At 69.4% G+C, this 461,373-nt stretch carries 399 protein-coding genes, 3 pseudogenes and 1 riboswitch (1 of these 403 cut by a window edge); of the genes and pseudogenes, 173 read left to right on the forward strand and 229 right to left on the reverse strand.

The window, feature by feature from the left end:
• The 4 genes from B0I29_RS01390 to B0I29_RS01405 all read right to left on the reverse strand — a co-directional run.
• Positions 1 to 217, reverse strand: partial view of a VOC family protein gene (locus B0I29_RS01390; RefSeq protein WP_111646947.1) — the 5' portion only. Its footprint begins 395 nt before the window's first position; the window shows 217 of its 612 coding nt (coding positions 1-217); it begins with the start codon at positions 215 to 217; its stop codon lies off the left edge, out of view.
• Positions 218 to 398: 181 nt separating this feature from the next.
• Positions 399 to 1,535 (reverse strand): aldo/keto reductase, encoded by a 1,137-nt coding sequence (locus B0I29_RS01395; protein WP_111646948.1) that lies wholly within the window; start codon positions 1,533 to 1,535, stop codon positions 399 to 401.
• 44 nt (positions 1,536 to 1,579) lie between these two features.
• Positions 1,580 to 2,572: a hypothetical protein gene (locus B0I29_RS01400; protein WP_111646949.1), complete on the reverse strand. Its 993-nt coding sequence runs from the start codon at positions 2,570 to 2,572 to the stop codon at positions 1,580 to 1,582.
• Positions 2,569 to 3,069: a SigE family RNA polymerase sigma factor gene (locus B0I29_RS01405; RefSeq protein ID WP_111646950.1), complete on the reverse strand. Its 501-nt coding sequence runs from the start codon at positions 3,067 to 3,069 to the stop codon at positions 2,569 to 2,571. The genes B0I29_RS01400 and B0I29_RS01405 overlap by 4 nt, the downstream gene beginning before the upstream one ends.
• A 159-nt stretch (positions 3,070 to 3,228) precedes the next feature.
• On the opposite strand from B0I29_RS01405, the gene B0I29_RS01410 reads away from it, so the two are divergent.
• From B0I29_RS01410 to B0I29_RS01425, 4 genes are read left to right on the forward strand one after another with little or no spacing between them, the layout of a single operon-like run.
• Complete coding sequence (locus B0I29_RS01410) at positions 3,229 to 4,098, forward strand: ABC transporter ATP-binding protein (RefSeq protein ID WP_111646951.1); 870 nt, start codon at positions 3,229 to 3,231, stop codon at positions 4,096 to 4,098.
• The gene (locus tag B0I29_RS01415) at positions 4,095 to 4,766 is read left to right on the forward strand and encodes an ABC transporter ATP-binding protein (RefSeq protein ID WP_111646952.1); all 672 of its coding nucleotides are present in this window, start codon (positions 4,095 to 4,097) and stop codon (positions 4,764 to 4,766) included. Before B0I29_RS01410 ends, B0I29_RS01415 begins: the two co-directional genes overlap by 4 nt.
• Positions 4,763 to 7,870: an FtsX-like permease family protein gene (locus B0I29_RS01420; protein WP_111646953.1), complete on the forward strand. Its 3,108-nt coding sequence runs from the start codon at positions 4,763 to 4,765 to the stop codon at positions 7,868 to 7,870. The genes B0I29_RS01415 and B0I29_RS01420 overlap by 4 nt, the downstream gene beginning before the upstream one ends.
• Positions 7,867 to 10,749 (forward strand): FtsX-like permease family protein, encoded by a 2,883-nt coding sequence (locus B0I29_RS01425; RefSeq protein ID WP_245972115.1) that lies wholly within the window; start codon positions 7,867 to 7,869, stop codon positions 10,747 to 10,749. Before B0I29_RS01420 ends, B0I29_RS01425 begins: the two co-directional genes overlap by 4 nt.
• 291 nt (positions 10,750 to 11,040) lie before the next feature.
• Here the strand turns inward: B0I29_RS01425 and B0I29_RS01430 are convergent, their stop codons facing one another.
• On the reverse strand, positions 11,041 to 13,239 hold the full coding sequence (locus B0I29_RS01430) for a molybdopterin oxidoreductase family protein (RefSeq protein ID WP_111646954.1): 2,199 nt from the start codon (positions 13,237 to 13,239) through the stop codon (positions 11,041 to 11,043).
• A 78-nt stretch (positions 13,240 to 13,317) separates the two neighbouring features.
• Complete coding sequence (locus B0I29_RS01435; protein WP_111646955.1) at positions 13,318 to 14,694, reverse strand: cellulase family glycosylhydrolase; 1,377 nt, start codon at positions 14,692 to 14,694, stop codon at positions 13,318 to 13,320.
• Positions 14,695 to 14,828: 134 nt separating this feature from the next.
• Between B0I29_RS01435 and B0I29_RS01440 the strand changes: the two genes are divergently transcribed.
• The 3 genes from B0I29_RS01440 to B0I29_RS01450 all read left to right on the forward strand — a co-directional run bounded on the left by B0I29_RS01440 (position 14,829) and on the right by B0I29_RS01450 (position 17,238).
• Positions 14,829 to 15,290, forward strand: coding sequence for a DUF4334 domain-containing protein (locus tag B0I29_RS01440; RefSeq protein WP_111646956.1), 462 nt, complete (start codon positions 14,829 to 14,831; stop codon positions 15,288 to 15,290).
• On the forward strand, positions 15,287 to 16,342 hold the full coding sequence (locus tag B0I29_RS01445) for an NAD(P)-dependent alcohol dehydrogenase (protein ID WP_111646957.1): 1,056 nt from the start codon (positions 15,287 to 15,289) through the stop codon (positions 16,340 to 16,342). The genes B0I29_RS01440 and B0I29_RS01445 overlap by 4 nt, the downstream gene beginning before the upstream one ends.
• Positions 16,343 to 16,422: 80 nt before the next feature.
• Positions 16,423 to 17,238 carry an oxygenase MpaB family protein gene (locus tag B0I29_RS01450; RefSeq protein WP_111646958.1) on the forward strand — a complete coding sequence of 272 codons (816 nt, stop codon included), beginning with the start codon at positions 16,423 to 16,425 and terminating at the stop codon, positions 17,236 to 17,238.
• A 17-nt stretch (positions 17,239 to 17,255) separates the two neighbouring features.
• Here B0I29_RS01450 and B0I29_RS01455 read toward each other — a convergent pair whose 3' ends face one another.
• Together B0I29_RS01455 and B0I29_RS01460 are read right to left on the reverse strand one after the other, a co-directional pair.
• Entirely contained in the window at positions 17,256 to 17,963 is a 708-nt protein-coding gene (locus B0I29_RS01455; protein WP_111646959.1) for a TetR/AcrR family transcriptional regulator, read from the reverse strand.
• Between the two features lie 12 nt (positions 17,964 to 17,975).
• Positions 17,976 to 18,848 carry an oxygenase MpaB family protein gene (locus tag B0I29_RS01460; protein ID WP_111646960.1) on the reverse strand — a complete coding sequence of 291 codons (873 nt, stop codon included), beginning with the start codon at positions 18,846 to 18,848 and terminating at the stop codon, positions 17,976 to 17,978.
• Positions 18,849 to 18,953: 105 nt separating this feature from the next.
• On the opposite strand from B0I29_RS01460, the gene B0I29_RS01465 reads away from it, so the two are divergent.
• Positions 18,954 to 19,556 carry a DUF6230 family protein gene (locus tag B0I29_RS01465; RefSeq protein ID WP_220091253.1) on the forward strand — a complete coding sequence of 201 codons (603 nt, stop codon included), beginning with the start codon at positions 18,954 to 18,956 and terminating at the stop codon, positions 19,554 to 19,556.
• 13 nt (positions 19,557 to 19,569) lie between these two features.
• Positions 19,570 to 21,024, forward strand: a complete 1,455-nt coding sequence (locus B0I29_RS01470) for a DUF6114 domain-containing protein (RefSeq protein WP_146616682.1) — start codon at positions 19,570 to 19,572, stop codon at positions 21,022 to 21,024.
• A gap of 57 nt (positions 21,025 to 21,081) precedes the next feature.
• Here B0I29_RS01470 and lepB read toward each other — a convergent pair whose 3' ends face one another.
• Together lepB and B0I29_RS01480 are read right to left on the reverse strand one after the other, a co-directional pair.
• Positions 21,082 to 21,726 carry a signal peptidase I gene (lepB, locus tag B0I29_RS01475; RefSeq protein ID WP_181557642.1) on the reverse strand — a complete coding sequence of 215 codons (645 nt, stop codon included), beginning with the start codon at positions 21,724 to 21,726 and terminating at the stop codon, positions 21,082 to 21,084.
• The gene (locus tag B0I29_RS01480; protein ID WP_111646963.1) at positions 21,719 to 22,609 is read right to left on the reverse strand and encodes an oxygenase MpaB family protein; all 891 of its coding nucleotides are present in this window, start codon (positions 22,607 to 22,609) and stop codon (positions 21,719 to 21,721) included. The genes lepB and B0I29_RS01480 overlap by 8 nt, the downstream gene beginning before the upstream one ends.
• A 40-nt stretch (positions 22,610 to 22,649) precedes the next feature.
• Between B0I29_RS01480 and B0I29_RS01485 the strand changes: the two genes are divergently transcribed.
• Positions 22,650 to 23,303, forward strand: coding sequence for a GntR family transcriptional regulator (locus tag B0I29_RS01485; protein WP_111646964.1), 654 nt, complete (start codon positions 22,650 to 22,652; stop codon positions 23,301 to 23,303).
• Positions 23,304 to 23,311: 8 nt separating this feature from the next.
• Here B0I29_RS01485 and B0I29_RS01490 read toward each other — a convergent pair whose 3' ends face one another.
• Entirely contained in the window at positions 23,312 to 24,763 is a 1,452-nt protein-coding gene (locus B0I29_RS01490; RefSeq protein WP_111646965.1) for an aldehyde dehydrogenase family protein, read from the reverse strand.
• A gap of 93 nt (positions 24,764 to 24,856) precedes the next feature.
• Here B0I29_RS01490 and B0I29_RS01495 point away from each other — a divergent pair, with 93 nt between their 5' ends.
• Entirely contained in the window at positions 24,857 to 25,975 is a 1,119-nt protein-coding gene (locus tag B0I29_RS01495; protein WP_111646966.1) for an acyl-CoA dehydrogenase family protein, read from the forward strand.
• On the opposite strand, the gene B0I29_RS01500 is transcribed toward B0I29_RS01495, so the two are convergent.
• Both B0I29_RS01500 and B0I29_RS01505 read right to left on the reverse strand, forming a co-directional pair.
• Positions 25,972 to 26,634, reverse strand: coding sequence for a hypothetical protein (locus tag B0I29_RS01500; RefSeq protein WP_111646967.1), 663 nt, complete (start codon positions 26,632 to 26,634; stop codon positions 25,972 to 25,974). The genes B0I29_RS01495 and B0I29_RS01500 overlap by 4 nt on opposite strands.
• A 12-nt stretch (positions 26,635 to 26,646) precedes the next feature.
• Positions 26,647 to 27,579: a nucleotide-binding protein gene (locus B0I29_RS01505; protein ID WP_111646968.1), complete on the reverse strand. Its 933-nt coding sequence runs from the start codon at positions 27,577 to 27,579 to the stop codon at positions 26,647 to 26,649.
• Positions 27,580 to 27,930: 351 nt separating this feature from the next.
• On the opposite strand from B0I29_RS01505, the gene B0I29_RS01510 reads away from it, so the two are divergent.
• The 8 genes from B0I29_RS01510 (at position 27,931) to manD (ending at position 35,516) form a co-directional block, all read left to right on the forward strand.
• Positions 27,931 to 28,284, forward strand: a complete 354-nt coding sequence (locus tag B0I29_RS01510; protein WP_111646969.1) for a GntR family transcriptional regulator — start codon at positions 27,931 to 27,933, stop codon at positions 28,282 to 28,284.
• Positions 28,281 to 29,267, forward strand: coding sequence for a DUF1648 domain-containing protein (locus B0I29_RS01515; protein ID WP_111646970.1), 987 nt, complete (start codon positions 28,281 to 28,283; stop codon positions 29,265 to 29,267). Before B0I29_RS01510 ends, B0I29_RS01515 begins: the two co-directional genes overlap by 4 nt.
• A gap of 80 nt (positions 29,268 to 29,347) precedes the next feature.
• On the forward strand, positions 29,348 to 30,334 hold the full coding sequence (locus B0I29_RS01520) for a LacI family DNA-binding transcriptional regulator (protein ID WP_111646971.1): 987 nt from the start codon (positions 29,348 to 29,350) through the stop codon (positions 30,332 to 30,334).
• Positions 30,335 to 30,348: 14 nt separating this feature from the next.
• Positions 30,349 to 31,554, forward strand: coding sequence for an ABC transporter substrate-binding protein (locus tag B0I29_RS01525; RefSeq protein WP_111646972.1), 1,206 nt, complete (start codon positions 30,349 to 30,351; stop codon positions 31,552 to 31,554).
• Entirely contained in the window at positions 31,551 to 32,597 is a 1,047-nt protein-coding gene (locus B0I29_RS01530) for an ABC transporter ATP-binding protein (protein ID WP_111646973.1), read from the forward strand. Before B0I29_RS01525 ends, B0I29_RS01530 begins: the two co-directional genes overlap by 4 nt.
• Positions 32,594 to 33,481 carry an ABC transporter permease gene (locus tag B0I29_RS01535; protein ID WP_111646974.1) on the forward strand — a complete coding sequence of 296 codons (888 nt, stop codon included), beginning with the start codon at positions 32,594 to 32,596 and terminating at the stop codon, positions 33,479 to 33,481. Before B0I29_RS01530 ends, B0I29_RS01535 begins: the two co-directional genes overlap by 4 nt.
• The gene (locus B0I29_RS01540; protein ID WP_111646975.1) at positions 33,478 to 34,311 is read left to right on the forward strand and encodes an ABC transporter permease; all 834 of its coding nucleotides are present in this window, start codon (positions 33,478 to 33,480) and stop codon (positions 34,309 to 34,311) included. The genes B0I29_RS01535 and B0I29_RS01540 overlap by 4 nt, the downstream gene beginning before the upstream one ends.
• Entirely contained in the window at positions 34,308 to 35,516 is a 1,209-nt protein-coding gene (manD, locus tag B0I29_RS01545) for a D-mannonate dehydratase ManD (protein ID WP_111646976.1), read from the forward strand. Before B0I29_RS01540 ends, manD begins: the two co-directional genes overlap by 4 nt.
• A 24-nt stretch (positions 35,517 to 35,540) precedes the next feature.
• Here the strand turns inward: manD and B0I29_RS01550 are convergent, their stop codons facing one another.
• On the reverse strand, positions 35,541 to 36,020 hold the full coding sequence (locus B0I29_RS01550; RefSeq protein ID WP_220091254.1) for an ASCH domain-containing protein: 480 nt from the start codon (positions 36,018 to 36,020) through the stop codon (positions 35,541 to 35,543).
• A 239-nt stretch (positions 36,021 to 36,259) separates the two neighbouring features.
• Between B0I29_RS01550 and B0I29_RS01555 the strand changes: the two genes are divergently transcribed.
• From B0I29_RS01555 to B0I29_RS01565, 3 genes are read left to right on the forward strand one after another with little or no spacing between them, the layout of a single operon-like run.
• Positions 36,260 to 37,660 carry a basic amino acid/polyamine antiporter gene (locus B0I29_RS01555; RefSeq protein WP_111646978.1) on the forward strand — a complete coding sequence of 467 codons (1,401 nt, stop codon included), beginning with the start codon at positions 36,260 to 36,262 and terminating at the stop codon, positions 37,658 to 37,660.
• A gap of 30 nt (positions 37,661 to 37,690) precedes the next feature.
• Positions 37,691 to 39,007, forward strand: coding sequence for an arginine deiminase (locus B0I29_RS01560; RefSeq protein WP_245972120.1), 1,317 nt, complete (start codon positions 37,691 to 37,693; stop codon positions 39,005 to 39,007).
• On the forward strand, positions 38,935 to 39,567 hold the full coding sequence (locus B0I29_RS01565; protein WP_111646979.1) for a MarC family protein: 633 nt from the start codon (positions 38,935 to 38,937) through the stop codon (positions 39,565 to 39,567). The genes B0I29_RS01560 and B0I29_RS01565 overlap by 73 nt, the downstream gene beginning before the upstream one ends.
• Positions 39,568 to 39,576: 9 nt before the next feature.
• On the opposite strand, the gene B0I29_RS01570 is transcribed toward B0I29_RS01565, so the two are convergent.
• From B0I29_RS01570 to B0I29_RS01590, 5 genes are read right to left on the reverse strand one after another with little or no spacing between them, the layout of a single operon-like run.
• On the reverse strand, positions 39,577 to 41,115 hold the full coding sequence (locus B0I29_RS01570) for a glycoside hydrolase family 13 protein (protein WP_111646980.1): 1,539 nt from the start codon (positions 41,113 to 41,115) through the stop codon (positions 39,577 to 39,579).
• Positions 41,112 to 42,344, reverse strand: a complete 1,233-nt coding sequence (locus B0I29_RS01575; protein ID WP_111646981.1) for an ABC transporter ATP-binding protein — start codon at positions 42,342 to 42,344, stop codon at positions 41,112 to 41,114. The genes B0I29_RS01570 and B0I29_RS01575 overlap by 4 nt, the downstream gene beginning before the upstream one ends.
• A gap of 13 nt (positions 42,345 to 42,357) precedes the next feature.
• Positions 42,358 to 43,188, reverse strand: coding sequence for a carbohydrate ABC transporter permease (locus tag B0I29_RS01580; protein ID WP_220091255.1), 831 nt, complete (start codon positions 43,186 to 43,188; stop codon positions 42,358 to 42,360).
• Positions 43,185 to 44,120: a carbohydrate ABC transporter permease gene (locus B0I29_RS01585; protein ID WP_111646982.1), complete on the reverse strand. Its 936-nt coding sequence runs from the start codon at positions 44,118 to 44,120 to the stop codon at positions 43,185 to 43,187. The genes B0I29_RS01580 and B0I29_RS01585 overlap by 4 nt, the downstream gene beginning before the upstream one ends.
• 9 nt (positions 44,121 to 44,129) lie before the next feature.
• Positions 44,130 to 45,416 (reverse strand): extracellular solute-binding protein, encoded by a 1,287-nt coding sequence (locus tag B0I29_RS01590; RefSeq protein ID WP_181557643.1) that lies wholly within the window; start codon positions 45,414 to 45,416, stop codon positions 44,130 to 44,132.
• Between the two features lie 162 nt (positions 45,417 to 45,578).
• Between B0I29_RS01590 and B0I29_RS01595 the strand changes: the two genes are divergently transcribed.
• A complete protein-coding gene (locus B0I29_RS01595; protein ID WP_111647323.1) occupies positions 45,579 to 46,574 on the forward strand; it encodes a LacI family DNA-binding transcriptional regulator in 996 nt (331 codons plus the stop codon).
• A 9-nt stretch (positions 46,575 to 46,583) separates the two neighbouring features.
• On the forward strand, positions 46,584 to 47,171 hold the full coding sequence (locus B0I29_RS01600) for a pentapeptide repeat-containing protein (protein WP_111646984.1): 588 nt from the start codon (positions 46,584 to 46,586) through the stop codon (positions 47,169 to 47,171).
• On the opposite strand, the gene B0I29_RS01605 is transcribed toward B0I29_RS01600, so the two are convergent.
• Positions 47,145 to 47,387: a CDGSH iron-sulfur domain-containing protein gene (locus tag B0I29_RS01605; RefSeq protein ID WP_111646985.1), complete on the reverse strand. Its 243-nt coding sequence runs from the start codon at positions 47,385 to 47,387 to the stop codon at positions 47,145 to 47,147. The two genes, B0I29_RS01600 and B0I29_RS01605, sit on opposite strands and share 27 nt — an antisense overlap.
• Before the next feature lie 73 nt (positions 47,388 to 47,460).
• Between B0I29_RS01605 and B0I29_RS01610 the strand changes: the two genes are divergently transcribed.
• Together B0I29_RS01610 and B0I29_RS01615 are read left to right on the forward strand one after the other, a co-directional pair.
• Positions 47,461 to 48,432, forward strand: a complete 972-nt coding sequence (locus tag B0I29_RS01610) for an iron-containing redox enzyme family protein (protein WP_111646986.1) — start codon at positions 47,461 to 47,463, stop codon at positions 48,430 to 48,432.
• Between the two features lie 86 nt (positions 48,433 to 48,518).
• Positions 48,519 to 50,180, forward strand: a complete 1,662-nt coding sequence (locus tag B0I29_RS01615) for a DEAD/DEAH box helicase (protein ID WP_111646987.1) — start codon at positions 48,519 to 48,521, stop codon at positions 50,178 to 50,180.
• Here B0I29_RS01615 and B0I29_RS01620 read toward each other — a convergent pair whose 3' ends face one another.
• From B0I29_RS01620 to B0I29_RS01630, 3 genes are all read right to left on the reverse strand, one after another.
• On the reverse strand, positions 50,181 to 50,531 hold the full coding sequence (locus B0I29_RS01620; protein ID WP_181557644.1) for an STAS domain-containing protein: 351 nt from the start codon (positions 50,529 to 50,531) through the stop codon (positions 50,181 to 50,183).
• Between the two features lie 38 nt (positions 50,532 to 50,569).
• Complete coding sequence (locus B0I29_RS01625; protein WP_111646989.1) at positions 50,570 to 51,184, reverse strand: TetR/AcrR family transcriptional regulator; 615 nt, start codon at positions 51,182 to 51,184, stop codon at positions 50,570 to 50,572.
• Positions 51,185 to 51,262: 78 nt separating this feature from the next.
• Positions 51,263 to 52,231: a sensor histidine kinase gene (locus B0I29_RS01630; protein ID WP_245972173.1), complete on the reverse strand. Its 969-nt coding sequence runs from the start codon at positions 52,229 to 52,231 to the stop codon at positions 51,263 to 51,265.
• Between the two features lie 390 nt (positions 52,232 to 52,621).
• On the opposite strand from B0I29_RS01630, the gene B0I29_RS01635 reads away from it, so the two are divergent.
• The 4 genes from B0I29_RS01635 to B0I29_RS01650 are packed head-to-tail and all read left to right on the forward strand — an operon-like array spanning position 52,622 to position 56,223.
• The gene (locus tag B0I29_RS01635; protein WP_245972122.1) at positions 52,622 to 54,907 is read left to right on the forward strand and encodes a nitrate- and nitrite sensing domain-containing protein; all 2,286 of its coding nucleotides are present in this window, start codon (positions 52,622 to 52,624) and stop codon (positions 54,905 to 54,907) included.
• The gene (locus B0I29_RS01640) at positions 54,904 to 55,305 is read left to right on the forward strand and encodes a roadblock/LC7 domain-containing protein (RefSeq protein ID WP_111646991.1); all 402 of its coding nucleotides are present in this window, start codon (positions 54,904 to 54,906) and stop codon (positions 55,303 to 55,305) included. The genes B0I29_RS01635 and B0I29_RS01640 overlap by 4 nt, the downstream gene beginning before the upstream one ends.
• A complete protein-coding gene (locus B0I29_RS01645) occupies positions 55,295 to 55,660 on the forward strand; it encodes a DUF742 domain-containing protein (protein WP_111646992.1) in 366 nt (121 codons plus the stop codon). Before B0I29_RS01640 ends, B0I29_RS01645 begins: the two co-directional genes overlap by 11 nt.
• Positions 55,661 to 55,668: 8 nt before the next feature.
• Positions 55,669 to 56,223 (forward strand): GTP-binding protein, encoded by a 555-nt coding sequence (locus tag B0I29_RS01650; RefSeq protein ID WP_111646993.1) that lies wholly within the window; start codon positions 55,669 to 55,671, stop codon positions 56,221 to 56,223.
• Between the two features lie 853 nt (positions 56,224 to 57,076).
• Here B0I29_RS01650 and B0I29_RS01655 read toward each other — a convergent pair.
• Both B0I29_RS01655 and B0I29_RS01660 read right to left on the reverse strand, forming a co-directional pair.
• Complete coding sequence (locus B0I29_RS01655; protein ID WP_220091257.1) at positions 57,077 to 58,465, reverse strand: tryptophanase; 1,389 nt, start codon at positions 58,463 to 58,465, stop codon at positions 57,077 to 57,079.
• Positions 58,455 to 59,450 carry a tryptophan dimethylallyltransferase family protein gene (locus tag B0I29_RS01660; protein WP_245972123.1) on the reverse strand — a complete coding sequence of 332 codons (996 nt, stop codon included), beginning with the start codon at positions 59,448 to 59,450 and terminating at the stop codon, positions 58,455 to 58,457. The genes B0I29_RS01655 and B0I29_RS01660 overlap by 11 nt, the downstream gene beginning before the upstream one ends.
• A 388-nt stretch (positions 59,451 to 59,838) precedes the next feature.
• Between B0I29_RS01660 and idi the strand changes: the two genes are divergently transcribed.
• The 3 genes from idi (at position 59,839) to B0I29_RS01675 (ending at position 62,933) form a co-directional block, all read left to right on the forward strand.
• On the forward strand, positions 59,839 to 60,528 hold the full coding sequence (idi, locus tag B0I29_RS01665) for an isopentenyl-diphosphate Delta-isomerase (protein WP_111647326.1): 690 nt from the start codon (positions 59,839 to 59,841) through the stop codon (positions 60,526 to 60,528).
• A gap of 189 nt (positions 60,529 to 60,717) precedes the next feature.
• Positions 60,718 to 61,566 carry a family 43 glycosylhydrolase gene (locus B0I29_RS01670; RefSeq protein WP_111646995.1) on the forward strand — a complete coding sequence of 283 codons (849 nt, stop codon included), beginning with the start codon at positions 60,718 to 60,720 and terminating at the stop codon, positions 61,564 to 61,566.
• Positions 61,563 to 62,933, forward strand: a complete 1,371-nt coding sequence (locus B0I29_RS01675; protein ID WP_220091258.1) for a glycoside hydrolase family 43 protein — start codon at positions 61,563 to 61,565, stop codon at positions 62,931 to 62,933. The genes B0I29_RS01670 and B0I29_RS01675 overlap by 4 nt, the downstream gene beginning before the upstream one ends.
• An 18-nt stretch (positions 62,934 to 62,951) precedes the next feature.
• On the opposite strand, the gene B0I29_RS01680 is transcribed toward B0I29_RS01675, so the two are convergent.
• Positions 62,952 to 63,809 carry an ion transporter gene (locus B0I29_RS01680; RefSeq protein ID WP_111646996.1) on the reverse strand — a complete coding sequence of 286 codons (858 nt, stop codon included), beginning with the start codon at positions 63,807 to 63,809 and terminating at the stop codon, positions 62,952 to 62,954.
• 97 nt (positions 63,810 to 63,906) lie between these two features.
• Between B0I29_RS01680 and B0I29_RS01685 the strand changes: the two genes are divergently transcribed.
• Positions 63,907 to 64,284, forward strand: a complete 378-nt coding sequence (locus tag B0I29_RS01685) for a YccF domain-containing protein (protein WP_181557671.1) — start codon at positions 63,907 to 63,909, stop codon at positions 64,282 to 64,284.
• A 1,194-nt stretch (positions 64,285 to 65,478) separates the two neighbouring features.
• Here the strand turns inward: B0I29_RS01685 and B0I29_RS01690 are convergent.
• The 6 genes from B0I29_RS01690 to B0I29_RS01715 all read right to left on the reverse strand — a co-directional run bounded on the left by B0I29_RS01690 (position 65,479) and on the right by B0I29_RS01715 (position 72,484).
• On the reverse strand, positions 65,479 to 65,844 hold the full coding sequence (locus B0I29_RS01690) for a DUF2203 domain-containing protein (RefSeq protein WP_111646998.1): 366 nt from the start codon (positions 65,842 to 65,844) through the stop codon (positions 65,479 to 65,481).
• Between the two features lie 200 nt (positions 65,845 to 66,044).
• Positions 66,045 to 66,863, reverse strand: a complete 819-nt coding sequence (locus tag B0I29_RS01695; protein ID WP_111646999.1) for a slipin family protein — start codon at positions 66,861 to 66,863, stop codon at positions 66,045 to 66,047.
• A 196-nt stretch (positions 66,864 to 67,059) separates the two neighbouring features.
• Entirely contained in the window at positions 67,060 to 68,244 is a 1,185-nt protein-coding gene (locus B0I29_RS01700; protein ID WP_111647000.1) for a cytochrome P450, read from the reverse strand.
• Between the two features lie 54 nt (positions 68,245 to 68,298).
• Positions 68,299 to 70,122: a sensor domain-containing diguanylate cyclase gene (locus tag B0I29_RS01705; RefSeq protein ID WP_245972125.1), complete on the reverse strand. Its 1,824-nt coding sequence runs from the start codon at positions 70,120 to 70,122 to the stop codon at positions 68,299 to 68,301.
• Positions 70,123 to 70,196: 74 nt separating this feature from the next.
• Complete coding sequence (locus B0I29_RS01710) at positions 70,197 to 71,321, reverse strand: FAD-dependent monooxygenase (RefSeq protein ID WP_111647001.1); 1,125 nt, start codon at positions 71,319 to 71,321, stop codon at positions 70,197 to 70,199.
• A 41-nt stretch (positions 71,322 to 71,362) separates the two neighbouring features.
• A complete protein-coding gene (locus B0I29_RS01715) occupies positions 71,363 to 72,484 on the reverse strand; it encodes a PucR family transcriptional regulator (RefSeq protein WP_245972126.1) in 1,122 nt (373 codons plus the stop codon).
• Positions 72,485 to 72,631: 147 nt separating this feature from the next.
• Here B0I29_RS01715 and B0I29_RS01720 point away from each other — a divergent pair, with 147 nt between their 5' ends.
• Positions 72,632 to 74,854, forward strand: a complete 2,223-nt coding sequence (locus tag B0I29_RS01720) for an aminotransferase class III-fold pyridoxal phosphate-dependent enzyme (protein WP_111647003.1) — start codon at positions 72,632 to 72,634, stop codon at positions 74,852 to 74,854.
• On the forward strand, positions 74,855 to 76,444 hold the full coding sequence (locus tag B0I29_RS01725) for a xylulokinase (protein WP_111647004.1): 1,590 nt from the start codon (positions 74,855 to 74,857) through the stop codon (positions 76,442 to 76,444).
• Here the strand turns inward: B0I29_RS01725 and B0I29_RS01730 are convergent.
• The 5 genes from B0I29_RS01730 to B0I29_RS01750 all read right to left on the reverse strand — a co-directional run bounded on the left by B0I29_RS01730 (position 76,438) and on the right by B0I29_RS01750 (position 82,768).
• On the reverse strand, positions 76,438 to 76,746 hold the full coding sequence (locus B0I29_RS01730) for a hypothetical protein (protein WP_111647005.1): 309 nt from the start codon (positions 76,744 to 76,746) through the stop codon (positions 76,438 to 76,440). The genes B0I29_RS01725 and B0I29_RS01730 overlap by 7 nt on opposite strands.
• 13 nt (positions 76,747 to 76,759) lie before the next feature.
• A complete protein-coding gene (locus B0I29_RS01735; protein WP_111647006.1) occupies positions 76,760 to 77,920 on the reverse strand; it encodes a WXG100 family type VII secretion target in 1,161 nt (386 codons plus the stop codon).
• A 68-nt stretch (positions 77,921 to 77,988) separates the two neighbouring features.
• The gene (locus B0I29_RS01740) at positions 77,989 to 78,516 is read right to left on the reverse strand and encodes a DUF6817 domain-containing protein (protein WP_111647329.1); all 528 of its coding nucleotides are present in this window, start codon (positions 78,514 to 78,516) and stop codon (positions 77,989 to 77,991) included.
• A 511-nt stretch (positions 78,517 to 79,027) separates the two neighbouring features.
• Positions 79,028 to 81,733 (reverse strand): AAA domain-containing protein, encoded by a 2,706-nt coding sequence (locus B0I29_RS01745; protein ID WP_111647007.1) that lies wholly within the window; start codon positions 81,731 to 81,733, stop codon positions 79,028 to 79,030.
• 24 nt (positions 81,734 to 81,757) lie between these two features.
• On the reverse strand, positions 81,758 to 82,768 hold the full coding sequence (locus B0I29_RS01750) for an SDR family oxidoreductase (protein WP_111647008.1): 1,011 nt from the start codon (positions 82,766 to 82,768) through the stop codon (positions 81,758 to 81,760).
• Between the two features lie 183 nt (positions 82,769 to 82,951).
• On the opposite strand from B0I29_RS01750, the gene B0I29_RS01755 reads away from it, so the two are divergent.
• Positions 82,952 to 86,092, forward strand: coding sequence for an ATP-binding protein (locus B0I29_RS01755; protein WP_220091259.1), 3,141 nt, complete (start codon positions 82,952 to 82,954; stop codon positions 86,090 to 86,092).
• On the opposite strand, the gene B0I29_RS01760 is transcribed toward B0I29_RS01755, so the two are convergent.
• The gene (locus B0I29_RS01760) at positions 86,047 to 86,928 is read right to left on the reverse strand and encodes a bile acid:sodium symporter family protein (protein ID WP_111647010.1); all 882 of its coding nucleotides are present in this window, start codon (positions 86,926 to 86,928) and stop codon (positions 86,047 to 86,049) included. The two genes, B0I29_RS01755 and B0I29_RS01760, sit on opposite strands and share 46 nt — an antisense overlap.
• Positions 86,929 to 87,200: 272 nt before the next feature.
• Between B0I29_RS01760 and B0I29_RS01765 the strand changes: the two genes are divergently transcribed.
• Together B0I29_RS01765 and B0I29_RS01770 are read left to right on the forward strand one after the other, a co-directional pair.
• Entirely contained in the window at positions 87,201 to 89,603 is a 2,403-nt protein-coding gene (locus tag B0I29_RS01765; RefSeq protein ID WP_146616683.1) for a PKD domain-containing protein, read from the forward strand.
• Positions 89,604 to 89,675: 72 nt separating this feature from the next.
• A complete protein-coding gene (locus B0I29_RS01770; protein WP_111647012.1) occupies positions 89,676 to 90,125 on the forward strand; it encodes a hypothetical protein in 450 nt (149 codons plus the stop codon).
• A 9-nt stretch (positions 90,126 to 90,134) separates the two neighbouring features.
• Here the strand turns inward: B0I29_RS01770 and B0I29_RS01775 are convergent, their stop codons facing one another.
• The 13 genes from B0I29_RS01775 to B0I29_RS01835 all read right to left on the reverse strand — a co-directional run bounded on the left by B0I29_RS01775 (position 90,135) and on the right by B0I29_RS01835 (position 104,618).
• Positions 90,135 to 90,701: a Uma2 family endonuclease gene (locus tag B0I29_RS01775; RefSeq protein ID WP_111647013.1), complete on the reverse strand. Its 567-nt coding sequence runs from the start codon at positions 90,699 to 90,701 to the stop codon at positions 90,135 to 90,137.
• A gap of 305 nt (positions 90,702 to 91,006) precedes the next feature.
• On the reverse strand, positions 91,007 to 91,798 hold the full coding sequence (locus tag B0I29_RS47360; RefSeq protein ID WP_111647014.1) for an NADPH-dependent oxidoreductase: 792 nt from the start codon (positions 91,796 to 91,798) through the stop codon (positions 91,007 to 91,009).
• Positions 91,798 to 93,096 (reverse strand): NtaA/DmoA family FMN-dependent monooxygenase, encoded by a 1,299-nt coding sequence (locus B0I29_RS01785; protein WP_111647015.1) that lies wholly within the window; start codon positions 93,094 to 93,096, stop codon positions 91,798 to 91,800. Before B0I29_RS01785 ends, B0I29_RS47360 begins: the two co-directional genes overlap by 1 nt.
• Positions 93,093 to 94,085 (reverse strand): LLM class flavin-dependent oxidoreductase, encoded by a 993-nt coding sequence (locus B0I29_RS01790; protein WP_111647016.1) that lies wholly within the window; start codon positions 94,083 to 94,085, stop codon positions 93,093 to 93,095. The genes B0I29_RS01785 and B0I29_RS01790 overlap by 4 nt, the downstream gene beginning before the upstream one ends.
• Positions 94,082 to 95,044 (reverse strand): aldo/keto reductase, encoded by a 963-nt coding sequence (locus tag B0I29_RS01795; protein ID WP_111647017.1) that lies wholly within the window; start codon positions 95,042 to 95,044, stop codon positions 94,082 to 94,084. Before B0I29_RS01795 ends, B0I29_RS01790 begins: the two co-directional genes overlap by 4 nt.
• Positions 95,041 to 96,063 (reverse strand): aldo/keto reductase, encoded by a 1,023-nt coding sequence (locus tag B0I29_RS01800; RefSeq protein ID WP_111647018.1) that lies wholly within the window; start codon positions 96,061 to 96,063, stop codon positions 95,041 to 95,043. The genes B0I29_RS01795 and B0I29_RS01800 overlap by 4 nt, the downstream gene beginning before the upstream one ends.
• A 20-nt stretch (positions 96,064 to 96,083) precedes the next feature.
• On the reverse strand, positions 96,084 to 97,289 hold the full coding sequence (locus tag B0I29_RS01805) for an acyl-CoA dehydrogenase family protein (RefSeq protein ID WP_111647019.1): 1,206 nt from the start codon (positions 97,287 to 97,289) through the stop codon (positions 96,084 to 96,086).
• Positions 97,286 to 98,209, reverse strand: coding sequence for an LLM class flavin-dependent oxidoreductase (locus B0I29_RS01810; protein WP_111647330.1), 924 nt, complete (start codon positions 98,207 to 98,209; stop codon positions 97,286 to 97,288). Before B0I29_RS01810 ends, B0I29_RS01805 begins: the two co-directional genes overlap by 4 nt.
• A gap of 73 nt (positions 98,210 to 98,282) precedes the next feature.
• Positions 98,283 to 99,491, reverse strand: a complete 1,209-nt coding sequence (locus B0I29_RS01815; protein ID WP_111647020.1) for an LLM class flavin-dependent oxidoreductase — start codon at positions 99,489 to 99,491, stop codon at positions 98,283 to 98,285.
• 9 nt (positions 99,492 to 99,500) lie between these two features.
• Positions 99,501 to 101,108 (reverse strand): dipeptide ABC transporter ATP-binding protein, encoded by a 1,608-nt coding sequence (locus B0I29_RS01820; RefSeq protein WP_111647021.1) that lies wholly within the window; start codon positions 101,106 to 101,108, stop codon positions 99,501 to 99,503.
• A complete protein-coding gene (locus tag B0I29_RS01825; RefSeq protein ID WP_111647022.1) occupies positions 101,105 to 101,950 on the reverse strand; it encodes an ABC transporter permease in 846 nt (281 codons plus the stop codon). Before B0I29_RS01825 ends, B0I29_RS01820 begins: the two co-directional genes overlap by 4 nt.
• Positions 101,947 to 102,897, reverse strand: a complete 951-nt coding sequence (locus B0I29_RS01830) for an ABC transporter permease (RefSeq protein WP_111647023.1) — start codon at positions 102,895 to 102,897, stop codon at positions 101,947 to 101,949. The genes B0I29_RS01825 and B0I29_RS01830 overlap by 4 nt, the downstream gene beginning before the upstream one ends.
• Positions 102,894 to 104,618, reverse strand: coding sequence for an ABC transporter substrate-binding protein (locus B0I29_RS01835; RefSeq protein WP_111647024.1), 1,725 nt, complete (start codon positions 104,616 to 104,618; stop codon positions 102,894 to 102,896). Before B0I29_RS01835 ends, B0I29_RS01830 begins: the two co-directional genes overlap by 4 nt.
• A 103-nt stretch (positions 104,619 to 104,721) precedes the next feature.
• Here B0I29_RS01835 and B0I29_RS01840 point away from each other — a divergent pair, with 103 nt between their 5' ends.
• The 4 genes from B0I29_RS01840 to B0I29_RS01855 are packed head-to-tail and all read left to right on the forward strand — an operon-like array spanning position 104,722 to position 108,181.
• Positions 104,722 to 105,783, forward strand: coding sequence for an acyl-CoA dehydrogenase family protein (locus B0I29_RS01840; protein ID WP_111647025.1), 1,062 nt, complete (start codon positions 104,722 to 104,724; stop codon positions 105,781 to 105,783).
• Positions 105,780 to 106,817, forward strand: a complete 1,038-nt coding sequence (locus B0I29_RS01845; RefSeq protein WP_111647026.1) for an LLM class flavin-dependent oxidoreductase — start codon at positions 105,780 to 105,782, stop codon at positions 106,815 to 106,817. The genes B0I29_RS01840 and B0I29_RS01845 overlap by 4 nt, the downstream gene beginning before the upstream one ends.
• A gap of 33 nt (positions 106,818 to 106,850) precedes the next feature.
• The gene (locus B0I29_RS01850) at positions 106,851 to 107,375 is read left to right on the forward strand and encodes an RNA polymerase sigma factor (protein WP_111647027.1); all 525 of its coding nucleotides are present in this window, start codon (positions 106,851 to 106,853) and stop codon (positions 107,373 to 107,375) included.
• Positions 107,372 to 108,181: a hypothetical protein gene (locus B0I29_RS01855; RefSeq protein WP_146616684.1), complete on the forward strand. Its 810-nt coding sequence runs from the start codon at positions 107,372 to 107,374 to the stop codon at positions 108,179 to 108,181. The genes B0I29_RS01850 and B0I29_RS01855 overlap by 4 nt, the downstream gene beginning before the upstream one ends.
• A gap of 1,045 nt (positions 108,182 to 109,226) precedes the next feature.
• On the opposite strand, the gene B0I29_RS01860 is transcribed toward B0I29_RS01855, so the two are convergent.
• Both B0I29_RS01860 and B0I29_RS01865 read right to left on the reverse strand, forming a co-directional pair.
• The gene (locus B0I29_RS01860; RefSeq protein WP_111647331.1) at positions 109,227 to 109,937 is read right to left on the reverse strand and encodes a class I SAM-dependent DNA methyltransferase; all 711 of its coding nucleotides are present in this window, start codon (positions 109,935 to 109,937) and stop codon (positions 109,227 to 109,229) included.
• A gap of 47 nt (positions 109,938 to 109,984) precedes the next feature.
• Positions 109,985 to 111,448, reverse strand: coding sequence for a hybrid sensor histidine kinase/response regulator (locus B0I29_RS01865; RefSeq protein WP_245972129.1), 1,464 nt, complete (start codon positions 111,446 to 111,448; stop codon positions 109,985 to 109,987).
• 169 nt (positions 111,449 to 111,617) lie between these two features.
• On the opposite strand from B0I29_RS01865, the gene B0I29_RS01870 reads away from it, so the two are divergent.
• From B0I29_RS01870 to B0I29_RS01900, 7 genes and pseudogenes are all read left to right on the forward strand, one after another.
• The gene (locus B0I29_RS01870; protein WP_111647333.1) at positions 111,618 to 112,001 is read left to right on the forward strand and encodes an HPF/RaiA family ribosome-associated protein; all 384 of its coding nucleotides are present in this window, start codon (positions 111,618 to 111,620) and stop codon (positions 111,999 to 112,001) included.
• 168 nt (positions 112,002 to 112,169) lie between these two features.
• Entirely contained in the window at positions 112,170 to 114,848 is a 2,679-nt protein-coding gene (locus tag B0I29_RS01875; RefSeq protein ID WP_181557645.1) for an AAA family ATPase, read from the forward strand.
• 44 nt (positions 114,849 to 114,892) lie between these two features.
• Positions 114,893 to 117,124 (forward strand): ATP-binding protein, encoded by a 2,232-nt coding sequence (locus B0I29_RS01880; RefSeq protein ID WP_111647030.1) that lies wholly within the window; start codon positions 114,893 to 114,895, stop codon positions 117,122 to 117,124.
• A gap of 102 nt (positions 117,125 to 117,226) precedes the next feature.
• A pseudogene (locus B0I29_RS01885) lies at positions 117,227 to 117,949 on the forward strand (alpha/beta fold hydrolase); the annotation flags it as partial.
• Entirely contained in the window at positions 117,853 to 118,863 is a 1,011-nt protein-coding gene (locus B0I29_RS01890) for an alpha/beta fold hydrolase (protein WP_375790580.1), read from the forward strand. The pseudogene B0I29_RS01885 and the gene B0I29_RS01890, both read left to right, overlap by 97 nt.
• On the forward strand, positions 118,860 to 119,651 hold the full coding sequence (locus tag B0I29_RS01895) for an alpha/beta hydrolase (RefSeq protein ID WP_111647033.1): 792 nt from the start codon (positions 118,860 to 118,862) through the stop codon (positions 119,649 to 119,651). The genes B0I29_RS01890 and B0I29_RS01895 overlap by 4 nt, the downstream gene beginning before the upstream one ends.
• Before the next feature lie 94 nt (positions 119,652 to 119,745).
• The gene (locus B0I29_RS01900; protein ID WP_111647034.1) at positions 119,746 to 120,144 is read left to right on the forward strand and encodes a hypothetical protein; all 399 of its coding nucleotides are present in this window, start codon (positions 119,746 to 119,748) and stop codon (positions 120,142 to 120,144) included.
• Between the two features lie 301 nt (positions 120,145 to 120,445).
• Here B0I29_RS01900 and B0I29_RS01905 read toward each other — a convergent pair whose 3' ends face one another.
• Complete coding sequence (locus B0I29_RS01905; RefSeq protein WP_245972131.1) at positions 120,446 to 120,940, reverse strand: CAP domain-containing protein; 495 nt, start codon at positions 120,938 to 120,940, stop codon at positions 120,446 to 120,448.
• A gap of 633 nt (positions 120,941 to 121,573) precedes the next feature.
• Between B0I29_RS01905 and B0I29_RS01910 the strand changes: the two genes are divergently transcribed.
• From B0I29_RS01910 to B0I29_RS01930, 5 genes are all read left to right on the forward strand, one after another.
• Positions 121,574 to 123,547, forward strand: a complete 1,974-nt coding sequence (locus tag B0I29_RS01910) for a glycoside hydrolase (RefSeq protein ID WP_181557646.1) — start codon at positions 121,574 to 121,576, stop codon at positions 123,545 to 123,547.
• A gap of 31 nt (positions 123,548 to 123,578) precedes the next feature.
• Positions 123,579 to 125,027 carry an MFS transporter gene (locus B0I29_RS01915; RefSeq protein WP_111647035.1) on the forward strand — a complete coding sequence of 483 codons (1,449 nt, stop codon included), beginning with the start codon at positions 123,579 to 123,581 and terminating at the stop codon, positions 125,025 to 125,027.
• A gap of 38 nt (positions 125,028 to 125,065) precedes the next feature.
• Complete coding sequence (locus tag B0I29_RS01920) at positions 125,066 to 125,656, forward strand: TetR/AcrR family transcriptional regulator (RefSeq protein ID WP_111647036.1); 591 nt, start codon at positions 125,066 to 125,068, stop codon at positions 125,654 to 125,656.
• Positions 125,657 to 126,007: 351 nt separating this feature from the next.
• The gene (locus B0I29_RS01925) at positions 126,008 to 126,430 is read left to right on the forward strand and encodes a CAP domain-containing protein (protein ID WP_111647336.1); all 423 of its coding nucleotides are present in this window, start codon (positions 126,008 to 126,010) and stop codon (positions 126,428 to 126,430) included.
• A gap of 800 nt (positions 126,431 to 127,230) precedes the next feature.
• Positions 127,231 to 128,610, forward strand: a complete 1,380-nt coding sequence (locus B0I29_RS01930; protein WP_111647037.1) for a calcium-binding protein — start codon at positions 127,231 to 127,233, stop codon at positions 128,608 to 128,610.
• A gap of 7 nt (positions 128,611 to 128,617) precedes the next feature.
• Here the strand turns inward: B0I29_RS01930 and B0I29_RS01935 are convergent, their stop codons facing one another.
• Positions 128,618 to 129,397, reverse strand: a complete 780-nt coding sequence (locus B0I29_RS01935) for an aminotransferase class IV (RefSeq protein ID WP_181557647.1) — start codon at positions 129,395 to 129,397, stop codon at positions 128,618 to 128,620.
• A 37-nt stretch (positions 129,398 to 129,434) separates the two neighbouring features.
• On the opposite strand from B0I29_RS01935, the gene B0I29_RS01940 reads away from it, so the two are divergent.
• The gene (locus tag B0I29_RS01940; RefSeq protein WP_111647039.1) at positions 129,435 to 131,234 is read left to right on the forward strand and encodes a glycoside hydrolase family 15 protein; all 1,800 of its coding nucleotides are present in this window, start codon (positions 129,435 to 129,437) and stop codon (positions 131,232 to 131,234) included.
• Here B0I29_RS01940 and B0I29_RS01945 read toward each other — a convergent pair.
• The 3 genes from B0I29_RS01945 to B0I29_RS01955 all read right to left on the reverse strand — a co-directional run bounded on the left by B0I29_RS01945 (position 131,231) and on the right by B0I29_RS01955 (position 134,889).
• Positions 131,231 to 133,192, reverse strand: a complete 1,962-nt coding sequence (locus B0I29_RS01945; RefSeq protein WP_111647040.1) for a methyl-accepting chemotaxis protein — start codon at positions 133,190 to 133,192, stop codon at positions 131,231 to 131,233. The genes B0I29_RS01940 and B0I29_RS01945 overlap by 4 nt on opposite strands.
• A 75-nt stretch (positions 133,193 to 133,267) precedes the next feature.
• A complete protein-coding gene (locus B0I29_RS01950; protein ID WP_111647041.1) occupies positions 133,268 to 134,341 on the reverse strand; it encodes a hypothetical protein in 1,074 nt (357 codons plus the stop codon).
• Between the two features lie 2 nt (positions 134,342 to 134,343).
• Positions 134,344 to 134,889 (reverse strand): RNA polymerase sigma factor, encoded by a 546-nt coding sequence (locus tag B0I29_RS01955; RefSeq protein WP_245972132.1) that lies wholly within the window; start codon positions 134,887 to 134,889, stop codon positions 134,344 to 134,346.
• Positions 134,890 to 134,922: 33 nt separating this feature from the next.
• Here B0I29_RS01955 and B0I29_RS01960 point away from each other — a divergent pair, with 33 nt between their 5' ends.
• Complete coding sequence (locus B0I29_RS01960; protein WP_111647042.1) at positions 134,923 to 135,636, forward strand: carbon-nitrogen hydrolase family protein; 714 nt, start codon at positions 134,923 to 134,925, stop codon at positions 135,634 to 135,636.
• On the opposite strand, the gene B0I29_RS01965 is transcribed toward B0I29_RS01960, so the two are convergent.
• Positions 135,608 to 136,777 carry an MFS transporter gene (locus tag B0I29_RS01965; protein ID WP_111647043.1) on the reverse strand — a complete coding sequence of 390 codons (1,170 nt, stop codon included), beginning with the start codon at positions 136,775 to 136,777 and terminating at the stop codon, positions 135,608 to 135,610. The two genes, B0I29_RS01960 and B0I29_RS01965, sit on opposite strands and share 29 nt — an antisense overlap.
• On the reverse strand, positions 136,774 to 137,343 hold the full coding sequence (locus B0I29_RS01970; protein ID WP_111647044.1) for a TetR/AcrR family transcriptional regulator: 570 nt from the start codon (positions 137,341 to 137,343) through the stop codon (positions 136,774 to 136,776). The genes B0I29_RS01965 and B0I29_RS01970 overlap by 4 nt, the downstream gene beginning before the upstream one ends.
• Positions 137,344 to 137,441: 98 nt before the next feature.
• Between B0I29_RS01970 and B0I29_RS01975 the strand changes: the two genes are divergently transcribed.
• A complete protein-coding gene (locus tag B0I29_RS01975; RefSeq protein WP_111647045.1) occupies positions 137,442 to 138,614 on the forward strand; it encodes a macrolide family glycosyltransferase in 1,173 nt (390 codons plus the stop codon).
• 67 nt (positions 138,615 to 138,681) lie between these two features.
• Here B0I29_RS01975 and B0I29_RS01980 read toward each other — a convergent pair whose 3' ends face one another.
• A complete protein-coding gene (locus B0I29_RS01980; protein ID WP_111647046.1) occupies positions 138,682 to 139,332 on the reverse strand; it encodes a pyridoxine/pyridoxamine 5'-phosphate oxidase in 651 nt (216 codons plus the stop codon).
• A gap of 103 nt (positions 139,333 to 139,435) precedes the next feature.
• Here B0I29_RS01980 and B0I29_RS01985 point away from each other — a divergent pair, with 103 nt between their 5' ends.
• Both B0I29_RS01985 and B0I29_RS01990 read left to right on the forward strand, forming a co-directional pair.
• Positions 139,436 to 139,777 (forward strand): PadR family transcriptional regulator, encoded by a 342-nt coding sequence (locus B0I29_RS01985; protein ID WP_111647047.1) that lies wholly within the window; start codon positions 139,436 to 139,438, stop codon positions 139,775 to 139,777.
• Positions 139,774 to 140,766: a permease prefix domain 1-containing protein gene (locus tag B0I29_RS01990; RefSeq protein WP_111647048.1), complete on the forward strand. Its 993-nt coding sequence runs from the start codon at positions 139,774 to 139,776 to the stop codon at positions 140,764 to 140,766. The genes B0I29_RS01985 and B0I29_RS01990 overlap by 4 nt, the downstream gene beginning before the upstream one ends.
• A gap of 616 nt (positions 140,767 to 141,382) precedes the next feature.
• Here B0I29_RS01990 and B0I29_RS01995 read toward each other — a convergent pair.
• The 3 genes from B0I29_RS01995 to B0I29_RS02005 form a co-directional block, all read right to left on the reverse strand.
• Positions 141,383 to 141,733, reverse strand: a complete 351-nt coding sequence (locus B0I29_RS01995; RefSeq protein WP_111647049.1) for a YrdB family protein — start codon at positions 141,731 to 141,733, stop codon at positions 141,383 to 141,385.
• Positions 141,734 to 142,119: 386 nt separating this feature from the next.
• The gene (locus tag B0I29_RS02000; RefSeq protein ID WP_111647050.1) at positions 142,120 to 143,868 is read right to left on the reverse strand and encodes an ABC transporter ATP-binding protein; all 1,749 of its coding nucleotides are present in this window, start codon (positions 143,866 to 143,868) and stop codon (positions 142,120 to 142,122) included.
• Entirely contained in the window at positions 143,865 to 145,490 is a 1,626-nt protein-coding gene (locus B0I29_RS02005; protein WP_220091270.1) for an ABC transporter transmembrane domain-containing protein, read from the reverse strand. The genes B0I29_RS02000 and B0I29_RS02005 overlap by 4 nt, the downstream gene beginning before the upstream one ends.
• Before the next feature lie 143 nt (positions 145,491 to 145,633).
• On the opposite strand from B0I29_RS02005, the gene B0I29_RS02010 reads away from it, so the two are divergent.
• Positions 145,634 to 146,053 (forward strand): nitroreductase family deazaflavin-dependent oxidoreductase, encoded by a 420-nt coding sequence (locus B0I29_RS02010; RefSeq protein WP_111647051.1) that lies wholly within the window; start codon positions 145,634 to 145,636, stop codon positions 146,051 to 146,053.
• 4 nt (positions 146,054 to 146,057) lie between these two features.
• Here the strand turns inward: B0I29_RS02010 and B0I29_RS02015 are convergent, their stop codons facing one another.
• Together B0I29_RS02015 and B0I29_RS02020 are read right to left on the reverse strand one after the other, a co-directional pair.
• Positions 146,058 to 146,879, reverse strand: coding sequence for a carbohydrate kinase family protein (locus B0I29_RS02015; RefSeq protein WP_111647052.1), 822 nt, complete (start codon positions 146,877 to 146,879; stop codon positions 146,058 to 146,060).
• 1 nt (position 146,880) lies between these two features.
• Positions 146,881 to 148,332 carry an FAD-binding oxidoreductase gene (locus tag B0I29_RS02020; protein WP_111647053.1) on the reverse strand — a complete coding sequence of 484 codons (1,452 nt, stop codon included), beginning with the start codon at positions 148,330 to 148,332 and terminating at the stop codon, positions 146,881 to 146,883.
• Positions 148,333 to 148,443: 111 nt separating this feature from the next.
• Between B0I29_RS02020 and B0I29_RS02025 the strand changes: the two genes are divergently transcribed.
• Together B0I29_RS02025 and B0I29_RS02030 are read left to right on the forward strand one after the other, a co-directional pair.
• Positions 148,444 to 148,989 carry a PadR family transcriptional regulator gene (locus B0I29_RS02025; RefSeq protein WP_111647054.1) on the forward strand — a complete coding sequence of 182 codons (546 nt, stop codon included), beginning with the start codon at positions 148,444 to 148,446 and terminating at the stop codon, positions 148,987 to 148,989.
• 17 nt (positions 148,990 to 149,006) lie between these two features.
• Positions 149,007 to 150,704 (forward strand): acyl-CoA dehydrogenase family protein, encoded by a 1,698-nt coding sequence (locus tag B0I29_RS02030; RefSeq protein WP_111647055.1) that lies wholly within the window; start codon positions 149,007 to 149,009, stop codon positions 150,702 to 150,704.
• 46 nt (positions 150,705 to 150,750) lie between these two features.
• On the opposite strand, the gene B0I29_RS02035 is transcribed toward B0I29_RS02030, so the two are convergent.
• A complete protein-coding gene (locus B0I29_RS02035; protein WP_111647056.1) occupies positions 150,751 to 151,440 on the reverse strand; it encodes a DivIVA domain-containing protein in 690 nt (229 codons plus the stop codon).
• Positions 151,441 to 151,591: 151 nt separating this feature from the next.
• Positions 151,592 to 151,939, reverse strand: a complete 348-nt coding sequence (locus B0I29_RS02040) for a hypothetical protein (protein ID WP_111647057.1) — start codon at positions 151,937 to 151,939, stop codon at positions 151,592 to 151,594.
• A gap of 93 nt (positions 151,940 to 152,032) precedes the next feature.
• Here B0I29_RS02040 and B0I29_RS02045 point away from each other — a divergent pair, with 93 nt between their 5' ends.
• A complete protein-coding gene (locus tag B0I29_RS02045; protein ID WP_111647058.1) occupies positions 152,033 to 152,797 on the forward strand; it encodes an SGNH/GDSL hydrolase family protein in 765 nt (254 codons plus the stop codon).
• A 31-nt stretch (positions 152,798 to 152,828) separates the two neighbouring features.
• On the opposite strand, the gene B0I29_RS02050 is transcribed toward B0I29_RS02045, so the two are convergent.
• On the reverse strand, positions 152,829 to 154,250 hold the full coding sequence (locus tag B0I29_RS02050; protein WP_111647059.1) for a hypothetical protein: 1,422 nt from the start codon (positions 154,248 to 154,250) through the stop codon (positions 152,829 to 152,831).
• 244 nt (positions 154,251 to 154,494) lie between these two features.
• Here B0I29_RS02050 and B0I29_RS02055 point away from each other — a divergent pair, with 244 nt between their 5' ends.
• Positions 154,495 to 155,643, forward strand: coding sequence for a monooxygenase (locus tag B0I29_RS02055; RefSeq protein ID WP_111647060.1), 1,149 nt, complete (start codon positions 154,495 to 154,497; stop codon positions 155,641 to 155,643).
• A gap of 31 nt (positions 155,644 to 155,674) precedes the next feature.
• On the forward strand, positions 155,675 to 156,628 hold the full coding sequence (locus B0I29_RS02060) for a TIGR03885 family FMN-dependent LLM class oxidoreductase (protein WP_111647061.1): 954 nt from the start codon (positions 155,675 to 155,677) through the stop codon (positions 156,626 to 156,628).
• Positions 156,629 to 156,639: 11 nt separating this feature from the next.
• Here B0I29_RS02060 and B0I29_RS02065 read toward each other — a convergent pair whose 3' ends face one another.
• Complete coding sequence (locus tag B0I29_RS02065; protein ID WP_111647062.1) at positions 156,640 to 157,512, reverse strand: alpha/beta hydrolase; 873 nt, start codon at positions 157,510 to 157,512, stop codon at positions 156,640 to 156,642.
• A 156-nt stretch (positions 157,513 to 157,668) separates the two neighbouring features.
• Here B0I29_RS02065 and B0I29_RS02070 point away from each other — a divergent pair, with 156 nt between their 5' ends.
• Positions 157,669 to 158,652 carry an aldo/keto reductase gene (locus B0I29_RS02070; RefSeq protein ID WP_245972134.1) on the forward strand — a complete coding sequence of 328 codons (984 nt, stop codon included), beginning with the start codon at positions 157,669 to 157,671 and terminating at the stop codon, positions 158,650 to 158,652.
• Between the two features lie 56 nt (positions 158,653 to 158,708).
• On the forward strand, positions 158,709 to 160,175 hold the full coding sequence (locus B0I29_RS02075) for a catalase (RefSeq protein ID WP_111647063.1): 1,467 nt from the start codon (positions 158,709 to 158,711) through the stop codon (positions 160,173 to 160,175).
• Here the strand turns inward: B0I29_RS02075 and B0I29_RS02080 are convergent.
• Complete coding sequence (locus B0I29_RS02080; protein ID WP_111647064.1) at positions 160,166 to 162,610, reverse strand: glycoside hydrolase family 94 protein; 2,445 nt, start codon at positions 162,608 to 162,610, stop codon at positions 160,166 to 160,168. The genes B0I29_RS02075 and B0I29_RS02080 overlap by 10 nt on opposite strands.
• A 427-nt stretch (positions 162,611 to 163,037) precedes the next feature.
• Here B0I29_RS02080 and B0I29_RS02085 point away from each other — a divergent pair, with 427 nt between their 5' ends.
• The gene (locus B0I29_RS02085; RefSeq protein WP_111647065.1) at positions 163,038 to 163,535 is read left to right on the forward strand and encodes a VOC family protein; all 498 of its coding nucleotides are present in this window, start codon (positions 163,038 to 163,040) and stop codon (positions 163,533 to 163,535) included.
• Positions 163,536 to 163,569: 34 nt separating this feature from the next.
• On the opposite strand, the gene B0I29_RS02090 is transcribed toward B0I29_RS02085, so the two are convergent.
• The 4 genes from B0I29_RS02090 to B0I29_RS02110 all read right to left on the reverse strand — a co-directional run bounded on the left by B0I29_RS02090 (position 163,570) and on the right by B0I29_RS02110 (position 166,480).
• The gene (locus B0I29_RS02090; protein WP_111647066.1) at positions 163,570 to 163,797 is read right to left on the reverse strand and encodes a hypothetical protein; all 228 of its coding nucleotides are present in this window, start codon (positions 163,795 to 163,797) and stop codon (positions 163,570 to 163,572) included.
• Positions 163,798 to 163,867: 70 nt separating this feature from the next.
• On the reverse strand, positions 163,868 to 164,971 hold the full coding sequence (locus tag B0I29_RS45555) for a hypothetical protein (RefSeq protein ID WP_181557648.1): 1,104 nt from the start codon (positions 164,969 to 164,971) through the stop codon (positions 163,868 to 163,870).
• Positions 164,968 to 165,300, reverse strand: coding sequence for a PadR family transcriptional regulator (locus B0I29_RS02105; protein WP_111647340.1), 333 nt, complete (start codon positions 165,298 to 165,300; stop codon positions 164,968 to 164,970). Before B0I29_RS02105 ends, B0I29_RS45555 begins: the two co-directional genes overlap by 4 nt.
• 169 nt (positions 165,301 to 165,469) lie before the next feature.
• Positions 165,470 to 166,480, reverse strand: coding sequence for an intradiol ring-cleavage dioxygenase (locus B0I29_RS02110; protein WP_111647069.1), 1,011 nt, complete (start codon positions 166,478 to 166,480; stop codon positions 165,470 to 165,472).
• A 202-nt stretch (positions 166,481 to 166,682) separates the two neighbouring features.
• Here B0I29_RS02110 and B0I29_RS02115 point away from each other — a divergent pair, with 202 nt between their 5' ends.
• Positions 166,683 to 167,048 (forward strand): hypothetical protein, encoded by a 366-nt coding sequence (locus B0I29_RS02115; RefSeq protein ID WP_146616685.1) that lies wholly within the window; start codon positions 166,683 to 166,685, stop codon positions 167,046 to 167,048.
• 9 nt (positions 167,049 to 167,057) lie between these two features.
• On the opposite strand, the gene B0I29_RS02120 is transcribed toward B0I29_RS02115, so the two are convergent.
• From B0I29_RS02120 to B0I29_RS02140, 5 genes are all read right to left on the reverse strand, one after another.
• A complete protein-coding gene (locus B0I29_RS02120) occupies positions 167,058 to 168,068 on the reverse strand; it encodes a 1-aminocyclopropane-1-carboxylate deaminase (protein ID WP_111647071.1) in 1,011 nt (336 codons plus the stop codon).
• 9 nt (positions 168,069 to 168,077) lie between these two features.
• Positions 168,078 to 168,713: a GntR family transcriptional regulator gene (locus tag B0I29_RS02125; protein ID WP_111647072.1), complete on the reverse strand. Its 636-nt coding sequence runs from the start codon at positions 168,711 to 168,713 to the stop codon at positions 168,078 to 168,080.
• Positions 168,714 to 169,094: 381 nt separating this feature from the next.
• Positions 169,095 to 170,687 carry a lysyl oxidase family protein gene (locus tag B0I29_RS02130; RefSeq protein ID WP_111647073.1) on the reverse strand — a complete coding sequence of 531 codons (1,593 nt, stop codon included), beginning with the start codon at positions 170,685 to 170,687 and terminating at the stop codon, positions 169,095 to 169,097.
• 112 nt (positions 170,688 to 170,799) lie between these two features.
• Positions 170,800 to 176,766 (reverse strand): DUF7507 domain-containing protein, encoded by a 5,967-nt coding sequence (locus tag B0I29_RS02135; protein WP_146616686.1) that lies wholly within the window; start codon positions 176,764 to 176,766, stop codon positions 170,800 to 170,802.
• A gap of 98 nt (positions 176,767 to 176,864) precedes the next feature.
• Complete coding sequence (locus tag B0I29_RS02140; RefSeq protein ID WP_146616687.1) at positions 176,865 to 177,563, reverse strand: hypothetical protein; 699 nt, start codon at positions 177,561 to 177,563, stop codon at positions 176,865 to 176,867.
• A 112-nt stretch (positions 177,564 to 177,675) separates the two neighbouring features.
• Here B0I29_RS02140 and B0I29_RS02145 point away from each other — a divergent pair, with 112 nt between their 5' ends.
• A complete protein-coding gene (locus tag B0I29_RS02145; protein ID WP_181557649.1) occupies positions 177,676 to 178,314 on the forward strand; it encodes a hypothetical protein in 639 nt (212 codons plus the stop codon).
• Here B0I29_RS02145 and B0I29_RS02150 read toward each other — a convergent pair.
• Together B0I29_RS02150 and B0I29_RS02155 are read right to left on the reverse strand one after the other, a co-directional pair.
• On the reverse strand, positions 178,311 to 179,339 hold the full coding sequence (locus B0I29_RS02150; protein ID WP_111647076.1) for an LLM class F420-dependent oxidoreductase: 1,029 nt from the start codon (positions 179,337 to 179,339) through the stop codon (positions 178,311 to 178,313). The genes B0I29_RS02145 and B0I29_RS02150 overlap by 4 nt on opposite strands.
• Positions 179,339 to 180,424, reverse strand: a complete 1,086-nt coding sequence (locus B0I29_RS02155) for a zinc-binding dehydrogenase (RefSeq protein ID WP_111647077.1) — start codon at positions 180,422 to 180,424, stop codon at positions 179,339 to 179,341. Before B0I29_RS02155 ends, B0I29_RS02150 begins: the two co-directional genes overlap by 1 nt.
• Before the next feature lie 90 nt (positions 180,425 to 180,514).
• Here B0I29_RS02155 and B0I29_RS02160 point away from each other — a divergent pair, with 90 nt between their 5' ends.
• The 5 genes from B0I29_RS02160 (at position 180,515) to B0I29_RS02180 (ending at position 183,907) form a co-directional block, all read left to right on the forward strand.
• Entirely contained in the window at positions 180,515 to 181,105 is a 591-nt protein-coding gene (locus tag B0I29_RS02160; RefSeq protein WP_245972136.1) for a TetR/AcrR family transcriptional regulator, read from the forward strand.
• Positions 181,106 to 181,175: 70 nt separating this feature from the next.
• Positions 181,176 to 181,928: a glucose 1-dehydrogenase gene (locus B0I29_RS02165; RefSeq protein WP_111647079.1), complete on the forward strand. Its 753-nt coding sequence runs from the start codon at positions 181,176 to 181,178 to the stop codon at positions 181,926 to 181,928.
• A gap of 1 nt (position 181,929) precedes the next feature.
• Positions 181,930 to 182,850: an SDR family NAD(P)-dependent oxidoreductase gene (locus B0I29_RS02170; protein WP_111647080.1), complete on the forward strand. Its 921-nt coding sequence runs from the start codon at positions 181,930 to 181,932 to the stop codon at positions 182,848 to 182,850.
• Positions 182,847 to 183,299 carry a pyridoxamine 5'-phosphate oxidase family protein gene (locus B0I29_RS02175; RefSeq protein WP_375790581.1) on the forward strand — a complete coding sequence of 151 codons (453 nt, stop codon included), beginning with the start codon at positions 182,847 to 182,849 and terminating at the stop codon, positions 183,297 to 183,299. The genes B0I29_RS02170 and B0I29_RS02175 overlap by 4 nt, the downstream gene beginning before the upstream one ends.
• Before the next feature lie 11 nt (positions 183,300 to 183,310).
• Positions 183,311 to 183,907, forward strand: coding sequence for a TetR/AcrR family transcriptional regulator (locus B0I29_RS02180; RefSeq protein ID WP_111647081.1), 597 nt, complete (start codon positions 183,311 to 183,313; stop codon positions 183,905 to 183,907).
• Here B0I29_RS02180 and B0I29_RS02185 read toward each other — a convergent pair.
• The 3 genes from B0I29_RS02185 to B0I29_RS02195 are packed head-to-tail and all read right to left on the reverse strand — an operon-like array spanning position 183,893 to position 187,209.
• Positions 183,893 to 184,888: an MBL fold metallo-hydrolase gene (locus B0I29_RS02185; RefSeq protein WP_111647082.1), complete on the reverse strand. Its 996-nt coding sequence runs from the start codon at positions 184,886 to 184,888 to the stop codon at positions 183,893 to 183,895. The genes B0I29_RS02180 and B0I29_RS02185 overlap by 15 nt on opposite strands.
• A 45-nt stretch (positions 184,889 to 184,933) precedes the next feature.
• A complete protein-coding gene (locus tag B0I29_RS02190; RefSeq protein WP_111647083.1) occupies positions 184,934 to 186,442 on the reverse strand; it encodes an aldehyde dehydrogenase family protein in 1,509 nt (502 codons plus the stop codon).
• A gap of 50 nt (positions 186,443 to 186,492) precedes the next feature.
• A complete protein-coding gene (locus B0I29_RS02195) occupies positions 186,493 to 187,209 on the reverse strand; it encodes an SDR family oxidoreductase (protein WP_111647084.1) in 717 nt (238 codons plus the stop codon).
• 49 nt (positions 187,210 to 187,258) lie between these two features.
• Between B0I29_RS02195 and B0I29_RS02200 the strand changes: the two genes are divergently transcribed.
• Genes B0I29_RS02200 through B0I29_RS02215 form a run of 4 tightly spaced genes read left to right on the forward strand, consistent with a single transcriptional unit; the run spans position 187,259 to position 190,546 of the window.
• The gene (locus B0I29_RS02200; RefSeq protein WP_111647085.1) at positions 187,259 to 187,996 is read left to right on the forward strand and encodes an enoyl-CoA hydratase family protein; all 738 of its coding nucleotides are present in this window, start codon (positions 187,259 to 187,261) and stop codon (positions 187,994 to 187,996) included.
• A complete protein-coding gene (locus B0I29_RS02205) occupies positions 187,993 to 188,817 on the forward strand; it encodes a CoA transferase subunit A (RefSeq protein WP_111647086.1) in 825 nt (274 codons plus the stop codon). Before B0I29_RS02200 ends, B0I29_RS02205 begins: the two co-directional genes overlap by 4 nt.
• A complete protein-coding gene (locus B0I29_RS02210) occupies positions 188,814 to 189,500 on the forward strand; it encodes a CoA-transferase subunit beta (RefSeq protein ID WP_111647087.1) in 687 nt (228 codons plus the stop codon). The genes B0I29_RS02205 and B0I29_RS02210 overlap by 4 nt, the downstream gene beginning before the upstream one ends.
• Positions 189,497 to 190,546 carry an NAD(P)H-dependent flavin oxidoreductase gene (locus tag B0I29_RS02215; RefSeq protein ID WP_111647088.1) on the forward strand — a complete coding sequence of 350 codons (1,050 nt, stop codon included), beginning with the start codon at positions 189,497 to 189,499 and terminating at the stop codon, positions 190,544 to 190,546. Before B0I29_RS02210 ends, B0I29_RS02215 begins: the two co-directional genes overlap by 4 nt.
• A 246-nt stretch (positions 190,547 to 190,792) precedes the next feature.
• Here B0I29_RS02215 and B0I29_RS02220 read toward each other — a convergent pair whose 3' ends face one another.
• Complete coding sequence (locus tag B0I29_RS02220; RefSeq protein ID WP_111647089.1) at positions 190,793 to 191,914, reverse strand: acetyl-CoA C-acyltransferase; 1,122 nt, start codon at positions 191,912 to 191,914, stop codon at positions 190,793 to 190,795.
• Between the two features lie 71 nt (positions 191,915 to 191,985).
• Here B0I29_RS02220 and B0I29_RS02225 point away from each other — a divergent pair, with 71 nt between their 5' ends.
• The 3 genes and pseudogenes from B0I29_RS02225 to B0I29_RS02235 all read left to right on the forward strand — a co-directional run bounded on the left by B0I29_RS02225 (position 191,986) and on the right by B0I29_RS02235 (position 194,563).
• Positions 191,986 to 193,101, forward strand: coding sequence for an acyl-CoA dehydrogenase family protein (locus B0I29_RS02225; protein WP_111647090.1), 1,116 nt, complete (start codon positions 191,986 to 191,988; stop codon positions 193,099 to 193,101).
• A gap of 176 nt (positions 193,102 to 193,277) precedes the next feature.
• A pseudogene (locus B0I29_RS02230) lies at positions 193,278 to 193,697 on the forward strand (acyl-CoA dehydrogenase family protein); the annotation flags it as partial.
• Complete coding sequence (locus B0I29_RS02235; RefSeq protein WP_111647092.1) at positions 193,694 to 194,563, forward strand: TIGR03619 family F420-dependent LLM class oxidoreductase; 870 nt, start codon at positions 193,694 to 193,696, stop codon at positions 194,561 to 194,563. The pseudogene B0I29_RS02230 and the gene B0I29_RS02235, both read left to right, overlap by 4 nt.
• Positions 194,564 to 194,567: 4 nt before the next feature.
• On the opposite strand, the gene B0I29_RS02240 is transcribed toward B0I29_RS02235, so the two are convergent.
• The 4 genes from B0I29_RS02240 to B0I29_RS02255 all read right to left on the reverse strand — a co-directional run bounded on the left by B0I29_RS02240 (position 194,568) and on the right by B0I29_RS02255 (position 197,997).
• Positions 194,568 to 194,852: a putative quinol monooxygenase gene (locus B0I29_RS02240; RefSeq protein WP_111647342.1), complete on the reverse strand. Its 285-nt coding sequence runs from the start codon at positions 194,850 to 194,852 to the stop codon at positions 194,568 to 194,570.
• A 122-nt stretch (positions 194,853 to 194,974) separates the two neighbouring features.
• Positions 194,975 to 196,096, reverse strand: a complete 1,122-nt coding sequence (locus B0I29_RS02245) for a sulfotransferase family protein (RefSeq protein ID WP_111647093.1) — start codon at positions 196,094 to 196,096, stop codon at positions 194,975 to 194,977.
• Entirely contained in the window at positions 196,096 to 196,866 is a 771-nt protein-coding gene (locus B0I29_RS02250) for an SDR family oxidoreductase (RefSeq protein ID WP_111647094.1), read from the reverse strand. The genes B0I29_RS02245 and B0I29_RS02250 overlap by 1 nt, the downstream gene beginning before the upstream one ends.
• A 3-nt stretch (positions 196,867 to 196,869) precedes the next feature.
• The gene (locus B0I29_RS02255) at positions 196,870 to 197,997 is read right to left on the reverse strand and encodes a hypothetical protein (RefSeq protein WP_111647095.1); all 1,128 of its coding nucleotides are present in this window, start codon (positions 197,995 to 197,997) and stop codon (positions 196,870 to 196,872) included.
• A gap of 79 nt (positions 197,998 to 198,076) precedes the next feature.
• Between B0I29_RS02255 and B0I29_RS02260 the strand changes: the two genes are divergently transcribed.
• The 3 genes from B0I29_RS02260 (at position 198,077) to B0I29_RS02270 (ending at position 202,157) form a co-directional block, all read left to right on the forward strand.
• Positions 198,077 to 199,087 carry an alcohol dehydrogenase catalytic domain-containing protein gene (locus tag B0I29_RS02260; protein WP_111647343.1) on the forward strand — a complete coding sequence of 337 codons (1,011 nt, stop codon included), beginning with the start codon at positions 198,077 to 198,079 and terminating at the stop codon, positions 199,085 to 199,087.
• Positions 199,088 to 199,738: 651 nt separating this feature from the next.
• Positions 199,739 to 201,613 (forward strand): ABC transporter ATP-binding protein, encoded by a 1,875-nt coding sequence (locus tag B0I29_RS02265; RefSeq protein WP_111647096.1) that lies wholly within the window; start codon positions 199,739 to 199,741, stop codon positions 201,611 to 201,613.
• Between the two features lie 340 nt (positions 201,614 to 201,953).
• A complete protein-coding gene (locus B0I29_RS02270) occupies positions 201,954 to 202,157 on the forward strand; it encodes a cold-shock protein (protein ID WP_111647097.1) in 204 nt (67 codons plus the stop codon).
• Between the two features lie 56 nt (positions 202,158 to 202,213).
• On the opposite strand, the gene B0I29_RS02275 is transcribed toward B0I29_RS02270, so the two are convergent.
• Together B0I29_RS02275 and B0I29_RS02280 are read right to left on the reverse strand one after the other, a co-directional pair.
• Positions 202,214 to 203,305 carry an NAD(P)H-dependent flavin oxidoreductase gene (locus B0I29_RS02275; protein WP_111647098.1) on the reverse strand — a complete coding sequence of 364 codons (1,092 nt, stop codon included), beginning with the start codon at positions 203,303 to 203,305 and terminating at the stop codon, positions 202,214 to 202,216.
• Positions 203,295 to 204,833 carry an acyl-CoA synthetase gene (locus B0I29_RS02280; protein ID WP_111647344.1) on the reverse strand — a complete coding sequence of 513 codons (1,539 nt, stop codon included), beginning with the start codon at positions 204,831 to 204,833 and terminating at the stop codon, positions 203,295 to 203,297. Before B0I29_RS02280 ends, B0I29_RS02275 begins: the two co-directional genes overlap by 11 nt.
• A 70-nt stretch (positions 204,834 to 204,903) precedes the next feature.
• On the opposite strand from B0I29_RS02280, the gene B0I29_RS02285 reads away from it, so the two are divergent.
• The 4 genes from B0I29_RS02285 (at position 204,904) to B0I29_RS02300 (ending at position 208,603) form a co-directional block, all read left to right on the forward strand.
• A complete protein-coding gene (locus tag B0I29_RS02285) occupies positions 204,904 to 205,677 on the forward strand; it encodes a crotonase/enoyl-CoA hydratase family protein (RefSeq protein WP_111647099.1) in 774 nt (257 codons plus the stop codon).
• 200 nt (positions 205,678 to 205,877) lie between these two features.
• Entirely contained in the window at positions 205,878 to 206,747 is an 870-nt protein-coding gene (locus tag B0I29_RS02290) for a sulfotransferase domain-containing protein (RefSeq protein WP_111647100.1), read from the forward strand.
• Positions 206,748 to 206,801: 54 nt separating this feature from the next.
• Positions 206,802 to 207,773, forward strand: a complete 972-nt coding sequence (locus tag B0I29_RS02295; protein ID WP_111647101.1) for an ATP-binding cassette domain-containing protein — start codon at positions 206,802 to 206,804, stop codon at positions 207,771 to 207,773.
• Entirely contained in the window at positions 207,770 to 208,603 is an 834-nt protein-coding gene (locus B0I29_RS02300; protein ID WP_111647102.1) for an ABC transporter permease, read from the forward strand. Before B0I29_RS02295 ends, B0I29_RS02300 begins: the two co-directional genes overlap by 4 nt.
• Here B0I29_RS02300 and B0I29_RS02305 read toward each other — a convergent pair.
• From B0I29_RS02305 to B0I29_RS02320, 4 genes are all read right to left on the reverse strand, one after another.
• Positions 208,600 to 211,842 (reverse strand): AfsR/SARP family transcriptional regulator, encoded by a 3,243-nt coding sequence (locus B0I29_RS02305; protein WP_245972138.1) that lies wholly within the window; start codon positions 211,840 to 211,842, stop codon positions 208,600 to 208,602. The two genes, B0I29_RS02300 and B0I29_RS02305, sit on opposite strands and share 4 nt — an antisense overlap.
• Before the next feature lie 95 nt (positions 211,843 to 211,937).
• Entirely contained in the window at positions 211,938 to 212,627 is a 690-nt protein-coding gene (locus B0I29_RS02310; protein ID WP_111647104.1) for a potassium channel family protein, read from the reverse strand.
• Positions 212,620 to 213,954: a TrkH family potassium uptake protein gene (locus tag B0I29_RS02315; protein ID WP_111647105.1), complete on the reverse strand. Its 1,335-nt coding sequence runs from the start codon at positions 213,952 to 213,954 to the stop codon at positions 212,620 to 212,622. The genes B0I29_RS02310 and B0I29_RS02315 overlap by 8 nt, the downstream gene beginning before the upstream one ends.
• Positions 213,955 to 213,961: 7 nt before the next feature.
• Positions 213,962 to 214,408 (reverse strand): anthrone oxygenase family protein, encoded by a 447-nt coding sequence (locus B0I29_RS02320; RefSeq protein ID WP_111647106.1) that lies wholly within the window; start codon positions 214,406 to 214,408, stop codon positions 213,962 to 213,964.
• Between the two features lie 155 nt (positions 214,409 to 214,563).
• Here B0I29_RS02320 and B0I29_RS02325 point away from each other — a divergent pair, with 155 nt between their 5' ends.
• Both B0I29_RS02325 and B0I29_RS02330 read left to right on the forward strand, forming a co-directional pair.
• Complete coding sequence (locus tag B0I29_RS02325; protein ID WP_111647107.1) at positions 214,564 to 215,523, forward strand: pectate lyase family protein; 960 nt, start codon at positions 214,564 to 214,566, stop codon at positions 215,521 to 215,523.
• Positions 215,524 to 215,657: 134 nt separating this feature from the next.
• Positions 215,658 to 216,119, forward strand: coding sequence for a pyridoxamine 5'-phosphate oxidase family protein (locus B0I29_RS02330; RefSeq protein WP_111647108.1), 462 nt, complete (start codon positions 215,658 to 215,660; stop codon positions 216,117 to 216,119).
• A 192-nt stretch (positions 216,120 to 216,311) separates the two neighbouring features.
• Here the strand turns inward: B0I29_RS02330 and B0I29_RS45560 are convergent, their stop codons facing one another.
• Entirely contained in the window at positions 216,312 to 216,455 is a 144-nt protein-coding gene (locus B0I29_RS45560; RefSeq protein WP_181557650.1) for a hypothetical protein, read from the reverse strand.
• A 118-nt stretch (positions 216,456 to 216,573) separates the two neighbouring features.
• Here B0I29_RS45560 and B0I29_RS02335 point away from each other — a divergent pair, with 118 nt between their 5' ends.
• Positions 216,574 to 217,254, forward strand: a complete 681-nt coding sequence (locus B0I29_RS02335; RefSeq protein ID WP_146616688.1) for a DUF5947 family protein — start codon at positions 216,574 to 216,576, stop codon at positions 217,252 to 217,254.
• On the opposite strand, the gene B0I29_RS02340 is transcribed toward B0I29_RS02335, so the two are convergent.
• Genes B0I29_RS02340 through B0I29_RS02355 form a run of 4 tightly spaced genes read right to left on the reverse strand, consistent with a single transcriptional unit; the run spans position 217,211 to position 222,012 of the window.
• Complete coding sequence (locus B0I29_RS02340; RefSeq protein WP_111647110.1) at positions 217,211 to 218,695, reverse strand: tripartite tricarboxylate transporter permease; 1,485 nt, start codon at positions 218,693 to 218,695, stop codon at positions 217,211 to 217,213. The genes B0I29_RS02335 and B0I29_RS02340 overlap by 44 nt on opposite strands.
• Before the next feature lies 1 nt (position 218,696).
• Positions 218,697 to 219,182 (reverse strand): tripartite tricarboxylate transporter TctB family protein, encoded by a 486-nt coding sequence (locus B0I29_RS02345; protein ID WP_111647111.1) that lies wholly within the window; start codon positions 219,180 to 219,182, stop codon positions 218,697 to 218,699.
• Positions 219,179 to 220,162 (reverse strand): Bug family tripartite tricarboxylate transporter substrate binding protein, encoded by a 984-nt coding sequence (locus tag B0I29_RS02350; RefSeq protein WP_111647345.1) that lies wholly within the window; start codon positions 220,160 to 220,162, stop codon positions 219,179 to 219,181. Before B0I29_RS02350 ends, B0I29_RS02345 begins: the two co-directional genes overlap by 4 nt.
• 50 nt (positions 220,163 to 220,212) lie before the next feature.
• On the reverse strand, positions 220,213 to 222,012 hold the full coding sequence (locus B0I29_RS02355; protein WP_111647112.1) for a Xaa-Pro dipeptidyl-peptidase: 1,800 nt from the start codon (positions 222,010 to 222,012) through the stop codon (positions 220,213 to 220,215).
• 113 nt (positions 222,013 to 222,125) lie between these two features.
• Between B0I29_RS02355 and B0I29_RS02360 the strand changes: the two genes are divergently transcribed.
• Entirely contained in the window at positions 222,126 to 223,736 is a 1,611-nt protein-coding gene (locus B0I29_RS02360; RefSeq protein ID WP_111647113.1) for a M28 family metallopeptidase, read from the forward strand.
• A gap of 76 nt (positions 223,737 to 223,812) precedes the next feature.
• The gene (locus B0I29_RS02365; protein ID WP_111647114.1) at positions 223,813 to 224,565 is read left to right on the forward strand and encodes a LamG-like jellyroll fold domain-containing protein; all 753 of its coding nucleotides are present in this window, start codon (positions 223,813 to 223,815) and stop codon (positions 224,563 to 224,565) included.
• On the opposite strand, the gene B0I29_RS02370 is transcribed toward B0I29_RS02365, so the two are convergent.
• A complete protein-coding gene (locus B0I29_RS02370) occupies positions 224,526 to 225,377 on the reverse strand; it encodes a patatin-like phospholipase family protein (RefSeq protein WP_111647115.1) in 852 nt (283 codons plus the stop codon). The two genes, B0I29_RS02365 and B0I29_RS02370, sit on opposite strands and share 40 nt — an antisense overlap.
• Positions 225,378 to 225,465: 88 nt before the next feature.
• Positions 225,466 to 225,768 carry a GNAT family N-acetyltransferase gene (locus B0I29_RS02375; RefSeq protein WP_181557651.1) on the reverse strand — a complete coding sequence of 101 codons (303 nt, stop codon included), beginning with the start codon at positions 225,766 to 225,768 and terminating at the stop codon, positions 225,466 to 225,468.
• 541 nt (positions 225,769 to 226,309) lie between these two features.
• Here B0I29_RS02375 and B0I29_RS02385 point away from each other — a divergent pair.
• Positions 226,310 to 227,341, forward strand: coding sequence for a hypothetical protein (locus tag B0I29_RS02385; protein ID WP_146616689.1), 1,032 nt, complete (start codon positions 226,310 to 226,312; stop codon positions 227,339 to 227,341).
• Here B0I29_RS02385 and B0I29_RS02390 read toward each other — a convergent pair.
• The 6 genes from B0I29_RS02390 to B0I29_RS02415 all read right to left on the reverse strand — a co-directional run bounded on the left by B0I29_RS02390 (position 227,338) and on the right by B0I29_RS02415 (position 233,794).
• A complete protein-coding gene (locus B0I29_RS02390) occupies positions 227,338 to 228,033 on the reverse strand; it encodes an HAD family hydrolase (protein WP_111647118.1) in 696 nt (231 codons plus the stop codon). The two genes, B0I29_RS02385 and B0I29_RS02390, sit on opposite strands and share 4 nt — an antisense overlap.
• A complete protein-coding gene (gene wecB, locus B0I29_RS02395) occupies positions 228,030 to 229,181 on the reverse strand; it encodes a non-hydrolyzing UDP-N-acetylglucosamine 2-epimerase (RefSeq protein ID WP_111647119.1) in 1,152 nt (383 codons plus the stop codon). Before wecB ends, B0I29_RS02390 begins: the two co-directional genes overlap by 4 nt.
• Complete coding sequence (locus B0I29_RS02400) at positions 229,178 to 231,280, reverse strand: ATP-grasp domain-containing protein (RefSeq protein ID WP_111647120.1); 2,103 nt, start codon at positions 231,278 to 231,280, stop codon at positions 229,178 to 229,180. Before B0I29_RS02400 ends, wecB begins: the two co-directional genes overlap by 4 nt.
• Positions 231,187 to 232,458 carry a glycosyltransferase family 2 protein gene (locus B0I29_RS02405; RefSeq protein ID WP_245972142.1) on the reverse strand — a complete coding sequence of 424 codons (1,272 nt, stop codon included), beginning with the start codon at positions 232,456 to 232,458 and terminating at the stop codon, positions 231,187 to 231,189. The genes B0I29_RS02400 and B0I29_RS02405 overlap by 94 nt, the downstream gene beginning before the upstream one ends.
• Before the next feature lie 116 nt (positions 232,459 to 232,574).
• Positions 232,575 to 233,246, reverse strand: coding sequence for a PIG-L deacetylase family protein (locus B0I29_RS02410; protein ID WP_221401821.1), 672 nt, complete (start codon positions 233,244 to 233,246; stop codon positions 232,575 to 232,577).
• A 2-nt stretch (positions 233,247 to 233,248) separates the two neighbouring features.
• Positions 233,249 to 233,794, reverse strand: a complete 546-nt coding sequence (locus B0I29_RS02415; RefSeq protein WP_146616691.1) for a hypothetical protein — start codon at positions 233,792 to 233,794, stop codon at positions 233,249 to 233,251.
• Positions 233,795 to 234,023: 229 nt separating this feature from the next.
• Between B0I29_RS02415 and B0I29_RS02420 the strand changes: the two genes are divergently transcribed.
• A complete protein-coding gene (locus B0I29_RS02420) occupies positions 234,024 to 244,940 on the forward strand; it encodes a non-ribosomal peptide synthetase/type I polyketide synthase (protein ID WP_111647123.1) in 10,917 nt (3,638 codons plus the stop codon).
• On the opposite strand, the gene B0I29_RS02425 is transcribed toward B0I29_RS02420, so the two are convergent.
• From B0I29_RS02425 to B0I29_RS02435, 3 genes are all read right to left on the reverse strand, one after another.
• Complete coding sequence (locus B0I29_RS02425; RefSeq protein ID WP_245972143.1) at positions 244,921 to 246,522, reverse strand: SNIPE associated domain-containing protein; 1,602 nt, start codon at positions 246,520 to 246,522, stop codon at positions 244,921 to 244,923. The two genes, B0I29_RS02420 and B0I29_RS02425, sit on opposite strands and share 20 nt — an antisense overlap.
• Positions 246,523 to 246,557: 35 nt before the next feature.
• Complete coding sequence (locus B0I29_RS02430) at positions 246,558 to 247,580, reverse strand: HIRAN domain-containing protein (protein ID WP_146616692.1); 1,023 nt, start codon at positions 247,578 to 247,580, stop codon at positions 246,558 to 246,560.
• A 140-nt stretch (positions 247,581 to 247,720) separates the two neighbouring features.
• Positions 247,721 to 248,209, reverse strand: coding sequence for a CAP domain-containing protein (locus tag B0I29_RS02435; RefSeq protein ID WP_245972144.1), 489 nt, complete (start codon positions 248,207 to 248,209; stop codon positions 247,721 to 247,723).
• 169 nt (positions 248,210 to 248,378) lie between these two features.
• Here B0I29_RS02435 and B0I29_RS02440 point away from each other — a divergent pair, with 169 nt between their 5' ends.
• Positions 248,379 to 249,551 carry a S8 family peptidase gene (locus B0I29_RS02440; protein WP_111647125.1) on the forward strand — a complete coding sequence of 391 codons (1,173 nt, stop codon included), beginning with the start codon at positions 248,379 to 248,381 and terminating at the stop codon, positions 249,549 to 249,551.
• On the opposite strand, the gene B0I29_RS02445 is transcribed toward B0I29_RS02440, so the two are convergent.
• From B0I29_RS02445 to B0I29_RS02460, 4 genes are all read right to left on the reverse strand, one after another.
• Positions 249,444 to 250,169 (reverse strand): lysoplasmalogenase family protein, encoded by a 726-nt coding sequence (locus tag B0I29_RS02445; RefSeq protein ID WP_111647126.1) that lies wholly within the window; start codon positions 250,167 to 250,169, stop codon positions 249,444 to 249,446. The two genes, B0I29_RS02440 and B0I29_RS02445, sit on opposite strands and share 108 nt — an antisense overlap.
• Positions 250,170 to 250,238: 69 nt before the next feature.
• On the reverse strand, positions 250,239 to 250,517 hold the full coding sequence (locus tag B0I29_RS02450) for a hypothetical protein (RefSeq protein WP_111647127.1): 279 nt from the start codon (positions 250,515 to 250,517) through the stop codon (positions 250,239 to 250,241).
• 29 nt (positions 250,518 to 250,546) lie between these two features.
• Positions 250,547 to 251,341: a poly(ethylene terephthalate) hydrolase family protein gene (locus B0I29_RS02455; RefSeq protein WP_220091261.1), complete on the reverse strand. Its 795-nt coding sequence runs from the start codon at positions 251,339 to 251,341 to the stop codon at positions 250,547 to 250,549.
• Positions 251,338 to 252,297, reverse strand: coding sequence for an extracellular catalytic domain type 1 short-chain-length polyhydroxyalkanoate depolymerase (locus B0I29_RS02460; protein WP_111647128.1), 960 nt, complete (start codon positions 252,295 to 252,297; stop codon positions 251,338 to 251,340). Before B0I29_RS02460 ends, B0I29_RS02455 begins: the two co-directional genes overlap by 4 nt.
• Positions 252,298 to 252,435: 138 nt before the next feature.
• Between B0I29_RS02460 and B0I29_RS02465 the strand changes: the two genes are divergently transcribed.
• Positions 252,436 to 252,639, forward strand: coding sequence for a hypothetical protein (locus B0I29_RS02465; RefSeq protein WP_181557675.1), 204 nt, complete (start codon positions 252,436 to 252,438; stop codon positions 252,637 to 252,639).
• A 9-nt stretch (positions 252,640 to 252,648) separates the two neighbouring features.
• Here B0I29_RS02465 and B0I29_RS02470 read toward each other — a convergent pair whose 3' ends face one another.
• Both B0I29_RS02470 and B0I29_RS02475 read right to left on the reverse strand, forming a co-directional pair.
• Positions 252,649 to 253,515, reverse strand: coding sequence for an LLM class flavin-dependent oxidoreductase (locus B0I29_RS02470; RefSeq protein WP_111647130.1), 867 nt, complete (start codon positions 253,513 to 253,515; stop codon positions 252,649 to 252,651).
• On the reverse strand, positions 253,512 to 254,546 hold the full coding sequence (locus B0I29_RS02475) for an aldo/keto reductase (RefSeq protein ID WP_111647131.1): 1,035 nt from the start codon (positions 254,544 to 254,546) through the stop codon (positions 253,512 to 253,514). The genes B0I29_RS02470 and B0I29_RS02475 overlap by 4 nt, the downstream gene beginning before the upstream one ends.
• A 109-nt stretch (positions 254,547 to 254,655) precedes the next feature.
• Between B0I29_RS02475 and B0I29_RS02480 the strand changes: the two genes are divergently transcribed.
• A complete protein-coding gene (locus B0I29_RS02480) occupies positions 254,656 to 255,225 on the forward strand; it encodes a TetR/AcrR family transcriptional regulator (protein ID WP_245972176.1) in 570 nt (189 codons plus the stop codon).
• On the opposite strand, the gene B0I29_RS02485 is transcribed toward B0I29_RS02480, so the two are convergent.
• The 4 genes from B0I29_RS02485 to B0I29_RS02500 are packed head-to-tail and all read right to left on the reverse strand — an operon-like array spanning position 255,212 to position 257,988.
• Positions 255,212 to 256,051: a hypothetical protein gene (locus tag B0I29_RS02485; protein WP_111647132.1), complete on the reverse strand. Its 840-nt coding sequence runs from the start codon at positions 256,049 to 256,051 to the stop codon at positions 255,212 to 255,214. The two genes, B0I29_RS02480 and B0I29_RS02485, sit on opposite strands and share 14 nt — an antisense overlap.
• On the reverse strand, positions 256,048 to 257,331 hold the full coding sequence (locus tag B0I29_RS45565) for a hypothetical protein (RefSeq protein ID WP_181557652.1): 1,284 nt from the start codon (positions 257,329 to 257,331) through the stop codon (positions 256,048 to 256,050). The genes B0I29_RS02485 and B0I29_RS45565 overlap by 4 nt, the downstream gene beginning before the upstream one ends.
• Positions 257,328 to 257,630, reverse strand: coding sequence for a type VII secretion target (locus B0I29_RS02495; RefSeq protein ID WP_111647133.1), 303 nt, complete (start codon positions 257,628 to 257,630; stop codon positions 257,328 to 257,330). Before B0I29_RS02495 ends, B0I29_RS45565 begins: the two co-directional genes overlap by 4 nt.
• Complete coding sequence (locus B0I29_RS02500; protein ID WP_181557653.1) at positions 257,623 to 257,988, reverse strand: YbaB/EbfC family nucleoid-associated protein; 366 nt, start codon at positions 257,986 to 257,988, stop codon at positions 257,623 to 257,625. Before B0I29_RS02500 ends, B0I29_RS02495 begins: the two co-directional genes overlap by 8 nt.
• A 50-nt stretch (positions 257,989 to 258,038) precedes the next feature.
• Between B0I29_RS02500 and B0I29_RS02505 the strand changes: the two genes are divergently transcribed.
• Positions 258,039 to 259,196 carry a lycopene cyclase family protein gene (locus tag B0I29_RS02505; protein ID WP_375790587.1) on the forward strand — a complete coding sequence of 386 codons (1,158 nt, stop codon included), beginning with the start codon at positions 258,039 to 258,041 and terminating at the stop codon, positions 259,194 to 259,196.
• Here B0I29_RS02505 and B0I29_RS02510 read toward each other — a convergent pair whose 3' ends face one another.
• A complete protein-coding gene (locus tag B0I29_RS02510; protein ID WP_111647136.1) occupies positions 259,197 to 260,342 on the reverse strand; it encodes a hypothetical protein in 1,146 nt (381 codons plus the stop codon). It lies immediately after the preceding gene.
• A 4-nt stretch (positions 260,343 to 260,346) separates the two neighbouring features.
• Entirely contained in the window at positions 260,347 to 261,438 is a 1,092-nt protein-coding gene (locus B0I29_RS02515; RefSeq protein ID WP_245972146.1) for an XRE family transcriptional regulator, read from the reverse strand.
• 242 nt (positions 261,439 to 261,680) lie between these two features.
• On the opposite strand from B0I29_RS02515, the gene B0I29_RS02520 reads away from it, so the two are divergent.
• The 3 genes from B0I29_RS02520 (at position 261,681) to B0I29_RS02530 (ending at position 263,468) form a co-directional block, all read left to right on the forward strand.
• A complete protein-coding gene (locus B0I29_RS02520) occupies positions 261,681 to 261,914 on the forward strand; it encodes a hypothetical protein (RefSeq protein ID WP_111647137.1) in 234 nt (77 codons plus the stop codon).
• 105 nt (positions 261,915 to 262,019) lie between these two features.
• Entirely contained in the window at positions 262,020 to 262,526 is a 507-nt protein-coding gene (locus tag B0I29_RS02525; RefSeq protein ID WP_181557654.1) for a GNAT family N-acetyltransferase, read from the forward strand.
• A 9-nt stretch (positions 262,527 to 262,535) separates the two neighbouring features.
• The gene (locus tag B0I29_RS02530) at positions 262,536 to 263,468 is read left to right on the forward strand and encodes an NAD-dependent epimerase/dehydratase family protein (protein WP_111647139.1); all 933 of its coding nucleotides are present in this window, start codon (positions 262,536 to 262,538) and stop codon (positions 263,466 to 263,468) included.
• Between the two features lie 30 nt (positions 263,469 to 263,498).
• On the opposite strand, the gene B0I29_RS02535 is transcribed toward B0I29_RS02530, so the two are convergent.
• Positions 263,499 to 266,486 (reverse strand): AfsR/SARP family transcriptional regulator, encoded by a 2,988-nt coding sequence (locus B0I29_RS02535; protein ID WP_146616693.1) that lies wholly within the window; start codon positions 266,484 to 266,486, stop codon positions 263,499 to 263,501.
• Between the two features lie 115 nt (positions 266,487 to 266,601).
• Between B0I29_RS02535 and B0I29_RS02540 the strand changes: the two genes are divergently transcribed.
• Positions 266,602 to 267,294, forward strand: a complete 693-nt coding sequence (locus tag B0I29_RS02540) for a hypothetical protein (protein ID WP_111647141.1) — start codon at positions 266,602 to 266,604, stop codon at positions 267,292 to 267,294.
• A gap of 47 nt (positions 267,295 to 267,341) precedes the next feature.
• Here the strand turns inward: B0I29_RS02540 and B0I29_RS02545 are convergent, their stop codons facing one another.
• The 13 genes from B0I29_RS02545 to B0I29_RS02605 all read right to left on the reverse strand — a co-directional run bounded on the left by B0I29_RS02545 (position 267,342) and on the right by B0I29_RS02605 (position 282,201).
• Positions 267,342 to 268,643, reverse strand: coding sequence for an alpha/beta hydrolase (locus B0I29_RS02545; RefSeq protein WP_111647142.1), 1,302 nt, complete (start codon positions 268,641 to 268,643; stop codon positions 267,342 to 267,344).
• A gap of 57 nt (positions 268,644 to 268,700) precedes the next feature.
• The gene (locus B0I29_RS02550) at positions 268,701 to 269,516 is read right to left on the reverse strand and encodes a phosphate ABC transporter ATP-binding protein (protein ID WP_181557655.1); all 816 of its coding nucleotides are present in this window, start codon (positions 269,514 to 269,516) and stop codon (positions 268,701 to 268,703) included.
• 15 nt (positions 269,517 to 269,531) lie between these two features.
• Positions 269,532 to 270,458 (reverse strand): sortase, encoded by a 927-nt coding sequence (locus B0I29_RS02555; protein WP_181557656.1) that lies wholly within the window; start codon positions 270,456 to 270,458, stop codon positions 269,532 to 269,534.
• Entirely contained in the window at positions 270,455 to 271,255 is an 801-nt protein-coding gene (locus tag B0I29_RS02560) for a hypothetical protein (protein WP_111647145.1), read from the reverse strand. Before B0I29_RS02560 ends, B0I29_RS02555 begins: the two co-directional genes overlap by 4 nt.
• A gap of 20 nt (positions 271,256 to 271,275) precedes the next feature.
• On the reverse strand, positions 271,276 to 271,800 hold the full coding sequence (locus tag B0I29_RS02565) for a hypothetical protein (RefSeq protein ID WP_111647146.1): 525 nt from the start codon (positions 271,798 to 271,800) through the stop codon (positions 271,276 to 271,278).
• On the reverse strand, positions 271,787 to 272,770 hold the full coding sequence (locus B0I29_RS02570; protein WP_220091262.1) for a COG1361 family protein: 984 nt from the start codon (positions 272,768 to 272,770) through the stop codon (positions 271,787 to 271,789). Before B0I29_RS02570 ends, B0I29_RS02565 begins: the two co-directional genes overlap by 14 nt.
• 61 nt (positions 272,771 to 272,831) lie before the next feature.
• The gene (locus B0I29_RS02575; protein WP_220091263.1) at positions 272,832 to 274,391 is read right to left on the reverse strand and encodes an Ig-like domain repeat protein; all 1,560 of its coding nucleotides are present in this window, start codon (positions 274,389 to 274,391) and stop codon (positions 272,832 to 272,834) included.
• Between the two features lie 21 nt (positions 274,392 to 274,412).
• Complete coding sequence (locus tag B0I29_RS02580; protein ID WP_111647148.1) at positions 274,413 to 275,390, reverse strand: hypothetical protein; 978 nt, start codon at positions 275,388 to 275,390, stop codon at positions 274,413 to 274,415.
• 122 nt (positions 275,391 to 275,512) lie between these two features.
• On the reverse strand, positions 275,513 to 278,035 hold the full coding sequence (locus B0I29_RS02585; protein WP_146616694.1) for a hypothetical protein: 2,523 nt from the start codon (positions 278,033 to 278,035) through the stop codon (positions 275,513 to 275,515).
• Positions 278,032 to 279,765 carry a phosphate ABC transporter substrate-binding protein PstS gene (gene pstS, locus B0I29_RS02590; protein WP_111647150.1) on the reverse strand — a complete coding sequence of 578 codons (1,734 nt, stop codon included), beginning with the start codon at positions 279,763 to 279,765 and terminating at the stop codon, positions 278,032 to 278,034. The genes B0I29_RS02585 and pstS overlap by 4 nt, the downstream gene beginning before the upstream one ends.
• Positions 279,762 to 280,964 (reverse strand): phosphate ABC transporter permease PstA, encoded by a 1,203-nt coding sequence (gene pstA / locus B0I29_RS02595; protein WP_111647353.1) that lies wholly within the window; start codon positions 280,962 to 280,964, stop codon positions 279,762 to 279,764. Before pstA ends, pstS begins: the two co-directional genes overlap by 4 nt.
• On the reverse strand, positions 280,964 to 281,953 hold the full coding sequence (gene pstC, locus B0I29_RS02600) for a phosphate ABC transporter permease subunit PstC (RefSeq protein WP_111647151.1): 990 nt from the start codon (positions 281,951 to 281,953) through the stop codon (positions 280,964 to 280,966). Before pstC ends, pstA begins: the two co-directional genes overlap by 1 nt.
• Positions 281,950 to 282,201, reverse strand: coding sequence for a hypothetical protein (locus B0I29_RS02605; RefSeq protein WP_111647152.1), 252 nt, complete (start codon positions 282,199 to 282,201; stop codon positions 281,950 to 281,952). Before B0I29_RS02605 ends, pstC begins: the two co-directional genes overlap by 4 nt.
• Before the next feature lie 370 nt (positions 282,202 to 282,571).
• On the opposite strand from B0I29_RS02605, the gene B0I29_RS02610 reads away from it, so the two are divergent.
• Both B0I29_RS02610 and B0I29_RS02615 read left to right on the forward strand, forming a co-directional pair.
• Positions 282,572 to 283,261 (forward strand): hypothetical protein, encoded by a 690-nt coding sequence (locus B0I29_RS02610; RefSeq protein ID WP_111647153.1) that lies wholly within the window; start codon positions 282,572 to 282,574, stop codon positions 283,259 to 283,261.
• A 69-nt stretch (positions 283,262 to 283,330) separates the two neighbouring features.
• Entirely contained in the window at positions 283,331 to 283,954 is a 624-nt protein-coding gene (locus B0I29_RS02615; protein ID WP_146616695.1) for a hypothetical protein, read from the forward strand.
• Positions 283,955 to 283,972: 18 nt separating this feature from the next.
• Here B0I29_RS02615 and B0I29_RS02620 read toward each other — a convergent pair whose 3' ends face one another.
• On the reverse strand, positions 283,973 to 284,623 hold the full coding sequence (locus B0I29_RS02620; protein ID WP_111647155.1) for an HAD family hydrolase: 651 nt from the start codon (positions 284,621 to 284,623) through the stop codon (positions 283,973 to 283,975).
• A 44-nt stretch (positions 284,624 to 284,667) separates the two neighbouring features.
• Here B0I29_RS02620 and B0I29_RS02625 point away from each other — a divergent pair, with 44 nt between their 5' ends.
• Both B0I29_RS02625 and B0I29_RS02630 read left to right on the forward strand, forming a co-directional pair.
• Positions 284,668 to 285,033, forward strand: coding sequence for a hypothetical protein (locus tag B0I29_RS02625; protein ID WP_111647156.1), 366 nt, complete (start codon positions 284,668 to 284,670; stop codon positions 285,031 to 285,033).
• A 5-nt stretch (positions 285,034 to 285,038) separates the two neighbouring features.
• Positions 285,039 to 285,371, forward strand: coding sequence for a gamma-glutamylcyclotransferase family protein (locus B0I29_RS02630; RefSeq protein ID WP_111647157.1), 333 nt, complete (start codon positions 285,039 to 285,041; stop codon positions 285,369 to 285,371).
• Here B0I29_RS02630 and B0I29_RS02635 read toward each other — a convergent pair.
• The gene (locus B0I29_RS02635; protein WP_111647158.1) at positions 285,356 to 286,465 is read right to left on the reverse strand and encodes a Glu/Leu/Phe/Val dehydrogenase dimerization domain-containing protein; all 1,110 of its coding nucleotides are present in this window, start codon (positions 286,463 to 286,465) and stop codon (positions 285,356 to 285,358) included. The genes B0I29_RS02630 and B0I29_RS02635 overlap by 16 nt on opposite strands.
• A gap of 80 nt (positions 286,466 to 286,545) precedes the next feature.
• On the opposite strand from B0I29_RS02635, the gene B0I29_RS02640 reads away from it, so the two are divergent.
• The 3 genes from B0I29_RS02640 to B0I29_RS02650 all read left to right on the forward strand — a co-directional run bounded on the left by B0I29_RS02640 (position 286,546) and on the right by B0I29_RS02650 (position 288,822).
• Complete coding sequence (locus tag B0I29_RS02640) at positions 286,546 to 287,004, forward strand: Lrp/AsnC family transcriptional regulator (RefSeq protein WP_111647159.1); 459 nt, start codon at positions 286,546 to 286,548, stop codon at positions 287,002 to 287,004.
• Between the two features lie 261 nt (positions 287,005 to 287,265).
• Positions 287,266 to 287,856, forward strand: coding sequence for a DinB family protein (locus B0I29_RS02645; RefSeq protein ID WP_111647354.1), 591 nt, complete (start codon positions 287,266 to 287,268; stop codon positions 287,854 to 287,856).
• Between the two features lie 3 nt (positions 287,857 to 287,859).
• Entirely contained in the window at positions 287,860 to 288,822 is a 963-nt protein-coding gene (locus B0I29_RS02650; RefSeq protein ID WP_111647160.1) for a hypothetical protein, read from the forward strand.
• Between the two features lie 86 nt (positions 288,823 to 288,908).
• Here the strand turns inward: B0I29_RS02650 and B0I29_RS02655 are convergent, their stop codons facing one another.
• A complete protein-coding gene (locus tag B0I29_RS02655; RefSeq protein WP_111647161.1) occupies positions 288,909 to 289,493 on the reverse strand; it encodes a TetR/AcrR family transcriptional regulator in 585 nt (194 codons plus the stop codon).
• Positions 289,494 to 289,601: 108 nt separating this feature from the next.
• On the opposite strand from B0I29_RS02655, the gene B0I29_RS02660 reads away from it, so the two are divergent.
• The 3 genes from B0I29_RS02660 to B0I29_RS02670 all read left to right on the forward strand — a co-directional run bounded on the left by B0I29_RS02660 (position 289,602) and on the right by B0I29_RS02670 (position 292,744).
• Complete coding sequence (locus B0I29_RS02660) at positions 289,602 to 290,339, forward strand: SDR family NAD(P)-dependent oxidoreductase (RefSeq protein ID WP_111647162.1); 738 nt, start codon at positions 289,602 to 289,604, stop codon at positions 290,337 to 290,339.
• A 13-nt stretch (positions 290,340 to 290,352) separates the two neighbouring features.
• Positions 290,353 to 290,706: a nuclear transport factor 2 family protein gene (locus tag B0I29_RS02665; RefSeq protein WP_111647163.1), complete on the forward strand. Its 354-nt coding sequence runs from the start codon at positions 290,353 to 290,355 to the stop codon at positions 290,704 to 290,706.
• 94 nt (positions 290,707 to 290,800) lie between these two features.
• Positions 290,801 to 292,744, forward strand: coding sequence for a hypothetical protein (locus tag B0I29_RS02670; RefSeq protein WP_146616696.1), 1,944 nt, complete (start codon positions 290,801 to 290,803; stop codon positions 292,742 to 292,744).
• Positions 292,745 to 292,746: 2 nt separating this feature from the next.
• Here B0I29_RS02670 and B0I29_RS02675 read toward each other — a convergent pair whose 3' ends face one another.
• The 8 genes from B0I29_RS02675 to B0I29_RS02715 form a co-directional block, all read right to left on the reverse strand.
• A complete protein-coding gene (locus B0I29_RS02675; RefSeq protein WP_111647165.1) occupies positions 292,747 to 293,481 on the reverse strand; it encodes a class I SAM-dependent methyltransferase in 735 nt (244 codons plus the stop codon).
• Positions 293,471 to 294,130 (reverse strand): alpha/beta fold hydrolase, encoded by a 660-nt coding sequence (locus tag B0I29_RS02680; protein WP_111647166.1) that lies wholly within the window; start codon positions 294,128 to 294,130, stop codon positions 293,471 to 293,473. The genes B0I29_RS02675 and B0I29_RS02680 overlap by 11 nt, the downstream gene beginning before the upstream one ends.
• 16 nt (positions 294,131 to 294,146) lie before the next feature.
• On the reverse strand, positions 294,147 to 295,172 hold the full coding sequence (locus B0I29_RS45570; RefSeq protein ID WP_181557657.1) for a hypothetical protein: 1,026 nt from the start codon (positions 295,170 to 295,172) through the stop codon (positions 294,147 to 294,149).
• 37 nt (positions 295,173 to 295,209) lie between these two features.
• A complete protein-coding gene (locus B0I29_RS02695) occupies positions 295,210 to 295,551 on the reverse strand; it encodes a hypothetical protein (RefSeq protein ID WP_146616698.1) in 342 nt (113 codons plus the stop codon).
• 50 nt (positions 295,552 to 295,601) lie between these two features.
• Complete coding sequence (locus tag B0I29_RS02700) at positions 295,602 to 296,564, reverse strand: glycerophosphodiester phosphodiesterase family protein (protein ID WP_111647355.1); 963 nt, start codon at positions 296,562 to 296,564, stop codon at positions 295,602 to 295,604.
• 85 nt (positions 296,565 to 296,649) lie between these two features.
• Complete coding sequence (locus B0I29_RS02705) at positions 296,650 to 296,901, reverse strand: hypothetical protein (RefSeq protein ID WP_111647170.1); 252 nt, start codon at positions 296,899 to 296,901, stop codon at positions 296,650 to 296,652.
• Positions 296,898 to 298,052 (reverse strand): eCIS core domain-containing protein, encoded by a 1,155-nt coding sequence (locus B0I29_RS02710; RefSeq protein WP_245972148.1) that lies wholly within the window; start codon positions 298,050 to 298,052, stop codon positions 296,898 to 296,900. The genes B0I29_RS02705 and B0I29_RS02710 overlap by 4 nt, the downstream gene beginning before the upstream one ends.
• 72 nt (positions 298,053 to 298,124) lie before the next feature.
• The gene (locus B0I29_RS02715; protein ID WP_111647172.1) at positions 298,125 to 299,111 is read right to left on the reverse strand and encodes an aldo/keto reductase; all 987 of its coding nucleotides are present in this window, start codon (positions 299,109 to 299,111) and stop codon (positions 298,125 to 298,127) included.
• A 102-nt stretch (positions 299,112 to 299,213) separates the two neighbouring features.
• Here B0I29_RS02715 and B0I29_RS02720 point away from each other — a divergent pair, with 102 nt between their 5' ends.
• Entirely contained in the window at positions 299,214 to 300,050 is an 837-nt protein-coding gene (locus tag B0I29_RS02720; RefSeq protein ID WP_111647173.1) for a helix-turn-helix transcriptional regulator, read from the forward strand.
• Here the strand turns inward: B0I29_RS02720 and B0I29_RS02725 are convergent.
• From B0I29_RS02725 to B0I29_RS02735, 3 genes are all read right to left on the reverse strand, one after another.
• Positions 299,957 to 300,541 carry a GNAT family N-acetyltransferase gene (locus B0I29_RS02725; protein WP_245972150.1) on the reverse strand — a complete coding sequence of 195 codons (585 nt, stop codon included), beginning with the start codon at positions 300,539 to 300,541 and terminating at the stop codon, positions 299,957 to 299,959. The two genes, B0I29_RS02720 and B0I29_RS02725, sit on opposite strands and share 94 nt — an antisense overlap.
• Positions 300,542 to 300,599: 58 nt before the next feature.
• Positions 300,600 to 301,133, reverse strand: a complete 534-nt coding sequence (locus B0I29_RS02730; RefSeq protein ID WP_111647174.1) for a snapalysin family zinc-dependent metalloprotease — start codon at positions 301,131 to 301,133, stop codon at positions 300,600 to 300,602.
• A 109-nt stretch (positions 301,134 to 301,242) separates the two neighbouring features.
• Entirely contained in the window at positions 301,243 to 302,493 is a 1,251-nt protein-coding gene (locus B0I29_RS02735) for an MFS transporter (protein WP_111647175.1), read from the reverse strand.
• A gap of 47 nt (positions 302,494 to 302,540) precedes the next feature.
• Between B0I29_RS02735 and B0I29_RS02740 the strand changes: the two genes are divergently transcribed.
• Positions 302,541 to 302,891 carry a MerR family transcriptional regulator gene (locus tag B0I29_RS02740; RefSeq protein ID WP_111647176.1) on the forward strand — a complete coding sequence of 117 codons (351 nt, stop codon included), beginning with the start codon at positions 302,541 to 302,543 and terminating at the stop codon, positions 302,889 to 302,891.
• On the opposite strand, the gene B0I29_RS02745 is transcribed toward B0I29_RS02740, so the two are convergent.
• Positions 302,888 to 303,739: a hypothetical protein gene (locus tag B0I29_RS02745; protein WP_111647177.1), complete on the reverse strand. Its 852-nt coding sequence runs from the start codon at positions 303,737 to 303,739 to the stop codon at positions 302,888 to 302,890. The two genes, B0I29_RS02740 and B0I29_RS02745, sit on opposite strands and share 4 nt — an antisense overlap.
• Positions 303,740 to 303,751: 12 nt before the next feature.
• Entirely contained in the window at positions 303,752 to 304,639 is an 888-nt protein-coding gene (locus tag B0I29_RS02750) for a Vgb family protein (protein WP_111647178.1), read from the reverse strand.
• On the opposite strand from B0I29_RS02750, the gene B0I29_RS02755 reads away from it, so the two are divergent.
• Positions 304,638 to 305,630: a TIGR03619 family F420-dependent LLM class oxidoreductase gene (locus B0I29_RS02755; RefSeq protein ID WP_245972178.1), complete on the forward strand. Its 993-nt coding sequence runs from the start codon at positions 304,638 to 304,640 to the stop codon at positions 305,628 to 305,630. The two genes, B0I29_RS02750 and B0I29_RS02755, sit on opposite strands and share 2 nt — an antisense overlap.
• Before the next feature lie 95 nt (positions 305,631 to 305,725).
• Positions 305,726 to 306,835 (forward strand): winged helix DNA-binding domain-containing protein, encoded by a 1,110-nt coding sequence (locus tag B0I29_RS02760; protein WP_146616699.1) that lies wholly within the window; start codon positions 305,726 to 305,728, stop codon positions 306,833 to 306,835.
• A 7-nt stretch (positions 306,836 to 306,842) separates the two neighbouring features.
• On the opposite strand, the gene B0I29_RS02765 is transcribed toward B0I29_RS02760, so the two are convergent.
• From B0I29_RS02765 to B0I29_RS02780, 4 genes are all read right to left on the reverse strand, one after another.
• Positions 306,843 to 307,346 carry a hypothetical protein gene (locus B0I29_RS02765; protein ID WP_111647181.1) on the reverse strand — a complete coding sequence of 168 codons (504 nt, stop codon included), beginning with the start codon at positions 307,344 to 307,346 and terminating at the stop codon, positions 306,843 to 306,845.
• 32 nt (positions 307,347 to 307,378) lie between these two features.
• Positions 307,379 to 307,861, reverse strand: a complete 483-nt coding sequence (locus tag B0I29_RS02770) for a permease-like cell division protein FtsX (RefSeq protein ID WP_111647182.1) — start codon at positions 307,859 to 307,861, stop codon at positions 307,379 to 307,381.
• 11 nt (positions 307,862 to 307,872) lie between these two features.
• A complete protein-coding gene (locus B0I29_RS02775) occupies positions 307,873 to 308,130 on the reverse strand; it encodes a hypothetical protein (protein WP_111647183.1) in 258 nt (85 codons plus the stop codon).
• Positions 308,131 to 308,293: 163 nt separating this feature from the next.
• Positions 308,294 to 309,841 carry an acyl-CoA synthetase gene (locus B0I29_RS02780; protein WP_111647184.1) on the reverse strand — a complete coding sequence of 516 codons (1,548 nt, stop codon included), beginning with the start codon at positions 309,839 to 309,841 and terminating at the stop codon, positions 308,294 to 308,296.
• A gap of 100 nt (positions 309,842 to 309,941) precedes the next feature.
• Between B0I29_RS02780 and B0I29_RS02785 the strand changes: the two genes are divergently transcribed.
• The 6 genes from B0I29_RS02785 to B0I29_RS02810 all read left to right on the forward strand — a co-directional run bounded on the left by B0I29_RS02785 (position 309,942) and on the right by B0I29_RS02810 (position 318,566).
• Positions 309,942 to 310,865, forward strand: coding sequence for a Zn-ribbon domain-containing OB-fold protein (locus tag B0I29_RS02785; RefSeq protein ID WP_111647357.1), 924 nt, complete (start codon positions 309,942 to 309,944; stop codon positions 310,863 to 310,865).
• The gene (locus B0I29_RS02790; RefSeq protein WP_111647185.1) at positions 310,862 to 311,887 is read left to right on the forward strand and encodes a lipid-transfer protein; all 1,026 of its coding nucleotides are present in this window, start codon (positions 310,862 to 310,864) and stop codon (positions 311,885 to 311,887) included. The genes B0I29_RS02785 and B0I29_RS02790 overlap by 4 nt, the downstream gene beginning before the upstream one ends.
• Positions 311,884 to 313,035 carry a thiolase domain-containing protein gene (locus B0I29_RS02795; protein ID WP_111647186.1) on the forward strand — a complete coding sequence of 384 codons (1,152 nt, stop codon included), beginning with the start codon at positions 311,884 to 311,886 and terminating at the stop codon, positions 313,033 to 313,035. The genes B0I29_RS02790 and B0I29_RS02795 overlap by 4 nt, the downstream gene beginning before the upstream one ends.
• A 16-nt stretch (positions 313,036 to 313,051) precedes the next feature.
• Complete coding sequence (locus tag B0I29_RS02800) at positions 313,052 to 314,629, forward strand: GMC oxidoreductase (protein WP_245972179.1); 1,578 nt, start codon at positions 313,052 to 313,054, stop codon at positions 314,627 to 314,629.
• A 160-nt stretch (positions 314,630 to 314,789) separates the two neighbouring features.
• Positions 314,790 to 316,607 (forward strand): cellulose-binding protein, encoded by a 1,818-nt coding sequence (locus B0I29_RS02805; protein ID WP_111647358.1) that lies wholly within the window; start codon positions 314,790 to 314,792, stop codon positions 316,605 to 316,607.
• A 141-nt stretch (positions 316,608 to 316,748) separates the two neighbouring features.
• A complete protein-coding gene (locus B0I29_RS02810; RefSeq protein WP_111647188.1) occupies positions 316,749 to 318,566 on the forward strand; it encodes a S8 family serine peptidase in 1,818 nt (605 codons plus the stop codon).
• A gap of 1,177 nt (positions 318,567 to 319,743) precedes the next feature.
• On the opposite strand, the gene B0I29_RS02815 is transcribed toward B0I29_RS02810, so the two are convergent.
• Positions 319,744 to 320,964, reverse strand: a complete 1,221-nt coding sequence (locus tag B0I29_RS02815; protein ID WP_111647189.1) for a cytochrome P450 — start codon at positions 320,962 to 320,964, stop codon at positions 319,744 to 319,746.
• A gap of 101 nt (positions 320,965 to 321,065) precedes the next feature.
• Between B0I29_RS02815 and B0I29_RS02820 the strand changes: the two genes are divergently transcribed.
• Positions 321,066 to 322,172, forward strand: coding sequence for a steroid 3-ketoacyl-CoA thiolase (locus tag B0I29_RS02820; protein WP_111647190.1), 1,107 nt, complete (start codon positions 321,066 to 321,068; stop codon positions 322,170 to 322,172).
• A 10-nt stretch (positions 322,173 to 322,182) separates the two neighbouring features.
• Positions 322,183 to 322,350 (forward strand): hypothetical protein, encoded by a 168-nt coding sequence (locus B0I29_RS45575; protein ID WP_181557659.1) that lies wholly within the window; start codon positions 322,183 to 322,185, stop codon positions 322,348 to 322,350.
• A gap of 58 nt (positions 322,351 to 322,408) precedes the next feature.
• Here the strand turns inward: B0I29_RS45575 and pgfA (B0I29_RS02825) are convergent, their stop codons facing one another.
• From pgfA (B0I29_RS02825) to B0I29_RS02835, 3 genes are all read right to left on the reverse strand, one after another.
• Positions 322,409 to 323,437: a cell envelope lipid trafficking protein PgfA gene (gene pgfA, locus B0I29_RS02825; protein ID WP_111647359.1), complete on the reverse strand. Its 1,029-nt coding sequence runs from the start codon at positions 323,435 to 323,437 to the stop codon at positions 322,409 to 322,411.
• 63 nt (positions 323,438 to 323,500) lie between these two features.
• Entirely contained in the window at positions 323,501 to 324,271 is a 771-nt protein-coding gene (locus B0I29_RS02830; RefSeq protein ID WP_111647191.1) for an SDR family oxidoreductase, read from the reverse strand.
• A complete protein-coding gene (locus B0I29_RS02835) occupies positions 324,268 to 325,455 on the reverse strand; it encodes an acyl-CoA dehydrogenase family protein (RefSeq protein WP_111647192.1) in 1,188 nt (395 codons plus the stop codon). Before B0I29_RS02835 ends, B0I29_RS02830 begins: the two co-directional genes overlap by 4 nt.
• A gap of 44 nt (positions 325,456 to 325,499) precedes the next feature.
• Here B0I29_RS02835 and B0I29_RS02840 point away from each other — a divergent pair, with 44 nt between their 5' ends.
• Genes B0I29_RS02840 through B0I29_RS02860 form a run of 5 tightly spaced genes read left to right on the forward strand, consistent with a single transcriptional unit; the run spans position 325,500 to position 330,934 of the window.
• Positions 325,500 to 326,999 (forward strand): FadD3 family acyl-CoA ligase, encoded by a 1,500-nt coding sequence (locus B0I29_RS02840; RefSeq protein WP_111647193.1) that lies wholly within the window; start codon positions 325,500 to 325,502, stop codon positions 326,997 to 326,999.
• Positions 326,996 to 327,826, forward strand: a complete 831-nt coding sequence (locus tag B0I29_RS02845; RefSeq protein WP_111647194.1) for an enoyl-CoA hydratase — start codon at positions 326,996 to 326,998, stop codon at positions 327,824 to 327,826. Before B0I29_RS02840 ends, B0I29_RS02845 begins: the two co-directional genes overlap by 4 nt.
• On the forward strand, positions 327,823 to 328,956 hold the full coding sequence (locus tag B0I29_RS02850) for an acyl-CoA dehydrogenase family protein (protein WP_111647195.1): 1,134 nt from the start codon (positions 327,823 to 327,825) through the stop codon (positions 328,954 to 328,956). The genes B0I29_RS02845 and B0I29_RS02850 overlap by 4 nt, the downstream gene beginning before the upstream one ends.
• The gene (locus B0I29_RS02855) at positions 328,953 to 329,975 is read left to right on the forward strand and encodes an acyl-CoA dehydrogenase family protein (RefSeq protein WP_111647196.1); all 1,023 of its coding nucleotides are present in this window, start codon (positions 328,953 to 328,955) and stop codon (positions 329,973 to 329,975) included. The genes B0I29_RS02850 and B0I29_RS02855 overlap by 4 nt, the downstream gene beginning before the upstream one ends.
• Positions 329,972 to 330,934, forward strand: a complete 963-nt coding sequence (locus tag B0I29_RS02860) for an acyl-CoA dehydrogenase family protein (protein ID WP_111647197.1) — start codon at positions 329,972 to 329,974, stop codon at positions 330,932 to 330,934. The genes B0I29_RS02855 and B0I29_RS02860 overlap by 4 nt, the downstream gene beginning before the upstream one ends.
• Before the next feature lie 3 nt (positions 330,935 to 330,937).
• On the opposite strand, the gene B0I29_RS02865 is transcribed toward B0I29_RS02860, so the two are convergent.
• Genes B0I29_RS02865 through hsaA form a run of 5 tightly spaced genes read right to left on the reverse strand, consistent with a single transcriptional unit; the run spans position 330,938 to position 334,959 of the window.
• Positions 330,938 to 331,531, reverse strand: a complete 594-nt coding sequence (locus tag B0I29_RS02865) for a Uma2 family endonuclease (protein ID WP_111647198.1) — start codon at positions 331,529 to 331,531, stop codon at positions 330,938 to 330,940.
• Between the two features lie 9 nt (positions 331,532 to 331,540).
• Complete coding sequence (gene hsaB / locus B0I29_RS02870) at positions 331,541 to 332,098, reverse strand: 3-hydroxy-9,10-secoandrosta-1,3,5(10)-triene-9,17-dione monooxygenase reductase subunit (protein ID WP_111647199.1); 558 nt, start codon at positions 332,096 to 332,098, stop codon at positions 331,541 to 331,543.
• Positions 332,095 to 332,994: an iron-dependent extradiol dioxygenase HsaC gene (hsaC, locus tag B0I29_RS02875; RefSeq protein WP_111647200.1), complete on the reverse strand. Its 900-nt coding sequence runs from the start codon at positions 332,992 to 332,994 to the stop codon at positions 332,095 to 332,097. The genes hsaB and hsaC overlap by 4 nt, the downstream gene beginning before the upstream one ends.
• A complete protein-coding gene (gene hsaD / locus B0I29_RS02880; RefSeq protein ID WP_245972153.1) occupies positions 332,991 to 333,791 on the reverse strand; it encodes a 4,5:9,10-diseco-3-hydroxy-5,9,17-trioxoandrosta-1(10),2-diene-4-oate hydrolase in 801 nt (266 codons plus the stop codon). The genes hsaC and hsaD overlap by 4 nt, the downstream gene beginning before the upstream one ends.
• A 1-nt stretch (position 333,792) precedes the next feature.
• The gene (hsaA, locus tag B0I29_RS02885; protein WP_111647202.1) at positions 333,793 to 334,959 is read right to left on the reverse strand and encodes a 3-hydroxy-9,10-secoandrosta-1,3,5(10)-triene-9,17-dione monooxygenase oxygenase subunit; all 1,167 of its coding nucleotides are present in this window, start codon (positions 334,957 to 334,959) and stop codon (positions 333,793 to 333,795) included.
• A gap of 93 nt (positions 334,960 to 335,052) precedes the next feature.
• Here hsaA and B0I29_RS02890 point away from each other — a divergent pair, with 93 nt between their 5' ends.
• From B0I29_RS02890 to B0I29_RS02900, 3 genes are read left to right on the forward strand one after another with little or no spacing between them, the layout of a single operon-like run.
• On the forward strand, positions 335,053 to 336,165 hold the full coding sequence (locus tag B0I29_RS02890; protein ID WP_111647203.1) for a 3-ketosteroid-9-alpha-monooxygenase, oxygenase component: 1,113 nt from the start codon (positions 335,053 to 335,055) through the stop codon (positions 336,163 to 336,165).
• Positions 336,162 to 336,413, forward strand: a complete 252-nt coding sequence (locus tag B0I29_RS02895; protein WP_111647204.1) for a hypothetical protein — start codon at positions 336,162 to 336,164, stop codon at positions 336,411 to 336,413. The genes B0I29_RS02890 and B0I29_RS02895 overlap by 4 nt, the downstream gene beginning before the upstream one ends.
• Positions 336,414 to 337,337 (forward strand): ferredoxin--NADP reductase, encoded by a 924-nt coding sequence (locus B0I29_RS02900; protein ID WP_111647205.1) that lies wholly within the window; start codon positions 336,414 to 336,416, stop codon positions 337,335 to 337,337. It begins immediately after the preceding gene.
• On the opposite strand, the gene kstD (B0I29_RS02905) is transcribed toward B0I29_RS02900, so the two are convergent.
• Positions 337,328 to 338,947, reverse strand: coding sequence for a 3-oxosteroid 1-dehydrogenase (kstD, locus tag B0I29_RS02905; RefSeq protein WP_111647206.1), 1,620 nt, complete (start codon positions 338,945 to 338,947; stop codon positions 337,328 to 337,330). The genes B0I29_RS02900 and kstD (B0I29_RS02905) overlap by 10 nt on opposite strands.
• A gap of 65 nt (positions 338,948 to 339,012) precedes the next feature.
• Between kstD (B0I29_RS02905) and B0I29_RS02910 the strand changes: the two genes are divergently transcribed.
• From B0I29_RS02910 to B0I29_RS02930, 5 genes are all read left to right on the forward strand, one after another.
• Positions 339,013 to 340,503, forward strand: coding sequence for an FAD-binding protein (locus tag B0I29_RS02910; RefSeq protein WP_245972157.1), 1,491 nt, complete (start codon positions 339,013 to 339,015; stop codon positions 340,501 to 340,503).
• Between the two features lie 196 nt (positions 340,504 to 340,699).
• Positions 340,700 to 341,287: a 2-keto-4-pentenoate hydratase gene (locus B0I29_RS02915; RefSeq protein WP_245972158.1), complete on the forward strand. Its 588-nt coding sequence runs from the start codon at positions 340,700 to 340,702 to the stop codon at positions 341,285 to 341,287.
• Complete coding sequence (locus B0I29_RS02920) at positions 341,281 to 342,144, forward strand: acetaldehyde dehydrogenase (acetylating) (protein WP_111647208.1); 864 nt, start codon at positions 341,281 to 341,283, stop codon at positions 342,142 to 342,144. The genes B0I29_RS02915 and B0I29_RS02920 overlap by 7 nt, the downstream gene beginning before the upstream one ends.
• The gene (gene dmpG, locus B0I29_RS02925; RefSeq protein WP_245972159.1) at positions 342,141 to 343,181 is read left to right on the forward strand and encodes a 4-hydroxy-2-oxovalerate aldolase; all 1,041 of its coding nucleotides are present in this window, start codon (positions 342,141 to 342,143) and stop codon (positions 343,179 to 343,181) included. Before B0I29_RS02920 ends, dmpG begins: the two co-directional genes overlap by 4 nt.
• Before the next feature lie 57 nt (positions 343,182 to 343,238).
• The gene (locus tag B0I29_RS02930; protein WP_111647209.1) at positions 343,239 to 344,282 is read left to right on the forward strand and encodes an amidohydrolase family protein; all 1,044 of its coding nucleotides are present in this window, start codon (positions 343,239 to 343,241) and stop codon (positions 344,280 to 344,282) included.
• A 43-nt stretch (positions 344,283 to 344,325) separates the two neighbouring features.
• On the opposite strand, the gene B0I29_RS02935 is transcribed toward B0I29_RS02930, so the two are convergent.
• The 6 genes and pseudogenes from B0I29_RS02935 to B0I29_RS02955 form a co-directional block, all read right to left on the reverse strand.
• Positions 344,326 to 344,850: an FBP domain-containing protein gene (locus B0I29_RS02935; RefSeq protein ID WP_111647210.1), complete on the reverse strand. Its 525-nt coding sequence runs from the start codon at positions 344,848 to 344,850 to the stop codon at positions 344,326 to 344,328.
• A gap of 41 nt (positions 344,851 to 344,891) precedes the next feature.
• On the reverse strand, positions 344,892 to 346,031 hold the full coding sequence (locus tag B0I29_RS02940; protein WP_111647211.1) for a lipid-transfer protein: 1,140 nt from the start codon (positions 346,029 to 346,031) through the stop codon (positions 344,892 to 344,894).
• Entirely contained in the window at positions 346,028 to 346,381 is a 354-nt protein-coding gene (locus B0I29_RS46510; protein WP_260329311.1) for a MaoC/PaaZ C-terminal domain-containing protein, read from the reverse strand. Before B0I29_RS46510 ends, B0I29_RS02940 begins: the two co-directional genes overlap by 4 nt.
• A pseudogene (locus tag B0I29_RS02945) lies at positions 346,376 to 347,230 on the reverse strand (bifunctional MaoC family dehydratase N-terminal/OB-fold nucleic acid binding domain-containing protein); the annotation flags it as partial. The gene B0I29_RS46510 and the pseudogene B0I29_RS02945, both read right to left, overlap by 6 nt.
• Positions 347,227 to 348,354 (reverse strand): acyl-CoA dehydrogenase family protein, encoded by a 1,128-nt coding sequence (locus B0I29_RS02950; protein ID WP_111647213.1) that lies wholly within the window; start codon positions 348,352 to 348,354, stop codon positions 347,227 to 347,229. The gene B0I29_RS02950 and the pseudogene B0I29_RS02945, both read right to left, overlap by 4 nt.
• On the reverse strand, positions 348,335 to 349,066 hold the full coding sequence (locus tag B0I29_RS02955) for an acyl-CoA dehydrogenase family protein (RefSeq protein WP_111647214.1): 732 nt from the start codon (positions 349,064 to 349,066) through the stop codon (positions 348,335 to 348,337). Before B0I29_RS02955 ends, B0I29_RS02950 begins: the two co-directional genes overlap by 20 nt.
• Before the next feature lie 100 nt (positions 349,067 to 349,166).
• Here B0I29_RS02955 and kstR point away from each other — a divergent pair, with 100 nt between their 5' ends.
• A complete protein-coding gene (gene kstR / locus B0I29_RS02960; RefSeq protein WP_111647215.1) occupies positions 349,167 to 349,763 on the forward strand; it encodes a cholesterol catabolism transcriptional regulator KstR in 597 nt (198 codons plus the stop codon).
• Here the strand turns inward: kstR and B0I29_RS02965 are convergent.
• Positions 349,752 to 350,180 (reverse strand): type II toxin-antitoxin system Rv0910 family toxin, encoded by a 429-nt coding sequence (locus B0I29_RS02965; RefSeq protein ID WP_111647216.1) that lies wholly within the window; start codon positions 350,178 to 350,180, stop codon positions 349,752 to 349,754. The two genes, kstR and B0I29_RS02965, sit on opposite strands and share 12 nt — an antisense overlap.
• A gap of 18 nt (positions 350,181 to 350,198) precedes the next feature.
• On the reverse strand, positions 350,199 to 351,830 hold the full coding sequence (gene kstD, locus B0I29_RS02970) for a 3-oxosteroid 1-dehydrogenase (protein WP_111647217.1): 1,632 nt from the start codon (positions 351,828 to 351,830) through the stop codon (positions 350,199 to 350,201).
• 156 nt (positions 351,831 to 351,986) lie between these two features.
• On the opposite strand from kstD (B0I29_RS02970), the gene B0I29_RS02975 reads away from it, so the two are divergent.
• Entirely contained in the window at positions 351,987 to 352,649 is a 663-nt protein-coding gene (locus B0I29_RS02975; RefSeq protein ID WP_111647218.1) for a PaaI family thioesterase, read from the forward strand.
• Between the two features lie 39 nt (positions 352,650 to 352,688).
• On the opposite strand, the gene B0I29_RS02980 is transcribed toward B0I29_RS02975, so the two are convergent.
• From B0I29_RS02980 to B0I29_RS02990, 3 genes are all read right to left on the reverse strand, one after another.
• Complete coding sequence (locus B0I29_RS02980; RefSeq protein WP_111647219.1) at positions 352,689 to 353,684, reverse strand: pectinesterase family protein; 996 nt, start codon at positions 353,682 to 353,684, stop codon at positions 352,689 to 352,691.
• An 84-nt stretch (positions 353,685 to 353,768) separates the two neighbouring features.
• A complete protein-coding gene (locus B0I29_RS02985) occupies positions 353,769 to 355,664 on the reverse strand; it encodes a hybrid sensor histidine kinase/response regulator (RefSeq protein ID WP_245972161.1) in 1,896 nt (631 codons plus the stop codon).
• A gap of 35 nt (positions 355,665 to 355,699) precedes the next feature.
• Positions 355,700 to 357,001 carry a hypothetical protein gene (locus tag B0I29_RS02990; protein ID WP_111647220.1) on the reverse strand — a complete coding sequence of 434 codons (1,302 nt, stop codon included), beginning with the start codon at positions 356,999 to 357,001 and terminating at the stop codon, positions 355,700 to 355,702.
• 233 nt (positions 357,002 to 357,234) lie between these two features.
• Here B0I29_RS02990 and B0I29_RS45580 point away from each other — a divergent pair, with 233 nt between their 5' ends.
• Positions 357,235 to 357,375, forward strand: coding sequence for a hypothetical protein (locus B0I29_RS45580; RefSeq protein ID WP_181557660.1), 141 nt, complete (start codon positions 357,235 to 357,237; stop codon positions 357,373 to 357,375).
• Between the two features lie 1,126 nt (positions 357,376 to 358,501).
• Here the strand turns inward: B0I29_RS45580 and B0I29_RS02995 are convergent.
• The 12 genes from B0I29_RS02995 to B0I29_RS03050 all read right to left on the reverse strand — a co-directional run bounded on the left by B0I29_RS02995 (position 358,502) and on the right by B0I29_RS03050 (position 369,619).
• A complete protein-coding gene (locus B0I29_RS02995; protein WP_111647221.1) occupies positions 358,502 to 360,070 on the reverse strand; it encodes an amidohydrolase in 1,569 nt (522 codons plus the stop codon).
• A complete protein-coding gene (gene ddaH / locus B0I29_RS03000) occupies positions 360,067 to 360,825 on the reverse strand; it encodes a dimethylargininase (RefSeq protein WP_111647222.1) in 759 nt (252 codons plus the stop codon). The genes B0I29_RS02995 and ddaH overlap by 4 nt, the downstream gene beginning before the upstream one ends.
• Positions 360,822 to 361,790, reverse strand: a complete 969-nt coding sequence (locus B0I29_RS03005; protein WP_111647223.1) for a nitrilase-related carbon-nitrogen hydrolase — start codon at positions 361,788 to 361,790, stop codon at positions 360,822 to 360,824. Before B0I29_RS03005 ends, ddaH begins: the two co-directional genes overlap by 4 nt.
• The gene (locus B0I29_RS03010) at positions 361,787 to 362,842 is read right to left on the reverse strand and encodes an agmatine deiminase family protein (protein ID WP_220091264.1); all 1,056 of its coding nucleotides are present in this window, start codon (positions 362,840 to 362,842) and stop codon (positions 361,787 to 361,789) included. The genes B0I29_RS03005 and B0I29_RS03010 overlap by 4 nt, the downstream gene beginning before the upstream one ends.
• Positions 362,839 to 363,435, reverse strand: coding sequence for a TetR/AcrR family transcriptional regulator (locus tag B0I29_RS03015; RefSeq protein ID WP_111647224.1), 597 nt, complete (start codon positions 363,433 to 363,435; stop codon positions 362,839 to 362,841). The genes B0I29_RS03010 and B0I29_RS03015 overlap by 4 nt, the downstream gene beginning before the upstream one ends.
• On the reverse strand, positions 363,432 to 364,214 hold the full coding sequence (locus B0I29_RS03020; protein ID WP_111647225.1) for an ABC transporter ATP-binding protein: 783 nt from the start codon (positions 364,212 to 364,214) through the stop codon (positions 363,432 to 363,434). The genes B0I29_RS03015 and B0I29_RS03020 overlap by 4 nt, the downstream gene beginning before the upstream one ends.
• Positions 364,211 to 365,005, reverse strand: a complete 795-nt coding sequence (locus tag B0I29_RS03025; RefSeq protein ID WP_111647226.1) for an ABC transporter ATP-binding protein — start codon at positions 365,003 to 365,005, stop codon at positions 364,211 to 364,213. Before B0I29_RS03025 ends, B0I29_RS03020 begins: the two co-directional genes overlap by 4 nt.
• Complete coding sequence (locus B0I29_RS03030; RefSeq protein WP_111647227.1) at positions 365,002 to 365,796, reverse strand: ABC transporter permease; 795 nt, start codon at positions 365,794 to 365,796, stop codon at positions 365,002 to 365,004. Before B0I29_RS03030 ends, B0I29_RS03025 begins: the two co-directional genes overlap by 4 nt.
• Positions 365,793 to 366,737, reverse strand: coding sequence for an ABC transporter permease (locus B0I29_RS03035; RefSeq protein WP_111647228.1), 945 nt, complete (start codon positions 366,735 to 366,737; stop codon positions 365,793 to 365,795). Before B0I29_RS03035 ends, B0I29_RS03030 begins: the two co-directional genes overlap by 4 nt.
• Before the next feature lie 2 nt (positions 366,738 to 366,739).
• Positions 366,740 to 368,257, reverse strand: a complete 1,518-nt coding sequence (locus B0I29_RS03040) for an ABC transporter substrate-binding protein (RefSeq protein WP_146616700.1) — start codon at positions 368,255 to 368,257, stop codon at positions 366,740 to 366,742.
• 174 nt (positions 368,258 to 368,431) lie between these two features.
• Positions 368,432 to 368,728, reverse strand: a complete 297-nt coding sequence (locus tag B0I29_RS03045; RefSeq protein ID WP_111647230.1) for a hypothetical protein — start codon at positions 368,726 to 368,728, stop codon at positions 368,432 to 368,434.
• 96 nt (positions 368,729 to 368,824) lie between these two features.
• A complete protein-coding gene (locus tag B0I29_RS03050) occupies positions 368,825 to 369,619 on the reverse strand; it encodes an isocitrate lyase/PEP mutase family protein (protein ID WP_111647364.1) in 795 nt (264 codons plus the stop codon).
• A 24-nt stretch (positions 369,620 to 369,643) separates the two neighbouring features.
• Here B0I29_RS03050 and B0I29_RS03055 point away from each other — a divergent pair, with 24 nt between their 5' ends.
• Complete coding sequence (locus B0I29_RS03055; protein WP_220091265.1) at positions 369,644 to 369,997, forward strand: nucleotide pyrophosphohydrolase; 354 nt, start codon at positions 369,644 to 369,646, stop codon at positions 369,995 to 369,997.
• A 414-nt stretch (positions 369,998 to 370,411) separates the two neighbouring features.
• Here the strand turns inward: B0I29_RS03055 and B0I29_RS03060 are convergent, their stop codons facing one another.
• From B0I29_RS03060 to B0I29_RS03075, 4 genes are all read right to left on the reverse strand, one after another.
• Positions 370,412 to 374,332 (reverse strand): bifunctional nitrate reductase/sulfite reductase flavoprotein subunit alpha, encoded by a 3,921-nt coding sequence (locus B0I29_RS03060; RefSeq protein WP_111647366.1) that lies wholly within the window; start codon positions 374,330 to 374,332, stop codon positions 370,412 to 370,414.
• An 81-nt stretch (positions 374,333 to 374,413) separates the two neighbouring features.
• Positions 374,414 to 376,069, reverse strand: coding sequence for a putative bifunctional diguanylate cyclase/phosphodiesterase (locus B0I29_RS03065; RefSeq protein WP_111647231.1), 1,656 nt, complete (start codon positions 376,067 to 376,069; stop codon positions 374,414 to 374,416).
• A 50-nt stretch (positions 376,070 to 376,119) separates the two neighbouring features.
• Complete coding sequence (locus tag B0I29_RS03070) at positions 376,120 to 378,594, reverse strand: fibronectin type III domain-containing protein (RefSeq protein ID WP_111647232.1); 2,475 nt, start codon at positions 378,592 to 378,594, stop codon at positions 376,120 to 376,122.
• A 30-nt stretch (positions 378,595 to 378,624) separates the two neighbouring features.
• Positions 378,625 to 379,839: a polysaccharide biosynthesis protein gene (locus B0I29_RS03075; protein ID WP_181557661.1), complete on the reverse strand. Its 1,215-nt coding sequence runs from the start codon at positions 379,837 to 379,839 to the stop codon at positions 378,625 to 378,627.
• A gap of 121 nt (positions 379,840 to 379,960) precedes the next feature.
• On the opposite strand from B0I29_RS03075, the gene B0I29_RS03080 reads away from it, so the two are divergent.
• Both B0I29_RS03080 and B0I29_RS45585 read left to right on the forward strand, forming a co-directional pair.
• A complete protein-coding gene (locus B0I29_RS03080; protein ID WP_483887901.1) occupies positions 379,961 to 381,505 on the forward strand; it encodes an MmpA family trehalose lipid delivery protein in 1,545 nt (514 codons plus the stop codon).
• Between the two features lie 46 nt (positions 381,506 to 381,551).
• A complete protein-coding gene (locus B0I29_RS45585) occupies positions 381,552 to 381,728 on the forward strand; it encodes a hypothetical protein (RefSeq protein ID WP_181557662.1) in 177 nt (58 codons plus the stop codon).
• 55 nt (positions 381,729 to 381,783) lie between these two features.
• Here the strand turns inward: B0I29_RS45585 and B0I29_RS03085 are convergent, their stop codons facing one another.
• Entirely contained in the window at positions 381,784 to 382,950 is a 1,167-nt protein-coding gene (locus B0I29_RS03085) for a glycosyltransferase family 4 protein (protein WP_111647234.1), read from the reverse strand.
• 156 nt (positions 382,951 to 383,106) lie between these two features.
• Here B0I29_RS03085 and B0I29_RS03090 point away from each other — a divergent pair, with 156 nt between their 5' ends.
• Complete coding sequence (locus B0I29_RS03090) at positions 383,107 to 387,363, forward strand: alpha-(1->3)-arabinofuranosyltransferase (protein WP_181557663.1); 4,257 nt, start codon at positions 383,107 to 383,109, stop codon at positions 387,361 to 387,363.
• Here B0I29_RS03090 and B0I29_RS03095 read toward each other — a convergent pair.
• Positions 387,276 to 388,472 (reverse strand): acyltransferase family protein, encoded by a 1,197-nt coding sequence (locus tag B0I29_RS03095; RefSeq protein ID WP_111647236.1) that lies wholly within the window; start codon positions 388,470 to 388,472, stop codon positions 387,276 to 387,278. The genes B0I29_RS03090 and B0I29_RS03095 overlap by 88 nt on opposite strands.
• Positions 388,473 to 388,579: 107 nt before the next feature.
• On the opposite strand from B0I29_RS03095, the gene pgfA (B0I29_RS03100) reads away from it, so the two are divergent.
• On the forward strand, positions 388,580 to 389,626 hold the full coding sequence (gene pgfA / locus B0I29_RS03100) for a cell envelope lipid trafficking protein PgfA (RefSeq protein WP_111647237.1): 1,047 nt from the start codon (positions 388,580 to 388,582) through the stop codon (positions 389,624 to 389,626).
• Positions 389,627 to 389,740: 114 nt separating this feature from the next.
• On the forward strand, positions 389,741 to 390,889 hold the full coding sequence (locus B0I29_RS03105; RefSeq protein ID WP_111647238.1) for an AI-2E family transporter: 1,149 nt from the start codon (positions 389,741 to 389,743) through the stop codon (positions 390,887 to 390,889).
• Here the strand turns inward: B0I29_RS03105 and B0I29_RS03110 are convergent.
• On the reverse strand, positions 390,792 to 392,015 hold the full coding sequence (locus tag B0I29_RS03110) for an FxsB family cyclophane-forming radical SAM/SPASM peptide maturase (RefSeq protein ID WP_111647239.1): 1,224 nt from the start codon (positions 392,013 to 392,015) through the stop codon (positions 390,792 to 390,794). The genes B0I29_RS03105 and B0I29_RS03110 overlap by 98 nt on opposite strands.
• A gap of 144 nt (positions 392,016 to 392,159) precedes the next feature.
• Between B0I29_RS03110 and B0I29_RS03115 the strand changes: the two genes are divergently transcribed.
• Positions 392,160 to 392,903, forward strand: coding sequence for a M15 family metallopeptidase (locus tag B0I29_RS03115; protein WP_221401841.1), 744 nt, complete (start codon positions 392,160 to 392,162; stop codon positions 392,901 to 392,903).
• Positions 392,904 to 393,147: 244 nt separating this feature from the next.
• On the opposite strand, the gene B0I29_RS03125 is transcribed toward B0I29_RS03115, so the two are convergent.
• The 5 genes from B0I29_RS03125 to B0I29_RS03145 all read right to left on the reverse strand — a co-directional run bounded on the left by B0I29_RS03125 (position 393,148) and on the right by B0I29_RS03145 (position 401,175).
• Entirely contained in the window at positions 393,148 to 393,654 is a 507-nt protein-coding gene (locus B0I29_RS03125) for a hypothetical protein (RefSeq protein WP_146616701.1), read from the reverse strand.
• Positions 393,655 to 393,913: 259 nt separating this feature from the next.
• The gene (locus B0I29_RS45590; protein WP_111647243.1) at positions 393,914 to 394,105 is read right to left on the reverse strand and encodes a hypothetical protein; all 192 of its coding nucleotides are present in this window, start codon (positions 394,103 to 394,105) and stop codon (positions 393,914 to 393,916) included.
• Between the two features lie 555 nt (positions 394,106 to 394,660).
• Complete coding sequence (locus tag B0I29_RS03135; RefSeq protein WP_111647244.1) at positions 394,661 to 399,736, reverse strand: diguanylate cyclase; 5,076 nt, start codon at positions 399,734 to 399,736, stop codon at positions 394,661 to 394,663.
• Positions 399,737 to 399,811: 75 nt separating this feature from the next.
• A complete protein-coding gene (locus B0I29_RS03140; RefSeq protein ID WP_111647245.1) occupies positions 399,812 to 400,561 on the reverse strand; it encodes an MBL fold metallo-hydrolase in 750 nt (249 codons plus the stop codon).
• A gap of 17 nt (positions 400,562 to 400,578) precedes the next feature.
• Complete coding sequence (locus tag B0I29_RS03145; RefSeq protein ID WP_111647246.1) at positions 400,579 to 401,175, reverse strand: TetR/AcrR family transcriptional regulator; 597 nt, start codon at positions 401,173 to 401,175, stop codon at positions 400,579 to 400,581.
• A gap of 114 nt (positions 401,176 to 401,289) precedes the next feature.
• On the opposite strand from B0I29_RS03145, the gene B0I29_RS03150 reads away from it, so the two are divergent.
• Positions 401,290 to 402,120, forward strand: a complete 831-nt coding sequence (locus tag B0I29_RS03150; protein ID WP_146616702.1) for a hypothetical protein — start codon at positions 401,290 to 401,292, stop codon at positions 402,118 to 402,120.
• A 3-nt stretch (positions 402,121 to 402,123) separates the two neighbouring features.
• Here the strand turns inward: B0I29_RS03150 and B0I29_RS03155 are convergent, their stop codons facing one another.
• The 5 genes from B0I29_RS03155 to B0I29_RS03175 all read right to left on the reverse strand — a co-directional run bounded on the left by B0I29_RS03155 (position 402,124) and on the right by B0I29_RS03175 (position 407,323).
• Positions 402,124 to 403,149 (reverse strand): hypothetical protein, encoded by a 1,026-nt coding sequence (locus tag B0I29_RS03155; RefSeq protein ID WP_111647248.1) that lies wholly within the window; start codon positions 403,147 to 403,149, stop codon positions 402,124 to 402,126.
• Complete coding sequence (locus B0I29_RS03160; RefSeq protein ID WP_111647249.1) at positions 403,146 to 403,634, reverse strand: SigE family RNA polymerase sigma factor; 489 nt, start codon at positions 403,632 to 403,634, stop codon at positions 403,146 to 403,148. Before B0I29_RS03160 ends, B0I29_RS03155 begins: the two co-directional genes overlap by 4 nt.
• A gap of 54 nt (positions 403,635 to 403,688) precedes the next feature.
• Positions 403,689 to 404,936, reverse strand: a complete 1,248-nt coding sequence (locus B0I29_RS03165) for an alpha-amylase family protein (RefSeq protein WP_111647250.1) — start codon at positions 404,934 to 404,936, stop codon at positions 403,689 to 403,691.
• Between the two features lie 64 nt (positions 404,937 to 405,000).
• Positions 405,001 to 406,140: a glycosyltransferase family 4 protein gene (locus tag B0I29_RS03170; protein ID WP_111647251.1), complete on the reverse strand. Its 1,140-nt coding sequence runs from the start codon at positions 406,138 to 406,140 to the stop codon at positions 405,001 to 405,003.
• Between the two features lie 67 nt (positions 406,141 to 406,207).
• A complete protein-coding gene (locus tag B0I29_RS03175; protein WP_111647252.1) occupies positions 406,208 to 407,323 on the reverse strand; it encodes a diaminopimelate decarboxylase family protein in 1,116 nt (371 codons plus the stop codon).
• 154 nt (positions 407,324 to 407,477) lie between these two features.
• Here B0I29_RS03175 and B0I29_RS03180 point away from each other — a divergent pair, with 154 nt between their 5' ends.
• Positions 407,478 to 408,086, forward strand: a complete 609-nt coding sequence (locus tag B0I29_RS03180) for an alpha/beta fold hydrolase (RefSeq protein ID WP_181557664.1) — start codon at positions 407,478 to 407,480, stop codon at positions 408,084 to 408,086.
• A gap of 41 nt (positions 408,087 to 408,127) precedes the next feature.
• Here B0I29_RS03180 and B0I29_RS03185 read toward each other — a convergent pair whose 3' ends face one another.
• A complete protein-coding gene (locus B0I29_RS03185; protein WP_111647253.1) occupies positions 408,128 to 408,307 on the reverse strand; it encodes a hypothetical protein in 180 nt (59 codons plus the stop codon).
• A gap of 261 nt (positions 408,308 to 408,568) precedes the next feature.
• On the opposite strand from B0I29_RS03185, the gene B0I29_RS03190 reads away from it, so the two are divergent.
• Positions 408,569 to 409,546: a TerC/Alx family metal homeostasis membrane protein gene (locus B0I29_RS03190; RefSeq protein ID WP_245972163.1), complete on the forward strand. Its 978-nt coding sequence runs from the start codon at positions 408,569 to 408,571 to the stop codon at positions 409,544 to 409,546.
• Here the strand turns inward: B0I29_RS03190 and B0I29_RS03195 are convergent.
• Complete coding sequence (locus B0I29_RS03195) at positions 409,543 to 412,764, reverse strand: PAS domain S-box protein (protein WP_111647255.1); 3,222 nt, start codon at positions 412,762 to 412,764, stop codon at positions 409,543 to 409,545. The genes B0I29_RS03190 and B0I29_RS03195 overlap by 4 nt on opposite strands.
• 94 nt (positions 412,765 to 412,858) lie before the next feature.
• On the opposite strand from B0I29_RS03195, the gene B0I29_RS03200 reads away from it, so the two are divergent.
• From B0I29_RS03200 to B0I29_RS03215, 4 genes are all read left to right on the forward strand, one after another.
• Entirely contained in the window at positions 412,859 to 414,883 is a 2,025-nt protein-coding gene (locus B0I29_RS03200) for a hybrid sensor histidine kinase/response regulator (RefSeq protein WP_245972165.1), read from the forward strand.
• 86 nt (positions 414,884 to 414,969) lie between these two features.
• Positions 414,970 to 416,790: a VanW family protein gene (locus B0I29_RS03205; protein WP_111647257.1), complete on the forward strand. Its 1,821-nt coding sequence runs from the start codon at positions 414,970 to 414,972 to the stop codon at positions 416,788 to 416,790.
• 1,296 nt (positions 416,791 to 418,086) lie between these two features.
• Positions 418,087 to 418,638, forward strand: a complete 552-nt coding sequence (locus B0I29_RS03210) for an ArsR/SmtB family transcription factor (protein WP_111647258.1) — start codon at positions 418,087 to 418,089, stop codon at positions 418,636 to 418,638.
• Positions 418,635 to 419,855: an MFS transporter gene (locus tag B0I29_RS03215; protein WP_111647259.1), complete on the forward strand. Its 1,221-nt coding sequence runs from the start codon at positions 418,635 to 418,637 to the stop codon at positions 419,853 to 419,855. The genes B0I29_RS03210 and B0I29_RS03215 overlap by 4 nt, the downstream gene beginning before the upstream one ends.
• Here the strand turns inward: B0I29_RS03215 and B0I29_RS03220 are convergent.
• Together B0I29_RS03220 and B0I29_RS03225 are read right to left on the reverse strand one after the other, a co-directional pair.
• Positions 419,797 to 420,888, reverse strand: a complete 1,092-nt coding sequence (locus tag B0I29_RS03220; protein ID WP_111647260.1) for a class I SAM-dependent methyltransferase — start codon at positions 420,886 to 420,888, stop codon at positions 419,797 to 419,799. The genes B0I29_RS03215 and B0I29_RS03220 overlap by 59 nt on opposite strands.
• Positions 420,885 to 423,668: an ATP-binding protein gene (locus tag B0I29_RS03225; protein WP_181557665.1), complete on the reverse strand. Its 2,784-nt coding sequence runs from the start codon at positions 423,666 to 423,668 to the stop codon at positions 420,885 to 420,887. Before B0I29_RS03225 ends, B0I29_RS03220 begins: the two co-directional genes overlap by 4 nt.
• A 111-nt stretch (positions 423,669 to 423,779) precedes the next feature.
• Between B0I29_RS03225 and B0I29_RS03230 the strand changes: the two genes are divergently transcribed.
• The 4 genes from B0I29_RS03230 (at position 423,780) to B0I29_RS03245 (ending at position 429,656) form a co-directional block, all read left to right on the forward strand.
• A complete protein-coding gene (locus B0I29_RS03230; protein ID WP_181557666.1) occupies positions 423,780 to 424,922 on the forward strand; it encodes a cytochrome P450 in 1,143 nt (380 codons plus the stop codon).
• A 9-nt stretch (positions 424,923 to 424,931) separates the two neighbouring features.
• Entirely contained in the window at positions 424,932 to 425,855 is a 924-nt protein-coding gene (locus tag B0I29_RS03235) for a diacylglycerol/lipid kinase family protein (RefSeq protein ID WP_111647262.1), read from the forward strand.
• Between the two features lie 74 nt (positions 425,856 to 425,929).
• Positions 425,930 to 426,140, forward strand: a riboswitch (cobalamin riboswitch).
• A gap of 121 nt (positions 426,141 to 426,261) precedes the next feature.
• A complete protein-coding gene (locus B0I29_RS03240; protein WP_111647263.1) occupies positions 426,262 to 428,661 on the forward strand; it encodes a ribonucleoside-diphosphate reductase subunit alpha in 2,400 nt (799 codons plus the stop codon).
• Positions 428,661 to 429,656 (forward strand): ribonucleotide-diphosphate reductase subunit beta, encoded by a 996-nt coding sequence (locus tag B0I29_RS03245; RefSeq protein WP_111647264.1) that lies wholly within the window; start codon positions 428,661 to 428,663, stop codon positions 429,654 to 429,656. Before B0I29_RS03240 ends, B0I29_RS03245 begins: the two co-directional genes overlap by 1 nt.
• A gap of 68 nt (positions 429,657 to 429,724) precedes the next feature.
• On the opposite strand, the gene B0I29_RS03250 is transcribed toward B0I29_RS03245, so the two are convergent.
• Positions 429,725 to 430,669, reverse strand: a complete 945-nt coding sequence (locus tag B0I29_RS03250) for a sulfite exporter TauE/SafE family protein (protein WP_111647265.1) — start codon at positions 430,667 to 430,669, stop codon at positions 429,725 to 429,727.
• Between the two features lie 156 nt (positions 430,670 to 430,825).
• On the opposite strand from B0I29_RS03250, the gene B0I29_RS03255 reads away from it, so the two are divergent.
• On the forward strand, positions 430,826 to 431,188 hold the full coding sequence (locus tag B0I29_RS03255; protein WP_111647266.1) for an MmcQ/YjbR family DNA-binding protein: 363 nt from the start codon (positions 430,826 to 430,828) through the stop codon (positions 431,186 to 431,188).
• An 86-nt stretch (positions 431,189 to 431,274) separates the two neighbouring features.
• Positions 431,275 to 431,835, forward strand: a complete 561-nt coding sequence (locus B0I29_RS03260) for a GNAT family N-acetyltransferase (RefSeq protein WP_111647267.1) — start codon at positions 431,275 to 431,277, stop codon at positions 431,833 to 431,835.
• Between the two features lie 51 nt (positions 431,836 to 431,886).
• Here the strand turns inward: B0I29_RS03260 and B0I29_RS03265 are convergent, their stop codons facing one another.
• From B0I29_RS03265 to B0I29_RS03320, 12 genes are all read right to left on the reverse strand, one after another.
• A complete protein-coding gene (locus B0I29_RS03265) occupies positions 431,887 to 432,597 on the reverse strand; it encodes a YcnI family protein (RefSeq protein WP_111647268.1) in 711 nt (236 codons plus the stop codon).
• Positions 432,598 to 432,635: 38 nt separating this feature from the next.
• On the reverse strand, positions 432,636 to 433,220 hold the full coding sequence (locus tag B0I29_RS03270) for a copper resistance CopC family protein (RefSeq protein WP_375790582.1): 585 nt from the start codon (positions 433,218 to 433,220) through the stop codon (positions 432,636 to 432,638).
• Positions 433,190 to 434,356, reverse strand: a complete 1,167-nt coding sequence (locus B0I29_RS03275; RefSeq protein WP_111647369.1) for a Dyp-type peroxidase — start codon at positions 434,354 to 434,356, stop codon at positions 433,190 to 433,192. Before B0I29_RS03275 ends, B0I29_RS03270 begins: the two co-directional genes overlap by 31 nt.
• Before the next feature lie 2 nt (positions 434,357 to 434,358).
• Complete coding sequence (locus B0I29_RS03280; protein WP_375790583.1) at positions 434,359 to 435,003, reverse strand: copper chaperone PCu(A)C; 645 nt, start codon at positions 435,001 to 435,003, stop codon at positions 434,359 to 434,361.
• An 871-nt stretch (positions 435,004 to 435,874) separates the two neighbouring features.
• Positions 435,875 to 437,023, reverse strand: coding sequence for an aminotransferase class V-fold PLP-dependent enzyme (locus B0I29_RS03285; protein WP_181557667.1), 1,149 nt, complete (start codon positions 437,021 to 437,023; stop codon positions 435,875 to 435,877).
• A 2-nt stretch (positions 437,024 to 437,025) separates the two neighbouring features.
• Positions 437,026 to 438,330, reverse strand: coding sequence for a pyridoxal-phosphate dependent enzyme (locus B0I29_RS03290; protein WP_111647270.1), 1,305 nt, complete (start codon positions 438,328 to 438,330; stop codon positions 437,026 to 437,028).
• Positions 438,327 to 439,787, reverse strand: coding sequence for a type III PLP-dependent enzyme domain-containing protein (locus B0I29_RS03295; protein ID WP_111647271.1), 1,461 nt, complete (start codon positions 439,785 to 439,787; stop codon positions 438,327 to 438,329). The genes B0I29_RS03290 and B0I29_RS03295 overlap by 4 nt, the downstream gene beginning before the upstream one ends.
• Positions 439,788 to 439,877: 90 nt before the next feature.
• On the reverse strand, positions 439,878 to 440,918 hold the full coding sequence (locus B0I29_RS03300; RefSeq protein ID WP_111647272.1) for a hypothetical protein: 1,041 nt from the start codon (positions 440,916 to 440,918) through the stop codon (positions 439,878 to 439,880).
• A complete protein-coding gene (locus B0I29_RS03305; RefSeq protein ID WP_111647273.1) occupies positions 440,915 to 441,673 on the reverse strand; it encodes a TIGR03943 family putative permease subunit in 759 nt (252 codons plus the stop codon). The genes B0I29_RS03300 and B0I29_RS03305 overlap by 4 nt, the downstream gene beginning before the upstream one ends.
• Positions 441,670 to 442,638 (reverse strand): permease, encoded by a 969-nt coding sequence (locus B0I29_RS03310; protein WP_245972169.1) that lies wholly within the window; start codon positions 442,636 to 442,638, stop codon positions 441,670 to 441,672. The genes B0I29_RS03305 and B0I29_RS03310 overlap by 4 nt, the downstream gene beginning before the upstream one ends.
• Before the next feature lie 51 nt (positions 442,639 to 442,689).
• On the reverse strand, positions 442,690 to 443,790 hold the full coding sequence (locus tag B0I29_RS03315) for a calcium:cation antiporter (RefSeq protein ID WP_111647275.1): 1,101 nt from the start codon (positions 443,788 to 443,790) through the stop codon (positions 442,690 to 442,692).
• 34 nt (positions 443,791 to 443,824) lie between these two features.
• Complete coding sequence (locus B0I29_RS03320) at positions 443,825 to 444,124, reverse strand: Rdx family protein (protein WP_245972184.1); 300 nt, start codon at positions 444,122 to 444,124, stop codon at positions 443,825 to 443,827.
• A 58-nt stretch (positions 444,125 to 444,182) separates the two neighbouring features.
• On the opposite strand from B0I29_RS03320, the gene B0I29_RS03325 reads away from it, so the two are divergent.
• From B0I29_RS03325 to B0I29_RS03350, 6 genes are all read left to right on the forward strand, one after another.
• The gene (locus B0I29_RS03325) at positions 444,183 to 445,007 is read left to right on the forward strand and encodes an SGNH/GDSL hydrolase family protein (protein ID WP_146616704.1); all 825 of its coding nucleotides are present in this window, start codon (positions 444,183 to 444,185) and stop codon (positions 445,005 to 445,007) included.
• Between the two features lie 107 nt (positions 445,008 to 445,114).
• Complete coding sequence (locus B0I29_RS03330) at positions 445,115 to 446,332, forward strand: inorganic phosphate transporter (protein WP_111647277.1); 1,218 nt, start codon at positions 445,115 to 445,117, stop codon at positions 446,330 to 446,332.
• On the forward strand, positions 446,329 to 446,643 hold the full coding sequence (locus B0I29_RS03335; protein WP_111647278.1) for a hypothetical protein: 315 nt from the start codon (positions 446,329 to 446,331) through the stop codon (positions 446,641 to 446,643). The genes B0I29_RS03330 and B0I29_RS03335 overlap by 4 nt, the downstream gene beginning before the upstream one ends.
• A gap of 3 nt (positions 446,644 to 446,646) precedes the next feature.
• On the forward strand, positions 446,647 to 446,955 hold the full coding sequence (locus tag B0I29_RS03340) for a DUF3349 domain-containing protein (protein WP_111647279.1): 309 nt from the start codon (positions 446,647 to 446,649) through the stop codon (positions 446,953 to 446,955).
• A 50-nt stretch (positions 446,956 to 447,005) separates the two neighbouring features.
• Positions 447,006 to 447,857 (forward strand): hypothetical protein, encoded by an 852-nt coding sequence (locus B0I29_RS03345; protein WP_111647280.1) that lies wholly within the window; start codon positions 447,006 to 447,008, stop codon positions 447,855 to 447,857.
• Entirely contained in the window at positions 447,854 to 449,329 is a 1,476-nt protein-coding gene (locus B0I29_RS03350) for a hypothetical protein (protein ID WP_111647281.1), read from the forward strand. Before B0I29_RS03345 ends, B0I29_RS03350 begins: the two co-directional genes overlap by 4 nt.
• Before the next feature lie 380 nt (positions 449,330 to 449,709).
• Here B0I29_RS03350 and B0I29_RS03355 read toward each other — a convergent pair whose 3' ends face one another.
• The 4 genes from B0I29_RS03355 to B0I29_RS03370 form a co-directional block, all read right to left on the reverse strand.
• Positions 449,710 to 450,810, reverse strand: a complete 1,101-nt coding sequence (locus B0I29_RS03355) for a glycosyltransferase (RefSeq protein ID WP_111647282.1) — start codon at positions 450,808 to 450,810, stop codon at positions 449,710 to 449,712.
• The gene (locus tag B0I29_RS03360) at positions 450,800 to 451,768 is read right to left on the reverse strand and encodes a glycosyltransferase family 2 protein (protein WP_111647283.1); all 969 of its coding nucleotides are present in this window, start codon (positions 451,766 to 451,768) and stop codon (positions 450,800 to 450,802) included. The genes B0I29_RS03355 and B0I29_RS03360 overlap by 11 nt, the downstream gene beginning before the upstream one ends.
• 71 nt (positions 451,769 to 451,839) lie before the next feature.
• Positions 451,840 to 453,561 (reverse strand): glycoside hydrolase family 3 protein, encoded by a 1,722-nt coding sequence (locus B0I29_RS03365; RefSeq protein WP_111647284.1) that lies wholly within the window; start codon positions 453,559 to 453,561, stop codon positions 451,840 to 451,842.
• A 140-nt stretch (positions 453,562 to 453,701) separates the two neighbouring features.
• Complete coding sequence (locus B0I29_RS03370; RefSeq protein ID WP_111647285.1) at positions 453,702 to 454,898, reverse strand: MFS transporter; 1,197 nt, start codon at positions 454,896 to 454,898, stop codon at positions 453,702 to 453,704.
• 328 nt (positions 454,899 to 455,226) lie between these two features.
• Between B0I29_RS03370 and B0I29_RS03375 the strand changes: the two genes are divergently transcribed.
• From B0I29_RS03375 to B0I29_RS03390, 4 genes are all read left to right on the forward strand, one after another.
• Positions 455,227 to 455,826, forward strand: a complete 600-nt coding sequence (locus tag B0I29_RS03375; RefSeq protein ID WP_183192675.1) for a TetR/AcrR family transcriptional regulator C-terminal domain-containing protein — start codon at positions 455,227 to 455,229, stop codon at positions 455,824 to 455,826.
• A gap of 729 nt (positions 455,827 to 456,555) precedes the next feature.
• Complete coding sequence (locus tag B0I29_RS03380) at positions 456,556 to 459,078, forward strand: HAD-IC family P-type ATPase (protein WP_111647287.1); 2,523 nt, start codon at positions 456,556 to 456,558, stop codon at positions 459,076 to 459,078.
• A gap of 8 nt (positions 459,079 to 459,086) precedes the next feature.
• Positions 459,087 to 460,391 (forward strand): DUF4832 domain-containing protein, encoded by a 1,305-nt coding sequence (locus B0I29_RS03385; protein ID WP_111647288.1) that lies wholly within the window; start codon positions 459,087 to 459,089, stop codon positions 460,389 to 460,391.
• 51 nt (positions 460,392 to 460,442) lie between these two features.
• Positions 460,443 to 461,096 (forward strand): hypothetical protein, encoded by a 654-nt coding sequence (locus B0I29_RS03390; protein WP_111647289.1) that lies wholly within the window; start codon positions 460,443 to 460,445, stop codon positions 461,094 to 461,096.
• The last annotated feature ends 277 nt before the right edge of the window (positions 461,097 to 461,373 follow it).

The raw sequence follows: 461,373 nt of genomic DNA on the forward strand, positions 1-461,373 counted from the left end.
GGTGCACACCTTTCGACGAGCCGGGGGCCGCGTCGGTGACCCCGGACCCGACGATGATCGAGGCGGACGAGCCGGGCGGGGTGAAGTGCACGACCCGGAAGCCTGCCGGCCCCGCGTAGTCGACGTCCTCCCGGAAGCCCAGCCGCCCGTAGAACTCCTTGGCCCGATCGACGTCCGAGACCGGCAGGACCACGATCTCGACCTGGTAATCAACCATTGTTCTCAACCTCCGCCTGTGCCGGATGCCGACCGGCATCCGCATGAACACGATCGCTCGAAGGGCACGGGCATCGCCCCAGGGCAAGTCCCTGGTCCACCCCCGGGCCCCGTTCAGCACGGGTGCAGTCCCCTGGCGTCTACCCCCGGGCCTGTTCAGCACGGGTGCAGTCCCGTGGCGTCTACCCCCGGGCCCTGTTCAGCACGGGTGGGGCGTACCCGGCCGGTTTGTCGCCGATCGCCAGGCCCGGGCTGACGATCCACGCCTGGTACTCCGGCGTGAACATCGAGTACGGCGGGGCCAGGGGCCGCGCGCTCGCCTCGTCGAGAGCCCGGAGCGCGTCGGCCGGCAGCTCGAAGTCGAGGGCGGCCATGTTGCCGCGCAGCTGCTCGGCGCTGCTCGCGCCGATCACGGCCGAGGCCACTCCCGGCTGGTTGACCACCCAGTTGATCGCCACCTGGGCCATCGGCCGGCCCAGGTCGGCGGCCACCTTCTCCAGCGCGCCGATCACCGCACGGTCGTGCTCGCTGATCGCGGGCCCGCTGCCATCGGCACCGCTGAGCCGCCCGGTCCCACCGCTCGCGGGATTCCCGCCATTCGCGTGGTTCCCGGCCGTCGCCTGGTTCCCGGCTTTCGCCTGGTATTTGCCGCTGAGCAGGCCGCCGCCGATCGGGCTCCACGCGGTCAGGCCCATGCCGAGCGATTGGGCCATCGGCACGAACTCGGGCTCGATCACCCGGTTGACCAGCGAGTACGGCAACTGCACGGTCACCATCGGGCTGAGCCCGTGCGCCTCGGCGTAGGTCTGGGCGCGGGACGCGTACCAGGCCGGGACGTCGGAGAGCCCGGCGTAACGGATCTTGCCGGCCCGGACCAGGTCGTCGAAGGTCCGCACGACCTCCTCCACCGGGGTGATCCGGTCCCAGGTGTGCAGCAGGAACAGGTCGAGGTAATCGGTGCCGAGCCGCCGCAGTGAATCGTCGAGGGCCCGGATCATGTGTTTGCGGCCGTTCCCGCCAGCGTTCGGGTCGGCCGGGTCGACCGTGTTGGTGAACTTGCTGGTCAGCACGAGCCGGTCCCGCAGACCCGACCGGGCGATCAGCCGGCCGAGGATCCGCTCGCTCTCCCCCGCCGTGTAGAAGTCGGCCGTGTCGACGAAGTTCCCGCCGTTCTCCACGTACGTCCGGAAGATCGGTTCGGCCTCCTCCTCGCTCTTGCCGTAGGCCGCGTGGAACCCGTCCACGCCGAAGTTCATGGTTCCCAGAGCCAGCCGGCTGACCCGCAGCCCCGACCGTCCGAGCAGGTAATACTGATTCATGGGCCCACTGTGATCCGGCAAAAATGGACCCGCAAGTCCAGAAATCATCGCACCGTCACCCCCTCGGCGAAACGGATCGCCTCCGCACGGGTCAGCGGGATCGCCTCCGCGTCCCAGGTGATGTTCAGCGTCTTGCCGCCGCCCAGGTCCACGTCGATCCGTGGCGGGTCTTCGTAATAGGTGGCCGGCCGCCCGCCGATCGTCACGTGCTCCGGGCCGGCCTCGGCGACCGGCTGGTAGGCCTCGTCGACCACGTAGACGCAGAGGCCGGCCGGCTGACGCTCCGACGCGATCACCTCGGGCGCCGCCACGCAGAGACTGCCCTCGCTCTGGTGCTGCACGCTGAACCCGGACGGCACCAGCGCGAACGCGAGATCGTCCGGCACGCCCGGCCCACTGCCCTGTTTCAGCTCGCGGGCGAACCGCAGGATCTCGTCCTCGTCGCGGTCGCCCCAGCTCAGCACCTGCATCCATTCACCAGCGCCGGCACGCCACCGGACGCCGACGAACTGCTCGCCCGGTTTCGAACCGTCGTAGAGCGACGCTGTCCGCACGGTCGCCGGCCGCCCGCCCACGTCGGCGGTGTGGTCCTCCTCGCCCTCGGACTCCCAGGACGGCTCGATCGGCCCGACCTCGGCCTCCAGGATCGACTCGTCCTGCTCGTAGTGCAGCACCCTGTTCGCACCCATCACCATCGCGGTCGGCTCGCCCAGCCCGCCGGGCACCCAGCCGGGCTCGCGCGGGAAGAGCTGCCCGGCCGGGATCGGCCACACCCAGTCGATGGCCGGAACCGACGACGCGGACGGCGCCGGTGTCGCCGGCATGATCGGCGCGGACCGGTCATCGCGGGCGGCGAGGATCGCCGGCACCGTGGCCACCGCCGTGATCGCCACGACGGCCGCGCCGGTGGCCAGCACCGCACGGCGGCGCCGGTCACGGCGGACCCCGGAGGTGACGCCCTCCCAGAGATCACGATGAGGCGCCGGCTCGGCGGCGTGCTCGTGCAGGGCGATGCGCAGATCGTCTTCCAGACTCACGACGAAGCTCCTTCCCCGGAAACGGACGGGACCAGCTCGGCCCGCAGTCGCGACAGGCCACGCGCGGCGTGCACCCGGACGGTCGACGGCGAGCAGCGCAGCACCTCAGCGATCTGTTTGTCGTCGAGGTCCTCGTAGTAACGCAGCACCAGGACGGCCCGCTGCGCCCGGCTCAGCAGAGCGAGCCGGGTCCACAGATCGGCCCGGGTCGCCTGCTCGTCGGCCATGTCGCCGGCGATCGGCCGGTCCTCCGCGACCGCGCCGGGCCGCTCCCCGCTGGATCGGCGGCGCAACCAGCTCACGTGCGAGCGGACCAGAGCGGTCCGCAGATAGCTGTCGGGCTGGTCGGCCTCGATACGATGCCATCGCCGATAGGCCTTGACCAGCACTTCCTGCACGAGATCCTCGCCGAGATGCCGGTCGCCGCACAGCAGGTAGGCGAATCGGCGCAAGGCGTCGCCACGCGCTCTCACGTACTCCTCGAAGCCGCTCCGCATGAATTCCCCCCTCACCATGAAAGACGAGCCGGGCGACCGGACATGTTTACAAGACCAGCCGTGTTTGCAAGACCCGCTGTGCCTGCAGGACCCGCCGTGTTTGCAAGGCACCGCCAACAGGAGTAGGAAAGGCAGGCTCAAGATCTGTACGGGGGAAATATGTCGTTGATCCTCTGCGAGAGCCTGGTCCGGATCTACCAGACCGGCTCGATCGAGGTACAGGCTCTGCAAGGTCTCGACCTGTCCGTCGACGCCGGCGAGATGATCGCCGTGGTCGGCGCGTCCGGCTCCGGCAAGTCCACTCTGCTCTCCATCCTGGCCGGTATCGACGCGCCCACCGCCGGCCGCGCACACGTCGACCAGTGGGACCTGCTGGCGATGTCCCGCGCCGACCGGGTGCGGTACCGCAGGCAGACGGTCGGGTTCGTCCGGCAGCAGACGGCGAGCAACCTGGTTCCGTACCTTTCGGCCAAGCAGGTGATCGACCTGCCGATGGCCGCCGCCCGGATGCCGAAGCGAGACCGGCGCGAACGCGCCGGTGAGCTTCTCGAGACGCTCGGCATCGCCGACTGCGCCGACCGGCGGCCCTCGCAGATGTCCGGCGGCCAGCAGCAGCGGGTCGCGATCGCGGTGGCGCTCGCCAACCGGCCGCGGGTGCTGCTCGCCGACGAGCCGACCGGCGAGCTCGACACCACCACCTCGGCCGAGGTTTTCGAGGCGTTGCGGCACGTCAACCGGGAGTTCGGTGTCACCGTCGTGGTGGTCACCCACGATCCGTCGGTGAGCGGCCAGGTGGAGCGCACGGTGGCGATCCGCGACGGCCGGACCAGCAGCGAGGTGCTGCGCCGCACCGCCACCGCCGAGAACGGCGACACCCACGTGATCGCCGAGGAGTACGCCGTGATGGACCGCGCCGGCCGCGTGCAGATCCCCCGCGAGTACCGCGAGGCCCTGGCGATGACCCGCCGGGTGCGCCTCGCCCTGGAGACAGGTCACATCACGGTCCACCCCGCGGAAGATCAAAAATGACCCTCCTGACAGTCCGAAAGATCACGCGCACCTTCGGCGAGAAAGAAACCGCGGTGCACGCCCTCCAGGACGTGAGCTTCGACGTCGAAGCGGGCACCATGGTCGCCCTGGTCGGGCGCTCCGGATCCGGCAAGACCACCCTGCTCAACGTGATCGGCGGCCTGGACCGCCCGGACACCGGCACCGTGCACGTCGACGGCGTCGAGGTGACCGCCCTCGACGAGGACGGCCTGTCGCTGCTGCGCCGGGAGAAGGTCTCGTACGTCTTCCAGACGTTCGGCCTGATCCCGGTCCTGTCCGCCGCTGAGAACGTGGGCGCGCCGCTGCGGCTGGCACGCACCCCGGCGGCCGAGCGCGAACGCCGGGTGGCCCTGCTGCTCGACCTGGTCGGGCTCGGTGACCACGCCGGGCAGCGGCCGGGCGAGCTCTCCGGCGGCCAGCAGCAGCGGGTCGCGATCGCCCGGGCCCTGGCCGCCTCGCCGCGGCTGCTCATCGCCGACGAGCCGACCGGCCAGCTCGACGCCGACACCGGCCGATCGGTGATGGCGCTGCTGCGCGGGGTGGTCGAGTCCGAGGGCGTCACCGCGCTGATCTCCACCCATGACCCGATCATGATGGCGCTTGCCGACCGCGTGATCCGGATCAACGACGGCCGGATCACGGAGTGACCGGGCTGCTCCTCGGGCGGGCGCGGGCGCAGTGGCAGCTCCTCGCCGTCCTGGTCGCCATCGTGTCGCTCGGCGCCACCCTGCTCGGCACCTGTGCGCTGCTCGTGACGCGTACCGCGGACCGCGCCCTGGAGGTGGCGGCGTCCCGGTCGACGGCCGAGGACGCCCAGGTCACCGCGTACAACGTGACGGTTCTGGGCGCGGACGCCGCCGGGGTCGCGGCGGACACCCGGGACCTGCTGACCAGCTCGCTCGCGCCGTTCGAGGTCCGCACCGACGGGCGTGCCTCCAGCGTGCTGCGCGCGCTGTCGAAGGACTCCGCCGGATATCTCTCCGCCGTCCAGGACCTGCCCGCCAGCGCCGAGCTCGCCACCGGGCGCTGGCCCTCCGCCCCGGGCGAGGGCGTCGTCCTGGAGACCACGGCGCGCCAGCTCGGCGTCACCACCGGCAGTCGCGTACGCCTCGGCCCCGAACTGTCCCGCGACCCCGCACCGGCGCTGACCGTGACCATCGTCGGGGTGGTACGCCCACTGGTCGGCACCGGCTGGGACCGTGATCCGCTGGCCGGCGCCGGATTCGACCCGGCGTACCGGGACACGAGTTCCCTGCGCGACTCCCGCGCGTACGGCCCGTTCCTGGTCGGCTGGGACGACCTGCTCGCCACCGGCTCCACCCTCGACCGGCTGGAGATCACCGCGGTGCCGGACCTGTCCGCGCCCCGGCTGGCGGACCTGGACGCCGTCACGGCGAACGTGCGCACCGCCGATCGCCGCCTGGCCCGCGTCCTCGGCGAGCGGGTACGCATCGAGCGGGTCGCCTCCCAGCTGCCCTCGGTGCTCCAGTCGTCGCGGCACCAGCAGCAGGTCACCAACGCGGCGGTCCTCGCCGTGGCGGTCCTCGGCGCGGTACTCACCGCCACCGCGCTGTCCCTGGCCGGCCGCCTCACCACCGATCTGCGCGCCGCCGAGTCCGCGCTGCTCTCGTCGTTCGGCGCGGGCCGCGGCCAGCTCGCCGGGGTGGCCGCCATCGAGGCCGCCGCGCTCGCGCTGCTCGCCACCGCGCTGGCGATCCCGGCGTCCTCGCTGCTGCACACCGCGCTCACCCACCTGCCACCGCTGGGTGGCGCCGGCCTCGCATCCGCGCCGACGATCACCGCTGCCCAGGTGCTCACCATCGCCGCGGGCGCCGCCGCACTCGCCGTCATGCTGATCGTTTCCGGTCTGCGGGCCGCCCCGGCCACTGACGAACGGACCCGCCGCGACCTGCTGGCCCGCTCCGGCGCCGACATCCTGCTGGTCGCGCTGGCGGCCGGCGGCTGGTGGCAGCTGCGCGCCCAGCCCACCGGCGATGCCGGCGGCCCCGACGTGGTCCGGGTCCTGGCGCCGGCACTGCTGCTCATCGCCGGCGCGGCCCTGGCACTGCGTCTCGCGCCACCCGCGCTCGCGCTCGCCGACCGCCTCGCCCGCCGCGCGAACAGCCTCCCGCTGCCCCTCGCCGCCTTCGAGGCCGCCCGCCGTCCGCAGGCCACCGCGGCCGGGCTGCTGGTCACCCTGGCCTGCGCGTCCGCGACGTTCGGCATCGCCCTTGACGCCACCTGGGAACGCTCGCAGCGCGATCAGGCCGCCCTCGCCGTCGGCACCGACCTCACCCTCGCGCTCACCCAGCCACCAACAGCGGGTCAGGGCGCTGCCGTGGCGGCCGCGACCGGTGGAACGGTCAGCCCCGCCGTCGACCGAGGCGTAGCCGTCGGTCAATGGCTGGGCGGTGCCGGCGCCGCTCCCCGCCTGGTCGCGGTCGACACCGACCGGGCCGGCGCACTGCTGCGCGGCCGTCTTGACAACGGCCGCACCTGGGCACAGGTGGGCGCGAAACTCGCCGCGCCGGCCGGGGCCGAGGGCCTCCCTCTCACCGGTACGCCCACTCTCACCGGCACCGCGAGCTCCGGCGCTCACCTGTCGGTGACCCCGGAGCTCCTCCTCGAGGACGCGACCGGCCTGCGAACCACTTGCGCAACCGCGCCGGTCACCCTCGACGCGCGGCCACACCGGCTGGGCGCGTGCGTTCCGCCTTCTGGGGTACGCGTGATCGCGGTCGCCGTCCCGGTGACCGGCGACGCCATCTCCTGGGACGCGACGGCAACCAGCGACATCGTCATCACCCTGACCATCCCCGGCACCACTCCTGCCTCGGCGAAATGGACCGCGACCTCGGCAGCGCCGTCCGCCGAGCAGCTCACCGATCCGGCCGTCACGACCGGCCGAAGTGGGCTGCGGATGACCGGGACCGTTCAGCTCGGCGGCCCGCCGGAAGCGGCCCGCACCCTGGTCGCGACCGCGTTCGAAGACCCCGGACCGGTTCCGGTCGCGGTCTCCGCCGGCTTCGCCCACGACCTTGGGGTACGGGTGGGTGGCCGGCTGGATCTGACCATCGGACTGACCGCCGTGCCGATCACGGTCGCCGACCTGGTGCCGGCGGTACCCTCCGCACCCGGCGGCGCCGCCCTGCTCGCCGACCTGGACACCCTCTCCCGTGCCCTGGCCGTCCGCGGCGACCTCGGATCCCCGGTGGACGCCTGGTGGGTCGGCGATCCGGTCCACACCGAGCTCACCGGCCTGCACCTGGGCACGGCCGTCACCCGCGCCGGCGAGACCGACCGGCTCACCGCCGGACCGGTGCCCGCCGGGCTCCCGGCCGTGCTGCGGCTGCTCGTACCGGCGGCCGCCCTGCTGCTGCTCGCCGGCGTGCTCCTGCACGTCACCTGCGACCTGCAGGCCCGTGCCCTCGAAGTGGCCCGGCTGCGCGGCCTCGGCATGACCCGCCGCGAGATCCGCAGCACGCTGCTCGGCCAGCACATGGTCGTCCTGCTCCCGCTCTGGGCGGCCGGCGCGGCCGTCGGAGCGCTGTCCACCTGGATCGTCGCGCCCCTGCTTGTACGCTCGGAAACCGGCGCCGCCCCCGTACCCGATGTGGTTCCGATGTGGCCCTGGCCGGCGCAAGCCGGCCTGCTGACCGCCCTGCTCGCCGCCGCACTCATCGCGGTCACCTCCGTCGTGCTGGTGCAGTCCCGCCGCGCCGACGCCGCCCACCTGCGAGTCGCCTCATGAAGCTCCCCAGTCCGCGTTGGCCGAGCCTGCGCCGGCCGGTCCTGCACTGGCCGGTCCTGCACTGGCCGGTCCTGCACTGGCCCAGCATCCGGGGCCGGGCGCGGGCCGACGCCGGGCCGCTGGTGCTCACCGCCGTCGTGGTCGCCGTGGTGTCCGCGCTGGCCGGGGCGGTGCCGTCGCTGCTGCGGTCGACCGCTGACGAGGCCGTCCGGGACGCGGTACGCCGGGCCGGCAGCAACGCCGACGTGACCGTGACCGCGCGCTGGGAGCCGGACGACGGCGAGACCGGCCGGATCCGGATGCCGCGGCTCGCCGAGGACGTCACCGCGCTGCGGGAACGCGCCCTCAACGAGCTCGGCGGAGGCCTGCGCGCAGCGCTGCTCCCGCCGGTCGCCGGGGTCATCACGCCTACCCTCAAGGTCACCGACGGGAGCGTGCTGCGGACGCTGCGGCTCGGGTACCTGTCCCGCGACGGCGGACCGGCCGTCACCTGGCTCACCGGCGGTGAACCCGGACCGACCGAGGAAGGGTTCCCCGAGGTGGCGCCGTCCGGGCCGCCCTGGACCGTGTCGATCGGCCTGTCCGAGACGGCGGCCGCCGCGTTCGACGCCGAGCCCGGCGACCACATCCCGGTCGCCGACGAGAAGGGCAACCCGAAGGACGTCGTGGTCAGCGGCGTGTTCCGGCCCGCCGACCCGGCCGACCCGGCGTGGCGGCTCGCGCCCTGGCTGCTCGAACCGGTGACCGGGGCGGACGGCCTCGGCAGCACCCGGTTCGGCGGCCTGCTCTCCGCCGCGTCGCTGCCCGACGCGCGGCTCGCGTTCGGACCCGACGACACCAAACGCACGGTCTGGTTCAGCCCTGACCCCGACGTGCTGACCTGGGAATCCGCCGACCGGATCGCCGCGACCGCGGTGACGCTCAAGGCCACGTCCGCGTCGTCCAGCTCGTTCGACACCGCCTCGACCTGGAACACCCAGCTCGACGCGGTGCTGCGCGACGTCCGCGAACAGGTGAACGCCGCCTCTGCGCAGGCGTCCGTGCTGCTCATCGCGGTGCTCACGGTCGCCGTACTGGTCCTGCTGCTGGCCGCCGGGCTGGTCGTGCACCGGCGCACCCCGGCGCTGGCCGTGGCCCGGCAGCGCGGCACCGGACTGCCCGTCCTGGCGATCGAGCTGGTCATCGAGTCGGCCACTGTCGCACTGTTCGCTGCCGGGATCGGGCTCGCTTTTGCGCGTACCCTCGTCTCGCAGAGCGTGAGCGGCAACGGCCCGCAGCCTTCTTTCGGGGTTGCGGCCCTGGTCGCGGTGGTGCCGGTGGTGCTCGCGGCCGTCATGGCCGCGCCCGTGCTCGCGGTGATCGCCGCCGCGCGCGCGACCCGCGACCGGCGCGCGCCCGCCAACCGCAGCGCCCGGCGGCGGGTCGCACGGACCGCCCAGATGCGCCGGGTCGCGGGAGAGCTCGCCGTATTCGCTGTGGTCGCGGCGGCGTTCGCGGCACTGCACCAGCGTGGGGTACAGCCGGGAGCCGCTGTTTGGTTGCCTGCGGCCGCGCCAACGCTCGGTGTTCTCGCCGGTGCGCTGATCGTGTTGCGGCTGGCGCCGGTGGGAGCCGGATTCGCGCTGCGGTGGGCGGTGCGGTCGACGCGGCCGCTCGCGGTTTTCGGGGCGTCCCGGGTCGCGGAGACTGCCGGACGGGTGTTGCCGCTGGTCACGATGGTGGTCGCGGCGGGGTTGCCGGTGTTCGCTTTTACCGTCGCCGGAACCGTGGAGGCGGGGCTGCGCGACGGCGCGTGGCGGACGGTCGGGGCGGAGGCGCGGCTGGACCTGGCGCCGGATTCGTTGGCTTCGCCGGAGTTGGTACGGCGGATCGCGGGGCAGCGTGGTGTCTCGCATGTTGTGGCTGGTCAGGTGATTGATGGCGCGCGCATCGTCGCGGAGGAGGTGACGGTGTCGCCGCGCCTGGTGATCGTGGATGCGAGGGCGTTCCGGGAGTTGCTGGAGGACACACCGCTGCCTGACGGCGGGGCCCTGGCAGGGCTGGAGTCTTCCGCTTCGCCATCCGCTTCAGCGTCCGCGCCGGCAACTGCTTCGGCATCCGCTTTGCCGACCCTCTTCCCGGACAAATCGGAAATGTCGGATGAGGGGTCTTCTGTGCCGGCGCTGGTTCTGTCGGCTGACGGCGGCATGCGGGTCGGGATGAAGCTTCAACTGCTCCGCGACGACGCGCCCGCCGTGGCGCTCACCGCCATCGGAACAGCACCCGCGATCGGTGGCGCTCCCGACGTAGTCCTGGTCGACGCGAACGCCCTCGCCACCGCCGGAATGACCGCCGAACCGGACACGATCTGGGCCACCGGCCCCGGCGCCGCGCAGGCGATCACCACCAGCGGGGTAGCCGGTGACGCCGTGATCCGCACCGAGATCCTGCGGGAACGGCACGACGCTCCCCTGGTCAGCGGCCTGCTCCGGCTGGCGTGGGCTTCGGCCGTGGTGATGCTCGCGCTGGGGCTGCTCGGGTTCACGCTCAGCGCGGCGGCCACCGCACCGGACCGCTGGCAGACACTCACCCGGCTACGCACCATCGGCCTGCGCCCCCGCGACGCCCGCCGGGTCGCGACAGCGGAATTGTTGCCGCTCGCCGCGGTGGCCGCTCTCGCGGGTCCGGCGCTGGGACTGGGGCTGGCCTGGCAAACGCTGGGCCCGCTGGCACTACGCCTGCTGACCGGCCAGTCAGCCGACCCGGCCGCGCACCTGCCCTGGCCGGCACTGATCGTGGTGTCCACGTCGTTCCTGGTCGTGGCGCTGGCAGTGGCACCGGCCGAGTCCGCCCTACGCCGCCGCCAGCACCTGAGCGAAGTCCTCCGAGTAGGCACCTGACCGAGTAGCCACCTGACCGGCTGAACACCACGGCCGCCGTGCGTGACAGCCGGCAGCCGTGGCGTTAAGCCACAACCAGCTGTACGCCACGGTCGCCGTGCGTGACAGCCGGCAACCGTGCCGTACAGCCGACAATCACGCGCGACAACCGGCACGCGATCCGGCTCGCGCTCACGGTCGCCCAACGCGCTAAACAACGACCACAAGCACAAGCCGGCCGAAACTGGCTTGTGCTTGTGGTCGCCCCGAGCGCCAATCAACGACCGTAAGCGCAAGCCGGCTGCGGCCGGGTCAGAGGGGTTTGATGTCTACCGGGATGCCGTTCAGGACGCTGTTGCCGGACAGGGGGTCGATCACCAGTTCGTCGGTGAGCACGTTGGAGTTGACCCCCGGGTGCTCGGCTGCCACTGACAGGCGTACGCCCGGCAGGGAATGGCCCCACCCGTGCGGCAGGCTCACCACGGACGGCATCACCCGGTCGGTCACCTCTACGCGCGCTGTCAGCGACCCCGCCCGCGACGTCACCTGCGCCTCGTCGCCGTCGGTCAGTGCCAGCCGCGCCGCGTCCGCCGGGTTGACCTGCAGCGTGCACCGGTCGCGCCCCTTCACCAGCGCGGGCACGTTGTGCATCCAGCTGTTGTTGGACCGCAGATGCCGCCGCCCGATCAGGACGAGTTGCTCTTCGGCGGGGACCGGTGCGGCGAGCAGCCGATCGGCCTCGGCGGCCAGCTGCGGCACGCACAGCTCAATGGTGCCGCTCGGTGTCTTCAGGATCTCCGGCACGCGCGGTTGCAGCGGACCGAGGTCGATGCCGTGCGGGTTCTCCAGCAGCCGTTCCAGCGAGAGGCCGCCGGGACGCTCACCGAATTGATCACCGTACGCACCGGAGCGCACCGCCACATCAAGGAGCCGCTCGGCCGGGCCGTCCCCGCGTACCAAATCTCGGGATTGCGCGAAGCCGGAGCGTTCCAGTGCCTGCGTGAGCAGGTGCTCATGGACAGCGTCAGCGTCGGGGAAGGCACCGGTCAGGACCATGATCAGCCGCGCCAGAATGTCACACTCGTCGATGCCCGACGACGGAGAGACCGACGGAGAGACCGGCGGGAAGACCGGCGGGGAGTACGCCGCGAAGTTGCGCACCGCGAACCCGAGGAACGAGAAGTCGAAGTGCCCCTTGCTGGTGGCTTCGAGCGGCGGCAGCACGACGTCGGCGTGCCGTGTCGTCTCGTTGAGGTACGGGTCGACGCTGACCATGAACTCGAGCTCACCCAGCGCCCGGTCCAGCCGGCCGCTGTTCGGCGTCGAGAGCGCCGGGTTCCCCGCGACGGTGAGGAACGCGCGGACCTGTCCCTCGCCCGGCGTCTCGATCTCGTCGGCGAGCGTGGCGACCGGCAACTCCCCCTTGACCTCGGGAAACCCGCGAACCCGGCTGTGCCACCGGCCGACCGTGAAGCCTTTGCCAGGACCGGCAGCGGACGGCCGCAGGTGTGCTGCGAGCGGGAACATCACCCCGCCGGGACGGTCGAGGTTGCCGGTCAGCACGTTGATCACGTCGACGAGCCAGCTCGTCAGGGTGCCGAATTCGACGGTGCAGGTGCCGATTCTTCCGTACACCGCTGCCTTGTCGGAAAGCGCGAGTTGCCGTGCCAGATCTCGCACCCGCTCGGCCGGCACGCCGCAGGCGGCCGCGACCTTGTCCGGACCGAAGCCGGCAGCGAGCGCACGCACCTGATCGATTCCGGTCACGTGCCCGGCGAGATCGCGCAGATTCACGAGCCCCTCGTCGAAGAGCGTGTGGACGATGCCGAAGAGCAGGTACGCGTCGGTGCCGGGCCGGATGAACAGGTGCTCGTCGGCGTGCTCGGCGGTCCGAGTCCTACGCGGATCGACCACCACGAAACGACCGCCGCGCGCCTGGATGGCCTTGAGCCGGCCGGGGAAATCGGCGGCGGTGGCGAGGCTGCCGTTCGACTCCCACGGGTTGGCGCCGAGGATCAGCAGGAAGTCGGTGCGATCAATATCGGGCACCGGGATGGTCAGCGGGTGGCCGAACAGATAGCCGCTGGAGACGTGCTTGGGCATCTGGTCGACGGTGCTGGCCGAGAAGACGTTGCGAGTGCCGGCCGCTTTGATCATCGGCGTGACGTAGAGGCCACCGGCCATCGTGTGCGCGTTCGGGTTGCCGAGGTAGATCGCGAGCGCGTTGCGCCCGTGCCGCTCCAGCAGCGGCCGCAGACCGGCCTCGACCGCGGCGAACGCCTCGTCCCAGCTCACCTCGACGTGCCGTCCGTCGCGGCGCACGAGCGGCTGCCGCAACCGGTCCGGATCGCCGGTGAGCTGCCCGAACGTGGCGCCTTTCGGACAGACGAAGCCGTGACTGAACACGTGGTCACGGTCGCCGCGCGCGGCGACCACGCGATCCTCGCTCACGGTCAGTTCCAGGCCGCAAGCGGCCTCACAGAGCGGACAGGTTCGGTACGCGGTTCGCATGGCAGGACACCGGCCTTCCTGGTTACTGGCCGGTATCCTGCCACGAATGCACCAAGATCGGTGGTTTACGAAAGCCGCTCAGGACGCCGTGCAGGTCACCGCCGGGACCGCGTTGGTGCCGGTCCACGATCCGAGGAAGCCGAACGACGTCGTGCCGCCGGCCGCAAGCTTGCCGTTCCAGCTCGCGTTGCGCGCGGTCACGGCCGCCCCGCTGCTGGTCACGTCAGCACTCCAGGCGTTGCTGATCTTCTGCCCGTTGGCGAACGTCCAGGTCAGGGTCCAGCCGTTGATCGCCGCGGTTCCGGCGGTCACCTTGACCTCACCCTGGAAGCCGCCCTGCCACTGCCCGGTGACCGCATAGGCGGCGGAACAACCGGCCGACGACGGCGGCGTGCTGACCGAGGGCGACGGCGACGGCGGGGTGCTGACCGACGGTGACGGCGACGGCGGCGCTGACGAAGAGGACGACGACGGTGACGGCGACACTCCGCCGAAGATCGACGCCTCGCGCGCTGTCGCCTTGATGCCGTTCGCGCCGTTGAAGATGCGCTCACCCCAGGTGCTCAGGTTGTCCGGATCGAAGCCGACCGCCATGTCCAGAACCGGATCGGTGTTGCCCGCCCACGACCAGCCCAGATATCCCAGGTCCCGGGCCACGGCCTCGGACAGCAGCGTCTCGTGGTCCACCTGGCTGGAGTCGAACCGCCAGCCGAACTCGCCGATCACCAGCGGCCAGCCGTTGTTCTTGAACGTATCCAGGTAGTTGACGATCGACGTTGACGTGTTGAAGACGGCGTACATATGAATCGACAGGACTGTGTTGTGTTGACTGTCCGCGTCAAGTACAGCCTGCGCGTTGTCCCGCATCGTGTACTGCCAGTCCTGACCCCAGTTGGGCCCGTCAACCATCAGCAGGTGCTGGAACCCGTTGCTGCGCATCTTCTGGATCGCAGCGACGGTGGCGGCGGTCCACTGTCCCGGGTTCGTGTTGCCGATCGGCTCGTTGCCGATGTTGATGACGACGTAGTCCTCCTGGCCGGTGAGCACACTCTTCAACCCGACCCAGTAGTTCACGGCCTGATCCAGGGTGTACGCGGCGGCGTCCTCGCCGTACCCGGTGGTGTCGTGGTTCTCCAGCACGCAGATCATCTTGTTCGCCTTGCAGAGGTCGATCACGTTCTGCACGTCGGCGGCGGTGTTCGCCGTCCAGCGGCCGCCGCTGAGCACGACTCGGACCGTGTTGGCCCCGGCCGCCTTGATGTCCGCGAACGACTGGGTCTGCCCTGCGTACCAGGTGTGCATGTGGTTGACGCCGCGCATCACGAACTTCTGTCCGTTCGCCTCGACGATGTCGGTTCCGCTGATGTGCAGGCCGGTCGCGGCGTACGCGGGCTGCACGAAGAAGAACAGGGGGATGAGGGCCGCGAGGATGGCGGCCCCGAGGGTTTTCTTCATGATCCACCTTCGGGGGAAAGGGGGCAGAGCGATTGGGAGCGCTCCCAAGACCATTGACTCATGTCGTTTACTTGTTGGCAACACGACCCTGTTGGCAGAGTGACAACAACCAGTGGCGACAGGAGGGCGAAACCATGGACGCACGAACACGCATTCACGAGATCCAGAACCAGGGCGGAAAAGTCACCCCGGACGAGCTCGACCAGCTCTGGACCACATTGGAAACCGTCCGGCCCGAGGAGATGCTCGGCGCCTGGAAAGGCAGCGAGTTCGTCAGCGGCCACCCCTTCGAGGGCAACCTGGCGCGGGTCCGCTGGCACGGCAAGACGTTCACCTCGCTGACCGACGTCACCCCGCTGGTTTGCCTGGACGACGAGGGCAACAAGTACGCCAACATCGACTTCGCGAAGGGCGGCGCCAGCCTCTGGACCGTGGAGTTCCGTGGCGAGCCGACCGCGACGATGGTCTACGACGGACGGCCCATCCTCGACCACTTCAAGCGGGTCGACGACGCGACAGTGCTCGGGGTGATGAACGGCAAGGGCGTGATGGCCGACGACGGCCGGCACTACTACTTCATGCTGGAGCGAGAGTGAGGGCAACAGCGGCTCTGGTGGAAACCCCCGGCGGGCCGTTCACCCTGCACGACGTCGAGATCGACGAGCCCCGCCCGGACGAGATCCTGGTCCGGATCACCGCGGCCGGCATCTGCCACACCGACCTCACGATGCGCCGCGCCTGGCCTCAGCAACGCCTGCCGATGATCTTCGGCCACGAGGGAACCGGCGTGGTCGAGGCGGTCGGCGCGCGGATCAGTTCGGTGGCGCCCGGCGACACGGTCTGCCTCAGTTATCGAAGTTGCGGAAATTGTCCAGAATGCTCGTCGAATAACCGCCCCTACTGCGAGCGCAGCGACCTGAACACGCGAGGCGGCCGCTCCGATGCCGTCAAAAAGACCTATAGCGGCTTCTTCGGCCAATCCAGCTTCGCCACCTACGCCCTCACCCACGAGAGCAACACCGTCAAGATCCCAGCGGACTTCCCGCCGGCCCTCGCCGCCCCGCTCGGCTGCGGTGTGCAGACCGGCGCCGGCACCGTCATCAACGTGCTCGAAGCCGGCCCCGGCGACACCCTCGTGATCTTCGGCGCCGGCAGCGTCGGCCTGAGCGCCGTGATGGCCGCCGCCGTCCAGGGCGCCACCGTCTTCGCCGTCGACCCGATCCCGGAGCGACGCGACCTCGCCAGGGAACTGGGCGCGGCCGAAGCGCTCGACCCGGCCACACCCGACCTGGTCAAGGCCCTGCGCGCACTCACCGAAGGCGGCGCTCAGCACGCCATCGACACGACCGGCCGCCCGGACGCGATCGAGCACGCGATCGGCTCGCTGCGCCGCCGGGGCACCCTCGCGCTGGTCGGCATGGGCGGATCCGCCGGGTTCGACATCATGACCGTGATGGCGAACGGCATCCGGATCCGCGGCGTGATCGAGGGCGACGCCGACCCGGCGACCTTCATCCCCCAGCTGATCGACATGAAGCTGCCCCTCGAGAAGATCGTCACCGAGTACCCGTTCGCCGACATCGAGACCGCCGCCCAGGACGCCATCGCCGGCCGCACCATCAAGCCGGTCCTGCTGATGGACCGATAAGTTAACCGGAATTCGCGCACCATCTGCACAACCCCGCTGAGAGCTTTCCGGGAAGTTAATCAGCGTTTACGGTCAGTCGCATGGACGAAGGTCTTTTTCAAGACACCGCGGTGATCCGCCGGGTGGCCGGGGAGGGTCTGCTGCTGCTCGCCGGCGGCGGCCGGGCCACGCTCCTCCAGATCGCACACCCCGGCGTCGCCCAGGGCGTCAACGATCACAGCTCCTTCGCCGAGCGCCCCCTCGACCGCCTGCGCACCACGATGAGTTACGTCTACGGGGTCCTTTACGGCACGCGGGCGGAGGCCGAGGCGATCAGCCGCGCGGTCTCCGCCATGCACTCCAAGGTCACCGGGCCGGGCTATTCCGCGAACGATCCGGACCTGATGGTCTGGGTCAACGCCACGCTCTACGACACCGCGATGGTCCTCTACCAACGCGTCCTCGGCCCGCTGACCGAAAACGAGCAGGACGAGTGCTACCGGCAATACAGCGTTCTCGCCACCTCGATCGGCTGCCCCGAGGGCATGTGGCCCGCCGATCGAGCCACCTTCGAGCGCTACTTCGAGCACACCATCACCACGCTCCAGGTCAGCGACGTCGCGCGCCGCATCGCGAACACCCTGCTCTGGCCGGAAGGCCTGCCCGTTCCACTGCGCCCGGCCGTCCCGCTCAACCGCTTCGTCACGGTCGGCCTACTCCCCGAACCGATCCGCGCCGGTTACGGTTTCCCCTGGTCAGAGCGCCGCGATAAGCTCTTGAACCGCGGCCTTACCGCGACCACCGCGATCTATCCGCGTCTACCCGACCGCCTCCGCTTCGCCGCCAAGGACCTTTACCTCGGCAACCTGCGCAAACGCCTCGCCCGCCGCCGCAACCCTCTCGCGGCACGCGGTTAAACAGAGCGGTGGTCGCTCTAGCGCGTGTCGCTCGCGCCGGTCGGCGCGACGAGAGGCCCCAATACGGTACGCGCAAACGACCGCAACTGATCATCGTCATCCACGTCCACACGGCTTTCCGGGGTGACGAAGAAACTCAGGGCGAGCCGTGCCACCACCTCGGCGACCAGGCCGGTGTCCACGGTGGCCGGGATCAGGCCGTCGTCCTGGTCGTGGCGCAGCTGGCCGGCCACGAAATCGCGTACCGCCCCGAGGACCGGGCCGCCCTCCGTGGTCATCAGCGGGACGACGGTCTCCGGATCGGCCACGAGCAGCCCGGAGACCAGGCGGTTGCCCCGGGCGGCTCGCAGCGACGCCACGAAACCCTCGACGAGGCGGCCCTCGCCGGTGGTCTGCTCCCCCACGACCCGCCGGAACTCGGCGACGTAATCCCGCAGCTCCCGCAACAGCAGCTCGTCGACGAGCGCGGTCTTCGCGGCGAACCGGCGGTACACGGTGATCCGGGAGACACCGGCCCGTCGCGCCACGTCGTCCATGCTGGAGCGGCGGATCCCGAGCGTACGGAATTGCTCAGCGGCGGCGACCAGAATGCGCTCGCGGTACGGATCGTCGGGCTGGCCTGGGCTTTCGCCGCTGCCCGGGTCGTCGTGGTTCTCCGGCGTCCGGGCGCGGCGCGCGGCCTCCTGGAACGCCCTGCTCAGCAACGGCTCCGGCGATGTGCTCATCGGCGCCCGATCCTACTGGCCGGCGCCGGCCGGCAGAGCCGCCCCGCCCGGCTTCTGCCCTTTGTCCAGCTCACTGGCCCGGACCGTCCATGCCGCGGCGGCCACCGCGCCGGCGATCCGCAGCGGCGGGATCACCAGCGCCATCAGTACGCGCACCAGGCGGGTGAAGCGACGCAGCCTGCGCTCCTGACCCGGCGTCCAGGTCATGCCGAACCGCTCGCGCAGCAGCGGGGGCAGCGTGCCGACGGTGACCAGGCCGGCGATCCGGCCGGCGACAACGGCGATCGGCCACCAGAGCGGGCCCGGAATCCAGCGGAACGGCTTCTTCAGCCGGTGGACGCTCTCGATCACGTCACGGACGGCCTGGTTGTCCTCGAGCCGCGTCACCAGCCCATGCGCGTAATAGTCCTGGAACGCTGCCCAGTCCACCGGCAGGTGCTGCTCGCGCAGGCCGAGCACGAGGCCGACCTCACGCATGTCCGCGTAATACTCCTCGATCTGCTCAGGCGTGAGCGGCTTGCCGAAGACCCGGTGCGCCTCGACACCACCCTGCACCGGCGTGGCGTGCACCCAGAGGTACGCCTCCGGGTTCAGCGCGTGGTACCGCCGGCCGGCCGCGTCCACCCCTTTGATCTCGCGGTGCAGCTCGCGCAGCCGGGCCGACTCGGAGGCGGCGCCGCGCTCACCGCCGTACACGATCGTGGAGAGCGAGAAGAAGGTGCGCACGAGCCGCCGCCACGGGTCGTCGCGATAGTTCGAATGCTCCAGCACCCCGGCGCCGACGACCGGATGCGCCACCTGGAGCACCAGGATCTGCGGCCCGAGCAGCATGTTGCGCGCGTCGCCGAAGTACCTCCACGCCACTGAACCACGTCGCACGCCCATGTTCAGACCCCTTCCGCTTCATCAATTGACAATAGCGATTTTACCGCCTTGCAATACAGAGATACAGCACTAGTATCCCCGTATCTCGCCAATTTAGGAGGATCGATGCTCGCAGAAGGGCGTACCCACTGGGGCCGGGCGGCATGGCTGTTCGTGCCGTCGGTGTTCGCGTTGGGTGGCATCACCGTCGGCATCGCCGAGGGTGCCCTGGCAGCCTCATTCGGGGTGTCCGGCCAAGCCTTCAAGGTCAGCGCGTCCAGCGTCGAGGGAACCGACGTGGCCGCTTATCTGGACACCGTGCAGAGCGTCGACGGGGCCAACCACCCGGTGATGCTGGCCGGCGTGAAGGAGGCCAGCCTCACCGACGTCTGCACGTCGGCCGTGGTGGACATCCCGGTCGTCGGCAACGTGTCGCTCAAGGTTCTCGGCGGCAAGCAGGAACCGATCACCGGCACGAACGTGGTCGCCGACGCCGAGGCCCTGCTCAGCGCCGGTGGCGTGGTCAAGAACGTGGAAGCCGGCCGGGACGCCTCCACGCTGAACCGGGTGCCCGGCGTCCAGGGACCGGCGGGACGCTTCGGCCTCCAGGCCGGTTCGCTCTCCACCGATGCCGTGCAGAGCACCGCCTGGTCGGCGAACGGCGGCACCCTGACGCTCTCCGGTGATCTCGAAGTGAGCGTCACCGCCGGCGTCCACGAGTGCTTCTAACCGGGCCGGCCTCGTGCTGAGAGCTCTGGCAAGCGCGGTGCGGGCGGTCATCCGCGAAATCGGCACCTGGTCGGATGAACGCCTGCCCGCCGCACGTGCCCGCCACGCGTTCCGGCACTGGCGCCGCTCCCGCCCGTTCTGGGGCGGCGCCGCGGTGGGCGCCGGCGGCGCGATCATCCTGCTGGTCCCGCTCGCCCCGTTACCCATCATGATCCGCGTCGGCATGGCCGCCGTCTCCGGCGCCGCGATCGGCGCCATCCTCGTGGTGAGCTGCCTGTTCCTCTGGTTCGCCCCGGCGCAGCGAGCATTCGTGGCGGTGGTCAGCACGATCTGCGCCCTGGTCTCGGTGGTCACCTCCAACCTGGGCGGCCTGGGAGCAGGTGCCCTGCTGGCCCTGCTCGGCTCCGCCATGGCCTTCGGCTGGCACCCCCACCCGGAGGAGACACCCAAGACCGACGACCCGAGCCTCGAACCGGAGGCCGCAGCGCCGGCGCTGCGGCCTGCGACCGCATCTCCGGAAGAACCGGAACCCGAACCTCACCGGCACCGCCCCGGCTTCCTGGCGATCCTCCTGCCAATCCTGGCCGTCGCAGCCGTGCCCACCGTGATCGAGAACCACCCGGCCCAGGCCGCCACCGTACGGACCGAGGCGCAGCCGACCTGTGTGCCGGTGCCGGGCGCGACCCGGCCGTGGTGGATTCCGGAATGGCTCTGGCTCGCCTGCCCGTCGGCCGACCCCAGCCTCAGTCCCAGCCCGGGCGTCATCCCGAGCGGCGTAACCAGCCCGCCGGCCTCGGCCTCGGCTTCAGCCACCGCCACGCCGGCACCCACCCCGACCCCCAGTCCTGGGACGCCTGCTCCGGAGAGTCCCGCAGGAAGCCCCGCAGCGTCCGGATCAGCCTCGGCGCCCCCTTCAAGCAGCGCGAGCCCGAGTGCGAGCCCGAGTGCGAGCCCGTCCGCGTCCGGTGTCACCCCGCCTCCCCGGATGGAGAATCCCGGCGACCTGGTCGAGATCAGATACGGCGAGAACGTCTCCGAGGTGAGTGCGGACAAACTGCTGGCCACCGGCTTCACCTTCCGCGGAAGCGTCCACCTGCCCACCGCCGACGGCGGCCGGATCAAGGCCCTCGTCTTCCACGCCGACAACCTGAAGGCCGACAACTACAGCATCTCCACGATGGACTCCGGCTCCCGCCTGGGCCTGACCGTCGACCTGGACATCGACGACGTGGACATCTACGCCACCTACCTGGGCGGCCTGATCACGGTCCCCTACCTCGACATCCCGCTACTGCCGATCGAGTTGAGCGCGGACCTGATCCCCACCTGGCTCCCGCTGGAGTTGAAGCTCCCGCTCTTCTCCGGCGACGACGTGAAAGCGGGCCAGGTCTTCATCCGAGCCGGCACCGTACGCAGCACCGACCTCTCCGCCGAAGCCCACACCCAGCGCCGCAGAACCGCCCCCTGAAACCCGCCAAGACCCTCCGGAGCCGCGCGCGTGTCGACTTCGGGTGCGAGCGGGACCCTAAATCGACACGCTTCGGCGGACTCGCCTGTGGGCGGCCAGGGCTAGGGACAGGAGCGCGGCGGCGACTGTCAGCGCCAGGCCCGCGGTGAGGGAGAGCAGCACGGCGCGCAAGGTGGGTGCGGCCCGATCCGGCAACACGTGAGCTCGGGCCGCCGGAAAAACCACCCCGGCCACCCGGCCCAGGACCGCGGACGATGGCACGGTTCCGTCGGTCGGGCCCGTCGAGGCGGCGCTCCGGGAATCCCTCGAAACCACGGGGTTGTCGCCGGTCAGGAACAGGTGGCCTTCGGTTACGCGTACCGAAAAGGGGTTGTCTCCGGGGCGGGCGGAGCCGGGAAGGGTGACGTTGCCGACCAGCAGGCGCCCGGAGGTGTCGCAGCAGGTCACCGTGGTGCCGGCGGTCGCGGTGACGCGCTTGACCACCCGCTCGGACTCCCCAGTGACCAGTGCCAGGACCACGTCTCCGGGAGCGGCGTCGCGGGACCAGGTGTCGACGATGATGCGGTCGCCGGGCAGCAGGGCCGGGGTCATCGAGCTGGTGGGTACCGCGTAGACCCGGTATCGGATCAGGAAGAGGCCCGCGCCGCCCAGCAGCAGGATCAGGCCCGCTGCCAGGCAGAAGCCGCGCAGGCGGTCAACCACGACGCAGGTGCTCGGCGGCCAGATCGGCCGGTGCGGGCGGCGGGCCCAGGTCGGAGATGTTGACGCCGTCCGGATAGCCGGGGTACGTGCGGTTGCCCGGCTCGACGGCGAGTCTGCTGGTGCGGCGCGGTGGGAGCAGGCGTACGCCGGCGGCTCGGGCCTTGAGGCTCGCGGCGGCGAGCGCGGGCACCCAGCGCGGCGCGGGCTTGAAGCCGAACGCGCTCAGCATCCGCTCGTCGAGCATGCCGCGGACGCCGAGGCGCGCGGCCGGGCGCAGGAATGGCGGGAACCAGCCGGCGAAGAGTTCGACGGTGTACTCGCCGATTTTCCGATTCGTGCCGGAGTAGACGAAGTTCTTTTCTTCATAAGCGGCCTTGAACGCCTTGAAGGCATCAAAACCGGCCGGGATGTCGCGGATGCCCATCCGGCGGCCGACCTCGCTGTAATAGAAGAATGCCCCGAGGCGTTCGTTGACGTGCAGCGGCCGCCAGCCGTACCGGTCGAGCCAGTCGAGCGGGTCGTAGACGAAGGTGGAGAGCACGTAAAGCATGTCGTCGTTGCTGATCGCATAGCGCCCGTGCGCCCGGTTGACCACCTTGAGCGCCTCTTTGCCGCGCGGCGAGTCGTATCCGTGCGCGGCGATCTCGGCCATCAGCAGAGCGGTGTCGTCGTATCGCTTCTGCGGCCGGTCGCGGAATTCGCCGGTGGCAGCGAGCAGGCCGGAGATGCTCGGTACGCAGTACGTGCGGAACAGCGCGAATTCCAGGGCCCGGGTGTAATCCCACGGGAAGTCGAGGCCGGACGAGATCTGATAGATCTCCAAGTGGTCGCGTTCGGGGTCGAGGGCGGCGATGCGTTTGGCGTTCTCGTAACGGTGGGTCATGTCACGCGCCTCCAGATTTGATATTTGATACCGTCACGCCGTGGTGATTCCTTCTGAGCGGCCCCAATTGTCGGAGGAGGTCGCTGCCACCCTGCGCGGCCGGATCATGTCGGGTGACCTGCGCCCCGGCGCCCGGATCCGCCTCGAAGAGGTCGCCGCGCAGCTCGGCGTCAGCATCACTCCGGTGCGCGAGGCCCTGCTGACGCTGCGCGGTGAGGACATGGTCGAGCTCGAACCCCGCAAAGGGTACGTGGTCTCGCCCCTGTCGAAACAGGACGTGCTCGATGTCTTCCAGCTGCAGGGCGACATCGCCGCCGAGCTTGCCGGCCGGGTCGCGGAGCGGATCACCGGGCCGCAGCTGGCCGAGATCACGCTGAAGAACAAGGCGCTGGCCCGCGCCAAGCGCACCGATGAGATCGAGCGGCTCGAGTTCGAGTTCCACCGGGCGATCAACCTGATCGCGGATGCCCGGAAGCTGAGCTGGTTCCTGCACACGGCGACGCGGTACACACCGGCCCGGTTCTACGCGGCCGACCCGGGGTGGCGGGCCGGCATGGTCGAGGATCACGAGGCGCTGCTCGTGGCGTTCGGCTCGGCCGACGGCGCTGCCGCCCGGACCGTGATGACCAGGCATTTCACCGACGGCGCCCAGCTGCTGGTGAAGCACCTGGACGACCTCGGCCTCTGGGAGTAAAAACCGGATCATCGGGCGTGACGGAACCGGAACAGCTTGCGGGCCCGTTCCAGCGCCACCGGGTCCCGGTCCAGCCGCATCAGGTCGATCAGTGGCGCGAACCGGCGCCACGTCACCGCCTGCGACCGGCTGAACTCGCGCAGCCCGTCCGCGCCGTGGATCCGGCCGAACCCGGAGTCACCCACCCCGCCGAACGGCAGTGACGGCACCCCGGCGAACCCGAGCACCGAATTGATCGAGACAGCGCCGGTCCTGATCTGCCGGGCGAGCGCGGCGGCTCGTTTCGTGTCGGCGGAAAAAATCGAGGCGGCCAGGCCGTACTTCGACGCGTTGGTGAGCCGCACCGCCTCCGCCAGATCGGCGACCGGGTTGACCACGAGTGTCGGGCCGAACGTCTCCTCGGTCACCGCCGCGCTCTCCTCCGGCACCTCGGCGAGCAGCACCGGCGTCACATAGGGCTCGCGGATCGACTCGACACCACCGACCACGGCACGCCCGCCGGCCGCCAAGGCGTCGGTGACGTGCGCGCGGACGATCTCGGGCTGCTCCGGAGTGGTCATCGGACCGTAGGCATCGGTCTTCACGTTCCCGGCGAGAGCCGCCAGGCGCTGGAGGAAGTCCTGGTAGACGGGCCGCTCCACATAGACCCGCTCGACGCCGGCGCAGGTCTGCCCGGCGTTGCCGAAACCACCGAAGGCAGCGGCCCGGGCGGCCACGTCGAGGTCCGCGTCGGCCGCGACGATCATCGCGTCCTTGCCGCCGCCCTCCACCACGATCGGCGTGAGCGTCCGCGCGCAGGCCGCCATGACCAGCCGCGCGGTGGCCGCCGATCCGGTGAACGCGATCTTGTCGGGGGCCGCGTCGACCAGGGCCGCGCCGGTTGTCCCGTCACCCACGACGACCTGGAGCACCGGGTGCTCGGGCACGGCCGTGGCCCACGCCTGGGCGAGCCAGACGCCGACGCCCGGCGTGTGCTCACTGGGTTTGAAGACCACCGCGTTGCCGGCGGCGAGCGCATAGGAGACCGAGCCGAGTGGCGTGTAGACGGGGTAGTTCCATGGGCCGATCACGCCGATCACACCGAGCGGCCGATACTCCAGAGCCGCGGCCTGGTCGGCGGCAAGGGTGCCGCTGCTGACCCGGCGGCGGCGCAGCACCTTGCCGGCGTTGTGCGCTGCCCAGTCCAGGTGCTCGACGGCGAGCATCACCTCGAGCAGCGCGTCGCCGAACGGTTTGCCGGTCTCGTCGTGGATCAGGGTCGCGAGCTCGTCGGATCCGGCGGCGATCGCGCGCTTCCATTTGAGCAACCGATCACGCCGGGCGTCGGCCGGAAGACCGGCCCACCACCCCGCGGCGATCCGGGCCTCGGCGACGGCTTCCTCAACCGTTTTCGCGTCGGCGATCTCGTACTCCCCCAGCACCTCGGCTGTTGCGGGATTCAAGGAACGCAGGGTGGCCATCGTTGTGCCTCCGACCGCAGATTTGATATTTGATATGTTACGTTCACTGTCAATACCCGTCGCTACCTGCATGAATCTTCGGGAGAGATTGACATGGCTATCGATCTGACCGACGAGCAACGCGCCTTCACGGAGGCGGTCGCCGAGTTCGCGAAACGCCAGGCCGGCACCCGGGAGCAGCGCGACGCGCTCACCGACGGCGGCCGCCACGCCCATCACCAAGGCACCTACCAGCAGATGGCCGACCTCGGCTGGATCGAGGGCGCCGTCGAGAGCATGACCGGCACCGTTCTCTTTCTCGAACAGATCGGGTACGGGCTACTCCCGGTCGGCGGCTTCCCGGTGTCCGCGATCGTGGCCGCCGCGGTCGCCAGGTCCGGGTCCGAGGAGCAGAAGAAGACAGTGCTCGGCGGGTTCACCGGCGGCCGCTCGTACTCGATCGCCATGTCCGAACCGGAAGCCGGCTCCGACGTCGCCAACCTGTCCTGCCGGGCGGTCGCCGACGACGACGGCTACGTGATCAACGGGCAGAAGACCTGGATCTCCAACGCGCACTTCGCCGACGCGATCCTGCTGGTCGCCCGGACCGGCGGCGCGCCCGGCGACCACGACGGGCTGACCATGCTGCTCGTGCCGGCCGACACTCCCGGCCTGCGGATCAGCGGCATCGACACGATGGGCGGCAAGGAGGTCAACGACCTCTACTTCACCGATTGCCGGGTGCCGGCCGACGCGGTGGTCGGCACGGCCGGCAAGGGCTGGTGGCAGCTGATGGCCGGCCTCAACGTGGAACGGCTCATCCTCGCCGGCCTGATGCTCGGCACCGCACAGCGCGCGTTCGACGACACGCTCGCGTACATCAAGGAGCGCAAGCAGTTCGGCCGCCCGATCGGCACGTTCCAGGTGCTCCGGCACCGGATCGCCGACCTGGCCACCGAGATCGAGTGCTGCCGCCTGCTGGTCCGCCGCACCGCCGAGCTGGTCGACCGCGATCCGTCCCGGGTACTGCCCCGGGAGAGCTCGATGGTCAAACTCAAGACCACCGAGGTCGCCCGCGAGGTCGCCCTCGCGGGCATGCAGATGATGGGCGGGTACGGGTACGCGACCGAATACGACATGGAACGGCACGTCCGCGCCACCCTCGTGTCGACGATCTACGGCGGGACCAGCGAGATCCAGCGCGACATCATCGGCAAGACGTACGGCCTCTAGAAAGGCAGCAGGGCCAGCGCGATCACCAAGTTGGCCAGGATCGCGGTGACGACGCCGAACCAGCCGCGATCCCGCTCCTTCGCCGGATCCGGCTCGGCGCTCGCCCACGGACGATCACGGAAGAGCCAGAAGACCAGACCGATTCCGTACGGAATAAGCGCCACCATCCAGAACCAGTACCACCGAGTCCCCCGCACCGGCGCCGGTCCGCTGATCACCACGATGAGCGAGGTCAGCGCCAGCACGAGGCTGATCCCCTGGAGCCAGCCGCTCCAGGGGTTCAGCACGGTCGCCTGTTCCTGCTGGGTGAGCTGCCGGGCGATGGGCGCCGCGCCGCCGCCGTGCGGGATGCCGTCGACGATCACGGATTCCTGATCGACGGCGGCGAGCGTGGTGTCGGTCCAGTACACCCGCTGATCGCTGGTCCGCCACACGAAATACGGCGCGGCATCGCCTCTCGAGGTCAGCGTCTTGGCCTCGAACCAGCGTTCGCTGCCGTCCCAGCCATTGCCCCACTGATAGGCGCGCACCTCGCCGCTGCTCACCGCGGCGAGGGCCCGCTCGTAACTCACCTCACGCGGGGCGGTCCACCAGGTCGATGCGGCGCCGGCGATCCACAGCAGGACGAGCAGGATCCGCGCCACACCCCAGATCTTCACCGCTTGATCCTGTCAAACCTCCGCCAGCTGCGTGCTGACGTCACCGTGGGCGCTGCGCACCCACCCTTTCTGCGCCATTCGCAGATGGAGGGTACGCATCAAAGCATCCCGCCGTTCCCCGGACATCTCCCGGCCACGGGCGTGCGCGGCGATCGCCGTGAGCGCCCCGTCGTCGTCGAGATCCGCGGGCCGGGGCGGCACACCCGACTGCCGGGCCCGCCGCAGACCGGCCTGGTTGGTCAGCGTCGCGAGTGGCTCGCCACCCAGCTCCCGGGCGAGATAATCCCGGTCGGTGTCGTCGGCGACCTTGTTGCCCACCACCGCGACCACGTCACCGACCCCGGCCGCCTCGGCCAGCTCCCGATAGCGTCGCGCCACCGACAACGACTCGGGCGTCGGCTCGGCCACCACCACGATCACGTCGAACTGGGCGTGCAGCGAATTCGCGAACGCATCAGTGCCGGCCACCATGTCGCAGACCACCCAGTCCTCTGCCTGGAGGCTGACGTGCGAGAGCAGGTTCTCCAGGATCGCCAGGTGCCCGTGGTAGCACCCGGAGCCGATGTCCTTCGCCTCATAGGTACCGACGTGCAGGACATGCGCCGCGTCGTCCAGCCGGGTGGCGTGCCCGGCGAGGACAGGATCCGTCTCGTCGAGGGTGACCAGGTGCGAACCCGGCCCCGGCGGCGTGGTCGCCACGAAGTGCTCGACGCCGGCGACCCGGGGATTGCTGCCGAGCAGATGAGAACGCACCCGGCGCACGTTGTCCGGGTGCGACAACGCGGTCTCGGCACCCGCGACCACGCCGAGCAGCGGCGCGAGGTGCACGTTGACGTCCGCGTCGATCGCGAGAACACGCTGCCCGGTGGCCCGCAAATGCCCGACGAAGAGGGCGGCGAGGGTGCTCTTGCCACTGCCACCCTTACCCGTAAAAGCGATTTTCATTTTCAACAGAGTAGTAGCGGGATCCGCCGCCGCAACCACCTTCGACCGGATCCACTCATCGTGGCGTCGACATACGACGATGCCCCGGCACCCCGCTCGCCGCATCGGAGCACTCAGGGCGACAACCCTTTTGGGGCCCTTTTTTGGGGCCACACCCACTGCGGGTGTGGTCACACCCGCAGTGGGGTGTGGCCCGCGAATCGCACTACCTCGCCCTGCCACCACTCCGCCTCGCCACGCCCACTGCCACGCCGCACCTCGCCCCCGCCGCCCCCGCCGCCCTTGCAGCGCCCGCCGCCGCGGTGTGATTCGAGGTATCGAAGAACGAGATTGTTATAGTAGTATGCAAACATGTTGTTCCGCGTGGACGTGGCGGCTTCTGAGCCGCTTGCTGATCAGATCGCTGCTCAGGTGCGTGGCGGGATCATGCGTGGCGAGCTGGCCGCCGGTGAGCGGCTGCCCGCCGCCCGGGAGCTGGCCGAGGTGCTCGACGTCAACCTGCACACCGTGTTGCGGGCCTATGGCCGGCTTCGCGACGAGGAGTTGATCGAGCTGCGCCGGGGCCGGGGTGCGGTGGTGCGCGGTGACGCCGACGCGGCCCGGCTGCGGCTGGCCGAGCTGGCGCGGCAGTTCGTGCGAGAGGCCCGGAAACAGGGTCTCGGCGAGACAGAGATGTTGGAAATCGTGAAGGGGGCGCGACCGTGAGACGACTGTGGGCCGCTGCGGCGGCGGTGTGGCTGCCGGTGGCAGTGACGGCGGCGACCGGGACCTGGCTGAGTGATCTGCCGGACCGGATCGCCACACATTGGAACGGTTCGGGAGCGGCCAACGGGTTCAGCCCGGCGACCGGGTTCTGGGTCGGCACGCTGATCGCCGGAGTGCTGGCCGGCGTGGCCGCACTGGTGGCGGCTGCCGTGGCGGCGCCGGCGTTCAGGGCCGCGAACGAACCAGCAGGCGGGAAGAGCGCGGACGACCTGGCGCGGTACGTGCGGCGGATCGCCGCTGGGCGTACCACGGTGATCGGAGCCGGCGCTGTCGCCGGAGCCGCGACCGGCGTCTGGGTTGCCACCGCGACCGCGACGCTGGCCGACTCGGGTGACCCGCGCCTGGGCTGGCGTTTCGGCTATCTCGCGATCGGCCTGGCCTGGGGGCTGGTGGTGTGGCTGATCGCCGGGCGCGCGCCTCGGATCGACGTGCCCGCGCAGGAGCCGGTGGACGCGCTCGATCTCGGCCCGACCGAGCGCGCGGCGTGGAGTACCACCCTGCGGTCGCCGATCATGATGACCGCGATGGCGGTGTCGGCCGCCGGCGTGGCGCTGGCCGCAGCGATCATGCAGCCGGGTCTCTGGTTCGTGGTGCTCGTGCCGGTGATCGCCGCGTTCGCGCTCGGCCGGGTGCGGGTGACCGCGGATCGGCGAGGTCTGCGCCTGACCAGCGCGATCGGCGGGTTCGCGTTCAAGCGGATCGCGCTCGACGAGATCACCGGTGCCGAGGTCGCCGAGATCAATCCGATCGAGTGGGGTGGCTGGGGTTACCGGGTGAAGGCGAGGAGCAGCGCTCTCGTCCTGCGCGGCGGGCCGGGTCTGGTGCTCCAGCTGCGCGACGGCCGCCGGTTCGCAGTGACCCTCGACGACCCGCGCACACCGGCCGCTCTGATCAACGGTTTGCGGGCGAACAGCACCAACTGACAACGTCTTGACAATTTCCTGAAAACGATTCCAGACTGACCCCACCGATCGATCGTTGTAAATGATCAGGGGGGTCCGCCATGGCGGCGACCATCAAGGACGTGGCCCGGCTCGCCGGTGTCTCCGCGTCCTCGGTCTGCCGGGCCCTGGCGAAACCGGAGCAGGTCAGGCCGGAGACCCGCGAGCGGGTCGAGCGGGCCGCGAGCGACCTCGGGTACTACCCGAACCGCGCGGCCCGCGGCCTGATCACCGGCCGGACCGCGAACATCGGCGTGGTGCTGCCGGACCTGGCGAACCCGTTCTTCCCCAGCGTGGTGAAGGCGATTCAGACCCAGGCCCGGCGGTTCGACTACGCCGTCTTCCTCAGCGACACCGACGAGGACCCGGCGCTTGAGGTCCCGCTGATCCGGGCGCTCGCCAAGCAGGTCGACGGGTTCCTGCTCTGCTCACCCCGGGCCGGCGACGAGGAGTTGCGCGCGTTCGCCGGCCACACCCCGATCGTGGTGCTGAACCGGCGGGTCACCCCGTTCCCCTCGGTGACCGCGGACAGCGCGGACGGCATGCGCCAGGCGATCGGGCATCTGCACGCTCTGGGGCACCGCCGGGTCGCGTACGTGGCCGGGCCCCGCACGTCCTGGTCGAACCGTGACCGGCTGCGCGGGCTTCGGTCGGCCACCAGCACGTACGACATGGAGTTGATCGAGGCCGGCAACGTGGCGCCGACGGTCGACGGCGGCGCTGCCGTCGCCGACCTGGTGGCCGCGTCGCCGGTCACCGCTGTGATCGCCTACAACGACCTGGTCGCCCTCGGTCTGCTCAACCGGTTCCGGGCGCGGGAAATCGCGGTGCCGGAACGGATCAGCGTCGTCGGTTTCGACGACATCCTGCTCGCCGGCCTGGTCACGCCCGCGCTGACCACGGTCGCGATCGCCAAGGAACAGATCGGCCGCACGGGGGTCGATCTGTTCCTTGACCTGCTCAAGGACGACGAAGGCCGCAAGCCGGTGCACAAACGAACGCCTACTCAGCTCATCGTGCGGGCCTCCACCGGGCCCGCACACCTCTGACACAGGAGAAGGCCATGAAAGGAAAGGTCACTCTCAGTCTCGCTGCGATCATCACGTTATCTCTGGCCGCGTGCAGCCCACCGGAATCCGGCGGGGGAACCACGGGCGCCGACGGACCCGTACCGGACAAACCCACGAAGGCGGTGACCCTGAACGTCCTGGACGTCGCCGGGAACCTCCAGCTCACCCAGGGCATGATCGACGACTTCGTGGCGAAGAACGCCGACATCGTCGAGAAGGTCACCTACACCAAGGCCACCGCTCCCGAGCTGGTCGGCAAGATCAAGGCACAGCAGGACGCCAACCGGGTCGACATCGACCTGGTGCTGACCGGTGTCGACGGCCTCGCGGCCGGAATCGATCAGGGACTCTGGTTACCGCTGCTGCCGACGCACGCGAGCCGGCTGACCGGCATGGCGGCTTATCTGCCGGGTGCCGCCGCCATGCAGGAACTCGCCGGCGACAACGGCGTGACCGTCACCTATTACCCGTCCGGGCCGCTCATCGAATACCTGCCGGGCAAGGTGCCGAACCCGCCGAAGAACGCGCAGGAACTGCTCGATTTCGCGAAGGCCAACCCGGGCGCCGTCCAATACGCCCGCCCGTCGAACTCCGGGCCGGGCCGCACGTTCCTGATGGGACTGCCGTACCTGCTCGGTGACAGCGACCCGAAGGACCCGGAGGGCGGCTGGGACAAGACCTGGGCGTTCCTGAAAGAGCTCGACGCGCAGATCACCCTGTACCCGTCCAGCACCAGCGAGACGATGAAGAACCTGGCCAATGGCTCAGCGAAAATCATCCTGTCGACAACCGGCTGGGACATCAACCCGCGCGTGCTCGGCACCGTCCCGAAAGAGGCGAAGATCGGCACGCTGGAAGGGTTCCACTGGGTCACCGACGCGCATTACGCCGTCGTACCCAAGGGGGTCTCGACCGACAAGCAGGCCGCCGTGCTGTCCCTTCTCACCTGGATGCTGACCCCGGAACAGCAGGCCAAGGCATATGACAAGGGCTATTTCTTCCCCGGCCCGGCGATCAAGGGTGTGCCGCTGACGATGGCGCCGCAGGACAGTCAGCAGGCCATCGCCGAATTCGGGCGGCCGGAATACACCGATCTCATCGCGAACAATCCCCTCGAAGTGCCGCTCGACGCCAAATCCCTGGTCGCAGCGTTCGACCGCTGGGACCGTGAAATCGGCGGTTCGAAGGTCAAGAAGTGACACGTTTCGAGCGGCTGCGCCTGGACGGCGTGACCAGGCAGTTCGCCGGCGTCGACGCGCTGAGCGAACTCAGTTTGGAGATCCAGCGGGGCGAGTTCATCGCCCTGCTGGGCCCCTCCGGCTGCGGCAAGTCGACAGCGCTGAACTGCCTGGCCGGTCTGCTGCCGCTCACCGCCGGCAGCATCTGGCGCGACGACGTCCGGCTGGACACGCTGCCACCGGAGCGACGCGGTTTCGGAATGGTCTTCCAGAACTACGCCCTCTTCCCGCACATGTCCGTCCAGAAGAATGTGTCCTTCGGCCTGCAGATGCACGGCGTGACCCGCGCCGAGACACGCCGCCGCACCACCGACGCGATTCGCCTCGTGCATCTTGAGGAACACGCGACGAAACTGCCCGGCCAGCTCTCCGGCGGGCAGCAGCAACGCGTCGCCATCGCCCGCGCCGTCGTCATCGAACCGTCGCTGGTCCTGATGGACGAACCGCTCTCCAATCTGGACGCGAAACTGCGCCTGGAGATGCGTACCGAGATCCGCCGCCTGCACCAATCACTCGGCCTCACCACCGTGTATGTCACCCACGATCAGGAGGAGGCCCTTTCCCTCTCCGATCGCCTCGTGGTGCTCCGCGACGGCCGGGTCCAGCAGATCGGCACACCGGAAGAGGTGCACACCCGCCCCGCCAATCGGCACGTCGCCGATTTCATGGGCTATCGCAATCTCCTGCCGGGGCGCGCTTCCAGCGGCGCCTCCCTCCTTCTGGAGCCTTCCGGGGTACGCGTGAAAGGGACCCCGGTCGGGTCGGTGAACGACGGCGATCCGGTGGTGGCGGCGATCCGTCCCGAGGACATCCGTCTCGACGGCGATCGGGAGGCGACAGTGGATGTCGTCGAATACCAGGGCCGCGAATTCACCGTCGAGGCGCGCACCGACGACGGGCTGATGTTGCATCTGCGTACCGGCACACGGCTTTCCGTCGGCGACAAGGTGCGAGTGGGTTTTCCGCCGGACCGGCTCCTCCTCTTTCCCGCGGAAGCGTCATGACGGCCACGACCGTCGCGATCCGGCACCGGCTCGCCGAACGCGGCGTGGACCGGCAGATGCTGCTGCTCGTGCCGGCCACGGTGTTCGTGGTGGCACTTTTCGTCTATCCGTTCGCGTACGGGATCGCGGTGTCGCTGCAGCCCGCCGAGGGTGGATTGCTCGCGGCTTACCAGGCGTTCTTCGCTGACGCGTACCAGCGGGACACGATCGGGACGACACTCGCGATCGCGCTGCCGGCGGCGCTGCTCAACGTCGTCGCGTCGGTGCCGATCGCTTATCGGATGCGCGGGCGGTTCCGCGGCAAACGGCTGCTCACCACGATTCTCGTCGTGCCGATCACGCTCGGGACCGTGCTGACCGCCGAGGGCCTGCTCAACTTTCTCGGGCCGGCTGGATGGTTCAACCGGTTCCTCGTGACGACGGGGCTGACCGACGCCCCGGTGCGGCTCACCAACAATTACTGGGGCGTGTTCTTCTCGCTCGTCATCACGGGCTTCCCGTTCGCTTTTCTGCTCGTTCTGTCGTACCTGTCCGGCATTGATCCGAGCCTGGAACGCGCGGCGGCGACGCTCGGCGCCGGATGGCGCCAGCGGTTCTTCCGGATCACCCTTCCGCTGCTGGCGCCGGGGCTGGCCACCACGTTCTGCCTGACGTTCGTGCTCGCGTTCAGCGTCTTTCCGTCGGCGATCCTGGTCGGCGATCCGTCCGGCAGCACCCGGGTCATCTCGATCGCGGCCTATGAGGCGGCCTACGTCCGATACGACTATGCCGGCGCCTCGGCCGCCGCGATCATCATGGGCGCCGTCGAACTCGTCGTCATCGCGATCGTGCTCGGGTTGCGGGGCCTGCTCTACACCGGCTCGACCGCGGGAGGGAAAGGATGAGGCGCTCCATTGTCGCCTCGCCCGCCGCCTGGCTCGTGTGGGGCACGGTCATCGTCTTCTTCGTCTTCCTGACCGGCATCATCGGTTCGGTCGTGGTCAATTCGTTCGGGCTGCGCTGGTTCGACTCGTGGCTGCCCGAGGCGTACACCACCGATTGGTACGGCCAGGCGTGGGACGAATTCACCCTGTTACCGGTTCTCACCGTGACGCTGATCGTCTGTCTGCTCGTCGCCGGCATCTCGGTGCTGGTCGGGGTGCCGGCCGCTTATGTGCTGGCCCGGCGTCGATTCCCCGGCAGCCGGTTCCTTTATCTGCTCTTCCTGCTGCCGATCCTGATGCCCCCGATCACCTACGGCATCCCGCTCGCCACGGTGCTCTACAAGTACGGCCTGGCGGGTCACCTCTCCGGCGTCGTGCTCGCCAATCTGGTGCCGTCGATCCCGTTCGTCATCCTCACCATGACGCCGTTCATCGAGCAGATCGACCCGGCGGTGGAACGGGCGGCGCGGATGTGCGGTGCGCGTACCCGTCATGTCTTCTATCGGATCCTCGCCCCGCTGCTGGTTCCCGGCATTCTCGCGTCGGTGATCCTGGTGGTGGTCCGCACGGTCGGCATGTTCGAGCTGACATTCCTGACCGCCGGCCCGGATTCGCAGACCCTCGTCGTGGCGCTCTTCTACTCGATGTCGGCGGCGGGCATCCGCGCACAGCAGTCAGTGGACGCGATGGCCGTCATCTACTGCGTCATGATGCTGACGCTGCTGGTCGTGGCTCTACGGTTCGTCAATCCCACCCAGTTGGTCGCACGGGTCAAGGAGGATCCGGAGTGAGAATCGTCGAAGCACGGGTGATCGTCACCTGCCCAGGCCGCAATTTCGTGACCCTGAAGATCGTGACCGACGAGGGTGTCACCGGAGTCGGTGACGCCACGCTGAACGGCCGGGAACTGGCCGTCGCGTCCTATCTGGAGGACCACGTCGTGCCGGCCCTGATCGGCCGTGATCCGTCGCGGATCGAGGACACCTGGCAGTTTCTGTACAAGGGCGCGTATTGGCGCCGGGGTCCGGTCACGATGACGGCCATCGCGGCGGTCGACACGGCTTTGTGGGACATCAAAGGCAAGGCGGCCGGACTGCCGGTCTATCAGTTGCTGGGCGGGCGGTCCCGTGAGGGCGTGACCGTTTACGGCCATGCGAACGCCGACGACGTCGAGTCAGTCCTGTCGGAAATTTCGTCGTATGTCGCGCTCGGGTACCGCGCTGTCCGGGTGCAGACCGGCATCCCTGGCCTCGAGTCGACGTACGGCGTCGGCGGGGACAAGATGTTCTACGAGCCGGCCGATGCCGCGTTGCCGACCGAGAACATCTGGTCCACGGCCCACTATCTCGATCATGTACCGAAGGTGTTCGCCGAGGTCCGCGCCGAGTTCGGCCCGACGCTGAAGCTGCTCCACGACGTGCATCACCGCCTCACCCCGATCGAGGCGGCGCGGCTCGGGAAGTCGCTGGAGCCCTATGCGCTGACCTGGATCGAGGACCCGGTCCCGGCGGAGCTGCAGGAAGGCTTCCGGCTGATCCGGCAGCACACGACGACACCGATCGCGGTGGGCGAGGTGTTCAACTCGATCTGGGACTGCCAGGAGTTGATCACGTCGCAGCTCATCGACTACATCAGGACGACGGTCGTGCACGCCGGCGGGATAACGCACCTGCGCCGCATCTTCGATTTTGCGGCGCTGTACCACGTCCGCAGCGGCTCGCACGGCGCCACGGATCTGTCCCCGGTGTGCATGGCGGCGGCGCTGCACGTGGACGTGGCGATCCCCAATTTCGGCCTGCAGGAGTACATGCGGCACACGCCGGAGACCGACGAGGTCTTCCCGCACGGTTACCACTTCGCCGACGGATACCTGCATCCGTCGGAGGAACCCGGCCTCGGGGTTGACATCAACGAGGAGCTGGCGGCGAGATATCCGTATCGCCCGGCGTCACTGCCGATCAACCGCCTGGAGGACGGAACGATGCACAGCTGGTAGGAGTCTGCCCTGACACGGTGGGTGCTAGGCGCGTTCAGCGTGGTCGGCCAGGTCGGGCGGGTAGACGACCTGGAAGCGCTCGAAGAGGGTCTCCTCCTGCTCCTCGTCGAAGGGTGTGCCCTCGGCCGCGCAGACGCGGGTGAAGTACTCGCGGTGGGCTGCCATCCAGCCGTCCCGGGTTCGGTCGTTCTCGCCCTCGGCGTGGGCGAACTCGTCGGTCACGGTCGCGAACGGGCCCAGCCGTAGCTCCACCGTGCGCAGCACCACCCGCGGCCGGCCGGCGCCGTCGCAGACAATCCAGTACACGCCGATCCTCGGCAGCGGCTCGTCCTCGAACTGCCGGGTCAGGGAGGCTGTCGCGCGCTTGCGGCCCTCAATCACCAGGGCCAGCAGGGCGTCGGCCATCGCTGCTGAGTCGCCGAAGCGTTCGACGGTGTATTCGCCGGTCAGGCCGGAGGCGGCCCAGAACTTCGCGGCGGCCTCGACATCGATGGGTGCGGACATGCCGCTCATCCTGCCAAACCCCGTTCGGTGGGCCGGTCCCAGCACGGCACCGGTGCGGGCAGGCGCTTTCCGTGACCGGGACGAGGGCACACGGATGCTCGAACCCGCGTCGTCAGGAGCACACGGATGCCCTGCGTGTGCCCGGGACACGGCTATCCAGCCGGCCAAGAGCGGCGGCTGGGGAATCATCCGAAAGGGATGAGTCAGCGCAGGGGTGGGGGAATCTAGCGTTCGGAGCTGTGACGGCTACCCAGACATCGACCACTCAGAAGCTGACTCTGCTGACGATGACCTCGATGGTCGTGGGTGGCATGGTCGGCGCGGGTGTGTTCTCGCTGCCGCGCCGGTTCGCCGAGGAGACCGGGGTTGTCGGGGCGCTGATCGCGTGGACGATCGCCGGGGCCGGCATGTTGATGCTGGCGTTCGTCTTTCAAACGCTGGCGATGCGCAAACCTGACCTCGATGCCGGTGTCTACGCGTACGCGAAAGCGGGTTTTGGCGAGTATCTCGGGTTCTTCTCGGCGTTCGGATATTGGGCGAGTGCCTGCGTCGGCAACGTGACGTACTGGGTGCTGATCATGTCGACCATCGGGGCCGTGGCACCGGGGTTCGGTGAGGGTGACACGTTGCTGTCGGTGCTGTGCTCCACCGCCGGCATCTGGCTCTTCTTCTATCTGGTGCAGCGCGGTGTCAAGGACGCGGCAGTGCTGAACCGGATCGTGACGATCGCCAAAGTCGTACCCATCATCGTCTTTGTTCTTCTGGCTCTTTTTGCTCTTGATCCTGCGGTCTTCGCCGACAATCTGCGCGGCGGCACCGATTATGGCTCGTTGTTCGAGCAGGTCAAGGGCACGATGCTGGTGACCGTGTTCGTGTTCCTCGGTGTCGAGGGGGCGAGTGTCTACTCACGGCACGCGCAGCGGCGCCAGGACGTCGGGCGGGCCACGATCCTCGGGTTTCTCAGCGTGTTCGCGGTGTTCGCGTCGGTCACCATCGTGTCGTACGGAATCCTCCCGGCAACCGAGATCGCGCAGCTCCGCCAGCCCTCGATGGGCGGGGTTCTGGAAGCCGCCGTAGGCGGATGGGGCAAGGCGTTCGTCAGCGTCGGCCTGATCGTCTCGGTGCTCGGTGCCTATCTGGCGTGGTCGCTGATGGCCGCCGAGGTGCTGTACGTCGCGGCGAAGGACGACGACATGCCGCGGTTCCTGGGGCGCACCCGGACCGGTGACGTGCCGTTCAACGCCCTGCTGCTGAGCAGCATCCTGGTGCAGATCGTCCTGATCGTCACGTATTTCTCGTCGGACGCCTTCAACTTCGCGCTTGACCTGACCAGTGCGCTGAGCCTGATCCCGTTCCTGCTGGCCGCCGGTTACGCCCTGAAAATAGCCGAGAAATCAGGCGAGAAAGTGATCGCCGTGCTCGCCGTGATCTACACGATCTTCCTGCTCGTCGCGGCCGGGCCGAAGTTCCTGCTCGTCTCGTTCATCATCTACGCCCCGGCAACGCTGCTGTTCGTCAAGGCACGCCGCGAGCAGGGCCGGGAGCTCTTCTCCGGCCGGGAACTCGTCATCCTCGCCGTCTCCGTGATCGGGGCCATCGCCGGCATCACGGCGCTGGCGGCCGGCTGGATCTCCATCTAAACGAAACCCGGAACGAGAGGGGCTCTGTTCATGTCCACCAACCTCGGCGTGTACTCGGAAGTCGGACAGCTCCGCAAGGTTCTGGTCTGCGCACCCGGTCTGGCGCACCGCAGGCTCACCCCGACCAACTCCGACGACCTGCTCTTCGACGACGTGATGTGGGTGGAGAACGCCCAGCGCGACCACGGCGACTTCGTGAACAAGCTGCGCGGCCGCGGCGTCGAGGTGGTGGAGCTGCACGAGCTGCTCGCCGAGACGGTGGCCATCCCGGAGGCGAAATCGTGGCTGCTGGACCGCAAGATCGTCGCGAACGAGGTGGGCCTCGGGCTGGTCACCGACACCCGGGCGTTCCTCGACGAGCTGAAACCTCGTGAGCTGGCCGAGTTCCTGATCGGCGGGCTGGCGACCAGCGACCTGCCGGACGATTTCCGCTCCGGGTACGTGGCCCTGGCCCGGGAGGCGACCGGCGCCCGCGAATATCTGATGCCGCCGCTGCCGAACACGCTGTACACCCGGGACACCACGTGCTGGCTCTACGGCGGGGTGACGCTGAACCCGCTGTACTGGCCGGCGCGGCACGACGAGACGCTGCTGATGAAGGCGATCTACACGTTCCACCCGGACTTCAAGGGTGCCACGGTGTGGTGGGGCGACCCGGAGCAGGAGTGGGGTCTGTCCACGTTCGAGGGCGGCGACGTCATGCCGGTCGGCAACGGCGTGGTCCTGGTCGGCATGAGCGAGCGGACGTCACGGCAGGCGATCACGCAGGTGGCGGCGTCGCTGTTCGCGGCCGGCGCGGCCGAGCGGGTGGTGGTGGCCGGGATGCCGAAGCTGCGCGCGGCGATGCACCTGGACACCGTCTTCACCTTCGCCGACCGGGACATCGTCACGCTCTATCCGACCATCATGGACGCGGTGCATACGTTCAGCCTCTACCCGTCGGACCGTGAGCCCGGCGTGGACGTCGTCGACGAGGGCGACCGCAAGTTCACCGAGGTGGTGGCCGAGTCGCTCAATCTCAAGGCGCTGCGGGTCATCGAGACCGGCGGTGATGTGTACGCCTCCGAACGCCAGCAGTGGGACAGCGGGAACAACGCGGTGGCCGTAGCACCGGGTGTCGTCTTCACCTACGACCGGAACACCACCACGAACACGCTGCTGCGACGGGCCGGCGTGGAGGTCATCACGATCGTCGGCGCGGAGCTCGGCCGGGGGCCGCGGCGGCGGGCACTGCATGACGTGCCCACTGATCCGCGATGCCGTCGACTTCTGACATGTCCTTCACATACGAGGCGCTGGTCTTCTTTCTGGCGCTGTTCGCGCTCTACAGCCCGGTGGCGGCGCTGAGCTCGTATCTGCCGTACGTCCGTGGTTACACGCACGCCGAGCAGTTGCGGCTCGCGCTCGGGCTGGCTCTGAACGCGCTGGTGTTCGTGCTGATCGCGATCTGGGTGGGCGAGCCGCTGCTGGAGTTGCTGGGCATCAGCACGGCGGCGCTGACGGCGACCGGCGGTATCGCGCTGATCCTGGCCTCGGTGCCGCTGATGCGCGGCGGCGGCGAGAAGAAGCCGGATGACAGCAATGAAGAAGTCGTCAAACCGAAGAATCCGCTCTTCACCCCGCTCACCTTCCCGCTCACCGTCGGCGGCACCACCTTCGCCTTCGGGGTTGCCGCCTCGGCCGACGTGGGCGACGTCCCCGGCCGGCTCTGGCTGTCGGTCGCGGCGCTCGCGTACGGCATCGTCACCGGCGTGACGCTCTATCTCTCCGGACACGTCGAGCGCCGGATCTCCCTGGAGACCTCGGCGATCCTGGACCGGGTGGCCGGCATCCTGCTGACCGCCATCGCGGTGATCCTGCTGGCCAACGGCTTCACCGACCTGGTGACGGCCAGGCTGAACAGTTGATCACGCGCCTCACCCGATGAACCACGCCGCCGTCGCACCCGGCAGCAGCGGCCCGTCGAACGGCGAACTCGCCAGCACCAACTGAAGATCAACCGGCAACGGCGCCGGCGAATCACCCACGTTGACCACGCAGACGAACCCGGGCTCCCGGCGAAAAGCCAGCACACCGGGAGCGGCCGGAATCCACTCCATATCCCCGTCGCCCAGTGCCGGCAGCAGCCGCCGCTGACGTAACGCCGCCCGGTAGAGCCGCAACATCGACTCCGCGTCGTCGCTCTGCCGCTCCACGGTCAGCCCGGCCCACTCGTCCGGCTGGGGCAGCCAGGACTTCTCCCCCGGCCCGAATCCGTACGACGGCGACTCCCCCGACCAGGGCAGCGGCACCCGGCAGCCGTCCCGCCCGGGATCCGTGCCGCCGCTGCGGAAGAACGTCGGGTCCCGCCGCGCCGCGTCCGGCAGATCCAGCACCTCCGGCAGGCCGAGTTCCTCACCCTGGTAGACGTAGGCCCCGCCGGGCAGGGCGAGCATCAGCAACGCGGCGGCGCGCGCTCGGCGTACCCCTGCCTCGCCCCCGCCGTAACGCGTGACGTGCCTGGTCACGTCGTGGTTGGACAGCACCCAGGTGGCCGGGGCGCCGACCGCCCGCAGCGACCGCAGGCTCTCGTCGATCGCCGTCCGCAGCGCCTCCGCCGTCCACTTCGCGGAGAGGAACGTGAAGTTGAACGCCGTGTGCAGCTCGTCCGGCCGCAGATAGCGGGCGAGCCGCTCCGGATTCTGCACCCAGATCTCCCCGACAAAGATCAATTCCCTGGGGTACGCGTCCGCGAGCGCCCGCCATTCCCGGTAGACGTCGTGCACCTCGTCCAGATCCCAGTGCGGATGTCCTTCCGGGGCGGCGCCGGTGGTGAACGAGTCCACGTCGGGCATCTGCGGGTCCTTGGCGAGGCCGTGCGCCACGTCGACGCGGAACCCGTCGGCCCCCCGGTCGAACCAGAACCGCAGGATGTCCCGGAACTCGGTGCGGACCTCGTCGTTCGTCCAGTCCAGGTCGGGCTGCTCGGGGGCGAACAGGTGCAGGTACCACTGGCCGCCGGCCCGGCTCCAGGCCCGGCCGCCGAACGCGCTGATCCAGTTGTTCGGTGGCTGGTCGCCGCCGGGCCCGTCGCGGAACAGGTATCGGGCCCGCTCCTGGCTGCCGGGCGGCGTGTCCAGCGCCGCCCGGAACCAAGGGTGCCGATCGGAGGTGTGGTTCGGCACCAGATCGAGGATCACCCGGAGGCCGAGCTGATGGGCGTCCTCGATCAGCGCTTCGGCGTCGGCAAGGGTGCCGAAGCGCGGGTCCACGTCACGGTGGTCGGCGACGTCATAACCGTTGTCGGCCTGCGGCGACGGGTAGAACGGGTTGAGCCAGACCGCGTCGACGCCGAGCGAGCGCAGGTAGGGCAGGCGGGACCGGACGCCCGGCAGGTCACCGATCCCGTCGCCGTTCGAGTCGGCGAAACTCCACACGTAGACCTGGTAGATGACGGCGTCACGCCACCAGGTCACGGAGTCTGCTCCATCCGTTCGCGCAGCTCCTCCTGCTCGAACCGGGCGAGGTCGGCCGCTGCCTCCTCGTCGCGGGTCAGGTTCTCCCCGGTACGCGGATCGAACAGGTGCAGCCGGCCGGTGTCCGCCCAGAACTCGGCCTCGTGGTTCTCCCGCAGCCGGCTCATCGCGTCGATCGAGATGATCAGCTGACTGCGCAGCGCCTCGCTGTCCAGCTCGGCGGCGAGCTTCGCCAACTCCTCGGCCACCTCCGGGTTGGACTCGAACGGGATGTACGCGTACTGCGAGTCGCCGAGCCACTCGGTGACGTCGACCGGCGCCCGGAACGTCACGCCGCGCTCCCGTTTCACCGGGTCGAGCAGGCGCGCGTCCTCGAAGTGCTCGGGCCTCAGGCCGGCGATCAGCAGCTGCCCGTCGGTGACCTTGCCGGCCGCGGTGGCCGGCACGTCCGCCTCCAGGAACGGCAGGGTCAGCCGATTGCCCGAGACGACAGCGGGCATGAAGTTCATCGGCGGGGACCCGATGAAGCCGGCGACGAACATGTTGACCGGCTGCTCGTACAGCTCGCGGGGTGACGCGACCTGCTGGAGCAGGCCGCGGCGCAGCACCGCGACCCGGTCGCCGAGGGTCATCGCCTCGGTCTGGTCGTGCGTCACGTACACCGTGGTGGTGCCGAGCCGCCGTTGCATCCGGGAGATCTCGGTACGCATCTGGCCCCGCAGTTTCGCGTCCAGGTTCGACAGCGGCTCGTCGAAGAGGAACGCGTTGACCCGCCGGACGATGGCCCGGCCCATCGCGACCCGCTGCCGCTGCCCGCCGGAGAGGTTGGCCGGCTTGCGGTCCAGGTGCTCGTCGAGCTCCAGCATCGAGGCGGCGTCGCGTACCCGGGTCTGTATCTCTTCTTCTTTGATCTTTTTGTTCAGTCGCAGTGGAAACGCGATGTTCTCGAAAACGGTCAGGTGCGGGTAGAGCGCGTAGTTCTGGAAGACCATGGAGAGGTTGCGGTCGCGGGGCGCTTTCTCGTTGACCCGGTCGCCGCCGATCAGCATGTCCCCGGAGGTGATGTCCTCCAGACCGACGATCATCCGGAGCAGGGTGGATTTCCCGCAGCCGGACGGCCCGACCAGGATCATGAACTCGCCGTCCGCGATGTCGAGGCTGACGTCGTTGACGGCTTTGAAGCCGTCGCCGTACTCCTTCACGATGTTGCGCATCTCGATGGCAGCCATGCTCGAACTCCTTTCAGCCCTTCACGGCGCCGGACGTCAGACCGGCCACGATCTTGCGTTGGAACAGCAGCACGAGGATCACCACGGGGATGGTGACGACCACCGCGGCCGCTGCGATCGGCGCGGTCGGCTGGGAGAACTGCGAGGCGCCCTGGAAGAACGCGAGGGCCGCGGGGACGGGACGGGCGGCCTCGCTGGAGGTGAGGGTGATGCCGAAGACGAAGTCGTTCCAGACCGCGAAGAAGGTCAGGATCGCCGCGGTGAACACACCGGGCGAGGCCAGCGGGACGATCACCCGGCGGAACGCCTGCCAGGCGGTGGCGCCGTCGACCTGGGCGGCCTGTTCCATCTCCCAGGGGATCTCCCGGAAGAACGCCGCCAGGACGTAGACGGCGAGCGGCAGCGAATACGAGAGGTACGGAATGATCAACCCGAGCCACGTGTCGTAGAGGCCGATCGTGCGCCACAGGTTGAACAGCGGCGTGGCGATCGCGATCACCGGGAACACCGTGATGGCCAGGGCCACCCCGAGGACCAGGCGCTTGCCGGGGAACTCCAGGCGGGAGATGGCGTACGCGGCGAGGGTGGCCAGCACCACCGAGATGGTGGTGGCGATGATCGCCATGCCGACCGAGTTGCGCAGCGCCGTGGTGAACAGGTCGGACGCGAAGACGGTCCGATAGTTCGCCCAGCTCCAGACGGTGGGCAGGAACGAGTTGTTGGTGATGTCGTCACCCTCCTTGAAGGAGAGCGAGACGATCCAGAAGACCGGGACCAACGCGTACGCGATGACCGCGAGGGCGCCCAGGATCCAGTAGACCTGTGTCCGGCGGCTCACCTTCACTTGCGATCACCCCTCGCCTGCGACAGGTCGGTGCGGAACACCTTGATGAACAGGAAGGCGATCAGGACGACGAGGATCGCCAGGATGACGCTGACCGCCGAGCCGAGCCCGATCATGACCCGGCTGATGGTCTGCCGATAGGCGAGGAAGGACAGCGTCTCGGTGCCCTGCGCGCCGGCCGTCATGATGAACACGCTGTCGAAGATCCGGAACGCGTCCAGGGTCCGGAACAGCAGCGCCACCATGATCGCGGCCTTCATGTTCGGCAGGATCACCCGTTTCACCCGCTGCCAGGCCCGGGCGCCGTCGACTTTCGCCGCTTCCAGGTAGTCCTCCGGGATCTGCGCGAGCCCGGCGAGCAGCAGCAACGACATGAACGGCGTGGTCTTCCAGATCTCCGCGACGCAGACCGTGAACAGCGCCGACCAGGTGCCGCCGAACCAGTCGAAGTCACCGAGCCCGAGCAGCGGGTTCACAAAGCCGTAGGTGTTGCTGAACGCGTACGCCCAGGCGTACGCGGAGACGACCGTGATGATCCCGTAGGGCACCAGGATCGCGGTGCGCAGCGGGGTCCGCAGGTGCAGCGCCCGGTGCATCACCATGGCCAGGGCGAACCCGAGGACCAGCTCGATCGCGACGGTCACCACGGTGATCAGCGAGGTGACGCCGAACTGCCGCCAGAACAGCCCGTCGGTCAGGATCATCGCGTAGTTGCCGAGCCCGATGAACTCGCGCCCGGCCGGATCGGTCAGCCGGTAGTCGAACAGGGAGAGCCAGAGCGCGTTGAGGATCGGGTACCCGGTCACCAGCACCATCGCCAGGAACGCCGGGCCGGCGAGCATCCAGCCCAGGTTGCGTTCCTTACGCGTACGGTCGCTGATCTTCGCTCGGCGTGCCTTGGGTACGGGCTTCGCCACGGTGGACACAGCCATCGCCCCTCCTCAGATCAGCCGTTTGTTGGACAGGACGTCCTCGAGCAGCTGGTTCGCCTCTCGAGGGGTGGTCGCCGGGTCGAGCGCGTCCGGCGGGTGGAAACCGGCCTGGATGGACCCGGTGACGTCGCCGTAGTACGGGCTGACCGGCCGGGGCGTCGCGGTGTCCATGCCGGTCCGGATCTCGTCGGCCATCGGGAACATGTCCCGGATCTCCTGGTCGTCGAAGACCGCGCCGAGCGCCGCCGGGTTACCGGCCGTGATCATGAATTCCTTCTGGCTCTGCGCCGACGCGAGGCACCGGATCGCCTCGACCGCGAGATCGGCACGCGTGCTGAACGCGCTCACCGACAACCCCAGCCCGCCGGACGGTGGCGCACCCGGAGTCCCGGCGTTGACCTGCGGGTACGCCGCCCAGCCGATGTCGTCCTTCCAGCCGGCCGGCAGCGAGCCCTCCTCGATGGCGGAGTCGAACGCCGCCCACACGTACGGCCAATTGACCATGAAGCCGCCGTCGGCGGCCTGGAAGGCGGCCCGGGAGTCCTCCTCGCCGGCGGTGCTGAACCCGGCCGGGGCGGCCGGCGAGACCGCGAGGTCGTGCATGACCCGGACCGCGGCCTCACCGGCCGGGCTGTCCAGCTCGCCGCGCACCTGGTTGGCCGGCAGATCCTCGGAGCCCTCCGCCAGGATCGTCCCGCCGGCCGACGCCACCAGGGCGTTGACCCAGACCATCAGGCTCTCGTTGCGGCGGCCCTGCGCGGCCAGGGTCACCCCGGCCTGCTCGGCGCCGCGGATCAGCTGGTCCCAGGTGACCGGACCGGCCGACGGGTCGACGCCGGCTTTCTGCAGCACCGATTTGCGGTACCACAACAGCTGGGTGTTGCCGTAGAGCGGCGCGGACCAGAGCTCGTCGCGGAACGTCGACTGCTCCAGCGGTCCTTTGAGGACGCCGTCGGAGAACTCCTGCCGCTCGTCGCCGGTAAACGGCCGCAGGAAACCGGCGTTGGCAAACTCCGCCATGAACGGCGGGTCGACGCTCACGATGTCCAGCGATCGATCCTCGGCGGCGAGCCGGCGCAGCAGCTGCTCACGGCCACCGGCCGCGTTGTTCGGCAGGCGCTGGATGTTGAACGCGTAGGCGCCGCCGGACTCGGCGGCGCATCGCTGCGCCACGTCCTGCTGGGCGGCGTCGGCGATGTAGTAGGTCAGGGTTTTCGCATCACCGGTGCCGCCACCGCACCCGGCCAGCACCGAGGCTGCCAGGAGGAGGGCGGCGGCAGAGTTCCTGTGCACCACGGTGCCATCCCTTCGTCGCTGAAGGTGGACCTTGGAATCGCTTCCAGCAACCACCGTTCATGTGACGCAGGTCTCATGTCAAGAGAGTCAGCGTCATCTGCGATTCCCTCTCCCAGGGGATACTGGAACCGTTTCCACGACTAAGGTGGAGCGGTGGTCAACATGGCCGACGTGGCACGCCTGGCCGGCGTGTCGATGGCCACCGCCTCCCGCGCGCTCAGCGACCATCCGCACGTGGCGCCGGCGACCAGAGCGCGCGTGCTGGACGCCGCCGCCGAGCTGGCGTACGTCGTCTCCCCGGAAGCATCCCGCCTGGCCGGCGGTGTCACCGACCGCATCGCGGTGGTGGTCCCGCATCTGTCCCGCTGGTTCTTCGGCGCGCTGCTGGACGGCCTCGAGTCGGTGCTGCGTGAGGCCGACAAGGACCTGCTGATCTACCACGTCGGCGACGCGGCCGACCGGAAGTCGTTCTTCGAGCGGTTACCGGCTCGTCGCAAGGTCGACGCCGTCGTCGTTCTCGGGATGCCGATCGCCCGGCCCGAGCGGGAACGCCTCGAGATGATGGGCGTGCACATCGTCGCGGCCGGCGGGCAGATCGAGCCGTACCCGTTCGTCTCGATCGACGACATGGTGGCCGGCCGCCAGGCCGTCAACCACCTGCTCTTCCTCGGTCACCGGCGGATCGCGATGATCGCCACCAACGACCCCGGGCAGCCGGGCTGGCCGATCCGGGCGGGGCGCTCCCGGGCGTACCACGCGGCGCTCGCCGACGCGGGCCTGCCGGCCGATCCGGACCTCGCCGTCACGGTGCCGTGGGGCGGCGCCGCCGGCGCCGAAGCGATGGCCGAGCTGCTCAGCCTGCGCGAGCCACCGACCGCGGTCTACGCGCACTCCGACGAGGTGGCGCTCGGCGCTATCCGCACGATCCGCCGGGCCGGTCTGCGCGTGCCCGAGGACATCTCGGTGATCGGCATCGACGACCACCCGCTCGCCGAGCTGACCGACCTCACCACGGTGGCCCAGCCGGTCCGCGACCAGGGCGCGCTCGCCGGCCAGGTGGTGCTCGGCCTGCTCAGCGGCGCGGCCACCGACCCGGGGATCACCATGGCGACCCGGCTCGTGGTGCGCGGGTCAACGGGTCCTCCCCGCGTTGCCTAAGCTCAGGTGATGGCAGCGCGCAGCATCGTCACGACCCGGGACTGGGACGCCGGGGCGGGCAAGCTCACCCGGCACGAGGGGACCGAGTTCTCCGGCCTCGACCTCTGCGAGACCGACCTGACCGGCATCGAGTTCGACGGCTGCACCTTCCGCGACGCCCGTTTCAACTGCTCGCAGCAGACCGACGTCGCGTACCTGAACTGCACGTTCGTGAACTGCAACTTCTTCGACGCCACGTTCACCAACTGCAAGACGGTCGGCAGCCATTTCGAGCGCTGCTCGTTCGACATCACCACGGTCGAGGGCGGCGACTGGTCCTTCACCAGCCTGATCCGCGCCGACCTGAGCAGCGCCACACTGACCGGCGTCCGGATGCGCGAGACCGACCTGACCGGCGCGAAATGCCGGAACGGCACGCTGCGCGACCTCGATCTCTCCGGAGCCACCCTGACCGCCGCCGACCTCACCGGCTGCGACCTGCGAGGCTCCGACATCTCCACCCTCAACCCCACCGAGACTTCGGTACGCGACGCCGTCATCACCATCGAGCAGGCCGTCACGATCGCGATGTCACTGGGCCTCCAGATCCGCGACTGACAGCCGGGGCGCCGGGGTCTCCCGCCCGGTGCCGGCCTTGAAGCGGACCGCCTTGTGAGTCCCGTCGCAGAACGGCTTGACGGCGGAGCGCCCGCAGCGGCACAGGGCGACCGTCCCGCGCCCGGGGTCGATGCGCTCACCGTCCGGCGTGTGCAGCTCGAAGTCCCCGCGCACGATCAGCGGGCCGTCTTCGTAAGGAACGATGTCGGCGATCACGGGTGACAAGTGCCCGCCGGGTGACCGCCGAAACCGATCGTTTGACCAGGTCCGTCCAGGGAAGCCTGAGGCCATGAAACTTCCGTCCGCACGTGGTCCGGTGTCGGCCGCCCTGATCGACGTCCTGTCCGGCCGGAGCACCGCGCTACCGGCCCGGCCGGCCTTCGACTCCGACGGCGACCTGCACCTCACGCTGTTCGTCTGTTACGAGCTGGCGTACCGCGGATGGGACGGCGTGGACGACGACTGGGAGTGGAACCCGGACGTGCTGCGGCTGCGCGCCGTCGCCGAGGAACGATTCATGGCGGCGCTGCACGATCTCGCGGGGCCGCCGGAGCCGGTCGACCCGGCGACGGTCCCGCAGCGGCTGCGCGAGCTCGCCGACGCGGACAGCGACGGGCCCTCGCTCTCCGGATATCTGCGCGGCCGGGCGACACACGAGCAGTTCCGGGAGTTCGTCGCGGAGCGGTCGGTGTACCACCTGAAGGAGGCCGACCCGCACACCTGGGCCATCCCCCGGCTCGCCGGCCAGGCCAAAGCGGCGCTCATCGAGATCCAGATCGACGAGTACGGCAACGGACGCGCCCCGAGGATGCACCAGGAGCTGTTCACGGCGACGATGCGCTGGTTCGGCCTGGACACCACGTACGGCGGGTACGTGGACACGGCCCGCGCCGAGACGCTCGCGAACAACAACCTGATGTCGCTGTTCGGCCTGCACCGCCGGAACCGGGGAATGATCATCGGGCATCTCGCGGCGTACGAGATGACGTCGACGGGTCCGAACCGGGCGTACGGCAACGGGCTGCGCCGGCTCGGCGGGGACGCCGAGGCGACGGCGTTCTACGACGAGCATGTCGAGGCCGACGCGGTGCACGAGCAGATCGCCGCGCACGACCTGGCCGGGTCGTTCGCCCGGGCCGAGCCGGAGCTGGCCGGTGACGTGCTCTTCGGCGCCCGCTGCGCATTGGCTCTGGACACCGTCTGGGCGGCGGGCATGCTGGCGTCCTGGCACGTGAAAAGCCTGGCCGGAACCGGTGGGTGAACGCCTGCTCGCAAGCGACTCACGGCCAGCCGACATACTGGAACGAACAACAGCACGCCGGTTGAGCCCGATCACAGGAGATTTGCATGACCGTGTCCGGCTTCGCCGACCTGCAATTGCGCCCCGAACTTCTCAAGCCTCTCGCCGATCTCGGGTACGAGGAACCCACCCCGATCCAGGCCGAGGCCATTCCTCCGCTGCTCGCCGGCAGTGACCTGCTCGGGCAGGCGGCGACCGGTACCGGCAAGACCGCGGCGTTCGCCCTGCCGGTCCTGCAGCGCCTCGACGCCGGCCGCGCAGAGCGAGGCCCGGCCGCCCTGGTCCTGGTGCCGACCCGCGAGCTGGCCATGCAGGTCTCCCAGGCCTTCCACCGGTACGGTCGCGACCTCGGCGCCCGGGTCGTCCCGATCTACGGCGGCCAGCCGATCGGCCGGCAGCTGCAGGCTCTGGACCGCGGCGTCGACGTGGTGGTCGCCACGCCGGGCCGTGCCCTCGACCACATCTCCCGGGGCACCCTCGATCTGAGTGCCGTGCGGACCGTCGTGCTCGACGAGGCCGACGAGATGCTCGACATGGGCTTCGCCGAGGACATCGAGGCGATCCTGGTGGAGACGCCGGAGGACCGGCAGACCGTGCTGTTCTCGGCGACCATGCCGGGCCGCATCGACGCCATCGCGCGGCGGCACCTGCGGGAGCCGGTCCGCATCCAGATGGGCCGTGCCGAGCCGGAGCCGGGCAGCGCGCCGCTGGTACGCCAGAGCGCCTACGTGGTGGCCCGCCCGCACAAGCCCGCCGCCCTGGGCCGTGTGCTGGACGTGGAGTCGCCGACCGCCGCGATCGTGTTCTGCCGTACCCGCGAGGAGGTCGACCAGCTCACCGAGACGCTGAACGGCCGGGGCCAGCGGGCCGAGGCGCTGCACGGCGGGATGAGCCAGGAGCACCGCGACCGGGTCGTCAACCGGCTCCGCGACGGCCGGGCCGACCTGCTGGTCGCCACCGACGTGGCGGCCCGGGGCCTGGACATCGACCGGCTCAGCCACGTGGTGAACTACAGCCTGCCGGCCGCGCCGGAGACGTACGTGCACCGGATCGGCCGGGTGGGCCGGGCCGGGCGTGAGGGCGTCGCGATCACCCTGGCCGAGCCGCGCGAGCACCGCATGCTCAAGGCCGTGGAGCGGACCACCGGGCAGCGGATCCTGCTGCAGAAGGTGCCGACGGTCGCCGATCTGCGTACCCGCAAGCTGGAGATGACCCGCGCCGCCCTGCAGGAGAGCCTGCTCACCGACGACCTGGAGCGCTTCCGCGTGGTCGTCGAGACGCTCACCGACGAGTTCGACGTGATGGAGGTCGCGCTCGCCGCGGTGAAGCTGGCCCACGAGCTCAACGGCGGCGACCTCGACGACGAGCAGGACATCCCGGAGACCGCGCTGCGCCCCGAGCGGGAGCGGCGCGACACCGTCCGGCCGACCGGGCGGGGGGCCGCGCGAGGCGGGCACACCACCCGGCTGTTCATCAACTCCGGCCGCAGCAACCGGATCCGCCCGCAGGACCTGGTCGGTGCGATCACCGGGGAGACCCGGCTCAGTGGCCGCGACATCGGCGCCATCGAGATCGCCGACAAGTTCTCGCTGGTGGAGGTGCCGGCCGACGCGGCCGACGAGGTCATCACCGCGTTGCGGCACGCGTCGATCCGAGGCCGTAAGGTACTGGCCCGCCGCGACCGCGACAAGGACCAGCGCCGCCCTTGATCAGCTGGCGGTCTCTCCGGCTTTCTCGCCGACTGACTCTTCGACCGCCTCTCCGGCGAACAGGTGCTGGAGGTTCGTCACTTCGAGGACCATCCGCACCATCGGGCCGGGGTCGCGCAGCAGCAGCGTGACGTTCTGCGCGGTGGCGGCTCGCCGGGCCGCCACCAGCACGCCGAGGGCGGACGAGTCGAGGAACGTCACCTGGCTCATGTCGACGATCAGCTGGGAGCAGTCACGCCGGTCCAGCACCTGCTGGAACACCTGGCGCAGGACCGCGGCGTTCGCGACGTCCAGGTCGCCTTCCGGGGAGAGAACGAGGGTGTCGCCCTCTCGTTCGATCGTCCAGTCCATCGACGTTTCCTCCATCAGTTCCGGCGGGCGGGCGCACTCTACCCATCGTGGGAACGAGCGAAACCCGGTGTGCGCCACGGTATAAGACAGTGCTCGATGAGCGAGAGCTGGCGGGCCGGCGCGGACAGCGGGGAACGCATGACCGCAAATGCCTGCTGGCCCATGCCGACCGCGAAGAGCACGTCGCTCACGTCGTCGACCGGGGTCTCCGGCACGAGCTCGCCGTCCTGGACCGCCTCGACGAGGTGATCCCGGACCAGCACGCTCCAGTGGCCGGCGACGTCCTTCCCCGCGCCGATCCGCTCGTTGGCGGCGAGCCGCCCCCAGAAGCCGACCACCACGTACGCCTCTTCGACGGTCTCCTTCTCCAGCGGGTAGATCTCGCGGAGCATCGCGTGGACGGCGTCGAGGCCGCGCCGGCCGGCGGTGGACGCGGCGAGCCGGGCGTTGGTCCGCTCCGAGATCCGCTGGTACGCGGCCGCCGCCACGTCGTCGAACCCGTCGAAGTAGTGCCAGAGCGCGCCGGTGCCGACACCCAATTCGGCCGCGGTCGCCCGGCTGGTCGCGGCGGGCATCCCGGCACGGGTGACGACGGCCAGGAACGCCTCGACGATCTCGTTCCGGCGGGCTTCGTGATCGACGATCTTCGGCACGACTGCGCACGTTACCGGTCGTGGGTCACTCGATCGACATGGTCGAGTGATCTTTTTCGAGCAGACGCTCGATAAACGTCACAGGCTCATGTGGATGCGGATGCTGGTGCCGTCCGGGCGGGCGTGGATGCGCACCAGGTCGCAGAGCTGGTGCGCCAGGATCAGCCCGCGGCCGCCCTCCGAGCTGGATGCCGGCGGGATCCGGCCGGCGAGCGGGTCGGCCAGGTGGCCGCTGTCGTCGACCTGGCAGACCAGCATGCCGGCCTCGTCCCAGACGCTGATCGCCGCGCCGGCGCCGGTATGGGCCAGGCTGTTCTCGGCCAGTTCGTTCAGCGCGATGGTCAGGTCGTCGGCGCGCTCGGCCGGCAGACCGGCCGCGCCCGCCCGGGCCGCGACGAACCGGCGCACCCGCGACAGCTCGGCCACCTGGGTGAACGACAGCGTCCCGGCCCGCGACGGCACCTCCGGCAACGGCTGGTTGAAACCCTCGGCGGTCCGGTACGGGTCCACGTACCACGGGCTCGGCCGGCGGGCGCCGCCGACGATCATCACGGGATGGGTACGCCACGCGTCGTGCAGCCGTGTCCGGTCCAGCTCCGACGCGTCGTACGGGCAGAGGATCGCGGCGTCCCGGCCGGCGAACACCGCGTTGATCATCGCCTCGTGGGCGGCGCAGGCGGGGTACTCCACCGTGGACCGGCCCGGCCAGATCGGCTCCCCGATGATCGACACTCGGCGCCCGGCGTGCTCGGCGGCGAACGCCAGCAGCACACACGGGATGATCCGGCCGGGATTGCGGCCGTCCACCGCCATGTCGGCGAACCGGACCGCGGTACCCAGGTCGGCCAGCTCGTCGCGGAGCATCGTCAGGTTGTCGCCCGGAACCGCCACCAGCACCGCGTCACCGGCCGCGACCGCGGCCCGCGCGAAGGCGGCCGTGCCGCGCCGGTATTCGCCGGGAGTGCGGTACAGCAGACCTGGGTGATCGAACTCCACAGTCGCAGTGATCATCGAGTTCACGCCGGTGATTACGTTCGGGCCGGTCATCGAGTTCACGTGCCCTCCATCCGCGCCTCAGGGTACTCGGCGAATCGCCGGATATCGGAAGTTCACCCTCCTGCGGTTCCACTCTGGATCACGTGGGCCGTACATGAAGAATTTACGTGTCGCACGCATCGCACTGACCTGCCGAAACGCGGATGCAATCGGGCGAAAGTGGAGGTTCCTTCGCTGGCGAAGATCAAGTCGCGACGCTACGGTTTGCACGCACGTCGGTGGGGTGGAGAAAACGCCCGCCGGTCGGTGCTTTCTGCTGCCCAGATTGGATTTACGTTGGCGCCCACACCGGCCGACCAGTCGACCGCACCCCTGAGGCGCTCCCGACGTCAGCAGTCGATCAAACGACGCGTCGTCCGACTGGTCCTCGTACCCAGTGTCGTGGCCCTCTTGATCTGGTTCGCCGCCTCCGGCTACCTGATCTTCCAGGGCTTCTACAACCGCGCGGTCGCGATCTCGGTACGGGACGTCTCGATCCCGGCCGTCTCCGCCCTCTCCTCGATCCAGCAGGAGCGGCGGCTCAGTGTCGCGTACCTGGCCCGGCCGTCGACCAACCTGAACTCGCTGCTCGAACAGCGCCGCACCACCGACGGCCAGCTCACCGAGCTGCGCGAGGTGGCGCCCGGCGCGCTCAGCCAGGCGCCCGACTCGATCAAGAACCAGTGGCAGACCCTGGTCGGTTACCTCGATCAGCTGCCGGCCATGCGCAGCTCGATCGACGCCAGGTCGACCACCCCGGGCCGCGCCTACGACGTCTACAACGAGCTGCTCGACGCCGCCACCACCCTGTTCGACATCCAGGCGCGGATCACCCCGGACGCGACCGCGGCCCTCGGCGGTGTGACGTCCGTCGAGATGTTCAAGGCCAGTGACCTGATGTCGCGGGCCGCGTCGACGATGGACGGCGCGTTCGCCGCGAAGGCGCTCGGCCGCTCCGACCACCTGGAGTTCGTCCGGCTGGTCGGCGCGTACCGGTTCGAGCTGGACAACATCCGGGACCACCTGGAGCCGACCGTCCGCGAGCGGCTGCAGACCATGGAGGCGAGCAGCGCCTGGAACGACCTGAACGGCGCGGAGAACTCGATCATCGCGAGCGCACCCTGGAAAAAGGGCGTGCCGGGCGGGGTCACGGTCAACCGGGACCGCTGGGCGATGATCACCGGCACCGTCTCGCAGAGCCTTGTCGACCTGACCATCGACGAAGCCGACCAGGTTTCCGCGCGTACCCTGCGCACCGGTAACAACCAGCTGCTCACCGCGCTGCTCGGCAGTCTCGTGGCGCTGGCCATCTCGATCGGTGTCATCCTCTGGGCGCTGCGCTCGTCCGCGGTCCTGGTCGACCGTGCCCTGTCGACCCGCCTGTCCCGCCTGGGCACCGACGCCGGTGCGCTGGTCGACACCCACCTGCCGGCCGTCATGGCCCGGCTGCGCAAGCGCGAGTCCGTGGACCTGGAGACCGAGTTCGCCGCGACCGATTACGGCAGCGACGAGATCGGCCAGGTCGCCGACGTCATCCACCGCTCGCTGACCGTCGCCGCGGAAGCCGCCGTCGACGAGGCGAAGGCCCGCGCCGCCGGCACCGCGATGCTCATGGGTGTCGCCCGCCGCCCGCAGCGCCCGCTCCAGCGCGGCCTCAAGGTGATCGAGGACCTGCAGGGCCAGATCGGCGACGAGAAGCTGCTGACCCACCTCTTCGACATCCATCACCAGCTCAACCAGACCCGGCGCTTCCTGGAGAACCTGGTCATCCTCGCCGGCGGCCAGATCGGACGGCGGTTCTCCAAGCCGGTGCCGCTGCGCCGGGTGCTGCTCGCGTCGTTCGCCGAGGCCCGCGACTACCAGCGGATCAACCTGCGCGGCGCGACCGACGTGGCACTGGTCGGGTACGCGGTCGCCGAGGTCATCCACCTGATGGCGGAACTGCTGGACAACGCCCTGGCGTTCTCCCCGCCCGGCACCACGGTCTGGGTCACGTCGAGCCGGGCACAGCACGGCGTCGCCGTGGAGATCGAGGACGCCGGCGTCGGCATGAGCCAGGAGGCGATCGACCGGGCGAACACGCTGCTCGCGACAGCGCCCACGCCCGAGGTGACCGAGCTGAAGGACGGCTCGCAGGTCGGCCTCTACGTGGTGGCCGAGCTGGCCAAGCGGGAGGGCCTGCAGGTCAGCCTGCGGCGCTCGGCGTACGGCGGCCTGCTCGCGATCGTGCTGCTGCCGGAACGACTGCTGATCCACAACAGCGAGCCGGACGAGGACACCGGTTCGGTGTCGGCGCCGGTCACCCCCGCCGTACCGCCCGCCCGGGAAGAGGCCGCACCGGCTCCCGCCCCGGTTGCGGTTCTGGAACGGCCTCGACAGATGACACCTGCACCGGACATAGCGGTACCGGCGACAGCGGTACCGGAAAAGGCATCAGCTCCCAGCGAAACGCGTACAAAAGAAGCAGCGCGACCAGGCACCAAGCCGCCGCTGCCGCAGCGGCGCCCGCAGCAGCACCTCGCGCCCGGTCTGCGGGAAGCCGTCGAGGACGAGCCGGAGCAGGTGCTCGCGCCGCGCTCGCCGGACGACGTCCGTAACCGGTTCGCGCGCTACCAGCGCGGCTGGGCCGAAGGCCAGGCAGCCAACAACGAAACAGAAACCACCGCTGAGCAAGGCAGGGACGAATGACCAACCCGACATCTTCCATCGATCTGCCCTGGATGTTGGACGACCTCGTCGAGGTCCCGCAGGTCGTCTCCGTGGTCGTGCTCTCCACCGACGGGCTGATCGTCCAGAAGTCCACGTCGATGCAGCAGGACCTCGCGGAGATCCTCGCGGCCGGCGCGTCCTCGATGTACAGCGTCGCCGCCGGCACCGGCCGCCACTTCAAGAGCGGCCCGGTCCAGCAGGTCGTGATCGAGTACGGCGAGCACACGCTGTTCATCGCGGCGGCCGGGCAGAACGCCCGCCTCGCGGTCCTCTGCGAACAGGACGTCGACATGGGCATGGTCGCTTACGAGGTGAGCCGGCTGGTCGCCCGGATCGGCGATTACCTGAGCGCCCCGGCCCGCAGTAATGACGGGTGAAGCCTGGGACGGCGACGACGAGACCGCGGCCGGCCGGTTCGTTCCGTTGTACGTCCTCGTCAACGGACGGACCAGCCCTCGTGACACCAACCTGGACCTGGCCACCCAGGTGATCGCGGTTCCGGTCGACTCGAGCCGGCTGGAACCCGAGTACCTCCAGATCCTCGGCCGCTGCGGCGGCTGGATCTCGATCGCGGAGATCGGCGCCTACCTGCACATCCCGTTGACCATCGTGAAGGTGATGGTCGACGTGCTGCTCGAACAGGGATATCTGGACAGCGGCGCCCCCGCGCAACACAAAGTCGTCGACATGCGGCTGCTCAACGCAGTCCTGGCCGGCCTCGAACGGCTGTAGGAGACAAGGTGAATCGCACATCGGTCAAGATCGTCATAGCGGGTGGCTTCGGCACCGGCAAGACGACCTTGGTCAGCTCGGTCAGCGAGATCACGCCGCTGACCACCGAAGAGCTCCTGACGTCGGCCAGTGTCGGGATCGACGACGTGACCGGCGTCGAGTCCAAGACGCACACGACGGTGGCGCTGGATTTCGGACGCATCACGATAAGTCCCGATGTAGTGCTGTATTTGTTCGGTACGCCCGGACAGGATCGCTTCTGGTTCATGTGGGACGAACTCGCCGAGGGCGCCGTCGGCGCGATCGTGCTTGTCGACACCCGGAGGCTGGACACGAGCTTCCCCGCGGTGGATTACTTCGAGCGGCGCGGGATTCCGTTCGTGGCCGCGGTGAACCAGTTCTTCGGGGAGTGCGAGTACACGGACGACGAGATCCGCTCGGCGATGGAGCTGGGTGCGGAGGTGCCGCTGGTGTGGCTCGACGCGCGGGACAGGGCTTCGAGCAAGTTGGCGTTGATCGCGCTTGTTCGACATGCGATGTCGCGGTTGCCGCAGGCGGCTTGACCGGCCTGAGGCGGGGTCTCCGGCGGTCTCCGGCGGTCTCTGGGCTTCTTCGGCGTCGCCGGGTGTCTCCGGTGCTTCCGTGCTCCGGGCGTCTCCGGCTTCTCCGCTTTCTCCGGGCGTCTCCGGGGCCGGCACACGGTGAGGTCGGGGCGCCAGCCCACGGTGTGCCGGCAGCCAGCCGGGACGCGAGCACACCGTGGGCCCCCAACCAGCCAGAGCGCGAGCACACCGTGTGCCCTGAGCCAGGCAAGGTGCGCTGAGCGTCAAGCCGGCCCGGGGGCTTTGCACGCCGAGCCCGAAATGAACATGGTGCGAGCGACTCGCCGGTGCGTGTCGCGCTAGGGCACGTTGTTCCGCCGAAGATCTCGTTGCCTCGGGCGCGAGCCGTAGCTCAGAGAGGTCATCAGACCCTCATAACGTGTCTGAACGACGGCCGAGGGGTGCGAGCCGTAGGTCAGCCATGTCATCGAAGCCTCATAACCGCACTGAGCTACGGCTCGCCCCGCAATCGGCGGCTAGCTCCGGGCGTGGAGAGGCGGTGAGCGCACGCGCAAGACGTTTGCGTGCACTGGCCGCCTCCATGACGGCTGGGCCTGAGCGCCCGCAGAGGCGTTCCGCGTGCACTCACCGCCCCGGCAAGAGCGCTGCGTGTGCGCACACCGCCACGCTGAACGCCTGCAGAGGCTCCCGTCGTCTGCCGAGGACCTGAAACGGGCCCGAAGTCGACACAAGACGGCGGATCCAAGCCACCGTGTCGAACTAAGGCGCGCACCACACCCAAAATCGACACACGCCAGCGAAACCCGCCCACCCTGCCGGCTCAGGGCTGTCGCGCGGCCCTCGACACGACCCCCTACCCGATCGGCGTCAGTCTCACCTTGAAGTGGCGCAGCAGCGGCGGCGCGGACACGATCCGGTATCCCCGGATCCGCTCCGGATCCTTTGCGATCGCCCCGAGCACCGCCGCCACATACTCAAAGTGCTCCGCCGTATAAACCCGCCGCGGGATCGCCAACCGAACAAGCTCGAACGGCGCCGGCTTGACGACACGATAGGAAGCATCGAGCTCACCCAGATACAGCGACCCCAGCTCCGCCACCCGGATCCCGCCGTCCAGATACATCTGGCACCCGAGCGAATGCCCGGGAAACTCACTAGGCGACAGGTGCGGCAACAGCCGACCGGCGTTCAGATAGAGCGCGTGGATCCCCGCCGGCTGAATCGTGTCCACCCCGGCATCGTTGATCATGCGGGCCAGAGCGGCCGTCTGAGCGGCCCGGGACGCCAGATAAGCCGGATCGACCACCTCACGCAACCCGACCGCCAGCCGCTCCAGGTCACGGCCGGACAACCCGCCGTATGTGGAGAACCCCTCGGTGGCGATCAGGTTCGCCTCGCACTGGGCGAAGAGCGCGTCGTCGCGGAGCCCGATGAGCCCGCCGATCGCGGTGAGGCCGTCCTTCTTCAGGCTGATCAGGCAGCCGTCGGCCAGCTCGAACGCACGGGTCGCGATCTGCCGGGGCGTCCAGTCCTGATAGCCGGGCTCGCGCTGCTGGACGAGCCAGGCGTTCTCGGCGAACCGGGCCGCGTCCAGGAAGAACGGCACCCGGAAACGCTGGCAGAGCGCCCGCACGGCTTCCAGGTTGGCCATCGAGACCGGCTGCGCGCCGAGCCCGTTGTTGGTGATCGTCATGAGCACCAGCCCGACCCGCGACCCGTCCGGGCCGGCCAGCGTCGATTCCAAAGCTTCCAGATCGATGTTGCCCTTGAACGGCTCGGACGAGTCAAGATCAGCGGCCGCAGCACAGGGCAGGTCAAGCGGAGTCGCGCCCGCGATCGAGACGTTCGCATGAGTCGTGTCGAAATGCGTGTTGCTCACGCAGATCTGGCCGGGCTTCAAAAGGCTGGAGAAGAGGATCCGCTCGCCGGCCCGGCCCTGGTGCACCGGCAGCAGATGCGGGTACCCGGTCAGATCGGCGACCTCGTCCCGGAACCGGAACCAGGACCGCGCGCCCGCATAGGACTCGTCACCCAGCGCCGCGGCCGCCTCCTGCGCGGACGACGTGGCCCCGGTGCCGGAGTCCGACAGCAGGTCCACGGTGATCTGGTCGGACCGCAGGTTGAACGGGTTGTACCCGGCCGTCTCGATAGCGTCGCGACGCTGCTCCGGCGTGAGGAACGGGATCGGCTCGACCACCTTGATCCGGTACGGCGGCGGCAGCGGTATGTGGTCAGCGGACAAGGGACGCTCCTTCGAAAACCTGATATGCCTCGGACGACAGGTACACGGTCATGCCCGGCCGCGGCGGGCCGAGCCTCAGCGAGACGTGCGCGATCAGGCCGACACCACTGTCCAGCGACCGGCTGGTGACCGCGGCGATCGCCTTGTCGAGCATCGCCGGATCGAATCGGTAGCGTTCGAGCAGCGGCAGCACCCGCTCGCGGGCCTCCTGGTCGTCCGCGACGTAACTGCGGATCGGCACGTAGATGCTGTAACCGTTGGGCCGCTCGGCGCCCTGCGTGATCGTGTAACTGCCGACCAGCGGCCGCCCGGCGAATCGCTCGGTGCGCCCGGCCAGCTCACAGAACTCGGCCACCTGCGCCGGATCCACGCCGTCCACCACCGAGGCGGCGCGGGCCACATCGCCGGCTTGCGCGTCGTGGTGCGAGAGATACAGCTTCACCCGGGCCTGCGGCCCATCCTGAAGATCAAGAGCAAAGAACGTCAGTCGATCTTTGCGCCCCAGCTCACCCTCGCGGATCGCCTGGCTCAACATCATTTGGTACGCGGAACCGAGGCCGAGCCGGTCGAGCGCACGCGCCACCAGCTCCGGTGAGTGGTCCGCACCGTGAACCTCAGGGTTGAAGTAGACCTTGAACTCGGGCGGGTGCCCGTTGCGGAACACCAGCGACAGCCAGAGCACGAAATCGCCCTGCGGCGACTCGGTGGCGAACAGATCACGGACCGCCTCGAGCCGGCGCGTCGACAGGCCGTACCGCTCCGCCTGGGCGTGCAGGAAGTCGTAGGTGGCGAGGGCGTTCGCGCGTACCCCCGGGGTGGTGCCGAACGCCTCCGCGAGAATGCGCAGAGCGGGCGGCTCGCTGTCGTTGTACGCGATCGAGAACTCGATCGGCGTGTGGTCGTCGGCGACGTCGGAGGGCCATGCGGGCGGCGCGTCCAGCGGTCGCGAACCGTGTGCGCCGAGCAGTTCGGAAAGGAGCTCCACCGGCGTAGCGGGATCGATCCCGACAACGTCGCAGAGCCGGCGTATCTGACCGCCTAGGTGATCAAAAACAGACACGTCCTGCATCTCGACCCCTGTTATCCGGCAGCCCGCCGGCCGCCCGGTCGTCCGCGCCCCCACGGCCGACCAACCCTGTTTCTCTGCCACTAATCGTTAATTGGATCTACGCGTTTAGTCGAGTGCGACATAGATCACAGTGGACGGAAGTAACAGTCCGCAATGGTTAACGCGCATTTACCCGAGGTGATCCGCACCCAGCCCGGAACAAGGTGAGAACCTCTCAGGATGCACGGAGCGTACTCGATAGATGATCTTCAACGGAAGCCCGGAGGTACCGGATGCCTTGGGGTGCAACGTGACAGAACCGGTCATGCTCCACAGTGCTGTTCAACTACTCTCCGTGTCTGGCGGATCTTCCGAACACCAGTTAATCTGCTGTTGCCGGGCGTTCTTTTTCTCCGCAAGAACAGGTAAGACCGTGGAACATGTCATTTTGCTCGACGAATCCGGCACGGCTATCGGCGTTGCGGACAAACAAACCGTTCATACCGATTCGACGCCGCTTCACCTCGCGTTCTCCTGTTATATTTTCGATTCTTCCGGCCGTTTTCTGGTGTCCCAGCGAGCGCTGAGCAAGAAGACCTGGCCGGGCATCTGGACGAACAGCGTCTGCGGCCATCCGGCGCAGGGCGAGGCGATGACCGACGCGGTCCGCCGGCGCGCCTCGTTCGAGCTGGGACTCACCCTCGACGAGGTCCGTCTCGTGCTGCCGGCGTTCCGGTACCGCGCCGAACTGCACGGCGTCGTGGAGAACGAGATGTGCCCGGTCTTCTACGCCACCGTCAGCGCCGAGCCCGACCCGAACCCGGACGAGGTCGAGGCGACCCGCTGGACGACGTGGGACGCGTTCCGCGCGGAGGCGCACAGCGAGCATGGCGAGACGTTCTCACCGTGGTGCCGGCTTCAGATCGCGGAACTGACCGCGCTCGGCGAGGTGCCCGCGCAGTGGCCCGCCGGCGACCCGGCCGGCCTGCCGAAGGCTGCCATCTCAAGACATTGACAGTCGTCGTGTGATCGTTAACATGGACGAAACACGAGACGATGGGACTCCCCCGATGCCCTGGAAACTCGTACGTCTGATGTCTGTAGCGGCGCTTGCCGCTTTCGCTGCCCTCGTCGCCGTCCACGCCGCGGGCCAGGCACTCGTCCTCTGAGCTGTTAACGCTCGCTCCCCCCATCGGAGGCTCACATGAGACTTCTGACTGCCTTTCTCGCGCTAGTTCTCGGCGCCCTCATCGCACCGCAGCCCGCCAGCGCCGCCACCACCCTGATCTACGCCACCTTCAAGGGTGACGGCGCCGCCGACCAGGAGCTCTGGGTCTACCAGTCGACGAACGGCGGCACGTCGTACAGCGTCCTGTCCGACACCAACTTCCGCGGGCCGACCGGTGTGCTGCGCGACCCGAGCATCCTGAAGTACAACGGGCGCTACTACATCGCGTACACGGTGCAGTCCTGGACCACGAACTCCACCTACTTCAACATCGCGACCAGCACCAACCTGACGTCCTGGACCAACGTCACCAGCATCCCGGCCGGCATCTCGGGGGCCAACTACACCTGGGCCCCGGAGTTCTACGTCGAGAACGGCGTCGTCCGGGTCATCACGAGCGTGGCGTCCACCGCCTGCGCCTGGTGCTTCCGGCCGTACGTCTACACGGCGCAGAACACCGCGCTGACCAGCTGGAGCGGGCCGTCGCAGATGTGGGGCCTGGGCACCAACCACATCGACACGTTCGTCGTGAAGTCCGGCAGCACCTGGCACGCGTTCACCAAGAACGAGACCACCAAGTACATCGAGCACTGGACCACCACGGCCAACCTGTACGAGGGCTGGATCAACCGGGGCAACCTCTGGGCCTCCGGTTACGAGGGTCCGTCGCTGGTCAAGCTCGACGACGGCCGCTGGCGCATCTACGTCGACAAGTACACCAACGGTGGCGTCTGGACCGCGACCAGCTCCGACCTCAACACCTGGACCGGTCTGAGCGCCGTCGGCTGCTCCGGCTGCCGCCACGGAACAGCGACCGCGAAGTGAAACGCCGCGATCTTCTCGCGGCTGTCGGAGGCGCGACCGCCGGGGCGCTCATTCTGCCCGGCGCGGCCAAGGCCGCGACCTATTCCGGGTACGCCATGGCGTACTTCACCGAGTCGCCGACGATGGCCGGCGCCAGTTACCGCGTGCATCTGGCGGTCAGCGGCGACGGGCTGAACTGGACTCCGCTGAACCAGAACGCCCCGGTCGCCACGCCGACGCTCGGCAGCGGCGGGCTGCGTGACCCGTTCATCCTGCGCAAGCAGACCGGCGGATTCGTGGTCATCGCGACCGACCTGAACGGCACCGACTGGGCGTACCAAAGTCAGTATCTGCACGTCTGGGACTCCCCCGACCTGCGCACGTTCACCGGTTACCGGCTGCTGAAGGTGCACTCGCTGGCGACCCACGCCTGGGCGCCGGAGGCGGTCTGGGACCCGGCGCGGAGCCAATACGCGGTGGTGTACTCGTCGGTGGTCGGCGGCCGCAACGTGCTGATGGTCAGTTACACCACCGATTTCGTCACCGCCACGACCGGCCAGGTGTTCTTCGACCCCGGTTACGACGCCATCGACGGCAACTTCGTGACCGTCAGCGGCGTGAACTACATGTACTACAAGAACAACACCAACAGCACCCTCTTGGGTACGCGTTCCAGCTCGTTCAACCCCGGCAGCTTCAGTGTCTACACCGGTGCGATCACGCCGGGCCGGGGCGTCGAGGCGCCGCAGATCGTCAAGTCGAACACGGCCGAGACGTGGCAGATGTGGGGCGACACCTGGAGCCCGAACGGCCGGTTCTTCTGCTGGCAGTCCACGAACGTCGCCGGTGGATCGTGGTCGCTGCTCAACGATCGGCTCTACACCCAGCCGCTGAACTCCAAGCACCTCGGCATCACCCCGATCACGGCGGCTGAGATGTCCGCGCTGACCACCCGCTGGGGTACGCCCGCCTGGAACCGGATCAAGTCCTACAACTATCCGGACCGCTACATCCGGCACGCGAACAGCGTCGGGCGGATCGACACGTACCCGTTCGACCCGTACCAGGATCAGATGTGGACCCTGGTTCCGGGCCTGGCCGACTCGGCCGGGGTGTCGTTCCGGTCGGTCAACTACCCGGACCGGTACCTGCGGCACTCGAACTACGCGATCGTGCTGGCCGCCAACGACGGGACCAGCACGTTCGCCGGTGACGCCACGTTCCACCGGGTCGCCGGATGGGCCGATTCGAGCTGGACGTCGTTCCGGTCGCACAACTTCCCGGATCGCTATCTGCGGCATTCGGGGTACGTGCTGCGGATCGACCCGATCACCAGTTCGTCGGCGGCGGCCGCGAAGCAGGACGCGACGTTCCGGGTGGGTTACTGATCCTTCTTCTTACCGCCTTTACTGCCGGGTCTGTTCCGGGACCTTTGTCACGGCTCTCTCGCCGAGCTGTCGTTCCAGCGCCTCCAGGGCGGAACGCAGCTCGGCGAGGTTCCGTTCCACCGACGCCTGCTCCGGGTTGATCGGCTCCGGTTTCACCCGGGCCGCCCGTTCCGTCTCGTGCGCCTCCTGCAGAGCCGTCAGCACCACACCGACCAGCAGGTTCGTCAGCAGGTAGCAGGCCGCCACCATGTACGACACGTAGTACAGGACCGCCCACTCGGTGACCTCCCGGCCGGCCTGCAGGATGTCGGTGATGCCGTCCAGCGACAGCAGCAGGAACAGCGTCAGCATGGCCTGTCCGACGGTGCCGTACTTCTCCGGGTACGCCTCGTCGAACATCATCCAGCCGAGGATCGCGTAGCCGTACAGAAGAAGGGCCGTCACCAGCAGGAAGCTGCCGAGTCCCGGCAGGCTGTGCCGGATGCCGACCAGGATCACCCGCAGGCTCGGGAACAGCCGGAACGTCCGGACGATCCGGGCCAGGCGCAGCAACCGGAGCAGCGTCACGTTCTCCCGGACGCCGGGCAGCAGCGGTGCCACGATCACGGCGAGGTCGAACAGGTTCCACCCGTCGCGGAAGAAACCGGACGGGTGCTCGGCGTGCATCCCGAATCGCACGAGCAGTTCGATGGTGAAGAGCGCGACGCAGGCGTACTCAATGGAATGCAGGAGCGGGCCGGCGGCCGCGACCACCGCGGGGTATGTCTCCAGTCCCAGCGTCACGGCGTTGACCATGATGACCGTGAACGAGACGACGTTGAACCAGGGGGCGCTGACCAGAACCGCGCACTGCCGGGTGACGGGCTTTCGGAACATGAACGGCGGTGTCTCCTCGAGGCGCGATGATCCGGACACACCCTATGAGGCGGGCAGCAAACGACAAAGGGTGGCGCGGGTGCGTCACGCTGTAGAGGTGATCCGCTTGATCCTCAACGTGCTCTGGTTCATCTTCTTCGGCTGGGCGCTGGCGCTGGCCTACGCGCTGGCCGCCCTCATCAGCTTCATCCTGATCGTCACGATCCCGTTCGGCGTGGCGTCACTGCGGCTGGCGGTTTACTCGGCGTGGCCGTTCGGCCGCACCATCGTCGACGACCCGGGTGCGGGGGTGGCGTCCGGCCTGGCGAACATCCTCTGGCTTGTCCTGTTCGGGTGGTGGCTGGCCCTCGGCCACATCACGGCGGGCATCGCCCAGTGCCTCACCATCATCGGCATCCCGTTCGGCATCGCCAATTTCAAGCTGGTACCGGCCGCCCTGTGGCCCCTGGGCCGAGACATCATCGACATCCCGTAGAGGGGTTGCCGGCCGGGCCTGCAGCTGCGTGCGGGCCGGAGCTGCAGGCGGGCTGACGGCCAAGCGCTGCCGCCCGTGGTGACGGCGAGGCACGCAGTGCTGGTTCAGGAGTGGCTTTCAGCGCCGGGCCGGACTCGGCTTTCCGCCTGCTGCGCCCAATCCGCCACGACGTGGCCCCAAGCCGCTGCGTGTCGACTTCGGGTGCGGAGCGCACCCCAACTCGACACGGACCAGCGGGCCCGGGCTTGTGTGTCGACTTCGGGTTCGGAATGCACCCCAACTCGACACGGACCAGCGGGCCCGGGCTTGTGTGTCGACTTCGGGTTCGGAATGCACCCCAACTCGACACGAACCAGCGGTCCCGGACTTGTGTGTCGACTTCGGGTGCGGATTGAACCCGAAATCGACACGCCACCGCGGGTTTCCCGGCAACTCGTTAGCTTGCGACGGGTTTCCCGGCAAACTTGTGAGTTTGTGGTCGATCGGACGGCCGAACCGCACAGGATCGGAACGACGCCTCGCAGCGAGAGCCGCCGCGCCGCCCGAACCCGCTATCGATCCGCAGAGCGGCGAACGTCGAGCAGCCGCAGCACCAGCCACAAACGAGCGCCCACCGAATCTTGAGCGATATTGCACCGTCGGGTGTGCAAAGTCGCTCAAGATCCGCCGTTAACAAGAGGTAGTGCCACGGGAGCCACTGCCCCACGCCGGCACCGGCACTCCCGCTGGCACTCGCACTCGCGCTGGTGCTGGGTTGGGGCTGGTGGATCTTGTGGGTTTGGGGCGCTACGGCAGCCACAAACTCACAAGGTCGGCGTGCTGCGGCCAGCGGCCGGTGCGGAATGCTCTCTGGCGTGTCTTTTGGAGACGGCCGCGGGACGCTATAACGCGCGTGATAGCAGGTCAGCGGCGTTGACCTGAAGATGTCATTACCCACAGCTAGTTCATCTTGCCGACAGTGACATGGCACCCGAGTGGACCTACGGTTAACAGAGGGTTAGCAAGCACTCACCGGCGAGGGGAGGCATCTCATGGCGAAGAAGTCGAAGAAGGACAAGAAGAAGGACAAGAAGTCCAAGAAGAAGTGACTCGCCCTGGGGCGGCCCCCTCAACGGGCCGCCTCAGCGTCACTCCCGGCACCGGTACCGCAGAGCCGGAGAGCAGTCCCCGGAAAGACAACGCCGGGGGTCGAAATCAGTCAGGGAGTCGGCGGCGGCCTGCGAAGCCCAGGTCGGCGCGGTGATACCACGTGAGGTCGGTGTCGCCTTCGAGCCAGCAGAGCAGCACCGGCACACCGTCCAGATCCGCGGGGAAGTCGACAAGCAGCGGCGCTACGCCCTTGAGCTCGGCGCCCGTCTCCTGGACCGCGGTCATCAGCTCGTTGAGCCGGGCCTCCGCGCCCTTACGCTCCGGCAGTCCGCCCAGGTCGGTGGGCGCGCCTTCAGGTGCCAGCGCGGCCGTGAGCTCGACCAGGTCGGCGCGGACGGCCACGATCTCGTCCAGCACCGGGCGCAGCCGCGTCAGCTCGGAGCGGGCCTGCACAAGCGTGAACAACCCCATGAGGGAAGAGTCTGTCAAACCCCGCGCAGGCGGCCACGGTGGGTGCGCCGTGGCCGGCCCGTGCGTAGGGGACTCGGTGCGCGACGGTGGCCACGCGACCGATCAGAAACGGTCGCGACGATCGCCGCTGCCGTTCTGGTCGGACGCTATCCATCGGCGGCGGGGACGCGGTAGATCACGGACTGACCATCACACCGATGTTATGGCGCCTCAGACAGCGAGACGTGCTTGTCGAAACCGATGTACAGCCGGGCCTCCGCGTTCGCACCGAGCGCGCCCAGCGTCTCCAGCTCGCGCAGCCGGAGCAGGGCCGGGTGCTGTGCGTACGCCTCAGCGGCCTCAGCGAGCCGGCGCAGCGCGTCGACCTCGGCGTCGGCGCGGATCCGCTTCGCCGTGGCGTCGGCCTCCGCGGTGCGCCGGGTGGTCTCCGCCCGCGACGTCGCCTCCAGAGCCTCCCGCTCGGCACGGGTGCGTGCCTCGACCATCTGCGCCTCGGCCAGCCGCTGGGCCGTGAGAACCCGGTTCATCACGTCCTGCAGGTTGCCGGGGAAGACCAGGTCCTTCACGTCCGCACGGATGATCTCCACGCCGTACCCGGCGGAGACGCCCTCGACGTCGCGCAGGATGTCCTCGCTGAGCTGGTTGCGGTTGGTCAGGATCGCTTCGAGCGACATGGACGCCAGCGACCGGCGGGCGGCGAGCTGCACGTCGCTGTAGACGCGGTCGGCGTAATCGGCGACCCGCTCCACGGCGGCGACCGGGTCGGTGACCCGGAAGTGAGTGATGATGTTGACCCGGACCGCGACCTTGTCGGCCGTCAGGATCTCCTGGCCCTTGATGTTGAGCTCGCGCTCGCGCAGGTCGACCAGGGCGATGTCGACACGGGGCACACGACGGCCCAGGGCACGCCGGCGCGGCAGCTCGTAACGGCCCGCTTCCAGCACCTGCTCGAACCGGCCGTCGACGTACTTCAGACCACGGAATCCACTGCGGATGATCACCTCGCGGTTGGTGGACATTTTTCACCTCATAATGGGATATCAAAAAGCTTAGGGTGGCCCCGCAGCGGATCCGATGTGAAGGATCGGTCGCCTAGAAGGCAGCCGGACGAGCGTGGTTTGAGCGCCAATGCGTCCGTTGCGAAAGGACTCGCTTCTGAAACCGCCGGGGCCACACAGAGGATGACAAACCTCGGTCAGTCCGCACAACGCAATATCACCAGCGGACCATGACCCGCTCCAGGCCACCGACGATCAGACCTTCCCGGCGCGGCAACTCCTCCGCGGGACCATCGAGGCGCAAACCCGGGAGCCGGTCCAGCAGGGCGGTCAGCGCCACCTGCATTTCGGTACGCGCAAGAGCCTGCCCGATACACGAATGCGGACCCGCCCCGAAAGCCAGATGCGGGTTGGGCCGCCGTGCCAGATCCATGTCATCGGCGTGCTCGAACGCCGACTCGTCCCGGTTGGCCGCGGCCATACTGTTGATCACGGTGGTCCCGGCGGCCAGTTTCACGCCGCTCACCTCGATGTCCTCGGTGATGTACCGCGGCATGCCGAACCCCGGGTTGGCGTCGAACCGCAGCGCCTCCTCGACGGCGGTACGCACCAGCGCCCGATCACCCAGCACCCGTTCCCAGCGCGACCGGTCGGCCAGCAGCATCGCCACCATCTTGCCGATCATGTTGGCCGTGGTCTCGTGGCCGGCGATCAGCAGACCCTGCGCGGTACCGAGCAGCTCCAGCGTGGACAGCTCGTCGTTCGTCACGAGGTCGCTGATCAGGTCGTCGCCCGGGTTCGCCCGGGTGGCCTCGATGTGCGCCCAGAGATATTCGCCGAACTCCAGCTGCGAGGCGTCGATCTCCGCCTGGCCGTACCGGGTGAGGCTGAGCATCGTGTCCGACCAGTACGCGAACCGGTCCCGGTCGCTGTCCGGGACACCGAGCATGTCGCAGATGACCCAGACCGGCAGCGGGAACGCGAACGCCTTGACCAGGTCGACCGGGCCGGGCCCGAAATCGGAGATCAGCCGCTCGGCCATCGCCGCGATCCGCGGTTCCATCGCGGTCATCCGCTTCACGGTGAACCAGCGGCCGACCAGTCGCCGCCATCGCTGGTGTGCCTCGCCGGTCGGCGTCATGCTCGACTGCTCGGCGCCGAACACCCCGCCCGACTCCTGCGCGGTGACCCGAGCCGCGCCGTCGGCGTCGAGCTGCCGGGTGAACCGGGGGTCGCTGAGAACCTGCCGCACGTCGGCGTACCGGGTCAGCAGCAACGCCTGGTCGCCGCTCGCCAGGCGTACCGAAGCCACGGGGCATCCGGCGCGGAGCTCGGACCACTGCGGGGGCGGCTCCAGGGCCGCGGGCTGCGCGAACGGGTACTCCGGCAGGTCGTTGTCCATCTTCGGAGCCTGCCCATGACAGCGACAGACGTCAATACGGAGGCCAAGAACGACTCAGGATGGCACGGTCGCCGGCTCCGGTGCCGCCTGCACCACGTTGCGGCCGCCGTTCTTGGCGGCGTACAGCGCCTCGTCGGCACGTTCCAGCAGTTGTTCCGCCGACTCCACGCCGTCCCATACCGCGTACCCAATGCTGCATGTCTCGTCGTCCGGCGTCGCTAGCCGGACCCTTTCCAAGGTCGCGAAAGCGGCCGCGCCGTGCAGGGCGATGACGAACTCCTCGCCACCCCACCGGGCGATCACGTCGTCGCCGTGCAGCTCACCGGCGAAGGCCACCGCCGCGCGCTGCAGCAGCTCGTCGCCGGCCACGTGCCCGTGGGTGTCGTTGTACCGCTTGAACCGGTCCAGGTCGGCGATCGCCACGGTGATCGTGCGGCCCTGGGCGAACAGTGTCGCCAGCTGCTCCTGCCAGGCCCGGCGGTTGGGCAGGCCGGTCAGGGTGTCGGTGAACGCCATCTGTTCGAGGCGGCGCAGCAGCCGCTCGTGTTCCATGGCGAGGGCCGTCTCGTCGGCGAGCATGGCGACCGCACGGGCCCGGTGGTCGCTGACCGACGCGACGCGGCTGCGCCAGCCGACCACCAGGACGGCGAGCACGACACCGTCGGCGATCACCGGCTGCCACAGCATCGACCGGCCCTCGACCATCTTCAGCAGGGCCGGGGAGACCCTCGGGTCGGCGGTCGCGTCGGCGAGGAAGACCGGCTGCCCGTCGCCGAAGACGCGGGCCGTCATCGAGGTGTCGTCGAGCGGGATCCGGGTGCCGAGCACGTGGGCGCCGAGCGCGCCGGTGACGAAGAGCGCCCCGGCGCTCGGTTCCATCAGGCTGACGTTGTCCGCCTCGGCGAGGTCCCGGATCGCGCCGATGATCGTGTTGCGGGCGTCCTCGCCGGTACGGATCCGCCGGGCGGCGAGCGAGACCGCGGCGAGCAGCCGGTCCGAGTCGCGGACGGCCTGCTCGGCGAGGTGCCGGTCGGTGACGTCCTGGAGCTGGATCAGGGTCCAGGTGGTGCTGCGGCCGACGGTCGACCAGACCCAGCGAACGGTGCCGTCCGGCCGCTCGAAACGCTGCTCGGCGGAGTCCCCACCCGGCCGGTACGCCAGGCAGTCGGAGCCGACCAGCTCTTCGGCCGACCGGCCCACCAGATCGCAGAAGGCCTGGTTCACGGCGACGATCACACCCTGCTCGTCGACGACGGCGACGCCGGACGGCGAGGCGTGGAACAGGCTGCCGAACCGGTCGGCGACCGCGGAGATCTCGTCCCGGGCGTTGCGCAGCTGCCGCTGCCGCCGGCGCAGCGCCTCGTTGAGGATCACCGCGACCAGCGCCGAGATCCCGAGCTGCACGGCCCAGTACCCGAGCTCGTCGTCACGCAGCTCGGGCACCCAGACCACACCGGCCAGCCAGCCGGCGCAGCCGAGGGTGGTCGCGGCCAGGAACGTCCGGCGATACCGCAGCACGACCGCTATCCCGACCAGTGTGAGCATCAGCGTGGTCGTGTAGTGGATCTGCCCGGTGATCGCGACCTGGGCCACCCCGTCGAGGACGGGCACGTAACCGAGGTGGTCGCCCCAGTCGGGTTGTCCCCAGCGACGCGGCAGCGGGATCGCCGCGATGACGAGCAGCCCGGCGGTCAGGGCGGCGAGCACGGTCGTGGAGATCCGCGCGTACCCGTCGAGCATGACGAAGTTGGTGATCGCGAGGATGATGTAGAAGCTGGCGAAGGCGCCGCGCATCCATCGGGTCGCGGCGAGGTCGGAGGCGTCCGAGGAGGGCACACCGAAAGAACCGCCGCGCTCCTGCTCCCGACCAGCGCTCAAGGCAATCCTCCTCCACCACCCCAACGCTTGTCGGTAACTATTCCGCCAACCTGAACTTATCCGTCAAATCGGCCTCACTTGAGGTCAACGGTTCGCAGGGATTCGTACGCGCCCCGGTAGACGCGGGGGCCGACGATCGGCATCAGCGGGTTGCGCAGCCAGGTCGGCAGGCCGGCCGCCTTGGCGAACCGGTCGGTCGCGGTCTGCACGTGGGTCACCCGGGCACGGCGTTTCGCCTCGTACCGCGCGCCGGCCGTGTCCCAGTCGCCGCCGGCCAGCACGTTCGCCAGGACCAGCGCGTCCTCGACGGCCAGGGCCGCGCCCTGCGCCCAGACCGGCGCGGTGGCGTGGGCCGCGTCGCCGACGAGCACGCAGCGGCCGGACGCCCAGGACGTGGCGCGTACCTCTTCGATCGGCGAGTGGTACAGCGTGGCCGGGTCCTTCTCGATGTGCGCGAGGACGGCGCGGACCGGGTCGGGGTAGTCGCGGAACGTCTCGTGCAGCCAGGACGGCTCGGCGCCGATCGGGCCGCCGCGGATACCGGACGCGTACCCGTACACCTCGTGCTCGTCGACCGGGATGAGCAGGAAGGCGCCGCCGTCGCCGGACCAGACCGTCCAGCAGTCGACGCCCGGGTTGGGTGCCATGAACCGCCAGCTGGCGGCGCTGAGCAGCGACTCCCGGGTGCTCCCGCCGCCGAAGACGCTTCCGCGGACGACCGAGCGGACGCCGTCGGCGCCGGCGACGAACGCGTACGTCTGCATCTCGTCGGTGTCGAAGGCCGCTTCGGCGCCGGCTCGCGCCGGGCGCACCCCACGCACGGACGCGGGCGAGCGCCGCGCATCATCCAGGCCGTCGCCGAGGAGCGCCAGGAGATCTTTCCTTCGTACGCACCGCGGCTGCGCGTCCGCACCCCAGAACTCCTCCTCGTCGATGGTGAAGAGCAGCCGGCCCCGGGTGGAGCGGTATTCACGGCGGCGGGTGGGCCGGCCCAGTTTCCGCAGGCCGTCGCCGACGCCGAGGGCGGTCAGCGCGGTGATGGCGTTACCCGGCAGGTTGATCGCCAGCCCCGCCGTGCCGGCGCCGGCGCCGGGGACGGCACGCTCGGCGATCTCCACCGGGATGTCCCGCTCGCGGAGTGCCCGGGCCAGTGCGAGGCCGGCGATCCCACCACCGACCACAAGAACGGAATTATCCATTTTGGAGACGATAGAGCAGTGTCCGACCGTTTTCTGGCAGATCAACGACGCGCAAGCACCAGCAGCAGCTCGAACCGCGTGTCGGGATCGTCCAGATCGTCGCCGAGCAGGTCCCGGAGACGGTTCAACCGGTAGCTGACGGTCTGTGGGTGCACGAACAGCTCGGCGGCCACTGCCGTACGCGATCCCCAATGGCGTAACCAGCTCTCCAGGGTGACCAGAAGCTGGTCGCGCTGGCCGGCCTTGAGCCCCGCGAGGGGCGCGAGGCGGCGCGCCGCGAGCACGGCGAGCGCGCCGGTCTCCCCCCGCAGCGCGAGTGCCGCGAAGTGGTCGGCGGCGAAGACCGGGTCGGCGTCGGGCACGGGTTTGACCAGCTCAGCGGTGCGTTCGGCGAGGCGGACCGCCTCCGGGGTCTCGGACCAGGCCAGGGCCGGGCCGACCACCGCCTCCCGGCCGCGCAACGCCTCGGTGAGGGCGGCCCGCTCGGCGCGCGGCCCGGCCCGCAGCAGCAGGATCGCGTCGCGGCCGCGCTCGGCGACCACGCCGTCGGCGCCGAACCGGAACCGGGCGTCGCGGGCCTGGTCCGGCGGCAGCAGCACCGGGACGACCAGGTCGAGGCTGAGCCAGCCGATGCCGGCCGCCGCGTCCCGGGCCAGGTCCGGCGGCGCACCGCCGCGCAGCAGCAGGTCGGCCATCTGCCGGCGGCGGCGGTCACCCTCGCCGGCCTGCTCGCGCAACTGCCGGGCCAGGCCGTCGGTGCAGGCCGCGGCGAGCTCGTCGACATAGGCGCTGGTCGCGTCGGTCAGGTCGATCAGCTCGTCAACAGTGATCGGGCGCAGCGCCGCGAGGGACTCGGACGCGGTCCGCAGCATCAGCCGGGCCGCGGTGCGCAGCGCGCCGAGCAGCATCTCCGGCCCGCGGTTCTCCCGGGCCTCGGCGGCGCCCAGCGCCACGAAGACCTCCCGGATCCCCGGCGGCAGCGCCGGCTCGGCGGTGCCGGCCAGGTCCAGGAACCGGTCCAGCGCGACCTGCACGGCGGTCCGCACGTCGCGCTCGAACTTCGCGCCGCCGTCACCCTGCAACGCGGTGGCCGCGGTGTCCGCGATCGCCTGGACCGTGGCGGGCAGCCGGGGACGCATCGCCGGCGCGAGATCAACGGACAAGCGTAACCACGGTGTTTCCATCCCCGGATTTTGTCACCCGGTGATAAAGGTACGGTCGCATCTTGCTGGCAGGGAGACGGTGAACTGTGCTGTTGTCGCGACGACGATGGTGCTGGTCACACCGCCCCCTCCGATCGGACACCGCCCGTGAAACACCAGTTGTCCCGCCGCCACGTGGTCGACATGTGCCGGACGATGCTCGAACGCGGATATCTCAAGGCGACCGAGGGCAACGTCTCGGTGCGCATCCCGGGTCATGAGCTCTACGCGGTCACGCCGAGCAACTACGACTACGACAAGATGCGCGACGAGGACATCTGCATCGTCGACTTCAACGGCAAGCACGTGCCGGATCTCGGCGGCGCCGGTGGGCTCGTGCCGTCGATCGAGTGCGGGATGCACGCGAACATCTACAAGTCGCGGCCCGACGTCAACGCGATCGTGCACACCCACCAGCCGTACGCCTCGGCTCTGGCGTTCCTGCGCAAGCCGATCCCGGCGCTGACCGACGAGCAGGTCCGGTTCCTGGGCCGCGAGGTCGCGATCATCGATTACGCGCCGTCCGGCACCGGCTTCCTGGCGAAGAACGTCCAGAAGAAGGTCGTGAGCGGGGACAACGCGTTCATCATCGCGAACCACGGCGTGGTCGCGGTGGGCACCGACCCGGACCGCGCGGTGTTCAACATGGCGCTGCTGGAGAAGGTGTCGATCGCGTACCTGATGGCGCTGACGTCGGAGGCCGGCAAGGTCTACACGATCCCGTCGACGATCCGCGAGATCGCCTTCGGCAAGCTGAAGAAGGACGAGAAGCGGATCGCCTCGCAGATCGTCGACGCGGTCGAGCCGATCCGGGTCCCCGACGGCGAGGAACTGCCGAGCGTCGCCGAGGTCGCGGAGCCGGCCGCCGAGACGGCCGCCCCCGACCTCGGTTACATGATCACCGAGTACCTCGACGTCGACGACACCATGCGGCGGCTGAAGGCCCTGGTGTCCCAGCCGTTGCGCGGGCTGCGGCACGACGCGCTGCTCGACACGCTGAACTACTTCGACACCAAGTGCACGGCCAGCAAGGAGATCACCGAGCGGGCCAAGAAGCGCATCCCCGGCGGTGTCCAGCACAACCTGGCGTTCAACTACCCGTTCCCGCTCGCCGTGGACAAGGCCGAGGGCGCGCACCTCACCGACCGCGACGGCAACGTCTACATCGACTTCCTGCAGGCCGGCGGCCCGACGATCCTGGGCAGCAACTACTCCCCGGTCAACGAGCAGGTCGCCGCGGTGATCAAGGAGAGCGGGCCGGTCACCGGCCTCTTCCATGAGTACGAGCTCAAGCTCGCCGAGATCATCAACAAGTACATGCCGCACATCGAGATGTACCGGTCGCTCGGTTCCGGCACCGAGGCCGTGATGGCGGCGGTCCGGGCGGCCCGTGCGCACACCGGCAAGAAGATGGTCATCAAGGTCGGTGGCGCGTACCACGGCTGGTCCGACACGGTCGTCTACGGCCTGCGGGTGCCGGGAAGCTTCCGGATGAACGCGAAGGGCATCCCGTGGGGCGCGACCGGGCGTACCCGAGAGGCTTTTCCTCATGATCTTGGAACGCTCAAGCGCAAGCTGATCGAGAACCGGCTGCGCGGCGGCACGGCCGCCGTGATCGTCGAACCGCTCGGCCCGGAGTCCGGCACCCGCCCGGTGCCGTACGGATACAACGCGGCCGTCCGGAAGCTCTGCGACGAGTTCGGCGCGATGCTGATCTTCGACGAGGTGGTCACCGGTTTCCGGACCGGGCTCGGCGGCGCGGCCGGTTACTTCGGCGTCACCCCCGACCTGACCGTTTTCGGTAAGGCCGTCTCCGGCGGTTACCCGATGGCCGGCGGCGTCGGTGGCAAGGCCGAGGTGATGAGCGTCTTCGGCTCCGGGCTCGACGGCAAGAGCGGCGCGCACATCCAGGTCGGCGGCACCCTGTCGGCCAACCCGCTGTCCTGCGCGGCCGGGTACTTCGCGATCCAGGAGATGGCCCGCACCAACGCGCCGGTCATCGCCGGGCGCGCCGGTGACCGGCTCACCCGCGGCCTGCAGAAGCTGATCGACAAGTACGGCCTGCCGTACGTCGCCTACAACCAGGGCTCGATCGTGCACCTCGAATGCAGCGGTGTGATGCTGCTCGACATGCGCAACCCGGTGAAGCTGCTCAAGGAGAACAAGGGCCGCAAGACGCTGATGGAGCAGATGGGCGCCGCGTACGCCGCGCACGGCATCATCACCCTCGCCGGGTCCCGGATGTACACGTCGATGGCTGACACCGACGAGGTCATCGACGACGCGCTGTCCCGTTTCGACCAGGTCTTCGCGCTGGTCGAGGGGGTCTGAATGGCCCTAGCGCCTCAGGTTTTGGCGATCGACCTCGGAACCTCGGGGATGAAGGCGGCCCTGGTCTCCCCGGACGGCACGGTCACCGGCTGGGCCGAACGCCCGGTGCCGCTGCGGGTGCTGCCCGGCGGCGGCGCCGAACAGGACCCGGTCGCCTGGTGGGACGCGCTCGCCGAGGTCGTCGCCGACCTCGGTCGTGACCACCCGGAGCATCTGCGCGCGGTCACCACGATCTGCTCGTCCACCCAGGGTGAGGGCACGATCGCCGTTGACGCGGACGGTGAACCGCTGACGCAGTGCGTCACCTGGCTCGACATGCGTGGGGCGGGGCATCTGCGGCGTCAGTTCGCGGGTTTTCCGGCGTACCAAGGAATGTCGCTCTTCAAAATCGTGCGCTGGCTGCGCCTGACCGGAGGCATGCCCTCCGTGACCGGCAAGGACCCGGCGGCGCACATGCTTTTCATCCGCGACGAGATGCCTGACATTTATGAGCGGACGAAGACGTTCCTGAACGTCCTCGACTGGATCAATCTGAAGCTCACCGGCCGCACGGTCGCGACCGTCGACTCGATCCTCACCTCGTGGGTCACCGACAACCGGAAAGCAGACGCCATCCGGTACGCGCCGTCGCTGGTCGCCGCCAGCGGGATCGACGGGGACAAATTCCCGCCGATCGTCAAATGCACCGAGGTGATCGGCACGCTTGCCCCCAGCGCTGCCGATCACCTCGGGCTCCCGCGGTCGGTGCGGGTGGTGGCCGGCGCTATCGACAACACGGCCGCGGCAGTCGGCGCCGGAACGGTCCGGGACAACGAGGCCCATCTTTATCTGGGTACGTCGTCGTGGATCGCGGCGCACGTTCCGCGCAAGAAGACCGATGTGGTGGCCGGGATCGCGTCGATTCCGTGCGCCATTCCGGATCGCTATCTGATGACCGCGCTGCAGGCCACGGCCGGCGCGAATCTGACCTGGCTGCGCGACAAGATCGTGGAGTTCGACGATCCGCTGGTCTCGGCGGGGCACATCAGCCGGGACGAGGGCACCATCTTCGACGCTTTCGACAAAATTATTCCGTCGGTGCCGGCCGGGTCTGACGGCGTTCTGTACATGCCGTGGCTCTATGGGGAGCGGGCACCGGTCGACGATCCGCATCTGCGGGCCGGCTTCCTGAACATCTCGCTGGAAACGACGCGGTCGGATTTGCTGCGGGCGGTTTTCGAAGGGGTGGCGCTCAATACGCGATGGATGACCGGGGCGGTGAATCGCTTCCTCGGGACGCCGATGTCGTCACTGGTGATAACCGGCGGGGCGGCGCGATCGTCGTCGTGGTGCCAGATTTTCGCGGACGTTCTCGGGGTGGAGATCCGGCGGGACGCACGTCCCGTTCTGGTGAATGCCCGAGGCGCGGGCTGGATCGGAGCGGTCGGCGCCGGGCTTATCGACTTCTCCGACATCTCGGAGCTGGCGCAGAACAACGAGGTGTTCTCACCGGGATCGGACCAGGCCCGCTACGACGAGATATTCGCGATTTACACGCGCTTGCACAAACAGCTGGCGCCGGTTTACAAGAGCCTGAACAAGGCTCAGTAGTAATGGGCGTGCGCGGTCTTCGGCGGCTCGCCGGACCGCGTGAACGCCCGCAGGATCGAGGCGGCGACCCGAGCCAGACCGGCCGGGTCAACACCCTCGGCCGAACCGGTCGTCTCACCGCTGACAGCGTCGATGAGCAGGTCACCCAGGACGTTGCCGAGCCGGTCCGCCGGCCGGAACCGCCGCGCCTGCGGGTCGAACGCCACGAAACCCGAGGCTCCGGCGCCCTGGTCCGCCTCCCAGCGGTAGAGCACGCCGTGGGGTGAGGATCCCTCAGCCCAGACACCGATCGATGCGGTCACTCCGTCACCTCCATCAGTCCTGGTGCTGATAGCCGAGACCATCCGCGGCCGCGGCCTCGGGATCCCAGGTGAATCCGGCATCGAGTGTCGCCGCATGTGCCCTGCGATAGCTTAGGTCACCGGTCCGGGCCATGAACTCCGCCTCGTGACGCTCATGCCTCAGCAGATCCAGGTCAGCGGGATGCGGCTGCCCCTCCGCCAGCCTGTGCCAAGCCTCGGCGATGCGCGGGTTCGCGTCGAACCGCCCCATCTCACCGTCCGAGTAGGAGTCGAGGAGATGCTCCTCCCGGAAGAGGTGATTCTTGACGCGGCGGATGTCCTCCGGGGTGAATCCGTGCTCCCTGGCCGTCGCGGCGATCGCGGGAAGTTCGTCGTCACCACGGCGGATCTCGTCGTAGGCCTCGTCCGCCCAGCGCACCTCGTAATCCATGCTGTTTCGCGGCCGGCGCACCTCACCGCCCGTCTGGCGATGGCCGGTCCGTTTCCCGGGGTGGCGGAAGAGGCCGGTCAGCTCGTCCAGCTTCCCGGTCAGCCTTCGCAGGCTGTTCAGCAGCGCGCGGACGAAGTCCTGGATCCTGTTCGCCCACCGGGACACCAGCCCGACGACCTGGGCGGCGACCACCGGAGTCGCGATGCCGAGCGTCAGCCCTTCGGCTGCCAGCCACTGCGGCAATCGGACGGCCAGCGTCGCCACGAACTGAGCGATCAGATCACGCACGATGTCGCGTACCAGGCCGACCAGCAGACCGGCGCCTTCGACCGCATACGAGATCGCCTTCGTCACCGTCGCGAGACCATCCAGCGCTGCCAGCTGTTCCCCGGCGTGTCCCCGATAGGCGTCGCCTGCCGCACCGAACCAGCCGGCCGTCTCCGCTTCGATCGCGCTCATGTATTGCTCGCGGGCGATACCGATCGACTCCGCGACACCCTGCCAGGCGCCGGCCCGTTCGGCGATCTCGTCCGGCTTGCCGGCGAGCTGGTCCAACGCCTCCTGCAACGGCCTGACGTGCTCGATCAGCCAGCCCACGCCCCACGCCGCCAGCGTGCCCAGCGGATCGATCGCCATGCCGAGCGCGTCAAGGCTCCCGCCCACCGCGCCGAGGGTGCCGTCGACCCAGCTGTTGTCGTGAATGCCGCTGCTGACCCGTTGAGCGTCCTCCAGCAGAGCCTGCATCGGCGCCCACCTCTTCCCGGCCCGCGGTCGTCAGCCACCTTCAGCTACAGCGATCCGCGTGGGCTGGTTCAGAGGGCCAGTCGCATCTCCTTGGACACCGGCTCGGAGGCGACCTTCGCCCACGCCGTGAACAGCTCGGTGAAGGACTTCCGGTTGCGGGCCAGGATTGACGGGTCCTTGGCGATGACGTCCAGCTCGTTGACGGCGGTCAGGTCGACGAAAACCGTCAGCTGATCGCCCTTGAGGCTCGTCACCGCGCCGGTGAAACGGTTCGTCACCTCGCCCGTCTCCGCGAGCCGGCGCCAGCTGCGGTCCCGGTCGCAGGAGCCGTACAGGAAGACCAGCTCTTCGGCCTCCTCGCCGACGAGGCCCCGCAGCTCGTCGCGCTCCTGCCAGAAGAGCAAGGCCAGATCAAAACCATCAGTGCCGTACGCCGCGTGGGTCAAGCCGGCCGCCTGCACCTGCGGGCCGTGGCCGAGATCGGCGAGGCGGTCCGAGACACGGCAGAGGTGCTTGTAGAGGGTTCCGCCCGGATGTTTCACCGTGTCGGTGCCGCGCTCCTGCAACCATGCCCGCACATCGATGTCATCGCTCATGCTCATTCACCCTAGAAGCAACGACATCGATGTTTTGCCCCGCTGAGTGAGCGCTGAGTCACACTCAGGAGTTGTCGAAGCTGTAGTCGGCCGGGCGGGCCGGGCAGGTCATGCACGTGAAGAGATAGATGCCGCCGACATCGCCGAGCATCAGCCCATCCGGGATAGCCGCCGACCTTGGTCCCATCCGCTACCGACAGGTCGTAGTCGTAGTCCCAGCCGGTCTCGTCACTGATCCGCTCGATCCGGTCCTCGATCAGGTTCCGGACCTCCCGAGGCAGGTCCCAGGAGGGGTATTCGACGACCCGCTCCGGATTCAGCACGCAGGGCTTCGGCACATGCTCGGGGTTCGTCTCCGCGTCGGGCGCCGGCATCCCGGCGAGCCGGTGGCCGAGGGCCGCCCCGGCCGGGGATGCAGCCGGATCGTGGTCAGCGCGAACGGCACGACCTCGGGGAACACGAGCGGCACGTCGACCAGGGCGGGAGGCGTACGGAACATCGCACGATGATCTCACTGTGGAAGCGACGGCGACGGCGACGTGATGCCGACCGCTGCGGCGATCTCCAGGGCCGCCCGGCGTGGGTCGCCTGACCAGCGGGACGGGAACGCGTCGATCAGGGGCCAGCCCGCTCGGTGCAGGGCGCTCTGGCGGGCCAGGTGGTCCGGGTGGACGCCGCAGATCACGCCGGCGAAACGATCCGGTGTGCCGGCGACCAGGTCGATGCGCCAGGGGCCGACGGCATACCCCGCTCGCACGGGGACTCCGATTCGGTCCAGTTCGGCCGCCAGCTCGGCCGTCCATCCGGGCGACATTTCGGAAATGTCGGAAACGGCCGGGGCGGACTCCGCCCACTCCAGGTACTCCCCCAGCAACCCGTCCGCCGTGGTCACCGAGCTGAGCACCACCATCCGCCGCCGCGCCCGCGTGATCATCACGTTGAACAGCTGCGGGTCGGTCACGAATCTCCGCCGACCGGCAGCGTCGTCGTCGCCCAGTCCGAGCGACACCACCACCGCGTCCGCCTCGCTGCCCTGGAACGCGTGCACCGTGCCGACCCGTAAGCGCAGCTCCTCGATCCGCTCGGCCGGGAACTCCGTCAGGAACGCGGCCTCCAGCGCCTCGGCCTGCGCCCGGAACGGTGAGATCACGCCGATGCCGCGGTACCCCGCCGACGCCAGATCGGACACGGCCCGTAGAGCCGCCGTCACCTCGTCACCGTCCGGTACCCGCAGCACGTCGATGGCGTCCGCCGCATCAGCGGCCGGGTTCCTGGTCATCACCGACACCCGGCCGTCGTAGAACCGCCGCGCCGAGAACCCGATCAGGTGCGGCACGCTGCGATGATGCGACGCCAGCCAGGTGACCGGCGCAGCCGCCGCGGCCAGGTCGTAAGCGCTGACCCGCCGCACGTCGAGCCGCTCGTCAGCCCCATGAGCAGCCAGAACCTGCGACACGTCCACGTCACTGACGAACGACACGAACCGCAACTGCCGCGGATCACCGACCACCAGCGCCCGCCGCGCCCGCGCCAGCACCGGCGCGGCCCGGATCTGATCCACATGAGAGGCCTCGTCGATCACCACGAGATCGAACATTCCGGGCGCCGGAGGCAACAGATCCTCCACGTCCGCGACCGTCCCGATCCACAGCGGCAGCGCCCGCACCAGCGGCGCCGCCTCCAGCCGGGCAAGAAGTTCCCGCCTGCGGTTCCGCCCCGCCCGCAACGCCGTGGCCAGCGCCGACGCGGCCCGGCGGGCATCACGATCCCACCGTTTCGCGCTGCGCGCCTCATCCCGCATCGCCGCGCCGGCCGCCTCCCGCAACGCCTCCTCGGCCTCGTGCAGGGCGGCCCAGCGGGCCTCAAGGTCCGTGCCGCCAGTCGCGGCAAGCCGCGCGGCAGCACGCTGCGCGGTGGCCGCGGCCAGCGCTTCCGTCACCCTTTCCGGGGGTACGCCTTCGTGAGCACCGAGTTGTCGCCGTGCGGCCCAGCCTCGAAGGCGGGCGACCCAGCCACCGTTGCGGGCTTCGTCGAGCCGTGCACGGACACGTTCCAGGTCGGTGTTCTCGTCGAAGGCGCCGGGGACGTCGACGGCGAGGCCGGGCAGTAGCGGCTGATAACCGGCGAGGCCGTCAGCTTGGCGTTCGAGTGCGAGTCCTTCGGTGAGGGCGGTACCGCATGTGCGTACCCAAGCTGTTGAAGTGTGAACGGCCTGGCGCCGGGCTCGCAGAGCCGGCTCACCGACGCCTTGCTCTGCCCCCGAGGAGAGCTCGACCTCAAGGTCGGCGCGGCCGCTCGCGTCGCCGAAGAGAACCGGAGCCGGACCCGGATAGCGGGCCAGCAGCCCGGCGAGAACCTCGGCGGCGTGCGAGGACTGGGTGGCGACCAGCACCGAGCCGCCGCGATGGACGACCTCGAGCGCGGCGGCTACGACGGTGTGGCTCTTACCGCTGCCGGGCGGACCGGAGACGACGGTGACCGGCGCGGTGCGGACGCGGGCGACCACGCGGGCCTGCTCGGCGCTGAGCGGAAGCGGCGACAGAACCGGCTCGGTATCGTCCTTCGCCGGCGCGGGCTCGGTCGCCGCATACATCGCGGCCAGCGCCGTCCCGGACAGATCGCGCCCGGCCCAGCTGCGCAGACTGTCACTGAGCCCGACCCCGAAAACGTCCCGGACGACGAACAGCGCCGCTCCGGCGATCAGCACGAGACCGTCCTTGGGCGGCTTCTCCCCCGTGCCGACGACCGCGTCGAACGCCAGCCCGGTCGCCTCGGCCGCCGACCGCAGCCAGGCCCGGCTGCCGATGGCGTCCAGCCATCCGGGCGTGCCCAATCCCGGCGCCGCCTCCATCGCGGCGGCCAGGTCCCGGTCCGCGATCAGCGGCGTGACCTCGATGTCCCCGGCGGGAACCACCCGATATCCGGTGAGCGACCGCTCCAGGTGCACGGGCTGGGTGAGCAGCGGGACGCGTACCTTGCGCGCTTTGCCGTCGATGAGGGTGGTTCCGGCGAGAAAGCCCCAGCCGCGGTGCAGGATCCGCTCCTCGCGGTGCAGCGCGTCGAGCGCGGCGAGCCGCTCGGTGGCGGCTTTCCGCGGCGCGCGCTCAGGGGTGTCCAGCCAGACGAGGGCCTGCGCGCCGCGGGTGACGTCGAGAGTCCGCTCAGCGGCAGCCGGCGCCAGCTCGGCGAGTACGGCGAGAACGGTCGGCGGCTGCATCGCGCCCGAGGCTACCGCCCCAGGTCACGCGCTGGTGAGCAGGCCCAGGGCGGCCAGGCTGGTTGCGGTGTCGAGGACCGTCTCCTCGATCGGGCGGGGTTTCCAGCCCAGCACATCGCGCGCCTTCGCGCTCGACGCCTCACGGACCACGCCCAGATCCGGTACGACAGTCGCGAACCGAGGGCTCAGCCGGGCGCTGAGCCGGACCCCCCAGTCCGGCAGGGTCCGGGACGGTACCCGGGCGGCGGCCGGGCCGAGGCGCTCGCGCAGCAGACCCGCTATCCGCGGCAGCGACGTCGTCCCGGCGGTGGCAACGAAACGCTCGCCCGCGGCGGCCGGCTCGACCATGGCGCGTACGTGCAGGTCCGCGACGTCGCGGACGTCGACCACGCCCCAGTTCAGCCGGGGAAGCAGCGGCAGCTTGCCGTTCAGCAGCTGCTCGATCACCTCGACGTAGACCGACAGATCCGGGCCGAGCACCGGGCCGAGAATGCCGACCGGGTTGATCACGGTTAGTTCCATCCCGCCGCCCTCCTGGTCGACGAAGTCCCAGGCGGCCCGCTCGGCGACCAGTTTCGATCGCGAATAGGTGATCAGCTCAGGGCCGTCCGGATCGCTCCAGTCCGCTTCGGTGAAGACCCGGTCGTAATCGCGATGGCCGTACCCGATGGCAGCGAACGACGAGGTCAGCACGGTACGCCGGACGCCGGCGTCACGGGCCGCGCGCAGCGCCCGCAACGTGCCCTCGCGGGCCGGCACGATCAGGTCGTCGGGGTTCTTCGGGGCGCTCCCCGGGAACGGCGAGGCCACGTGCAGCACGGCGTCGCAGCCCTCGGCGGCAGTGGCCCAGCCGACGTCGGAGTTCAGGTCGACCACGGCGAACGACACGTCCGCATCGGGCTCCACCGTCGCCCGCACCGCCTGTTCCTTCGACGGCGTACGCACTGTCGTCCGGACCCGATGACCCTGTGCCAGCAACTGCCGGATGCAGTGCGCGCCGACGAACCCGGAACCACCGGTCACGAGAACCAGCATGGTCGACCTCCTCAAACCGGAAAACCGGACGCTGAGGAACGTAGGTCGGAGGTCTGGATGCGTTGTGTACCAGCTCTGAATCCGATGGGTCCTCAACCGGAGGCGTCACCGCTAGACTTTGGACACAGGCGGTGTCTCTTCATCCGGGAGTCGGCAGGCGTGGCTGGGCCAGGGCATTCGCCGGTGGGCGCGAGTTCGGTGCGTCTGCGGATCCTCGGCCCGCTGCGGTTGTGGCGTGACGGCATCGAGCTGGACGCCGGCCCGCGGCAGCAGGCGCAGTTGCTGGCGGTGCTGCTGGCCAGTGCCGGCCGCCCGGTCAGCACCACCGAGCTCATCGATCTGATCTGGGCCGGCAACGTTCCGTCCAGTGCGCTCAACGTCGTCCAGAAGTACGTCGGGGCATTGCGGCGGACCCTGGAGCCCGACCTTCCGGTCCGGGCCGCCGGCAGCTATCTGCATCGGCGCGGGAACGCGTACGTGTTCAACGCCGGGCCCGGCACGCTGGATCTCGTCACGTTCCGGCAGCACGTCGAAGCCGCCGGGGCAGCACTCGCCGAGGGTGCTCGCACCGCGGCGCTCGACCACTACGCCGAGGCGCTGCACCTCTGGCAGGGCCGGGTGGGCGACGGTCTGTTCCCTGGCTCGGCGACCATTCCGGTCCTGGCCGCGCTCGACGACGAGTTCCGCGCCGCGTGTACGGCGGCGGCCGACCTGGCCGTGTCGCTGCGCCGGCCGGAACGGGTGATTCCGGCGTTGCAGCTGGCCGCGTCGCTGGCGCCGTTCCACGAACCCGTGCAGGCCGGCCTCGTCACGGCGCTCGGCGCCGCCGGCCGGCAGGCGGAAGCGCTGTCCGCGTTTCATGCGGTGAGCGCGCGGCTGGCTGAGGACCTCGGCATCGACCCCGGCCCGGCCTTGCAGGCCGCGCGCCTGCGGGTGCTGAGGCCGGCCCCGGACGACGCGGAGCCGATGGACGACGGCCCACCGGCCGAGCCGGCCTCGGACATGGTCGGCCGCGGTGAGGAACTCAACGTTCTGCGATATGTCATCGAGCAGGCCCTCGGCGGCCGCTCCGGCCTCGGCGTCGTCGAAGGTGAACCGGGCACGGGCAAGACGCTGCTGCTGGGTGAGGCCGCGGCGGTCGCCGAACAGCACGGCGCGCTCGTCGTCTGGGCGTCCTGTCTGGAGGGTGACGGCACACCGTCGATGTGGCCCTGGGAGCAGGCACTCACCGCGGTCCTCGACAGCCTGCCCGTGCCGGCGCGGGAGAAGTGGCTGGCCGGCGAGCTCGGCACCATCCTGGAGTCCCGGCAGGACGACGACGCGCCACCACGGTCCGGCGGGCGCGCCCAGTTCCGCCTGTTCGAGCAGGTCGTCGCGGTGTTCGGGCAAGCGTCAGCGGAACGGCCGCTGCTGCTCATCGTCGACGACCTCCAGTGGGCCGATGCCGCCTCGCTGCAGCTGTTCGGCCATCTGGCGAGCCGGTTGCCGACCGGCGCGGCGATCGTCGGCGCTCTGCGGGATCGCGCGCCGACTCCCGGATCCGACCTTTCCCGGGTGCTCGCGGCGGCCAGCCGGCTGCCCAGCCATCGCCGTCTCCGGATCGGCCCGCTCAGCCTCACCGACGTGGCGGAACTCGTCCGCCGCCAGACCGGCCACGAACCCGGGCCGGACGTCGCCGGCAGCATCCATGCCCGTACCGCAGGCAATCCGTTCTTCGTCCGTGAGCTGTCCCGGTTGCTGCACGACCGCGGTGCTCTCGGCGACGAGGACGCCGCCGCCCGCGCCGGGGTGCCGACCACCGTGCGCGATGTCGTACGCGCCCGGATGGCCGGTCTTGACGACAACGTGCGCGACCTGTTGCAGGTCGCGGCACTGATCGGACGTGAGGTCGACCTCGATCTGCTGGCCCGTGCCACCGGCATCGGCGTCGCGGAGTGCCTGGAACTGGTGGAACCGCTGCGTACGCTCGGCCTGCTGGAAGCGGGATCGGACGGCCTGTTCTCGTGGCGGTTCGCGCACGACATCGTCCGCGAGTCGGTCACCGAGACGACGGCCCATCAGCGGGCGGCGCGGCTGCACCTGCGGGTCGCGGACGCTCTTGAGGACGGCCACGCGGATGACGACGCCGTCATCGAACGCCTCGCGTACCACCTGCGGGCCGCCGGGCCGCTCGCCGACTCCGTGCGTACCGTCGAGGTGTTGAAACGCGCCGGGCGCAGGGCGGCCGCGAAGCTCGCGTTCGTCGCCGCTGACCGGCATCTGGAATCGGCCGCGCGGATCGCGCGGGCCGCGGGCCTCCCGGAGGCGGAACTCTCCGCACTCTCGCTGCTTGCCATCGCGCCACGCCGGCAAGCCGGCTTCGGGGGTACGACGTTCGACCTGCTCGAACGCGCCGAAGTACTGGCGCGACAGCTCGGCCGGGATGTCGACGCCGCCGGACTCCTGTTCGCCCGCCTGTTCGGGGCGTACACATTCCTGGAATGGGACCGTGAACGTCTGGTCCGCCGGCTGGCGGAGCAGGGGCGGGCGTCCGCCGATCCGGTGGTCCAGGTCTACGGCCGGCAGGCCTGGGGCCTCCATCAGTGGGACATCGGCAACATCGGCGAGGCCCACCGCTGCTTCACCGGCAACGACCGCGCCCTGCTCGACGAGGTCGTCTCGCCGCACAGCGAGACCCCGATCCGGCGCGACGTCTCGGGCGAGTGGCCCGGCTGGCGAGCCGTTCTGACCGCGATGCACGGCGACGTGGCCACGGCCGGCGTCATGATCGACGACTGGAACGGCCCTGAGGACCCGTACGCGGTCGCCACCTGGGCGTACTACGTCACCATCATCGCGTCGATGGCCGGTGACGCGGCCTGGGTGATCCGCACGATCAACCGCTGGATCGCGGTCGGCACCGGCCGCGCCGCCGTCCAGCAGGAGCATTACGTACGCCTGAACTGGTACTGGGCCCGGGCGTTGACCGGCGACGACCCGGCCGGTGTCGCGGCGGAGGCCGAACAGCTCCTGGACTCGACGCTGGTCGACCCGCCGCGGTGGGGTGTCGCGTACCACCACGCGTTGATCGCGGATATGTGGCTGGCCGCCGGGGTTACGGACAAGGCCGGCATCGCCCTCAACCGGGCAGACCGGGCCCTCGAATCCTACGGCCAGCGGTACGCCGAAGGACTGATCCTGCTGCTGCGGGCGCGGCTTCTGCAGGCACAAGGTGAACCCGCCGACGTGGTCCGGGCCGCCGCGTCGTCGGCGCATGAGTTGTCCACCGCCCGCGAGTCCTACCTGTTCGCGGGCCGCGCCGCGAAGTTCCTCGCCGAGCTCTGACGGCTGCTCAGCCAGCCGAAGCCCATCGCGGTGAAGAACATGACGATGCCGTACACCACGGCGGGAATGGCCATCTCGGCGCTGTTCAGCAACGCCGGGCTCAACGCGACCGCCATGGCGAGCGCGGTGTTGTGAATGCCGATCTCGAATCCGGCGGCGAGCGACGAGGCGTGGTCGACGCCGAGCAGGCGCGGCACGCGGTAACCGACCAGCAGGCTGACGAGGTTGAAGACCAGCGCGGCCGGCCCGACCTCGACGAAGTACTCGCCGAGATTCTCGCGCTGGGAGTGCAGCACGACCCCGATGACCGAGATGAGGACCAGCAACGACAGCACCCGCACCGGGCGGCTGAGCCACTGCGCGGTCCGCGGTGCCAGCGCACGCACCAGCATCCCGATCGCGACCGGCGCGATGACCATCACGAAGACCTGGACCACCTTGCCGAACTGCAGCCCGACCGCTGCCCCGCCGGACAGGAAGTACCCGGTCGCGAGGTTCACCACGATCGGCAGAGTGACCACGACCAGCAGCGAGTTCACCGCCGTGAGCGTGACGTTCAGCGCGACGTTCCCGCCGAACAGGTGACTGAACAGGTTGGCGATCGGCCCACCCGGCGACGCCGCGACCAGCAGCAACCCGACCGCAAGCACCGCCGGCAGCCGGAAGGCGAGCACCAGGCCGAGACAGATCACCGGCAGCAGGATCACCTGGCACAGCATGGCGATGAGGACTGTTCTGGGATGCCGGCCGACACGCGTGAAGTCGGCCACCGTGAGCCCCAGGCCAAGCCCCAGCATGACGATGCCGAGCGCGAACGGCAGGCTGGCCAGAATCATGCCGGGGACGCTATGGAACAACACTTGACGATGTGTGAATGACGGCTGGACCGCGTACCCGGGAGCGTCGGACGCCGGGCGCCAGGTATTGACATCTATAGATCAATAAACCAGGGTGGCGATGGGTCGCTCTGGGAGCGATCCCATCCACGGGGGATGACCATGCTTTCTGCTGCCCAGCGCCGGTCGATGACCGGCCATGTGGTGTGCGCTCTTCCCCGCGGTGCAGGGGTCCGAAGACCCCGGTCAGCCGATCGAGAGGGAATGATCGAGTGAGACGCCTAGCATCCGCGCTATCGGTATTACTGCTGTTGTTCAGCTTCGCCAGCCCCGCACAGGCGGCACCGGCCGAGCCGGTACCCACTGGGGAGCAATATCGGCTCACCAGCCTGAAGAGTTCACAGGAAGCACAGACCACGCGTTCCAAGACGGCCACCACCACCGCCGACCAGGCGGAGACCGTTCACCGCGGCCAGTACGCCCAGACCGGAGCCTCGCTGCGCGCTCCGAGCACCACCATTGAGGAGTGCGCCGCCGACGAATGGGCCGACCGGTCCGGCGGCTTCGTCATCGATCACTTCAACTGGTGCCATACCGTGGTGTACAGCACCGAGCTCGAGGTCTGCCAGATCAGGATCTTCGTCTGTGTCCGGAGCCAGGAGATCGGCGACATCAGCTGGCGGATGACCACGAAGGGCGAGGGCTGGGACGCGACGCAGCCGGCCACCGACCCGAGGTACAGCCAGATCTCGTTCACGACCCGCATCCACGACATCCAGACCGACAACGTGATGCTGGACGCGATGGTGCTCCAGCTGAATCTGGTGTGCGACGGGCAGAACGGTGTGCCCTGCCTGCACAACCTGGGTGACGACGTGGAGCCCCGCCCGATCGCCGAGTGGAAGCAGAACAGCGACACCGTCTTCCGTTTCCAGTCCGACCCGGCGTACGGCCTCGGCAGCGACCGGATCAGCTGGTTCAACTTCCACATCAAGTCCACCGCGAGTTACCCCGCCGCGAACACGGTGACCGACGAGGCCGGCAGCAACGGTTATCGCTGCGACGAGGCGACCTATCTGCAGGGCGACCGCGGCTGCGTCTTCGACCGGGTGTCGGAGCTGTTCCCGATGGCGATGGACGAGTACCAGAACTACCGCAAGGCCGCGCTGCACATCTACGACGCGATGTATCTGCCGCAGAAGACCCGGCCGCCGCTGGAAGGCAAGAAGGTGGCCGGAAATCCCTTCGCCGACCAGCCGCAGCCACTGCATCGCATCTATGAGCCGTACGACCCGACGATCGTGCGCGACAACAACAACGAGGCCGTGCGCACCTGCAGGGAATGGTGGGGCGCCGACTACTCGCAGGGCGGTCAGTTCGACTGCGACGAGTACCCGTTCAAATCCACCTACCAGGGCGCCTCGCAATCCAACGGCCACTACTCCGCGCGGGTCATCGACGGCTCGGACAACTCTTCCGGCGGCGCCGTCCTCGGCGCCTGGTACGAGTCGCAGCGCATCCTGCACGATGACCCGTTCTTCGTGCTGCTCGGCTTCACCGGTACCGGCGGTGGCGGCGGCGGTGGCGGTGGCGGTGGCGGGAGCGAGATCCCGGACTCGGCACCGACCGTGAACGCCGGCGAGGACATCGCCACCGACGAGGGGGCACCCGGCACGCTGCGCGGGGCTGTGCACGACTTCGAGGGGACACCGTCGACCCGGTGGAGTTACCGGGTCACCTCCGGCCGGGACGGCATGTCCTGCACCCTCTCCGCGCCGGAGCGGCAGGTCACCCGGATCACCTGTAACGACGAGGGCACCGTCGAGGTCACCCTGACCGCCGACGACGGCCTCAACGCGCCGGTGTCCGACCGGGCCACCGTCACGGTGCGCAACGCGCCGCCGAGCGTGAAGATCACCGGGCCGGATCCGTGGCAGGTCTTCAAGGCCGGCGCCGGCGTGAACCTCACCGCGCCGTTCACCGACCCGGGTGCCCTCGACACGCACAACTGCTCGGTCCGCTGGGACGACGGCGAGGGCGCCGACACCTACGCGGCGGAGTCGCACACCTGCAACCGGCAGCACACCTTCGAGCACGCCGGCATGTACACGATCTCGGTGACCGTCACCGACGACGCGGGTGCCGAGGACACCGCGACCACGATGATCGTCGTCTATGACCCGGAGGCCGGCTTCGCCAACGCGGACGGAGCCTTCACCTCGGCGGCGAGCGCCTGGGCCGCCCAGCCCACCGCCGGCTCGATGTCGTTCCACCTGGCCGCGAACTACTATCACACCGACACGGTGACCGGGACGGCCCGCGCGTACCTCGCGAACACGGACCTGCGCCTGGACGCCGGCAACAAGGGCCTGGAATGGCTGGTGGTCACCCCGGACGGCAAGGTCGCCGCACGGGGGAAGGCGACGGTGAACGGGAAGAGCGGCTACGGCTTCGTCTATTACGGATACGACGGATGCACCACCGGCCGCCCCGGGCAGTGCCAGCCCGGCGCCGATCGTTTCCGGCTGGTGATCTGGCCGCTGAGCAGCGGTGACCATCCCGGCAACGTCACCTGGTACGACAACCGGCCGGAGGCCGGCTACGACGTGGACGTCACCGAGCCGCAGGACCTCACGTCCGGCGCGGTGACCATCCACCCCACCACCGGTCCCTGACCGGTACAGCGGGGCCCGGCGGGTTCGCCGGGCCCCGCTGTACCGTCCTTGAGAACTGTCCCGGGAGGTTTCATGCCGCCGATCAGCCGGCTTCAGTACGCTCCGCGCGTCGACCACCGCATGTTCGTCCTGCTCGATCCGCGCCGCAAGCCCTCGCCGCAGGAAGAGGGACTGCCCGAGGACGAGGAGATCCTGAGCGCCGGCCAGCACGGCGTGGTGTTCCGTTCCGGCGGTGACCTGTTCCGGCCGGCTGTCACGATCGAGCGATGGGCCGCAGACCCGGGCGTGGCCGAGGGCGAGTGGGACGAGACCGCCGAGGCCTCGTTCGCCGCGCCGTCGGGACGGCTGCGGCTGCGCTCCATCATGGGCGAACCGGCCGGCCCAGACCTGGAGGTGGAGGTGGAGGCCCTGCTGAGGATACGGGCACACACCCGCGGCCGCGGCGAGGCGATGGAGCGGCTGACGCTCGAAACCGACTACACCGGCGTCGAGGAGTGGCTGATCCAGCTATGGCCCGCGTAGCGATGGACGTCAGTCGCGGTGCCTGCGACGTAGCAGTGCCGCCACCTCGAGCGTGAACGGGAACGGCTCGTCGGAGGCAAGCGACTCACCGGCACGCACGACCTCGGCAACGGCGTAATGACCGTCGACCAGCCTGTGGAGATGCAGTTCGACACTGTCCTGCGGCTGCTCGACCCGCAAGTACCACTCGATTCCCGCAGCCGCGTACAGCTGGGGTTTGAGCAGACGATCCGTTCCCGCGTTGCTCGGCGAGACCACCTCGACGACAAGCTTGGCCTCGCCTGCCTCGACAGTCGTGCCGATGTCATCGGTATCGGCCACGACGATGTCGGGCTGGAGAATACGTCCGCCGGCCAGGCGCAGGTTGACGTCCTGCAACACCAGAAGCCCCGCCTGCTCAGCCGCCGAGTACAGCCCCATGGCAAGCAGGAATGCGATGTGCTGGTGACGTTTGCTCGGCGCGGGACTCACCCACAGGCTCCCATCGATCAGCTCGATCCGGTTCGAGGTCTCGCCGAGCGCGAAGTATTCGTCCTCACTCCACGGCTCCGGGTGCTCCAGCACCGCCACACTCATCGGATCGCCTCACTCTCTCGGCGGATTCTGGCTCAAGCGTGCCATGCCGGACCCCACTCATGCGAGGGCACCCGACGTCATAAGCCCTGCTTGTCAGCCACTTCGGGAAGCTCACCCTTCAGGCCGCCCCGCCGTCACCCTTCTCTCACCATTTCAGCGCGGCCGAGTCTTCGGCGCGTCCCGATCCTCGGCCGTGAGCCGCGGGCCAAAGCGCCAGAATGCCAGTCGCACCAGGCCGGGTCCCAGCCGCCCACCTGTCGCTTGGTGGCCGTCGCGCACAGGCGTAACCCACCAAAACCGTGGGGTCAGCGGGACGGTAGGCCCAGGCGCTCCAGCGTCGCCCTCAGAACGTGGCGGCCGGACAACGACTCCGGGCCCTTCAAGCGCGACAACACCCGCTCGCTCCACCCACCCGACAGCCCGAAGCGAGCGTTGTACGCCTCCAGCACCCCGTCATATCCAGCGACATGCGCATCCGCCGCCTCGGCGTCGTACACCTCGCGGTGCAGCACCGCCTCCTGCGGCAGCCGTGGCTTCACGTCCGCCTCCTCCGACGGGTCGGGTGTTCCCACCGCCAGCCCGAAGGCCGCCACCGCATGTGACGGCAGGCCCAGCTCCGCTGCCACCTCCTCCGGGTGGTTGCGGATCGCGCCCACGAACACCGACCCCAGACCCAGAGACGACGCCGCGACCACCGCGTTCTGGGCGGCAAGCGCCGTGTCCACGAACCCGATGATGGTGGACTCCAGGTAATCGGCGCCGTCCAGCGGGACGCCCGCCCGCAACGCCAGGCGGCGGGCTCGGCCCAGGTCGGCCACCCACACCAGGAACAGCGGGGCCGACGCCACGAACTCCTGGTTGCCGGCCAGCACCGACAAGCGCTTGCGGCGAGCGGGATCGCGGACCGCCACCACGCTCCACGGCTGCAGGTTGGACGAGGTCGGTGCGGACTGCGCCGCCGCCACCAGCGTGGTCAGCTCGTCCTCGGTGACGTCGCGCGGGCCGAACTTGCGGACCGAGCGGCGGGTCAGCTGCGCCGCGAGGACGTCATTGTGCAGACCCGTGAAGGGAACTCCGTAACGAGCGGTGAAGGGCATCAGACCGAAACCTTTCCGAAGAGGCGTCCCCGCAGGGTGGGATCCGAATACGAAGATGGGAAGATGCCACGTTTCTGCAGGAGAGGCACCACCAGCGTGGCGAAGTTCTCGAAGTCCACAGCCGTGTCAGCCGGCATGATCGTGAACCCGTCGGCGGCTCCGGCGTTGAACCAGGCCTCCAAATCATCCGCGACCTCTTCGGCCGAGCCGACCAGCAATCGGTGGCCGGCTCCCCCGGCCCCACGCTGCACCAGCTCACGCGGCGTCCGAGGAGACTCAGCGATCAACGCCCGAGTTGACACACTAAATCCGGCTGAAAACGAATTATCCGTAATTTCGGCAGGCAGGTCCGCGAAAGAAATCGGGTCGTCCGGGCCGAAGGATCCCGGCGCCAACCCCAGATTGGCCAACAAAACCGCGGTCAGCGACTCGATCGGCAATGTCGCATACAGCTCCTGCGCCCGAACAGCAGCCTCCTCCGACGTCGCGGCGACCAGCACCACCACACCCAGCGAGACCTTCACCGAACGGCCGAGAGCAGCCGCCCGCTCACGGATATCAGCGCGGAAAGCGACAGCCTTCTCCACCGTCTGCGCCACCGTGAACACCACGTCCGCATAGCGCGCGGCCAGCGACAACCCACCCTCCGACCCGCCGGCTTGGACGATCACCGGCCGGCCCTGCGGGCCAGCCGGCACCGGGAGTGGTCCGGCTACCGAGAAGAACTCACCCTCATGATCCAATCGCAGGATCTTCTCGGGTACGCCATAACGCCCCGTCGCCTTGTCAGCAACGATGGCCCCTGGTTCCCAGCCGTCCCACAACCCGGTGACCACGTCGAGGAACTCGTGCGCCCGCCGATACCGGTCCTCCCGGGACGGATGCGAGGACAACCCGAAGTTCGCGGCCGCGGCCGGCGTCCCCGTGGTGACGATGTTGACCGCCGCCCGCCCGCGAGTCACGTGGTCCAGAGCCTGAAAACGCCGGGCCAGGTTGTACGGCGAGTTGTACGTGGTCGAACTGGTGATCACGACACCCAGCGACGACGTGAGAGCCGCCAGGTGGCCGAGCAGCACGAGCGGATCCAACCCGGTACCCGGTGCGTCCTCGATCTCGCCGCGCAGAGCGGGACCGTCGCCCAGGAAGACCGCGTCGATCGTGGCATCCTCGGCGATCCGGACCAGCCGCGCGAAGTGGTCGATGTCCAGGTAGGCGAGCGGATCCCGGTGCGGGAGCCGCCACGCGTACCGAAAATGGCCGGGCGTCATCAGGGAGATGTTGAGGTGAAAACCGGTCACAGCGATGGCCTCCAGCCGAGCAGGGGCGCGAGGTCACGCGCCGTGGTGGTGAGCAGCCGCAGGTGTTCGCCGAGTTCCGGCACACCGGGCACGAAACTGACCAGCAGGTCGGTCGACGCGGCCAGCGCCGGATCGTGGAGCAGCGACGCGGCGATCTCGTCGGGCGGACCGAGCAGGGCGTGGTCGGCGGCGAGATATTCGGCGACGGAGAGACCGGACGCGGCGGAGTTCCAGGACTGCCAGCGACGCACTCCGGGCGTGACCAGCCGGACCGCCTCGGCATGCGACGGATGCGGATAGACCGCCCGGGACACCTGCACCCGGGGAGCTGCCGACGCTGCCCGATAACTCGCGATCCAGGACGCCTGCTGCTCCTGGGCTTCAAGGACAGAACCAGCCCGCCATGCTGTCGCGCGGGAGAGTTGCAGGCCGTCGCCGGCCTTGCCGGCGGCCACGGCCGCCGCGTGCGCGAGGGCCGGGTCGCTGGTGGTGGCCTGCCACACGCGACCGCGGACGCCGCCGCCCGGCGGATGCAGCACCTCGCCGAGACTGTTGAGCGGCACCCCGTCGAGCACCTCGTGCAGCCGCGCCACCGAGGCGTCGAAGAGCCGGTGCCGCTCGCCGAGGTCGAGGCCGAACGCCTCCCACGCGCCGGGGAACGGCCCGGAGCCGACGCCGAGTTCGAGCCGCCCGCCGGAGAGCTCGTCGAGGGTGGCCGCGTCCTCGGCCACCTTCAACGGGTCCTCCAGCGGCAGCACGAGCACGCCGGTGCCGAGCCGGATCCGCCGGGTGTGCTCGGCGATCGCGGCCAGCACGACGAGCGGGGCGGAGACGTGTTCCCTGCCCTGCCGGAAGTGCCGGTGGATCACCCATCCGGAGTCGTACCCGAGCTCCTCGGCCGCGACGAACAGCTCGATGGCCTGCCGGTACGCGACCGCCGGAGGCAGGTCGCCGTCGAGATGCAGGAGGAAGCCGAGGCGGAGACTCATCGCGAATGCTCGTCGATCAACGCCAGCTCGTCGTCGGTGAACGCCGGGAAGTCGAGCGCCCGCACGTTGTGGTCGAGCTGTTCCGGCGAGCTCGCGCCGATCAGCGCCGAGGTGACCTCGGTGCGGCGCAGCACCCACTGCAGGGCGAGCTGGGCGAGGGACTGCCCGCGCTCGGCGGCGAGCTTGTTGAGCGCGCGGGCCTTCTCCCGGTACTCGTCGGTGATGGCGTCCGGCGACAGGAACGCGCTGTTCTGCGCGCGGGCGCCGGCAGGGATGCCGTCCAGGTACTTGTCGGTGAGCAGGCCCTGTGCCAGCGGCGAATAGACCACCACGCCGAAGCCGTCCTCAGCGGCCAGGTCGAGCAGGCCGTCGTCCTCCCGGCTGCGGTCGAAGATGGAGTACCGCGGCTGGTGCACGAGCAGCGGCACGCCCGCCGCCCGCAGGAGCCGCGAGATCTCTTGAGAAAGAGAGGTCGGGTAGTTCGAGATGCCGATGTACAGCGCCTTGCCCTGCCGGACCGCGTCGGACAGCGCGCCGACCGTCTCCTCCAGCGGGGTCGAGGTGTCCGCCCGGTGGTGGTAGAAGATGTCGACGTAATCGGTGCCCAGGTCACGCAGGCTGTGGTCGAGCGAGCCGAGCAGCGACTTGCGGGAGCCGCCCTGCAGATAAGGGCTGGTCCCGATCGGGTTGCCCGCCTTCGTGGAGAGGATCAGCTCGTCCCGGTGTGCCGCGAGGTCCTTGCGCAGCACCTCGCCGAAGAGCTTCTGTGCGGCCCGGTGCGGCGGGCCGTACCGGTCGGCGTTGTCGAAATGGGTGATGCCCAGCTCGAACGCGTGCAGCAGGATGGCGCGCTGGTTGTCGTAGGAGTAGTCGGTGCCGAACTTCTGCCACAGCCCGAAGGCGAACGCGGACAGGTCGAGTCCGGATTTCCCGGCACGGCGGTAAGGGATGGCACTCATGGACGGCTCCTTCGCAGGGCGGACGGTTGCAGGGACGGGGTGTCGACGCCGGTGTCGCGTTCGATGAAATGGGTGCCGGGCGCGACGATCGCGTCGATCCGGTCGAGGACGGCGTCGTCCAGCTGGACCGTGGCCGCCTTCAGATAGGCGTCCAGATGGTCACTGGTCCGCGGGCCGATGATCACACTGCTGATCGCGGGGTGGTTGAGCGCGAACGCCACGGCCAGCTCGATCAGCGTCAAGCCCTGCGAGGCCGCGAGGTCGAAAAGCGCGTCCGCGGCGGCCAGCTTCCGCTGGTTGACGTCGAGATCGATGTCGAACCGGCCGGGAATCAGATCGGCCCGCGCCGACTCCGGCTGCGAACCGCCGACCCGGTACTTGCCGGAGAGCCAGCCCGCCGCCAGTGGTCCGTAACTGATCACTCCGACACCGTATTTGCGGACGACCGGGAAGACCTCGCGCTCGGCGCCGCGGACCAGCAGCGAGTACGGCAGCTGCTCGGTGTGCGGCGCGATCAGGCCGTGCCGCTCGGCCAGCCAGTGCGCCTCGACCTGCTGGTGCGCCGGGAACGTCGACGTGCCGTAGTAGCGGATCTTGCCGGCCCGGATCAGGTCGTTCAGGGTCTGCAGCGTTTCCAGCAACTCGGTCTTCGGGTCCGGGCGATGTGCCTGGTAGAGGTCGATGTGATCGGTGCCGAGGCGGCGCAGGCTGCCCTCCACAGCCTGAGTGATCCAGCGCCGCGAGTTGCCGGCGTGCAGCGGGTTGTCACCGAACTGTCCGTGGAACTTGGTGGCCAGGAAGACGTCGTCGCGACGGCCCTTCAGCGCTTTGCCGACGATCTCCTCGGAGACGCCCTGCGCGTACACGTCGGCGGTGTCGACAGCGGTGATGCCGGCGTCGAGGGCGGCGCCGATGATCCGCAGGCTCTCGTCCTCCTCCTGCCAGCGTCCGAAATTCATCGTGCCGAGGGTCAGCGGGCTGATCCGCACCCCGGTCCGGCCGAGCGTCCTCAACGTCATGAAATTCTCCCAAGAACGAACTAGAAGAGACCGGTGGTCGGCGGTTCCTGGCCGGTCAGGTGGTAAGCGCCGGCCACTGCCGCCTTCCAGTCACGCGGGTTGTGGTTCGCCACGGTCCGCGCGTTGCGCCAGTGCCTGTCGAACGCGAGGTCCCGGTTCGTCGCCGACCCGCCACCCACGTCGAAGATCAGCTCGGCGGCGCGCAACGCGCTCTCCGCGGCGATCACGCCGGCCTGCGCGACGGTCACCGAGGCTGCCGCGCCTGCGGCACGTGCCTCATCGCCTGCCAGCAGGGGTACGCGGCCAAGCTCCTCCCCCGCCAGCAGGACGACCGCGCGAGCGGCCTGCGCCCGGGCGCCGATCTCCCCCACGACGTGCCGTACGTAGGGGTCGTCGACGCTGGCCGCCGCGCTGCTGTGCTTGATCGGCCGGGCCCGTTCGCGGCCGAACCAGACGGCGTCGTCGAGAGCCGAGGCGGCGATTCCGGCCTGCACCGCGGCCAGGTAGAGCTGGGCGAACGACCCGAGCCACGGGCTGTCCAGCGTGGAGTTGTCGCGCAGCGCCACCTCGTCGGCGGCGACCCGTACCCCGGTCAGCCGGGTGGTGCCGCTGGCGGTGAGCCGCTGACCGACCGCGTCGAAGTCGTCGAGCCGCTGCACCCCGTCGCGGTCGACCGGGACGGTGACCGTGTAGATCGCGCCGCTCTCGTCGCGGGCGGATCCGGTGAACCAGTTCGCGTAGAGCCCACCGGTCGAGTAGTACTTCTCGCCGTCGACCACGTACCCGTCGCCGTCGCCGTCGCGGCGCAGCGTCGTGGTGATGGTTCCGTTGGCGCCACCGGCGCGCTCGTTGTTGGTGCCGGCGAACAGGTCGCCGGCACGCAACCGGCGCAGGGTGGCCGCGCGGTGTGTCAGGCCGGGACGCGACGCGACCTGGTTCGCGGTCAGGAAACTGGACCGCAGGGCCTGCGCCACGTTGGAGTCGGCCCGCGCGATCGCGATGATCAGATCGGCCACGTCGCGCAGGGTTCCGCCCGCGCCGCCGTCGGCCCTCGCGATCCCGGTCAGCGTGATCCGCTGCTCGGCCAGCTCGGCGACCTCACGGAACGCGTAACTGCGGGTCAGCTCCCGGTCCCGCGCCCCGGCCGCCAGCCGCCGCAGAATCGGCTCGGCACCCTCCCGGATCCCCTCGACGCTGTACGCCACGTCGATCAACTCGGCGGTCATACCAGAGCTCCTTCCCGCAGCCCGTAAGCCGCCCTCAACGTCGACGCCTGTGGGCGTGGTTCCAGGGCTCGCAGGATCGCGATCACGTGGTCCGGGCCGCCCTCGGGGACCAGCTCGAAACCGTCGAGCAGCTGCTCGTCGGCCCAGGCGCGCAGCCGGGCGGGCAGTCCCCCGGAGACCGCGTCGCCCCGGGTCACCGAGACGCGGCCGAGCAGTGCCACCTCGCCACGGTCCCGGCCGGCCAGGCGCAGCGCCTGGCTGAGCACCGCGTCCACGCCGGCGGCCTGGGTACGGTCCACCACGACGACGTCGGCCGAGGCCGCGACCGCTGTCACGTCGAGGGTGCCCAGGTCGGCGACGAGCACCGGCCGGCCCTGCACCGACGACGGCCCGTCGAGCGGGCCGGCGACCCGGTAGAACGCGCCCTCGTGCGCGATCGGCCGGATCAGCGTGTCGTCGGCGACCACGCCGGCCTGCTGGTCACCGAGCAGCGCCGTGTTCGGGAAGGACTCCCAGAGCTGGGTGAGCACCCGGGCGTACTCGGTCCAGCGGCGGGCCGGGTCGGTCGCGCCCGGGTCGGGGACGCTGGCTTCGCTCACCTCGTCGCCGCCGCCGGGCCGCAGCACCACCCCGGCACGGCCGCCGGTCGCGCGGTCCAGCGACAGCAGGCGGCGGGCCGCGTTGTACGGCGCGTTCCCGGTGGTCGGCACGACCGGCAGGAATCCGATGCCGTCGTGCAGCCCGGCCAGATAGGCGGCCACCACTGTCGGGTCGAGGGCACGCCCGGCCGGCGACTGGTCGGCGAGGCGGATCGCCGCGACACCGGCCTCCCCAGCGGCCGCCGCGATGTCACCGGCGTCGGCGAGCGACGGCAGACCGGGCCCTCCGACCCCGAGAGCGAGCTGGATGACAGTGCTCATGCCGCCACCTCCGCTTCGCTCCGGCGTCGGCATGAGCTTTCAACTGAGCAGACTGATTCACTCGCAAGCTCGTTCATGAGACCACCTCCGGTAGTGCGGGAAGGCCGAGACCGAGGTGGCCGCGCAGGGTGGCCGCGTCGTACTCGGTGCGGAACAGGCCGCGTCGTTGCAGCTCCGGTACGACGTGGTCGGCGAAGTCGTCGAATCCGGACGGCAGCACGTCGGGCATCACGTTGAAGCCGTCCGCGGCGCCGGCGCGGTACCAGGTCTCGATGTCGTCGGCGATCTGCTCGGGCGTGCCGGTGACGATCCGGTGCCCGCCACCGCCGGAGAGCCGTTTCAGCAGCTGGCCGAGGGTCGGCTGGTCCCGGTCGATGATCTCCTTGACCACGCGGTAGAACGTCTGCGAGCCACCGGCGGAATCCGGGTCGACGAGCAGCTCAGCGGGGATCGGTTCGTCGTCGGAGAGGCCGTCGAGTGAGATGCCCAGCTGACCGGCGAGGCGGCCTCGTGCGTACGCGTCCGGCAGCAGGTCGTCGAGGAGCTCGCGGCGTTCGCGGGCCTCCGCCTCGGTGCTGCCGACGACGGTGGAGAGACCGGGCAGGACCACGATCTCGTCGGGCCGGCGGCCGAAGCCGGCGGCACGGGCCCGCAGCTCGCGGCGGAACGCGCGGGCGTGCTCCAGGTCCTGGTCGGCCGAGAAGATCACCTCGCCGACCTGGGCGGCCAGGCGTTTACCGGCGCTGGAACCGCCGGCCTGCACGACGACTGGGCGGCCCTGCGGTGAGACCAGCTCGGTGCGGTTCGCCCAGGCGGCAACGACCTGCGTGGTGAAGCTCGCGGCCCGGCGATAGCGCCAGGAGTGCTCGGGTTCGCCCGCGCGGCCGAAGTTGCGGGCCGCGATCGGGCCGGCCGTGGTCACCACGTTCCAGCCGAACCGGCCGCCGGAGACGTGGTCCAGGTCGCCGAGCCGGCGGGCCAGCTCCACCGGGTCGTTGTAGGACGACGACAGCGTTCCGATCAGCCCGATCCGCGTCGTCTGGGCGGCGATCCGAGCCAGTACGGTGGTCGGCTCCAGGTTGTTGCCGGGGCGGTGCCGGACGCTGGGATCCAGCACCGGGCCGTCGGCCAGGAAGACGGCGTCGAGCTTCGCCTCCTCGGCCTTCTTCGCGATCGCGGTGTAGTGCTCGATCGTGTACGCGCCGAGGCCGTCGATGCCGGGGAACCGCCACGAGCCGCCGAACACTCCGGCGTTCAGGATGTTGACGTTGATGTGCAGCACGAAGGCTCCTTAAACCCGCGCGACCCGGGCGCCCGGGATCGCGTCCAGCAACTGCCGGGTGTACTCGTGCCGGGGATCGGCGAAGACGTCGGCGACCGGGCCGGTCTCCAGCACGGCGCCGTCCTTCATCACCGTCACGTCGTCCGCGATCAGGCGGACCACGCCGAGGTCGTGGGTCACGAAGACGTAGCTGAGGCCCAGCTCGGCCTGCAGGTCGACGAGCAGCTGGAGGATCTGGGCCTGCACCGACACGTCGAGCGCGCTGACCGCCTCGTCGAGCACCAGGATCCGCGGGTTGAGCGCGAGCGCCCGGGCGATCGCGACCCGTTGCCGCTGCCCACCGGAGAGCTGGCCGGGCAGCCGGTCGAGGTAGCTGTCGTCGAGGGCCACCGCGGCCAGCAGCTCGCTGACCCGGTCACCGGCGGGCAGGCCGAACGCTGTCAGCGGTTCGGCGATCAGCCTGCGTACGGTGAACCGCGGGTCCAGCGAGGTGAACGGGTTCTGGAAGACGAACTGCAGGTCGCGCCGGATCTCGCGCAGCTGTCCGCGGCGCAGCCCGGTCAGCTCGGTGTCGCCGAGCCGTACCGTGCCGGCGTCGGCCGTGGTGAACCCGGCCAGGATGCTCGCCAGAGTCGACTTGCCGGCGCCGGACTCGCCGACGATCGCGTGCGTGGTGCCCTGTCGCACGGTCAGGCCGGCGTTGCCGAGCGCGGTCAGCCGGGCCCGTCCGCGCAGGCGGTACGTCTTGGTGAGGCCGTCGGCTGTCAGCACCTCCGCCTGGGCTTCGGGCTCGGTTACGCGTACCCGAGAAGTGGGAAGAAGGCGTCCCGCGTGGCGGGAGGGAGCAGCGGCGAGCAACCGGCGGGTGTATTCGCTCTTCGCATCGCGAAGGATCTCCTCGACCGGACCCTGTTCGACGATCACGCCGTGCTGCATGACCAGGATGCGGTCGGAGCGCTCCAGCGCGACGCCGAGGTCGTGGGTGACCAGCAGAATGCCGATGCCGAGACGTTCGCGCAGGCTGACCAGGTGGTCGAGGATGCGTTTCTGTACGGTGACGTCGAGGGCGCTGGTCGGCTCGTCCGCGACGATGATCTTCGGTTGGCCGGCCAGGGCGATGGCGATCAGGGCGCGCTGTTTCATGCCGCCGCTGAGCTCGTGCGGGTACTGGTGGAAGACGCGTCCGGCGTCGGCGAGACCGGCGGTGCGCAGGCTCTCCAGAGCGGCTTCCAGGAAGTTCCTGCTCTTCGGGTGGTTGAGCCGGACCGCCTCGATGACCTGCGGGCCGATCTTCTTGACCGGGTTGAGCGAGGTGTTCGGGTCCTGCGGGATGAAGCCGACGTAGTTGCCGCGGATCAGGGCCATCTTGCGGTCGTTCCAGCCGGTCACGTCGACGTCGGAGTACGCGATCGAGCCGGACCGGATCCGGGCCTCGGCCGGGAGCAGGCCGAGGGCGCCGTGGATGAGCGTGGTCTTGCCGGAACCGGACTCGCCGACGAGCGAGACGAATTCGCCGGGTTCGATGTTGAGACTGGTCCTCTCCACCGCCGGTGTGTGGCTCCGCCCGGTGCGATAGTCGATGGAAAGGTCCTTGATGGACAGCAGGGGCTCACTCATCGCCGGTGCTCCTTTCGGAACGACGTGCTGATCCGGTGGGTGGCGATCACGACGATCGCGAGGGCCAGGCCGGGCAGGATCGACGCCCACGGGTGGACCGCCACGTAATCGCGGCCCTCGGCGACCAGCAGGCCCCACTCGGGCTGTGGTGGTGGCGCGCCGTAACCGAGGAAGCCGAGCGAGGCGACGGCCAGCACACCGGTGCCGATCTCCAGTGCGGCCAGGGCGATCACCGAGCTGAGCGAGTTCGGCACGACGTGACGCAGCATCACGCCGAGCCGGCCGACCCCGAGCCCGTACGCGGCCTTCACGTAGTCCTGGTTGACCACGGTGAGCACCTGTGCCCGCATCACCCGGGCGAACGCGGCGATCGCGGAGATGCCGACGGCCAGGGCGATGTTGTTCGTCGAGTACCCGAGGACGGAGACCACCACCATCGCCAGGAGCAGGCTCGGGATGGCCAGGAAGACGTCGACCACCCGCATGATCGCGGTGTCCACGATGCCACCGGAGAACCCGGCGGCCAGGCCGACGACCGCGCCGAGACCGAACGCGATGAGCACCGCGAGCAGCGTGGCGGTCAGCGTCGTCCGCGAGCCGTAGACGGTCCGGGCGAACAGGTCGCGGCCCAGGCGGTCGGTGCCGAACCAGTGTTCGAGGCTGGGTGAGGCGAAGCTCGCGGCCGGGTCGCCCGCATAGGGGCTGTAATCGGTGAACAGGCTCGGGAACAGCGCCCAGCCGATGACGGTGAGCACGATGATCCAGGAGAGGATCAGAATGGGCTGCGGTGCTTTTTCTATCCGAAATATCGGCTTTTTCAGGGTCAGCGCGATCGCGGTCATGAGACACCTGCCGTGAGGCTCGCCCGCAGCCGCGGGTCCAGCACCGGATAGATCAGGTCGACCGTCAGGTTGATCAGGGCGAAGGTGACCGCCACGAGCACCACGATCCCGGCGACCAGCGGGACGTCCAGGGTGTTGATCGCGGTCTGGGTCATCCGGCCGAGGCCCCGGCGGGCGAAGACCGTCTCGGTGATGACCGAGCCGGCGATCAGGTTGCCGAAGGTGACACCCGCGATCGTCAGCGCCGGCAGCCCGGCGTTGCGGAACACGTCGTGCACGATGATCCGGCCGCGGGTGGCGCCCTTGGCCCAGCTCGTCGTCACGTACCCGGCGCCGAACTCGGTCGCGAAACTGCGTACCAGCAGCTGCGCGATCGGTCCGGCGACCGGGACCGCGAGCGTGATCAGAGGCAGGATCAGGCTCTGTACGCCGTTGTCGCCGAACGACGGGAACCAGCCCAGCTGGAACGAGAAGACCTGCAGGATCAGGATGCCGGAGAGGAACACCGGCACCGAGACCGCTCCGGACGGCAGCGCCTCGACCAGGTTGCGCAGCCACGGCCGCCGGGTGGCGGTCGCGACCAGGGCGATCGCGAAGGCGATCAGGGTCGCCAGGACGAGCGCCGCCGACGCCAGGATCAGCGTGCTCGGCAGCACGTCGAGGATCGCCGCGATGACCGGCCGGCCGGACTGCACCGAGTTGCCGAAGTCGCCGATCAGCGCGTGGCCGAGCCGGTCCGCGTACTGGAGCAGAACGGGCTTGTTGAAGCCGTAGTTCTCGGCGACCTGTGCGCGGACCTCGGGCGGGATGCTGTTCAGCTCGGTGGGATCGAAGAGCAGGTCGACCGGGTTGGCGGGCAGGACGAAGAGCAGGACGAACGTGACCGTGAACGCGGCCCAGACCACGAACACCGCCCGACCCACCTTCAGGGCCACGTATCGGATCATTTCCCGTTGCTCTTCCAGGCGTCGACGAAGTGGTTGCGGGACTGCGCGTCGAAGATGATGTTGTGCACGTAGTCCGCGTGGGCGATCACCTGTGAGGGGTTGTAGACCGGGTTGACCAGGGCGTACTTCTCCAGCAGGAGATCCTGGGCGGTCTTCGCGTACTCATTGCGCTTGGCCGGGTCGAGGGTGGTCTCGAGCTTGCCGAGCGCGTCGGTGACCTCGGCGACGTCGATGCCGGTGGAGACACCCTGTTCGAGGTAGCTGCTGTTGCCCAGGCTCGGGTTGTAGACCAGGTTCAGCGCGGCGGCGTCGTTGCGGGACCGGTTCGCGGCGGTGGCGTTGAAGTCGGTCTTCGCCTTGGCGATCAGAGCCGTGTAGTCCGGGATCGGCACCACGGTCAGCTGCAGGTCGATGCCGATCTTCGAGAGGTCCTGCTGCACCGACTCGTACGCCGGCTTGTTCGCCACCAGGTTGCTGATGCCGAGCAGCTTGACTTCGAGACGCTTGCCGTCCTTGGCCCGGATCCCGTCCGTGCCGGGTTTCCAGCCGGCGTCGTCGAGCAGCTTCTTGGCCTGGTCCGGGTCGTACTTCAGCACCGAGCCGCTGTAGTCGACGTAACCCTTCACCGACTTGTTCAGCACCGACGTGGCGATCGAGTACGAGTCGGTGAGCACCGTCTTCTCGACAGCCGACCGGTCCCAGCCCAGCTGGATGGCCTTGCGGACCGCGATGTCGTTGGTCGGGAACCGCTGCGAGTTGAAGTTGAAGTAGATGGCGGTGCCGGAGACACTCCGCGAGATGATTTTGAAGCCCTGGTCCTTCAGCGGCTTCTCGTCGGTGGTGCCGACGTCGAGGGTGGCGTCGATGGTTCCGGACGCGAGCGACCCGGTGCGGACACTGGCCTCGGGGATGGTGTTGAAGACGACCTTGTCCAGGTACGCCTCACCCTGGTGCTTGATCGACGGCGGCGCCCAGTTGTACCCGGTGCGCTTCACCAGCACCGTCTTGACCTGCTCCTCCCACGACTCGTAGACGAACGGGCCGGTGCCGATCACCTTGGTGGGGTCGGTGCGCTCCTCGGCGCTGCGGGCCAGCGTGGACAGTGACAGGAATCCGGGCTGCGCGTTCGCCGTGAACGACGAGGCCTGCAGGAAGCTGGCGAGCGGCTTCGCGAACGTCACCACCGCGGTGTACGCGTCCGGGGTCTGCGTCTCGATGTACCCGGGCAGCAGAACCGCGCCGTTCGGGTTGATGCCGAGCTTGTCGTCGCCGTGCACGTACTGGTCGAAGTTCGCCTTCACCACGGCCGAGTCGAACGGCGTGCCGTCGCTGAACGTGACGTCCTTGCGCAGGTGGAAGGTGAACTGCGTCAGGTCGGTGTTGTACTCCCAGGACTCGGCGAGCCACGGGGTGATCTCACCGGTGTCCGGGTCCTGCCAGGTCAGCTTGTCGGTGACGTTGTTGCCGATCAGCGACTCGGCGTAGTTGGTGCCGAGCTGCGGGTCGGGGCTGCGCTGGTAATCGATCAGGGCGAACTGCAGGGTGCCGCCGCGGACCGGCTGGCCGTCACCGGCGGCCGCCTCGCTGGCGGAACCGTCGCGGGTGACGGCGAATCCGATGCCGCCGGCGAGAAGAACGGCGAGGACGGCAACGCCGGCGACCCAGGGCCATCGCTTTCGGTGGGATTCAGCGTTTTCAATGGAACTTCGGAGGTCGGACATGGATCACTCCTGTGCTCGGAGGCGGCCCCGGTGTTGGGTTAGACTATATTCCCTATAGGGCCGGTAGGATTCAACTGTGACCTGCGACATACGAGGGGAATCGATGGCGAACTTTGTCGACCGGATCGAGGAGTACGCCGGGCGGGTTCTGGAGCCGGCCGCACTGGAGACCGACCGCACGGCGGTGCCGGCGCAAACCATCGACGACCTGGCACAACTCGGCGCGCTCAACCACCTGGCGCCCGCCGAGTACGGCGGCGCGGGGCTGGGCACCGCTGACGACCGCCGGGTCCACGAGATCATCGCCGGGGCCTGCTTCAACACGTGGCTCGTCTGGGCACAGCACGCGCCGCTGGTCGGCCGGCTCGCTGCTTCTCCCACGCCTTCGACCGGGGCCCTTGCTGAACGCGTGCTGCGCGGCCGGATCCTGCTCGGCGCCGGGATCAGTGACGTGCGCCGATTCCCCGAGCACTACATCGCGGCGACCCGTACGCCGAAAGGCTGGGTCTTCGACGGGACGATCAGCTGGGTCAGCGGCTGGGGGCTCAACGAGGCGCTCACCGTCTCGGCCGTGGAGGCGAGCACGAACACGGTCGTGACCGCCCTCGTGCCGGTGAGTTCACGGACCCGGGGCGAACCGCTGCGGCTCGGGGCGGTCACCGGCAGCCGCACCGAGCGGGTCCGGCTCGACGCGATCGACGTGCCCGAGGAGGACGTCCTCGGCACCCAGGATCTCGACGCGTGGCGGCGCGCCGACATCGGCACCGCCAGTGACGCGCGTCCTCACCATTTCGGGCTGGCTTTGCGCGTACTCAAGGAATTGAAGAGCGCGAGCGACCCGCAGGCGCGAGCGGTGGCAGCGAGCTGGATTCCGCGGATCGCGCGCCTGCGCGCGGACGCCTACAGCCTGGCCGATGAGGCTGCCGCGGCAGGTGGCGGCTCTTATCGCATCGATGAGCGACTCGCTCTCAAGGTCGCGTCCGGTGAGGCGCTCGGGACGCTGACCCGGGCGCTGCTCGCGGCGCGGTCCGGGCACGGCATCTCCGGTGACGACACCGCGCAGTTGCACGCGCGCAACGCGCTCTTCGTGCTCGTCCAAGGCCAGTCGGCGGCGGTCCGTTCCGCGCAGCTTTCGTTTTATTCTTCGTTGGGAGACCCCTCATGAGCAGCGAATTCCTCTGGTACATCCCCAATCAGAATGATCCCGGCCACCGCGGCGACGACGTCGTGACCGGCCACAACAGCCTCGACACGCTCACCGAACAGGCGCTCGCGCTGGAGGAGCACGGGTGGGGAGGCGCACTGCTCGGCACCGGCTGGGGACGACCTGACACCTTCACGGTCGCCACCGCGCTCGCCGCGCGAACGACCACCTTCAAACCGCTCATCGCGATCCGACCGGGTTATTGGCGGCCGGCTAATTTCGCTTCGGCCGCGGCCACCCTGCAACATCTCTCCGCAGGGCGCGTTCTGGTCAACATCGTCTCGGGCAAGGACAACCTTCCTGCGTACGGAGACAGCGAGGGCGATCAGGCGCATCGGTACGGCCGGACGGCCGAGTTCCTACGCATCGTTCGCCGGCTGTGGGCCGAGGAGAACGTGACGTTCTCGGGTGAACACTTCTCGGTCACCGGCTCGACAGTGGTCCCGCGGTTGCCGGTGCCGCCCCGCCTCTATTTCGGCGGCGCCTCCGAGGCCGCCGAGAAAGTGGCCGCCGCCGAGGCGGACGTGCAGTTGTTCTGGGGCGAGACCTACGACGGTGTGGCCGAGCGCATCGACCGGCTCAAGCAACTCAGCGCGTCGCTGGGCCGCGAGCACGCCCCGCTGGAGTTCGGCCTGCGGATCACCACGCTGGTCCGGGACACCACCGAGCAGGCGTGGGCCGACGCCGAGGCCAAGGTCGCGTCGATGGCCAGGTCCACGTTCGACCCGAACCGTTTCGTCGCCGTCGGCCAGCAGCGTCTGCTCGATCTGGCCGCGCGCGGTGACGTCCTCGACGACAACCTCTACACCGCGCCGGGGAAGTTCGGCGGTGGCGGCGCGGGGACGACATGGCTGGTCGGGTCCGCCTCCGATGTCGCGTCGTCGCTGCGCAAGTACCAGAACCTGGGTATCAGCCACTTCGTCCTGTCCGACACGCCGTACCTGCCGGAGATCAAGCGGCAGGGGCAGGAGTTGTTGCCGTTGCTCCTCGGTTGAAACACTCTCGGCTGTGCCGGACAGGTATCGGGTGTGAGGGACACTGCCGAGGGGCGATTTCGAGCGCTCTACGCCGACGCGTACGCGGATGTGCTGCACTTCGCGCAGCGCCGCGTCGACCATGCTCATGCCGAGGACGTCGTTGCCGACGCCTTCCTGGTGGCCTGGCGCCGTTTCGACGAGGCGCCAGGCCGGGCCGACGATCTGCGGGCGTGGCTGTTCGGGATCGCGCGGAACTGCGTGCTCAACGTGCGGCGTGGCCAGGGGCGGCAGTCGGCTCTGGGTGTCCGGGTGGTTCTCTCCCCCGCTGCTGACCTCGCTTCCTCATGGGATTTCCGGGTCGATCTGGCCGCGGCGTGGGGGCGGCTGAGTGACGGGGAGCAGGAGGCGCTGGCGCTGACCGTCTTCGAGGATCTGTCGTCGGCGCAGGCCGCGCGGGTGCTGGGGATCAGCGCCACGGCTTATCGGCTGCGGTTGTTACGGGCCCGCCGAGCGTTACGCGTGTTGCTGGAGCCGGCCGCGGTGCCCGTCCTGGACCTGAAGGAGAACCTGTCATGAGCCGGCTCGACGCATCACTGCGCACCCTGGACGCGGCCTCGGTTTCGCCGTTGACCATCGCTCAGAGAGAGCGTTCCGAGTCCACGCTGGAGGGAATTCTTGCTTCTGGTTCCGCCGCCTCGTTATCTGTTGCCCGATCTCGGCGGTGGGCTCTTCCGGACTCTCGCTGGCTGAGCCTGGCCGCGGTGGCGGCGGCCGCTGTCGTCACGGTGGCGGTGATCGTCTTTCCCGGTGCGCTCGGTGGCGGCCGCGCTTACGGTTCGTGGACTCCGGTGCCCACCGCGTTGACCGCCAGTGAGATCCAGCTGATCGGCCACGAGTGCCTGGACGGGTTCGAGTCGGGCCGCGGCGGGTTCGACGCGGACCGCGCCCGGGTGGCCCTGGCCGAACGCCGCGGCGAGTTCGCCATGCTGCTCTACCGCATCGAGAACCCGGAGACGTCCGCCTCCTGCCTGGCCCACAACATCCCCGGCAGCGACGACGTCGACGACGTGAAATGGGGCATGACCGGCAGCTCCGGCCCGGCCGAGACCACACCGCCGGGAACGTATTCCCAGGGCGCGATCTCCGACTTCGTCGAGGCCTCGGTCACCGACGGGGCGGTGGGCGAAGGGGTGACCGGCATAACCATCCACGCGTCGAACCTGACGGTCCAGGCATCGGTGACGAACGGCCGCTATGTGGCGTGGTGGCCGGGGCCGGCCTTCAAACAGAACAGCGAGGGCGACCCGGTGCTGCTGAACCTGACCTACGACGTGACCTTGAGCAACGGAACAGTCCTCCCCAACGCCCAGCCCCACCGCTGACCCACCAGGCACAGCACCCAGCCCCACCACTGACCCGGCAGACACAGCACCGGCTGCCGGCAACCGACGCCACCGCTTCCAGCCGGCCGAGTGCACGGCGCCGCCCGCCGCGGACCGCCCGCCGTGCTCCGACGCGCAACCGCCCGTTTGGAGGCCGACCGCCCTCCAGTGGTCACGCGTCATCTAGCAGTCACGGGCCATTGGGTGGTCACGGGCCATCCAACGGTCACACGCCATTTGGCGGTCACGCACCATCCAGCGGTCATGCGTCGTCTTGGTGGTCAGCCGCCGCGAGCTGAGGCGAGCCGTCGCTCGGACACGTAATCCGGGTTCGAATACATGTCCGGACTACGGCTCGCGACCCGGAGCCGTAGTCCAGTCACGTTATGCGGGTCCGATTACATGTCCGAGCTACGGCTCGTGTCCTGCAACCAGCGCTTGACCGCGGCCGGCTCGCGCTCACGGTCGCATTTACACGCTTCACGCGACCACAAGCACAAGCCAAACCCGGCCGGCTCGCGCTCACGGTCGCAACTCCGGCCCCCACGCGACCACAAGCACAAGCCGAACCCAGCCGGCTCGCGCTCACGGTCGCAACTCCGGCCCCCACGCGACCACAAGCACAAGCCGAACCCGGCCGGCTCGCGCTCACGGTCGCAACTCCGGCGCTCGCGCGACCACAAGCACAAGCCGAACCCAGGCGGCTCGCGCTCACGGTCGCAACTCCGGCGCTCGCGCGACCACAAGCACAAGCCGAACCCAGCCGGCTCGCGCTCACGGTCGCAACTCCGGCGCTCGCGCAACCACAAGCACAAGCCGAACCGGGGCGGCTCGCGCTTACGGTCGCCATTCCGGCCCCCACGCGACCACAAGCACAAGCCGAACCCGGCCGGCTCGCGCTTACGGTCGCTACTCCGGCGCTCGCGCGACCACGAGCACGAGCCGGACCGAAGAGGCTCGCGCTTACGGTCACCGGTTCGGCGCTTGCGCGACCACGAGCGCGAGCTGGACCGGGGTGGCTCGGGGTGCGGGGCTTAACGCGTACTCACGGGGTGGATTTTTGGGTTTGGAAGACGAACTCCTGGGTGGGGCGGTCGGGGGCCTCGCGGACGGCTGTGGTGGTGAAGCCGTTCGCGGTCAGGGAGGTCTCCAGCTCGTCGCGGTCGCGGAAGCGCAGGGTTGAGTCGGAGTGGAGGACCTGGCCGTCGATCAGGAACGTGTAGCGGAATGACACCAGCGGAAGCGCTACCTCGGTTACCACGCGGCGGCGCTCGACCACGCCTATGCCCGGGACCTCGCGGATGACGGGACCCGTGTCGACGGCCCACTGTTCCCAGGCTCTGGCTGACGGGCGCCGGGACTCGAAGACCAGGGAGCCGTTGCCGGTCAGGGCGGCGTGGATGTTGGTGAGGACGCCGGTCCACTCGTCGTCGGTGAGGAAGACCTGGGCTACGTTGCCGGTCATCGTGGCCAGGTCGAACTGTCCGCCCGGCGGGATGCTCATCCCCCACGTCACCGTGGAGGACTTGGCCCGGGCCAGGTCGAGGGACGCCCCGGCCGGATCGACTCCGGTCACGTCGCGGCCGGTGGCGGCCAGCAGGACGGCGAAGGTGCCGGTGCCGCATCCGACGTCGAGGACCCGCCGGGCGCCGATCTCGTCCGCGATCCGCAGGTAGGCGTCCAGGTCCTGCCGTCCCTCGTCGAACGCGTCGTAGACCGCCGCCAGCAGCGGGTTGGCGAAGATGGCATCAGGCATACCGGAAACCGTGCCACGCACGGCCACCACCCGCACGACGAGCCTGGTCAGCGCGCCGGCACCAGGGCTTCGCTCACGTTCGCCAGGAGCTCGGCCGCGGTGAACGGTTTGTGCAGGATGCAGGTTTCCGCGGCGATGTCGTACTGGTCGCGGATCTGGCTGTCGCTGTAGCCCGACATGTAGAGGACTGCCAGCTCCGGGCGCTGGGCGCGCAGCTTCGACGCCAGCGCGGGGCCTGACTCGCCGCGCAGGACGACGTCGGCGATCAGCAGGGCTACGTCCTCCAGTTCCAGGCCGGCGATCGTGGCGGGCGAGTCGGCCACCAGGGTGCGGTAACCACTGTTCTCCAGGACCCTCACCACCAGGTCCCGGACGTGCTCCTCGTCCTCGACCACCAGCACGCGCTCACCGTTGCCTACCCGCACCGGCTGATCGGTTGCGGACGTGTCGGCGCACGTCGCCGGCGAGGCCAGCGGCAGCAGGATCCGGAACGTGGTGCCGATGCCCAGCTCCGACTCCACGCTGATGTGGCCGCCCGCGTCGCCGACGATGCCGTACACCGTGGCCAGGCCCAGGCCGGTGCCCTGGTCAACCGGTTTCGTGGTGAAGAACGGTTCGAACAGCCGGTCCCGTACCTCAGGGGTCATCCCGGTGCCGGTGTCGCTCACCGTGAGCCGCGCCCACCGCCCCGGCAGATCCGGAATTTCCGAGATGTCGGTCGAGGCCACCACCACCCCGCCGTCCGGCATCGCGTCCCGCGCGTTGATCACCAGGTTCAGCAGGATCTGGTCGAGCCGGCCACGGTTCGCCCGCACCGGAGTGAGCCCGCCGGACCGCGGCCGGCACTTCAGGCTGATGTTCTCGCCGATCGTGCGGCTCAGCAGTTCCTCGGCGCCGAGGATCACCTCGTTCAGGTCGACGACCTCGACCTGGGTCGGCTCGCGTTTGGCGAACAGCAGCAGCTGGCTGGTCAGCGACCTGGCCCGATCGGCGGCGTCCCGGATGCGCGCGAGGTCGTCCGCGGCCTCGCCGGTGACCTCCTCGGCCACGAAGTCCGCGTAGTTCATGATGATCGCCAGCAGGTTGTTGAAGTCGTGCGCGACCCCGCCGGCCAGCTGGCCGAGACTTTCCAGCCGGGCGGCGCGCGCGGACCGCTCCTGCGTCCGGAGGACATCGGTGATGTCACGCTCGGTGGCGGCCGCCGCGACGACGACACCGTTGCCGTCCCGGATCGGTGAGACGATCACCGACACCACGAACGGGGTGCCGTCCTTGCGTACCCTCGTGGTCTCTTCCATCGTGATCTGCTCGCCGGAGGCGAGCCTGGCGAACGCCAGGCTGAGCCCGTCCGCGGAGCCTTCCGGCAGCAGGTTGATGAGCGGCTTGCCGATCACCTCTTCCGCGGTGTAGCCGTATATCCGCTCGGCACCCGCGTTCCAGGAGGTCACGGTCCCGGACAGATCGCTGGAAATGATCGCGTCAGACGATTGCTCGACGATCGCCGCGAGCATTTCCCGCTGGGAGGGCCGCCGCCTGTGGCGGTGAGCTTGATTCCATCTGATGCCGACAGCGTAAGCCTGTCCCACGTGGGCCAGCCCAATCTTCAGGGAAAGCCTGATTCGAACGCGATCTCCGGGGGTACGAGGATTACGTCCCGTTTCGCCGGATCGAGGAGTTCTGATGACTGCTGTCGCCAACCCGGCCACCATCGAAGAATGCCTGCGCCTGGGCGCCGGTTTCTCGCAGGGTGACCGCAACTGGATCACCGAGCTGTTCAGCACGCTGGACAGCCGGCTCGCCGGATTCCACGCGGACGCCACGGATCTGGAGCTGTCGGTGAAAGAGCGCGGCGGGAAGGGCCAGCACGTTTCGCTGATCTGCCGGATCTCCGGACGCGACGAGATCGTCACGACCTCGTCCGAGGAAGATCTGCACGCCGCCGTCATGGACGCCCGCGACGACCTGCGCCGCAAGCTCAACGACTCGAAGACCAAGCAGGAGCCGCGCCACAACCGCCACCTGCGCGAGGTCCCCACGCCGGACGTGACCGACCTCGAGGTCTGATTCCCGCTGTCCGACGGGCCGCCGGGCGGCGTTTGCCATGCGCACGCTGTCCGAGCGGTCCGTTCCCGGCGTGGACGTGTCGCGCGGTACAACCAAAGCGCGGCACAACCGTAGGGAGGCGTGCGCGGGCCTGACCGTCCGCAAGCGCGGCATCACTAGGATGTGCGGGTGATCCTGGGCCGCCGATCGGAAATCAACGCGCTGGCGACCCTTCTCGACGGCGCGGCTTCCGGCGACGGCGGCGCTCTGGTGCTGCGCGGCGAGGCCGGGATAGGCAAGTCCACGCTGCTCGACCACGCCGCCGAGCAGGCCTCCGCCCGCGGCCTGCGTGTGCTCGGCACCGCCGGGGTCCAGGCCGAGGTGCATATTCCGTACGCGAGCCTGCATCGTCTGCTGCGCGCCGCGCCGGACGTGTCCGGTGCCGCGGTGGAGATCCTCGGATCGCCGGACACCCTGCCGTTCCGTGCCGCATCCGCGCTGCTCGACGTGCTGAGCGCCGACGACACCCCGGTGCTGATCACGGTCGAGGACCTCCAGTGGCTGGACGAGGCGAGCTGGGAGGCTCTCGCGTTCGTCGCGCGGCGCTTGCGCGCCGACCGCGCGGCAATGCTTCTCACCGCGCGCGACGGCCGCGACGTCAACCGCCGGCTTTCCGGTGCGGGACTTCCTGAGGTACGCCTGGAAGCGCTGACCAGGGACGACTCGGCAGCCCTGCTGGAAAGGGCAGCACCGGGGCTGGCCGCTCGCCTGGCGACGCAGGTGCTGCTGGCCGCACGGGGCAACCCGCTCGGCCTGGTGGAGCTGGGTGAGGCGGCGCTGCGTTCCGGCAGCGTGGCGATCCGGCCGAGCCGGCTGCCGCTGAGCGAACGGCTGGAGCGCACCTTCTCCGGCCTGGTCGCCGAGCTGCCGCCGGTGACCCGCTCGCTGCTGCTGGTGGCGACCCTGCACGACGGCGACGACCTGGACGAGATCGTGCGCGCCTGCCGCCTCGTGGAGCCGCGCGCGGTCCGCCACGAGGACATCGACCCGGCCGTGGCGACCCGGCTGGTGCAGATCGACGAGCAGACCCGGGTGCAGTTCCGGCATCCGTTGCTGCGGTCCGCGCTCTACCACTCGGCAACCGCGGTGCAGCGGCGCAAGGCGCACGCGGCGCTGGCCGAGGCCCTCGCCGGTGATCCGGAACGCAGCGTCTGGCATCGGGCCGCCGCCGCTGACGCCCCCGACGAAGCGCTGGCGAGGCAGCTGACCGAGACCGCGTCGCAGGCGAGGCACCGGCACGCCGCCGGCATCGCGCTGATGGCGTTCGAGCAGGCCGCGCGGCTCAGCGAGGATCCCGCGGCCCGTGGCCACCGATTGCTGTCCGCTTCGGAGATGGCCTCCGAGCAGGGCGACAACGTGGCCGTCGGCCGTCTGCTGGGTGAGGTCCGAGCGCACGAGCTGGGCCAGGCCGACCGTGCCGTTTACGATCTGCGGCTGGAGACCTTCCACGGCACCCGCTTCTCCGGCGCCGACTGGCTGACCAGCGTCGCGGACGCGCTCGACACGCTCGCGCAGGCCGGCGAGGTCACCCGGTCCGTGCAGCTGCTCGACACGGTCGCCCTGCGTGTCCACTTCTCGGAGGTCGAGCCGGCCGTCACCGAGCGGCTGTCCACGGCGATCGAGGGCCTGATGGACATCTCGCCGGACCCGCAGTTACCCGGAACGCTGGGGCTGATCGCGCCGATCACCCACGGTGCGATGGTTCGCGGGCGGATCCGGGAGCAGCTGACCGCCGGTGGCAACGAGCCGTACGCCATCTTCCAGCTCGGGCTGGGAGCGTCCGCGATCGGTGACGCCCCGATGGCGTGCGAGCTGCTTGCCGTCGCCGCGGTCGGTTGCCGCGCGCAGGGCCGGCTCGGCGTGCTCTACCGGGCACTCATCTGCCACGCGATGCCGGCGGTGCACACCGGGGATGTGCGTACCGCGCTCGCGCTGCTCCCCGAGGGTGAGGCGCTGGCCCGGGAGATCGGTGAGCCGAACTGGCTGCCGGCGGCCTGGACCGCCGCCGGCACCGCGGAGGCGCTACGCGGCAACGTGACCGCCGCCGAGGAACGTGCCGCCGCCACCGAGGCCGTGCTGCTGCCGTACGGGCGTAACCCGCTGCTCGCCGGAGTGCATCAGATCCGGGGCATCGCGGCGCTCGGCGCGGGACGCCCGGACGAGGCGTTCCGTGAATTGAGCCGGGTCTTCGATCCGGCCGATCACTCGTACCACCTGTACACCGGCTTCTACCTGGTGGCGCACCTGGCCGAGGCTGCGGCCGGCAGCGGCTCGCTGGCACCGCTGCGCCGGCTGGTCGAGCGGCTGGCACCGGTCGGCGAGCAGTCCCAGGCGCCGGCGCTGATGGCCGGTCTCGGGTACGCGCGAGCGGTGCTGGAGGACAGCGCCGAAGGCTGGGAGAAAGCGGTCGGCGAGGACCTGCCGGGCTGGCCGTTCGAGCAGGCGCGCCGCCGGCACGCGTACGGGTCGTGGCTGCGCCGCCGCCGCAAACCGGCCGAGTCGCGGCCGTTGCTGCGTGCCGCGGCCGCCACGTTCGACGCGCTCGGCGCCACGGCCTGGGCCGAACGGTCCCGGGCCGAGCTGCGTGCCTCCGGCGAATCGCTGCGCAAACCCGCCGAGACCGCCGCCGAGCTCACTCCACAGGAGACGCAGATCGCCCGGCTGGCCGCCGAGGGGCTGAGCAACCGGGACATCGCGGAGCGGCTGTTCCTGTCGCCGCGTACGGTCACCACGCATCTGTCCCGGGTCTACCCGAAACTGGGCATCCGGTCGCGCGGCGAACTGGCCCGGGCACTGCGGATTACATAGTTCTACGTACGCGAGCAGCGGGTCGTGACTCGTAGGTTCGATGCATGCCTTTAGGTGATCGCCTTCGCGAGCTTCGGCGGAGCGCCGGGCTGACGATGGAGCAGCTGTCCGAGTCGTCCGGGGTCAGTGTGCGTGCCATCAGCGACATGGAGCGCGGTCATATCCGGGCGCCTCAGCCGCGTACCCTCGCCGCTCTCGCCGGAGCGCTCAGGGTGACCGGCGCGGAGCAGTCGCGGCTGGAGGAGGACGCCCGGGCGCTGCGGATGCACACCGCCGGCGAGCGGCCCCGGCTCTGCGAGCCGCCGCGGCCGGTCGCCGACTTCGTGGGACGCGCCGCCGAGCTCGATCTGGTCCGTCAGGCTGCCATCTTGGGTACGCCCAACGGCCCGGTACCGGTCGTGGTCGTGCACGGGCAACCCGGCATCGGCAAGACCGCGTTCGCCGTCCGGGTGACCGAGATGCTGCGCGAGCAGTTCCCGGACGGCTGTCTCTACGTGGATCTACGCGGTGTCGACGAGGACCCGCCGACCGCCGGGGAGGCCGCGACCAAGCTGCTGAAAGCCCTCGACGTGAACCCGCGCCGGATCGGCTCCACCGACGACGAGCGGTGCAGCCAGCTGCGGGCGACCCTGCGCGACCGGCGATGCCTTCTGGTGCTCGACAACGCGGCGGACGAGGCGCAGGTCCGGCCGCTGCTGCCCGGTGCCGGCGCCGGGCTGGTCGTGGTGACCAGCCGGCGGCTGCTCGGCGGGCTGGAGGGTGTGCTGCGCACCGCGCTGGCCCCGCTCGACCTGGCCGAGTCGGCCGCGCTGCTGCGGGCGATCGCCGGGCAGGCCGGCGACCCGGCGTCGGCCGGTGACGTCGACGCGGTGTCCCGGCTCTGCGGTCATCTGCCGCTGGCCCTGCGGATCGCCGGCACCCGGCTGGCGAACCGGCCGGGCTGGACGGTCGGCTCTCTGGTGGCCCGGCTCGCCGACGCCGACCGGCGGCTCGCGAACCTGCACACCGGCGACACCGGGGTGGCGGCCGCGTTCGCGCTGTCGCACGCGCAGCTCTCCGGCGAGGGACGGGCGCTGTTCCGGCGGCTCGCGCACGTGCCCGGCGCCGATTTCGCGGCGCCGCTGGCCGCGGTGCTGACCGGCTCGGATCCGGACGACGCGTCGGACCGTCTCGACGAACTGGTCGAGCTGGGACTGCTCCAGCACGAGGGTTCCGATCGCTACCGGTTCCACGACCTGATCCGGCTCTTCGCCACGGAACGGCTGCGAGCCGAGGAGCCGGCCGGGGCCCGGGCGGCTACGCGTACCCGGATGGTCCGCTGGCTGCTGGAGACGACGATCGTGGCCGGCCGGTGGTTCGAGCCCGGGTACGGCGCGCTGCCGGACGGCTGGACCGGCACGGTACCGCTCGCCACCCTGGAAGAGGCGGGCGGCTGGCTGCAGGCCGAGGCCGCGAACTGGCTGGGCGCGCTGCGGCTGGTGACCGAGGATCACCTCGTCGTGGACGTCGCCGAGGCCCTGCACTGGTTCTCCGACACGATGGTCACCTGGCCCGGCTGGTACGAGGTCTACGGCCGGTCCCGGGACGCCGCCGCCCGGCTGCCCGACCGGCGGCTCGCCGCGGTCCACCTCAACTACTTCTCCTGGGCGGCCACCGCCTGCGTCCGCCGGCTCGACGAGGGCTTACGGGCGGCTCTTGACGCGCGCCGACTCGCCGTGGAGATCGGTGACATCAAGGAGGAGGCGTGGGCGCTGCAGTACGCGGCCATGGCCTGGCGGTTCAGCGACCGTCTCGAGGAGGCCCTGGAGGCGTACCGGCAGGCGCAGCGGCTCGCCGACCGGGTCGGTGACCACGACGGTTACATCCAGCTGTTCCAGGGCATCGGGCTGACGCTGCTGGCGCTGGGCCGGCACGCCGAAGCACTCGCCGAGTTCCGGTCGACGCTGCGGGAGGTCGCGGTACGCCCGGTGTCGCCCCGCCCCGCGATGAATGCCACCCTCGTCGCCCGGACGTCAGCCGCGCAGGCCTTCGTCGAGATGGGCCGCTGGGAGGAGGCGATCGTCGAGGCGGAGCGGGCGATGCCGCTCGCTGTCGCGTACGGGGAACCGGGCGCCCTCGGTCACGTGCACCTCGCACTCGGCATGGCCCGGGCCGGCCTGGGCAGGGCCGCCGAGGCACGGGGTGAGCTGAATCGGGCGCTGGAGCTTTTCGAGAGCGTCGCGCACGAGCATGTGACCGGCAAGGTGCGGTCCGCCCTGGCGTCGCTGACACGCTGAAATGAAGTCCTGCCGGTCGTCCTGCATGGCCTGTCGAGGGCGGTGTTGGTTGGCTCGGAGTGCGGCCAGTTCGGTCGTACCCATGAAAGGTCTTTGATCTTTATGTCTTCTCCCGTTTCCCGCAGAGTCGTTCTCGCAGGCACCGCTGCCGCTGCCGCCGTGGCAGCGACCGGCGTCCCCGCCGCCGCACAGGCTGCCGGCCTTCATGGCAAAGGTCCGAAGCCCACGATCGTCCTGGTGCACGGCGCGTTCGCGGACGCCGCCGGATGGTCCGATGTGATCAAGCGGCTGACCGGCGAGGGCTACACCGTGTTCGCGCCGGCCAACCCGCTGCGGGGCGTCGCCTCCGACGCGGCCTACATCGCGTCGTTCCTCGCCACCATCACCGGGCCGATCGTGCTGGTCGGGCACTCGTACGGCGGCTTCGTGATCACCAACGCGGCGACCGGCAACCCGAACGTGAAGGCGCTCGTCTACATCGCGGCGTTCGCGCCGGACGCCGGCGAGGACGTGGGCCACCTGACCGCCCAGTTCCCCGGCAGCCTGCTCGACCCGGCCACCTCGATCGACTTCCGGCCGTGGGCCGGTGGGTACGACGGATACGTCAAGAAGGACGTGTTCCGCACCGTCTTCGCCGGTGACCTGCCGCGCTCGACGACCGACGTGCTGTGGGCGACCCAGCGGCCCGGCGACGCCTCCACCCTGCAGTCGCCGTCCGGCGCGCCCGCGTGGCAGACGATCCCGTCGTTCTTCCTGGTCGCGAGCCAGGACAACCTGATCCCGCCGGCGTTGCAGCGGTTCATGGCCCAGCGCGCCGGCTCGCACACCGTCGAGGTGAAGGCGTCGCACGTCGCGATGATCTCCCAGCCTCGCGCCGCCGCCGATCTGATCCGGAAGGCCGCCCGATGAGCTTCGTGACCACCTCCGACGGTACGGACATCTTCTACAAGGACTGGGGCGCCGGCCGGCCCGTCGTGCTCAGCCACGGCTGGCCGCTGAACTCGGACAGCTGGGAGGCGCAGCAGCTCTTCCTGGCTGACAACGGGTACCGGGTCATCGCGCACGACCGGCGCGGCCATGGTCGTTCCACGCAGACGTGGCACGGCAACGAGATGGACACGTACGCGGACGATCTTGCTGTTCTCCTGGACTCGCTCGACCTTCGAGAGGTCACGCTCGTCGGCTTCTCCACCGGTGGCGGCGAGATCAGCCGGTACATCGGCCGGCACGGCACCTCACGGGTCGCGCAGGCCGTGCTCGTCTCGGCGGTGCCGCCGCTGATGGTGCTCCGCGACGACAACCCGGGCGGTGTGCCGCTGTCCGTTTTCGACGGCATCCGGGCCGGGTCGCTCGCTGACCGGTCGCAGCTCTACAAGGACCTGGCCGACGGGCCGTTCTTCGGCAACAACCGCGAGGGCACCTCGGTCGCGCAGGGCATCCGGGACGCGTTCTGGCTGCAGTCGATGGCGGCCGGGCACCGCAACGCGTACGAGTCGATCGCCGCGTTCTCGGCCACCGATTTCCGTGACGACCTCGCTGCCTTCGATGTGCCGACGCTCGTGATCCACGGCGACGACGACCAGGTCGTGCCGTTCGAGGTGGGCGGCAGAGCGTCGGCGGCGTTGATCAAGGACGCTGCGCTGATCGTCTATCCCGGCGCGCCGCACGGCATCACCGACACCCACAAGGAGCAGCTCGGCAACGACCTGCTCACCTTCCTGAACGGATACGCCGCATGAGCACGATCGTTCTGATCCACGGTCTCTGGGTCACGCCCCGTAGCTGGGAGCAGTGGATTCCCTATCTGCGGGCTCAGGGGCACACGGTGATCGCGCCGGCGTACCCGGGTTTTGAGGTCGAGGTGGAGGCGCTGCGGGCGGACCCGTCGGTGATCGCCTCGTTGACGGTGCCGGAGACGGTGGCGCATCTTGAGAGCGTTATCGCTGATCTGCCGGAGAAGCCGATCCTCATCGGGCACTCCTTCGGCGGCACGCTCACCCAGCTGCTGCTCGACCGCGGGCACGGCGCGGCCGGTGTCGTCATCGACTCGGCGCCGCCGGAAGGCATCCGGGTCACCCCGCCGTCGCAGCTCAAGTCGCTCTTCCCGATCCTGAACAACCCGGCGAAGCGGCACGAGGCAGCCGGTTTCACCGCGGAGCAGTTCCACTACGCCTTCACCAACACGCTTCCCGAGGACGCGGCGCTGGAGGCGTACGAGCGTTACGCCATCCCGGCACCCGGAAGCTGGGTCTGGACCTACGGCCTGATCGCCAACTTCAAGCCGGGCAAGCAGGAGACCTGGGTCGACTATCACAACGCCGGCCGGGCGCCGCTGCTGTTCATCGGCGGCGGCAAGGACCACATCATGCCGCCCGCGGTGAACAAGTCGAACGCCAGCCATTACAAGGCGCCGGGCACGATCACCGAGTACCACGAGTTCCCGGACCGCTCACACTGGACCTGCGGTGAGCCGGGCTGGGAAGCGGTCGCCGATTACGCCGTCGAATGGGCACTCAAGCACGCCTGACCTGCGAGGGTGGCGCCTCCGGGCGCCACCCCTGTTTCTGCGAAGATCCCCATGGGTACGCTCCCAAGCAACTTCACCCGGGAGGATCCGCACCGTGATCGCGCTGCTGCTCGACATCGCCAACATCCTGGGCGGGCTGCTGCTCGCGGTGCCGCTGTTCCGCGGCCTGCCGAACGTCGGCGACCCGATCGGCCGGTTCACCGACAAGATCGCGCCGTGGGCATGGCTGGTCGGCCTGCTGGCTCTGATCACCGGCGGCTATTACCTGATCGTGCACCTGTTCTCCGGCCCGCACGTCTTCCACTTCGAGGTGGTCGGCATCGCGGTCGGTGTGATCCTGCTCTGGGACCGGCTGACCGGCCGCCGCGCGCTGACCGTCGGCGGCGAGAACCCGGGCGGACAGGGCGTGCTGTCCGGCCGGGCTCTGCTGCTCGCCATTTTCGGGGTGATCGCGATCATCGTCGGCCTGCAGGGGTTGTTCACCCCGAACTAGGGTTTTTATCCTGGGTTGTCGGAGCTGCGCGTTAGGCGTTGGTCCTCCCGGCGCAGGCTGCGCGCGGCGTCTTCCCGGGACGAGCGGTAACGAGAGACGCGCTGCTTGGGGTTCCGGTTGAACCCGGGCACGAAGAACGAGGCTACGTCCTGCCAGTGCTGCATGATCTTGCTCCTGTCGCGAAATGCCGGATGGCGGCATTCACGCTCCCTCAAGACATCCAAGCCTGGCGATCGATTTTCCCGGCATGAGGGATCCGCCGTCACCGAATCTCGGCGACCCGGACACGGCGATGGGTCTTTCAGTAACCGAAGTCCTGGGTGTAGTACGGGGTGCCGTTGGCGGAGTACACGGCGCCGACGCCGACGGTCTTGGACTTGCAGTTGAGGATGTTGGTGCGGTGGCCCGGGCTCTTCATCCAGCCGTTGACGACCTGGGCGGCGGTGCGGTAGCCGTAGGCGACGTTCTCCGCCGACGGGTTGGCGAAGCCGGCGGCCTTGGCGCGGGCGACGAAGTTCGAGTTGCCACGCCCGGTGTGCGAGAACTTCCCGGTCTGGGCCATGAACGCGCTGTGGCCGCGGGCGGCGACGGTCAGCTTGGCGTCGACCTTCAGCGCTGCGCAGCCGTTCGACGTGCGCTGGACGTTGATGAGGCGGTTGATCTCGGTCTGCAGGGTGGTCTCGCTGGTCTTCGCCGGTGCTGCCTGGGAGGGGCTGGCGGTCATCGTGGCGAGGCCGAGGGCGGCCGGGGCGATGAGGGCAGCGGCCAGGGCGAAGCGGCGAAGAACGTTGCGCAAGAGGTCCCTTTCGGCAGGTCAATGTTGCTTGCGCTGTTCTCTTCGGCCCTACCGCCGCCCACTGGATTAGCGACCCGGAGCGCATCGGTCACCGTCCGGTTGCCGGAAACCCCCGGCTTAACGCCAGGGTCGCCGCCAGCGACAGCCGGCCGCCCTGGCGTTAAGCCGGAATCGACCGGCTGCACGTCCTGGTCGCCGTGGGCGACAGCTAGGAGCCGTAACGTTAAGCCGCGATCGAGCTGAACGCCACGTTCGCCACCAGCGACAGCCGGCAGCCCTGGCGTTAAGCCGGAAACCGGGCCGTACACCACGGTCGCCGCCCACGACAGCCGGAAGCCGTGGTGTGCAGCCGCCCGGGGCCGACTGCCCCTGAGCTGGCGCACCGGCGCTACGCCATCCGCCTCCGCACAGCGCTGAAAACCGGCCGGACCGGCTGGCGCACAGAGGCATGGCCGACACCGCAGGTCCAGCCGCATCTCATCGCCGGGCTCCGGGCGTCGCGACCACGACCAGGACCACGACCCAGCCCCGCCCAGGGTGAGTGAGCCCCCCTCCTTGACATCGACACTCACCCATGCGAGAACTGGTTTCCACCGTGTGATGTTTACGTAAACAGACCACGAAAGGACGCCCATGTTCGTCCGCACCGGTTCCGTCGCCGTCCTCGCTGCGATGACCCTTGCCCCGCTCCCCGCCCCGCCGGCCGCCGCGGCCACCGTGACCGTCACCATCGACCCCTCGTACCAGCAGCCCGCCTTTCAGGGCTGGGGCACCAGCCTCGCCTGGTTCGCCGAAGCGACCGGCGGTTACCCCGACGCCGTCCGGAACCGCCTCGTCGATCTGCTCTTCGGCGCGGACGGGCTCGACCTCAACATCGCCCGCTTCAACATCGGCGGCGGGAACGCGCCGACCGTGACCGATTACCTGCGGCCCGGCGGTGCGGTGCCCGGTTTCTGGCGGGCGCCACAGCAGTACGGCCCCACCGACAAGGACTGGTGGAACCCGGACGACCCGGCCCACTGGAACTTCGACGCCGACCCGAATCAGCGCTGGTGGGTCGACCAGATCAAGGACGAGGTCACGCGCTGGGAGGCGTTCAGCAACTCGCCCCCGTGGTTCCAGACGGTCAGCGGATACGTCAGCGGCGGCTTCGACGCGAACGCTGATCAGATCCGGACAGACCAGCTGGACGAGTTCGCCACGTACCTGACCCGGGTCACCGAGCGGCTCGAGGACGCGCACGGGATCGAGTTCGACACGATCGATCCGCTGAACGAGCCGAACACCAACTACTGGCGTACGACGCTCGGCGCGAACGGCACGCCGACCGGCGGCCGCCAGGAGGGCGCGCACGCCGGCCCGGCCCTGCAGGCGGCGGTGATCCAGGCGCTTGACCAAGAACTGAAACAGGCCACGACGAAGGCGAAAGTCTCAGCGCCGGACGAGACGAACCCGGGAATCTTCCTCCAGGACTGGTACGGATACCCGCAAGCCGCCCAGAACGCGGTGGCTCAGCTCAACGTCCACACCTACGGCACCGGCCAGCGAACGGCGGCCCGCGACACGGCGAAGGCCGAACAGCGACCGCTGTGGATGAGCGAGGTCGAGGGCAGCTGGGGCAACGACTTCACCAGCATGAACTCCGGCCTCGGCATGGCTCAGCGGATCATCGACGACTTCCGTGAGCTGGAGCCGTCGGCCTGGGTGCTGTGGCAGCCGGTCGAGGACGCGAAGAACATGGTCGCCGAGGGCAATCTCCAGTGGGGCTCGATCCACGTGCCGTTCGACTGCACGAAAACGGACACGCTCACGACCTGCCCGATCAGGACGAACACCAAATTCGACACGATCAGGAACTTCACCCACTACATCAAACCCGGCGATCGGGTGGTCAAGGTAAATGACACCGCCACCCTGGCTGCCATGAAGAACGACGGCACTGGAGTAACGGTCGTCCACAGCAACCCGACGACCCAGCCGAGAACCGTCACACTAGATCTTACTAAATCTCGAAATGTCGGACAAAAGGCCAGCGTCACACCGGTGATCACCAGCGCGGCAGGCAAGTTGATCAAACAGAGGCCCACGGCGGTGAAGGGCAAGAAAGCAACCATCACCGTCCCCGCCGAATCGGTCACCACCTTCCTGATCAGTGGCGTCGCTCAATCGGCTACAAGCCACTTCAGCGCCGGTTCCGCGTACCGTCTCCAAGGGGTTCAAAGCGGCCGCAGCCTCGCGCCTGCCGGCGGCAAAGCCGCCATCCGGACCACCGATGGTTCGTCGATCGAGCAGCGTTGGACGTTCGCAGCGATCGGAAACGGCCTGAGCAGCCAGGAGCGCTACGTCGTCAGCAATGCCGCGACCGGGCAGCGGCTGGCGGTGCGCAACGGAGCGGTGGTGGTCGAGGCCGCCGGCACCAGGGATGACGGCGCGTTGTGGACGCTGTCGACGACCGGCGACGGCACCTACACGCTGATCAACGTGGCGGCGCGGCGGCTGCTCGACGTGCCGGGTGAGGCGACCGCCGATGGGACCGCTGTCGGATTGTGGCAACCGACCTCGGGCGGCAACCAACGATGGGCAGTGATCGCCACGACAACCCCGTGAAACTTTACCGACTGGTCGGTACAGTACCGGCATGAGTCAGACGGTCACGGTCAAGAACCACCGCTGGGCGGCCCTCGGGGTGCTGTCCGCGGCGGTCCTGCTCCTCTCGATCGACGGGACGGTGCTCGCGCTGGCGGTGCCGTCCCTGACCGAGAGCCTCTCCCCCACCGCTGAGCAGGTCATCTGGATCGGCGACATCTACTCGCTCGCGCTGGCCGGCCTGCTCGCGCTGATGGGCAACCTCGCCGACCGGATCGGCCGCAAGCGCATCCTGCTCGCCGGATCGGTGCTGTTCGGCGTGGTCTCGCTGCTCGCGGCGTTCGCCACCAGCGCGGAAGAGCTGATCGTCGCCCGCCTCCTGCTCGGCGTCGCCGGCGCCACCCTGATGCCGTCGACGCTCTCGCTGATCCGCAACCTCTTCCCCGACGACGCCGAGCGCACCCGGGCCATCGCCGTCTGGTCGGCCGCGTTCGGCGCCGGTTCAGCGGCCGGTCCGATGGTCGGCGGATTCCTGCTCGAACACTTCTGGTGGGGCTCGGTCTTCCTGATCAACGTGCCGGTCATGATCGTCGTGGTGGTCTCCGGGATCTTCCTTCTCCCCGAGTCGCGCGACCCCTCACCGGGCCGTTTCGACTGGCCGTCCGCTTTCCTCTCGATGCTCGCGGTGGTGCCGATTGTCTTCGCGATCACGCACATCGCCGCGTGGCCGCTCGCTCTGGTCGGCCTGCTGGCCGGCTGGCTCTTCGTCCGCCGCCAGCGCCGCCTGCCCAACCCGATGCTCGACGTCGACCTGTTCCGCAGCCCGGCCTTCTCCGGCGCGGTCGCCGCCAACGTCATTTCCATCTTCGGCCTGGTCGGCCTGCTCTTCTTCTTCTCGCAATACCTCCAGTTCGTCCGCGGCTTCACCCCTCTGCAAGCCGGCCTGGCCGAACTCCCCGCCACCATCGCATCGATGGTCGTGGTCGCCCTCGTCGGCGTCGCCATCACCCGCCTGGGTCGCGGCCACGCCATCGCCGCCTCACTCGCGGTCGCTGCCGCGGGTCTCGCTCTGGTCGCGCCTGCGGCGAGCCAGCCTTGGTACGGGTGGTTAGCGCTCTGTCTTGTTCCGGTCGGCCTCGGGGTCGGCCTGTCGATGACTCTGGCCGGCGACGCGATCATCTCGGCCGCGCCGCCCCGGAAAGCGGGCTCCGTGTCAGCGGTGACCGAGACGGCGAACGAGCTCGGCGTCGTACTCGGCATCGCGGTGCTGGGTTCGCTGCTGACCTCGGTCTACCGGTCGACGCTGGGCCTGCCGTCGTCGGCGCCGGCCTCGGACTCGCTCGGCTCGGCGCTGCGGGTGCTGGATCCGGTCCGCGACGCCACGCTGATCCAGTCCGCGAAGGACGCCTTTCTGTACGCGATGCAGACCACGTCACTGGTGGCAGCCGCCCTGATGTTCGTGGCGGCCGTGGTCGCGTGGCGGTTGATCCCGTCCCGTTAGGCTCTGGGTTGTCGTTCTTGAACGTTGGGTGGGGACAAATGGGACGAACCGCAGGCCGGTCACCCGAGGACACCCGGCGTGCGCTGCTGGAGTCAGCGGGCGAGGTCATCCGCACCCGCGGCCTGAACGCCTCGCTGGACGACATCGCCCGCCACGCCGGAGTGTCCAAGGGCGGCCTGATCTACCACTTCGCCAGCAAGGAAGACCTCCTGCTGGAGCTGGCCCGAAGCCTGCTCGCCGCCTTCCACACCGACATCGAAAGCCGCCTGGACCCGGCTGACGTATCGGCGGGGCGGTTCACCAGGGCCTATGTCCGCGCCCTGCTCGCGCCACCGTCCGACGAGGCGGCGCTGCGGCGCTCGATCGCCCTGATCAGCCAGCTGTCGACAGTCCCGGCAGTGGCCTCCCTGGTCGACGCCGACACGGCCGCCCTGACCGCCGAGCTGGAGGCGGACGGGTTACCGCTGGACGTGATGACCCTGGTGACCTCAGCAGCGGACGGGGTGAGCAGCGCGCCGCTGTGGGGCGGTTCGGTTCACGGCCCGGAGTACCGAGAGCTGGAGAACCGCCTGATCCAGCTGACCCACCAGCCATCCCTGTGGCAATCCCTCCCCTGGCCCCCGGCTTAACCCCAAAGCCCCCAGCTGTCACGTATGGCGACCGTGACGTTCAGCCAGTCCCCGGCTGTACACCACGGTCCCCGGCTGTCACCCACGGCGACCGTGGTGTTCAGCCAGTCCCCGGCTTAACACCACGGCTGCCGGCTGTCGCTGGCGGTGACCCTGGCGTTAAGCCGGGATTTCTGGCAACCGGACGGCGACCGATGCGCTCCGGGCCGCTAATCCAGTCCGCCCCGGCAGGGCCGAAAAGAACAGTGCAAGCAACGAACACCTGCCGAAAGGGACCTCTTGCGCAACGTTCTTCGCCGCTTCGCCCTGGCCGCTGCCCTCATCGCCCCGGCCGCCCTCGGCCTCGCCACGATGTCTGCCAGCCCCGCCCAGGCAGCACCGGCGAAGACCAGCGAGACCGTCCTGCAGACCGAGATCAACCGCCTCATCAACGTGCAGCGCACCTCTCACGGCTGCGCGGCGCTGAAGGTGGACGCCAAGCTGACCGTTGCCGCTCGTGGGCACAGCGCGTTCATGGCCCAGACCGGGAAGTTCTCGCACACCGGCCGCGGCAACTCCAACTTCGTCGCCCGCGCCAAGGCCGCCGGCTTCGCCAACCCGTCGGCCGAGAACGTCGCCTACGGCTACCGCACCGCCGCCCAGGTCGTCAACGGCTGGATGAAGTCACCGGGCCACCGCACCAACATCCTGAACTGCAAGTCCAAGACGGTCGGCGTCGGCGCGGTCTACTCCGCCAACGGCACCCCGTACTACACCCAGGACTTCGGCTACTGACGCTTATTGACCCCCTGCAAGACCAGCGATGCCCCAGCCGATCCCCCTGCGGCTGGGGCATCGCCGCGTCCCGAACCCACCAACATCGCGAGAAAGCACAAGGCCTGAACGAAACAGCCCCGAAACGATCAATCCAGCTGGCCGTCACTGCCGCCCCAACCCGCGCGAGCCAGCACTGACCCCGCTGTCCAATTGAGGTGGCCGCTCACCGAGAGCTGCGCGACATCGAACGGTGGCCGAGCGCGTCCTGTCGCCGTAGGTCTCGTGCCGGCGCGGGCGAGCCGTAGCTCAGATAGGTCATCGGGGCGGATGACCTATCTGAGCTACGGCTCGCGTCCAGCAATCGGCTCGTTCCAGCGGCTGTCTCGCCCCAGCAGCCGGGTCCGGCCCGCTCGGCGGGGCCCGGCGTGTCTGCGTTGTTGCCGCGGATCTTGAGTGATTCCGCACCCTCTGCTGTAGAAGATCGCTCAAGATCTCCTGGGCGGCCTCGGAACGCCCCGGATATTGCGCGATCTTGGCAAGCTCTGGTCGAAATGTGGGCCGAAGTCGCCGCGGTCGCGCCGGAAGAACCCACTGGCAGAGCGCCCCGGCGGAACATGCGGCCAAAACGCCCCGCCAGAACACACCGCCAGAACACACCGGCAAAACGCTTCGCCAGAACGCGCTGGCGGAAGCACTAGCGGAAGCGCTGGCCGGCTCGCGGATCGCGACCCTCAAGCCCCTACCCAGCGGAAGTCCTAACCAGACTTCGGCCGACCGGACCATCCCGGCACGCAGTGGCGTGTGTCTATGATCCCGGAATGCCTTACTCGACGCCGCTTGTCATCGGCGCGGTCGCTGTTGTCCTGCTGACCAGCGCCTCCCCCGCGCACGCGGCCACCACCCGGGTGGCGTCGGTGTCCGGCACGACGGTCACCTACAAGGCCGCCGCGGGCAAGCAGAACAAGGTCGTGATTACCCGCTCCGGCCGGACCGTCACGATTGACGACCGGGTGGCGATCACCGCGGGTAAGGGCTGCAAGAAAGTCAAAGGCGACAAAACCAAGGTCAGGTGTACGCCGGCCAAAGCGCCCACCAGGGTGAAGATCTACACCTACGACCGGAGCGACTCGATCGTCAACCGGTCGGACCTGTCGATGACGGCCACCGGTGGCACCGCCGCCGACACGGTTCACGGCGGCCCGCGCGGTGACGTGCTGCGTGGCGAGACCGGGAACGACAAGCTCTACGGGCACGGCGGCGCGGACACCCTCGAAGGCCGGACCGGCAACGATCTGCTCGACGGCGGGCCCGGCAACGACAGGCTGGACGGATTCGTCGGCAACGATCGGGTCTACGGCGGCGCCGGTGACGACGAGATGCGTTCGTCCGCGGTTCTGGGCGGACCCGACAACGACGTCTTCTCGGGCGGCGCCGGAGTCGACAGCGTGAACTACTTCCTCTACACCCGGGGCATCGACGCCGACGCCGACGGCACGAGCGGCGACGACGGCCAGTCCGGCGAGAAGGACACCATCCGCACCGACGTCGAGGGCATCGTCGGCGGCAGTGGCAACGACCGGCTCTACGGCACGTCCCGCAACGACCACCTGTTCGGCGGTCCCGGCAACGACCGGCTCCAGGGCGGCGCGGGAAACGACTCGCTCCACGGTTACGAGGGTTCGGACGTCCTCGACGGCGGCGCCGGCAACGACCAGCTGATCGGCGACGATCCGAACGCCGGGGTGTGGCCCGACGTGATCCGTGGCGGCGCCGGCCGGGACCGGGTGGCGTACGGGAACTACACGAAGCCGCTCACCGTGGATCTCGACGGCGCTCAGCGCGACGACGGCCAGGCCGGCGAGCGGGACACCCTCGGCGCCGACCTGGAAGACATCGTGGGCGGCGCGGGCAACGACCGGCTGACCGGGAACGCGTCGGCCAACAACATCCGGGGTGACCTCGGCAACGACGTGATCCGCGGCGGCGCCGGCAACGACGTGCTGGACGGCGAGGACGGCCGGGACAGCCTCTACGGCGACGCGGGCGACGACCAGCTGAGCGGCCTCGACACCGGACCCGATTTCCCGGACACGGCCGACCGTCTCGACGGCGGCGTCAACGGCACCGCCACCGGCGACCTCTGCGACGGCTGGGCCAACGACACGTTCACGGCCTGCGAACGCGGCAACCTTTTCTAGGAGAGCACTACAACGGCTCCCACGTCACGCTCTTCCAGGCGCGGCGCAGCACCGCGCTCAACTCCTCGGACTCTCCGAAGGCCACGTCGTCGATCGACGTGATCGGCTGGCCCGGGTAGTGCGAGTTCGTCGTGGCCGCTCCGCGCAGACCGGCCAGGTCGCCGGCCAGAATCGGACGGCTCACCGACGGGACGCCGAGCGCGTCTAGCCGGGACCGCAGCACCTGCATGGTGATCCCGGCCAGCATCGGCGCCTGCGGCCAGACCACGGCCTCGCCGTCGAAGAACACCGCGTTCCAGACCGAGCCCTCCAGCACCAGGCCGCCGTCGCCGAGGAACAGCACGTCGTCGAAACCGGCGGCCCGCGCGGCCAGGGCCTGGTAGGTCAGCCCCATCGTCGCCATGTGCTTCACGTGCGGAAGCTCCCGCCGGTACGCCACCGAACGCACCCGCAACGGCGGACGGTCACCGTCGGGCACGGGATCGGAAACGGACACCATCACGTCCGTACCCTCGAAGTCCTGGTGTGGCAGAACCGCGACGCGCACGGAGGCGTCTCGTCTCCCGGAGAGAGCGTGGCCGATCAATGACGGCACCGCCGCGGAATCGAAAGCGGCCGAGGGAAACAGTGTCGCTGTCCCGTCGCGCAGCCGGGCGAGGTGCAGCGAGAGCCCGGCGACGGCGCCGCCGCGGACCTGCATCGAGGTGTAGTGGCCATAGTTCCAGGTAGCGGCCCGGTGCACGACCTCGAGGCCGGCCGGCGAACCGTTGATCTCCACAACCGTCACCGTGTCATCCTGGCATCTCTGGGTAAAGACACTGGTCATGGCGCTCCCGATCGAGGACTACGCGATCATCGCGGACACACAGACGTCGGCCCTGGTCGGCCGGAACGGGTCGATCGACTGGTTGTGCGTGCCGAGGTTCGACTCGGGCGCCATCTTCGCGGCGCTGCTCGGCGACGAGGAGAACGGGCACTGGACGATCGCGCCCGAGGGTGAGTCAACGACGAAACGCCGCTACCGGGACGAGACCCTCGTGCTGGAGACCGAGTTCGAGACATCGACCGGTCTGGTACGCCTCGTCGACTTCATGCCACCCCGCACCGAATCCCCGTCCGTGATCCGCCTCGTCGAGGGTGTCCGCGGCGAAGTCGACATGAGCATGGTCCTGCGGCTGCGCTTCGATTACGGCCACGTGGTCCCGTGGGTCTACAAGGAGCGGAACGACCTGGTGGCGGTCGCCGGCCCGGACGCGGCCTGGCTGAGCACCCCGGTGGAGACCCGCGGCGAGAACCTCGCCACCCACGCGAACTTCACGGTACGCGCGGGCGACACCATCCCGTTCACCCTGACCTGGCGTCCGTCGCACCTGACCGCGCCGGAGCCGATCGACCCGGTTCACCAGCTCGGCGTGACCGAGGGCTACTGGCGCGGCTGGGTCTCCGCGTGCACGTACGAAGGTGAGTGGCGTGACGCCGTCGTACGCTCGCTGTTGACGTTGAAAGCTCTCACGTACGCACCCACCGGTGGCATCGTGGCGGCCGCGACCACGAGCCTGCCGGAGAAGCTCGGCGGGGTGCGCAACTGGGACTACCGGTTCTGCTGGCTGCGCGACGCCACGATCACGCTGCAGTCGCTGCTCTTCTCCGGTTTCCAGAGCGAGGCCACGGCCTGGCGCAAATGGCTGCTGCGCGCGATCGCCGGCAACCCCGCGGAGCTGCAGATCATGTACGGGGTAGCCGGCGAGCGCCGCCTAGACGAGTACACGGCGGACTGGCTGACCGGTTACGACGGCAACCCGGTGCGGATCGGGAACGCGGCGGCCGAGCAGTTCCAGCTGGACGTCTACGGCGAGGTGATGGACGCGCTGCACCAGGGCCGGCGGGCCGGGCTGAAGGCGGACGACCCGGCCTGGGGTCTGCAGGTCAAGCTGATGGAGTTCGTCGAGCAGCACTGGATGGACCCGGACGAGGGCATCTGGGAGGTCCGGGGCGGCTCGAAGCAGTTCACCCACTCGAAGCTGATGGCCTGGGTGGCCGCCGACCGGGCGGTGAAGGCGGTCGAGGAGTTCGCCCTGGACGGCCCGGTGGACCGGTGGCGCCGGCTGCGCGACGAGATCCGCGCCGACATCCTGGAGAAGGGGTACGACACCGAGCGCCGGACGTTCACCCAGTTCTACGGCTCGGCGGAACTGGACGCGTCGCTGTTGATGGTGCCGCTTGTCGGGTTCCTGCCGGCCGACGACGAGCGGGTGATCGGCACGGTCGCCGCGATCGAGGAGCACCTGCTGGTCGACGGGTTCGTGCAGCGGTACACCCAGAAAGAGGACACCGACGTGGACGGCCTGCCGCCCGGCGAGGGCGCGTTCCTGGCCTGCACGTTCTGGCTGGCCGACAACTACGCGCTGATGGGACGGCACGACGAGGCCCGGGAGACGTTCGAGCGGCTCCTCGCGCTGCGCAACGACGTCGGCCTGCTCTCCGAGGAGTACGACACCGATGCCGGCCGCCTGGTCGGCAACTTCCCGCAGGCGTTCAGCCACGTCCCGCTGATCGACACGGCGAGGACGCTGAGCAGCGCGCTGGCCCCGACCGAGGCGAGGGCGAAAGAGGGACTCCGTTAGAAGCGGAAGGAACCCACCAGGCGGGTCAGCTGAGACGATAAATCCGACAGGTTCGCGGCTGCCTGCTGCGTTGCCCGCGCACCCTCTGCTGTGGAAGCGGCCACCGACGCCACCCCGTTGATCGTGCGCGCCACTTCCCCACTACTCGACGCGGCATCCGTCACCGTCCGGCTCATCTCCGCCGTCGTCGCCGTCTGCTCCTCGACCGCCGAGGCGATCGTCGTCGTGTAGTCGCCGATCTGGGCGATCACCTCGGCGATCTCCCCGATCGCGCCGGCCGCCGAGGAGCTGGAGGCCTGGATCGCGGTGATCCGGGCGGTGATCTGCTCGGTGGCCGAGGCGGTCTGCTGGGCCAGCTCCTTGACCTCACCGGCCACCACGGCGAAGCCTTTGCCCAGCTCACCGGCGCGGGCCGCCTCGATCGTCGCGTTCAGCGCGAGCAGGTTCGTCTGCTCGGCGATCGACGTGATCAGCTGGACCACCTCGCCGATCTCGGTGCTGGCCACGCCGAGTTCGGCGACCTGGTTGTTGGTGCGCTCCGCGATGGAGACGGCCTGGCCGGCGACCTGCGCCGCCTGGGTGGCATTGCTGGAGATCTCAGCGATCGACGCGCTCATCTGCTCGGCGCCGGCCGCGAGGGCCTGCACACCGGCGTTGACCTGCTCGCTGGCGTCGCTGGCCGCGCCGGCCTGCTGCGAGGCGCTGGTGGCGCCGGATTCGAGGCGGGCGCTCACCTCGCTGAGTTCCTGCGCCGCGGTGGTGAGGGTTCCGGTGGACCCGGCGATACCCCGGATCGTGGTGCCGACCTTCTCGACGAACCGGTTGAACGCCCCGGCCAGCTGACCGGCCTCGTCGTCGCGGGCCGCGGTGACCCGCTGGGTCAGGTCGCCGTCGCCGTCGGCGATCTCGGCCATCCGGTCACGGAGCTTCTCGATCGGCCGGACGATGTTGCGGGCCAGCACGAACGCGGCCATCCCGGCGATCAGCACCGCCACGCAGGCGAGCCCGATGCTGACCCACCGGGTGGTGTTCGCGGCGGCCAGCACGGTGGCGGTCGGCACCTCGACGACCAGCGCATAGGTGTCGCTGACCCCCAGCGGCACCGGCGCGGCGATCCGCAGGGTCTCCTCGCCGTCCACGTCGGTGACCGAGGTGCTTGTCGTCCCGGCCTTCGTCGCGGTGGCGGCCAGCGCGGTCAGGTCGCTCGGCGCGGCCTCCCCGCTGGTGCCGGCCCCGGCGACCAGCAGGCCGGCGGTGCTGATCAGCGTCGCCGTGCCGGTGCCGAACGGTTTGATCCCGCCGACCAGCGTGCCGATGGTGTCCAGCGCCAGGTCGACGCCGGCGACACCGACGACAGTGCCGTCACGTTCGATCGGCACGGTCACCGAGGTCATCAGGATCGACTTTCCGCCCACGTCGTAGGCGTACGGCTCGATCACCTTCTCCTTGCCGGTGTCGTGCGGCACCAGGTAGTAGTCGCCGTCGCCGGACTGGTCATAACTGGTCAGCGGCGTGAGCGCGAGCTTGTCGCCGTCGCGGTACCAGTACGGCACGAACCGGCCGGTCGCGTCGGTGGTCGCGTCGGCGTTGCGGTACCGCCGGTCGCGCCCGTCGAACGCGTTCGCGTCCCACCCGGTCCAGATCCCCAGGTAATCCTCGTGCGCGGCCAGCACCGACTTCAGCTGTGCGCTCGCGGCCGCCCGGGTCCCGCCGTTGTCCGCGGTCGCGGCCAGCACCTCGGCCATGTCCCGCGCGGTGCCGAACCCGGCGGTGAGCGTCTCCTGAATCTCGGCGCTGCTCGCCTTCGCCACCTCGTCGGCATAATCAAAACCGGTCTCGCGCGCCTCGTAGGAGTTGCGCCCGGTGATGTAGGTGACCACCACCAGCATCGACACCACCAGCATCAGCACCATCGCGGCGATGACACGCACCTTGATCGTGATCCGGGACTGGCGCACACCAGCTTGATCGGCACGCTGCGGCAACGACTGAGGGCGGGCTCCTCACCGAGCCCACCCCCACTTCGGTACGCGTCAGCGCGTGATCGTGAAAGGCGTCAGATCACTCGACGGTATTGCCCGGTACGCCATCCCCCGCAGCGTCTTCGCGTCGACCCAGCTGATCGCCACGATCGGGTCCTCGCTGTGGTAAGGATCGATGTCCACGCTGGTCCCGTCGCTCAGCGCTCCGGTGGTGACGTCCATCAGCGTGATCTCCGGCCCGGCGTCGTCGACGTACGCGATCGCGACCTCGGACGCGTCCGGCGACAGCCGCAGCGAGATGATCCGATCGCAGGTGGCGTTACCGTCCAGCGACACCATCTCCGCCTCGGACGGGGTGTCCAGGGCGACGAACTCGACGACGCACGGGTTCGACTTCCGGGTCAGGGCGAGCTTCCCGTTCTCCACGTCGGCGCCGTAGATCTGGCCGTCGAAGAAGTCGGTGACGTCGAGCTGCTCCGGCGTGACGAGCACCCTTTCCCCACCGGCGTTCAGCGTGTGCTCGACCAGGCCGGACGGGCGCCAGAGGTACGCGTACTCACTGGTCGCGCTGACAAGCGTGACCTTCTCGCCTGCCTTGCCCACCTCGCGGGTCTGCCGCACCGTGCCGTCCGGACCGGCCACGACGAGGTTGGTCTTCGAGCCCTGCGGCCCGATCGCCACGATGCTGCCGTCGGCCAGCCCGGCGAACCGGTCCCAGCGATCAGCGCCGACGACCTGGTGTTTCCTCATCTGCCAGGTGCTGTCCACGGTGAACTCGCCGACCTGGGTGCCGCCGAACTCGGTGTAGATCGGTGTGGCGTTCTCGAAGGTGCGGTACGAGCCGTCGGCGCCGTTGAGCATCAGACGCTGGGCGCCGGTCGGCAGCGGGGCCGCGGTGGTCGCGGCAGGCGGATTCACCGGTGTCCGGTCCGGTGCCCGGTTCACCGAGACGCCGATGCCGACGACCGCGATCACGGCCGCGACTCCGGCGAACGCCGCCGTCATCTGGCGGTTGCGGTGCCGGCGGGCCCGGCGGGGGATGTCAGCGAAATCGCCACCGTAACCGGGCTCGGCCTGGGCGACGTCACGGATCAGAGTTTCGATGTCGTGCGGGATGCGGTCCATGGTCAGGCCTCCTCGTTCAGGTCGCGGCGCAGGTCGGCGAGCGCGCGGGAGAGTCGGCTCTTCACCGTGCCCTCGCTGATCCGCAGCGCCTCAGCGGTCTCGGCGGTGCTCATGTCCAGAAGGATGCGGCAGGTCACCACCGCGCGCTGCGGGCGTGGCAGCCGGTCCAGAGCCTCGCGGGCCATCACCACGTTCTCCGCGGCCCCGCGCCGGCCGTGATCCGGCTGATCGCCCGGCGGCCGTTCCCGCCGCACCTTGCGCCACCATGAGGTGGCCCAGTTCAGGCCGACCCGGAACACCCAGCCTGCCGGGTTTTCCAGGTTGCCCACCGTCGACCAGCGTTGATAGGCGCGAGCCATCGCCTCGGCCACCGCCTCGCCGGCCAGGTCGTCCCGCCGCAGGGTCACCGCGAGAGCGCGGTAGACCCGGTCCACATTGGCGCGGTAGAACGCCTCGAAGTCCTCGGCAGGCGGCCCGTTGTCACGCGTGGCCAGTCCCCCGTTTATTGCCGCTCCTGTCGAAGCCGTCATGACCAGTACACGCGTCACCCGTCGAAAGGGTTCCCGGGTATTTTCGGGAATGTGGAAACATTTTCGCAGAGCCTCACGATCGCGGTGGCGCAGCCGCTGACCAGCGCCCATGACGTCGCGGCGAACGCGGTGGCGCACGCCGAGGCGATCCGGGCCGCCGGCGCCCGCGTGGTGGTCTTCCCGGAGATGTCCCTCACCGGGTACGAACTGGACGCCGCCGTGGTCGAACCGGACGACCCGAGGCTCGCCCCGATCGTCGAGGCCTGTGCTCACACCGGCACGATCGCCCTGGCCGGCGCGCCGGTGCCGGGGCCGTGGATCGGCGTGCTCGCGGTCGACGGCAGCGGGGCGCGTGTCGTCTACGGCAAGGTCTACCTGCACGGCAGCGAGGCGGAGTCGTTCAAGCCGGGCGAGCCGGCGGTCCTCGACGTCGACGGCTGGCGGCTCGGCCTGGCCGTCTGCCGGGACACCGGGATCCCGGAGCACGCGGAACGCACCGCGGCGCTGGGCATCGACGGTTATCTGGCCGGCGTGGTCCACCACGACCACGAGTCACAGGTGCACGGGGATCGGGCCCGGCGGGTCGCCGCTGATCACGGCGTGTGGGTGGCCACCGCCGCGTTCGCCGGACCGACCGGTGGCGGCTTCGACCGTACCTCCGGGCGCTCGGGCATCTGGTCCGCCCAGGGTGAGCTACTCGCCGAGGCCGGGGCAGCTCCCGGAGAGTTCGCGGTGACTACTTTCGCGCGAGCCACCGATACATGAGACCGGCTGCCAGCAGGCCGGCGGCGCCGACCACCACCGCCGACGCCGTCAGCGAGGCCACCGCCGTCACCGCGCCGATCAGCAGCGGCCCGCCACCGGCTCCGAGGTCGGCGCAGACCCGCCACACCCCGAGGAACTGCGCCCGCCCGGCCGCCGGTGACACGTCCGCGCCGACCGTCATGACCAGCCCGGCGCTGAGCCCGTTGCCGATGCCCATCAGCACACCGGCGGCGGCCAGGCCGACCACGCCGTTCGCCAGCGGCAGCAGCGCGAACGCCAGCCCGAGCAACGCCATCGCCGGCACTGCCGCGGACCGCCGGCCGTACAGATCCATCAGCTTCCCGGCCGGATAGAACAGCAGCATGTCCACCCCGCCGGAGATGCCGTAGATCAGCGCGATGGTCGCCGGTTCCAGGCCGAGCGACGCGCCCCAGAGCGGCAGGATCGTCTGCCGCGACGCCCGCAGCGCACCGACCAGCAGCACCGCGAGACCGAGAGTGCGCAGTGTGCGGGCGTTGTCCCGGATCACGTCGCGCAGCGCGGGCGCGGCACCGGCGAACACCGGCCGGCCATGCGGCACCTCCGGCAACGCGAGCAGCAGTACGCTCGCGATCACTGCCGCGCCGAGCGCGACGAGATACGCACCCTTCAGACCCATCAGGTGTACGGCAACCGACCCGGCGAACGGCCCGAGAAAAGTACCGATCCGGCCCACACCACCGAGCGTCGACATCGCACGAGCCCGCAGTTCCGGCCGCACCGCCTCGGCCATGTACGCGTGCCGGGCCACACCCCACGCCGCAGCGGTCAGCCCGACCAGCATGACGGCCACCGCGAGCAGCAGCACGTGCGAGGCGAACACGCAGGCCAGCAGCGCCGGCACCGCCAGCGAACTGCCGAGCAGCATGGTCCGGCGCTCACCGATCCGGGACACCAGCACGCCGGCCGGCACCGCGCCGAGGATCTGACCGACACCGACCATGCCGGCGACGACCGCGGCCACCGCGAACGACGCGCCGAGCTCGGTGGCGGAGAGCGCGAGGACGGGCGCGATCGCGCCGGTGCCGATCGAGTAGACGCCGGACGGCAGGTAGACGGTGGGACCGAGCTGCCGGAGCGTGAGCCCCTTGGCGGCCGTCACGGCGTGATCGCGGCGATCGCCAGCTGGACCACGCCGTCGGCGTACTCGTCGGTGAGCGGTCCGGTCCGCAGCAGCCAGCGGTGGTACAGCGGGCCGAACAGCAGCTCGACGGCCTGGTCGAGATCGACGTCCGCGCGGATCGGACCCGCTTGCAGCCGCTTCTTCACGGCGTCGAGCTGAGGACGCAGCAGCTGGTCACGGACCTGCTCGGCGAGTTTCTCGTCGTTGAGGGTCTCGATGGTCAGTGCCCGGGTGGTCGCGGACAGCTTCGGGTCGGCGAACTCGGCGACCGTGGCCCGCATGACGGTCCGCAGGTCGGCCTCCAGGTCGCCGGTGTCCGGCAGGACCAGAGCTTCGGCGGACGAGGTCGCGTCGATCAGCGCGTCCAGGATGATCGCGCCCTTGCCACGCCACCAGCGGTAGATGGTTTGTTTGCCGACCCCGGCCCGGGACGCGATCGCCTCGATGGTCAGGTCGGAGTACCCCGTCTCGGCGAGCAGTTCGAGGGCGGCGTCCAGGATCGCGCGGCGGGAACGCTCGCTGCGCCGGGCGGGATCGGCGGTCATGCCAGCACCCTACCGCGAGACGCAACGTCTCGTCTTGACAGGTTGCTCGATTCACGAGACGATACGTCTCGTCTCATTGACTTCCCCTGGAGGAACTCATGCCGCACATCGCCGTCGTCAGCATCCCCGCACACGGGCACGTCAACCCGAGCCTCGAGATCGTGCGTACCCTCGTCGCCCGCGGTCATCGGGTCACCTACGCGAACGACGCCTCGTTCGCCGAGGTCATCGAGTCCACCGGGGCGACCCTCCGGCCGTACCGATCAACGTTGCCGACCACCGACGACGTCTGGACCGACGACCCGATCGAGCAGCTCACGCTCTTCCTCGACGACGCGATCTCGATGCTCCCGCAGCTGCGCGAGGCCTACGACGACGACCGTCCCGACCTGTTCCTCTACGACATCGCCGGCGCGCCGGCCCGGCTCCTCGGCGAGCAGTGGGGCATCCCCTCGATCCAGCTGTCCAGCACATTCGTGGCCTGGGACGGATACGAGACGGAGATGGCGCCGATGATCGAGGCGATGCGGGCCGACCCGCGCGGCGCCGACTACTACCGCCGGTTCACCGCGTGGCTGACCGCGGAGGGCTCGTCGGTCACCGACAGCACGGCGTTCCAGGGCCGGCCGCCGCGCTCGCTCGCGCTCATCCCGCGCGCCATCCAGCCAAACGCCGACCGCGTCGACCCGAAGGTCGTCGATTTCGTCGGCCCGATCCTCGGCGACCGCTCCCACCAGGGAGAGTGGACCCGGCCGGCCTCCGCCGAGAACGTCCTGCTGGTCTCGCTCGGCTCCGCCTTCACCGACCACGCCGACTTCTACCGCAACTGCCTCACGGCTTTCGGCGACCTGCCCGGCTGGCACACCGTGCTGCAGATCGGCAAGCACGTCGACCCGGCGTCGCTCGGCGACATCCCGGACAGCGTCGAGGTGCACCCGTGGGTCCCGCAGCTGGCGATCCTCGATCAGGCCGACGCGTTCCTCACCCACGCCGGCATGGGCGGCAGCAGCGAGGGCCTCTGGGCCGGCACTCCGATGATCGCCGCGCCGCAGGCCGCCGACCAGTTCGCCAACGCCGCCCAGCTGGCCGAACTGGGCGTCGCGACCGTCATCGACTCCGCCACGGTCACCGCCGCCGAACTCCGGAAAACCCTGCTGGACCTGCTCACCGGCTCGGCGCCGGCTCAGTCCGCCAAGATCAAGGCCCGGGTACGCGCGGAGGGCGGCGCCGATCGTGCCGCCGACCTGATTCTCGCCGAGCTCGACGGCTGAGCCCACTCAGGGCTCGGTGATCCAGCTGTCGTTCACGGCCAGAGTCGCTCCCTGATCCAGCTGGCGTTCACGGCCAGAGTCGCTCCCTGATCCAGCTGTCGCCCTCGCGGCGATAGTGCAATCGCACGTGCCGCCGGTCAGCGTCGCCCTGCCAGAACTCGACGCTGACCGGCGAAACGACGTAGACCGTGTAGTCCTCGGCGATGACGCCGGGATCGTCCCGGAGACGTTCCTCCGCCGCCGCGAGGGCTTGCTTCAGCTCCTCCGGGCCGCCGAGGACCGCGCTCTGCCGGCCGGCCAGGCTCGCCGCCCGTGAGATGTCCGGGCGGGACAGGAAGTCGGCGGCACAGAACTGTTGATCCAACGGGGTGGCGTTTCCGCGTACCCTGATCTGTCTCCCCTGCTCGCGCCAATGGAAATTGAGCGCGCCCCACGGGTTTTCCGCGAGCTGGCGCCCTTTGGCGCTGCTCGCGGCGGTGGCGAACTGCCAGCCGCGATCGTCGAGCTCCCTGAGCATCAGCACGCGCGTGTCCGGCCGCCCATCGGCGCCGGCCGTCGCCAGAGTCACGACGTGCGGCTCCCGGACACCGGCCTCGACCGCCTCGGCCAGCCACGTCACGAACAGCTCGCGAGGGTCCTCCGGTGCGTTGCCGGCGTCGAACGACGGCAACGGACCGGCGAGAACGGGCAGGCCACGCAGCAGATGACGAATGCTCACCCGCCGAGTTTAGAGGTGTGTCCGATTCGCCGGGTTAAACAAACTGGCTGAGGCAATGTCGTGTGGCTTGCCATAGTGTGTGACACACACTATCGTTTCTCACATGACAACGGATGCGACGCTCTCCACTCACCTGCAGGAGTTGCGCCGCGGCACGGTCGTCGTCGCGAGTCTCACGGTCCTGCAGACGCCGGGCTACGGATACTCGCTGCTCGAAACATTGAGCGCGGCCGGTTTCGAGGTGGAGGCGAACACGCTCTACCCCCTGCTGCGGCGCCTGGAGTCCCAGGGCCTGCTGACCAGTGCGTGGAACACCGACGAGGCAAGGCCGCGCAAGTTCTACCGGACCACACCGCAAGGCGACGCGATCGCGACCGCCCTGCGCTCGGAGTGGACGCGGCTCGACAAGGCAGTGACCGATCTCGACTCAAGGGGCGACAAGTGACCACCCTCATCGACCGCTACGTCTACACCGTCCTGCGCCGCATCCCCGAGCAGCAGCGCACCGACATCGACCGCGAGCTGCGCACGTCCATCGAGGACGCGGTCGAGGCCCGCGTCGCCGGCGGCTCACCGCCAGAGGCGGCCGTCGAGGAGACGCTGCTGGAGCTGGGCGACCCCGACCGCCTCGCCGACGGTTACGCCGACCGCAAGCAGTACCTGATCGGTCCGGAACTGTTCGAAACCTGGTGGCGCGTCCTGAAGATGCTGCTCACGATCGTCCTGCCGATCGTGGTCGTGGCACTCACCACGCTCCGCACCCTGGACGAACCGTCGATCGGCACCGCGATCGGTTCCGCCATCAGCACCCTGATCACCGTCGGGGCACACATGGCCTTCTGGACCACCGCGATCTTCGCCCTGCTGGAGCGCACCGGCGTGGCCCGCGACGAGCTGCCCGGCTCCAACCGCCGCGGGTGGAACCTGACCGACCTGCCGCGTTACGAACCCCGCGCCATCAGCCTCGGCGAGCTCGCGACCGGCATCATCTGGCCGGTGCTGCTGATCGTCGCCCTGGTTCTGCAGCAGTTCACCTTCACCGATCAGCCTGTCCTCAACCCGGACAACTGGACCTTCTGGTGGCCGTTCCTGATCGTGGTCCTGCTGCTGGAAGCGGGCTATGCGATCTGGCTGTTCCGCAAGGACGCCTGGACCCACACGGTGACCGTGGTCAACGCGGTGCTGGCGGTGCTGTTCACGGCTCCGGCGGTGTGGCTGCTGGCGACCGAGCGCTTCTTCAACCCGGAGTGGGTGTCCACATTGGATTGGGGCACGGTCGAGCCGCTCAACTGGCTGACCGGCATCATCATCGCCATCACGGTGATCGGCGCGGCCTACGACGTGATCGAGGTGGCGGTCAAGACCGAGCGGTCCCGGCGGGGCCTCCCCACAAAGGTCCCCGGCACCGGCAGCGAATACACCAACCCGATCTAACTCCACCCGCTCCGGCTCCTGACCCTAGCCCTGCTCCTGCTCTTGGCCCTGGCCCTGCTCCTCAGTTCCCGAAAGCGCCCGCTGCCGATCCGGCGGCGGGCGCTTTGCCCAGACTCTCGCCGTCCGTACGGCCTCACCCAACTACTCGAACCGTCACGGAGGGTGAGCGCCCGGCGGGGTACCGCCCAGCTCAAGCCCAATCATGGAGACCCGTGGGTGCCCTGACCCCCGCAGGTCTCCACAAAAGCCAGCACACTCCACGGTTATGGCGGCAGCGCGTCACCAGATAACTCACGAATCACTCGAAACCGCCACGCCCCGGCGGCAGCCTCCCGAAACTCGTGAGTTTGTGGTCGGTGGGACGGCCGAACCTCACAAGATCTGTGACCACGCCGCAGCGAGAACCGCCGCTCCGCCCGAACTCAGGCCGGCCCACAGAATGGCGAACTCAGGGCTCACAATCGTGGGCAGAACTCTCCAAGATCTGAAAAGCCAGGAACTCCGAAGCTCCAGGGATCCCGGCGTTCCCACCTGAACAAGCCGCGACCTTCGACGGGAGCCACCAGAAGCGGGCGGGCGATCAAAGGCGGGCGGGCGATCAAAGGCGGGCGGGCGATCAGAGGCGCTCGCCACCGGTTGACGTGTCCAACGCGTGCAGGGCCCAGCGGTTCACAGCCGCCAGCGCCGCCAGGGTGACCGCCAGCCACGGATGACCGGTAACGATCAGAGCCACCGTCGCACTGCCGAAGACCGTCCACTCCGGGATCAGCCGGTGCGGGTCGGGCAACGGACGGCTCGCCCTCGGAGCCACCCAGCGCCCCCAGATCACGGCCGCCACCAGCGGAAACCCCACAGCGGCAAGGATCCGCACGAAGGCAGGCCCGGGTAGATGCCAGCCGCCGTACGCCAGCGCCGCCAGCGCACAGAGCTCCAGCCCGAACCGCAGTCCCAAATTGATCGCCCTCACCGCCGCAGACTACGACAGCAGCCCCATCCACAGCCGACCCGCCAAACGCACACCACGGGCCCATCGCCCCAACCAGCCGGCCGTCGACGCACGTAGCCCAAGCACACGCCAGCAGCCGTACCCGCCCTCCCCCACGAACGGCGCCCCGGAAAGCCGGCGCCCAGATCTTGAGCGATCCTCCACCTCATACAGTCAAAGATCACTCAAGATCCAACGCGGCGCGGTCCCGGCTCGCGCTCACGGTCGCACTTTCGGCCCCAACATGACCACAAGCACAAGCCGACCGGCGCTCCAACACCCCCGGCAATCGCGGACCTCCCGCATCCCCGGCACAACGAAAATGGAGCAGCACCCAGCACCGCGCCACCAGCGGAATCGAACAACGGCTACGGGTTCGGAGCTGTCAGCTGCTCTCCGTGGATCGACGGTGTGCTGTGCCACGATCTCCACAGGGCCGCATAGGACCCGCCCTCCGCCACCAGATCGTCGTGCGTGCCCAGCTCGATGATCCGCCCGTCCTCCATCACCGCCACCCGATCGGCGTCGTGAGCTGTCTGCAACCGATGCGCGATCGCGATCACCGTCCGCTCGTGCAGAACCGCTGCCAGTGCACGCTCCGCGGTACGCGCAGCCCCCGGATCCAGCAGCGCCGTCGCCTCGTCCAGAATCACCGTGTGCGGGTCGGCCAGCAGCACCCGCGCCAACGCCAGCTGCTGTGCCTGAGCCCCGTCCAACGGCTCCTCCCCCAGATCACGGTCGAGGTCGCCGGCCCAGTCCGCGCCGACCGTGTCCAGCGCCCGGCGCAACGCCTCATCGGACGCGGCCACCATCAGGTTGTCCCGCAGCGTCTCCCGGAAGACGTGGTGCTCCTGGGTCACCAGGACGACCTGGCGCCGCAACTGATCGGGGCCGAGATCTGCGATCGGCACGCCGCCGACCTCCACGGTGCCCCCGGTGGGCCGGTCCACCCCGGCGATCAACCGGCCGAGTGTGGACTTGCCAGCACCGGAGAGGCCGACGATTGCGAGCCGCTCCCCCGGACGCACGGTCAGGTCGACGTCGTGCAGCACATCCCGGCCGGGCTCGTAGGAATACCGCACCCCGCGAACCTCGATCCGATCGCTGTCAGGGGACGCCGACACCGACGACCGTGGCGCCGGCAGTGACCCGATCCCCTCGACCCGGGCGAACGACGCGCTACTGCTCTGCAACTGCTCGACCCAGAGCAGGATCGTGTCCAGCGGGTTGACGAGCTGCCGCAGATAGAGCACCGCCGCCGCGACCGTCCCGAGACTCACATGGCCGTCGATGTACAGCACCCCGCCGAGCAGCAGCACCAGCACGGTCGGGATCGCGTACGACGTCTCGACCAGCGGGAAGAAGACGCTGCGCAGGGCGAGCGTGGCCAGCCGGGTGCGGCGGGTGTCGGCGATCGCGACGTCACCGGCGGCGAGGCGGCGGCCGGCCAGCTCGAAGGCCTCGACGGTACGCGCACCCGCAGTGGTCGCCGCGAGCTCTTCGGCGAGCCGCGAGTTGGCCGCACCCTCGGCGAGGTACGCGTCCCGCGCCACCCGTAGGTACCACCGCACGCAGAACCAGATGCCCGACAGCCCGAGCACGCCCGCCAGTCCGAGCATCGGGTCGAGCACCACCACGGCGGCCACGATGAACAGCACCTGGACGAAGCTGATGAACACTTTCGGCAGGACGTCGCGCAGTGTCGTGGCGACCGTGTCGACGTCGGTGCTGCCCCGGGCGGCCAGGTCACCGGAGGGCACCCGCTCCACCACGGAGGCCGGCAGCGCCAGGGCCCGGCGCAGGAACCCCTCGCGGATGCGGGCCGCCGTCCGCTCCCCGAACCGGTATCCGACGGTGAGCGCGAACCGCGCCAGAACCGTCTGCACCACCGCACAACCCAGCACACCAGCGGCCAGCAGATCAACACGATTGCCGCCGCCACCCGATGTCACGGTGTCGATCACCCGGCCCAGCAACCACGGCGCTCCGAGCCCGGCGACCGCCGCCAGCGAGCTGAGGAAGATCATCGTGGCGACGGCCCGCCGATCGGCGGCGAGCAGCCGCAGCGCGGCCCGCCCGACCTCACGGTTCCCGGCGACCGGCAGCGCGGCGCTCACCGATCCCCCTCAAACGAATCGGCAGCGTCGGCAGCGTCGAAAACCCGGGTCACCAGCGCCCGATAACCCGGCGAGCCGGCCAGCAGCTCCGCATGCGTGCCACAACCCGCGACCTGCCCGCCGACCAGGTAGACCACCTCGCCGGCCCGCGCCAGCAGCACCGGCGAGGTGGTCGCGACCAGAGTCCCCCGCCCGGCGCGCGCCGCGACGAGACGTTCCGCGATGGCGGCCTCGGTGTGCGCGTCCACCGCTGACGTCGGCTCGACGGCGAGCAGCATCTCCGGGTCGGCGTGCAGCGCACGGGCCAGCCGCAGCCGCTGCCGCTGACCGCCGGAGAGATTGCGGCCACCCCAGTCGACCGGCCGGGAGAGGTCAGCGGCGATGTCACCCGCGACCGCCACGCCGATGGCGGCACGGACCCTGTCGTCGTCCGGCTCGTCGCGCCCGGCGACGATCTCCCGCAGCGACCCGGCGAACAGGGCGGCGTCGTTCTCCGCGACCAGGATCCGGGACCGTACCGAAGGCTGGGCGATGTCACTGAGCAGCAAGGATCCCCAGGTCGCGGGCGAAACGCCGTACCGGCCCAGCCGATCGATCACCGCGACCGCATCGGACGGGTTGTCGGCGACCAGCGCGGTGAACCTGCCCGGCGCGGCGGAGACACCGGAGACCGGGTCGTGCAGCACCGCCGGCTCCTCCGGCGGGGACACCCCCGACGGGTCGTCGACGGGCAGCCGCAGAAACTCGGTCACCCGCCGGGCCGCCACGAGACCGTGCGTGATGTCGAACCCGCAGAAGATCAGGACATTCACCGGTATGACGAGCATGGCCGTGTACCCGTACACCGCGATCAGCTCACCGACGGTGAGCGAACCCGCGGCCGTGAGCCGCGCGGCCAGCCACGTCACCACCCCGAGGAAAACCAGCGGCAGGCCGTCGCCGAGCGCGCCGATCCAGCCGGCCGGGCGGCCCACCCGGTAACCGAGCTCGCGCACCCGCGCCGACTGGCCCTCGTAACGGCGCAGGTGAGTCTCCTTGCCACCGAGCCCGTTGAGAATCCGCAGGCCGCCGAGCACGTCGACGAGTCGCGCGTTCAGCTCGCCCTGCGCCTGGCGATATCGCGCGCCGGCCCTCTGGGTACGCCCGAGCAGCGGCCCGACGATCAGCGCGAACACCGGCACACCGATCAGCACCACGACGGCGAGCGGCGGCGACGTGCGGAACAGCAGCGTCGCCACCACGAGACACGCCCGCGTCGCGGCCACACCGACACCGCCGACGTTCATCGCCCGGCCGATCGTCCACACGTCGGAGATCCCGATCGTCACCACCTCGCCCGCGGTGACCCGGCGCGGCAGCGCGCTCCCGAGCCGGGTGGCGTGCGTCATCACCAGGTCGGCGGTCAGCAACGCGGCTTTCAGCCGCAGCTTCGTCATGCTGCGGTGCCGCATGATCCCCAGCCCGGCGCCGGCCACACCCAGGATCAAAACCGCCGCGACCCAGGGAAGCAGCGCGCTCAGGTTGCGCGGCCCCAGGCCGCGATCCACGGCCTGCGAGATGAGGTACGGCGTGAGGGCCAGACTGACGAACCACAGTGACCCGAACAGCGCGCCGAGCGCCACCCACCCCCGGCACTGTCGCGCCAGCCACCATAGAAATCGTCCCGGTCCGCGCGCATCCACGACATTGATGCTGCAACATTGCCCCTGGGGCTTGTCATCCCTTTTTATGTGGGTCACATCGCACGGCTGGGTAGGGTCAGATCATGACATCTGCGATCGATCTGCACGGCGCCCCGCACGTGGCGCGTTACCTGGAGACCGACGGCGAGGACGGTTTCTACTGGCGCAACGGCACCACGATCCTGATTCTCTTCACCAAGGGACGGAAAACCGGCGAGGAGCGCTCGCACGCCCTGATCTTCCGCGAGCACGGCGACGCGTACCTGGTGGTGGCCTCGAAAGGTGGCACCGACGCGCCTCCGGCGTGGTTCGTGAACCTGGAGGCCGACCCCGCGGTCGAGGTCCAGATCAAGGGTGAGCGGTTCGCGGCGACGGCGCGGGTGGCGACGCCGGCCGAGAAACCGGAGATGTGGGCGACGATGGCCGAGGCCTGGCCGGACTACGACGAGTACCAGAAGAAGACCGACCGGGAGATCCCGGTGGTGGTGCTGGAACGCGCCTGACCCCTCAGCCGGCCAGCTCGCGGGAGCGGACCGCCGCGGCACCCGCACGGGCGCCCTCCCGCAGGCATTCCGGCAGCGGGATGCCGCGCAGCCGTCCGGCGAGGACACCGGCGAAGAACGCGTCCCCGGCGCCATTGGTGTCCACGACCTCGTCGACCCGCTCGGCGGGGACGTGGATCGGGTCGGCGCCGCGTTCCAGGGCTATCGCGCCCTCCGCGCCGAACGTGCAGACCACCAGCCGAGCACCGGCATCGATCCGGTCGCGCATGAACACGACCGGGTCGGGCAGCCGGTCGGCGCTGGCGAAGATCACGTCGGCGGTCTCGGCGAACTCGCGCTGGAACTCGCCCTCGGTGTCCCAGTCGTGCAGGTCGGTCCAGATCTCCTTGCCGGCGGCGCGCGCGGCCCGCAGGACCGGACGGCTGATTTCGGCCAGGTCGGTGACAACCACGTCGACGTCGTCCAGCGCCGGCACGGCCGCTTCACCCTCGATCGACGGCAGGTTCAGGTAGATCGAGAGCCGCTGACCGTTTCCGTCCATCAGGTTGGTGTGCCGCTCGGAGCCGTTCGCGCTGGGCGTGACCAGGAGGTCGATCCCGTCGAGCGCGGCCAGGATCCGCCGGCCCGGCTCATCGTCGCCGACCACCGTCCTCAGCGTGACCGGCACGCCCAGCCGGGCCAGGTTCAGGGCTTTCCCCGCCGAGGTCCCGCCGATCGCCTCGTGATGCCAGTCGGCGAAGACCTGATGCGGCTCCGGGCGTGGGAACGCCGCCACATGGATCATGAGGTTCCAGGAGACCGGGCCGGAGATCAGGACACGCTGCATCTCAGAGAGCGTACGGTGACCGGAACAGCGACTGAGGGTCCACCGTGGCCCGAATCCAGCGCAGCCGCGAAAAGCTCGGTCCGTAATACCGGGGCAGCACCGCCGGGCTCGGCTCCAGATAGTTGACGTACCGGCCCGCCGACCAGCGGCTCATCACCCGATGACCGGATTCGATCCATGCGTAACCATCCTGGACGGCCGCCGGATCGGTGCTTCCGGGCAGCACCAGCCACTGCAGCATGGTGTGCGCGCCCCGCCACGGGAACGCTGTCGCGTCCGCAGCCACCCGCCCGGCCGCGCCGGTCAGCCGCTTGAACTTCGCCACCCCGGGCTTGCGCGCCCGAGCCCGCCGCTCCACCGTCGCCAGCAGTTCGGCGATCGCCGGCTCCGGCAATGCCCATCGAAAGATCTCACTGCCCGCGAGTTCCGTCCGCCGCCGCGCCTCCCCCGCGCGATCATGCACGACGTCCAGGTGGGCGCGGCGCTCCAGCGTCGCGAGCGCGGGCTCACGCCCGACCGCCCGAGCGATCTCCGCGGCCTCCGCGTCCGGGTCACCCTCCAGCACAACCCCCGAGATGCGTACGCTCAATCGCCCGTTCCGGTCGGACGCGAACTGACAGGTCGACCAGGTCTCGTCCGGCGCCGTGGCGAGCCGCGCCTGCCAGCCGGCGGCGACTCTGGCGGCCTCACCCCAGGGATAGTTCAGGACGAACGTCCCGGTCGTGGTGACCCGGTGCGTGCGCATCCGCCAGCCGGTGACGACCCCGAACTGACCGCCACCACCACCGCGCAGCGCCCAGAACAGGTCCCGTTCGCGCTGCGCGTCGACCGTCCGCGCGTTCCCGTCGGCGGTCACCACCTCGGCTTCGACGACGGCGTCACACGTCAGCCCGTACGCCGAGGCCGCCATGCCGATCCCACCACCGAGGGTGATCCCGCTGATCCCGACCGTCCCGCACGAGCCCGAGGGGATCGACCGCCCGGCCGCGCCGAGCCGGTCGTAGACGTCACCGAGCCGCGCGCCACCGCCGACCGCCGCGGTGCCGCTCCCCCAGTCGTACCGCACGTCCTGGATCCCTCGCAGGTCGAGCACGACCCCGCCGGCCGTGGTGGACGCCCCGACGTAGGAGTGCCCACCCCCGCGCGTGACGACGGCGACGCGGGCCGCGCGGGCGAACCGCACCACCTCGGCGACATCGGCGGCGTGCGCGACGACAGCGATCGCGGGCGGGTGGACCGGGTCGAAGCGGGGGTCAGCGAGCTGCCGGGTCCGCTCGTACAGCGCGGTGTCCGGAAGCTCAAGACGTCCGTCGAGCGAGGCGGCGAGGGCGGTCCAGTCGGGCGCGGACGTCCGGCCGGCGCTGGGCCGCGGCACCGGCCGCCGCACATCCGACCCCGCGCCGGTGAGAGCGGCGGCCCCAGCTCCCAGCACAGCCCGGCGAGACAAAAGCATCACCAGATCGTGTCATATCTACGCAAAACGCCCCCGCAACCACTGCCGATCATTTTTCGCGCCGCCCGCCGGGCCTTGCTATGCAACTCGTTGCATAGCAGGATGGCGGGCATGGCCCTGGAGCACGCGATTCTGGTTTCGCTGCTGGAGCAGCCCGGGTCGGGCTACGAGCTGGCCCGGCGTTTCGAGCGATCCATCGGCCGGTTCTGGAACGCGACTCACCAGCAGATCTACCGCGTTCTGAAGCGGATGGAGTCCGACGGGTGGGTCAACTCCGAGGCGATCGGGCAGGACGGCCGGCCGGACAAACGGGCCTACTCGGTCACCGGCGACGGCCGTGACCAGCTGGTCGAGTGGCTCCGGGAGCCGGTTCAGCCCGAGGCGGTCCGGCACGAGCTCGCTGTGAAGATCCGCGGGGCGGCCTTCGACGACGATGCCGGGCGGACCGCGCTGATCGCCGAGGTTGTGCGTTATCGGGCCGAGCACGAGACGACACTGAACCGGTACCTCACCGGTGAGAAGCGCGACTTCCCGGACGACACCGACCTGGACACGGGGCAACGGCTGCAACACGTGGTGCTGCGAGGCGGGATCGCCTACGAGCGGATGCTGCTCGACTGGCTCGACGACGTCCTCGAGACGCTGCGAAAAATCTGAGAGGAAAGTACAGAACAGTGTTGTTCAACCCGCACACCTATGACCCGGCGCATTTCGACCCGGAGACCCGGCGCCTGCTGCGCGCCACGATCGACTTCTTCGAGGAGCGCGGTAAGAAGGCGCTGCTGGACACGTACATCGATCGCGAGTGGTACGCGGACTTCCTGGAGTTCGCCGGCAAAGAGGGCCTGTTCGCCGAGTTCCTGACGCCGGCCGCCGACGGGGAGGGCACCCGCTGGGACACCGCCCGCAACGTGGCGCTCAGCGAGATCCTCGGCTTCTACGGCCTCAACTACTGGTACACCTGGCAGGTCACCGTCCTCGGCCTCGGCCCGGTCTGGCAGAGCGCCAACGCGCAGGCCCGCGAGCACGCCGCGCAGCTGCTCCGGGACGGCCACGTGATGGCGTTCGGCCTCTCCGAGCGCAGCCACGGCGCCGACATCTACGCCACCGACATGGTCCTGACGCCGACTGACGAGGGCTTCACCGCCTCCGGCAGCAAGTACTACATCGGCAACGGCAACGTCGCGGGCCTGGTCAGCGTCTTCGGCCGCCGGGCCGATATCGAGGGCCCCGAGGGGTACGTGTTCTTCGCCGCCGACAGCCGCCACCCGAGCTACCACCTCGTGAAGAACGTGGTGAACTCGCAGATGTTCGTCAGCGAGTTCCGGCTGGACGACTACCCGGTGCGGGAGCAGGACGTGCTGCACACCGGCAAGGCCGCGTTCGACGCCGCGCTGAACACGGTAAACGTCGGCAAGTTCAACCTGTGCACGGCAGCGATCGGCATCAGCGAGCACGCGATGTACGAGGCGGTCACCCACGCGCACCGCCGGATGCTGTACGGCAAGCCGGTGACCGCGTTCCCGCACGTGCGACGGGAGCTGACCGACGCGTACACCAGGCTGGTGGCCATGAAGCTCTTCGCCGATCGGGCGGTGGACTATTTCCGCTCGGCCGGGCCGGACGACCGCCGTTATCTGCTCTTCAACCCGATGACCAAGATGAAGGTCACCACCGAGGGCGAGAAGGTCATCGACCTGCTCTGGGACGTGATCGCGGCGAAGGGCTTCGAGGCGGACACCTACTTCGACAAGGCCGCCAAGGACATCCGGGGACTTCCCAAGCTTGAGGGTACGGTCCACGTGAACCTGGCCCTGATCCTGAAGTTCATGCCGAACTACCTGTTCAAGCCGGCCGAGTACGCACCGGTGCCGGCCCGGCACGACGACGCCGACGACGAGTTCCTGTTCCGTCAGGGTCCGGCGCGGGGTCTCGGGCAGATCCAGTTCCACGACTGGCGCACGGTGTACGACGCGCACGCGGGCATTCCGAACGTGGCCCGATTCCGCAGGCAGGCTGACGGTCTGTGCGAGCTGCTGCTCAAGCACGCGCCGGACGAGGCGCAGCAGGGCGACCTGGACTTCCTGCTCGCTGTCGGCCAGCTGTTCGCGCTTGTCGTCTACGGCCAGCTGATCCTGGAGAACGCCGGCAAAGCAGAGACCGGGACCGACATCCTCGACGAGATCTTCGGCATCCTGGTCCAGGACTTCTCGGCGTACGCCACCGAGCTGCACGGCAAGGCGGCGACGACCGACGCTCAGGCGCAGTGGGCGTTGTCACAGGTGCTGCGCCCGGTTGTCGACGCGGAGCGCACCGGCCGGATCTGGGACCAGGTCTTGTCGCTTGTCGGCGCGTACGAAATGCGGCCTTAAAAAGGTCTTGCCCGGGGCTTGGAGAGCCCCGGGCAAAGCATTACCGTCAGACCGCGCCGTCGGGGGCGCTGGTCAGGTCCATCAGCTGCTGCTGGACGTGGTTGGTCAGCGCGCCCTGGTAACTCTGCGCGAGCTGGCCCAGCCGGTCGATCTCGTCGAGCAGGGCGGCACGTTTCTCCACGATGCTGTCCATCGCCTCGGCGTGGTTGCGCCGCGCGTCGCTCTCTATCGTGCTGGCCTTGAGCTGGGCGTCGCTCATCAGCTGCTCGGCCTTGTTCTGTGCGCCGGTGAGCACCGAGTCGGACTCGCGCTGGGCGTCACGCATGTGCTCGTCGGCGGTGCGCTGCGCCATCATCAGCACCCGCGAGTTGCGGTCGTCGTCGACCGGCACCAGGGCCTGGCTCTGGCTGGACGCCTCGGAGCGGGCGCGCTCCAGCTGGGACTGCATGTTGCGCGCGTTCTGCTCGGCGCGGGCTCGCGCCTCCTGCAGGCGCTCCAGCTGGGAGGCGAGCTCGGCGAACTCGTTGTTGAGCACCATCGTCGATGCCGCGCTCGCCTGCGCGCCGCCGCCACGCTGAGCCTGGTCACGCAGAGCGCCGTTCTCGTCGATGAGACGGATCAGCTCCTGCTCGACCTCGTCCAGGAAGGCGTCGACCTCCTCCTCGTCGTAGCCCCGCTTGCCGATCGGGGGTTTCTTGAAGGCGACATTGTGAATGTCAGCTGGAGTGAGCGGCATGGTGCTCCCTGGCTCCTGTCAGTTGCGGTCGTGCGGCCCGAAATCCTACGCAACCGCCCTGTGGCTGCGCCGTGGGCTTGATCACGCGAGGTCGCCGGCTGCGCGATCGAGCGTACGCGCCGCCGGCCAGTGTTGCCTTCCCCGTATGCGCTCAGCGCCAGAAGACCGCTACCGCCGCATTCACCACGGTGAGCGTGATGATGCCGATGAAGTGGCCCCTGTTGACCTCGTCCCGCTTCCGCGGGATGAAGACCATGATGAAGATGAGAACGGCGACGAGCAACTTCACGCCCAGCTTGACCGGGTCCGGCTCGTTGTCGCCGCCACCCCGCAGCGGCGCGGCCAGCCCGAGGCCGCTGACCAGCTGGATGATCGAGCCCCAGAGCACCGTCCTGCTGATCCGGATCTTGCCGGAGAGCAGCGTCGAGACACCGCCGCCGAGCAGCAGCGCGAATCCGACGAGGTGAATGAAGAGGAGAACCAACCGGAGAGCTTCCACGGCCGCAAAGCTTGCCAGGACACATCCTGAAGGATCACTCCGGGTCCCCCGCCGGGTAGCGTCAGAGCTGATCAACAACGGTGGGAGTGGGTAATGACGAGGTACGTCGCCATCGGTGACAGCTTCACCGAGGGTCTGGGCGACACGCTGCCTGACGGCAGCGAGCGGGGCTGGGCGGATTTGGTCGCCGCCGGCATCGCTTCCGGCGAGGGAAAACCCATCGAGTACGCGAACCTGGCGATCCGTGGCCGGCTTCTGGAGCCGATCGTCACCGAGCAGCTGGACGCCGCTCTGTCCCTGTCACCGCCGCCGACGTTGCTGTCGCTCAACGGCGGTGGCAACGACATGATGCGGCCGGGCAACGACATGGCCCGCCTGGTCGGCATGACCGAGCAGGCGGTGCGCCGGTGCCTCGACGCCGGCGTGCGGGTGCTGCTGCTCAGCGGCGCCGACCCGTCCGGGCACCTGCCGATGGGCGGCCGGATGAGGCCGAAGGGTGAGGCACTGACCGACGCCGTCGCAGCGTTTGTCAGCAAGTACGACCTGACGTTCGTGGACATGTTCCACGACAAGGAGATCCAGAAGCCGCAGTACTGGTCGGGAGACCGGCTGCATCTGAACACGAACGGCCACCGCCGGGTCGCGAGCGTGGTGCTCAACGCGCTGGGCTACCCGACCGAGGCGTACGTGGTGGCGCCGGACCCGGCCGGGACGAAGAGTCTGGCGGCCGAGCTGCGCTATTACCGGGAGCACGTACTGCCGTGGATCAACCGGCGGCTGCGGGGGCGGTCATCCGGCGACAACCGCAGCGGCAAATACGTCGCCTGGACACCGATCACCCCCAGCGTGTCGATTTAGGGTGCGGATCGCACCCTAAATCGACACACGGTCAGTTGATCGGCAGCACTCGCGCGACCTTCACCGACGTGCTGGTGCTGCCGGCGGCCGGATAGGCCACACTGCCGTCGGAGTACGCCTTGAACGCCTGGTAGGCGTGGTCCTTCACCTTGACCGTCAGCTTCGCCCCGACGGTCGAGCCGGTGCCCGAGTCGTACGCCTGAACGGCCATTGACGACCCGGACTGCCAGGCCAGCAGCATCCGGCCGCTGCCGTAACCGACCAGGTGCGGATGCGCGGCCGAAGCGCCGGTCTTGATCGTGCTGGTCGACTTGCCGGTGGTGAACTTCTCCAGCCGCACCGAGCCGCCCTGGCTCCACGCCGCCCAGTAACCCTTGCTCTTGGCGAGCACGACGTCACCGTTGAACAGGCTGCCGTCACAGGTACCGGCCGCGACCGTGCGATAGGGGTCGGGCTGGGCGACCCGGCACTCGTTGTCGGTGGCGCAGACCGTCACGAACTTCTTCGTCTTGGGGTCCCAGACGATCCGTGACGTCCAGGCGTGGCTGCAGCCCACCTCGAACGCGTCGGCGTGCCCGCCGACGAGCTTGCCGCTCGCGCTGACGACCTGCATCCGGTCGCCCTCGTGCACGTCGACGCAGCTGCCGTTCTTCACGGTGATGGCGACGCCGAAGTACGCCGCCCAGTTCTTGCCGTCGGTCGCGAGCCGGCCGTGGTGCTGGTACCACCAGATGAACCGGGCGCCGTCGTCGTACCCCTGCTTGCCGCCGGTCAGGTTGGTGACCTGACGTTCCCAGACCAGCTTGCCGTTGTTGTCGAACCGGACCATGTGCATGGTGTTGCACGGGCTGGACTCGCCGCCGCAGAGCGGCCCGTCGCCGCAGGAGCCCTTGCGGGTCAGCAGCAGCACGCCGCCGGTGGCGTCGGCGGCGACGTCCTGCAGATCGATGCCGGTGAAGCTGGTGGGCGTGCCGGTCAGCTTGTCGTCGCAGCCCAGCTTGCCGAGGTTGACCTTGCCGTTCGTGCCCATCCAGGCCAGCCAGGAGGTGCCGTCGGGGCGGGCCGCAATGGCGAGCGGAAGCTTTTCGGTGTCACCTTCGGAGCCGTATCCGATGACGGAATTCGGCAGTTTCACGTCGGTGATTCTGGCTTTCGGAGCAGCCGCGACGGCGCGGCCGCAGCCACCCGCCGCGGTCGCCGCCGAGGCCGTTCCCGAAGCGCTGGCCGAAGCGGAAGCGGACAGGGAAGCCGACGCGGAGGCGGACGCCCCGGCGCTTGCCGATCCCGTCGCCCCCGGAGCGGCGATAACTCCTGTTGTCGCAGGTGAGGCCGGGTCGAGCGTCGAATTCACCGCTACGCCCTCCGCCTGCGGAGTGCCCGGTGAGCACGCACCCAGCGCCAGGGCGGCGATCGCCCCCGCGATCAGCCGACGGCCGCGACCGTACGTTCGCATGTCTTTTCCTCGTAAGTTTTAAGTTTTGATTACGGGCGACTTAAATTGCGCTTCGGTAATGGTCGAGAATGCGCGATTCACGACCCTACTGGTCGCGCTCCCAAACGCAAAGCGAACAAATTCAAAGGAACCTTTACGGGCCCGCCCCCTAGGGGACGCTATTTCCGGGTTGTCACGGATACATCGATCATGCCCAGTTCGGCAGGATGAGGTGGTCTCGTAACCTGGCCCCGGGGAGGCCCGTATGAGATCCACCTTTGCCCTGGCCGTGACCGCGCTGCTCCTGGGAACGGCGGCCTGCGCGGCCGGCCCGGAAGCAGAGCAGCCCGCCGCACCCGCGCAGAGCAGCCATGCCGGTCATACCGGCGGCTCCGCGCCGCCGCCCTCACCGCTGCGCGACGGCGAGCGGTTCGTCGACGTCGGGCTGGATCAGCCGTACACGCCGGCCGCGCCGAACGGCGGCACCGACGAGTACCGGTGCTTCCTGGTCGATCCGCAACTGACCGAGCCCGCCTACCTGACCGGCAGCCAGTTCCTGCCGCAGAACGAGGCGATCGTGCACCACGCGATCTTCTACCGGGTCGACCCGGAGCAGGCCACCGAGGCCGCGAAAGTGGATCAGGAAAGCACCGGCGAGGGCTGGACCTGCTTCGGCGACTCCGGGGTGCAGGGGCAGACCGCGTGGGTGGCGCACTGGGCCCCGGGCGCCGGCGAGACCCTGATGCCGGACGGGTTCGGCTTCGTCATGCCGCCGGGCAGCAAACTGATCATGCAGGTGCACTACAACCTGCTCAACACCAGCGGCGCCGACCAGTCCGGCATGAAGATGCGGCTCGCGGCCGGCGACTCCGGCCTCAAGCCGCTGGAGACCGCGCTGGCGCAGGCGCCGATCGAGTTGCCCTGCGAGCCCGGCGGCAGCGGGCCGCTGTGCGACCGGGAGACCGCGATCGCCGACGTGGCGAAACGGTTCGGCGCCGAGTCGGCCGAGACCGTCGAGCAGCTCAACCAGTGGTGCAACGCCGGGAAAGCCCCGAAGGCGGGCAACACCCAGCACTGCGACCAGCCGGTCGGCGAGGCCGGCACGATCTACATGGCGGCGGGGCACATGCACCTGCTCGGCCGGTCGATCAAGGTCGAGCTGAACCCGGGTACCCCGAAAGCGACAACGGTTCTCGATGTACCTTCCTACGACTTCGACAACCAGTCACTCGTACCCCTGAAGAAGCCGGTGAAAGTCGCTCAGGGTGACATCGTCCGGGTTACCTGTACGCATGACGCGCTGCTGCGCAAGCAGCTGCCGCAGCTCAAGACGCTGCCGTCGCGCTATGTGGTGTGGGGTGAGGGCACGAGTGACGAAATGTGTCTCGGGATCCTGGTGATGGCACCGGGTTAGTGAAGGCACACGGCGTGGGTACCAGAGGGCCATGACGGAGTACGGAATCCACGCCTCGCACGAGCAGATCCCACCCGGCGACCTCCTTCAAGCGGTGATCGCCGCCGAACGCGCCGGCTTCCAAGCGGCGATGTGTTCCGACCATTTCTCGCCGTGGAGCGCCCGCCAGGGCCAGTCGGGTTTCGCATGGTCCTGGCTGGGCGCCGCGCTGCAGGCGACAAACCTGTCGTTCGGCGTGGTCAACGCGCCGGGACACCGGTACCACCCGGCGATCATCGCGCAGGCGATCGGCACGCTCGGCTCGATGTACCCGGGGCGGTTCTGGACCGCGCTCGGCTCCGGTGAGTTCAGCAACGAGCACGTGGTCGGCGGGGAGTGGCCGCGCAAGGATGTCCGCAACGCCCGGCTGCGCGAGAGCGTCGACGTGATCCGTGACCTGCTCGCCGGCGAGGAGGTGTCCCGCGACGGCCTGATCACCGTCGACCGGGCCCGGCTCTGGACCCGGCCGGAGGCGACCCCGCCGCTGATCGGCGCGGCGATCAGTGTGAAGACCGCGCGCTGGTGCGCCGAGTGGGCCGACGGCCTGGTCACCGTGAACGCGCCGGAGGACCACCTGCGCGAGATGATCTCGGCGTACCGGGATGCCGGCGGCCGTGGCCCGATCGCCCTTCAGGTCCACCTGAGCTGGGCGCCGACCGAGACCGAGGCCGAGGAGATCGCCCACCACCAGTGGCGCAGCAACATCTTCAAGCCGCCGGTCTGCTGGGACACCGCGACCGCCGAGGAGTTCGACCTGATCTCCGCGAACGTGACGGTCGACCAGGTGCGCGAGTCGGTCAACATCTCCGCCGACCTGGAGAAGCACGTCGACTGGCTCAAGGGTTACGCGGCGCTCGGCTTCGACCGCATCTACCTGCACCACGTGGGTCAGGATCTCGGGCCGTTCGTGGAGACCTTCGGCGCGAAGGTCCTGCCTCGTCTATGACTTCTTGAGGTTCACTTCTTTTTCAGCACGGAATTCAGGTGGGCGATCGACGCGCTCACCTCAGGACCGGGGTCGGTGCCGATCAGGCAGTGATCGGCACCCGCCACGATCCGCAGCTCGACGCTCGTGCCCGCCTCGGCGAGCCGCTGCTGCAACTCGATGCTCTGCCCCACCGGCACGATGCGGTCCTCGTCGCCGTGCACCAGCAGGATCGGCGGCGCCGTCTCGGTCACGTAGGTGACCGGGCTGGCCGCCGCCGCCTCTTTGGGCAGCTCCTGGACCGGCCCGCCGATCAGGCGGCTCTCCGGCGACTCCGGGTCGTCGTGGTCCTGCAGGCCGTCCGGGTGGTTCTGCGAGGCCATGCTGAGCAGGTTCGACGGGCCGTACCAGACCACGGCGACGGCCACCGAGTCGGACGATCCGGTGACACCGACGTCGCCGGCCAGCTCCGGGTCCTTGCCGGTCAGCGCCACCAGGGTGGCGAGATGCCCGCCGGCCGACTCGCCCCACACGCCGAACCGGGCCGGGTCGACACCCAGCTCGGTCGCGTTCTGGCGCAGCCAGCGGACGGCCGCTTTCACATCGTGCAGCTGGGCGGGGAACTGCGCCTCGCCACTGAGCCGGTACGTCACCCGGGCCACCGCGTATCCGGCTTTCACCAGATGGTCGGGCACCTGGGCGACCGCCTCGCCTTTGTTGCTGCCCTTGCGCCACGCGCCGCCGTGAATCCAGACGATCAGGGGGCGTTTCTCCTCACCCGCCGGCCGGAAAACGTCCAGCGTGAGCGGCCGGAATCCACTCACCTCGCCGACGACGGCGTCACGCCAGATCGTCAGATCCCCCTCGGTGACAGGGGCCGGAACCGGATAGCGGCGCGGTTTCATCCTCACTGCCTATCACGCCGGTCACCGGTGCAGCGGATCTTCGGCCGGTGCGGGGCGCCCATACCGGGGGCGATTCATCGACCGAATGCGACGGAATAAGCACGCTGAGTCCCGCCAGCGGTTGACCCGGACATCGATCACCGTTAAACAACTGGAGTGGATCCGTTCGAGAATGTGGAACTCGGCGCCTCCGGCGTCATGGTCACCCGGCTCGGCATGGGTCTGGCTCCGATCGGGGGTCTGTTCACCCCGGTCGGTGACGAGGCCGCGGTGGAGGCGATCGATACGGCCTGGCGATCGGGGGTGCGCTTCTTCGATACCGCCCCGCTGTACGGCGCCGGATTGTCGGAACGCAGGGCCGGAGCGGCGCTGCGGAAACGCTCCGATTTCACGCTCTCGACGAAAGTCGGCCGCCGTTTGGTGCCCCGGGCCGGCCCGCCCGGACCGGATATCTGGGCCGAACCCACCGGTTGCACCCCGGTCTTCGATTTCACCGCCGAGGGCACCCGGAACGCGTTCGAAGAAAGCCTGAATCGTCTCGGCCTGGACCGGATCGACGTGCTTCACCTGCACGACCCGGATTCCCATTTTGACGAGGCGCTGGCAGGTGCTCTGCCGGTGCTCGCCGGCCTGCGCAAGGACGGCGTGATCGGGGCGGTTTCCGCTGGGATGAACCAATCCCGGATGCTGACCGAATTCGTTCGCACCGGCCTTCTCGACTGCGTGCTGCTCGCCGGCCGGTATTCGCTGCTCGACCAATCCGGCCTGGCCGACCTGCTGCCCGAGTGTGAACGCCGCGGCGTCTCGGTGATCGTCGGCGGCGTCTTCAACTCCGGTGTCCTGGCCGACCCCTGGAACACCAAGATCTACGAATATCGGCCGGCCGCGCCCGAGGTCGCGGCCCGCGCGCAGGCGATGGCCCGGCTCTGCGAGCGGCACGGCGTGCCGCTGCGGGCGGCCGCGATCCAGTTCCCCCTCGCCCATCCGGCGGTCACATCGGTGCTGGTCGGGATGCGGTCGGCGGAGGAGGCGGCCGACGCGGCGGCGATGGCACGGCTGCCGATCCCGGACGGTCTCTGGCGCGACCTCGCCAACGCCTGGCTGCTGGCCGACGACGTCCCCGTGCCCTCCTCCGCTTAATTTGACTCGTTCCAGAAAAGGGGGCAACGTGGGTTGCTGATGGAAAGGAGTTCACCGTGAGCACTCCCGAACGTCCGCACACCACCACTGACGCCGGTATCCCGGTCGCCTCGGACGAGCATTCACTTTCGGTCGGCTCGGACGGCCCGCTTCTGCTCCAGGACCACTACCTGATCGAGCAGATGGCGAATTTCAACCGGGAACGCATCCCGGAACGCCAGCCGCACGCGAAAGGCGGCGGCGCCTTCGGCACCTTCCGTGTCACTCAGGATCTGAGCGACCTCACCCGCGCGAAACTCTTCCAGCCGGGTACGGAAACCGAGACGATCGTACGGTTCTCGACCGTCGCCGGCGAGCGTGGCAGCCCGGACACCTGGCGCGACCCGCGCGGCTTCGCCGTGAAGTTCTACACGCCCGACGGCAACCTGGACATCGTCGGCAACAACACCCCGATCTTCTTCATCCGCGACCCGATGAAGTTTCAGCACTTCATCCGCTCGCAGAAGCGCCGCGCCGACAGCAACCTGCGCGACCACGACATGCAGTGGGACTTCTGGACCCTGTCGCCGGAGTCGGCGCACCAGGTCACCTATCTGATGGGCGACCGGGGCATCCCGCGCGACTGGCGGCACATGAACGGGTACGGCAGCCACACCTACATGTGGATCAACGCGGCCGGCGAGAAGTTCTGGGTGAAGTACCACTTCAAGTCCGACCAGGGCATCGAGTCCCTCACCCAGGCCGACGCGGACCAGCTGGCCGGCTCGGACGGCGACTACCACCAGCGCGACCTGTTCACCGCGATCAAAACCGGTCAGTTCCCGAGCTGGACCCTGCACGTGCAGGTGATGGGATTCGAAGAGGCCAAGGCGTACCGGTTCAACCCGTTCGACCTGACCAAGGTCTGGCCGCACGGCGATTACCCGCTGCGCGAGGTCGGCCGGCTCACCCTGAACCGCAACGTGACCGACTATCACACCGAGATGGAACAGGTCGCGTTCGAGCCGAACAACACGGTGCCCGGCACCGGCCTCTCCCCGGACAAGATGCTGCTCGCGCGCGGTTTCAGCTACGCCGACGCGCACCGGGCCCGGCTCGGCGTCAACTACAAGCAGATCCCGGTCAACGCGCCCAAGGTGGAGACGCACAGTTACTCCAAGGACGGCGCGATGCGCGTCCAGAACGCCACCGACCCGGTGTACGCGCCGAACTCCTACGGCGGCCCGCAGGCCCAGCCGGGACTGACCGACGACGGTGGCACCTGGCACTCGGACGGTGACATGGTCCGGTCCGCGTACAGCCGGCACGCCGAGGACGACGACTGGGGCCAGGCCGGGACGCTGGTCCGTGAGGTCCTCGACGGCCCGGCCCGTGACCGCCTCGTCGCCAACATCGTCGGCCACCTACTCGAAGGCGTCAGCGAGCCGGTGCTGCTGCGCGCCTTCGAGTACTGGCACAACGTCGACAAGCACCTCGGCGACCGGGTGGAGGCAGGGGTGCGCGCGGCCCGCAATCAGGCCTGAGTTGCTTTCGCCTTCACGTGGACGACGGCGCCCGGCTCCGCCAGGGGAATCAGGTTTCCCTCGACGCGGGCGCCGTCGATCTCCAGGTGGGTGATGCGGCTTCCGCCTTCCACCTCGATCTGGTACGTGGAACCGCGGAACCTGCGGGTCGCCTCGAATCCCGTCCAGCCGCCGGGCAGGACCGGGTCGACCCGCAGGCCGGTGAAATCGGGGCGGATGCCGAGGATCCACTGCGTGATCGCCACGAAGTTCCAGGCGGCGGTGCCGGAGAGCCAGGAGTTCTTCGCCTCGCCGTGTGTCGGGGCGTCCTTGCCGGCGATCATCTGGGCGTACACGTACGGCTCGCAGCGGTGCACCTCGCTGATCGTCTCCCGCGCCGACGGGTTGAGCCGCTGGTAGTAGTCGAACGCGCGGTCGCCGTTGCCGGTCATCGCCTCGGCGATCATGATCCACGGGTTGGTGTGGCAGAAGATCCCGGCGTTCTCCTTGTACCCGGGCGGGTACGACGAGATCTCACCGAGCTCGATGCGGTACCCCGAGTACGCCGGCTGCTGGAGCACGATGCCGTGCGGGGTGGCGAGCCGTTCCGCCACGCTGTCCAGGGCTTTCACCGCGAGGCCGTCGTCCAGGCCGACCCCGCCGAGCACGCAGATGCCCTGCGGCTCGATGAAGATCTGCCCCTCGTCGTTCTCGCCTGACCCGATCACGGTGCCGTGGAAGTCGTACGCCCGCCGGAACCAGGCGCCGTCCCAGCCGTGCTCGGCGACCGTGCCGGCCATCTTCTCGGCGGCGGCCCGGTAATAGACCTCCTCGCCGTCCAGTTCCCGCAGCGCGGCGATGCCGGCCAGCTCCTTGGCGGCCAGCACGAACAGTCCGGCGATGAACACCGACTCGGCGACCCCGCCGTGGGCGTTCTCGGTGGTCTGGAACGGCTCGCCCGGGGTGTCGGAGAAGCAGTTCAGGTTCAGGCAGTCGTTCCAGTCGGCCCGGCCGATCAGCGGCAGCCCGTGCGGGCCCAGCCGTTCCAGGGTGTACCGCAGGGACCGGCGCAGGTGCTCGTACAGCGGTTCCTCGCTGCCGGCCGCGTTGTCGAACGGCACCGCCTCGTCCAGCAGCCCGGTGTCACCGGTCTCCTTGATGTACGCGGCCACGCCCAGGATCAGCCACAGCGGGTCGTCGTTGAAACCCTCGCCGATGTCGTTGTTCCCGCGCTTCGTCAGCGGCTGGTACTGGTGGTACGCGCCGCCGGTCTCCTTCTGGGTGGCCGCGATGTCCAGGATCCGCTGCCGGGCCCGCCCCGGAACCATGTGCACGAACCCGAGCAGGTCCTGGTTGGAGTCGCGGAACCCCATGCCTCGGCCGATCCCCGACTCGTATCCCGAGGCCGACCGGCTCATGTTGAAGGTGACCAGACATTGGTACGCGTTCCAGATGTTCACCATCCGGTCGGTGTCCCCGTCCGGGGTCCTGACCTGGAACTGCCCGAGCAGTCCGTCCCAGTAGGTTCGGAGATCCGCCAGGCCCTGCTCGACCGTCTCCGGCCGCAGCCATCGCTCGATCACCGGCTTGACCCGGGACTTGTTCAGCGTCTGCGATCCCGGCGGGTCGAACTTGTCGTCGCGCGGGTTCTCCGCGTACCCCAGCACGAACTCGACCTCACGGGTCTCGCCGGGCGCGAGCGCCAGCTTGACGTGGTGGCTGCCGATCGGCTGCCAGCCGTGCGCGATCGAGTCGCTTGCCGCGCCGTTCTCCACGGCAGCCGGCCGGTCGTACCCCCGGTAGGCGCCGAGGAACGCGTCCCGCGACGTGTCGAACCCGGCCAACGGCTCCGAACAGGCGAAGTACGCGAAGTGGTCGCGCCGCTCCCGGTACTCGGTCTTGTGGTAGATCACGCCGTCCTCGACCTCGACCTGGCCGATCGAGTAGTTGCGCTGGTAGTTCGTGGCGTCGTCCTGCGCGTCCCACAGGCAGAACTCGACCGAGGAGAACAGCGACAGCTCGGCCGGGGTGTCCCGGGTGTTGGTCACCCGCACCCGCCAGACTTCGAGGGTCTCCCCCAGCGGCGCGAAGTACAGCGTCTCGGCCGCGATGCCGCCCCGGGTCGAAGCGATCCTGGTGTAGGACAGGCCGTGCCGGCATTCGTACCCGGTCAGCTCTTTTTCCGGGGTGGGTTGCCAGGAGGGTGACCAATAGTCGCCGGTCTCGTCGTCGCGGACGTAGACGTAGCGTCCGCCGACGTCGAGGGGTGCGTTGTTGTACCGGTAGCGGGTGAGCCGCCGCAGTTTGGCGTCGCGATAGAACGAGTACCCGCCGGCGGTGTTGGAGATGATCCCGAAGTAGGCGTCCGTGCCGAGGTAGTTGATCCACGGCAGCGGCGTGTCCGGCCGGTCGATCACGTACTCGCGCTGGTCGTCATCGAAGTGCCCGTAACGCAACAGGTCCTCCTGCGGTCGGCTTGAGAGCGCGTTCTGGGAGCGCTCCCACGTGCCTCATTTTACCGCGCCGTAACGATGTTGAACGAGATCTGTCTATCTTCCGAAAGCGGGTTGATTCCGCGCGACGAGAACGGGCCGGCGGTTGCTCAGTTGTCGAGCTCGTCCGGCCACATCGCTCGCGCCGAGCCGACCCCGAGCACCAACGCCGCTGCGAACACCACGACTACGACCATGACCGCCGCCCTCCGGTAAGTTGCACATCACTGTGCACCAACGCCACCCCTCTTAAACAGAGAAGTGGCGCCGGCCTCACCGTGGCGGTCGTCACGCCGGCGGGGATCACTCGGCGGTCGTCACGCCGGCCAGGGATCACTCGGAGGTCGTCACGTCGGCCAGGGGCCACCCGGCGGCCCTATGCTCGGAGGTCATGAGCACCGCCGACCCCGCCAAGTTCGAAGCCGACCGCCACCGCATCCGCGAAACCCACCTGCGCCCCGCCGCGGACCGCCCGGCCTCCACCGCCCGCGGCCTGCACCACACCGCCCTGATCAGCAGCGACGTGGAGACGACCGTCCGCTTCTACCAGGGCCTGCTCGGGTTCCCCTTGACCGAGCTGATCGAGAACCGCGATTACCCCGGCTCCTCACACTTCTTCTTCGACATCGGCAACGGCAACCTCCTGGCGTTCTTCGACCTGCCCGGCCTGGACCTGGGCCCGTACGCCGAAGTCCTCGGCGGCCTGCACCACATGGCCATCTCGGTGGATCCAGCCCGCTGGGACGAGCTGGTCACCCGGCTGGCCGAGGCAGGCGTGGAACACACCGTCCACAGCGGCGTCTCCGTCTATTTCCAGGACCCGGACGGCGCCCGCATCGAGCTGATCGCCGATCCCCTGGGCGAGATGTACGGCACGAAGGTCCTCTGACAACCGAACCCCCCGCGGGTCCGGCGGCTGGCCCTCAGCGTTGGCGATTGCGCGGATGGTTGCGGGCCATCCGCTCGTTGCCATGCTTGTAGTTCCCGGTCAGCCGCGCCATCAACTCCTGCGGGTCCTCGATCTCCACGTCGACGAGAAACCGCTGCGCGGCGGCACCCCGGAGCACCGACGCCGGCCGCCCATGATGCAGCACCTCGACGTCGCCGTTCTTCCGAACCCGGTAGGTAAAGCCCTCAGGCACATTGGTCATCACCGCATCATCACGACCCCGCCCTCCGAACGCGAACGACTTTCCTCGATGAGCCAGCGGCATCAGGCGCTCACGCCGGCCTGGAACGCGCCGCCCACTCCCTGATCCGCCGCCAGGTCGACCGGCCGGACGCCAGCAGGTAGGCGACGCCGGCCGCGACCAGCCACCACTGCTCGTCCACCACCGCGTCGACAACGGCGATCACCACCCAGACCGTGATCAGCAGGCCCATCACCATCTCCGCGGTGTCGCCACGCCACCACGGACCCTGCTTGGCGGGCTCGGCCTCGGCCAGGTCACGGGCATAACCGGCCAGCGACGGGAACTCATCCCGCGGATGCGACCCGGCCACCGCCACATGCGAACGAGCCTCCGCCACCATCTCGGCCGCCCGCGCCGGCGCCACGTCGAACCGCCCCACCAACACATCCCGAAGCCGCCCGAACCAGGCCCCCGCATCCGCCGGATCACCCGCCCCGGCACCCTCCGGACCACCCGCCCTGGCACCCTCCGGACCATCCGCGCTGGCACCCTCCGGACCACCCGCGCTGGCGCTCCCCGGACCACCCGCCCTGGCATCGGACAGGTCTCGGCGCGGTGCTCGTTTCTCCCGGGTGAGCAGCCACATCGCCCCGGCCGACACCGCGAGCAGCCCGAGAATCGGCAGCTCACCCACCCGAGTCTTCGGCAACTGGGTGAACGCGCCGCCCGCCGCGACCACCAGCACCCCGAAAAGCGCGAACCCCCAGGGCGCGGCTCGCGGATGCCCCGCCGCCCGCAGAGCACCCGGCACCTGCGTGCACACCGCGGCCAGCCCCGCCAGAACCGATCCGGTCAGCCCGGCGACGGTGACCGGGATGGACAGCCCGCCCACCGACAGCCCGCCGACAACCGCCACCGGCACCCCGAGCAGCGCCAGCGCGAACAACCCCTCCCGGAGATGGTCACCGACCGTCCGGCCCTGGGTGTCTCGCCGCGCCTGCTCGGCCGGCTGATCGGCGGCGACCTCGGCCGCGAAGTCGAGCGGCGCACCCAGCGACTCCCACGGGTCCTGCCCGCTCTCGTCGTGGTGGGCGCGGGCGTCCTCGATCAGCGGGGTCGCCTCGCCGTAGCCGATGCCCCGATCGGCGAGCGCCTGCCGTGCCTCGAGCTCCCACCTGTCGAAGGACCTCATCGCGTCTCCTCCAGGAACCTCTGCATCGCCTCGGTGAACCGTCCCCATGACTCGCGCTGCTCCGCGAGCCGCCGCGACCCGGACTCGGTGATCGCGTAGACCTTGCGCCCCGGGCCGCCCTGCCCGGCATGCCAGCTCGACGTGACCACGGCGTCGGCCTCCATCCGGTTGAGCACCGGGTAGAGAACACCGCCCTTGATCGCGCCCAGCCCCTGCTCGGCGAGGCGCTGGCCGAGTGCGTACCCATGCCGATCGCCGTCGGTCAGCGCGGCGAGGACCGCCATCTCCAGGGTGGCGCGCACCCAGCCGGACTCCGCGTCCGCAGCCATGACCACCCCCCTGAGCATCAAACCGGACTAGACACCGAACTCTACTAGTCAAATTTCCAACTAGCAGCCCCCGAACATGCCAAAAGCGCCGCGCGGAGCCCAAGCTCCACGCGGCGCCGAAAACCAAAGCTGAAAACCCAAAGCTGAAACCAAAGCTACAAACCGAAGGTCACGCCGGCGGCGCACCCGACGGCGGCGTACCACCAGGACCGCCACCACCCGGCGCACCCGACGGCGGCGTGCCACCCGGGCCACCACCACCCGGCGCACCCGACGGCGGCGTACCACCGGGCTCCCCGCCGCCACCGGCCGGGGCAGCGCCCGCGGTCGGCGTCGTGCGGGTGTCCACCCCTACCGACAGCGAGACCGCGTACCCGCTGCTCACGTCGCCGGTCGCGGTGCCGAGCTGGCTGGCGCCGCTGTCGTCGCCGAACACGTTGTCGTTGTCCAGGGTCACCTGCGCGAGGTTCGTCACCGACGCCTCGTACCCGGTCTCTTTGTAGACGACGTCGCAGACGTCCTTGGGAAGCGCGACCTGCGAGGTGGCGATGGCCTTTGTCGAGTCGGTGATGTCGGCCTCGGTCGGGTACACCTCGAAGTGGATGTGCGGCCAGCGCCCGGTGTAACACGCCGGGAAGATGCTGGTGAACGACACCTTCCCCGCGTCGTCGGCGATCTGGACGCCGCGCAGATAGTTCTCCTCGGTGACCCCTTCGGAGTACATCGAGTACAGACCCGCGCGGTCACAGTGCCACACGTAGACGGCCACACCGGCGAACGCGGCCCCGCCGTTCGCCAGGTCTTTGATCGTCAATTCAAGAGACATGGGTACGCCTTCAGCAGTGCCACTGGCATCGCCGAAGCTGGACCGGATGTCGCTGCGAACGATCCCGCTCTGCTCGAGAACATCCGGACCGTTCGACCCGTCGCCCGGGTACGGCCCAGCGGTCTCGTCCGGGATCTCGCCCGACGAGGTGGTCGCCGTGGACGAAGTGGAAGCCGACGAGGTCGAGGATGACGAATCACTGCATGCCGCGAGCCCGAGCGCAACCGCACCGACCCCGAACGCGCGCAGGACGTTACGCCGCCCCATCAGTGTGCCGAGGTCGAACCCGAGCCCCTGGTCGAACACCTCCTCGTCCGGATTGGGAAGCCGACGACCCTGAAATGTTGAACTCACGTTTCCTCCGCAATGTGCCGATTGCTAAGGAACATGCAAACAGCGGAGCCTATGAATGCCCTGTGCCGGCTCTGTAGAGCCGACATGGAAGCCCGCTGTGCGGAGACGGCGTGACGCGAAGGTTTCCTCCAGGTAAGGCGGATACGCTCCAGCCGCCGCCCGATCAAGACCGGGAATCGCGGCGTCACCGGGGAGAACGTGCATGAGGAGAAGGCTTCACTTCAGCTGGATGCTCCCCGCGAGCATCGTCGCCGTGCTGCTCGGCGTCGTCAGCGGCATCACCTGGCTGGTCAGCCGCCTCATCGACGCCGACCAGTTCGACCAGGGCGAGATCAGCGACGGGCGCCCCTGCATCGCCACGGTCCAATCAATCTCGGACACCCACAAGGCTGACGTCTATCGGGTGGAGCTCCGCCTCCACGCGTACGACGGCACCGAGGAGGTCGACACCGTCGTGCGCGAGTCGCTCACGCCGACCGAGGCGGGCCTCGCGATCCCCGGCGCCGAGTTCCGCTGCGTCACCGACCCCGAGGACCACACCCACGTCGAAGTGTTCTGGTCCGAGTAACTCACTCTTTCAGGAGAAAAGACCTGCGTACGCGTTGAGCGCCGGTTGTCCGCCGAGGTGCGCGTACAGCACGTTCGAGTCCCGGGCGATCTCGCCCCGGCCGACCAGATCGATCAGCCCGGCCATCGACTTGCCCTCGTAAACCGGATCGGTCACCATGCCCTCGGTCCGGGCCGCCAGCTTCATCGCGTCCAGCGTCGCGGTGTCCGGGATGCCGTAGACACCGCCGTGGTACCGCTCGTCCAGGATGATCTCGTCCTCGGTCAGGTCCCGCTCGACGCCGATCAGCGAGGCCGTGGCCCGCGCGATCCGTGCCACCTGGTCACGGGTCTCGACCGGCTTGGCCGAGCCGTCGATGCCGATCACCCGGCGCGGGCGTCCACCGGCGGCCGCGAACCCGGCGATCATGCCGGCCTGGGTGCTGCCGGTCACCGAGCACACGATGATCGTGTCGAAGAAGACGTCCAGCTCACGCTCCTGCTCGATCAGTTCGTACGCCCAGTTCGCGAAGCCGAGACCGCCGAGTCGGTGGTCCGAGGCGCCGGCCGGGATGGCGTAGGGCGTACCCCCGCCGGCCTTGACCTCGGCGATGGCGGCGTCCCAGCTCTCCTTGAAGCCGATGCCGAAACCGGCCTTCACCAGCCGGACGTCCGCGCCGGCGAGCCGGCTGATCAGGATGTTGCCGACCTTGTCGTAGACGCTGTCCGGCCAGTCCACCCAGCTCTCCTGGACCAGCACGCACTTGAGGCCGGTGGCGGCGGCGACGGCCGCGACCTGCCGGGTGTGGTTGGACTGCACCCCGCCGATCGAGACGAGCGTGTCCGCGCCCTGCGCGAGCGCGTCAGCGACGAGATATTCCAGCTTGCGGGTCTTGTTGCCGCCGTACGCGATACCGGAGTTGCAGTCCTCCCGCTTCGCCCAGACGGCGGCGCCGCCGAGGTGCTCGGTCAGCCGGTCGAGACGATGCACCGGCGACGGACCGAACAGCAGCGAGTGGCGGGGAAAATCGGCGATCGACATGCGGACTCCTCAGAACGTGACGCTGTGGTGCAGATGGCCCCAGATGATCGAGTTGACCTCGACGGCCCGCGCCTCGTCGCGCGTGGCCAGGGCTTCGATGAGTTCGTCGTGCAGCCGCACCGAGCGGGAGGCTTGTGCTGAGGTGAAAAGCAGGCGCTCGGCTCGGCGTACCAAAGGGGTGTATCGATCGACGGTGCCGGTGGCCGCGGCATTTCCGTAAGCACGCAGCGGGATCGCGTGCACCTCGTCGTCGGCGGCCAAGGCCGCCTCGACGTCGCCATCGGCGACGGCGGCGGCAAACCGGGCGTTGGCTTCCCGCATGCGTTCCACCTGGTCAGTGGTCATTCTTGCGGCAACCGAGAGTACGGCCAGACCGTACATCGCCCCGACCACAGCCGCCGCGTCCTCGACGTCCTTGGCGACCACCTCGGTGACCCGGGTGTAACTCTGCGGCTTGGTCTCGACGAGCCCCTCACCGGCGAGGCGGGCGAGCGCTTCGCGGATCGGGGCCCGGGAGAGACCGAGGCGCTCGGCCAGATCGTCGGGCCGCAGCGCGGCGCCGGGAGCGAGCGTGCCGTCAACGATGGCACCGAGCAGCCGCCCGTAAGCCGCGTCCCGCAACAGATGCCGTCCGACCGTCTCCACAACTGAAATGTTAGATACCAATCACGCCCAAGGGCAACCCCCCGGCTCAGAGGACGCACCGAGGCCTGCGGAACAACGCTTTCGCCACGACGGAGAGTGGACGCCCGGTGAGGCGCCCGCCAGATCTTGGAAACCTGTGGGTGCTCTAGCCCCTACAGACTTCCGCAAAGCCGGAACCTTCCAACATCGTGGCTCCACAGCGTCCCCGCAATGACCGCAAATCACGTGAAATCGACCGGCCTCGGCGGCGACCGCCCGAGACTTGTGAGTTTGCGGTCGATCAGACGCCCGAACCGCACAAGATCTGTGACAACGCCGCGCCACAAGAGCCGCCCCGCCCCCATGTCGGAGGCGGGGCGGGGGAACGAAACCCGGGAGGGGTCAGCCCACGATGCCGCTGACCTTCGGGACGGTCAGGGTGCGCTTCTTGGCGGTGCCGCCGATGACGATTTTGCGCAGCGCCGAGTTGTTCGTGGTGCTGGTCTCGGCGAGCTTCTTCGACGGGTTGGCGAGGACCTGGATGTAGTAGGTCCCGTTCTTCAGCTTGGTGATGTCGAAGGACTGGCCCGGCCGGTCCTGGCTGTACGTGTCACCGTTGCCGATGTCCAGAACCTCACGCACCGCGACGACGGTGTTGGCACCGCACGAGGTGGCGAGATCGGTGTTGTCCGGCCGCCACTTCGCGCCCTTGATCGTGTAGTCGACGGCGTCGGTGTTGGCCAGGCAGAACGCCTCCTTGCCGCTGTGCACGACGAGCTTCTTGTCCGCGGCGAGCAGGTTGTACTGGGCGAAGTCGGTGAAGTGCCAGTGCATGTGGCCCTCGCGCGGGTCCCACTGCATCGTTCCGGCGGCCTTCGAGCCGACCTGCTTGCCCTTGGCGTCGAAGAAGTACTGGTACGCGTCCATCACCTCGGTGCCGGTACGACGGAAGCCGTCGACGAGCAGCGGCGAGGTGCCGGCGTTCCAGACGGTGGCGCCGAAGTTGACGTACGTCTTGCCGTCCGGCTGGCCGGTCTTCTCGTTGACGCCCTCAGAGAGGGAGATGCCCCAGGCCGGAAGCGACTTCAGGTCCGGCTTCGGACCGGCCGGGACGGTCTTGACCGTCTTCGGGCGAGCCGCCGAGGCGCGGAACTCGGGCAGGTACGACGAGACCTGACGGCTCGCGTCCCCTTCACCGTGGTGCAGGTCGTGCGCACCGGCGGGCGCCGGCTTCGACAAAGCCACCGCCGACGAAGCCGCCGACGAGGAAGCCGCCGCGGACAGCGACGAGAACGTCGCGTCCACCACGTTCAGCGCCACCTTCGCGCTGGCCTGCTTCGCCGGGATCCCGAACAGCTTGGTGTACTTCGCGTTCACCGTCGCCGTCGCCGTGTACTTGCCGGCCTTCAGCTTCGACAGCGTCGCGCCGCTCGGCTGGTCCGGCACCGCGGCGTCCCAGCCGGCCTGGATACCCCAGACCGCACCGAGCGTGAACGGGTTCTCCCCGCCACACCGGGTCGGGTACGGGTTCGTGGCCGGCGCGTCCCGCCGGGTACGCCCGGACGAGTACGAGTTCGCACAGAACGCCGTCTTGTAACTGGTGACCACCTTCCCGGCCTTGTCGGTGATGGTGATCGTGGTGAAGTCCTTGAGCCCGGTGAAGTCACGGACGGTCCCGAGCGGCAGCACCGCCTGGGTCTTCTTGCCGTTCTTCACGACGGTGCGGGTCGCGACGATCGGCGAGTCGTACCCCTTGCGGGTGGCACGGATCTCGAACGGGTCCTTGCCCGCGATCACGTGCAGGCCGAGGTCGAAGTACACGTAGACGTCGTCGCCGTCGGCGTACCGCTCGGCGGTGACGGTCTTGGCGGCGGCCACGAAGGACAGTGGCGGCGGCGCGGTCGCTGCCTCCGCCGCGCTCACGCCGGCGCCCGTGAGCAGTAGCGCGCCCACCGCGACGATCGCGATCGGCCTCCGCTTCCTCGGGTGTGTCATCTGTTCCCCCCATGCCGGTCGGCCGGTTTCGCACCGGCCTCGTGGCACAGATCCCACCGCAGAGCCTGTGAAACTCCTGTGAGGTCGCGAACGTTGGCACGGATCGGGGAGGTCAAGAAACCCGGAATGAAGGGCGCGATCGGCGAGTGACCAGCAGCAATGCGACGCCGGTGAGAATCATCGCGAATCCGGCGAGGAACATGGCGGCCGAGCCGCCGGTCACCGGCACGGTGCCGGGTGGGTGATCCGGTCCCGCTTGCGGATCTTCCGAGGGTACGACGACCGTCGACGGCGCCGTGGCCTCCACCGGATCGGCCGCCGCTGCCGTCCGGTCGCCGGTGACCAGCACCTCGTACGTGTGCCGCCCGCTGGCCGCTTCGCGTTCGGTCAGGTGGTAGACGTCGGACCTGCAGGTCACCGTCCCGCCCGGGGCGAGCCGGGTGGCGGGGCAGGTCACCTTCGCCGGCAGGCCGGTGACGCGGACGTTGACGAGGGTGACGTTGCCTTCGTTGCGCACCGCGACGGTGGAGACCACGTCGTCGGGCACACCGAGTTTGCCGTCGCCGTCGACGTCGGTCCAGGTGGCTTTCTGGTCGGCGATCAGCTTCGGCCGGGCGGCGGCGACCGGCACTGTCGTCTCGGCGCTGTTGGAGCCGACCCCGCGATCGGTGGTGGACCACAGGCCGGCGGCGGTGGCGCGGGCGGCGACCGGCCGGCTGTTGTCGATGTCGTCCTGGGTGACCCGGTACGCCCGATCGGCCGTACAGGTCGTCGACACGCCCACAGAAAGACGGGTGTCGGCGCAGGTAACCGACCCGGCCCGGGAGTCGGTGACGGTCAGCGAGCGAACGGTGACGTTGCCGGCGTTGGTGACCTGGTACCGGTACCGCACGGTGTCGCCGATGTCGGCGGACGTGGCGGCGAGAACAGCGACGTCCCCGGCCTCCGACGCCGACGCGGTGATCGACGCCCACATCCGCAGCCGCAGCGCGGGCAGCGGATCGGCCACCCCGACGCTGACCTTGAACGGCCCGAAGGACTTCTTCCCCGGGGAGTACCCGACGACCGCGACCTCGTCGACGATGGCGGTGGCCGCGTCGATGTCGCCCTGGGTCACCCGGTAGACCCCGCTGACGCAGGTCATGCTGGCGCGTACCGCGAGGGTGGTCTGCGGGCAGCGGATCGGGCCGGTCCGGGTGGTCGTCACGGCGATCCCGGTCACCGGCTGGTTGCCTGAGTTGATCACCTCGTGGGTGTACGTGATGGTGTCGCCGAACTCGGCCGCGTCCTGGTTCGCGGCCGGCGTGACCACCGCTGTGGTGTGCACCATCAGTTCGGGCCAGCTGACCAGGATGGGCACGCCGACCTCGACCGGCCCGAACGTGCGGCCCTGTCCCCCGCCGCGCCCGCTGACCGTGGCCCGGTTGCGGACCTCGCCGCCGGCCGCCACGTCGTCAGCGGTCACGGTGTAGCTCGCGAGTGAACGGCAGGTCATCGCGTCGCCGGGCGCCAGGGTGTCGTGCGTGCAACTGGCCGCCGCGAACCGGCTGTCCTCGACGATCACGTCACGCATGGTGAGGGTGCCGGGATTCGAGACCGTGTACTCGTACCCGATGGTGTCGCCCTCCCCGACGCCGTTGCGATGATCGCCGGGAGTGACCACCGCCTGGCCGGTGAGGGTGAGGCGCAGCGCGCCGGGCGCGATGGGAACGGTGATGCCCTCGGTCGCCTGCAGGCTCGCCGCGCTCTGCTGGGGTGAGCGTCCGCGCAGCTGGGCGGCGCCGGTCAGGGTTCCGCCGGTGTCGACGTCGGTCTGCCGGACGGTGTACGTCGCCGCGTCGCAGTCCATGATCGCGCCGACCGCGAGAGTGCCGGCCGGGCAGGAGGCGGTGCCGCCGAGGGTGTCGGTGACGGTGATGCCGGCCATCGTGACGTTGCCGGTGTTACGCACCCGGTACCGGGAGTCGACCAGGTCGCCGAGGGTGACGCCGCTCTGGTGCACGGCGGGGCTGACGCTGGTGGTGACGGCGAGGGTCAGCAGCGGCGTGGATCCGACCACGGCGACCGACGACCCGCCCTCGGCGGTGGCGACGGCGGCACCGGGTGCCACGCTCGTTCCGGCGATGATCGCGTCGTTGACCACCGGCTGCTCGGCGTCGACGTCGTCCTGGGTGACCACGTACGGGGCGACGGACTGGCAGGGCACGGTGGCGCCGGCGGCGACGCTGGCCGGGCAGGTGACGCCGGAGACCTTGGAGTCGCTGACCGCGAGGTTGCCGAGGGTGACGTTGCCGTTGTTGGTGACGACGTACGTGTACCCGATGGTGTCACCCACCGCGACGGTCGCCGCCGATGCCGGGGTGACCACGACCGCGAGCGCCGGCGCCGGGATGGCGACCGTGACGGAGGCGCTGTACGGCCCGTACGTCTTGACGGTCGAGGTGCCGGCGGGCACACCGGTGATCGTGGCCGAGCTGGTGATCGCCCCGCCGGTGTCGAGGTCGGCCGGGGTGACCGTGTACCGGTTGGCGGCCGCGATCGTGCAGGTCATCGAGGCGCCGATGGCCAGGGTGGTCTGCGGGCAGCTGACCGGCGTGACCCGGGTGTCGGTGACCGCGATGCTGTCCATGCTGACGTTGCCGTTGTTGGTGACCGCGTACGCGTAGTCGATGCGGTCACCGGCCGCCGCCGCGTTCTGCCGGCTGACCGTGCTGACGGTGGCGGTGACCACGGCGGTCAGCGACGGGACGGCTACTACTACGGGGACACTCGCGGTCGTCTGGGCGTACGCAATGGGTTCGATGTTGATCGGGGCTTGGGCTTTCGCGGTCGCGGTGTCGCTGATCGGATTGCCGGCGGTGATGTCCGCCGAGGTGACGAGATAGGTGCTGGCGGCCGTGCAGGTGACGTCGGCGGCCGGGACGAGGCTGGTGACGCCGCCGCAGTTGCCGATGCCGCCGCGGGTGCCGCTGACCGACAGGCTGCTCATGGTCAGGTTGCCGGTGTTGGTGATCTTGTACTGGTAGCTGATCGTGGTGCCGGCGGCGGCACCGACCGCCGAGCTCGGCGCGAGCGTGGTCAGTACTTCGAGTTTGAGCACCGGCGCGGCCGCGGCGACCGTGACGGTCGCGGAGTCGGCGTTGTCGCTGGTGTCCGGGTCGGTGCTGCCCGACGCGATGATCTGGCTGGAGTTGGTGAGCGAACCGGATCCCTGCGCGCTCGCGGTGAGCAGTAGGTCCTCGGCCGCGGCACCGGCCGTGACCTGCGGAATCGACCAGATGCTGGCGCCCGAGTCGTAACTGCCGGAGCTGGGCGTGCCGGTGAGCAGGACCAGGCCGGCGTCGGCCTCCTCCCGCACCATCACACCGGCGGCGTCGGACGGGCCGTAGTTGCGCACCCGGATCGTGAAGGTCAGCTGGTCGCTCTGCACCACGCTGCCGGGGCTGACCGACTTGGTGACGCGCAGGTTGGAGCGGCGCTCGACGGTCCGGGTGGTGGTGACGCTGTTGTCCGAGCCGTCCGGGTCGGTGTTGGTCGCCGAGACCGTCGCGGTACGCGAGTACACCGGGGCCGAGTACGACGCCGACAGCGGCACCCCGGCGAACTCGATCTGCCAGCTGGCCGAGGTGGCGAGCGACGGCCGGGTGCAGACGTAGATACCACCGTCGGCGGTGACCGTGCCGGGCGTGCCGGAGCCCTGGAAAGCGCAGGTCCCGCCGCTCTGGCTGGCGACCGGGATGGGCCGGCCGGCCGGGATGGCCTGGCGCAGCACGACACCCTCGGCCCGGGTCGGCCCGTCGTTGCCGACCGTGACGACCCCTTTGACGTCGTGCCCGGCGATCAGCGGCTGGGTGGTGTCGGTCTCGTTGGTGATCACCTGGGAGACGGTCAGGTCGGCTTCCAGCTCGATGGTGAACAGGACGACCGAGGTGTCGTTCGCCGGGCTCGGGTCGGTGGTCGGCGAAATGACGGTGGTGCTGGCCCGCTGCGAGCCGGAGGCCGCGTTGGCGCCGATGGTGACGGTGCCGGCGATCCGCACCACCGCGGTGGCCGGCAGCGCCGGGAACGTGCAGGCCGTGGTGGTGCAGTACGGCGAGGCGGGCCGGTTGATGGTGAAGCCGACCGGTACGACGGTGTTGAACGAGACGTTTGTCGCCGCCGACGGGCCGTTGTTGGTGACGGTCAGCGTGAACGGCACGGTGTCGCCCGGCTTCGCGCTGGTCGCGCCGATGGTGAGCTGCACACCGACGTCGGCCTCGGCGGTGCCGGCCGACTGCACCGAGTAGTTGTTGTCGGCGATGTTGGTCTCGGGTGTCGACGAGCTGACCGAGACCGCGTTGTTGACCGCGCCGGTGCCGTTGGAATCGAGCTGCACCACGATGGTCACGGTGCGCGGGACGCCCGGGTCGGTGGTGGGCAGCGTGCACTCGACAGTGCGGGTGGCCGCGGCGAGCGCGCACGTGCCGGCCGACGGGGTGGCGCTGATGAACGTGGATCCGGTGGCGATCGGGTCGGTCAGCGTGATGTCGCGAGCGGTTGACGGACCGTTGTTTGTCACCGTCGCGGTGTAGGTCACCGTGGTGCCGGCGACCGGCACCGCGGGTGTGTACGCCTGAACCACCCGGAGGTCGGTGTGCGTGGCGACCGTCGAGCTCACCGACGTGGCGTTGTCCGCCTGGCTGATCTCGTACGTGGCGCTGGTCGCCGACGCGGTCAGGGTGGCCTGGGCACCCGGCGTGGCCTGGGGTATGACGGTGCCGGTGATGTTCATGGTGGCGGTGGCCCCGGCGGCCAGCGAGGGTATGTCGCAGGTCGCCAGATAACCGGAGACGTTGCAGGTGCCCTGCGGCGAGGTGGCGCCGATCCCGACGATGCCGAACGGGATCACCGAACTCACCTGCACGGTGTTCGCGGTGTTCGGGCCCTTGTTGACCACGGTGAGCACGGTGCCGGCGGGCGAGCCGGCGATCGTGCCGGGTGCGACGACCGCGGCGGTGATGGCAAGGTCGGCCGCGGCCGCGACGGTCGTTCCGGCGGTGCTGGAGGTCGAGGTCACCGTCGTGCTGGTGAGCGCGTCGAGGTAGGAGACGGCGGCCTCGTTGCTGATCGTCGAGGCGGCGGCCGCCGAGGTCACGCGTACCTGGTAGCTGAAGGACCGTGACTCGCCCACCGGGATCTGACCACCGGAGCTCGCGCCGGAGCCCGTTCCGGCACGAACCCGGACGGTACGCGAGGCCGCGTCGTACTCGCCCGTGTCGGAGTCGGCCGCGTCGGAGACCGTCGTCGAGCTGGAGCCGGTGATTGTCTTGATCGAGCCGGGCACGAACGTCACCCCGGCCGGCAGGTCGTCCGCGAAGATCACGTTCTTGGCCGGGTTGCCGCCCTGGTTGGAGGCGTTGACGGTGTAGGTGAGCACGTCGCCGACGTTCCCCGACCCGGCGGAGACCGACGCGGTGCTGACCAGGCAGGGCGCGTTGCCGAACGAGATGCCGTCGAGGAAGTTGCCGTACGTCGGCTTGTTCTGCGCCGCCGAGATCGAGTCGAACGCGAACCGGGAGACGGTCTGCCCGGCCGGAACCGTGTAGATGCCGGACCAGGTCCCCCACGCCGCGGCGCCGTCGGAGATCAGCGTGCCCTGCTGGACCAGCGTGCCGCCGGGCGGGCCGATCTTGGTAGCCATCACGTCGGTGCCGAGCCGGCCGCGGTGCCTCAGCTCCCAGCGCAGCGTCTGGCCGGGAGTGGTTGGCAGGTCCTGGTACAGCTGGGAGACATAGTTGGCGTTGAGCTCGACGAACTGGTTGCCGGAGGCCGAGGTGAAGGTCTGCCGGACCTCGCGCCACAGCTCGAACACCTTGTCCGGGGCGGTGGTCTTCCAGCCGGGCATGTCCGGGCCCTCGGCGATCAGCGACATCGAGTTCGCGGCGATCACCGGCGCCTCGAAGTCACCGTTCGCGATCGTCACCGGGGTGGGGCAGGTGGTCTGCGCGGCGCGTGCCGGCACTGTTGTCTCCACACCCGGTAACAGCAGGAACAACGTACCCAGCAGGACGGCGACACCTAAAGGCGCGACTCCTTTCACGTTCGGGACGTTATGCCGGAAGAGTGCTTTTCACGGTTGCTTTGGCGGTATTGGCCCGCCGGGGCCCGGCAGCCTGTAAAGAGCCGGGCCCGGACGAATCAGAGCGCCTTGTCGAGCTTCTTCAAGGCACGCTTCGTGAGCTTCTTCAGCTCGGCGGTGTCCGGCTCCTCGGAACCGACCAGCGCCACTGTCGCATAGACGTCGTCCTGCGCCACGGCGACCAGCTTCCCGGGTACGGCGATCTCGAAGTTGCCGTCCTTGAGCGTGACGACCACCGAGATGGCCTGCGAGTCGTCGCCGACCTTCGGGAACTTCGGGAGCGCCGACATCTCCATCGTGATGTTGCCGCTCTTGGTGGTCGGGCAGCGCTTGAGCATGTCCCGGGTGCCGTCGACGAGGTCGTGGGCGGCCTTCTTGCCGGTGCCGGCGAGCGTCTGGAGCAGCATCGGGCCGTCGGCACCCTTCATGAAGGCGGCGAGTTCGAGCTTCACCTTGCCCGCGGCCCGGGGCGCCACCGGTTGCGTGGTGGCCGGGGCCAGCAGATTCTTCAGCGGCGGCGCGTCCGGCATCTTGCATGGGTCCCCGCCCAGCGAGTTCGGGTCGATCAGCCCGGGCAGCAGCCCGACGCCCATCACCTCGGCGTCGAACGCGGCCCACCCCTTCCCCGCGGGCAGGTCCTTCTCGGTGAGCAGCCCATCGGCGAGCCCGGCCGGCGCGGCCACGGCGGGAGCGGACAAGGCCAGCACGGCCACCACCCCGGTGGTCAGCGAGACGGCAATATTCTTCAACATCCTCATGCGCCCCACCCTAAGCGGGCTTTTCCGGGCAATCCGGAAAATTCGGAGGCTCATAGGCCGCGCACAGGCGGCCGACGGCGGGTACCCAGATCGCGCGCCCACCATCGATTCCATGATGATTCTGCTGCTTCTGATCCTGCTCGGCGCCGGTGTCATGGTCCTGGTCAACGGTGGTGGCCGCCGCACACGTACGGCACGCGGCGGCGAGTTCCTCGCGGACGCCCGCGCCGACGCGAGCAGGTGGTACGAACGGCTCGGCGGCCAGCTGCTGAACCTGCAGGCCGACGGTGACGTGGCCCGCCAGGCCCTGCTCGACGCGACCGAGCGCCACCAGGCCGCCGGCGCCCAGCTCTCCCAGGCACGCACGGTCACCCAATATCGGCTGGCCAGGGAGAGCGCGCTCGAAGGTCTCGCGTACGTCCGGGCCGCCCGGCTCACCCTCGGCCTGGACCCCGGCCCGGAGCTGCCGCCGCTCGCCGCCGCCGAAGCCGGGACGGTCACGAACGAGCACGAGATGAACGGTTACCGGGTCGGCCCGCAGCACACCTCGGCGACGCCGTACTACTACCCGGGCGGCTACCAGAACGGCCGCCCGATGCCGGCCGGCTGGTATTCCACTCCCTGGTGGAAGACGGCTCTCGCGGCCGGCGCGGGCACGATCGGCGGCATGCTGCTCCTCGACTCGCTGCTGGGCATGGGCCACCACGGCGGAGGCCCCGGCCCGGACATGTTCGACGGCGATTTCTTCTAGAGCATGTCCCTGAGCAGCGCCACGTCTTTCACCCGCTCGGCCCTGGTTGCGGCCAGTGGCGACACCAGCAGCGTCGTCACTCCCGCGGCCGCCAGCTCGTCGAGCCGCCTGCGCACCTCGTCAGGCCGCCCCACCAGCGACGTCGCCGCCACGAGATCGTCCGGCACGGCCGCGGCCGCCTCCACCCGCCGGCCACTGAGGAACAGATCCTGGATCAGCGAGGCCTCGGCCGGGTACCCGTACCGTTTGATCAGGTCGTTGGAGAAGTTGCGCCCCCGCGCACCCATCCCACCGAGATAGAGCGCGAGCTGAGCGCGATGCGCGCTCAGCAGCGCGGGTGTCGCTTCAGACAGCCCAAAGGGTACGGGAACCGACACGTCCAGCGGCCCGAGCTCAGCACCGCGACGGGACAATCCGTCGGCCAGAGCGTCGCCGAACACCCGGCCGGCCGCACGCGGGTCGAAGAACAGCGCCTGCCACCCCTCGGCGATCTCGGCAGCCAGGGCGACGTTGCGCGGACCCATCGCGGCCAGCAGGACCGGGATCCGTTCCCGGACCGGACGATTGATCAGCTTGAGCGGTTTCGCATAGTCCCCCGGCAGCGGCACCCGGTAGTGCTCGCCCGCGAACTCCAGCCTCTCCCGCCGCCACACCCGCCGGCAGATCTCGACGACCTCCCGGGTACGCGCGACCGGAGCGTCGTACCGCACCCCGTGGAACCCTTCGATCACCTGGGGTCCGGAGGCGCCGAGCCCGAGCGAGAACCGCCCGCCGGACACGTAGTCGATCCCGGCCGCGGTCATCGCCGTCAGTGTCGGCGTCCGCGTGTAGAGCTGCATCACCCCGGAGGCGAGCGCCATCCGCCGGGTCCGGGCCGCGAGATAACCGAGCTGGCTGACGGCGTCGAAGCTGTACGCCTCCGGGACCACGACCAGCTCGGCGCCCGCCTCCTCGAACTCGACAACCTCGTCGACGTTGTCAGCGAAGCCCTCGCCGCTATAACCGATCTGGATGCCCAGTCTCATCAGGACCCGTGCACGATGACTTGGCGGATCACATCACCGCTGCCGAGGCCGGTCAGCGCGTCGCCGACCTGGTCCAGCCGGAGCCGGCGGCTGATCATGCCCTCGATGTCGAGCCGGCCGGCCCGCCACAGGGCGAGCAGACGGCCGAAGTCGCGGTGCGGCTCGGCCGAACCGTAGAGCGACGGCACGATCGTCTTGCTCTCGAAGAGCAGCTCGAACGGGCTGAACTCGACGAACTGGTCGGCACGACCGGCGCCGACCACCACGATGGTGCCGCCGCGACGGCACGCGGTCCACGCGGCGCGCAGCGTCTGCGGCGCGGCCACCACGTCGAACGCGTAATCGAAGCCCTCGCCGCCGGTGAGCTCGGCGGACAGGTCGCCCAGCGAGTCCGGATCGCAGCTGTGGGTGGCGCCGAAGCGCAGGGCGGTCTCGTGCCGGGCCGGCACGGTGTCGACCGCGACGATCACGGCCGCGCCGGCCACCCGGGCACCCTGCACCGCGGCGATGCCCACGCCACCGCAGCCGATCACCACGACGGTGTCACCGGGCCGGACCTTCGCCGTGTTGATCACCGCGCCGACGCCGGTCGTGACACCGCAGCCGACCAGGGCCGCGACCTCGTACGGCACGTCGTCGGCGATCTTCACAGCGCCGGCCCGGGGCACCACCATCTCCTCGGCAAACGCGCCGCAGCCGGCCATCCCGAAGATCGGCAGGTCGCCGGCCATGAAGCGCGGCATCACGTAACCGGCCATCACGTGGGTCATGCACAGGTAGGTCTCGCCGCGCAGACAGTGCGCGCAGACACCGCAGGAGGGCAGCCAGTTCACCGCGATCCGGTCGCCGGGCGCCAGATCCTCCACACCGGCGCCGACGGCGATCACGTCACCGGCGGCCTCGTGGCCGAGCACGGCCGGGACCGGCTGCGGCAGGCCGCCGTTCAGAGCCGAGAGATCGGAATGGCAGACACCGGAGGCGCGGACCCGCAGGTGCACCTCGCCGGGGCCGGGGCCGAGGACGCTCACGTCGTCCCGGATGTCGAGTTTCTCGTCGCCGATCGTGTGCAGAACCGCCGCGCGCATCCCGCCACCCCCTCGAAAGTAGAACGCGTTCTACGCTATCGGCGAGGGTACGACCAAGCAAGCGTTTGGGTGCCACGCATAATGGGCCTGGTGACGACCCCGAAAAACTCCGAGCGGCGTACCCACCTCGTCCAGCTCGCCGGCGACCTCTTCGCCGAGAAGGGCTTCCGGGCCACCACGGTGCGCGAGATCGCGGACGCGGCCGGGATCCTGTCCGGCAGCCTGTACCACCACTTCGACTCGAAGGAGTCGATCGGCGACGAGCTGCTCAGCGCGTTCCTCGACGACGTGCTCGCGGGTTACCGCACAGCGGCCGCGGTCGAGGACCCCCGGGCGGCGATCGAGGAGATCGTCCGGTCCAGCACTGCGACACTCAGCCGGCACCGGGCGGCGCTGACGATGCTGCAGAACGACTGGACGTACTTCAGCGTTCAACCGCGGTTCGCGTACCTGCGGACCGCCATGAAGGAGATCGAGCAGACCTGGACCGACCAGCTGGACCGGGGCAAGCAGGCCGGGCTGTTCCGGTCCGACCTGGACACCCGCCTGACATACCGGCTGCTGCGCGACATCCTCTGGATGCCGACGTCCTGGGCCCAGTCGAAGAACGCCTGGACCGACGACCAGATCGTCGACGGCCTGCTGCGCCTCCTCTTCGACGGCATCACCTCGCGCCCGTAGCGCCGCACGCCCGACCCGGTCTACCGTCAGGAACCAAGCAAGCGTTTGGTTTCTGACAACGGGAGGCGCGATGGGGCGGCTCGACGGGAAGGTCGCACTGATCACCGGTGGGGCGCGGGGCATGGGCAAGGCGCATGCCCGGCACTTCGTGGCCGAGGGCGCCCGCGTGGTGATCGGTGACGTGCTGGAGGAGAAGGGGCGCCGGGTCGCCGACGAGATCGGCGGCGTGTTCGTCCGGCACGACGTGACCAGCGCGGACGACTGGGCGGCCGCCGTCTCCCTCGCGCTGGAGACCTATCAGAAGATCGACATCCTGGTGAACAACGCCGGGATCCTGCGGCACGGCCCGGTCGCCGAGATGGATCCGGACGAGTTCCGGCACGTCATCGACGTCAACCTGGTCGGCTCGTGGCTCGGCATCCGCCAGGTCGTGCCGCCGATGCGGGCCGCCGGCGGCGGTTCGATCGTCAACATCTCGTCGATCGAGGGCATCGCCGGCGCGGCCGGCCTGTCGGCGTACAGCGCCAGCAAGTTCGGCGTGCGCGGCCTGACCCGCTCGGCCGCGCAGGAGCTCGGGCCGCTCGGCATCCGGGTCAACTCGGTGCACCCGGGCGGCGTGATGACCTCGATGGCCCTGGCCGCCGCGCAGACGATGACCGGTGTGGACGGCAGCGGGTTCCTCAAGGCGCTGCCGATCGCCCGTTTCGCCGAGCCGGTGGAGATCTCCCGCCTGGTCGCGTTCCTCGCTTCCGACGAGGCGTCGTACACCACCGGCGCCGAGTTCCTCGCCGACGGCGGACTGCTCAGCGGACCGGGTTACTGAGATGAGCGGCGAGGTCGCGATCGTGACGGGCGCCGGGCAGGGACTCGGCGCGGCCGAGGCCACGGCGCTGGCGGCGGCCGGTTACCGGGTCGTGCTCAACGACCTGCCCGGTCCGGCGCTGGACGAGACCCTGGCGAACATCCGGAAGAACGGCGGCGAGGCGGTCGCCTCGCCCGGCGACATCGGCGAGTGGTCGACCGCGCAGGCGCTGCTCAGCACCGCGATCGGGACGTTCGGCGGGCTCGACGTGCTGGTCAACAACGCCGGCGTGCTGCGGGACCGGATGATCTTCGCGATGAGCGAGCAGGAGTGGGACACCGTGATCCGGGTGCACCTGCGCGGGCACTTCCTGACCACCCGGCTCGCCACCGCGCACTGGCGGGACACGAGCAAGCGGGAGGGCCGTCCGGCGTACGCAAGAATCATCAACACGGCCTCGGAGGCCTTCCTGCTGGGTTCCGCCGGGCAGGCGAATTACGCTGCCGCCAAAGGCGGCATCGTCGCACTGACACTCGCGACAGCGCGTGGTTGCGCTCCCTATGGGGTACGCGCGAACGCCATCTGTCCCCGCGCCAGAACCGCGATGACCGGCGACCTGATGGGCCCGCCACCGGACGGGAAGGACCCGATGGCGCCCCGGCACGTGACCCCGCTCGTGCTGCACCTGGCCGGACCGGCCGGCGACCGGATCACCGGCGAGGTGTTCGTCGTGCACGGCGGCGTCGTGGCGCTGCTCGGCCCGCCGACGGTCCGCGCGGTGTTCCACGCCGCGACCGGCGAGTGGACGCCGCACGAGGTCGAGGCCGCACTGAGCACGGTCTTCACCGAGACCCCGCCGAAACCGGGCTTCGTGTGCGAGCAGACATTACCGTTGGCCGATACAACGTTCGGTTTCGGCGGTTCCGGCAGGGAGACACGGTGAAACAGCGCGAGACGGTGTCGATGACGGACGACGAGCAGATCGGCCTGCTGTCGTCAGCGCGGAAGATGCAGCTCGCCACGATCAACCCGGACGGCACCCCGCACCTGGTCACGATGTTCTTCGGGCTCACCGGCGGCCGGATCGCGTTCTGGACCTACCGGGCCGCGCAGAAAGCCCGGAACCTGGACCGTGATCCCCGGCTGACCTGCCTGGTCGAGGAGGGCGAGGACTACTTCGAGCTGCGCGGCGTGCAGGTGGCAGGCCAGGTCCGCCGCATCGACGATCTGGAGGGTGTCACCGAGGTCGGCCGGCTGATCGCGGCCCGGATGCCGGACGTGCCGGCGGATGCCCTGGACGCGTACGTCTCGCATGCCGCGCGCAAGCGTGCCGCCTACATCGTGGAGCCGTTGCGCGTCGCCAGCTGGGATCATCGCAAGCTGCTCGGCTAACGTCTTCCACCATGTCAGCTGGAACCCAGGCCGGGCGGCCGCGCGACCCCGAGGTCGACGATCGGATCACCCGGGCCGCGGCCGAGCTGTTCGGCACGCAGGGCTGGTCCGGCTTCTCGGTGGACGCGGTGGCCCGGCGCGCCGGTGTCGGCAAGGCCTCGATCTATCTGCGCTGGCCCAACAAGGAAGCACTGCTGGTCGCGGCTCTGGCGAGCCGGCTCTCCGGGGTCAAGGACATCGACACCGGTTCGGTACGCGACGACCTGGTCGCCCTGGCCCGGCAGGTGCTGAACGCGTTCCTCGGTGAGGACGGCGGCGCCGTGCTGCGGCTGACCATCGAGGCGGCCAGCGTCCCGGCCGGCCAGGAGCACCTGGACCGCTTCCTCCAGTCGCAGGCCGTGGCCGCGCGCGCGATCGTGCGGCGCGGCATCGACCGGGGACAGCTCGGCGCGGACACCAGCGTGACGCTGCTGCTCGACACGATCAGCGGCGGCGCCCTCAACCACGCCCTGGTCGCACCGGCCCACCTGCGCGACCAGGTGAAAGCCGGCGCCGACCGGTACGCCGAAGAGCTGGTCGACTTCGTCCTGAAGTCAGTGACCCGGTAATCCCGCCACCGCGGGGCTGAGCAGACGGGTGCCCGACCGGTCCCAGGTCAGGCGGCCCGCTTTCACCAGCAGCTCCACATGGGCGGCGGTCTCGGCGATCGCGCCCACCTTCATCGGGCCGATCTTCTCCCACGGCCGGGACCAGGTCAGCGACGCGGCCAGCTCCCAGATCGTCGGCCGGTCGAGGCGGTCCACCACGTCGACGATCTCGTCGCAGCGATCCCGGTGGTGCGCGTCGAGGGCAGCGGCCCGGGCCGCGATCCCCCGGAACCGGTGCTCGTGCCCGGGCAGCGCCTCGCACGCGTCGTAGGCAGCCACCTTCTCCAGCGACGCGAGATAGTCGGTGAGCGGGTCACCGCCGGTCAGCGAGAGGCCGATGTTGGGGCTGATCCGGGGCAGCACGTGGTCGCCGGTGAGCAGCACCTGCGCGTCCGGTTCGAGCAGGCACAGGTGGCCTGGCGTATGCCCGGGCGTCCAGATGGCCTGGAGCCGGCGACCGGGCAGCGGCACGAAGTCGCCGTCGTCGAGGAGCACTGTGGCGTCCGCCATCGGCGCGAAATGCGAGTCGACGGCCGCACCGAACGTGCCCAGCAGGTCGTCGACCTCGGCGTCCGGCACCCGCAGGCCGCGCATCCAGTCGCCGAGGGCGTGGCTCGGCGGGGTCTCACGGTCGCGCAGCATCGAGGCGCGCTCGGCCGGGTGCATGGCGATCCACGCACCGGACGCCTCCCGCAGCCGGGCGGTCAGCCCGTGGTGGTCGGGGTGCACGTGGGTGAGCACCACGCCGGTGACGTCGGCCGGAGTGGCGCCGGCCTCGGCGAGTCCTTCGACCAGCGCGTTCCAGCCGATGTCGCTGTCCCAGCCGGGGTCGACCACGACCAGGCCGTGGTCGCCGGGGATCAGGTACGACAGCGTGTAGCGCAGCGGGTTGTTCGGAATCGGCACCTCGATCGAGACGAGCCCGCCGGCAAGCTTCTCCACTGCCGTACCACCTTTCCTAGACGAGTGTCGTCTAGGAAAGGAAGGCTACATCATCTCGTCGGTCGTGGGGATGAGCACGGTCTTCAGCTCGGTGTACGCCTCGATCGACGTGCGCCCGCCTTCCCGGCCCAGGCCGGACTGCCCGAATCCACCGAACGCCACATGCGGCTCCAGCTGGTACCCGTTGACACCGACCGTCCCGGCGCGCACGGCCCGGACCAGGCGCATCGCCCGCTTCACGTCGTTGGTCCAGACCGTGGCGGCCAGCCCGTACGTGGTGTCGTTGGCGAGCCGCACGGCCTCGTCCTCGTCGGTGAACGGCACCACGGCCAGGACCGGCCCGAAGATCTCCTCCCGGGCGATCGTGGCGTCGTTGCTGACGTCGGCGAAGACGGTCGGCGCGACGAAGTTGCCGCTCGCCAGCTCGCCGTCCGGCCGGCCACCGCCGACCACGAGCCGGGCACCCTCGGCCTGGCCACGCTCGATGTACCCCAGGACCCGGTTCAGCTGGCGCTCGTTGATCAGCGGCGACGCCGTGGTCTCCGGGTGGAACGGGTCGCCGTAGGTGACCAGCGCCGCCATCGCCTCGACGATCGCGAGGAACTCGTCGTAGACGTCGCGGTGCACCAGCGCCCGGGAGTGCGCCACACACGCCTGGCCCGACAGCCCGAGGGTGACCATGCCCATCGTGGTGGTGGCTGCTGCGTAGACGTCGGCGTCGGCGAAGACCAGCGACGGGCTCTTGCCGCCGAGCTCCAGGCTGGTCCGTTTCACCCCGTCGGCCGCGGCGGCGAGCACCTTGCGCCCGATCGCGCGGCTGCCGGTGAACGTGACCTTGTCGACCAGCGGGTGGTTGATCAGGGCGTCGCCGGTCGGCTCGCCGGGGCCGGTCACCACGTTGAAGACGCCCTCGGGCAGCCCCGCCGCCTCGACGATCTTCGCGAGGCGCAGCGCCGAGAACGTCGCGAACTCCGACGGCTTGAGCACCACCGTGCAGCCGGCCGCCAGGGCCGGGGCGAGTTTCTGTGCGGCGAGCAGCAGCGGGCCGTTCCACGGGATGATCGCGGCGACCACACCGACCGGTTCGCGCAGGGTGAGCACCATGTGCTCGCCGCCCTGATAACCGGGCAGCGTCTCGCCGCCGAGCTTGTCCACCCAGCCGGCATGGTGGTCGAAGATGTCCGCGACGCACTCCATCGACATGGCGTACGTCTCGCCGAAGCTGATCGGCACCCCGTTGTCGAGGGCCTGCGTGGCCTGCAGGTCGATGGCATCGGCGCGGATCGCGTCGGCGATCCGGCGCAGCACGCGGATGCGTTCCTTGGCCCGGGTACGCGGCCACGGCCCCTCGTCGAACGCCCGGCGGGCCGCCCGCACGGCGGCGTCCACATCCTCGGGCGTGGCGACCGCGAACGCACCGACCTCCTCGCCGGTGGCCGGATGCGGGTGGCTCCAGGTGCGGCCGTCGGAGGCCGGGCGCCAGACGCCACCGATGAGCAACTCGCCCGTGGTGATGCCGAGTTCGTCGCGCTTCGCCTTGATGGAGAGGACCATGCCCGCACACCTCCACTGGAACGTGTTCTAGTTTCCGCTTTCTGCGGAGACTACGCCCGCGTCCGGAGCTCCGCCAGATAGGCCGGCCATTCACCGCCGCCGTGGACCGCCAGGGCGGCGCCGCTGACATATCCGGCCAGCGGCGACGCCAGGAGCAGGCAGGCGCCGGCCACGTCCTCGGGTGCAGCCGAGCGGCCCATGGCAACCGTCTCGGCGGCCGCCGCGTCGTCGCCGACCGGACCGACGACCAGGCTGTTCACGCGTACCCTCGGGCCCCACTCGACAGCGAGCGACGCGGCGAGATGGAGCAGACCGGCTTTGGCGGCGCCGTAGGCGGCGGTCCCCGGAGAGGGACGGATCCCGCTGACGCTGCCGATCATGAGGATGACGCCACCGCCGGGCTGATGGCACATCACCGCGTTGGCCGCCTGGGCCACATGCAGCGGCGCGATCAGGTTCAGCTCGATGACCTTGGCGTGCAGCCGGGGCGAGGCGACGTCGGCGAAGACCTGCGGGCTGCCGCCGGCGTTGTTGACCACCACGTCGAGCCGGCCATGCCGCCGCACCGCCTCGGAGATCAGCGCCGCCGCCTGGTAGGGATCACGCACGTCGGCCCGGAAGTAGTCGTCGGTGACGTCCGGCTGGTTGCGCCCGCAGACCAGCACCCGCGCTCCGGCGGCGCGGAAGGCGCGGGCGATGGCGGCGCCGATGCCGCGGGTGCCACCGGTGACGACGACCGAGCGGCCGGTGAAGTCGAGGGCGTCCATGAAGGTCGATCCTAGCTACCCAAGCAAGCGCTAGGTTAGAGTCGCCGGCATGGGCGTGCAGCTGCACCGCGGCGCGGTCGCCGAGGTAATCATCGACTTCCCGCCGGTCAATGCTGTTCCGGCCGACGGGTGGCTGGCGCTCGCCGAGGCGGTCGCTGCGGCTGGCGCTGATTCGGACACCCGGGTGGTGCTGCTCGCGGCCGAGGGGCGCGGGTTCTGCGCCGGCGTGGACATCAAGGAGATGCAGCGCACCGAGGGTCACGAGGCGCTGATCGCGGCCAATCGGGGGTGCGCTGCCGCGTTCGCCGCCGTCTACGACTGCCCGGTGCCGGTGATCACCGCGGTGCACGGGTTCTGCCTGGGCGGCGGGATCGGGCTGGCCGGCAACGCCGACCTGGTGATCGCCGCGGACGACGCGGTCTTCGGCCTTCCCGAGGTCGATCGCGGCGCGCTCGGCGCGGCCACCCATCTGGCCCGGCTGGTGCCGCACCAGCTGATGCGCACGATGGTCTACACCTGCCGGACGGTCCCGGCTTCTCTCCTGCACGGGTTCGGCACGGTTCTGGAGGTGGTTCCGCCCGACCAGCTGCGTGCCGCCGCCCGGCGGGTGGCGGCCGAGATCGCCGGCAAGGACCCGGTGGTGATCCGGGCGGCCAAGGCATCGCTGAACGGCATCGATCCGATGGACGTGAAGCGTTCCTACCGGTTCGAGCAGGGCTTCACGTTCGAGCTCAACCTCAACGGCGCTGGAGACCGCGCCCGCCAGCGCTTCGTGGAGGGCCGATGACCGTCGCGACCATGACCGAGATCGCCGGCGAGATCCGGGACGGGATGACCGTCGGGATCGGCGGGTGGGGATCGAGGCGCAAGCCGATGGCACTGATCCGGGCGCTGGTCCGGGCCGGGCGCCGGAACCTCACGATCGTCAGTTACGGCGGTCCCGACGTCGGCCTGCTGACCGCCGCCGGGTGCGTCGGCCGGGTGGTCACGGGCTTCGTCTCGCTGGACAGCATCCCCCTCGAACCGCATTTCGGCCTGGCCCGGAAAACCGGAGAGATCGCGCTGACCGAATACGACGAGGGAATGCTCTACTGGGGCCTGCTCGCGGCGGCCAACCGGCTCCCGTTCCTGCCGATCCGGGCCGGCCTCGGCTCCGACGTCATGCGCGTCAACCCGGGGCTGAAAACGGTCCGGTCGCCTTATGACGACAGCACCGAACTCGTCGCCATGCCGGCCATCCCGCTCGACGTGGCGCTGATCCACCTGAACCGGGCCGACGCGAGCGGCAACGGCCGCTATCTCGGCCCGGACCCGTACTTCGACGACCTGTTCTGCCTGGCCGCGAAACGCCGGTTCCTGTCCTGCGAGCGTCTTCTGAGCACCGCCGAGCTGATCGAGAGCGGGCCCCCGCAGACCCTGCTGACCAACCGGTCGATGGTCGACGCCGTCGTGGAGACGCCGCACGGCGCGCACTTCACCAGCTGCGTCCCCGACTACGGGCGCGACGAGGAGTTCCAGAGGGAGTACGCCAACACCGACTGGAACACGTTCCGATCCCGATATCTCGACGGCGACGAGTCCGACTACCAGAAAGCGGTCACCCGATGACCCGGGCCGAGACCTGCGTGGTGGCCTGCGCCGAAGCGTGGCGTGGTGACGGCGCGGTCCTCGCCAGTTTCGCCGGGCTGATCCCGCACCTCGGCGCCCGTCTCGCCCAGCTCACGTTCGCACCGGACCTGCTGGTCACCGACGGCGAGGCCACCCTGCTCCGGGACGGCGCCGTCGAAGGCTGGCTGCCCTATCGCCAGGTGTTCACCACGGTTGCCGCCGGCACCCGGCACGTCATGATGGGCGCCAGCCAGCTCGACCGGTTCGGCAACTCCAACATCTCCTGCATCGGCGACTGGGAGCGGCCGAGACGGCAACTACTCGGCGTACGCGGCGCCCCCGGCAACACGATCAACCACACCACCAGTTACTGGGTGCCCCGCCACTCGCCGCGCGTCTTCGTCGACCGTGTCGACATGGTCTCCGGCATCGGCGGCGACCGCGGTGCCCACGAGATCCGGGTCGTCGTCACCGACCTCGCCGTCCTCGACTTCGCCACACCGGACCGCTCGATGCGGCTGCGCTCCACCCACCCCGGCGTGAGCGTCGACGAGGTCGTCGCCGCGACCGGTTTCCCCCTGACGATCTCGTCCTCCGGCGTGCCGGTCACCCGGGAGCCGACGTCCGACGAGTCCGCGCTGATCCGCGAACGCCTCGACCCCGACGGCCTGCGGGAACGATGAAAACCCCGCTCACCGATCTGCTCGGCTGCCGGCACCCCATCGTGCAGACCGGCATGGGGTACGTGGCCGGCGCCGGACTGGTCTCCGCGGTCGGCAACGCCGGTGGTTTCGGCATCATCGCGTCCGCCACGATGAGCCTGCCGGAGCTCTCGGCGACCATTCGGCGCGTCAAGGAGCGGACCGACGCGCCGTTCGGGGTGAACATCCGCGCCGACATGCCCGACGCCGGTGAGCGCATCGACCTACTGATCAGGGAGAACGTGCGCCTCGCGTCATTCGCCCTGGCCCCTTCTCTTTCCCTGGTGCGCCAATGCGCCGATCACGGTGTGCTGACCATGCCGTCGGTCGGCGCCCGCCGGCACGCCGAGAAAGTCGCGGCCTGGGGTGTCGACGCGGTCCTGGTCCAGGGCGGCGAGGGCGGCGGGCACACCGGTCCGGTGCCGACCACGCTGCTGCTGCCGCAGGTGGTCGACGCCGTGGACATCCCCGTCGTGGCGGCCGGCGGCTTCTTCGACGGGCGGGGCCTGGTCGCGGCTCTCGCGTACGGCGCCGCCGGCATCGCCATGGGCACCCGCTTCCTGCTCACCACCGACAGCCCGGTGCCCGACGCCGTGAAACAGCTCTACCTGAACGCCGGCGTGACCGGCACGACCGTCACCACCGAAGTCGACGGTGTGCCGCACCGGGTGCTGCTCACGGCGTACATCAAGGGCTTGGAAAAATCGGGAAGGGTGAGCGCGCTGCTGCGCGCGACCAGGCACGCGGTCGCGTTTCGCCGCCTCGCGGGCCTGAGCTGGCCGCAACTGCTGGCGGCGGGGCGCAGCGCGCGGCACGGGCGCGAGATGACCTGGGGGCAAACCATGCGCGCCGCGAGCACCCCGATCCTGTTACGCACAGCGATGGTCAAAGGCCACCCAGAGTACGGAGTAATGCCCGCCGGCCAGGTCACCGGAGTAATCGGCGATCTGCCGTCCTGCGCAACCCTGATCGACCGAATCATGCACGAGGCCGAGGAGACCCTGACCCACCTGAAATCCGCCGGCTGATCCCGCCGCGCGGCGTTGTGCACAGATCTTGTGCGGTTCAGCCGTCCGATCGACCGCGAACGCACGACTTCGCTGGAAGGCCCGGGGTGGCCGGTTCTTCCAGGTGGGCGCGGGTTGCCAAGATCTGGGTGGGGCGGGGCTGCATACGCTTTTGCGGCTTACACCCACTGTGGATGTGGCTACGCCCGCAACGGGTGTGGGACGAAATCGAATATGCCGTCGCCGTCGCCGATGGCGGGTGGTGGGTTAGCAGCGTTCGATGATGGTTACGTTGGCTTGGCCGCCGCCTTCGCACATGGTGACCAGGCCGTAGCGGCCTTCGCAGCGTTCCAGCTCGTGGAGCATGCTGACCAGCAGTTTCGCGCCGGTTGCGCCTAGTGGGTGGCCGTGGGCCAGCGCGCCGCCGTTGATGTTGGTGCGGTCGGGGGTGGCGCCGGTTTCGCGTAGCCAGGCGAGTGCCACGCTGGCGAAAGCTTCGTTCACCTCAAATCGTGAGATGTCGGAGATGGCGAGGCCGGCTCGGCTCAGGGCGTGTGCCGTGGCCGCGATCGGGGCGGTCAGCATCAGGACGGGGTCGTCTCCGCGTACCGAAAGGTGTTTGATCCGCGCCCGCGGCCGGAGCCCGTGATCGCGAACGGCTCGTGAACTGGCGACCAGGAGCGCGGCCGCGCCGTCGGCGAGCTGGCTGGAGGTGGCGGCCGTGGTGACACCCCCGTCGCGAAGCGGCCGGAGCGCCGCCATCCGAGCGAGATCGGTGTCCCGGCGGGGGCATTCGTCGACCCCTATGCCGGATATCTCGGCTTTCAGCACCCCGCTGTCGACCGCGGCGACCGCCCGGCGATGACTCTCCACGGCGTATTCCTCCAGCTCAGAGCGCCGCAGGCTCCACTTCGCCGCGATCTCGTCCGCGCTGCGGAACTGGTCGACCTCCTGCGAGCCGTACCGCAGCGCCCACCCCGCCGACCCCCGGTAAGGCCCCTCCGCGCCCATCGCGCTGCCGATCGGCACCTGGCTCATGCTCTGCACGCCGCCGGCCACCACCAGATCCGCGGTCCCGCTCGCCACCGCCTGCGCCGCGAAGTGAACGGCCTGCTGGCCCGACCCGCACTGCCGATCGACGGTGACACCAGGAACGTGTTCCGGAAGGCCGGCCGCCAGCCACGCCGTCCGCGCGATGTCGCCGGACTGTGGACCGAGCGTGTCGACACACCCGAGAATCACGTCGTCGATGACGTCCGGATCGGCTCCGGTCCGCTCCAGCAGCGAGACGATCACCTGTCCGGCCAGGTCAGCCGGGTGAACCGCGGAGAGCGACCCGCCTCGACGGCCGATCGGGCTGCGCACCGCGCCGACCAGATAAGCATCCACTGTTGACGCCTCCCCGACTCCTCGGTCTACTGGGTAGAACCTGTTCTAATCTAGCGGCTGCGGGGTGGGACGTGCACGTCGGATACACACCGGAGCAGGAGAAGCTGCGCCTGCGACTACGGTCCTACTTCGCCGACCTGATGACCCCGGCCCGGCGCAAAGCCCTCGACGATCCGGACGGCGAATACGGCGACGGAGAGGCGTACCGAGAGGTGGTCCGGCAGCTGGGCCACGACGGATGGCTGGCGATGGACGGCCGGGACCGGGTGGAGCAGTTGATCTTCACTGACGAGGCTGCGCTTGCCGGGGTGCCGGTGCCGTTCCTGACGCTGTACACGGTCGGGCCGACGATCGCCCGGCACGGCACCGACCAGCAGAAAGCCGACCTGATCCCGAAAATAGCCGCCGGTGAGCTGCATTTCTCGATCGGCTATTCCGAGCCCGGGGCCGGCACCGACCTAGCCTCGCTGCGCACCCGGGCGACCCGGGACGGCGACTCCTACGTGATCAACGGTCAGAAGATGTGGACCAGTCTGATCCGATATGCCGACTATGTCTGGCTGGCCTGCCGCACCGACCCGGACGCGCCCCGCCACAAAGGCCTGTCGATCCTGGTCGTGCCGACCGATGCGCCCGGTTTCTCCTGGACTCCGGTGCGGACGGTGGCCGGGCCGACCACGAGCGCGACCTACTACGACAACGTCCGGGTGCCGATCACCGCGCTGGTCGGCGAGGAGAACCGCGGCTGGCAGCTGATCACCGACCAGCTCAACCACGAGCGGGTCGCGCTCACCTCGGCGGCGCCGCTCCAGCGGTCGTTGCGCGAGGTCGTGCACGCGGCGAAGGAGACCGGCCGATTCGAGCGGGAATGGGTCCGGCTTCATCTGGCGCGGGTGCACGCCAAGGTCGAGGTGTTGAAGCTGTTCAACTGGCGGGTCGCGTCCGGCACATTGTCGCCCGTCGACGCGTCGGCCGGAAAGGTTTACGGCACCGAACTCGCCATCGAAGTCTATCGGCTTCTCACCGAGGTTCTTTCGGCTCCGGGACGCGTACCCGAAAAGGCCGTGACCGATCGTGTGGAGCGAATGTATCGCGCGTCTTTGATTTTGACTTTCGGTGGCGGCGCCAATGAGGTGCAGCGGGACATCATCGCTGCCGGCGCGCTCGGCCTGCCGGTTCGGCGATAGGAGCTCCGATGGATTTCACCCTGCCCGAGACCGCGCGCGAGGCCGCGGCACTCACCCGCGATCTCGCGACTTCCGGTCGTGACCTGCTTTTCGAGGCCACGGACGCCGGGTACGGGTTGACCGAGCGCTGTGCCATTCTGATCGAGCTCGGCCGCCATGCCGCCCGCGTTGAGGTAACCGACGACGTGGTGAGTTCGGCCGCCTATCAGCTCGGCGTTGTCGAAAAAGCAGTGGAAATGACGGCCAAATACGCCGGTGAAAGGGTGCAGTTCGGCCGCCCGATCGGTTCTTTCCAGGCCGTTTCCCAGCGCCTCGCCGACGCCTACATCGACGTCGAGGCCCTGCGGGTGGCCCTCTGGCAGGCCGTCTGGTGCCTGGAGAACGACCCGCCGGCGACCGGTGAAGTGGCGACCGCGGGGTTCTGGGCGGCCGAGGCCGGGCATCGTGTGCTGCACACCGCGGTCCACGTGCACGGTGGCACCGGCCTCGACTTGGAGTACCCACTGCACCGGTACTTCCTCGCCGCCAAGGAGCACGAGTTCCGTTTCGGCGGGGCAACAGCGCACCTGCTCACCCTCGCGGAGGACCTCGGATGAAGTTCACCCTCGGTATAGCCCTGAGCCCGCTCGATCAACTGACATCACTGGCCATGACGGCCGAGGAGTGCGGGTTCACGTCGATCGCCCTGCCCGACTCGATCTTCTTCTCCGAGCACACCGAAGGGTCGTACCCGTACACACCGGACGGCCGCCGGTTCTGGGATGCCGACACGCCCTGGGCCGACCCGATGGTCGCTGCTGCCGCGATGGGCGCCGTGACCAGCACGATCAGGTTCTACACGCAGGTGCTCAAGCTCGACCCACGCAACCCGGTGCTGCTGGCCCGGCAGGTCAACTCGGTGGCGAACCTGACCGGCAACCGCTTCGGCCTGGGCGTCGGCCTCGGCTGGTCACCGGAGGAGTCGCACTGGTGCGGCACACCGTTCCGGGACCGCGGCGCCCGCGCCGACGAGGCGATCGAGGTCCTGAAACTGATCCTGGGCGGCGGGATGGTGTCGTACAGCGGCAAGCATTTCGCGTTCGAGAAGCTCCGGATGAGCCCGGCCCCGGCGTCACCGGTCCCGTTCTATGTGGGCGGCCACACCGAGCCGGCCCTGCGCCGCGCCGCCCGCATCGGCGACGGCTGGTCATCGGCGATGATGCGCCTCGACGAGCTGCGCGAGGTGGTCGACCGCCTCGGGGTGCTGCGCGCGGAGTACGGCCGGACCGAGACCCCGTTCGAGATCCAGGCCGTCTGCGTCGACCAGTTCGGCCTGGACGGTTACCGCCGCCAGGCCTCCGTCGGGGTGACCGACGCGATCGTGGTGCCGTGGCTTGCCTATCGAGCCGGCTTCGACGCTCCGCTGCGGGTCAAGCAGGACGCCTTGCACCGCTTCGCCGACGAAGTGATCACCAAGATCTGACCGGTCAGGGGGCCTCGACCGCCGCGATCCGATATTTCTGAACATCTCCGGAAATCAGGGTAGGCGCGTCGATTTCCGGACCGCCGGAGTTCCGGAACGCTTCGAGATCCGCGTCCGACTCCCACCGCTCATAAACGTTGATCCGCCCGTCGTCGAGCGGATCCGCCGCCTGCACGAAATCAAGGCACCCACGCGCCGCCCGAGCCAACCGCGCGACATCAGCCACCGCCTGGAGGTACCGCTCCCGATCCCCCGGAGCGACACGCAGCTCCCCCGCAACAATGATCATGCTGGTTGACCTTTCCCCCGACTCCGTTTGCCGACTGTAGCCAAATGCCTCGTCCAGGACATGCAACCTTCCGGCCGGCCGCGGATCAGGCCGTCGCGTTGGCGCGCTCCCCCGAGCTGTACCTATTCCCGTAACCCGAAGGCGTTGTCCACATCGGCCGGCGTCAGCCCGTATGTCGCCAGGTCATAAGCGTGCGAAGGCTTGCCCGAACCGGCGTGCAAGGCGGCCATCGCCGCCCTGGCCTCATCGCTCAATCCGACACCGAGCCGCGCATAGATCGCTTCCACCGTCCCCAGCGGATCCCCCGCGAAGTCCTCATAGCGAACATCGATGAAATGGGACGGGTCGTGGCGTGCCCGGGCCTCCCGGAAAGACCGCAATCCCCGCGACCACAACGAAAGCTGAGCGCGCCCCAGCACCGGCCCCTCGAAAACCGTCGACCACCCCGCCGAGGCGACGGCGTTCAGGCTGCACACCGAGCCGATCACCGCCCTCGGATCGCGGTGGGTCTGAATCACGATCGCGTCCGGATAAACGGCGAGCAGGGCGTCCAGGGCGAACAAGTGGCTCGGGTTCTTCAGCACCCAGCGCCGCTCCGGGTCGTTCAGGCCGATCAGCTGCAGATTGCGACGATGCCGCTGATAGGCGGGTGTCCAATCCACGGACGCGAGCCAGAACGAATACGACGGAATGAAAGCCGTGCACTCGAACGACACCGAGGTCATCGACTGGCAGAGCAGCCGCCAGCACTCCTCCACCTGATCCGGGCCGAGATGGTGCACCCCGTTGAATTCGGAATGCGCCAGATAGGCCTCCCGCAACAGCGCGTAGACCGGATGCGACGGCCACGAATCCCGAGGTGGGCGCGGCTGCGGCACCTCGGTCAGCCACAGTTCCAGCCCCTGATGGGCGGGATCCGCGGCGAGCAGCCGATGCAGCGCCGTCGTACCGGTTCGCGGCAGGCCGGTCACGAAAATCGGCCGCGTGACTGGCGCCTGCGAAAAGGCCGGGTACTGCCGCCACGTCGCTTCGCTCAACAGCCGCGAGACAAGAGCACCGCGCAACAGCTGCCGGGTTCGCTTACTCCCCGCGGGGGTCAAGGCCGCTTCACTTCGGTACGCCGAAAGCAGCACCCCCAGCCCGTCCAAATAGCCCGAGTCCCCGAAATCGTCGAGCCCCGTCATCCGCACAGCCGAAGCATGCAGGTCGTCCACGGTCCCGACGTCCGTACGATCGTTGGCCATCAATGGTGGAACTCCCCGCAATTCACGTCGAGACATTGACCGGTGATCCCCCGCGCCAGATCCGAGGCGAGGAAGAGGATCGCGTCGGCCACGTCACCGGGTTCGGGCAGCCGCCGCAGGTCCGTCATGGCGGCCGTCTCGTCGTAGATCGTCTGGGCCGGCACACCCCGTTGGGACGCCAGGTATTCGAACCAGGTTCGCAGCGTGTCGGCCCAGATCCAGCCGGGCGCGACCGAGTTGACGCGTACGCCCGACGGCCCGAGCTCGCTCGCCAGGTTCTGTGCCACGGCGAGCAGGGCGGCCTTCCCGATCTTGTACGGTCCGAAGGGCTTTCGCGAGTGCCGCAACACCGCCGAGTTGACGATGACAACCGAGCCACGCGACTCCACGAGTGCCGGGGTAAGCGACCGCACGGTCCGGAGAGCGGCAACCACATTAACGTCGAAACTCTGCGAAATTTCCGATAAATCGGCTTTAAGTAGCCCGCGCATCGGCGGCATCGCGAACGCGTTGTGCACCAGCACGTCCACACGACCGAATTCGCCCATAGCCGCATCCGCCAGAGCCGACGTCTCCACGGCAAGATCGACCGGCACCACCAGCGCCCGCCGCCCCGCCGCCGCCACCTTCCCGGCCACCTCCGCCAGCACCTGCTCGGTACGAGCCGCCAGCACCAGATCAGCCCCCTGCCGCGCCGCCCGGACAGCGATCTCCTGCCCCAGCCCCGGCCCGACCCCGGCGACGACAACCACCTTCTCCGCGAGCAGCACGACTCACCCCAGCATCCGGGCCGCGGTCGAAGCCTGCCGCGCCGCGATCCGCGCCCGCCACGCCTCAGCGCTGATCGGCTCGTAGTACGGCAGCTGTTTGGGCAGGTCGTCGACGGCCACGATGTCGACCCGGGGGCCGTCCTCAGCGGTCAGCGCCCGGGACAGCCGCTGCCAGCGCAGCTGCACATATCCCCGGCGATGACCGGTCCGCTCCAGCCAGTTCGCCACACCGGGATCGCGCTCGCTGATCACGAACCGGATCAGCCCGTCCGGGTCGACGTGCGCCTGGTCCCGGGTGAGGCTGGTCTGGTGGTTGATGTAGTCGAGCGAGATGTACCACATGCTCCCGAGCTGAATCCCCTGGTAGGGCGCGTCCGACGCGGGAACCGTGACGACCATGGCCTGATCGTCGCCGAGGTCGTAGTGGCCCACCGACGAGTACTGCGTGGACAGCCCACCCGGCGTCACCCGGGGCGGCGTCAGCGTGTTGACCGGCAGTCCGAGATAGAACCGCTCGGCGAACGCCAGGAACGTCCGCAAACGGCTGACCAGGATCTTGCCGGCTACTCCGTACCGTCGGGTGTTTCTCTCCAGGGTGACCGGCGGCGGCGCCGAGCCGATCCGATCAGCGCGCTCGATGCGCAGCATCCCGGGCCGCTCCGCGTCCCAGTCGCTGAAAACCTCACGAACCACCAGCATTGCTGCTTTCGGCGCCGGTCCGAGCCTCAGTTGGTACGCCCCATCGGCCCCTATCTCCAGCTCCCGATCGTCGAAAGCGGCGAGACTGCCCGGCACGTCAACCGGCGAATAGTCACCGTCGAGGGTCTGAAAACTCAGGTCTGCCGTGGTGCCGCGCACGCCCGTCACGACGTATTCGGCGTCGTCACGCAGCCACGCGTGGAAATACAGCGTGTCCGGATTATCCAGTCCCATCTTGGTCCAGGGGCCGGTCGAGCGTACGAAATAGGGGTTGTCCTTCTCATAGGCCCAGGCCATCTGCAGCGCGCCGCGAATGCTGCCGGCCAGGTAGTCGTATCCCTCGGCGAGGTCCTGCTCGCCGCTGACGTGCGGCGCGCTCGTGATGATCTGCTCGGCGGTCCGGATGGCGTCGGCGAACGGCTTCGTAAGCACGATCCTTACGGTAGAACGAGTTCTAATATCGGGTCAACATAGCTGCTCGATACTGCGATAACGTGTTCCAGTGGAGTCGATGCGTGCCTATCGGATGACCGGCTGGGGCACCCAGCCGCAGACCACCACCGCCGAAGTCCCGTCACCCGGCCCGGGGCAGATTCTGATCAGGGTCGCCGGCTGCGGCCTGTGCCGCTCCGACCTCACCATGCCGCACATCCCGCGGGCCGCCGGCGAGAAAATGGGCTGGCGGATGCCGTTCACCCTCGGCCACGAGACCGCCGGCTGGGTCGCCGAGCTGGGCTCAGGCTTACGTTCCAGCGATCTCACCCTGGGTGAGCCGGTCGCGCTCGTCTCCCCCGCATCCTGCGGGGAGTGCGACTTCTGCCTGCGGGGACGCGACAGCAACTGCATGGCCGGTCTCAGCGGGCGAGGGTACGGAAGAGACGGCGGCCTGGCCTCGTTCGTGCTCGCCGCGAAGCGCGACGTGCTGAAGCTGGGCAGTCTCGACCCGCTGACGGCCGGCCCGCTGACCGACGCGGGAGCGACCGCCTATCACGCCGTGCGCCGGGCGATCCCCCGGATCAGCCCCGCCGGGACGGTAGTCGTGATCGGGGCGGGAGGCCTGGGAGCGTTCGCCGTGCAGTTCCTGCGCGCGTTGACGGCAGCCACGGTGATCGCCGTGGATCTGCTGCCCGCCCGCCGTTCCTACGCGTCCTCGGTGGGCGCCCACACGGTTTCACCCGATGTCCCCCGCCGCTGCGGCGCCGACGCCGTCCTCGATTTCGTCGGCACCGACGACACGATCACCGCCGGCCTGAAAGCCGTCCGCCCCGGCGGCGCGTACGGCCTGATCGGCTCAGCGGGCGGCACCTTCACCCGGCCATGGTTCGGCGCCCTCCCCCGGGACGGCGAGGTCTTCACATTCCAGGGCTCCTCGATAGCCGACGCGCGCGAGGTGATAGCCCTGACCCAGGCGGGCCTGATCCGCAACGAGGTCACGCTGTACCCCTTCGACAAAATCACCACCGCCTACGAACACCTATCAGCCGGCACCCTCCCCACCCGAGCCGTCATAACCATGCGATAGCCGGCCCCCGCAGCCACTCGTCGCCGAGATCGCGGGTCCGGCTCGCGCTTACGGTCGCGTGGAGACCGAAATAGCGACCATGAGAGCGAGCCGGTCGCGCTCCAACGTCAGCCGCGGCCCCGTCGCGGTGACGCGAGCCGTAGCTGAGGCACGGAATAGCTGGGCTATTCCAGGTCTGGACTACGGCTCGGCCTCGCGAGCCGTACGCCAGACCTGGAATGCCGGGTCCATAACGAGGCTGGGCTACGGCTCGCGGCGTGCGGCGTGGCCTCCGGCTGGGCTGAGGCTGATGAGAACCCCTTCCGACCGAGTCCACGCCACCGGAAGCGGCCGGCTCACGCCCACCGGACGGCCCAGCCCCGGACTACTGCGACGCCGCGAAAGGCGCGTCGACCGAAGCCCACGAGTGGTGCGGCGGCTCGCGCGCGCGGCAACTTGCGGCGGGCGCGGCGACCTGCAGCGCGCCAGTACGGCGGCTGGAGTGTTGGGGTGGGTTCAGGGTGACGGGGCGCCGGGGGTGGCGGCGGGAGGCGCCGGGGGGACGGGCGTCAGGGGCGGAGTGGCACGGGCGCCTGCGGTTACGCGTACCGAAAAAAGGGTTTGACCTGAACCTCACGTTAAGTGCGAGCCTCCCCATGGGAGGCAACTGACATGAGTCTGGAGATGGCGGCGTGGAGCTCGATGTATCACGCCATGAATCAGCAGGATGAACGACGACCGTTTTCGGTCGCGACGTTGAAGAGGATTGCGCGGTTCGCGCGGCCGCATCGGCGTGCGCTGACCGGCTTTCTGTTATTGAGCGTGGTGACGGCCGCGCTGGCTGTTGCCACTCCGGTGCTTGCCGGGCGGGTGGTGAACGCCATTGTCGGCGGTGATGACGAGCGGCTTGTTGTCATGCTCGCGGCGGCTATCGCGGTGATCTCACTGATCGAATCTGGGCTCGGGCTGGTGCAGCGGTGGCTGTCCGCGGGGATCGGTGAGGGGCTGATTCTGGATCTGCGGACCGCGGTTTTCGACCATGTGCAGAAGATGCCTGTCGCGTTCTTCACCCGGACGAGGACGGGTGCGCTGGTCAGCCGGCTCAACAATGATGTGATCGGGGCGCAGCGGGCGTTCAGCGACACGCTGTCCGGTGTGGTCGGCAACCTGGTCGGGCTGGTGCTGACGCTGGTCGTGATGATCGGGATCTCGTGGCAGATCACGCTGTTGTCGCTCGCGTTGCTGCCGATCTTCGTGTTTCCGGCGCGGCGGATGGGCCGGCGGCTGGCGAAGATGGAACGGGAGGCCGCTGATCACAACGCGGCCATGAACACGCAGATGACGGAACGTTTCTCGGCGCCGGGCGCGACGCTGGTGAAGCTGTTCGGCCGGCCGGGCGCCGAGTCGGCCGAGTTCGCCGCGCGGGCGCGGCGGGTCAAGGACATCGGGGTACGCACAGCGATGGCCCAGTGGACCTTCATGACCGCTCTGGTCTCGGTGTCCGGACTCGCGATCGCGCTCGTCTACGGCCTCGGCGGCGTCTACGCGCTGCGCGGCCAGCTGGATCCGGGCGCCGTGGTGGCCCTCGCCATCCTGCTGACCAGGCTCTACGCCCCGCTCACCTCGCTGGCGAGCGCCCGCGTCGAGGTGATGAGCGCGCTGGTCAGCTTCGAGCGCGTCTTCGAGGTGCTCGACCTGAAGCCGCTGATCGAGGAGAAGCCGGACGCCCGGGAGGTGCCGGACGGCCCGGTCGCGGTGGAGTTCGACGCGGTGCGGTTCGCCTATCCAAGCGCCGACAAGGTGTCCCTGGCCTCCCTCGAAGAGGTCGCCACCCTCGACACACGGGGTGGAGTCGAGGTGCTGCACGAGGTCTCGTTCCGCGCCGAACCAGGGCAGATGATCGCGCTGGTCGGCTCCTCGGGCGCCGGCAAGTCGACGATGGCCTCGCTGCTGCCACGGCTCTACGACGCCGATCACGGTTCGGTACGCCTCGCCGGCGTCGACGTCCGCGACCTCACCGCCGCATCCCTGCGGCAGACCCTCGGCATGGTCACCCAGGACGGTCACCTCTTCCACGAGTCGGTACGCGCGAACCTCCTGCTCGCCCGCCCCGAAGCGACCGAGCAGGAACTGTGGGACGCGCTGCGCCGGGCCCGGATCGCCGACCTGGTCGAGGCGCTGCCCGACGGCCTCGACACGGTGATCGGCGAACGCGGATATCGGCTGTCCGGCGGTGAACGTCAGCGGCTCACGATCGCCCGGCTGCTGCTGGCGAAACCCCGGGTCGTGGTCCTCGACGAGGCGACCGCGCACCTGGACTCGACATCGGAGCTGGCGGTACAGGAGGCCCTCGGTGAGGCGCTCGCCGGCCGGACCGCGGTCGTCATCGCCCACCGATTGTCGACGGTCCGCGCCGCCGATCAGATCCTGGTGATCGAAGGCGGCAAGGTCGTCGAACGCGGTACGCACACCGAGTTGCTTGCCGCCGGCGGCCGTTATCAAGAGTTGCATCGAACCCAGTTCAGTGAGTCGGCGGCAGCCGCCTGATCGACTGAGTCGAATGATGCAAGTCACCAGGGAAAATTCGGATTTGTGCTACGGTCTGCGCAGCGAACTTGATTTTTTCTCGTGATCGCTCAGCGCACGGGCTCGAATTTCCTTTGATCTTCTTCGACGCTTACCGTGCGCGTCTCGATTTTCCCGCCTGCGGCGGGTCGACTGGTTCAGCGGGTCATCGCAGGCGGGATCGAGCCGGTCAAAATCGTGCGGGCCGATATTCTGTGATACCTTGGCCCGAGTTGCACTTTGATTTCCGAAGACGTTCTTGACGCCTGATGGGTATCTGATCCCGTCGGGCTTTTTTCGTCTTGATTGCAGGGAGAATCTGATGGTTACCGGCACCGTGAAGTGGTTCAACAGCGACAAGGGTTTCGGCTTCATCGCGCAGGATGGCGGCGGCGCCGACGTATTCGCGCACTTCTCGGCCATCGCCTCCTCGGGCTTCCGTAGCCTCGACGAGAACCAGCGCGTCGAGTTCGACGTGACGCAGGGCCAGCGCGGCCTGCAGGCGGAGAACATCCGCCCGCTCTGATCTCACACCGGCGCGGCGCCTCCCCCTGCCGGTGGCACCGCGCCGAGTGTGTCCCTCTAAAGTTTGGCCAATCGAGCCAGGGTCTCGTCCGCCTCAGTGACCAGTTCGGACATGACCTCGGCCACCGGCCGGACAGCGTTCATCCGTCCGACGATCTGCCCCACCGGCATCGGCACCACGCTGGGATCCCCGGATTCCATGAGCCGATCGTGCGCCGGCGACACCAGCAGGTTCTGCAACGGCATCGGCAGCGTCTTCGGCGCCTCCGGGTCCTCCCACGCACTCGTCCAGCGGTTGCGCAGCAGCCGGGCCGGCTTACCCGTGTAGATCCGGGTCCGGACCGTGTCGCTCGAACCCGCCTGGAGCAGTGCGTCCCGCAACGCCGGCGTGCTCTGATACTCCGCGGTGCCCAGCCACACCGATCCCATCCAGACGCCGCGGGCACCGAGCGCGAGCGCCGCGGCGATCTGCCGGCCACTGCCGATCCCGCCGGCCGCCAGCACCGGCACGTCCGGCCCGACCGCGTCGACCACCTCCGGGACCAGCACCATGCTGCCGATCTCGCCGGTGTGCCCGCCCGCTTCGTACCCCTGCGCCACCACGATGTCGACGCCCCCGGCGAGATGGCTGCGCGCGTGGTCCGCCCGGCCCGCTAACGCGGCCACGACCAGGCCGTGCGACTTGGCCTGGGCGATCACGTCCGGCGGAGGCGGGCCAAGAGCATTGGCAATCAGTCGCGGTCCGTGCGTCAAGGCCACTTCAACATGGGTACGCGCAACCGAGTGCAGCCACCCGAGGACGCCCGCCCGCCGTGACTCGTCCACGCCCAGCGGTGGCACGCCGAGGCGCAGCAGAGTCCGCTCGACGAACTCCCGATGACCGTCCGGGATCAGTCTCCCCAGGTCGGCCGGGGTTCCTTCGGTCGGCACCCGGCCCGGCATGACGATGTCCACCCCGTACGGGCGGCCGTCGAGCTCGGTGTCCAGCCAGGTCAGGACGCGGTCCAGCTCGTCGGCGTCGTTGAACCGGACACAGCCCAGCACGCCGAGCCCGCCGGCCCGGCTGATCGCCGCGACGACGTGCTCGGACGGGCTGAAGCCGACGATCGGGACGTCGATGCCGAGGCGTTCGCAGAGATCAGTCCGCACTATGACTCCTGGCGTATTCATGGGCCCAGCGGTAGTCCGCTTTGCCGCTGATCGTGCGAGCTATCCGGTCGACCAGCCAGACGTCGCGGGGCACTTTGTAGCCGGCTATCCGTTGCCGAACGTGACTGTCCAGGTCGGCCAGGTTTACGCGTACCCCTGCCCGGGTTTGCACGAGGGCGACCACCCGCTGGCCGAGGCGATCGTCCGGAGCGCCGATGACGAGGGCGTCGAAGACGCCGGGGTGCGCCTTCAGTGCGCCTTCCACCTCTTCCGGGAAGACCTTCTCGCCGCCGGTGTTGACGCAGGTGTTGCCCCGGCCGAGCAGGGTGATCGTGCCGTCGTCCTCGATGCGGGCGAAGTCTCCGGGTATCGCGTAACGCTTCCCGTCGACCTCGGTGAGCAGCGCTTTCGTCTTGTCCGGGTCCTTGTAGTAACCGAGCGGCACGTGCCCGCCGCGGGCCAGCCGGCCGATCACGCCGGGCGGCGCCTTGCGGCCGTGCTCATCGATGACGATCGTGTCCGGGCCGGGCATCACCCGGGGACCGTCAACCGCGCCACCCTCCACGTCGGCGACGATGCCGATCCCGGCGAACCCGGTCTCCGAGGAGCCGATCGCGTCGGTGACCATGACGTTCGGTAATGCCTCAAGGTATTGCCGCTTCACCGACGGTGAGAAGAGCGCGGCACTCGACGAGATCGCCACGAGCGACGAGCCGTCGTGACCACCGGCCAGGTACGCCTCGATGAGCGGCCGGGCCATCGCGTCGCCGATCAGCACCACCACGTTGACCTGGCGGCGCTCGATCGTGCGCCATACCTGCTCCGGGTCGAAGTGCGGCAGGACCACCACGGTGTCGCCGGCGAAGAGCGCGGCGAGCGCGGCCCACTGCGCGTTGCCGTGGATGAGCGGGGCCAGGCAGAACCGGGTCATCGGGGGCATGTCCCGGGTGCTCTGTGCCCATTCGTCGTCGAGCGGGATGCCGGACATGAAGTCGATGCCGCCGCCCAGGACCCGCCAGACGTCCTCGTGGCGCCAGATCACGCCTTTGGGGTAGCCGGTGGTTCCTCCGGTGTAGAGCAGGTAGATGTCGCCGCCGTCGCGCTCGCCGAAGTCGCGTTTCGGATCCTCGGCCGAGAAGTCGGTGACCCCCAGCTGGACGAGCACCTCGGGCGCGTCCACATTGGCCACCCTGCCGGCATATTCCGGGTCGTGGATCAACGCGGTCAGCTCCGCGTCGTGGAAGAGATATTGCAACTCGTTCTCGACGTACCGGTAGTTGACGTTGACGACCACGGCACGGAGCTTGTACACGGCGATCATGGCCACCACGGCCTCGATCGAGTTGCCCGCGTAAAGACCGACGTGGGCGCCCTTGCCCACTCCTTGATTTCGCAGGAAATGGGCCAGACGGTTGGCGGTCTCCTCCAGCTCGGTGTAGGTCATCTCACGCTCGCCGCAGGCCACCGCGACACGGTCGGGAAAGGCGTCGACCGCATGCTCGAACAGGTCCGCTATATTGGCCGCCATCATCAGAAAGTAGAACCTGTTATCGTTCCGGGCAAGGCTCTGTTGTCCCGTCTTTCCGGAAGGATCCTCCGTGGACGCCCTGGTCGAGCAGCGCGGACCGATTCTGATCGTCACGATGAACCGGCCGCAGGTGCGCAACGCGCTCTCCGCCGAGATGATGGCCGTGATGCGCGACGCCTGGGACAGGGTGGACGCCGACCCCGCGATCCGGGTCGCGATCCTCACCGGAGCCGGCGGGGCGTTCTGCGCCGGCGCCGACCTGCGTGCGATGACCGCTTCACACCCGGGCGATCAGTTCCGCGATCAGGACCTCTCCCGGATCGACGCTCTCCTCAAGGGCCGCCGGCTGACCAAGCCGCTGATCGCCGCCGTCGAGGGCCCGGCGGTCGCCGGCGGCACCGAGATCCTGCAGGCCACCGACATCCGGGTGGCCGGCGAGAGCGCCCGGTTCGGCGTCTCCGAGGCGCGATGGGGGCTGTTCCCGCTGGGCGGGTCGGCGGTCCGGCTGCCCCGCCAGTTGCCCTACACGGTCGCCGCCGACCTGCTGCTGACCGGCCGGCACCTGACCGCCGCCGAGGCGCTGTCGGCAGGGCTGATCGGGCACGTGGTGCCGGACGGGACGGCGCTGTCCCGCGCCGTCGAGATCGCCACGGTGATCGCCGGCAACGGGCCGCTGGCGGTGCGGGCCATCCTGCGCACCATCCGGGAGACCGAAGGCCTGCCGGAGGACGAGGCGTTCGCCATCGAGTCGAAGATCGGCATGCGGGTCTTCACCAGCGAGGACGCCAAGGAAGGCCCGAAAGCGTTCCTCGAGAAACGCTCACCGAATTTTCACGGCCGCTGACGCGAATCTTTCCCGTTGCGCAAAAACATTCACGTACCTACCAATTCTTGCTGTGCCCACCCTGTAAATCGGCTGAGCGTTCGCGGTCAATGTCCGACACGCCTGTAAACGGCTGGTTAACTCATCTGTAGTAACTTGATCGATCTTGTTGTAAAGTCCCCGGAACAACGTGCCGCGGTAAAGGACACGGGACTGGACCAATGCTCAATCGCGCTGTCATGTTCGCCAAGCAGAACACCCCCAATCACCTGCGGGTTCGCGCTCGCCGGGTGATGCTTGAGGGGCACAATGCCCGGCTCCGGCTGACCGTGCCGGTGTCCGAGCGCTGTGATTACGTCAACGTCTACCACTGCGCAGTGCGCAAAACGGCGAGCCAGTGGGTCAAGTCGATTTTCAGCGATCCGATCGTTTACCGACACTCCGGATTACTCACCTACGATCCGCGGTATTACAACTGGCGCGATCCTCGGGTGTGCCCGCCGAACCGTGTCGCGTTGTCACTCTTCTTCTCCAGGAAACGCTTCGACGAGATCCCGAAGCCCGCGCGGTACCGCGCGTTCTTCGTGCTGCGCGACCCCCGCGACATGGTGGTCTCCAGCTATTTCTCGACCAAGGACTCGCACGGCCCGATGGGCGACGTCGTCGAGGTCCGCAAGGTCCTGCGCGACCTGCCGAAAAAGGAGGGCCTGCTCTTCCTGATCGACGACCTCGCGAAGAAGGGCCGGTTCAACGCGCTGCGCTCCTGGGTGCTGGCGCCGGACGACGAGGCCGTCCGCCTGGTCAAGTACGAGGACCTCACCGGGATGAAGCAGACCGAGGAGATGGACCGGCTGATGCGGCACTGCGGCATCACCATTCCGCGCCCGGAGCTGGAGACGCTGCTCGATCGCTACAGCTTCTCCAGCATGAGCCGGAAGAAGGGCGCCGGCGAGGTCTCGCACTACCGCAAGGGTGAGGCCGGCGACTGGCGCAACCACTTCGACGACGACATCCAGCACGCGTTCGACGCCGCGGCCGGCGCCAAGCTGGTCGCCCGCCTCGGATACCAGGTCGCTGACAGCGCGGGCTGACGCAGGACAGCGTCGTGTGCGGCCCGTGACAGCGCCGCGCGGCAATCTCGACGCATGGAAGATTTGGTGGTGCGCGCCGAGGGGCTGCGCAAACGCTTCGGCAAGACACAGGCACTGGACGGCGTCGATCTGGCGATGCGCCGGGGCACCGTGCTCGGCGTACTCGGCCCGAACGGCGCCGGCAAGACCACGGCGGTACGCGTGCTGGCCACGCTGCTGCGCCCGGACGAGGGCAGCGCGTTCGTGGCCGGCATCGACGTGCTCAAACGGCCGCAGGACGTCCGCCGGGTGGTCGGCCTGACGGGGCAGTACGCGTCGGTCGACGAGGACCTCACCGGCGTACAGAACCTGGTCCTGATCGGTCGCCTGCTGGACATGACCGGCAGGGACGCGCGGCAGCGGGCTGACGAGCTGCTGGCCTGGTTCGACCTGGCGGAGGCCGGGCAGCGGCCGGCCAAGACCTACTCCGGTGGCATGCGCCGCCGTCTCGACCTGGCGGCGAGCCTGGTCGGCCACCCGGAAGTGATCTTCCTGGACGAGCCGACGACCGGCCTCGACCCGGCCAAGCGCGAGGACATGTGGGGCGTGGTGCGCAACCAGGTCGCCAGCGGCGCCAGCGTGCTGCTGACCACGCAGTACCTGGAGGAAGCGGACGCGCTCGCCGACGAGATCGTGGTGGTGAACCACGGCAAGGTGATCGCGCACGACACCCCGGACGGGCTGAAGCGGCGGGTCGGCGGTCAGACGCTGCGGGTACGCCCGGCTGACCAGTCCCGCCTGCCCGAGGTGCTCCAGGTGCTGGACGCCGTGGCAGCGCCGGGCATGACCGCCGTGCGGGACGAGGCCGCCGGGTCCCGGCCGGGCGCCGCGAGCGTGCCGGTCACCGGCGACGCCGCGCTGGCCGGCGCGATCACCCAGCTCAGCCGATCCGGCATCGAAGTCACCGAACTCGCACTGCACCTGCCGAGCCTGGACGAGGTCTTCCACACCCTCACCGGCCGGACCAAGACGGAGGAACTGGTATGAGCACGCAGACCGCGACACCGCCGGCTCTCACGCACCACAGCGTCGCGCCCGATCGTCCTAAACGCAGCATGCCGGCACTGATCCGGCACAGCGCCGCTCTCGCCCAGCGGAGCCTGATCAAGACGATTCGCACGCCGGAAGCGCTGATCGACGTCACGATCCAGCCGGTGATCTTCCTGCTGCTGTTCACGTACCTGTTCGGCGGGGCGATCGCGGACGGCGACCGGCACGCCTACCTGCAGTTCCTGCTGCCGGGCATGCTCGCGCAGTCGCTCGCCATGGGTGGCGTGGCGCTCGGCCAGAACCTGAACGCGGACATCGAGAAAGGTGTCTTCGACCGGTTCCGATCACTGCCGATCTCCCGGTCGGCGCCGCTGGTCGGCGCGGTCCTGGCGGACGTCATCCGGTACCTGACGGTCTGCGTGGTGATGCTGTCGTTCGGCACGATCATGGGCTTCCGGGTCGAGACCGGCGTGGTCCCAGCGATCGCGGCGGTGGCGCTGTCGATCGGGTTCGGACTCTGCTTCTGCTGGATCTCGGTGTGGGTCGGCATGCTGGCGCGTACCTCGGGCGCGGTGCAGGGCATCATGTTCCTGCTGGTGCTGCCGCTGACGTTCGGCTCCAACGTGTTCGTCTCGTCGGAGACGCTGCCCGGCTGGCTCCAGGCGTTCGTCGCCGTCAACCCGATCACCCCGCTGGTCGGCGCGATCCGCGGCCTGCTGGTCGGTGGCCCGGTCGCCGGGGATCTCCTGCAGACTCTCGCCTGGATGGCGGGCCTGCTGGTGGTCTTCGTCCCCCTGGCCCTGCGGGCCTACGCGAAACGCGCCTAGAGCAACGACGGATCCACTTGGGTGAGCGCGGCCGGTGACTCCAGAGTCCAACCGGCCGCGTACGCCTCGGTGAAACCCTCATCCCCCAGCCCCGCCCGGGCCCGCGCCGTCACATGGATGATGTTCAGATCGGTGCGGTCGTGCGACCCCCGCAACCGCGCCGCCGCGCCGAGCAGGACCGCCGCGTCCCGGAACTGACCCCGGAGCGCCGCGAGACCACTGGCCGCGACGGCGACCATCGCCAGTATCGGCATGTCCTCGGTCTCGACCGCGGCCACGTACGCGCTCTTGAGTTCGTTCTCCGCGGTCTCCGGATCGTTCTTGCGGATGGCGAGCGAGGCACGGACCGAGCCGATGATCGCCCGGCCGTGGTCACCACCCATCAGCGGCAGGTTGTTCTCGCCGATGCCCAGGCCATGGGCCGCGTTCTCCAGCAACTCCTCGGCACCGACGAGCTCACCCTGCGAGATCAGCATCCCGGCCTCGAGCGCGTCGACCAGCAACGCCATCTCCAGCGAGTCGGAGCGCTCGGCGGCGGACCGGGCCTCGGCGACCGCGATCGCCGCTTTCTCCGGCTCGCCGCGGCGCAGGTGCAGGTCGGCCCAGCGCAGATGGATGAAGACCTCGTCGGCGAGGTCCATGGCGCCGAACTGGCGTGCCAGCATCTTGGCCGCGGTCAGGTCGGCGAGCGCGCCGTCGAGGTCTCCCTCGTACTGGCGCAGCAGGGCGCGCAGTGGCAGCACGGTGGCCTGGCCCCAGCGGTCGCCGACGGTGCGGAACCCGTCGAGGGAGGCGGTCACGTCGGCGCCGACGCGGACCAGGTCGCCGTTGTTCTCGGCGACCTGCGCCCGGAACATCCGGGCCAGCGCGCTGATCCACGGGTCGTCGCCCTCGACGAGCCGGTTGATCCGCACGTCGGCGATCTCGCTCTCGCCGGCGTAGTACAGCATCACCACGGCGATCACGCCCTGCGGCCCGGGCAGCTCGCCGTGCCGCAACAGCCGGTCGGCGAGGTATCGCACCCGCGCCTTGCGCTGGTCGTTCGACTCGGTCAGGTGCTCCGGCTCCCGGCCGGTCCGGTGCAGGACCATCACCGCCTCGGCGAGGTCGATGTAGAGCGGGTCGGCGTCACCGGGGACGGCGAGCGCCTCGGACAGCCAGTAACCGGCGTCCGCCTCCCGGCCGAACATCTGCCAGTACCAGCACAGATCCATCGCCAGGCTGATCGCCCCCTGTGCGTTCCCGGTGTCGCAGAGATGGCGCAGGGCCGCGAGGATGTTGTCGTACTCGGCGCGCAGCACGGCGAGGGCGCCGATCTGATCCGCACCGCGCAGCAGCGGGTCCTGCTCGGCGACCAGCGCCGACAGGTGCCGCGCGGCCAGGCCCCGGACGTCGTCGAGGATGCCCTGTTCGGTGAGGCGTTCGATGCCGTACTCGCGCAGCGTCTCCAGCATCCGGTACCGGCCACCGTCCGGCGCGAGCTGCAGCAACGACCGGTCGACCAGGCCGGCGAGCAGGTCGGCGACGTCCCGCTCGCTGCCGCCGATCACCGCGGCCGCCGATCGCGCGGTCACACCGCCGGGCAGCACCGCGACCCGCTCGGCCAGGGTCCGCTCGTCGTCGGAGAGCAGGTTCCAGCTCCAGGCGATCACCGCGCGCAGCGTGCGGTGCCGCGGCTGCGCGGTCCGGCTCCCGGTCGTGAGCAGCCGGAACCGGTCGGACAGCCCGGCCGCGAGCTCCGGCAGCGCGAGGGTGCGCAGCCGGGCCGCGGCCAGCTCCAGCGCGAGCGGCAGCCCGTCCAGGCCGCGGACGATCTGGACGATGTCACGGACCGTCCCGGCGTCGATCGTGAAATCCGGCCGGACCGCTCCGGCCCGCTCGGCGAAGAGCCGGACCGCCGGTGCCTGCGCTGCCTCCGCCGGTCCGGCGTCCGCCGGGGGCAGGCCGAGAGGACCCAGGGGTACGAGTGACTCGCCGTCGATCGCGAGCGGTTCCCTGCTGGTGGCGAGGATCCGCAGGCTGGGACAGCGGACCAGCAGCGCGCTGATCAGGTGCGCGACCGCGTCGATCAGGTGCTCGCAGTTGTCGACGACGAAGAGGATCTCCCGGCCGTTGAGCCGGTCGGCGAGCACGTCCAGGTCGTCGCGTTCGGCGCGGACCCGGTTCGCGGTCTCGAACAGCGCCGATCCGCGCAGCCCGGCCGCCGCCACCATCGCGGCGCCGACCTTGGCCGGCTCGGTCACCGACGCGAGGTCGATCAGCCAGGCGCCGTCGCGATATCCACCGCCGCGCCGCCGGGCCGCCTCCAGCGCGAGCCGCGTCTTGCCCGCCCCACCCGGCCCGAGCACTGTCACCAGACGCCCGGCCGCGAGCAGGTCGTCCACCCGCGCCAGATCGTGATCACGCCCGATGAAGCTGGTCAGGGGCGCGGGCAAATTCGTCGGGGGCGCGCCAGGCGCTTCCCGCACGCCTTCCTTGGGTACGCGCTCAGCGCCCCTCAGCATTCGCAGATGCCGATCTCGCAACGCGGCTCCGGGGTCGGCGCCCAGGTGATCGGCGAGGTCGGCGCGGATCCGCTCGTACACGGCGAGGGCGTCGGCCTGCCGGCCCTGTGCGGCCAGGGCGTCGATCAGCAGGGCGGCCAGCCGTTCGTCGAGCGGGTGCTCGGCGAGCAGCGCGGTGAGCCGGGCGCCGGCACGTTCCGCGTGGCCCAGCGCGATCTCCGCCTCGGCCAGGTCGGCGGTGGTGTCCACGATCGTCCGGGCGATCCGGGTGGCCTGTGCCGGGACGACCTCGGCCAGTTCCGGGGCGATCGGCCCGCGCAGCAACGCGATCGCCTCGCCGAGCGCGACGGCGGCGCCGGCCGGGTCACCGGCGCGCAGCCGCTCCCGGCCGGTGGTGCCGAGCCGGTCGAACCGGGTGACGTCCACGCCGGTGGCGGCGACCGCGAGACGGTAACCACCCTCGGTCTGTGTCACCGCGTCGCCGGCACCGAGCAGCCGCCGCAGCCGGGACACCAGCGACTGCAGGGCGTTGGCCGGGTCAGCGGGCCGGTCGTCCGGCCAGAGCGCGTCGGTGAGCTGCGCCGGGGTGACCGGGCGGCCACCGGCGAGGGCGAGCAGGACCAGCAGGCCCCGGATCCGGGCGCCGGGCAGCGGCACGTCGGCGTCGCCGCGGCGCACGCTCAGCGCACCGAGCAGCCCGACCCGCAGTTCACCGCGGTCCCCGTTCTCGCTCACGACTCCGATCCTCTCGCGCGCTGTCGAGCGATCCCACATCCGGGTCGTTTCGGCGACGTTAGGCGTCTCAGCGCACTCTCAGTTCCCGGCTGCTCTCAGTTCTCGGCGGCGTATGCCTCGACCTTCTCGGTGTCGCCGGCCACGATCAGGACGGCGCCTTCGGGGACGGTGGTCTCGGGTCGGGCGTACACGAAATCCTCGCCGGGCCGTTTCGTGCCGACCACCGTGACCCCCCACTTGGTGCGCAGCGCGAGCTGCGCGAGGGTTCGTCCTCCGGCGCCCTTCGGCGCGCGGACCTTGGCGATCGCGAAGCCGTCGTCGAACTCGATGTAGTCGAGCATCCGGCCGCTGATCAGGTGCGCGACGCGCTCACCCATCTCGGACTCGGGATAGATCACGTGGTCGGCGCCGACCTGGGAGAGGATCTTGCCGTGTTTGACGCTTGTCGCTTTCGCCCAGATCTCCGGGACGCCGAGCTCGGCGAGCGCGAGCACGGTCAGCACGCTCGTCTCCAGGTTGGTGCCGATGCCGACGACGGCACGCGGGAAGTCCTGGATGCCGAGCTGGCGCAGCGCGTCCTCGTCGGTCGAGTCGGCCTCCACCACCTGGGTGAGCCGGTCCGACCAGTCGAGCACGATGCGCGGGTCGCTGTCGACGCCGAGCACTTCGTACCCGAGGTCGAGCAGGGCCTCGGCGACCGAGCCGCCGAACCGGCCGAGGCCGATCACGGCGACGTTGGTGCCCTCGGGCTTTTCCGTCTTCTTGTCAGCGCGTTTCTCAGCCAACTAGGGGTCTCTCCTCCGGGTATCGGTAGAGGCGGCGCCGGGTGTTCAGCGCGATCGCGGTGCCGACCGCGATCGTGCCGACCCGGCCGCAGAACATCAGCACGACCAGGACGACCTGTGCGGACGGCGGCAGGCTGGGCGTGATGCCGGTGCTCAGCCCGACGGTCGCGAACGCCGAGGTGACCTCGAACAGGGCCTTGTCGAACGGAACGTTCTCGGTCAGCGCGTCCAGCACGACGGTACCGGTCCCGACCAGGGCCACACCCATCAGCGCCACGGTCATGGCCTGCCGCTGGGTCTCCTCGGCGATCCGGCGCTTGCGGACCACGACGTCCGGCTCACCGCGGATCTCAGCCCAGATCACGTACGCGAGCAGCAGGAACGTCGTGAGCTTGATACCGCCGGCGGTGCTCGCGCTGCCGCCACCGATGAACATCAGGCCGGTGGTGACAGCGATCGTCTCGCTGTTCAGCTGGCCCAGGTCGACGCTGTTGAAGCCGCCGGAGCGGGTCATGATGTCCTGGGTGAAAGCGGTCAGCATCTTCGCCGGTACGCCGAGTGGGCCGAGCGTCCCCGGGTTGCGCCACTCCATCGCCAGGAACGTGGCGAAGCCGAAGGCGGTCAGCAACAGGCTGCCGGCGACGGTCAGGAACGTGTGCGTCGACCAGCTCTTCGGCGTCCGCCACTCGCGGAACAGCTCGAACAGCACCGGAAAACCGATCGAGCCACCGAGTACGCCGAACGCCAGCGGCAGGCAGATCCACGGGTCGGTCACGAACCGGATGAGACTGTCCGGGTACAGCGCGAATCCGGCGTTGTTGAAGGCCTGCACGGCGTGGAAGACCGCGTACCAGAGGGCTTTGCCGAACGAATAGTCGTACCCAAGCCAGAAACGCAGGGTGAGCACGACGGCGATGGCGCCTTCGCAGACGAGCATGACCATCGCGACCCGGCGGAGTACGGCGGCGATGTTGCCGCCGGAGAGGCCGGCGCTCTCGGCCTGGGCCATCAGGCGGCCGCGCAGGCCGAGCCGGCGCGAGACGAGCAGGCTGAGCAGGGTGGCCAGGGTCATGATGCCGAAGCCGCCGATCTGCGACAGCACGGTCAGCAGCACGTGGCCGAACGGCGTCCAGTACGTCGGGGTGTCGACCACGGCCAGGCCGGTGACGCAGACCGCGGAGGCGGCGGTGAAGAGCGCGGTGACGAACGGCGCGTGGCCGGGCTCGGCACGGGCGGCCGGCAGCATCATCAACGCGGTGCCGATCGCGATCGCGCCGAGGAAGGCGAGCGGGACGATCCGCGCCGGATGCTGCCAGGGTGAACGCACCGGGAGATTATTGCTGGTGCAGCGCCCAGACGCCCGCCAGGAACGCGGCCACGCTGGTGACGGTCCGGACGGTGTTCCACCGGATCCAGGGTTCGAGGAAGGCCTCGCGCACCGCGGAGGCGTCGGCGAGGTCGCCGGCGGCCAGGCGGTTGTTGAGCGGGATGTTCAGCGCGAAGGTGATCAGCAGGGTGGCGGCGTAGAGCAGGAACGCGGCGATCAGCGCGGGCTCGAAATCGTGCTGGACGGCCGCGACACCGGTGGCGACGAGCGCGCCCAGGAAGATCAGCAGGAACAGCGGGTTCTGAATCGCGATATTGATCTTCTGCATGGCGTCGACGACGGTCCGGTCGTCGGCGCGGCGCAGGCCCGGCATGACCGAACCGGCGTACGCGTAGAACAACCCCGCCATCAGCCCGAGAAGAACCACCGCGATCAGCAGAATCGTGGCGCGCATGGCTGAACCCTACCGGGTTGTTGCAAAAAACCTGCAAACGGATTTCTCTTCACATCCATGGACACCTATGTTTTTCTAGGCCTCGGGAGCGCTCCCCACGTCCCCATGATCCGCATTCCCCCGATGCGGATCGAGATTTGGAATTGAGGTACCAAATGTCAGGCAGAATCCCCCGGCTTGCCGCTGCCGTTTTACCGCTCGCTTTGCCGTTCGTTTTGATCAGCGGTGCTACCGCCGCGCCGGTGCAGACCTTCGCCATCACCGATCTGGTCGGCTGGGCCACCCAGAACGGCGGTACCACCGGCGGCGGCAGTGCCGCCACCACGACCGTGACCAGCGCATCCGCGCTGACCACGGCGCTGGCCTCGACGTCGGCGGCGAACATCCGGGTGTCCGGGACGATCAGCTGCAGCGGCATGCTGCGCGTCCGGTCCAACAAGACGATCATCGGCAACTCCGGTGCCGCGATCGTCGGCTGCGGATTCAACATCAACGGTGACCGTAACGTCATCATCCGCAACCTCTCATTCCGGAACTGGAACGACGACGCGATCAACGTGCAGGAGTCGGCCACCAACATCTGGGTCGACCACAACAGTTTCAGCAACGGGTACGACGGCGCGGTCGACATCAAACGCGGCTCCGATTTCATCACCGTCTCGTGGAACCGCGTATTCAGCCACGACAAATCGATGCTGCTCGGCCACAGCGACAGCAACGCCAGCCAGGACGTTGGCCACCTGCGCGTGACGTACCACCACAACTGGTTCGACGCGTCGACGCAGCGCCACCCGCGGGTCCGTTTCGGCAACCCGGTGCACGTCTACAACAACTACTACTACAACAACTCCGGGTACGGCGTGGCGTCCACCGAGGGCGCCGGGGTGCTCGTCGAGGCGAACTCGTTCGAGGGCGTCGACGACCCGTTCCACCTGGGTGAGGGCTCGTCGGACGCCGGAACACTGGTCGCCCGCAACAACCTGCTGGTCAACTCGGGCAGCGGTCAGACGGGTGGTTCGGTGGCGTCGATCCCGTATTCGTACACGGCGGACGCAGCGGCGAACGTGAAGTCCATCGTGACGGCGAATGCCGGGGCCGGCCGGATCAGCCTGTAAATCCTCTCGTATCAGCCCGTCCCCGTTATCGGCCCGTCCCCCAGCGGCTCGCCCTTCCCGGTTTCCTCGCTTTCTGACCGGGGAGGGCGAGCTCGCCTCTGCGGATCTCCCGGACATTCGGCATCGTGGAACCCATGACCGATGAGATGACCGCCAAGGCTCGCGCCATTCTCGACACCACCCGGTACGCGGTTCTCGGCACCGCCACTCCCACCGGCGAGCCGTGGGTGAGCCCGGTGTACTTCGTGAACGACGGCCTGACCACGCTGCTCTGGCTCTCCCGGCCGACATCCCACCACTCCTTGCTGATCGCCGAGAACTCCCGCATCGCCGTAACGGTCTTCGACTCCACTGTGGTGATGGGTGGGGCGACCGCGTTCTACGCCCGAGCCCGAGCGGCCCTCTGCCCCACCGCCGACCTACCCGCGCAGCTCGAAGCGTTCTCCACGCGCTCGGCAGCCGTGGGCTTCCCTACCTGGCGCCCGGACCAGGTGACAGGCGACGCCCCGCTCCGCCTTTATCGCGCGGTCGTCACCGAAGCCTGGCTCCTGCCCGCCGAAGCCGGCCCCGAACGCCGCATCCCACTCCCCCTGTGACCGGGTGCCGGCTCGATCTTGGTAACCCGCGGGTGCTCTGACCCCCACAGGTTTCCGCAAAGCCGAAACCCTCCCCCTCTGCGGGCGGCAGCCCTCGAAACTCGCGAGTTTGTGGTCGACCGGACGGCCAAACCGCACAAGATCGGCGGCTTTGGCAGTGGTCAGTCGGGACGAGACGCCGAGGGTACGGAGTCAGGCCCGCCCCAGCAGCGGCACTGCCACCGACTGCGGGGTGGTCAGATAGGTGGCGAGGAAACCGGCGAAGTCGTTCTGCACCGTGGTGTCCCTCTGCGCGGTACGCGAGAGCGAGCGCGGCACGGTGGCGGGCCGGGTCACGGTGGGAGGTGACCGTGAGGAGGGTGGCTTCCAGGGCTTCGAGCGGGCCGGAGCCGCCGAGCAGTTTCAGGGCGTCGTTGTAGCTCAACCCGGCAGCCATCCGCACACTATATGGACGATGCGCGAGCGGACCGTTTTCTCATCCGATGGTGTGGTTGGCCTTGCGGAATGTCGCGGTCGGGCGTTTAGCCTTTGGGCCACATTCGGCGCCCAGGAGGCAGAGATGACCTCGAAAACCGCTGTGCTGCGCACGGTGAAGCGGCAGATTCCCCGGCAGCGCAGGGCTCCACGTTGCGGCGTCTGTGCGACGAGAACCTCGACCGGCGGCCTGCATCTTGTCGACCTCGCCCAACGTTCGCTGGTCCGCGGTTGCGCCGACTGCCACCAGAATCCTGGCGAGCTGCGGCCCGTGCCCGATCGCTACCTGGAGTTGCCCGGCGAGGTGACGGCCCAGGAGACGTGGGACGACCTGCACGTTCCGGCCGGGCTGGCGTTCGTGTGGCGCGCCGATGATCGTCTGCTGGTGTGCGGGCCGGCGCCGGACCGGGCGGTCGAGCACGACCTGCCGGTCACCGTGTGGGAGCGGATGATCAAGCGACATCCGGCGTTCGCGACGCTGCGGCCGGGTGTGGAGGCGCTGATCATCCGGCGGGCCGGTGCGTTCCTGGTACCGATCGACGCCTGTTACGAGCTGGCCGGCCTGCTGCGGACGAGCTGGCGTGGTTTCGACGGCGCACGGGACACCAGGGGCAGCCTCACGATGTTTTTCGCGAAGCTGAGCGCAAACGCCACAAAATAGGCATGACCAGCGCCATCACCACGATCAACCACAGGATCACCGTCAGCGGGCTGGAGACCAGCACCGTCCAATCCCCGTCGGACAACGACAACGCCCGCCGCAGCTGCTGCTCGGCCAGCGGCGCCAGGATCAGCCCGACGATCGCCGGCGCGACCGGCACACCCGCCTGCCGCATCAGCAGTCCGATCAGCCCGAGGACCGTCAGCACCACGAGATCAGCGATGGTCCCGCCCGCCGCGAACGTACCGAGGCAGGCGAAGAGCAGGACACCCGCATAGATTCCGTACGCCGGAATCGTGAGCAGCCGTGCCCACACCTTCACCAGCGGCAGGTTCAGCACGAGCAGCAGCACGTTCCCGATGTACAGGCTGGCGATCAGCGCCCAGACCAGGTCGCCGGACTCGGTGAACAGCTGCGGACCGGGCTGCAGACCATAGGACTGGAACGCCGTGAGGATCACCGCGGCCGTGGCTGACGTCGGCAGCCCGATCGTCAGCAGCGGGACGAGCACCCCGGCCGCCGCCGCGTTGTTCGCCGCCTCCGGCCCGGCGACGCCCTCGATCGCGCCGTGCCCGAACTCCTCGGGATGCTTCGACAGCCGCTTCTCCAGGCTGTAGCTGAGGAACGTCGGCACCTCGGCCCCGCCGGCCGGCAGGCTGCCGATCGGGAAGCCGAGGGCGGTTCCGCGTAGCCACGCCGGCCATGACCTGCGGAAATCGGCGCGGGACAGCATGGGCGCGCCCCGTACCGGCTCGACCCGGCTGCGACCGGTGCCCTCCAGGACGTGCGCGAACGTCTCGCTCAGCGCGAACAGCGCCACCACGACGATCACCACGTCGATGCCGTCGAGCAGGGACGGCACGCCGAACGTGAGCCGCGGCTGCCCGGTGAGCGTGTCGATGCCGATCAGGCCGATCGTGGCGCCGATGACCAGGCTCGCGCCGCCGCGCAGCAGGCTCGGCCCGAGCATGGCGCTCACCGTCACGAACGCGACCGCCATCAGCGCGACGTACTCCGGTGGTCCGAAACCGATCGCGATGTCGGCGACCAGGGGCGCGGCCGCGGTGAGCGCGATCGTGCCGATGGTCCCGGCCACGAAGCTGCCGATCGCGGCGGTGGCGAGAGCGGCCGCACCACGTCCGGCGCGGGCCATCTTGTTGCCTTCCAGGGCGGTTGCCACCGAAGAGCTCTCGCCGGGTGTGTTCAGCAGGATCGAGGTGGTCGAGCCGCCGTACATGCCGCCGTAGTAGATGCCGGCGAACATGATCAGGGCGGCTGCCGGTTCGAGTCGGAAAGTGATCGGCAGCAGCAGGGCCACGGTGAGCGCCGGGCCGATGCCGGGCAGCACGCCGACAGCGGTGCCGATGGTGACGCCGATCAGCGCCCAGATCAGGTTCTCCGGCGTCAGCGCCTGGGCAAAACCGGTCAGCAGGTCGTCCATCTCAGAACCCCCACGGCCCTGCGGGCAGGCTCAGCCCGATCAGCCGGTCGAAGATCAGGAAGGCGACCGCGGCGAGCGTCCACCCGTAGGCGACGACCCGGCCGGGATGCGGAGCGCCGAGCAGCAGGGCGGCCGCGGTGAACAACGCCGCCGAGCTCAGCACGTACCCGAAGATCGGAAGAACAAAGGCAAACGCGATCAGCGTGACCACCAGCGCGGCGAGGCGCCAGAGGCGCCGTTTTCCACGATCTTCACCAGCGTGGGTACGCCCGGAGCGCGCACCCTGCCACGCGAGAGCACCGCCGAGAAGACCGAGCAGCGTGCCGATCAGACTAGGCGCGGCGGCCGGGCCGACGGCATCGTCGGAGTCACGCAGCCGGGCCGCGTCGACGAGCACGACGACCGCACCGAGCACCATGATCAACCCGAGCAGAAGAGAGGCCCTCGCCTGATCGTTTTCGGCCGGAGGAGCATCGGGCTCGGTCATGCCAGGCCCATCTTGACCAGGACGTCCTGGACCGTCTTCTGCTCCTCGCCGAGGAACCCGTCGAACGCCGGCCCGGTCAGCGTCGCATCGCCCCAGCCACGTCGTTGCAGCGTCTCCCGCCAGGCCGCGCTCTGCGTCATCCGCACCATCAGGTCCTCAAGGGCGCGTTCATCAGCGGGCCGGATCCCGGCGGGCGCGACCACCCCGCGCCAGTTCGCCAGCTCCACGTCGACGCCGGCCTCCTTCAGCGTGGGCACACCGGGCAGGCTGGGCAGCCGTTCCGTGCTGGAGACCGCGAGCGGGCGTACCGTCCCGGCTTTGATCTGGCCCTCCAGTTCGGAGACGCCGGAAAGTCCGGCGGTGGCCCGCCCGGACAGCAGCGTCGCCAGGGCCTCACCGCCGCCGGAGTGCGCGACGTAGTTGACCCCGGCCGGGTCCTCACCGATCGCGTCGGCGATCAGCCCGGTCAGGATCTGCTCGGCGCCACCCGCCGAACCACCGGCGAACGAGACCGACCCGAGGTTGCGGCGCATCCGTTCCACCAGGTCGGGCAGCCCGCGTACCGACGACTTGGCCGGCACCACGATCACCTCGTAATCGGTGGTGAGCCGTGCGATCGGGGTGGTCTCGGCGAGCGTGACCGGCGAGTCGTTGCTCTCGATCGCGCCGAGCATCACGAAACCCATCACCATGAGCTGCGTGGCGTCGCCGTGGTACCGCTCGAACTGGCTGAGCCCGATCGTCCCGCCGGCACCCGCCACGTTGTAGACCTCGGTACGCCCGACCATGTCCCGCAGCGCCGTCTGCATCTCCCGCGACGTCTGATCCCAGCCACCACCGGGGGCGGCCGGGGCCATCAGCCGTAGCTGCCGCCCGTCGAGGAAGTCCCCGGCCACGGCGTCGTCCCCACCCCACGACGAGGTGCCGGCCAGCAGCACGGTGGCCAGCACCGCGGCGAGGTAGGGCAATGCTCTGCGCATCACGGTTCCAGTGTGGGCGGGCGACGACCGCTGCGCATTTCGAGAGGTTTTCAGCTCAGCCGGATCTGGAGGCTGGACAGGCTCGGCCGCACGCCGACCACGGTCCCGGCCGGGTATCGCAGCGTGTGGTCGCGCTCGGTCGAGATCAGCACCAGCCCGATCCGGTGTCCCGGGGCGAAGACGTGGTCGGTCGTCTGGAGATCCCAGTGGAACGTGTACGCCTTCCCCGCCTTGACCGGCACGGTCCGCGACGGCGAGAAGCGGTTCCGCACGTCCAGCCAGCCCGACGAGACGATCTCGAACGGCGTGGAGGCGGTCACGTACTCCCGCTGGAAGAAGCAGCCCGGATCACCCTCGATGCCGGGGCCGACGCAGTCCTGGGTGGGCAGGGTACGCACACCGGCGAACCGATCCGCGACGCCGTAGTCGACGAGCAGCGCGGTCAAGTACGGCGAATCCCCGGCCAGGTCGGCGCGGACGGTGACCGCCGGCGTCCCGGAGGCCCGGGTCTCGCGGGTCAGCGGCGCGCTCAGATAGGCGAGCCGGTTCGGGTCGGTCCCGGCCGGAGCCACCATGTCAGCAGCAGTGCGAGAGGGGTTGTCCACGAAGGTCTGCCGCCCGTGCGACCCGCCACCGCCCAGTGTCCCGTCACCGAGCCGCAACGAGCTGGTGGAACCGGTCAGCGGCCAGCGCCGTGACGTCTGCCAGACGCCGGGTGCGGTCTCCACATCGGCGATCGGCTCACGCATGATGCCCGTGTCGATCTTGTAGAGCCACTGGTCGAACCACCGGTGGAGCGTGGAGAGCCACTGCTGCCGGCGTACGTTGAAGGGGTCGGTGTGCCCGGCCTGATGCAACCAGATCTTGCGAGGCACGCCGCGCGCGGAGAGCGCGTCCCACCACTGACCGGCCTGCAGCGTGCGCACGTTGTCGTCGTGCAGGCCGTGCACGAGCAGGACGCTGGCCCGCACCTTGTTCACGTCGCGCAGGTAATCGCGCTCGGCCCAGTAAGCGCTGTAGTCGCCGGTCTCCCGGTCCTGCTCGCGCTCCAGATCGGCCATCACATCAGCACACAGTTCCGGATTCTCCCTGGTCAGCACGGCTTTCGCGAGCACGTCGGTGTCCTCGCCCTGGAATCCGCCCGGTGCCACGACACCACCGTTGGCGCGGTAGTAGTCGTACCAGCTGGAGATCGCGGCGATCGGGACGATCGTCTCCAGGCCCTTCACACCGGTCGCGGCGACCGCGTTCGGCAGCGTGCCGTTGTAGGAGACCCCGATCATCCCGGTCCGCCCGGTGGACCAGCCCGCGGACACCGGATTGCCGGCTTCGTCGAACCCGGGCGCCCGCCCGTTCAGCCAGTCGACCACTGCCTTCGCGCCGAGGGTCTCGTTGCGGCCGCCGGAGGTCGGGCAGCCCTCGGAGTCGCCGGTGCCGAGACTGTCGGCGAAGACCACGGCGTACCCGCGCGGGACGAAGTAGTTGTCCAGGTACCCGGCGAAGGTGATGTTCTGCGCCCGGTCGGCGACCGCTGCGGACCCGACGGCGAGGCCGCCGTCGCGGTCGATGTCATCGTGGTTCGGCACGTCGTTCAGGCCGGCGTAGTACGGGCTGGCCTGGAAGATGACCGGCACCTTGAATCCGACAGAGGGCCGGATGACGCGCACCGCGACCCGGTCCGGCTTGCCGTCACTGTCGCTGTCCACGGTGCTCTGCACCCACACCCGCTCACGCACCGCCGAGGCGTAGTCGTGAATCGGCTGAGTGCCGGGATCACCAGCCATTGCGGGCGCGGCGGGAACCACCACGGCGCCGAAAACAGCCACGAGAGCCGCCAGGACGAGTCGCATCGCCGCACTATATCGTCGCTGATCGATCAATGGGAGTCTGTCCGATCGACCCGGTGTATCGATCATCACCATCGTCTAGGTTCAGCGGTGATCCGATGTGGACAGGAGATGTGATGAAGCTGAGGTCCTTCGCGGCGGTTACCACCGCCACGATGCTCGTGCTCGTCCCAGGCACCGCCGCCGTCGCCGGCGGTCACGGCCATGGGAATTCCTGCGGCAAACAGGCCAACGACACCTATGCCGAACTACTCAAGTGCGTCACGCTCGACGGCGTGCTCGGCCACCTGAAGAAGTTCCAGAAGATCGCCGAGAAGAACGACGACGCCTACTACCCCGGCACCCGCGCGGCGGGCACCGAGGGGTACGCGAACAGCGTCCGTTACGTGTCCGGCCTGCTCAAGAAGGCCGGTTACAAGGTCACCCTCGACCCGTTCGAGTTCAACTTCGTCTACCCGTCGCTGCTGCAGCAGCTCACCCCGGTGAACGCGGAATACCCCACCGGAGCGTTCACCAACAGCGCGCCCGGCGACGTGACCGGCCCGGTCATCCCGGTCGACATCAACCTGACCGGCGACCGCGCCAGCACCAGCGGCTGCTCCGCCGACGACTTCACCGGCCTCGACTTCAGCGGGCCCAGCGACATCGCGCTGATCCAGCGCGGCGGCACCACCCCGGACGGCGCGGCCTGCTCGTTCGCCATCAAGGCGGCGAACGCGGAAGCGGCCGGCGCCGAGGCCGTGGTGATCTTCAACCAGGGCAACGACCCGACGCGTGAGGCGCTGATCGTCGGCACGCTCGGCGAGGACCACGGCATCACCATCCCGGTGGTCGGTGGCAGCTTCGCCAACGGTGTCGCCCTCGCGCAGGCCGGCTCGACCGCGCACGTGCGGATCCTGCCTTCGGAGACGCGTACCGATGTGAATGTGATCGCTGAGCTGCCCGGAAAGAATCGCAACAACGTGGTTTTCGCCGGAGCACACCTGGACAGCGAGACCGAGGGCCCGGGCATCAACGACAACGGATCCGGATCGGCCGCGATCCTGGAGACGGCGCTGCAGCTCGCGAAGATCAAGCCGCAGAACACGATCCGTTTCGCCTGGTGGGGCGCGGAGGAGCTGGGCTTGATCGGCTCGTCGGCCTATGTCGAGGAGCTCAGCCAGGCCGAGCGTGACCGGATCGCGCTGTACCTGAACTACGACATGGTCGGCTCGCCGAACTACATCTTCCAGGTCTACGACGCCGACGAGTCGTCGTTCCCGGCTCCGGTCGTGGTCCCGCCCGGCTCGACCGCGATCGAGGACCTCTACGAGTCGTACTACACCTGGAAGGGTCAGCCCTACGACGACGCCGAGTTCTCCGGCCGCAGCGATTACCAGGCGTTCATCGAGGCGGGCATCCCGTCCGGCGGCCTCTTCACCGGCGCCGAGGTGGTCAAGACCGCAGAGCAGCAGGCCATCTGGGGCGGTGTCGCCGGCGAATCGTTCGACCAGTGCTACCACATCGCCTGCGACGACATCGGCAACCTTGACTACAAGGCCCTTGAGGTCAACAGCGATCTGATCGCGTTCGCGCAGCTCACCTTCGCCTACTCGACCGAGTCGGTGAACGGCGTGCCCGGCAAGAAGGTCCCCGGCAAGCCGATCACGCTGCCCGCTCCGGCCGGTCCGCAAGGCACGTTCGTCACCACCGACGGCGGCGACGGCCCCGGCCACCCCACCCTTTAAAACCACCTGACGGGCGCGGGCCGCAGCGATTCGCTGCGGCCCGCTGCCTTGTCCATCTTCAGAGCGTTGAGAGTACGTGTATCGCCTTCCACCCCGCCCACTCCTGCTGTCCGGGGTACTGCTCGCATTGGCATCGCTGATAGCCGCCACGACGGCCGCCCGGACCCAGAGCTCCGGCGCGGCGCTCTGGGTCGCCGCGCCTCCTCCGGTCGTCGTGGCCAGCTACTCGTTCGACGGCCCGTCGTTCCTGGCGGACACCTCCGGCAAGGGGCACGAGCTCGCCCCGATCATCGGCCACGGCGCCGCACCGGGTCTGGTCGCCCGGGACACAGGTCAGGCCGTCCAGTTCCCGGCCCGATGCCGCAAGTCCCCGTGCCCACGCCTGGCGCTGCAGGCCACGACAACCGCCGACCTGAACCCGGCCGACCGCCCGTTCCGGTTCGGCGCGGCGGTGCGGCTCGCGCCGAACGGCACCAGCAAGGGACAGAACATCCTGCAGAAGGGCTACTCGACCGAGGGCAGCCAGTACAAACTCCAGATCGACGGCAAATCCGGCCACCCCAGCTGCGCGCTGGTCTCCGGCAGCACGATCCACCTGGTCCTGGCCGACGTGAGCGTCGCCGACGACCAGTGGCACACGATCGAATGCCGCCGCAACGGCGTGAACCTGGCCGTTTACGTCGACCAGGCCGCGCACGGCTCGGTCACGGTCCCGGCCGGCCTGTCAGTGGTCAACGACGAACCGCTGAGCCTCGGCGGCAAGAGCGCCTTCGGCAACAACGACCAGTTTCACGGCATGCTCGACGACGCCTGGATAGCGGTCGGCTGACGGCTCAGTTCCCACACCTTGCGCGCCGCCGCGGCACCCTTCAGCGCCCGGAGCAGCGGCAACGCCTCCTCGGCCGCGGCCCGCCCGGCCTCTTCGAACTCCGGGATCCGGGACAGCTCCCAGAACGCGTACCCGTCGACGTCCGGGCTGAGCACCAGGTCAGCGTCCTTCGCCAGGTTGTGGATGCCACCGGGCTGCAACGTGGAGACCGCCACCATGATGTGCAGAATGGTGGCCGGCGGCCGCCGCGGCAACGGCCCGGACACGTCGACGGCGACCACGATGTCCGCACCGAGCCGCCGAGCCACCCCGGCCGGCACGATGTTGACGAGCGAACCGTCGACAAGCATCAACCCGTCCCGGTCCACCGGCGGAAACACCCCGGGCACGGCAGCGCTGGCCATCACGGCCTGAGCCACCGACCCCTCGCGCATGACCACCTCTTCACCGGTGGCCAGGTCGCAGGCCACCGCCGCGAACGGCAGCTTCAGATCCTCGAACGTGGCGTTCCCGAGCGCCGCCTCCAGGAAGACACCCAGCTTGCTCGTCTCGAAGAGCGCCTTCCGGGTACGCCCGGGCCGCACCAGCCGCGCCCACCGCAACGTCTGCGCGAGCTTGAGGATCTCCGACGGAGCCTGCCCGGCGGCGTACAGAGCCCCGACCAGTGCACCCGCACTGGTCCCGGTGATCACCGAGGGCTGCAGCCCGGCCCGGTCAAGCACGTCGAGCACGCCGACATGCGCGGCACCACGCACCGAGCCACCCCCGAGGGCCAGCCCGATCTTGATCTCCGGCGTCTCTCCCACGTCCATCCCCACACCCTGCGACGGGCCTGCTTGCTGAAGCAAGCGCGTGTGTCCAGCCCCATCGTGTCAGCGAGGCCGTGCTCGACTGCCGGTGCTATTTGACCTTTTTGGTGGACCTGGCGACCAGGTCGTTGTACTCGGGGTGCTTCTCCAGCCAGCCACTGATGAACGGGCAGATCGGCACCACGGTCCGGCTCTTGGCCTTGGCATCGTCCATCACGGCACGGGCCAGCGCGCCGCCAACACCCTTGCCCTCGAAAGCCGGGTCAACCTCGGTGTGCGTGTAGACGATGATCGGTCCGGTCAGCTGGTAGGTGACAAACCCGGCAAGACTGCCGTCCTCGTCACGCGCCTCGAAGCGCTCCCGCTCCGGCGCGTCAGTCACGGTGATACTCACCCGCCCATCCAATCAGAGCAACCACGCCACCCACCCACCATCCACCGCAGATCGTGAGCGATTCCGCACACCTGGCATCCGCCCCGATCGCCCCCCGATCGCCCCGGTCTCCCCCGGTCGCCGCGAGGGCCAGTCGCCGCGAGGGCCGGTCGCCGCGAGGGCCGGTCGCCGCGAGGGCCCGAGCCGTAGCTCGGACCTGTAATAAGGCCGCGATGACCTATCTGAACGACGGCTCGCATCCAGCAGCCGTAGCTCAGCCACCTCATACGAGCCCCATAACCCATCTGAGCGACGGCTCACCCCCTCCCGCCGCCGGCCAACTCACCCATCGGCCGGCGGCTGTCGGCAGGCGACAGGCGGCAGGCGGCTCGTGCAGCGGCCGGGCCTGGCTTCCGCCTGGCGGGGCTGGCGGGGCTGGCGGGGCTGGCGGGGCGGGAGAGGCGGGAGAGGCGGGCGGCAGGGCGGGAGAGGCGGGCGGCAGGGCGGGAGAGGCGGGCGGCTGGCGGGAGCGGCGGCTGGCGGGAGGACTTAGGATCTTGCGATGTTGTCGCGCTTTCTTCGTCGTGAGTCCAAGCCGTCCCGCCCTCAGGTGGTGGTGCCCGAGCGTGATCATGACCCGGCCATGGACGACCACGCGCTGCGGGCCGCTCGCAGCCGGGTGGCCGTGGGTGACTGGGGTGCCGCTCGCGACGTGGTGGCGGCGGCCGGCGGGGACTGGGAGCTGCGGGCGCGGCGGATCATGCTGCTCAGTGATGCCGCGGCGACGAACGATCGGTGGCTGATCGACTGGTTGCGGGCCTCGCCGTCCGATCCGGTCGCGGTCATGCTGCACGCGGCGACGCTGCTGGAGCGGGCCGGCGAGGCGCGCGGCAGTGCTCCGGCGAACCAGACCAGCCAGGCGCAGTTCCAGGCGTACGCGGAGTTGTCGGCGGCGGCCGGCGAAGTCAGTCAGCGGGCGATCGCGCTGGCCGGGCCGGACGACCCGACGCCGTTCATTCTGCTGCTGGACGCGATGTTCGGTGAGGGTCAGGTGCACAGCGAACAGTTCCGGCAGGTGCTGGCCGAGGCCCGGCGGCGCGCCCCGCACCACTTCGAGCTGCACCTGACGCTGGTGAACCTGCTCTGTGAGAAGTGGTTCGGTTCGCACGAGCAGATGTTCGCCGCGGCACGCGAGGCGGCCGCCGCCGCGCCGCCGGGATCCAACACGGTGATGGTGCCGTTCGTCGCGCACTTCGAGTACGCGATGCGCGAGTTCAGCTGGGACAAGGCCACCGGCCAGTCCGTCGCGGACACGGCGAACTACCTGCAGACCCGCGAGGTGCAGATGGAGCTGGACGCCTGGGCGCAGAAGTGGCGGGCCGGTACGCCGTCACCGGGCCGTGGCATGACCTGCCGCAACTGGCTGGCGCTGTACTACATGATGTCGAACCGGCGCGCCGAGGCCCGCGAGGTCTTCGCCGAGATCGGCCCCTACGCGGGTGGCACCGTCGCCTGGGCCTTCTTTCTGGGCAACGTCGACAACGGCTTCGTCCAGGGATACAAGCTGGCCCACAGCCCGGAGTGGACCCCCTAGAGGGAAAGCAGCAGGTCCGCCGCCTCGGTCAGGTCGGTGACCACGGCCGTCGCGGCGGGGTCGTCCGGGGCGGTCGCGTACTCCCCGGTGCGTACCCGAATCGAGCGGGCGCCCAGCGCCTCGGCGACCGCCATGTCCTTGCCCGGGCGGTCGCCGATCATCACCAGGTCCGCGGGCGGAAACCCGAGCGCTTCTGCCGCCGAACGCAGACCCGCCGGGTGGGGCTTGCGGAAGGACCGGCCGCCCAGCTCGTCGGTGATCACCACGGCGGTGAAGGAGTCGGACAACCCCACGGCGGCCAGCTTCGCCCGCTGGATCAGCGGGTTGCCGTCGGTCAGGCACGCGACCGGGTAGGAAGCCGCGATCGATGCCAGCGCCGCGGCCGCCCCCGGGAACAGGGGCAGCCGCTTAGGTCGATAGCCGGTGAACGCTGCCACCAGGACCGGCACCAGGGTTGCCACTTCGACGGGCGGTAAGCCGTACCCATGAAGGGCGCGATCGATCGTCCCGCCTCGATCTGATCCGGCGACGAGCTGGCGGCGGACCGCGCGGGCGAGGCGCACCGGGTCGAGGCCGGCCGCGGCGCCGGCGCGGCCCACCGCGCGGGCCGCGCCGTAGAGGTACGACGCCTGCGGATACAGCGTGTCGTCAAGGTCGATCACCACCCCAGCAGGCCGATCGAAAGCGGTCACGCCAAAGCCCAGGGCAACGGCCCGTCGGTGTAGTCGGGCTCGTCCAGCCGCAGCAACGCTTCGACGGCCGGGTCGGCGAGCAGATCGGCGACCCGGGTGCCGGTGTTGCCGTCGCCGTACGGACACGGCAGCGCCGCGATGTGCGCGAGCATCAGCGGCTGGCTGAGCCGGTGCGCGGCGGCAACCGCCCGGTCGGCCTCTTCGTCGCTGGTGATGCCGGTGAGCACCGACGTTCCGGTCTCCACACCTTCCCAGCGCGGCGTCGAGCGGCGCAGCACGACGACCGGCACGCCGAGGTACGACGCCTCCTCCTGCAAGCCGCCGGAATCGGTCACGACGACCCGGCTGAGTGCCAGCTCCCGCAGCAGATCGTCGTACGGAAGCGGGTCCTCGCACGTCACCCCGCTGACCGAGGCGAGGCGTTCGGCGAGACCGAATTCGGCCAAGCGGGCGCCGGTACGCGGATGGATCGGGAACCGGACCGGGCCGATGTCGGCGAGCCGGGCCACGACGTCGATGAGCCGCCTGAGCCGTTCCGGGTCGTCGACGTTGGTGGCGCGGTGGGCGGTGACGAGCACGCCGGTACGGTCGGCCGGCGGCACCGGGCTGATCCCCCGCTGCCGCAGCGCGTCGATGACCGGGTTGCCGACGATGAAGATCCGGTCGGCGTCCACACCCTCCTCGGCGAGGAATCCGGCGGCCCGGCCGGTCGGCGCGAAGTGCAGCTGGGCGACGGCGGCGGCGACCCGCCGGTTGACCTCTTCCAGGCTGCGCGGGTTGAAGCTGCGCAGACCGGCTTCGAGGTGCGCGAACGGCACTCCGGCGGCACGGGCCGCGAGGGCATAAGCCGGAACGGTGTGCGTGTCCCCGAGTGCGAGCACAAGATCAACGTGGCTGTCGGACAGGACCTGATCGGCACCCTCCAGCACCGCGCCGAGCCGGTTCCCACCGGTCGGCAGCGTCAGCCGGATGTCCGGCGTCAGCCCGAGGTCGCGCTGCACGTCACCGGCCATCACGGCGTCGGTGTGCTGCCCGGTGTCGACAGCGATCACCGTGTGCCCGTGCGCGCGCAGCGCGGCGACCACCGGCGCGAGCTTGATGACTTCGGGCCGGGTACCGAACGGGACGAGGATCTTGCGGAGGCTCATCGGGCCGCACCCACCATTTCGAGAGAGGACGAGGTGTAGAAGACTTCGCTGAAATAGCGCGCCATGCGCACTCCGGGCTGGAACTCCAGACCTGGCATTTCGGCGGCCGGATCGAGGATCCCGGCCACATAGGCGCTGACCACGTCGGCGCCGGCCGCGAGGGTCAGCGGCAGGCCGCCGGAAAATCGTGGGTTGACCTCGACGATGGTCACCGCACCGGTGAAATCGACGAAACCCTGCACGTTGGCGGGGCCGCTGTGCCCGACGGCGCGCAGCGTGGCGGCCACCACCTCGGTGACGGTCGCCGAGGCGAACGTGGTGCCGCGTACCGAGATGCCGCCGCGGGTCTCGTCGCGCCAGCGGGGTACGCAGGCCACCATCCGGCCGTCCCGGGCGACCAGGGCGTCGGCGGTGAACTCCTGGCCGGCCAGCCGGGTCTGCACGATCGCGCCGGGCACCGAGAAGAACGCGTGCGGCAGGTCGGCCGGGTTGTCGACGAGGACCACGTCGCGGCTGCCGCGGCCGCGGGCCGGTTTCACCACCCACGGCCCGGGGACCAGGCCGGCGGTGTCAGCGGTCCAGGCGGTGGCCGGATGCGGCACTCCGGCGGCGTGCAGGGCGGTCGCGAAGGCGATCTTGTCGAGGCAGGTCTCGGCGGACGCCGGATCGGGCAGCCAGGTGCGCACGCCCAGCTCGTCGAGGTGGCCGACGAGCGGCGTCAGCGCGTGATACTCCTCGGCCACGGTGCAGACCAGCGCTCCGGGACGGTGTTCGGCGAGGATGCTGAGCAGGCTTTCGGCGTACCCGGGCTGGTCTGCTCGGGGGAGCACCGCGGAGTGAGTCGCGAGACGGAGACCGACCCCGTCGGGGTTGGCGTCAAGGGCGAGAACCGCGTCGCCGGCCTTCTGCAGCGCCTGGATCACCGCCACCCCGGCGGGACCGCCGGCGCCGGTCACCGCGATGAGCCGACCGCTCTCCGGCACAAAATCAACATCAACAGCTGGGGTACGCATGAGCCACGCCCGAGCCCACAACCGCAGCGCGACGACATCGGCATTCGCGACGGGCTCCCACTGGCGGGCCGCGACCGCGTCGGCGAGCGCGTCGAGCACCCCGATGTCGGTCTCGTGCGTGGCGACCGCGAGCAGCGTGGCGGTGTGCACGCCGAGACCCTTCGCGGCGAGCTCGCGGACGATGGCGGCGCGGCGGTCGGCGTTCTCGTGGCCGACCCGGTAGTCGACGCGGGTGCGCTCGCGACGGCGGGCCAGGCGCACGGACAGCGCCCGCGGCAGGATCTTGCGGTGCAGGAACGCCGCAACCTGGACTTTCGGCGCCTTCGGAGCATCATCGTCGTCGAGTGGCACACGATGGCCGAGCCCGGGACGCGCCCACGCCTCGGGCCGGTCCGCGGTGTGCCGGCCGGTGTGGTCCTGTTCGGCACGCTGAGCGTCGTACATCGTCATTCCGATCATGATGAGCAGTCCGATCAGGGTGTAGGCGAAATTGATGACCGCGCCGATCCAGTCGTGGAAGAAGACCAGCGCGTCCACGGCGAAATAGCGTCCGGCCAGCAGCGACAGGACGAGCCGGACCTGATTGGCGGCGAGCACGAAGACGCTCGCGACGACGAAACCGAGAAGGACCTGGGAGCGTTCGCGCAGCACGATGACGGCGAGCGCGGCGAGGGCGAGGACGCTCGACAGGATCGAGCAGGAGCCGGTCATCTGGGCGGTCACCGGCTCGAATCCGGGGCCGAAGACGATGAAACTGTCACCGAGAGCGGCGGAGATCCGGTCGACGCCCATGGCGAGGATGATCTGTTCGCAGACGCGTACCTCGAAGTGGCGTGCCCAGTCGATGAAGAGCGTGTACCCGGCTATGCAACCGGCCACCGCGAGCATCATCTCGACGATGACGAGCTGGCGGCGGCGGGCGGTGCCGGAGGGTACGAGGCGACGACGGGCCCGGTCGTGCAGGGCATGATCAAGTCGGCGGGCGACGAGCGTCATGCCGCCGCCTTCATCGCTGGTGGCGGCGCCGCCGGTGCGCTCGTTACCCCCGAGCGTGCCGTCTTCGACCAGGTGTAGGTCGTCCCCCACATCCCGTCGAAGTACGCCTTCGACGCGGTCAGGATCGACATCCCGAACGCGGGGATGAACCCGACGAGCATCCACACGGCCTTACGCGACACCCGCCCGAGCACCAGACCGACGGCCAGCTCCGTGAACGGCCCCGCGAACAACAGCGCCGACAACGCGATCATCTGGATGAACGACGACCCGCCGATCCCGAATGCCCGCAGCCCGATCAGCACCAGGCCGAGCCCGCAGAGAACCGGCACGTGATAGACCCAGAGAAAGAGGATGGTCTCCAGCTTCTCCATCGGGCTCAGATGACGGGTCCGCAGAACCGGCCACCAGAAATCCCGCAGGCACTTCTGGTGCCCGCGAGCCCACCGATACCGCTGCCGCCAGAACCGGCTGTTGGAGAGAACCGCTTCTTCGAAATCAACGGCCGTGGAGTCGTACCGGACCCGGTACCCGTCGAGCAGCAACCGCAGCGTGAGGTCGGTGTCCTCGGTCACCGTGTGCGGGTTCCACCCGCCAAGACCCCGGATCAGATCGGTACGCACAGCGCAGTTGGCGCCCCCGTAAGCGGGCAGTTCGAAAAGCGCCTGCCGCCCGTACTCGTTGACCAGATAGCCCGACAGATAGTCGATGAAGATGGTCGACGCGAGGTTCGACTCCACTCCGTTGCGAACGACGCAGCGTCCCATCACCGCGCCGACCCGAGGATCCCGGAAATGGCGGACGAGCCGGCGCAGAACGCTCGACTCGGGTTGATGGTCGGCGTCGAAGATGACCGCGATCTCCGCGTCGACCAGGGCGAGAGCATCGTTGAGGGCGCCGGACTTGCCGCCACCGGCGCCGGGTTCGCGGTGCAGCACCCGCAGCCGGGGATTGGCCGCGTGCCACGCGTCGAGTTTCGCGCCGGTGCCGTCGGTGGAGGCGTCGTCCACCACCACGACGGTGAGCCGGTCGGGTGGATAGGAGAGGTCGAGCATGGCCGCGACCATGCCGTCGACCACGAGTTCCTCGTCCTTGCAGGCGATCAGCACGGCGATCGAGGGGGTGTAGGTCTGGATGCCGATCACGGGTGCGTCCAGGTCCCGTTCGGCCCACCGGGCCGCCGAGACCGCGAACGCGAGATGCCGGAAGAAGAAGAGCAGGAACACGATGTTGAGCACCGTCGCGATCCAGCCCAGTGTCCGATCCACCCCGAACAGCGCGAACGCCGCGGTGAGGAGGAGGGCATGAGTCAGCAGGCCACGACGAAAGTTTTCGGGTACACGGCGATGGCGCCCCCCTCCGGCAGGGGACGCCACGCCGCCGGTCACGCGGCTACCTGCGCCGCGTAAATGGGCATTTCAGCAAGCGGTGAAAGCGGAATCGGCGGTGCCAGGTCCCAGACGAACCGGGCCGGCATGAACGCTTCCGCGAACCGCACCCGGGCCTGCGCACCGAAGTGCCGGGCCGAGGCGGACACCACTTCCGGGTCGACCATCGCGGACGACTCGACCTGGCTGCGGTGACAGGCCAAAGCGTTGACCTTGCGGTCCAGGTGAGCCGAGATGTCGACGTACACGGTCGGCTCGAAACGGATGGTGGACGGACTGCGGTAGTGCAGGATCCGCCGGCTGTGCCGGGTCGCCGACATGGTGGCCGCGGCGACGGCACGGTGGTCCTGGTGCGAGTCGTCCGGCGCGTGCACGTAAACGACGTCCGCTTCCGCCTCGCGGATCGCCTGCTCGATCAGCGACACCGTGGCGGCGTCCGGGCTGACCTGGCAGTCGACCAGGCTGCCCCAGATCAGCAGGCAGTCCAGGCTGCGGGCGGCGGCCTCGGCCTCGGCACGGCGGCCGTCGACCAGACCGGGACCGTTCTGGCCACCGGTCACCACGAGCATGGTGACCTTGTCGCCGGCGGCCCGGTGGGCGGCGAGGGTGCCGCCACAGCCGAGCTCGATGTCGTCGGGATGCGCGCCGATGGCCAGGACGCTTCGCATCGTCACGGCTGGGCCGCCGTGCGACGCATACGCCACAGGTAGATTCCACCGCCTACCAGACCCGCGATGATCAGGGCGATCAGCGGACCGGAGCCGTTGCCACCGGCCGGCAGGCTGACGTCCCGGCCGCAGGTCGGCTTGTTCCAGTTCGCGGTGACGTTCTTGCCGCCGACCTTCCAGGTGGCCTGGGTGTCCTTCGAGATCCAGCCGGTCGCGAACGACGCCTTGTGGGTACCCGGCTCGAAGCGCGTGGTCACCTTCACGTCGGCGCTGGAGTTGCTGCTGAGCACGACCTTGTTGTTGTCGCCCGCGTCGATCTTGCCGGTCGAGCTGCTGTTGCTGACGTACCCGAACACCGCGCGGTAGGTGTTGGTTTTGCTGTCCTGCACGACGCAGTCGCAGGTGGGCGTGCCGGAGAACGTCTGCCACGTGGCCGCCGCCGGCGTGGAGTTCAGCACGAGAACGGTCGCGATCGCCGCGACCAGCGCCGCTCCGGACGCTGCGAGCAGCGCGCGGCGCCGCCGCAGTGACTGGGGCACAAGACGCATGGGTTACCTCCGCAGGTCTGCCGGACACGCCGGGTGGCGCGTCGTACCCATCGGCCTCCCCCTGGCCCGCCTGAGTAGCGGACGGGTTGCACCTATCTGTAAGGGTGTGCCGATTTCGCCCGCCGTATCAGCCGAATGCGCGATTCGGCCTCGGCTTCGCCTTCGGCCTCCGATCTCTGGGGTACGCGTGACCGAGCCCCGTTGATGATCTTCGGTAACGTCTGCGGCCATGACGCTCACCGATGTCCTCGTCAGGGCCGCCACGGACGCACCCGACGAGGGCGTGGTGCACGTGGGGGCAACCGAGCATTTCGTGACTTATCGCGATCTGCTGGCCGATGCCCTGCACGTCGCCGGTGGGCTGCGGGACGCCGGGCTGACCACGGGCGATCCGCTCCTGGTGGTGGCGCCGGAGAGCCACGAGTTTCTGCCGCTGTTCTGGGGGGCGGTGCTGGCGGGGGTCGTACCCGTGCCGTTGGCGCCGGAAGCGGACCGCGTGGCCGCCGTCTGGCGTCACCTGGCGGAGCCGGCCGTGGCCGGCGACGACATCCTCCCGGGCGTCCCGTCTTTGAGTCTGTCGTCGTTGCGTGCTTCCGCGCCGCTGCCGGCGCCCGTCGCGGTCTCCCCCGACGACCTGGCGTTTCTGCAGTTCTCGTCGGGCAGCACCGGGACGCCCAAGGGTGTCGAGCTGACCCACCGCAACGTGGTGGCGAACCTGTCCCAGGCCACCCGGGCCTCCGGCGCCGGGCCGTCGGACGTGGTCGTGACCTGGATGCCGTACTTCCACGACATGGGCCTGATCGGCACCCACCTGACACCGGTCTTCGTCGGATGCCGGCAGGTACGGATCAGCCCCATGGCGTTCGCGAAACGGCCGCTGGAGTGGCTGACGGTCGCCGCCCGGCACCGGGCCACGATCCTGTCGGCGGCGAACTTCGCCCTGGCGCTGGTCCTGCGGCGGGTTCCGGACTCGGCTCTCGACGGGGTCGACCTGAGCAGCGTGCGCTTCGTGATGGTGGGCGCGGAGCCGATCTCCCCGGCGGTGTGGCGGGCGTTCGCCGCGAAGATGGCTCACGCCGGGCTGGCAGCGTCGGCGCTCGCTCCGGTTTACGGCCTGGCCGAGGCCACAGTGGCGGTCGCGTTCCCACCGATGGGCGAGGTGGCGGTGCCGGTGGCGGTGAGCCGGGCGGCGTTGTCCCGGGGCGTGGCTGTCGGTGTTTCTTCCTCGGGCGTCGAGTTCATGGACGTCGGTTACCCCATCCCCGAGTGCGCCGTCCGCATCGTCGACGAGTCGGGATCGGCTCTCGAGGACGGCCTGGTGGGAGAGGTACAGGTCAGCGGCCCGAACGTGATGCGCGGCTATCACCGCGACCCGGCAGCCACCGCCGCTGCTTTCGACGGACGATGGCTGCGAACCGGCGACGTCGGCTTCCTGCGCGACGGCCGCCTGGTGATCAGCGGCCGGCAGAAGGACGTGCTGTTCGTCCACGGCCGCAACTTCCACGCGTCCGACCTGGAAGAGGTAGCGGCCGCGACCCCGGGCCTCGGCACCGGCCCGGTAGCCGTCGTAGGCACCACCGATCCGATCAGCGGCCGCGAGGTGGTCGCGGTGTTCGTCGCGGCACCGGCCGTCCGGGCCGATCCCGCGGTGGCCGAACTGGTCCGGCGCCGGGTGGCGGAGGCACTGGGTTACGACGAGGTCCGCGTCGAGGTGGTCCCCCGAGGCACCTTCACCCGGACAACAAGCGGAAAGCTACGCCGCATCCCGCTACGGGACCGCCTCCTGACCGCCCTGTCCACGCCCCCGGCCGACCCGGTTGATCCGGCCGGTCCGGCGGGGCCGGCGGGGCCGGCGGGGCCGGCTAGTGCTCGCGGTCGTGCGGAGCGCTCTTTCACGGCCGCGAGCGCAAGCCGGGCTTCGGGGTCGCGGGGTTGGGGGTCGCGGGCTGAGGTGGAGCGGCTGGTCCGGGCGGTGTGGGCGCGGGTGCTGCGGGTCGAGCCGGAAACGATCGGGCCGGACGACCGGTTCCTGGCGATCGGTGGGTCATCGCTGGCGGCCATGGAGGTGCTCGCCGAATTGGAGGACGCGATCGGCCGGAACCTCGACCCGGCGCTGCTCCGCGACGGCGCGACCATCCCCGCGCTGACCGACCTCCTGATGTCGGTGCCGGCGGCAGTCTCCCCGGAACAGCCCATCGCAGCCGGCGGCGGTGACCTGGCGGTGATCGGGATGGCGTGCCGGTTTCCCGGGGCGGACACGCCTGAGCAGTTCTGGGACAACCTGGTCAACGGCCGGGATGCGGTCACCCGGGCCGACCGCTGGGACGGGCACGGCGCGTTCCTCGACGATCCGGCGCTGTTCGACGCCGGCTACTTCGGGATCGGCGACACCGAGGCCCGCTATCTCGACCCGCACGCCCGGATCTTCCTGGAGCTGGCCCACGAAGCTCTGGAACGCGCTGGTTACGCCGGCCCCCGCCGCCACGCCCGCCGGATCGGCGTCTTCGCGGCCGTGGGCGAGTCCGAATATCCGGAACTCGTCCGCGACGCGATGCCGGCATCACCGCCCGCCGGGGCTCACGCTCTCACCGGCAGCCTTCGTAATCTCACCGCCGCCCGGGTAGCCCACCTGCTCGACCTGCACGGGCCGGCGCTCGCGATCGACACCGCCTGCTCGTCGGCACTGGTAGCGCTGCACCTCGCACGGCTCAGCCTGACCGCCGGCGACTGCGACATCGCGCTCGTCGGCGGGGTCAACCTGAACCTGCTCGACACCGGTCATTCCCTGCTCGCGCAGGCGCAGGCACTCTCACCGACCGGGCGGTGCCGGGCGTTCGCCGCCGACGCGGACGGGTTCGTGCCGGGCGAGGGCGGTGCGGTGATCGTGCTGACGCGCCTCGGCAGCGCAGCCGACGACCGGGTGCTCGCGCTGGTCAAGGGTACGGCCGTGAACAACGACGGCCGCTCCCTCAGCCTGATGGCCCCGAACCCGATGCGGCAGCGCGAGGCGGTCGCCCAGCCGTACCGGCAGATGGGTATTGATCCCGACCAGGTCACCTATATCGAGGCGCACGGCACCGGCACCCCGGTAGGTGACCCGATCGAGGCGCGATCGCTGGCTTACGCGTTCCCGCCGAGGCCTGGCGGCGAGCCACGCCTGATCGGCTCGGTGAAGACCAATATCGGTCACCTGCTCAACGCCGCCGCCATGCCGGCGCTGCTCAAGGTGATCCTCGCGTTCCAGCACCGCGAGCTGCCGCCGTCGCTGCACCACCACGAACCGTCGGCACGCTTCGACCTGTCCGCCGCCGGATTCGAGGTCCTCACCGAACGCCGCGGCTGGTCCGGCCCACTGGCCGCGATCAACAGCTTCGGCTTCGGCGGCACCAACGCCCACGCAATCCTGGCCGCTCCCCAACCCACGCCGCAGCCCTCTGCGCCGCAGTCGTCTGAGCCCCATCTGCTCACCATCTCCGCGCGGTCGCCGAAGGCCCTGGCTGCTGCGGCCGCTGAGCTGGCTGATCACCTGCGAAGCCACCCTGAGCTGCGAGAACACGACGTCTGTGCGACAGCCTCGACCGCTCGTGACGATCACCCGTACCGCATGGCTCTCGTCTCTGAAGGCGATCTCGCCGCGCGGCTCGCGGCAGCGAAGCCCGCGCCGCGGACAGGCCGCGCCCCCCGCATCGCCTTCCTCTTCGCCGGGCCCGGTGGCGTGACGCCGGGGCAGGGCGGGGATCTTTATGCGTCAGCGGCCGAGTTCCGGGCAGCGCTTGACGAAATGTCGATGGCCGCCGGTCCGATCTCCGGGCGCATGCTGGTCGCCTGGTGTACCGAATCGGACATCCCTGCCGACGAGCTGTCCCGCGCCGAGGTCGCCGCGCCGGTCGCGGTCGCGCTGGGGATCGCGCGGGCGGTCCAATTGCGCGCTTTCGGAGTTCGCCCGGACGCCGTCGCCGGTCACGGCGCGGGCGAGCTGGCCGCCGCAGCCGTCGCCGGAGTGCTGACCCCGGCCGAGGCGGTTCTTCTCGCAGCCGGCGCCGCGGGAATCCCGCAGGTGGTGCGAGCTGCGGAAATGCCGATGTTCAGCGCGGATGGCGACGAGAACCTCGATGGCGTCGGGGTGCGGTTGCTGGCCGAGGGATATGACACGTTCGTCGAGTTCGGGACGGGCGGCGCGGGGATCGGGACGGTCGGCGCGGGGATCGGGACGCTGGTCGAGGGCCGGTCGGTGTGTGCCGCCGGCTTCAGCGCCCGGCAGCTGCTGGAGACCGCCGCTGAGCTGTGGCAGCTCGGGGCTGTTCTGAATCGGACACGTCTTGATGCTGGGAGCCGGCGGGTGCCGCTGCCGACGTACCCGTTTCAGCGCCGCCGCTACTGGATCACGCCACCGGTGGCGCTCGCGACGCCAACCTGGATCGAAATCGGACAGCCCGCCCCGTCGCCGGCCGGGTCGTCGCTGGCCGGGCCTGTTCATGTGCTGCGGGGATCCGGCTGGCTCTCGCTGCTGGCTCCGGCGCTCGGGGACAGCGGTGAGAGCCAGCCGGGAAGATCGCTGCGGGAGGCCACGAGCGGGCATCTGCTGGTCGTCACCGAGAACGCCTTCCGCGTCGGCACCGAAACCCACGACCCGGCCCAGGCGATCCGGCTCGGCCTCGCGATGGCTTGGGCCGACGAGAATCACCACCTTGGGGTACGCGTCATCGACCTCTCCACGGCCGATTCCGAGGAGCAGCGCCGGGCGGCGATCGCGTGGGAGTCGACCGCCCCGCCACCGCCCGGACCGATGTCGATCGTCGCCTGGCGTGACGGCCGGCGGTGGGAGCGAACGTTCGCGCCGGCACCCGCACGGGAACCGGTCATCTTGCCACCGGACGGCGACTATCTGATCGTCGGCGGCGCGGGCGCGGCGGGTTCGGAGATCGCCCGGGACCTCGCCCGCCGTGGACGGCCGTCGCTGCTGCTGGCGGGCCGGTCCGCCGAGCCGGTCCTCGGTGGCCCTGGCAAGAACAACGCCGCGATCGCCGAACTGCTGGCCGAGCTGCGCGGACTCGGGGCGAAAGCCGAATACCGGGTCGCCGACGTCGCCGACGAAGCCGACGTGGCCGCGCTCGTGGCCGGCCGGTCGTTCGACGTGGTGGTGCAGGCGGCCGGGGCTGTTCGACCGGGCAGCCTGCGTGCGAAGACGGCCGCCGAGGTCGAGGCCGCCATCGCGTCCAAGGTGGAAGGCACCCGGCTGCTGGCCGAGGCGATCCCTGATCAGCGGACGCTGTTCGTCCTGTTGTCGTCGGTGTCCTCGGTGATCCCGGGCCTGGCCGGCGCGATCGGCGACTACGTGGCGGCGAACGCGTTCCTGGACTCGTTCGCGGTGGCCCAACGAGCGGCCGGCCGCCGGTTCGTCGCGGTCAACCTCCCGGCCCTCGCCGGCGGCGGGCTGGGAACGGGTCTCGGCGGCTCGATCCCGGTGGCGCAGGTGCCTGAGCTGCTGTGGGAGGCCGCCGGCCTGGAGTCGGCCCAGGTCCTCGTCGAGGCGCCGGCGAGCGGCTCGACGACGTCCGGTTCGTCCCGTGCGGTCGCTGCGGTCTCTTCCGGTCGCGGTGCCCGTCAGGATATATCTGACATGTCGGGCGACCGGCGCGCTGAAAGCGACGGCAGTCCGGCTCACGTTGCCGGGCGCGGCATGGGTCGGCGCGGATCTGGCGACGGCGGATATAACGAGGTTGTCGCGCTTCTGCGGGAGTTGCTGGCCGGGCCGCTTGAGCGGGAGCCGGCGGCGATCGGGCTGGGTGAGCCGTTCCTGTCGCTCGGGCTGGACTCGCTCACCGCTGTCGACCTGGTCAAGGAGCTTGAGGAACGGCTCGGGCGCACGCTGTCGACCACGCTGTTCTTCGAACATCGCACGGTCGATGAGCTGGCCCGCCATCTCGCGGGGCCGGACGAGTTCCCGCTCAGCCCGGTGCAACGGGCGTTCGTCACGTCGGGCCTGCTTTATCCGGAGGTGCCGGCTTACGCGTACGTCAGGCAAAGGGTGACCGGGCCGGTCGAGCTGGAGCGGCTGCGGGGTGCTTTTGTGGCGCTGGAACAGCGTCATCCGATGTTGCGGGTGAGGTTCGGCAAGGGTGGGCAGCGGTTCGAGGTCGCCGGGAAGGCGTTGTGGTTCGAGGTCGCCGAGCTGGACGGGCCGGTGGAGGCGCTCGACGCTGAGCTGCGGAATCGGACGATCGATCTGACACGGGAGGCGCCGGTTCGGGCGGTGCTCGCGGTGGAGGGGCCGGAGCTGGCGCATCTGATCGTGGTGGCGCATCATGCGGCGCTCGACGGGTTCAGTCTCGCGGTTCTCGGTGACGAGTTGTGGCGGATCTATGCGGGGGCGGAGCCGGGTGCGGCGCTGACGGCTACGTTCGCCGATCACGAGGCCCTTCGTGCTGGTCCGGAGGCCGCTGACCTGGGGTATTGGCGTTCGGCGCTGGCCGGATATCCGGCTCTGGCGTTGCCGTTCGACGGTGAGGCCGAGCCTCGGCCGCCCTATGCGGTGCATCAGGTCTCGGCTGATCCGGCGTTGACGGCGAGGCTTTCGTCGCAGGCGCGGGAGTCCGGGGTGTCGCTGTTCCATCTGTTGCTCGCGGCCTATGCGCGGTGCCTGTCGCGGTGGTCCGGGCAGGCGGCGGTGCCGGTGCAGGTCGCCCGTGCCGGACGGAGCGCGCGGCTGACCGGAATGGATCGGATGGTGGGCCCGTTCGCTGACACGTTGCCGGTGCTGGTCGTGGTTGATCCGGACGAGCCGGCTGTTGTTCTGGCGGGGCGGATTCGTGATTTGTGGCTGGTCAGTGAGCAGCACGGGTCGGTGTCGACGGTGGACCTGGCTCGGATGCTGGCCTCCGATGGGAGCGGGCCTCGGACGGCCAGTCCGGCCAGCTTCAGTTTCGCTCGGTTCCCGTCAGCGGGGGTGACCGCTGTTGATCAGGTGGTGGGTACGGTCGCGGGGACGGCTTCGGCGGCTACTCGGCTCGGGCTTGTGTGTTTTGAGGCGCACGGGGCTTTGCATTTCTCGTGGAACTGGCCGGAGGGGCTTTTCGGGGCGTCGACGGTGGAGGGGTTCGCGGCGGAGCATCTGGCGGAGGTGGTCGCGCTGGCCGGGGCCGGGGGGACTGGGGCACACGGTGGGCCCGAGGCAACCTCGGTCGTTGAGCGGATTCGTGCTCAATGCCACCGCACCCCCGACGCCATCGCTGTACTCACCGACAGCCGGCCGCTCTCCTACCTCGACCTCGACCTCGCCTCCGACCGCCTGGCCGCCAAACTCGCCACCACCACCACCACCACCTCGCCACGGGTGCGGGCACGCATCGGCCTGCTCACCGGGCGCGGTAGCGAAACCGTCATCGGCCTCCTCGCCATCCTGAAAGTGAACGCCGCCTGGGTACCCCTCGACGCCTCCCACCCGCCGGCTCGTCTGGCCGAGCAGCTCCGGCGTTCAAACGCGAGCGTCGTCGTCTGCGATTCGTCGACACGCACGACGGCCCCGCGTGGCTTCACCCTCGTGGACACCCGGAGCGTGCCCCTCGCCACACCCCCGAAGATCAACACGCGGCCGGACGACACCGCGTACGTCATATTCACCTCGGGTTCGACCGGGCGCCCCAAGGGTGTGCCGGTCACTCACCGTTCGATGGCGAACTACCTGGACTGGGCGATCACCGAGTTCGGCTATCACTCCGGGGACCGGCTCGCGCAGACCGCTTCGATCTGCTTCGACGCTTCGGTACGGCAACTGCTCGCACCCCTGCTCGTCGGCGCGACCATCGTGGCCTGGGACAACGACACCGTGCGTGACCCGGCTGTGCTGCTCGACCGGCTGGCCCGCGACCGGGTCACCGTCTGGAGCTCGGTCCCGACCCTGTGGGAGCGCGTGCTCGGTGCCGCAGAAAAGACACCGGCAAACCCGCCTATCAGACTCGCCCATGTCGGCGGCGAAGAGCTCTCCCCCGCCCACGTTCGCCGATGGTTCGACCGATTCGGATCAGACCAGCGGATCACCAACCTCTATGGCCCGACCGAAACCACGATCAACGCCACCTACCACGAGATCACTGAACGTCCCGCCGACGACGTCACGCGCCTCCCGATCGGACGGCCCATCGGCGGTACGGTCGTCGCGGTGATCGGCGACGACGGCCGGCCGTGCGCTCCCGGCGAGGTCGGCGAACTGCACATCGGCGGGGTCGGCGTGGCCGCCGGCTATCTCGACGACCCGGAGCAGACCACCGAACGGTTCATCGAACGCGACGGCAGGCGCTGGTACCGCAGTGGCGACCGCGCGGTCCAGGATGCCGCCGGTGTCCTGTGGTTCCGTGGTCGCGTCGATGACCAGGTGAAACTCCACGGATACCGGATCGAGCCGGGCGAAGTGACCGCCGCCCTGCGCCAGCACCCGGCGGTGGACAGCTGTGCCGTTCGTGTCGAGGCCGGCCGTCTGACCGCCTGGGTGCAACCCCGTGATCACGTCGAGCCGGCCGAACTGCGGGCGTTCCTCGGCGAGTCGCTGCCGGCGTACCTCGTCCCGTCCCGCTTCGAGATCGTCACCGCGCTGCCGCTGTCGTCCACCGGCAAGGTGCGGCTGCCGGCCGGCCGCACCGAGGAGATCCTCGCCGCGATCTGGCGCGAACAACTCGGCCTGACCGAAATCGATCGCGACGATGACTACTTCGCGCTCGGCGGGGACTCGATCGGCGCGCTCGACATGTTCGCCCAACTGGAGGCGTCGATCCCGGCCCTGCCGCGGCCGACAGTGATCTACCGCCACCGCACCCTCGCCGCCCTGGCCGCGGCAATCGACGCGACCGAGCCCGCAACCGCCACCGGATCCACTCCAACCGAAGCCGGAGCCGGAACCGAAGCCGGAGCCGGAACCGCAGCCACAGCCGAAACCGGAGCCGCAGCCGAAACCGAAACCGAAACCGGAGAAAACTCCGAAAGCGGATATTTCCCCCTCACCCCCAGTCAGCGCGGCTACCTACTCTCCGACGCCGTCGGCGCGCCGTCCACCTGGCTGGCCGCACCCCGCCTGCACGGGCCACTCGACCTCCCCCGCTTCCAGCGCGCCGTAAACACCCTGGTCGAACGCCATCCCATGCTCCGCACCGCCTTCAACCCGAACGCCCGGCCCCCCACCCAGCACGAACTCCCCGATCCTGGTCACCTCACGGTCGGTTATGAAGCGGATCCGGGCTCACTCTCCGACGAACTCGCGGCCGAACGCCTGCACCGCTTCGACCCGTCAACCTGGCCGCTGCTACGACTGCGACTGCTGCGGATCACCCCCGAAGAGCACGTGCTGATCATGCACGCGCACCACCTGATCGGCGACGGATACAGCGTCGCGCTGCTGGTCAGAGAGCTTTTCGCGGTCTACGACGGCCAGTCGCTGCCACCGCTGCGATCAACCTTCCGCGACTACGTGCGGCTGCTCGACGGCCTCACCCCGGAGATCATCAAGCGCGGCGGCTTCACCCCCGGCGAACTGTCGACCGTGTCACTATCGGTCGCGAGCAGGGTGCCGTTCCCCGCCTTGCTCCGTGCGTACCGTCGCTGTCTGATCAGGGTGACCGGCTCGCCGGAGCCGGTGATCGGCGTGGCCGCGACCGGTCGTGATCACGCGCTCCCGGACCTGGCCCGGATCTTCGGACCATGTGCGACAGCGGTCACGGCACGCCCCGGCGAGTCCATCGAGGATGCCCGCACCCGGACCTTCATAGCTCCCGCCGGATGGCCCTATTTCCTGACCTATCTGGATTTCGACGCGCTAGGCCCGCTGCGCGGTGAGACGTTGCGTCTGACCTGGGAGAATGCCGATTCCGAGCTGACTGTCCCGCCCGGGACGGACGTCCTGCTCGCGGCCCGTCCCATCGACGGCGGCCTGCGCCTCACCCTTCGCGGCCGGCTTCCGGCGACGACTCTGGACCGGCTCGCGTCGGAGCTTCGCTCCGAGCTGCGACCGCAACTCGATGCCGCGCTGATCGGTTACCTCCCCGCTCCCGCGCAGCTCACCCCATTGATCCCTGCTTCGGTACGCGCAATGCTCCCCACCCTCGACCGAGAAACAATCAGGGCCGTGCTCTTCCCTGAGGGCATACCCCGGCTGCTGGAAACCGTAGAAACCCCCCTCGGCCGATCCGGCTTCGTCTGCATCCCCCGCTTCGCCGACGAGCTGGGACAAGCCACCGGACTCGGACAAGCCACCGGCCCGGGACAAGCCACCGGGCTGGGCAGAACCGGTCTCGCCGAGCAAACCGCAGCCGCCGTCGACATCGCCGCCGGCCTGGGCGCCCGAACCGTCTCCCTGGCCGGAATGATCCCCGCGCACACCGGCTACGGAACAGCCGTAGCCAACCTGGTCCGCTCGACGGCACAGATCACGATCGGTCACGCGGTAACAGCCGCCTCGGTGGTCCGCACCACCTTGGCCGCCCTCGAAGCCCACAACCGCAAACTCTCCGACTGCGTCGTTGCGGTGGTCGGCGTCGGCTCGATCGGCAGCTCGTCCCTGAAGCTGCTACTGGACCGCGGCCCGGCAGCCCCCGCCGGCCTGATCCTCTGCGACCTACCGGCAGCGACAAACCGGCTGACAACACTGGCCACCGAAGCGAACACACCAGCCACCGCGGGCATGACAACCGAGATCGTCACGGCGACACCGGCCGCACCGGACGAGGTCTATCGCGCCGACGTCATCATCGCGGCGACCAGCGGCGGCCCCGGAACCATCGACGTCGATCGCCTGCGACCGGGAACGATCCTCGTCGACGACTCGTTCCCGCACTGCTTCGACACGGCGAAAGCCCTGGCCCGGATGCGCGACCGAGGCGACGTGCTGATCGTCGGCGGCGGCCTCCTGGACTGCGGCCCGTCAACCCGGGAGGTGGCGGCGGGCCTGCCGTCCGCCCAGTTCGGCCTGCCCGGCACCATCGCGTCCTGCCAGCTGGAGTCGCTGCTGCACGCGGCAGCCGACGGCCTGCCACGAGTGCTGGGCCCGGTCGAGCCGCACCAGGCGGCCGCGTATTGGGACGCCCTGGACTCCGCCGGCGTCCAGGCCGCGCCACTGCACCTGCTCGGCAGCGTTGTCGGCCCTATGACCGCGCCTGAGTGAGGCTCTGCCGGAATTCGAGGGCTTCGGGAACCTCCTCGTACTGCAGGAGGTTCCCGGTCAGCTCCATCAGGTGCCGCTTGGCCTCGGCCGGAGTGGCGTAGAAGAACTCGCGCCGCGCGTTGACCAGGTTCACCCGATGCGCGCCGAGCCGGGCGTGCATCTGCGACTCGATGCCGACCGCGTCATCGGAGAAGAACAGCGCGTGCACGTCGAAGTTGAACGGCACCGAGGCGTCGCTGAGCTCGCGTACCCGGTCCATCGGATCGAGCCGGCGGGTCATGCCCACCTTGACCATCTTCTCGCCGAACGCGCCCAGGTTGGAGATGACGTACACGTACCCGGCGCGGACGTTGGCCGCGCGGTAGTCGACATCCTGGATCGCGGTGGCGATCTGGTCGAGCCGCTCCTGCAACTGCGCGGCGCCCGCAGTGTCGCCCTTGGCCCGCAGCGCGGCGAGCGCGTTCGCGTAGTGCTGCTGTTCCTTGTCGAGCCGGGCGCGCTCCCGGTCGATCTCCTGCTGGACGCGGCGTTCCTCGCGAAGCCGGGCCTTCTCCTCGCGGTCGCGTTCCTTCTCCTCCGCGACCTTCTGCAGGTAGTCGGCGGTCAGCGTCAGCTCCTGCACCCGCAACTGGTGATAGACCTCCGCCACCCGGATGTCCATGGTCTTGCCGAGCCGCGCGATCGTGGCCGCCACCTTGCCGAGCCGTTCGATCGCGGCCTCCAGTTTGTACGGCTTGAGGCCGCGCACCAGGTTGTCGGCTTCCGCGTTGTACGCCCGCAGCATCAGCTTCGAATAGTCACGCAGCATCGTCCGGCCCTGAGCCTCGGACCCGTTGACCGTCCACCCGTTCGCCGACAGGACCGCCTTGCCGTCCGCCTTCGCCATCGCCTTGATCCGATCCTGCAGGCGGGCGAGCTCCGACTGGTAGGCGACGGCGTCGGTGAGCGGGTGCCGGTATTGGTAGACGCCGGCTTCCTGGAGCAGGGCGGTCTCCTCGGTGACGACGACCTGCTGCCGGAGCTCGGCGCCCCGGCGTTCCAGGCCCGCCTGCTGTTCCTGCCATCGGGCCTGCTCGTCGGCGATCTCCTGGCGGAGCCGGGCGCGGTACTGCTCAAGCTCGACGGCGGAGAGCACACCGAGCCGGTCCGTCTCGGCGCGAAGCGCTGCGAGCTCCGCCGCGAGCCGGGCGTTGTCGGCCGCGAGCTCGCGCGCCTTGCCCCGCGCCCCGAAAAGCGGGATGTCAGCAACCGGCGGCGACGCGCTGCCCCGCGAAACAGCGGGCTGATGCACCCCACTCTGCCGCGGGATAGCCGCCTGAGCCGCCTGAGCCGGCACCGGGGGTGCCGACTCAAAAGGCCCCGGCATCGCCGGCACCGGCACCGCGGCCGCCGCACGCACGGGCGCCGGCCGGCCCTGCCCCGGGATGACAACCGGCGCGGCGTGAACCGGAGTCTCCTCCACCCACAGCTGCCAGCCGGGCGGCGGCGGCCCCCAGACCGGATCCGGAGCCCACCCTGGCGGCGGCGTCCATCCCTGCGGCGGGGCGGGCCAGTTCGGCGGCGCATTGAAGCGAAATCCCATGACGAATCCTCATTGATCGGTGGGAAGAAGCCCGGTCAGTCCCAGCTCGGAATCCACCACTGCCAGCCGTACGGCGGCGCCGGCCAAGCCGGGTCGGGCCGCCACCCGGGTGGCGGTTTCCATCCGGCGGGTGGCGCGGGCCAGCTCGGCGGGACGACGAACCTCACGCCGGACGGCTCCGGCGGAATGACCACCGGATCCCAAGCGGCCGCAGGCGCCACGAAAGCCGGCTCAGCCGGAACAACAGGCGGCGAAACCGGAATCTCCACCACAGGCGCCCCGGTAGCCAGCTTCACCGCGTAGACATGCGCGTCCGTGATCCAGCTTTCCGGCAGCTCATGAGCCCGCGCCACATGCAGCACGACCTCAGCCTTGATCCGGTTCCCCTTCACGATCGCCCGGACCCCGGCGACCAGCCCGCCCTCGGCGAGCAACCGCACCGCGGGCAGAACCTCGCCGCTCATCTTCGGCGTCAGCTGACCCACTCGCGCCCCGTCGACACGGACCTCAGCGACGGTACGCACACTGCGCGCCAGCTGCTCGGACACCTCGTGCAGCGTCGCGTGCACCCAGCACTCGCCCTCAGCGCACAACCACGGGATCAGCGCGTCGAGGTGCTTCTCCTCCCCCGTCACCTGGATGGCCCCGCCGAGCGGCAGCATCAGATGCGGGCCGGCCGGCGCGCCGTTCGCCGGTACGAGAAGATGCGGCGCGGCCAGCTCAAGGCGCGCCGAGTGCCCCCAGTCCCCGCCCCAGATGTGCGCGGTGACCCGCGGATCCCAGCCTTGGCCGGCCAGCTCCGACAGCACCGGCGCATAGCGGGCGGCATCGGCACGGGAGAGGTACCCGATCTGGCCGGCTCCGGCCCACACCGAGACAGCGTTCCGGTCATGCGGATTGCGCGGTTCCGGCGTGAGCCGCACGACGGTCTCGATCTCGTCGCCACCGTCCGGCGGCCGCCCGAAGGTGGCTTTGAGAGCGGTCGCGTAATGCGACTCGCCCACCACTTCCACCTCGGCCCAGCCGCGCTGTCCCCAGAGGTCAAACCCAACCGACATGGACAGCAAGCGTACGGATGGACAAACCGCGCCACACCCTTCGATCAGGTGACCCTGCGCAGCCGTCTGTGCGACGACAGCGATGCCCCAACCGCAGGGGGATCGGCTGGGGCATCGCTCGTTCCATCAGCTCAGGAGAATCAAGAGCCGAAGTTCTGGGTGTAGTACGGGGTGCCGCTCTCGGCGTAGACAGCGCCGACGCCGACGGTGGTGTTCGCGCAGTTCAGGATGTTGGCGCGGTGGCCCGGGCTCTTCATCCAGCTGGCGACGACCTGCTCGGCGGAGCGGTAACCCCACGCGATGTTCTCGGCGGCCGGCTTGGCGTACCCGGCCTCGGCGACCCGGGCGAAGAAGTCGGAGCCGGCCTTGCCGGTGTGCGAGAACTCGCCGGTCTGCGCCATCCAGCCGCTGTGGTTGCGGGCGGCGGTGGTGAGCTGGTCGTTCACGGTCAGCGCGGCGCAGCCGTTCGCGGTGCGCTCGACGTCGACGAGGCGGTTGATCTCGGCCTGCAGGGACACCTCGGACGCCTTCGGCGCGGCCTCGGCCGGGGACGCGATCATCAGAGCGGCGCCGATGGCGGCCGGGGCGATGAGGGCGGCCAGGGCGAAGCGGCGAAGAGCGTTGCGCAAGGAGTTGACCCTCTCGTCGGTGTTCCGTGGTTACACCGTTCTGTTCGGCGCCGCGCCCGCCGCCCGGATCACCGACCGGGAGTGCACCGGTCGCCATCAGGTTGCAGAAGCATTCACAGATATAAATGCGGAGTGTTAGCGTCTGCACACCCGACGTTGGGAGAAACAGATGAGAAGGATCCTCGCTGTCTCCACCGCTACCGCACTCGCGCTCTTCGGGCTCACGACAGGCGCCCAGGCGGCCCCTGCCGAAGCCGACGTACGCGCGGTGCCCGGCGCCGAGGTGGTGCCCGGGAGCTACATCGTGGTGCTGAAGTCCGGCAAACTGGCGAGCGCCGTCGCCGCGGAACACGACGCGACAGTGCTTCACGCGTACCAAAGGGTCTTGAACGGTTTTGCGGCGAGCATGACGGAGCGCAAGGCGCGGCAGGTGGCTGCCGACCCGGACGTCGCGTTTGTGCAGCCCAACGTGGTCCATCGGATCTCGGACACGCAGGCGAACCCGCCGTCCTACGGCCTGGACCGCATCGATCAGCGCAACCGGCCGGTGAACGCGGCCTACACGTACGGCACGACCGCGTCGAACGTGCACGCCTACATCATCGACACCGGCATCCGGACCACCCACCAGGACTTCGGCGCCCGCGCGACCAGCGGGTTCGACGCGGTCGACGGTGGCGCGGCGGACGACTGCAACGGGCACGGCACGCACGTGGCGGGAACGGTCGGCGGCAGCGCCTACGGTGTCGCCAAGGGTGTGCAGCTGGTCGGCGTGCGGGTGCTCGACTGCGAGGGCAGCGGGACGACCGCGCAGGTGGTGGCCGGCATCGAATGGGTCACCGCGAACGCCGTCAAACCCGCGGTCGCCAACATGAGCCTCGGCGGCAGCGCCGACACCGCCCTGGACAACGCGGTCAGCGCGTCGATCGCATCCGGGGTCAGTTACGCGATCGCGGCCGGAAACGGATTCCTCGGCCTGTTCGCCCTTGACGCCTGCACCCAGTCACCGGCCCGCGTCGGCACCGCCATCACCGTCTCGGCCACCAACGCGAGCGACGCGAAACCGTCCTGGGCCAACCGCGGGACCTGCGTCGACGTCTTCGCGCCGGGCATCAGCATCCCCTCGACGTGGAACACCAGCGACACCGCCACCAACACGATCAGCGGCACGTCGATGGCGTCACCACACGTCGCCGGAGCGGCCGCGCTCTACCTCGCGACCCACCCCGCCGATTCACCTGCTCAGGTACACAGCGCCATCGTCAGCAACGCGACCACCGGCGTCGTGACCAGCCCAGGCTCGGGTTCGCCGAACCGGCTGCTCTACACCGGCGCGTTCTGATCCCTGCTCGTCCTGCGGCCGCGCCCACCCGATGACGATCAGGGCGAGCGCGGCCGCATGCAGCGCAACCGCGATCGGGTCGAGATCGTCGTTCGACAGCCCGGTCAGAACGTCAGAAACCAGGAAAAGCGCACCACCAGCCGCAATCAACAGCGAAACCCCTGCCGCTGCCGCGGCCATGGCGGCCAGCGCCAGGCTATAAACCAGCATGGGTACGCGCAAAGCACCCCACTGGTCACCGAACAGCGCATTGCCCGAGACGGCCAGCAGCGCGAAGAAGGCCGACGGCGCCGGGAGCGGCTTGGCCCTGTTCAGGAAGGCCAGCGTGAGGCAGACCAGGGTGCCGAGGAAGAACACCATGCCGGTGAGCAGGCCACCCCGGTTCGGGATCAGCAGAGCGATCTCACCGGCGGCGGCGAAGCCGAGTGCATAGACGACCATGTCCGGCTGTCGTTTTCTGATCAGGAACCAGATCAACAGCGGGACCAGCAGCGGCCTCGTGATCCACTGCAACGCGGGCACGCCGATGGTCACAGCCGCGACTTCCACGGCGGCGACCACAGCGAACAATTTCAGCGGCAGGGTCGAACCCGCCGTAACCCGCATCATGGCGGGCATCTTGATGGCGTCACCGAGCGCTCGTCAACAGGTCCAACCAGTTGTTAATGTCCGGTTCACCCGCTCTTCTCACACCCGCTTGCGGCCGGCGTGGCAGTACCGATCCGCCTCGACGTCCAGCTGCCAGTGCTCGGGCAGGCCGGTGCCGCAGGCGTCCATGAAGACGGCGTTGCGCACCCGCACGGCACGGCCACCGGGCAGGGTGACCCGGGTGCCCGGCGCCGCGACCGTGTCGGGCGGGCAGAAGATCACGCGCTCTTTGACGAGGCAGGGGCCGACCTCCGCACCGTCGACGTGGACGGTACGCGGCGTTTCTGCGTGCAGCAGGGTGAATTCGAGCCAGTTCACATCTACAAGTTTGCCCGTGCTTCTGTGGATCAACCCAAATTCGTGCTCGTGACCGTCCACTGCGTGTCGTTCCCGAGTCCCAGGATCGTGGCGCGAGCGGCCTGATCACCCTTCAGTTGCCACTTCAGCCAGGCCGAGCCGACCCGGCCGTACTCACCACCGGCGGGCTGGGCGAACGTACCGTAGTGACCGACCGGCAGGTGCGCGAGAAGCGCCGCGGTCCCGCCCGGCAGCCGGCCGTAATCGTCGACCGCGTTCGGGTACGCGATGTCGTCCGGACCGCCGGTGAAGTAGGCGACCGGGCCGCGCAGCCGGGCCAGCCGGTAGTTCTCCAGATCGCTGAGCAGGCCGCTGTTCCAGAAGACCGAGGTGTCGACGCGGGGGTCGTCGCTCGCCTCGACAGCCTCGATCCCACCGCAGGACTGACCCATCACCGCGACCTTCGCGGTGTCGATCTTTCCGCGGTACTTGCTGCCGACCCGGCCGTTCTCCGCGACGGCCCAGTCGATGGCATCGGTCAACATGTCCGCGTCGGTGCTGCCGGTCCCACCGGGCCGACCGTTAGCGATCACCAGAAAGCCGTGCGACGCGAACTCGGTCAAAATGTTCTCGAACCAGGTGCCGTCAGCCCGGCACGCCCCGTTCCCCCAGACCACAACCGGCACCGTGACGCCCGCCGGAATCGTGGCCGGCCGATAGATCGTGTGGTTGTAGAGACGGACCGTGGTCTCGTAGCCGGCCGGATACGGACCCGCTTCCGCGGAGGCCGGTGTCATGATCACTGTGGTCGCCGCCACTGCCAGGGCAACGATGATCCTCTTCATGCGTCTGCTCCGATCTTGAAGAATTTCGTGGCTTCGAAGGGACCGCAGATCGCCGCGAACCCCTGGCCCGCTGTGCCGCAGTTCTCCAGGCCGGTCCCGGGGTTGATGGGCTGCTCGTGACCCATGCCGGCGAGCTCCCAGGTCTCGATCCGCGCGGATTCGTAGGTCTTCCTGGTGACGTTCGCGACCGGCGTCGTCGTGCTCACCGGCACGCGGCTGATTCCGAACACGTCGGCCCACTGGTCACGCTGGCGGTCCAGCGAACGCGGGCTGATCAGCCGGTCCTGCCCGCCGTGCCAGATCTGCACCGGCGGACGCGGGCCGGCATATCCCGGGTACGCGGTCCGGATGTCCTTGGTCGCGGTGGCCCGCGACCCGGAGCAGGGCCCCCCGATCAGGAAGTAGAGCGTCTCCGAGCTGGCGCAGCCGTACGGCATCCCGAAGAAGACGGCACCGGCCCGGAACCGATCGGGATACGCGGCGAGCATGACGTTCGTGGCCGCGCCGCCGCCGGAATAGCCGGTCACAAAGACCTCGTCACGGTCGGCCTGTTGCGTGCCGACCACGTGATCGACCATCTGGATGACCGATTTCGCCTCACCCTCGCCGGCTCGGGTGCGGTCCGGGTCGTTCCAGGCGCTGAAGCACTTGTGCGGGACGAGCCCGCCGGAACCGACGTTCTCCGGCTTCTGCTCCGGCATCACGATGTGGAAACCGTAGAGGTCGGCGTACTTACGCCAGCCGGTGCTGACATCAAGGTTCACGGCCTGCCCGCCACAGCCGTGAAAGAGAACAACGACAGCGGCGCCCGGCCCGGCCGTGGCCGGCGTGTAGAGAAACATGCGCTGATTGCCGGGGTTCGACCCGAAGCCGACAACCTCCCCGAACCCGGAGGCCGAGACCGAGGCGACTGGGGCGACCAGGCTGACCGGGGTGACAGCCAGCAACAGGGACAAGAGAAAACTCTTCACATCAAGTGATGCTCGTCGATTGAATGACTCCGCGAATCGGCGAAACCACCTGCCTTGAACCGGCACACGCCCGGATCGGTACACCCAGGCAGAGAAGCCCACGCCGCCGCGCACGTGACCGCAATGGAGGGCCTGACCCTGGGCGTCGCCACGCCGGCGGTGGCGAGTCAGGTGGCAAGCCTGGTCGCGGGCTGGGCCAACAGAATCCGGCACTTCATCCGGGCCCCGCTGACCAGCCTGCGCACCCTGCTCCCCAAGACCGACCGGCTGAGCAGAGCGTTCGAGCACCCGAAGATGGACGGCGACCCGGATCAAGTCTCCACTTGATGTGAGCGGTCATCGGGCCGACTTCGTGATCAGCTCGTCGGCGACCCACCGTGCGACCTTGTCCGGGTATGGCGCCTGGAGCCCGAGCACCACATGCCCGAACCCCGCCCCTACCGCCTCCGCGATCGCGGTGCGGGTGTCAGCAGGCCGTTCGTAATTCACTGGCAGGTGGATTGAGCGGGTGATCGATGCCGGGTCTCGGCCGATCTCGGTGCAGTATCGGTCCAGCAGGGCGCTGCGGCTGACCGCGTCGGCCAGGTCGCCGCCCGGGATGTTCCACACGTCGGCGTGTTCGGCGACTACCCTCAGCAGGGCGCTCGATCGGCCGCCGATGACGATCGGTGGGTGCGGTCGCTGGATCGGTTTCGGGTTGCCGAAGGCGCCAGTGAGCTGGACGTACTCGCCGTTGAAGTCGAACGGCTCGGGCGAGGTCCACAAGCGCCGGATGACAGTGCACGCCTCCGCCAGGGCATCCACCGAGTGCGTGAAGTCGTGATAGGGCAGGCCGTGTCCGTCGTACTCTCGCCTCGCCAGAGGGTGACTGGGCCGCGAGCCGGCACCGATGCCGAAGTCGAGGCGGCCGCCGGAGACGACGTCGACGGTCGCGGCGATCTTCGCGAGCATGGCCGGTGGCCGGAAACGATTACTGCTCACGAGCAACCCCAGACGCAGCCGCCGGCTCTGCGCGGCCATGGCCGCGAGCAAGGACCAACCTTCGTACGCGGGACCGAGCGGGTCGCCACCGATAGGCATGAGATGGTCGAACAGCCACGCGTGCTCGATCTCGACGATGTCGTCGGCTTCCCGCCAGACCCGGAGTATGTCCTGGTAGTCGACGTTCATCGGGGCGGTCATGATGCCGAGGCTGGGTGTCATCGGGCTCCTCCGGCGCGACGCCGCAGCGAGCTGTCGAGCAGCGCCGGAGGCGTGTCGAACTTCTCCTGCGGGGCCAGGTCGGTGCCCGGAGCGACGATCGCATCGATAGCGTCCAGCACATCGGCGGTGAGCACCGTGTCAGCGGCGGCAACCTGTGACCGCAAGTGGTCAAGGGTGCGCGGACCGACGATCGCACTCGTCACGGCGGGGTGTGCCGTCACGAAGCCGAGCGCCAGCTGGATCAGGGTCAGGCCGGCCTCGTCGGCCACCTTCACCAGCTGCTCGACGGCGTCGAGGCGGGCGCGGTTGGACGCGGTGGTCAGGTCGAAGCGTTCCGGCAGGATCGCCGACCGGCTCGTGGTGATCTCCTGCCCCGCGCGGACGGCGCCGGAGAGCCAGCCGGACGCGAGCGGGCTCCAGGCGAGCACGCCCATGCCGTACTCCTGGGTCACCGGCAGCACGTGTGCCTCGATGCCACGTTGCAGGATTGAATAACTGGGCTGCTCAGAGGCGTACCCAAGGAGGTGATTGTCGCGCGCCGCCCACCGGGCCTGGACGATGCGATAAGCGGGGAAGGTGGACGATCCGAAGGATCGGATCTTGCCGGCGCGCTGCAGGTCGGTCAGTGCCGACAGGGTCTCCTCGTCGCTGGCCAGCGGGTCCCAGCGGTGGATCTGGAAGAGGTCGACGTGATCGACACCGAGCCGGCGCAGGCTGTCGTCGAGCGCGGTGACCAGCCAGCGGCGGGAGCTGCCCCGGTGGTTGCGCTCCTCCCCCATCGGCATTGTCGCCTTGGTGGCGAGCACGATGTCGTCGCGGCGGCCGGCGATGGCCTTGCCGACGATCTCCTCGGACTCGCCGGTGCCGTACATGTCAGCGGTGTCGATCATGTTGATCCCCGCGTCGAGGGCGGCGTCGATGATCGCGGTGGCCTCGTCCTGCGTGGTGTTGCCGATCTTCCCGAAGTTCATGGCGCCGAGCACGAGCGTGCTGACCTGCACACCGGTGCGACCTAGGGTGCGGTACCGCATAGCCGATCCTCCTGATGATCTGTCATGCTTGAGGCCCAAGCGGAACCCCGTTCCGTTAACCAACATACGGAACGCTGTTCCGTTTACCAAGAGGCGTGACGGAGGAGACATTTCCGTGGTCCCACGCAAACGCGCCGACGCCCAGCGCAACGAGAAGACGCTGCTGGACGCGGCAGCCGCGGCGTTCGTCGCGTCCGGCGTGAACGTCGGAGTCCGCGACATCGCCGGGCGGGCGGGCGTCGGGGTGGGCACGATCTACCGCCACTTCCCGACCCGGGCGGACCTGGTGGTAGCGGTCTACCGGCACCAGATCGAGGCGTGCGCCGAAGCCGGCCCGGAGCTGCTGGCGGCAAGCGAGTCAGCGCACGCGGCGCTGGCGAGCTGGATCGATCTGTTCGTCGACTTCCTGGTGACGAAGCACGGGCTGGCGGGGGCGCTGCAGTCGGACGACGCGACGTTCCAGACGCTGCACGGATATTTCTTGGAGCGTCTGTTGCCGGTCTGCGCGGGGTTGCTGGAGGCGGCGACGGAGGCGGGCGAGATAAGCGCGGACATCACGGCGCTGGAGCTGATGCGGGGCGTGGGAAACCTCTGCATCGGAGCTGATACTGACAAGAGTTACGACGCCCGCCGGTTGGTGGCGCTCCTCATCGCCGGGTTGCGGGTCAGGCCTTCCTGATCCAGGGCGGTGGTTCGGGAGCGCGGTGCCACCACCAGGCCTTCTCCGGCGAGACGCCGGAAATCTCAGCAGTGCCGGCCCGGAAATCCTCGTCGAACATGCCCACCGCCGCGTTCAACGTCTCGGCCACCTCGTGCGGGAGCTTCCCGATGTCGACGGCGAGGGAGTCCCGGTAACCGAGGTCTTCCTGCCAGTACTCAAACGGGTACCAGCCATCCGGCGGCCAGCCCGATGCCATCCGTACGGTCATGGCCTCCCAGGCAACGAGACCGTTCAATACCTCCCACAGCGCGTCGCGATACGCCGGATCCTCGGCTTCGTCAGCGAGCAGCATCCGCAGTCCATCAACGACCGGGGTCGTCATCCTGTGATGGCGGATGACCTCCGGCTGGACCTCGACACGGACGTTCGGCAGAGCCGCGACCGGACGCTCGACAGCGTCGATGGTGAGGGTCAAAGCCTCGACCTCGTCATCCGCTTCGTACACACGGGCCCTGGTCCGCGAGCCGTCCGCCTCCACCAGCCAATGAGCGCTCGGCGGAAGGTTCTGTGCCGAGTAGAGAACCGGCTCTCCGAGCCCGCGTGCGAGCTGTTCCGCGAGCGCCTCGTCACCGCGGTCCACATCGCGCAAGTAGATGTCGAGCGACCAGGTGATGTCGCCATCGGCAGGCTCATAGGTGCACAGCACGGCGGCCTGCCAGTTTCGCTCCATGTCGTCGGGGACACTGATGTCGACCTCGTCTTCGGTCACACCGGCGTACCTGGCGAGAGCCGCCTTCAGCCGGACGAGGTGAAGGCCACCCAGCAGGAACATGTAGTAGGTCATTCGGAGTATGTCCCGTCGTAGATCGACTTAGCCTTCGCAATCGCCTCGGGGTTGTTCAGGAATCGCGGATTGTGCTGGAAGGCCTTCACCGCATCCACATCACCGTCTGCCCGTGCGATCTCCTTCAGCGCCGCGTATTCATTGTTGTTGAGAGGCACGAGTCCCGGACCGGAGACCGGGAACACGGTTCCGCTGGGCTCGACCGTATAGATGCGACCGTTCACTTCGTAGTCGCCGGTGTCCTTGAGGAAGTTCGCGTTGCCGTCCGCGATCTGCCTGACGTCATCCTGCACCGCGGCCTCGTTACCTCGCAGGATGAATGTGTTCTCCTTTCTGACCTGACCGTGCTTGATCCCGGCGAAGCTGTGCCTGGGGTGCGGCGGCTTCAGGTCCTTGCCTCGGGCGGGGCCGGGGATGTCGTCGCGGCCGCGCCACGGTGGGCCGGGTGGTGGCACGCTCGGTCCTCCGCCGCCTGCGCTTCCCCCTCCGGATGGCGGCGGACTCGCGGAGGAGTCGGCTCGGTGGAAGCCTGGCAGCTTTCGGGCGAGGTCGTTCATCAGCTCTCGCAGCTTCTCCAGGACCTTGCGGAGCCAGTCGGTCATCGGGAGCAGGCGGCGGAGGCTGGATAGGAGGCCTCGGATGAAATGTTGGATTCGGTTGGCCCATTTGGCTACCAGGCTTGCTACCTGGCTCGCCACGAGTGGGGTGGCCACGCCCAGTGAGAAGCCCTCCATTGCCAGCCACTGCGGCAATCTCACTGCCAGCGTTGCCACGAAGTCGGCGATCAGGTCGCGGACTATTTCGCGGACCAGGGCTACCAGCAGGCCCGTACCCTCGACTGCTGAAGCGATCCCGCCTGCCGCGACCCCGATGCCTTCCATCGCCGTGAGCTGCGTGGCAGCGTGCGTGCGGTACGCCTCGGCCGCGCCGCCGGCCCAGGCTGTGGTGTCCGCCTCGATTCCGGCCAGGTAGGACTGCCGGGCCGACGCCATCGCTGATGACACCTGTTGCCACTGCGCGGCCTGGGCGGAGACCGCTGAGGCGTTGCCGGCCAGGTGGTCGAGGGCCTCGCGGAGCACCGACACGTGCTCCAGCAGCCAGCCGACGCCCCAGCTGACCAGGCTGCCCAGCGGGTCCAGGACCAGGGATAACGCCTCCAGTGAGACCCCGACGCCGCCTAGTGACGCGTCGATCCAGCTGCCGTTCTGGATGCCCGAGGCGATCTGGCGGGCGTCGTCGACGAGGCCCAGGCCGCTCAGGGCGGAGACCGGGGCGGTCACGGTGACCTGATCTCACCGGCCGAGAAGTCGTCGGTGCTCTGGAAGGAGCTGACCGCCGACTTCACGTTCAGCGCGGTCTCCTGCAACGCCTCGGCGCTGCCGTTCATGGCGACGACGGCCACCTCGAAAACGCCGGACAGGATCGCCGGCAGGAATCCGCACAACATCCCGTAGGCCCCGGGGTCCATCGACACCTGGCTCACCGCCGAGCGGGCCGTGCGTACCGCGTCGGCGACCCCCTCGACCGCCGACGCGTGCCGCATGACCGATTCGACAGGCAGATCCACGAATTCAGCCATCGACTTCTCCGAATCGGTTGGTGAATCCGTCGACCACGGCCCGGCCCGTTTCGGAGTCGGCGCCCACGGTTTCCCGGACCTCGTCGGACACCAGTGAGACGAGCGACTGCTGGGCGGACCGCATCACGGCCAGGATCTCCGCGCTCAATTCTTCGGGGCTCAACTCGTACATCCGTGAATCGAGCGAAAGGTCGGTGACCTGGCCGTTCGCACCCACGGTGACCGTCGCGTAGTGGCCTCGCGCCTGCGCGCTGAGCGCGGCCACCCGCTGCGCGAGTTGCGCCGCACGCGCGGCCTGCGCGTCGATGCGCGCGGTCCAGCTCTCCAGCCACTCGTCGGCAGCATCGATGTCCCTCACTGCAGCCACCCCCTTCTCCGACGCATACCCGCGGGCTGGGCGACCGGTTCATTCGGGTGCGTATCCTCAGGCCGGTGGAGGTTGATCTCGCGCTGGTCGGGTTCGGCGGCGCTGCGGCGCTGGTGCTGTCGGCGCTGACCACGCCGTTGCGGGTCGCCGTCATCGATCCGGCCGGGCTGGACGCGGCCGACTCCAAGCGCCGGACCTGGGCTTTCTGGACCGGGCCGACGGATGAGCTCGATCCGGTGCTGGATGCCCAGTGGCCGGGGGTCGATCTTTTCGGGCCGTCGGGGAAGCAGCGGCTCGATCTCAGCCCGATGCGTTACGCCATGGTCCGCTCCGAGCCGATCTTCGGGCTCGCGGCCGAGGCCGCCGACCGTCTCGCCGCGCACACCGTCGTCGCGAATGTCGGCGATCTCGTCGACAACGGCTCCTCCGTCGACATCCTCGACGCCGATGGGGCCTCGGTTCTCCGAGCACGCTGGGTGCTCGATTCGCGGCCGGTCAAGCCCGCGAGGCCCGGCCGCACGTTTTGGCTTCAGCATTTCCGCGGGTGGTGGGTGCGCTCCGAAACCCCGATCTTCGATCCGGAGTCGGCTGTTCTGATGGATTTCCGGACGCCGCAGCCGGCGCATGGGGTGTCCTTCGGATACGTGCTGCCGACCAGTGCGAACACCGCGCTCATCGAGTACACCGAGTTCTCGCCCCGCCGGCTCGGGGATTCTGCCTATGACGAGGCGCTTCGTGCGTACGCAAGGCAGTTGGGTCTGGGGAATTTGATTGTTGACGAGGTTGAGGACGGTGCGATTCCGATGACGGATGCGCCGTTCGAGCGGAGGCCGTCGGCGCGCGTTGTGCGGATCGGGACGGCGGGCGGGGCGACGCGGCCGTCGACGGGGTACACGTTCTCGGCGATGCGGCGGCAGGCCACGCAGATCGCCGAGCTGATCAGAAGCGGTCGTGACCCGGTGCCGGATGCCGCCTATCCGCGTCGGCATCTGTGGATGGATTCGGTGGCGCTGCACGCGTGGGACAGCGGGCTGGTGTCGGCGCCGGAGTTCTTCGAGCGGCTGTTCCTGCGCAATCCGCCGGATCGGGTGTTGCGGTTCCTCGACGGGCGGACGTCGCCGGCGGAGGAACTGGCGCTGATGGGGTCGACGCCGCTGGTTCCAATGGCGCGGTCAGCGTTGCGGAGTCTCCGGACCTGATCAGGAGAAGCGGGAGCGGCATGCCTCGGAAAGCTGGACGTTGTGGGACATCCCTATTTCGTTCAGGAATTTCTCCGGGTTGGAGGTGACCGGGACTTTCCAGTCCAGGAACTCCTGCCATTTCTGGAGGTCCGCTTTCCACAGTTCCACGAAATTGGAGCAGAGCCAGTGGGTGATGTCGGCGCTCCGGCCTCGGGCCGCCTCCAGCGAACGGCGCATCCGGTCGTGCTCGGGGACGTTCTTCATCGTGGTCAGCAGCAGGTCGATGAACTGGCGGCGGCGGTACAGGGCGTCGCCCCAGAACGCGCTCACCGCGGTGTCGATGTTCTGGCCGGAATCAAGCAGCCAGAACAGGCCTTCGGCCAGGGTGTCGCCTAATTCCTCGCCCAGTGCGCGGGCCGGATTGGCGAACGGGTCGTAGGGGCGCTGGCGCATCGCTCCGGCCCGGGCCGCCCGGAACGGGACGCCGTCGCCGAGCAGGAAGAACCAGTCCTCGTTGTAGATGTTCGGGTAGAACGACCTGGTCCGGGCCGCGTCGACGATCATCGCGCCACCACCGATGAAGGTGTCCTGGACGCCGCCGATCTGCCGGTACGCGTGACAGACGACCGAGTTGTCCTCGTACCCGAGATTGGCGAGCCCGACCGCGCGGTACCGATCGGTGAGGCCGGCGACGCGGTGCAGGTGGCGCGGGTCGTCGATGTGAATGTCGTCGTCCAGGAAAAGGACGCGCCGCCAGCTCGACCCTCGTGCCAGGACCAGGCCCAGATTGCGTTTCAGGCTCAGGTCGCTGACCGATCCGAAACCGCTTCTGTGCAGCAGACGATCAGTGGCGAACGACGGAAGCCGGCGGGCCAGGGATTGGTCGACGTCGACCGCCAGAACGGCGGCGTTCTCGTCGTCGGCGAGCCGGCGTGCCTGTTCCGCGGAAGCGGCCCGGCTGCACAACGCGACGACCGGGACGTCGATTTCCTTACCGATCTGCATGACGTGCCGTAATGCGTCGACCGGCCAGGCCGTGGGCACAATGATGGCGTCCAGCCGCACGGATGACGACCCGGCCGGGAGGGATTCCTCCTCGAGAAGGTCGGCGTGTGATCCGTGGTGGAGTTCGCGGGCGTCGACATGCGACACCTGGCTCGGCACGTTCCTATCCCTTCGGCCAGGCGTGCAGGACGGTGTCCGGCGCGGTCCAGTCCGGAGTGGCGGCGCCGCCGCCGGTCAGCACCTGAACCTTGAAGAGCAGGCTGTACGTGTCGCCGTCGAAGTTCTGCGCGAGGTACTCGGCGTTCTTCTCACGGAAGACGTCATGCGTGAGAGTGCGAACCGCTCCGTATACACCACTACCGTACATTCCGTTGCATACGGAAATCGTGCGTTCCCGGTTCAGCGGGTTGGGCGCGCGGAAGAAGTGGCCGACGTCCTGGACCAAGACCCGGACACCTCCACGATCCTCGAATTCCGGGGTGAACGAGTCGATGACCCCGCCGTCTCCAACGACCTGGAAGCATCCGCGGCTCGGGTCGTCGTCATCGGAGCGCTGTTCCACCGGGACGGGGGTCAGCCGCATGGCGTCCTGGGTGGCGTCGTTCCAGTCGATGCCACCGAGCAGCACGAGGTGGGCGACCCAGTCGTCGTCGACCATGTCGCGGGCGCTGACGTAGTGGACGTCGAGGTCGGGATTGACCGCGCGGATGTGCCCGTGCAGCTCGATCAGCGAGTCGAGATCGGCAAGGCGGGACAGTTTGGAGCGGTCCGGGTCGAGGGTCGACGGGGTCTCGCCGCCACCGGGCTCGGCGCAGACGATGACGACCGGACCCTCCTTGTAGGCCCACGGACCGTGGCCGACGATGCTGTGCCGGGCCGGCGTGACGGCGGCGGTGAACGTCTCGGCGTCCGCGAAGGCGAGGGCGGCCTCGCGGAGCCCGAAAAGCTCCTCCCGGAGCCGGGCCCGGGTGGCGGCCTCGTCGGAGGTGAGCTCCTGCTCGCTGATGAGCCGGTAAGGCCGGGTCTCGATCGAGCGGCGGGTGCTGAAGAAGGTCAGGATCGCGTTGAGCCTGTCCTCCGGCGGGGGCGTCGGCTTGGCGGTGCGCTCCCAGGAGGAGACGAGCTGGACGCTGGCCTTTTTCCGCCTGCTGAGCGCCTCGGCCAACTCGCCCTGGGTGACCGAGACGTCCGGCCACTGCGACTTGCGCAGCTTGCGCAGTCGCTCAGCCAGAACCTGCCCGGGATGAGGGTGCACGACCAGCACCTCCAGAAAATTTCACTGTACTACAAGTCACAAGTGCGTTTCGCACCCTAGCAGGCCGGTCAAGGGGATCCAGGGCGCCACGCGCCTCCGGCGGGCCGATCGTTACCGAGACGTGAGTGAATCACCGGCCGGGGATCCTCATGTTCCACTTTGTTCTTGTTATTGCGACCAAGAACTCCACTAACTTACAGTTGTAAACCTGCACTACAGGTGGATCGACTGTAGGGGGTCGCATGAAGACCACAGTCCCGACATCTATCGAAGCCATTTCCTCCGCGTACACGCAGGATCTGACGGCCGCGATCATCGCGGCGACGGCCCTCGCCGCCGTCCTTCTCATCACCTACCTGGTCATCCGGGCCACCTTCAAGATCATCCGCATCTTCATCCTGACGCGGCTGATCGCCGACACCCTCGCGGTCGGGCTGCTGGCCACAGTGGTCATCATCGGGCTGTTGAACCGCTGACGGCGTACCGCGCTGCTGCCGCCCCCATCGACGATGTTGGACCTGTCGACAGCAGCGCCGCGTAGACGGCACGATCACCGAAGGCGCGCAGCGGGGAGGCCAGCGGTGGAGGATGACGTGTCGATACGGGCGGCTTCGGACGAGGACGTCCGCAAGCTCGTCGACCACAGGGACGAGAAGCACTACTTTCTCGAACATCTCGGAAAAGGCCGGGGGATCCTTCTCTTCGCCGTCCTCGGCGAAGTCCTCGTCGGCCACATCTTTCTGAGGCTGGAGCCGCCTGAAGAGCCGGAACTGCGCGACGGCCTTCCTGGCGTACCTCTCCTCCAGCACCTCAGAGTGATGGATGAACATCAACGCTCCGGAATCGGCAGGCGACTGCTCAGCGCGGCCGAACACCGTTTGTACACGCTCGGGCATCGTCGTGTAGCCCTTGGCGTGCATCCTGATAACGATCCGGCCATCAACCTCTACAGAGGGCTACGCTTCTCGGCGTGGCGCGCCGAGCATCTCGCCACGTTCCGTGAACATGTGCTCGACGACGGCAGCACTGTGCGTGTGCAGGAGCCGTGTCTTGTGTTCGTTAAAAAGCTGGACCCGCCCAACGAATAAAGGACGACGTTGACCTGGATCGTGACCGGTGGAGCCGGCTTCATCGGCGCGCACGTCGTCCACCTCCTCAGTGAAAGCCACGACGTGGTGGTTTTCGACAATCTCTCCACGGGACGCCTCGAACGGCTGCCCGCCGGTGTCACCGTGGTCAAGGGCTCGGTGACCGAGACCGACGACCTGGCCCGGTTGTTCGACGGGCATCCGGCGTCCGGGGTCGTTCACCTGGCGGCCCGCAAGTTCGCTCCGGACGGCACCGGTTTCCGGCCCGACAACATCGACGGCGTGCACAACCTCGTCGAGGCGATGACCCGGGCGGGTGTCGACCGGCTGCTGTTCGCCTCGTCGGCCGCGGTTTACGGCGAGTCCGGTCCGGCCCTCGCGGCCGAGGATCAGCCGCTGGTGCCGGTGAACCCCTACGGCAAGACCAAACTCGAGGGTGAGCAGATCATCGGCGAGACCCGGTTGCGGTCCATCGCGCTGCGCCAGTTCAACGTCGTCGGGGCCGGACCGCACCCGTTCGCGGCGGACACCGGACCGGCCGCGTTGCTCCCGGCCGTCTTTCGCTCCCTCTCCGAGGGCAAAAAACTTGTGGTACGCGGACACGACTACCCGACCGGCGACGGCAGCGCGGTCCGGGATTACGTGCACGTGGAAGACGTGGCCAGAGCTTATGTACGCGGGGTCGAGCTGCTGTCCGGGTCCACGGAACAGCGGCACCTCGCGGTGAACGTCGCCAGCGGTCAGGGCACGTCAGTGCTGGACCTGGTGCGCCTGGCCGGGCGCGTCGCCGGCGAGGAGGTGCCGTTCGTCCTGGGTGATCGGCGGCCCGGCGACGCTGCCGAGGTGGTCGCCGACGTGTCGCGGGCGGTGGAACTGGGGTTCGCCGGGCGGCTCTCGCTGGAGGAAGCGGTCCGCTCAGCCTGGGAGTCCTGGCCGGCATGACCGTCTGCTGACAAGGCCGCGACGCCGGCTTTATCGCACGGCCAGTTCGGCCTGGCGCAGCACGATCCGGGTCGCCTGTTCGGGAGCCGCTCCGAGTGAGCTGAGCGTCTGGCGTACCCGGGAGACCGTGCGCCGCAGCGCGGCCGGGTCCCGGCGCTGGGTCTCCACCGCGAGCAGCAGGCGCATGGCGCGTTCGGCGTACGGCTCGGCGGCCATCGCGCGGCGGGCCAGGTCGGCGGCCGCCGTGGTGTCGCCCTGGGCCAGCCTCCGCTCCCCCAGGGTCAGCGCGGCCTCGGTCAGCTCGGCGAGCAGGGACACCGCTGTCGAGTCGGTCGTCGGCAGGTCCGTCAGAGGATCGCCGCGCCAGAGCCGCAGGGCCGCGCCGAGTGCGGCGTCGGCGGCCGCCGGGTCGCCGCGCTGTCTCGCCCGGCGTGCCTCGTCGAGGTGGTCGCGCAGTTCGGCCAGGTCCACGGTGAGTGCCGCCGAGCGGGCCAGCCGCACCCAGGAACGGTCGCATCGGAGGTGGTCCGGGCCGAGGGCCTGCCGGAGATAGGTGAGGGTGACGCGCAGGTTGCGGGCGGCCGCGGCCGGGTCCAGGTCGGGCCAGAGCAGGTCCATCAGGCGGTCGCGGTCCATCTCCTCGTGGGCGGCGAGCACGCTCAGCAGTTCCCGGACCCGGCGGCGGCGCAGCTCGACCGGGTTGCCGTCGACCACGACGCGCAGCGGACCGAGTACCTCGACCCGGGCATGCCCCGCCGCCTGCGCCGGAACCGCCGCGAGCAGCCGCCGGGCCCCGGCCACCAGAGCCGGCCGCGCATGATCAGCAAGCAGCGGGTGCAGCGCCTCGTGGGCTCGCCTGCCCAGGCGGTCGGCCAGCCATCGCATCAGCCGGCGGCCGAACGGGAGGCCTGCCGCTGTCGCGTGGGCGGCCAGCTCGACCGACCAGGGCAGCGGCAACGCGATCAGCACGGTCTCCGGTGTGACGTCGCCGGTCGACGTCAGCCGGCCGGCCCGGCCGGCCAGCAACAGGCGCACGGCCTCCCGGACCCGTTGATGCGCCGGCCCCAGCGGCTCCGCGTCCCACAGTTCTCGTGCCTGCGGTGAGAGCACATACGCGTACCCAAGAAAGCGCCGCAGATGCACCTGGGCGACCGGATCGTCGAGCGGGTGATCGGCGATGAAATCGGCGATCGCCGCGGTGGCAGCCTGTTCGTCGCCGTCCAGAACGGCACGGGCCGCGGAGGCGGTGGCCAGCATCGCGGCGTCCCGGGTGTCCGCGCCGAGGCCGCTCGCGTCCAGCTGCGCCGACACGTGATCGAGAGCGGAACGGTCGCCGAGGGAGGCGGCGACGACGGCCGCGAAGGCGAGGAAGTTGAAGCGGTACCGGTCGTTGGCATCGGATTCGGGCAGGTGGGCGGGGTGGCTCGCGTCGTGGGCCGCGGGCAGCAGGTCGCGGGGGTCGCCGGCCATCCAGCGGGCGAACTGCGGCATCCGGCGGACGTGGGCGTAGGGCGAGTCGGCCAGGTATTTCTGGGCGATCACCGCCGCCTCGTCGGCGCGTCCGGCGAGCAGCAGGAGATAGACGTGGAACCGTACGATGATCTTGCCGGGTTGTTGATCCACGTCGTCGGGCGGCAGGTCGTCGAGCAGCGCGAGGGCGTCGTCGATCGAGCCCATCAGCTCGAAGATCGCGCCACGCACGCCGGCCATGAGCAGCCGGAGCGTGGGTTCCCGCTCCGCGCCGGGAAGGTCGAGGGACTTCTGGAAGAGCGCGCCGAGCCGGTTCTCGTCGCCGCGGGCGTGCGCGGCGATCGTCGCGAGGCTCAACGCGATCGTCTTCACCCGCGGATCCTCGTGGTTCAGCGCCATGTCGTCGATGAACGCGTCGTCAGCACGCGACGCATAGCGTGTGGCGGCGGTCAGCAGCCGCAACCCCGGCCGGTCGTGCATGACCTCCGGCACGGCGGCGAGCCATCGCACCCCGGTGTCCTGCGGAAACGTGGCAAGCGTCGACGCGACGAGCACCACCGACGCGCGGTCCAGCAGCGCGACGTCGCCGGCCGCGATCGCGATGCTGCCGGCGCGCAGGGCGTCACCGCGGTCCAGCAGCAGGTCGGCGGCGCGGGCCCGGACCGACGCGACCTGGTCGGCAGGCATCAGCCTGACCAGGGCATCGTTCCACAGCGGATGGGCGCGGAACTCCCCCTCGCCGAACCGGGACACCAGCGGGATCCGATCGAGTTCCAGGGGTACCGGCGCGAGTGCGCCCAGCGTGGCGATGTCGGCCGAGCCGAGGACCGCGAGGCAGAGCAGCGCGTCCCGGTCACCCGGTGAGAGGGCGCTGATCACCTCCTCCCACAGGTAGTCGCGGGCCACTCCGGCCGGTGCGGCCAGGGTGAGGCGTACCAGGGCCGGCCATCCGCCGAGGCCGGCGACGTCGGCGGCGGGGCGTTCGGCGTGCCGGGCGGCCTGGCCGAGTTCGCCGGCGTCGAACGCGAGGTCGGCTTCGAGCACACCGTCGAGCAGGTCGGCGGCGTGCAGGCGTGCCGACGGCAGCCGGCGACCGCTCAGCACCAGGTGCGCGCCGGGCGGCAGGCCGGTCACCAGGTCGGTGATCAGGCGCTGCCCGGACGAGCCGGGCGGGATCTCGTGGCAGTCGTCGAGGATCAGGCACGTCTCGATCGGCGAGGCGGACCGCAGCGCCTCCAGCACCGCGTCGAGCGGGCTCACCGCCGGGGTGTCGACGGCGAACGCGCGGCAGATCGCGGCGGCCAGCCGGCGGGCGTCCTCGTCGCCGGGTTCGCAGGTCACCCACGCTTCCAGGCCCCGCGGGTCGGCGGCGTGCAGGCGTGTCGCCTGGGCCAGCGCGGTGGATTTGCCGAACCCGGGACCGGCCACGACGGTGGTGACCGGCACGTCCCAGCGCGCGGCGAGGCGGTCGATCAGGCGGGTACGCAGGATCTCGCCGCTGATCGCCCGTGGTGGCCCGCCGGGAAGTCGCACTCCCCCATCAGGCATCCGACGAGTGCCGCAGGACAACGGACGAGTCGCTTAGGCGACTGACGGGTCATGGCTAACGGACCGCTAACGGCGGCTGGCGAAGCTCGGCGCATCCCATCAACTGGAGGTAGAGATGTCCGAGTCACGCGTCGCCAAGCACACCTTCGTCTACAACGGCGAGAGGTACTTCCGGGACAAGTCGGAAGACATCGTGATGTGCTCCTACGGCGAGAAAGAGGACCCGCTGGGCACGAAGGCCAGCCTGAACGTCACCGACCACGTCGAGCGGGCGCTGCTCAAGGGCCGGGTCCACTACGTCACCACCGCGGACGTGGAGTGGGAGCGCCAGGCCAAGGCCGAGGTCGAGGCCGACGGCGGCCTGAAGTACTTCACCGCCGCCGCGTCGGGGACGGCGTCGTTCTCGTACGAGCGGGCCAAGACGGCGAAGCTCAAGCTGGCCAAGTTCGTGATCGACGAGGGTCCGCTGCAGGAGCTGCTCAACAAGGACGCCGGGAAGGCGCGGAAGTTCCTCGCGCAGGAGGGCGGTGACGGCCGGATCGTCTCGACGATCTGGGTGGTCGTCGAGGCCGTGATCGCCGAGTCGTTCGCGGCGGCCGGCAAGTCCACCGGCGCGATCGAGGCCGAGGTGCTGTCCGCGACCAAGATGCGGCTCACCGTGAAGAAGTCGGGCAGCGCCAGCGGCAGCACGACGATCATCTGGGAGCCGGGCACCACGTTCGCGTACCTGATGCACAAGGTCGGCAAGTGGAACAAGGGCAAGACCCAGGTCGACGAACTGGTCATCGACGCCAAGGGGCTCAACTGATCCACGCGGCCGCGCCGAGCCCTTAGCGGGCTCGGCGCGGCCGCCGGTCAGTTGTCGTCGATCTCGATGCTGACCCGGTGCTCGCTGGACTTCCAGGCGGGCACCGGCAGATAGGTGTAGCCGTCGCCGCGGGACTTCGCGACGATCGAGACCGTCCGGCCGGCCGGGATGTAGTAATCGATTCCGGTCATGAAGGTGATGGCGAAGAACTCCGGCAGCGGCGCGGTCAGATCGGTGACCGCGTCGCTGCCGTTGTCGAAGGCGAAAACGCCGATCACCCGCTTGGTCCGGGGCGCGTTGGCGGCGTTCAGGATGTTGCGGCCGTTCACGTACAGGCTGTCGCCCTCGGCACCCCACCACTCCTTCTGGCGCTGGAACGTCAGGGCCGTGTGCCGGTCGCTGGTGTCCACCAGGGCGCCGATGCCTTCGCCCGGATTGCTGGTGAGCAGGCGTACGAAGGTGTCGGTGCGCTGGAACGGCTCGAAGTAGAAGTGGTGCACGGCCTGTCCGGGGCGGACCAGCGCCAGCTCGTACCGTGCCCGGGGGTTGATCGGGATCGGCGCGAAGGCGCCGTCGGCGCCGACCGCCCGCACGTGCGCGGGTCGCTTCGCCAGGCGGCTCCCGTTCAACGGATTGAGTGGGTACGCCTCAACGGTCGCACCCGCCACACCGGCGTTGCTCGGGAACAGGACGGCCCGGCCGGAGATCTGCGGATGCCGATCGGCCGCGACTTTCACGGTACGCGGATCGCGGCCGGTGAAGAACCGGTAGAACGCCCGGAACGTCTCCGCGGACGAGACCGTCTGGGTGTGCGACTGGTCCGGGAGCGCGACGTTGGTGGCGCCGGTGACGGTCCGGGCCGGGTCGCCCTCACCCCAGATCGCCAGGGTGGGCACCCCGCCGGGCAGCGCGGTGGCGGTACGCCCGTCGAGGTTGACGTAGTGGGCGACCCGGGCGGCCCGCGCGGGCGAGCTGTTCAGGTATCCCTGGATCACGAACGTGCCCAGCGAGTGCGCCAGCAGGTCGACCCGGTCGGCGCCGGACGCGGTGAGCAGCCGGTCGATGCGCGCGTCGAGGCCGGCGTAGATCTGCGGCAGGATCGTCGCCACGTTCGGCGAGTCGTACTCGTGTGCCTCGATGAATTTGGCCGGGTAGCCGTTGGTGGCGAGGCGTTTGGCCTGGGTACGGAACTGCATGGCGGAGCCGGCGCTGCCGTGGACGAAGACGACCGGCCTCGGGTTTTCCCGCGAGTGCTGGCTTTCCTGCGCGGCGGCTGGAGCGGACAGGCCACCGGCGCCGAGGACGACACCGGTGAGCAGGGCGAACAGTTTTCGGCGGGGTATCAACACTGACCCTCCCGATTGATGACGGTGGTTATCGCACTCTAGGTGCAAAAACCTCCGGCGTCACCCGAAGCGGCCGTTCACGTAATCGGCGGTCCGCGGGTCGACCGGCGCGCCGAACATCTGGGTCGTGTCGCCGGCCTCGACGATGTGGCCGGGCGTGCCCTGCTCGGCCAGGAAGAACGCGCACTGCTGGGACACCCGGGCGGCCTGCTGCATGTTGTGCGTGACGATCACGATGGTGACCTCGGAGGCCAGCTCGGTGATCGTCTCCTCGATGCGGCGGGTCGAGGTCGGGTCGAGCGCCGAACACGGCTCGTCCATCAGCAGCACCTCGGGCCGGACCGCGAGCGAGCGGGCGATGCAGAGCCGCTGCTGCTGACCGCCGGAGAGGGCGCCGCCGGGCTGCCGGAGCCGGTCGCGGACCTCTTTCCACAGGCCGGCGCGGGTGAGGCTCTCCTCGACGAGCAGGTCCCGGCCGGACCGGGAGACCCGGGTGCCGGTGAGCTTCAGGCCGGCGACCACGTTGTCGTAGATCGACATGGCCGGGAACGGGTTCGGCTTCTGGAACACCATGCCGATCCGGCGGCGGGCCTCGGTGACCTTCACGCCGGTGTCGTAGATGTCGGCGCCGTCGAGGCGTACCTCGCCGGCCAGCGAGGCGCTGGGCACCAGCTCGTGCATCCGGTTCAGGATCCGCAGGAACGTGGACTTGCCGCAGCCGGAGGGGCCGATCAGCGCCGTCACCATGCGCGCGGGCATGGCGAGCGAGACCCGGTCGAGGACCTTGCGATCGCCGAACCAGGCGGAGATCGCGTGCGCTTCGAGGGCGGGCGCGCCGAAGCCCGCAGGCAGCGGCATGAGGGCTGTTTCGGTCATCGTTATCTCCAGGCGTCAGAGCAGGTTCGGAAGCAGGCGGGCGGCTTCGCCCGCCACGAGAAGACCAAGAAGACCGAGTACGGGAAGACCGATCAGCCACGCGTGCCAGGGACTCAGCCGTTGCCGGATCCACGCGACACCGAGGCTCGCCGCGACCAGCAGCTGACCCCAGAGCACGAGCGGGACCAGTGCGATCGGGTCGATCGCCATGACCTGCTCCGGTTTCGGCAGCAGCGGCGACGAGATCGCGAGCGGCGGCGTCTGCTGCACCGTGGACTTCAGGTCGGCGTCGACACGCAGCACGTCGCTGGGCAGGTACGCGCCACCGTCGGCGGTCGTCAGCGTGAGCCGGCCGGCCCCGGCGGCCGGTGCGGGCGGCTGGGGTTCGCCGGCCCGGCGTACGCCGATCACCTCGTACACGTGCTCGCCCTGACCGGTGATGACCGTGATCCGGTCGCCGCCGGCCAGCTCGGCGATGCGGGCGAACGGTCCGCCGTACGCGGCCCGGCGGCCCATCAGGACGCTGGCACCGGCCTGGCCGGGCAGGACCGTGTCCCGCCGGTGACCGGGTCCGTCGGCCAGGACGTTGCCGGCGGTGCCCTCGAAGACGATCTCGTTCACGTTGATGGCCGGGATGTCCAGGATCGCGATCGCGGTTCCCGAGGCGAGCGCGTTGCCGTCCACGCCGACGTGCGTGATCGGTGCGGTCGCCAGGGCCAGCTCGGACCGGAAGTTCGCGTAGGCGACCTTCTGCGCGCGGTCGTGACTGAGTGCCCCGAGGACTGTGAGCTGGGCGGCGAATCCGAGCAGGGCGGCCGCGAGGATGGTCAGGGCGGCGCCGGTTACGCGTACCGAAAAGGAACCGGGAAGCGGACCGGCCGGCTCGCGCCGCGGGGGTGGTGACGGTGGCGCCGGCGTGGCCGGCGCCACCGGAGCGGTCATCGTCGCCATGGGGTGGTGTCCGGGGCGGGGCGGCCGAGCGCGACGAGCATGAAGCCGCCGGCCAGGAGCATGAGGCCGACCATCACGATGCCGCCGGCGGGCGGTCCGGTGATCGGCAAGGTGGCCGCGACCGGCGTCGGGGTGAAGGTGGCGGCCGGGCTGTGGGTGGTGCCGGTATCCACCGACGGTGTCGGGCTGGGGCTCGCACTCTCGCTCGGGCTCGCGCTCTCCGACACGGACGGGCTGGCTGAGGGTGACTCGCTCGGTGTCTCGGACGGTGATGCGCTCGCGCTGACCGAGACCGAGACCGACGGTGACGCGGACGTCGACGGGGTCGTGCCGGTGACGAACGTGGTCGGCGTGGTGAACGTGACGCCGCCGGTGAAGCTGGCGAACCTTTCGAGCGAGAAGTCGTCGACGCAGTAGACGGTGATCAGGTAGTCGCCGGCGACGATGGTGGTGCCCAGGTCGGTGGCGGCGTCCTTGAAACTGCTCTCCAGCTGGACGTCGAAGGCGTCGGTGGTGGAGAAGCCGACGTCCTGAGTCGCGGTGATCACCGAGCCCTCGGCGAACGCGCCCGGGCCGGTCAGGTACGCGTTGTACCGGTTGCTGGTGGCCGGGCAGGGTCCCGAGGTACGGACCTCGGGGGCCTCCACGTCGGTACCGGTGGCACGGTCGAAGGTGAGGGTCCCGGGCGTCTCGGCGGCGCTGGCCGGCAGCGCCAGGCCGGCCGTCATGGTGGCGGCGCCGAGGATGAGCGCGGCCGAGCCGAGCCGGGCGCGGGCGGTGCGGAGCATGCGGGTTCCCTTCCAGGAGGTCACGGACGTCGGCGTCCGAAGCGGCGCCCGGCCTCGAAGGAGAGCAGGACGGTGGCGATGCCGGCGGCGATCCAGCCGGTGGGGTTCTTCCCAGCAGGGGTCTTTTCTGCAGGGGTCTTTTCTGCAGGCTGCGGAACATCAGCGGCGCCGCTGACGAATGCGGTCGGGCTGGTGAAGGTGAGCGCGCCGGTGAACTCGGCGAACACCTCGCCGGTGAAGCCGTCGGTGCAGAACACCGAGACGTCGTAACGGCCGGTCAGCGTGGTGTGGTTGTCGGCCGCGAAGTCCTTCATCGTCTGGGCGAAGTAGACGTCGAAGCCGCTGGTCCGCGACATCCCGGCCGCCGTCGGCGCGGTGACGATCTGCCCGTCGGCGGGGAACCCGTGCCCGCGCGCGACGGCATGGAAGCTGTCGGCGGGCGCGGGACAACCGGCCGACGTCGTCATCACGATCGCCGCGGTGTCGATGCTGGCCGCCGGAGTGAAAACGAGGGTTCCGGCCAGGGCCAGCTCAGCCAGCAACATGCCCGGTCCGGCGGCGGCGCCGCAGGTAGAGGCCGCCGGTGATCAGCAGGGCGAGCCCGGCCACGATGCCGAGCAGGATCCACGGGACGGCCCAGAAGCCGCGTTCCCGGGTGACCGCGCTGAGCGCCAGCTTCTGGTCGCCGGCCTGGGGCAGCGGGTCGGCGTGCACGGCGCCGGTCAGCCAGACGGCGGGCAGCGCGCCGTTGATCTCGGCGGTGATGGTCACCTCGTCGCCGGGCAGGATCTCCGGGACGTCGGCGACGCCGGTGGCTTTGCGTTCACCACCCCACAGCGTGCGAACCGTGACCTCTTGGCCGGCGCCGAGACGGACGTTGCCGGTGTTGCGTACCCGGTAGGTCAGGGTCGTGCGGCCGGAGCGCAGCGGGTTGCCGTTCGGGTGGTACGTCGCGGTCAGCTTCTCGACCGTGAGCCGTGGTTCGAGAGCGCCGCTGATCCGCAGGTAGACGCGGGTGCCGACACGCTGGTCGACGGCGACCTGGTTGCCCTTGGCGTCCTTCTGCGTGGTGGCGAGCGACGCGACGATGCCGGCGCTGTGGTCGCCGGGGGTGGCGGTCGCCGGAACGGTGAGGGTGAACGGGACGACGACGCGGCCACGAGCGGGCACGTCGACCGAGCCGCGCGAGATCTTCAGCCAGGAGCCGGCATCGTCGGACCTGCCACCGGCGGCGAGCACGTCGAAACCGCCGGTCGGGGTGGTGAAGGCGTCGCTGGCGTACACCTTGAGCCGGATCGGTGCGGTGCCGGCGTTGGAGATCTCCACCTGATCCTGGAAGACACCGCCGGGGGTGGCCGCGTAGGAGAAGGTGGGCCGGTCGTCGGGGGCGTCCTTGCCGGTGGGCCGGACGCCGAAGGTGGCCCGGCCGTTGCCGCTGCTGGGCGCTGCTGCGGCCGGGGCGACCATACCCAGTCCGATGAGGATGCCGAGCACTGCCGAAGCCGCACGCCGCATGGGAAACCGTCCTAGCGAAGAAGTGGGGTGCGGGGCAGCCCGGAGGCCGCCCCGCGGAACATCAGATGGCGGTGATGGTGAGGGTCGCGGTGTAGGTGCCGGCCACGGTCGTGGTCGGGACCTGCAGCGAGACGTCGGCGTTCACGTGAGCCGTGCCCACGCCCGCGCCGGCACCGGCGGTGGCGAGGGTCCGGCTGCTGGCGAGGCCACGGCCGGACGGCGCGGACGCGCCGGGCGCGATCGCGTCGGCCGGGTCGACCTTGGCGCCCGCGGTGACGGACTGCGACGGCGACTTGTCGAGAACCTTCGGCGACCAGCCGAGGTTCGCGGCGTTGATGCCGTGGCTGGAGCCGTCGCTGAAGTCGGAGACCTGGCCGGAGACGTTCCAGCCGAAGTTGCCGGCCCGCAGGTCGGTGACGGTCAGGGCGTTGAGGGTGCCGCCGGTGGTGAGCTTGGAGGCGTCGGTGGCGAGCTGCGGGGTGGGCAGCACGACCGGGTTGTTGTTCTCGACGCTGATCGTGAGCGCGCCGCTCTCCACGGTGGTGGAGATGGTCTGCGAGCCGCTCGCGCCCTTGAACGGGGTGACCGTCAGGGACACGTTTGCCGACTCGGAGCCGGCGTACTGTGCGGCGCTGGCAGGCACGAAGCGGGCGGTCAGCGAGTGGTCGCCCGCGTCGAGGCTGCTCGTGGTGAAGGTGGCCGAGCCACCAGCGACGGTCACCGGGGCGCCGATGTTCTTGCCACCGTCGGTGAACTGGATCTTGCCGGCCGCGGTGGACGGGCTGACCGTGGCGGTCAGGGTGACGTCCTTGTATTGCTCGGCCGAACCCTGCGGGTTGACGACCAGGGCAGTCGTGGTGGTCTGCGCCTCGGCGGCCTCGACCTTGACGGTGGCGGCCGTCGAGGTGGAGCCGCTGACGCCGGCCTTGGTGCTGCTGAACACCGCGGTGATCGGGTGGTCACCGGCGGCCAGGGCCGCGGTGGTCAGCTCGGCGACGCCGCCGTTCACAGCGACCGCGTCACCGAGGTTGGCCGCGCCGTCCTTGAACTGGACGGTGCCGGTCGCGGTGGCCGGCGCGACGGTCGCCTTGAGGGTGACCGGGGTGCCGGCGGTGACCGTGCCGGACGGGCTGACCGTCAGGCTGGTGGTCGACGACTCGGACTGGTTCGGGTCGGCGGTCTGCCACGCGGTGGGCGAGGTGAACCAGAACGAACCGCTGAAGGTGGAGAACACCTCCAGGGAGAAGTTGTCCACGCAGCTGACGACCAGGTCGTACTTGCCCGCCACGAGCGTGGTGCCGATCTCGGCCGCGGCGTCGACGAAGCTCAGGCCGAGCTGGACCGGGAACCCCGCGGTGGTGGAGAAGTTCGGGTCCTGGGTCGGGGTGATGATGAAGCCGTCCTGGAAGCCGTTCGGGCCGTACAGCTTGGCCAGGTAGGCGTTCGACTCGGCGGCGCATCCGGCCGAGGTGACGACCTTCGGCGCGACCAGGTCGGAACCGGTCGCCGAGTCAGCGGTCCAGGTGCCGTCCGGGACGGCGGCCTGGGCGGCCGGTGAGCAGATGACGACCGCGGCGGTAGCGGCCAGCGCGGCACCGGCGGCGTAGGTCTTGATCTTCATGGGATCTGTCTCGCCTTCTGGTTACGGGGTCCGCAGGGAGGTGTCGCCACACGAGTTGTGCGGCGCGAAGCCGTACTTCTTGACCGTGTTGGCGTTGGTGCAGACCTTCGACGTCGGGCCGACGAAGACCTCGGCGTACGGCGCGGTGGTGAGCTTGCCGGTCGGCACCACGTTGTAGACGTCGCGCGACATGGTGGAGGCGGTGTTCAGGATGGTCGGCGCGATGCCGTCGAGCTGGCCGAGCACGGTCTTGCCATGCACGTCGGCGACCACGTTGGTGGTCTGCGCCAGGTACATCGCGATCGAGTACGGCGCCACCTGCTTGGCGTCGCTCAGCAGCGTGCCGTTGTTCTCCTGCAGCGCCTTGCCGGTGGAGTCGGTCTCGCCGATGCAGGTGTGGCCGGCGGTGCTGGTGAAGTTCGCGGCGTCGGTGAAGCCCAGCGACTTGAGGAAGAAGCTGCGGGTGCCCGAGCCGTACTGCGGCAGCAGCGGCTTGTAGTTGGCGCCGGCCGCGCAGTTGTAGATGGTGGTCAGGTTCGCCTTGGTCAGCTTGCGGGAGATCGAGCTGTCCGAACGGACCGCGTAGGTGACCGCGTCGACGGCGAACGGTACGTAGGTGAGGTTCTTACCCGCGTACGAAGAGGCGTTGTTGCTGGAGGAGCGCGCGAAGTCGAGGCAGCCGTTGTTCGCGTCGATCGACGCGACCAGGGCGGTCACACCGGCACCGGAACCGGCGGGCCGGTTGATGGTGCAGCCTTCCTTCGGCGTGATGGTGGCAGAACCGAACGCGTCGTAGGAGCCGATCAGCTTGCTGCCGTCGGTGCCGAGGACGACGTCGGACAGCCCGTTCATGACGCCCTCGGTGGTGTCCGAGCCGACGCCGGCGAGCTGACGGTAGGTGGGCGTGCCCGCGGGGTCGGCCTGAGCCGGCGAGCCGGCCACGACAAGCGCCGCGACCAACCCGGCCCCGACTGCTGCCAGGATCCGTTTGTTTCGCACTGCGGCTATCCTTTTCTCTGCGATTGCCGGCCGGACTGGCGTCCGGCCGCCGAGGTGCGGCGGCTCGTTACCGCAGCACCCAGCCGTGGCCAGGAGTGACCGCTCCTGGCCACGGACGTTTCTCATCGCCCGGTTCTCGCGCTGCGAGATCGGGAGATCCTGAGCAGGATCGGTCCCGCCAGGGCGGCCACCGCGCCGACGACGATCGCGGCGACCAGGCCGTACCGCAGGTTGCCGAGCGGGCTGGCAGGGGTGATCCGGGTTTCGGCGACCGGGACGGCAGAGCCGTGACCAGCCGGTTTCGGGGTGGGCACCGCGGCGACCGGCCGGGAGCCGGCTGCCGGAGTGGTGGCAGCGGCAGTCGTCGGGGCCGGCGATGTCACGGTGGCCGGCGACGTCGTGGACACGATGCCCGCGCTGGTTGTGGTGGTGGTGGCCGGCCTGGGGGTCGTCGCGGTGGTCCGCGACGGTGTCGGGGATGCGGACGGCAGCGGCACACCGGCCGTCCTGTCGAGGGTCGCCGCCACCTCACGGGTTTTCGCGCGCAGGCTGTCGGGCAGCGGCGCATATCCGAACGGCAGGGTGCCCGGCTCGACGCCGGGGGTCTGCCCGTTGCCGGCGGCATATCGCAGCAGGTCGGCATAGTCCTTGCCGGCCGCTTCGGTGATCGCGGACGGGACCGTTCCGGCATAGAGGACCGAGGTGAGCGGGTACGCGGCGGCGTCGGTGGCCGCCGGGTTCGGTGCCAGGACGCCCTCCACTGTCGCCGACTCGGTCATCGCGGACACCCCGGCGAGCAGGCCGGCCGTGGTGGGTGCGACGAACTCGCCGGCCGCGTTGCGCAGCTTCACCATCGGCAGGCCGTACCGCTCGGCGGTCGCGACGTCGGTGACGGCGAGCACGGACCGCTTGCCCGGAGACTGCGGCGCGCCCTTCTTCCAGCCGATCACCGCGCCGACGTTGTCCCGGGCGGTGGCGTTGCGGACCAGGGTGTCACCGCGGCTGGCCGAGCGGGCCGCGTCGTGCATGTTGTTGGCGTACGGGTGCATGTCGAGCGTGCACCAGTCGAGCAGTTGCCCGGCGTCGCTGGCGAGCTTGGTGCAGTACAGATCGCTCTTCGGGAAGGTGGTCTGCGGCCACTTCAGCGCCGAGTAGACCGGGTTGACCTTGGTACCCCACTTGTCGGGCGTGCCGGTCAGGAAGGCTTTCGCCTCGGCGTCGGTGAGGATCCACTCCCAGAGCTGGGTGGCCATGTCGGTCTGCCCGACGCCGACCAGCGCGTCGCCGAAGGAGAGCGGCAGCTGGTTGCCGCTTGCGGCGTTGTCCTTGTCGTCGGGGATCCAGTCCGGGTTCAGCTCGCGGAACTCCTCGTCGTAGCTGAGCCCGAACGGGTTCTCCGCCACCGGGGTGTGCTTCGCGTCGGCGCCGGCCGGATAGGTCTGTGTCAGCAGCTTGGCGACCAGGCGTGGCGTCAGTTTCAGGTCGGGCAGCCGTTTGCCCTCCTTGAGCTGCTGCTCCGCGCTCGCGCCGAGGCCGGACTGCCAGTCGATGTTCATCGCGATGGTCAGCCCGGAGACGGCGACCGGCGCGTACACCTCGGGTCTGGCCGGATCCGGGGTGGCCGGGCGGTTGACGAAGACGAGGCCCGGGTCGGTGGCGGCGAGCCGGTCGCGAGCCAGCTCGTCGGTGGTCTGCGAGAAACCGAAGACGCGGGTGCTGCCGCTGCCGGCACAGAGTGCGGGCTGCCAGCGCAGGATCGCCTCGCTGATCGCCTCGGCGCCCACGGTGCGGCGCTCGGCGCTGCCGAGCGGGCAGGCCCGGCCGATCGGCTGGAACTTCAGGGGTACGACGATGCGGTGCGCCCAGTTGGTGGCGCTCAGCGGTGACGAGTCGAGCCAGCGGTGCGGTTTGGCGTCGCCGGTGCTGCCGTCCACCTCGGTGGCGCCGCGCGGGACGACGACCAGCCAGCAGGGGCGGCCGGTGCCGTCGGTCAGCAGCGCGCCGCAGCCCAGGCCGGGCGCCTCGGCGAGGGTCTGCACCTCGAAGAACTCCTCGCCGGCGCCGTCACCACCGGTCCGGCCGTACGGGATCTCGTTCGTGGTGGTGGCGTCGAAGTACTCGTTGCCTGGCTTGCCCTCGATGGTGGTGCCGTCGAACGCGGTGAACGGGACATACTGCGGGTTGCCGGTGTCCGGCATCGTGATCGTTTCGAGCGGGTCGCGCAGGCCGGCCGGGCAGGTCTTGGCCTTCTCGGCCTCGGGCGAGCAGTACGGCGCGTAGGTGACCTGCCGTGATCCGGTCCAGGAGCCGCCGCGGGCGTCGGTGTAGAGCGTGCCGAACTGGCACTGCTCGCGGGCCGGCCCGGTCGCGGCGTCGCCCCAGCACTGCATGATCTGCAGGTAGTCGGTGTGCACGGCGCTGTCGGCGGTGGGCTTGCCACCGGTCCAGGTGACGTTGACGACCTGGTTGATCAGGTTGGTGGTCTGCGCGACGGTGACCTTGAGGTCGGCGTAATCGCCGGCTCCGGCGACGGTCACCGCGGATCCCGCGGCCGCGGCCGGGCGGGTGTCCTGCAGAAAAACCAGACCCGAGAGTACGGCCAGAGCAGTCGCCAGCACGGCGGAGCTGATGCGTCGTGGTGTCATCGACGATCACCGTTGCCGAACCGGTCTCCGCCGCTGAATCGGCGGGCGATCAGCGGCGGGCCGACGGTGAGGCCGACGAGCAGGGCGCAGGCCAGGCCGATGAGGACCGTCTTGAGGGTGGGGTCGAGTTGAACGCCGACCGTCACCGGCACGGCCAGGGCGCTGTTGTCGCCGACGAGCTGGCCGCTGCCGCCGCCGGCGCCGGTTCCGCCACCGGAGATGACCTGGCCGGTGTCCGGGTCGACCACCGGCGCCGCGCCGCCGGCCGGAGTGCCGGTTCCGGTGCCTGTTCCCGTACCGCCGGTCGGGGATCCGCTGGTCGCGCCGGTGGCCGGGGTGCCACCTGTCGTCCCACCACCGCCGGTGGAACCGCCACCGCCGGTCGATCCGCCGCCGTTGTTGCTCCCGCCTCCGCCGGTGTTGCCTCCGCCGCCGGTGGTCGGGGTGTCCTGAGGCGCGCCGCCGGTGCCGGTGCCGCACTGGGTGCTGCCGGCCTTGTCACAGGCCGGCGGGTACGGAGCCTTCTTCGCGAGCGTGTTGGTGCCGTCGGACGAGAACGTCGGGTTGTTGCACTTCGTGATGTCGACGGCCTGGCTGTCCACCCCGGGGATCCGTTTGACCTGGTCGAGGCCGGCCTTGACCAGGTTGATCGGCAACGGCGAGTACCCGAGGTCGTCGGCCTGCTGCTGGCCCTCGCAGAGGAAGTAGTAGGAGAAGTCGCCGAGGGTCTTGCCCTTGCTCTTCTTGAACCGGGCGTTCTCCTCGTCAACCGGGATCAGCATGTAGCTGTAGCTCGACAGCGGATAGGTACGCGCGTCGTTGTACGTGTAAACCGGCTGCAGATCCTGGGTGAGATAGTCCGGCGAGCTCTTGTCCGTGTTGATCTTCGCGGCCATCAGGGCCACCGCGACCGACTGATACGTCGGCTCGACGTAGAAGTCCTTCGCGTTGCGGATCTTCGCGACCGGGAATTTCAGGTTCCGGGCGTACGAGTACTCGACGTACGTGATCGCGCCGACGCTGGAGGGCTGGGCCACGTAACCGGCGACGTTCTGCGAGCCGGACTGCGCGGTCATGGCACTGCCCTGCAACAGCGGGTAGATGCTGGTCACGCCGCACGGGTTGGACCGGCCGGCCTTCGCGCAGTACGCGTTCCACACGCTCGCGTGCTGGCTGCTCATCCAGGTGGTGAGCTGCGCCGTGGTGCCGGAGCCGTCCGAGCGGACCACCGGGACGATCTTGCGGGCCGGCAGCGTGAGGCCCGGGTTGTCGGCCTTGATCGCCGGGTCGCTCCAGTTGGTGATGACGTTCGTGAAGATCTTCGCGACCGTGTCGCCGGACAGCCGCAGGTTGGTGACCTTCCGGCCGCCGATCTCCAGGTTGTACATGAACGCGGTGCCACCGGCCACGATCGGCATGTACGCGAACGGGAACTTCGGCCGGGCCTCACTGGCGGCGCCGTCGTCCTTGCCGTACGGGATCTCCGAGACCCCGAAGTCGGTCAGGCCACTGGCGAACTGGTTGCGCCCGAAGGTGGAGCCGCCGCCGGAGTAGTTGATGCGCATGCCGTACTGCTCGACGTTTGATGTCCACTGCTCGATGGCGTTCTGACTCCAGGTGGAGCCGGAGCCGGTGATCGGCACGTAGGCCGCGGATGCCGGCAGCGCGGTGACGGCGAGGACCGCCAGCACCGTCGCCGCCGAGCAGACGGCTCTCAACAGGGTTTTCACGGGATCTCTTCTCCTGCCGGAGTCGTCACTGGTGCGGAAGCTTCCCTGCGCTGGAAGCGGGCGAAGTCCCGGGCCGACGCGCGGGCCCGGGCCCGGCGCTGTCGCGGGGTCAGCTCCTGCGGTCCGCGGCCGCCGACCAGGCGGGCGATCACGAACAGCAGCAGGACCAGGACCATCAGCAGGGCGGCGGTGCCGTAACCGCGGGCCACCACGTTCGGTTCCGGCGACTTGATCAACATGAAGGTGGCGAGCGGCAGGGAGACCTGCGGATCGTGGAATGCGTCGGTGTTGAGCGCCTTGGTGTACCCGGCCGTGAGCAGCACCGGCGAGGTCTCACCGATGCCACGGGCGGTGGCCAGGATGATCGCGGTGGCCAGACCGGGCCGGGCGGTGGGCAGCACCACGGTCCAGGCGGTCCGCCACCGGCTGGCGCCGAGCGCGAACGACGCCTCCTTGAGGTGGCCGGGCACGAGCCGGAGCACCACATCGGCGGCCCGGATCATGATCGGCAGCATCATCACGCTGATCGCCAGGGAGGCGGCGAAGCCGGACGGCTCGAAGCCGAAGATCAGCAGGACGGTGGCGTAGATGAACAGCCCGGCGACGATCGACGGCAGGGCGGTCATCGCCTCGACGACGGTACGCACCAGCCGGGGGAACGGCCCGCGCAGCTCGGAGAGGAACAGCGCGCAGAGCAGGCCGACCGGGATCGTGATGAGCAGTGCCAGGCCGATCTGCTCCAGGGTGCCGACCAGGGCGTGCAGTCCGCCGCCCTCGGTCAGCGGGGCGAGCGGGCCGGTGACGCTCAGGTCCTCGGTGAAGAAGTTCGGGTGCACCAGCGCGCTGAAGCCCTTGATCAGCGTGAAGCTGACGACGAAGACCAGCGCGACCAGCAGCAGGGCGGCCAGGCCGTGCACGATCGCGGAGACCAGCCGGTCGCGGACCGAGGGGCCGTCGCCGTCGAGCCAGAGCAGGACGGCGTACAGGGCCAGGAATGCCACGAACGCGACGACGACGAAGCCGAGGGCGCCGGAGAACGGGGCGATCCAGTAGAAGATCAGGGCGGTCAGGCAGACGGCTGCCACGGCGGCGCCGATCGCCGTGAGGACGTCCTCGGACCGGAGGGTCGCGGTGTTCCGGCGTACCTCAGGCGCTTGATCTTGAAGTTGATCTTGATCTCTATCGGACAGCAGAGTCATCACGCCTCGCTCTCGGCGCCGGAGCGGCTGCGGGCCACGATGATCCCGGCGCCGAAGTTGACGACCAGGGTCATCAGGAACAGGGCCACACCGGCGGCCATCAGGGCGGAGAGCGCGACCGGGCCGGCCTCGCCGTAACGCAGCGCGATCAGCGCGGAGACCGAGTTGGCGCCGTTCTGCAGGATGTGCGGCTGGATCGAGAAGACCGGCGAGATGATCAGGTAGACGGCGATGGTCTCGCCGAGAGCGCGGCCGAGGCCGAGCATGGTGCCGCCGATCATGCCGCCGCGGCCGAACGGCAGGACCACCGAGCGGATCATGCCCCAGCGGGTGGCGCCGAGCGCGAAGGCGCCCTCACGCTCACCGATCGGCGCCTGCGAGAACGCCTCGCGCATGATCGAGCAGATCACCGGGGCGATCATCATGGCGACGACCATGCCGGCGATGAAGGTCGACGAGGTGTAGACGGTTTCGGTCGCGAGCGGGTCGCGCGGATCCGAGCCGGTGACCTTGAAGAAGGGGATCCAGGACAGGTACGTGGCGAGCCAGCGCGCCAGGCCGATGACGTGTCCTTGCAGGAAGGCGAACCCCCAGAGGCCGTAGACGACGCTGGGCACCGCGGCCATCAGGTCGACGAGGCCGATCAGGGCCGGGCGGAGGCCGCGCGGGGCATATTCGGACACGTAGAGGGCCATGCCGATGGCCAGCGGCACCGCGATGCCGATCGCGACGCCGGCGATCAGGACGGTGCCGGTGAGCACCGCGGCGATGCCGAAGTTGCCGGAGTCGGGCTCCCACTTCTCGGTGGTCAGGAACGACCAGCCGGCGATGCCGAGCGCGTCGGCGGCCTTGTCGAACAGGAACGCGCCGACCAGCGTCATCAGAAGGAGGACGCCGGCGCCGGCCAGCCGCAGCACGACACGGTAGACACGGTCCGGGCCGCCGGAAGGCCGCAGCCTGCGGCGCTGCTCGATGATGACGGTGGTCATATCCGGACCCGGACCGGCATTTCGCCGAGTTCGGCGCCGGCCAGCAGGCCGAGCACCACCGCGGCGGCCTGAGCGGCCTGGATGCGGCGCTGGTAATCGCGGCTGGCGACCGCGACGACGGCGCCGCCGGCCTCCATCCGCCAGCGCCAGGCGGTGGCGCCGGAGCGCACGATCGTGACGCTCAGCTCGGCGGCGTGCTGCTGCGCCCAGCGGGCGGCAGCCCGGCAGGCGTCGATGTCGGGGAACATCGCGGGCGCTCGGCCCAGGTCCCGATTGTTGGTGGTGAGCAGTCGCCAGCTGACAAAGTCGCTCGATCGACTACGGAGAAATCCGAAACGTGCCGCAGCCACAGTTCCGCCTCGTCTGATGGTGGAGACACACGCCGCGCGTGCGATTGCACACGGTTGTGTGCCTCCGTACACAGTCGATACACAGACGGTTAACAGCAGACGCAGCGCAGGCGTCCGAGATCGCGGAAAGGGCCGTTAACGTGCGACTTCCGGCTAGTTGATCTTTAGGGCAGAACCGCCGATCCGCGACATCAGGCCCTGATCCACAACGACCTGACGGACCTCGACTAGCATTTGCTGCGTTCGGCAAGCGGTGAGGCGAGGCGACATGCGGTTTCTCCGGCTCGGGTTGCGAAAGCGGCGCGTCCAGCACGATCCCGCCCTGCAACGGCAATTGATGCAGGACGTTCAGCAACGATTCGGCACCCACCTGACCACCCGCTACGCGGATCAGGCAGCGGAAATACGTGGGCTGCTCGACGGCGACGACGGTGTCCTGGTGGCCGGCGAGATCCTGCGCGAGTTCGCCGAAGGCGCCCACTCCTCGGTGGTGGTCCAGGCCGCCGACCTGGGACTCGTCGCGGATCGCACCAATTACCGCACGCTGTGGAAGACCGCCGGAAAGCGACTGCGCTCGCCACTGTTCGGCCAGCCCCTGCACCCGTACATCCAGGTCAGCGCGGCGGTCACGGCCGTGGGCGCACAAGCGCGCCAGACGGTACGCGTAACCGACCCCGAACCGGTGCTCGCCCACGTCTTCGAGCTGCTCGACCTGACCGTGGCCGGCTGGCAGTACGGCCGGGTGCTCGTCGACGTGCACGGCGCCGAACTGGCCGCCGGGCTGATCACCACGGCCACCGTCCTGCGCAACGAGATGGGCGACCCGCCCCCGCTGCCGCCGCCGGTCCGCGAGCAGATGCGCTCCAACGCCAGCGTCGACGTGCTCGACCCGGCGATCAGCCGGTTCGTCGGGCAGTGGAACCCGGGCAAACAGATGCGCGAATCACTTCTCGCCTAGGACTTTCCTTCACCCGTCCGCCGTGCGGCCGATTCATGGGCTCGTTGCGGACGGAAAGGAATCCACCCGATGAATTACGAGCCTTCAGCACGCCTCGTGCCGATGCGCGACGATCGCTGGCAGCCCCAGGACGAGCTGCTCAACAGCGTGATGGACAAGTGCATCGATGACGCGTACCGCGGTGCGAACACGAACAGCGCCGGCGGCAGCCCGATCATGGTCGCCGGCGGGATGATCCTGCTGGTACTCGGCGTGATCCTCGCCGCCGGCACCGGCAGCCCGCTGCTCGCCGTCGCGATCGTGGTCGCTGTCGCTCTCGGCGGCCTCGGATACATGGCGATGGCCGGCACCCCGACACACGTCAACAAGCTGTCGGTGCTCGACCCGATCGGCGGCCCCGGCAACCTGCCCGGCGGTTACATCGTGCACCCGAAGGCGTGGCAGGCCGGCATGCGCGAGTACCTGATCCCGGTCACCGACCGCCAGTTCCGGGTCGCCGTGCGGATCTGCCGCGAGCACCCCGGCTCGGTCTCCGACGTGATCCGCCTGGTGAAGAAGGCGGAGAAGCACGCCTACCAGCACTCCGCCGGCGTCGAGGTGATGGATGTGGACGTTTTCAAGGTGGCGGCGCGATGGACCGCTGAGCACGCCCGGAACGCGCCGACGATGGTCATGAAGGTAGCGGCGAAGTAGTTTTTCCGCTGATGGCGCTCAGCGGAATCGGTCTTGCCAGGTGTCCAGCAGGGGGATTACGGCTCGCAGGTCGGTGCCGGTGACGCCGGTGTGGGCTGCCGCTCGGGCTGCCGGGTCGCCGTTGAACGCGATCGCCAGGCCTGCGGCGCCGAAAAGGGGCAGGTCAGAGCGGCTGTCGCCGATGGCGGCGCAGTGGCTTGGCTCGATGTTCAGTTCGGTGGCGACGCTCAGTGCGAAGTCTCGTTTGCCGTATTCGTCCAGGTGGGCGGCTACCTCGCCGGTGTAGGCGCCGTTGATGATCTCCAGGACCGGGCCGCAGGAGCGGGCGAATCCGAATCGGTCACAGAGGTAGGCGCCGACCGGGTCCCAGGCGAGCGTGGTGACGACCGGGAGCAGGTCGTGGGCGCGGCACCAGGCGAGCGTTTCGGGGATGCCGTCGACCAGTGGCAGCGAGGCGAGGAATCCGCGCACGTCGGACGGGGTCCAGGTAGCCCAGCCGCGGGCGTCGATGACAGAGGCTTCCTGGTTGGTGAGGGTGCCGTCGTCGTACCCGGCTTCGGCCTCGCGGCAGAGATCGGCGTGGCCGAGGCGGTCGGCGAGGTGCTGTCCGCTACTGATCCCCGGGACGAGCGTTCCGTCCACATCGAAGAACACCACTCCACGCGTCATCCGCCCAGCATGCTGCACTGGCACGGGTCGATCACACTCAGGACGTGATCGTGCAGACGCGGGCCGGGTCCGGGAACTGGGTGCGGTGGCGGGTGGGCCGGCGCAGGCTGGCGGGGATGCCGAGTAAGGACACGTGGGGGTCTTTGAACTTCGCGGACGGCGATATCGGCTTCGTCCTCACCATGCTCTACCTGGCTGTCGTTCTGGTGATCGGGATCGCGATCCTGCTGGCGACAGCGGTCGTCTGGCCATACCGCGCGATCACCGACAATTGGCCGGTCGTGGCCCGCGAGCTGGACGGCGATGACGAGAATCTCCAGTGGCGCTGGGTGCGGGGCCGGGCTGCGGCAGACGCCCTCGCCCAGCAGTGGGCGACCGAGATTGAACAGCACGGACGGCCATTAGGCTAGAAGCCATGCCGCTCCTGTTCTCCTACGGAACGCTCCGCGACCCGAACGTCCAGCAGATCAATTTCGGTCGGCTGCTGGCCGGGCGTGATGATCGGATCCTCGGTTTCCGGTTGGAGCAGGTGGAGATCACCGACCCGCACGTGCTCGCGGTGAGCGGGCGCACCCACCACCCGATCCTGATCGCTACCGGACATCCAGGTGACGAGGTGGCCGGTGCGGTCCTGGAGCTCACCGACGACGAGTTGCGGGCGGCGGACGACTACGAAGTGGACGACTACCGGCGTGTTGAGGCGCCGCTGGCGTCCGGCGGCACGGCCTGGGTCTACGCCGCGCGCTGATCTCTACGCCGGTGGGTTTCTCGCCGGGCTTTTTCTCGGACGGCCTGGGCTTTTGTTCGGGCGGCCTCCAGCGGTGTCGAGCCGGTGGTCCGCAGGATCTCGGTGAGCGTGCCGGCGATGGCTTCGACGCGCGCGCCGGCCTGCTCGGACGTCTCGTGGTGCAGCTCGACCGCTGTGGCGTGGATGATGCCGCCGGCGCTGACGACGAGGTCCGGCGCCCAGAGGATGCCGCGGTCCCGCAGCAGATCGGCGGTGGCGGGTTCGTCGAGCTGGTTGTTGGCGGGGCCGGCGATCGCGGCGCAGCGCAGGTGCGGCACGGTGGACGGGGTGAGCAGGCCGCCGAGTGCGGACGGGATCAGCACGTCGACGTCGGCGGTGAGGCATTCCTGCGGGGTCACCCAGGTGGCGTTCTCCGCGTGGACGCGGCGGCTCTCGTCGACGTCGGCGGCGTACAGAATGGCTTTTCTCTTGGCTGTTTTTTCGTGGGCTGTTCTTAATTGGGCGGCTTTTTCGTGGGCTGTTTTTTCTTGGGCCAGCAGGCGCAGCACATGAGTGCCGACGCGGCCGAGGCCCAGCACGGCGAAACTGCGGCCGCCCAGCTCAGGCGAGCCGAACCGCTCCGCGCAGACGGCTCGCAGGGCGGCGAGGACGCCGGCGGCGGTGTGCACCGACGAGTCGCCACTGCCGCCCGCGGAGACCGGGCGGCAGAACGCGTACGGAGTGCGCTCCGCGATGGTGACCATGTCGTCCGGGCCGGTGCCGACGTCCGGGCCGGTCGCATAAGCGCCATCGAGGGAAGCGATCACATCGCCGACGTCGTGCAGCAGGTCGCGACGTTCGGCCGGGTCGAGGACATGCCCAGGTGGCAGCGCTACGACGGTCTTGCCGCCGCCGTTGGGCAGCCCGGCGAGGGCGGCCTTGTCGGACATGGCGACGGAGAGGCGCAGCGCGTCGGTGAGTCCGTCGCGCCAGTGCGGGTAGTGCGCGATCCGGCAGCCACCGATGGCCTGTCCAAGAGCGGTGGAGTGCACCGCGACGATGATCGGGAGGCCGGACCGGGTGCCGCGCCTGATGACGATGTTCTCGTGCTCCATGCCTCCGGACGGTAGACATCTGTCCGGGCATGATCGGCTTCTGGCGAACGTCGTTCGGAGAAAGGCGTTAGATTCCGGTCGTGGACGAACTTGATGCGGCGATCGTGGAGCTTTTGCAGGTCGATGCGCGGCAGACCAACCGCGAGCTGGCCCGTGCGGTCGGGATCGCGCCGTCCACCTGCCTGGAGCGGGTGCGGTCGCTGCGCGAGCGCGGGGTGATCACCGGCTATCACGCGGAGATCAGCCTCGCGGCGCTCAACCGCGGCGTCCAGGCGCTGCTGCACGTCCAGGTCAGGCCACTGAGCAGGACGATCATCGAGAACTTCAAGACGTACGCGATGAGCCTGCCCGAAGTCCTGTCGGTGATCGTCCTGACCGGCGGCGACGACTTCCAGGTGCACGTGGCGGTGCCGAGCGTGGACGCGCTGCACTCGTTCGTGATGGACAAGTTCAGCGGGCGGCGGGAGATCGTCGGATTCCGCTCCTCGGTGATCTACCAGCACGCCCACAAGCAGGTCATCGAGCCGCTGGATCCCTGACCGGGCCAGCAGGCCGCCGACCAGGGCGTCCAGGCCTTGACGGTATACGTCGCGCTCGGCGTGCCGCGGCCAGTCCTCGCCGATGACCGCCAAGGTGGGCAGGCGTTCCTGGTCGAGGCGCCGCCGTTGCCGGGCGGATCTCCCGGAAACTCGTGCGTTTGCGGTTGATCGGATGGCCGAACCTCACAAGATCGCAGGTCGTGAGGGGGCGGTGGGGTTGTTCGAGGTGGAGTGTCGGGGGGTGGTGGCATGCTGCACGGCATGACTTCGTTCGATCCCAAAGGGGACCTTCGGCAATACCTGCAGGAGGGCCGGGACACCCTGGTGTGGAAGCTGGAGGGCCTGTCGGACTATGACGTTCGCCGGCCCCTTGTGCCTACCGGCACCAATTTGCTCGGGCTCGTGAAGCACTGTGCTGGTGTTGAGGGTGGCTACTTCGGGGAGACGTTCGGGCGGCCGCTGCACGAGCCCATGCCGTGGATGGACGAGGACGCCGAGCCGAACGCTGACATGTGGGCCACGCCGGAGGAGAAGCGTGACGACATCATCGCGCTCCACCGCCGGGTGTGGGCTCACTCTGACGCGACGATCGAGGCGCTCGACCTGGACGCCCGGGGCCGGGTCGCGTGGTGGCCGGAGGAACGGCAGGTGGTCTCGCTGCATCGCATCCTGGTGCACGTCACCGCCGAGACGCACCGGCACGCCGGTCACGCCGACCTCGTCCGTGAGCTCATCGACGGCGCGGCCGGGGTCCGTCAGACCAACAGCAACCTGCCCGACGAGGACCAGCAGTGGTGGTCCGGTTACCACGACCGCCTGGAAGCCGCCGCCCGCCAGTTCAGCAAGGACTGATCGGTGAACGACACCGCGGCGTGGCTCGGCGCGGCCTGGGACCGGGCGGAGTCAGTTCAGGTCGTCGACGGCGGAGAGGACCGCGGACCGATCGACGGCCGTGCGGTGCTGGCCGAGGCGCAGAGGCCCTCAGCACCGCAGGAGTTCTCGGCACCGCAGGAGTTCTCGGCACGGCAGGAGTTCTCGGCGCTGCGCGGGCTGACCACGGCTGGCCGGTTCACCGGGGACATCTGCCGGTGTCACGGTGGGCTGACGATCGTTCTGCGGGACAGTGCGGGCGGGATCATCGGTAGTGGGAGCGTTCACGGTTATGACACGGTCAGCTGGGAGCGGAGCAGGTTCCGTGACGACCTGGTGGTCAGCGATCCCGCCGGGCTGCAGCTGCTGCTCGCCGAGATCGGCGTCCCGCATCGGCTGGCGTCCTTCCACGGACCGTTGGCGAATCTGCTGGACCTGCGCGGGCAGCGCCCGCAGTTCCGGCCCGCAGGCAAGCGGGGGCGCTCATACCTCAGCGAGCGGCGGGTTCCCGGCGTCCTGTGGCCGGCGCTGCTGACCGTCACCGGTGAGCAGGCCGGTGAGCTGCCGGCCGATCGGATCGACGATATGCGGCACCTGCTCGCCGAGGTGATGCCGTCGCCCGCAGACCGGGCGACGGCGCTGCTGACCTGGCTGGGACGGCTTCCGGTCGAAGCGGAGGCTTCATGGGGCGAGGGAGTCCTGGTCCGCCAGCTACTGGCGGAGGCGCCACGCTCCGCACCGCCGGCTGACGTGCCGCCGGCTGACGTGCCGCCGGTTGATGTGGCGCGGGCTGTTCTGGTGGCGGCGGTGGCTGTGGCTCGGGGTGCTGAGGTGGTGATGGGTGCGGTGAATCTGGCTGTGCACGGCGGGGAGGACGCTGACCTGGTCGCCGCTGTCGCGCCTGCGTTGCGGGCCCTCTTTCCGCCCGGTGATGCCGTGCAGCGGTGAGCGGGCATGTGTAGCGCCAGGCGCGCTGCGGCCTTGAGGGTCGCTGGGGTCGCGGTGGACTCTTGAGAGCCTTGCGGTTACGCGTACTAAATGGCTTTTAGGGCTATGTTGACGGTGGCCTGGAGGGCTGCGCGGGTTGCGCCTGCGGCGGCGTGGACGGCGTTGCCTTCGCTGACGACCATGACGTAGCGGGCCAGGGCGACCGGGTCGGCGTCGCTGGGCAGGTCGCCTTCGGTTGCGGCTTGGGACAGGCGGTCGGCCAGGGCTTTTTCGCCGGCGGCGCGGCTGTCGGCGAGGAATTGGGCGATGTGGCCGTTGTCGCTGCCGCCGGCCAGGCCGCCCTGCACGGAGAGGCAGCCGGCGGGGCGGTCCGGGCGGGTGAGGGCGTCGGCGTTGGTGCGCAGGAACGTCTCGATGACGGCGCGGGCGGTGGGCTGGGCGAGCGCTTCGCGGGCGTAGGCCATGTCGGCCTCGGCGTAACGGGCCACCGCGCGCCGGAAGAGGTCCTCTTTGTTGCCGAATGCGGCATACATGCTCGGGCGATTGATGCCCATGGCCGTGGTGAGGTCGGCGAGGGACGCGCCCTCGTAGCCGTGGCGCCAGAAGACTTCGATGGCGCGGTCGAGTGCCGCGTCCGCATCGAACCCCCGGGGCCTGCCTCGCTCAGCCATTTTCGCCCTCTCTTCTCACGTGACGCAGCTCATTCTAACCGATCGGTACAGAAGTGCTACGTTGATTCAGTACCGAGCGGTACAGAACAGCTTTGAGAGGGAACGATCATGGGACAGCTGGATGGCAAGACCGCTCTGATCACCGGCGCGACCTCGGGAATCGGGCTCGCGGCAGCGCGCCGGCTCGCCGCTGAGGGAGCGAAAGTCGTGATCACCGGGCGGCGGCAAGAGGCGCTGGACGAGGCGGTCGCCTCGATCGGCGACAACGCGACCGGGGTACGCGCGGACGTGGCAAACCTGGACGATCTCGACCGCCTGTTCGCGGGGATCGAGCAGCTCGACATCGTGTTCGCCAACGCCGGCGGTGGCGAGTTCGGGGCGCTGCCGGACGTCACGTGGGAGCACTACGCGTCGACGTTCAACACGAACGTCGGCGGCACACTGTTCACCGTGCAGAAGGCGTTGCCGCTGCTCAAGCCTGGTGCGTCGGTCATCCTGACCAGCTCCAACATCGACACGAAGGGTGCGGCGTCGTTCAGCGTCTACGCGGCCACGAAGGCGGCGCTGCGCTCGTTCACCCGCAGCTGGGCGGCCGAGCTGGTGGGCCGTGGCATCCGGGTCAACAGCATCGCGCCCGGACCGATCGAGACGCCCGGCCTGAGCGGCCTCGCGGGAGATCCGTCCGCCGCCGAGGCGCTGCTGAAAGGCCTGGCCGCAGGCGTGCCGATGCAGCGGCTGGGCCGGCCCGAGGAGATCGCCGACGCGGTGCTCTTCCTGGCGTCGGACTCCAGCAGTTACATGACCGGCGCGGAGATCTACGTCGACGGCGGCGCGAGCCAGGTCTGAGATCATCAAGGGTATGAGCACTGTGATCGAACTGCTGGCCGCCAACCTGACCGACGTCTTCGGCAACCGGGATGCCGCCACCCGGCGAGCCGCGATCGAGCGGATCTATGCCGAGGACGTCGCGTTCATCGACCCGGAGGAGACCGTCCGGGGCTGGGACGCCCTGGAGGAGAAGGCACGCGGGCTGCTGGAGAAGGTTCCGGCGAACTTCGTCTTCGCCGAGGACGGACATCGGTACGCCGGACCGGACCGTGGGGCGCTCGCCTGGACGTTCGGCCCGGCGGGCGAACCGGCGGTGCGCGGCATCGACATCATCACGGTTCGTGACGGCCGGATCGCCGAGCTTGTGACGATCTTCGTGGCATAACAGACGATCTTCGTGGCATAACACCGGCGGGTGATCGACACCAACCCGTTACGGGAATTGAAACCGAACACCCCTGGCCACCATGATCTACGGCATGGCCGCGCTCGCAGGGTTGCACGACATCGACTGGTCCTCGCTGGAGCAGGGGTCAGCCGTACCCCGTCTGCTCTCCGGCCTGGCCGGCGGTGACCCCGCCACCCTGCGTGATCTTTATCGTCTCGCCCCCGACGGGGAGGACGTGCGCCACTGGGTGGTCTCGGCGCTGCCGTTCCTGCTCGACCTGGTCACCGATCCGGCACAGCCGTTGCGCGGCGAAATCCTGCGCCTGGTCGGTGACCTGGCGGGCGCCGACCGGACCTGGCAGATGGCCGGGCGCACCCTGAGCGCAAAACGACTCCTCGCCGAGCGGGGCGGTTTGTCCGATCTGCTGGTGGATGAGGATCCGGTGGTACGGGAGGCGGCCGCTTACACGGTCCGCGCCGTCTATCGCCTGATCACCAACCCGACCGGGGATCTGTGGGAGCGGTTCGCCGAGGAGCCGGATCCGGGGGTGCGGCTCATGCTGCTGCGGACCAGCGTGATCACCGGCGCGGTCGGCGGCGGGTACGAGCTGACCAAGGTGTGGCTGGCGTCGGTCGCTGACACTGATGACGATTTACGCGTACGCATCAGTGCTCTCACCGAGATGATGGCGCTGTACAACCCGCCGCCGTTCGACACCGGCCGCGCCCGGGAGACGCTGCTGGCGGCGTACCGCGAAGGTCTCAACCGCGAACCCGAACCGGTCGGGGACATCGCCGGGCCGCTGCTGGCCGGCGCGCGGATGGCGACCCGGCAGTGGACGCCCGGCTATCACCAGGTGGTCGGCGCGGTGCGGGCCGGTTATCGCGACGACGTGACCGCGCATCTGGAGCTTCTGCACGAGATGCTGGACATGGACGCGTGGGATGCCCGGCAGGACGCGCTGCACGAGGCGCGGTCGCTGGTCCAGCGTCTACGTGGGCCGTACGGGCAGCTCGTCGACCGGGCCGCTGACCTGCTGTTCGACAAGGACGCGCAGGTCAGGGCGGCGGCGTTGCGGCTGTTGCAGGGTATCGGCGAGGTGGCTCGGCCGGCCGCTGACGCGGTGTGGGAGACGTTGTCGGGCGCTAAGCCGTACATCCACCAGGGTGAGTTGATCCCCGCGTTGGACGTGCTGGCCCGGCTGGGTGATCCACGGGTGCTGCCGATTCTGGAGCGGCTGCTGGATGACGCCCCGCACACGCGTGACCTGCACCGATACATCGCCGGGTACGGGGTTCGGGCTCGTGGGCTGGGCCGCACGCTGCGCCGGGTGCTGCGAAGTGTGAAGCAGGACTGGTCGACCGAGATCTATCGGGCCGGGTTGCTGGACGCGCTGATCGCCGCGGTTCCGCAGGAGGCGGCGGACTATCTGGTGGCCGAGCCGCTGGACGTGACCGGTTTGGGCCGGCTGACATCGACCGGCCGGGCGTCGCTGTCGCGGGCCGCGGAGATTCGCACACTGCTGAGCAGCGAGGAGCCGGCTCTCGCGCTGACGGCGGCTCGGGCGATCTGGTTCGTGGCCGGGGATGCGGAGGCCGCGGCGACCGTTTATGACCGCTACCTCGTGGGGTCGCCACATGCGGTCGCGGCCATCGATGGTCTTGCCGAGCTGAACTCGCGGGCGCTGGGCCGGGCGGGCGTGCTGAATCGCCTGGTCAAAAGCCGGTCGACGCGAGGTGATGTGACGGCGGCCGCCGCTGGTGCACTGTGGCGGATCACCGGAAATCCGAGCAGTGCACGGAAGCTGGGGTCGGTCTGGGAGGCTTCGCCGTATCTGCGGCCTCGGATCGCGCGGCTGTGGGTGGAGACCGGGATGCTGGCGTACGGCAGCCGGTTCGCCAAGGCTGAGCTGGCGATTCCGCTACGGCACAATCTGAGCAATCTCGGGCAGGGGTTTGACGAGGTCAACGAGGACGAGAAGTTGCTGGCGGACTGCCGCAAGATTGTGACGGAGAAGCCGCGCTGGGCGATCTGACCTCATCGTCGCCGTGCGGTGATCACCCAGGCTCGGGAGTCGAGCCAGACCCCGTCGTCGCGGAGGTGGGTGGCGAGCATGTCGCGGAGCCGTCCGGTGACGGCGGGATCGTTCAGGGCCTCGCCGGTGCAGGCGAAACCCCGGACCCACGCGAGCGCGGCGTCGACATCCGGGCCGTAGTAGACCGGTTCGTGCACGTCGGCGAAGGTGATACCGGTGAACCCTGCGGTGTCGAGGATCTTCGTCACCGTCGTGGGATCGGCCAGCGAGAAGGCGTTCGGTCCGCCTGATCTCGCGGATCCGGCGAGGGCACGGCGGATGGCGACACGCCACTCGTTGAGCTCGCCGTCCTGCCAGACCATCATGACGAGCCGGCCGGAGGGGCGCAGGGCGCGGGCGATGTTGGTGAACGCGGCGACCGGGTCGGCGAAGAACATCGTGCCGAACCGGCTGATCACCAGGTCGAAGTGGTCCGGCGGGAAGGGATGGGTCTGCGCGTCGGCTTGTTCGAAGGTGACGTTGCGTTCTTCCGCTGTCAGGGCGCGGGCCCGGTCGACGGCCGCGCCGGAGATGTCGACCCCGGCAGCACTCCCGTCTCCGGACTCACGGGCCGCATCGCGTGTGGTCCGCCCGGCCCCGCACCCGATGTCGAGGATGTGGTCGCCGGCCCGGATGCCCCAGGCCCGGCGGAATACTTCGTGGTGTAGTCGCAGCTCAGCGTCGTAATCAACGTCCATCGGCGTACTCCTTGAGGCGGTCCGCCAGCTCCCGGGGGCGGCTCAGCGCCGGCGTGTGCCCGCCGTCGATCTCGTCCGGCGTGATGCCCAGACGCTCCCTCGCGACGCGCCGCATGAACCCGACGGGCAGCAGCCGGTCATCACGACAGGCCAGCACCCGGGTGGGCACGTCGGGCCAGGCCTTCATAGGCGACGGCTCCCCCAGCCGGGTCTCCGACTGCTCGCGGCCCCGTTTCCACGCCTCGGCGGCCAGCTCCGGCGCGACGTCCTGATAGAACAGGTCGTCGTGTTGCTCCCGTGTCTCCCGGTCCCAGCCGGTATTCGCCCAGTAATCAGCAGGGGCCTCCCCCGGCGCCGGGATCATCGGCGCGACCAGCACAATCATCGTCACGGCCTCGGGCCCGGTCGTCCGCTCGCCGACAAGCGGCGCGGTGAATCCGCCGAGCGACTGTCCGACAACGATCAGATCCGTACGCTCGCCGACGGCCGCGACCACGGCGTCCGCGTACTCGGCCAAGCCGGCTGTGTCGTCGTCACAGGGCAGGTCCGGCGCGACGGTGTCGAACCCGCGCGCCCGCAACTCGGCTTCCACGAGATGCCAGTACCAGCCGACATCGCCGGCGCCGTGGATCAGAACGAAAGTGGCCACGCTGTCTCCCGTACCCTCAGCTCTGCTGGTAATTCACCGCCGCGAACCCGCACGGCTGATGCAGGTGCAGGTAATACGCACCTTCCCCGTCGTCGATGTCCGCGCCACCGATGAGGCCCAGGTAGTCCATCGACTGGCCGCACCCGGGGCACTCCGGATGGTCCGCGTCCTGGATCCAGTCGGGCCGCCCACCCAGCGTCGACCCGCCCTGGCTCCAGGCGCTGACCTGGTAGGGACTCGCCCGAACCGGCCCGGGCACCGGCAGCAGCGCGGGCGGGTCCTCCGGACCGGCGTCCTTGGGCAGATAGCTCGGTGGCGTGTTGCCGGCCCACCAGCTCGACCCGCCGTCCGGGCTGACCTTGCTGAACAGCGTCGCGTAACACGCACAGAAGTGGCAGGTCTCGACAACGAGCCGCCCGGACCAGCCGGTGTGCGCCAGCGCGGCGCGCACCGCCGGATCAGCGGCGTCCAGGTCGGCGGCGTTCAGGTCGGCGGCGTCCAGGTCGGCGGCGTCCAGGTCGGCGGCGTTCAGGTCGGCGGCGTTCAGGTCGGCGGCCACCCACAACGGCGACGTGCACCACGGACAGGTCGCACCGCTCGGCTCACGCGACGACTCGCGCAGCAGCCACTCATAGGCGGTGTCGCCGCACAGCTCCCGGCGGCTGCCATCGGTGTCAACGGTCCAGCCGCCCTCACGGGCATAGTCAAGCGACCCGACATAGAGCTCGTCGGCGCCGGGCGGAGGCGACGTGGACCAGCGGCGCAGGGCCTGCTCAGCGAGAGGGTGCCCGCTGTATGCCAGGACGAGCAGCAGGTGGTTGAGCCGCCCCTGCCCCTGGCCGGCGTCAACCTGCGCGACAACCCGCCGCACCGTCACATCATCGGCGGCCCGGAACAGTTTCGCCGGCCAGAGCAGATCGAGGTCGAGCATGAGGCCGTGATGAGGGGTGAGGTCGCCGGGAGCGCTGTCCGCGATCTCCGCCAGCTCCTCCGCCGCCACGTCGTCATCACCGGCAGCCCGCCTGACCAGGTCCTCCATCATGCGGCGGATGTTAGCCCCGGGGTCCGACAAAAACCGGTCACATCCAGGTGACGAAGGAGGCGGGATCCTGCAGCCAGTAATAGAGGAGGCTGCCGATCATGACCAGTCCCAGGACCGTTTCGATGGCGCTGCGCTGGTAGAGCTCGCGCCGCCGGCCCGGCTCGGTGGCGCGGCGAAACCTGCCGGTGGTCCAGACCGCCTGCCCGAAGAAGGCCGCGGGCACAACGAGGTACGGAATGTTGAAGACATAGACCTGAACCCGTCCGTAGTAGGCGGCGACCGCCAGGACGAGGAGCGCCAGCAGGTAGGCACCGAGCAACAACTGAGCGGTACGAGCCACGAACTGCTGCCGGTCGGCGACAACGTCAGCCTGGTCCATCGACGATTCCATGCCCAGGTGTACCCGCGCCCCAGCAAGCCGGTTCGAGATCAGCTGATCAGGGGTGCTGCCACGTCGATGCGGTTGGTCCAGATGCCGCCGGGCCAGTTCTCAGGGATCTGGTTCACGGTCTCCGGGGTGTCGAAGCCCGCGGAATAGTCGCCTCCGTCGGCTACCAGGATGACTCTGGTGCCGGCTTCGGCCATGCGATTGGCGAAACGGTTCGGCCAGCCCCAGAGCCAGCGGCCGTAACGGGCCGGCAGGTGCAGCTGGGTGTTGCGGCAGGCGTCCGGGACGTGGCCGGTCCAGCCTGTTGACTCGTACCGGAGCAGGCAGTTCTTCATCATTGCTTTTGACGTCGCCCGGACCCCGGGCAACGCCGTGTGGAAAGCGGCGACCGCGGTGTCCTCGCCGTAAACGGTCAGCTGCTGGTGGGGCCGTTCAGCGAGCAGTTCGGCGAGCGCTTCGCCGTCGGCCGCGTTGTCATTCTTCAGGTGGATCAGCAGCTCGCGGCCGGCGAACGCGTCCAGAACCTCGGGGGCATCCGGCATCAGGCCGACGCCCTTTCCGCGGAATGGGTAGGTGACGCCGCCGTCGGCGGTATATCCGTAGCCGATGTCGAGTGCGCGCAGCTCGTCCATGGTGTGTTCGCCGACCGTGCCGGACGCGTCGGTGCGGCATTCCAGCACGGCGTCGTGGAAAACCGCGAGCCGGCCGTCGCGGGTCAACTTCACATCGAATTCGACCACGTCGGCGCCGGCGTCGAAAGCGGCCCGCATCGAATCGAGAGTGTTCTCCAGGTAGGGGTGTTCCGGCGGCAGAATCACCTGCGCGGTGCAGGTGTCGGCTTGCACGCGCGAGACGTCGAAGGTCTGCGCGAGGCCGCGATGCGCCAGGAGCAGCGGTTCGTTACCGCTGTTCACGAGCGTGGAGTTGTTACCGAGCCACAAACCCGCGACGGCGACGAGCAGCACGGCGAGCGGAATCCGCAGCCGCCTCACGATCTTCAACACCCCGGACATCCTGCCAGCTGGGTGCAATGGTTGCGCTTTCCGAGTCCATTGTGCGTACGCAAGAAAGGGTTTGAATTTGCCGTTCTCAGGCGGTCCAGACCCGGCCGGTGGTGGCATAACCGGCGTCGATGCGGTCGACTACGAGGATCGTCTCGCCGGTGCGCAAGGTTCGCGGGGTCGGGAAGTCGACGCCGAGGATGGTGATCGGGTGGCCGGTGAGTTCGTCGTGCAGGCGCGGCACCCCGGTGAAATCCTCATCAGCGCTTCCGACGACCAGTAGGCCGGCGCGCGCCCCGATGTCGAACACCTCATTGATCTGGAAACGGGTGGCTGTCACGGCTGTTTCCTCCGAAAGAGCTCCAAGGCCGGCACTTCACTCGCGTACGCCTCGTCTTCGAGGTCCCGCAGCACACGCCACAGATGTTCGCCGTTGCGCTGCTGCTGGACGTGAGTATGTTCGTGCGCGATGGTCGCAGCCAGGCTATCCGGATCCGCGAAGCTGGCTGGGCCGAAGCGGACCTGGGTCCCGTTGCGTTCCGATGGCGTGTAGGCGCCGGCGTCCATGTGTTCCAGGTATCGAATCTCCTCAGCGTCGGAAACGATGACTATGTCGACGTCACCGAAATCGATCCCCATCCGCTCGGCGGTCGCGTGAACGTTTTCCAGTGTCATCGGGGTACCCGGGCCGTTCTCCAGCACGTCGCGGTTGGTGCTTACCCGGCTCTTGCTGAAGAAATGAACCGAGCGATCGGTCGGTGCGGATCGAGCGATGCGGCCTGCCAGTGTTCGCAGGTCGCCGAGGACCTCGCCCAAGCGATTGATCATCACCTTCAGGCGGCGAAGGCTGCCCAGCAGTCCTCGGATGAAGTGTTGGATCTTGTTGGCCCACTTCAGAACGAGAGCGGACACCTGGCCCGCGACGACGGGGGTCGCGATACCGAGAGTGATTCCTTCCATGGCGAGCCATTGCGGTAGGCGGACAGCCAGAGTTGCGATGAAGTTGGCGATCAGGTCGCGGACGATTTCGCGTACCAGACCGACCACCAGGCCCGCACCCTCCACCGCGGACGCGATGCCACCGGTTGCGGCAGTGATGCCGTCGAGCACGACCAGGTTCTCCGCCGCGTGGGCGCGGTAGGCGTCACCGGACGCGCCTGACCAGCCAGCGGTCTGCGTACGAACGTGGTCTGCATATTCTTGATGTGCGGCCGCGGTAAGCGCGGCAACGTTCGACCAGGTCGCGGCCTGCGCGGTGACCTCGGCGGCGTCACCAGCCAGGTGGTCGAGCGCCTCCTGGAGGGGTCGGATGTGTTCCATGAGCCAGGCGACGCCCCAGCTGGCCACGGTGCCGAGGGGGTCGACGGCGAGCGACAATCCTTCGAGGGATACGCCGACGCCTCCGATGGCACTGTCCACCCAGTTCTGGCTGCGGATGCCCGCGGCGAGCTGGTGAGCGTCTTCGGCCAGGCCGATCCCGGCGACTTCCATCTGATGTACCCCCATCGCTCTGTCAGAGCGATGTACACCTATGCGGATCGGCGGGTTCGGCGGTGCCCGTCGTCAGTTGCCGGTGCCGAGGGAGGACATGAAGGCTGCTGGGTAGCGGTCGCCCTGCGCCGAACCGGCCGGGATGGTCTTCTCGATGTCGGTGAGGTCGTCGGCGGTGAGCTGGACGTCCAGCGCGGGCAGGGCCTCGGTCAGGCGGGTGCGGGAGCGGGCTCCGACCAGCGGCACGATGTCGTCGCCCTGGGCGGCGACCCAGGCGATCGCCAGCTGGGCGACGGTGCAGCCCTTTGCCTGGGCGAGGGTGCGGAGGGCCTCGACCAGCGACAGGTTGTGTTCGACGTTGCCGGTGGCGAACCGCGGGCTGTGGTTGCGGGGGTCGCCGGCCTGGCCGGGGGTCCAGTTGCCGGAGATCAGGCCGCGGCTCAGGACGCCGTACGCGGTCAGGCCGATGCCGAGCTCGCGCAGGGTGGGCAGGATGTCGGCCTCGACGGCGCGGGAGATCAGGGAGTACTCGATCTGCAGGTCGGCGATCGGGTGGACCGCGTGGGCCCGGCGGATCGTCGCGGCGTTGACCTCGGAGAGGCCGACGTGGCGGACATAGCCGGCGTCGATCATCTCTTTGATGGCGCCGACGGTGTCCTCGATCGGGACGTTCGGGTCGAGACGGGCGGGACGGTAGATGTCGATGTGGTCGACGCCGAGGCGGTTCAGGGAGTACGCGAGGAAATTCTTCACCGCTTCGGGACGGCCGTCGGCGCCGCCGAACTCGTGGCCCGGGCCGCGGAGCATGCCGAACTTGACGCTGAGCTGGTACGAGTCACGGTCGCGGCCACGGAGTGCTTCGGCGAGCAGGAGCTCGTTGTGACCCATGCCGTAGAAGTCGCCGGTGTCGATCAGCGTGACGCCCGCGTCGAGGGCGGCGTGCACTGTCTTGATGCTCTCGTCGCGGTCCGACGGGCCGTACGTGCCGGACATCGCCATCGCGCCGAGGCCCAGAGCGGAGACGGCCGGGCCGGTGTTTCCCAGGGTTCGTGTGTTCATGGCTCTCACCCTGCGCTGGACTTCGGGCGTACGGGAGAGGAGCGCTTATCGTGGGAGCGGCGCTCCCTGGCTGCGGGTTCTCCCGCCGGGCACGATGGGTTCATGCAGCGTGAACAGCTCGCCGACTTCCTGCGCCGCCGCCGTGAGGCGATCCGTCCGGCCGAGGTCGGTCTCGCCGACGGGCCGCGCCGGCGCACCGCGGGGCTGCGGCGGGAAGAGGTGGCGCGGCTCGCCGGGATCTCGGTGGATTACGTCGTGCGCCTGGAGCAGGGTCGCAGCAGTCAGCCGTCGGCGCAGCTGCTCAGCGCGCTGGCGCGGGCGTTGCGGTTGTCGGATGACGAGCGGGCCCATCTGTTTCACCTGGCCGGGCATCAGGCGCCGCTCGGTGCGGGGACCGCGCGGCAGGCTCGGGCCGGGTTGCTGCGGATGCTGGATCTGCTCGGGGACACTCCCGCTCTGGTGATGTCGGACCTCGGTGAGGTGCTGGCGCAGAACCGGTCGGCCGAGTTGATGAACGGGGATCACACCAGGTTCACCGGGGATCGGCGCTATCTGACGTACCGATGGTTCACCGAGCCGGACGCGCGCGCCGTGCTCTCCGACGAGGACATGGAGCACCGCAGCCGCCAGATGGTGGCTGATCTGCGGGCAGTGGCGGGTCGCCGGGCGGGCGAGCCCGAGGTGGAACGGCTGGTCAAGCGGTTGCTGGCGGACAGCGACGAGTTCCGGCGGATGTGGGCGGATCACGAGGTGAAGGTGCGCCGCTCCGACCGCAAGTCGTTCCTGCATCCGCGGGTGGGCCGGTTGACGATGGACTGCGAGACGCTGGTGACGCCGGATCTGGGTCAGCAGTTGCTGGTGCTGACGCCGGCTGACGACGACACCCGGGAGCGGCTGGCGTTGCTGCGGGTGGTCGGGGTCGAGGAGTTCTCGGTGTAGATACGTACCGGTTGCCGGGTGACGCCGTAAACGGTGTCGCGTTCGTGGCGCAGGCCGATCTTCTCGGCTACCCGCTGGGACGGTTCGTTGGCGGGGTCGATGATCGCGATGAGCCGGTTCACGCCGAGGACCTGACGGGCGTGGTCGCGGCAGGCGGTGGCGGCTTCGGTGGCGTACCCGAGGCGTTGTTTGTCCGCGCGTACGTGATAGCCGATCTCGGTCTCGGTGACGCCGTCGACCTGCTGCGGGGTGAGGCCGCAGTCGCCGAGGAACTCGCCGGTCTCGCGGGATCGGATCACCCAGAGGCCGAAGCCGGCGCGCTGGTAGAGGTCCTGGTTCCAGGTGATCCAGTTCTCGGCCTCGTACCGGGTTTTCGGGCGCGGGTAGTAGCGCATGACCTCGGGGTCGCCGAGCAGGGCGGCGAGGTCGTCGAGATCGCTTTCGGTCATCTCGGCGAACGTCAGGCGTGCCGTGCCGGCGGGGGTGGTCACGATGTCCTCCTCATCGACGGGCCGGGCGGGATCAGGAAGGTCTCGCCCGGCTCCGAGACTAGGCGGCGCTCCAGGTGTAGGTGCGGGCGCCGGTGGTCAGCGCGGTCGCGAAGTTGTTGTTGACGGTCCGGGCCTCGGTGCTGCTCGGGTTCGGGTTGGTGCAGCTGACCGGGGCGCTGCTGCCGGACATCAGGTCGGTGCACAGGCCGGTGCGCCGGTCCGGGAGGCCGAGCAGGTGGCCGAACTCGTGGGCGGCGATCCGCGGCTGGTAGTAGCCCTGGTTGACGGCCTGGCGGCCCATGTACCAGTAACCGTTGCCGAGCGACTGCGTGTACGCGCGGGGCCAGCCGTTGTCGGCGTAGACCCGGATGTTCGGGGTACGGCCGGACGGGACGGGTTCGAGGCGTACGTTGGCGACGCTGTTGTTCCAGATCTGGGCGCCCTGGGCGACCACGGCCTTGAACTCCTGCGCCTGGCTGGCGTCGTAGTACAGGATTCGGGGCGCCGCGGTGGCGGGTGCGGCGGTGACCGCTTGGACGCCGGTGACAGCGAGCACGGCGAAGAGTGCCGCCGCGAGTTTGCGGAGCAGCATGGCTTCCTCCGGGGATAGGGAACGGGTACCCCCGAGGCTGCCCTCATTCAGTGATGGACATCAATGGCTGTAGCCATACTGAATCTCCCCTATCACCGAAAGCCGCACCTCAATCAGCTCGGCGTGATGCGGGCGCGATGCGGGACCAGCGCCGCTCGATCAGGGCGCAGAGGAAACCGGCCACTGTCACGACCACACCGAGGATGATCCAGCCGGGCTTGCCCACGTCGATGCACAGCGTGATGACGATGACGGGGGCCAGCGCCTCGATGAAGCCGTGACCGAGCCCGACCACGCCCTGATACTGGCCCTGGGCCTGCGGCTGGGCCAGCGCGAAGGACAGTTCGAACGTTCCGCCCGCCTGCCAGACCTCGGCGAGCGAGTGTACGAGCACCGCGACCAGCAACAGTGCGATAGCGACCCAGGCCGACGGGCCGGATGCGACGGCCATCAGGATCCAGGCCACCAGAAAGAGCGGACCGGATCGAGCGAGCAACCTGGCCGCCGTCCGGGGCCCGTCGATGGACCGGGTCGCGGGGATCTGGGTGACGGCCACGGTGACCGCGGCGACGAACAGCACCAACGCCGCCATGGACCGCGGCGCCGAGGTGCGCAGGACGATCCACACCGGAAGCGCCTGCACCAGCACCCAGTACTGCAGGCTGGCAACCGAGGACGCCGCGGTGAAACTGAGATAACGCCTGTCGCGTAGTGCCAGCCAGCGGCGCTCATCAGGAACTCCGGCCGCGGTCCGGGTCGGCGGGAGGTACGGAAGCCGCCACAGCACGGCCGCGGCGAGCAGGAACGTCGCCGCGTCGGTGAGGACCAGGGCCACGTACGCCGGCCGGCTGTCGATGGCCAGCACCGCGGCGGCACCGAGCATGCCCACCGCCAGGCCGACGTTGGTGATCGCGCGCAGGTACGTACGCAGGGCCGCGCCCTTGCCCTGCTCGGCCAGCACGCCGATCATCGCGCCTCGGGCGCTTCCCGAGCCCGCCCGGCCGACCGCGGCGATCGCGGCCACCAGGATCAGCGTCCATACGTCGCGCACCAGCAGCAGGCCGATGCTGGCCACGGCCTCGACGAGCATGGCGGCGATGACGACTTCGCGGGAGCCCCGCCGGTCGGCCTGGTCGCCGACGACAACCCCGGCGCCGAAACCGATCAGCGAGCCGACGGTGAGGCCGACGCCGACCGTGGCCGGGCTCAGCCCGGCTGAGCGAATGAGGAAGATGGTGCCCGCGGACAGGAAGAGGCCCATGCCGACCGTGTTGATCAAGGTCGACAGCGCCATCAAGCGCTGCCGCGGATCCTGTGGGCTTCGCAGATCGTCACGCAGTCTGCTCAGGTTGATCGACATGGCGCAACGGTAAGGTTTGACACCGGTGTCAATGTCAAGGGTGGACGATGCTGATCAATCAGTTGGCAACTCGCAGCGGGGTCAGCACGCGGGCGCTGCGGCATTACGACCGGCTGGGGCTGCTGTCCTCGCGGCGTCTCGACAACGGGTACCGCGACTTCGAGGAGTGCGCCGTCGAGGAGGTGCGCCGGATTCGCCTGCTGCTCGACATCGGTCTCGGTCTGCAGGCGGCGGCGGAGATCCTGCCGTGTTTCGCCGAGGACGGCGAGCTGACGGCATGCGCGGAGGCCCGCCAGCAGCTCCGGGTTCAGATCTGCGAAGTCGACAGCTCCATCGCCGCGCTGCAGCAGACGCGCGGACTCCTGAGCGGCACGCTGGACAACCTGGTCGAGAGCTAGCGAGCGGGCTTGCCGGGGAAACGCTTGCCGAGCGCGGGACGGCGGCCGGCGCGCGGAATCCGCGCGGGTCCGCCGGCGACCTGGGGTCCTCGGTAACCACGGGCGTCCTGCGCCACCGCCTCGTCCGGGTCGTTCTCCAGCGCCTGCCGGATGTGCTGGGGCGTGACAGCGGAGGTGGCCATCGCCCGGCGGACGTCGGCGGAACGGTCTTTCAGCAGGTCCTGCAGGTCCGCCTCGTCCAGCTCCACTGCCCGGACCAGTGCGGCACGAACGTCGGGCGACGAGTCCTGGGCCAGGATGTGCCGCTGCTCGGCGGAGGTCTGCTTGTTGATGGCGACGCCCTTGCGCACTCGCAGGGTGCGGTCGCGCAGCAGAGCCTCGATGACCTCCGGGTCGGTGGTGTGGCTGGCGAGCCGTTCCCGTACCTCGGGTGAGGCGTCCTCGATGAGGAGAGCCGAGAGGTGAGGTTCGAGTTCCGGCATCTCGGCGAGCAGGCCGCGGAGTTCCTTGTCCTGCGCCTTCGCCATCACGCCACGGATGCGGGAGTCACAGGCCGGGTTGGCCGCGACCGCCCAGCGCACCCAGCGGTCGGCGTCGCCGACGAGACGCAGCAGGTTTCCCTGTGAGGCCGAGGGGTTCCGCGCGATCGCCTCACGGACGTCACGGTCGCGGTCCCGGGCGAGGGGCCGCAGCGCCTCCGCCGGGGCGTCCGGACGGGCCGCGACCACCGCGCGAACCCGGGCCGACGGGTCGGAAGCCAGCTCGTAGAGCGCCTCGGGGGTGGTCGTCCGGTCCTGTGCAACGGAGACCCGCGCCTCGATATCGCCGTTCACGTGCTGAGTTCCCATGGACGAATCCTCTCACGGGCGGCTCGGGTCGCCCGCATTGCCGCTGGTTGCCTCGACCGCCACCAGGGAGCCGCTCTCCATCGCGACCCAGACTTCGGCCGGCGACACCCAGAGGCCGTGGGGTTCACGGCCCGGCAGTTCGTGCAGGGTGATGCGGCCGTCAGTCGTCACGTGAGCGAGCTGGTCAGAGCCCCAGAGGCTGGCCCAGCAGGAGCCGTCGGAGGCGGCGGCCACCGCATGTGGACGGCAGGCCGGGTCGGCGAACGGGTACTGCCGCACCGCACCCGACTGCTCCACCCGGCCGACGCTGCCGCCGGCGATATCGGTGTACCAGATGCCGCCGGCCGACGCGATGATGCCGACGGGGGCGGGTGGGGTTCGGCCGTCGGGCAGCTTGATGATCTCGACGGTTTCGTCGCGCACGCGGGCCAGGGCGCCGGCGCCGTTGAGGGCGGCCCACGGTGTGCCCTCGGCATCGCAGGTGATCATGGCGGGACGGGCTTCGGGCATCGGCAGGTCGAACATCGTGATCGTGCCGTCGGCGGCGCGTCTGCCCAGCTGGTTGGTGCCGGGTGCGGTGAACCAGACGTCGCCGGTCGCGGTCGCGGCGATGCCGTAGGGACCGGTGCCTTCCGGCACCTTGAAGACGGTCTGTTCGCCGCCGGCTTCGCGCCGGACCAGCTTGTCGTCGGTACGCGTGAACCAGACCACGTCGCCGGCGATGCTCAGCAGCATCGGCTGGCCCTGCGGCAACGGTTCGATCCACGGGTCGCCGGGTTCGCCGGGTGTCAGGTGGGCCAGGCCAGGTGGGGCCAGGATCGTCAGCCACAGGGTGCCGGTGGAGTCGCCGGCCACCGCGTACGGGGACCAGCCCTCGGGGAGGGTCAGTTCAGTGGTCATGCGGTTCCCTTCGTTTACGCGTACCCAAAAGGGGTGTCCTCTGTGGAATTGTTGGGTCATGGTGAAACTCGGTGTCAGCCTTCCCCAGTTCCAGCATTTCACTCCCGGCAAGGACGTTGTCGCCGCGGCGCGGGCGATGGAGGAGATCGGTTACGACAGCCTGTGGGTTTTCGAACGGGTGCTCGTGCCGGAGGATCAGAGCGGTTCCCATGGCCTGTACGGCGTTCCGGGGCTGGCCTGGCCGGAACGGTATCGCGGTGTCGCTGACGCGCTGGTGACATTGACGACGGCGGCTGCGGTGACATCGCGGATCGAGCTCGGAACCGGGGTTCTGGTGGTGCCGCTGCATTTGCCGTTCCGCCTCGCGCGCGAATTGGCGACGCTGGATGCGGCAAGCGACGGGCGGGTCATCGCCGGCCTCGGGGCGGGCTGGTCACCGGACGAGTTCGCGGCGGTCGGAGCTGTTCCGCTGACCGAGCGGGGCCGCGGGCTGGACGAGTTCCTGGATGTCGCGGCCGAGGTGTGGGGCCCCAATCCGGTGAGTTTCAAGTCCCGGAACTACGAGGTTTCGGTGGCCGACGTGGGCCCCAAGCCGGCGCGGAAAATCCCCATTCTGCTGGGTGCCGGAAATGAGCGGGCATTGCGGCGGGTGGCGCGCCGGGCCGACGGATGGGTGGCCAGCGGGGTGACGCCGGAGCAGGTGAAACAGTCGCTCGCCGGGCTGCGGGCCATGGCTGAGGAGTTCGGGCGGGATCCGGCTTCGATCAGTTGCACGGTGCAGATCGGAACCCTGGACCTGACCGAGTCGGTGGCTGTTCCGCGGCCCGCATATGCGGGGAATGTGGCGCAGTTGGCGGAGGATGTGGCGGCGCTGGCGGAGGCCGGCGCGGACCATGTCTATGTCACGCTTCCGGCGGCGGTCGAGGATGTCGCGGAATTGATCGACCGGGCGGCCGAACTGCACGAAAGGGTACGCGCAGCCGGCGTCTGAACCGAGGTCCGGGCGACGCGTTCGACGGCGCGTCGCCCGCCAGTGCCCCCGAGGGTGTTCTCCAGGACGGTAGGTTCTCTTCGGGAGGAGACGCCGTGGAGTTTTCCCTTGCACAGGTGCTGTCCTGGCGGATGCGCCGGCAATTCCTCGACCGGCCGGCCGGAGTCTCGGCCGAGACCATCGTCGAGCGGCTGTGTGGCGTGCAGGCCCAGGTCGCGTCGGCCGCGGACCAGGCCATCGCGGTGCGCAGCTCCTCCCCCGTCGACGGCGCGGCCGGCACCGCCCTGGAACGCCGGACGCTGATCAAACTATGGGCGATGCGCGGCACGTTGCACCTGCTCACCGCCGGCGACGCGCCCGCTTATCTGAGCCTGATGGCCGACGCCCGGACATGGGAGAAGGCCTCATGGCAGAAGACGTTCGCCACCGCGGCGCAGATCACCGCGATCGCCGGCGCCACCCGCGAGATCCTGCACGACCGGGTACTCACCCGCGAGCAACTCACCGCCGAGATTCTGAAGCGTACGGGCGACGACTCGCTGACCGAACCGCTCGGATCCGGGTGGGGTGCGGTGCTGAAGCCGCTGGCCTGGCAGGGTCTTCTGTGCAACGGTCCCAGCGACCGCAACCGGGTCACGTTCACCAGCCCCGAGACATGGATCGACGGCTGGACGGGCCTGCCGGAACCGGACGAGGCTGCCGCGCGCGTGATCCCCGCCTACCTCGGCGCTTTCGGACCGGCCACGATGGAGTCGTTCGACCAGTGGCTGATCCGCGGCGCGACCAAGAAGGCGGTGCTGAGGCGGTGGTTCGCTGATCTGACCCGGTCAGGCGTCCTCACCGAGGTGACGATCAAAGGCATCATGGGGTACGCCCGGACGACCGACGTCGAAAACATCGCGACCGCCGAGCCGATGCCGCAGGTGCGCCTGCTTCCGGCGTTCGACCAGTTCGTGCTGGGCCCGGGCACCAAGGACGAACACGTCATCGCACCGCACCGGCGGGGCCTGATCAGCAAGGCGGCCGGCTGGATCTCGCCCGTCGTGGTCGCCGGCGGCAGCGTCGCCGGCACCTGGGAATCAACGGCGAGCGGCATCACGGTCACCTGGTTCGCCGAGGCCGGAGCCGTGCCGGAGAGCGAGCTGGCAGCCGAAGCCGAGCACCTCACCGGCGGCCACGCCGACCTGTCGATCACGACCGCCTAACCGCGAATCACGACTGATCGCGCCCGCAGACCATCCCGGCGATGACGATTTCTTCGTGGAACTCGATGACATTGATCCCCGTAATGCCGGAGCCGCCCTTCAGCGAATCGACCTGGGCGCAGTCGAACTCGCGGCTTTTGATGGAGATCACTGCCATCTCGGACATGGACTCGGCAGTAAGGGTGGGCGGCAGGGGATCGCCCTTGTCGGCGTAGGTCTTCTTCGCCAGGGCGAGCGAGTCCTCGCGGGTGAACAGCCGCGCTTCCTCGTCGGAGAACAGGTCATCGAGTGAGGCGCGGGCTGCCTCCTTCTGCCCGGTGGTGGCATCGGCCGAGAAGAACACCCGAACCTGGTACAGGTTGACCGGTATCGCACGCCATCCGATGAGCAGGAGCACGGCCACGACCACGGCTGCGCCGGTAAGAGCGGAGAGCCCGGCGACGGCGAGGTGGACGCGGCGAGTCCGCCGCGGGGGTGCCGGCGGTTCGGGCGCCTCGACGAATGCGGTCACGGATCCACTCTCTTCCGGTTGATAGGTGGTCATCAGCAGAGGAGGGTGGCGACCTGGCCGGAGCCGCCGCGCGTTCGGGTGACGCCGAATTCGTCGACGCCGGCGGTGTCGTGCAGAGCGGACACGGCGGAGCAGTCGAAGTCAGGATCGACGGTGGAGATCTTCAGCGTTACCGCGAGGTCCGCCGCGGTCATGCCATCCGGCATGTCAATCCCTTCGGCCTGCATCCCCTGGCGGACGCGTTCGAACAGTTCGTCGCGGTCGGTCACCGTCACGCTGCCCGCGGACGGCAGTTTCTCCAGGAAGGCGCGGACCCCGGCATCCTGTTCCGCGGTGGCTTTCCGATCGAGAGTGACGATGATTTCGTACCGGTGGACCGGTACCGGCCGATAACCGGCGAGAAAGAGTACGGCCAGGGCCACGGCGCCGCCGACCAGCGCGGAGGCCGCGGCGACGACAAAGTAGAGCAGCCGGCCCTGGTGCTTCGGGGCCGGGGGCGCGTCGGGTTCGGTCACGGGTGCACAAACTACCGGCCGTCAGCCGCATTGCGGATGTGAGCGAGCAGGCGCAGCACTTCCGACGAACGATGCCAGCTGCGCCAGTCGGGATTCTCCCAGTCGAAGTCACGGGTACGGAAGCGTTCGGCATCCGCCCGCAGCTGTTCGGCGAGAGCGCGGTCGGCGGAATCCAGCACCCCGCGACCGGCCAGAGTGCGTTCGACCAGCGAACCCAGGATCGGATTCGAGGTACCGAACTCGCGGTGGTCGTACTCGAGAGCGAACAACGCCGCGGCGCGCTCCGCGCCGAGCCAGCGCCACGCCGGTACGGCCGGCGGCTCGTTCTTCGCAGGCGTGCGCCGGCCGGACCGTTTGGCAGCGCGCCGTTTCTCCGCGTGCTCAGCGCCGCGAGTCTAGAGAAGGCGCGATCGAAGGTCATCGCGATTACGGCTAGATCGCCCGGTCGCGGGCTGACCAATAGGGATCACGGAGCAGGCGCTTGTAAAGCTTCCCGTTCGGATCGCGCGGGAGGCGCTCCACGTAATCCACGGTCCGCGGGATCTTGAAGCGGGCCAGTCTCGTCGTCAGGAAGTCCAGCAGGGATGCTGTCAGCTCCGGGCCGGTCACCACACCGTCGACCGGTTCCACGACGGCCTTGATCTCCTCGCCCCACTCCTCGTGGGGAATGCCGAACACCGCCACGTCGGCCACCGACGGGTGGCCGCTCAGTTCGTTCTCGATCTCGGCCGGGTAGACGTTCACGCCGCCGACGATGATCACGTCGCTGGCGCGGTCGCAGAGGAAGAGATATCCGTCGGCGTCCAGGTATCCGATGTCACCGACCGTGAACATGCGGTCCCGCCACGACGCCCGGGTCTTCTCGGCGTCACCGTGATATTCGAACGTGGCGTCACCCATCTGCAGGTAGACCCGCCCCGGTGACAGCTCCGGCGCGTCCTTGCCGTCGTCGTCGAGCACCCGCACCCGCGACCCCGGCCAGGCCTTACCCACCGAGCCCGGCCGGGCCCGCCACTCCTGCGCCGTGATCAGGGTGCCGCCGCCTTCCGAAGCAGCGTAGTACTCGATCACCACGGGACCCCACCAGTCCAGCATCGCCTGCTTGACCGGCTGCGGGCAGGGCGCGGCCCCGTGGATCATCGCGCGCATCGAGGAGACATCGACCCCCTCACGAAGAGCGAGCGGAAGAGCCAGCAACCGGCGGAACTGTGTCGGCACCATGTGACTGTGGGTCACTCGATGACGGTCCACCAGACGCAGGAAATCACCGGCGTCCCAGTGATCCATCACCACGACCTTGTGCCCCATCTGCACCGAGATGACAGCGAAGTTCATCACTGCCGTGTGGTACAGCGGCGAGCAGCACAGATGCACATGATCATCGAACGGGCGCAGGCCGAACAGCCCGAAGAACCAGAGCGACACCGGCGGCACGTCGTCCGGGTCCAAGCCGAGCAGCGGGCGGCGGACGCCTTTGGGCCGGCCCGACGTACCGGACGTATAGACCATCAGCGCTCCGAGCGTACGCGGCTCTGGTCTGCCGGATCCCCCCGCGCCCAGGGCGAGGGAGGGCAGAAAGCCGGGAATGTCGCCGACCGCGAAGCGGGAGGTGGGTGGAAGGTCCGCTTCGTCCGCCGCGGCGAGCGCGGCGTCCGCGAAGCGTGCGTCGGCGACGAACGCCTTCGCCCCGCTGTCGCGGAGGATGTGCGCCAGCTCGGGCGCGGTGAGATGCCAATTCAGGGGTACGACATGAAGCCCGATCTGCACCGACGCGAAATACATGATCAGGATGTCGGCGCTGTTGGGCATCAGCAGCGCGATGGTGTCGTCCGCGCCGAGCCCCGCCGCGCGCAGACCCCGGCCGATCCGGTCCGCCTCGGCGGCGAGCTCACCGTAGGTGAGCGTCCGGCCGCCCGGCTCCACGATGGCCTCACGCTGCGGGGACTCGCTCGCGACGGTCCACATCCCGATCCCGTTCATGCCGCGACTCTATAACTCGTTCCAAGTCTTTGAAAGCAGCTCGGCTACATGCTTGCCGGTCAAAGTTATAACGTGTTTCACTCTTGGCGTGGAAGCGCCGATGTCGATCGCCTTCGATTACACCCGCTCGCTGGGGCCGGTTCTGAGCCGGTTCATGACAGGGCTGCGGGACGGGCGCGTGCTGGGCGGGCGCACAGCGGACGGTCGCGTGCACGTGCCGCCGCTCGAGTTCGACCCACTCACCCACGAACCGGTCACCGACCTCGTCGACGTCTCCCCCGTCGGCACCGTGATCAGCTGGACGTGGGTCGATCAGCCGCTGGAGGGACAGCCGCTGAGCAGGCCGTTCGCATGGGCGCTGATCCGGCTCGACGGCGCGGACACCGCGTTGCTGCACGCGGTCGACATCCAAGATCAAGATCAAATTCGGACAGGCCTTCGGGTACGCGCAAAGTGGTCGCCCTCCCGGATCGGCCACATCAACGACATAGCGTGTTTCGAGCCGGGGTCAACGCCGGGAGACATTTCGGATATGTCGCCCGGAGAACCCGTGAAGATCATGACCACCCCGATCCGGCTGCACTACCGGCACACCACCTCCGACGAGGAGGACCGTTATCTGCGGGCTCTCGCCGACGGCCGCTTGATCGGGCAGCGCTGCCCGGCCTGCCGCAAGGTCTACGTCCCCCCGCGAGTCTGCCCGGCCGACGGCGTGGCGCCCGGCGAGGTCGTCGACGTCGCCGACCGCGGAACCGTCACCACGTTCTGCGTGGTCAACGTGCCGTTCGCAGGCCAGCGCCTCGACCCGCCGTACGTCGTGGCGCAGGTACTTCTCGACGGCGCCGACATACCCATCCCGCATCTGGTGCTCGGGCTCGACGCCGGCGACGTGCGGATGGGCATGCGGGTCGCCGCGGTCTGGCGCGACCGCTCCGAATGGGCGGCCACACCGGTGAACATCGCCCACTTCGAGCCGACCGGCGAACCGGACGCGGCCTACGAGTCCTATGCGGAGCATTTATGAGCGACGTAGCGATCATCGGGTTCGCCCGCTCGGACTCGTCGATCACCACGAGCGGGGTGGAGACCCTGGTCCCGGTCTTCGAGCAGGCCTTGGCGCAGGCCGGGCTCGGGCGACAGGAGATCGACTTCTGGTGTTCCGGGTCGTCGGACTACCTGGCGGGGCGGGCGTTCTCGTTCGTCAACGCGGTTGACGCGATCGGTGCGGTGCCGCCGATCAGCGAATCGCACGTGGAGATGGACGCGGCGTGGGCGCTCTACGAGGCGTACCTCAAGATTCTGGCCGGCGAGGCGGAGACCGCGCTGGTGTACGGGTTCGGCAAAGCCAGCGCCGGCGACCTGAGCCGGGTGCTCGCGCTGCAGCTGGACCCCTACACCGTCGCGCCGCTGTGGCCGGATTCGATCAGTGTGGCGGCGTTGCAGGCCCGGCTCGCGCTGGAGGCCGGCCTCTTCAGCGAGCGGGACATGGCCGTCGTTGCGGCGCGGGATTCCGGGGTGGGGGCCGGGGAGTTGCTCGGTCAGGCGTACCTCAGAAATCCGCTGCGTACGCACGACGTGGCGCGAGTGCTGGACGGCGCCGCGGCGGTGGTGCTCGCCGGCGGCGAGCGTGCCCGCCGAGGCCGCGCTGACCGGAGCCGGCCCGCGTGGATCACCGGGATCGCGCACCGCATCGACCCGCAGGGTTTGGGCGAGCGAGATCTGACCACGGTCCCGTCGGCGGCCCTCGCGGCGGCTGATGCGGGGTTCGACGGGGAGGTGGACGTGGTCGCGCTGCACGCGCCGTTCACCCACCAGGAGTTGCTGCTGCGGGCGGCGCTTCCCGACGGACGACAAGTGAGGATATTGCCGGATAACGGCCAGGCGATGTTCTCCGCCGGGCTCTCCCGGATCGGGGCCGCGGCCGAGGAGATCATGTCGGGGCGGGCGGAGACGGCGGCCGCACACGCCACCAGCGGACCGGCCCTCCAGCAGAACCTGGTCTGCGTGCTCGCGGCAGCGGAGACAACGCCGGAGGCGGAGCGATGAGGCGCGCGGCCGTGCTCGGCACGGGACAAACCCACCACCGCACCCGGCGGACCGATGTCTCGATGGCCGGGCTGTGCCGCGAGGCCATCGACCGCGCGATGACCGATTCCGGCACCGACTGGTCGCAGATCGACGCGGTCGTCCTCGGTAAGGCGCCCGACCTCTTCGAAGGCGTCATGATGCCGGAGCTCTTCCTGGCCGACGCGATCGGCGCAGCCGGGAAACCGCTACTCCGCGTGCACACGGCAGGTTCGGTCGGCGGCGCCACCGCGATCGTGGCGACCAGCCTGATCCGGGCCGGGGTGCATCGGCGGGTGCTCGCGGTGGCGTTCGAGAAGCAGTCCGAGTCGAACGCGATGTGGGCGCTGTCGATCCAGCCGCCGTTCACCGCGCCGATCGGGGCGGGCGCCGGCGGATACTTCGCGCCGCACATCCGGTCATATATCCGCAGATTCGAGGCGCCGGACCACATCGGGGCCATGGTCGCCGTAAAGGATCGGCAGAACGGCGCGCTCAACCCGTTCGCCCACCTGCGGCAGCCGGACATCACACTGGATTCGGTACGGGAGTCCCGCATGCTGTGGGATCCGATCCGCTATGACGAGACATGTCCGTCATCGGACGGCGCCTGTGCCGTGGTGATCGGCGACGAGGCGGCAGCGAACGCCAGCGACCGGCAGGTGGCGTGGATCAAGGCCACCGCCATGCGCACCGAGCCGACCTTCTACTCCGGCAAGGACCACGTCAACCCGCGTGCCGGAGTCGAGGCCGCGAACGCGCTGTGGACCGCCGCCGGCATCAAGGACCCGCTCGACGAGATCGACGTCGCCGAGATCTACGTGCCGTTCTCCTGGTTCGAGCCGATGTGGCTGGAGAACCTGGGCTTCGTCGGCCCTGGTCAGGGCTGGAAACTCACCGAATCCGGCGAGACCCGGATCGGCGGGCGGCTGCCGGTCAACCCGTCCGGCGGGGTCCTCTGCTCCAACCCGATCGGCGCGTCCGGGCTGCTCCGATTCGCCGAATCCGCCATGCAGGTGATGGGCCGGGCCGGCGAACACCAGGTGGCGGGTGCCGCGACGGCGCTCGGGCACGCGTACGGGGGCGGATCTCAGTTCTTCTCCATGTGGGTCGTCGGTCAGCAACCCTGAAGGGGCAACCGTGAACATCACTCGCCGTAACGTGCTGCGGATCGGCGCGCTCGCCGCCGCCGGGACTCTGCCCGCCCTTCCCGCTCTGCAGGGCAAGACCGCGCTGATCATCGGCAGCGGTTTCGGCGGAGCCGTCGCCGCGTACCGTCTCGCCCAGGCCGGGATGACCGTGACCGTTCTTGAACGCGGCCGGCGGTGGACCGTGAACGCGGCAGGCACCACGTTCTGCACGATCGGCAATCCGGACTGGCGATGCGCGTGGTTCGGCGACCGCCCGCCACTCGGCCTGGACACCAGCAAGGTGATCGAGAAGCGGGCCGGGCTGATCCAGAAGCACGTCGGCGACGGCATCCAGGTGATGTGCGGCGCGGGCGTCGGCGGTGGTTCGCTGGTGATCGGCATGTTCCTGCCGCAGCCACGCCGCGCCGACTGGGAGCGGGTCTACCCCGCCGAGCTGCCGTACTCCGACTTCGAGGCCACCTATTGGCCGCGCGCGCGGCAGAGCCTCGGCGCCGCGACCATCCCGAGCGACATTCAAAACCATTCTTCGTACGTCGGAGCCAGAAGCTGGCTGCAGTACGTGGCAGAGTTCGGCCGCACCGCGTCGCCGGTGCCGTTCGGGGTGAACTGGGACGTCGTCCGCGACGAGCTGGCCGGCCGGGTGGTCAAGTGCCACACGATCGGCGAGGGCCCGTTCGGCAGCAACTCCGGCGCCAAGAACAGCGTGGACCGCAACTATCTGAAGTGGGCGGAGGAAACCGGCAACGTCACGGTGCTGCCGCTGCACGAGGTCACCGAGGTTCGCGAGGTGTCCGGTTCTGATCGCTTCGAGGTGGCCGCGCGGCAGATCGACGAGACCGGTGCGGTGCTGGCGTCGAAGACATTCGTCAGCGATTACCTCTTCCTCGCGGCCGGCTCGCTGAACACCACGTCGCTGCTGCTCACGTCGAAGGCTCGCGGCAGGCTGCCGAAGCTCACCAGCACCGAGGTCGGCAAGGGCTGGGGCAACAACGGCGACTTCCTGGTGGCCCGGCTGAACCTGCGCAAGACCGTCGGCAGCGCTCAGGGCGGTCCCGGCAACGTGCGCTTCTACGACGACTCGAACCCGTACGCACCGGCCGCGATGGCCTGGGAAGCAGCGCCGATCCCGTCCTGGCTGCCGAGCACCACCGCCCACCTGATCACCAGCCTGGCGAGCGAGCGCGGCGAGATCCGCTACGACGCGGCCACCGGTGCTGGGAAGGTGTACTGGCCGTACGCGGAGATGGAGACGTCCGCCGACAAGGCCGGCCGGGATCTGGCGACCCGGCTGTGGTGGGCGACCGAGGGCAGCAAGGGCTCGCTGCTCACCGGCCTGCCGTCGTACGACCGCAACACCGGCATGGGCCTGGGCTCGCGCAACACGTACCACCCGCTGGGCGGCCTGGTGATGGGCAAGGCCACCGATTTCGGCGGCAAGGTCCATGGGTACGCGAACCTGTACTGCGTCGACGGCGCCCTGCTGCCCGGATCAGCGGCCCTGGCGAACCCGGCGCTGACCATCACCGCCAACGCGGAACGATGCATGGATCAGTTCCTGGCGGCGCATGCCTGACCATTCCTGCAACAAACCTGCACATCGAATTCATTGACGGGGTTATATCGACGGTGCGACATTTCTTGACGTCCCCGCTGCGCCGCCGGACACATCCCCTACCTGCGTGTTTCTTTCCATGCCTCTGTTCGGCGGTGTCCATTCTCGGTCAGGAGAAATGATGACACCAACCCGACGGCTATTCTGGGCCGGCGGTCTCGCCACCCTGCTCACCGCAGGACTGATAACCGCGGTCGGCACCGCCGAGGCCGCGACCGTGTTCAGCGCCGATTTCGAGTCGGGCAGCACGTCCGCCTGGTCGAAATCGGGCGGCACCTGGTCGGTCGTCAGCGACGGCTCGCAGGTGCTCCAGCAGAGTGATTCCGGCAGTGAGCGGGCCCGGCAGTTCGCCGGCGCGACGACCTGGACGAACTACGCGGTGCAGGCCCGGGTCAAGGCGACCTCGTTCGCGTCGAGCGCCGGCGTGGTCGCGCTGACCGCCCGGGCCAGCGGGTCGACGAAGATGTACCGGCTGTCGCTGACCGGCGCCAACCAGGTGCGGCTCGAGACGATGAACGGCAGCGCGGTGACAGTGCTCGGCACGCTGTCGCAGACCATCTCGACCAGCACGTTCTACACGCTCCGGCTGGCCGTCAGCGGGTCCACCATCAGCGGTTCGGTCAACGGCACGAGCGTCGGATCGGTGTCGGACAGCACGATCGCGGCGGGCCGGATCGGGCTGCTCACCGAGCACGCGGCGGGCCGCTTCGACGACATCGTGGTCGACGACGCCGGCGGCACCACGCCGACATCCTCACCGACCTCGTCGCCGTCGGCTTCGGCTTCCCCCTCGGCTTCGGCCTCCGCTTCGGTGTCGCCGTCGCCGTCCGCGTCCTCCTCTCCCCCGCCCGCCTCCAACGCTCTGTACGTGGCTCCGGGCGGCACTGACAGCGCCGCCGGGACGCTCGCCAGCCCGACGACGCTGACCTCGGCGATCACCCGGATCGCCGCAGGCGGCACGATCTATCTCCGCGGCGGGACCTATTCGTACGCGCAGACGGTCACCATCGCGGCCGGTAACAACGGTTCCGCGGGAGCTCTCAAGACGCTTTCCGCGTACCAAAGTGAAGTGCCGGTCTTGAATTTCGCCGCGCAGAGTGAGGACCCGGCGAACCGTGGGCTCGCGGTGAACGGCAATTACTGGCGGGTGTACGGCGTCGTGGTCGAGCGGGCCGGCGACAACGGGATCTTCGTCGGCGGCAGCAACAATGTCCTGGAACGGACGATCACGCGGTTCAACCGGGACACCGGGCTCCAGCTGTCCCGGATCCTGTCGACCACGCCGAACAGTCAGTGGCCGGCGAACAACCTGGTCCTGAGCGCCGAGTCGCACGACAACGCCGACTCCGACGGTGAGGACGCGGACGGTTTCGCGGCGAAGCTGACTGTCGGTTCCGGCAACGTCTTCCGGTACGCGGTCTCGCATCACAACATCGACGACGGCTGGGATCTGTACACGAAGACGGACACCGGCGCGATCGGCGTGGTCACGATCGAGGACTCGCTCGCCTACAACAACGGCACGCTCAGTGACGGTTCGCAGGCCGGCGCCGGCGACCGCAACGGGTACAAGCTCGGCGGCGAGGACATCGGCGTCAACCACGTGGTGCGGCGGAGCATCGCCTACAAGAACGGCAAGCACGGGTTCACCTACAACAGCAACCCGGGCTCGATGACGATCTCCAACAACCTGAGCGTGGACAACACCGAGCGCAACTTCAACTTCGACGCCGGGAGCTCGGTGTTCCGGAACAACACGTCGTGCCGCAGCGGCAGCGGCACCAACGACCGGATCGTCGGGAACTCGGACAGCACGAACCAGTTCTGGTCCGGCTCGAACGGATCCCGGTGCTCGGCGTACACGGGTGCGCTGGCCTGGTCGTACGCCTCGAACGGCGCCCTGGTCGTGACGATCGGCGGCGCCCGCGTGACGCTGTAAGAACCGTATGCCGCCTGCCTCTGTCAAGGGTCCGTTACGACAGGGGCAGGCGGCCGTTCGCCTCGTCCCATTCGCACCTCCTCTACATAGGATCGAAACATCCATGATCGGCGATTCGGGGGGTTCGAATTGGGCACGCTCATGAAACGCGTCGGGGCCGGGCTGGTTCTGCCGGCCGCGCTTGTCGCTACCGGCCTGGCGGCACCGGCGGCACACGCCGCAGGCGACGGCACCGACGTCGAGTCCCGCAAACGGGCCGCGGCGGCGGCAGGTGCCACCCCGCGCAGGGTGGAAACGCCCGAGAGCAGCACGGTGAACCTGATCGTCGGTGGTTCCGCGAGCGCCTCGTCACTCGGCTTCGCCTCGAAGGGCAACGCGTCGCTCGACCGGCTCGGTGTCCGTGTCGTCTCGGTGCCTCGCGCCGAGGCCGGCCAGGCCGCGGCGAAGCTGCGAGCGACGGCCGGCGTCACCTACGTCGAGGAGGACGCGGTCGTCACGGCTGACCGGGTCACGCCGAACGACCCGGAGTGGTCGGGCCAGACCGAACTTCCGCAGATCACCCTGCCGGACGCGTGGAGCAGCACGACCGGCTCCGGTCTGACGGTCGCGGTCGTCGACACCGGTGTCACGTCCTTCGACGACATCGCCGGCCGGGTCCTGTCCGGGTACGACTTCGTCAACAAGGACACGAACGCGGTCGACGACGAGGGCCACGGCACCTCGGTGGCCTCGCTCATCGCGGCGCAGGGCAACAACGGCAAGGGCATGGCCGGCACCTGCTGGTCCTGCAAGATCCTGCCGGTGAAGGTGCTGGACGCCAACGGCTCCGGTTACCAGAGCACGGTGGCCTCGGGCATCATCTACGCGGCCGACAAGGGCGCGAAGATCATCAACGCCTCGCTCGGCGGCACCGCCAACGTCGCCGCCCTACGTGACGCCGTGGCGTACGCCCAGCGCAAGGGTTCCCTGGTGATCGCGTCGGCCGGCAACGACGCGGTCAGCACGCCGCACTACCCGGCGGCGTACCCCGGCGTGATCGGCGTCGGGGGCACCGACGAGAGCAGCGACTGGTATTTCAACGTCGACATCATCGACGGCTATTACTTCTACTACGGGTCCAACTACGGCCCCAGCTGGGTCGACGTGGCGGCGCCCTGGTGCACCATCGCGGCCAACCTCGCGGGCTTCGGCAACAGCACGACGGCCGACGATTACCGGAGCGACTTCTGCGGCACGTCCGCGTCGGCGCCGCTGGTCTCCGGGGTGCTCGCACTGATGAAGTCGAAGGCGCCGAAGGCCAGCAACACGGCTCTGGTGAACAGCCTGACCCGCACCGCCCGGCCGACCGAGACCACCGGCTTCAGCCAGTACGGCGAGATCCGCGCCGCACGGGCCGTGACCAGCATCGACACGACCGCGCCGCGGATCGCCGGGTCGAGCCCCGCGCAGAACAAGCGGTTCCGTGGCGCCATCACGGTCACCGCCGGCGGGGTGTCGGACAGCGGTGGGTCGGGGCTCTCGCACGCGATCCTGTACGCCAACGGCAAGCAGGTCGGCCGGGACAACACGGCGCCGTACTCGCTGCGCTACAACAGCGGCAAGGCCAACGGCAACGTCAACCTGCAGTGGCGGGTGTTCGACAAGGCCGGCAACTACGGCGTCTACAACCGCCGGGTGATCGCCGACAACAAGGCGCCCGCCGTGAAGATCACGAGTGCCCCGAAGAACGGCAAGAAGGTCAAGGGCACGGTGACCGTCAAGGTTGCGGCCAGCGACGCGAGCGGCATCGCCCGGGTCGAGCTCTACATCAACGGCAAGCTGGTCAAGAAGGACGCCTCCAAGCCGTACACCTTCAAGATCAAGGTCAGTAAGTACGGGAAGAAGCTCAAGATCAAGATTCGTGCTGTCGACAAGGTGGGCAACACCAGGACGACGGCTACGCGTACCTGGAAGCGCTGACCCTCGCCGACCGGGCCCGCCCTCTTCGCCAGGGCGGGCCCGGGTGGCGGGTCGGCCGGATAGCCAGACGGCGCCATTCGCCCCACCGAACCGTCACGGAGGGTGAGCGCCGGCCGGGAAAGCCGCCGCCGCCGGCCGGATGGTGGAGACCCCTGGGTGTTCTGGGCCCCACAGGTCTCCAACATCCACCTTTACGGTGGCAGCGCGTGACGAGGGTGCTCGCGGATAACCCGAAGTCGACACGCCGGGGAACGTGAGCGGAAGCGCACGCAAGCCCTGTTCAGCCTAGGTTTCAGTCCAGAAGCATTCACCGGGTTCATGCCCATTCACGGTGGCCTCGAGGCTCGGGGCGTGGGACTCAGTGCGCGTGGACGGGGTCACACGGATGCTCGATTCAGCGTGAATAGGGTCGCACGGATGCGGTCTGTGTGACCTCGTCACGGCCAGGGCGTAGACCCGGGCACACGGTGGTGTTGTGTGCGACCTGACCCAGCCGCAGGGTCCGGTTCGTCTGGCGGGACCGAAAGCACATCACGCCGCGAGCGCCCCCGTCCGGTGTGTGTCGAGTTGAGGTGCGTATCGCACCCGAAATCGACACAGGGCAAGCGGCTCGCAGGGTGCTTGTCGAGTTGAGGGGCGCAGCAAACCCGAAATCGACACAGGGGAAGCGGATCGCAGGGTGCGTGTCGAGTTTGGGGGCGCAGCTAACCCGAAAACGACACAGGGGAAGCGGATCGCAGGGTATGTGTCGAATTCGGGCGCGCAGCAAACCCGAAAACGACACAGCGCAGCCGGTTCGCAGAGTGCGTGTCGAGTTTGGGGGCGCAGCTAACCCGAAGTCGACACGCCTGCTCTGGCCTGCGCGATCTTGGGCTGTGGTTCCCGTTGGGGTGTGGTTTGGGGACCACGATCGCTATCGGAGGCCGCGGGGGCGGGGAAGCGATCAAAACCGTGCCCATCCGGCATCCGGCGATCTTGCGTTCTGGCTGTTCGGGACGATGCGGCGACGTTCGAGGCACGTGCCGTGAAACCGTCTGACCTGGCCCGCGCTGGAAGACCGGTGAGCGTACGGGCTCCGCCGCGAACGGCCCGTGCCCGTCCTGGCTAGATCTTGGTCCCCGAACCACAGCCAACAGGAAGCGTGGCCCAACATCGCGCGGGTCAGTCGAGGGTGCGGTCAGCGATAGGTGACCGGCAGGTGTTTGATGCCGTTGATCCAGCCGGAGCGCAGACGCGAGGCCTGGCCCGCCAGAGTGATGTCGGGCATCTGGTCGGCGATCGCGTTGAAGATCAGGTCGATTTCCAGCCGGGCGAGGTTGGCGCCCAGGCAGAAGTGCGCGCCGCTGCCGCCGAAGCCCAGGTGGGGGTTGGGGCTGCGGGTGATGTCGAAGCGGTGCGGGTCGGTGAAGACCTCGTCGTCGTAATTGGCCGAGCCGTAGAACATGGCGACCCGCTGGCCCGCCTGGATGGGCTGGCCGTTCAGGACCGTGTCGACTTTTGCGGTGCGCTGGAAGGCGTTGATCGGGCTGCCCCAGCGGACCACCTCGTCGACAGCCGTTCGCGGACGGGTTGACCGATAGAGATCCCACTGGTCCGGGTGCTCCATGAACGCGAGCATGCCGTGGGAGATCGCGTTCCGAGTGGTCTCGTTGCCCGCCACCGCGAGCATCAGCACGAAGAAACCGAACTCGTCGGTGGACAGGTTGGTACCGTCGATCTCGGCTTTCACCAGGGTGGTGACGATGTCGTCGCGGGGACAGGTCTGGCGGTCCTCGGCCATCGTCATCGCGTACGCCAGCAGGGACATCGCCGGCTCGATCGGGTCGCTGCCGTCGCTGAACTCCGGGTCGTCCTGGCCGATCATCGCGTTCGACCAGTTGAAGACGTCGTGCCGGTCCTCCTGAGGCACGCCGAGCAGCTCGGCGATCGCCTGAAGGGGCAGCTCACAGGCGATCTCGTTGACGAAGTCGCCGGATGTCCCGGCGGCCGCCACGATCTGCGAGGCCCGCTCCTGCAAAGCGTTGCGCAGGCTGTTGACGGCCCGTGGCGTGAAACCCCGGGAGACGATCGACCGGTGCTGGGTGTGCTGCGGCGGATCCATGTTGAGCAGGATGTATCGCTGCATCTCCAGGCGGTCCGGGGTCATGTCCGCACCGAACCGGACGATCGCCGTCTTCTCCCAGCTCGAGTACGTGTCGGAGTCGCGGGACACGGTCATCACGTCGGCATGCCGGGTCACCGCCCAGTAACCGTCGTCGTCGAAGCCGGCGCTGCCCCGCTCCTGCGGCACCCAGCAGACCGGTGCGTGTGCGCGGGCCTCGGCGAACTCGGCCTGCGGAATGCCGTGAACGTAGATGTCCGGATCGGTGAAGTCGATACGGGTACGCGGCTCGGCCACGGCTCCTCCAGAGGACAGCAACAGGTTCTACCGATTCAAACACGTAACTCGCCGCGGATGGTAGGTTCGATACGAGAACACGTTCTATAAGGAGTCTCAGCGTGGGCGTACCGGTGATTGTCGATGCCGTTCGCACGCCGATCGGTCGCAGGGGTGGATGGCTGTCGGGCCTGCACGCCGCTTCACTCCTGGGTGCGGCGCAGCAAGCGCTTCTGAAAAGAAACCCGGTCGATGTGGAACAGGCCATCGGCGGATGCGTCACCCAGGGCGGCGAGCAGTCCAGCAACATCACCCGTACCGCCTGGTTGCATGCCGGCCTCCCGCACGAGACCGGCTGCACCACGATCGACGCCCAGTGCGGCTCCGCGCAGCAGGCCACCCATCTGATCGCCGCCCTGATCGCGGCCGACGCGATCACCACCGGCATGGCCTGCGGCGTCGAGTCGATGAGCCGGGTCCCGCTGCGCGCCAACCTCGGCGACGCGGGGCTGCCCCGGCCGGAGAGCTGGGACATCGACCTGCCGAATCAGTTCGTCGCGGCCGAGCGGATCGCGGGCCGGCGCAGGCTCAGCAGGGAGGACCTCGATCGTTTCGGGGTCGGCTCCCAGGCGAAGGCGGCTCGGGCCTGGGCCGAGGGCCGCTTCGACCGCGAAATGATCCCGGTGGGCGACGTGACCAGGGACCAGGGACTGCGGGAGACCACGCTCGACGGATTGAAAGCCCTCAAACCCGTTCTCCCCGACGGCCTGCACACCGCCGGCACCAGCTCGCAGATCTCCGACGGCGCTGCCGCCGTGCTGCTCATGGACGCCGATCGCGCCCGCGAGCGGGGACTGCGGCCGCGTGCCCGGATCGTCGCGCAGTGCCTGGTCGGCGCGGAACCGTATTACCACCTGGACGGGCCGATCACCGCCACCGAGCGGGTCCTGTCCAAGGCCGGCATGAAGATCGACGACGTCGACCTGTTCGAGGTGAACGAGGCGTTCGCCAGCGTGGTGCTCTCCTGGCTCGCGGTGCACCGCGCGGACGAATCCCGGGTCAACGTCAACGGCGGCGCAATCGCGCTCGGGCACCCGGTCGGCAGCACCGGGGCCCGGCTGATCACCACCGCCCTGCACGAGTTGGAACGTTCGGGCGGCAGCACCGCACTGATCACGATGTGTGCGGGCGGCGCGATGTCCACAGCGAGCATTCTCGAGCGGCTGTGAGGAGAGATCGATGTTTCTGCTGAAGAACCTGGTGGCCGCCGTGGTGGCGGCCGTCGTGCTCGCGGCGATCGGCGTGACCGCGGTGATCGCCGCACTCAACCCGACGGCGAGTGAGGTGGCGGCGAACACGCCCGGCACCGATCCGCAGGTCCCGCCCGCGTTTTACGGCTCCCGCTGACAGATAGAGATCCCGGTCGCACCTCTGGAGAAGGGGCGCGACCGGGATCTCTGTCAGATCAGCCGACCGGCGCCGGCTCCGACTCGGCCGCGTGCGCCGGGGTGTGCTCCTTCTTGGACCCGCGCACCAGCACGAACCCCGCGATCGCGAGCACCAGCCCGAGAACGAGCAGGCCGAGCGGCGCCCAGAAACCCAGAAGGATCAAGAGGGTACGACCGTCGGCCGCCTCGTCGTGCACAGCGCTCAGCGTCGCCTCGTCGTACTGAAGGTCAGCGTCGAAGATGACGATCGGCGCGCCCACATCCGGAGCGAGCTCGCGGTGCTGCTGCTCGCGATATCCGACGATCGCGCCGGTCTCCGGCTCCACCCACAGCGTGCGGGTGGCCTGATAGGAGACCGTGCCGGTGGTCGCGTCCGGTGCGAGGAACCCGAGCAGCCCGCTCAGCGATGTCGCGTCCATCTCGATGGTCTGCTGCGGGATCTGCTGCTGGAAGCGATAGGTGGGCAGGCCGTTGAAGTTCTCCTCGGCCTGGTACTCCATCGGCAGCGCGCTGTGCAGCGTCGAGTCCCAGTACTGATACGTCGTCTTCTCCGTGCCGAACGGGAAGAGGTAGAGCTGCCCCGCGAAGTCGACGTTGCCCGCCGCGCACGGCTCGCCCGCCGACTCGCTGTGGCACTGCCCGTCCCAATCCACCGCCGCGCCGGAGACGCGATCAAGCGCGATCCGGCTCTCCGACCTGTTGATCGGCTCGGCCGTGTCGGTCCGGTCCGTCGCGTGGTACACGTTCCAGATCAGGGTGTTGTCGGCCAGGTCGCCACCGAGGTCGGCGGCGGCCTGGAAGTCGGGTTTAATGCCGGTCGCGCTGCGCAGGCCCGCGGTTTGCACGGCAATCTGCGGCGACCCGTCCGGCAGGACCTTGGCCTGCACGAACGTGGCACTGTCGGCCTGCACCACGACATCCGGTGGGATCAGGTCGAGGGGAACCTTGCGCTGCGAGGGGACGATTATCCACGCCAGGGCGCCGGCCAGAAGCAGGCACAGAACGCCGAGCCCGAAGAGTGTCGCACCTGTGATCCGCCGCTTCATCGCGTCCTCCACAAAGTAGAACGCGTTACAATCTACTGCTCCGTAACCATCAGCGAAAGAGCCCTAGGCCCGCTGACTGCTGACCGAGATGACCTCACCGGTCAGGTACGACGCGTAGTCACTGGCCAGGAACGCCACCACGGTCGCCACCTCCCACGGCTGGGCCGCCCGTCCGAACGCCTCCCGGCCGGCCAGCTCGGCCAGTTCCACCGCGTCCATGACCCGGTCGAGAAAGGGGTGTGCGGCCAGGCTCGGCGCCACGGCGTTGACGCGTACGCCGAAGGCTGCCGCTTCCAGGGCGGCGCACCGGGTGAACGCCATGACCCCGGCCTTCGCCGCCGCGTAATGCGCCTGACCGGCCTGCGCCCGCCAGCCGAGCACCGAGGCGTTGTTGACGACAGCGCCGCCGGTGCCCTGCTCGCTCATCCGGCGCAGCGCGGCCCGGGTGCAGCGGAACGTGCCGGTCAGCGTGACGTCGAGGACCCGGGACCACTCGTCGTCGGCCATCTCGGTGACCGGCCGGTTGCCGCCGAGACCGGCGTTGTTGACCAGGACGTCCAGCTGCCCGAAGTGCCCGGTCGCGGCGTCGATCAGCGCCTGCACGGCGGCCTCGTCGGTGACGTCGCAGGGCACCGGGAAGACCCGGCCCGGATGGTCGCCGGCGAAGCGCTCGGCTGCCTCGCCGAGCCGGCGGGCGTGGCTGTCGCTCATGACGACGCTCGCGCCCTCGTCCAGGCAGCGCGCCACGACGGCCGAGCCGATCCCGGCACCGGCCGCCGCGGTGACCACCACGACCTTGCCGGCGAGCAGCGAACGGCCCGCCGGAGGCGTCACCGCCGGTCCCCGCGCGGCAGCCCGAGGACGCGCTCCGCCACGATGCCCCGCTGGATCTCGTTGGACCCGCCGTAGATCGTGTCGGCCCGGCTGAACAGGAACAGCCGCTGCCACCGCTCGGTCTCCTCGGCGGTCGCTCCGTGCCCCGGGAACGCCAGCACGTCCATCGCCAGCTCGGCGAGGGCCTGCCGCCAGCGGGTCCAGAGCAGTTTCACCACTGACGGATTCGCCGGGGGTGGTGCCGGCGCCGCGAGGGTACGCACAGTGTGCGACCTCAGCACCGTGAGATCGACCGCCGCCCGGGCCAGCCGGGTCCGCAGCAGTGGATCAGCCGCCGCACCGGTCCGGCGGGCCAGCGCGACCAGGTCGTCGAGGTCACGCTGGAACCCGATCTGCTGCCCGACCGTTGCCGCGCCGCGCTCGTAGGCGAGCGTCGCCATTGCCACCCGCCACCCCTCGCCGGGCTTGCCGACGACCAGGTCACGGTCGGTGCGGGCGTCGTCGAAGAAGACCTCGTTGAACTCGCTGTCGCCGGTCAGCTGCCGGATCGGCCGGACCGTGACACCGGGCTGCCGCATCGGCACCAGCAGATAGGACAGCCCGCGGTGACGCGGCTCCCCCTCGACCGGCGGTGAGGTGCGGGCCAGGACGAAACACCAGTCGGCCACGTGGGCGAGCGACGTCCACACCTTCTGCCCGGTGAGCACCCACTGGTCGCCGTCGAGCCGCGCCCGGGTGGTGACGCCGGCCAGGTCGGAGCCCGCGCCGGGTTCGGAGTAGCCCTGGCACCACAGCTCGTCGACGCTCGCCAGCCGGGGCAGGAAGCGTTGCTGCTGCTCAGGCGTACCGAGCTCGATCAGGGTCGGGCCGACCATGGTGGTGCCGATGTGGTCGACGCGGCTGGGGGCGGCGCTTCGGGCGTACTCCTCGTGGAAGATCACTTGCCGCGCGAGGGACGCGCCTCGCCCACCGTGACCCACCGGCCAGGCCAGCGTGGTCCACCCGGCGGCGGCGAGGCGGCGAGCGAAGGCGAGGCGCTGCGGAAACGCCTCGTTCTCCCGGCCGGGGCCGCCGGAGCCGCGCAGGTCGTCGGTGAGGTTGGCGGCGAGCCAATCCCTGATCTCGATGCGGAACGCCTCATCGCCGGACACTGGCGTCACCTCCAGGAGCGCGCGTAGGCTCACCCTACCGACCAAGCACTTGCTTGGTAAACCATCGGGAGGCCTGGGTGGAACAGACCATCCCGGCGGCGGTGATCCGCGCGGCGCGCGAGTTTGGTCCGGCGCCGGCGCTGGTGGATCCGGCTGCCGGCCGGTGGACGTTCGCCGAGCTCCGGGACGAGGTCGTCGCGGCGGCTCGCGCCTTCATCGCGTCCGGGATCGAGCCGGGCGACCGGGTGGCGATCTGGGCGCCGAACACGGCGCACTGGGTTTTCGCCGCGCTCGGCGCGAGCTGCGCGGGAGCGACGCTGGTGCCGATCAACACGCGCTACACAGCGGTCGAGGCCGCCGACGTGCTCACCCGCAGCGGCGCGAAAGCCCTGATCGTTTCCGGTCCTTTTCTGGGCAGGGACCGTTCGGCGGAGCTGAGCCCGCCCGACCTCACGCTGACGGTCACCCTTTCTGATGAGGGATGGGCGAGCTTTCTGCGGCGCGGGCTCTCCGCGCCGGTCGCGCTTGCGGAGTCACGAGCAGCGGGGGTACGCACGGACGACCTCAGTGACATCCTCTTCACCTCTGGCACGACGGGCCGCAGCAAAGGTGCCATGAGCGCACACCGGCAGGCCCTGGCCGTCGCGGCGTCGTGGGCGGAGACGGCGGGGCTGCGGGCGGATGACAACTACCTGGTGATCAATCCGTTCTTCCACAGTTTCGGGCTCAAGGCGGGGATCCTGGCCTGCCTGCTGACCGGTGCCACGATCGTTCCCCAGGTGGTCTTCGACGTGGGGCAGGCCTGCGAGCTGATCGCCGCTGAGCGGATCACAGTGCTGCCCGGGGCGCCGACGCTCTACATCGGGCTTCTCGACCATCCGGAGCGGGAGAAATGGGACCTGTCGTCGCTGCGGCTCGCGGTCACCGGCGCCGCCACCGTGCCGCCGGCGCTGGTCGCACGGATCCGCACCGCGCTGGGCATCGGGACGGTGCTCACCGCTTACGGGCTGACCGAGGCCGTCGTCGCGACGATGTGCCGGCCCGGCGACGACGACGAGACAGTGGCCACCACCTGCGGTCGCGCCGCCGCCGGCATGGAGGTCCGGATCGCGGACAACGGCGGGGAGGTTCTGTTGCAGGGGCCCAACGTGATGCTCGGTTATCTCGACGACCCGGAGGCGACCGCCGCCGCGATCGACGCTGAGGGGTGGCTGCACACCGGGGACGCCGGGTCGCTGGACGAGCGCGGATATCTGACGATCACGGACCGGCTCAAGGACATGTACATCTGCGGCGGGTTCAACGTCTATCCGGCCGAGGTCGAGCGGGCGCTCGCCGCGATGCCCGGGATTGCTGAGGCCGCCGTGGTCGGAGTGGCCGACGAGCGGCTCGGTGAGGTGGGGCGCGCTTTCGTCGTACCCAGGAATGGGGTTGATCTTGATCCTGGGGAAGTGATCGGTTTCTGCCGGGGGCGGCTCGCGGGGTTCAAGGTGCCGCGGCGGGTGGAGGTGCGGGAGTCGTTGCCGCACAACGCCTCCGGCAAGGTGCTCAAGTACCTGTTGCGGAGTGAGTCATGACCGTTCTCTATGAAGTACGGGACCGGGCCGCGCTGATCACTCTGAACCGGCCTCGGTATCGCAACGCGCAGAACTCGGCGATGACCTACGCGCTCGACGACGCGTTCACCCGGGCCGTCGACGACCCGGGCGTCGCGGTGATCGTGCTGGCCGGCGCAGGTGAGCACTTCTCCGCCGGACACGACATCGGCACGCCGGAACGCGACGCCGACGAGTCCTTCCCCCGGCGGGCCGCGCAGTGGTGGGACCACACCGACAAGGCCGGCGCGGATCGGCGGATGGCCCGCGAGCTGGAGGTCTACCTGGGCATGTGCCGGCGCTGGCGGGAGATTCCGAAACCGTCGATCGCGATGGTGCAGGGCGCCTGCGTGGCCGGTGGGCTCATGCTGGCCTGGGTCTGCGACCTGATCGTGGCGGCCGAGGACGCGTTCTTCGCCGATCCGGTGCTGCGGATGGGCATTCCCGGCGTGGAGTACTTCGCGCATCCGTGGGTGGTCGGGCCGCGGTTCGCCCGCGAGATGCTCTTCACCGGGGATCGGTTCTCCGCGCAGCGCGCCTACGAGGTGGGCATGGTCAACCGGGTCGTGCCGCGGGAGCGCCTCGACGAGGAGACGTTCGCGCTGGCCGGGCGGATCGCGACGATGCCGCCGTTCGGGCTGGCGCTCGCGAAACGGGCCGTCAACCTCTGCGAGGACCAGATGGGTCTGCGCGCCGGCATGGACTCGGTGTTCGGCCTGCATCACGTCGCGCACGCGCACAACGCCGAGACCAGCGCGGACTCCCTCGGCGGGATGGACGCGGCCGCCATGAAGAAGGCCGCCCGATGAATCTCGATCTGGATCCGCCCGCGGCGGCCTTCGTCGCGGAGGTCCGTGACTGGCTGGCCGCGCACGTGCCGTCCGAGCCGCTGCCCGGTGTGGACACCCCGGAGGGCGACGCCGCGCATCGCGCCTGGGAACGGCAGCTCTTCGACGCCGGGCTCGCGGCGGTGGCGTGGCCCTCCTCGTGGGGCGGCCGGGATGCTCCGCCACTGCACACACTGCTGTTCGATGAGGAGTACCACGCGGCGGGCGCGCCGATCAGGATCGGACAGAACGGCCTGTTCCTGCTGGCGCCGACCCTGCTCGCGCACGGCACCACGGAACAGTGCGCGCGGATCCTGCCGCCGATGGCCCGGGCCGGCACGGTCTGGGCGCAGGCCTGGTCCGAACCGGACGCCGGCAGTGATCTCGCCTCGATTCGATCGCGGGCCGCTCGTACCGATGGTGGCTGGCTGCTCAGCGGTCAGAAGACGTGGAGTTCACGGGCGGTGATCGCCGACCGGGCGTTCGGGCTGTTCCGGAGTTCGCCGGAGGCCGCGCGGCATCGTGGGCTCAGCTATCTGATGTTCGACCTGCGGGCGCCGGGTGTCACGGTTCGGCCGATCCAGCAGCTTGACGGGTCGCACGGGTTCGCGGAGATCTTCCTGGACGACGTGTTCGTGCCGGACTCGGACGTGATCGGGGAGCCCGGGGACGGCTGGCGGGTGGCGATGAGCACTGCTGGTCACGAGCGGGGGCTCACGCTGCGTGGTCCGGGTCGCTTCACGGCGGCGGCGGAGCGGTTGGTGGCGCTGTGGCTGTCGGCCTCCGATTCTTCGGAGGTTTCCGGCGGTGCGTTGCGGGATCGGGTTGTTGACTCGTGGATCGCGGCGCGGGCCTATCGGATGGGCGCCTATCTCTCTCTCGATCGGCCGATTCCGCCCAGCGCGACGAAGCTCTTCTGGTCGGAAACGGACATCGCGCTGCACGAGACCGCGCTTGACGTGCTCGGTGCGCACGCCGAGATCGACCCGGACTGGACGGCCGGATATCTCTTCGCCCTGGCGGGCTCGATCTATGCCGGGACCAACGAGATCCAGCGCGACATCCTCGCTCAGCGGGTGCTCGCTCTTCCCCGGGACATGGGTACGCGATGAGGCTCGCACCCTCGGCGGAACAGGCCGCGTTCGCGGGGGCGCTGCACGACGCGCTCGCCGCAACGCCGTCGCCGGGGTGGGGTGTGCTTGCTGCCGCCGGCGTGACCGGGCTTGCCGTGCCGGAACGGTTCGGTGGGGCCGGGGCTTCGGCTGCTGATCTTGTGGTGGCGGCTGAGGAGCTGGGGCATCACGCCGTTGCGGGGCCGGTCGCCGAGTCGATTGCCGCTGTTCCGGTGCTGCTCGCGGGGTGCGGCGATGAGCAGGGGGCCGCGAAGTGGCTGCCGGAACTCGCCGCCGGCCGGCTGGTCGCCAGCCTTGCAGCGCCGCCGTGGTTGCCGTTCGCCGCGGATGGGGACTCGGCTGGGCTGGTGCTTCTTGTGGACAGAGACGTGGTTCGGCTGGGGCGGGGCGGTTACGCGTACCCATCGATGGACAGCACGCGCCGAATCGCTGAGATCTCACCCGGCAGCGTCGTGGCCGAAGGCCCGGCGCTCGTCCCCGTCGTCGAGCGCGCGCTGAATCTCGGGGCGCTCGTGTGTGCGGCGCAGCTGCTGGGGCTGGGGAGGGCGCTGCTGGAGGCTTCGGTGCGGTACGCGCGGACGCGGGAGCAGTTCGGCGGGCCGATCGGGCGGTTCCAGGCTGTCCAGCATCGGCTGGCGGATGTGGCGGTGGGGTTGGAGTTCGCGCGGCCGCTGTTGTACGCCGCGGCGGCCGCGCTGGAATCCGGGCTCTCCGGCGGGAGCGCCGGGCTTTCCGGCGGGAGTGGCGGGCTCTCCGGCGGGAGTGGCGGGCTTTCCGGCGGGAGTGGCGGTCGGGATGTGTCGGCGGCGAAGGTTGCCTGCGGGGAGGCGGCGCAGCGGGCGGCTCGGGCGGCGCTGCAGGTTCACGGGGCCATCGGGTACACGCGGGAGCACGGGCTCGATCGATGGCTGACGAAGGCGCGGGTGCTGGCGCTGAGCTGGGGTACGCCCGCACAACACCGGGCCCGCGTGATGACCGAGCTGGCGAGGGGACGATGAGCGAGGAACACGACGCGTTGCGTGCGGCGGTCCGCGGAATGCTGTCCGGGGCTTCGGCACGGTCCGGTTACGACGCCGGGCTGTGGCAACGGCTCGGCAAGGAGATCGGGGTGGCCGGCCTGACCGTTCCCGAGGAGTACGGCGGATCCGGCGCGAGTCTGCTCGAAGCGCTCGTCGTGCTGGAGGAGCTGGGCCGGACGCTGACGCCGGCGCCGATGCTCGGGGGGTTGCTGGGTACGCAGGCGCTGCTGGCCTCGGGCAATGCGGAGGCGTGCGCGCGGCTGCTGCCATCGGTGTGTGCCGGCGAGCGGGTCATCGGCGTGAGCTGGGACGGCACGGTGATCGACGGCTTCACGGACTTGGTCGTGGTCTCCGAGGGGTCGCTGTATTCCGCCGGCCCCGAGTCCCGACGGGGTTTGCCGGGGCTGGATCTGACGCGGCAGCTCAGTGCGGTTTCGTTCGCCGCCGACATCTCGGAAATGCCGGAAAAGCGCGCCGAGCGTCTCGGGCCGATCTCCGTGGACTGGCTTCGGGACGTCGCCTGCGTGGCGCTCGCCGCCGAGCAGGTCGGTGCCGCCTCACGAGCGCTGGAACTGACCGTCGAATACGCCAAGAGCCGGGTCCAGTTCGGCCGTCCGATCGGAGCGTTCCAGGTCCTGCAGCATCGGATGGCCGAGGGGTACGTACGCGTCGAAACCGCCCGATCCGCGTGCTGGACCGCAGCCGAAGCCCTGGTGGCAGGCGCGCCGGAGGCCGGCCATCTGGCCGCGGTGGCAAAGGTGTGGTGTTCGGAGACGTTGCGCGAGGTCGCCGCCGAGATGGTCCAGGTGCACGGCGGGATCGCGATCACGTGGGAGCACGACGCCCACCTCTATCTGCGGCGGGCGTGGGACGCGGCGCAGCTGTTCGGCTCCCCCGAACACCACCTCACCCGAGTGGCCGACACCCTGCTGTCGTGAGCCTTACATCCTGTCGATCTCGGTGAGGTCGATATCGATGTCGTACGGATAGGCCACATTAACTCGATCGTGAAAGATCCCCACGGGCACGTACTGGACCGCGGCTGGGTCAAGCTCGTATGCGTAGATCACCATTCGACCATCAGCATTCTCGACTCGCCAGAAGTATTTGATGCCAGCCTTTGCATACAGCTGCGGCTTACGTTCACGATCACGCTCTTCGGAATCAGGCGACACCACCTCGACCGCCAGCAGAACGGCGTCGGCCGGGTACCAGGTGGCTTCCGCATTGATTTCGGCTGCCGCATGCACGACCACCAGGTCCGGTGTGGGCCTTTGTCGCCGACCTAGCACGACCGACATTTCTCGACTTACCCGGAATCTCTCCCAGGGCGCGGCGACGTCGAGCCCGGATTCCAGCAGCGAGACAGCCCTCGAATGAAAGGCGCTCTGGATGCTCCGCAGGACCAGGCTTCCGTCGATCAATTCGGCGTGTGCCGGGAGTCCCGGAATGCGGTCCAGGTCTTCCGCGAAATAGCCCTCCGGCGGTGGTCGATGCCACCCGAATTCCGGATCGGGCTCGAGACTGGTCGGCATCGGACAAGACTAAATCCAGTCGTTGTGGCGGGGCCAGGAGAGGAGGGTGTCGACCACCTCGGGGGGTTCGTGGGGGGAGATCGCCATCGTCGCCGTGTAGCGGCCTCGGTGGAACACCAGCGGGGCCGTGTCTCGGCACTGGCCCAGCGCCGTCACCCGGCCCACCACTATGACGTGGTCACCGCCCGGGTGGACCGCTTCGATCCGGCAGTCGGCCCAGGTCAGGGCGTCTTTCAGGATCGGGGCGCCAGATGGGGACGGTGTCCAGGAACCCGGCGCGAAGCGGTCAGCTCCCGGGCTGCCGAAGAGGCGGGAGAGGTCGCGCTGGTCGTCGGCCAGGACGTTCACCGCGAAGAAGCCCGCTGTCAGGATGCGGCTGCCGGTCTGCGAGGCGGAGCGTACGCAGAAGAGGACCAGCGGTGGGTCCAGCGACAGCGGGGCGAAGGCCTGGCAGGCAAAACCCGCCGGGCCCTCGTCGTCGGTCGTGGTCATCACCGTCACGCCGGTGCAGAAGTGGCCGAACACGCGGCGGAAACGGCCCGGCTCGACGGACACGGAGAGGGTCAATGCCCGCCGCCGCCGAAGAAGCGGTGGCCCCACACGCTGTGCGAGGTCGTCTCGCGGGCCACCCAGGTCGGGTCGTCGACGGTCAGGCCGCCGTACCCGTACTCGATGTCGAAACCGCTCGGCGTACGCACGTAGAACGAGATCATCTCGTCGTTGGCGTGCCGGCCCAAGGTGGAGATCATCGGGGCTTTGTGGCGGCCGCAGCGGTCGATGGCGCGGCCCACGTCGTCGATCGACGCGGTCTCCATCATCAGGTGGACCATGCCGGTCGGCGCCGGGATCGGTGCGAAGGCGATGCTGTGGTGGCGCGGTCCGCAGCCGAGGAAACGCATCCAGAGCGGTGTGTCCGACGGCGGCAGGCCGATCATCTCGGGGTGCAGCCGCATCGAGTCGCGCAGCCGGAAGCCGAGGACCTCGGTGTAGAAGCGCAGCGAGGCCGCGTCGTCGGTGGCCGGCAGGACGGCGTGGCCCATCCCCTGCTCGCCGGTGACGAACGTCGTGCCGTACGGCGATGCGAACGGCCGGGTGTCCAGGGCCGCGCCGCAGAAGAACTCCAGTCGGTTACCGGACGGGTCGTCGACGGCGAACGCCTCGGCCACCCTGCGATCGCCGAGATCGTCGACCGGCTTCACGGCGACCCCGGCGCTTTCCAGGACGTCACGCAGGCGGGCCAGTGCCGAGAAATCCGCCACCTCCCACCCGGTGGCGACCAGCCGGTCCCGGGAACCCGGCGTCACCACGATCCGGGCCGGCAGGGAATCCATCCGCAGATAGAGCGACTTTTCGGACGGGCCACGCCCCGGGGACATCCCGAGAATCTTGGTGCCGAACTCCTGCCAGGCGGGCAGGTCGGTGGACTCGACTCGCAGGTAGCCGAGAGAACGGATCAGACTCACGAGTCCTCCTTGGTGAGGAAATCGATGGCCAGGCGGTTGAACTCGTCGAATTTCTCCAGATGCGCCCAGTGCCCGCAGCCACCGAAGACGTGCAGCCGGGCGTTACGCAGCAGTTTCAGCGCGACCAGCGCGCCGTCGAGTGGATTGACCCGGTCCTCCCGGCCCCAGACCAGCAGCGTCTCGTGCTGTATCCGGTGGGCGTCGCGCCAGAGCAGACCTTCCTCGTGGAAACGGGCGAAGGACGCGCCCATCTCGCCCAGGGCCCGCAGCGCGGCCGGTGTGGAGGCCGCCTCGAAACGCTCGTCGATCAGCGCGGACGTGATCAGCGACGGGTCGAAAACGAGGGTGCGCAGGAACGCCGCGAGCTTCTCCCGGCTCGGATCACGACCGAAAGCGCCCAGGCGTTTCACGCCTTCGGTGGGATCGGCGGAGAACACGTTGAGGCTCAGACCCCCGGGACCCATCAGCAGCAGACGACGGGCGCGCTCCGGAAAATCCAGGGCGAATCGTACGGCTGTGCCGCCACCGAGCGAGTTGCCGATCAGGTCGACCCGGTCGATGCCGAGCTTGTCCAGCAGTTCGGCGAGGCGGTGCGCGGCGAACGTGAAGTACTGCCCGGTGATCGGGTCACCGAGAGAGCCGCCGTATCCGGGCTGGTCAACGGCGAGCACATCGAAATGCGGGGCGAGCGCGGGAATCGTACGCTCGAAGTTGCTCTTGGCAGACGCACCGGGACCGCCTCCGTGGAGAAGGACCACCGGTGAGCCCGCGCCGTCGCGGGAAAAGGCCAGCGTCACGTCACACCATCGCGTCGTTGAGCGGCAGACCGAACTCGCCGCGACCGAACATGGACAGTGCGCGCTCCGGGTCGTTGATGGCATGGACCCGGCCGGCGTGCGCGTCGCGCCAGAACCGCTGGATCGGGGTGCCGACCGCGAGCGCCCGGCCGCCGGAGTTCTCGAAGAGGCGGTCGACGGCTCGGATGGAGAGTTCGGTGCCGCGTACCTGATCGCGCCTGATGCGCAAGCGCAACGGCATCGGAAGCTTCTCGCCCGCGGTGACCAGATCCATCAGCTCGGTCATGTTGGCTCGCAGAGCCAACCATGCGGCGTCGACGTCGCTCGCCGCCTCGGCGACCCGGACCTGGGAGTGTGGATCCTCGGCGGCACGGACGCCGGCATAGGCGGCCCGGACGCGCTCGCGGGTGTAGTCGACGTGCGCGCGGTAGGCACCGGTGGCCATGCCGATCAGCGGGGTGGTGATCGCGTAGGAGAAGATCGACGCGTACGGGATCCGGTAGAGCGGACCGGGGTTCTGCTCCTGGCCCGGGCAGCGCAGACGCGACGTGTCGTTGAAGCTCAGCGATCGGTACGCCGGGACGAACGCGTCCTCGACCACGATGTCGTTGCTCCCGGTGCCGCGCAGGCCGACGGTGTTCCAGACGTCCTCGATCCGGTAGTCGCCGAGGGGCAGCAGGAACGTCTTGAAGTCAGCGGGTGTGCCGTCGTCGCCGGGCGGGACGATGCCGCCGAGCAGCACCCAGGTGGCGTGATCACAACCGGACGAGAAGCTCCAGCGGCCGGTCACCCGGTAACCGCCGTCGACCGCGGTGATCCTGCCGGTCGGCGCGTAGGAGGACGATAGCCGGGTGCTCGGGTCCTGCGCCCAGACGTCCTGCTGGGCGCGGTCCGGGAAGAGGCCGAGCTGCCAGTTGTGCACGCCGATCACCGAGGCGACCCAGCCGGTGGAGCCGCAGGCCGAGGCGATGTCCCGGACGCCGGTGAGGAAGGTGAGCGGGTGCGCTTCGAAGCCGTCGAAACGGGACGGTTGCAGGAGACGGAAGAAGCCGGTCTCGGCGAGGGACTTCACCATTTCGGGATCGAGGGCTCGACGGTCCTCGGTGTCCTGGGCTCGCTCGCGAAGAACCGGTAACAGTTCCCGCACTGCGCTGAGGACCGCTTCCATGAGATCACTCCAGGTGTTTGGCTCTCTTTCGGCGTGGCGCCTATAGTAGAACACGTTCTACCTGACCGACCAGATCCTCCGGAGGTCGATGCCATGCAACCTCGCCTTATCGACACGGGAACCGCTCCGGCCAGGTTCGCCCGCGGCTGGCACTGCCTGGGGCTGGCGGACTCGTTCCGCGACGGGCAGCCGCACGCGATCTCGGCGTTCGGCACGAAACTCGTGGTCTTCGCCGACTCCAGCGGCGAGCTGCACGTGCTCGACGGTTACTGCCGGCACATGGGCGGCGACCTCACCATGGGGACGATCAAAGGCGACACCATCGCCTGCCCATTCCATGACTGGCGGTGGCGCGGCGACGGTCGTTGCGAGGCTGTTCCGTACGCACATCGCGTGCCGCTGCGCGCGCGTACCCGGTCCTGGATCACCTGCGAGGAGAACCGTCAGCTCTTCGTCTGGAACGATCCGCAGGGTGGTTCACCGCCGCCGGAGGTGGCGATACCCCGGATCGACGGTGCGTTTTCCGACGAGTGGAGCTCCTGGACCTGGGACTCGGTGCGCATCGACGGGGCGAACTGCCGCGAGGTCATCGACAACGTGGTCGACATGGCGCACTTCTTCTACATCCACTTCGCGTTCCCGACGTTCTTCAAGAACGTGCTGGAGGGCCACGTGGCGGCGCAGTTCCTGAATACGCGGCCACGGCCGGACGTGCCGATCACGGCCAGCCAGTCCGGGGACACCACGCTGCGGTCCGAGGCGGCATATTACGGGCCGTCCTACATGATCGATTACCTGTACAACACCTGGCACGGCATCGAGGTCGAGTCGGTCCTGATCAACTGCCATTATCCGGTCTCGCCGACCTCGTTCGTCCTGCAGTGGGGCGTGATCGTGAAACAGCTGCCGGGGCTCACCACCGAGCAGGCTTCCCGGGCCGCCGCCAAGTTCGCCAAAGGCGTCGGCGTCGGTTTCCTGCAGGACGTGGAGATCTGGCAGAACAAATCGCGCATCGACAATCCACTGCTCTGCGCCGAGGACGGGCCGGTCTATCAGCTACGCCGGTGGTACGAGCAGTTCTATGTGGACGTCGCCGAGGTCACCGACGACATGACGGCGCGTTACGAGTTCGAGGTGGACACCACTCGCGCTGTGGAGACCTGGGAGGCCGAGGTCGCCGCCAATCAGGCCGCGCAGGCCTCATGAGTTCGCTCTCCGAACGGGAGTCCTATCTGGCGGGCGGCCTCGACAAAGTCGCCTGCGACCGATGCGGCGCTTCGGTTCTGGCGGGTAAGCGCAGTGCCGTGCAGACGAGCGTGCAATGGCCCGCCGGTGGGTGTGCGCGGCTTCTTGACGCTGCCGGTGGGCGGCCGATGGCGCTGGTTCCCACCTGCCCCGATCTGCGGGAGAGCATCAACCGGGCCGTTCGCGAGGGGCGTTTGGAGGTGAGCTAGTTGCCTGACTTCTCGGAAATTACGGTTGCTTCGGTGATTCCGGAGACCGCGGAGGCGTGCTCGCTGGTTCTTGACGCGTCGTTCTCCTATCAGCCGGGGCAATATGTGACGGTGCGGACGCCGGTGGGTGCGCGTTGCTATTCGCTGTCCAGTTCGCCTTTTGAATCGTCCCTGCCGACAATCACCGTCAAACGGGTCCGCGGCGGGGCCGTCTCCAACTGGATCTGTGATCACGTCCGCGCCGGTGACCGGATCGAGTGCTCGGCACCAGCCGGGACGTTCACCCCGTCGACGCTCGACGACGATCTGCTGCTGCTCGCCGGCGGCTCCGGCATCACGCCGATCATGGGAATCATCAAGGCCCTGCGCGGCCAGGCCTTTCTTCTGTACGCGAACCGCGACGCCGAATCGGTCATCTTTCGGGACGAGCTGAACGGGCTTCTCCCGGTGACGCACTGGCTCGATCGCACACAGGGGCTGCCCACTGCGGACGGACTCGCGCCGTTGCTCATTCCGTACCGAAGTCGTGAGGCCTTTGTCTGTGGGCCGGAACCGTTCGTCGCGGTCGCGGAGAAGGCGTTGCAGCTGGCCGGCGTCCCCGCGGAGCGGATCAGAATCGAGCGCTTCGAGATCGAGCCGGTCGGCGACCTCGATTCGGCGGTCGAGGTCTCCATCGACGGGCAGACCCACACGATTCCGTGGCCGGCCGGGAAACGACTGCTCGACGTGATCATCGACGCCGGGCTGAATCCGCCGTTCTCCTGCCGGCAGGGACAGTGCGGCGCGTGCGCGGTGCGCATGACCGACGGCGAGGTCGACCTGTTGAACAACGAGATCCTCGAGGAGGAGGACTTCGAAGACGGCTACATCCTGGCGTGCCAGGCCATCCCGAAGACCCCCTCCATCTCGATCACCTATTTCTGAGCCGACATGTCCTGGGCCGACATGTCCTGTGCCGCGATGTAGCCGAATGTCATGGCCGGACCGAGGGTGGCGCCGGCGCCCGCATAGCCCCTGCCCATCACGGTGGCGGAAGCGTTGCCGGCGGCGTAGAGGCCGGCGATCGGGGCGCCGTCGGCCTTGAGGACGCGGGCGCGTTCGTCGGTGCGCAGGCCGCCCTTCGTGCCCAGGTCGCCGGGTACCAGGGAGAACGCGTAGAACGGTGGCTTTCGCAGGGCGCCCAGGCACGGGTTCGGACGTTGGCGGGGGTCGCCGTAATAGCGGTCGTACGCCGACTCGCCTCGGCCGAAATCGTCGTCGCGACCGGCCAGGGCGAAACCGTTGAAACGGGCGATCGCCGACCGCAGCGCCGCCGGAGGAACCCGGATGGCCGCGGCCAGCTCCTCGACCGTGCCGGCCCGGTGGGCGATGCCGGCCTCGAACCAGCGGCGGGGCAGCTGGGTGCGCGGGGCGCGGCCGGCGAAGACGTAGCGGTCGCGGTAACTCTGGTCGGTTATCAGCCACGACGGCAGGTGCGAGGGCGGGCCCAGCATCGTGTGGACCGCGTCGACGTACGGCGCGGACTCGTTGACGAAGCGGCTGCCGGTGCCGTCGACGATCAGGCTGCCGGGCAGGTTGCGTTCGGCCAGGCAGAAGTACGGCCCGCTGGTCAGCGGGATCGACGGCCCCCACCAGGCCTCGTCCATCAGGTCGAGCGCGGCACCGAGCCGCCGGCCCGCTTCGATGCCGTCGCCGGTGTTGCCCGGGGCGCCGACCGTCCACTCGGTGCCGATGTTCTGGAACTGGCGGCGCATCCGCTCGTTGTGGTCGAACCCGCCGCTGGCCAGGAGCACGCCGCGCCGGGCAAACAACTCCTCGTCGCCGCAGCGAACCCCGGTGACCCGATCATCGTCGACGATCAGGTCGCTCATCGGCGTACCGAGAAGGACCTCGACGCCGGCGGCGCGCAAGCCGGCCCGCAAGCCGGCGGCGAGGGCCTGGCCCATGGTGAGCTTGCGGCGGCGCCGGAATCGGTCGGCCGCGGTGACCGCGGCGAGCCGGGTCGCGGTGGAGACCGCTCGGGGATGTCGCAGGCCCAGCGAGAGCCAGCGGTAATCAACAGCGGTCACGGCCATCCCGCTCGGCGCCGCGAGGTAGGGCGGTGCGAGATCTTTCAGATCCGGTCCGGCCGCGCGGGCGTCCAGCGGGCGAGGTTCGACGGTACGCCCACGCGCCAGGCCGCCCGGTGCCTCCGGGTGATAGTCCGGGTAACCCGGCACCCAGGCGAAATCGAGCGGCGTGTGCGCGCGGACCAGCGCCAACATGTCGGGGCCGTGCGCGAGAAACGCCTTCTGCCGGGCGACCGGAACGTCCGGGCCGGCGATGTGCGCGAGATAGGTGGCGGCATCCCCGCCGGTGTCTCTCAGGATTTCGTTGCCGGGCAGCCACAGGCCGCCGCCGGAACGGGCCGTCGAACCGCCGAAGACCGGCGCCTTCTCCACCACGATCGCGGTCAGTCCGTTGCGGGCCGCGGTGAGCGCCGCGGTCATCCCGGCCGCGCCGCTACCGACCACGACGACATCGAATTCTCTCACTAGAACAGGTTATAGTTATCAGGCTCCGAGGCGCTATCCGGACGAGCGGAAGAGACTGATACCTGTTGCAGAACAGAGTCGTGTACGACGTCGTGGTGGTGGGCTTCGGCGCGGCCGGAGCATGCGCCGCGATCGAGGCCGCCGAAGCCGGCGCGCGCGTGCTCGTGATCGACCGATTCGGCGCCGGAGGCGCCACCGCCATCTCCGGCGGCGTGGTTTACGCGGGCGGCGGCACTCACTGTCAGCGGGACGCGGGCGTCACCGACAACCCCGAGCAGATGTACGCGTACCTGCGCACCGAAACACGCGACGCCGTCTCGCCGGAGACGTTGCGACGGTTCTGCGAGCAGAGTTCGTCGATGCTGGACTGGCTGGGCAACCACGGTGTGCCGTTCGATTCGCGGCTCTGTCCGGACAAGACGTCGTATCCCACGAATCGGCATTACCTTTACGTGTCGGGGAACGAGCGTCCGGGCGTACCCAGGGGTCATCGGACAAGGGCGAGGGGCACCTCCGGGCATGCGCTGCACCGGAGCCTGGCCGAGGCGGCCCGCGCAGCGGGCGCCGAGGTACGCAGCCCGGCGCGCGCGGTTCGGCTGACACCGGACGGCCTGGAGTGCCGCACGCTGCGTGGGTGGCCGAAGCTCGCGCACCGGGTGCTGCATCGGCTGTCGGTGAAGCCGGGGCTGTATCTGCCGGCGCTCGGGCGGGCGCTGCATCGGCAGGTCAGCCGGATCGAGGAACGCTATGCGACGTCATCGGCGATCGAGGCGCGGGCCGTGGTGATCGCGGCCGGTGGATTCGTCTTCCACCGGGAGATGATGCGGGAGCACGCACCGTTGTATCGGCGTGGGTTGCGGCTGGGAACGCCGGGAGACGACGGGTCGGGGATTCGGCTCGGTGTCGCGGCGGGCGGGAGCGTCCGGCATCTGGATCGGGTCACGGTGTGGCGGTTTCTGACGCCGCCGTCGGCGTTGACCGGTGGGTTGCTGGTGGATCGTGACGGGCGGCGGATCTGTGAGCCGACGCTGTACGGGGCGGCGATCGGGGATGCGGTTCTGCGGGCGCCGGGTGGGCGGGCGTGGCTGTTGATCGACGCGGCGGTGCTGGCTGCGGCGCGGCGGCAGGTCTGGCGGCAGACGTTGTGGTTCCAGCGGTGGCAGGCGTGGTGGATGCTGGGGCCCGGGCGGGTCAGCGGGGCTTCACTGGACGCGGTGGCGCGGAAGGCCGGGGTGGATCCGGCGGGGCTGGCGGCTTCCGGCGCTGTGGAGTCTTTCGTGGCTCCGTTCTCGCTCATCGATGTGTCGATCGGGGCTCGGGGGCTGCCCGCGCCGATGCTGACACTCGGCGGTCTGGTCGTGGACGAGTCGAGCGGTGCTGTCTCCGGGGCTGTGCCCGGTGTTTTCGCCGCCGACCGGAGCGCTGTCGGGATCTGCTCCGGCAATTACGTCAGTGGGCTCTCGCTTGCGGACTGTGTGTTCTCGGGGCGGCGGGCCGGGCGGCATGCCGCTGCTTTCGCTCGCACCTTCGTCCGTGGGGGTTCGGATGCTCACTGAGGATGAATGCCGGGAGATCGCTGACCGGTTGTGGACAGCTGAGCGCGATCGGGCGCCCATTCCTCCTCTCACTCGGGAATGGCCCGGGCTGACGGCTGCTGACGCTTATCGGGTTCAACTTCTTAATGTCAGCCGGCGGCCGGATCGGGTTGTCGGGCACAAGGTCGGGCTCTCGTCGGCGGCCATGCAGGAGATGATGGGTGTCGACGAGCCCGATTATGGTCATCTTCTTGACGGCATGCGGCTCAGCGAGGATTCGCCGGTGGACGCTCGCCGTTACTGCTATCCCCGCGTCGAGATCGAGGTGGCGTTTCTGCTCGGGGCGGATCTGCCCGGACGGGACTGCACCGAACAGGACGTGCTGGACGCCACTGAGGCTTTCGCGCCGTCCATCGAGCTGATTGACAGCCGGATCGAGGACTGGCGGATCACGCTGGGGGACACGATTGCCGACAATGCTTCGTCTGCTGGGTTTGTGGTGGGGGCTTCGCGCGTACGCCCGAAGGCTCTTGATTCTCGCGGCATCGCCGCGGTTCTCTATCGCGGGGATGAGCCGGTGGCAGAGGGCCGGTCCGACGCCGTTCTGGGAAATCCGGTGACGGCGGTGGCGTGGCTGGCGCGGACTGTCGCGGGGTTCGGGGTGCGGCTGCGTGCCGGGCATCTGATCATGCCGGGGGCGTGTGCGCGGGCGGTGGATGCGCGGCCCGGGGATTCGTTCCGGGCGGAGTTCAGTGGGCTCGGTTCGGTGCGGCTGGCGTTTTCTTCTGGGGAGGGCTCATGCTGACGGCGGCCATCGTCGGGTCGGGAAATATCGGGACCGATTTGATGTACAAACTTCTGCGTTCGCCGGTGATCTCGCCGCGATGGATGGCGGGGATTGATCCGTCGAGTCCGGGGCTGGCGAGGGCTGCCGCATCGGGGCTCGACACGAGTTCCGGCGGGGCAGAATGGATTGTCTCCCTTGATCCGTTGCCGGACATCGTGTTCGAGGCGACTTCGGCGACCGTACATCGGGCCAATTCCTCGCTGTATGCCGACGCCGGCATCCGGGCGATCGACCTGACGCCCGCCGCGGTGGGTCCGGCCGTGGTGCCGTCGGTGAATCTCGGTGACCATCGGGACGCGCCGAATCTGAATCTGATCACCTGCGGCGGGCAGGCGACCATTCCGATGGTTTTCGCCGTTTCCCGGGTGGCACCGGTCTCCTATGCGGAGATCGTCGCCACCGTCGCTTCGAAATCGGCGGGGCCGGGCACCCGGGCGAACATCGACGAGTTCACCCGCACCACCAGCCGGGGACTGGAAACGATCGGTGGCGCGGCTCGGGGCAAAGCGATCATCGTGCTGAATCCGGCGGAGCCGCCGCTGGTCATGCGGGACACCATTTTCTGCGCTGTTCCGCCGTCGGTGGATCGGGCGGTAGTGGTGAAGTCGATTGTGGAGATGGCAACGGACGTCGCCCGTTTTGTGCCGGGGTATCGATTGCTGGATGAGCCGCAGTTCGATGTGGTCGGGTCGGTGTTGCGGGTCGCGGTGTTCGTCGAGATATCAGGCTCCGGCGACTATTTACCGAAATATGCCGGAAACTTGGACATCATGACCGCAGCCGCCGTCCGGGTGGCCGAGGAGCTGGCGCGATGACGACCTCGATGGCGGCCCGGGTGGCCGGGCCGACGATCAGGATCACCGACTCGACGCTGCGGGACGGCTCGCACGCCAAACGGCATCAGTTCACCGCCGGCGAGGTACGCGACGTCGTGTCCGCCCTGGACGCGGCCGGGATCCCGGTCATCGAGGTGGCACACGGGGACGGGCTGGGCGGGTCGTCGTTCACCTACGGACTGAGCCACACGCCCGAGCAGGAGCTGATCAAGGTGGCGGTGGCGACCGCCCAGCGCGCGAAGATCGCGTTTCTGATGCTTCCCGGGGTCGGCGTCATCGACGACATCCGGGCCGCCGCGGGGAACGGCGCGACGGTCTGCCGGATCGCCACCCACTGCACCGAGGCCGACATCGCGGTGCAGCACTTCGGGCTGGCCCGGGACCTGGGGCTGGAGACAGTCGGGTTCCTGATGATGTCCCATGCGGTCACGCCTTCCGCGCTGGCGCGGCAGGCTCGGATCATGGCGGATGCCGGCTGCCAGTGCGTCTACGTGGTCGACTCGGCGGGGGCGCTGGTGCTCGACCAGGTCAGCGACCGGGTGTCGGCGCTGGTCTCCGCGGTGGGGAGCGACGCCCAGGTGGGTTTCCACGGCCACGAGAACCTGGGGCTCGGCGTGGCAAATTCGGTCTTGGCGGTCCGAGCTGGCGCCGAACAGATCGACGGCAGCACCCGGCGTTTCGGGGCGGGCGCGGGCAACACGCCGGTCGAGGCTTTCGTCGGGGTCTGCGACAAGCTCGGGATCGAGACAGGCGTGGATTTCTTCGCCATCGTGGACGCCGCGGAAGAGGTCGTGCGTCCGGTGATGCCGGACGAGTGCCGGCTGGACCGGATGGCTTTGATCATGGGGTATGCGGGGGTTTATTCGAGCTTCCTGCTGCATGCGTATTCGTTGGCCGAGCGTTATCGGGTGTCGGGCGCGGAGATCCTGGTGAGGGCGGGCGAGCGGCGGCTGGTGGGCGGCCAGGAGGACCAGCTGATCGCGATAGCCAGAGAGCTTGCAGCCACACCGACGTGAGCCGGCACGCCCTCCGCCGGGTGAATTCGGGGTGGGTGGGGGTGGCAGGATCGGGTTGTGGGTGTTGTGCGGGTACGGGGGTGGGGGCTGCCCAGCGGGGAACCCCTCGATCTCTATGCCGATGGGGGGCGGTGGACCACTGATCCGGTTCGGAACGCTGAGCTTGTCGGTGAAGGGTGGCTGCTGCCGGGGCTGGTTGACGCGCACACCCATCCGGGGGCGGTCAAGGCCGGGGATCCGCTCGACCACGAGGTCCTGCGGGAGGATCTGCGGGCGCATGTCGCGGCCGGGGTGACGCTGGTGCGGGCGCCAGGGCTGGCCGGGGAGCCGCCCGAGTGGTTCGGGCGGGACGACGATCTGCCTCGGGCTGTGCACGCTGGGCCTTGGATCGCGCAGCACGGGCAGTTCTTTGACGGGTGGGGGCGGCGGGCCGAGCTCGTCGATCTGCCCGGGACCGCGGCGGCGCAAGCTGAAAGCAGCGGGTGGGCGAAGATTGTCATCGACTGGTGGCCCGGGGATCCGATCGTGCCGGTGGACGTGCTGCGGGAAGCGGTCGCCCAGGTGCACGCGGCCGGTGGGCGGCTTGCCGTGCACTCGACGCATACGGCCGGTTGCCTGGTCGCCGTCGAGGCGGGAGTGGATTCGCTGGAGCACGGGATGGGGCTCGACCCGGAGCTGCTGCACCGGATGGCCGCTCAAGGGACCGCACTCACGCCGACGCTCAGCCTGATCAACGCGGGAGTCGCGCGTTTGAAGGACGGGCCGCCCGACGAGAAACGGCAGTGGTATCTGACGTCCGGCGAAGTGCACGGCGCGCTGACCGCCGCCGCTGTCGAAGCCGGGGTCACCGTGCTGGCCGGCACTGATTCACGGCCGCACGGGCGGATCTCCGACGAGGTCCGGGCGATGGTCGCGGCGGGGGTGAGCCCGCACGAGGCACTGGGTGCGGCGTCCTGGACGGCCCGGGATTACCTGGGTCTGGGCGGGCTGGTCGACGGGGCTCCGGCAGATGCGGTCGTCTTCAAGGACGATCCCCGGAAACATCTCGGGAAACCCGAAGCAGTAATCATGAGAGGAAAGCTGATCGGCGGCCCCGCTTGAGCGGGGCCGAGTCTTGTACGGTCTACCTCCACCAGGATCGACATCAGCCGGCCGCCACCCGGTCGGTGAACGCGGTCAGGTTCTTCATCGCCCGGTCGATCCGCTCATCGAGGGTGAGCGTCTCCTCCCGGCGGACCAGGCGCATCTTCGGCTGGCGCTTGCCCCGCAGGTACAGCGAACAGCCCAGGTCGGCGCAGATGTAGACGCCGACCGTGTTGCCCCGCCGACCGGACGGGCCGGCCAGCGGCGCCACGAAGAGCACCACCCCGCCGGCGCCGTGCTCGGTCAGGCAGATCTGGCACATGCTGGCTCGCATCGCGGACGCCTTGACCGATTCCGGTCGCCGAAGAACCAGCCCGGACGCGCCGCCAGAACCAGGACCGTCCGAGCCGGAACCCGGGATCACCAGGAGTGCCCGCTGTGGCGCGCCCGGATCGGTCCAGCTGAGGAAGTCCAGGTCGTCCCACGGAGTCGAGGCGAAAGCGGCAGGCAGCTTGATCCGGCTGGCCTCACCCTTGCTGCAGTTGATGAAGGAATCTCTGATCTCCTTCTCATCGAGTGGTCGCATGCGCGCGAACCTAGCTCACGCAAGATCCCCCGACCAATCATTTAGACGAGGATCAGGCCGCTGGTCGGCACTCCGGTACCGGCCGTGACCAGCACCGGGCCGTCGCCGGGCACCTGGTTCACGGCGGTGCCGCGTACCTGCCGGACCGCTTCGGCAATGCCGTTCATGCCGTGGATGTAGGCCTCGCCGAGCTGGCCGCCGTGCGGGTTCACCGGCAGCCGGCCGCCGAGCTCGATCCCGCCGTCCGCGACGAAATGCCGCGCTTCTCCACGGCCACAAAACCCCAGTTCTTCCAACTGCATCAAAACGTACGGAGTGAAGTGGTCGTACAGGATCGCGGTGCGCACGTCGGCCGGTGTCAGAGCTGACTGCTCCCAGAGTTGCCGCGCCACCACTCCCATCTCCGGCAGCGACGCCACCTGAGGCCGGTAGTAGCTGGTCATCACGAACTGGTCCGGGCCACTGCCCTGCGCCGCGGCACTGATCACGGCGGGAGGTTGCGGGAGATCACGCGCCCGGGAAAGCGACGTCACCACCAGGGCCACCGCGCCGTCGCTCTCCTGGCAGCAGTCCAGCAGCCGCAGCGGTTCGGAGATCCAGCGGGACGCCCGGTGCTCGTCGAGTGTGATCGGCCGGCCGTGGAACCAGGCGTACGGGTTCGTGGACGCGTGCCGGCGCATCGCCACGGCGACCCGGCCGAAGTCGTCGGGGACGGCGCCGTACTCGTGCAGGTACCGCTGGGCCACCATGGCGACCATCGCGGCCGGGGTGGCCAGCCCCATCGGGTGGTGCCAGCCGGAGTCCGGGTCCGGGGAGGCGATCGCCCGGCCGAAACGACGGCCGGACCGTTCGTTGAGGGCTCGATAGCAGACCACGACGTCGGCCAGGCCGGCCGCGACCGCGAGGACTGCTTGCTGGATCACGGCGCAGGCGGCTCCGCCTCCGTACCCGATCCGGCTCAGGAAGCGCAACTCGCCGATCCCCAGCTCGCGCGCGACGGCGATCTCGGGGTTGTTGTCCATGCCGAACGTGACCAGGCCGGAGACGTCGGACGGCCGCAGGCCGGCGTCGTCGAGCGCGGCACGCACCGCCTCGACGGCGAGACGGAGCTCGCTGCGGCCGGAGTCCTTGGAGAACTCGGTGGCCCCGATCCCGGCGATCGCGCAGGTCGGGCTGATCATGACGCCACCCCCACCGTGCCGGTGACATGGACGCCGCGTGCGGTCCGGCCGACGATCGCGATCTCACCGCCGGAAACCACCGTGCCGGTGAAGGTGAGCGTGTCGCCGGCATAACACGGCGTTCCGAGCCGGATCGATATCCCCCGCACGACGGCATCCGGACGATGATCGGTGACATACCGCTGGACCAGACCGGTTGTGGTCAGGATATTGACGAAAATATCCGGATTGCCCCGCCGCGCAGCCGCGTCCCGATCATGATGCACGTCCTGGAAATCCCTTGTCGCCAACGCGGTACTGATGATCATCGTGGGCGTGACTTCGAGCGTCCAGGGCTCCACGATCGGCAGGTCGGGGCGCCAGACGGGCAGCCCGCCGTCGAAGAACACCCGCACCGGATCACCGATCTTCACCGGCCGCGGCCCACGCACCTCGCCGACCATCCGCACGCCCTCGGCCAGGTCGATCAGCCCAACGACATAGGGCGCCCGGCGCCCCGGAATCGGCGGATGGTGGTGCACCGTGAAGCTGTGGATCGTGCCGAGACCGGAGGCCACCGTGTGCTCCTGTTTCAGGGCGCCGCATCGCGGACAGGCCGGTCCGGGCGGGTGCCGCAGCGCCCCGCACTCCCCACAGCGCTGAATCCGCAGCTCACCAGCGGTGATCCCATCCCAGAAGAACGCGGTGTCCGCGGTGATCACCGGCTTCAACGGCGTCGCCGCGACAGGGGAAGAACCGGACATCGCTCGATATTTCAGGATCCGGAACCTCATCGTCGCCACCGGCTCGTCGTCACAGAACCAGGTGCTCACCGTCGTGACGAACCACCCCTCCCCCAGCGATGTCCGTTTAGGACCAGTCACCGACTCCAGCCGGCTCCGCACCGAAACCTCTTCACCGACCCGCAGATAACGGTGATAAACCTGCTCGGAATCGGTAGCGACCACGTTGGGAAAACCGGCTTCGTCAAGCGCGACCGACATCTCCTGCAACGGATCCGGCGCACCCGGCGAAAGACCCCGCATGGTCCAGACCTGAATCATCGCGGGCGGCGCGAACAATTCATAACCCGGATGCCGATCACCCATGGCCTCCAGCCAATTCCGGATCATCGGCAGATTCACCGGATCCCGGCCGCGCCGCGGCTCCGTTTCCCCCGCCGCGAGCAATCGCGAAACCACCGAATCCACCGCACTCACCTCGGCACTCGCGGCAGGCCCAGGCCCGCACTGGCGATGATCTCCCGTTGCACCTCGTTCACGCCGCCGCCGAACGTCAGCACGAGATTGCGCTTGTTCTGCAGGTCCAGCCACTCCAGCAGCTCCGGATCACCGCCGAAACGGGCGACCACCTCGGCCAGCTCATTACCGAGCCGCAACAGCCGCTCCGAAGCGAAAACCTTTGTGGCCGAAGCGTCAGCCGGATTCGGCTCACCGCCGGCGATCTGACCGTTCAAAAGCTCGTTCACCCGCAGCGCCGCGAAACTCACGCTCAGCGCGCGGCGGACCTCCGGGTGGGTCACGCTTCCGGTTCGGTACGCCCAATCGCGTACCGCATCAAAAAGCGCACCCAATCGCCCGGCCGGACCGAGCATCACGCGTTCATGATTGAGCTGCGCGGTGATCAGCCGCCACCCGTCGTTCTCGACTCCGACAAGCATGTCCGCCGGCACCCGCACATCACTCAAATGCACCGTGTTGACGTGATGAGCGCCGTCATAGGTGATCAGCGGTGTCCACGAATAACCACTATCGGACGTGTCGACGATCAGAATCGACAGCCCGCGATGCCGGGGCGCGTCCGGATCGGTGCGGCACGCCAGCCAGAGAAAATCGGCGTCGTGCGCGCCCGTGGTGAACGTCTTCGTCCCGCTGACCAGGTAACCCGAGCCGTCCCGCGCCGCCCGGGTGCTCAGTGACGCCAGATCAGTCCCGGACTCAGGCTCCGTGTAACCGATCGCGAAGTGCAGCTCCCCGGCGAGGATCGGTGGCAGAAACCGGTCACGCTGCGCCTGCGTGCCGTGCGCCAGCAGAGTCGGCGCCACGGTCTGCAACGTGACGGCGGGCAGCGGCACGTCCGCGCGCGCCGCCTCGTTCACGAAGATCTGCTGCTCGGCCGGCCCGAGCCCCCGCCCGCCGTACTCCACCGGAAAGCCCAGCCCTAGCCACCCGTCGCGGCCCAGGCGCGCCACCAGCTCCCGATGCGCGCGTCCATGCCGTTCCCGGGAAAGATCGGCGCGCTGCGCCACGGTCAAGAGCCTGCCCAGGTACGCCCGGAGCTCATCACGTAGTTCCCGCTGGGAATCAGTGAAGTCGAGGAACACAACGCTCCCCTAACGTCGTCAGGGTCTGCTCGGCGCCACCGAGGAACCGGACCATGTCCCGGATCATCGTGGTGTGCCGGTGCAGCGGGTAATCGATCATCAGCCCGAGGCCGCCGTGCAGGTGATGGCAGGTGCGGATGGCCGGCGGCGCCTCGGCGGTGAGCCACTGCGCGGCGACCGCGAGGTCCACCTCGGCGGGCCGGCCGGTACCGAGCCGCCAGCAGGCGTTGAGCACGGCCAGGTGCAGGGTGCGGCTGGCGATGTAGACGTCGGCGATCTGCTGAGCGACGGCCTGGAACGTGGCGAGCGGCTTGCCGAACTGGTGCCGGGTGCGGATGTGCTCGGCGGTCAGATCCAGAGCGCCGGCCAGCGCTCCGTCGGCCAGGGCGCACGCGGCAGCGATCGCGAAAGGGTGCTGTTCACGAAGGTAGGGGCCGTTGAGGCGTACCCCATGGTCGGGAACGAGGGTGACCGAGCCGGCGGAGATCTGGAGGGTGGGGGTGGTGGCCGCGTGGCGGCCGATCTCGGTGAGCACGAGGGTGATCTCGAAGATGCCGAGACCGGCGCCGCCGGCGTCCTCCGGTGCACCGAGAGTGAGCAGACCGGCGTGGCCGAGGTCTTTCCAGAGACGCTCCGGAGTGTCCGATCCGGCGACCACCTCGGCGGCGAGCCGGCTGATCGCCTGCTGTGTCTCGTCCGGCCGGAAATCCATACCCGGATTAGAACATGTTTCAGTTTGAGCGCGCCACCGATGGGTGACACAGGTACGCAACGCGCCGTTGCTAGGCTTGATTCACTGCGGAAGGGGCACGATGGCGACAGCGAGAACGAGTACCACTGATGTCGAGCAGGGTTCGGCCGCGCAGCGTGATCGGCGGCGCCGGATCCTGGAGGCCACGCTCGCGCTGGCGTCCAAGGGCGGTTACGACGCCGTGCAGATGCGCACGGTGGCGGAGAAGGCCGAGGTTGCTCTCGGCACGCTTTATCGTTACTTCCCCTCGAAGATCCACCTGCTGGTCTCCGCGCTCGCGCTGGAGCTTGAGGCGATCCAGGACAAGCTGAACCGCAAGCCGATCCCGGGCGACACGCCTTATGACCGCACGCTGTACGTCCTCACCCGGGTGACCGGCGCCCTGCAGCGCGACCCGATGCTCGCCGAGGCGATGACCCGGGCCTTCATGTTCGCCGACCCGTCCGCGAGCGCCGAGGTCAACGCGGTGGCGCGGCTCATGGAGGACATGTTCACCCGGGCCATGCACGACGGCGAGCCGACGGCGGACGACCGCGCCAAGGCCCGGGTGATCGGTGACGTGTGGCTGTCCAACCTGGTGGCCTGGGTGACCCGGCGGGCGTCGGCGAACGACGTCATCAATCACCTCGAGTTGGCCACTCGTTTACTACTCCACTAGTGCTGTCAGCTTGTCCAGGGCCTGCTTCGCGGCGGGCCCGGCCTGCTTCTCCAGCATGGCGGCCATCGGGCCGTTGAGCGCCGGGCCGAGGAACTCCATGTCGTACGTGACCTGGGTGCCGCCCTCGGCCGGTTCCAGCTGGAAGCGGTTCTTCGCCTTCACACCCATCGGGCCGTCGCCGGCCTGTTCGAGGGTCTTCCCGTCCGCGGTGACCACTTTCCATGCCATGTCCGCGGGCATGCCCATGAGCTTCACCTTCTGCTTGTACTGCGTGCCCTCGGTCAGGGTGGCCGGCACGTCGCCGGTGAAGCCCTGGTGCATGGCGTTCCACTCGGGGGTGCGGCTCGGGTCCACCAGCACGGCCCAGATCTGCTCCGGGCTTGCCTTCGTCACTGTCGACACACTGACCTTGGGCATGACGTTCCTCCTGTTTGTCTAGCTTGCTGCCAGGTCTTTTCCGGCCAGGAACCCGAAGGTCATCGCCGGACCGAGGGTGGAACCGGCGCCGGCGTAGCTGTGACCCATCACGGCCGCCGACGCGTTCCCCGCGGCGTACAGCCCGGGGATCACTGAGCCGTCCGGGCGCAGGACGCGGGACCGGACGTCGGTGGTCAGGCCGCCTTTCGTACCGAGGTCGCCTGGCACGATCTTGAAGGCGTAGAAGGGCGGCAGGCCGACCGGCGCGAGGCACGGGCTGGGCCGGTTCGTCGGATCGGCGAAGTACGCGTCATAGGCGCTGTCGCCCCGGTGGAAGTCGGGGTCGCGGCCGGCCCGGGCCTGCGTGTTGAACCGGTCGAGGGTGGCGCGCAGCGCGGCCGCCGGCACGCCGATCTTGGCGGCCAGCCCGGTGATCGTCCAGTCCTTGACCAGGGCGCCGCTGTCGTACCAAGCCTGCGGGTACGGCAGGAGCGGCGCGGTCTCCTTGAAGAGGTAGCGGTTCCGGTACTCCTGGTCGGTGATCATCCAGGCCGGGAAGTGGTCACCGGCGTACATCGTGTGGACGACGTCGCTGTACGGCGCGGCCTCGTTGACGAACCGCTTGCCGGACCCGTTCACGAAGATGTTGCCCGGCAGCGTGCGCTCGGAGAGGCAGAAGTACGGCCCCTCGGGCAGCGGGATCATCGGGCCCCACCAGGCGTCGTCCATCAGGGCGAGGCCGGCGCCGGCGCGCTCGCCCGCCTCGATCCCGTCGCCGGTGTTCGCCGCGGCGCCGACCGTCCAGGCCGTGCCGATCGGCTCCTCCTGGAACTGCTTGCGCATCCGCTCGTTGTGCTCGAAGCCGCCACTGCCGATCATCACGCCTCTGCGTGCCCGGATGAGTGTCTCCTTGCCGCCGACCAGGGCGATCACGCCGGCCACCCGGCCGTTCTCCACGTGGAGATCGGCCAGCGGGGTGTTCAGCCGGACCGGCACGTCGGCGGCGAGCAGGCCGGCCCGCAGGCCACCGGCGAGGGCCTGGCCCATGGTGATCGGTTTCTGGCCCTGCGCGGCGAGCTGCAGGTAACGCCAGACGATCTCGGTGGCGACCGCGACACCCCGCGGATGGCGGGCGATCAGGGCCAGCCATCGGTAGTCGACGTCGTAGACGACGGTGCCGGGCGGCGTGGGCAGATAGGACGGGTTCAAGTTCGCGTATTCCGCGCCCAGGATGTTCGCGTCCAGCGCCGCCGGCTCGATCGAGCGGCCGTTCGGCATCCCGCCGGGCAGCTCCGGGTAATAGTCGGAGTAACCCTCCATCCAGCGGAAACGCAGTGGCGACCAGCGCTGGATGAAGGCGATCGCCTGCGGGCCGGCGGTGAGGAACGCCTGACGCTTGGCCACCGGCACCTCGGGGCCGACCACGGCCGCCATGTAGGTGTCGGCTTTCGCGAACGTGTCCGGCACACCGGCGGCGAGAAGGACGTCGTTGTTCGGCACCCAGATGCCCGCGCCGGACCGGGCCGTGGAGCCGCCGAAGACCGCGGCCTTCTCCAGGACGAGGGTGCTGAGTCCACTGCGGGCGGTCGTGAGGGCGGCCGTCATGCCTGCCGCGCCGGCGCCCACCACGATGACGTCGAACTCTTCCATGGCGCCACCCTTTACCGGCTCTTGATGGGGCTGCAACAACTAGAACAGGTTATAGCAGTGTGAGATGATTCACTAGGTGCACACGTGTTCCGGGCCGGATGGTTGGTAGAACCTGATTCTGTTCGGTTGTGCCGCTGCTGGCGCCGGGGAGACAACGTGACCGATAGGCTTCAATCCGTCGACCGGCTGCTGGAGCGGCGCGAGGCGATCAGCGATCTGGGTGACGCGCTGCGGCTCTTGATCGAGCACGCCACCGCCACCGAGGCGCCCACCGAGGAGCTGCGCCGGGCCGCCGAGCGGATCCGGCAGGCCGCCGGCCCACTGGGCGAACGGATCCGGGAGCGCACCGAGGTGGCCGCTGCCGACGACCTGCTCGGCGGCGTGCGGATGTACAACCCGGTGATCGGCCGCGGCAGTGCCCTCGCCCCGCCGGTGCACGTCGAGAGCAGCAACGGCGTCGCGGTCGGCACCTGCACGCTCGGCCTGGCCTACGAGGGCCCGCCGATGTACGCGCACGGAGGCGTCAGCGCGATGCTGCTCGACCAGATGCTCGGGCACGCGGTCACGTCGTCGGGTAAACCGGGGATGACGGTTCAGCTCGATACGGCGTACCGAAAGCCTGTGCCTTTGATGACGGCCTTGCGCCTGACCGCCGAGGTCTCGCAGGTCGAGGGCCGGCGGGTGACAGCGGTCGGAGCGATCGCGACGGCCGAGCGGCCGGACGAGGTGCTGGTGACGGCTACCGGGCTGTTCGTGGCGCTGCGCGCGGAGCAGGCGCAGCGGCTGTTCGGCCCTGTGATGCGGCCGCGCGCGAGCTGATTTCTCGGCTCAGCTTTTCCTGGCTCAGCTTTTCTTGGCTCAGCCGCACGGGTTCCAGCCGTCGGCGCCGCGCAGGGCGGCGTCCACCGTGTAGGTACGCGCTTCCTCATCGGTGAGCTGCGGCCGGTCGGCGGTGATCGTCGCGCCCGGGCCTGCGTTGCGGTACTCGGCGAACCGGGCCTCCTCCCACGGCCACACCCCGAAGTCGGTCCACGGCGCCGCCGGGATGTGCGCGCCGATCCACGACTCCCGGATGATCGTCTGCCCGATCGCCTCCGGGTCCTGGCTGGGATGCCACGGCCGGCCCAGGAAGACGGTGCCGTCGGGTGCGTCCGAGGTGAACCGGGACCGGTGGAAGAGCAGGCCGTACGGGTTGGTCCGCAGGGTGCTGGGCGCGGTCACATACCCGTTCGGGGTGCTGCCCCTGTTCAGCGAATGGATGTGGCAGCGCTCGAAGGCGGCGGTGGCCCGGCCGAAGATGAAGTCGACGTCGCCCTCGACATAACAGTCCCGGAAGTAGTTCCGTCCCCCGTTGACGTAGAGGGTGTCCTGATTGCCGAGGAACCGGACCCGGTCGAACACCAGCTTGTCGGCGCGGGTCAGCACGGCGACCGCCTGCCGGTTGGTGATCTCCGGGTGGGCGGCCTCGTCGAAGAGGTTCGCGAAGGTGAGGCCGGTGACGCGCAGCCCGGCGCCGTCCACGGTGACCGAGGCGCTGCCCGAGGTGCCCCACGGTGTGCCGTCCGGTTTCAGGGTGCCGTTGGCCCGGTTGTCGGCGATCACCACGTCGGACGGTGAGCGGCCGAGCCCGCGCAGCTCGATCAGCGGTTTGGCCGCTGGGATGATCACCTGGCCGAGGTAGGTGCCGGGGCGAATGCCGATGACGGCGGGCTCACCGGCCGGGACGGCGTCGATCGCGGCCTGCAGGCTGGTGTGATCGCCGGTGCCGTCGAGGGCCACCGTCAGTCTCGTCCGCCGGGGTGCGGGCAGTACTGCGGCGGCTGCGGGAAGGGCGAGGAACGAACGTCTGCGCATGGTCAACCTCCGACGCTTGAGCTGCGGGAAAGGGCTTTCCCTTCTTCCCGGCCCGCGCACGGTACGACTGCAACAAAATTCATGTCAATGGATGCGTTGGGCCAGCAGGCTGTGCACCTCGTTGAGCAGTGTCTGCGAGTCGAACGGCTTGTGGATCAGTGGGGCGTTCTCCGGGATGGCCTGCCCGCCCGGCGCCGGGCCGCTCGTGTAACCCGACATGAACAGCACCGGCAGGTCCGGCCGGTCCTGGCGCAGCTCGGCGGCGAGCTGGGTGCCCGACATCCCCGGCATGATCACGTCGCTGAGCAGCATGTCGAACGTGAGCCCCTCCTCGCGGTACATCCGCAGCGCCTCCTGCGGATGCGGGGCGGACGCGACCTCGTACCCGGCCTTGCCGAGCAGGCGGCAGACGATGGCCCGGACCGCCTCCTCGTCCTCCACCACGAAGACCTTGCGGCCGTGGCCGGAACGGGCCGGCGCCGCCGGTGCGGCCGGGCTCACCCCGGGTGCCGCCTCCGCGCCCGCCGGCAGGCGAACCCGCAGCGTGGTGCCCCGGTCCTGCTCCGACTCCAGGCTGATGGTGCCGCCCGCGTCGGTCACCACCCCGTACGCCGTGGCCAGCCCCAGCCCGGTGCCGCTGCCCCGGCCCCGGGTGGTGAAGAACGGCTCGAACGCCCGCGCGAGAACCTCCGGCGGCATCCCGCAGCCGGTGTCGGTGATCGAGAGGCACACCTGGCGCTCGCCGCCGGCGGTCTGCTCCAGGCTGGTGGCGACGGTGAGCCGGCCGCCGTCCGGCATCGCGGCGCGCGAGTTCAGCACCGCGTTCATCATCACCTGCTCCAGCTTGCTGCGGTCCATCACGACCGGAGGCAGCCCGGACGCCAGATCGGTGACGAACTCGATGTCCTCGCCGAGGGTCCGGGCCAGCAGGCGCTGGGTATCCGCGGCGACCACGTTCAGATCGAGCACCTCGGGGCGGGACGGCTCGGATCGGCTGAAGATGAGCAGCTGCCGGGTGAGCGCGCTGCCCCGGTTCGCGGCCTGCTTGATCCCGGCCGCGTCGGCGTGCCCGGGATGCTCCTCGCCCAGCTCGTCGGCGAGCATGTCGGCGTACCCGGAGATCACCGCGAGGATGTTGTTGAAGTCGTGCGCGATACCGCCGGCCAGCTGACCCAGCGAGTCGAGCCGTTCCGACTGCCGTAGCTGCTGCTCCAGCTCGTTGCGCTCCTGCTCGGCGGCGATCCGTTCGCTGACGTCGCGCAGGATGCCCTCGACCGCGACCACCCGGCCGTTCTCGTCGGTGACCCGGCCGGCCCGCTGCTCGATGTAGACGATCTCCGAGTCCGGGCGGCGCAACCGGAACGTGATGGTGCCGGTCCGCAACGCCCGCCAGGACTGCTCGAAGAGCGCCAGGTCGTCGGGCAGCACGCTGTCCAGGATCAGCCGGGGGTTGGCGTAGTACTCCTCGGCGCGACGGCCGGTGATCGACTCGACGGCCCGGCTCAGGTACTCCATGCCCGGCTCGGGTTCCAGCCGGTACCGGAAGATGATGTCCTGGGCGTGCTCGGCCAGCAGGCGGAACCGTTCCTCGCTGTCCCGCAGCGCCGCCTCGGCCCGGCTGCGCTTGGTGATATCGGTGGAGATGCCGGCCACCGCGTACGCGTGCCCGTCCGCATCGATCAGCGGGAACTTCACCGTGATGTACGCGCGCGAGCCGTCCTCGCCCGGCGCCTCCTCCTCCATCTGCACCGGCACGCCACCGGCCAGCGCTTCCAGGTCGTTCTGCCGGAACGCGTCAGCGATGTCGCGCGGGAACAGGTCGTGGTCGGTGAGCCCCACGATGTCCTCGCGGCGCAGGCCGAACAGGCGCTCGTACTCGCGGTTGACCAGCAGGTATCGGCCGTCGGCGTCGCGCATGTAGATCACCGCGGACGTGTGGTCGATCAGCGCCATCAGCTGGTCACGACCGATCTCCGCCAACGGTGACGTCGTACCTGGCTTCACCTCGCCCCCGCTCAACCGGCCAGCTCCACCACCACGCGACCGGAACGTACCTCCTTCGGATGGCCGGCATCCGCGTTTTCGCTGGTAATCACCGGCCGCAGTGCGGCGAGCGTGTGGTTCTGGCGGGCCCGGGTGAGCCGTTCCAAGAACGTCTCCGTCATGCCGGTCGTCCCGGCCCGGTTGGATACCAGCTCCTTGTCGCCGAGACCGGCCTCGTCGCGTAACCGCTGCGGCTTGAACAGGAACTTCTTGCTCAGCATCAGGTGCGCGCCGGCCGCGCGGGCGTGCATCGAGAGCAGCCGGTACCAGTCGATCAGGGCCGGGTGGTGCGCCACCAGGCGGCGCAGGTCGGCGTCGTCGAGCTCGCGCAGGCCTTGCTCGTCCGTGCCCACCGCGTCGAGCAGCCGGGCCGGCAGCGTCGGCATGTCCATCAGCCGGCTGAGGTCCTCGCGCTCGGCGGTGAGCAGGGCCGGGAAGAGCCGGCGGGCCTGCTGGTCGTAGTCGTCCACGGCGAGGCCGAGCAGGAAGTCCCGTTTCAGCGCCTCCGGGTCGAGGGCGCCGCTCGGCGAGATGTCGCCGAGGGTCCAGTGCGCGGCGAACTGGCGGAACACGTCCATGAAGTGCTCGGCCGGCATGGTCTGATCCGGCGGCAGTGCCGCGAAGTCGACCATGAGGCGGCGCAGCGCGTCGAGCAGAACGGTCGCGAGGCGTACCGAAAGGCGGGCGTCCTCGCAGGTCAGGCCGGCTTCCTCACGGGTGAACGGGCAGAGCAGGTTGTTGACCGCCATCTCCACCACTTCACCCTGCTTGACCAGCAGGAAGAACCGTTCCTCGCCGGGGCTGCCGGTGTAGCTGCGGATCCGGCCGTCGTCGAAAACGCCGGGCAGGACGGCCAGCACCTCCTCGCCGAGGCGTACCTGGACCGTTCCGACGTTCCACCGCACCAGCGAGGCGAAGCTGTCCCGCTCGTAGTGCCCGGTGCCGGTGTGCGCCGCCAGTGCCTCGAAGTACGCACGGAACGGTATCCGTTCCGGCCCCGCCACCAGCTCGGCGAACGCGTCGTCGGGGTGGGTCGGCCCGCCCGGCGCGTGCTCCTGATAGTGCCGGGCCACCGAGGCGCCGATGAAACCCAGGTTCACCACGAGCTGCTGGGCCTGCAACGGGGTCAGCTGGGCGACCTCCGGCAGGTGGTCCAGCACGTGCTCGCCGACCTCGGTGTGCAGCAGCTCGGGTGGGGCGTCGTGCTGCAGGATCGCTCGGTTCAGGCGGGGCAGTTCGTGCAACACCCAGTCGCCGATCTGTTCCGGAATCACACCCTTTCTATTCGGCAAATGCCCGGGTGAATGTGAGTCGCTGGAATCGCAGTTTATCGAAAAACCGGATATTCAGCGTATTCCGTACCCGGTGTCGCCCTCGGCCTCTGGTACCGCGGCCGCGAGTACGTGCGCGGTTTCGGCGTCACCAGCCTGGCCGGCCCAGCACCGGTCGACACCTGGTCCTGGAGGCCCCGGCTTCGTCAGGGTTCCTGGCTATCCGGTGGGACGGCGTGGAGGCGATGCGGCTGGGCTTCTACCGCAAGGATTACGCGGTCGTGCATCTGCCGGACGGCACCCCCACCACCCAGCGCGTCATTTTCGTCCGCGGTCCGGACGGTTCGGTGAAGTGGCTCCGCTTCGGCGGCCGCTGAAGTGGCTCCGCTTCGGCGGCCGCCTGCTGCGCCGAGGCAGTGGGTCGGTCGGGACGCTGCGCGTTGGCAAGAGCTTGCCGTTCCGCTTGCGCCCTTACATCTAGAGCGCTGTTTGCCATGTGATGTGACCCGCGCTGAACTCGCCAGGCGCGTTGCTCAGCTCGATCTTGTCGAGTTTGTGCGGCCCGATCGCGTCAAACTCCTCAAGATCGACGGGCCTTCGCGCAGGACCTGGCCGTAGCGCGGCTTACGCTGGGTTCCGGGTCAGGCTCGGCATGCCAGGCGGCCGGGTGCGACCCCGGGCCGTAGCGCCGGATGCGCTCGGCTCCGGGTCAGGCTTGGGGCCCCAAACGGCCGAGTGCGACATCGGGCCGTAGCGCCGGTTGCGCTTGGCTGTGCTCCGTGGCTGTTCAGTGCCCGTTTTGTGATTGATGCGGCGCAGCCAGGCCGGGCTGGGTGAGCACGCCGCAGCCTTCAGCGCTTCGTTGTCACAGACAGTGCCGGCTCGGTGGGGGTGCCTCGCGGATCTTGGATGATCGCGGTCGCTATAACCCCCGTAGAACTCCACGAATACGCGATAGCCGTGGCCATGACCCGCCCGGCGGTCACGCTGCGTTGCCGTCGCGTCGGGCATGCGCTCCCGGGGCTACCTTTCGCCCGATTTGCGAACTCCGCGACACGGTTAGCATGACGATTGCCCCTCGTTGGTGATCAACACCGAGCCCGAACACGTCACCCTCCACGGGCGCCCGCCGCTGCGTGTCGATTTCGGGTGCGGAGCGCGCCCCAACTCGACACGCGGGGGGCGAGACCGGCGCAGCGTGTCGACTTTCGGTGCGGAATGCGCCCCAACTCGACACGCAGGAATGGGATCGGCCTGGTGGGTGCCCCAACTCGACACGCAGGGCGGACGCCGGTGCTGGGTGTCGAGTTGGGGCTGTGTTCTGTGGGGCGGATGGGGGCGCACTGTGTGCTCCCGTGCACCGTGTACCCCGGCGCACCGTGTGCTCCCGTGCGCCCTGTGCCCCGGCGCACCGTGTGCTCCCGTGCGCCTTCACCCCGGCGCACCGTGTGCCCCTGTCCACGTGCACTCACCTTGTCGGTGGACGGCCCGTTTTGGCGGGGTTCACTCCACCTGGGTGCCGGCTACCACGGTGCCTACCACCGGCAGGTGAGGTAGGTCCTCCGGGGCGCAGTCGACCGGGTCTCCACTGAACACCGTGAAATCGGCGTCGAAGCCCGGTGCGATGCGGCCCCGGTGCCCCTGCTCGCCTGAGGCGAGCGCGGCCTGTGTCGTGAAACCCTCCAGTACCTGCAGCGCGGTCAACGCCTGCTCCGGCTGCATCGGTACGGCCGACGGCCGGTCGAAACGGCGCCGCAAACGGGCATCGGCCATGATCCAGCGGGGGTCGTAGGGCGCGATCGGCCAGTCCGAGCCCAACGCCACCACGCCACCGGCGGCGCGGATGTCGTTCCAGCGGAAGCCGTGGTCCACCCGGACATCGCCGAGCCGTACGGACCATGAATCCGAGCGGTCCGCGTTGTTGAAGCACGTGCAGTGCAGCGGCTGCATGCTTGCCGCCGCGGCGCCGTCGGCGAAGAGTTTGACCAGGTCGTCGGGGATGGTCTCGACGTGTTCGATGCGGTGCCGGGCGGTGCCGGGTGGAAGCGACGCGAAGATGTTCAGCACTTCGCGGACGGCACGGTCGCCGATCGCGTGCACGGAACAGTTGACGCCCGCCGCGTGCAGGTCGGACACGACACCGCGGAATCTGTCGAAGTCGCGCCACAGCGAGGAGAGGCCTTCGCCGCGGGTGTCGGCGTACTCCAGCCAGGCGGTGCCGCCGTCGACGGTTCCATCGACGACCAGCTTGATGCCTTCGACCCGCCAGCGCCGGCCGCCCTGTCCCAGCTTGGCGACGACATCCGGATAGGAGTCCTCGGGCATGAGCATCGGGTTGAAGCCCATCCGCAGCGGCAGTTCACCCTGTTCTTCGAGCATGGTGACGAGTTCGCGCGCCGGGTCGTGGAAGTCCATGGCGTGCAGCCCGGTGTATCCGACCGCTGCCATCCCGCGCAGCAGCGTTCGCAGCGAAGCCGCCTGAGCGGCCGCGGACGGCGTGGGAATGACCCGTTCGACCAGGTCGGAGGCATCGGATTCGAGCAGGTAGCCGGTCGGCACCCCGTCGGCGTCGACGGCGACGCGTGAACTGGAGGCGAACGAGCGAGCGCCCACAACGCCGGCCAGCTGCAGCGCGGAAGGCGACGCGATCGCCGAGTGAGCGTCATAAAGGACGATGTAAGCCGGAATCCCGTCGAGCACCGGCCCGAGAGCTGCGGCTGACGGCTCTTCGGTACCGAAGACGACCGGGTTGAGCGCCCACGCCCGCAGCCACTCCCCCGGCGCCAGCGCCGCCCGCGCCTCCTCCAGCCGCGCGCGGACCTGCGACAACTCCAGCACGTCGGTCAGGTCCACCCCGGCGGTCAGCGACAGCCCGGACACCGGGTGGCTGTGCCCGTCGACGAGTCCGGGAGTGATCACCGCATCGCCGTAGTCGATCACCCGGGAGGCGGATCCCCGCAGGTCAGCCGCGTCGCCTGCGGCGACCACAACCCCGTCTCGCACCAGCACGCCGGTGACGTCCCCTTCAGCGAGGGTACGAATACGCCGGGCGACGAACAGCACCCCGCTCATCCGCGCACCCGCACCGAAAGGCAGGTGACGCAGCCTTCGAGCTTCTCGAACTCGCTGATGTCGACGGCCACGACCCGCAGACCCCGGGCCTCGAAGATGGCAGCCGACTCAGGCGCGGCCGAGCTCATCAGCACTGTCGACGAGTCCAGCACCACCACATGAGCACCGGGCTCCTCCGGGACCTCCAGATAGGACGGAAAGATCGTCGGATCGTCAACCACTGGTCCGTACCCAATGATCGTGCCGTCCGGGAGCGCGGTGATCGCGCTCTTGAGATGCAGTGCCTTGGTGACCGGGACTGCGACGACGGTCCAGCCGCGGGGTTCGAGCAGGCCGCGCAGCTGGCCGACCGCGGCCTCGTTGGTGGTGCCGGTGAGGCCGACGTACGCGGTGGTGCCGACCTTGAGCACGTCACCGCCGTCGAGGGTGCCCTCGGTGATGGTGGCCGTCTCGAAGCCGAGCTCGCGGATCTTCTTCTCGGTCGCGACCGTCTCCGGATTGCGAGCCGGCTCGGCGGGGTTGGTGACGACGGCCAGGTCACCGAACATCACTACGGCGTCCTCGATGAAGACCGAGTCGGGCAGCGTGTCGTCGAGCTCGACGCTGACGGTGGGCCAGCCGTTCGATTCCAGCGCGGCGACGTATCCGGCCCACTGCCGGCGGGCGAGTTCGAGGTCGAGCGGCCGGCGTTCGATGAACGTGACGACACCGTCGGCGAGCGTCGCGGCAGGCGGCCGGACCAGGGCGTAACTCATGAAAGCTCCTCAGAGGCAGAGGCAGAGGCAGAAGCAGAAGCAGAAGCGGTCAGTGCGCTGTAGGTGTCGGGCCGGCGCGTGGCCAGGAACGGGAACAACGTCAGCCAGTCGGTGCGCTGCGCGAGATCCAGCGTCGCGACCAGCACGGCGTCGGCGTCGCGGGGCGCCCGCACGACAACCCGGCCGTAGGGGTCGCTGATGAACGACGAGCCGTAGAACGTGACCAGACCTTCGTTGCCCCACCGGTTCGGGACGACCATGAACAGACCGTTGGCGATGCCGTTCGCAACGATCACCTGCCGCCACAGCGGCTCGGTGTCGAAATCCGGGTGGTCCGGCTCGGAGCCGATCGCGGTCGGGTAGGCGAGCAGCTCGGCTCCGCCGAGCGAATAGGCGCGAGCCACTTCCGGGAACCATTCGTCCCAGCAGGTCGGCATGCCCAGGCGCGGCGCGCCTTCAAGATCCAATTCCCAGACCGGGTACGCGTGACCGCCCGTGCCGGGCCGGAAATACGTGTCCTCGTAATACCCCGCCGTGACGGGGATGTGCAGTTTGCGGGTCCGGCCGATGATCGTCCCGTCCGGCGCCACCAGGATGCTCGTGTTGAAGCCGAGGCCGTCGCCGTCGTCCGCCTTCTCGTACAGGGACGCGTGCACGAACAGCCCGTGCTCAGCGGCGGCCCGGGCGGCGAACGTGTAGGTCGGCCCACTCTCCAGGTCCTCCGCCAGGTCGGACGGTGTGCCGACGGGCAACGTGTCGGCGGGGTACCGCATCAGGGTCAGCTCGGGCAGGAACACTACCTTCGCCCCCTCGGCCGCGGCTGAGGCGATGCCGTCGTCCAGGACGGCGAGGTGTTCGGCCGGGTCGGCGTGCCAGCGGGTCTGCACGAGCGCGACGGTCAGCGGCCGGTCCTCGGAGCTGACCCGGGCCAGCGACGGCAATCGCGAGGCGACGATGGTCTTCATGCGTTCCCTCCGGGAAGTGCGGGCTGTTGCTGGGTGATGCAGTGGACGCCGCCGCCCCGGGCGAACAGCACCCGCGCGCCGACCGGCACGATCGTGCGGCCCGGGTATGCGCCGGCCAGGACGTCGAGGGCCTCGTCGTCGTTCGGGTCGTCGAACGAGCACGCGATGACGGCCCCGTTCACGGCGAAGTGGTTCACGTAGCTGTAGTCGACGAAACCGTGCTCGTCGGTGAGCGTCTTCGGGGCGGGCAGTTCGGTGAGCCGCAGCGGACGGCCGGCGGCGTCCACTGATGAGGCCAGCACCGAACGGATCTCGGCCATCACCGCGTGATCCGGGTGCTCCTCGCTGCGCTGGTCGTGGATCAGCACCTCACCCGGCGCGGTGAATGTCGCGACGATGTCGACGTGCCCGCGGGTCCCGTAGGTCGCGCTGTCCCGGGTCAGCCCCCGGGGCAGCCAGATCACCTTGCGGGCGCCGACCCTACGGGCCAGCTCGGCCTCCACGCCGGCCTTGGTCCAGCCCGGGTTCCGCTCCGGGTCGAGCTGCACGGTCTCGGTGACCAGGAACGTCCCCTCGCCGTCGGTGTGCAGCCCGCCGCCCTCGTTCACCAGCGCCGAGGCGATCCGGGCCGCGCCGCTGGCGGTGGTGGCGACCTCACTGGCGTACGCGTCGAACTCCCAGCGCGCCCACTCCTGCTGTCCCCAGCCGTTGAAGACCCAGTTCACCGCGCCGAGCCCGTGGTTTCCCACCACGAATGTCGGGCCGGAGTCGCGGTACCAGGCGTCGTCCAGCTCGCACTCGTGCAGCTCGATGTCGCCGGCGAGACGCCGCTGCGCCTCGGCCCGTCCTTCGGCGGTGACCAGCATCGACAGCGGTTCGTGCGCGGCCACCGCGTTGGCGACCTCGGCCCACGCCGTCCACGCCTCGTCCGCCTCGGACGGGGTGTCGCCGAGCGTGTACGCCGCCGACGGCCAGGCCATCCAGGCACGCTCGTGCGGCTCGGTCTCGGCCGGCATCCGCCAGTTCTCGTTCTGGTCAAGCCCCGGGCTCATGCGTTTCTCCAGGGCAGCTGCGGGTTGACGAAGCGGCGGACGATCGCCATGGCGGCGTCGTGGTCGATCGGGCGGTACCCGATGACGACCCGGATGGTCAGGCCGTCGAGCAGCGCCGAAACGCCCTCGACGATCGGGTCGACGTCGAGGTCGGCGGGAAGCTCGCCGCGGCCGATCGCGTACCGAAGTGTCTCGCGAAGCAGGCCCTGCCAGTCGCTCTCCAGTTCGGTGATCAGCTTGTGGAAGTCCTCGGAGTGCACCGCCTCGTTCCAGGCGCCGAGCCAGAGCAGCAGACCGCTGTCGTCCAGGCCGGTGGGCGCGCCGGTGTCGAGCAGCCACTCCCAGCGTTCCCGGCCGGACTCCATGGTCGCGAAAGCCTCGTAGATACGCGTCCGCAGATCCTGCTCGACGATCCGCATCGACGCCGTGAACAGGTCGTTCTTGGACTCGAAGTAGTAGAGCAGGTGAGCCCCGGTCATCCCGAGACTCGCGCCGATGTCGGAGAGCCGGACGTTGTGCACGCCCTGGACGCTCAGCGGGCGGATCGCCGCGCGGGCGATCTCCGCTTTCTTGCCCTGCCGTTTGGTGCTCATCGGACTGATTCCTCCGTGCTGCCGGGCAGTGTGGGCGCCGCGGCGATCAGTTCGGCGGTGTACGGGTCGGACGGTGCCGCGAACAGCTCGGCGACCGGCCCCTGCTCGACGATCCGGCCGTGGCGCATCACCACGGCGGTGTCGCACAGATAGCGAACCAGATCAAGATCGTGACTGATACAGATCAGGGTGACGCCGGTGCTGGCGCGCAGTTCGGCGAGCAGGTCCAGCACGCCGGCCTGCACGATCACGTCGAGCGCGCTGGTGGCCTCGTCGGCGATCAGCAGCTCGGGTTCGAGCGCGAGAGCACGGGCGATCGCGACCCGCTGCTTCTGCCCGCCGGAGAGGCGGTGCGGCCGGGCCTCGCGGATCTCCGCCGGCAGATGCACCAGGTCGAGCAGCTCGCCGACCCGGGCGTCGACCCGCTCGGCCGGCACGACCCTGTGCACACGCAGCATCTCGGCGAGGGTCGAGCCGACGGTGCGGGCCGGATTGAGCGTGGTGCCCGGATCCTGGAAGACCATCTGCATGGCACGCCGGGTGGCCAGGTCGCGCCGGGCGCCGAGCTCGGCGCCGCGGAAACGCACGCTGCCGGCTTGCGGCCGGTTCAACCCCAATACGGTACGCATGAGCGTCGACTTGCCCGACCCGGATTCTCCGACGATCCCGGTCGCCGAGCCCTTTTCGACGTGCAGGGTGACGTTGTCAACGGCGGTGATCGCGTGCTTGCGACGACCGAAACTGACCGTGACATTCTCGATCTCCAGCAGCGCGCTCATCGAGTCACACTCCCCAGGCTTTCGCTGCTCTCGCGGCTTTCGCGGCTCTCGCGGCTTTCGCTCTTGAGGCGGCGGCCCAGGTTGGCGGCCAGGAGCTCGGCGGTGTACTCGTGGGCCGGGGCCGCGAGGACCTCGGTGAGCACGCCGGTCTCGACCACCTCGCCGCGGCGCATCACCAGCAGCCGCTCGCTGACCGAGGCGACCACGGCCAGGTCGTGACTCACGAAGATCATCGCCATCGACCGGCGGGCGACCAGGTCCCGCAGCAGATCGAGGATCTGTGCCTGGACCCGGACGTCGAGGGCCGTGGTGGGCTCGTCACAGAGCAGCACCTCCGGTTCCGCGGCCAGCGCGGCGGCGATCATCACGCGTTGCCGCATGCCGCCGGAGAGCTCGTGCGGCCAAGCGCGCAGCCGGTCGGCGGCGCGGTCGATGCCGACCTGCTCGAAGAGCTCGGTGGCGGCGGTCAGGGCGTCCGCTTTTGATCGGCCCGGGTGGTGCCGCCGCCAGACCCGGGCGACCAGGTCACCGGCGCGCATCGTCGGGTTCAGCGCGGTCGCCGGCTCCTGGAAGACCATCGCGGTCCGCGCCGTGCAGGCGATCTCCCCGGTCGCTGTGATGCCGGCCGGGAGGATGCCGAGGATCGCGCGCAGGGTCAGGCTCTTGCCGCTGCCGGACTCCCCGACGATGCCGAGGGTCTCACCGGGCGCGAGGGCCAGATCAACGTTGTCGACCAGGGTCACGCCGTCCGCGCGTACCAGGGAAAGGCCTTTGATCTTGAGGGCGCTCATGCTCGCTTCCTCTCCTGAAGGGCGTCGCCGAGCAGGGCGAATCCGAGGGCGAGCACGGTGATCACCAGGCCGGGGACGACCGTGAGAAGTGCCTGCGTGGTGATGTACGGCTGGGCGGCGGCGATCATGCTGCCCCACTCCGGGGTGGGCTGCTGGATGCCGAATCCGAGGAACGAGAACGCCGCGAGGGCGGTCACCGCGAAGACCAGGTCCGAGGTGAGATAGATGAGCGTCTGGCGCAACGTGTTCGGCAGGACGTGCCGGACGATCACCCGGGGTGCGCCGAAGCCGGCCGTGATCGCGGCGGTGACATATTCGGTCTGCCGGATTCGCAGCACCTCGGCACGGACCAGACGGGCGTAGACCACCCAGCCCACAGCGGTGAAGCTGATCAGCAGGGATCGGACACCGGGACCGAGACTGAACACCAGGACGATCATCAGGATGTACATCGGGAACGCCTGGAGCAGGTCACTGATCCGCATCACGATCGCGTCGAACCAGCCACCGAAGTAACCGCAGATCACGCCGAGCGCGGTGCCCAGCAGACACGGCAGCAGGGTGGCGAGCGCGGCGACCGGCAGATCGATCCGGGCCGCCATCAGGATGCGGCTGAGCTGGTCACGGCCGAGTTCGTCGGTGCCGAGCAGGTGCGCCGCGGACGGGCCCTGCAGGGCCGCGACCACGTCCTGAGCGAGCGGATCGTGCGGTGCGATCCAGGGAGCGAGGATCGCGGCCAGCACGTAGAGACCCACCACGCCCGCACCGATCCAGAGCTTCGGGCCCTTCATGCGCTGATCCTCACTCTCGGGTCGACGGCCGCGTTGATCACGTCGGCGATCAGGTAGAGCGCCACCACCAGGACCGCGAAGACGATGGCGTATCCCTGCACCAGCGGGAAGTCCCTGGTGCTGGCCGCGACGACCAGGCCCTGGCCCATCCCGGGCAGTCCGAAGGCGACCTCGACGACGACAGTGCCGAAGAGGGCGTAACCGGCCTGCGCGGCCGTCACCGTGATGAGCGGCGGGACCGCGTTGCGGAGCTGGAACTGCCGGAGCAGAGCCAGGCCGCTGAATCCGAGGGTGCGGGCGGCCACCACGAACTCGGCCTCGTGCAGGTCGATCATCGTGGCCCGCAGGCTGCGGATCATCGGGGCGGTGATGCTGATCGCGACGACCACTGATGGCAGGACCATCGCGAGGGCGTACTGGCCGGGGCCGTCGCCGACGCCGGCAACCGGGAACCAGCCGGTCGGCAGGGCGATCAGCCGGATCGCCATGATCGCGACCCAGAACGTCGGCAGACCGATACCGAGCGTGCCGAGGACCCGGATCACGTGGTCCGCCGGGCCGTCCGGGCGCTTCGCCGCCAGGACCGCCAGCGGAACCGTGACCAGCAGGGCGAGCAGCACACCGGCGATCGCCACGGTCAGCGTGACGGGCAGCTGGGCGACGATCTGGTCGGCGACGGGCTGACCGGTTTTGAACGAGGTACCGAAATCGCCCTGGAGGATCTGCACCACGTAGTGGGCGTACCTCTCCCAGATCGGCTGGTCCAGGCCGAGCTCGTGGGCGATCCGGGCGACCTCGGCCTCCGGGGCCCGCGGGCCGGCGACCATCCGTGCGGGGTCGCCGGGCGCGAGGCTGAGCAGGAGCATGACCAGGAAGAGGATGCCCAGCAGCAGCGGGATGAGGCTGATCGCGCGGCGGGCGACGAAGGCGTACCGGCCCATCGTCAGTTCTTCCAGACGGTGTCGAGGTAGTAGGTGCCCCACGGGGTGACGTGGGCGTCGTGCACGACGTCGCGCTGGCCTTCCAGCGCCGAGGTGTGCGCGAGAGCCACGAACGGGGCCTGCTCGAACCAGATGTCCTGAAGTTTCGTGACGGCGGCCTTCTTCTTCGCCGTGTCGGTGGTGGCGGCGTAATCGGTCAGCGCCGTGATGGCGTCGTCGGCGGGCAGGCCGGTGAACATCGTGGAGGTGCCGGCCACGTACCAGGCCGGGTCGGCGACGTCCGGGGAGATCGCGTTGTAGCTGAAGATGCCGAGCTGGTATTCACCGCTGCTCTCGGCGGCGAAGGCGGTGGCGCTGTCGGCGGACTGCAGGGTGACGGTGATGCCGACGGCGGCCAGGTTCTGCTGGATGATCTGGGCCATCAGGGTGGAGCTGGGGTCGTTCGGGTAGACGAGGGACAGCGTCTTCGCCTGGCCCTTGAGCAGCTCCGTGGACTTCGCGGCGTCCAGCGTGAAGTACGGCTGGCTCGGCGCGGCCCAGTTCAGGCTGTTCGTGGGCAGGGCGCCGGTCGGTGCCACGCCGTACCCCTTGAGCGCGCTCTGGCTGATCGCGGCGTAGTCGATCGCGTACGCGATGGCCTGCCGGGTTGCCACGTCGGCGAGGGCCGGGTCCTTCGTGTTCATCAGCAGCACCGGCGTGAGGTGCTGCGGCTGCGCCTTGACCTGGTCCTTCGGCAGCGTCGCGGCGGTCACCGGCATGATCTCGTCGGCCATGTCGAGCTGACCGGACCGCATCTGCAGGGTGATCGAGTTGGGGTCACTCGCGTACGTGCTGACGACCTTGTCGAGGTACGGGCCGCCGTCGCGGTAGTAGTCCGGGTTCTTGGTCAGCACCACCTGGCCGTTGGCACTCCACTCCGACACGGTGAACGCGCCGGCGCCGATCGGCTTCTGCCAGTACTCCGCGGCGGTACGCCCGCCGAAGTCCTCCGGCACGACGCCCGCGGTGGCCCAGGAGAGGAACGCGGCCAGCGCGGTGTCCGGCGCGGCCAGCGTCATCTCGATGGTCTTGTCGTCGACGACCTTGGTGCTCGCGATGCTGGCGTAGGTGGCGCCGTAGTTCGCGCCCGCCTGCCAGGTCTTCACCGAGAACGCCACGTCGTCGGCGGTCACCGGCTTGCCGTCGCTGAACTTCGCGTCGGCGTCCAGCTTCACCGTCAGCACGGTGTCGCCCTTGCTGTACTCCCAGGACTCGGCGAGGCCCGGCTCAAGTCCGGTGCCGTCCTCGGTGGTCCGGATCAGCGGCTCGATCACGGCCTGCGAGATCTGGTACGAGGAGTTCAGCGTCTCCTTGTCGAGTTCGAAGCCTTCGAACGGGTTCGAGCGGACCACGTTGAGGGTGCCGCCCGCCTTCGGGGTGGTGGAGTCGCCGCTCGCTTCACCGGCGCCGGCACCACCGCAGGCGGTGACCGAGGCGAGCAGAGCGAGGGTTAGAGCAGCGGTGATGGCAGGACGCTTCATCGGCACCTCAAAATTTGAGTCGCGTTCAAACTTGCGATCAAACTAGGAGCGGGTTCGCGTCGCCGGGAAGATCCAGTAGCGCAACGTCATGGGGGTTTAACGGCCGTGAAACGCAGCGACCCGCGCCACCGTGGACGGTGGCGCGGGTCGTTTTGGCGTACTTTATTGGTCTTTTTATTGGTCTTGATCGGGGGTTTCCTGGCGCTTTTTGAGGCGTCGCTGCTCCAGCCGGCGCCACCGCTCGTAGACCTCGGCGGCGGCCGCCTTCGGATCCGTCACGCGGCCCGCCTGCCACTGCCGGGGCAGGAACGACTCGGCGCCCAGCCAGAGAAGCTCACTCATCGGCACCGTCCCGCCGTGCAGCCGCATCAGCTCGGCCGAGACCTCGGTCGCGTGCTCGCTCCGCCGCCACATCTCCACCGGCGAACTGCCGTTCAACAGCTCGTCGCGATCGTCCGGGTGCAGTTCCATGAGAGTCCTCCGCCGTGGTCCATCCGGCGCGAAACCGCAGGTCACCACGCCGGAGCGGCAAGAATCCGCGTCGCGCTGCCCGATGTCAAGTTCTTGTCAGCGACGGAACGCTTTCTCCAGATCCTCCTCTGCGATCCCGCGTGCCTTGAAGGTCGTGGTGCCCGAGTCGAGCAGTTCGCGGGCGGCGTCCCGCAACGCCCCATATGCCGCCCAGGCCAGTCCGCCGCCGATCGAGACCCGGCGCACGCCGAGCTCGGTCAGCTGCGGGACGCTCAGGCCGCCGGCCACGGCCAGGACGTTGACCGGCGCGTTCACCGACTCCACGACCCGGCCGATGTCGTCGCGCTCGCGCAGGCCCGGGGCGTAGACCACGTCGGCGCCGGCGTCGCGGTACGCCCGGAGGCGGTCGATCGTTTCGTCGAGGTCGGTGTTTCCGTACAGAAAGTTCTCGGCACGGGCGGTGAGCACGATGCCGTGCCGGGCCGCCGCGCTCGCGGCCGCCGCCACCCGCTCGGCGCTGACCTCCAGGGACTCGATCCGATCCGTGGCCGGGTCGTAGTCCTCGATCGAGATGCCTGCGGCACCCGCCTCGGCGAGCAGGTCGACAGTCTCGGCGATGCCGTCCGCGGTGTCGGCGAAGCAGCGCTCGGCGTCCACGTTCACCGGGATGCGCACCGCCGCCGTCAGTGCCGCGACGTGCGCGACCAGCTCGTCGCGGGTCACCTCCTGGTCGAGCTTGCCGAGCGAGGCGGCCAGCCCGGACGAGGTGGTGGCGAGAGCCGGGAAGCCGTAGCTTTCGAGCAGCAGGCCGGAGCCGGTGTCCCACGGGTTCGGAAGAATGAAGGTGCCGGCCTGATGCAGCGCACGGAAGCGTTCGCGGACGTTCGTCATGGCGTTCACGTTAGGCTCTGCGCCGTGTCATCCTTGCGCTCGCTCACTGAACAGGTCCGTGTGTTCGCTGTCGAGCGGGACTGGGAGCAGTTCCACACCCCGAAGAACCTGGCGATGGCGCTGGCCGGCGAGGTGGGCGAGCTGCTGGCCGAGTTCCAGTGGCTGACACCCGAGCAGTCGGCGGCCGTGATGAGCGACCCGGTGCTGGGCCCCCGGGTCCGGGCCGAGCTGGGCGACGTGATGATCTATCTGGTCCGGCTGGCGGATGTACTGGGCGTGGACCCGCTGCAGGCGGCCGAGTCCAAGCTGGCCGAGTCGGGACGGCGTTACACAGTGGAGGCCGCGAAGGCCTCAGCCACCAAAATCCCCCAGCCCTAGCCGCCCCGCCCCAGCGCCCCGCCGGGTCGACATGGCTGAGCCGTCACCCAGCGTCCTTCCCAGTCCAGCTGTACGCCACGGTCGCCGTAGGTGACAGCCGCCAGCCGTACGCGACAGCCGCCATGGCTGCGCCAGCCATTGGTCGTTCGGCTGGCGCTCACGGTCGTGTTTTCGGCCTGCGGACGACCCTGAGCGCCGGCCGGCTCAGGGCCGGGTCGGTGTCGCTGCTCGGCGGCGAGCTTGCCGCGGGCGAGCCGTAGCTCAGATACGTCATCGGACCCGGATTACATGTCTGAGCTACGGCTCGCCACGAAAGGTCGGCCGGCCGGGTGCGGGAGTGGGCCGGGTCGTGGGCGCGCTGCCTGCTTTCGCGGGGCTGGGTGGGGAACCTCCGGCCCGGCTCTGTTGCCACGGTTAGTAGATGTCTCGGCGGTAGCGTTTTTCGGCTGCCAGCTGTTTCAGGTAGGTGGTTGCTGCCTCTGGGGACAGGCGGCCGTGGTTCACCGCTATGTCGTGCAGGGCCTGGTCCACGTCGCGGGCCATCCGGCTGGCGTCGCCGCAGACGTAAATAAAAGCGCCGTCCTGCAGCCAGGACCACAGGTGGGCGCCCTGTTCCCGCATGCGGTCCTGTACGTAGATCTTGGTGCGCTGGTCTCGGGAGAAGGCCAGGTCCAGGCGGGTCAGGGTTCCTGACTCCTGCAAGGCGGACAGCTCCTGCTCGTAGTAGAAGTCAGTCGCCCGGCGTTGTTCGCCGAAGAAGAGCCAGTTCGGGGCGGTGGCGCCGGTTGCCTGGCGTTCCTCCAGGAAGCCTACGAACGGCGCGACGCCGGTGCCCGGACCGATCATGATCATGGGGGTGGACGGGTCGGAGGGCGGGCGGAAGTGCGGGGACCGCTGCACGAACACCGGGACCTCGGCGCCTGCCGGGGCGTCTGCCAGGTGGGTGGAGCAGACGCCTTTGCGACGGCCGTAGCGGACCACGGAAACCGTCAGGCTCACTCTGTCCGGGTCGACCAGCGGTGTCGAGCTGATCGAATACAGGCGCGGCTGGAGGCGTTTCAGGACGCTCAGCCACTCCTCCGCGGTCGCTGTGACCGGGTGTTCGGCCAGCAGGTCGGCTATCTGGCGGCCCCAGGTCCACTTCGCCAGCTCGCCCTTGTTGTCCGGTCGGAGCAGGGTCTTCAGCTGGGCGGCTCCGGCTCGTTCGGCGGTGAAGCGCAGCAGGTCGGTGGTGATGCGGGTGATGTCGAGACGGCTGGACAGGGCCTCGCCCAGCGTCATGCCGAGCGAGACCTCGGTCGAGGGTGACAACCCGGTCAGGGACAGCCACTCGGTGACCAGGTCCGGACAGTTGACCGGCCAGACGCCTAGCGCGTCGCCCGCCTGGTAATCCAGCCGGCCCTCGGTCGCGAACGTGAACCGGCGTACCTCCTTCGCCGACCCGGGCAGGCTGAGCAACCGGTTCCCGGCCAGGGTGGACGTCAGCGGTTTCGCCTTGGTGTGCGCGACGGGTGGCGGGGCGGTCAGGGCGGCCGTGACCGAATCCAGCCAGCCGGTCGCGGTGTCGGAGAAGTCCGGCTCGCAGTCGGCGCGCGGCGCGAGGCGGACCGCGCCCAGCTCGGCGAGGCGTTCGTCGAGGCGGCGGCCGTGGCCGCAGAAATCGTCGTAGCTGGAATCGCCGAATGCCAGCACCGCGTATCGGCGGCCGTCGAGGCGTGGCGCGGCCGCATCGGCGAGCGAGCGCCAGAATTCGGCGCCGTTGTCGGGAGCGTCCCCGTCGCCGAAAGTGCTCGTGACCAACAGCAGATCGGCGCCGGGTTCGAGCAGTTCGCCGGCGGCCGAATCCATGCCGAGAACGCTGATCTGCCGACCGGTCGGTGCGAGCCTTCCGGCCAATTCGCGCGCGAATTCCTCGGCGTTGCCGGTCTGCGACGCCCAGAGAATCTGCAGGCGGCCCGCCGCCGGCGCAACGACTGGCGGCCTTTCCACGGCAGCGGCCGCCGCCATCAGCCCGTTGATCCACATGGCCGTGCCGCGGTCGAACGGCGCGTTGTCCGGCAGCAGTGGTGGCGAGGGCCGGCCCGCCGGCACCCCGGCCAGGAATCCGGAGAGATATCGCCGCTGGTCGTCGTCGAGCACCGGCGGCGTGGGGTCGAGCCCCAGCATCTCGTGCAGCCCACCGGCCGGCAGAGCAGGAGAGACGAACGAAGCAGGAAGAACGGGATCAGGCGCGGCCACCCGGGTCAGCGACACCGCGCAGATCTTCAGCTCCGGCTGGAACGACAGCGGATCAACCGCGTCGCTGGTCACCGCGTTGACGCTGACGTATTCGCCGAACAGGTCGTTCCAGTGGAACGGCGCGAAGCAGTTGCCGGGCGCGACCCGGTCGGTGAGCACCGCGGGCAGCACGGCCCGCCCGCGCCGGGAGGCGATCTCCACCTTGTCGCCGGCCGCGATGCCGTGCCGGTCGGCGTCGTCCGGGTGGATCTCGACGAACGGGCCCGGGTTGAGCTTGTTCAGCTTGGCGATCTTCGCGGTCTTGGTGAGTGTGTGCCACTGGTGCTGCAGGCGGCCGGTGTTCAGCACGAACGGGAAGTCGTCGTCGGGCATCTCGGCGGCGTCCAGGTGCGGGCGGGCGTGGAAGACCGCCTTGCCGTCCGGGGTGGCGAACCGCAGTCCGCGCTCGGCGTCGAGATAGCGGATCGGGTTGCGGTCCGGTCCGCCGACAGCCGCCGGCCACTGCACGGGACCGTCGCTCAGACGCTCGTAGCTGACACCCCTCAGGTCGTACCCGGTCTGTGGGTTGGAAAAGGTTTTGATCTCTTCGAGGATCTCGGCGGCACTGGTGTAGGTGAAGGCGTGCGCGTAACCCATCTCGGCGGCGACGCGCGCGATCAGCTGCCAGTCGGGGAGGGCCGCGCCGGGCGCGTCGGCGGCGGGGTGGATCAGCGAGAGCGAGCGTTCCGAATTGATCATGATGCCGTCGGTCTCCGACCACATCGCCGCGGGCAGGGCGATGTCGGCATAGGCGTTCGTCTCGGTCTCGGCGAAGGCGTCCTGGGTGATAACGAGTTCGGCGGCTTCGAGGCCGGCGATCACGGTCCGGCGGTTGCCGACCGACGCGACCGGGTTGGTGCAGACGATCCAGCAGGCCTTGATCCGGCCGTCGGCCATCTGCTCGAACATGTCGACGGTGCCCTTGCCGACCTCGGTGCGCAGCGTGCCGGCCGGCACGTCCCAGACCCGCTCGGTGAACTCGCGGTCGGCCGGGACCAGCACCGATCGCTGTCCGGGCAAGCCCGGACCCATATAACCCATCTCTCGCCCACCCATGGCGTTCGGCTGCCCGGTCAGAGAGAAAGGCCCACTTCCGGTACGACAGATCGCGCCGGTCGCCAGGTGCAGATCGCAGATCACGTTGGTGTTCCAGGTGCCGTGAGTGCTCTGGTTGAGACCCATGGTCCAGAGGGTCATCCAGTTGCCGGCCGCGCCGATCCACGCGGCGGCGGTGCGGATGTCGGCCTCCGGGATGCCGGTGATCTCGGCGACCCGGTCCGGCGGGTATTCGGCGAGCAGCGGCGGCATCGCCTCCCATCCGGTGGTGTGCGCGTCGATGAAATCGCGATTTTTCGGCACAAGGTTCAGCAGGCCGTTCAGAAACGCCAGGTCGGTCCCCGGCGTGATCTGCAGGAACAGATCCGCTTTGGCGGCCGTCGCGGTCCGCCGCGGGTCGACGACGATCAGCTTCGCGCCGGCCTTGACCCGTTCCATCATCCGCAGGAACAGGATCGGGTGGCAGTCCGCCATGTTCGAGCCGATCACCAGGAACACGTCGGCGTGGTCCAGGTCGTCGTACGATCCGGGCGGCCCGTCGGCGCCGAGCGACAGCTTGTATCCGGTGCCGGCGCTCGCCATGCACAGCCGCGAGTTCGACTCGATGTTGTTCGTGCCGATATAGCCCTTGACCAGCTTGTTCGCCAGGTACTGCGCTTCCAGGGTCATCTGGCCGGAGACGTACATGGCGAAGGCGTCCGGGCCGTGCTCGTCGATGATGGCGCGCAGCCGCCGGGCGGTCTCGGTGATGGCGGCGTCGACGCTCGTGCGCTCGGGTTCGGCGCCGCGCCGGGGCCGGATCAGCCCCGTGTCCAGCCGGCCCGGCGCGGCGAGCAGTTCGAGGCTGGTGGCGCCCTTGGTGCAGAGCCGGCCGGCGTTGGCGGGGTGCGCCTTGTCGCCGCTGACCTTGAGGACCCGGCGGCCCTCCACCTCGAGGACGATGCCGCAACCGACGCCGCAGTACCCGCACACGGTCTTCACCTGGGTCAGATCGGCAGGCACACGCACCCCTTTCGAAGCTCGACAGGGTTCACGCTTTCAAGCCGCGGTTTCCGGTCCGTCAACAGAGACGTGTGTACCTGATTACCCGGACGTCACTATGCCCGGGACCAGGTTGTGAGCCGCTGCGGGTTCGGGGCGGCCGAAGTGGTAACCCTGCAGCAGGTCGAACCCGATCGCGGCCAGGGTCTCGGCGGTCCGGCTGTCCTCGACACCCTCGGCGACCAGGGTGAGGCCGAGGCCGTTCGCCATCCGGGCCACCGCTTCGACGATCACCCGTTCCTGCGGCTCGTGCACCCGCATGACGAACGAGCGATCCAGTTTCAGCTCGTCGAGCGGCAGCCGGGTGAGCAGCTCCAGGGAGGTGTAACCGGTGCCGAAATCGTCCATCGCGATGCGTACGCCCATGGCCCGGATCGCTCTGAGCCGGTCGGCGCTCTGGTCCGGACGGGTCATCACGGCGCTCTCGGTGACCTCGACGATCAGTGCCTCGGGTGGCAGGCCGGAGCGTTCCAGCAGGCGTTCCACGATCGCGACGATGCCCTCGGAGGCGAGCACCGGCGCGGCCAGGTTCACCGCGACCGGCATGGTCCGGCCGGCGCGGTGCCAGCAGGCCGCCTGCCCGATGGCTTCGGCGAGAACCGCCTCGGTGAGCGGGTGGATGACATCGGAGAGCTCGGCGCGGGGCAGGAACGAGCGTGGTGACAGCAGGCCGCGTTCCGGGTGGGCCCAGCGGACCAGGGCCTCATATGACGCGACCTGGCCGGAGCGGGCGTGCACCAGCGGCTGGTAGTGCAGCACCAGCTCGTGGTTGGCGATGGCCGAACGCAGGTCGGTCTCCATGCCCAGGTCGGCGACGTCGGCGACGGCGGTCTCCCGGGCCCAGACCTCGACCCGGGTGCGGTCGCGTTTGGCCAGGTACATGGCGGCGTCGGCCCGGGCCAGGAGCTCGTCGAGGCCGGCTTCTCCCTCGGCGATGCCGACGGCGGCCTCCACGGTGATCGGCACCCCGGCCACGTGAAACGGTCCCTCGATGGCACGCAGCAGATCCCGGCCGGCGTCGGCGAGCGGACCTGCCGGCCATCCATCGGCGGTGCGGATCACGAATTCGTCGCCGCCCAGGCGGTACGCCGGGGCCGGAGCGCAGGCCGCGCTCAACGCGGACGCCACATGACGCAGCAGCTCGTCACCGCGGGCGTGTCCGAGAGCGTCGTTGATCTCCTTGAAGCGATTCAGGTCGATCAAAAAGAGCGCACCCGGCACGACCGCGCCCGGCGAAGCCAGCTTGCGGCGGTTGCCGAGCCCGGTCAGCTCGTCGGTGAAGGCCATCGCGGCATATCGGCCGCTCAGGTACTCGACGAGCGGGCCGACCGGGGCGAGCCCCAGAGTGCCGTCGTCGAAGGCGACAACGATGGGGTTCGACTTGCGGTGGTCGGGCCGGCCGATCGCCACCCGGGCCGCGTCGTCCCAGGTCGTCGCGGCGGGCAGGACGAGGGCCGGCTCACCGATGACGGCACGCAGCGGGCGGCGGTGCAGAAGCGCCCGGCCGTAACCGAGACGGCCGGCCAGCAGCACATCCAGACGGGCGCGGGCGACGAGGTGATGGACGCCGTCCACGACCGTGACGACACCGAGCATCCCCGGGTCGGCTTGGACCAGCCCTTCGATCTCGCCCATCGCCGTGTCCGCGTCGACCACGGCGGCGGAAACCGCCAGATCAGCGAGGGCCGGCTCACCCATTCAGAACCCCCGCACGACGACGATGGAGATCGAATTATGCACGCCGCGTCTTACTCCACGGTTACCCCGACGGTGTCCGATGTGGTCCCGTCCGCGAGCTGAATCCGGAACTCGTACCGATGGGTGCCCACCAGCATGGTCTTGTCGAAGCGGTCGCCGCTCACCGGGAACGGGTCGGTCTGCCACTGCTCCCCGGCGGTGGCGTCGCGCACCTGGATCCGATACAGCGTGCCGGGCCTGGTCTCCTTCCAGGTCACGATCACTGCTCCGGGGCCGTCGCTGCGGGCGGCCAGCCCGGTCGGCAGGGCCGAGGGGATCTGGGCTTTCACCGCCTTGGACTGCGGGCCGACGCCGCCGTCGCTGAACGCGGCGACGGTGAACTCGTACTGATGTCCGTCGACGAGGCCGTGCACGGTGGCCTTGGTGCCCTCGGCCGGGATCTCCTCGCGGGTGAACTCGCGTTCGCCGGCGGTCAGGTCCTTGCGGAAGATCCAGTACCAGTTCGAGCCGGTGGTCCGCCAGGTCAGCTCGACCTGCCCGGCGGCCGGGTCGGCTTTGAGCCGGGTGGGCGCCTCGTCCGGCGCGGCCAGCTTGGCGGTGGCCCGTACGGTCGGCGACCGCTCACCCACCCCGCCGGAGTTGACGGCCGCGACGGTGAACTCGTACTCGTGGCCGTGCACCAGCCGGCCGGTGCCGAACGTGGTGCCGTCGGCGATGCCGGGCGGTCCGTAATCGCCGCCGTCGGTGAGGTCGCGCCGGAACACCTGGTACGAGAGTCCGGGCGCCACCTGCGGCCAGGTGAGCCGGATCGAGCCGTCGGACCGGGCCTCGGCGCTGGGCTGCCCGGGCGCCGGCGGTTTCGCGACGATCGGGGTGACCCGGGTCGGCGACGACGGCTTGCTGTCCCCGCCGCCGCCGACGGCGACCAGGGTGATGTCGTACTCGTGGCCGGAGCTCAGCGGGCCGATGGTGGCGCTCTTGCCCGGATAGGTGCCGGCCGAGACGGCCTTGTCCTGCCCGGCTGTCGTGTCGCGATGGAAGATCTTGAAGAGCTGCACGAACGCGATCGACTCCCAGCGGATCGTGACCCGGCCGTCGGGCAGGGTCTCCACCTGCGGTGCGGCCGGGGCGGACGGCGGTGGCACGGTCGCCCGCATGGTCGACGGCGCGGACAGCGCGCTCTCGCCGCCGTCGGCGTCGACGGCGGTCACCGCGAACTCGTAGTCGTGCCCGTTCACCAGGAAGTCGGTACGGAAACTGGTGGCACCGCCCGGGGTTTCGACAAGGCGTACGAAATGGGTCTGTCCGTCGGAGATGTCGCGCCGGTAGATGCGGTAGGTGATGTCGTCGCCCTTGACCGGCTGCCAGGCGAGGCTCGCGACGCCGGCGCCGTCGGGCGTGGCGGCCAGGCCTTCCGGCACGTCCGGGCCCTCGTCCGACGAGCCGTCGAGCGGCCACTCGATCTCGAAGAAGCGCGGGCGATAGATGCTGGCGTCGCCGTAGGTGACCGCCTCGTCCAGGTTGTTCACGTTGTACGAGATCAGCAGCCGGCCGGGCCGGGCCAGATCGGGGTGCAGGTCGGCGTCGTAGACGATGTGCCCGTCGGCGACCTCGGGCGCGGTGAACAGATAGTGCGGCCCGCCGAACGGCCCGGTCGGCGACTCCGCGGTGTACGCCACGAACTCCGAGCTGAACGTCAGATTGTTCTCGTGGGTGACCAGGACGTACCGGCCGCCGATCTTGCGCATGCCGTAGTTGGTGCCGACGCCGCTGATCAGCCGCGCCGACTTGTCCTCGGCGGTCGTCCACTCGGCGCCGGTCCAGAACTCCCACGGCTGGGTCAGGTCGGTGCCGCGGACCCGGGCCACGTGGGCGAACTTCATGTCGCCGGCGACCTCGGTGCCGTAGACGTAGGTGAACTCGCCGTCCGGCATCACCTCGGAACCCCACGAGATGCGGGTGCCCAGCGGCAGGTCCCGGACCGGACCGGTGGTGAGGTCGGGAAGTCCGAAAGTGGCAAGCGTGGTGCCGGTCAGCCGGTGGTCCAGCGGGCCGGCGCCGGACCGCTTGTACCGGTTCACCAGGACCTGCACCGACTCGCCGGTGACCACGGCGTCGCCGACCCAGGCGAAATCGGCGTCCTTGCCGGCCGGGACGAGCGAGGTCGGCGCGGCCGAGGTGCCGCCGTACCGCAGCGGGCCCAGCTCGGCGCCGGTCTGCGTGATGGCCGAGCTGTTGATCAGGCCGGAGGTGCGCGGCCGGGAGCCGTCCGCACCGGGCTTGCCGAGGAACGTGTCCGAGAAGAGCCAGAGGATCCGGCCGTCGGGCAGTGTCACCGACGCGGTCCGGTCGGCGCCCAGCCAGGTGCCCGACGTGTCGCCGTACGTCTGGAACATCGTGGTCAGCTGCTCGGCCGGAAACCCGCCGCCGTCCTCGGGTGGATCCTCGTCACCCCAGGTGGCCGCCGCCGCGGTCCCACCGATCAGTGCGGCCACCACGAGACCACCGAGAACCCGGCGTGTCACCTTCTTCAAAATTCCGACCCCCGTCGTTCCTTACTCGACGGAGAGACTCTCATGATTGGATCGCACTTCGGTAACGGATGTCCGGACACGTGCTATTACCAGCGCTCCGGTGACGGTCAGCGCGAGCACCGCGGCACCCAGCGCACCTGCCGCGATACCCGGCACGGTGTGCGGCAGGAAGAGCCAGGTCCCGAGGACGAACAACGCCGTCACCACCCACAGCGGAGCGGACGGCCAGCGGGCCTCGGCGGCGACCTGAGCATTGATCAGCATGAAGACCAGCCCGTAGCAGGCACCGGTCGCCGCGAAGATCCACGCGTACCGGCCCATCTCCACATAGTCCGGGCCACCGGCCAGCCCGAACGCCAGCCCACCGGCCAGCGCCGACGCGGCCACCAGGAACACGCCGCAGCCGCCGACCACGAGCAGCCCCAGCCGCAGCGTGCGCCGATTGCCCTGCGCCAGCCGCGGCAGCGCCAGGATGGTCACCACCTGCGGCGCCCAGAGCGCGCCCTTGGTCAGAACAGTGCCGACCGCGTAGGCGCCGGACAGATCCGGCGACAGGAAACGCCTGGCCAGCAGCAGATCGGCATAAGAGACCACGAGCATCGCGAGGGTCGCTCCCCCTGCCGTGAGCACGGCCCGCAGCGGCAGAGCCTCACCTTCCTTGGGTACGCCCGGACGACGCGCCAGCAGATGCAGGACGGGCAGTGCGAGGACGGCGGTGACGGCACCGAGCAGCAGCGACGTGGTCAGCCCGAGTCCGGTGGCCAGGCCGAGCACCACGCCGCCGTACCGGCCGCCGGAGACCACAGCGATGCCCGCCGCCAGGGGCAGGAACCGCTGGTCGCCCTGCATCTCGCCGAGCCAGCGCCCGGCCGCGACCACGCCGACCGTGGAGATCGCGGCGAACGCCGTAGCGGGTGCCCGCAGGTCCAGCACGACGACGGCGATCGGCATCACGAACAGCAGCGCGCAGGCGGTGCCGAGCACGGTGTAGAAGGCGGACCGGGCGGTCGGCACCGGCCCGGACCGGGCCCGGTGCACGGCCACCGCGATCTGCAGCCCGGTGCTGGCGACCCCGGCGATCGCGGTCATCGCGAGCAGGGTGGCGAGCGCGCTGAGATCCGCCGGGCTGAGCTGCCGCGCACCGAGCACGGGTACGACGTACGCCAGCGCGTTGGCCAGCACACCCGCCCCGGTGACGGCCAGTCCGGCCGTTCCTATCCCACTGCTCTTCGCCATCCTGCTTGTCCTGTTCCTGTCCCCGTTGTGTGTACGGTGTCGCCGTGCCGCGCTCATGCTAGAGACGCGATCTTGATGGAGGAGGCCCACCCTGCGAGGGACTGATCTGCGACGGCTGGCGCTGCCCGCCACCGCGGTCGTCGTCACCGCGCTGGTGCTGGCCCCACTCGCCGCTCCCGGCTATCTGCTGGCGTACGACATGGTCTTCGTGCCGAAACAGCCGCTGCGCTGGGATCTGGTCGTGCCGTCCGCGACGCTGCCCCGGGCGGTGCCGCTGGACGCGCTGGTCTCGCTCGCCACCCAGGTCGTGCCGGGCTGGCTGCTCCAGCGGATCGTGCTGGCCGCGGTGCTGCTGCTCGCCGCGATCGGCGCCGGCCGCCTGGTCCCCGCGCAACGCTCCGGAACCCGGCTGGTGGCGGCCGTCGCGTACGCCTGGACGCCCTACCTCGCCGAACGGTTGCTGCTCGGGCAATGGGGGCTGCTTCTCGCGTACGCAAGCCTGCCCTGGATCGCCGGGAGCGCGACGCGCGTCCGGGAGGGTGACCGGCGGGCTCTGCTCGCGCTGCTCGGTTTCGGCGCGCTCGCCTCGGTGACACCGACCGGCGGTGTGCTCGCGCTGCTCACCACGGTCGTGATGGCCGCTCGCCGGAGTGTGCTGTCCGCTGTCGCCATCGCCGGCGTCGCGCTGCTGAACACTCCCTGGCTGCTCGCGACGGCCCTGACCGACGCGGACGCCCGCAGCGATCCGGACGGGGTGGCGGCGTTCGCGGCCCGCGCCGAGAACTGGAGCGGCACGCTGGGCTCGCTGCTCGGCACCGGCGGCATCTGGAACGCGCAGACCACCCTGCCCAGCCGGGAATCGCTGCTCGCGCCGGTGGGCACCCTGGTAGTTCTCCTTCTTGCTCTTGGTGGCGCGACGGCGCTGCGGGATCGCTGGCCGGGTGGCGCCGCGATCCGGCTGCTCGTGCTGGCCGGCGGTGGTTTCCTGGTGGCCGCGTTCGTGCTGCTGCCGGGTGGGCGGACGGTTCTGGAGTGGCTGGTCGGCACGGTGCCCGGGGCCGGGTTGCTGCGGGACGGGCAGAAGTTCGTTCTTCCGTACGCTTTGCTGCTGTGTCTCGCGATGGCGCTCGGCGCCGAGCGGGCCGCTGCGGCGCTCAGTGACCGCTTTTCCGGGCGCATCGTGCTGGCCGGGGCGCTGTTGCTGCCGGTCGCGATCCAGCCGGACCTGGCGTTCGGTGCCGGGGACCGGTTGCGGCCGGTGCCGTACCCGGAGGATTTCGCGGTGGTGGCGCGGCTGGTCGGCGAAGCGCCCGGTCCGGTGCTCTCGCTGCCGTTCTCCGCCTATCACACCTACTCCTGGAATCTCGGGCGAACCGTGCTCGATCCGCTGCCGCGCTATCTCGACGCCGACGTGGTGACCGACGACCGGCTGGTCGTGGGGAACATCGTGGTGACCGGTGAGGATCACCGGGCTGCCGCGGCGCGACAGGCCTTGAAAACCGGGACCCCGCTCGCCTCGCTCGGACTTCGCTGGGTCGTGGTGCAGCGGGTCGCCGGGAAATCTGAGGTGCCGGCTGCCGCGCTGACCGGTTTACGGCTCGTGTATGACGGTCCGTATCTGGACCTGTACGAGAACACTCTTCGCACGGAAGTTACTACGTGGTAGCGTCCCGCGCACGCAGAGCACACACGCGTCAAGGAGGAGTTACCGAATGACCAGAGCCCTTCCGCTGCTTCTGGCCGGGGTGGTCGCCCTGGGGCTGGGCGCGCTCGGCACGGCCGCACTCGCGAACACGCTCAACAGTTCGTCGACCGCGACCGCCAACAGCGTGGACGAGTCCAAGGTGTCCGAGGACGTCCTGCAGTCGGGCGTGTACGGCAGCCGCTGAGCCACGCGAAAAGGTCCCGGCAGCTCGGCTGGCCGGGACCTTTTTCGTTGGTGTTCTATCCCGCGGTGTGTGTGCGCTGCCGGGGCTGATCGGTCGCCCGGACCACGCGCGGCGCGGAGATCAGACCGGCGAACTTCTCCCCCGCCGACGGCCAGGTGAAGCAGTCGGCGTGCGCCCGTGCGGCGCTGCCCATCTCGGCGCGCAGCGCGTCGTCAGCAAGCAGCAGCCGGGTCTTCGCGATGAAGTCGGGTGTGTCGTCGGCCAGCAGACCGGTACGCCCGTCGACCAGGGACTCCTCGACGCCACCGGCGCCGCGGATCGCGATGTTCGGCGTACCCACCGCGCCGGCCTCGACGATCGTCAGGCCCCAGCCCTCCTTGAGCGACGGGGTGAGCGCCAGCCACGCCTCGCTCATCAGGACGCGCTTCTCCTCGTCGCTGACGAAACCGGCGAACCGCACCCGGTCGGCGATGCCGTGCTTCACCGCGTACTCCCGGAGCTCGTCCTCCCACCAGCCCTGACCGGCGACCGTGAGGGTCAGGCCGGGGAACTCGTGGTGCAGCTCGGCCACCGCGTCCAGCGCCATCTCGACCCGCTTGTGCGGAACGAGCCGGCCCAGGACCACGAGCGAGGGCTCAGGGGTACGCGCCACCGGGGCGGCCGGGGCCATCTCCGGGGTGCCGTTGTGCACGATGGTGACGCGCTCCGGGTCGACGCCGAGGACCGCGAGCTCGTCGCGGGTAGCGGCGGAAACGGTCACGTACCGGCAGTGGCTGTAGAGCCGCGGCGCCAGCCACGACTCGATCCACCACCCGATGCGCGCGAGTCGCGGAGTCAGTACGACAGGCCACTGCTCGCGGTGCACATGGTGCACGAGAGCGATGACCGGACGCCGGCTCCAAAGCGGCGAGAAAAATGGCAGACCGTTACCGACGTCGACCAGGACGTCGGGCCGGCCACCCCGGCGCCGGCTCAGCGGGCCGATGCCGATCATGCCGAGCAGGTAGGCCAGAGCGGCACGGAGGTACACCGTGTGCCTGCCGCCTCTGCGCACCACGCGCAGACCAGCGGCGGTCGTCTCATCGGCCGGACCCTCGTCGTGAGCTGCGCAGAAGAGCGTCGCTCGATATCCCCGACGGATAAGTTCCCCGGCGATCTTCTCCACGTAGACTTCGGATCCGCCACCGTGGGGGTTACGAGTGTCCCGCCAGTTGAGGAACATGACGTGCCGGGATGCGGCTGCCGGTATGTCCACAATCACCTCTACTAGCGAGTAGCATTCGCGGGTCGCGTCACACTATGGGGTTGCCAGATGACTCCGCAATGGCGGAACGGGAGAAACATGCGCCACCCACGAAACACCGTTGAAACTGCCGATGTGGGCGGCGTTGATCAGCGTTCGATCTGGCGGATGCGCCTGGTGGCGGTCTGTCTCGGCCTCGCTGCGCTGGGGTTTCTCCAGGATCCCGGACAGATCGTCATCGACACCAAGGTCGACCTGGCCGTTGATCCCGCCGGATGGCTGGCCCGCGCGCTGCATGTCTGGGACCCGGCCGGCACGTTCGGCCAGCTTCAGAATCAGGCGTACGGATACCTCTGGCCGATGGGCTCGTTCTTCTTGGCCGGCAAGGTCATCGGGCTCCCTGCCTGGGTGATCCAGCGGCTCTGGTGGGCCGTCGTGATGGCGGTCGCCTGCACCGGCGTCGTGAAGCTCGCCGAGAAGCTCAACATCGGCTCACCCTGGACCCGGCTCTTCGCCGGCGTCGCGTTCGCCCTCTCCCCCCGCATGATCACCGAGCTCGGTCCGATCTCGGTCGAGGCGTGGCCCAGCGCGATCGCGCCGTGGGTGCTGATCCCGCTGGTCGGGCTCGCCACCGGCGCTCCCCTGCTGCGCGCGGTGACCCGGTCCGCGCTGATGGTGGCGTGCGCCGGCGGTGTCAACGCGACCGCCGTGCTGGCCGTGGTCCCGCTCGCCGGCATCTGGCTGCTCGGACTGCGACCGTTCTCGCTGCGGATCAAGGCCGTCGTGGCCTGGGGCATCGCGGTCGCCTGCGCCACCGCCTGGTGGGTGGTGCCGCTGCTGCTGCTCGGCCGGTACAGCCCGCCGTTCCTGGATTACATCGAGACCGGCGCGGTGACCACCTCCACCACCGACACGGTGACGGTCCTGCGCGGGGCTTCGCACTGGCACGCGTACCTGAGCAGCTCGTTCGGCGCGCCCTGGACGGCCGGCTGGCGCCTCGCCACCGAGCAGCCGCTGGTCATCGCGACCCTGGTCGTGGCCGGGCTCGGCATCGCCGGGCTGGCCCGCCGCGGCATGCCGCACCGCGGATTCCTGATCACCGGCCTGCTGGTCGGTCTCGCCATGGTCGGTCTCGGTCACGTCGGCGCGGTCTCCGGCCTGTTCGCCGAGGCGCAGCGGGTCTTCCTCGACGGGGCCGGCGCGCCGCTGCGCAACGTGCACAAGTTCGACGTGGTGGTCCGGCTGCCGCTGATCCTCGGCATGGCCCACCTGCTCACCGTCTTCGCCCGGGCCGCCGCGGCCGCTCCCGCGCCGCAGTTCCGGAACCAGATCCGGCCGGCCCAGCTGCGCGCCGTCGTGGTCGCCGGCGTCGCCCTCATCGCGGTCGGTGGCGTGGCCGCCCCGGCGCTCGGTGGTGGCCTCGCCGCGCAGGGCAGTTTCCAGAGCGTGCCGCAGTACTGGCAGCAGGCCTCCGGCTGGCTCAACCGCAACCTCGACCAGGAACACGTGCTCGTCGTGCCCGGAACCCGGTTCCCCCGCTATCTCTGGGGCAACCCGAGCGACGAGATCACCCAGCCGCTGCTGGACAAGCGCTGGGGTGTGCGCAGCTCGATCCCGCTCACCCCGCCGGAGACCATCCGGGTGCTCGACTCGATCGAGCAGACCCTGACGTCCGGGGCCGGCTCCGCCGGACTGGCCGACTTCCTGGCCCGCTCCGGGGTGCGGTACCTGCTGCTGCGCTCCGACCTCGATTACGGCCGCTCCGGCGCGACCCAGCCGGTCATCGTGAAGCAGGCGCTGGCCCGCTCACCCGGTCTGCGGCAGGTCGCCGGGTTCGGGCCGTACATCGGTGGCGGGCACCTGCCCGGCCTCTATGTCGACAACGGGCTCAACACCAAGGTCCGCACGCTGGAGGTCTGGGAGGTCCAGGCCGAGGTCGAGCCGGTGGTCGCGTACGACTCGAGCCAGATCACCACGGTGGTCGGCGGGCCCGAGTCGATCCTGTCCGCGTCGGCAGCCGGTGCGCTTCCGGCTGGGCCGGCCGTGCTGGCCGGTGACCGTACCGAGGACACCGCGAACGGCCCGGTCGTGCTCACCGACGGGCTGCGCCGCAAGGAGGTCGCGTTCGGCCTCTCGCACGACAGCGCGTCGGCCACCATGCAGGCCACCGACCAGCAGATTCTCGACGTGCCGGCCCGTGATTACCTGCCCAGCTGGAGTGAGGGCAACGAGACCGTCGCCCGGTACTCCGGGATCACGTCGGTCACCGCGGCCAGCGCGTACTCGCAGGCGCAGCCGCTGACCGGGTCCCGGCCCGCGTACCAGCCGTTCGCGGCCCTCGACGGCGACCGGGAGACGTCGTGGCGGTCCGCGCCCGGCACGATCGCGACCGAGCAGTGGTTCGAGGTGAAGCTGCCCAGCCAGCGGCGGGTCGAGCAGATCGGGCTCACCTTCGACCTGGGCAGCGACTCGGTGCCCACCAGGATCACCGTGGCGTCCGGCCAGAACCTGCCGGTCACCCAGGACGTCTCTGGCACCAGCGTGGTCGTCGAACTCGAACCGACACAGCTCACCGACCGGATCCGGATCTCGTTCGACGCGGTCCGCGACGTGCGGATCGGCTTCGGCGGCGTCGGCATCGCCGAGCTCAACATCCCCGGAGTGAAGGCCGAGCGGACCCTCGTGGTGCCGGACAGCCCGGTGGCCGGCGTCGCCCCGAGCATGGTCTACTCGCTCGCCACCGCGATCCCGGCCTGCTACTTCGACAACGGCCGGCCGATCTGCAACGGCGACCTGGCCCGTGGCTCGGAGGACGGCACCCGGATCGACCGGACCACCACGCTGCCGGTCGACGCGCAGTACAACCTCAAGCTCACCGCCCGGCCGCGCGCCGGATCGGCGCTCAACGAGCTGATGAACGCGGGTGGCAAGGCGTCCATCGCCAAGGACATCACCCCGACGGTCACCACCTCCTCGGTCGGTGTCCTCGAACCGGCCACCCGGCCCGGCGTGGTCGCCGACGGCGACCCGGACACCGCCTGGTACGCCTCCGACGGCGACACCAAGCCGTGGCTGCGGATGACCTGGCCGGCGGTACGCCAGATCAACGGGATCCAGCTGACCACCACCGAGGCGACCGCCGCGGCCCGGCCCTGGCAGGTCACCGTGCTCGGCGACCACGACGTGCGCGACGGGTTCCTCGACGCGGGCGGCACCCTGGTGTTCGACCCGCCGATGAAGACCGACGAGCTGACCGTGCTGATCACCGACACGGCGCCGGCGAACAGCTACGACCCGTACCGCAACGTGCAGCGGACCCTGCCGGTCGCGGTCGGCGAGTTCACCGCCCTGCCCGACAAGGCGCCGGAGCGCGCCAGCCAGACCACCAAGCTGGACCTGGGCTGCGGCAGCGGGCCGAAGGTGACCGTCGAAGGCGTCGTCCGCAACACCGCGATGATCGCCAGCCGGCGCGACCTGCTCGAACTGCGCGAGGTCGAGACGCGGCTCTGCGGTGACACCGCGCGGACGCCGATCCCGGTCTCGGCCGGCGTGACCCGGGTGGTGGCGGCCGCCTCGGCCGTGTCCGTGCCGAGTCAGGTGATCCTGACGCCGGTCAAGGCCACCAGTGCCTCCGGTGGGCAGGCCGGCGGCAGCCCGGTCGTCGACGACACGGTGGCCTCGGCGGCCACCGGTGTGCGTACGCCGCTGACGATCGAATCGTGGTCGGCGACGCAGCGGCGGGTGGTCCTGGACGCGTACCCGAACCAGCGGGTCCTGGCGCTGCGCGAGAACGTCAACACGGGCTGGGCCGCCAGCATCGACGGCGAGGACCTGCCGACGATCGTGGTGGACGGCTGGCAGCAGGCCTGGCTCGTGCCGGCCGGCGCGAGCGGCGAAGTGGTCATGCGCTTCGATCCGGACCGGCTCTACGGCGCGGCGATCAGCGGCGGCGCGCTGCTGCTGACCGGCGTCACGGTGGTCGCGATCCTGGCCGGGCGGGGACGTCCGTCCGGCGGCCTGCCGATCATGGTGGCTGCCGCCCGGCGCCGCCGGGGTGTCCTGCTGCCCGCGTTGTTCGGCGGTGCGGCCCTGGTGGTCTTCGGCGGGTTCGCGGCGATCGGGCTGGCCCTGATCGGCGCGGCGGCCGTGCTCGTGTTCCGGGTGCTACGCCCGTACTTCGGCGAACACGACCGGCGGCGGCTCAGCCGGACCAGTGTCCTGGCCGGCTGGCTGCTGCCGGTCGTGCTCTTCGCGGCGGCCGGGTATTACGCGGTGACGCTCGGCGGGCACACCGCCGCGCTGCCTCAGCTCACCGCGGTCGCCGCAGCGGTCTTGCTCTGGCTCTCGGTGATCCTGCGCCGCGGACGCGGCCAGCGGTGGCTGAAGCGCTGAGCCGGACGCTCGATCATGTAGAAGCTGAGTGCGGCGAGCACCGTGCCGCCGCCCGCCACCACGAGGTACGTCTCCCAGAAGCCGCCGGTGAACTCCGGACGACCGGTGACCTGGTAGAACATCTCCAGAACGAACGGGTGCCAGAGGAAGATCCCGTACGAGACGGTGCCGAGCCAGCGGGCTGAGGGGCTGCTGAACAGCTCCTTGGACCGGGTCTGCGGGCCGAACGCCAGCGGGATGGTAATCAGCACCGCGAGCAGCGTGTACAGGATCATCTTGGTGCCGAACTCGGCGGCCGTCGGCTCGCCCAGGCCGGGCGGGCCGGCGATCGGGGTGGTGGCGATGGCGTAGACCGCCAGCGCCGCCGCCCAGCAGGCCAGCGGCGCCGCGGCGATCCCGTCCAGGAAACGCCAGCGCGGCCGCAGGCCGTTGCGGAGGGACACGTGGACCGAGGCCAGCAGCATCCCGGCGCCGAACCACAGCCCGTACGCCGGCAGCCACATCGTGTGCAGGCTCGGTGACAGCACCCCCGCGCCGATCAGCGCCACCCACACCGCGGTGATCACGATGCCACCCGCGATGATCGCCCACGGCCGCCCGGTCCGTTTCCGGCCGGCCGTCAGCAGCGCACCGATGATCGGCAGCAGCAGGTAGAAGACCACCTCGGTGCAGAGGCTCCAGGTCTGACTCAGGCCGTGCCTCAGTTCGGCGCCCTGATAGATCTGGGTCAGCGTGAAGTGGCGGATCCAGTCGGCACGCGTGGCGTCGGAGTTGCGATCCAGCAGCAGCAGACACACCACCACCGCCACCCAGTACGCCGGAAGCACGCGCATCACGCGTCGCCAGAGATAGCGGCCCGTCGTTGGTTTCCGGCCGCCGGTCGTCTGGGCCTGCGCCCACGGCCGGAACAGCAGAAACCCGGAGAGCACGAAGAACACCGCGACGCCGGAGTCCAGACGAGCCAACCAGCCACCCCAGACACCACCACCGGTATTGACACCGGTGGCGAATCCGACGTGGTGCCCGACCACAGCGAGCGCGCCGACCACCCGGACCACGTCCAGGGCAGGCAGGCGTTGCAGTGTAGCCGTCGAAATCGGTGCAGACATGTACCGTCCAAGGGTTCCGTAACCATGTAACCGGCGAGTAACCTCCGGTCATTATCGGCGACGGCGCCTCTGGCGCAATGCGGTCGGCCGTCTGATGGGGAGGTTCAGTGAAAGCTCGCTTGGGTGCCGTGCTGTTCGGCATCGGCGTTTTCGCGGTGGTTATCGCCGCGGGGCTTGCGTTCTACGTCGCGCCGACAGTAGCCCGGCTGCCGTACGACCTTAAATTGTGCACCAAAACCGTGACCGAGGACTGCCTGCGGCCGAGCGTTGCCGAGGCCACGAACGCGCAGTTCCTCTACACGACGGGCTCTCCGACGCCCGAGGTCGCCATCAAGTCCGGGACGCTGCGCTCGACCACCGAGATCTCGCCGCTCGCGGACACGACCAACGACGTGTTCGGTGAGGGTGACTCGGTCGTCTGGCGTGGGCTCGGAACGACCGTTTGGTCCGAGCGCGGCGAGATGATCAGCCAGTACGAGGCTCTGATCGCTCTCGACCGCGACACCGCCTCCGCGGTGGAGTGGAACGGCCAGGCACTGAACGACACCGAGTCTCCGGCGTCGGTCAGCTTCCAGGGCCAGCTCTACAAGTTCCCGTTCGGCACGGAGAAGAAGAACTACGAGTACTTCGACCGTGACCTGCGCAAGGCGCTGCCGATCGAGTACAAGGGCACCGAGGACATCCAGGGCCTCGAGGTCTACAAGTTCGAGCAGGTGATCCCGGAGACCGACCTCGGTTTCACCTCCGAGCGTGTGGCTTCCCTGATCGGTGCGTTCGCTCCTACCGCCACGGCGGGAACGGTGAACTACAGCAACACCCGCACCATCTGGGTGGAACCGACCACTGGTCAGTTCATCAAGGTGTCGGAGCAGCAGCGCAAGACCTTCGTCCCGAACGTGGGCACGCCGGTCCAGCTCCTCAACGGTGACTTCGTCTACACCGAGGACACCGTCACCAACAACGTGCAGTCGACCTCCGACACGAAGAGCCAGGTGCTGCTGATCAGCCGCTGGCTCCCGCTCGGCGTCGTCGTGCTCGGCGCCATCCTCCTGGTCCTCGGACTCTGGATGGTCACCACCGGCCGCCGTCAGGCCGCCGCCAAGCACCGGCACGAAGAGATCACCGAGGACTCGGACGGCAAGGTTTCCGCCTGACCCGTACGTTTCATCGTTCGATCGGCTTCATCGTTTCATCGTTTTTATCGGCTTCATCGGCGAGTCCCGTACCCCTGGGGTGCGGGACTCGCTCCGTATTCCTAGGGTGATCACATGGGCCCCACTCTGAGCGTCAGAAAGTCGCGCCACGCGCTGCGCACATCGGCGTTCATCTCGCTGCAACTGCTGATCGTGCTGCTGATGACCTGGGTGGTGCTGCGGGTGCTCGGCAGCGCCTGGTCGATCATCTGGCCGCTCGTCGTCGCGCTGCTGCTGACCACGCTGACCTGGCCGGCGGTCCGCTTCCTGCGCAAGCACGGATGGCCGCCCGCGCTGGCCGCCTCGCTCGTCACGATCCTGTTCCTGGTCGTGGCCGTCGGCACCCTGGTCGGCATCATCGTCCCGGTCGCCTCCGAGTCCGGCACCCTCGCCACCGGCGTCGCCGACGGCATCCAGACCGTCCGGGACTGGGCGGCCGGCCCGCCGCTCAACATCGGCGACGACCAGGTGAACTCGGCCCTCGACACCGCCATCGACCGGCTTCAGAACAGCATCGGCGACATCGCCACGGCCACCCTGACCGGTGTGAACACCGTCGTCGACGGCCTGGTCACCACGGTCCTCGCGCTGTTCCTGATGTTCTTCTTCCTCAAGGACGGCCCGCGCTTCCTGCCGTGGCTCGGCCGGCAGCTGCCCGGCCGGCTCTCCACCGACGTGCCGGAGATCGCCAGCCGCAGCTGGAACACCCTGGGCTCGTTCGTACGCTCGCAGGCCTTCGTCGGCCTGCTCGACGCCGTCTTCATCGGCGTCGGCCTCTGGATCGTCGGTGTGCCGCTCGTCCTGCCGCTCGCCGTGCTGACCTTCGTGTCGGCGTTCGTGCCGATCGTCGGCGCGCTCTTCGCCGGCTTCGTCGCGGTGCTGATCGCGCTCGTGTCGAACGGCTGGACCGACGCGCTGATCGTGCTCGCCATCATCGTGGCCGTGCAGCAGCTGGAAGGAAACGTCTTCCAGCCGATGGTGCAGAGTCGCGGGCTCGGACTGCACGCCGCGGTGGTGCTGCTCGCGGTGACGCTCGGCAGCAGTCTGTACGGGATCGTGGGTGCGCTGCTCGCGGTGCCGGTGGCGGCGATCGTCGCGGTGATCTGGACGTACACGCGGGAGCAGCTCAGTGATCAGCCGGTGGTGGTTCCGCCGCCGGTTGTCGAGCCCGACCCTCCGGCTGCCGATCCCGCTTCTTCTCACCCTGAGCCAGATCCCGCCTGATCCGATTCGCTATGTGCTCGATCAGGCGGCGCATGTCGGCGCAGTACACGGTCGGGTTCCGGAAGCCGTCGCCCGGCCGGTAGCGGTGGGCGTAATGCCCGCCGCCGCAGACCCGGTGCACCGGGCAGGCCCGGCAGCCGTCGGCGAGCGCTTCGACGCCGATCTGCCGGGCCGCTATGCCGGGATGTTCCAGGGCGTCGTCGAAGGCGTCCGTGCGTACGTTGCGGCCCGTCGCACACGCACCCGGGTACGCCGTCTTCAGGGCGTCGACCTGCTCGATGTCGCCGTCGGACTCGACCACGGCCACGGCGACCGGGCTCAAGCCGACCTGCTCGGAACCGCTCGACCCGCCCAACAGCAGGCTCATGATGTCCTCGAAGAGGCGGATCCGGGTCGTCGGGGCCGGGTACCAGTGGTCGAAGACGGCGATCAGCCAGCGTGCCGCGTCGGTGGTGGGTGGGTTCGCCCAGTTCGCGTGCGGCAGCAGGAGGTCGATGGCGGGCGGGTTGTGCTTTCGCAGGGCCTCATAGGTTTCGATCGGGTCGGTGGCGGGGTCGATCGTGCACAGCAGGCCGGCGTAGAGGTCGGGTCTTGCTTGCAGATGTCGGAGCGCCCTCTCGGTTGCCGCGAAACTGCCACGGCCGCTCTTGAACACCCGGTTCCGGTCGTGGTCGGCCGGTGTGCCGTCGACACTCACCCCGACCCGGATGTGCTCGGCGGCCAGCTCGTCGAGGGCCCGCTCGGTGAGCCCGACACCGTTGGTCTGCATGGTGACCGTTGCTGCGCAGCCGCCGGGCAGGGTTTTCCTCAGCGTTGCCACGTGCTGCCGGAGATTGGCCGCTCCAGCTAGCAGGGGTTCGCCGCCGTGCAGGATTACGCGTACCCCAGAAAGAGCGTGCGTCGCGGCATGTTGCGCGATGCGCGCGGAGGCCGCGGCCCAGACCTCGTCGCTCATGATGCGCGGGCGGGTCTGCCAGCTGCGGTCGGGCGACTCGTAGACGTAGCAGTAGGTGCAGGCGAGGTTGCAGCGCTGGTGGACCTTGAGCACGAACTCCCGGAACGGCTGGGGACGCCAGCCGGCGGCTTTCAGCCGGGTCAGGTCGAGGGCGGGGTACGGCCAGAGCATCAGGCAACGGTACGTGTGTGATGCTCGCCTTTCCGGTGGAGTGATGTTGACCATGTGACCTGAGTCACTTATACGTTTAAAACGGATATTTCGTGATTGTGGTGTTGATTCTGGTTATTTGTGTGGAAAACCTTGTCTGTGGTGATGCTCGCGCTGTCGCCGGCCGCCGCCCCCGCTTCTTCTCACGTGGTCCGGCCCGGGGACACGCTGGCCGAGGTCGCGTCCTCCTATGGAGTGCGGGTCGCTGAATTGCGGGAATGGAACGGCCTCGGGTCCTACGACAGGGCGCGGGCCGACGGGATGCTGCTGCTCTCCGCCCCGCGGGCGCCGATCCCGGACTTCCGGACCCGTGTCGAGACGGTCACCGAGAAAGAGGCCAACGGCAGCGTGGGCCGCAAATGCCCGGTGCCGGTCTCTGATCTCCGGCGGATCTGGGTGCGTTATCTGGACTTCCAGGGCAAGGTGCACAACGGGAGCCTGATCATGCATGGCTCGCTGGTGGCGCAGACGCAGAGGGCGTTCGCGCAGCTGTATCGCTGGCGATTCCCCGTCATGGTGATGCAGCCGGCGTCGGTGAACATGCCGGGGCTGACCGATCGCTCTGTTCTGACCAGCGGGTATGAGTGCCGCTTCGTGGCGGGGACGACCAAGTGGTCGCAGCATTCGTATGGGCGTGCGGTGGACGTGAATCCTCGCCAGAACCCGATGATCCGGGGGGATTATCTGGATCCGCCCAATACGGAGAAGTGGCTGGCGCGGGAGAACTACTGGCCGGGGATGGTGCATGAGGGCGGGGCCGTGGAGGCGTTCACGGGGAACGGGTTCGCCTGGGGCGGACGGTGGAAGTCCTTAAAGGACTACATGCACTTCAGTACGACAGACCTGTGATGACCTGGTCATATGCGGGTCACTCCCCTGTCTGGGCCGTCGCTGGGCCGTGGAAGCCGGTCGGGCCGTCGAACAACGCGTCCAGAGCCTTGCGAGCGCGGCCGGGGCTGTCTGGCATGAGGTGGGCGTAGACCCGCAGCGTGAACGCCGGGTCGGCGTGGCCGAGCCACTCGGCGATCGCCTTGATGCTCTCCCCGCGTCCGGCAGCGCCGAGTACCGGCTCTAGCGAACCTACTCCTGGACCTCAGAGATAGACATTCCACTCTTTGTCGGGCACGGCATGCCAAGCGTCAGAGTTGTCGCTGGCGATGAACACAGGTCTGCTCAGCAGCCCATCGCCTGCCCGCTGAACCCGAAGGATCAGACCGAGGCTCGGGAGGTGGGGATCTGCGGTCGGCGCGTATCGCAACTCCACGTTGTGCTTCTGCGAATAGCGCCACACCTGGTCTTCGACTTCTGAGGGGATGCGGCCGGTCAGCCGGATGCCCTCGAACTCGACCTGCGGCCCGATCCGGGCGTCCAGAGCAACCCCGTACAAGTGCCCTCGTTTGAAGTACAGAGTCGTTCGTTCAGAGGTGTGCGCGTCTTGCACTTCCCCGCCGATGAGTGTCGTGGCCACCAAAGGCGTCTCAACAAGAAGTGCCGTGACCTCTGAAAGGCTCATGCCAAACCGCAGCGGACCAATACTCACAAGCGGGACCATCCGCCAGCTTTCGCGCTGATCGTCACTCTTCACGGCCCAGATGTCCACCGGCATCTCCTTACAGCTCTGAACGCTACGGCAGAGATTAGGGGCGCTCTTCGAAGAGCCTGCCTCCGGCGGGCAGGGTTACCCGTCCTGGACCCGGCACTCTGGGATGCCCCTGGGCCGTCCAGGCCGCCACCGGGCCGCGCAACGGCGACCGGCATCGACCATCTTGACTAGAACTGACGTATTGAAACGCAGGTGAGGCTGGGTAAGGAATGCATTCACCAGGCAGGCGATCAAGCGCCAGCCGACTACATGCACTTCAGTGCGACGGACCTCTGACCTCTAACGGTGTCGCATCGTCCGGATCACGGGCGAAGCTGAGCCAGCCCTCGTCCAGCGCCCGATCGACGATGTCCCGGGCCAGGAGTTCCACCTGAGGCAGGTACTCGAGTTCAGACTCACGTTCGTCGGCGTCGGCCACCAGCGAAGTCTGCCAGAACGGTGACCCCACCCAGCCGCCTCACGCCGTCGCCGAAGCTGAGGCCAGGAACTCCTGACCCTGCCTGCAAGAGCGCGGCGCGGCGATCGCGACGCAAGGTCACGGTGTTAGGCGGGGCGCAAGGTCATGGTGCAGGCGGTGAGCGCACGCACAACGTCGTGGCAGGGGCGGTGAGTGCACGCGGAAACGTATCGCGTGCGCTGGCCGCCCCCAGGACGGCGGTGAGCGCACGCGAAAGGGATTTGCGTGCGCTCACCGCCCCTGTGCATGTCGTTTGCGTGTGCCGGCCGCCCCTGCGCAGCTCTTCGTGTCTGCCACGCTCGGAAGTTCCTCGTGTGGGCCGGTCACCCCTGCTGCGCCGAACGAAATGCCGCCCCGGCCGCCCGACGGGAGCTAGACCAGGTCGCACGTAATGGCACTGTGTGGCTTCATCTACGCCAGGGCCGAGACGGGGGCTCACGCAGCGACTGTGTGCGTTTTCAACTCCGTTGCTGGCGCCTTCCGTGTGCCCGCGTCCAGGTCACCAAACCCGAAACCCGAAACCCGACCTCGACACAGGCGGAGTGGTCAGGCGCTTATCACTCGGTTGCGGCCTGACTCCTTGGCGCGGTACAGGGCGTGGTCGGCTCTTGCCAGCAGTTCGTCCAGGCTGGCGTCGCCCGGCTCCAACCGCGCCAGGCCGACGCTTATCGTCACCGATACCGGGCCGGCCTGGGTCATGACCGGGGAGGCGCCGACCACCTCGCGGACCCTCTCGGCCAGTTCGGCTGCCTGGCCTTCGTGGTCGGGCAGGACCACCGCGAACTCCTCGCCGCCGTAACGGCCCAGCACGTCTGACGAGCGGAGCTTGGAACGGACTCTCGCCGCCACTGTCCGGATCACCTCGTCGCCTACGCCGTGGCCGTACGTGTCGTTGATGTTTTTGAATTTGTCGATGTCGAGCATTGCCGCTGCCAGCTGGCGTTCGTGGCGGGCCGCGGTGTTCACCAGGGCGCCGGCTATCGCGTAGAAATGGCGCCGGTTGTGCTGACCCGTCAGCTCGTCGGTGGTGGCCAGTTCCTGGACGCGGCTGAAGAGGCGGGCGTTCTCGTAGGCCGTCATTCCCTGGGTTGCCAGGGCGGCGGCCACCTGGCGGCTGGTGTCGTCGAGGGTGGCGCCGCCCAGCAGGATCAGGCCGGCTGGGGATTCGCGGCCTTGGAGCGGGACGGCCAGGGCTACGGGCGAGCTGCCGAGGAGTCGCAACACGTCCGCCGAAACCCCATCAATAAATGAAATATCTGAAATGTCCAAGCCGACAACGCCACCGACAGCGGATCCCGGCGACTCCCCGAAAACCTCCAGCACATCCCCGCCCGGCCCGATCAGACACCCCGCCTCAGCGCCCAGCTGAGAATGCAGGATCACGAACAACTGCCGCAGGACCCGGTCCGGCTCCAGGATCGTCGTCAGCTCGGCCAGGCTCGCCCGCAGCATCTCGGCCATCGCCTGCTGCTGCCGCGCCGCCTCCACCGCCGAGTGCAGCTGCGCCGCCCGTGCCGTCTCCAGCGACACCGCCACATGACTCGTGACAGCCGTCAGAACAGCGACGTCGTCATCGGTGAAGATCCCCCGGGCCAGCCTGCTGTCCAGATAGACGACAGCGATCAACCGCCCCTTGAACTGCACCGGCGCGACGAGGATGCTCCGCAACCCGTGCACCACAGCACTACGGGACCCGAGCGCCGCGCCCTCCTCGGTCCCGGTCACCACGAGCGGCTCACCGGTTTCGGCGACCCGCCGCACCAGCGTCGCCCCATAAGCGATGTCGTCAGCGAGCTCCCCCGAGGCATCCCGGCCCGCATAGCGAACCGGTTCCCCGGAGTCCACCAGGAAGAACAGGGCGCGCTCCGCCCCGAGAATCCGCAGCATCTCGTCCAGCGCCACCTGCGCCAGCTGCCGCGGGTCGAGGATCGTCGCGGCGGCCGCGCCGATCTGTTGCAGGGCGTCGAGATGCCGGTTGCGGCCGCTGGGGCGGCGCTCCGCGACGGTACGCCGATGCGTGCCCGCCCCCTCCTCGACACCGAACTCGGTCCGGGTCTGCCGGCGCCGCTGTTCCCAGCCGTGGTGGCCGGCGATGGCGAGGGCGTACCGGGCCTGGCGTTCGGACTCGTTGGCCATGCCGAGGGCTCGCATGGCGCGCGCCCGGATCCGGAACACTTCGTACTGGATGAACGGCGCGTCCAGCCCGCGCAGCTTCATCTCGGCCTCGTCGGCGACCTTGAGGCAGCGCTGGTGCTCCCCCGCCACGTAGTGCAGTGACGCGCGCGTGGTCAGGTGCACGGCGCGCAGCAGCGGGGTTCCGCCGACATGGCCGAGGTCGGCGACGGCCTTGCGGGCGATCTCCAGACGATCAGCGCGTTCGGTGTCCGGGGCGTACCGGAACTGGATGAGCCGGGCGTGCGCCTGATAGACGTACACCCATTTGTGCTGGGGCATCAGCTCGGAGGCGCGCAGGCCGAGCGAGTGGAACTCGGTGAGCACCTCTTCGAGCTGGGCGCCGACCTCGCCCTGTTCGAGCAGGAAGCAGCAGGCGGCGGTGAGCATGTTGGCGCGTTGCACAGGTGTTCCGGCGCCGTCCGGGAACGCCGCGCGCAGCCGCTTCAGCGCCGCGCCCGCATCACCGAACCGGCTCTGACCGGAAGGGATCATCACGCTGAGCATCCCGAGGGACGTGCCGAGCGCCTGGTCCTGGTCGCCGAGGTGGCGCAGGGCGCGCTCGTACTCCCGCTCGCTCTCCGCCGTGTAACCGCGCAGCAGCAGCCGCAGGCCGACCGTCGCGTAACCGGGGATCATCTGGGCGGGCGAGTACCAGCGCGAATGCCGGGCGATCACCTTCTCCCAGGCGGTGCCGTCGTCGTAACCGCCGAAGAGCAGGGCGCAGCCGCGCAGCCACTCGACATAAGCGGTCAGGGCCGGATCACCGAGCTCATCGGCGACGCGCGCCGCCTGGCGCAGGCAACGCTCACTCGTGCCGCGCAGATGGATCACCGCGGTGACGTACCCGATCAGCGCGTAGACACGGACGTACTCCGGGCAGGGGCCCAGCCGGTTCACCGCGTACACCGCCCGCAGCGCGAGAGTGCCCGCCTCGCGCAACCTCAGACCGACGGCGGCGGCATAGCCGCCGGCATCCAAAACCGCGGTCAGAGCAGCGGATGTTTCCCGGCGGCGGCCGCGTGCGGTGCCAAAACCCCATTTGGTACGCCGAACGACCCCACCACCGAACGCCACGAACAGTGCGGCGAGCAGAGCGAGGAGCCCCGCACCGGGCAGAGGCCGGCGCAGCTCGGCGAGGGCCGCCCGGGTCGCGTCGAGGGCACGTTCGTCGTCCCAGAGAGTGTGATGAAGCTCGATCCGGGTGGTCAGCAGCCGAGCCCGCCGAAGCCGATCGGTTTCGGTCGCGAGCGCCCGGTCCAGGATCGCGGCGGCCTCGTCGTAACGGCCGGATCGCAGGTACGCCTGAGCGAGCGGGTGCAGCAGCTCGTAACCGGCGGACGCATCCCCGGCGACGGCCTCGCTGAGATAGTCGACGGCTTCGACCGGCGCCTGGTCGGCCAGCGCGCGCAGGCCGGCGGCCGCCACACCGCGCAGCCGGTCGGCGGCCGGCGCCGCGTCACCGGCCCGGCGGTAATGGCGGGCCACCGCGTACGCGTGACCCTCGTCCCGCATCCCGTCAGGGAGCCGGTCCAGCGCCCGGGCCAGCGCCGCGTGCCGGGCCCGCAGGTCGTCGGCGCCGAGCCGGTCGAGCAGCACGTCACGCAGCTGGGGGTGGACGAACGCGTACCGGCCGCCGGTGCGGGGTTCCAGGACGTGCCGGTCGACGCCTGCGGTCAGCGCGGTCATCACCTTCTCGGCGTCGCCGAGGTCGAGCAACGGTTCTGGCCGGAAACGCACACCGGCGACGGCGGCCGTGATGAGGCAGTCGAGGGTGCCGCCGGGCAGCCGGGTCAGCCGGTCGGCGAGCAGGTCACGCACGTCGGCGGCGGCCGGCAGCGCGTCGGCGCCGACGGTGTCCAGCCGCCAGCGGCCCCAGAGCGGGCTGATCAGACCGGCGTCGAGCAGCCGCAGCAGGTGGCCGACCACGGCGAGGGGTGTGCCGTCGGTCCGGGCCACGACGTGGCGTACCAGCTCGTCCGGCACCCGGGCGCCGGGCAGCCGGGACGCGACCATCGCGGCGACGGCGTGCTCGGGCAGCAACGTACAGGTCACTTCGAGGCTGCCGGCGGTGTTCGGCAGCTCGGCGCCGTCCGGCGCGGTGAGCAGCAGCATCACCGGCAGCGTCGGCAGCTCCTCGGCGAGCTTGGCGAGCAGGGCCCGGGTGCCGGAGTCGAGGTCGTGGGCGTCGTCGACGGCGATCAGCAGCCCACCGGAGCGGGTGGCGAGCTCACCGACGAACGTGACAGCGGCGGCGAGCACGTGCTCACCCTCGCCTTCGCCCTCCTCGCCCAGGAACCGGCCGAGCAGACCGCGACCGGCGGCCGCTGAGGACTCCTCGGCCAGACGCTGCGTCTCCGGGGAGCGGCGGGCTTCGGCGAGCCAGCCACCGACGGCTTCCCGGGCGGCCGCGAGCGGTGACGCCTCGTCGGGCCGGCCGGTCGCGCGCATCACCGGTACGCCGTCGGCGGCGGCCCAGGCGGCCACCTCGGCGGCCAGCCGGGTACGCCCCGACCCGGCACCGCCACGAATCACGGTGACCCCGCCGGTGCCGCCCCGGGCCAGCTCCCAGCGCCGGCGCAGCCGCTCGGTCTCGGGTTCCCGGCCGATCAGCGGCCAGCCGGTGACGGCCGGGCGCTCGGCTGCCGTGCCGCCCGGGCAGCCCCGCAGGTCGGCGAGGATCGTGGCGGCGTCCGGGTACCGGTCGTCGGGGTCTTTCGCGAGCAGCCGGGCGACGACCGCGACCAGGGCCGGGTCGATGCCGGGACGCAGCGTGGCGAGGTCCGGCATCGGCGCGGTCAGGTGCAGGCGCAGCAGCTCGCCGACGTCGTCGGCCTCGAACGGGAGTCGCCCGGTCAGGCACTCGAAGAGCACGATGCCGAGCGAGTAGAGGTCGGAGCGGCCGTCGACCGGGCGTTTCAGCATGCCGGACTGCTCCGGTGCCGCGTACAGGAAGGTGCCGACCGCCTCGTCCTCGTGGGCTTCCTGGCCCAGCTGGGCCAGACCGAAGTCGATCAGCTTTGCCGGGCGGTCGCCGGAGACCATGATGTTGCCGGGTTTGATGTCGCGGTGCACCAGCCCGAGCCGGTGCGCGGCGGCCAGGCCGCGGGCCAGCTGAGCGGCGATCTCGACGACGCGTTCCTGGCTGAGCAGGCCGCCGGCGATCAGGTCGGCGAGCGTGCCGCCGGGGATCTGCTCCAGCACGAGGGCCGGCATGCCGTCGAGGTCACCGGCGGCGTGCACGCGAACGACAGCCGGGTCGTCGATGCAGGCCAGCAGGGCCGCTTCCCGGTTGAAGACGGCCCGGATCCCCGGGTACGCGTCAGGGGTGGCGAGGGGACGCTTCACCGCATAGGACACATCGCCTCGACGGGCGCGGTGCACCATCGTGAAAGCACCCCGGCCGAGTTCCTCCCCGACGACCAGGTCGTTCAGGCCAATCTGCGTCACCTACACACACTCGCTCACATCCGCCGCGTCGTTGTCATGATCGGCCGGAGACTGTCGGACCTGAATATTTCGCGGTTAGAGCGTGGCGGCCAGCTTGCGCAGCGCGTCGGCAGCTCCAACGGTCAGCGGCTCGCCGTGGCCCGGCAGGATCGCTTTCACGTCGAGGCCGGCCAGCTTCTTCACCGAGGCGGCCGCCTGGGTCATGTCCGCGGTGTACTGCGGGTTCGCCCCGGTCAGCTCGCCGGTGTTGTTCAGCGCGTCGCCGGTCACCAGGACGCCGGTCGCCGGCTCGAAGATCGAGATGTGACCGGGGGTGTGTCCCGGCGTACCGATGATCTGAAGTCCGAAGATCTCGTCGCCGTCCTTGAGGCCCTTGAGCGGTTTGCTCGCGGCGATCTCCGCGACCTCACCGTCGCCGGTGTAGATCGTGCCGTTGATCGCCGCCGGGGCGACGCCGGCGAGGCCACCCGCGTGGTCCTGGTGGCGGTGCGTGACGATGACGTGCTTCACGGCGTCCCAGCCGAAGCCGGCCGCCTGGAGACCGGCTTCGATCTCGGGCGGGGCGCTGGAGGTGCCGGTGTCGACCACCGCGATCTCGCTGCCGCGGATCAGCAGATAGACGGAGACGAACGAGAGATTGACCCGCTGCCAGTCCCCGACGACCGCGTTCCCGGCGGGCGCGGCCGGCGATGCGGCCGACGAAGCGGCCGGTGGCGGTGGCGCAGGATCAGAAGAACACCCGGTCAACGTATTGAGGACGGCCACACCGAGCACACCGGAACCGCCCGTGATGACAAACCTGCGGCTGAGCCTGAAGTCACCCATCTCCCATCAATACCCGCTCACCGCACCGGGCGCCATGGAAGCAGGCAGAACTCGACCATCTTCAACTGCCGGGACGGCTCCGCCAGCTCGGAATCCGTGACGGCGTGCACCTGCTGGGCCACCGCGATCGTCAGCACCACACCGATCACCTCGTCGATCGGTGTCTCCGGCAGCAGGGTTCCGTCCTCGATCGCCTCCTGGAGGTGCCGGCGCAACATCTCCCGCCACTCGTCGACGACGTCGCTCTGCGTCTCCGCGATCCGCTTGTTCGCCGCGAGCCGGCCCCAGAACCCGACAACCACGTACGCCTCGTCGACGGTCTTCTTCTCCAGCGGCAGGATCTCGCGCAGCATCACGGTGAACGCCTCCAACCCGCGCAGCCGGGCGGTGGCCTCCACGATCCGTTCCGTGGTCAGCTCGCTGATCCGCTGGTACGCCCCGGCCGCCACCGCGTCGAACCCGTCGAAGTAATGCCAGAGCGCGCCGGTGCCGACACTCAGCTCAGCGGCGACGGCCCGGCTCGTGGCCGCGGGCAGGCCATCGCGGGTCACCACCGCCAGGTACGCCTCGACGATCTCGAGCCGCCGCTGGTCGTGGTCGACGATTTTGGGCACTTTCCACCTCCGTTACCGGATCCACAGGTTCGAGAAGTGTTACGCACCCGACAGTTGCCGGGACAGACGGGGGCGTCACCGACAGGCATGCTCTCGATACGGGGAGGAGAATCGATGGTTGTGCGTGTTCCGTCCGGCGAGGATCAGCGTCTCGCCGATCACGTCGTCCGGCTGGTCGGTGACCTGACGGCGGCGGTGGCCCGGGAACGGGATCCCCTCACGGTGGCCCACCGGCCCGACCCCGACGGTACGCACGCCGTGGTGGTTCCCGCCCTCGACGACCTGCTCCACCGGGTCCGCGACCTGTGGTGGCAACGCCTCGACCCGGCCGACCGCCTGGCCGTGCACGTGGCGGCCATGCACCGCGACTCCCGCCCCACTCCGCTCGGTGAGGTGATCACCGCGTGCCGTCTGGCCTCGGGCTGCGGCCAGCCGGTGACGGTCCCCGAGTTCACGTCGATGACCTGCGGTTCGGTGAAACCCGGCCCGCGCGGCACCTGGCAGGCCGAGGTCGGCACCCGCCCGTACGGCATCGGCCACATCGGTGAGTACGGCAGCATCCGGGCCGCGAACGCCGCTGTCTGGGACACCATCGAGACGAACCGCGAGCTGCTCCGGGAACGCCTGCGCACCACGTCGCCGCTGCTGGCCGGGGTGGCCTCGCGCGGCTGGGAGGAGCCGGACGTCAGCGTCTGGGCCAGCGCCGAGCAGCGCGACTCCGACGACACGGCGCTGGTCACGATGCATCAGATCGCACACCGCACCCGGGTACGCCCCGCCGAGGCGGACCGCTGGCGAGCCGCGCACGCCGCGTTCCCGCCACCCGAGCCGGGCACCTCGGTCTGGTACTGGCCGCTGGTCGAGCGCTGGCTCGCCGACAACGGCCACCTCCCCGACCCGATCCCCGACGACCGGCCCACCCTGCCTCGCGACAAGACGTTCTAGCGCTTATCCGGGCAGCCAGCTCGTGTCCGGGGCCGGGCCGAGGCGCAGCTCGGTGACGATGCGTTTCATCTCGTCGACGGCCAGGTCCTCGGCGCCCTGCCGCAACGACAGGATCCGGCCCCTGCCCAGCTCGACGCGGGTCTGCGCGGTCGACACCCCGCAGGTGATCTCCTGCTCCGGTGTCGAGGGCGGGCAGCTCGGATCCGCAAGGCCGCCCTCGTAGACCCAGGCGGGACGGCCGCGCAGCGTGCTGCGCTCGCCGCCGTCCGGACGCGGATGATCCGCGCCCAGCTCCACTTCGAACAGCATCCGGCCGCCGTCCTTCAGGCGCAGCACCTCGGTCCACGAGTTCCTGGTGCCGTCGATGCTCACCTCGGGCGCACCGCGGGAGAAACGCTCCGGGTACCACCCGAAGCCGAGCGAGATCTCGGCGACCGCGGAGCCGTCCTCGACGATCTTCGCGGCCACGTGCCTGGCGATCTCGGCCCGGTCCTGCGCGTCGACCACGGCGATGCCGAGCTTGCGGCCGTCACCGACGTCGAGGGTCACCTGGGTCTGGTCGTCGGGATTCCGCGTCAGCCAGGCCGTCCGTCCGCCCAGCGTGGTGCGCTTGCCGCGGGGCTCCGGGCCGGCGTCGAGGAAGAGATGGATGAGCTCCAGGCTCTCCGGACCACCCCGCCGGAACGAGCGGGTTTGCGAGACCGGTCCGGCTATCCGGCTCACCTCGACGAACCCTTTGGGGAGCCAACTCGGCCGGTACTTCATTCGTACCCTCGGATCGGGAATTGAGGGTGAGGGCACGGCAGAAGAGGGGGTGGCGATCGCCGGCGCGGGAGCGCCGTCGCGAGGCCGCGGCCAGACCGCCGAGGTCGCGGCGCCGAGAACCGCTGTGGTCCCGGCAGCGGCGAGCAGACCCCGGCGCTGCCGGCGCACCCGGGCCCGGGTCAGGATCGCCGGCGCCAGCGCGACCGGATCGTGCGCCTGATCGGCGACGTCGGTGAACAGGCCGCGCAGCACGTCGTCGTTCATCGGTTCTCCCCCACGGTCGTCACGTCCATCCGGAGCCGGGCCAGGGCCTGCGATGCGTGCACCCGCACGGTCGACGGGCGCACACCGAGGATTTCGGCGATCTCGTCGAAGCTGTGCCCCTCGAAGTAGCGCAGCGCGATCACCGCCCGCTGTCTGCGGGGCAGGGCGCTCACCTGGCGCATCAACGCGTCGCGCTCGGGCAGGCCGGCGTGCGGGTCGACAGCGGCGGCGGCGCTGTCCAGCTGCTCGTGGCTCATCGGCACGACTTTGGCCGAGCGGCGGCGGGCCGAGATGAACTCATTGACGATCATGCGCTTGACGTACGCCTCGGGCTGGTCCATCCGGGTGATCCGCCGCCAGCGGGTGGACGCCCGGACCAGCACCTCGCTGACGATGTCGTCAGCGTGGTGCGGGTCGAAGGTGAGCGCGGTCGCGTATCTGAGCAGGGCGCCCAGCCGTGCCGCCACGAACTCCTCGAACGTCATGCGTCGTCCCCCTGGATCCGGTTGTCCTCTCAACGCGCGGATCGGGCGAAGTGCTTAGTCCTTTTCGTCGATGAACCAATCATGCGGTCCGACCGATTTTTCGGGAAATTTGTGCTCATGGTCGCCGATGTTGAGGTATGCCGTCAGGCGATTGACCCCGTCGGTCGACGTCAGCACCGCTGTGGTGTTCGTCAGCTCGGTCACCTCGGTCCTCGCGCGCACCAGCCACGGATGCCGGCGCCGGATCCCGATCAGGCGCTGGTGAAGCTCGAACGTCGGCCGGCCGAGCGTCGAGAGCTGCGCCGGATTTTCCGGAAAAATCGGCCTGATGTCGTCGTCCCCGCCGGCCCGATCCTCCTTGATCCCGCGATAGGCCTGCTCGTCGCCGTAGTACACGCTCGGCACCCCACCCAGCGTGAACAGCACCACGAGCGCGTGCGCGAGATGCCGCTCATCGGTCAGCTTGCTCGCGATCCGGGTCACGTCGTGATTGCCGACGAACGTCATCGGCGTACCCGCTGCCACCACGTCCTGATGCCGCTTGATCGCGTGCGCCAGCTCGAACAGGTTCCCGTCGTTCAGGCTGCTCCAGGTCGCTTTCCAGAGCTCGTACTGAGTGATCCCGTCGAGCGTGCTCGCCGCCAGATAACCCGGATAGTCACCGTGGATCACTTCACCGACAAACCACGCGTCTGGATGCGCTGGGCGCACACGCGCCAGCACGTCACGCCAAAACCGCGGGGGTACGGAATAAGCGGCGTCCAGCCGCCACCCGGACGCCCCACGATCGAGCCAGTGACTCATCACCCGGACCACGTGATCGGCGACCTCGGGCTCGTCATGGTTCAGCTCGACCAGCGCGTCATGGCCCTCGAAGGCGGTGCCTTTCAACCAGTGAGCCGGTGCCGCGAAGCCCCGGCCCACGTGGTTGAACACGCCGTCGAGGAGGATGTGCACACCCTTGTCGCGGGCGGCCGCGACGAGGGCGTCGAAGTCCTCCTCGGTGCCGAGGCGGGGGTCGATGCGGAAGTGGTCGAGGGTGTCGTACCCATGCGACTCGGACGCGAAGATCGGGCCGAGCTGCAGCCCGTTCGCACCGAGCTCGACGAGGTAGTCAAGCCAGCCGATCAGCTTCGTCAGCTTGCCGTCTCCGTGCGGGGCGCCGGGCTTGCCGTCGCCGTGCGGGGCCCCGGGCTTGCCGTCTCCGTGCGGGGCCCCGGGCTTGCCGTCTCCGTGCAGAGCGCCGGTGAAGCCGAGCGGGTAGACATGCCACCAGATGGCGTGGTCGATCCAGGGGTTCACCTGCGCGAGCCTACGCAACGTCGCGCCGCGGCGCCGGTTCCCGCTGCCTGGAGAATGTACCGAACTACGCCACCACCGGCACCTGAGCGAGGACCGGAGCGGACATCGCGGCTCGATAGTGGCCGATCAGCTCGTCGCCGATGGCGGCCCAGCTGCGTCCGCGGACGGCTTCCCGGCCGGCCGCGCCCATCGAGTGCCGCAGGGCGGGGTCCGCGGCGAGTTCGGCGATCGCGCTGGTGAAGCCGGCGCCGGCGTGCGGCGGTACGAGATAACCGGTCAGTCCGTGGCCGACCAGATCAAGCGGCCCACCGGCGGCCGGGGCGACGACGGGCAGGCCGCTCGCCATCGCCTCCTGCACGGTCTGGCCGAACGTCTCATAGGGCCCGGTGTGCGCGAACACGTCGAGGCTCGCGTAGATCCGGGCCAGCTGGGCGCCATGCCGGGCACCGAGGAAGACCGCGTCCGGCAGCGCGCGCCGCAGCGAGCCGGCGTGCGGACCGTCGCCGACCACGACAACGCGGACACCCTTCAACGAGGACGCGCCGGCGAGCAGGTCCACCTCCTTCTCGGCGGCGAGCCGGCCGACGAAGCCGACCAGCACCTCGTCGTTCGGGGCCAGTGCCCGGCGGATCGCCGCGCTGCGCTGCGACGGGTGGAAACGCACGTCGTCGACGCCGCGCCGCCAGAGATGGATCCGGCGCACACCGTGTGCTTCCAGCGCGGCCACCGATTCGGTCGAGGGAGCGAGGGTACGCGTAGCCGCATTGTGAACAGTCCGGATCCACCGCCACGCCATCCGCTCGGTCAGGCGTACCCGATAGGCGCGAGCGTAAGCAGCGACGTCCGTCTGGTAGACCGCGACCGACGGCAGCCGCAGCGTCTTGGCGCTGGCCTGCGCCCACGCCCCGAGCACGAACGGGCTGGCGAGGTGCACCACGTCAGCCCCGTGCCGCCGGATCGCGGCGTGCAGCGCCGGCGCGGGCAGGCCGAGCCGCAGTTGTGGATATCCGGGCATCGGCAGGGACGGGATCCGCACCACCGGGTACGGAAGGTCGATCACGCGCCGGCAACCGGCCGGCGGCTCAGGAGCCACCACCATCGGCTCATGACCGGAGCGCACCAGGTGCTCGGCCATACGCACGACCGAGTTGGCGACACCGTTGACGTCGGGAAGGAACGACTCTGTGGCGAGCACGACGCGCATGTTCACAGCGAAGATTCAGCCGCGATCGGCCGGGTTGCAACCTCATGACCACCAGCGGAACCTCCGGTCAAATGTGCATCAGGTCGGTGACGGTGACCCGGCGGACCAGCGTCCGCGCCCGGCCACCGTTGACGCCCACCAATGCGGGCCGGCCCACGTAGGGCGTGTCCTCGTGGTGGTATGCCCCGGTTCCGGCGACCACGAAGAGGTTCCCGGACTCCACGACGGTGTGCTCGACGCGGCAGCAGGGCACCTCGGGCCGGGAGTCGAGAACGGTCACCCCGGCGCGGGCGATCAGCGCCCGCCCCGGCGACACCCGCACTGCCGGCGGCGTCAGGTCGTAGCGTTCCGCGGTGACCTGGGCGACCGCGCGCAGCCGGGACGCGAACGCGCCGAGGGCCAGCTCGTCCTCACCGTCGCGGTACGGCACGGCGTGCCCGCCGCCCAGATTGATCATCGGAACCCGGAAACCGCGCCGAGCGCGGATCACGGCCATGAAGGCGATCGCCTCACGCAGACATCTTTCGTACGCCCCGAAGCGCGCGATCTGATGGCCCAGCGAGCAGTCCAACCCGGTGAGTGTGAGCGTCGAGGACAGGACGACGTCGAGAGCGGAGAATGCCGTCGAGGTGCCGAGGCGTAGCCCGTACCCATGGGGTCGCCCGGGTGCGGCGGGCAGCACGCGCAAGAGGACCCGCTGACCGTGAGGGGCGCGACCGGCGACCGTTGCCGCCTCGGCGGCGGAACCGACCACCACGCTCGCGCCGCACGCGAAAGCCGCGTCAAGGTCGGCGATGGATTTACCGGCGGAGCAGAGCACCAGGTCACGGGGGTTGAACCCGGCGAGCAGGGCGGTGCGGAGCTGGGCGGCCGAGGTGACGTAGCAGCCGAGGCCGGCCTGGGCGATCCACCGGCCGATCGTCACGGTGAGCCCGGCCTTGGCGCTGTAATAACAGCCGCCCGATCCGAATGCGGCGGCGTATCCGATGGCCCGGGCCCGGACGTCGGTCTCGTCGAGGACGCGGACCGGGGTGCCGTGATCGGCGACGAGCCGGGCCAGGCTCATCCCGCCCACTTCGAGTCCGCCGTCGATGCCCCAGCGCGCGGTAACCGGCCAGACCTCCGCGTCCAGCCGCTGCGACAGCGACGAACCGAGGGTCGGAAGGATGTCGGCAAGTGTCATGCCTTCGACGGTGCGGCCTACGAAAACAAGGGAGAAGGCACCGGTACGTGACGTTGACGGTGACCGGCCGGGTGTTCACGCCGTTGATACGAAAGGTCCCCGCGCTCGTATATCCGCATGTTTGGTTTCCTGCGGAACAAGGAAGACCCTCGCCATGCATCCCCAAGCTCCCCGCCGCACCACCCATGCGTACGGAACCCCGGTGAACCGTCTCGTCTACGACCGGTGGGGTCAGTTCGGCCGGCCGGTCGTGCTGCTGCACGGCCTGCTCTACGACCGCACCATGTGGTGGCCGGTGGCAGCGGAGCTGGGAAACACCTGCAGCGTGCTCGCCGTCGACCTGCCCGGCCACGGCGAATCCGCGCCGCGCGGTGATTACGACCTGAGCATTCTCACGTCCGACCTGGCCGTGCTGATCAACCGGCTGGACCTGCACCGGGCGCCGGTGCTGGTCGGGCACGGCGAGTCGGCGCTGCTCGCCGAGGCGTTCGCGGCGGAGTACGCGACGAAGGCGGTACTGACCGTCGACGAACCACCGGATGATCTGCCGGAGACCGTGGAGCAGCATCTCGCGACGGCTGATCTGGACGCCGTTCCGGAGCCTTACCGGCAATTCGCGGTGCCTCGGCGGGACGTTGCCTTGCTTCACTCGTACCGAAGCTGGTTCGGGAAGAAGAAGCGGGACCGCACGGTCTCGCGCGCCGGGTTTCCGCATTTGAGCGCGCCGGTGTCGTTCGCGACGAATCTGCGCTCGCTGATTTAGTGAGCGCTGGGCGGATTTCTGGGGAAACCCGCCCAGCGTTTTCAGCCGTGCCGATGAGGCAGGTGGAAGTGCGGCCAGTGGAAGTGCGGCCAGTGGAAATGGAAACTGGCCCGATGGTGGCCGTGGCCGCGCCCGTGGCGGGCCGGCGGCGGCAGAAGCGCGATGCTGCTGATCAAAAGACAGACCATCACCACCGAGCCGACCAGAATGTCGAGCAACATGCGGAACCTCCCCGGTACCGCTCGCTAGCTGGAGAAATAACCGTCGCGCGCCGCGGCCCGGCCGTCAACCGGAATCGCTGAACCCGGTGGTTGGCATGCCCTTCGGGGCCGATTTTGCCTATGGTGTGCGTGAGGGGAGTACCTCCAGCTGAAGCGTGGCGGTCATCACGGGCACCCATGTGTGCCCTCGTGCGCTGCCTGCCGGTGCCACGGTGGGTGAGGGAGACCTCGGACGTCGACGCATGTCCGAGGAGGCCCCACGTGTCACATCTGTCCACGATCGCATCCCCGCAACTCTGGGCGATCACCATTGCCGTGCTGCTGGCATTGCTCGCCGCCGATTTCGCGATCACGCACCGCCCGCACGACGTGAAAATGCGCGAGGCAGTCGGTTGGTCACTCTTTTATCTCGCGCTTCCGGCCGCGTTCGGGGTCATTCTCTGGCAGGTGTACGGGAGACAGCCCGCGATGGAGTTCTACACCGGCTGGGTCGTCGAGAAATCCCTGTCCGTCGACAACCTGTTCGTTTTCATGCTGCTGCTCGCGGCGTTCGCGATCCCGCCCGAGCTGGCGCAGCGGGTCCTGCTGTACGGCATCATCGGCGCACTCGTGCTGCGCGCCATTTTCATCGCGGCCGGCGCGGCAGTGCTGCAGACCGGGGCGTGGGCGTTCCTGCTTTTCGGCGCGGCGTTGCTGGCGACCGCGGTGAAGGTGATGCGGGACGCGGCGCGCGACGAGGACTATCAGGTCGACATCAACACCATGCGCAGCGTGCGGCTGTTGCGCCGGCTCATGCCGGTGACCAGCTCCTATGACGGCGGCCGGCTCACTGTGCGAGTGGACGGCCGCCGGGCCCTGACCCCGCTGGCGCTCGTCGTGGTGGCCGTCTTCGTGACCGACCTGGTCTTCGCGGTCGACTCGGTTCCCGCCGTGTACGGAGTGACCGAGGATCCCTACCTGGTGTTCGCCACCAACATGTTCGCGCTGCTCGGGCTACGGGCGCTGTACTTCGTGCTGCGTAACGTGCTCGGCAAGCTGCGGCATCTGGATTACGGGCTCGCGGTGATCCTCGCCTTCATCGGGGTGAAGCTGGTGCTGCACTGGGCGCACAAGCTCTGGCCGTCGTCGGTGCCCGACATCCCGACGGAGCTGTCGCTCGCGGTGATCGCGGTGACGCTGGCAACGGTGACCGTGACCAGCCTGGTGGCCAATCGAAGGGAGGCCCGGTCGCTGGTCTAACCTCGCGCTCCGGCTTTCTGGTCGGTGAAGCGGCGGCGGATCTGGGCCGCCGCAGCGCAGACCAGCGCGACCTGAGGGCGGGCGTGTGACAGCGAGGCGACGGCCGCGTCCAGATCACGGGCGCGGGCGTCGTCCTCCAGCCGGCCGCAGGCGAGCGTCGCCGCGGCCACCCCGAGGTTCGCCATGATGCCCTTGAGCTGGTGCGCCTCGGAGCGCAGCTCATCGGCGTCGTCGAAGGCCAGCGCCTGGGCGATCCGGTCCAGATGCTCGGGGATCTTCGCGGCGAGCGTGCCGAGCAGCCCGTCCAGAGCCGCGGCCGTCGCGGCCGGATTCGGGCCGCGGAGCTGGTCCATCCGCCGGTCGATCTCATCGATCACCGTGTCGATGTCCGGCTCCGGCAGCCGGGTGGTCCAGCGTTCCAGGACCTTGGAGACGTCACCCGGGATGAGCGGCTTGGCGATGTGCGCGTCCATGCCCGCGGCGAGGCAGCGGGCCCGGTCCTCGGCGAGCGCGCTCGCGGTCAGCGCGATGATCGGCACGTGCCGGCCCTCCGGCTCGCGGCGGCGGATCTCGGCGGTGGCCGCGTAACCGTCCATCTCCGGCATCAGGCAGTCCATGAAGATCGCCAGGTAGTCCTGGCGGAACGCGAGATCGACCGCCTCCACACCGTTGACCGCGACGTCCGCGCTGTATCCCAGGTTCGCGAGGATACCGAGCGCCACCGTGCGGTTGATCTCGTTGTCCTCGACGAGCAGCAGGTGTCCCCGGTCCTCCGGCATCTCCCCCGGCACGTCGACGACCTTGTCGCCGTCGCGGTCGGCGAGTACCCCGACGAGGGCGTCGTACAGCTGGGACTGGCGCAGCGGCTTGGCGAACGCCGCCGAGTACCGCTCCGGATCCGGCTCGTCCGGCAGCCGGTGCGCCTCGTCGGCCAGCAGGATCGTCTTGGGCTGCGGGCAGCCGGGCGGCGCCAGGGCGATGCCGGCCACGTCCAGGCCGTCCTCCTGCGCCGTTCCGATGTCGACGATGACCAGGTCGATCGGCCGGCCCGCCTCGGCCGCCTCCTTCAGCGCCACCTCGGCGCTGCGGGTGTCGCCGGCCGTCGCGGCCCGCATCGACCAGCCGGTGAGCTGGTCGGTCAGCACCTCACGGTCCTTCTCGTCGCGGTCCACGATGAGAACCCGCAGGCCGTCGAGCGAGTGCCGGTCGGAGAGGTCCAGGTCGTCGCGGGCGGTCCGCAACGTGACGGTGAACCAGAACGTGCTGCCGTAACCCGGTTCGCTCTCCACGCCGATGCTGCCGCCCATCAGCTCCACCAGGTCCCGGCTGATGGCCAGGCCGAGCCCGGTCCCGCCGAAACGCCGGGTGGTGCCCGCGTCGGCCTGGGTGAACGCCTCGAAGAGCTGCTCCTGCTGGTCCTCGTCGATGCCGATGCCGGTGTCGTGCACCTCGAAACGGATCGGCACCGCGTCCGGGCCGGTGCTCTGCCGGTCGTCGACCTTCGCGGTGACCGTCACCCGGCCCTCGGTGGTGAACTTGACCGCGTTGCCGGCCAGGTTGAGCAGCACCTGGCGCAGCTTCGTCGGGTCACCGCAGACGGTCTGCGGCAGCCGCGGGTCACAGCCGCCACCGACCGAGACCCCGCCGCGGGTGTCCGGCGGCGCGACCAGGGCCACCACGTCGTCGATCAGCCGGCCCACCTCGAAGTTCGCTTCCTCCAGCAGGACCTTGCCGGCCTCCAGCTTGGAGAAGTCCAGGACATCGTTGATCACGGCGAGCAGCGTGGAGCCCGCGGAGCTGATGCCTTCGGCGTACCGTCGCTGTTTCTCGTCGAGGCTGGATCCGAGGAGCAGACCGGTCAGGCCGATCACGCCGTTCATCGGGGTACGGATCTCGTGGCTCATCGAGGCCAGGAACTGCGACTTCAGCCGGGCTGTCTCGATCGCCTGGTCGCGGGCCTCGGCCAGGGCCACCTCGGTCTGCCGGCGGGCGGTGATGTCGCGGACGAATCCGTGGAAGTGCACGCCGCCGTCGTGGCCGATGCGCCACATGGTCAGCTCGACCGGGATCTCATGCCCGTCGCGGTGCGTCGCGGCCATCTCGGTGGGGCGGTCCAGCAGCCAGTCCCAGCGGCCGTCGAGGAGCCGGCGCAGCGCGTTGCGATATCGCGGCGGCAGCACGGTGTCCGACACGTTGCGGCCGATGATCTCGGCACGGGGCCAGCCGAAGACGTGCTCGGCCTGCCGGTTCCATTCGGAGATCAGGCCGTCGTCGTCCATCGTGAAGAACGGATCACTGGCCGCCCCCATGATCATTTCCAGCTGTTCGCGTTCCAGTCGGAGGCGTTGTTCGGCGCGTACCCGGGCGGTGATGTCGTGCGCCACCGTGGAGACGCCGATGACCGTGTCGTCGGTGTCGCGCATCGGGGCCATGCTGAGCGAGACCTCGATGATGCTGCCGTCCTTGCGCTGCCGGCGGGTCTCGAAACGACTGAGTGCCTCGCCCGCGTTGACCCGGGCCAGCAGCTGGCGTTCCTCGTTCTTGCGATCCGGCGGCAGCAGGCGGGTCACGTCGCTGCCGACCATCTCGGCGGCGGTGTATCCGTACAGCCGCTCGGCGCCCGGGTTCCAGGTGCGGATCGTGCCGTCCAGTGCCTTGCTGACGATCGCGTCCTGGGAGGCCTCGACGATCGCGGCGAGGCGGGCGTTGATGTGCGACTGGAGGCGGCGTTCGCTCGCCGCCTGCCGGGTCGCCCGGTTCGACTCGGTGACCTCGCTGCTCACCCCGAAGATCGCGTACGGGCGGTTCCGGCGGTCGCGGAGCGCGTACAGGGTGGTGATGAACCGGCGGCGGGCGCCGTCGTGGTCGGTGACCTCGTCCTCGAAGGCGAGCGGGCCGTCCGAGGCGAGGACCAGCCGGTCGCGGCGCCGATGTTCGGCGAGCTTGTCGGCCGGGTGGACCTCGTGGTCGAACCGGCCGGCCGCGACACCCGGCGGGACCCGGTGCAGCCGCTCGTACGCCCCGCTGACCAGCCGATATCTGCCACTGGCGCTTTTCACGAACGCCGGCGTGGCAGTCTGCTCGAGGATGGCCGCCAGATAGAAGTACTGGTCGAGCCGCCGTCCGGCTCGGCGCAGCAGTTCGCCACCGAGCGTCACGCCTGCTCCGGCGATCCCGCCGGCCACCAGCGCGTACCGGAGCCAGCCGGCCTTGCCCACGGCACATCTCCCCTCGAAAGCCGAATGTGATTCGGAATCAACCTACATGCTTTAGCCTTATTACGGACAAACAACACATCATGAGGGAGACGCCGTGGCGACAGTGATGGTCGTCGACGACGTGGCGGCCAACCGGGACATCGTCCGGATGCTCCTCGGCTATCGAGGCCACGACGTCATCGAGGCACGGGACGGGGCCGACGCGCTCCGGCTCGCCCACGTCCACCACCCCGACGTCGTCGTCTCCGACGTGCTGATGCCCGGCATCGACGGCCTGGAGCTCGTACACCGGCTGCGCTCCGACCCCGACCGGCTGGCCGCCCAGGCGCCGGTCATCTTCTACACCGCCAACTACCTGGAGCCGGAGACCCGGCCGATCGCCGAGGCCTGCGGCGTCAGCCAGGTGGTGCTGCGTTCCCAGGACCCGCACACCCTGCTCGAAGCCGTCGACACCGCGCTGGCGCAGGGCCCGGTCCTGCTCGACGTACCGGCCGCCGACGAGGAGTTCGCTCAGGCGCACCTGCACGCCGTCAACGCGAAGCTGATCGAGAAGGTCCGCGCCCTGCACGACACCGAACGGCGCTTCGAGGCGATGGCCGTCGCCAGCCCGGTCGGCATCGGCATCCTGGACACCCACGGCACCGCTGACTACATCAACGAGCGGCTCGCCCAGATCATGCAGATGCCCCAGGAGAACCTGCTCGGCGCCGGCTGGCTGGACTGCCTCGACGACTCGGCGCAGGACGCCGCCCTGAGCCTCCTGCACGGCGCCGGCGACACCTCCGAGCTGCGCTTCGACCACCGGATCGCCTGGCCCGACGGAACCACCCGGCGGCTGCGCCTGCACCTGCGGCAGATCCACGACGACGATGACGGCCGGCTCGCCGGCGGTGTGCTGATGGTCGACGACGTCACCGACCTGGTCTCCGCCGAGGAACGCCTGCGCGAGGAGATCCTGCGCCGCCAGGACGACTCCCGGCACCGCGACGCCGAACGCCTGGACAGCCTGCGCCGGATGGCCGGCGGCACCGCCCACGACTTCAACAACGTCCTCGGCGCCATCCTCGGGTACACCAACCTGGCCATCGAGACGATCAACGACGCCCTGGAGGACGGCACTCTGCCGGCCGAGACCGCCGAGTCGCTGATCGGCGACCTGCAGCACGTCGTGAAGGGCGGCGAACGCGCCAAAGGGCTCACCACGCAGCTGCTCGCCTTCGGCCGCCGGGAGATCATCCAGCCCGCCGCGATCAACCTGAACACGCTGCTGCGCGACAACACCGCGTCGCTGCGCGAGACCGCCGGCCCCGAAGTAGAGCTGATCCTGGACCTCGAACCGTCGCTGCCCGGTGTGAAGGCCGACCCGGCCCAGATCGCCCAGGCGCTGCGCAGCCTGGTCCGCAACAGCGCCGAGGCGATGCCCGCCGGCGGCACCGTCACGATCACCACCTCGATGCAGGACGAGAACGTCACGGTCAGCCTGACCGACACCGGCACCGGGATGCCGCAGCATGTCCTGGACCGCGCTTTCGAGCCGTTCTTCAGCACGAAACTCGCCGGCAGCACCGCCGGGCTCGGGCTGTCCACCTCGCACGGGATCATCAGCCAGGCCGGTGGGCAGCTCACCCTGCGCTCCCGTGAAGGCCACGGCACCACCGCCACGTTCACCCTGCCGGCCTTGGTCAGCGAGGCACCGCCGCCGCCACCGCCGTCCGCTGCCAAGCCGGACAATACGGGCGGCGAGACGCTCCTTCTCGTCGACGACGAGTCCGCCGTGCTGCAGGTCTCCGCGCGGATACTGTCCGGCGCCGGGTACGACGTACTGACCGCGGCCGACGCCGGTGAAGCGCTGCGCATCCTCGAACAGCACCCCGGTCACGTGTCCGCCCTGGTCACCGACGTGGTGATGCCCGGCATGAACGGCCGGCAGCTGGCCAAGGTCGCCGCGATGCGCCAGCCCAGCCTGTCGATCGTCTTCGTCTCCGGGTTCGCCGAGTCGCTGATCGACGAGAACGGCAACAACCTCGAACCCGGGTCCACCATTCTGGCTAAGCCGTTCGACCGGGAAGCCCTGGTCAGTACGGTCCGAGGTGCCCTGAATGCGACCTCGCACAGGTGACTGACAGGTTGGCGGTAACGCGAATCAACTAGCATCCGTGGCCCAGCGGCGTGTCAGTCACCCGCCCGAGCCGTGGAGGACGCCCGGTGAGCGCTGCAGGTGATCGCCAGCCGACCGTCGAGGAGACGCCGACCGTCTTCCTGCCCGCACAGGCTGTCCCGGTGCACGACGTCCTGGACAGTTCTGACCCAGCGGCGCCGGCGCCGTTGCCTCCGTCCTCCGGAGGGCGCAAGCGCGTACTCATCGCCGGCGTGACCGTGCTCGTGCTCGCCGTCGGGACGGGTGCCGCTGCCATCTGGGCCTATCGCGGCGACATTCCGCTCGGTGTGACGGTTCTGGGGGCGGAACTCGGGGGGCTTGGGCGTACCGAAGCAGCCGCTGAACTGCGCGCCCAGCTGGCGCGTGACGCTTCGCTGAGTGCGCCGCTGAAAGTCACGGTCGAAGACCGTGACGCCTCGGTGAAACCTGCCGACGTCGGCCTGGTCGTCGACGTCGACGCCACGATCACCGCCGCGGCGAAGGGCAACCCGTCGCTGTTCGGCACGCGGGCTGTCGCACCGGTCGTGGCCGTCGACGCCGAGATGCTCGACGCGGCCCTGCGCAAGTCCCTCGGCAAGATCGGGGACCCGATGACGCAGCCTGCAGTGGTCTTCGACGGGATCAAGCCGCGCGCCGTGCACCCGTCGCCCGGCCGCGACATCGACCCGGCGCGCACCGCCGAGATCGTGCGGGCGAGCTGGCCGGCCAGCACCGCGGTCACTGTGCCGCTCGTCGAGGTACACCCCGTGACGACCGCGGCCGAGGTGGACCAGCTCGTCACCACGGTGGCTTCACCGGCGGTGTCCGGGCCGCTCACCATCACCTCGGACAAGGGCACACTGACCGTGCCGCCGGCCGCCATCGCGAAGAGCCTCGTCCTGACCGCCGACAAAACCGGCAAGATCGAGCCCCGCCTGGACGCCAAGAAGTTGCGCGCCGCCGTCGCGAAACCGCTCGCGAAACTCGAGACGAAACCCCGCGACGCGCGCTTCAGCCTCAAGGGCGGCAAGCCGTCGATCGTCGAAGGAGCCGAGGGTACGGCCGTCGACCTGGCCGGCATGGGCCCGGAGATCCTGAACGTGCTGCGCAGCACGAGCGAACGGTCGATCGCGGCGACCGTCACCGAAGCCAAACCGGCAGTCGACGCCGCAGCGCTGGGCAAGCTCGGCGTCACGGAGAAGGTCTCGACGTTCACCACCAAGTTCACCGGTGGCCTGTCGTCGTCGCGCAGCCAGAACATCGTGCAGGCCGCGAAACAGGTGGAAGGCGCCCTGGTGCTGCCCGGCGAGACGTTCTCGCTGAACAAGCACACCGGCGAGCGCAGTTACCAGCAGGGATACAAGGACGCGCCGGTGATCCTCGGCGGCAAGCTGACCCCGGGCGTCGGCGGCGGGGTCTCGCAGTTCACCACGACGCTGTTCAACGCGACGTATTACGCGGGGCTTGAGGACGTCGAGCACAAGCCGCATTCTTACTATTTCGACCGGTACCCGGCGGTCATCGAGTCCACGATCTTCTACCCGGACCTGGACTTCCGGTTCAAGAACGACAGTCCGCACGGGGTGCTTCTCGACACGGCGTGGACCAGCAACAGCATCACGGTCTCGGTGTGGAGCACGAAGGTGTGGGACAAGGTGTCCACCGAGTACAGCAAGCGCCGCAACATCACCTCCCCGCAGACGATCACCCTGCCGGACGGGCCGAGCTGCATCGCGACGGGCGGGTTGCCGGGGTTCACGCAGGACGCGTACCGCTTGTTCCAGCGCGACGGCAAGGTGGTCAAGCGCGAGAAGTTCACCTGGAAATACGACGCCGAGCCGAACTACATCTGCGCCTCCCCAGAAACCCCGGAGACCCCCGAGGACTGACGGCGCCAGGCCCGCGTGTCGAATTGAGGCGCAATCCGCACCCGAAGTCGACACCCGAGGCGGACCCAGGCTCCACGTGTCGACGTGAGGTCCGATCCACACCCAAAATCGACACGCGGCCGCTGCGGGGCCGCACCAGGCCATCAGCGGGCCCCGATGTCACGGGGCGTAGCAATGCCCAGGGGAGCCGCGCAGATCTTGGATGCCCGTAGCCGCCCTGAGCCCCACAGGTTTCCGTAAATCCCCCGCGCCCACCATCGATGACCGCTCGTCGCTCACACCGGGTAATCGCTGACCCGAAGCCCCCACCGACACCAGCTCGTTTGACGCCCACTGCCCGCTTCCGCCCTCCCCCAACCAAAGTCAACTCAACCCGAGGGACCTGAGGACGTCCGGCTTGCGCCCGCGGTCGCACAGAAGCCCAAAACACGACCACAAGCACAAGCCGGTTCCGGGCGGCTTGTGCTTACGGTCGCGCTGAAGCCCAAAACACGACCACAAGCACAAGCCAGCTCGGTCCGGCTTGTGCTCGTGGTCGCCCGAGAGCCGGAAACGCGACCGCGAGCGCAAGCCGGTTCCGTCTGGCTTGTGCCTGTGGTCGTACTGGGGCCGGAAATGCGACCGCGAGCGCGAGCCGGCCGTGGGGTGTGCCGCTCAGCAAGCCGGTGGATGCCGACAAACCGGACTCAATGCCGCCGGCCCGGCCGCACACAGGCCCCTCGCGGGGCCGGTTAGTGCACGCGAAAGCGTTTTGCGGGGGGCGCCCCTATGGCGGCGGTGAGCGCACGCAGAACGACAGCGTGCGCTCAAACGCGTGCGCTCACCGCCCGGCTGGGGTGGCGCTACGGCCTTGAGCACGACGGGCGGGCGCTGGCGATCGGGGTGCACGGTCGTGAGCCGCCGGACGGCATTCAGCGGTCATTCGCCGCGAGCCCGACCACCACACCGGCCGACACGGCAAAAGGCGACCCGACACTGCAAGAGGCGGCGCCCCCGGTAACAGATCTGGGCACGGCGGCTGGCGGCACGGTGAGTGGCGGGTCTGGGGCGCGAGGGCTGGGTGTGGGCGCGGGAGCAGGGCGCGAGCGCGGGAGCCGGGCGGCGGCTGAGGGATCGGCTGCGGGTTTGGGGGTGAGTGGGCAGCGGTCGCGATAGGCGCCGGACGGCCTTGAGGGGTGGCGGGGTCGCGGTGGTGGAGGCGGGGGCGGGGGCTTGCGGTTGGGGGCGCCGTTAATTCCGTATGGTATATGCAAGAAGGATTGCGCAATGGCTCTTGCTTGAGGCATGGTCGGGGTTATGGAAGCTCGGAGGATCACTGACTCGCGGGTGCTGGCGGCGCTTGCTCATCCGCTTCGGCGGCGGCTCATGGATGTGCTCAAGGTGGATGGGGCGGCGACCGTGAGCATGCTGGCGGAGCGGACCGGGCAGGCTGTCGCCAATGTGAGTTTTCACCTGAAGGTGCTGGCCGGCTGCGATTTGATCGCTGAGGCGCCGGAGCTGGCGCGGGATCGGCGGGAGCGGTGGTGGCGACTGGTGGATCCGGCGGTTCGGTGGTCCACGGCCGATTTTGATGATGATCCGGCTGGGCAGGCGGTGGCCAGTGCCGCGCTGTCGCTCAACCTTGATCGGCAGGTGAGTCTCGTCCGGGAGTGGCATGCCGTGCGGGAGAGCCGGAAAGAGGCTTGGGGTGAGGCGCCGTTCTCCACTGACAAGTGGTTGCGGCTCACGCCTGATGAACTGGCCGTCTTCGAACGGGAGCTGCTCGATCTGATCGACCGGTGGGCCGGGCGTGACAGCGGTGGGGAGACGGTGTTCTTCTTCGCGCATGCGGTGCCGGCTCAGCCGTGAGACGCGACTTCCGGTTGCTCTGGGCCGCTGAGGCCGGCAGCCGGCTCGGCAGCAGCATGACCAGTGTGGCGTTGCCGCTGGTGGCGGTGGTGCAGCTGCACGCCAGCGCTTTTCAAGCGGCGCTGCTCTATGCGACCACCTGGCTGCCGTGGCTGTTGATCGGGCTGCCGGCGGGTGCCTGGGTGGATCGGCTGCCCAAGCGGCGGCTCATGATCGTGTGTGACCTGATCGCGGCGGTGCTGTTTCTCAGCGTGCCGGTCGCGGCGTGGCTCGGTGTGCTGGGCATCGGGCATCTGCTGGCCGTGTCGTTCGCCGGTGGGGCGGTCGCGGTGTTCTTTCAGACCGCGCAGGAGGCTTATCTTCCGGTGCTGCTCGACGCTGAGGATCTGCCCGAGGCCAACGCCAAACTGCACGGCACCGCCTCGGCCACGCAGGTCGCCGGGCCCGGGCTGGCCGGTCTGCTGGCTCAGGTCGCCGGTGCGGTGACCGCGGTGCTGATCGACGCGGTCAGCTTCCTCGTGTCGGCGCTCTGCCTCGCCGGGATCCGGCGGGCCGAGCCTCGGGAGACGCGGGAGCGGGCACCGATCCGGCGGGAGATCGCCGACGGGATCCGGTTCGTCGTCCGGGACCCCTATCTGCGGGTGCTGACCCTGTACGGCGCGGCCAGCAACATCGGGCTGATCGGATATCAGTCGCTGCTCGTGGTCTTCCTGGTCCGGGAGGTCGGCGTCAGCCCCGGCGTGGTCGGTGGCCTGATCGCCGCGCTCAGCTGCGGCGGGGTTGTCGGCGCGGTGGTCGCCACGCCGCTGGCCCGGCGGATCGGCACGGCCCGGGCCATGCTGATCTGCGAGGGCGCGTCGGTGCCGTTCGGGTTGCTGATCCCGATGACCGGCCCGGGCGCCGGCCTGGGCCTGCTGGTCGTCGGCGGGCTGGTCATCGGGGTCGGCGTGGTCGCCGGCAATGTGCTGAAGGGTGTCTTCCGTCAGCAGTACACGCCACCGGAGCTGCTCGGCCGGACGCTGGTGAGCATGCAGTTCCTCAACCTGGGCGCGGTTCCGGTGGGTGCGCTGATCGCCGGGTCGCTGGCTTCGGCTTTCGGGGTACGGCCGGCCCTGTGGTGCATGACGGCGGGACTGGCGTTGAGCGGGCTGATCCTGCTCAACGGGCCGATGAAGAGCCGGCGAGATCTCCCTTTGTCGCTGACAGCACCAGGTTGAAGCCGGTGTCGGCCGCCAGGATCGCATCGGTGAACCCCGCCTCGGCGAGCAGTCGCAGGCGCTCGGCGGGGCCGCCCAGGGTGCCGAGGCCGTACGCCCCGGGCTGACCCAGCGACGTCGGGGTGCACAGGGCGGTCGAGGAGGCGTACCCGATCCGGGTGATCGGCATCCCGATCGTGGTGGTCCAGTCGTCCGCCGACCACGGCTCGACCGCCACCACGATCCCGCCCGGGTTCAGCGACGCGTGCGCGGCCCGCAGCGCCGCCGCCGGGTCACCCAGGTCGTGCAGGGCGTCGAAGAAGACCACCACGTCGTACGGCCCGTGCCCGCCGATCGCGCCCGAGTCCGCCACGTGGAAGGAGACGTTCGCCGGGCTGCCCGCTTCGATGGCCCGGGCCCGGGCGGTGGCGATCGACGGCTCGTGGTTGTCGAAGCCGAGCACCGTGGCGGACGGCCAGGTACGCCCGATCAGCAGCCCGGCGAACCCGTGTCCACAGCCGACGTCCGCGATCCGCGCACCGGCCGCCAGCTTCTCGACCAGCCCCGGAACAGCGGGGAACCAGGCCTGTTCGAGCTGGTTGACGTACGCGGTCCGGAAGTAGCGCTCGATGCCGTGGTACGTGCAGCCCGGCACCTCGTCACCGGCCAGCCCGCCGTCGCCACGGAACGCCGCCTCCAGCTTCTCCAGGGACTGGAAGTACCCCGTGATGATCTCTCCGGCCGCCACCAGGTGCACCGGCGAGTCCACCACGGACAGCGCCAGGGCGTGTTCGAACGGCAGCTCGAACGTGTCGCCGTCGACGGTCACGTACCCGGAGACGGTCTGCTGCCGGAGCCATTCGGTGACCAGTCGCGGATGCAGGCCGGTCTTCCGCGCGAGCTCGCCGGCGGTGATCGGCCCGGTCATCGCCCGGTACAGGCCGAGGCGGTCGCCGAGAACGGTCATCGCGGTACTCGCCGCGCCGGCGAAATCCGTGATCAGCCGGCCTGCGAACGCTTCGACGCGGGCTTCGTCAAGAGTTGAATTCGTCATGTGAACACGGTGCGGGCGGCGCCTTGCTGAGACCTTGCCGGCCGCTGTTTCTCCAGCTCATCAAGGGCGTGACCGCAGACCGTGGCGAGGTCGCCGGTTCCGGTGCCCGGTCCCCTCAGGCGGGCCAGCCGCTCCACATCAGGTCCCATCACCGCCGGCGCGAGCGGGTCCTCGTCCGCCGACCGCACGATGTAGGAACCCGCCTCGCCACCCAGCAGTTCCGCGGTCAGCCGCAGGATCGTCCAGAGCTGGGCGGTCATGTTGACGTCGCGGACCGCCACAATCGTCTCCCGGCACGCGGCCACCGCCTGCTCGCGCCGGCCGAGCCGGATCAGCACGGCCGCCCGCGCCACCCGGGCCACGTTCGCGGTGTAGACCTGGTTCACCCGCTCGCTCGCGGCGATCGACCGGTCGTACCAGGTCAGCGCGCTCTCCGGCTCGCTGCCGGCCAGCAGCTCACCCCGGGTGAAAGGCACAAACCCATCAAGGCCTTCGGTACGCAGATAGGCCGCGTGTTCTTCCATCCAGTCCAGCCCCGTCCGCGGGTCACCGGCGTAGACGTCCATCAGCGCCGCACAGCAGATCCCGGTAGCTCGTGCCCAGCGTGGCGCGCCCCGGTCGGCGGCGATCAGCTCGGCGTCGGCGCGCACCGCCGCAGCCCGGCCGGCGAACATGCCGTTGGAGATCCGGACGATCAGCGCGCCCCAGCGCAGCGGGTGGTCCTCGGGCATCCGATTGATCACCTCGGTGAGCAGGCGATCCGCTTCCGGGAGGTCGCCGCGGAGGCACTCGGCGTTCCCGGCGGCCAGGCCGCGGAGAAGGTCGCTCCCGGTGTCGAATCCACCTGGTTTCCCGGCGGCGAGTTGCTCGGTCACACCGGGGTCGGGCGCATCGGAGTTGATCACGGCGAGCTGGGCGGCCAGGAGAGCGCCCTCCTCGGTGCCCAGCCAGGTCAGGGCTTCCTGGAGGTTGGCCGTCTCACGGCGGAACGTCGGGGTGGTCCAGGGGTCGCGGTTGCGGCCGCGGTCGACGAGTTCGGTGGCGAGGCCGAGCATCCAGCGGGCATGCGCGGCGCGGGCCTCGCGCTCGTCCTCCGGGTCCAGGTGCCCCAGCGCGACGTGCCGAACGGTTTCGAGGAGCCGGTAACGGGGTTCGCCGGTGGTCAGGTCGCAGCTGATCAGCGAGGCGTCGACGAGTTCGGCGAGAAGGCCGTCACTGCTCGGCTCGGCGAAGTACGGCAGTGCTTCCAAACTGAAGCCGCCCCGGCACACCGCGAGCCGATCCAGCAGGCGTTGTGCCGCCGGGTCCAGGAGACGGTACGACCACTCGACCGTCGCCGACACCGCTGTGGCCCGATCCCCGCCACGGGCCGGGTCCAGCACGTCCAGGCCGGCGCCGAGACGATCCCGCAGGTGCGCCAGCCCGAACACCGACTCGCGCCGCGCCGCCAGCTCCACCGCCAGCGGCAGGCCGTCGACGAGGTCACAGATCTGGGCGGCCAGTTCGCGCGTACCGAAATCGTCGCGGAAATCAGCACGCAGCAAGGCCGCGCGGTCGCAGAAGAGGGCGACCCGGTCGGCAGCCGGTAGCGGGCCGATGTGCTGGACCCGCTCCCCCGCGACGCCGAGCCGGTGGCGCGAGGTGGCCAGGACGCGCAGGCGCGGGCAGCGCGCCAAGAGGTCACCGACCAGGTCGCGAACCGCGTCGAGGAGGTGTTCGCAATTGTCCAGAACCAGCGTCGCGGGCGCCGCGCCGATCCGCTCGGCGAGGGCCGCGACCCCACCGCGAGGCGCGGAGCGCATCCCGAGCGTGCCGGCGACGGCGGAGGCGACAGCTGAGGTGACGTCAGCCGGGACCGAGCGTTCGGCGAGTTCGACGACGAGTTCGTCGCCGGTCAGCGACTCGGTCATGAGCCGGGTCTTGCCGACGCCACCCGGGCCGACCAGGGTGACCACCCGATCGGTGGCGCGTGCGTCGCGGATGGCGGCGAGTTCGGTCCGGCGTCCGAAGAAGCGGTCGGTCACCCTTCGCGCGACCTTGATCGCGGCTTGCGGCCGCAGCGCGGGATCCTCCGCGAGGATCCCGCGCTGCATCTCGATCAAGGCAGGCGATGGGTCAAGGCCGTGGCTTTCCGCAAGCTTTCGTCGGTACGCGCTCAGCACGGTCAACGCCTGCGGGGTACGCCCGGACGCGTGCAGAGCTCGCATCAGAAGCAGTTGAGGCCGCTCCCGCAGCGGTTCCGCGGTGGCGATGGCCTCGAGCTCCGGCAGGGTTTCGGCCGCCTGGCCCGCGTCGAGGCGAAGGCCGAGGCATTCTTCGCGCAGGTGCCGCCGCCACTCGGTGAGCCGGGCGACCTCCGGGGCGAACACGAGCCGGTCCGACACGTCGGCGAGCGGGTCGCCGCGCCAGACGGCGAGAGCTTCGGCGAGGGTGGCCGCGGCGAGATCCGGCAGCTGCCCCTCGGCGGTCTCGACAAGACGTTCCACCAGGTCGGAGTCCAGCTCGGCGCCGGCCAGACGGTAACCGCCCGGCTCGCGCCGGATCGCGTCGCCGCCGGTGTGCCGCCGAAGCCGGGAGACGTAGCTGTGCAGGTTGCCGATCGCGTTGTCCGGCGGTTCGCCGTCCCACAGGGCGGCGAGCAGCTCCGGGACCCCGACCGGACGGCCGGCGGCGAGAGCGAGCCGGGCCAGCAGGATCCGTTGCGGCGCACCGGTCAGCGGGATGTCCCGGTCGTCACGACTCAGCGCGACCGGCCCCAGCAACCCGACCCGAATCCCCACCGAGCCATTCTCACCGCGACTGATGTCTCGCGACCACCACTTATCCACTCCCCGACAGCAGACCCGCTCCCGGCGCTGCCTTCGGAAACGTGTGCCCGCTACGTTGCCCGGGTGGAGATCGACTTTGCGGCGGACGGGTTCCTCGCTGACCCGTACCCCAGTCTTGCCGTGTTGCGGGAGCGCGCCCCGCTCTCCTGGCACGCGCCCACCTCGCGCTGGCTGGCCACGAGTCATCGGACCGTCAACGCGGTGCTGCGCGACCGTGACCTGGGCCGGTTCTGGACCGATCGGGAGCCGGCCGACATTCTCGAACCGTTCAATCTGCTGCACCGCAACCAGATGATGGAGAACGAGCCGCCGGTGCACACGCGGCTGCGCTCGCTGACCGCGAAGGCGTTCAATCGCGGTCACGTCGAGCGGCTGCGTCCACGGATCAAGCAGGCGGCCGAGAGCCTGCTGGCCGCCACCGGGCCGGAGTTCGACCTCGTCAACGATCTGGCCGAACCCCTCGCCGTCACCGTCATCGCGGAACTTCTCGGGATCCCGGAATCGGACAGGCATCGGCTGCGGCCGTGGTCCGCCGCGATCGTGCGGATGTATGAGGTCAACCGCACCCCCGAGGTCGAGGCCGCGGCGATCACGGCGTGCGAGGAGTTCGCCGAATACCTCCGGAGGCTCCACAGAACCGATCTGCTCAGCCACCTCACCGGCGTCGGGCTCACCGAGGACGAGGTGGTCGCGTCAGCGGTTCTGCTGCTCAACGCCGGCCACGAGGCCTCGGTCAGCGGCCTCGGCAACGGCGTGGTCGCGCTGCTGCGCAACCCCGATCAACTGGTCCGGCTGCGTGCGAACGTCGCGCTGGTGCCCAGCGCGATCGAGGAGATGCTTCGGTACGACTCCCCGTTGCACCTTTTCGTGCGTACCGCCGCCCGGGATGTGGTGGTCGACGGCATCACGATCGGCGAGGGCGCCCAGGTGGCGGCGCTGATCGGGGCGGCGAACCGGGATCCGGCCGCGTTCACCGACCCGGACGGCTTCGACGTGGGCCGGGACCCGAACCCGCACCTGAGTTTCGGGGCCGGCCTGCACTTCTGCCTCGGCGCGCCGCTGGCCCGGATCGAGTTGTCGGCCGCCCTGACCGCGCTGCTGCGGCACGCCCCGAACCTGGAGCTGGCCGCCGAACCGGTACGCCACCCGACGTTCGTACTCAGAGGCTTCGAAGCGGTTCAGCTCTCCACCAGCACCGGACGATAGGGTCTGCCCGTGCGGACGAAGCAGCAGCTGACCGAGGACATCCGGCGTGAGCGGCGGGCAGTGCTGGTGGTGAACGCCAAGTCCCGGCGGGGCAGGCAGTTCTACGAGGACGCACACGAGCGGCTGCTCAAGGCCGGCTTCAAGCTGCTCGGCGCGTACGCCGTCGAACGCGACCTGGAACAGAGCCTCCAGCAGGCGATCGACCTGGGACCGGACCTGCTCGTCGCGGGCGGCGGCGACGGCACGATCAGCACGGCCGGCCGGATGCTGGCGCACCGGGACATGGCACTGGGCCTGCTGCCGCTCGGGACGACGAACAACTTCGCGCGTACCGTCGGCATCCCGCCCGACCTGGACACCGCTGTCACCACGATGACCGAGGGCCTGGTGATCGATGTGGACCTGGGGATCGCCGGGGACATGCCGTTCACCAACCACGTCGGCATCGGGCTGTCCGCCGAGGTGATGACGAGTGTGCCGAGCGGGCTCAAGAAGCGGCTGGGCCGGCTCGCGTACCCGATCACCGCGCTGGGTCTGATGGCCCGGCACCGTCCGCTGCGCGCCACGGTACGCGCGGACGGCCGGGAGATCGTCTTCAGCACCCATCAGGTGTACGTGGCGAACGGCGGTTTCCACGCCGGGCGGCCGATCACCGCGGACGCGCACGCTGATGATCGGCTTCTGGTCGCGTACCCGGTCGGCGGGTCGACCCGGCTGGAGCTGTTGCGCGAGACGGCGCGCAACGCGCTGACCGGCCATCGCCGCACCCTGCACGAGCGCCCGTTCCTCGCGGTGAACGAGCTGTGGCTGGAGACCGACCGGCCGGCGGCGGTCGAGGTCGACGGCGAGCCGTGCGGGCAGACGCCGCTGCGGATAGCTCTCGACGCGAACGCGCTGCGCATCATGGCGCCACCCGGCACGCCGGATCATTAGAAGGACCATTAGCAAGATCACCCGACACGCCGATCACATCATCTGGGGTTGCGTGTTTAGGACCCCCTCCATATATGGTGTCTCACGCAGCTGGTTCGGGCGGCCGTCAGGACGTGCCCGAGGCAAGAGGGAATCCGGTGTGACACCGGAACTGCCCCGCAGCGGTGAGTGGGAACGACCGCCGTCAACGAAGCACTGGATCCATCCGGGTCTGGGAAGCGACGGCCAGTAGGAAAGCGTTCGACGCCCACGAGTCCGAAGACCTGCCAGCGCGCCGCACGCCACCGGTGTGCGGCGGTCGAAGGCCGCGTGGGACGGCCGACGCCAGAAGCCGGTGCGCTCACGCGCGCCCGGCGGCGTCCTCCTGCGCATCCGACGACCTGTCGAGAGGGCGCGAGGAGAGGGCATGACGCTCACACCGGAGAAGACGGACAAGGTCGCCGTGCCGGAGCAGCGGCGGCACGCGATGCAGGTCCGCAAGCGCAACGGCGAGACCGAGCCGGTCGACGTCAACAAGATCGTCACGGCTGTCGAGCGCTGGGTCGCCGACCTGGACGAGGTGGACCCGCTGCGGGTCGCCACCAAGACGATCAGTGGCCTCTACGACGGCGCGACCACCGCTGAGCTGGACAAACTGTCGATTCAGACGGCTGCCGAGCTGATCAGCGAGGAGCCGCAGTACTCGCGCCTGGCCGCCCGGCTGCTCGCCACCTTCGTCGAGAAGGAGGTGAGTGAGGAGGGCGTCACGACGTTCAGCGAGTCGATCAAGCTGGGTCACGACGAGGGCTTGATCAGCGACGAGACAGCAGCATTTGTCGCGACAAATGCTGAAAAACTCGATGCCGCCATCAACGACGACGCCAACCTCAAGTTCGAATACTTCGGACTGCGTACCGTCGCCGACCGCTACCTCCTGCGGCACCCCACCAAGCGGACGATCATCGAGACCCCGCAGCACTGGCTGCTGCGCGTCGCCTGTGGCCTGTCGCAGAACGTCGACGAGGCGATCGGCTTCTACCGCCTGATGTCGTCGCTGGCCTATCTGCCCAGCTCACCGACGCTGTTCAACTCCGGCACCCGGCACACCCAGATGTCGTCGTGCTTCCTGGTCGACTCCCCCAAGGACGAGCTCGACTCGATCTACGAGCGGTACCACCAGGTCGCGAAGCTGTCGAAGTTCTCCGGCGGCATCGGCATCTCCTGGTCCCGGGTACGCGGCCGGGGCGCGCTGATCCGCGGCACCAACGGCAAGTCGAACGGCATCGTCCCGTTCCTGAAGACCCTCGACGCGGGCGTGGCCGCGGTCAACCAGGGCGGCCGGCGCAAGGGCGCTGCCTGCGTGTACCTGGAGCCGTGGCACCCGGACATCGAGGAGTTCCTGGAGCTGCGGGACAACACCGGCGAGGAGTCGCGCCGCACGCACAACCTGAACCTGGCGAACTGGATCCCGGACGAGTTCATGCGCCGGGTCGAGGCCGACGAGGACTGGTCGCTGATCGACCCGTCGGACGCCCCCGAGCTGCCGGATCTGTTCGGCGCCGAGTTCGACGAAGCGTATAAGGCAGCCGAGAAGAACGCGGTCAAGACCGTCAAGGCCCGCGATCTGTACGGCCGGATGATGCGTACCCTCGCGCAGACCGGCAACGGGTGGATGACGTTCAAGGACCCGTCCAACCGGCTCAGCAACCAGACCGGCGCGCCCGGCAACACGATCCACCTGTCGAACCTGTGCACCGAGATCCTCGAAGTCAACTCGGACGACGAGACCGCGGTCTGCAACCTGGGTTCGATCAACCTCGGCGGGCACATCACCGCCGGTGGCGTGGACTGGGAGAAGCTGCGGGCCACGGTGCGGACCGCGGTGACGTTCCTGGACCGGGTCATCGACATCAACTTCTACCCGTCCGACCAGGCCGCGAAGTCGAACCCGCGCTGGCGGCCGGTCGGCCTCGGTCTGATGGGCCTGCAGGACGCGTTCTTCATGCTGCGCCTGCCGTTCGACTCCGCCGAGGCCCGCGAACTGTCCACCCGGGTTCAGGAGGAGATCTTCCTGACCGCCCTGGAATCCTCGGCTCTTCTCGCTGAGCGGTTCGGGCCCCATCCGGCGTACCCGGAAACCCGTGCCGCGAAGGGTGACCTGCACCCGGACCTGTGGGGTGCGACGGTCTCGCAGACCGAGCGCTGGGCTGCGGTCAAGGCGAAGATCGCCGCACACGGCCTGCGCAACTCCCTGCTGATCGCGATCGCGCCGACGGCGACGATCGCGTCCATCGCCGGCTGCTACGAATGCATCGAGCCGCAGGTCAGCAACCTCTTCAAGCGCGAGACCATGTCGGGCGAATTCCTTCAGATCAACACCTATCTGGTACGGGAATTGAAGACCCGAGGACTGTGGACGGCCCCGATCCGGGAGGCCATCAAGCGGGCTGAAGGATCGGTGCAGGGCATCAACGAGCTGCCCGCCGAGGTCCGCGAGCTGTTCCGCACCGCATGGGAACTGCCGCAGAAAGCCTTGATCGAGCTGGCCGCCGCCCGCGCGCCCTACATCGACCAGTCGCAGTCGCTGAACCTGTTCATGGCCGCGCCGACCATCAACAAGGTCTCCTCGATGTACCTGTACGCGTGGAAGGCCGGTCTGAAGACCAGTTACTACCTGCGGTCGCGCCCCGCGACCCGGATTCAGCAGGCAACCGTCGCGGTAAGCGCGCCGCCTGTTGTCTCTCCCGTTGTCTCGCTCATCCCGGCGCTCACTGAGGCCGAGATCTGCTCCCTGGAAAACCCCGAATCGTGTGAGGCCTGCCAGTAATGCTGCTCGACCCCGGAATGGACCTGACCCTGCGGCCGATGAAGTACCCGCACTTCTTCGACCGTTTCAAGGACGCCATCAAGAACACCTGGACCGTCGAGGAGGTCGACCTGCACGGCGACCTCGCCGACCTGGCCAAGCTGTCGCCCGCCGAGCAGCACCTGGTGTCGCGGCTGGTCGCGTTCTTCGCCACCGGTGACACCATCGTGGCGAACAACCTGGTGCTCAACCTGTACCAGCACGTCAACTCGCCCGAGGGCCGGCTGTACCTGTCGCGGCAGCTGTTCGAGGAGGCCGTGCACGTCCAGTTCTATCTGAACCTGCTGGACACGTACGTCCCCAACGAGCAGGAGCGTTTCGAGGCGTTCGCGGCGGTGGAGAACATCCCGTCGATCGCCCGCAAGGCCGAGTTCTGCTTCAAGTGGATCGACTCGGTCTTCGAGCTGCGGGCCCTGGAGACCAAGGAGCACCGGCGGGCGTTCCTGCTCAACGTGATCTGCTTCGCGGCCTGCATCGAGGGGTTGTTCTTCTACGGCGCCTTCGCGTACGTCTACTTCCTGCGCTCGCGCGGCCTGCTCCAGGGTCTCGCCTCCGGCACCAACTGGGTGTTCCGCGACGAGAGCATGCACATGGCGTTCGCGTTCGACGTGGTCGACCAGGTACGCGCCGAGGAGCCCGACCTGTTCGACGCCGGCATGGAGCAGCAGGTCCGCGACATGCTCTCCGAGGCGGTCGAGTGCGAGGTCCAGTTCGCCGCCGACCTGCTCGAACAGGGTGTCTCCGGCATGTCGCTCACGGACATGCGCGAGTACCTGCAGCACGTCGCCGACCGTCGGCTCGAAGCGCTCGGCATCGCGCCGATCTACGGCAGCAAGAACCCGTTCGCCTTCATGGAACTGCAGGACGTGCAGGAGCTGTCGAACTTCTTCGAGCGGCGCGTTTCGGCGTACCAGGTGGGTGTGACCGGAAGCGTGAGCTTCGACGACGATTTCTGATCGGTCTTCGGTGAAGGAAACGCCCCGGGAGATCGGCTCCCGGGGCGTTTCGGCTTGGTGCGGTGTTGCTAGACGGACGCCTTCTCGTCGGGCGTCTCGCCGGCTGCCGCGGCGGCCTCCGCCTCGGCGATGATCCGGCGGTCCTCCTCGGCGTGGCTGCGGTACTGGTTGATCGAGTAGACCAGCGCCGCGGCCCAGGCCACGTAGATGACCGCGTAGAACGTGTAGCGGACCGCGTCCGGCGCGTCGATCCAGTCGCTGCGCAGCAGGGACCGGGTGTTGGTCAGGATGATCAGGCCACCGACCGCGGCGCCGAGCACCCGCGGCGGGATGTGCCGGACCAGCCAGGCAGCGATCGGCGCGGCGATCACACCACCGATGAGCAGGGCCAGGACCCAGCCGTAATCGATGCTCTCGTCGCTGAGACCCCAGATGAAGCCGAGGCTCGCGGCGACCGCGACCAGGAACTCACTGGTGTCGATCGAGCCGATCGTCTTACGCGGCTCGAGCCGGCCGCTGGCCAGGATCGCCGGCGTGCCGACCGGACCCCAGCCACCGCCGCCGGTGGCGTCGACGAAGCCGGCCACGACACCGAGCGGTGCCAGGAACCGCTTGCGCAGCGGCTTGCCGAGGTTGCCCTTGGGCAGGCCCTGGAACGTGAAGCGGACGAACACGTAGAGGCCGAGGACCAGCAGGATGAGCGCCATGATCGGCGCCGCGGTCTCGGTCGACAGGCTGGAGAGGAACGTCGCACCGGCGAAGGCGCCGATCGCGCCCGGCACGCCGATCTTGAGGACGACCTTCCAGTCGACGTTGCCGAATTTCCAGTGCGAGAAGCCGGAGACCAGCGTGGTGCCGATCTCGGCGAGGTGCACGGTGGCCGACGCGGCAGCCGGGTTCGTGCCGATCGCGAGCAGGAGTGTGGTCGAGGTGACGCCGTACGCCATGCCGAGCGAACCGTCGACTAGCTGAGCGCCCAACCCGACGAGGGCCAGGAGGAGGAGTTTCTGCATGTCTCTACCGCCAGTGGTGGATGGGGTGGATACCTGCTGGGTCTGTCCACAAGGCTGCATTGCCTACGTGGCCTGCATTTCCTATTTATTAGATCGGAGATTATAGGTCACGGTGGCGCTCTGCAAGCGTTCGTTCACTGATGGCAGGATGAGGGCATGGCTGACGCTGATGATGTGCGCCGCCTCGCGCTGGCGCTCCCGGAAACCGTCGAGATCGACAGCGACGGATTCGACTTCCGGGTGGCGAACAAGGGTTTCGTCTGGTCGTACCCGGAGCGCCGGCCCGGGAAGCCGCGCGAGATCCGCACCGACGTGGCAGTGCTCTTCGTGGGCGACGAGGCCGAGAAACAGGCGCTCCTGCTCGGCGAGCCCTCGCTCTTCTTCACCACACCCGGGTACGACGGACTGCCGCTCGTGATGCTCCGCCTGCCCGAGGTCTCGGCGAGTCGTCTCGAAGAGCTGATCACCGACGCCTGGCGGATGCGGGCACCGTCCGAGGTCGCCGACGCGCTCGACTGAGCGTTCACTGGCAGATGTTACTTGTGGGTTGCCTGTGCAACTTCTGTTTGGTTAGGTAAGCCTCACCTAATAGGGGGAAGGCTTCAATGTCTCTGGAAGTGGACGGCGTCAAGAGCGCCGTGGAAATAACCGGCCACGTCGATCTGGAGGTGCTGGCCGACGTCTACCGGCGCGTCCACGCCGCCGATCTGCACATGGTCGACCACAGCGACCCGTCATTGGAGGACCGGCTGCGCTGGACCGCCGAGGCCCCGGGCTTCGAGGCCGCGGTCGGCTACGTGGACGGCCAGGTCGTCGGCACCGTGATGGGCTGCCCGCTGCCGCCGGACACCCTGTGGTGGCGTGACCTCACCGACGTGACCGACCCGGAGCTCGCCGTCGAGTGGGAGGGCCGCACGTTCGCGGTCTGCGAGGCGTTCGTGCTGCCCGAGTTCCGTAAGCACCGGCTGGGCGTACGGATGATGTCCGACCTGCTGGACAACCGCTCCGAGGAGCGGGTGTCGCTCGCGGTGACCGAGACGAACACCCGGGTCTGGCACGCGCTCCAGCGGCTGCGTTTCCAGCACGTCGGCGACCTGGTGCCGTTCCCCGGCTGGCGCTCCCACCGGATGCTGGTCCGAGCCCTGCCCCTGAGCAGCTCCCGCTAGGCGATTCGGGCGCCGGATCGTGGAGGCCGGCGCCCGGAACAGCACTACGCGTTACGCCTTCTGGGCGGCTTTGCGGTAGGCGAGCAGGCCCAGGATCAGGCCGGCCAGGCCGGCTACCAGGCCGGCGATGCCCCACGCGGAACTGCCGCTGCTGCTCTCCTCGGTGGCCTCTTCGGCGACCGGGGCATCGGCGGCGGCCGACGGGGCGGCTGCCTCGGCGCCCGCGGCGGTGAGCTTCAGGACCGGGGCCGGGAGCTCGGGCTCGGTGCCGTCGGTGGTGGGCTCGTCGATCCAGCGGACGATGTTGCCGTCGGAGTACGTCTGCAGCGCCTTGAAGACCATCTGGTCGACCTCCGGCAGCGGGCCGAGCGACACGTCGAACTCCTGGAACGTGCCCGGCTTGATCTCCGAGTCCTTCGACGCGGTCCAGGTGATCTTCGAGACGGCCTCGGTGAGCGGGCTGCCGTGCACCTCGACCGGGGTGGCCAGCTTCGTCTTCTCGGCGACCGCGGTCCAGCCCGGAACCGGCTTGATCGACACCGAGCCGATCGGCGTCTCCGCCGGCAGGTTGACCTCAAGCTTCGTGGTCGACGCCGTGTCACTCTCGTTCGGCACCCGGAACGACACCTTGGTGTAACCACCCTGGGTCGCGGTGCTCGGGTTGACCGTCACGTGCGCGGCGGCGGGGGAAGCCACGGCCAGCACGAAAGCGGCCGCCACGGCGGAGATGGCGGCGGTACGGCGGAGAACTGCGGTATTCATGAAGAGACCTTTCACGCCTTGCGGCGACGGGGGACGGTTCACGCCTTGCGGCGGCGGATGAACAGGAAACCGGCGAGGCCGGCGAAAACGAGTACTGCGATGCCGGCGATCCAGCCCAGTGCGGACGACGAGCCGGAGTCGCTCGCGGGCTCCGCGTCGACGACTGCCGCCGGAGCTGCCCGCGAGACGGTGGCGGCCGGGGACGGCGCGGCCGGGGACGGTGCCGCCGAGGTGGGCGCCACGTACGACGGGTCGTCGAGGGTGAACTTGTACGAGCCCTTCACGGTGTGACCGTCCGTCGAAACGACCTGATAGGCGACCGTGTAGACGCCGTTGGCGAGCGGCTCGTCGAACGTGACGCTCCCGGTCGCGCCGTCGATCTCCGGGTCCGACGTGGCGACCTTCTGCTTGTCCGCGTCGCTGACCGAGATCACCGTGTAATCCGGGTTCAGCTTCTGCAGGAACTTCAGCGTGACGCCGTCCGGCGCTTTCTTCAGCTCGGCGTTCTTCGCCGGCGTCGCCTCGGTCAGCGCGTTGTGCGCGAAGGCCGGCGCGCCGGGCAGCAGCACGGCGACCATCGCGGCCAGCGCGATCAGGAGTCGAGGAACCGCTCGCCGATCCACCCGCCCTCCGAGCAGCCGGGCGGGATGGCGAAAACGGCGGATCCGATCGGTGTCGTCCATTCGTTCAACAGGTCCTTCTCAGCGAGTCGCCGTTGGATGGGCAGGTACTGGCGGGCGATGTCAGCTTGGTACGAGGCGAAAATGAGCCCGCTGTCGGGTCGCCCCGCGGAGTCCGGCGCCTCGTCGTAGTTGTACGGCCGCCGCAGGATCTTGAACCGCGGATCGGTCATGTGTGCCCTGGTCACGTGCGCGAAGTCCGGCATCACCGGCAGCCCGGTGTCGTCGACGGCGGTGAAGTCCGGCTCGTCGTGCTCCGCCGTTCCGGTCAGCGGCGCGCCGGAATCCATCCGTCTGCCCACCGCCGCCTCCTTGTCCGCGACGCTGAGCAGGTCCCACGTCTCGATCTCGGTACGGATCCGGCGGACCACCAGGGTGGTGCTGCCGTCCGGCGCCCAGACCGCGGTCTCCATTGCCGCGTCCTTCGGGTTCGCCGTGCCGTCCAGCTGCCCGAACACGTTGCGCTGGGTGAATCCGGCCGCATGCACACCCGGGCTGCGACGGAACCCGCGCTGCACCCAGCGGACCGCGGCGAACGGCCGGGCATCCTTGATCAGCATCCGCTGGGTGTGCGTGACGGTCAGCGCGTCGTCGGCGCAGATCTGCAGCAGCAGGTCACCGCCGGACCAGCGGTCCTGAAGCCGGTCGATCGAGAAACCGGGCAGGTCCGCCACCGGGGACGTCAGCCCGGCCGCTTGGTAGAGCCCCGGGCCGAACCCGAACGTCACGGTCAGCGCGGCCGGCAACACCGCCAGCTGCGCGTCCGTGTCGCCGAGGGCCGGCTCGCCCCGGGTGAGGCGGGCCACGTCGTCGGTGAGCAGGCGCAGCATCCGGCGCAGGGTGTCGCGGTCGGAACCCCGGTTCAGCGTCAACGCCACGAACGCGGCGTGTGCCGGTGGCTCCGTGGTGACGCCGGCCTGGCGTGGGCCGTGGAATCCGATGGTCGCTTCACCCGTACCCAGGCTGGTGAATGAAGCGGGAAGCGGGTCGCCTGGCCGGACCACCAAGGCCGCGCCGCCGGCGGCGGCTGCGCCGAGGCCGGCCACCGCTCCTCCGGCGAGTAGGGCGCGGCGCGCGATCGTCACGAGTGGGCGCTCGCGGACGGCATGGTCATGCCCGGGTCGTAGCTCTCCTGCGCGCCCGCGAACGGCTTCGCGACCGCGGTGAACGCGACAGTGCCGCCACCCGCGAGAGTGAGCGTGAACGCCAGCTCGTCACCGGGCTTGACCGCGGCGGACGGGCTCATCAGCATCAGGTGGTCGCCGCCGGGCGCGAGCTCGTGGGTGGCCCCGGCCTTGATCACGAAGCCGCCTTGTTTGGGCTCCATGACCATCTTGCCGTCCTTCATCGCCATGGTGTGCAGCTCGATCGGCGAGGCGGGGGACGTGGCGGATTCGATGGTGACGTCGGTTTGGGTGTTGTTGACCAGGGTGGCGAAGGCGGCGGTCATGCCGGTGTCGGCGGCTTTGACCCAGGGGTCCCGGACGGTGAGGGTGTTCGAGGCGGCGCTGTCCGTGCCGGTGCTGGTCGTGCCGGTGTTGGTTCCGCTGCTCGCGTTGCTGTTCGCGGCGGTGCTTGTGCCGGTGCCGCTTGTGCCGGTGCTGCTCGTGTCGGTTTTTGCTTCGCTGTTCGCGCAGCCTGCCAGGCCGCTGAGAGCGAACGCTGCGGCTACTGCCGCGACAACGGCAGAGCGGGTACGGCGGGACGGGGCGACAGTCAGCATCATCTTCCTCAGTGCTCGGGATCGCCCGTTAGTCGCCGCCCGAACCCAATTGGTTCCCAAGACTTCCCATGAACTAAGTCGAGCCCGGCTGCCCGCGGGGTGGGCTTGTGCTCACGGTCACCCAGATCGGCCGCTCAAGGGGCCAGCTTGTGCTCGCGGCCGCCCACGGGCCGAAAACGCGACCACAAGCGCGAGCCGTTCCTGTCCGGCTTGTCCTTGTGGTCGCGTGGAAGCCGAAATAGCGACCGTAAGCGCGAGCCGGGGGCGATCGGCTTGTCCTTGTGGTCGTGCGGAGACGGTGAACGCGACCCTGAGCACAAGCCGGTCGCTAGCCAACGGCTCTCAGCTGAACGCCACGGTCGCCGCCATGTGCAGCCGGCAGCCCTGGACGACAGCCACCACTCAGCTGAACGCCACGGTCGCCGCCATGTGCAGCCGGCAGCCCTGAGCGACAGCCCGCCCGAACCGGCTGAACGCCACGGTCGCCGCCACGTGCAGCTGGCAGCCGTGAGTGACAGCCGGCCGGGTCGCGGAACTCGGCGAACGCTCCGGCGGTCAGCATCTCGCCGGCCGTCGCGGATTCGTCGGAGGGCGGTGGCGGGCGGGCGTCTCGGGGCGGTACCGGCGGACGCCCAGCCGGTGGGCGGGGCCGCGGCGCGCACCCTGCCACGCAGCACGCACCCCGCCGCGCAGCACGCACCCCGCCGCGCAGCACGCACCACTGCCGCGCAGCACGGCACCACTGCCGCGCAGCACGGCACCACTGCCGCGCAGCACGGCACCCCGCCGCGCAGCACGGGCACGCCACCGTGCAGCACGCACCCCGCCGTGCAACACGCGCCCTGCCGCGCAGCACGGCACCCCGCTCGTCGGGTCAGGAGGAGTTTTGTAGGCGGGTCAGGGCTGTCAGCAAGCGGTCCACCTCGTCTGTGCTGTTGTACGCGTGGAAACTCGCCCTCACCGATGCCGTCTTCTCGCCCTCGGGGGCCTGGCAGTGCTCGTCCGCGCGGACCAGTAGCCCGTCGGCTGCCAGGATGAAGCCCAGGTCGTTCGAGCTGATGTCGCGGTGCCGGAATGCCACGATGCCGTGCCGCTGCTGCACCGGCGAGTCCGGGAGCAGGCTTTGCTGGCAGCCCAGCACCTCGAACGCCGGCAGCTTCGACAACCCCGTCGTCAGCCGCACCCCGAGGGAACGGTTCCAGGACTCGATGCGGGACAGGCCGGCCTCGTCGAGCCAGTCCATCGCGGCGGCCAGGCTGATGATGCCGCTCGTGTTGGGTGAGCCGCTCCAGCCCGCCGGGACGAACGCCGGGCCTCGGGTGTTGCGGGACCAGACCGCCCCGGTGCCGGGCAGGGCCATCGCCTTGTGGCCGGAGAACACCACGAAGTCCACGTCCAACGATGCCACCGAGAGAGGCAGGTGGCCGAAGCTCTGCGCGGCGTCCAGGCAGATCGGCACGTCGGGGGCGAGGGCCCGCAGGCGGTGCACGTTCATGTCGTTGCCGTACACGTGGTGCACGTGGGTGGCGGCGATCAGCCGGGTACGCGGACCGACCTCCAGCGTGCGGGTGGCGTAATCGTGCGCCGCGTCGTACGGCAGCGCCCGGACCGTGGCACCGGAGAGCGCGGCCGCTTCCTGCCAGGGCAGCAGGTTCGCAGTGTGATCGGCGAAGGGCACCAGGATCTCGTCGCCGGGACGCAATTGCGGGAGCAGCCAGTCCCGGGCTACGGCACGTAACCCCTCGGTGGTCCCGCTGACAAAATGCACACCCGAAATATCCGAAAAATCGGATAAAAAGGCGCGCAACCGTGAAGCCGCTCCCACAATACGAGCCGTCGTCCGATTAGCCCACGGATACGTCCCCCGAGCAGCATTAGCGTTCCCAGTGGTCAAATACGAAAAAACCGTATCAAGCACTACCTGCGGCTTTTGCGACGTAGCCGCACTGTCCAGATAAGCCACATCAGGATTCCCGACAATCATCGGAAACTGCGCTCGAATTCCCCGGTGCCACGACGACATGCTCAGTCCCGCACCAGCGGAGCCCCGGCATCCCGCCAGGCGATGATCCCGCCCGCCAGCGACCGCGCGTCCGGATGCCCCATCCGCGTGAGCAGCGCCGCGAACGCCGCCGACTTCTCCCCCACCGGACACACCAGCACCACGGGCTGCCGCCGGCTGAACGGCAACCCGGCGCTCAGCATCGTCTCGAAGACGTCCTCACCGATGTTGATCGAGCCGTCGATGTGCAGCGCCTGATAGGCATATGAGCTGCGCAGATCCACCACGAGACACCCCTCCAGCGAGGCACCCACAGTGACTGACGGCGCCCCGGCGATCTCTCCCGCCGAGAGCGAGCCGAGCGAATTCGCCCGCGCCGGCCTGCCGAACAACGCCGGCCGCCGCTCCCGCAGATAACTGAGGTAGCTCTCCACCCGATCGCACACGATGAAAACCGCGGACTTGCGCGACGTCAAAGACCCATCAATCGTACGCAAATAGCGCACCGCCCCCTGATAAGCCCCGCCCCCGGTCGGCCCGGACAGCGTGCCGCAGCGCCGCACCAGCGTGAGCAGCCCGTCGATCGCCTCGTCCGCGCTGATCGTCTCGATGGCGTCGTAGGTACCCGGGTCGAAGAGGCCGACCTCGTGCACCTCGTCGATGGTCCGGATGCCGGGGATGAAGTCGCTCTTGGCGGCGACCAGGCCGACGATCGTGGTGTCCGCGCCGTGCGCCCGCAGCGCCCGCGCCACCCCGGTCGACGAGCCGGCCGTGCCGACGCAGGCGACGAAGTAGTCCGGCGCCCGCCCGTCCAGATCCTTGACGATCTCCTGGCCGGTGCCGGAGAAGTGCGCGTCGGCGTTGCGCTCGTTGAAGTACTGGTCGGTGTGCACATAACCCTCGCCGCTGGTCTGCAGCGTGCGATACATCCGGGTGAGCGGGTCGTCGGTGTCCGCCGGGTCGAGGCATTCGGACCGGCCGGGCAGTTCGTCGATCTCCGCGCCGAGCAGCAGCAGAAGATCCTTGATCTCCGGGATCTTCATCCGGTTGGTGACGCTGCGGAACGGCAGGCCGTGCATCCCGGCGAGCAGCGCCAGGGCTTTCGCGGTGTTGCCGCTGGAGAGCTCGACGACGGTGTCGCCGCGCCGGACCGCGTCGCCGAGCATCGGGCGCAGCATGCTCCACGCGGCCCGATCCTTCACCGACCCGAACGGGTTGAGCAGTTCCAGCTTGGCGTAGAGATCGATGTTGCGCAGCCCGTGCACTTCCGGATCGATCCGGACCAGCGGCGTGTTCCCGATGGCTTCCGTGATGTCGTCATATTTCATGAAACCTCCGGCTGCGAATGGATCGGCCAGTAGTTCTCGTCGAGGTGCCACGACCACGCCCCGTCACCGGTCCGATGAATCGCCACCTTGCGACCCTGCGGCGCGAGCAGCGCATCGGTCGCGGTGAAATCCATCAGGTAACCGGCCGTGTTCACGAACGCCAGCAGGTCGCCGGCCTGCGGCCGCCTCGGCAGATGGACCTTGCGCCGGGTGATCAAGTCCGACTCCAGACACAAATTCCCGAGCAGGAAAACTCCCTCTGAGCGGTCCGCCGCCGGCTCCTCCTTGGGTACGCGTAACCGAGGCACAAGTACGGGGTCCATGAGTACGCCGTGCTCCTCCAGTGACACGTCCCGGGCGTTGCAGTCCAGGCGGACCAGCACGTCGTCGCCGTCGTCGCGCACCTCGAGCACCCGGGCGACGGTCAGGCCGCACTGGTCGAGCAGGGCCCGGCCGGGTTCGACGTCGAGGTCGTACATGTGGTCCAGCAGCAGCTCGCCGAGCGGGCGGCGCCGGTCCGGTGCGTCGGTGCCGAGCAGTTTGTCCAAGTAATCGGCGCCGGCGACCGGTCGGTGCGCCGGATAGAGGGCAAGTGAGCCGCGCAGGGTGCCGGATTCGGCGCGTAGCCCGTACCCATGGCCGCCCCAGGTCATCGGCGGCCGGTTGCCGAGCACGGCCTGGGCCAGCTCGGAGGTGTACCGCTCCCACTCGCCCGCGTCAGCCAGGTAGTTCACGCCGAAGCCGCCGCCGATGTCCAGCGACCACGGGCGCAGTCCCCGCGCGCGGCACTCGTCGAGCGCCGCGAGGCAGCCCTCCAGGGCGACGGCTTTCTCCCGCAGCTCCACGGTGTCCAGGTGGTACGCGACACCGACGAGTTCCACGTGGTCACCGTGTTTGCCGAGCAGGTCCAAGGTTTCGGTGAGCGACCCCGCCGGAAACCCGAACCTGCTGCGCCTGCTCTGGACCCGTACCCCCGAAGATTGAAAGCGTGACAGGCGCACCATGGCCCGCGCCCGCGGCAGCCGGAAGGCTGCCACCAGCGAAGCCAGCTCGCTCAGCTCGGCCGGTGAGTCGGCGTTGACGATCACGCCGGTGCGGGCGGCGAGCCAGAGGTACTCGCGGGTCTTCGGGCCGGTCGCCATGATCCGGTCGGGGGTGAATCCGGCGCCGAGGGCGTGCTGGAGCTCGCCCACCGAGGCGACGTCGACGCCGGCCTCGGTCGCGGCGAACTGCCGCAGCAACGCCGACGAGCGGTTGGCCTTGTGCGCGAAGTAGATCCGTCCGTTGAGGCGATGCCTTCGGTACGCGTCGCGGAAGGCGGCGACGTTCGCACCGACACGCTGCGGAAGGACCACGTTGAGTGGTGAGCCGAGGCCGTCCACCAGCCGTCCCAGCAGTGCGCCGTCATCGAGAACGGATTGGGTGAGCGGATCGATTCTCGGTTTCAGGTACAGCATTGTGGCGACTCCCGGGGAGGTCTCTCCGGCGCATTCCCAACCTAACCGACGTGACCACTCTCCGCAAAAGAGTGAACACGGAGCGTTTTCTCACGCGGTCCGGAGGTCCAATGTGTGCCACAATGTCGCCTCCCGGCTGCCGGTCGACCACCAGAGCATCCCGTCGCGGCTCGCGGCGAGGTCGGCGGCGACCGAGAGGGTGACCGTCGTCCCGGTGCGGACATCGTGGACGATCAGGCCGGCCGTGCCGGTGAGGTCGGAGTCCGGGCGCGGCTCGGAGAGGATCTCGAAGCGGTCCAGGACGGCGACGTCGTTGACCGCGGCCTGCGTTCCGGGGCCGGCGATGCGGCGGCGCTCGGAGCCGTCCGGGCGCATCAGGTCGATACGGGCCAGGCCGGCCGCGGAGTTGACCATGACCCGGCACCAGGCCGGGCTGCACATGGTCCATTCCGCGGGGCCGGCGGTGATCGTCCGCGTCTCCTGGGTTTTCATGTCGCGCAACCGGATCTCGCCGGCCTGGCCGCCCACGTCGTCGGTGAGCCACGGCCAGGCGGAGAGCGCCCACTGGCCCTGTTCGACGTGTTTGCCCACCGGGCCGCCGGTCAGCGCGATCGAGCGGATCTCGGTGGCCTTGTCGTCGTCGGCGGCCGCCCAGTGGACGCGTCCGTCCGCGACGACGAGGTCGTACTGGGTCCCGTAGAGCAGGATGTTCCCGGTGTCGGCGGTCAGTTTCCGCGGGGTGTTGCCGCCTGTGGTGTCGAAGGCCCAGATCTCGGTGCGGCCGTCCTCCGAGGTCTCGGTCCAGAGCAGCTCATTGCCGGTCTTGGTGAGGTTGTCGAAACGGGCGCTCGCGGGCAGGCGCCTGATCTGGCGGTCCTTGAGCATCAGCCGGAGGAACTCGCCCTCCTCGGTCGTGCCCACTGGGGTGGTCGCGTCCAGGAAGAGCAGCGGGTCCAGGCCCAGGTCGCGCAGGTCGGCGCGGGCGGCTTGCGGCCAGGCCTGCGCCGGCGTGGGCCGGGTCACGGCCGGCGGTGTGGCGGACTTCTGGTCGGGCAGGCCACCGGCCAGCAGCGCCACCGCGGCCAGCAGAGCGACGATCAGGCCGAGGCGGGGAGCCCTTGTCGGCTTCACTCGTACTGCTGCTTCGGCGGGGTGATCGGCTGCCACTGTTCAACCTCCAGGTAGGCGATGTCTGCCTGGTTGACCGGGTCCTTTGTTCGTTGCGGGCTGTGCCGGCCGGTCACCCTCAGCCACGTGCCTGAGGGGACGTCCAGAGCCGGGCCTCCCGTCAGGCCCACCTTGATCGGGCGGCCGTCCGCCGCGCAGCAACTCACCACGATCCGGGCGAGCATCGGGGCGCCGTCCGGGCCGGTGGCGACGAAGCCGGTCAGCTCCAGGCGGCGGCCGGTCAGGCTGCGCCCGTCGTCGTAGATGCTGCGGGACGCGTAGTCGAGCAGGCCCACCGGTACCGGATCGCCCTCGGGCAGCGGGCCGTAATCGGACTCGGCGGCGGCCGGCAGGCTTCCGGACTGGTCGGCTGTGAAGGCGCCGAGGGCCGGCGGCGCGACCAGCAGCAGGCCGACCACCGGCAGCAGGAGCAGCCAGCCGACCCGGGGCTCATGCCCATGCCCGTGCCCGTCGCCATGCCCATGCCCGTCGCTGTCGCCGTCACCTCGGCCGTCGTCTGGGGCATCCTGCGGTGGACTTGCGGGCCGGTACTCGTACCAAAGGGTCATGAGGGAGGTGACCACCAAGAAGGCGCCCGTCAGGAGGAGGAAGGGCCGCAGGCCCTCCTTGACGTAACGCAGATAGAGATCGGTCCAGGACGCTTTGAGGATCGCGCCGCCGAAGAGCAGCAGGACGACCGCCTGGGCCTGCTTGTTCACAGCAGGATCCATCCGGTGAGTGAGCCGGCCAGGACCGCGAGCGCGAACGTCGCCGGGGCGAAGCGGGACGCGAAACGGCGGCCGAAGACGCCGGTCTGCATCGCGATCAGCTTGAGGTCGACCATCGGGCCGACCACCAGGAAGACCAGCCGGGACGTGAGCGAGAACTGCGACAGCGACGCGGCCACGAAGGCGTCCGCCTCACTGCAGATCGACAACAGTACGGCCAGGACGGCGAGCGCCAGGATCGACAGGACCGGGTTCGACGCGAGGGTCTGCAGCCACGCCTCCGGCACCAGCACGCTGATCGTCGCGGCAGCCGCGGCGCCGACCACCAGGTAACCGCCGGCGTGGATCATGTCGTGCCGGCAGGCCGACCAGAACGCGCGGCCCTTGCCGGCGATGTCCGGCTGATGCGGCAGCCGGATCCAGTCGGCGCGGCCCAGACGCAGCCAGAGCCAGCCCATCACGACCGCGACCGCGAGGCTGGCCAGGGCGCGGGCCACGACCATCTCCGGGTTGCCGGGGAACGCGACAGCGGTGGCGGTCAGCACGATCGGGTTGATCGCCGGGGAGGCCAGCAGGAACGCCAGCGCCGCGGCCGGGGTGACTCCGCGCCGGATCAGCGACCCGGCGATCGGCACGCTGCCGCACTCGCAGCCGGGCAGCACCACGCCGGCGAGGCTCGCCGCCGGCACCGCGAGGGCGGGGTGTTTCGGCAGCGCCCGGGCCCAGAACGAGCTCGGCACGAAGACCGCGATGATCGCCGAGAGCAGTACGCCGAAAACCAGGAACGGCACGGCCTGGACCAGCACCGAGACGAACACGGTGGTCCAGGCCTGGAGCCGGGGTCCGGTCACGAGTCCGGACAGCGGCCCCCGGAAGATCACCAGAAGGATCAGGGCGGCGGCGAGTGCCTCGACCGAGCCGATTCCCCGGCGGTCCAGTGTCTGGGTTTCGGCCACCGTGCGAATTTACCGGGCGGTTCTCTCCAGGGGCGGATCACGATCGGGTGATCAGGGGCTGGCCGCGAGGAACAGGAAGACCGCGAGCAGGCCGAGGTGCAGGCCGCCCTGGAGGATGTTGGCGCGGCCGGGCACCACGGTCAGCGTTCCCACCACGAACGTCAGCACGAGCAGCACCACCTGGGTGCCGCCGAGGCCGAGCAGCAGCGGGCCCTCCAGCCAGATCATCGCGGCGGCGATCGCCGGGATGGTCAATCCAATGCTGGCCATTGCGGAGCCGAGTGCCAGGTTGAGGCTGGTCTGGATCCGGTCGCGGGAGGCCGCGCGTACCGCCGCGATGGTCTCCGGCAGCAGCACGAGCAGGGCGATCACCACGCCGACGACGGCGTGCGGCAGGCCGGCCGAGGCCACGCCGGACTCGATCGACGGCGAGATGCCCTTCGCCAGGCCGACCACCGAGACGAGGGCGAGCAGCAGCAGGCCGAGGCTGTTCAGGGCGTCGCGGCTGGACGGGCCCTCCGCGTGCTCCTCGGCGTCGATCACCTCTCCCTCGGTGGTGATCGGCATGAAGTAGTCCCGGTGCCGGCGGGTCTGTACCAGCACGAACAGCAGGTAGAGCCCGAGCGAGACAACCGCGGCGAACCCGAGCTGGGCCGGCGAGAACTGCGGTCCGCCGCGGCTCGTGGTGAACGTCGGCAGCACCAGGCTCAGCGTGGCGATCGCCGCCACGGTGGCCAGCGCTCCGCCCGTACCCTCCGGGTTGAAGACCGCGATCCGCCTGCGGATCGCGCCCACCAGCAGCGAGATGCCCATGATGCCGTTGACCGTGATCATCACGGCAGCGAAGACGGTGTCCCGGGCGAGCGACTGCGACTTCTCACCGCCGCTGATCATCAGGGTGACGATCAGCGCCACCTCGATCACGGTGACCGCGACGGCGAGGATCAGCGATCCGTACGGTTCGCCGACCCGGTGCGCGACGACCTCGGCGTGGTGGACCGCGGCCATCACGGCGCCACCGAGCAGCACCGCGACGACGGCCACGGCCGGTGGTGGCAGGTCGCGGCCCCACGTCAGGATCAGTGCCGCGACGGAGAGGATCGGCAGGTAGACGTTCCAGCGGGAGAGCTGTGCAAGGATCTTCGGATTCATCGGGTCAACCCTCCCAAAGTTGAGGCGGCGGCGCTCAGCTCTCGCCCGATGTTTCAGGCTTTTTCCGGTCGCTGTGTCCGAGGTCTCGGTCCGGCGCGACGCGGTCCCGGACCATCCGCTTGATCGCCGGCAGCTCCGGGAACCCGCCCTCGGCCTTGCGCGACCAGAGCGTCTCACCGTCCAGCCGGATCTCGAAGACGCCGCCGATCCCCGGGACCAGCGCCACCTCGCCGAGGTCGGTGGCGAACGTGGTGAGCAGCTCCTGCGCGGTCCAGGCGGCGCGCAGCAGCCAGCGGCACTGGGTGCAGTATTCGATCTCCAGACGAGGTGTCACAGTCAAGAAGTATCCCTGCGGCATGATCATGCACGGAACACGGCGATGAGGAGTTGGTGTGAGGCGAGGTTGGATCGCGGCCGGCATGGCGGTCATGGTCACCCTGACCGGGTGCAGCGGCGGCGCGGACGAGAAGGTCACCGAGACCGTGCAGGCGGTTGTCGCCCGGGATTACGTGGCGCTCGGTGACTCGTACGCGGCCGGCCTCGGCGGCGGCGACTACGCCGACACGAGCTGCCTGCAGAGCAAGGACAAGTCGTACCCGCAGCTCTGGATCGAGGACAAGGGCACGACGGCGCTCGGCGCGACAGTGAACAACGCGTGCAGCGGCGCGCTGATCGGCACGGTGCGCAGCCGTCAGCTCACGGCGCTCAACGAGCAGACCGGGTACGTGACGGTGACCGTCGGCGGCAACGACGCCGGCTTCGTCGCCACCCTGCAGCAGTGCATCCTCGGCTCGGACAAGACCTGCGCGGACTCGGTGAAGCTCGCGGTCGACACGATGGACAAGACCCTGCCGACCGGGCTCGACGGCCTCTACACCGAGATCCGCGAGAAGGCGCCGAACGCCAAGGTCTACGTGCTCGGTTACCCGCACCTGGTCGCCGACCCGGGCAACGGGGTCAAGTGCGACTCGCTCGTCGACGCGCGCCGCAAGACGCTCAACGAGGCTTCCGACACCCTCTCTGAGGTGATCGCCTCGGCCGTGTCGAAGCACCCCGGATTCACCTATGTCGACGCTCGGGTGATCTTCGCGGGCCACGAGGCGTGCACGAAGGAACCGTGGATCCACTCGGTTGCCGACAACGTCTCGGAGTCCTTTCACCCGAACGCTGACGGTTATAAGGCGTACGCAAAGGTCCTGCTCAGCGTGACCGGCTGAAAGTAAACTGAGCGTTCGATGAATAGAGTTATCCAGGCATGGCAATGCCTGGATAACTCTTGCTTTCCCCATGAGCAGATTCCCCGCGGCGGGATGACGATCGAGGGGTGACCGAGACACTCGTGATTCTGACCCTTGTGGTCATCACTGCCCTCGGCTTCGACTTCACGAACGGGTTCCACGACACGGCGAACGCCATGGCGACGTCGATCGCAACCGGGGCCCTGAGGCCGAAAGTCGCCGTACTGCTGTCAGCAGTGCTCAATCTCGTCGGCGCGTTCCTCTCCATCGAGGTGGCGCTCACCGTGACCAACGCCGTCGTCAACATCCAGAACTCGGACGGCACACCGAAGCCAGAACTGCTCGCCGACGGCGGCACGGCCCTGCTGGTGATCGTGCTGGCCGGCGTCATCGGCGGCATTCTCTGGAACCTGCTGACCTGGCTGCTCGGCCTGCCGTCCAGTTCGTCGCACGCGCTGTTCGGCGGCATCATCGGCGCCACCGTGGCCGGCCTCGGCTGGTCCGGTGTCAAGTGGACCGGCGACGGCAGCAAGCTGGACGGCGTCCTCGGCAAGGTGGTCCTGCCGGCCCTCATCTCACCGGTGGTCGCCGGGGTGGTGGCCGCCGTCGGCACCTGGATCATCTACAAGATCACGATCGGGGTCGCGGCGCGCTTCACCGACAACGGCTTCCGCTGGGGCCAGATCGGCAGCGCCTCGCTGGTCTCGCTCGCCCACGGCACCAACGACGCCCAGAAGACCATGGGGGTCATCACCCTCGCGTTGATCGCTTCCGGCGAGTGGACCAACACCTCCGACATACCCATTTGGGTACGCGTGAGCTGCGCACTCGCCATCGCCCTCGGAACGTACCTCGGTGGCTGGCGGATCATCCGCACCCTGGGCAAGGGTCTCGTCGAGATCGCGCCGCCGCAGGGCTTCGCCGCCGAGTCCGCGGCCGCCACGGTCATCCTCACGTCGAGCCACCTCGGTTTCGCGCTCTCCACCACCCAGGTCGCGACCGGCTCGATCCTGGGCAGCGGCGTCGGCCGGCCCGGCGCGCAGGTCCGCTGGGCGGTCGCCGGCCGGATGGTCGCCGCCTGGATGATCACCCTGCCCGCTGCCGCTCTGGCCGGCGCGTTCATGTGGCTGGTCGCCGACCTGATCGGCGGGGTGGCCGGCGCGGTCGTCGTCTTCGCACTACTGCTGGTCGCGGCCGGATTCATGTACCAGATCTCGCGCCGCACGCCGATCGACCACAACAACGTCAACGACGAGTGGCAGCCCGCTCCCGCCCCCGCTTCTCTGTCGAAGGAACACGCATGAACAACCTGACTCTGGCGCTGGACAGCGCCTGGAAGGTGCTGCTCATCGGCATCCTGATCGGCGCCGGCCTACCCGCGATCTTCGCGTTCGGGATCCGCTCGATGGCGTACGGGACCGGCGGCGACGCCGAAGTGCACGCGACCGGATCCGCCGGTCCGCGGCCGCACCCGGCCGGCCGGATCGGTGCCGCCGCCTGCTTCGGCGTGGTGCTGCTCGGCGTGGCCCTGGGCATCACGTTCATCGTGGCGACCGGTTTCGGCAAGGAGCTCAGCTTCGAGCACGTGTACCCCACCCTGGTCAGCAAGGACTGAACGATGGCCGAATCCCGCTCCAACTTCCTGACCCGGGCCGTCGGGTGGCTGCGCGCCGGATATCCCGAGGGTGTTCCCCGGCGGGACTACGTCGTGCTGCTCGGGCTGCTGCGGCGCAAGCTCAGCGAGGACGAGGTACGCGGCATCGCCCGCGACCTCGCCGCGCAGTCCGAGGACCCGATCACCGCGCAGGACATCGAAGAGATGATCAGCACCACGGTCCTGCAGGACGCCACGCCGGAGGACGTCGTCCGGGTGTCCGCGCACCTGGCAGCCGGTGGATGGCCACTGGCCGACCCACCCGACAACTGACGGACTCCTCACGTTCTCGTGGCGGACGCCTCGGCACGTTTCGATGGGTCGTGCACCACGCCAACCACTACTACGGCCACTCGTACGTGATGGCCCGGTACTGCGGATTCCCGGGTGATCCACCCCGGATCCGCGGGTACCTGCAGCACGGCTGGAACATCGGGGACGGTCTCGCGCCCGACCACGAGTACGTGCCGGGTGTCCCCTCGTTCGTCTGGAGCGAGCGGACCCGGCGCCGGGCCTGGTCGATGGGGCGGCGCCGGGTGCACGTGACCGGCGCTCCCCTGGCCTATCTGCTCGCCATGACGCCGCCGTCCCCGGAGCCGCGGGAGGGCACCATCTGGTACCCGTTCCACGGCTGGGAGGGCCAGCACGTCCAGGGTGACCACGACCGGCTGATCGCCGACATCAAGGACACCGAACCGGGGCCGGTGACGGTCTGCCTCTACTGGCAGGAGTACCGCACCGCCTCGGTCCGCCGCCGTTATGAGCGGGCCGGGTTCCGGGTGATCTGCCACGGTTATCGGGGTGGCTGGTGGAAGGACCTCGACCCCGGCTTCCTCGACCGGCAGCTCGGCGAACTGCTGCGGCACCAGCGGGTGGCGTCGAACCGGCTGTGCAGCGCGGTGCTCTACGGCGCGCTCGCCGGGTGCGAGCCGGCCGTCTACAGCGACCCGATGCAGCTGCGCGACGAGAAGGACCTGTTCGGCGGCCGGCAACGCATCCGCCGGCAGTGGGCCGCGCTGCACGGCACCCGGGTGGATCCGGAAGTGGCGCGTGCCGTCGCCGTCGACGAGCTCGGCGCTGACCGGCTACTGACTCCGGCCGAGCTGCGAGCGTTGTTCGGCTGGTCCGGCTCCCGAACCGTTCCCCCGCTGCTCGAACCTGAGGCTGTCGCGTGATCCCGCTCCTGCTCGGCGGCGAGATGCCGCACTGGTCCGACACCGACCCGGCGGGCGGCGCCGCGCTCGCCACCCTCGCCGCCGCGGCACGCGGTCACACGCTGATCGTCGGGCCGCACTCGTTCCCGCTGATCGACGCGGTGCAGTCCCGGCAGGTCACCGTTCTGGTACGCGGTGTGCCGGACGCCGAGGCGCTGGCCGCACGGTATGCGTCGCGGGCCGGCTTCGAGGTGTGCTGTGGCAGTGTGGCGAAGCTGGCGGCTGTTCCGGCGTACGACACGGTGCTCGCCCTCGACGGCCTGGACCGGACCGGCACGACCGAGAGCGACGGCCTGACCTGGGCGGACGGGCTCGCCGCGCTGCTGGCGGTGCTCCGGCCCGGCGGCCAGCTGCTGCTCGGCTGCGAGAACCCGGCCGGCCTGCACCGGCTGCTGGCCCTGTCCGAGGAACCGGGCTCCGGCGACTGGGCAGCGGGTGACCGAGGGGCTCCGGCCGGACTCCCCCAGCTGCGGGAGCGAATCGTGGGCGCCGGGATGTCCGTGCTGCGGGACTATGCGGCTTACCCTTCGCCGCGGTCGCCCCGCCTGCTGGCCAGCTCGGCGGCTCTGGCTGATCGTTCGCTGCACGGGTTCTTCTCGGGGGCTCTGCGTCGCGCGGGCACTCCGGAAGGGCCGGTGCTGGCGGATCCGCGGCCGGTTGCCGTACAAATGCTGAACAGTGACCTGGCCGCGGACCTTGCGCCGGGCTGGTTCGTGCTGGCCGCCAAGGGCGGGCAGGCGACACTGCCGGAGGTGGTGCTGGCGACCGAATCCGGCCCGATCCACCATCTGAATCGGACATCACAGGGCTGGATCCAGCAGGCCACAAACCCGGACGCCCCGTCCCCGGTGCCCACCGGCCGGAACTTGCTCGATGCGCCCTCGCCCGTGCCCATCGGGTGGAACCTGCTCGATGCCCTGCTTGACGCTGCTCGCGGCCGGGATCTGCCGGCGCTGCGGGCGCTGCTGACCGCGTGGCAGGGCGGGGAGCTCGCCGGAATCGACGCCGACGAGATCGTGGTGGACGGCGACGGGCGGCTGCACGATCTCGGCCTGGGCGAGAGCCAGGATCCGGGGCCGGCGCTGCGGCACTTCATCGAAGCGGCGCCGGGCGACCTGGCCGAGCTGATCGAAGCCATGGCCGGCATCGAAGCGGCAGCCGGCGGCGCCGCGATCCGGCCCGGCGTCGAAGCATTCCGCGAGGTCGCGGCGGCTCACGACCGTCTGGCACGCGAGCTCGGCGAGGCACGGACCACGATCAATTGGTACGAGGAGAGACTCGCCGCCCGAGACACCGAACTGGCCCGGGCCTACCGGATCATCGCGCTGCTCAAGGGCACCGTCCCGGGCCGAGCGGCGACGGCGGTACGGGGCGCGCTACGCACCGGCAAGAAGGCCGCCCGAACCGCCCTCCACCAAATCCGCAAAAGCTGAGCCCCTGGCGGTCGAACGCCGCCGAAGATTCGCCAAGGCCGGCGCGTCCCCGGCGGGCCGCTCGTGGGGCCGGCTCGCGCTCGCGGTCGCGCGGAAGCCGGGAACACGACCGCGAGCGCGAGCCGCGCCCGCCCGGCTTGCGCTTGTGGTCGTGTGGGGGGCTAAAACGCGACCGCGAGCGCGAGCTGGGGGCGGCCGGCTTGTGGTTGGGGCGGAAACGAAGCGGGTGGCGGGTGGGGTGGGTTTGGGGTTAGGGGACGCCGGAGGTTGGGTGGTGGGCGCCGGCGGGAGGGGCCGCAGGTGGCGAGGGGGGCTTGAGGTGGTTGATGCGGTTGTGGGGCCGCTTGATCCCGTATTCGAGAAAGCGCGTGGGGAGGCGCTCAGGGTGAGTTGGTTGCTTCGTCGTAGAGGGATTCGAGCTTTTTGGTCTGGAGGGTGAGATTGAAGTCGGCTGTGGTGCGGCGGTGGGCCTGGGCGCCCAGGCGGTGGCGCAGGTGGGCGTCGGAGAGCAGGCGGGTCATCGCGGCCGCGAGGGCAGGCGGGTCGGCTTCGGGGCAGAGGAGGCCTGTTTCGGCGTCGGTTACCGCCTCGGGGATGCCGCTGTGGTGGGTGGAGACCACCGGGAGGCCCAGGGCGGCGGCTTCCAGGATGGTGGTGGGCAGGCCTTCGGTGTCGCCGTCGGGGGCGGTTTTGGACGGGGCTACCAGCATGCGGGATTCGGCCAGGTGGCGCTGGACGATCTCGGGTGGGTGGCTGCCGAGGAAGGTGGCGTCGAGGCGGAGCTGTTCGGCTCGGGCTCGCAGGGACGGTTCCAAGGGGCCGTCGCCGATGAAGAGGGCGCGGGGGGACTGCATCGTTGACAGGGCGGTGAGCAGGTCGCCTACGCCTTTTTTGGCGACGAAGCGGCCTACGAACGCTACGTCCCAGCGCTTCGGGACCACCGGTGGTGTGGCCGGGACCGGGACGCCGGTGTAGTGCACGCGGACCTTCGCCGGGTCGGCGCCGCGGGCTATGGCTCGGGAGCGGATCACTTCGGAGACCGCGATGATCAGGGTGGCGCGGTGGAAGACGGTACGCAGGTTGCGGCGGTAACGCAGGCCGTGCAGGCCGGAGGCGTCGGGCTGGCGGGTGACGTCGTGGCCGTGGGTGGTGACAATCAGGGGGATGTCCAGGCGGGATGCCGAACCACTGATCAGCCAGCCGTCGCCGCCGAAGTGGGCGTGTACCAGGTCGGGGCGTTGCTGGGCCAGAGCGCGGCGCAGGCGCGGGGAGTCACCGGTCAGCCGCAGGCGCAGGAAGGCTCGCGGGTCGTCGGCGAACGCTATGACGTCGTCGGCGCGGGAAAGGGGTGACTCGGTGCGGGTGGCGCCCAGGTAGGACGGGTGCCATCGGGTCAGGGCGTCGCCCTGGCCGCGGATGAAGGTCTCCGATCCGGCGAGCAGGGCGCTGCGCCAGATCGTCACCCGCGGTTCAGTGGACATCGACCGGCTGGGCCTCGGCGGGCTGTTCGCGGCGGCCCACGATCAGGTCGCGCAGGCGGGCGCGCAGCGACGGTGGCAGGGCCCAGATCTGCGCGTGGGTCAGATAGTCCAGCGCGCCGGGCCTGCCGTGGCCGCGGGCTTCGGCAAGCAGCTCGCGGAAGTGCTTCATCTCGCGGCCGGGTGCGGCCATCGAGCTGAGCACGCTCAGCGTGAAGGCGGCATACGCCCGCGGGGTGAACAGCTCCCGGTTGGAGCGCAGCCAGGCGAGCTGCTGTTCGTACGGCATCTCCAGGCTGATCCGGTGCCGGTCCTCGTCCTGATGCCACAGCACCAGCGGCTCCGGTGCGTAGATCAGCTCGACGCCGTCGTGGCGGATCGCCCGCAGCGTCCAGTCGAGTTCCTGCTGGCGGCGCAGGCCGACGGTGAACGGTACGGCCCGCAGCAGCTCGGTCGGCGCCATGATCGTCGAGGTCTGGATGAAGCCGTCGCCGTAGAAGAGGCCGCGCCGCACGGTGAAGTACTCACTCAGTGGCTCACCCGGGCCGGGCAGCCGGCGGGGCATCACGGAGTCGGCGCGCGGGGTGCGGTTGATCAGGCGGCTGGCGATGATCGGGAGCCGTGCTGTGCTCTCGAAGGCGAGACGACGCTGCGTCTCGACCTTGGTGGGCAGCCATTCGTCGTCGTCGTCGAGCAGGGCGACGAATCGTCCCCGGGCCTCCAGAGCGCCGATGTTGCGGGCGCGCGGTGCTTTACCCCGTTCGGGCAGCACCACGACGCGCAGACGGGGGTCGCCGATGCCGGACAGTTCCTTGACGGTCGCGTCGTCCGGGCCGTCGACCACGACGATCACTTCGAGGTCGTGGTGGGTCTGCCCGAGGGCGGACTCGGCGGCGCGGACGGCGAGTTGCGGTCGGTTGCACGTCGGGATGACGACGCTGACATCCGGATCGGTCGGCATGTGCGCGAACGTTAGGGAGCCAAGGCGAGGGCTGCGGAAACAGCCCTCGACCATTGAGCGAACTCAGTACCTCAGGACGTGTATCTCAGGCCGTGGCCGTATCGGAAGGTCGGGTCGGCGGTGTCGAATGGCACGTCGGGGCGGCTCGCCTCGACCGCTGCCATCGACGACGGGATGTCGAACGGCAGGTTGCCCTGCGGCTCGGCCTCGCCGAACAGCACCCGCAGGATCGCTTCCTCGGAGGCGCCGAAATTGGCGACGAGTGAGGCGGCCGACGCGGCGATCGGCGCAAGGATGGCGGGCCGATCGAGATAGATGTCGACGACGGTGGGCACGGTCGCGGCGATTCGCTGGACTCGCTCGATCTCGGCGGCCGGGAAAGCCAGCGATCCGGCCCGGAAGAACGATTCGATCGTGTTGGCTTCGCCGCGCTGCTCGAAAGGCGCCTGCAATTTGAGGATCGCGACATCGGCTTCCTCGGGGGTGGCGACCAGCTCACCGCGCCCGCCGAGATCGGTGAGTCCCTCGGCGTAGATTTTGATGCCGGTGGCGAGCGGCAGCCGTGCCGGCCCGTCGTCCGCATTGGTCAGCAGGGTGTGCGCGGCGGCCTGAGCGGCGACGCCCTGTTCGTGGTCGCCGACGATTCGTTCCGCGGCGTCAGCGTCGACATACGGATTATCGAACAATCCGAGCCGGAACTTCTCCCGCAGCAACCGCCGGACCGAAACGTCCAGCCGCGCCTCGCTGATCGACCCGTTCTTGACCAGCGACACCAGCGTGTCAGCCCGGAATTCGCCGCCGAACTGGTCGATCCCAGCGTCGAACGCTTTCACCATTCGCTCTTCGAATGACAGGTGCTCGACACCCCAGCAGGTGTTCGACAGAATTCCCCAGTCGGTGCAGACGATGCCGTCGTACCCGAGCTTCTCGCGCAGCAGTCCGGTGATGATGTCCTTGTTGAACCCGAAGCCGACCTGTTCGATGTTTTTTCCGCCGAGGCAAAGATCCACTGGCATCCCGTAATAGGGCATCAGCTGCGAGACCCCCGCGGCGATCGCGGCTTTGAACGGCTTCAGGTGCAGGTCGAACTGCCCACCGGGATAAACCTGCTCCCGGCCATAAGCGAAATGCGGGTCCTCGCCGTCGAGTTGCGGTCCGCCGCCGGGGAAATGCTTGGCCATCACCGAGACGGATTCGGCGTTCAGGGTTACGCCTTGCAAACCGCGGATATAAGCCACCCCGAGCCGCGCCGACAATCCGGCGTCCTCACCGAACGTCGCCGACTGCCGCGCCCATCGCGGCTCGGTCGCCAGATCGATCTGCGGGTGCAGTGCGGCCCGGATGCCGACCGCGACATATTCCCGCCGGGTCAGATCGGCGAACCGTTCGACCAATTCCTCGGATCCGATCGCGGCAAGGCCGAGCGACTCCGGGAATTGGGTGAACGGCCCGGCCAGCAACGCGGTCATCGGATTGTCGGTGAAACTGTGCCGCGGGTCGCTGGAAATCGTCACCGGAATGCCGAGCGGGTGCTTTCGAGCCTCGTCCTGCAAAGCGTTGTGCCACTGCGCGATCTCCCGCGCGCTCGGCGCGAACAGGATGTTGAAATGCGTGAGCCGCTGGCCCAGCAATTCCCGTACCGACGCTGATCCGAAAATCCCCGGAGCGTCGAAATCCCCGACGCTCGCGATCGTCTGGAAAACTAGGCCCGCTTTGTCTTCGAGCGCCATCCGGGAGAGCAGGTCCTCCACCCGCTGCTCGACGGAAATTCCCGCGTCCTGATAGGGAAACATTCAAAACCCTTCTTTCGTACGCCCAAACAACAAGCTGAAGCGGTGCTCCGGGTTCAAGGGGCCGCGCTCGCAAAGACATTGCTCTGATCAGTGGACGGGGCTTTTTCGGCTTTTCCGGATTTTTCGCTTTTTTCAGCTTTTCAGCGGACCGCTTTGATCGGGGCCACCGCGAACCCGCCGAGCACCATCAACACGATCGCGATCGGGAACAGCGCCGCATATCCGAAGGCCACAACGATCACCCCGGCCACGCCAGGAGCCAGCACCTGCGGCAACGTAGCGGCGATGTTGACGACACCCAGATCCTTGGCCGCGTCGTCCGGCGACGGCAGAACCTGTGTCACCAGCGCCGTGTCGACGGACTGGAAGAACCCGAAGCCGAGCCCGGTCACCAGCGCGAAGATCAGCATCCCGGTCTTGGTGGGCATCAGCCACGGCCCGATCAGGCCGGCCGCACAGATGATCGCCGAGATGTAGATGAAGATCTTCCGGCGGCCGACCCGGTCGGAGAGCGGCCCGCCGATCGCGATCGAGATCAGCATGGTGGCGAGGCTGGCGATCCCGAGCACCGGCACGAAGTCAACCGCGTCGTCGCCGAGCCCGATGTGGTCCTGCAGGATGTACAGCTGGTAGTTGCTGATCCCGAAGTAACCCAGGTACAGCAGGAAACGCCCGAGGAAGGCCCAGCCGAAATCCGGGTGCTTACGCGGGTTGAAGTAGAACGTACGCAGCAGCGCGGCCACGTCGAACGGGCGGCGCTCGTCCGCACGGTTGTCCCGGTCCGGGCTGAACACCACGAAGATCGTGAACGCGACCAGGGCGATCCCGCCGAACAGCAGATATCCGGTACCGACCGACTCGGCGAACCGGGTGCCGACGATCTGCCCGCCGAGCGCGCCGAACATCGCGGCGAACCCGGTGATCGCGGCGAACGTACCCCGCTTGGCCTCCGGGACCCGGTCGGGCATGACGGCGCTGAGCGGCCCCTGCGCGAAGTTGTAGGCGATCTGCGTGATCGTCCAGGCGATGCCGATCTGCACCAGGGTGTTCGCGGCGGCCATCCCGATCAGGGCGAGGCCACCGACCAGGGCGCCACCGATGATCCACGGCGCGCGCGGGCCGAACCGGCTGCGGGTGCGGTCCGAGATGGTGCCGGCGAGCGGCTGGGCCAGCATCGCGGCGAAGGCGCCGATGGTGGCGACGATCGCCAGGTTGGCCGCCTTGTTGCCCGGGTCGAGGTCCTCGATCTGGAGCGGCAGCAACACGCTCGGGATCGCGCCCCAGAGGACGAACATGCCGACGTTGGCCGGGAAGAGCGTGAACTTCAGCCGGCGCAAGTCTTGGCTTTTTTCCTGCGCGGGAGGTGACAGCACAGCCACGGGAAGGTCCTCTCAAACGGGCCCGAGTGTGTTACGGCCGGGTTAATAATTCCCCGTGGGGGAAAACTAGGTCCCAGGTCACCGCGAGGTCAATAGGGTGATGTGGCTTACTTCCCGCTGGGGGAAATATGCTGTGCGCCGGCGGGTGGCAACAAGGGGGCGAACGGGCGATATGGCATCGAATTCAGAGGAGCCGGACTCTGCGAGGCTGAGTTCTTCGGGGCGCCGCGCTGAAGGGCCGGCGCGCAGGCGGGGGCGTCCGCCTCGGATCAGCCGGGACCGCATCGTGGCCGAGGCTCGCACGATGGATCCGGCAACGCTGACCATGCAGGCCGTCGCGGAACGCCTCGGCGTCGACCGCAAAGCGCTGAACTACCACGTCAGCGACCGGGACGGACTGCTCGAACTGGTCGCCCTCAACGTCCTGCACTCCGAGGTGGCCGAGACCGAGCCACCACTGGATGCGGACTGGCGCGACGCAGTCCGGCACTTCGCCCGGACGATGCGTGCCGCGATGGTGCGTACCGGGGCGCTGTTCGAATACGTCCGGGTCCCGGTCGGCGGACTGTCCAGCCTGGCCCCGGCCGAACGGCTGGCGGAAACGCTGATGGCGGCCGGCTTCGACGACCAGGACGTGGCCCGGGCACTCGGATTCATAGCCGAGTTCGTCTTCTCCTCAGCCCGCGACGCCATCATGATCGACCGCCACGGCGTCCACCCGCAGGTCACCGAGATCCAGAAGGCGCTGGACGCGGCGCCGGCGGAGGATTACCGGACGATGCGCCGCCTGATGCTCAACCAGTTCCAGCCGGGCGACGCCCAACTCGAATTCGACCTGCGAATCTTCATAGCCGGCATGGACCACCTGCTGTCCACCAAGATCTGACCCAGCCAGCTCCCAAGGCCGGCACTCACAGCTGGCGCTCACAGGACGTGAAACGACCGCGAGCACCAGCCGGCTGCGGGGGTGCGCATCGAACCTGAAGTCGACACGCATGCGGCCGATTCCGCTGTGCGTGTCGATTTGAGGTGCGGATTGAACCTGAAGTCGACACGGAACGGCCGTTCGCTGGGCGCGTGCCCAGTTGAGCCGCGCGCTCCATCGCTGACGATCTCGTTGCCGCGGGGCGGGCCGTCGCTCAGACCTGTAATCGGAGCCCCATAACGTGGCTGTTCTACGGCTCGCGCCATCGAGCCGTAGAACAGCCACGTTATGCGAGTCCGATAACCCGTCTGAGCTACGGCTCGCCTGGCGGCCGGCCCGCCGGGCGGGCAAACACCCGCCCCGCCCCGCCCCGCCTCGCCTCACATCGCCTCGCCTCACATCGCCTCGCCTCACATCGCCTCGCCTCGCCCTCGCCCTCCACCGCGCTGCCCCGCAACGCCCCGGCTCGCCTCGCCTCACCGGGCACCGGGCACCGGGCACCGAGCGGTGGGCGGGCTGGTGGGGTTGAGGGTGACGGAGGGCCTGGGGTGGCGCCTGCGGGCGCCGGGGGGAGGGGCCGCAGGTGGCGAGGGGGGCTGGAGGTGGTTGATGCGGTTGTGAGGCCCGCGGGCGCGTACAAAAGGGGGTGGGATCTTCGCCCGGAATGTACCTTTGGTTCGGGGCGATCGAATGGAACAGGTGATGCTCGCGCCGGCCGAGGGGCTGACCGAGGTTGAGGCTGAGGCGCGGCGGCGTCGTGGCGAGGCGAACACCGCGGTGCAGGGTGGGTCGCGGAGTTATGGCGAGATTCTGCGGACGAACGTATTTTCGTTCTTCAATCTCATTCTCTTTGTGATCGGTGCGGCGCTGCTGGCGCTGGAGCGGTACAGCGATGCGCTGATCAGTGTCGGACTTGGCCTGATCAATGCGGTCATCAGTGCGGCGCAGGAGATTCGGGCCAAGCGCAAGCTGGACCGGCTGCAGTTGCTGGACCGCACCGGGGTGGTGGTGATCCGGGACGGTCAGGAAAAGGAGATCGCTCCGGACCGGGTGGTGCGTGGGGACGTGCTGCGGGTGCGGCCCGGCGACCAGATCGTCGTTGACGGGCCGCTGCTGGACGGCGGGCGGCTCGAAGCCGACGAGTCGCTGCTGACCGGAGAGAGCGACCCGGTCGTCAAGCATCCCGGTGACGAGCTGCGGTCCGGCAGTCTCTGCGTGGCCGGTGACGGGCATCAGCAGGCGCGCGATGTCGGCGCGCACAGTTATGCCGGGCGGCTCACCGCGGAAGCGCGGCGGTCGACCACCGACAAGACGCCGTTGCAGCGGCGGATCGAGTTCATCGTGCGGCTCGTCATGGCACTGACCGCGCTGATGAGCGGGGCCATCATCGCGCAGGCCGCCATCGAGGGGTTCAGCGTTCTGCGGGTCGTGCAGATCACCGCGGTGCTGTCCGGACTCGTACCCTATGGGTTGTTCTTTCTGATCGCGCTCGCCTATACCGCCGGGGCGGTCCGGATCGCGCGGCACGGTGCGCTGGTGCAGCAGGTCAACGCGGTCGAGTCGGTCAGCAACGTGGACGTGGTGTGCACCGACAAGACCGGCACCCTGACCACCGGGCAGCTGACCCTGGAAGAGATCGTCCCGCTCGGCGGGCACGAGTACGGCGAGGTGTCCGCGGCGCTGGGCAGCGTCGCGCACAACGCGACCACCCCGAACCTGACGGCACTCGCGCTGGTCGCGGCGCTGCCGGGTGACCCCTGGGAGGTACGCGACGAGGTCCCGTTCTCGTCCTCGCTGCGATGGTCGGGTCTCGTCGCCGACGAGGGCACCTGGGTGCTCGGCGCTCCGGACGCGCTGGCGCATCGGCTGCGTACGCCGGTACCGGCCGCCGAGGTCACCGAACGGACCGGGCTCGGCCTGCGGGTGCTGCTGCTGGCCCGCGCGGAAGAATCAGGCCTGCGGGACGACGAGGGACATCCTGATCTGCCGATGCTCATCCCCGTGGCACTCGTGGCGCTCGCCGACGAACTGCGGGACGAGGTCGTCGAGACGGTTCAGCGGTTCCACGCCGAGGGCGTGTCGCTCAAGGTGCTCTCCGGCGACGATCCGCGTACGGTCGCCGCGATCGCCCGCCGCGCCGGGATCGACGCCGAGGAACCGGTTCCCGGGGCGGCCCTCGACGACCTGGACGACGCGGCGCTGGACGCGGTCGTGGCTAAAACGGCGGTCTTCGGCCGGGTCGCGCCGGAGCACAAGGAACGGATCGTGCGGTCGCTGCGGCGGCAGGGCCGGTACGTCGCGATGATCGGCGACGGGGTGAACGACGCCCGCGCGCTCAAGCAGGCGCACATCGGTGTGGCGATGCGCAGCGGCAGCGCGGTCACCAAGGACGTCGCGGACATCGTGCTGGTGGAGGACTCGTTCGCGGCGCTGCCTCCGGCTCAGCAGGAGGGCCGGAAGATCATCAACGGGATCGGGATCTCGTTGTACGTGTTCCTGGCCCGGGTGGTCAGCCAGGGGCTGGTGATTCTGACCGTCACGATGCTGGGGCTGGGGTTCCCGTACTCGCCGACGCAGGTCGGGCTGACGATGTTCACGGTCGGGGTGCCGACGGTGTTCCTGACGTTCTGGGCGAAGCCGACACGCCCCGATCCCGACATGTTGCGCAATCTCGTGAGGTTTGTTGTTCCCGCCTCGGTCGTCACCGCCACCTTCGGAGCGATGGTCTACACCGCGCTGTACGAAATGATCGTGAAGGGCTTCAGCTCAGGACGCCGGACACCGCACGAGATCATCTCCGAATTCGAGAGCTACACCGGTCTCACCTACGGCATCGACGCCGACTTCACCACGGCCTCGGCCACGATCCTGGCGCAGACCGGGCTGTCGACGTTCTTCTGCTTCGCGTCGTTCGGGCTGATCCTGTTCCTGGCGCCGCGGTCCAAAGCGTTCGCCGCGTGGACCACGCCGACCGGGGACACGCGGCCGGCTCTGCTGGTGCTGGGGTTGTGCGTGACGTTCAGCGCGATTCTGTGCGTGCCGGTCTTCTGGCAGTATTTCGGGTTGATCGGACCGTCCCGGCCGGTGTTCTTCGTGGTGCTGCCGGCTCTGCTGCTGTGGTACGGCACGTTGACGATCGTGCTGCGGGTCCGGTTGTTCGACCGGTTGCTGGGGCTGGAGAACTTCTCAGATCGGGAGCACGACCACCGATAATTCGGGCCATGCTCAGGGTTCTCACCGCCGCCACCGCCGCAGCCGCCGTCCTCATCCCCGGCGCCGCCTGCGCCGCGACAAAACCGGCGTCGGTCACCCGCGCTTTCAGCGCGTCCGCCGACGAGATCGCCAACCCTGGGCGCGGCTTCTTCACCTACACCGAGACCCATCTGTACGCCGATGGCACCGGCCATGTCCCGCTCGACACCGCTTCGGTGCGGCAGGCCCGGGTCGAGGACGGGCGCACCCTGGTCTTCCGGATCTTCTACCTGGAGAAGTACCACGGCACCGACACCATCTCGGCGGCCGACCTGAAACTGATCCGGGCCGACTTCACCGCCGCCCGGGCCGCCGGGGTGAAGATGGTGGTCCGGTTCGCGTACTCCGCCACCTCCGACGCCGACGCGCCACTGGCCCGGGTCCTCAAGCACATCAAGCAGCTCGGCACGGTGCTGACCGCAAACGCCGACATCATCACGGCGGTCCAGGCAGGCCTGATCGGCCGGTGGGGTGAGTGGTACTACACCCGGAACTTCACGCGTACCGACTGGTCGGACCGCAAGCAGGTGCTCACCGCGCTGCTCGCGGCCACCCCGGCGAGCGTGCCGGTGCAGGTGCGTACCCCGCAGTACAAGCGCAGGCTTCTGCCGAACAACGCGCGGGTCGGCATCCACAACGACTGTTTCCTGGCCGATGAGTCCGACTACGGCACCTACACCGGTGACGACCGCGCCTGGCTCGCCAAGCAGAACACACTGGTCGGTGGCGAGACCTGCGCCGTGTCCGACCGGTCCGGCTGGGAGAACGCCCGCGCCGAGATGGCGGCATACCACTGGACCTATCTGAACCCCTCATTCAACACCGACGTCCTCGACTCCTGGGGCGCCGACGGTCTCGCTTCGGCGTCGCGCGATCTCGGCTATCGCATCCGGCTCACCTCAGCGGTCCTTCCCGCCAACACCAAACCGGGGGTCAAGGTCACCGCGCGCGTCACGCTCACCAACGAGGGGTACGCCTCTCCGGCGGCGAACCGGCCGGTGAAACTGCTCGTCGGTTCGTCGGCGGCCGGGGGTCTTTCCGCTGCCTTCCCTGCTGATCTGCGTACCTGGTCGCCGGGGAAGTCGATCACCTTGAGCGTGTCGTTCACTGCCCCGTCGAAACTGGGCTCCTACCCGCTCTCGCTGGGCCTGCCCGACCCGTCGGCCACGCTCGCGACCACACCGGCGTACGCGATCCGGCTCGCCAACGACGGCGTCTGGTCCTCGACGGCCGGCACGAATGCGCTGAACGCGACATTGACCGTCGCCCGGTGATCCGTCTACGTTGGGGCAACAGCGTTTCCCCCAACGAAACGGATGCCGCCCATGGTCAGCGCGCTCTTCGGACTGATCGTCGTCGCCGAAGTGGTCCTGCTCGCTCTCGTGATCACCCTGCGCCGCCGGGATCCGGACTGGACGCTTTCGCTACTGGTGCTGGTCATCCTCGCGCTGATCTACGACAACGCGATCGTGGCCCTCGGCAGCACACTGGGGTTCGGCAGTCTGCTGGAGGCGCTGTCCCTTCCCCGCTACGTCACGCACGCGCTGCTCGTACCGCTGCTCATCATGGTGGCGGTCGGGCTGGGCCGCCGGTACGGGTTCTTCGCCGGCCGTTTGCTGCCCGCGATCTTCGGCGCGCTGACCGTGGCGCTGATCGCGCTCGGCGCCTGGGCCGACATCGTCACCCTGGACCTGGAACCGACCCGGTACGCCGACACCCTGCGCTACACGAACGCCGCCGCCAACGGGCCGCCGATCCCCGCCATCATCGCGATCCTGGTGATGATCGGGGTGGGCGCGGCCCTGCTGGTCCGAGCCCGGTGGCCGTGGCTGCTGGTCGGCGGCGTGGCGATGTTCGCGGCGGCCGGCGCCGGTGCGTCGATCCTGTGGCTGGGCAACCTCGGCGAACTGGCCCTGATCCTCACGGTCTGGCTGACAGCATCCCGCCCCCAACCCGCCCGATCCCTCCAAACAGCCTGACCCAACCGCCGCCGCCGGCCGCCGGCTATCGGTGGCCGCCGGCTGGCGCTCGTCGCGGCCGGCTGGCGCCCGTCGCGGCCGGCTGGCGCTCGTGGCCGCCTGCCGGCGCTCGTGACCTGCGGCTGGCGCTCGTGGCGGCCCGCCCAGCCGTAGCTCAGGCGTGTTTCGGCTCGTCCATTCCAGGGCTGGGCTACGGCCCGTCAGCCTCGGCCGTAGTCCAGACACGTTATGGCTCGTCCATTCCAGGGGTGAGCGACGGCTCCGCGCACTGGCCGCC

It is taken from the genome of Actinoplanes lutulentus (genome assembly GCF_003259845.1).
Taxonomy (GTDB): domain Bacteria; phylum Actinomycetota; class Actinomycetes; order Mycobacteriales; family Micromonosporaceae; genus Actinoplanes; species Actinoplanes lutulentus.

Excerpts from the sequence above, each read along its gene's own strand:
- B0I29_RS01395 (WP_111646948.1), bottom strand. The coding sequence starts at position 1,535 with ATGAATCAGTATTACCTGCTCGGACGGTCGGGGCTGCGGGTCAGCCGG.
- B0I29_RS01405 (WP_111646950.1), bottom strand. The coding sequence starts at position 3,069 with ATGCGGAGCGGCTTCGAGGAGTACGTGAGAGCGCGTGGCGACGCCTTG.
- B0I29_RS01410 (WP_111646951.1), top strand. The coding sequence starts at position 3,229 with ATGTCGTTGATCCTCTGCGAGAGCCTGGTCCGGATCTACCAGACCGGC.
- B0I29_RS01415 (WP_111646952.1), top strand. The coding sequence starts at position 4,095 with ATGACCCTCCTGACAGTCCGAAAGATCACGCGCACCTTCGGCGAGAAA.
- B0I29_RS01425 (WP_245972115.1), top strand. The coding sequence starts at position 7,867 with ATGAAGCTCCCCAGTCCGCGTTGGCCGAGCCTGCGCCGGCCGGTCCTG.
- B0I29_RS01430 (WP_111646954.1), bottom strand. The coding sequence starts at position 13,239 with ATGCGAACCGCGTACCGAACCTGTCCGCTCTGTGAGGCCGCTTGCGGC.
- B0I29_RS01435 (WP_111646955.1), bottom strand. The coding sequence starts at position 14,694 with ATGAAGAAAACCCTCGGGGCCGCCATCCTCGCGGCCCTCATCCCCCTG.
- B0I29_RS01440 (WP_111646956.1), top strand. The coding sequence starts at position 14,829 with ATGGACGCACGAACACGCATTCACGAGATCCAGAACCAGGGCGGAAAA.
- B0I29_RS01450 (WP_111646958.1), top strand. The coding sequence starts at position 16,423 with ATGGACGAAGGTCTTTTTCAAGACACCGCGGTGATCCGCCGGGTGGCC.
- B0I29_RS01455 (WP_111646959.1), bottom strand. The coding sequence starts at position 17,963 with ATGAGCACATCGCCGGAGCCGTTGCTGAGCAGGGCGTTCCAGGAGGCC.
- B0I29_RS01460 (WP_111646960.1), bottom strand. The coding sequence starts at position 18,848 with ATGGGCGTGCGACGTGGTTCAGTGGCGTGGAGGTACTTCGGCGACGCG.
- B0I29_RS01465 (WP_220091253.1), top strand. The coding sequence starts at position 18,954 with ATGCTCGCAGAAGGGCGTACCCACTGGGGCCGGGCGGCATGGCTGTTC.
- B0I29_RS01480 (WP_111646963.1), bottom strand. The coding sequence starts at position 22,609 with ATGACCCACCGTTACGAGAACGCCAAACGCATCGCCGCCCTCGACCCC.
- B0I29_RS01490 (WP_111646965.1), bottom strand. The coding sequence starts at position 24,763 with ATGGCCACCCTGCGTTCCTTGAATCCCGCAACAGCCGAGGTGCTGGGG.
- B0I29_RS01495 (WP_111646966.1), top strand. The coding sequence starts at position 24,857 with ATGGCTATCGATCTGACCGACGAGCAACGCGCCTTCACGGAGGCGGTC.
- B0I29_RS01505 (WP_111646968.1), bottom strand. The coding sequence starts at position 27,579 with ATGAAAATCGCTTTTACGGGTAAGGGTGGCAGTGGCAAGAGCACCCTC.
- B0I29_RS01510 (WP_111646969.1), top strand. The coding sequence starts at position 27,931 with ATGTTGTTCCGCGTGGACGTGGCGGCTTCTGAGCCGCTTGCTGATCAG.
- B0I29_RS01520 (WP_111646971.1), top strand. The coding sequence starts at position 29,348 with ATGGCGGCGACCATCAAGGACGTGGCCCGGCTCGCCGGTGTCTCCGCG.
- B0I29_RS01525 (WP_111646972.1), top strand. The coding sequence starts at position 30,349 with ATGAAAGGAAAGGTCACTCTCAGTCTCGCTGCGATCATCACGTTATCT.
- B0I29_RS01535 (WP_111646974.1), top strand. The coding sequence starts at position 32,594 with ATGACGGCCACGACCGTCGCGATCCGGCACCGGCTCGCCGAACGCGGC.
- B0I29_RS01540 (WP_111646975.1), top strand. The coding sequence starts at position 33,478 with ATGAGGCGCTCCATTGTCGCCTCGCCCGCCGCCTGGCTCGTGTGGGGC.
- B0I29_RS01550 (WP_220091254.1), bottom strand. The coding sequence starts at position 36,020 with ATGTCCGCACCCATCGATGTCGAGGCCGCCGCGAAGTTCTGGGCCGCC.
- B0I29_RS01560 (WP_245972120.1), top strand. The coding sequence starts at position 37,691 with ATGTCCACCAACCTCGGCGTGTACTCGGAAGTCGGACAGCTCCGCAAG.
- B0I29_RS01565 (WP_111646979.1), top strand. The coding sequence starts at position 38,935 with ATGTCCTTCACATACGAGGCGCTGGTCTTCTTTCTGGCGCTGTTCGCG.
- B0I29_RS01575 (WP_111646981.1), bottom strand. The coding sequence starts at position 42,344 with ATGGCTGCCATCGAGATGCGCAACATCGTGAAGGAGTACGGCGACGGC.
- B0I29_RS01585 (WP_111646982.1), bottom strand. The coding sequence starts at position 44,120 with ATGGCTGTGTCCACCGTGGCGAAGCCCGTACCCAAGGCACGCCGAGCG.
- B0I29_RS01595 (WP_111647323.1), top strand. The coding sequence starts at position 45,579 with ATGGCCGACGTGGCACGCCTGGCCGGCGTGTCGATGGCCACCGCCTCC.
- B0I29_RS01600 (WP_111646984.1), top strand. The coding sequence starts at position 46,584 with ATGGCAGCGCGCAGCATCGTCACGACCCGGGACTGGGACGCCGGGGCG.
- B0I29_RS01610 (WP_111646986.1), top strand. The coding sequence starts at position 47,461 with ATGAAACTTCCGTCCGCACGTGGTCCGGTGTCGGCCGCCCTGATCGAC.
- B0I29_RS01615 (WP_111646987.1), top strand. The coding sequence starts at position 48,519 with ATGACCGTGTCCGGCTTCGCCGACCTGCAATTGCGCCCCGAACTTCTC.
- B0I29_RS01620 (WP_181557644.1), bottom strand. The coding sequence starts at position 50,531 with ATGGACTGGACGATCGAACGAGAGGGCGACACCCTCGTTCTCTCCCCG.
- B0I29_RS01630 (WP_245972173.1), bottom strand. The coding sequence starts at position 52,231 with ATGACCGGCCCGAACGTAATCACCGGCGTGAACTCGATGATCACTGCG.
- B0I29_RS01640 (WP_111646991.1), top strand. The coding sequence starts at position 54,904 with ATGACCAACCCGACATCTTCCATCGATCTGCCCTGGATGTTGGACGAC.
- B0I29_RS01645 (WP_111646992.1), top strand. The coding sequence starts at position 55,295 with ATGACGGGTGAAGCCTGGGACGGCGACGACGAGACCGCGGCCGGCCGG.
- idi (WP_111647326.1), top strand. The coding sequence starts at position 59,839 with ATGCTCCACAGTGCTGTTCAACTACTCTCCGTGTCTGGCGGATCTTCC.
- B0I29_RS01670 (WP_111646995.1), top strand. The coding sequence starts at position 60,718 with ATGAGACTTCTGACTGCCTTTCTCGCGCTAGTTCTCGGCGCCCTCATC.
- B0I29_RS01680 (WP_111646996.1), bottom strand. The coding sequence starts at position 63,809 with ATGTTCCGAAAGCCCGTCACCCGGCAGTGCGCGGTTCTGGTCAGCGCC.
- B0I29_RS01690 (WP_111646998.1), bottom strand. The coding sequence starts at position 65,844 with ATGGGGTTGTTCACGCTTGTGCAGGCCCGCTCCGAGCTGACGCGGCTG.
- B0I29_RS01695 (WP_111646999.1), bottom strand. The coding sequence starts at position 66,863 with ATGTCCACCAACCGCGAGGTGATCATCCGCAGTGGATTCCGTGGTCTG.
- B0I29_RS01700 (WP_111647000.1), bottom strand. The coding sequence starts at position 68,244 with ATGGACAACGACCTGCCGGAGTACCCGTTCGCGCAGCCCGCGGCCCTG.
- B0I29_RS01710 (WP_111647001.1), bottom strand. The coding sequence starts at position 71,321 with ATGGATAATTCCGTTCTTGTGGTCGGTGGTGGGATCGCCGGCCTCGCA.
- B0I29_RS01725 (WP_111647004.1), top strand. The coding sequence starts at position 74,855 with ATGGCCCTAGCGCCTCAGGTTTTGGCGATCGACCTCGGAACCTCGGGG.
- B0I29_RS01735 (WP_111647006.1), bottom strand. The coding sequence starts at position 77,920 with ATGCAGGCTCTGCTGGAGGACGCTCAACGGGTCAGCAGCGGCATTCAC.
- B0I29_RS01740 (WP_111647329.1), bottom strand. The coding sequence starts at position 78,516 with ATGAGCGATGACATCGATGTGCGGGCATGGTTGCAGGAGCGCGGCACC.
- B0I29_RS01745 (WP_111647007.1), bottom strand. The coding sequence starts at position 81,733 with ATGCAGCCGCCGACCGTTCTCGCCGTACTCGCCGAGCTGGCGCCGGCT.
- B0I29_RS01750 (WP_111647008.1), bottom strand. The coding sequence starts at position 82,768 with ATGCTGGTTCTCGTGACCGGTGGTTCCGGGTTCGTCGGCGCGCACTGC.
- B0I29_RS01760 (WP_111647010.1), bottom strand. The coding sequence starts at position 86,928 with ATGATTCTGGCCAGCCTGCCGTTCGCGCTCGGCATCGTCATGCTGGGG.
- B0I29_RS01770 (WP_111647012.1), top strand. The coding sequence starts at position 89,676 with ATGCCGCCGATCAGCCGGCTTCAGTACGCTCCGCGCGTCGACCACCGC.
- B0I29_RS01775 (WP_111647013.1), bottom strand. The coding sequence starts at position 90,701 with ATGAGTGTGGCGGTGCTGGAGCACCCGGAGCCGTGGAGTGAGGACGAA.
- B0I29_RS47360 (WP_111647014.1), bottom strand. The coding sequence starts at position 91,798 with ATGCCCTTCACCGCTCGTTACGGAGTTCCCTTCACGGGTCTGCACAAT.
- B0I29_RS01790 (WP_111647016.1), bottom strand. The coding sequence starts at position 94,085 with ATGAGTCTCCGCCTCGGCTTCCTCCTGCATCTCGACGGCGACCTGCCT.
- B0I29_RS01795 (WP_111647017.1), bottom strand. The coding sequence starts at position 95,044 with ATGAGTGCCATCCCTTACCGCCGTGCCGGGAAATCCGGACTCGACCTG.
- B0I29_RS01800 (WP_111647018.1), bottom strand. The coding sequence starts at position 96,063 with ATGACGTTGAGGACGCTCGGCCGGACCGGGGTGCGGATCAGCCCGCTG.
- B0I29_RS01805 (WP_111647019.1), bottom strand. The coding sequence starts at position 97,289 with ATGACCGCCGAGTTGATCGACGTGGCGTACAGCGTCGAGGGGATCCGG.
- B0I29_RS01810 (WP_111647330.1), bottom strand. The coding sequence starts at position 98,209 with ATGAGCACTGTCATCCAGCTCGCTCTCGGGGTCGGAGGGCCCGGTCTG.
- B0I29_RS01820 (WP_111647021.1), bottom strand. The coding sequence starts at position 101,108 with ATGAGTGAGCCCCTGCTGTCCATCAAGGACCTTTCCATCGACTATCGC.
- B0I29_RS01825 (WP_111647022.1), bottom strand. The coding sequence starts at position 101,950 with ATGACCGCGATCGCGCTGACCCTGAAAAAGCCGATATTTCGGATAGAA.
- B0I29_RS01830 (WP_111647023.1), bottom strand. The coding sequence starts at position 102,897 with ATGATCCGATACGTGGCCCTGAAGGTGGGTCGGGCGGTGTTCGTGGTC.
- B0I29_RS01835 (WP_111647024.1), bottom strand. The coding sequence starts at position 104,618 with ATGTCCGACCTCCGAAGTTCCATTGAAAACGCTGAATCCCACCGAAAG.
- B0I29_RS01840 (WP_111647025.1), top strand. The coding sequence starts at position 104,722 with ATGGCGAACTTTGTCGACCGGATCGAGGAGTACGCCGGGCGGGTTCTG.
- B0I29_RS01845 (WP_111647026.1), top strand. The coding sequence starts at position 105,780 with ATGAGCAGCGAATTCCTCTGGTACATCCCCAATCAGAATGATCCCGGC.
- B0I29_RS01855 (WP_146616684.1), top strand. The coding sequence starts at position 107,372 with ATGAGCCGGCTCGACGCATCACTGCGCACCCTGGACGCGGCCTCGGTT.
- B0I29_RS01860 (WP_111647331.1), bottom strand. The coding sequence starts at position 109,937 with ATGCCTGATGCCATCTTCGCCAACCCGCTGCTGGCGGCGGTCTACGAC.
- B0I29_RS01865 (WP_245972129.1), bottom strand. The coding sequence starts at position 111,448 with ATGCTCGCGGCGATCGTCGAGCAATCGTCTGACGCGATCATTTCCAGC.
- B0I29_RS01870 (WP_111647333.1), top strand. The coding sequence starts at position 111,618 with ATGACTGCTGTCGCCAACCCGGCCACCATCGAAGAATGCCTGCGCCTG.
- B0I29_RS01880 (WP_111647030.1), top strand. The coding sequence starts at position 114,893 with ATGCCTTTAGGTGATCGCCTTCGCGAGCTTCGGCGGAGCGCCGGGCTG.
- B0I29_RS01895 (WP_111647033.1), top strand. The coding sequence starts at position 118,860 with ATGAGCACGATCGTTCTGATCCACGGTCTCTGGGTCACGCCCCGTAGC.
- B0I29_RS01910 (WP_181557646.1), top strand. The coding sequence starts at position 121,574 with ATGTTCGTCCGCACCGGTTCCGTCGCCGTCCTCGCTGCGATGACCCTT.
- B0I29_RS01915 (WP_111647035.1), top strand. The coding sequence starts at position 123,579 with ATGAGTCAGACGGTCACGGTCAAGAACCACCGCTGGGCGGCCCTCGGG.
- B0I29_RS01920 (WP_111647036.1), top strand. The coding sequence starts at position 125,066 with ATGGGACGAACCGCAGGCCGGTCACCCGAGGACACCCGGCGTGCGCTG.
- B0I29_RS01925 (WP_111647336.1), top strand. The coding sequence starts at position 126,008 with ATGTCTGCCAGCCCCGCCCAGGCAGCACCGGCGAAGACCAGCGAGACC.
- B0I29_RS01930 (WP_111647037.1), top strand. The coding sequence starts at position 127,231 with ATGCCTTACTCGACGCCGCTTGTCATCGGCGCGGTCGCTGTTGTCCTG.
- B0I29_RS01940 (WP_111647039.1), top strand. The coding sequence starts at position 129,435 with ATGGCGCTCCCGATCGAGGACTACGCGATCATCGCGGACACACAGACG.
- B0I29_RS01950 (WP_111647041.1), bottom strand. The coding sequence starts at position 134,341 with ATGGACCGCATCCCGCACGACATCGAAACTCTGATCCGTGACGTCGCC.
- B0I29_RS01970 (WP_111647044.1), bottom strand. The coding sequence starts at position 137,343 with ATGACCGCCGATCCCGCCCGGCGCAGCGAGCGTTCCCGCCGCGCGATC.
- B0I29_RS01975 (WP_111647045.1), top strand. The coding sequence starts at position 137,442 with ATGCCGCACATCGCCGTCGTCAGCATCCCCGCACACGGGCACGTCAAC.
- B0I29_RS01985 (WP_111647047.1), top strand. The coding sequence starts at position 139,436 with ATGACAACGGATGCGACGCTCTCCACTCACCTGCAGGAGTTGCGCCGC.
- B0I29_RS02010 (WP_111647051.1), top strand. The coding sequence starts at position 145,634 with ATGACATCTGCGATCGATCTGCACGGCGCCCCGCACGTGGCGCGTTAC.
- B0I29_RS02015 (WP_111647052.1), bottom strand. The coding sequence starts at position 146,879 with ATGCAGCGTGTCCTGATCTCCGGCCCGGTCTCCTGGAACCTCATGATC.
- B0I29_RS02020 (WP_111647053.1), bottom strand. The coding sequence starts at position 148,332 with ATGCTTTTGTCTCGCCGGGCTGTGCTGGGAGCTGGGGCCGCCGCTCTC.
- B0I29_RS02025 (WP_111647054.1), top strand. The coding sequence starts at position 148,444 with ATGGCCCTGGAGCACGCGATTCTGGTTTCGCTGCTGGAGCAGCCCGGG.
- B0I29_RS02035 (WP_111647056.1), bottom strand. The coding sequence starts at position 151,440 with ATGCCGCTCACTCCAGCTGACATTCACAATGTCGCCTTCAAGAAACCC.
- B0I29_RS02045 (WP_111647058.1), top strand. The coding sequence starts at position 152,033 with ATGACGAGGTACGTCGCCATCGGTGACAGCTTCACCGAGGGTCTGGGC.
- B0I29_RS02050 (WP_111647059.1), bottom strand. The coding sequence starts at position 154,250 with ATGCGAACGTACGGTCGCGGCCGTCGGCTGATCGCGGGGGCGATCGCC.
- B0I29_RS02055 (WP_111647060.1), top strand. The coding sequence starts at position 154,495 with ATGAGATCCACCTTTGCCCTGGCCGTGACCGCGCTGCTCCTGGGAACG.
- B0I29_RS02060 (WP_111647061.1), top strand. The coding sequence starts at position 155,675 with ATGACGGAGTACGGAATCCACGCCTCGCACGAGCAGATCCCACCCGGC.
- B0I29_RS02065 (WP_111647062.1), bottom strand. The coding sequence starts at position 157,512 with ATGAAACCGCGCCGCTATCCGGTTCCGGCCCCTGTCACCGAGGGGGAT.
- B0I29_RS02085 (WP_111647065.1), top strand. The coding sequence starts at position 163,038 with ATGAGCACCGCCGACCCCGCCAAGTTCGAAGCCGACCGCCACCGCATC.
- B0I29_RS02090 (WP_111647066.1), bottom strand. The coding sequence starts at position 163,797 with ATGACCAATGTGCCTGAGGGCTTTACCTACCGGGTTCGGAAGAACGGC.
- B0I29_RS45555 (WP_181557648.1), bottom strand. The coding sequence starts at position 164,971 with ATGAGGTCCTTCGACAGGTGGGAGCTCGAGGCACGGCAGGCGCTCGCC.
- B0I29_RS02105 (WP_111647340.1), bottom strand. The coding sequence starts at position 165,300 with ATGGCTGCGGACGCGGAGTCCGGCTGGGTGCGCGCCACCCTGGAGATG.
- B0I29_RS02115 (WP_146616685.1), top strand. The coding sequence starts at position 166,683 with ATGAGGAGAAGGCTTCACTTCAGCTGGATGCTCCCCGCGAGCATCGTC.
- B0I29_RS02120 (WP_111647071.1), bottom strand. The coding sequence starts at position 168,068 with ATGTCGATCGCCGATTTTCCCCGCCACTCGCTGCTGTTCGGTCCGTCG.
- B0I29_RS02130 (WP_111647073.1), bottom strand. The coding sequence starts at position 170,687 with ATGACACACCCGAGGAAGCGGAGGCCGATCGCGATCGTCGCGGTGGGC.
- B0I29_RS02140 (WP_146616687.1), bottom strand. The coding sequence starts at position 177,563 with ATGAGGATGTTGAAGAATATTGCCGTCTCGCTGACCACCGGGGTGGTG.
- B0I29_RS02145 (WP_181557649.1), top strand. The coding sequence starts at position 177,676 with ATGATGATTCTGCTGCTTCTGATCCTGCTCGGCGCCGGTGTCATGGTC.
- B0I29_RS02150 (WP_111647076.1), bottom strand. The coding sequence starts at position 179,339 with ATGAGACTGGGCATCCAGATCGGTTATAGCGGCGAGGGCTTCGCTGAC.
- B0I29_RS02155 (WP_111647077.1), bottom strand. The coding sequence starts at position 180,424 with ATGCGCGCGGCGGTTCTGCACACGATCGGCGACGAGAAACTCGACATC.
- B0I29_RS02165 (WP_111647079.1), top strand. The coding sequence starts at position 181,176 with ATGGGGCGGCTCGACGGGAAGGTCGCACTGATCACCGGTGGGGCGCGG.
- B0I29_RS02170 (WP_111647080.1), top strand. The coding sequence starts at position 181,930 with ATGAGCGGCGAGGTCGCGATCGTGACGGGCGCCGGGCAGGGACTCGGC.
- B0I29_RS02180 (WP_111647081.1), top strand. The coding sequence starts at position 183,311 with ATGTCAGCTGGAACCCAGGCCGGGCGGCCGCGCGACCCCGAGGTCGAC.
- B0I29_RS02190 (WP_111647083.1), bottom strand. The coding sequence starts at position 186,442 with ATGGTCCTCTCCATCAAGGCGAAGCGCGACGAACTCGGCATCACCACG.
- B0I29_RS02195 (WP_111647084.1), bottom strand. The coding sequence starts at position 187,209 with ATGGACGCCCTCGACTTCACCGGCCGCTCGGTCGTCGTCACCGGTGGC.
- B0I29_RS02200 (WP_111647085.1), top strand. The coding sequence starts at position 187,259 with ATGGGCGTGCAGCTGCACCGCGGCGCGGTCGCCGAGGTAATCATCGAC.
- B0I29_RS02205 (WP_111647086.1), top strand. The coding sequence starts at position 187,993 with ATGACCGTCGCGACCATGACCGAGATCGCCGGCGAGATCCGGGACGGG.
- B0I29_RS02210 (WP_111647087.1), top strand. The coding sequence starts at position 188,814 with ATGACCCGGGCCGAGACCTGCGTGGTGGCCTGCGCCGAAGCGTGGCGT.
- B0I29_RS02215 (WP_111647088.1), top strand. The coding sequence starts at position 189,497 with ATGAAAACCCCGCTCACCGATCTGCTCGGCTGCCGGCACCCCATCGTG.
- B0I29_RS02235 (WP_111647092.1), top strand. The coding sequence starts at position 193,694 with ATGAAGTTCACCCTCGGTATAGCCCTGAGCCCGCTCGATCAACTGACA.
- B0I29_RS02240 (WP_111647342.1), bottom strand. The coding sequence starts at position 194,852 with ATGATCATTGTTGCGGGGGAGCTGCGTGTCGCTCCGGGGGATCGGGAG.
- B0I29_RS02245 (WP_111647093.1), bottom strand. The coding sequence starts at position 196,096 with ATGGCCAACGATCGTACGGACGTCGGGACCGTGGACGACCTGCATGCT.
- B0I29_RS02260 (WP_111647343.1), top strand. The coding sequence starts at position 198,077 with ATGCGTGCCTATCGGATGACCGGCTGGGGCACCCAGCCGCAGACCACC.
- B0I29_RS02265 (WP_111647096.1), top strand. The coding sequence starts at position 199,739 with ATGAGTCTGGAGATGGCGGCGTGGAGCTCGATGTATCACGCCATGAAT.
- B0I29_RS02270 (WP_111647097.1), top strand. The coding sequence starts at position 201,954 with ATGGTTACCGGCACCGTGAAGTGGTTCAACAGCGACAAGGGTTTCGGC.
- B0I29_RS02280 (WP_111647344.1), bottom strand. The coding sequence starts at position 204,833 with ATGGCGGCCAATATAGCGGACCTGTTCGAGCATGCGGTCGACGCCTTT.
- B0I29_RS02290 (WP_111647100.1), top strand. The coding sequence starts at position 205,878 with ATGCTCAATCGCGCTGTCATGTTCGCCAAGCAGAACACCCCCAATCAC.
- B0I29_RS02295 (WP_111647101.1), top strand. The coding sequence starts at position 206,802 with ATGGAAGATTTGGTGGTGCGCGCCGAGGGGCTGCGCAAACGCTTCGGC.
- B0I29_RS02300 (WP_111647102.1), top strand. The coding sequence starts at position 207,770 with ATGAGCACGCAGACCGCGACACCGCCGGCTCTCACGCACCACAGCGTC.
- B0I29_RS02320 (WP_111647106.1), bottom strand. The coding sequence starts at position 214,408 with ATGCGCGCCACGATTCTGCTGATCGCGGTGGTTCTTCTCGGGCTGATG.
- B0I29_RS02325 (WP_111647107.1), top strand. The coding sequence starts at position 214,564 with ATGTCAGGCAGAATCCCCCGGCTTGCCGCTGCCGTTTTACCGCTCGCT.
- B0I29_RS02330 (WP_111647108.1), top strand. The coding sequence starts at position 215,658 with ATGACCGATGAGATGACCGCCAAGGCTCGCGCCATTCTCGACACCACC.
- B0I29_RS02335 (WP_146616688.1), top strand. The coding sequence starts at position 216,574 with ATGCGCGAGCGGACCGTTTTCTCATCCGATGGTGTGGTTGGCCTTGCG.
- B0I29_RS02340 (WP_111647110.1), bottom strand. The coding sequence starts at position 218,695 with ATGGACGACCTGCTGACCGGTTTTGCCCAGGCGCTGACGCCGGAGAAC.
- B0I29_RS02345 (WP_111647111.1), bottom strand. The coding sequence starts at position 219,182 with ATGACCGAGCCCGATGCTCCTCCGGCCGAAAACGATCAGGCGAGGGCC.
- B0I29_RS02350 (WP_111647345.1), bottom strand. The coding sequence starts at position 220,162 with ATGCGCAGAGCATTGCCCTACCTCGCCGCGGTGCTGGCCACCGTGCTG.
- B0I29_RS02355 (WP_111647112.1), bottom strand. The coding sequence starts at position 222,012 with ATGCGACTCGTCCTGGCGGCTCTCGTGGCTGTTTTCGGCGCCGTGGTG.
- B0I29_RS02360 (WP_111647113.1), top strand. The coding sequence starts at position 222,126 with ATGAAGCTGAGGTCCTTCGCGGCGGTTACCACCGCCACGATGCTCGTG.
- B0I29_RS02370 (WP_111647115.1), bottom strand. The coding sequence starts at position 225,377 with ATGGACGTGGGAGAGACGCCGGAGATCAAGATCGGGCTGGCCCTCGGG.
- B0I29_RS02385 (WP_146616689.1), top strand. The coding sequence starts at position 226,310 with ATGTTGTCGCGCTTTCTTCGTCGTGAGTCCAAGCCGTCCCGCCCTCAG.
- wecB (WP_111647119.1), bottom strand. The coding sequence starts at position 229,181 with ATGAGCCTCCGCAAGATCCTCGTCCCGTTCGGTACCCGGCCCGAAGTC.
- B0I29_RS02410 (WP_221401821.1), bottom strand. The coding sequence starts at position 233,246 with ATGCGAAGCGTCCTGGCCATCGGCGCGCATCCCGACGACATCGAGCTC.
- B0I29_RS02415 (WP_146616691.1), bottom strand. The coding sequence starts at position 233,794 with ATGCGTCTTGTGCCCCAGTCACTGCGGCGGCGCCGCGCGCTGCTCGCA.
- B0I29_RS02420 (WP_111647123.1), top strand. The coding sequence starts at position 234,024 with ATGACGCTCACCGATGTCCTCGTCAGGGCCGCCACGGACGCACCCGAC.
- B0I29_RS02425 (WP_245972143.1), bottom strand. The coding sequence starts at position 246,522 with ATGGGATTTCGCTTCAATGCGCCGCCGAACTGGCCCGCCCCGCCGCAG.
- B0I29_RS02430 (WP_146616692.1), bottom strand. The coding sequence starts at position 247,580 with ATGTCGGTTGGGTTTGACCTCTGGGGACAGCGCGGCTGGGCCGAGGTG.
- B0I29_RS02440 (WP_111647125.1), top strand. The coding sequence starts at position 248,379 with ATGAGAAGGATCCTCGCTGTCTCCACCGCTACCGCACTCGCGCTCTTC.
- B0I29_RS02445 (WP_111647126.1), bottom strand. The coding sequence starts at position 250,169 with ATGCCCGCCATGATGCGGGTTACGGCGGGTTCGACCCTGCCGCTGAAA.
- B0I29_RS02455 (WP_220091261.1), bottom strand. The coding sequence starts at position 251,341 with ATGAAGAGGATCATCGTTGCCCTGGCAGTGGCGGCGACCACAGTGATC.
- B0I29_RS02465 (WP_181557675.1), top strand. The coding sequence starts at position 252,436 with ATGGAGGGCCTGACCCTGGGCGTCGCCACGCCGGCGGTGGCGAGTCAG.
- B0I29_RS02470 (WP_111647130.1), bottom strand. The coding sequence starts at position 253,515 with ATGACACCCAGCCTCGGCATCATGACCGCCCCGATGAACGTCGACTAC.
- B0I29_RS02475 (WP_111647131.1), bottom strand. The coding sequence starts at position 254,546 with ATGCGGTACCGCACCCTAGGTCGCACCGGTGTGCAGGTCAGCACGCTC.
- B0I29_RS02485 (WP_111647132.1), bottom strand. The coding sequence starts at position 256,051 with ATGACCTACTACATGTTCCTGCTGGGTGGCCTTCACCTCGTCCGGCTG.
- B0I29_RS02495 (WP_111647133.1), bottom strand. The coding sequence starts at position 257,630 with ATGGCTGAATTCGTGGATCTGCCTGTCGAATCGGTCATGCGGCACGCG.
- B0I29_RS02520 (WP_111647137.1), top strand. The coding sequence starts at position 261,681 with ATGAAGACCACAGTCCCGACATCTATCGAAGCCATTTCCTCCGCGTAC.
- B0I29_RS02535 (WP_146616693.1), bottom strand. The coding sequence starts at position 266,486 with ATGCCTGATGGGGGAGTGCGACTTCCCGGCGGGCCACCACGGGCGATC.
- B0I29_RS02540 (WP_111647141.1), top strand. The coding sequence starts at position 266,602 with ATGTCCGAGTCACGCGTCGCCAAGCACACCTTCGTCTACAACGGCGAG.
- B0I29_RS02550 (WP_181557655.1), bottom strand. The coding sequence starts at position 269,516 with ATGACCGAAACAGCCCTCATGCCGCTGCCTGCGGGCTTCGGCGCGCCC.
- B0I29_RS02555 (WP_181557656.1), bottom strand. The coding sequence starts at position 270,458 with ATGACCGCTCCGGTGGCGCCGGCCACGCCGGCGCCACCGTCACCACCC.
- B0I29_RS02560 (WP_111647145.1), bottom strand. The coding sequence starts at position 271,255 with ATGCTCCGCACCGCCCGCGCCCGGCTCGGCTCGGCCGCGCTCATCCTC.
- B0I29_RS02565 (WP_111647146.1), bottom strand. The coding sequence starts at position 271,800 with ATGTTGCTGGCTGAGCTGGCCCTGGCCGGAACCCTCGTTTTCACTCCG.
- B0I29_RS02570 (WP_220091262.1), bottom strand. The coding sequence starts at position 272,770 with ATGCGGCGTGCGGCTTCGGCAGTGCTCGGCATCCTCATCGGACTGGGT.
- B0I29_RS02575 (WP_220091263.1), bottom strand. The coding sequence starts at position 274,391 with ATGAAGATCAAGACCTACGCCGCCGGTGCCGCGCTGGCCGCTACCGCC.
- B0I29_RS02585 (WP_146616694.1), bottom strand. The coding sequence starts at position 278,035 with ATGACACCACGACGCATCAGCTCCGCCGTGCTGGCGACTGCTCTGGCC.
- pstA (WP_111647353.1), bottom strand. The coding sequence starts at position 280,964 with ATGACTCTGCTGTCCGATAGAGATCAAGATCAACTTCAAGATCAAGCG.
- pstC (WP_111647151.1), bottom strand. The coding sequence starts at position 281,953 with ATGACCACCGTCATCATCGAGCAGCGCCGCAGGCTGCGGCCTTCCGGC.
- B0I29_RS02605 (WP_111647152.1), bottom strand. The coding sequence starts at position 282,201 with ATGTTCCCCGACATCGACGCCTGCCGGGCTGCCGCCCGCTGGGCGCAG.
- B0I29_RS02610 (WP_111647153.1), top strand. The coding sequence starts at position 282,572 with ATGCGGTTTCTCCGGCTCGGGTTGCGAAAGCGGCGCGTCCAGCACGAT.
- B0I29_RS02615 (WP_146616695.1), top strand. The coding sequence starts at position 283,331 with ATGAATTACGAGCCTTCAGCACGCCTCGTGCCGATGCGCGACGATCGC.
- B0I29_RS02620 (WP_111647155.1), bottom strand. The coding sequence starts at position 284,623 with ATGACGCGTGGAGTGGTGTTCTTCGATGTGGACGGAACGCTCGTCCCG.
- B0I29_RS02630 (WP_111647157.1), top strand. The coding sequence starts at position 285,039 with ATGCCGCTCCTGTTCTCCTACGGAACGCTCCGCGACCCGAACGTCCAG.
- B0I29_RS02635 (WP_111647158.1), bottom strand. The coding sequence starts at position 286,465 with ATGGAGCACGAGAACATCGTCATCAGGCGCGGCACCCGGTCCGGCCTC.
- B0I29_RS02645 (WP_111647354.1), top strand. The coding sequence starts at position 287,266 with ATGACTTCGTTCGATCCCAAAGGGGACCTTCGGCAATACCTGCAGGAG.
- B0I29_RS02655 (WP_111647161.1), bottom strand. The coding sequence starts at position 289,493 with ATGGCTGAGCGAGGCAGGCCCCGGGGGTTCGATGCGGACGCGGCACTC.
- B0I29_RS02660 (WP_111647162.1), top strand. The coding sequence starts at position 289,602 with ATGGGACAGCTGGATGGCAAGACCGCTCTGATCACCGGCGCGACCTCG.
- B0I29_RS02665 (WP_111647163.1), top strand. The coding sequence starts at position 290,353 with ATGAGCACTGTGATCGAACTGCTGGCCGCCAACCTGACCGACGTCTTC.
- B0I29_RS02670 (WP_146616696.1), top strand. The coding sequence starts at position 290,801 with ATGGCCGCGCTCGCAGGGTTGCACGACATCGACTGGTCCTCGCTGGAG.
- B0I29_RS02675 (WP_111647165.1), bottom strand. The coding sequence starts at position 293,481 with ATGGACGTTGATTACGACGCTGAGCTGCGACTACACCACGAAGTATTC.
- B0I29_RS45570 (WP_181557657.1), bottom strand. The coding sequence starts at position 295,172 with ATGATGGAGGACCTGGTCAGGCGGGCTGCCGGTGATGACGACGTGGCG.
- B0I29_RS02695 (WP_146616698.1), bottom strand. The coding sequence starts at position 295,551 with ATGGACCAGGCTGACGTTGTCGCCGACCGGCAGCAGTTCGTGGCTCGT.
- B0I29_RS02710 (WP_245972148.1), bottom strand. The coding sequence starts at position 298,052 with ATGGAAGTCGCCGGGATCGGCCTGGCCGAAGACGCTCACCAGCTCGCC.
- B0I29_RS02715 (WP_111647172.1), bottom strand. The coding sequence starts at position 299,111 with ATGAACACACGAACCCTGGGAAACACCGGCCCGGCCGTCTCCGCTCTG.
- B0I29_RS02720 (WP_111647173.1), top strand. The coding sequence starts at position 299,214 with ATGCAGCGTGAACAGCTCGCCGACTTCCTGCGCCGCCGCCGTGAGGCG.
- B0I29_RS02730 (WP_111647174.1), bottom strand. The coding sequence starts at position 301,133 with ATGCTGCTCCGCAAACTCGCGGCGGCACTCTTCGCCGTGCTCGCTGTC.
- B0I29_RS02735 (WP_111647175.1), bottom strand. The coding sequence starts at position 302,493 with ATGTCGATCAACCTGAGCAGACTGCGTGACGATCTGCGAAGCCCACAG.
- B0I29_RS02740 (WP_111647176.1), top strand. The coding sequence starts at position 302,541 with ATGCTGATCAATCAGTTGGCAACTCGCAGCGGGGTCAGCACGCGGGCG.
- B0I29_RS02745 (WP_111647177.1), bottom strand. The coding sequence starts at position 303,739 with ATGGGAACTCAGCACGTGAACGGCGATATCGAGGCGCGGGTCTCCGTT.
- B0I29_RS02755 (WP_245972178.1), top strand. The coding sequence starts at position 304,638 with ATGCGGTTCCCTTCGTTTACGCGTACCCAAAAGGGGTGTCCTCTGTGG.
- B0I29_RS02750 (WP_111647178.1), bottom strand. The coding sequence starts at position 304,639 with ATGACCACTGAACTGACCCTCCCCGAGGGCTGGTCCCCGTACGCGGTG.
- B0I29_RS02780 (WP_111647184.1), bottom strand. The coding sequence starts at position 309,841 with ATGAACGGGATCGGGATGTGGACCGTCGCGAGCGAGTCCCCGCAGCGT.
- B0I29_RS02785 (WP_111647357.1), top strand. The coding sequence starts at position 309,942 with ATGTCGATCGCCTTCGATTACACCCGCTCGCTGGGGCCGGTTCTGAGC.
- B0I29_RS02790 (WP_111647185.1), top strand. The coding sequence starts at position 310,862 with ATGAGCGACGTAGCGATCATCGGGTTCGCCCGCTCGGACTCGTCGATC.
- B0I29_RS02795 (WP_111647186.1), top strand. The coding sequence starts at position 311,884 with ATGAGGCGCGCGGCCGTGCTCGGCACGGGACAAACCCACCACCGCACC.
- B0I29_RS02805 (WP_111647358.1), top strand. The coding sequence starts at position 314,790 with ATGACACCAACCCGACGGCTATTCTGGGCCGGCGGTCTCGCCACCCTG.
- B0I29_RS02810 (WP_111647188.1), top strand. The coding sequence starts at position 316,749 with ATGAAACGCGTCGGGGCCGGGCTGGTTCTGCCGGCCGCGCTTGTCGCT.
- B0I29_RS45575 (WP_181557659.1), top strand. The coding sequence starts at position 322,183 with ATGTTTCTGCTGAAGAACCTGGTGGCCGCCGTGGTGGCGGCCGTCGTG.
- pgfA (WP_111647359.1), bottom strand. The coding sequence starts at position 323,437 with ATGAAGCGGCGGATCACAGGTGCGACACTCTTCGGGCTCGGCGTTCTG.
- B0I29_RS02845 (WP_111647194.1), top strand. The coding sequence starts at position 326,996 with ATGACCGTTCTCTATGAAGTACGGGACCGGGCCGCGCTGATCACTCTG.
- B0I29_RS02850 (WP_111647195.1), top strand. The coding sequence starts at position 327,823 with ATGAATCTCGATCTGGATCCGCCCGCGGCGGCCTTCGTCGCGGAGGTC.
- B0I29_RS02855 (WP_111647196.1), top strand. The coding sequence starts at position 328,953 with ATGAGGCTCGCACCCTCGGCGGAACAGGCCGCGTTCGCGGGGGCGCTG.
- B0I29_RS02860 (WP_111647197.1), top strand. The coding sequence starts at position 329,972 with ATGAGCGAGGAACACGACGCGTTGCGTGCGGCGGTCCGCGGAATGCTG.
- B0I29_RS02865 (WP_111647198.1), bottom strand. The coding sequence starts at position 331,531 with ATGCCGACCAGTCTCGAGCCCGATCCGGAATTCGGGTGGCATCGACCA.
- hsaA (WP_111647202.1), bottom strand. The coding sequence starts at position 334,959 with ATGGAAGCGGTCCTCAGCGCAGTGCGGGAACTGTTACCGGTTCTTCGC.
- B0I29_RS02890 (WP_111647203.1), top strand. The coding sequence starts at position 335,053 with ATGCAACCTCGCCTTATCGACACGGGAACCGCTCCGGCCAGGTTCGCC.
- B0I29_RS02895 (WP_111647204.1), top strand. The coding sequence starts at position 336,162 with ATGAGTTCGCTCTCCGAACGGGAGTCCTATCTGGCGGGCGGCCTCGAC.
- B0I29_RS02915 (WP_245972158.1), top strand. The coding sequence starts at position 340,700 with ATGGGTGTCGACGAGCCCGATTATGGTCATCTTCTTGACGGCATGCGG.
- B0I29_RS02920 (WP_111647208.1), top strand. The coding sequence starts at position 341,281 with ATGCTGACGGCGGCCATCGTCGGGTCGGGAAATATCGGGACCGATTTG.
- dmpG (WP_245972159.1), top strand. The coding sequence starts at position 342,141 with ATGACGACCTCGATGGCGGCCCGGGTGGCCGGGCCGACGATCAGGATC.
- B0I29_RS02935 (WP_111647210.1), bottom strand. The coding sequence starts at position 344,850 with ATGCGACCACTCGATGAGAAGGAGATCAGAGATTCCTTCATCAACTGC.
- B0I29_RS02940 (WP_111647211.1), bottom strand. The coding sequence starts at position 346,031 with ATGATCAGCCCGACCTGCGCGATCGCCGGGATCGGGGCCACCGAGTTC.
- B0I29_RS02955 (WP_111647214.1), bottom strand. The coding sequence starts at position 349,066 with ATGGATTTCCGGCCGGACGAGACACAGCAGGCGATCAGCCGGCTCGCC.
- kstR (WP_111647215.1), top strand. The coding sequence starts at position 349,167 with ATGGCGACAGCGAGAACGAGTACCACTGATGTCGAGCAGGGTTCGGCC.
- B0I29_RS02965 (WP_111647216.1), bottom strand. The coding sequence starts at position 350,180 with ATGCCCAAGGTCAGTGTGTCGACAGTGACGAAGGCAAGCCCGGAGCAG.
- kstD (WP_111647217.1), bottom strand. The coding sequence starts at position 351,830 with ATGGAAGAGTTCGACGTCATCGTGGTGGGCGCCGGCGCGGCAGGCATG.
- B0I29_RS02980 (WP_111647219.1), bottom strand. The coding sequence starts at position 353,684 with ATGCGCAGACGTTCGTTCCTCGCCCTTCCCGCAGCCGCCGCAGTACTG.
- B0I29_RS02995 (WP_111647221.1), bottom strand. The coding sequence starts at position 360,070 with ATGAGCGGGGTGCTGTTCGTCGCCCGGCGTATTCGTACCCTCGCTGAA.
- ddaH (WP_111647222.1), bottom strand. The coding sequence starts at position 360,825 with ATGAGTTACGCCCTGGTCCGGCCGCCTGCCGCGACGCTCGCCGACGGT.
- B0I29_RS03005 (WP_111647223.1), bottom strand. The coding sequence starts at position 361,790 with ATGAAGACCATCGTCGCCTCGCGATTGCCGTCGCTGGCCCGGGTCAGC.
- B0I29_RS03010 (WP_220091264.1), bottom strand. The coding sequence starts at position 362,842 with ATGAGCCCGGGGCTTGACCAGAACGAGAACTGGCGGATGCCGGCCGAG.
- B0I29_RS03015 (WP_111647224.1), bottom strand. The coding sequence starts at position 363,435 with ATGAGCACCAAACGGCAGGGCAAGAAAGCGGAGATCGCCCGCGCGGCG.
- B0I29_RS03020 (WP_111647225.1), bottom strand. The coding sequence starts at position 364,214 with ATGAGCGCGCTGCTGGAGATCGAGAATGTCACGGTCAGTTTCGGTCGT.
- B0I29_RS03025 (WP_111647226.1), bottom strand. The coding sequence starts at position 365,005 with ATGAGCGCCCTCAAGATCAAAGGCCTTTCCCTGGTACGCGCGGACGGC.
- B0I29_RS03030 (WP_111647227.1), bottom strand. The coding sequence starts at position 365,796 with ATGAAGGGCCCGAAGCTCTGGATCGGTGCGGGCGTGGTGGGTCTCTAC.
- B0I29_RS03035 (WP_111647228.1), bottom strand. The coding sequence starts at position 366,737 with ATGGGCCGGTACGCCTTCGTCGCCCGCCGCGCGATCAGCCTCATCCCG.
- B0I29_RS03040 (WP_146616700.1), bottom strand. The coding sequence starts at position 368,257 with ATGAAGCGTCCTGCCATCACCGCTGCTCTAACCCTCGCTCTGCTCGCC.
- B0I29_RS03045 (WP_111647230.1), bottom strand. The coding sequence starts at position 368,728 with ATGGAACTGCACCCGGACGATCGCGACGAGCTGTTGAACGGCAGTTCG.
- B0I29_RS03050 (WP_111647364.1), bottom strand. The coding sequence starts at position 369,619 with ATGACGAACGTCCGCGAACGCTTCCGTGCGCTGCATCAGGCCGGCACC.
- B0I29_RS03065 (WP_111647231.1), bottom strand. The coding sequence starts at position 376,069 with ATGGGTGAGCCGGCCCTCGCTGATCTGGCGGTTTCCGCCGCCGTGGTC.
- B0I29_RS03075 (WP_181557661.1), bottom strand. The coding sequence starts at position 379,839 with ATGGCGAAGAGCAGTGGGATAGGAACGGCCGGACTGGCCGTCACCGGG.
- B0I29_RS45585 (WP_181557662.1), top strand. The coding sequence starts at position 381,552 with ATGACCAGAGCCCTTCCGCTGCTTCTGGCCGGGGTGGTCGCCCTGGGG.
- B0I29_RS03085 (WP_111647234.1), bottom strand. The coding sequence starts at position 382,950 with ATGTTCCTCAACTGGCGGGACACTCGTAACCCCCACGGTGGCGGATCC.
- B0I29_RS03095 (WP_111647236.1), bottom strand. The coding sequence starts at position 388,472 with ATGTCTGCACCGATTTCGACGGCTACACTGCAACGCCTGCCTGCCCTG.
- B0I29_RS03105 (WP_111647238.1), top strand. The coding sequence starts at position 389,741 with ATGGGCCCCACTCTGAGCGTCAGAAAGTCGCGCCACGCGCTGCGCACA.
- B0I29_RS03110 (WP_111647239.1), bottom strand. The coding sequence starts at position 392,015 with ATGCTCTGGCCGTACCCCGCCCTCGACCTGACCCGGCTGAAAGCCGCC.
- B0I29_RS03115 (WP_221401841.1), top strand. The coding sequence starts at position 392,160 with ATGCTCGCGCTGTCGCCGGCCGCCGCCCCCGCTTCTTCTCACGTGGTC.
- B0I29_RS03140 (WP_111647245.1), bottom strand. The coding sequence starts at position 400,561 with ATGGGTGACTTCAGGCTCAGCCGCAGGTTTGTCATCACGGGCGGTTCC.
- B0I29_RS03150 (WP_146616702.1), top strand. The coding sequence starts at position 401,290 with ATGGTTGTGCGTGTTCCGTCCGGCGAGGATCAGCGTCTCGCCGATCAC.
- B0I29_RS03155 (WP_111647248.1), bottom strand. The coding sequence starts at position 403,149 with ATGAACGACGACGTGCTGCGCGGCCTGTTCACCGACGTCGCCGATCAG.
- B0I29_RS03160 (WP_111647249.1), bottom strand. The coding sequence starts at position 403,634 with ATGACGTTCGAGGAGTTCGTGGCGGCACGGCTGGGCGCCCTGCTCAGA.
- B0I29_RS03170 (WP_111647251.1), bottom strand. The coding sequence starts at position 406,140 with ATGCGCGTCGTGCTCGCCACAGAGTCGTTCCTTCCCGACGTCAACGGT.
- B0I29_RS03175 (WP_111647252.1), bottom strand. The coding sequence starts at position 407,323 with ATGACACTTGCCGACATCCTTCCGACCCTCGGTTCGTCGCTGTCGCAG.
- B0I29_RS03180 (WP_181557664.1), top strand. The coding sequence starts at position 407,478 with ATGCATCCCCAAGCTCCCCGCCGCACCACCCATGCGTACGGAACCCCG.
- B0I29_RS03185 (WP_111647253.1), bottom strand. The coding sequence starts at position 408,307 with ATGTTGCTCGACATTCTGGTCGGCTCGGTGGTGATGGTCTGTCTTTTG.
- B0I29_RS03210 (WP_111647258.1), top strand. The coding sequence starts at position 418,087 with ATGGAAGCTCGGAGGATCACTGACTCGCGGGTGCTGGCGGCGCTTGCT.
- B0I29_RS03220 (WP_111647260.1), bottom strand. The coding sequence starts at position 420,888 with ATGACGAATTCAACTCTTGACGAAGCCCGCGTCGAAGCGTTCGCAGGC.
- B0I29_RS03240 (WP_111647263.1), top strand. The coding sequence starts at position 426,262 with ATGACGCTCACACCGGAGAAGACGGACAAGGTCGCCGTGCCGGAGCAG.
- B0I29_RS03245 (WP_111647264.1), top strand. The coding sequence starts at position 428,661 with ATGCTGCTCGACCCCGGAATGGACCTGACCCTGCGGCCGATGAAGTAC.
- B0I29_RS03250 (WP_111647265.1), bottom strand. The coding sequence starts at position 430,669 with ATGCAGAAACTCCTCCTCCTGGCCCTCGTCGGGTTGGGCGCTCAGCTA.
- B0I29_RS03255 (WP_111647266.1), top strand. The coding sequence starts at position 430,826 with ATGGCTGACGCTGATGATGTGCGCCGCCTCGCGCTGGCGCTCCCGGAA.
- B0I29_RS03260 (WP_111647267.1), top strand. The coding sequence starts at position 431,275 with ATGTCTCTGGAAGTGGACGGCGTCAAGAGCGCCGTGGAAATAACCGGC.
- B0I29_RS03265 (WP_111647268.1), bottom strand. The coding sequence starts at position 432,597 with ATGAATACCGCAGTTCTCCGCCGTACCGCCGCCATCTCCGCCGTGGCG.
- B0I29_RS03280 (WP_375790583.1), bottom strand. The coding sequence starts at position 435,003 with ATGATGCTGACTGTCGCCCCGTCCCGCCGTACCCGCTCTGCCGTTGTC.
- B0I29_RS03285 (WP_181557667.1), bottom strand. The coding sequence starts at position 437,023 with ATGTCGTCGTGGCACCGGGGAATTCGAGCGCAGTTTCCGATGATTGTC.
- B0I29_RS03290 (WP_111647270.1), bottom strand. The coding sequence starts at position 438,330 with ATGAAATATGACGACATCACGGAAGCCATCGGGAACACGCCGCTGGTC.
- B0I29_RS03295 (WP_111647271.1), bottom strand. The coding sequence starts at position 439,787 with ATGCTGTACCTGAAACCGAGAATCGATCCGCTCACCCAATCCGTTCTC.
- B0I29_RS03315 (WP_111647275.1), bottom strand. The coding sequence starts at position 443,790 with ATGAATCCGAAGATCCTTGCACAGCTCTCCCGCTGGAACGTCTACCTG.
- B0I29_RS03335 (WP_111647278.1), top strand. The coding sequence starts at position 446,329 with ATGAACAACCTGACTCTGGCGCTGGACAGCGCCTGGAAGGTGCTGCTC.
- B0I29_RS03340 (WP_111647279.1), top strand. The coding sequence starts at position 446,647 with ATGGCCGAATCCCGCTCCAACTTCCTGACCCGGGCCGTCGGGTGGCTG.
- B0I29_RS03355 (WP_111647282.1), bottom strand. The coding sequence starts at position 450,810 with ATGTCCACTGAACCGCGGGTGACGATCTGGCGCAGCGCCCTGCTCGCC.
- B0I29_RS03360 (WP_111647283.1), bottom strand. The coding sequence starts at position 451,768 with ATGCCGACCGATCCGGATGTCAGCGTCGTCATCCCGACGTGCAACCGA.
- B0I29_RS03365 (WP_111647284.1), bottom strand. The coding sequence starts at position 453,561 with ATGTTTCCCTATCAGGACGCGGGAATTTCCGTCGAGCAGCGGGTGGAG.
- B0I29_RS03380 (WP_111647287.1), top strand. The coding sequence starts at position 456,556 with ATGGAACAGGTGATGCTCGCGCCGGCCGAGGGGCTGACCGAGGTTGAG.
- B0I29_RS03385 (WP_111647288.1), top strand. The coding sequence starts at position 459,087 with ATGCTCAGGGTTCTCACCGCCGCCACCGCCGCAGCCGCCGTCCTCATC.
- B0I29_RS03390 (WP_111647289.1), top strand. The coding sequence starts at position 460,443 with ATGGTCAGCGCGCTCTTCGGACTGATCGTCGTCGCCGAAGTGGTCCTG.